409 protein-coding genes, 4 tRNA genes and 8 pseudogenes (2 of these 421 only partly in view) are annotated in these 461373 nt (G+C 64.2%); 256 read left to right on the forward strand and 165 right to left on the reverse strand.

The window, feature by feature from the left end; translation table 11 throughout:
* Together H5V43_RS02995 and H5V43_RS03000 are read right to left on the reverse strand one after the other, a co-directional pair.
* On the reverse strand, nucleotides 1–1123 hold the 5' portion of the coding sequence (locus H5V43_RS02995; RefSeq protein WP_025549374.1) for an efflux RND transporter periplasmic adaptor subunit. Its footprint begins 446 nt before the window's first position; only the first 1123 of its 1569 coding nucleotides appear in the window; the start codon lies at nucleotides 1121–1123; the stop codon falls past the left edge of the window.
* Entirely contained in the window at nucleotides 1120–2589 is a 1470-nt protein-coding gene (locus tag H5V43_RS03000; protein ID WP_052816701.1) for an efflux transporter outer membrane subunit, read from the reverse strand. The genes H5V43_RS02995 and H5V43_RS03000 overlap by 4 nt, the downstream gene beginning before the upstream one ends.
* Nucleotides 2590–2717: 128 nt before the next feature.
* Between H5V43_RS03000 and fabD the strand changes: the two genes are divergently transcribed.
* The 6 genes from fabD to mltG all read left to right on the forward strand — a co-directional run bounded on the left by fabD (nucleotide 2718) and on the right by mltG (nucleotide 8101).
* Entirely contained in the window at nucleotides 2718–3653 is a 936-nt protein-coding gene (gene fabD, locus H5V43_RS03005) for an ACP S-malonyltransferase (protein ID WP_025549372.1), read from the forward strand.
* 8 nt (nucleotides 3654–3661) lie between these two features.
* Complete coding sequence (locus H5V43_RS03010) at nucleotides 3662–4468, forward strand: crotonase/enoyl-CoA hydratase family protein (RefSeq protein WP_037482652.1); 807 nt, start codon at nucleotides 3662–3664, stop codon at nucleotides 4466–4468.
* Between the two features lies 1 nt (nucleotide 4469).
* Nucleotides 4470–5210 (forward strand): 3-oxoacyl-[acyl-carrier-protein] reductase, encoded by a 741-nt coding sequence (gene fabG / locus H5V43_RS03015; protein WP_025549370.1) that lies wholly within the window; start codon nucleotides 4470–4472, stop codon nucleotides 5208–5210.
* A gap of 236 nt (nucleotides 5211–5446) precedes the next feature.
* Nucleotides 5447–5680 (forward strand): acyl carrier protein, encoded by a 234-nt coding sequence (locus H5V43_RS03020; protein WP_007689016.1) that lies wholly within the window; start codon nucleotides 5447–5449, stop codon nucleotides 5678–5680.
* Nucleotides 5681–5859: 179 nt separating this feature from the next.
* Nucleotides 5860–7119, forward strand: coding sequence for a beta-ketoacyl-ACP synthase II (fabF, locus tag H5V43_RS03025; protein WP_025549369.1), 1260 nt, complete (start codon nucleotides 5860–5862; stop codon nucleotides 7117–7119).
* Nucleotides 7120–7129: 10 nt separating this feature from the next.
* On the forward strand, nucleotides 7130–8101 hold the full coding sequence (gene mltG, locus H5V43_RS03030; protein ID WP_025549368.1) for an endolytic transglycosylase MltG: 972 nt from the start codon (nucleotides 7130–7132) through the stop codon (nucleotides 8099–8101).
* A 215-nt stretch (nucleotides 8102–8316) separates the two neighbouring features.
* On the opposite strand, the gene trpE is transcribed toward mltG, so the two are convergent.
* Together trpE and H5V43_RS03040 are read right to left on the reverse strand one after the other, a co-directional pair.
* Nucleotides 8317–9819 (reverse strand): anthranilate synthase component I, encoded by a 1503-nt coding sequence (trpE, locus tag H5V43_RS03035; protein ID WP_025550383.1) that lies wholly within the window; start codon nucleotides 9817–9819, stop codon nucleotides 8317–8319.
* Nucleotides 9820–9844: 25 nt separating this feature from the next.
* A complete protein-coding gene (locus H5V43_RS03040; protein WP_193666757.1) occupies nucleotides 9845–11794 on the reverse strand; it encodes a peptidylprolyl isomerase in 1950 nt (649 codons plus the stop codon).
* A 194-nt stretch (nucleotides 11795–11988) separates the two neighbouring features.
* Here H5V43_RS03040 and tpiA point away from each other — a divergent pair, with 194 nt between their 5' ends.
* The 3 genes from tpiA to H5V43_RS03055 all read left to right on the forward strand — a co-directional run bounded on the left by tpiA (nucleotide 11989) and on the right by H5V43_RS03055 (nucleotide 14958).
* A complete protein-coding gene (gene tpiA / locus H5V43_RS03045) occupies nucleotides 11989–12729 on the forward strand; it encodes a triose-phosphate isomerase (RefSeq protein ID WP_193666758.1) in 741 nt (246 codons plus the stop codon).
* 122 nt (nucleotides 12730–12851) lie between these two features.
* Nucleotides 12852–13232 carry a preprotein translocase subunit SecG gene (gene secG / locus H5V43_RS03050; protein WP_025550385.1) on the forward strand — a complete coding sequence of 127 codons (381 nt, stop codon included), beginning with the start codon at nucleotides 12852–12854 and terminating at the stop codon, nucleotides 13230–13232.
* 91 nt (nucleotides 13233–13323) lie between these two features.
* Nucleotides 13324–14958, forward strand: coding sequence for a CTP synthase (locus H5V43_RS03055; protein WP_025550387.1), 1635 nt, complete (start codon nucleotides 13324–13326; stop codon nucleotides 14956–14958).
* A 33-nt stretch (nucleotides 14959–14991) separates the two neighbouring features.
* On the opposite strand, the gene H5V43_RS03060 is transcribed toward H5V43_RS03055, so the two are convergent.
* Nucleotides 14992–16128, reverse strand: a complete 1137-nt coding sequence (locus tag H5V43_RS03060; protein ID WP_025550389.1) for a PQQ-dependent sugar dehydrogenase — start codon at nucleotides 16126–16128, stop codon at nucleotides 14992–14994.
* 198 nt (nucleotides 16129–16326) lie between these two features.
* Between H5V43_RS03060 and rimP the strand changes: the two genes are divergently transcribed.
* From rimP to ligA, 15 genes are all read left to right on the forward strand, one after another.
* Nucleotides 16327–16851, forward strand: a complete 525-nt coding sequence (gene rimP / locus H5V43_RS03065; RefSeq protein ID WP_025550391.1) for a ribosome maturation protein RimP — start codon at nucleotides 16327–16329, stop codon at nucleotides 16849–16851.
* 12 nt (nucleotides 16852–16863) lie between these two features.
* Entirely contained in the window at nucleotides 16864–18435 is a 1572-nt protein-coding gene (gene nusA, locus H5V43_RS03070; RefSeq protein WP_025550393.1) for a transcription termination factor NusA, read from the forward strand.
* A 6-nt stretch (nucleotides 18436–18441) separates the two neighbouring features.
* Nucleotides 18442–18678 carry a tautomerase family protein gene (locus H5V43_RS03075; protein ID WP_025550395.1) on the forward strand — a complete coding sequence of 79 codons (237 nt, stop codon included), beginning with the start codon at nucleotides 18442–18444 and terminating at the stop codon, nucleotides 18676–18678.
* Between the two features lie 141 nt (nucleotides 18679–18819).
* Nucleotides 18820–19476 carry a DUF448 domain-containing protein gene (locus tag H5V43_RS03080; protein ID WP_025550397.1) on the forward strand — a complete coding sequence of 219 codons (657 nt, stop codon included), beginning with the start codon at nucleotides 18820–18822 and terminating at the stop codon, nucleotides 19474–19476.
* Nucleotides 19477–19546: 70 nt separating this feature from the next.
* Complete coding sequence (infB, locus tag H5V43_RS03085; RefSeq protein WP_193666759.1) at nucleotides 19547–22144, forward strand: translation initiation factor IF-2; 2598 nt, start codon at nucleotides 19547–19549, stop codon at nucleotides 22142–22144.
* Nucleotides 22145–22267: 123 nt separating this feature from the next.
* Nucleotides 22268–22663 (forward strand): 30S ribosome-binding factor RbfA, encoded by a 396-nt coding sequence (rbfA, locus tag H5V43_RS03090; protein WP_025550399.1) that lies wholly within the window; start codon nucleotides 22268–22270, stop codon nucleotides 22661–22663.
* Nucleotides 22664–22784: 121 nt separating this feature from the next.
* Nucleotides 22785–23681 carry an alpha/beta hydrolase family protein gene (locus H5V43_RS03095; RefSeq protein WP_025550401.1) on the forward strand — a complete coding sequence of 299 codons (897 nt, stop codon included), beginning with the start codon at nucleotides 22785–22787 and terminating at the stop codon, nucleotides 23679–23681.
* Nucleotides 23682–23684: 3 nt separating this feature from the next.
* Nucleotides 23685–24281: a thymidine kinase gene (locus tag H5V43_RS03100; protein WP_025550403.1), complete on the forward strand. Its 597-nt coding sequence runs from the start codon at nucleotides 23685–23687 to the stop codon at nucleotides 24279–24281.
* A 69-nt stretch (nucleotides 24282–24350) separates the two neighbouring features.
* Complete coding sequence (gene truB, locus H5V43_RS03105) at nucleotides 24351–25268, forward strand: tRNA pseudouridine(55) synthase TruB (protein WP_025550405.1); 918 nt, start codon at nucleotides 24351–24353, stop codon at nucleotides 25266–25268.
* A gap of 17 nt (nucleotides 25269–25285) precedes the next feature.
* Nucleotides 25286–25555 (forward strand): 30S ribosomal protein S15, encoded by a 270-nt coding sequence (gene rpsO, locus H5V43_RS03110; RefSeq protein WP_007689051.1) that lies wholly within the window; start codon nucleotides 25286–25288, stop codon nucleotides 25553–25555.
* 273 nt (nucleotides 25556–25828) lie between these two features.
* Nucleotides 25829–28156, forward strand: a complete 2328-nt coding sequence (pnp, locus tag H5V43_RS03115) for a polyribonucleotide nucleotidyltransferase (RefSeq protein WP_044661913.1) — start codon at nucleotides 25829–25831, stop codon at nucleotides 28154–28156.
* 144 nt (nucleotides 28157–28300) lie between these two features.
* Nucleotides 28301–29314 carry a sensor histidine kinase gene (locus H5V43_RS03120; RefSeq protein ID WP_025550407.1) on the forward strand — a complete coding sequence of 338 codons (1014 nt, stop codon included), beginning with the start codon at nucleotides 28301–28303 and terminating at the stop codon, nucleotides 29312–29314.
* 59 nt (nucleotides 29315–29373) lie between these two features.
* Nucleotides 29374–30159, forward strand: a complete 786-nt coding sequence (locus tag H5V43_RS03125) for an outer membrane protein assembly factor BamD (RefSeq protein ID WP_044661915.1) — start codon at nucleotides 29374–29376, stop codon at nucleotides 30157–30159.
* A gap of 146 nt (nucleotides 30160–30305) precedes the next feature.
* Nucleotides 30306–31970: a DNA repair protein RecN gene (gene recN / locus H5V43_RS03130; protein WP_025552297.1), complete on the forward strand. Its 1665-nt coding sequence runs from the start codon at nucleotides 30306–30308 to the stop codon at nucleotides 31968–31970.
* Nucleotides 31971–32293: 323 nt separating this feature from the next.
* The gene (ligA, locus tag H5V43_RS03135; protein WP_025549262.1) at nucleotides 32294–34429 is read left to right on the forward strand and encodes an NAD-dependent DNA ligase LigA; all 2136 of its coding nucleotides are present in this window, start codon (nucleotides 32294–32296) and stop codon (nucleotides 34427–34429) included.
* Nucleotides 34430–34697: 268 nt separating this feature from the next.
* On the opposite strand, the gene yghU is transcribed toward ligA, so the two are convergent.
* Nucleotides 34698–35567: a glutathione-dependent disulfide-bond oxidoreductase gene (gene yghU, locus H5V43_RS03140; RefSeq protein WP_025549260.1), complete on the reverse strand. Its 870-nt coding sequence runs from the start codon at nucleotides 35565–35567 to the stop codon at nucleotides 34698–34700.
* 437 nt (nucleotides 35568–36004) lie between these two features.
* On the opposite strand from yghU, the gene groES reads away from it, so the two are divergent.
* Nucleotides 36005–36292: a co-chaperone GroES gene (groES, locus tag H5V43_RS03145; protein ID WP_025549259.1), complete on the forward strand. Its 288-nt coding sequence runs from the start codon at nucleotides 36005–36007 to the stop codon at nucleotides 36290–36292.
* 101 nt (nucleotides 36293–36393) lie between these two features.
* Complete coding sequence (gene groL / locus H5V43_RS03150) at nucleotides 36394–38040, forward strand: chaperonin GroEL (RefSeq protein ID WP_025549258.1); 1647 nt, start codon at nucleotides 36394–36396, stop codon at nucleotides 38038–38040.
* Nucleotides 38041–38205: 165 nt separating this feature from the next.
* Here groL and H5V43_RS03155 read toward each other — a convergent pair whose 3' ends face one another.
* Nucleotides 38206–39312 (reverse strand): sigma-54 interaction domain-containing protein, encoded by a 1107-nt coding sequence (locus H5V43_RS03155; RefSeq protein WP_128830746.1) that lies wholly within the window; start codon nucleotides 39310–39312, stop codon nucleotides 38206–38208.
* 87 nt (nucleotides 39313–39399) lie between these two features.
* Complete coding sequence (locus H5V43_RS03160; RefSeq protein WP_044661918.1) at nucleotides 39400–40446, reverse strand: ABC transporter substrate-binding protein; 1047 nt, start codon at nucleotides 40444–40446, stop codon at nucleotides 39400–39402.
* A gap of 270 nt (nucleotides 40447–40716) precedes the next feature.
* Here H5V43_RS03160 and H5V43_RS03165 point away from each other — a divergent pair, with 270 nt between their 5' ends.
* The 7 genes from H5V43_RS03165 to H5V43_RS03195 are packed head-to-tail and all read left to right on the forward strand — an operon-like array spanning nucleotide 40717 to nucleotide 46958.
* Nucleotides 40717–41829 (forward strand): ABC transporter substrate-binding protein, encoded by a 1113-nt coding sequence (locus H5V43_RS03165; protein ID WP_025549255.1) that lies wholly within the window; start codon nucleotides 40717–40719, stop codon nucleotides 41827–41829.
* The gene (locus H5V43_RS03170; protein ID WP_044661920.1) at nucleotides 41829–42590 is read left to right on the forward strand and encodes an ABC transporter permease; all 762 of its coding nucleotides are present in this window, start codon (nucleotides 41829–41831) and stop codon (nucleotides 42588–42590) included. The genes H5V43_RS03165 and H5V43_RS03170 overlap by 1 nt, the downstream gene beginning before the upstream one ends.
* On the forward strand, nucleotides 42587–43357 hold the full coding sequence (locus H5V43_RS03175) for an ABC transporter permease (RefSeq protein WP_025549254.1): 771 nt from the start codon (nucleotides 42587–42589) through the stop codon (nucleotides 43355–43357). Before H5V43_RS03170 ends, H5V43_RS03175 begins: the two co-directional genes overlap by 4 nt.
* Before the next feature lie 14 nt (nucleotides 43358–43371).
* On the forward strand, nucleotides 43372–44226 hold the full coding sequence (locus H5V43_RS03180; protein ID WP_193666760.1) for an ABC transporter ATP-binding protein: 855 nt from the start codon (nucleotides 43372–43374) through the stop codon (nucleotides 44224–44226).
* Nucleotides 44226–44834: a nitroreductase family protein gene (locus H5V43_RS03185; protein ID WP_099185868.1), complete on the forward strand. Its 609-nt coding sequence runs from the start codon at nucleotides 44226–44228 to the stop codon at nucleotides 44832–44834. The genes H5V43_RS03180 and H5V43_RS03185 overlap by 1 nt, the downstream gene beginning before the upstream one ends.
* Nucleotides 44831–45787, forward strand: coding sequence for an LLM class flavin-dependent oxidoreductase (locus tag H5V43_RS03190; RefSeq protein ID WP_193666761.1), 957 nt, complete (start codon nucleotides 44831–44833; stop codon nucleotides 45785–45787). Before H5V43_RS03185 ends, H5V43_RS03190 begins: the two co-directional genes overlap by 4 nt.
* A gap of 13 nt (nucleotides 45788–45800) precedes the next feature.
* Nucleotides 45801–46958, forward strand: coding sequence for an LLM class flavin-dependent oxidoreductase (locus tag H5V43_RS03195; protein WP_025549252.1), 1158 nt, complete (start codon nucleotides 45801–45803; stop codon nucleotides 46956–46958).
* Between the two features lie 126 nt (nucleotides 46959–47084).
* On the opposite strand, the gene H5V43_RS03200 is transcribed toward H5V43_RS03195, so the two are convergent.
* The 3 genes from H5V43_RS03200 to H5V43_RS03210 all read right to left on the reverse strand — a co-directional run bounded on the left by H5V43_RS03200 (nucleotide 47085) and on the right by H5V43_RS03210 (nucleotide 51957).
* Nucleotides 47085–49349 carry a TonB-dependent receptor gene (locus H5V43_RS03200; protein ID WP_244968651.1) on the reverse strand — a complete coding sequence of 755 codons (2265 nt, stop codon included), beginning with the start codon at nucleotides 49347–49349 and terminating at the stop codon, nucleotides 47085–47087.
* 266 nt (nucleotides 49350–49615) lie between these two features.
* Complete coding sequence (gene chrA, locus H5V43_RS03205; protein WP_025549250.1) at nucleotides 49616–51004, reverse strand: chromate efflux transporter; 1389 nt, start codon at nucleotides 51002–51004, stop codon at nucleotides 49616–49618.
* Entirely contained in the window at nucleotides 51001–51957 is a 957-nt protein-coding gene (locus H5V43_RS03210) for a chromate resistance protein ChrB domain-containing protein (RefSeq protein ID WP_025549249.1), read from the reverse strand. Before H5V43_RS03210 ends, chrA begins: the two co-directional genes overlap by 4 nt.
* A gap of 46 nt (nucleotides 51958–52003) precedes the next feature.
* Between H5V43_RS03210 and H5V43_RS03215 the strand changes: the two genes are divergently transcribed.
* Entirely contained in the window at nucleotides 52004–53353 is a 1350-nt protein-coding gene (locus H5V43_RS03215; protein WP_025549247.1) for an alginate export family protein, read from the forward strand.
* Between the two features lie 67 nt (nucleotides 53354–53420).
* On the opposite strand, the gene H5V43_RS03220 is transcribed toward H5V43_RS03215, so the two are convergent.
* Together H5V43_RS03220 and H5V43_RS03225 are read right to left on the reverse strand one after the other, a co-directional pair.
* Complete coding sequence (locus tag H5V43_RS03220) at nucleotides 53421–54665, reverse strand: MgtC/SapB family protein (RefSeq protein WP_025549246.1); 1245 nt, start codon at nucleotides 54663–54665, stop codon at nucleotides 53421–53423.
* 3 nt (nucleotides 54666–54668) lie between these two features.
* Nucleotides 54669–55670, reverse strand: coding sequence for a zinc-dependent alcohol dehydrogenase family protein (locus tag H5V43_RS03225; RefSeq protein ID WP_373278228.1), 1002 nt, complete (start codon nucleotides 55668–55670; stop codon nucleotides 54669–54671).
* 44 nt (nucleotides 55671–55714) lie between these two features.
* On the opposite strand from H5V43_RS03225, the gene H5V43_RS03230 reads away from it, so the two are divergent.
* The 3 genes from H5V43_RS03230 (at nucleotide 55715) to H5V43_RS03240 (ending at nucleotide 61869) form a co-directional block, all read left to right on the forward strand.
* A complete protein-coding gene (locus H5V43_RS03230) occupies nucleotides 55715–58012 on the forward strand; it encodes a copper-transporting P-type ATPase (RefSeq protein ID WP_397586857.1) in 2298 nt (765 codons plus the stop codon).
* Between the two features lie 264 nt (nucleotides 58013–58276).
* Nucleotides 58277–60646 carry a TonB-dependent receptor gene (locus tag H5V43_RS03235; protein WP_025549243.1) on the forward strand — a complete coding sequence of 790 codons (2370 nt, stop codon included), beginning with the start codon at nucleotides 58277–58279 and terminating at the stop codon, nucleotides 60644–60646.
* Nucleotides 60646–61869, forward strand: a complete 1224-nt coding sequence (locus tag H5V43_RS03240; RefSeq protein ID WP_025549242.1) for a dipeptidase — start codon at nucleotides 60646–60648, stop codon at nucleotides 61867–61869. Before H5V43_RS03235 ends, H5V43_RS03240 begins: the two co-directional genes overlap by 1 nt.
* Nucleotides 61870–62121: 252 nt before the next feature.
* Here H5V43_RS03240 and H5V43_RS03245 read toward each other — a convergent pair whose 3' ends face one another.
* The gene (locus tag H5V43_RS03245) at nucleotides 62122–62886 is read right to left on the reverse strand and encodes a response regulator transcription factor (protein ID WP_025549241.1); all 765 of its coding nucleotides are present in this window, start codon (nucleotides 62884–62886) and stop codon (nucleotides 62122–62124) included.
* Nucleotides 62887–63500: 614 nt separating this feature from the next.
* Here H5V43_RS03245 and H5V43_RS03250 point away from each other — a divergent pair.
* The 7 genes from H5V43_RS03250 (at nucleotide 63501) to H5V43_RS03275 (ending at nucleotide 76385) form a co-directional block, all read left to right on the forward strand.
* A complete protein-coding gene (locus H5V43_RS03250) occupies nucleotides 63501–69059 on the forward strand; it encodes an Ig-like domain-containing protein (protein ID WP_193666763.1) in 5559 nt (1852 codons plus the stop codon).
* A gap of 91 nt (nucleotides 69060–69150) precedes the next feature.
* Nucleotides 69151–69840 carry a TolC family protein gene (locus H5V43_RS23540; protein WP_244968652.1) on the forward strand — a complete coding sequence of 230 codons (690 nt, stop codon included), beginning with the start codon at nucleotides 69151–69153 and terminating at the stop codon, nucleotides 69838–69840.
* Between the two features lie 70 nt (nucleotides 69841–69910).
* Nucleotides 69911–70474: a TolC family protein gene (locus H5V43_RS23545; RefSeq protein WP_244968679.1), complete on the forward strand. Its 564-nt coding sequence runs from the start codon at nucleotides 69911–69913 to the stop codon at nucleotides 70472–70474.
* Nucleotides 70467–72626: a type I secretion system permease/ATPase gene (locus H5V43_RS03260; RefSeq protein ID WP_025549239.1), complete on the forward strand. Its 2160-nt coding sequence runs from the start codon at nucleotides 70467–70469 to the stop codon at nucleotides 72624–72626. The genes H5V43_RS23545 and H5V43_RS03260 overlap by 8 nt, the downstream gene beginning before the upstream one ends.
* Nucleotides 72623–73825, forward strand: a complete 1203-nt coding sequence (locus H5V43_RS03265; RefSeq protein ID WP_037482550.1) for an HlyD family type I secretion periplasmic adaptor subunit — start codon at nucleotides 72623–72625, stop codon at nucleotides 73823–73825. Before H5V43_RS03260 ends, H5V43_RS03265 begins: the two co-directional genes overlap by 4 nt.
* 233 nt (nucleotides 73826–74058) lie before the next feature.
* Nucleotides 74059–75468 (forward strand): porin, encoded by a 1410-nt coding sequence (locus tag H5V43_RS03270; RefSeq protein ID WP_025549236.1) that lies wholly within the window; start codon nucleotides 74059–74061, stop codon nucleotides 75466–75468.
* 92 nt (nucleotides 75469–75560) lie between these two features.
* Nucleotides 75561–76385, forward strand: a complete 825-nt coding sequence (locus H5V43_RS03275) for an IS5 family transposase (RefSeq protein ID WP_025552332.1) — start codon at nucleotides 75561–75563, stop codon at nucleotides 76383–76385.
* Between the two features lie 268 nt (nucleotides 76386–76653).
* Here the strand turns inward: H5V43_RS03275 and H5V43_RS03280 are convergent, their stop codons facing one another.
* The 7 genes from H5V43_RS03280 to H5V43_RS23890 form a co-directional block, all read right to left on the reverse strand.
* Entirely contained in the window at nucleotides 76654–77541 is an 888-nt protein-coding gene (locus H5V43_RS03280; protein WP_128830869.1) for a hypothetical protein, read from the reverse strand.
* A gap of 359 nt (nucleotides 77542–77900) precedes the next feature.
* On the reverse strand, nucleotides 77901–79019 hold the full coding sequence (locus tag H5V43_RS03285) for a hypothetical protein (protein ID WP_193666764.1): 1119 nt from the start codon (nucleotides 79017–79019) through the stop codon (nucleotides 77901–77903).
* A gap of 700 nt (nucleotides 79020–79719) precedes the next feature.
* Nucleotides 79720–80460, reverse strand: a complete 741-nt coding sequence (istB, locus tag H5V43_RS03290) for an IS21-like element helper ATPase IstB (protein ID WP_025551666.1) — start codon at nucleotides 80458–80460, stop codon at nucleotides 79720–79722.
* A gap of 11 nt (nucleotides 80461–80471) precedes the next feature.
* The gene (gene istA / locus H5V43_RS03295; RefSeq protein WP_200887660.1) at nucleotides 80472–82004 is read right to left on the reverse strand and encodes an IS21 family transposase; all 1533 of its coding nucleotides are present in this window, start codon (nucleotides 82002–82004) and stop codon (nucleotides 80472–80474) included.
* 383 nt (nucleotides 82005–82387) lie between these two features.
* Entirely contained in the window at nucleotides 82388–82762 is a 375-nt protein-coding gene (locus H5V43_RS03300; RefSeq protein ID WP_025551662.1) for a DUF5615 family PIN-like protein, read from the reverse strand.
* A complete protein-coding gene (locus H5V43_RS03305) occupies nucleotides 82759–83346 on the reverse strand; it encodes a DUF433 domain-containing protein (protein ID WP_025551660.1) in 588 nt (195 codons plus the stop codon). The genes H5V43_RS03300 and H5V43_RS03305 overlap by 4 nt, the downstream gene beginning before the upstream one ends.
* 375 nt (nucleotides 83347–83721) lie before the next feature.
* A complete protein-coding gene (locus H5V43_RS23890; protein WP_373278265.1) occupies nucleotides 83722–83838 on the reverse strand; it encodes a DUF6615 family protein in 117 nt (38 codons plus the stop codon).
* A gap of 1227 nt (nucleotides 83839–85065) precedes the next feature.
* On the opposite strand from H5V43_RS23890, the pseudogene H5V43_RS03310 reads away from it, so the two are divergent.
* Nucleotides 85066–85271: pseudogene (locus H5V43_RS03310) on the forward strand (arsenical-resistance protein); the annotation flags it as partial.
* A 4-nt stretch (nucleotides 85272–85275) separates the two neighbouring features.
* Nucleotides 85276–85538, forward strand: a pseudogene (locus tag H5V43_RS03315) (hypothetical protein); the annotation flags it as partial.
* Here the strand turns inward: H5V43_RS03315 and H5V43_RS03320 are convergent.
* The 6 genes from H5V43_RS03320 to H5V43_RS03345 all read right to left on the reverse strand — a co-directional run bounded on the left by H5V43_RS03320 (nucleotide 85488) and on the right by H5V43_RS03345 (nucleotide 92691).
* A complete protein-coding gene (locus H5V43_RS03320) occupies nucleotides 85488–86939 on the reverse strand; it encodes an NAD-dependent succinate-semialdehyde dehydrogenase (RefSeq protein ID WP_025551658.1) in 1452 nt (483 codons plus the stop codon). The pseudogene H5V43_RS03315 and the gene H5V43_RS03320 overlap by 51 nt on opposite strands.
* 47 nt (nucleotides 86940–86986) lie before the next feature.
* On the reverse strand, nucleotides 86987–88042 hold the full coding sequence (locus H5V43_RS03325; RefSeq protein WP_193666765.1) for an alcohol dehydrogenase: 1056 nt from the start codon (nucleotides 88040–88042) through the stop codon (nucleotides 86987–86989).
* A gap of 145 nt (nucleotides 88043–88187) precedes the next feature.
* On the reverse strand, nucleotides 88188–89087 hold the full coding sequence (locus H5V43_RS03330; RefSeq protein ID WP_193666766.1) for a transporter: 900 nt from the start codon (nucleotides 89085–89087) through the stop codon (nucleotides 88188–88190).
* A 115-nt stretch (nucleotides 89088–89202) separates the two neighbouring features.
* Nucleotides 89203–89958, reverse strand: a complete 756-nt coding sequence (locus tag H5V43_RS03335) for an SDR family NAD(P)-dependent oxidoreductase (protein ID WP_033963016.1) — start codon at nucleotides 89956–89958, stop codon at nucleotides 89203–89205.
* 89 nt (nucleotides 89959–90047) lie between these two features.
* The gene (locus tag H5V43_RS03340; RefSeq protein ID WP_025549974.1) at nucleotides 90048–91685 is read right to left on the reverse strand and encodes a flavin-containing monooxygenase; all 1638 of its coding nucleotides are present in this window, start codon (nucleotides 91683–91685) and stop codon (nucleotides 90048–90050) included.
* Nucleotides 91686–91788: 103 nt separating this feature from the next.
* Nucleotides 91789–92691, reverse strand: a complete 903-nt coding sequence (locus tag H5V43_RS03345) for an alpha/beta hydrolase (RefSeq protein ID WP_025549975.1) — start codon at nucleotides 92689–92691, stop codon at nucleotides 91789–91791.
* Between the two features lie 400 nt (nucleotides 92692–93091).
* Here H5V43_RS03345 and H5V43_RS03350 point away from each other — a divergent pair, with 400 nt between their 5' ends.
* The 4 genes from H5V43_RS03350 to H5V43_RS03365 all read left to right on the forward strand — a co-directional run bounded on the left by H5V43_RS03350 (nucleotide 93092) and on the right by H5V43_RS03365 (nucleotide 96992).
* Nucleotides 93092–93883: an IclR family transcriptional regulator gene (locus H5V43_RS03350; protein ID WP_025549976.1), complete on the forward strand. Its 792-nt coding sequence runs from the start codon at nucleotides 93092–93094 to the stop codon at nucleotides 93881–93883.
* A 19-nt stretch (nucleotides 93884–93902) separates the two neighbouring features.
* Nucleotides 93903–95063 carry an acyl-CoA dehydrogenase family protein gene (locus H5V43_RS03355; protein WP_025549977.1) on the forward strand — a complete coding sequence of 387 codons (1161 nt, stop codon included), beginning with the start codon at nucleotides 93903–93905 and terminating at the stop codon, nucleotides 95061–95063.
* Nucleotides 95064–95161: 98 nt separating this feature from the next.
* Nucleotides 95162–96043 (forward strand): helix-turn-helix domain-containing protein, encoded by an 882-nt coding sequence (locus H5V43_RS03360; protein ID WP_193666767.1) that lies wholly within the window; start codon nucleotides 95162–95164, stop codon nucleotides 96041–96043.
* A gap of 127 nt (nucleotides 96044–96170) precedes the next feature.
* Complete coding sequence (locus H5V43_RS03365; protein WP_128830784.1) at nucleotides 96171–96992, forward strand: IclR family transcriptional regulator; 822 nt, start codon at nucleotides 96171–96173, stop codon at nucleotides 96990–96992.
* 419 nt (nucleotides 96993–97411) lie between these two features.
* Here the strand turns inward: H5V43_RS03365 and H5V43_RS23450 are convergent, their stop codons facing one another.
* The 5 genes from H5V43_RS23450 to H5V43_RS03390 form a co-directional block, all read right to left on the reverse strand.
* Nucleotides 97412–97636, reverse strand: coding sequence for a hypothetical protein (locus H5V43_RS23450; RefSeq protein WP_025549980.1), 225 nt, complete (start codon nucleotides 97634–97636; stop codon nucleotides 97412–97414).
* A 118-nt stretch (nucleotides 97637–97754) separates the two neighbouring features.
* Nucleotides 97755–98561: an HpcH/HpaI aldolase/citrate lyase family protein gene (locus tag H5V43_RS03375; RefSeq protein WP_025549981.1), complete on the reverse strand. Its 807-nt coding sequence runs from the start codon at nucleotides 98559–98561 to the stop codon at nucleotides 97755–97757.
* Complete coding sequence (locus H5V43_RS03380) at nucleotides 98555–99409, reverse strand: HTD2 family dehydratase (RefSeq protein ID WP_037483163.1); 855 nt, start codon at nucleotides 99407–99409, stop codon at nucleotides 98555–98557. Before H5V43_RS03380 ends, H5V43_RS03375 begins: the two co-directional genes overlap by 7 nt.
* Before the next feature lie 4 nt (nucleotides 99410–99413).
* Nucleotides 99414–100514, reverse strand: a complete 1101-nt coding sequence (locus H5V43_RS03385) for a CaiB/BaiF CoA transferase family protein (protein ID WP_025549983.1) — start codon at nucleotides 100512–100514, stop codon at nucleotides 99414–99416.
* Complete coding sequence (locus tag H5V43_RS03390) at nucleotides 100514–101677, reverse strand: acyl-CoA dehydrogenase family protein (protein WP_231564823.1); 1164 nt, start codon at nucleotides 101675–101677, stop codon at nucleotides 100514–100516. The genes H5V43_RS03385 and H5V43_RS03390 overlap by 1 nt, the downstream gene beginning before the upstream one ends.
* A gap of 121 nt (nucleotides 101678–101798) precedes the next feature.
* On the opposite strand from H5V43_RS03390, the gene H5V43_RS03395 reads away from it, so the two are divergent.
* From H5V43_RS03395 to H5V43_RS03470, 15 genes and pseudogenes are all read left to right on the forward strand, one after another.
* Nucleotides 101799–102737 carry a LysR family transcriptional regulator gene (locus tag H5V43_RS03395; protein ID WP_025549985.1) on the forward strand — a complete coding sequence of 313 codons (939 nt, stop codon included), beginning with the start codon at nucleotides 101799–101801 and terminating at the stop codon, nucleotides 102735–102737.
* 23 nt (nucleotides 102738–102760) lie between these two features.
* A pseudogene (gene istA / locus H5V43_RS03400) lies at nucleotides 102761–103367 on the forward strand (IS21 family transposase); the annotation flags it as partial.
* Between the two features lie 343 nt (nucleotides 103368–103710).
* Nucleotides 103711–104088 (forward strand): Zn-ribbon domain-containing OB-fold protein, encoded by a 378-nt coding sequence (locus H5V43_RS03405; protein ID WP_244968653.1) that lies wholly within the window; start codon nucleotides 103711–103713, stop codon nucleotides 104086–104088.
* A gap of 1 nt (nucleotide 104089) precedes the next feature.
* The gene (locus H5V43_RS03410) at nucleotides 104090–105241 is read left to right on the forward strand and encodes a thiolase (protein WP_025549988.1); all 1152 of its coding nucleotides are present in this window, start codon (nucleotides 104090–104092) and stop codon (nucleotides 105239–105241) included.
* 2 nt (nucleotides 105242–105243) lie between these two features.
* Nucleotides 105244–107361 (forward strand): acetate--CoA ligase family protein, encoded by a 2118-nt coding sequence (locus H5V43_RS03415; protein WP_037483155.1) that lies wholly within the window; start codon nucleotides 105244–105246, stop codon nucleotides 107359–107361.
* Entirely contained in the window at nucleotides 107358–108203 is an 846-nt protein-coding gene (locus H5V43_RS03420) for a MaoC/PaaZ C-terminal domain-containing protein (protein ID WP_025549990.1), read from the forward strand. Before H5V43_RS03415 ends, H5V43_RS03420 begins: the two co-directional genes overlap by 4 nt.
* Before the next feature lie 13 nt (nucleotides 108204–108216).
* On the forward strand, nucleotides 108217–109275 hold the full coding sequence (locus H5V43_RS03425; RefSeq protein ID WP_025549991.1) for an acyl-CoA dehydrogenase family protein: 1059 nt from the start codon (nucleotides 108217–108219) through the stop codon (nucleotides 109273–109275).
* On the forward strand, nucleotides 109272–110528 hold the full coding sequence (locus tag H5V43_RS03430; RefSeq protein ID WP_200887638.1) for an acyl-CoA dehydrogenase family protein: 1257 nt from the start codon (nucleotides 109272–109274) through the stop codon (nucleotides 110526–110528). Before H5V43_RS03425 ends, H5V43_RS03430 begins: the two co-directional genes overlap by 4 nt.
* Nucleotides 110464–111480: an SDR family NAD(P)-dependent oxidoreductase gene (locus tag H5V43_RS03435; protein ID WP_244968654.1), complete on the forward strand. Its 1017-nt coding sequence runs from the start codon at nucleotides 110464–110466 to the stop codon at nucleotides 111478–111480. The genes H5V43_RS03430 and H5V43_RS03435 overlap by 65 nt, the downstream gene beginning before the upstream one ends.
* Before the next feature lie 687 nt (nucleotides 111481–112167).
* The gene (locus H5V43_RS03445; protein ID WP_197057672.1) at nucleotides 112168–112593 is read left to right on the forward strand and encodes a MarR family winged helix-turn-helix transcriptional regulator; all 426 of its coding nucleotides are present in this window, start codon (nucleotides 112168–112170) and stop codon (nucleotides 112591–112593) included.
* Nucleotides 112590–114572, forward strand: coding sequence for an FUSC family protein (locus H5V43_RS03450; RefSeq protein ID WP_025549996.1), 1983 nt, complete (start codon nucleotides 112590–112592; stop codon nucleotides 114570–114572). The genes H5V43_RS03445 and H5V43_RS03450 overlap by 4 nt, the downstream gene beginning before the upstream one ends.
* Complete coding sequence (locus H5V43_RS03455; RefSeq protein ID WP_024018728.1) at nucleotides 114569–114781, forward strand: DUF1656 domain-containing protein; 213 nt, start codon at nucleotides 114569–114571, stop codon at nucleotides 114779–114781. The genes H5V43_RS03450 and H5V43_RS03455 overlap by 4 nt, the downstream gene beginning before the upstream one ends.
* Before the next feature lie 10 nt (nucleotides 114782–114791).
* The gene (locus H5V43_RS03460) at nucleotides 114792–115700 is read left to right on the forward strand and encodes an HlyD family secretion protein (RefSeq protein ID WP_025549997.1); all 909 of its coding nucleotides are present in this window, start codon (nucleotides 114792–114794) and stop codon (nucleotides 115698–115700) included.
* Between the two features lie 2 nt (nucleotides 115701–115702).
* Nucleotides 115703–117139 carry an efflux transporter outer membrane subunit gene (locus H5V43_RS03465; RefSeq protein WP_197057673.1) on the forward strand — a complete coding sequence of 479 codons (1437 nt, stop codon included), beginning with the start codon at nucleotides 115703–115705 and terminating at the stop codon, nucleotides 117137–117139.
* 28 nt (nucleotides 117140–117167) lie between these two features.
* Nucleotides 117168–117388: pseudogene (locus H5V43_RS03470) on the forward strand (IS1380 family transposase); the annotation flags it as partial.
* A gap of 492 nt (nucleotides 117389–117880) precedes the next feature.
* Here the strand turns inward: H5V43_RS03470 and H5V43_RS03480 are convergent.
* The 3 genes from H5V43_RS03480 to H5V43_RS03490 are packed head-to-tail and all read right to left on the reverse strand — an operon-like array spanning nucleotide 117881 to nucleotide 122833.
* On the reverse strand, nucleotides 117881–121159 hold the full coding sequence (locus tag H5V43_RS03480; RefSeq protein WP_043151354.1) for an efflux RND transporter permease subunit: 3279 nt from the start codon (nucleotides 121157–121159) through the stop codon (nucleotides 117881–117883).
* The gene (locus H5V43_RS03485; RefSeq protein WP_063872397.1) at nucleotides 121156–122256 is read right to left on the reverse strand and encodes an efflux RND transporter periplasmic adaptor subunit; all 1101 of its coding nucleotides are present in this window, start codon (nucleotides 122254–122256) and stop codon (nucleotides 121156–121158) included. Before H5V43_RS03485 ends, H5V43_RS03480 begins: the two co-directional genes overlap by 4 nt.
* A gap of 1 nt (nucleotide 122257) precedes the next feature.
* On the reverse strand, nucleotides 122258–122833 hold the full coding sequence (locus H5V43_RS03490; RefSeq protein WP_025549970.1) for a TetR/AcrR family transcriptional regulator: 576 nt from the start codon (nucleotides 122831–122833) through the stop codon (nucleotides 122258–122260).
* A 105-nt stretch (nucleotides 122834–122938) separates the two neighbouring features.
* On the opposite strand from H5V43_RS03490, the gene H5V43_RS03495 reads away from it, so the two are divergent.
* Nucleotides 122939–124345, forward strand: coding sequence for an efflux transporter outer membrane subunit (locus H5V43_RS03495; protein ID WP_033963035.1), 1407 nt, complete (start codon nucleotides 122939–122941; stop codon nucleotides 124343–124345).
* Nucleotides 124346–125017: 672 nt separating this feature from the next.
* Here the strand turns inward: H5V43_RS03495 and H5V43_RS03505 are convergent.
* Nucleotides 125018–125893: an alpha/beta fold hydrolase gene (locus tag H5V43_RS03505; protein ID WP_025549969.1), complete on the reverse strand. Its 876-nt coding sequence runs from the start codon at nucleotides 125891–125893 to the stop codon at nucleotides 125018–125020.
* Nucleotides 125894–126087: 194 nt separating this feature from the next.
* Nucleotides 126088–128601, reverse strand: a complete 2514-nt coding sequence (locus H5V43_RS03510) for a winged helix-turn-helix domain-containing protein (protein ID WP_210769463.1) — start codon at nucleotides 128599–128601, stop codon at nucleotides 126088–126090.
* A gap of 1143 nt (nucleotides 128602–129744) precedes the next feature.
* On the opposite strand from H5V43_RS03510, the gene H5V43_RS03515 reads away from it, so the two are divergent.
* From H5V43_RS03515 to H5V43_RS03525, 3 genes are all read left to right on the forward strand, one after another.
* Entirely contained in the window at nucleotides 129745–131001 is a 1257-nt protein-coding gene (locus H5V43_RS03515; RefSeq protein ID WP_025549967.1) for a cytochrome P450, read from the forward strand.
* 12 nt (nucleotides 131002–131013) lie between these two features.
* The gene (locus tag H5V43_RS03520; RefSeq protein WP_025549966.1) at nucleotides 131014–132231 is read left to right on the forward strand and encodes an NAD(P)/FAD-dependent oxidoreductase; all 1218 of its coding nucleotides are present in this window, start codon (nucleotides 131014–131016) and stop codon (nucleotides 132229–132231) included.
* Nucleotides 132232–132311: 80 nt separating this feature from the next.
* On the forward strand, nucleotides 132312–132632 hold the full coding sequence (locus H5V43_RS03525; RefSeq protein WP_025549965.1) for a 2Fe-2S iron-sulfur cluster-binding protein: 321 nt from the start codon (nucleotides 132312–132314) through the stop codon (nucleotides 132630–132632).
* A 117-nt stretch (nucleotides 132633–132749) separates the two neighbouring features.
* On the opposite strand, the pseudogene H5V43_RS23455 reads toward H5V43_RS03525, so the two are convergent.
* A pseudogene (locus H5V43_RS23455) lies at nucleotides 132750–132920 on the reverse strand (IS5/IS1182 family transposase); the annotation flags it as partial.
* Nucleotides 132921–133122: 202 nt separating this feature from the next.
* Between H5V43_RS23455 and H5V43_RS03530 the strand changes: the two are divergent.
* From H5V43_RS03530 to H5V43_RS03575, 10 genes are all read left to right on the forward strand, one after another.
* Nucleotides 133123–134334: an alkane 1-monooxygenase gene (locus H5V43_RS03530; RefSeq protein ID WP_193666769.1), complete on the forward strand. Its 1212-nt coding sequence runs from the start codon at nucleotides 133123–133125 to the stop codon at nucleotides 134332–134334.
* Between the two features lie 166 nt (nucleotides 134335–134500).
* Nucleotides 134501–134719: a rubredoxin gene (locus H5V43_RS03535; RefSeq protein WP_119748555.1), complete on the forward strand. Its 219-nt coding sequence runs from the start codon at nucleotides 134501–134503 to the stop codon at nucleotides 134717–134719.
* Nucleotides 134716–134931, forward strand: coding sequence for a rubredoxin (locus tag H5V43_RS03540; RefSeq protein ID WP_025549963.1), 216 nt, complete (start codon nucleotides 134716–134718; stop codon nucleotides 134929–134931). The genes H5V43_RS03535 and H5V43_RS03540 overlap by 4 nt, the downstream gene beginning before the upstream one ends.
* Nucleotides 134932–134994: 63 nt before the next feature.
* Entirely contained in the window at nucleotides 134995–136449 is a 1455-nt protein-coding gene (locus H5V43_RS03545; RefSeq protein WP_025549962.1) for an aldehyde dehydrogenase family protein, read from the forward strand.
* A 48-nt stretch (nucleotides 136450–136497) separates the two neighbouring features.
* Complete coding sequence (locus tag H5V43_RS03550) at nucleotides 136498–138126, forward strand: GMC family oxidoreductase (protein WP_025549961.1); 1629 nt, start codon at nucleotides 136498–136500, stop codon at nucleotides 138124–138126.
* A 93-nt stretch (nucleotides 138127–138219) separates the two neighbouring features.
* Nucleotides 138220–138903 carry an OmpW/AlkL family protein gene (locus H5V43_RS03555; protein ID WP_043154047.1) on the forward strand — a complete coding sequence of 228 codons (684 nt, stop codon included), beginning with the start codon at nucleotides 138220–138222 and terminating at the stop codon, nucleotides 138901–138903.
* A gap of 191 nt (nucleotides 138904–139094) precedes the next feature.
* Complete coding sequence (locus H5V43_RS03560; RefSeq protein WP_025549960.1) at nucleotides 139095–140216, forward strand: thiolase family protein; 1122 nt, start codon at nucleotides 139095–139097, stop codon at nucleotides 140214–140216.
* On the forward strand, nucleotides 140152–141003 hold the full coding sequence (locus H5V43_RS03565; protein WP_200887632.1) for an enoyl-CoA hydratase/isomerase family protein: 852 nt from the start codon (nucleotides 140152–140154) through the stop codon (nucleotides 141001–141003). Before H5V43_RS03560 ends, H5V43_RS03565 begins: the two co-directional genes overlap by 65 nt.
* An 18-nt stretch (nucleotides 141004–141021) precedes the next feature.
* Nucleotides 141022–142782, forward strand: coding sequence for an acyl-CoA dehydrogenase C-terminal domain-containing protein (locus tag H5V43_RS03570; protein ID WP_119748561.1), 1761 nt, complete (start codon nucleotides 141022–141024; stop codon nucleotides 142780–142782).
* A gap of 26 nt (nucleotides 142783–142808) precedes the next feature.
* The gene (locus tag H5V43_RS03575) at nucleotides 142809–144497 is read left to right on the forward strand and encodes a long-chain-fatty-acid--CoA ligase (RefSeq protein ID WP_119748563.1); all 1689 of its coding nucleotides are present in this window, start codon (nucleotides 142809–142811) and stop codon (nucleotides 144495–144497) included.
* Between the two features lie 72 nt (nucleotides 144498–144569).
* Here H5V43_RS03575 and H5V43_RS23550 read toward each other — a convergent pair.
* A pseudogene (locus tag H5V43_RS23550) lies at nucleotides 144570–144686 on the reverse strand (IS5/IS1182 family transposase); the annotation flags it as partial.
* Between the two features lie 114 nt (nucleotides 144687–144800).
* On the opposite strand from H5V43_RS23550, the gene H5V43_RS03580 reads away from it, so the two are divergent.
* The 3 genes from H5V43_RS03580 (at nucleotide 144801) to H5V43_RS03590 (ending at nucleotide 147513) form a co-directional block, all read left to right on the forward strand.
* A complete protein-coding gene (locus tag H5V43_RS03580; protein WP_025549894.1) occupies nucleotides 144801–145439 on the forward strand; it encodes a transposase in 639 nt (212 codons plus the stop codon).
* A gap of 223 nt (nucleotides 145440–145662) precedes the next feature.
* Nucleotides 145663–146415 carry a helix-turn-helix transcriptional regulator gene (locus H5V43_RS03585; RefSeq protein ID WP_052192319.1) on the forward strand — a complete coding sequence of 251 codons (753 nt, stop codon included), beginning with the start codon at nucleotides 145663–145665 and terminating at the stop codon, nucleotides 146413–146415.
* A 645-nt stretch (nucleotides 146416–147060) separates the two neighbouring features.
* Complete coding sequence (locus H5V43_RS03590) at nucleotides 147061–147513, forward strand: hypothetical protein (RefSeq protein WP_052816720.1); 453 nt, start codon at nucleotides 147061–147063, stop codon at nucleotides 147511–147513.
* A gap of 128 nt (nucleotides 147514–147641) precedes the next feature.
* On the opposite strand, the gene H5V43_RS03595 is transcribed toward H5V43_RS03590, so the two are convergent.
* From H5V43_RS03595 to H5V43_RS03705, 23 genes are all read right to left on the reverse strand, one after another.
* Nucleotides 147642–148592 (reverse strand): IS5 family transposase, encoded by a 951-nt coding sequence (locus tag H5V43_RS03595; protein ID WP_037483063.1) that lies wholly within the window; start codon nucleotides 148590–148592, stop codon nucleotides 147642–147644.
* An 89-nt stretch (nucleotides 148593–148681) separates the two neighbouring features.
* Nucleotides 148682–152410 carry a conjugal transfer protein TraG N-terminal domain-containing protein gene (locus H5V43_RS03600; protein WP_025549892.1) on the reverse strand — a complete coding sequence of 1243 codons (3729 nt, stop codon included), beginning with the start codon at nucleotides 152408–152410 and terminating at the stop codon, nucleotides 148682–148684.
* Between the two features lie 11 nt (nucleotides 152411–152421).
* Nucleotides 152422–153867: a conjugal transfer protein TraH gene (locus H5V43_RS03605; RefSeq protein WP_025549891.1), complete on the reverse strand. Its 1446-nt coding sequence runs from the start codon at nucleotides 153865–153867 to the stop codon at nucleotides 152422–152424.
* A gap of 52 nt (nucleotides 153868–153919) precedes the next feature.
* A complete protein-coding gene (locus H5V43_RS03610; RefSeq protein WP_119748646.1) occupies nucleotides 153920–154453 on the reverse strand; it encodes a hypothetical protein in 534 nt (177 codons plus the stop codon).
* A gap of 62 nt (nucleotides 154454–154515) precedes the next feature.
* Nucleotides 154516–155409 carry a conjugal transfer protein TraF gene (locus H5V43_RS03615; RefSeq protein ID WP_373278247.1) on the reverse strand — a complete coding sequence of 298 codons (894 nt, stop codon included), beginning with the start codon at nucleotides 155407–155409 and terminating at the stop codon, nucleotides 154516–154518.
* A complete protein-coding gene (locus H5V43_RS03620) occupies nucleotides 155409–156005 on the reverse strand; it encodes a S26 family signal peptidase (protein WP_025549888.1) in 597 nt (198 codons plus the stop codon). The genes H5V43_RS03615 and H5V43_RS03620 overlap by 1 nt, the downstream gene beginning before the upstream one ends.
* Nucleotides 155977–156867: a type-F conjugative transfer system pilin assembly protein TrbC gene (locus H5V43_RS03625; protein ID WP_025549887.1), complete on the reverse strand. Its 891-nt coding sequence runs from the start codon at nucleotides 156865–156867 to the stop codon at nucleotides 155977–155979. Before H5V43_RS03625 ends, H5V43_RS03620 begins: the two co-directional genes overlap by 29 nt.
* Nucleotides 156836–157843: a conjugal transfer protein TraN gene (traN, locus tag H5V43_RS03630; protein ID WP_128830776.1), complete on the reverse strand. Its 1008-nt coding sequence runs from the start codon at nucleotides 157841–157843 to the stop codon at nucleotides 156836–156838. Before traN ends, H5V43_RS03625 begins: the two co-directional genes overlap by 32 nt.
* Before the next feature lie 212 nt (nucleotides 157844–158055).
* Nucleotides 158056–159987, reverse strand: coding sequence for a hypothetical protein (locus H5V43_RS03635; protein WP_025549885.1), 1932 nt, complete (start codon nucleotides 159985–159987; stop codon nucleotides 158056–158058).
* Between the two features lie 326 nt (nucleotides 159988–160313).
* A complete protein-coding gene (locus tag H5V43_RS03640) occupies nucleotides 160314–161327 on the reverse strand; it encodes a TraU family protein (RefSeq protein ID WP_025549884.1) in 1014 nt (337 codons plus the stop codon).
* Nucleotides 161324–162001: a conjugal transfer protein TraW gene (locus H5V43_RS03645; protein WP_244968656.1), complete on the reverse strand. Its 678-nt coding sequence runs from the start codon at nucleotides 161999–162001 to the stop codon at nucleotides 161324–161326. The genes H5V43_RS03640 and H5V43_RS03645 overlap by 4 nt, the downstream gene beginning before the upstream one ends.
* Nucleotides 161994–162263: a hypothetical protein gene (locus H5V43_RS03650; RefSeq protein WP_052816718.1), complete on the reverse strand. Its 270-nt coding sequence runs from the start codon at nucleotides 162261–162263 to the stop codon at nucleotides 161994–161996. Before H5V43_RS03650 ends, H5V43_RS03645 begins: the two co-directional genes overlap by 8 nt.
* Nucleotides 162251–162649: a hypothetical protein gene (locus tag H5V43_RS03655; protein WP_025549881.1), complete on the reverse strand. Its 399-nt coding sequence runs from the start codon at nucleotides 162647–162649 to the stop codon at nucleotides 162251–162253. The genes H5V43_RS03650 and H5V43_RS03655 overlap by 13 nt, the downstream gene beginning before the upstream one ends.
* Nucleotides 162646–162987: a hypothetical protein gene (locus H5V43_RS03660; RefSeq protein WP_025549880.1), complete on the reverse strand. Its 342-nt coding sequence runs from the start codon at nucleotides 162985–162987 to the stop codon at nucleotides 162646–162648. The genes H5V43_RS03655 and H5V43_RS03660 overlap by 4 nt, the downstream gene beginning before the upstream one ends.
* A complete protein-coding gene (locus tag H5V43_RS03665) occupies nucleotides 162987–165521 on the reverse strand; it encodes a TraC family protein (protein WP_025549879.1) in 2535 nt (844 codons plus the stop codon). Before H5V43_RS03665 ends, H5V43_RS03660 begins: the two co-directional genes overlap by 1 nt.
* On the reverse strand, nucleotides 165518–166150 hold the full coding sequence (locus H5V43_RS03670) for a TraV family lipoprotein (RefSeq protein WP_244968657.1): 633 nt from the start codon (nucleotides 166148–166150) through the stop codon (nucleotides 165518–165520). Before H5V43_RS03670 ends, H5V43_RS03665 begins: the two co-directional genes overlap by 4 nt.
* Before the next feature lie 101 nt (nucleotides 166151–166251).
* Entirely contained in the window at nucleotides 166252–167589 is a 1338-nt protein-coding gene (locus H5V43_RS03675) for a TraB/VirB10 family protein (protein WP_025549877.1), read from the reverse strand.
* Nucleotides 167586–168308, reverse strand: coding sequence for a type-F conjugative transfer system secretin TraK (locus H5V43_RS03680; protein WP_200887631.1), 723 nt, complete (start codon nucleotides 168306–168308; stop codon nucleotides 167586–167588). The genes H5V43_RS03675 and H5V43_RS03680 overlap by 4 nt, the downstream gene beginning before the upstream one ends.
* Nucleotides 168309–168339: 31 nt before the next feature.
* Nucleotides 168340–168978: a TraE/TraK family type IV conjugative transfer system protein gene (locus tag H5V43_RS03685; RefSeq protein ID WP_025549875.1), complete on the reverse strand. Its 639-nt coding sequence runs from the start codon at nucleotides 168976–168978 to the stop codon at nucleotides 168340–168342.
* A gap of 5 nt (nucleotides 168979–168983) precedes the next feature.
* A complete protein-coding gene (locus H5V43_RS03690) occupies nucleotides 168984–169250 on the reverse strand; it encodes a type IV conjugative transfer system protein TraL (protein ID WP_025549874.1) in 267 nt (88 codons plus the stop codon).
* A gap of 112 nt (nucleotides 169251–169362) precedes the next feature.
* Complete coding sequence (locus H5V43_RS03695) at nucleotides 169363–169677, reverse strand: hypothetical protein (RefSeq protein WP_025549873.1); 315 nt, start codon at nucleotides 169675–169677, stop codon at nucleotides 169363–169365.
* Between the two features lie 214 nt (nucleotides 169678–169891).
* Nucleotides 169892–170692: a DsbC family protein gene (locus H5V43_RS03700; protein ID WP_244968658.1), complete on the reverse strand. Its 801-nt coding sequence runs from the start codon at nucleotides 170690–170692 to the stop codon at nucleotides 169892–169894.
* Nucleotides 170689–170967 (reverse strand): hypothetical protein, encoded by a 279-nt coding sequence (locus H5V43_RS03705; RefSeq protein WP_025549871.1) that lies wholly within the window; start codon nucleotides 170965–170967, stop codon nucleotides 170689–170691. Before H5V43_RS03705 ends, H5V43_RS03700 begins: the two co-directional genes overlap by 4 nt.
* A 308-nt stretch (nucleotides 170968–171275) precedes the next feature.
* Between H5V43_RS03705 and H5V43_RS03710 the strand changes: the two genes are divergently transcribed.
* The 6 genes from H5V43_RS03710 to H5V43_RS23850 all read left to right on the forward strand — a co-directional run bounded on the left by H5V43_RS03710 (nucleotide 171276) and on the right by H5V43_RS23850 (nucleotide 175772).
* Nucleotides 171276–171707, forward strand: coding sequence for a hypothetical protein (locus H5V43_RS03710; protein ID WP_025549870.1), 432 nt, complete (start codon nucleotides 171276–171278; stop codon nucleotides 171705–171707).
* 163 nt (nucleotides 171708–171870) lie between these two features.
* Complete coding sequence (locus tag H5V43_RS03715) at nucleotides 171871–172290, forward strand: helix-turn-helix domain-containing protein (RefSeq protein ID WP_193666771.1); 420 nt, start codon at nucleotides 171871–171873, stop codon at nucleotides 172288–172290.
* A gap of 13 nt (nucleotides 172291–172303) precedes the next feature.
* The gene (locus tag H5V43_RS03720; RefSeq protein WP_025550732.1) at nucleotides 172304–172948 is read left to right on the forward strand and encodes a GntR family transcriptional regulator; all 645 of its coding nucleotides are present in this window, start codon (nucleotides 172304–172306) and stop codon (nucleotides 172946–172948) included.
* A gap of 122 nt (nucleotides 172949–173070) precedes the next feature.
* On the forward strand, nucleotides 173071–173205 hold the full coding sequence (locus H5V43_RS03725) for a benenodin family lasso peptide (protein WP_128830833.1): 135 nt from the start codon (nucleotides 173071–173073) through the stop codon (nucleotides 173203–173205).
* Nucleotides 173206–173259: 54 nt separating this feature from the next.
* Nucleotides 173260–173931, forward strand: coding sequence for a lasso peptide biosynthesis B2 protein (locus H5V43_RS03730; protein WP_025550730.1), 672 nt, complete (start codon nucleotides 173260–173262; stop codon nucleotides 173929–173931).
* Nucleotides 173931–175772 carry an asparagine synthase-related protein gene (locus H5V43_RS23850; protein ID WP_338055804.1) on the forward strand — a complete coding sequence of 614 codons (1842 nt, stop codon included), beginning with the start codon at nucleotides 173931–173933 and terminating at the stop codon, nucleotides 175770–175772. The genes H5V43_RS03730 and H5V43_RS23850 overlap by 1 nt, the downstream gene beginning before the upstream one ends.
* A gap of 20 nt (nucleotides 175773–175792) precedes the next feature.
* Here H5V43_RS23850 and H5V43_RS03735 read toward each other — a convergent pair.
* From H5V43_RS03735 to H5V43_RS03750, 4 genes and pseudogenes are all read right to left on the reverse strand, one after another.
* Nucleotides 175793–177826 (reverse strand): annotated as a pseudogene (locus tag H5V43_RS03735) (Atxe2 family lasso peptide isopeptidase); the annotation flags it as partial.
* The gene (locus H5V43_RS03740; protein WP_025550724.1) at nucleotides 177826–180423 is read right to left on the reverse strand and encodes a TonB-dependent receptor; all 2598 of its coding nucleotides are present in this window, start codon (nucleotides 180421–180423) and stop codon (nucleotides 177826–177828) included. The gene H5V43_RS03740 and the pseudogene H5V43_RS03735, both read right to left, overlap by 1 nt.
* A gap of 90 nt (nucleotides 180424–180513) precedes the next feature.
* The gene (locus H5V43_RS03745; RefSeq protein WP_128830830.1) at nucleotides 180514–181515 is read right to left on the reverse strand and encodes a FecR family protein; all 1002 of its coding nucleotides are present in this window, start codon (nucleotides 181513–181515) and stop codon (nucleotides 180514–180516) included.
* Nucleotides 181512–182072, reverse strand: coding sequence for an RNA polymerase sigma factor (locus tag H5V43_RS03750; protein WP_025550721.1), 561 nt, complete (start codon nucleotides 182070–182072; stop codon nucleotides 181512–181514). Before H5V43_RS03750 ends, H5V43_RS03745 begins: the two co-directional genes overlap by 4 nt.
* Before the next feature lie 679 nt (nucleotides 182073–182751).
* On the opposite strand from H5V43_RS03750, the gene H5V43_RS03755 reads away from it, so the two are divergent.
* A complete protein-coding gene (locus H5V43_RS03755) occupies nucleotides 182752–183342 on the forward strand; it encodes a hypothetical protein (RefSeq protein ID WP_025550719.1) in 591 nt (196 codons plus the stop codon).
* Nucleotides 183320–184252: a nucleotidyl transferase AbiEii/AbiGii toxin family protein gene (locus tag H5V43_RS03760; RefSeq protein WP_025550717.1), complete on the forward strand. Its 933-nt coding sequence runs from the start codon at nucleotides 183320–183322 to the stop codon at nucleotides 184250–184252. The genes H5V43_RS03755 and H5V43_RS03760 overlap by 23 nt, the downstream gene beginning before the upstream one ends.
* On the opposite strand, the gene H5V43_RS03765 is transcribed toward H5V43_RS03760, so the two are convergent.
* From H5V43_RS03765 to H5V43_RS03775, 3 genes are all read right to left on the reverse strand, one after another.
* On the reverse strand, nucleotides 184223–184621 hold the full coding sequence (locus tag H5V43_RS03765; RefSeq protein ID WP_025550715.1) for a helix-turn-helix domain-containing protein: 399 nt from the start codon (nucleotides 184619–184621) through the stop codon (nucleotides 184223–184225). The genes H5V43_RS03760 and H5V43_RS03765 overlap by 30 nt on opposite strands.
* Nucleotides 184622–184701: 80 nt before the next feature.
* Nucleotides 184702–185619, reverse strand: a complete 918-nt coding sequence (locus tag H5V43_RS03770; RefSeq protein WP_306303103.1) for a phytanoyl-CoA dioxygenase family protein — start codon at nucleotides 185617–185619, stop codon at nucleotides 184702–184704.
* Nucleotides 185616–186242 (reverse strand): acyl-homoserine-lactone synthase, encoded by a 627-nt coding sequence (locus H5V43_RS03775; RefSeq protein WP_025550711.1) that lies wholly within the window; start codon nucleotides 186240–186242, stop codon nucleotides 185616–185618. Before H5V43_RS03775 ends, H5V43_RS03770 begins: the two co-directional genes overlap by 4 nt.
* A gap of 294 nt (nucleotides 186243–186536) precedes the next feature.
* On the opposite strand from H5V43_RS03775, the gene H5V43_RS03780 reads away from it, so the two are divergent.
* Nucleotides 186537–186989: an RNA polymerase subunit sigma gene (locus tag H5V43_RS03780; protein WP_157846873.1), complete on the forward strand. Its 453-nt coding sequence runs from the start codon at nucleotides 186537–186539 to the stop codon at nucleotides 186987–186989.
* Nucleotides 186990–187035: 46 nt separating this feature from the next.
* On the opposite strand, the gene H5V43_RS03785 is transcribed toward H5V43_RS03780, so the two are convergent.
* Nucleotides 187036–187302, reverse strand: coding sequence for a hypothetical protein (locus H5V43_RS03785; RefSeq protein ID WP_128830828.1), 267 nt, complete (start codon nucleotides 187300–187302; stop codon nucleotides 187036–187038).
* A 207-nt stretch (nucleotides 187303–187509) separates the two neighbouring features.
* Here H5V43_RS03785 and H5V43_RS03790 point away from each other — a divergent pair, with 207 nt between their 5' ends.
* From H5V43_RS03790 to H5V43_RS03800, 3 genes are all read left to right on the forward strand, one after another.
* The gene (locus tag H5V43_RS03790; protein WP_244968659.1) at nucleotides 187510–188478 is read left to right on the forward strand and encodes a DUF7146 domain-containing protein; all 969 of its coding nucleotides are present in this window, start codon (nucleotides 187510–187512) and stop codon (nucleotides 188476–188478) included.
* A 33-nt stretch (nucleotides 188479–188511) separates the two neighbouring features.
* On the forward strand, nucleotides 188512–190533 hold the full coding sequence (locus H5V43_RS03795) for a ParB/RepB/Spo0J family partition protein (protein WP_025550702.1): 2022 nt from the start codon (nucleotides 188512–188514) through the stop codon (nucleotides 190531–190533).
* Nucleotides 190534–190687: 154 nt separating this feature from the next.
* Nucleotides 190688–193210: a strawberry notch-like NTP hydrolase domain-containing protein gene (locus H5V43_RS03800; protein ID WP_193666773.1), complete on the forward strand. Its 2523-nt coding sequence runs from the start codon at nucleotides 190688–190690 to the stop codon at nucleotides 193208–193210.
* Between the two features lie 139 nt (nucleotides 193211–193349).
* Here H5V43_RS03800 and H5V43_RS03805 read toward each other — a convergent pair whose 3' ends face one another.
* Genes H5V43_RS03805 through H5V43_RS03815 form a run of 3 tightly spaced genes read right to left on the reverse strand, consistent with a single transcriptional unit; the run spans nucleotide 193350 to nucleotide 196803 of the window.
* Nucleotides 193350–194354, reverse strand: a complete 1005-nt coding sequence (locus tag H5V43_RS03805) for a tyrosine-type recombinase/integrase (protein ID WP_025546381.1) — start codon at nucleotides 194352–194354, stop codon at nucleotides 193350–193352.
* Complete coding sequence (locus H5V43_RS03810) at nucleotides 194351–195265, reverse strand: tyrosine-type recombinase/integrase (RefSeq protein WP_193666774.1); 915 nt, start codon at nucleotides 195263–195265, stop codon at nucleotides 194351–194353. Before H5V43_RS03810 ends, H5V43_RS03805 begins: the two co-directional genes overlap by 4 nt.
* Nucleotides 195259–196803 carry a tyrosine-type recombinase/integrase gene (locus H5V43_RS03815; RefSeq protein ID WP_244968660.1) on the reverse strand — a complete coding sequence of 515 codons (1545 nt, stop codon included), beginning with the start codon at nucleotides 196801–196803 and terminating at the stop codon, nucleotides 195259–195261. The genes H5V43_RS03810 and H5V43_RS03815 overlap by 7 nt, the downstream gene beginning before the upstream one ends.
* On the opposite strand from H5V43_RS03815, the gene H5V43_RS03820 reads away from it, so the two are divergent.
* From H5V43_RS03820 to H5V43_RS03835, 4 genes are all read left to right on the forward strand, one after another.
* Complete coding sequence (locus H5V43_RS03820; protein WP_128830628.1) at nucleotides 196733–198703, forward strand: strawberry notch C-terminal domain-containing protein; 1971 nt, start codon at nucleotides 196733–196735, stop codon at nucleotides 198701–198703. The genes H5V43_RS03815 and H5V43_RS03820 overlap by 71 nt on opposite strands.
* A 76-nt stretch (nucleotides 198704–198779) precedes the next feature.
* Nucleotides 198780–199043, forward strand: a complete 264-nt coding sequence (locus H5V43_RS03825; RefSeq protein WP_025546387.1) for a type II toxin-antitoxin system Phd/YefM family antitoxin — start codon at nucleotides 198780–198782, stop codon at nucleotides 199041–199043.
* A gap of 178 nt (nucleotides 199044–199221) precedes the next feature.
* The gene (locus H5V43_RS03830) at nucleotides 199222–199467 is read left to right on the forward strand and encodes a type II toxin-antitoxin system VapB family antitoxin (protein ID WP_025546389.1); all 246 of its coding nucleotides are present in this window, start codon (nucleotides 199222–199224) and stop codon (nucleotides 199465–199467) included.
* Complete coding sequence (locus H5V43_RS03835; RefSeq protein WP_025546391.1) at nucleotides 199467–199871, forward strand: type II toxin-antitoxin system VapC family toxin; 405 nt, start codon at nucleotides 199467–199469, stop codon at nucleotides 199869–199871. Before H5V43_RS03830 ends, H5V43_RS03835 begins: the two co-directional genes overlap by 1 nt.
* A gap of 64 nt (nucleotides 199872–199935) precedes the next feature.
* Here the strand turns inward: H5V43_RS03835 and H5V43_RS03840 are convergent, their stop codons facing one another.
* Both H5V43_RS03840 and H5V43_RS23750 read right to left on the reverse strand, forming a co-directional pair.
* Nucleotides 199936–200229: a hypothetical protein gene (locus H5V43_RS03840; RefSeq protein ID WP_037481185.1), complete on the reverse strand. Its 294-nt coding sequence runs from the start codon at nucleotides 200227–200229 to the stop codon at nucleotides 199936–199938.
* A gap of 209 nt (nucleotides 200230–200438) precedes the next feature.
* The gene (locus H5V43_RS23750; RefSeq protein WP_025546395.1) at nucleotides 200439–201170 is read right to left on the reverse strand and encodes a Ros/MucR family transcriptional regulator; all 732 of its coding nucleotides are present in this window, start codon (nucleotides 201168–201170) and stop codon (nucleotides 200439–200441) included.
* 173 nt (nucleotides 201171–201343) lie between these two features.
* Here H5V43_RS23750 and H5V43_RS03850 point away from each other — a divergent pair, with 173 nt between their 5' ends.
* The 19 genes from H5V43_RS03850 (at nucleotide 201344) to H5V43_RS03940 (ending at nucleotide 214768) form a co-directional block, all read left to right on the forward strand.
* Nucleotides 201344–201814 (forward strand): hypothetical protein, encoded by a 471-nt coding sequence (locus H5V43_RS03850; RefSeq protein ID WP_193666776.1) that lies wholly within the window; start codon nucleotides 201344–201346, stop codon nucleotides 201812–201814.
* Nucleotides 201795–202310: a hypothetical protein gene (locus tag H5V43_RS03855; protein WP_244968661.1), complete on the forward strand. Its 516-nt coding sequence runs from the start codon at nucleotides 201795–201797 to the stop codon at nucleotides 202308–202310. The genes H5V43_RS03850 and H5V43_RS03855 overlap by 20 nt, the downstream gene beginning before the upstream one ends.
* A complete protein-coding gene (locus H5V43_RS03860; protein WP_193666777.1) occupies nucleotides 202310–202477 on the forward strand; it encodes a hypothetical protein in 168 nt (55 codons plus the stop codon). The genes H5V43_RS03855 and H5V43_RS03860 overlap by 1 nt, the downstream gene beginning before the upstream one ends.
* Nucleotides 202478–202593: 116 nt before the next feature.
* Nucleotides 202594–203055: a hypothetical protein gene (locus tag H5V43_RS03865; protein ID WP_193666778.1), complete on the forward strand. Its 462-nt coding sequence runs from the start codon at nucleotides 202594–202596 to the stop codon at nucleotides 203053–203055.
* 259 nt (nucleotides 203056–203314) lie between these two features.
* Entirely contained in the window at nucleotides 203315–204016 is a 702-nt protein-coding gene (locus tag H5V43_RS03875) for a hypothetical protein (RefSeq protein ID WP_025546398.1), read from the forward strand.
* 501 nt (nucleotides 204017–204517) lie between these two features.
* Nucleotides 204518–205366, forward strand: coding sequence for a deazapurine DNA modification protein DpdA family protein (locus H5V43_RS03880; RefSeq protein ID WP_306303065.1), 849 nt, complete (start codon nucleotides 204518–204520; stop codon nucleotides 205364–205366).
* Nucleotides 205326–205559 carry a hypothetical protein gene (locus H5V43_RS23855; RefSeq protein WP_306303066.1) on the forward strand — a complete coding sequence of 78 codons (234 nt, stop codon included), beginning with the start codon at nucleotides 205326–205328 and terminating at the stop codon, nucleotides 205557–205559. The genes H5V43_RS03880 and H5V43_RS23855 overlap by 41 nt, the downstream gene beginning before the upstream one ends.
* A 90-nt stretch (nucleotides 205560–205649) precedes the next feature.
* A complete protein-coding gene (locus H5V43_RS03885; protein WP_025546404.1) occupies nucleotides 205650–206843 on the forward strand; it encodes a hypothetical protein in 1194 nt (397 codons plus the stop codon).
* Nucleotides 206844–206903: 60 nt separating this feature from the next.
* On the forward strand, nucleotides 206904–207170 hold the full coding sequence (locus tag H5V43_RS03890; RefSeq protein WP_025546406.1) for a hypothetical protein: 267 nt from the start codon (nucleotides 206904–206906) through the stop codon (nucleotides 207168–207170).
* Between the two features lie 129 nt (nucleotides 207171–207299).
* Nucleotides 207300–208925, forward strand: coding sequence for a PRTRC system ParB family protein (locus tag H5V43_RS03895; RefSeq protein WP_193666779.1), 1626 nt, complete (start codon nucleotides 207300–207302; stop codon nucleotides 208923–208925).
* A 32-nt stretch (nucleotides 208926–208957) separates the two neighbouring features.
* Entirely contained in the window at nucleotides 208958–209383 is a 426-nt protein-coding gene (locus H5V43_RS03900) for a PRTRC system protein E (RefSeq protein WP_025546408.1), read from the forward strand.
* A 45-nt stretch (nucleotides 209384–209428) separates the two neighbouring features.
* Nucleotides 209429–209635: a PRTRC system protein C gene (locus H5V43_RS03905; protein ID WP_025546410.1), complete on the forward strand. Its 207-nt coding sequence runs from the start codon at nucleotides 209429–209431 to the stop codon at nucleotides 209633–209635.
* Nucleotides 209636–209637: 2 nt separating this feature from the next.
* Entirely contained in the window at nucleotides 209638–209862 is a 225-nt protein-coding gene (locus H5V43_RS03910; RefSeq protein WP_025546412.1) for a hypothetical protein, read from the forward strand.
* A 130-nt stretch (nucleotides 209863–209992) separates the two neighbouring features.
* Nucleotides 209993–210823, forward strand: a complete 831-nt coding sequence (locus H5V43_RS03915) for a hypothetical protein (protein ID WP_025546413.1) — start codon at nucleotides 209993–209995, stop codon at nucleotides 210821–210823.
* Nucleotides 210810–211646 (forward strand): PRTRC system protein B, encoded by an 837-nt coding sequence (locus H5V43_RS03920; protein ID WP_025546415.1) that lies wholly within the window; start codon nucleotides 210810–210812, stop codon nucleotides 211644–211646. The genes H5V43_RS03915 and H5V43_RS03920 overlap by 14 nt, the downstream gene beginning before the upstream one ends.
* A complete protein-coding gene (locus H5V43_RS03925) occupies nucleotides 211643–212302 on the forward strand; it encodes a PRTRC system protein A (RefSeq protein WP_025546416.1) in 660 nt (219 codons plus the stop codon). Before H5V43_RS03920 ends, H5V43_RS03925 begins: the two co-directional genes overlap by 4 nt.
* Complete coding sequence (locus tag H5V43_RS03930; protein WP_025546418.1) at nucleotides 212292–213074, forward strand: PRTRC system ThiF family protein; 783 nt, start codon at nucleotides 212292–212294, stop codon at nucleotides 213072–213074. Before H5V43_RS03925 ends, H5V43_RS03930 begins: the two co-directional genes overlap by 11 nt.
* A 55-nt stretch (nucleotides 213075–213129) precedes the next feature.
* Nucleotides 213130–214002: a Mom family adenine methylcarbamoylation protein gene (locus tag H5V43_RS03935; RefSeq protein ID WP_025546420.1), complete on the forward strand. Its 873-nt coding sequence runs from the start codon at nucleotides 213130–213132 to the stop codon at nucleotides 214000–214002.
* A 67-nt stretch (nucleotides 214003–214069) separates the two neighbouring features.
* Nucleotides 214070–214768, forward strand: coding sequence for a DUF5983 family protein (locus H5V43_RS03940; RefSeq protein ID WP_025546422.1), 699 nt, complete (start codon nucleotides 214070–214072; stop codon nucleotides 214766–214768).
* Nucleotides 214769–214806: 38 nt separating this feature from the next.
* On the opposite strand, the gene H5V43_RS03945 is transcribed toward H5V43_RS03940, so the two are convergent.
* A complete protein-coding gene (locus H5V43_RS03945; RefSeq protein ID WP_025546424.1) occupies nucleotides 214807–215019 on the reverse strand; it encodes a hypothetical protein in 213 nt (70 codons plus the stop codon).
* 210 nt (nucleotides 215020–215229) lie between these two features.
* On the opposite strand from H5V43_RS03945, the gene H5V43_RS03950 reads away from it, so the two are divergent.
* From H5V43_RS03950 to H5V43_RS03985, 8 genes are all read left to right on the forward strand, one after another.
* Nucleotides 215230–215706, forward strand: coding sequence for a hypothetical protein (locus H5V43_RS03950; protein WP_025546426.1), 477 nt, complete (start codon nucleotides 215230–215232; stop codon nucleotides 215704–215706).
* A gap of 22 nt (nucleotides 215707–215728) precedes the next feature.
* On the forward strand, nucleotides 215729–216862 hold the full coding sequence (locus H5V43_RS03955; protein ID WP_025546428.1) for a phosphoadenosine phosphosulfate reductase domain-containing protein: 1134 nt from the start codon (nucleotides 215729–215731) through the stop codon (nucleotides 216860–216862).
* A gap of 82 nt (nucleotides 216863–216944) precedes the next feature.
* On the forward strand, nucleotides 216945–217592 hold the full coding sequence (locus H5V43_RS03960; RefSeq protein ID WP_128830629.1) for a hypothetical protein: 648 nt from the start codon (nucleotides 216945–216947) through the stop codon (nucleotides 217590–217592).
* Nucleotides 217593–217647: 55 nt separating this feature from the next.
* Complete coding sequence (locus tag H5V43_RS03965) at nucleotides 217648–217848, forward strand: hypothetical protein (RefSeq protein ID WP_037481167.1); 201 nt, start codon at nucleotides 217648–217650, stop codon at nucleotides 217846–217848.
* A 200-nt stretch (nucleotides 217849–218048) separates the two neighbouring features.
* Entirely contained in the window at nucleotides 218049–219725 is a 1677-nt protein-coding gene (locus H5V43_RS03970; protein ID WP_025546434.1) for an ATP-binding protein, read from the forward strand.
* 72 nt (nucleotides 219726–219797) lie between these two features.
* Nucleotides 219798–220121, forward strand: coding sequence for a DUF5983 family protein (locus H5V43_RS03975; protein ID WP_025546436.1), 324 nt, complete (start codon nucleotides 219798–219800; stop codon nucleotides 220119–220121).
* A gap of 48 nt (nucleotides 220122–220169) precedes the next feature.
* A complete protein-coding gene (locus H5V43_RS03980; protein ID WP_025546437.1) occupies nucleotides 220170–220493 on the forward strand; it encodes a hypothetical protein in 324 nt (107 codons plus the stop codon).
* Nucleotides 220494–220526: 33 nt separating this feature from the next.
* Nucleotides 220527–220715, forward strand: coding sequence for a hypothetical protein (locus H5V43_RS03985; RefSeq protein WP_025546438.1), 189 nt, complete (start codon nucleotides 220527–220529; stop codon nucleotides 220713–220715).
* Nucleotides 220716–220982: 267 nt separating this feature from the next.
* On the opposite strand, the gene H5V43_RS03990 is transcribed toward H5V43_RS03985, so the two are convergent.
* Nucleotides 220983–221183 (reverse strand): hypothetical protein, encoded by a 201-nt coding sequence (locus tag H5V43_RS03990; RefSeq protein WP_025546440.1) that lies wholly within the window; start codon nucleotides 221181–221183, stop codon nucleotides 220983–220985.
* Nucleotides 221184–221399: 216 nt separating this feature from the next.
* Here H5V43_RS03990 and H5V43_RS03995 point away from each other — a divergent pair, with 216 nt between their 5' ends.
* The 9 genes from H5V43_RS03995 to H5V43_RS04035 all read left to right on the forward strand — a co-directional run bounded on the left by H5V43_RS03995 (nucleotide 221400) and on the right by H5V43_RS04035 (nucleotide 230978).
* Complete coding sequence (locus H5V43_RS03995; RefSeq protein ID WP_193666780.1) at nucleotides 221400–221774, forward strand: hypothetical protein; 375 nt, start codon at nucleotides 221400–221402, stop codon at nucleotides 221772–221774.
* Nucleotides 221775–221878: 104 nt separating this feature from the next.
* Complete coding sequence (locus H5V43_RS04000) at nucleotides 221879–222178, forward strand: hypothetical protein (protein ID WP_025546441.1); 300 nt, start codon at nucleotides 221879–221881, stop codon at nucleotides 222176–222178.
* Between the two features lie 137 nt (nucleotides 222179–222315).
* Nucleotides 222316–223545 carry a TolC family protein gene (locus H5V43_RS04005; RefSeq protein WP_025546443.1) on the forward strand — a complete coding sequence of 410 codons (1230 nt, stop codon included), beginning with the start codon at nucleotides 222316–222318 and terminating at the stop codon, nucleotides 223543–223545.
* Nucleotides 223542–225032, forward strand: coding sequence for an efflux RND transporter periplasmic adaptor subunit (locus H5V43_RS04010; RefSeq protein ID WP_025546445.1), 1491 nt, complete (start codon nucleotides 223542–223544; stop codon nucleotides 225030–225032). Before H5V43_RS04005 ends, H5V43_RS04010 begins: the two co-directional genes overlap by 4 nt.
* A complete protein-coding gene (locus H5V43_RS04015; RefSeq protein WP_025546447.1) occupies nucleotides 225029–228172 on the forward strand; it encodes an efflux RND transporter permease subunit in 3144 nt (1047 codons plus the stop codon). Before H5V43_RS04010 ends, H5V43_RS04015 begins: the two co-directional genes overlap by 4 nt.
* An 11-nt stretch (nucleotides 228173–228183) precedes the next feature.
* On the forward strand, nucleotides 228184–228576 hold the full coding sequence (locus H5V43_RS04020) for a copper-binding protein (protein ID WP_025546449.1): 393 nt from the start codon (nucleotides 228184–228186) through the stop codon (nucleotides 228574–228576).
* A 162-nt stretch (nucleotides 228577–228738) separates the two neighbouring features.
* Nucleotides 228739–229425 carry a DNA alkylation repair protein gene (locus H5V43_RS04025; protein WP_025546451.1) on the forward strand — a complete coding sequence of 229 codons (687 nt, stop codon included), beginning with the start codon at nucleotides 228739–228741 and terminating at the stop codon, nucleotides 229423–229425.
* A 158-nt stretch (nucleotides 229426–229583) separates the two neighbouring features.
* Entirely contained in the window at nucleotides 229584–230702 is a 1119-nt protein-coding gene (locus H5V43_RS04030) for a nickel/cobalt efflux transporter (protein WP_025546453.1), read from the forward strand.
* 9 nt (nucleotides 230703–230711) lie between these two features.
* Nucleotides 230712–230978 (forward strand): metal-sensing transcriptional repressor, encoded by a 267-nt coding sequence (locus tag H5V43_RS04035; protein ID WP_025546455.1) that lies wholly within the window; start codon nucleotides 230712–230714, stop codon nucleotides 230976–230978.
* Between the two features lie 53 nt (nucleotides 230979–231031).
* Here H5V43_RS04035 and H5V43_RS04040 read toward each other — a convergent pair whose 3' ends face one another.
* Nucleotides 231032–231433 (reverse strand): MerR family transcriptional regulator, encoded by a 402-nt coding sequence (locus H5V43_RS04040; RefSeq protein ID WP_025546457.1) that lies wholly within the window; start codon nucleotides 231431–231433, stop codon nucleotides 231032–231034.
* A gap of 64 nt (nucleotides 231434–231497) precedes the next feature.
* Between H5V43_RS04040 and H5V43_RS04045 the strand changes: the two genes are divergently transcribed.
* The 8 genes from H5V43_RS04045 (at nucleotide 231498) to H5V43_RS04080 (ending at nucleotide 237320) form a co-directional block, all read left to right on the forward strand.
* Nucleotides 231498–232148, forward strand: a complete 651-nt coding sequence (locus tag H5V43_RS04045; RefSeq protein WP_025546459.1) for a cation efflux transmembrane domain-containing protein — start codon at nucleotides 231498–231500, stop codon at nucleotides 232146–232148.
* Nucleotides 232149–232303: 155 nt separating this feature from the next.
* Nucleotides 232304–232810 carry a hypothetical protein gene (locus tag H5V43_RS04050; RefSeq protein ID WP_025546461.1) on the forward strand — a complete coding sequence of 169 codons (507 nt, stop codon included), beginning with the start codon at nucleotides 232304–232306 and terminating at the stop codon, nucleotides 232808–232810.
* Between the two features lie 383 nt (nucleotides 232811–233193).
* On the forward strand, nucleotides 233194–233676 hold the full coding sequence (locus H5V43_RS04055) for a DUF736 domain-containing protein (protein ID WP_025546462.1): 483 nt from the start codon (nucleotides 233194–233196) through the stop codon (nucleotides 233674–233676).
* A gap of 83 nt (nucleotides 233677–233759) precedes the next feature.
* Nucleotides 233760–234752 carry a DUF2493 domain-containing protein gene (locus H5V43_RS04060; RefSeq protein WP_025546463.1) on the forward strand — a complete coding sequence of 331 codons (993 nt, stop codon included), beginning with the start codon at nucleotides 233760–233762 and terminating at the stop codon, nucleotides 234750–234752.
* Nucleotides 234753–234811: 59 nt separating this feature from the next.
* Nucleotides 234812–235048, forward strand: coding sequence for a DUF6117 family protein (locus H5V43_RS04065; RefSeq protein WP_025546465.1), 237 nt, complete (start codon nucleotides 234812–234814; stop codon nucleotides 235046–235048).
* Complete coding sequence (locus H5V43_RS04070; RefSeq protein WP_128830630.1) at nucleotides 235045–235242, forward strand: hypothetical protein; 198 nt, start codon at nucleotides 235045–235047, stop codon at nucleotides 235240–235242. Before H5V43_RS04065 ends, H5V43_RS04070 begins: the two co-directional genes overlap by 4 nt.
* A gap of 363 nt (nucleotides 235243–235605) precedes the next feature.
* Entirely contained in the window at nucleotides 235606–235905 is a 300-nt protein-coding gene (locus H5V43_RS04075; protein WP_025546467.1) for a DUF4326 domain-containing protein, read from the forward strand.
* Nucleotides 235906–236336: 431 nt separating this feature from the next.
* Nucleotides 236337–237320, forward strand: a complete 984-nt coding sequence (locus H5V43_RS04080; RefSeq protein WP_025546471.1) for a DUF2493 domain-containing protein — start codon at nucleotides 236337–236339, stop codon at nucleotides 237318–237320.
* A 146-nt stretch (nucleotides 237321–237466) separates the two neighbouring features.
* Here the strand turns inward: H5V43_RS04080 and H5V43_RS04085 are convergent, their stop codons facing one another.
* Nucleotides 237467–237751, reverse strand: coding sequence for a hypothetical protein (locus H5V43_RS04085; protein WP_025546473.1), 285 nt, complete (start codon nucleotides 237749–237751; stop codon nucleotides 237467–237469).
* A gap of 511 nt (nucleotides 237752–238262) precedes the next feature.
* Here H5V43_RS04085 and H5V43_RS04090 point away from each other — a divergent pair.
* From H5V43_RS04090 to H5V43_RS04110, 5 genes are all read left to right on the forward strand, one after another.
* Complete coding sequence (locus tag H5V43_RS04090; protein ID WP_025546475.1) at nucleotides 238263–238562, forward strand: ribbon-helix-helix protein, CopG family; 300 nt, start codon at nucleotides 238263–238265, stop codon at nucleotides 238560–238562.
* A 157-nt stretch (nucleotides 238563–238719) separates the two neighbouring features.
* Nucleotides 238720–240765 (forward strand): type IV secretion system DNA-binding domain-containing protein, encoded by a 2046-nt coding sequence (locus tag H5V43_RS04095; RefSeq protein WP_193666781.1) that lies wholly within the window; start codon nucleotides 238720–238722, stop codon nucleotides 240763–240765.
* Entirely contained in the window at nucleotides 240762–243701 is a 2940-nt protein-coding gene (gene mobF / locus H5V43_RS04100; protein ID WP_025546477.1) for a MobF family relaxase, read from the forward strand. The genes H5V43_RS04095 and mobF overlap by 4 nt, the downstream gene beginning before the upstream one ends.
* 17 nt (nucleotides 243702–243718) lie before the next feature.
* On the forward strand, nucleotides 243719–244393 hold the full coding sequence (locus H5V43_RS23460) for a lytic transglycosylase domain-containing protein (RefSeq protein ID WP_052816612.1): 675 nt from the start codon (nucleotides 243719–243721) through the stop codon (nucleotides 244391–244393).
* A 75-nt stretch (nucleotides 244394–244468) separates the two neighbouring features.
* The gene (locus H5V43_RS04110; protein WP_025546480.1) at nucleotides 244469–244744 is read left to right on the forward strand and encodes an HU family DNA-binding protein; all 276 of its coding nucleotides are present in this window, start codon (nucleotides 244469–244471) and stop codon (nucleotides 244742–244744) included.
* Nucleotides 244745–244957: 213 nt separating this feature from the next.
* On the opposite strand, the gene H5V43_RS04115 is transcribed toward H5V43_RS04110, so the two are convergent.
* Genes H5V43_RS04115 through H5V43_RS04125 form a run of 3 tightly spaced genes read right to left on the reverse strand, consistent with a single transcriptional unit; the run spans nucleotide 244958 to nucleotide 246713 of the window.
* On the reverse strand, nucleotides 244958–245746 hold the full coding sequence (locus H5V43_RS04115; protein WP_210769464.1) for an ImmA/IrrE family metallo-endopeptidase: 789 nt from the start codon (nucleotides 245744–245746) through the stop codon (nucleotides 244958–244960).
* Nucleotides 245743–246129 carry a hypothetical protein gene (locus H5V43_RS04120; protein WP_025546481.1) on the reverse strand — a complete coding sequence of 129 codons (387 nt, stop codon included), beginning with the start codon at nucleotides 246127–246129 and terminating at the stop codon, nucleotides 245743–245745. The genes H5V43_RS04115 and H5V43_RS04120 overlap by 4 nt, the downstream gene beginning before the upstream one ends.
* Complete coding sequence (locus tag H5V43_RS04125; RefSeq protein ID WP_025546483.1) at nucleotides 246126–246713, reverse strand: RNA polymerase sigma factor; 588 nt, start codon at nucleotides 246711–246713, stop codon at nucleotides 246126–246128. The genes H5V43_RS04120 and H5V43_RS04125 overlap by 4 nt, the downstream gene beginning before the upstream one ends.
* 157 nt (nucleotides 246714–246870) lie before the next feature.
* Here H5V43_RS04125 and H5V43_RS04130 point away from each other — a divergent pair, with 157 nt between their 5' ends.
* The 5 genes from H5V43_RS04130 to H5V43_RS04150 all read left to right on the forward strand — a co-directional run bounded on the left by H5V43_RS04130 (nucleotide 246871) and on the right by H5V43_RS04150 (nucleotide 253424).
* Nucleotides 246871–248409, forward strand: a complete 1539-nt coding sequence (locus tag H5V43_RS04130) for an adenylate/guanylate cyclase domain-containing protein (protein ID WP_025546485.1) — start codon at nucleotides 246871–246873, stop codon at nucleotides 248407–248409.
* On the forward strand, nucleotides 248399–249211 hold the full coding sequence (locus tag H5V43_RS04135) for an E2 domain-associated cysteine-rich protein (protein ID WP_128830632.1): 813 nt from the start codon (nucleotides 248399–248401) through the stop codon (nucleotides 249209–249211). The genes H5V43_RS04130 and H5V43_RS04135 overlap by 11 nt, the downstream gene beginning before the upstream one ends.
* Nucleotides 249208–250122: a TIR domain-containing protein gene (locus H5V43_RS04140; protein ID WP_025546489.1), complete on the forward strand. Its 915-nt coding sequence runs from the start codon at nucleotides 249208–249210 to the stop codon at nucleotides 250120–250122. The genes H5V43_RS04135 and H5V43_RS04140 overlap by 4 nt, the downstream gene beginning before the upstream one ends.
* A 34-nt stretch (nucleotides 250123–250156) precedes the next feature.
* Nucleotides 250157–250870: an adenylate/guanylate cyclase domain-containing protein gene (locus H5V43_RS04145; RefSeq protein WP_025546491.1), complete on the forward strand. Its 714-nt coding sequence runs from the start codon at nucleotides 250157–250159 to the stop codon at nucleotides 250868–250870.
* A 952-nt stretch (nucleotides 250871–251822) separates the two neighbouring features.
* Nucleotides 251823–253424: a recombinase family protein gene (locus H5V43_RS04150; protein ID WP_128830637.1), complete on the forward strand. Its 1602-nt coding sequence runs from the start codon at nucleotides 251823–251825 to the stop codon at nucleotides 253422–253424.
* Here the strand turns inward: H5V43_RS04150 and H5V43_RS04155 are convergent.
* The 3 genes from H5V43_RS04155 to H5V43_RS04165 all read right to left on the reverse strand — a co-directional run bounded on the left by H5V43_RS04155 (nucleotide 253384) and on the right by H5V43_RS04165 (nucleotide 256118).
* A tRNA-Glu gene (locus H5V43_RS04155) sits at nucleotides 253384–253458 on the reverse strand. The two genes, H5V43_RS04150 and H5V43_RS04155, sit on opposite strands and share 41 nt — an antisense overlap.
* A 282-nt stretch (nucleotides 253459–253740) precedes the next feature.
* Nucleotides 253741–254538 (reverse strand): SapC family protein, encoded by a 798-nt coding sequence (locus H5V43_RS04160; protein ID WP_025546494.1) that lies wholly within the window; start codon nucleotides 254536–254538, stop codon nucleotides 253741–253743.
* A gap of 140 nt (nucleotides 254539–254678) precedes the next feature.
* Nucleotides 254679–256118 carry an FAD-binding oxidoreductase gene (locus H5V43_RS04165; RefSeq protein ID WP_025546495.1) on the reverse strand — a complete coding sequence of 480 codons (1440 nt, stop codon included), beginning with the start codon at nucleotides 256116–256118 and terminating at the stop codon, nucleotides 254679–254681.
* 78 nt (nucleotides 256119–256196) lie between these two features.
* On the opposite strand from H5V43_RS04165, the gene H5V43_RS04170 reads away from it, so the two are divergent.
* Together H5V43_RS04170 and H5V43_RS04175 are read left to right on the forward strand one after the other, a co-directional pair.
* Nucleotides 256197–256631: a hypothetical protein gene (locus H5V43_RS04170; RefSeq protein ID WP_025546496.1), complete on the forward strand. Its 435-nt coding sequence runs from the start codon at nucleotides 256197–256199 to the stop codon at nucleotides 256629–256631.
* A gap of 110 nt (nucleotides 256632–256741) precedes the next feature.
* Nucleotides 256742–258091 (forward strand): DEAD/DEAH box helicase, encoded by a 1350-nt coding sequence (locus H5V43_RS04175; protein WP_025546497.1) that lies wholly within the window; start codon nucleotides 256742–256744, stop codon nucleotides 258089–258091.
* Nucleotides 258092–258167: 76 nt separating this feature from the next.
* On the opposite strand, the gene radC is transcribed toward H5V43_RS04175, so the two are convergent.
* A complete protein-coding gene (gene radC / locus H5V43_RS04180) occupies nucleotides 258168–258863 on the reverse strand; it encodes a RadC family protein (protein WP_025546499.1) in 696 nt (231 codons plus the stop codon).
* Between the two features lie 128 nt (nucleotides 258864–258991).
* Between radC and H5V43_RS04185 the strand changes: the two genes are divergently transcribed.
* The 8 genes from H5V43_RS04185 (at nucleotide 258992) to H5V43_RS04220 (ending at nucleotide 265630) form a co-directional block, all read left to right on the forward strand.
* Nucleotides 258992–262225 (forward strand): intermembrane phospholipid transport protein YdbH family protein, encoded by a 3234-nt coding sequence (locus H5V43_RS04185; protein ID WP_099185838.1) that lies wholly within the window; start codon nucleotides 258992–258994, stop codon nucleotides 262223–262225.
* Complete coding sequence (locus H5V43_RS04190) at nucleotides 262222–262410, forward strand: YnbE family lipoprotein (protein WP_007685342.1); 189 nt, start codon at nucleotides 262222–262224, stop codon at nucleotides 262408–262410. The genes H5V43_RS04185 and H5V43_RS04190 overlap by 4 nt, the downstream gene beginning before the upstream one ends.
* On the forward strand, nucleotides 262407–262808 hold the full coding sequence (locus H5V43_RS04195; RefSeq protein ID WP_025546504.1) for a YdbL family probable chaperone protein: 402 nt from the start codon (nucleotides 262407–262409) through the stop codon (nucleotides 262806–262808). The genes H5V43_RS04190 and H5V43_RS04195 overlap by 4 nt, the downstream gene beginning before the upstream one ends.
* 192 nt (nucleotides 262809–263000) lie before the next feature.
* Nucleotides 263001–263324 carry an AtpZ/AtpI family protein gene (locus H5V43_RS04200; protein WP_025546506.1) on the forward strand — a complete coding sequence of 108 codons (324 nt, stop codon included), beginning with the start codon at nucleotides 263001–263003 and terminating at the stop codon, nucleotides 263322–263324.
* Nucleotides 263325–263372: 48 nt separating this feature from the next.
* Complete coding sequence (locus tag H5V43_RS04205; protein WP_025546508.1) at nucleotides 263373–264158, forward strand: F0F1 ATP synthase subunit A; 786 nt, start codon at nucleotides 263373–263375, stop codon at nucleotides 264156–264158.
* A gap of 53 nt (nucleotides 264159–264211) precedes the next feature.
* The gene (locus H5V43_RS04210) at nucleotides 264212–264439 is read left to right on the forward strand and encodes a F0F1 ATP synthase subunit C (protein WP_004207392.1); all 228 of its coding nucleotides are present in this window, start codon (nucleotides 264212–264214) and stop codon (nucleotides 264437–264439) included.
* 89 nt (nucleotides 264440–264528) lie between these two features.
* Nucleotides 264529–265023, forward strand: coding sequence for a F0F1 ATP synthase subunit B family protein (locus tag H5V43_RS04215; protein WP_061938759.1), 495 nt, complete (start codon nucleotides 264529–264531; stop codon nucleotides 265021–265023).
* A complete protein-coding gene (locus H5V43_RS04220) occupies nucleotides 265016–265630 on the forward strand; it encodes a F0F1 ATP synthase subunit B family protein (protein WP_099185837.1) in 615 nt (204 codons plus the stop codon). Before H5V43_RS04215 ends, H5V43_RS04220 begins: the two co-directional genes overlap by 8 nt.
* Nucleotides 265631–266076: 446 nt before the next feature.
* On the opposite strand, the gene H5V43_RS04225 is transcribed toward H5V43_RS04220, so the two are convergent.
* Entirely contained in the window at nucleotides 266077–267132 is a 1056-nt protein-coding gene (locus H5V43_RS04225; RefSeq protein ID WP_099185993.1) for an NAD(P)-dependent alcohol dehydrogenase, read from the reverse strand.
* Between the two features lie 178 nt (nucleotides 267133–267310).
* On the opposite strand from H5V43_RS04225, the gene uvrC reads away from it, so the two are divergent.
* From uvrC to H5V43_RS04315, 18 genes are all read left to right on the forward strand, one after another.
* The gene (gene uvrC / locus H5V43_RS04230) at nucleotides 267311–269224 is read left to right on the forward strand and encodes an excinuclease ABC subunit UvrC (protein ID WP_025546512.1); all 1914 of its coding nucleotides are present in this window, start codon (nucleotides 267311–267313) and stop codon (nucleotides 269222–269224) included.
* Between the two features lie 165 nt (nucleotides 269225–269389).
* Nucleotides 269390–271057 carry a sensor histidine kinase gene (locus tag H5V43_RS04235; protein ID WP_244968662.1) on the forward strand — a complete coding sequence of 556 codons (1668 nt, stop codon included), beginning with the start codon at nucleotides 269390–269392 and terminating at the stop codon, nucleotides 271055–271057.
* 145 nt (nucleotides 271058–271202) lie between these two features.
* Entirely contained in the window at nucleotides 271203–271988 is a 786-nt protein-coding gene (locus H5V43_RS04240; protein ID WP_037481179.1) for a hypothetical protein, read from the forward strand.
* Between the two features lie 655 nt (nucleotides 271989–272643).
* Complete coding sequence (locus tag H5V43_RS04245; protein WP_025546516.1) at nucleotides 272644–272835, forward strand: Flp family type IVb pilin; 192 nt, start codon at nucleotides 272644–272646, stop codon at nucleotides 272833–272835.
* 22 nt (nucleotides 272836–272857) lie between these two features.
* Nucleotides 272858–273055 (forward strand): Flp family type IVb pilin, encoded by a 198-nt coding sequence (locus H5V43_RS04250; protein ID WP_025546518.1) that lies wholly within the window; start codon nucleotides 272858–272860, stop codon nucleotides 273053–273055.
* 66 nt (nucleotides 273056–273121) lie between these two features.
* Nucleotides 273122–274048: a Flp pilus assembly protein CpaB gene (gene cpaB, locus H5V43_RS04255; protein WP_173676446.1), complete on the forward strand. Its 927-nt coding sequence runs from the start codon at nucleotides 273122–273124 to the stop codon at nucleotides 274046–274048.
* 10 nt (nucleotides 274049–274058) lie between these two features.
* On the forward strand, nucleotides 274059–275540 hold the full coding sequence (locus H5V43_RS04260; protein WP_025546521.1) for a type II and III secretion system protein family protein: 1482 nt from the start codon (nucleotides 274059–274061) through the stop codon (nucleotides 275538–275540).
* 14 nt (nucleotides 275541–275554) lie between these two features.
* On the forward strand, nucleotides 275555–275836 hold the full coding sequence (locus H5V43_RS04265; RefSeq protein WP_025546523.1) for a hypothetical protein: 282 nt from the start codon (nucleotides 275555–275557) through the stop codon (nucleotides 275834–275836).
* A 21-nt stretch (nucleotides 275837–275857) separates the two neighbouring features.
* Nucleotides 275858–277435, forward strand: coding sequence for a pilus assembly protein TadG-related protein (locus H5V43_RS04270; protein WP_158230022.1), 1578 nt, complete (start codon nucleotides 275858–275860; stop codon nucleotides 277433–277435).
* A gap of 9 nt (nucleotides 277436–277444) precedes the next feature.
* The gene (locus H5V43_RS04275) at nucleotides 277445–277972 is read left to right on the forward strand and encodes a TadE/TadG family type IV pilus assembly protein (RefSeq protein WP_025546526.1); all 528 of its coding nucleotides are present in this window, start codon (nucleotides 277445–277447) and stop codon (nucleotides 277970–277972) included.
* Nucleotides 277969–278586 carry a TadE/TadG family type IV pilus assembly protein gene (locus H5V43_RS04280; RefSeq protein ID WP_025546528.1) on the forward strand — a complete coding sequence of 206 codons (618 nt, stop codon included), beginning with the start codon at nucleotides 277969–277971 and terminating at the stop codon, nucleotides 278584–278586. The genes H5V43_RS04275 and H5V43_RS04280 overlap by 4 nt, the downstream gene beginning before the upstream one ends.
* Complete coding sequence (locus H5V43_RS04285; protein ID WP_025546530.1) at nucleotides 278583–279818, forward strand: CpaE/TadZ family protein; 1236 nt, start codon at nucleotides 278583–278585, stop codon at nucleotides 279816–279818. The genes H5V43_RS04280 and H5V43_RS04285 overlap by 4 nt, the downstream gene beginning before the upstream one ends.
* Nucleotides 279818–281173, forward strand: coding sequence for a TadA family conjugal transfer-associated ATPase (locus tag H5V43_RS04290; protein WP_025546532.1), 1356 nt, complete (start codon nucleotides 279818–279820; stop codon nucleotides 281171–281173). The genes H5V43_RS04285 and H5V43_RS04290 overlap by 1 nt, the downstream gene beginning before the upstream one ends.
* Nucleotides 281173–282174, forward strand: a complete 1002-nt coding sequence (locus tag H5V43_RS04295) for a type II secretion system F family protein (RefSeq protein WP_025546534.1) — start codon at nucleotides 281173–281175, stop codon at nucleotides 282172–282174. Before H5V43_RS04290 ends, H5V43_RS04295 begins: the two co-directional genes overlap by 1 nt.
* 4 nt (nucleotides 282175–282178) lie before the next feature.
* Nucleotides 282179–283147: a type II secretion system F family protein gene (locus H5V43_RS04300; RefSeq protein ID WP_025546536.1), complete on the forward strand. Its 969-nt coding sequence runs from the start codon at nucleotides 282179–282181 to the stop codon at nucleotides 283145–283147.
* 36 nt (nucleotides 283148–283183) lie between these two features.
* Nucleotides 283184–283945 carry a tetratricopeptide repeat protein gene (locus H5V43_RS04305; protein WP_244968664.1) on the forward strand — a complete coding sequence of 254 codons (762 nt, stop codon included), beginning with the start codon at nucleotides 283184–283186 and terminating at the stop codon, nucleotides 283943–283945.
* The gene (locus tag H5V43_RS04310; RefSeq protein ID WP_025546540.1) at nucleotides 283942–284754 is read left to right on the forward strand and encodes a tetratricopeptide repeat protein; all 813 of its coding nucleotides are present in this window, start codon (nucleotides 283942–283944) and stop codon (nucleotides 284752–284754) included. Before H5V43_RS04305 ends, H5V43_RS04310 begins: the two co-directional genes overlap by 4 nt.
* Nucleotides 284754–285275 carry an A24 family peptidase gene (locus tag H5V43_RS04315; RefSeq protein WP_229742625.1) on the forward strand — a complete coding sequence of 174 codons (522 nt, stop codon included), beginning with the start codon at nucleotides 284754–284756 and terminating at the stop codon, nucleotides 285273–285275. Before H5V43_RS04310 ends, H5V43_RS04315 begins: the two co-directional genes overlap by 1 nt.
* A 305-nt stretch (nucleotides 285276–285580) precedes the next feature.
* On the opposite strand, the gene H5V43_RS04320 is transcribed toward H5V43_RS04315, so the two are convergent.
* Both H5V43_RS04320 and H5V43_RS04325 read right to left on the reverse strand, forming a co-directional pair.
* Nucleotides 285581–286240: a response regulator gene (locus tag H5V43_RS04320; RefSeq protein ID WP_099185835.1), complete on the reverse strand. Its 660-nt coding sequence runs from the start codon at nucleotides 286238–286240 to the stop codon at nucleotides 285581–285583.
* Entirely contained in the window at nucleotides 286237–287922 is a 1686-nt protein-coding gene (locus tag H5V43_RS04325; RefSeq protein ID WP_226870019.1) for a sensor histidine kinase, read from the reverse strand. The genes H5V43_RS04320 and H5V43_RS04325 overlap by 4 nt, the downstream gene beginning before the upstream one ends.
* 210 nt (nucleotides 287923–288132) lie before the next feature.
* Between H5V43_RS04325 and recO the strand changes: the two genes are divergently transcribed.
* From recO to H5V43_RS04385, 13 genes and pseudogenes are all read left to right on the forward strand, one after another.
* Complete coding sequence (gene recO, locus H5V43_RS04330) at nucleotides 288133–288867, forward strand: DNA repair protein RecO (protein ID WP_025546548.1); 735 nt, start codon at nucleotides 288133–288135, stop codon at nucleotides 288865–288867.
* Between the two features lie 110 nt (nucleotides 288868–288977).
* Complete coding sequence (leuB, locus tag H5V43_RS04335) at nucleotides 288978–290024, forward strand: 3-isopropylmalate dehydrogenase (protein WP_025546550.1); 1047 nt, start codon at nucleotides 288978–288980, stop codon at nucleotides 290022–290024.
* A 10-nt stretch (nucleotides 290025–290034) separates the two neighbouring features.
* Nucleotides 290035–291243, forward strand: coding sequence for an O-succinylhomoserine sulfhydrylase (gene metZ, locus H5V43_RS04340; protein WP_025546551.1), 1209 nt, complete (start codon nucleotides 290035–290037; stop codon nucleotides 291241–291243).
* A gap of 33 nt (nucleotides 291244–291276) precedes the next feature.
* The gene (gene apaG, locus H5V43_RS04345) at nucleotides 291277–291675 is read left to right on the forward strand and encodes a Co2+/Mg2+ efflux protein ApaG (protein ID WP_025546552.1); all 399 of its coding nucleotides are present in this window, start codon (nucleotides 291277–291279) and stop codon (nucleotides 291673–291675) included.
* Nucleotides 291672–292463 carry a LysR family transcriptional regulator gene (locus tag H5V43_RS04350; RefSeq protein WP_025546554.1) on the forward strand — a complete coding sequence of 264 codons (792 nt, stop codon included), beginning with the start codon at nucleotides 291672–291674 and terminating at the stop codon, nucleotides 292461–292463. Before apaG ends, H5V43_RS04350 begins: the two co-directional genes overlap by 4 nt.
* A gap of 143 nt (nucleotides 292464–292606) precedes the next feature.
* Nucleotides 292607–293314: a tetratricopeptide repeat protein gene (locus tag H5V43_RS04355; RefSeq protein WP_025546556.1), complete on the forward strand. Its 708-nt coding sequence runs from the start codon at nucleotides 292607–292609 to the stop codon at nucleotides 293312–293314.
* A gap of 1642 nt (nucleotides 293315–294956) precedes the next feature.
* Nucleotides 294957–296069, forward strand: a pseudogene (locus H5V43_RS23895) (VCBS domain-containing protein); the annotation flags it as partial.
* Nucleotides 296070–296168: 99 nt separating this feature from the next.
* Nucleotides 296169–303785: a beta strand repeat-containing protein gene (locus H5V43_RS04360; protein WP_420854637.1), complete on the forward strand. Its 7617-nt coding sequence runs from the start codon at nucleotides 296169–296171 to the stop codon at nucleotides 303783–303785.
* A gap of 40 nt (nucleotides 303786–303825) precedes the next feature.
* Nucleotides 303826–304533, forward strand: coding sequence for an OmpA family protein (locus tag H5V43_RS04365; protein WP_170825642.1), 708 nt, complete (start codon nucleotides 303826–303828; stop codon nucleotides 304531–304533).
* A gap of 12 nt (nucleotides 304534–304545) precedes the next feature.
* Nucleotides 304546–305940: a TolC family protein gene (locus H5V43_RS04370; RefSeq protein WP_025546560.1), complete on the forward strand. Its 1395-nt coding sequence runs from the start codon at nucleotides 304546–304548 to the stop codon at nucleotides 305938–305940.
* A 53-nt stretch (nucleotides 305941–305993) separates the two neighbouring features.
* Entirely contained in the window at nucleotides 305994–308153 is a 2160-nt protein-coding gene (locus H5V43_RS04375; RefSeq protein ID WP_099185832.1) for a type I secretion system permease/ATPase, read from the forward strand.
* Nucleotides 308154–308230: 77 nt separating this feature from the next.
* Entirely contained in the window at nucleotides 308231–309157 is a 927-nt protein-coding gene (locus tag H5V43_RS04380; RefSeq protein ID WP_025546562.1) for a cell wall hydrolase, read from the forward strand.
* A complete protein-coding gene (locus tag H5V43_RS04385; RefSeq protein WP_025546564.1) occupies nucleotides 309154–310428 on the forward strand; it encodes an HlyD family type I secretion periplasmic adaptor subunit in 1275 nt (424 codons plus the stop codon). Before H5V43_RS04380 ends, H5V43_RS04385 begins: the two co-directional genes overlap by 4 nt.
* Nucleotides 310429–310473: 45 nt before the next feature.
* On the opposite strand, the gene H5V43_RS04390 is transcribed toward H5V43_RS04385, so the two are convergent.
* From H5V43_RS04390 to H5V43_RS04400, 3 genes are all read right to left on the reverse strand, one after another.
* The gene (locus H5V43_RS04390; RefSeq protein WP_025546566.1) at nucleotides 310474–311535 is read right to left on the reverse strand and encodes a transglutaminase-like cysteine peptidase; all 1062 of its coding nucleotides are present in this window, start codon (nucleotides 311533–311535) and stop codon (nucleotides 310474–310476) included.
* Nucleotides 311536–311685: 150 nt separating this feature from the next.
* The gene (gene parE / locus H5V43_RS04395) at nucleotides 311686–313662 is read right to left on the reverse strand and encodes a DNA topoisomerase IV subunit B (protein ID WP_025546567.1); all 1977 of its coding nucleotides are present in this window, start codon (nucleotides 313660–313662) and stop codon (nucleotides 311686–311688) included.
* 47 nt (nucleotides 313663–313709) lie between these two features.
* Nucleotides 313710–314147, reverse strand: coding sequence for a MarR family winged helix-turn-helix transcriptional regulator (locus H5V43_RS04400; RefSeq protein WP_025546568.1), 438 nt, complete (start codon nucleotides 314145–314147; stop codon nucleotides 313710–313712).
* A gap of 136 nt (nucleotides 314148–314283) precedes the next feature.
* On the opposite strand from H5V43_RS04400, the gene H5V43_RS04405 reads away from it, so the two are divergent.
* A complete protein-coding gene (locus H5V43_RS04405) occupies nucleotides 314284–314709 on the forward strand; it encodes an organic hydroperoxide resistance protein (RefSeq protein ID WP_025546570.1) in 426 nt (141 codons plus the stop codon).
* A 72-nt stretch (nucleotides 314710–314781) separates the two neighbouring features.
* Here H5V43_RS04405 and H5V43_RS04410 read toward each other — a convergent pair whose 3' ends face one another.
* Nucleotides 314782–315462, reverse strand: coding sequence for a GcrA family cell cycle regulator (locus H5V43_RS04410; protein WP_044661971.1), 681 nt, complete (start codon nucleotides 315460–315462; stop codon nucleotides 314782–314784).
* A 117-nt stretch (nucleotides 315463–315579) separates the two neighbouring features.
* Here H5V43_RS04410 and H5V43_RS04415 point away from each other — a divergent pair, with 117 nt between their 5' ends.
* Nucleotides 315580–316428, forward strand: a complete 849-nt coding sequence (locus H5V43_RS04415) for an ABC transporter permease (RefSeq protein WP_061940604.1) — start codon at nucleotides 315580–315582, stop codon at nucleotides 316426–316428.
* A gap of 45 nt (nucleotides 316429–316473) precedes the next feature.
* Here H5V43_RS04415 and H5V43_RS23755 read toward each other — a convergent pair whose 3' ends face one another.
* On the reverse strand, nucleotides 316474–316599 hold the full coding sequence (locus tag H5V43_RS23755; protein WP_255308867.1) for a hypothetical protein: 126 nt from the start codon (nucleotides 316597–316599) through the stop codon (nucleotides 316474–316476).
* Complete coding sequence (locus H5V43_RS04420) at nucleotides 316599–317918, reverse strand: UDP-glucose dehydrogenase family protein (protein ID WP_025551077.1); 1320 nt, start codon at nucleotides 317916–317918, stop codon at nucleotides 316599–316601. The genes H5V43_RS23755 and H5V43_RS04420 overlap by 1 nt, the downstream gene beginning before the upstream one ends.
* Before the next feature lie 174 nt (nucleotides 317919–318092).
* On the opposite strand from H5V43_RS04420, the gene wecB reads away from it, so the two are divergent.
* The 4 genes from wecB (at nucleotide 318093) to H5V43_RS04440 (ending at nucleotide 323608) form a co-directional block, all read left to right on the forward strand.
* On the forward strand, nucleotides 318093–319235 hold the full coding sequence (gene wecB / locus H5V43_RS04425; RefSeq protein WP_099185831.1) for a non-hydrolyzing UDP-N-acetylglucosamine 2-epimerase: 1143 nt from the start codon (nucleotides 318093–318095) through the stop codon (nucleotides 319233–319235).
* 89 nt (nucleotides 319236–319324) lie between these two features.
* Nucleotides 319325–320635 (forward strand): UDP-N-acetyl-D-mannosamine dehydrogenase, encoded by a 1311-nt coding sequence (wecC, locus tag H5V43_RS04430; RefSeq protein ID WP_025551075.1) that lies wholly within the window; start codon nucleotides 319325–319327, stop codon nucleotides 320633–320635.
* Nucleotides 320636–320756: 121 nt separating this feature from the next.
* Entirely contained in the window at nucleotides 320757–321467 is a 711-nt protein-coding gene (locus H5V43_RS04435) for a polysaccharide biosynthesis/export family protein (protein WP_025551073.1), read from the forward strand.
* Nucleotides 321467–323608, forward strand: a complete 2142-nt coding sequence (locus tag H5V43_RS04440) for a GumC family protein (RefSeq protein ID WP_025551071.1) — start codon at nucleotides 321467–321469, stop codon at nucleotides 323606–323608. The genes H5V43_RS04435 and H5V43_RS04440 overlap by 1 nt, the downstream gene beginning before the upstream one ends.
* 158 nt (nucleotides 323609–323766) lie before the next feature.
* On the opposite strand, the gene purQ is transcribed toward H5V43_RS04440, so the two are convergent.
* On the reverse strand, nucleotides 323767–324441 hold the full coding sequence (purQ, locus tag H5V43_RS04445) for a phosphoribosylformylglycinamidine synthase subunit PurQ (protein ID WP_025551069.1): 675 nt from the start codon (nucleotides 324439–324441) through the stop codon (nucleotides 323767–323769).
* 3 nt (nucleotides 324442–324444) lie between these two features.
* Nucleotides 324445–324675, reverse strand: coding sequence for a phosphoribosylformylglycinamidine synthase subunit PurS (purS, locus tag H5V43_RS04450; protein ID WP_007682101.1), 231 nt, complete (start codon nucleotides 324673–324675; stop codon nucleotides 324445–324447).
* Between the two features lie 199 nt (nucleotides 324676–324874).
* Between purS and H5V43_RS04455 the strand changes: the two genes are divergently transcribed.
* Complete coding sequence (locus H5V43_RS04455; protein ID WP_165363364.1) at nucleotides 324875–325024, forward strand: hypothetical protein; 150 nt, start codon at nucleotides 324875–324877, stop codon at nucleotides 325022–325024.
* A gap of 68 nt (nucleotides 325025–325092) precedes the next feature.
* On the forward strand, nucleotides 325093–325845 hold the full coding sequence (locus H5V43_RS04460) for a sulfite exporter TauE/SafE family protein (protein WP_025551065.1): 753 nt from the start codon (nucleotides 325093–325095) through the stop codon (nucleotides 325843–325845).
* 20 nt (nucleotides 325846–325865) lie between these two features.
* Here the strand turns inward: H5V43_RS04460 and purC are convergent, their stop codons facing one another.
* The 6 genes from purC to H5V43_RS04485 form a co-directional block, all read right to left on the reverse strand.
* The gene (gene purC / locus H5V43_RS04465; RefSeq protein WP_025551063.1) at nucleotides 325866–326648 is read right to left on the reverse strand and encodes a phosphoribosylaminoimidazolesuccinocarboxamide synthase; all 783 of its coding nucleotides are present in this window, start codon (nucleotides 326646–326648) and stop codon (nucleotides 325866–325868) included.
* 143 nt (nucleotides 326649–326791) lie between these two features.
* Nucleotides 326792–326920: a hypothetical protein gene (locus H5V43_RS23760; protein ID WP_255308864.1), complete on the reverse strand. Its 129-nt coding sequence runs from the start codon at nucleotides 326918–326920 to the stop codon at nucleotides 326792–326794.
* Nucleotides 326921–326951: 31 nt separating this feature from the next.
* The gene (otsA, locus tag H5V43_RS04470) at nucleotides 326952–328355 is read right to left on the reverse strand and encodes an alpha,alpha-trehalose-phosphate synthase (UDP-forming) (RefSeq protein WP_082166324.1); all 1404 of its coding nucleotides are present in this window, start codon (nucleotides 328353–328355) and stop codon (nucleotides 326952–326954) included.
* Between the two features lie 25 nt (nucleotides 328356–328380).
* Nucleotides 328381–330159, reverse strand: a complete 1779-nt coding sequence (locus H5V43_RS04475) for a glycoside hydrolase family 15 protein (protein ID WP_255308893.1) — start codon at nucleotides 330157–330159, stop codon at nucleotides 328381–328383.
* 99 nt (nucleotides 330160–330258) lie between these two features.
* The gene (gene otsB / locus H5V43_RS04480) at nucleotides 330259–331023 is read right to left on the reverse strand and encodes a trehalose-phosphatase (protein WP_025551060.1); all 765 of its coding nucleotides are present in this window, start codon (nucleotides 331021–331023) and stop codon (nucleotides 330259–330261) included.
* A 70-nt stretch (nucleotides 331024–331093) separates the two neighbouring features.
* Nucleotides 331094–331240: a hypothetical protein gene (locus H5V43_RS04485; protein WP_172451907.1), complete on the reverse strand. Its 147-nt coding sequence runs from the start codon at nucleotides 331238–331240 to the stop codon at nucleotides 331094–331096.
* Nucleotides 331241–331370: 130 nt separating this feature from the next.
* Here H5V43_RS04485 and H5V43_RS04490 point away from each other — a divergent pair, with 130 nt between their 5' ends.
* From H5V43_RS04490 to H5V43_RS04500, 3 genes are all read left to right on the forward strand, one after another.
* The gene (locus H5V43_RS04490; RefSeq protein WP_025551056.1) at nucleotides 331371–332291 is read left to right on the forward strand and encodes a LysR substrate-binding domain-containing protein; all 921 of its coding nucleotides are present in this window, start codon (nucleotides 331371–331373) and stop codon (nucleotides 332289–332291) included.
* A gap of 416 nt (nucleotides 332292–332707) precedes the next feature.
* Nucleotides 332708–334996 (forward strand): DNA topoisomerase IV subunit A, encoded by a 2289-nt coding sequence (gene parC / locus H5V43_RS04495; protein WP_025551256.1) that lies wholly within the window; start codon nucleotides 332708–332710, stop codon nucleotides 334994–334996.
* A 93-nt stretch (nucleotides 334997–335089) separates the two neighbouring features.
* Entirely contained in the window at nucleotides 335090–336832 is a 1743-nt protein-coding gene (locus H5V43_RS04500; protein WP_373278261.1) for a putative bifunctional diguanylate cyclase/phosphodiesterase, read from the forward strand.
* On the opposite strand, the gene H5V43_RS04505 is transcribed toward H5V43_RS04500, so the two are convergent.
* From H5V43_RS04505 to H5V43_RS04520, 4 genes are read right to left on the reverse strand one after another with little or no spacing between them, the layout of a single operon-like run.
* Nucleotides 336796–338007 (reverse strand): CCA tRNA nucleotidyltransferase, encoded by a 1212-nt coding sequence (locus H5V43_RS04505; protein WP_099185829.1) that lies wholly within the window; start codon nucleotides 338005–338007, stop codon nucleotides 336796–336798. The two genes, H5V43_RS04500 and H5V43_RS04505, sit on opposite strands and share 37 nt — an antisense overlap.
* Entirely contained in the window at nucleotides 337988–338599 is a 612-nt protein-coding gene (locus H5V43_RS04510) for a CoA pyrophosphatase (RefSeq protein ID WP_099185828.1), read from the reverse strand. Before H5V43_RS04510 ends, H5V43_RS04505 begins: the two co-directional genes overlap by 20 nt.
* Nucleotides 338596–339162, reverse strand: a complete 567-nt coding sequence (locus H5V43_RS04515; RefSeq protein ID WP_025551253.1) for a DUF1285 domain-containing protein — start codon at nucleotides 339160–339162, stop codon at nucleotides 338596–338598. The genes H5V43_RS04510 and H5V43_RS04515 overlap by 4 nt, the downstream gene beginning before the upstream one ends.
* Nucleotides 339163–339207: 45 nt before the next feature.
* Complete coding sequence (locus H5V43_RS04520; protein ID WP_037483800.1) at nucleotides 339208–339726, reverse strand: GNAT family N-acetyltransferase; 519 nt, start codon at nucleotides 339724–339726, stop codon at nucleotides 339208–339210.
* Between the two features lie 127 nt (nucleotides 339727–339853).
* Between H5V43_RS04520 and H5V43_RS04525 the strand changes: the two genes are divergently transcribed.
* Nucleotides 339854–340237 carry a dihydroneopterin aldolase gene (locus H5V43_RS04525; RefSeq protein WP_025551250.1) on the forward strand — a complete coding sequence of 128 codons (384 nt, stop codon included), beginning with the start codon at nucleotides 339854–339856 and terminating at the stop codon, nucleotides 340235–340237.
* A 45-nt stretch (nucleotides 340238–340282) separates the two neighbouring features.
* Here H5V43_RS04525 and H5V43_RS04530 read toward each other — a convergent pair whose 3' ends face one another.
* Nucleotides 340283–341227, reverse strand: coding sequence for an isopenicillin N synthase family dioxygenase (locus H5V43_RS04530; RefSeq protein ID WP_048578245.1), 945 nt, complete (start codon nucleotides 341225–341227; stop codon nucleotides 340283–340285).
* A 106-nt stretch (nucleotides 341228–341333) separates the two neighbouring features.
* Here H5V43_RS04530 and H5V43_RS04535 point away from each other — a divergent pair, with 106 nt between their 5' ends.
* Together H5V43_RS04535 and H5V43_RS04540 are read left to right on the forward strand one after the other, a co-directional pair.
* Nucleotides 341334–341741 (forward strand): EVE domain-containing protein, encoded by a 408-nt coding sequence (locus tag H5V43_RS04535; RefSeq protein WP_099185827.1) that lies wholly within the window; start codon nucleotides 341334–341336, stop codon nucleotides 341739–341741.
* A 140-nt stretch (nucleotides 341742–341881) separates the two neighbouring features.
* Nucleotides 341882–342160: a hypothetical protein gene (locus tag H5V43_RS04540; protein WP_025551248.1), complete on the forward strand. Its 279-nt coding sequence runs from the start codon at nucleotides 341882–341884 to the stop codon at nucleotides 342158–342160.
* A gap of 68 nt (nucleotides 342161–342228) precedes the next feature.
* On the opposite strand, the gene H5V43_RS04545 is transcribed toward H5V43_RS04540, so the two are convergent.
* Nucleotides 342229–342531, reverse strand: a complete 303-nt coding sequence (locus H5V43_RS04545) for a glycine zipper 2TM domain-containing protein (protein ID WP_025551246.1) — start codon at nucleotides 342529–342531, stop codon at nucleotides 342229–342231.
* 121 nt (nucleotides 342532–342652) lie between these two features.
* Here H5V43_RS04545 and H5V43_RS04550 point away from each other — a divergent pair, with 121 nt between their 5' ends.
* A complete protein-coding gene (locus tag H5V43_RS04550; protein WP_025551245.1) occupies nucleotides 342653–343093 on the forward strand; it encodes a cupin domain-containing protein in 441 nt (146 codons plus the stop codon).
* A gap of 515 nt (nucleotides 343094–343608) precedes the next feature.
* Here the strand turns inward: H5V43_RS04550 and H5V43_RS04555 are convergent.
* From H5V43_RS04555 to H5V43_RS04575, 5 genes are all read right to left on the reverse strand, one after another.
* Complete coding sequence (locus H5V43_RS04555) at nucleotides 343609–344001, reverse strand: YkvA family protein (protein ID WP_025551244.1); 393 nt, start codon at nucleotides 343999–344001, stop codon at nucleotides 343609–343611.
* Between the two features lie 127 nt (nucleotides 344002–344128).
* Nucleotides 344129–344203 (reverse strand) — tRNA-Thr (locus H5V43_RS04560).
* Between the two features lie 31 nt (nucleotides 344204–344234).
* Nucleotides 344235–345095, reverse strand: coding sequence for a hypothetical protein (locus H5V43_RS04565; protein WP_025551243.1), 861 nt, complete (start codon nucleotides 345093–345095; stop codon nucleotides 344235–344237).
* Nucleotides 345092–346402, reverse strand: coding sequence for a replication-associated recombination protein A (locus H5V43_RS04570; protein ID WP_025551241.1), 1311 nt, complete (start codon nucleotides 346400–346402; stop codon nucleotides 345092–345094). Before H5V43_RS04570 ends, H5V43_RS04565 begins: the two co-directional genes overlap by 4 nt.
* A gap of 28 nt (nucleotides 346403–346430) precedes the next feature.
* A complete protein-coding gene (locus tag H5V43_RS04575) occupies nucleotides 346431–347609 on the reverse strand; it encodes a glycosyltransferase family 4 protein (RefSeq protein WP_044661992.1) in 1179 nt (392 codons plus the stop codon).
* Nucleotides 347610–347732: 123 nt separating this feature from the next.
* Between H5V43_RS04575 and H5V43_RS04580 the strand changes: the two genes are divergently transcribed.
* On the forward strand, nucleotides 347733–347951 hold the full coding sequence (locus H5V43_RS04580; RefSeq protein WP_025551239.1) for a hypervirulence associated TUDOR domain-containing protein: 219 nt from the start codon (nucleotides 347733–347735) through the stop codon (nucleotides 347949–347951).
* 57 nt (nucleotides 347952–348008) lie between these two features.
* The gene (locus tag H5V43_RS04585) at nucleotides 348009–348659 is read left to right on the forward strand and encodes an MOSC domain-containing protein (RefSeq protein WP_193666783.1); all 651 of its coding nucleotides are present in this window, start codon (nucleotides 348009–348011) and stop codon (nucleotides 348657–348659) included.
* A 38-nt stretch (nucleotides 348660–348697) separates the two neighbouring features.
* Here the strand turns inward: H5V43_RS04585 and purU are convergent, their stop codons facing one another.
* The 3 genes from purU to H5V43_RS04600 all read right to left on the reverse strand — a co-directional run bounded on the left by purU (nucleotide 348698) and on the right by H5V43_RS04600 (nucleotide 351745).
* Nucleotides 348698–349537: a formyltetrahydrofolate deformylase gene (gene purU / locus H5V43_RS04590; RefSeq protein WP_371873091.1), complete on the reverse strand. Its 840-nt coding sequence runs from the start codon at nucleotides 349535–349537 to the stop codon at nucleotides 348698–348700.
* 88 nt (nucleotides 349538–349625) lie between these two features.
* Nucleotides 349626–350654, reverse strand: a complete 1029-nt coding sequence (locus tag H5V43_RS04595; protein ID WP_025552273.1) for a 2-oxoadipate dioxygenase/decarboxylase family protein — start codon at nucleotides 350652–350654, stop codon at nucleotides 349626–349628.
* Nucleotides 350655–350719: 65 nt separating this feature from the next.
* The gene (locus H5V43_RS04600) at nucleotides 350720–351745 is read right to left on the reverse strand and encodes an SPOR domain-containing protein (protein WP_099185825.1); all 1026 of its coding nucleotides are present in this window, start codon (nucleotides 351743–351745) and stop codon (nucleotides 350720–350722) included.
* Between the two features lie 166 nt (nucleotides 351746–351911).
* Here H5V43_RS04600 and H5V43_RS04605 point away from each other — a divergent pair, with 166 nt between their 5' ends.
* The 7 genes from H5V43_RS04605 to H5V43_RS04635 all read left to right on the forward strand — a co-directional run bounded on the left by H5V43_RS04605 (nucleotide 351912) and on the right by H5V43_RS04635 (nucleotide 360087).
* Nucleotides 351912–352631 carry a ParA family protein gene (locus H5V43_RS04605; RefSeq protein WP_025550964.1) on the forward strand — a complete coding sequence of 240 codons (720 nt, stop codon included), beginning with the start codon at nucleotides 351912–351914 and terminating at the stop codon, nucleotides 352629–352631.
* A gap of 15 nt (nucleotides 352632–352646) precedes the next feature.
* Nucleotides 352647–353183 carry a hypothetical protein gene (locus H5V43_RS04610; protein ID WP_025550962.1) on the forward strand — a complete coding sequence of 179 codons (537 nt, stop codon included), beginning with the start codon at nucleotides 352647–352649 and terminating at the stop codon, nucleotides 353181–353183.
* A gap of 14 nt (nucleotides 353184–353197) precedes the next feature.
* Nucleotides 353198–354505 (forward strand): SPOR domain-containing protein, encoded by a 1308-nt coding sequence (locus H5V43_RS04615; protein WP_099185824.1) that lies wholly within the window; start codon nucleotides 353198–353200, stop codon nucleotides 354503–354505.
* A gap of 276 nt (nucleotides 354506–354781) precedes the next feature.
* On the forward strand, nucleotides 354782–357205 hold the full coding sequence (locus H5V43_RS04620; protein WP_158230021.1) for a TonB-dependent receptor: 2424 nt from the start codon (nucleotides 354782–354784) through the stop codon (nucleotides 357203–357205).
* A gap of 85 nt (nucleotides 357206–357290) precedes the next feature.
* Nucleotides 357291–358613, forward strand: coding sequence for an LLM class flavin-dependent oxidoreductase (locus H5V43_RS04625; RefSeq protein WP_037483682.1), 1323 nt, complete (start codon nucleotides 357291–357293; stop codon nucleotides 358611–358613).
* 2 nt (nucleotides 358614–358615) lie between these two features.
* A complete protein-coding gene (locus tag H5V43_RS04630; RefSeq protein WP_025550958.1) occupies nucleotides 358616–359623 on the forward strand; it encodes an ABC transporter substrate-binding protein in 1008 nt (335 codons plus the stop codon).
* 89 nt (nucleotides 359624–359712) lie between these two features.
* Complete coding sequence (locus tag H5V43_RS04635; RefSeq protein WP_025550956.1) at nucleotides 359713–360087, forward strand: hypothetical protein; 375 nt, start codon at nucleotides 359713–359715, stop codon at nucleotides 360085–360087.
* 17 nt (nucleotides 360088–360104) lie between these two features.
* On the opposite strand, the gene H5V43_RS04640 is transcribed toward H5V43_RS04635, so the two are convergent.
* Nucleotides 360105–361910, reverse strand: coding sequence for an IlvD/Edd family dehydratase (locus H5V43_RS04640; RefSeq protein ID WP_025550954.1), 1806 nt, complete (start codon nucleotides 361908–361910; stop codon nucleotides 360105–360107).
* Nucleotides 361911–362060: 150 nt separating this feature from the next.
* Between H5V43_RS04640 and H5V43_RS04645 the strand changes: the two genes are divergently transcribed.
* Entirely contained in the window at nucleotides 362061–364265 is a 2205-nt protein-coding gene (locus H5V43_RS04645; protein WP_099185820.1) for a PQQ-dependent dehydrogenase, methanol/ethanol family, read from the forward strand.
* A gap of 100 nt (nucleotides 364266–364365) precedes the next feature.
* On the opposite strand, the gene H5V43_RS04650 is transcribed toward H5V43_RS04645, so the two are convergent.
* The 4 genes from H5V43_RS04650 to moaA form a co-directional block, all read right to left on the reverse strand.
* Nucleotides 364366–364440: transfer RNA gene (locus tag H5V43_RS04650), tRNA-Asn, on the reverse strand.
* A 182-nt stretch (nucleotides 364441–364622) separates the two neighbouring features.
* Nucleotides 364623–364697: transfer RNA gene (locus tag H5V43_RS04655), tRNA-Asn, on the reverse strand.
* A gap of 78 nt (nucleotides 364698–364775) precedes the next feature.
* Nucleotides 364776–365552, reverse strand: coding sequence for an NAD kinase (locus tag H5V43_RS04660; RefSeq protein WP_025550952.1), 777 nt, complete (start codon nucleotides 365550–365552; stop codon nucleotides 364776–364778).
* On the reverse strand, nucleotides 365549–366559 hold the full coding sequence (moaA, locus tag H5V43_RS04665; RefSeq protein ID WP_025550950.1) for a GTP 3',8-cyclase MoaA: 1011 nt from the start codon (nucleotides 366557–366559) through the stop codon (nucleotides 365549–365551). Before moaA ends, H5V43_RS04660 begins: the two co-directional genes overlap by 4 nt.
* A gap of 94 nt (nucleotides 366560–366653) precedes the next feature.
* Here moaA and H5V43_RS04670 point away from each other — a divergent pair, with 94 nt between their 5' ends.
* On the forward strand, nucleotides 366654–368690 hold the full coding sequence (locus H5V43_RS04670) for a putative bifunctional diguanylate cyclase/phosphodiesterase (RefSeq protein WP_373886310.1): 2037 nt from the start codon (nucleotides 366654–366656) through the stop codon (nucleotides 368688–368690).
* Here the strand turns inward: H5V43_RS04670 and H5V43_RS04675 are convergent.
* From H5V43_RS04675 to H5V43_RS04690, 4 genes are all read right to left on the reverse strand, one after another.
* Nucleotides 368679–369425, reverse strand: a complete 747-nt coding sequence (locus H5V43_RS04675; RefSeq protein ID WP_025549030.1) for a TorF family putative porin — start codon at nucleotides 369423–369425, stop codon at nucleotides 368679–368681. The two genes, H5V43_RS04670 and H5V43_RS04675, sit on opposite strands and share 12 nt — an antisense overlap.
* Nucleotides 369412–369822 (reverse strand): hypothetical protein, encoded by a 411-nt coding sequence (locus H5V43_RS04680; RefSeq protein WP_025549031.1) that lies wholly within the window; start codon nucleotides 369820–369822, stop codon nucleotides 369412–369414. Before H5V43_RS04680 ends, H5V43_RS04675 begins: the two co-directional genes overlap by 14 nt.
* Nucleotides 369823–369930: 108 nt before the next feature.
* The gene (gene mfd / locus H5V43_RS04685; protein ID WP_025549033.1) at nucleotides 369931–373395 is read right to left on the reverse strand and encodes a transcription-repair coupling factor; all 3465 of its coding nucleotides are present in this window, start codon (nucleotides 373393–373395) and stop codon (nucleotides 369931–369933) included.
* Nucleotides 373396–373504: 109 nt separating this feature from the next.
* Nucleotides 373505–373774 carry an FAD assembly factor SdhE gene (locus tag H5V43_RS04690; protein ID WP_025549034.1) on the reverse strand — a complete coding sequence of 90 codons (270 nt, stop codon included), beginning with the start codon at nucleotides 373772–373774 and terminating at the stop codon, nucleotides 373505–373507.
* 85 nt (nucleotides 373775–373859) lie between these two features.
* Between H5V43_RS04690 and recG the strand changes: the two genes are divergently transcribed.
* On the forward strand, nucleotides 373860–375923 hold the full coding sequence (gene recG, locus H5V43_RS04695) for an ATP-dependent DNA helicase RecG (RefSeq protein WP_099185990.1): 2064 nt from the start codon (nucleotides 373860–373862) through the stop codon (nucleotides 375921–375923).
* Between the two features lie 148 nt (nucleotides 375924–376071).
* Complete coding sequence (locus tag H5V43_RS04700; RefSeq protein ID WP_025549036.1) at nucleotides 376072–377163, forward strand: mechanosensitive ion channel family protein; 1092 nt, start codon at nucleotides 376072–376074, stop codon at nucleotides 377161–377163.
* Here H5V43_RS04700 and H5V43_RS04705 read toward each other — a convergent pair.
* Together H5V43_RS04705 and tyrS are read right to left on the reverse strand one after the other, a co-directional pair.
* Nucleotides 377135–377488 (reverse strand): PilZ domain-containing protein, encoded by a 354-nt coding sequence (locus tag H5V43_RS04705; protein WP_025549037.1) that lies wholly within the window; start codon nucleotides 377486–377488, stop codon nucleotides 377135–377137. The genes H5V43_RS04700 and H5V43_RS04705 overlap by 29 nt on opposite strands.
* 76 nt (nucleotides 377489–377564) lie before the next feature.
* Nucleotides 377565–378782: a tyrosine--tRNA ligase gene (gene tyrS, locus H5V43_RS04710; RefSeq protein ID WP_025549038.1), complete on the reverse strand. Its 1218-nt coding sequence runs from the start codon at nucleotides 378780–378782 to the stop codon at nucleotides 377565–377567.
* Nucleotides 378783–378835: 53 nt separating this feature from the next.
* Between tyrS and H5V43_RS04715 the strand changes: the two genes are divergently transcribed.
* Nucleotides 378836–379924 (forward strand): anhydro-N-acetylmuramic acid kinase, encoded by a 1089-nt coding sequence (locus H5V43_RS04715; protein WP_025549039.1) that lies wholly within the window; start codon nucleotides 378836–378838, stop codon nucleotides 379922–379924.
* A 57-nt stretch (nucleotides 379925–379981) separates the two neighbouring features.
* Here the strand turns inward: H5V43_RS04715 and H5V43_RS04720 are convergent, their stop codons facing one another.
* Nucleotides 379982–381157, reverse strand: coding sequence for a vWA domain-containing protein (locus H5V43_RS04720; RefSeq protein ID WP_025549040.1), 1176 nt, complete (start codon nucleotides 381155–381157; stop codon nucleotides 379982–379984).
* A gap of 137 nt (nucleotides 381158–381294) precedes the next feature.
* Here H5V43_RS04720 and H5V43_RS04725 point away from each other — a divergent pair, with 137 nt between their 5' ends.
* A complete protein-coding gene (locus H5V43_RS04725; protein WP_025549042.1) occupies nucleotides 381295–382659 on the forward strand; it encodes a methyl-accepting chemotaxis protein in 1365 nt (454 codons plus the stop codon).
* Nucleotides 382660–382668: 9 nt separating this feature from the next.
* Here the strand turns inward: H5V43_RS04725 and H5V43_RS04730 are convergent, their stop codons facing one another.
* The 8 genes from H5V43_RS04730 to H5V43_RS04765 form a co-directional block, all read right to left on the reverse strand.
* Nucleotides 382669–383691 carry a hypothetical protein gene (locus H5V43_RS04730; protein ID WP_025549043.1) on the reverse strand — a complete coding sequence of 341 codons (1023 nt, stop codon included), beginning with the start codon at nucleotides 383689–383691 and terminating at the stop codon, nucleotides 382669–382671.
* A gap of 94 nt (nucleotides 383692–383785) precedes the next feature.
* Nucleotides 383786–384199 carry a GFA family protein gene (locus H5V43_RS04735; protein ID WP_025549045.1) on the reverse strand — a complete coding sequence of 138 codons (414 nt, stop codon included), beginning with the start codon at nucleotides 384197–384199 and terminating at the stop codon, nucleotides 383786–383788.
* Nucleotides 384200–384237: 38 nt separating this feature from the next.
* Entirely contained in the window at nucleotides 384238–385083 is an 846-nt protein-coding gene (locus tag H5V43_RS04740; protein WP_025549046.1) for an AAA family ATPase, read from the reverse strand.
* Nucleotides 385084–385149: 66 nt separating this feature from the next.
* Nucleotides 385150–385848, reverse strand: a complete 699-nt coding sequence (locus H5V43_RS04745; RefSeq protein WP_025549047.1) for a DUF6975 family protein — start codon at nucleotides 385846–385848, stop codon at nucleotides 385150–385152.
* Nucleotides 385849–386033: 185 nt separating this feature from the next.
* Entirely contained in the window at nucleotides 386034–388079 is a 2046-nt protein-coding gene (gene rpoD / locus H5V43_RS04750; protein ID WP_025549049.1) for an RNA polymerase sigma factor RpoD, read from the reverse strand.
* 45 nt (nucleotides 388080–388124) lie between these two features.
* The gene (gene dnaG, locus H5V43_RS04755; protein WP_193666784.1) at nucleotides 388125–390026 is read right to left on the reverse strand and encodes a DNA primase; all 1902 of its coding nucleotides are present in this window, start codon (nucleotides 390024–390026) and stop codon (nucleotides 388125–388127) included.
* Nucleotides 390023–390382, reverse strand: a complete 360-nt coding sequence (locus H5V43_RS04760) for a GIY-YIG nuclease family protein (protein WP_306303084.1) — start codon at nucleotides 390380–390382, stop codon at nucleotides 390023–390025. The genes dnaG and H5V43_RS04760 overlap by 4 nt, the downstream gene beginning before the upstream one ends.
* Nucleotides 390383–390451: 69 nt before the next feature.
* Entirely contained in the window at nucleotides 390452–390904 is a 453-nt protein-coding gene (locus tag H5V43_RS04765; protein WP_025549052.1) for a GatB/YqeY domain-containing protein, read from the reverse strand.
* A gap of 153 nt (nucleotides 390905–391057) precedes the next feature.
* Here H5V43_RS04765 and carA point away from each other — a divergent pair, with 153 nt between their 5' ends.
* The 4 genes from carA (at nucleotide 391058) to H5V43_RS04785 (ending at nucleotide 397045) form a co-directional block, all read left to right on the forward strand.
* Nucleotides 391058–392230: a glutamine-hydrolyzing carbamoyl-phosphate synthase small subunit gene (gene carA, locus H5V43_RS04770; RefSeq protein ID WP_099185815.1), complete on the forward strand. Its 1173-nt coding sequence runs from the start codon at nucleotides 391058–391060 to the stop codon at nucleotides 392228–392230.
* A gap of 254 nt (nucleotides 392231–392484) precedes the next feature.
* On the forward strand, nucleotides 392485–395820 hold the full coding sequence (gene carB / locus H5V43_RS04775) for a carbamoyl-phosphate synthase large subunit (protein ID WP_099185814.1): 3336 nt from the start codon (nucleotides 392485–392487) through the stop codon (nucleotides 395818–395820).
* A gap of 81 nt (nucleotides 395821–395901) precedes the next feature.
* Nucleotides 395902–396378, forward strand: a complete 477-nt coding sequence (gene greA / locus H5V43_RS04780) for a transcription elongation factor GreA (RefSeq protein WP_025549056.1) — start codon at nucleotides 395902–395904, stop codon at nucleotides 396376–396378.
* Nucleotides 396379–396406: 28 nt separating this feature from the next.
* Nucleotides 396407–397045, forward strand: a complete 639-nt coding sequence (locus H5V43_RS04785) for a rhomboid family intramembrane serine protease (protein WP_037482410.1) — start codon at nucleotides 396407–396409, stop codon at nucleotides 397043–397045.
* Nucleotides 397046–397064: 19 nt separating this feature from the next.
* Here H5V43_RS04785 and H5V43_RS04790 read toward each other — a convergent pair whose 3' ends face one another.
* The 5 genes from H5V43_RS04790 to H5V43_RS04810 form a co-directional block, all read right to left on the reverse strand.
* A complete protein-coding gene (locus H5V43_RS04790; protein ID WP_025549059.1) occupies nucleotides 397065–397286 on the reverse strand; it encodes a DUF4170 domain-containing protein in 222 nt (73 codons plus the stop codon).
* A gap of 105 nt (nucleotides 397287–397391) precedes the next feature.
* Nucleotides 397392–397979, reverse strand: a complete 588-nt coding sequence (locus H5V43_RS04795; RefSeq protein ID WP_099185813.1) for a DUF883 family protein — start codon at nucleotides 397977–397979, stop codon at nucleotides 397392–397394.
* On the reverse strand, nucleotides 397972–398295 hold the full coding sequence (locus tag H5V43_RS04800; RefSeq protein WP_025549060.1) for a hypothetical protein: 324 nt from the start codon (nucleotides 398293–398295) through the stop codon (nucleotides 397972–397974). The genes H5V43_RS04795 and H5V43_RS04800 overlap by 8 nt, the downstream gene beginning before the upstream one ends.
* Nucleotides 398292–398606 (reverse strand): phage holin family protein, encoded by a 315-nt coding sequence (locus H5V43_RS04805; RefSeq protein ID WP_099185812.1) that lies wholly within the window; start codon nucleotides 398604–398606, stop codon nucleotides 398292–398294. Before H5V43_RS04805 ends, H5V43_RS04800 begins: the two co-directional genes overlap by 4 nt.
* Nucleotides 398607–398703: 97 nt before the next feature.
* The gene (locus tag H5V43_RS04810; protein WP_025549063.1) at nucleotides 398704–399324 is read right to left on the reverse strand and encodes a hypothetical protein; all 621 of its coding nucleotides are present in this window, start codon (nucleotides 399322–399324) and stop codon (nucleotides 398704–398706) included.
* A gap of 223 nt (nucleotides 399325–399547) precedes the next feature.
* Here H5V43_RS04810 and eno point away from each other — a divergent pair, with 223 nt between their 5' ends.
* From eno to H5V43_RS04830, 4 genes are all read left to right on the forward strand, one after another.
* Nucleotides 399548–400822 carry a phosphopyruvate hydratase gene (gene eno / locus H5V43_RS04815; RefSeq protein WP_025549065.1) on the forward strand — a complete coding sequence of 425 codons (1275 nt, stop codon included), beginning with the start codon at nucleotides 399548–399550 and terminating at the stop codon, nucleotides 400820–400822.
* A 77-nt stretch (nucleotides 400823–400899) separates the two neighbouring features.
* Nucleotides 400900–401211, forward strand: coding sequence for an FtsB family cell division protein (locus H5V43_RS04820; RefSeq protein WP_025549066.1), 312 nt, complete (start codon nucleotides 400900–400902; stop codon nucleotides 401209–401211).
* 126 nt (nucleotides 401212–401337) lie between these two features.
* Nucleotides 401338–402414 (forward strand): pyruvate dehydrogenase (acetyl-transferring) E1 component subunit alpha, encoded by a 1077-nt coding sequence (gene pdhA, locus H5V43_RS04825; protein WP_025549067.1) that lies wholly within the window; start codon nucleotides 401338–401340, stop codon nucleotides 402412–402414.
* Nucleotides 402414–403805 (forward strand): pyruvate dehydrogenase complex E1 component subunit beta, encoded by a 1392-nt coding sequence (locus tag H5V43_RS04830; RefSeq protein ID WP_025549069.1) that lies wholly within the window; start codon nucleotides 402414–402416, stop codon nucleotides 403803–403805. The genes pdhA and H5V43_RS04830 overlap by 1 nt, the downstream gene beginning before the upstream one ends.
* A 34-nt stretch (nucleotides 403806–403839) precedes the next feature.
* Here the strand turns inward: H5V43_RS04830 and H5V43_RS04835 are convergent, their stop codons facing one another.
* From H5V43_RS04835 to H5V43_RS04845, 3 genes are read right to left on the reverse strand one after another with little or no spacing between them, the layout of a single operon-like run.
* The gene (locus H5V43_RS04835) at nucleotides 403840–404523 is read right to left on the reverse strand and encodes a TadE/TadG family type IV pilus assembly protein (protein WP_025549070.1); all 684 of its coding nucleotides are present in this window, start codon (nucleotides 404521–404523) and stop codon (nucleotides 403840–403842) included.
* Nucleotides 404520–405236: a TadE/TadG family type IV pilus assembly protein gene (locus H5V43_RS04840; RefSeq protein ID WP_244968666.1), complete on the reverse strand. Its 717-nt coding sequence runs from the start codon at nucleotides 405234–405236 to the stop codon at nucleotides 404520–404522. Before H5V43_RS04840 ends, H5V43_RS04835 begins: the two co-directional genes overlap by 4 nt.
* Nucleotides 405131–407182 (reverse strand): Tad domain-containing protein, encoded by a 2052-nt coding sequence (locus H5V43_RS04845; protein WP_025549073.1) that lies wholly within the window; start codon nucleotides 407180–407182, stop codon nucleotides 405131–405133. The genes H5V43_RS04840 and H5V43_RS04845 overlap by 106 nt, the downstream gene beginning before the upstream one ends.
* Before the next feature lie 147 nt (nucleotides 407183–407329).
* Between H5V43_RS04845 and H5V43_RS04850 the strand changes: the two genes are divergently transcribed.
* Complete coding sequence (locus H5V43_RS04850) at nucleotides 407330–407971, forward strand: hypothetical protein (protein ID WP_025549074.1); 642 nt, start codon at nucleotides 407330–407332, stop codon at nucleotides 407969–407971.
* 10 nt (nucleotides 407972–407981) lie between these two features.
* On the forward strand, nucleotides 407982–408446 hold the full coding sequence (locus H5V43_RS04855) for an EF-hand domain-containing protein (protein WP_025549075.1): 465 nt from the start codon (nucleotides 407982–407984) through the stop codon (nucleotides 408444–408446).
* A gap of 4 nt (nucleotides 408447–408450) precedes the next feature.
* Here the strand turns inward: H5V43_RS04855 and trmFO are convergent, their stop codons facing one another.
* Nucleotides 408451–409803, reverse strand: a complete 1353-nt coding sequence (gene trmFO, locus H5V43_RS04860; protein ID WP_173676445.1) for a methylenetetrahydrofolate--tRNA-(uracil(54)-C(5))-methyltransferase (FADH(2)-oxidizing) TrmFO — start codon at nucleotides 409801–409803, stop codon at nucleotides 408451–408453.
* Nucleotides 409804–409865: 62 nt separating this feature from the next.
* Between trmFO and H5V43_RS04865 the strand changes: the two genes are divergently transcribed.
* Complete coding sequence (locus H5V43_RS04865; protein ID WP_044662029.1) at nucleotides 409866–410288, forward strand: VOC family protein; 423 nt, start codon at nucleotides 409866–409868, stop codon at nucleotides 410286–410288.
* On the opposite strand, the gene H5V43_RS04870 is transcribed toward H5V43_RS04865, so the two are convergent.
* On the reverse strand, nucleotides 410240–411559 hold the full coding sequence (locus tag H5V43_RS04870) for a dicarboxylate/amino acid:cation symporter (RefSeq protein ID WP_025549078.1): 1320 nt from the start codon (nucleotides 411557–411559) through the stop codon (nucleotides 410240–410242). The two genes, H5V43_RS04865 and H5V43_RS04870, sit on opposite strands and share 49 nt — an antisense overlap.
* Before the next feature lie 237 nt (nucleotides 411560–411796).
* Here H5V43_RS04870 and H5V43_RS04875 point away from each other — a divergent pair, with 237 nt between their 5' ends.
* On the forward strand, nucleotides 411797–413122 hold the full coding sequence (locus tag H5V43_RS04875) for a M20/M25/M40 family metallo-hydrolase (protein WP_052816690.1): 1326 nt from the start codon (nucleotides 411797–411799) through the stop codon (nucleotides 413120–413122).
* A gap of 54 nt (nucleotides 413123–413176) precedes the next feature.
* On the opposite strand, the gene leuA is transcribed toward H5V43_RS04875, so the two are convergent.
* The 7 genes from leuA to miaA form a co-directional block, all read right to left on the reverse strand.
* Nucleotides 413177–414850, reverse strand: coding sequence for a 2-isopropylmalate synthase (gene leuA / locus H5V43_RS04880; RefSeq protein WP_025549081.1), 1674 nt, complete (start codon nucleotides 414848–414850; stop codon nucleotides 413177–413179).
* A 382-nt stretch (nucleotides 414851–415232) separates the two neighbouring features.
* Nucleotides 415233–415856: a YceI family protein gene (locus H5V43_RS04885; protein ID WP_044662032.1), complete on the reverse strand. Its 624-nt coding sequence runs from the start codon at nucleotides 415854–415856 to the stop codon at nucleotides 415233–415235.
* 138 nt (nucleotides 415857–415994) lie between these two features.
* On the reverse strand, nucleotides 415995–417080 hold the full coding sequence (gene ilvC, locus H5V43_RS04890) for a ketol-acid reductoisomerase (RefSeq protein WP_255308861.1): 1086 nt from the start codon (nucleotides 417078–417080) through the stop codon (nucleotides 415995–415997).
* Nucleotides 417081–417187: 107 nt separating this feature from the next.
* Nucleotides 417188–417703, reverse strand: coding sequence for an acetolactate synthase small subunit (ilvN, locus tag H5V43_RS04895; protein ID WP_025552124.1), 516 nt, complete (start codon nucleotides 417701–417703; stop codon nucleotides 417188–417190).
* Nucleotides 417703–418047, reverse strand: coding sequence for a hypothetical protein (locus H5V43_RS04900; protein WP_025552122.1), 345 nt, complete (start codon nucleotides 418045–418047; stop codon nucleotides 417703–417705). Before H5V43_RS04900 ends, ilvN begins: the two co-directional genes overlap by 1 nt.
* Before the next feature lie 10 nt (nucleotides 418048–418057).
* Entirely contained in the window at nucleotides 418058–419806 is a 1749-nt protein-coding gene (locus H5V43_RS04905; RefSeq protein WP_025552120.1) for an acetolactate synthase 3 large subunit, read from the reverse strand.
* A gap of 100 nt (nucleotides 419807–419906) precedes the next feature.
* Nucleotides 419907–420851, reverse strand: coding sequence for a tRNA (adenosine(37)-N6)-dimethylallyltransferase MiaA (gene miaA / locus H5V43_RS04910; protein ID WP_025552118.1), 945 nt, complete (start codon nucleotides 420849–420851; stop codon nucleotides 419907–419909).
* Here miaA and serB point away from each other — a divergent pair.
* From serB to H5V43_RS04925, 3 genes are all read left to right on the forward strand, one after another.
* Entirely contained in the window at nucleotides 420850–421728 is an 879-nt protein-coding gene (gene serB / locus H5V43_RS04915) for a phosphoserine phosphatase SerB (protein WP_099185811.1), read from the forward strand. The genes miaA and serB overlap by 2 nt on opposite strands.
* A gap of 281 nt (nucleotides 421729–422009) precedes the next feature.
* Nucleotides 422010–422270, forward strand: a complete 261-nt coding sequence (locus H5V43_RS04920) for a hypothetical protein (RefSeq protein WP_025552117.1) — start codon at nucleotides 422010–422012, stop codon at nucleotides 422268–422270.
* 140 nt (nucleotides 422271–422410) lie between these two features.
* Nucleotides 422411–423823 (forward strand): L,D-transpeptidase family protein, encoded by a 1413-nt coding sequence (locus tag H5V43_RS04925; RefSeq protein WP_462708874.1) that lies wholly within the window; start codon nucleotides 422411–422413, stop codon nucleotides 423821–423823.
* Between the two features lie 18 nt (nucleotides 423824–423841).
* Here H5V43_RS04925 and H5V43_RS04930 read toward each other — a convergent pair.
* Both H5V43_RS04930 and H5V43_RS04935 read right to left on the reverse strand, forming a co-directional pair.
* Nucleotides 423842–424602 (reverse strand): IS5 family transposase gene (locus tag H5V43_RS04930; RefSeq protein WP_193666785.1). Its coding sequence is split into 2 segments (ribosomal slippage): nucleotides 423842–424278 and nucleotides 424278–424602, totalling 762 coding nucleotides; the frame shifts between segments, so codons are not numbered across the junction.
* Between the two features lie 208 nt (nucleotides 424603–424810).
* Nucleotides 424811–425572, reverse strand: coding sequence for a MauE/DoxX family redox-associated membrane protein (locus H5V43_RS04935; protein ID WP_037481868.1), 762 nt, complete (start codon nucleotides 425570–425572; stop codon nucleotides 424811–424813).
* A 70-nt stretch (nucleotides 425573–425642) separates the two neighbouring features.
* On the opposite strand from H5V43_RS04935, the gene H5V43_RS04940 reads away from it, so the two are divergent.
* Nucleotides 425643–426044 carry a MerR family transcriptional regulator gene (locus H5V43_RS04940; protein ID WP_025548061.1) on the forward strand — a complete coding sequence of 134 codons (402 nt, stop codon included), beginning with the start codon at nucleotides 425643–425645 and terminating at the stop codon, nucleotides 426042–426044.
* 8 nt (nucleotides 426045–426052) lie between these two features.
* Here H5V43_RS04940 and ruvX read toward each other — a convergent pair whose 3' ends face one another.
* Nucleotides 426053–426523, reverse strand: a complete 471-nt coding sequence (gene ruvX, locus H5V43_RS04945) for a Holliday junction resolvase RuvX (RefSeq protein WP_025548063.1) — start codon at nucleotides 426521–426523, stop codon at nucleotides 426053–426055.
* Between the two features lie 2 nt (nucleotides 426524–426525).
* Nucleotides 426526–427644: a DUF3089 domain-containing protein gene (locus H5V43_RS04950; protein ID WP_025548065.1), complete on the reverse strand. Its 1119-nt coding sequence runs from the start codon at nucleotides 427642–427644 to the stop codon at nucleotides 426526–426528.
* Between the two features lie 114 nt (nucleotides 427645–427758).
* On the opposite strand from H5V43_RS04950, the gene gatC reads away from it, so the two are divergent.
* From gatC to H5V43_RS04980, 6 genes are all read left to right on the forward strand, one after another.
* On the forward strand, nucleotides 427759–428046 hold the full coding sequence (gene gatC, locus H5V43_RS04955) for an Asp-tRNA(Asn)/Glu-tRNA(Gln) amidotransferase subunit GatC (RefSeq protein ID WP_025548067.1): 288 nt from the start codon (nucleotides 427759–427761) through the stop codon (nucleotides 428044–428046).
* Nucleotides 428047–428149: 103 nt separating this feature from the next.
* On the forward strand, nucleotides 428150–429634 hold the full coding sequence (gatA, locus tag H5V43_RS04960; protein ID WP_025548069.1) for an Asp-tRNA(Asn)/Glu-tRNA(Gln) amidotransferase subunit GatA: 1485 nt from the start codon (nucleotides 428150–428152) through the stop codon (nucleotides 429632–429634).
* 120 nt (nucleotides 429635–429754) lie between these two features.
* Entirely contained in the window at nucleotides 429755–431251 is a 1497-nt protein-coding gene (gene gatB, locus H5V43_RS04965; protein WP_099185808.1) for an Asp-tRNA(Asn)/Glu-tRNA(Gln) amidotransferase subunit GatB, read from the forward strand.
* A 131-nt stretch (nucleotides 431252–431382) separates the two neighbouring features.
* Nucleotides 431383–432126: a hypothetical protein gene (locus H5V43_RS04970; RefSeq protein ID WP_025548071.1), complete on the forward strand. Its 744-nt coding sequence runs from the start codon at nucleotides 431383–431385 to the stop codon at nucleotides 432124–432126.
* Nucleotides 432123–433292 carry a M48 family metallopeptidase gene (locus H5V43_RS04975; protein ID WP_025548073.1) on the forward strand — a complete coding sequence of 390 codons (1170 nt, stop codon included), beginning with the start codon at nucleotides 432123–432125 and terminating at the stop codon, nucleotides 433290–433292. Before H5V43_RS04970 ends, H5V43_RS04975 begins: the two co-directional genes overlap by 4 nt.
* A gap of 9 nt (nucleotides 433293–433301) precedes the next feature.
* Nucleotides 433302–433922, forward strand: coding sequence for a hypothetical protein (locus H5V43_RS04980; protein WP_025548074.1), 621 nt, complete (start codon nucleotides 433302–433304; stop codon nucleotides 433920–433922).
* 149 nt (nucleotides 433923–434071) lie between these two features.
* On the opposite strand, the gene H5V43_RS04985 is transcribed toward H5V43_RS04980, so the two are convergent.
* The 4 genes from H5V43_RS04985 to H5V43_RS05000 form a co-directional block, all read right to left on the reverse strand.
* Nucleotides 434072–437281, reverse strand: a complete 3210-nt coding sequence (locus H5V43_RS04985) for an autotransporter outer membrane beta-barrel domain-containing protein (protein ID WP_025548076.1) — start codon at nucleotides 437279–437281, stop codon at nucleotides 434072–434074.
* A gap of 102 nt (nucleotides 437282–437383) precedes the next feature.
* On the reverse strand, nucleotides 437384–439831 hold the full coding sequence (locus H5V43_RS04990; RefSeq protein ID WP_099185806.1) for a TonB-dependent receptor: 2448 nt from the start codon (nucleotides 439829–439831) through the stop codon (nucleotides 437384–437386).
* Nucleotides 439815–440747 carry a FecR family protein gene (locus tag H5V43_RS04995; protein ID WP_025548077.1) on the reverse strand — a complete coding sequence of 311 codons (933 nt, stop codon included), beginning with the start codon at nucleotides 440745–440747 and terminating at the stop codon, nucleotides 439815–439817. Before H5V43_RS04995 ends, H5V43_RS04990 begins: the two co-directional genes overlap by 17 nt.
* A 55-nt stretch (nucleotides 440748–440802) precedes the next feature.
* Entirely contained in the window at nucleotides 440803–441315 is a 513-nt protein-coding gene (locus H5V43_RS05000; RefSeq protein WP_025548079.1) for an RNA polymerase sigma factor, read from the reverse strand.
* A 236-nt stretch (nucleotides 441316–441551) separates the two neighbouring features.
* On the opposite strand from H5V43_RS05000, the gene H5V43_RS05005 reads away from it, so the two are divergent.
* The 6 genes from H5V43_RS05005 (at nucleotide 441552) to glgX (ending at nucleotide 452134) form a co-directional block, all read left to right on the forward strand.
* Entirely contained in the window at nucleotides 441552–442757 is a 1206-nt protein-coding gene (locus tag H5V43_RS05005; protein ID WP_025548081.1) for a serine hydrolase domain-containing protein, read from the forward strand.
* Nucleotides 442758–442845: 88 nt separating this feature from the next.
* Entirely contained in the window at nucleotides 442846–445314 is a 2469-nt protein-coding gene (locus H5V43_RS05010) for a glycogen/starch/alpha-glucan phosphorylase (protein WP_025548083.1), read from the forward strand.
* 18 nt (nucleotides 445315–445332) lie between these two features.
* Nucleotides 445333–447495 (forward strand): 1,4-alpha-glucan branching protein GlgB, encoded by a 2163-nt coding sequence (glgB, locus tag H5V43_RS05015; RefSeq protein WP_025548085.1) that lies wholly within the window; start codon nucleotides 445333–445335, stop codon nucleotides 447493–447495.
* A gap of 50 nt (nucleotides 447496–447545) precedes the next feature.
* On the forward strand, nucleotides 447546–448805 hold the full coding sequence (gene glgC / locus H5V43_RS05020; RefSeq protein WP_025548086.1) for a glucose-1-phosphate adenylyltransferase: 1260 nt from the start codon (nucleotides 447546–447548) through the stop codon (nucleotides 448803–448805).
* 15 nt (nucleotides 448806–448820) lie between these two features.
* Complete coding sequence (gene glgA, locus H5V43_RS05025; protein ID WP_025548088.1) at nucleotides 448821–450269, forward strand: glycogen synthase GlgA; 1449 nt, start codon at nucleotides 448821–448823, stop codon at nucleotides 450267–450269.
* On the forward strand, nucleotides 450266–452134 hold the full coding sequence (gene glgX / locus H5V43_RS05030) for a glycogen debranching protein GlgX (protein ID WP_025548090.1): 1869 nt from the start codon (nucleotides 450266–450268) through the stop codon (nucleotides 452132–452134). The genes glgA and glgX overlap by 4 nt, the downstream gene beginning before the upstream one ends.
* On the opposite strand, the gene H5V43_RS05035 is transcribed toward glgX, so the two are convergent.
* The 3 genes from H5V43_RS05035 to H5V43_RS05045 are packed head-to-tail and all read right to left on the reverse strand — an operon-like array spanning nucleotide 452114 to nucleotide 454505.
* Entirely contained in the window at nucleotides 452114–453301 is a 1188-nt protein-coding gene (locus H5V43_RS05035) for a thiolase family protein (RefSeq protein WP_193666786.1), read from the reverse strand. The genes glgX and H5V43_RS05035 overlap by 21 nt on opposite strands.
* A gap of 2 nt (nucleotides 453302–453303) precedes the next feature.
* Complete coding sequence (locus H5V43_RS05040) at nucleotides 453304–453729, reverse strand: Zn-ribbon domain-containing OB-fold protein (RefSeq protein WP_193666787.1); 426 nt, start codon at nucleotides 453727–453729, stop codon at nucleotides 453304–453306.
* Between the two features lie 5 nt (nucleotides 453730–453734).
* A complete protein-coding gene (locus tag H5V43_RS05045; RefSeq protein WP_025548093.1) occupies nucleotides 453735–454505 on the reverse strand; it encodes an enoyl-CoA hydratase/isomerase family protein in 771 nt (256 codons plus the stop codon).
* A gap of 169 nt (nucleotides 454506–454674) precedes the next feature.
* On the opposite strand from H5V43_RS05045, the gene H5V43_RS05050 reads away from it, so the two are divergent.
* The 5 genes from H5V43_RS05050 to H5V43_RS05070 all read left to right on the forward strand — a co-directional run.
* Nucleotides 454675–456726 (forward strand): PQQ-dependent dehydrogenase, methanol/ethanol family, encoded by a 2052-nt coding sequence (locus H5V43_RS05050; RefSeq protein ID WP_373886313.1) that lies wholly within the window; start codon nucleotides 454675–454677, stop codon nucleotides 456724–456726.
* 164 nt (nucleotides 456727–456890) lie between these two features.
* A complete protein-coding gene (locus H5V43_RS05055; RefSeq protein ID WP_025548094.1) occupies nucleotides 456891–457622 on the forward strand; it encodes a TetR/AcrR family transcriptional regulator in 732 nt (243 codons plus the stop codon).
* Nucleotides 457623–457717: 95 nt separating this feature from the next.
* On the forward strand, nucleotides 457718–458527 hold the full coding sequence (locus H5V43_RS05060; RefSeq protein WP_025548096.1) for an enoyl-CoA hydratase/isomerase family protein: 810 nt from the start codon (nucleotides 457718–457720) through the stop codon (nucleotides 458525–458527).
* 15 nt (nucleotides 458528–458542) lie between these two features.
* Nucleotides 458543–459193 carry a flavin reductase family protein gene (locus tag H5V43_RS05065; RefSeq protein ID WP_025548097.1) on the forward strand — a complete coding sequence of 217 codons (651 nt, stop codon included), beginning with the start codon at nucleotides 458543–458545 and terminating at the stop codon, nucleotides 459191–459193.
* 152 nt (nucleotides 459194–459345) lie between these two features.
* Nucleotides 459346–461373, forward strand: partial view of a CaiB/BaiF CoA-transferase family protein gene (locus H5V43_RS05070; protein ID WP_025548099.1) — the 5' portion only. 369 nt of this gene lie beyond the right edge of the window; only the first 2028 of its 2397 coding nucleotides appear in the window; its start codon is at nucleotides 459346–459348; its stop codon lies off the right edge, out of view.

The raw sequence follows: 461373 nt of genomic DNA on the forward strand, positions 1-461373 counted from the left end.
GGCTGGTGATGCCGCCGCCCTGGTTGCCCGCGCTGGGCTTGAAGCGAAGCGCGCTGTTGGGGACCAGCAGCACGTCATGCAGTTCCTGCGTCACGATGTCGGCGGTCGCGGTCATGCCGGGGCGCAATATCTCGTCCTTGTTGTCCACCGACAGCACCGCCGTATAGGCGACGACGGTGCCCGTCGTGCTGCTGGCCGCGCTGCCGCCCGACGAGGAGGAGGAGCTGCTGCTGCTGGCGCTGTTGGAGCCCACATTGACCCGCGTCACCCGCGCCGGAAAGGTGCGGCCGGGGAAGGCGTCGACGGAGAAATTGGCGCTCTGGCCCTCCTTCACCTGTCCCACATCCGCCTCGTCGACGGAAACCTCCACCTCCATCTGGGTCAGGTCTTCCGCAATGGTGAAGAGCACCGGCGCGTTGAGCGAGGCGGCGACGGTCTGGCCCGGCTCTATGTCGCGGGACAGGACGACGCCGGTCACGGGCGAGACGATCTGGGCGATGGAAAGATTGGTCTGCGCCGTGGAAAGCTGCGCCTGGGAAACGCGAACCTGCGCCTGTGCGGAGCGGAGGTTGGCGAGGGCGGAACTATAGTCGGCCCGGGCGGCGTCCAGTTCCGTCCTGGCGGGAACGCGCCCGCCGGAAAGCTTGAACACGTTGAGCTGGCGGTCGAGCGTCGCCCTGGCCAGCGCCGCCTGCGCTTCCGCCTGCGCCACGCTGGCCTGCGAGGAGGAAAGCTGCGCGCGGTTCTGGTTGATCGTATCCACCAGCCGCCGGGTGTCGAGTTCGGCCAGCTTCTGCCCCCTGGTCACGCGGTCGTTCACATCGACATAGACCGCCGTGATCTTGCCCGACTGTTCGGAACCGACATCGACCTGATTGATGGGCTTCAGATTGCCGGTGGCCGATACGGAGACGGTAAGGTCGCCCTTGCGCACTTCCCGCGTCGCATAATTGGGCTTGTCGTCGCCCGAAAAGCAGCGCGCAAGCAGCAGGATGAGGATCAGCAGGGCGACGCCCACCGCGCCACGGACCACCCATTTGCGCCACGGTTTTTCCGGCCGCGCGCCAAGAAAGTCGTTGATGTCCTGATCGCTGGTCACATCATTGCTCGTCTTTTTGCTCATGAGGGGGGACGGCCTTCCATATTCTGCCAGCCGCCGCCCAGCGCATTGTAAAGCTGGGCCAGGCCAAGGACCTCGTCGGATTGCGCGCCGGCAAGGCTGTTGCGCGCGTTCAAAAGCGAATTCTCGCTCTGGGAAAGCGTCTGGAAATCGATCAGGCCCGCCTGGTACTGGCTGCGCGCCAGTATCGCGGCATTGTTCGACGCTTCATAGGCGGTCGCGAACTCCGCCTTGCGGGCGCGGGCGCTCGACAGCGACGCCATGGCATTCTCCACATCCTCCAGCGCGGACAGCACCGCCTGCTTGTAGGCGGCGAAGGCGGCGTCGGTGGCCGCCCGTTGCGAACGGACCTGCGAGGCGAGGCGTCCGCCGTCGAAGATGACCTGCGCCACATTGGCGAATACGCCGCCGGTGACCAGGCTGAACAGGTCTTTGAAACTGTTGGACGTGGTGCCGATATTGCCGCTGATGCCAAGGGAAGGATAAAGCTGCGCCTGCGCCACGCCGATGCGCGCCGTCGCGGCGGCCAGCGCCCGTTCGGCCGAGCGCACGTCCGGCCGCTGGCGCAGCGTGTCGGCGGGAATGCCGGTGGCGATCTGCGCGGGCGCGGCGGGAATCGGCGCCGGCGTTTCAAGGCTCCGGGTCGCTTCGCCGGGCGCCTGCCCCGTCAGCACGGCGATACGGTTGAGGCTGCCCCGAAGGCTCGCCTCAAGCTGCGGGACGGTGGCGTTGGTCTGCGCCAGTTGCGCCCGCGCCTGCTCCGCGTCGATCGAGGAGACGAGGCCCGCCTGAAGCCGCCAGTTGGCGATGTTGTAATTGTCCTGCTGGATCGCCTGCGTCTCCCGCGCGACGCGCAACTGCTCCTGCGCCAGACGCGCCTGCACATAGTTGGTGACGAGTTCGGAGACGATCGTCGCCCGCACATTGGCCAGGTCATAGCCGGATGCGGCAAGATCGGCCCGCGCGGCCTCCGCCGAACGGGACAGTTCACCGAACAGGTCGACCTGCCAGCTTGCATTGGCGCCGACGGAATAGCTGCTCGACCACTTGGAGCCGCCGCCGCCGATCGGATTGCCGCTGGGGTCCAGCCGGCCGCCCGCATCCCGGCTGCTGTAGTTGCGCCCGCCGCTGGCCGATCCGTTCACCTGCGGCAGGAAGGCGGCCCTTGCCTGCCGCAGCGACTCCCGCGCCTGGCGCAGACGCGCCTGCGCCTGAACAATGTCCAGATTATTGGCGATCGCCCGGTCGATCAGGCCGCTCAGCGCCGGATCGTCGAGCCGCGTCCACCAGGTGCCAAGCTCCGCTTCGTCGAGCGGAGCGCCGCCGCCCTGGCTATAGGCCGCCGGCACGCCGAGCGCTGCGGGGGCAGGGGCGCGATAATCGGGACCGGCTGCGCAGCCCGACAGGACCAGCGCGGTTCCCGTGATCCATCCAAAGCGATATCGCACCTTTTCCTTATACTCCGTCATCGTTAAAGGCGGTCCTCCAACGAGAACTGCCGAAATGGGCCGGGCGCCTCAACGGCATTTGTGTCTCAAAGTGTAACGACTTTGAAAAATTGCGCTTTTGCAGGGGCGCGCATGTCAGAAGGTGGATGATGAGGGCATTTCTTTTTCCAGGGCAGGGCAGCCAGTCGGTCGGCATGGGCAAGGCGCTGGCCGATGCGAGCCCGGCCGCGAGGGAACTGTTTCAGGAGGTCGATGACGCCCTGTCGCAGCATTTGTTCCGCATCATGGTGGAGGGGCCGGAAAGCGACCTGACGCTGACGGAAAACGCCCAGCCCGCGATCATGGCCAATGCGCTGGCGACCCTGCGCGTGATGCAGAAGGAAGGCGGCTTTTCGCTGGCGGAGAAGGGCGATTATGTCGCCGGTCACTCGCTGGGCGAATATAGCGCGCTGTGCGCGGCGGAGGCATTCGACATCGGCACGACGGCGAAGCTGCTGAAGCTGCGCGGCCAGGCGATGCAGGCGGCGGTGCCGGTGGGCGAGGGCGCGATGGCTGCCCTGCTCGGGGCCGACATCGAAAAGGCGCAGGCATTGGCGGAGGCGGCTGCCGAGGGTGAGGTCTGCACCGTCGCCAATGACAATGATCCGACGCAGGTGGTGATTTCCGGCCATCGCGGCGCGATCGAGCGCGCCGTCGCGCTGGTGAAGGACCATGGCATCAAGCGCGGCGTCCTGCTGCCGGTTTCCGCGCCCTTCCACTGCCCGCTGATGCAGCCCGCGGCGGAGGCGATGGAGGATGCCCTGGGCAAGGCGGCGATCAACACGCCGCTGCTGCCGGTCTATGCCAATGTGCTGGCAAGCGCGATCGCCGATCCGGACGAGATCAGGCTGCGGCTGGTCGAGCAGGTGACGGGCCGCGTGCGCTGGCGCGAATCCGTCGCCGCCATGTGGGACGCGGGCGTCACCGAATTCGTCGAACTGGGCGGCAAGGTGCTGGGTCCGATGGTGAAGCGCATCGCTCCCGACGCCACCGTGCGCAGCGTCGTGACGATGGACGATATCGAGGCCGCGCTGGGCGCGCTGTGAGCGGCGGCATGAGCAGCGCTCCCGTCCTGACCAGCCGTGACGGAGCCGTCCTGACGGTCACGCTCGACATGCCGGACCGGCGCAACCCGATCTCCGATCCGGCGATGGTCGACGCCCTGTGCGCGGTGTTCGAGCAGGCGGATCGCGACCTGTCGGTGCGGGTGGCGATCCTGACCGGGGCGGGCAGCGCCTTTTCATCGGGGGGCGACCTCAATGCGATGCGCCCTGATGCGGGCGGCCTGCGCGCGGGACTGCCGGCGCAGACGCGGCGCAACTACCGGGCGGGAATCCAGCGGCTGCCGCTGCTGTTCCAGGCGCTCGAACTGCCGGTGATCGCGGCAGTCAACGGCCCGGCCATCGGCGCGGGCTGCGACCTGACGCTGATGTGCGATGTCAGGATCGCGGCGCAATCGGCAAAATTCGCGGAATCCTTCGTCAAGCTGGGCATCGTTTCCGGCGATGGCGGCGCGTGGCTGCTGCCGCGCATCGTCGGCTTCTCCAAGGCGACCGAACTGGCGCTGACCGGTGAGACCATCGACGCGGAAGAGGCGCTGCGGATCGGGCTGGTGAGCGAGGTGGTGCCGGACGCCGACCTGCTGGCGGCGGCGCGCAGGGTGGCCGACAGGATCGCCGCCAATCCGCCCCATGCCACGCGGATGACCAAGCGGCTGCTGCGCGCGGCGCAGACGGCGGAATTGAACCAGATCATGGAAATGGCGGGCGCGATGCAGGCGCTGGCCCATGCGACGGCGGATCATGATGAGGCGATCGACGCCTTTTTCGAGCGCCGGACGCCGAACTTCAAGGGAGATTAGAATGTTCGATCTGACAGGCATGACCGCGCTGGTGACGGGCGCTTCGGGGGGCATCGGCTCGGCCATTGCGAAGGCCCTCGCCGCGCAGGGCGCCACGCTCGCCCTTTCGGGCAGCAATGAGGAGAAGCTGAAGGCCTTCGCCGCGGAACTGGGCGGTGATCACAAGACGCTCGTCTGCAACCTCGGCGACCCGGCGGCGGTCGACGCGCTGGTGGGCCAAGCGGTGGAAGCGCTGGGCGGCAAGCTCGACATCCTCGTCAACAATGCCGGCATCACCCGCGACAACCTGATCCTGCGCATGAAGGACGAGGAATGGTCGGACGTGATCGCCGTCAATCTGGAGGCCGCCTTCCGCCTGGCCCGCGCCGCCGCCAAGCCGATGATGAAGGCGCGTTTCGGCCGCATCGTGTCCATCACCTCGGTCGTGGGCGTCACCGGCAATCCGGGACAGGCCAATTATGCCGCGTCCAAGGCCGGCATCATCGGCATGTCCAAGTCGCTGGGACAGGAACTGGCGAGCCGGGGCATCACCGTGAACTGCGTCGCGCCCGGCTTCATCCGCTCCGCCATGACCGACGCGCTGAACGATGCGCAGAAAGGCGCGATCCTCGCCAGGATTCCGGCGGGCGATCTGGGCGCGGGGGAGGACATCGGCGCGGCCGTGGTCTATCTCGCCAGCAAGGAAGCGGGTTACGTCACCGGCCAGACGCTGCACGTCAATGGCGGCATGGCGATGATCTGAGGGGGAAGGATCGGTCGGTCCCAAAGTCCCACGCTGCGGCTTTATTCCATCGCGGCCGAAAATTTTGGGCATTTGCAAAAGGGCAACCTTGTGCCATCGGGGCTGAGGAGTCGAATGCAGGTGGGGCGATGCCATCCGATTGTTTCTTGCCTCTTGCCTCTCGTTGGGCTTGCCTCTAGGGCATGCCTTAACAAATATTCAGAACCATCAACGATACCCAGTAAGAAGGACCACTCATGAGTGAGACCGCGGATCGCGTAAAGAAAATCGTCGTCGAGCATCTGGGCGTCGAAGCCGAAAAGGTGACCGAGGATGCGAGCTTCATCGACGATCTGGGCGCTGACAGCCTGGACATCGTTGAGTTGGTGATGGCGTTCGAGGAAGAATTCGGCGTCGAAATCCCCGACGATGCGGCCGAGAAGATCGCCACCGTCAAGGATGCCATCGATTATATCGACAGCAAGCAGTAAGAGCGTTCGGCGGCCTGCCCGGCATCGGGTGGCCGCTGCGTTTACAAAAGGGAATGGCTCCTCCTGTCCGGCAAAACCGGGTCTTGGGGAGCCTTTTCGTATCTGGTCCCGTTCACAATCGCCTTTCCAATGGCTAGATGGGCGGCGTTGAGCCAAAGACTATTTTTCGGAGCAAGCATATGCGTCGTGTTGTCGTCACCGGCCTTGGCATGGTCAGCCCGCTTGGCGGGGATGTGGAAACGACCTGGAAGAACATCATCGCGTCGAAGTCCGGCGCGGCGACGATCACGCGCTTCGACGCCAGCGAATATAAGTGCCGCATCGCCTGCGAAGTGAAGCCGGCGGATCATGAATATGGCTATGATGCCGGGCTGGACGTGGATCACAAGATCCAGCGGCAGGTCGACCCGTTCATCGTCTATGGCATTTCCGCCGCCAGCCAGGCGCTGCGCGACGCCGGTCTCGACAATATGAGCGAGGAGGATCGTCTGCGCGCCGGCTGCTCGATCGGTTCGGGCATCGGCGGCCTGCCGGGCATCGAAAGCGAATCGCTGGTGCTGGCGAACCGGGGGCCGGGCCGGGTCAGCCCGCACTTCGTCCATGGCCGCCTCATCAACCTGATCTCCGGCCAGGTGTCGATCAAATACGGTCTCATGGGCCCCAATCACGCCGTCGTGACAGCCTGCTCGACCGGTGCGCATTCGATCGGCGACGCTGCCCGCATGATCGCGCTGGACGATGCCGACGTGATGCTTGCGGGCGGCGCGGAAAGCGCGATCTGCCCGATCGGCATCGCCGGCTTCGCCCAGGCCCGCGCGCTTTCCACCGCCTTCAACGACACGCCGGAAAAGGCTTCGCGGCCCTATGACGTCAACCGCGACGGCTTCGTCATGGGCGAAGGCGCGGGCGTGGTCGTGCTGGAGGAATATGAGCGGGCCAAGGCGCGCGGCGCGAAAATCTACGCCGAAGTCGTCGGCTATGGCCTGTCGGGCGACGCCTATCACGTCACCGCCCCCCATCCGGAGGGCAATGGCGCCTATCGTTCCATGGAAATGGCGCTCAGGAAATCCGGCCTCGGCCTTGGCGACATCGACTATGTGAACGCGCACGGCACCTCGACGCCTTTGGGCGACGAGCTGGAACTGGGCGCGGTGAAGCGGCTGTTCGGGGAACATCTGGGCACCATGTCGATGAGCTCGACCAAGTCGGCCATCGGCCATCTGCTGGGCGGCGCGGGCGCGGTGGAGAGCATCTTCTGCATCCTGGCGCTGCGCGACCAGATCGTGCCGCCGACGCTGAACCTCGACGAGCCGAGCGAAAGCTGCAAGGGCGTCGACCTCGTCCCGCATGTCGCCAAAGAACGCAAGGTGCGCGCGGTGCTGAACAATTCGTTCGGCTTCGGCGGCACCAACGCCTCGCTCATCATGAAGGCGGTCTGAGACATCGGCGATGCGACGGCTTGGCTTGGGCATAGTGCTGATCGGCCTGGCCGTCGCGGCGTTCGTCGCTTTCCGCTTCGTCTATGGCTGGACCGAGGCAGGCCCGGCGACGAAGGACATCGCCATCGTCGTGCCCGAAGGCTCGACCATCGCGGACACCGCCATTCTCCTGAAGCAGAAGGGGGCGGTGCGCTCCGCCGATGCCTTCCTGACGCGGGCCAAGGTCTTCGGCCGCGGCAAGTCGATCAAGGCGGGCGAATTCCTGATTCCCAAGGGCGCCAGCAATTCCGATATTTTCCGTATCCTCCAGGGCGGCAGGACGCTGACCCGGCTGATCACCATACCGGAGGGCATGCCCTCCATCCTGGTCCATGAACGGCTGATGGCGAATGAGGAACTGACGGGCGAGATTCCGGTGCCGGAGGAAGGCAGCGTTCTGCCCGACAGCTATGCCTTCGACAAGGGCGAGAGCCGGGCGGCGGTGCTGAAGCGCATGCAGGGTGCGATGAGCAAGGCGCTGGCGAAGATGTGGGCGGAACGGGCGCCCAACACAGTCGCAAAAACGCCCGGGGAAGCCGTCATCCTCGCCAGCATCGTCGAAAAGGAAACGGCCGTGCCTGCCGAGCGGCCGACCGTCGCCGGGGTTTACGGCAATCGCCTGAAGGCGCGCATGATGCTCCAGGCCGATCCGACGATCATCTATCCGATCACCCGGGGCAAGCCCTTGGGCCGGCGGATCAGGAAGTCCGAAATCGCCGCGGTCAACGACTATAACACCTATGCGATGACCGGTCTGCCCAAGGGGCCGATCGCCAATCCGGGACGCCTGTCGATCCTCGCGGTGCTGCACCCGGCGGAGACGAAGGCGCTCTACTTCGTCGCGGACGGGAAGGGCGGCCATATCTTCGCGGACACGCTGCAAGAGCATAATGACAATGTGCGCAAATGGTTCGAAATCCGGCGCGCCAGGGGGGAGCTTTGAAGTGAGCTGACCGATGGCGCGCTTGGGTGGGGAGCGGATGTTCCCCCTCCCGCAAGCCGGAGGGGGTTAGGGGGTGGGCTGGCGCAACATCCGCGTTGTTTTGCAACGGCCAAGTCAGAAGCTCGCTCCGCTCGCGCCCACCCCTAACCCCTCCCGTTTACGAGAGGGGAATGTCCTGGGATGGCCATAGCCCGCCGCCACTCACCGCAACAACCCTACTGCCCAAATCCCGACTCGCGCGCCAGCGCCACCGCTTCCCGCGCAGCGGCGAGCAACGCGCCGCTCTTCGCCTCGCACTCCCGCTGCTCATATTCCGCCGTCGAATCCGCGACGATGCCCGCGCCCGCCTGCACATGCATCACGCCGTCCTTGAGCACGGCGGTGCGTAGCACGATGCAGCTATCCATATTGCCGTCCGGCCCGAAATAGCCGACGCCCCCGGCATAGGCCCCGCGCGTTTCCGGCTCCAGTTCCGCGATGATCTCGCAGGCGCGCACCTTGGGCGCTCCCGACACGGTCCCCGCGGGAAAGCCCGCGAACAAGGCGTCCAGCGCGTCCCGGTCCGGCGCCAGCCGTCCCACCACGTTCGACACGATATGCATCACATGGCTGTAGAATTCGACGCTGTAGCTGTCCGTCACGGTGACGGTGCCGGCCGCCGCGACCCGCCCCACATCGTTGCGCCCCAGGTCCAGAAGCATCAGATGCTCCGCCCGCTCCTTGGGGTCGGCCAGCAGGCTTTCGCGGTTGGCGGCGTCCTCGACGGCATTCCTGCCGCGCGGCCGGGTGCCGGCGATGGGCCTGATCGTGACCTCGCCGTCCCGCGCCCGGACCAGGATTTCCGGACTCGACCCGATCAGCGCAAAGCCGGGCAGGTCGAGATAATAAAGGAAGGGCGAAGGGTTGATCCGCCGCAATGCCCGGTAAAGCGCAATCGGCGGCAGCGTGAACGGGCTGGTGAAGCGCTGCGCCAGCACCACCTGAAAAATGTCGCCCGCAACGATATAGTCCTTCGCCTTTTCGACCATCGCGGCATAGCGGCCCGGCTCCAGCACCGGCGTCACGGCGACTTCGGCAATCCCGGCGGGAGCGGCCTGCGCGGGGAGGGGAGCCGCCAGCCGGGCGGCAACGGCGTCGATCCGTTCCAGCGCCTGCTCGACGGCGCGGTCGGCATCGGCAAAGCTTCCCTTCCACACCGGCGCGACCAGGAACAGTGCATCGGCCAGCCGGTCGAACACCAATATCACCGTCGGCCGCACGAACAGCATGTCGGGCAGCGCAATCGCATTTTCAGGCGGACGCGGCAGCTTCTCGACCAGCCCGACCGTCTCATAACCGAAATAGCCGACCAGGCAGGCCAGCGCAGCGGGCAGCGCCGGATCGAGCTCAGCCCGGCACTCCGCCACCAGCGCCCGCAACGCGTCCAGCGCGTCGGCGCCTTCCGGCACGAAGGCCTCCCGGTCGGTCGCCCATTGCCGGTTGATCTCCGCCGCATGGCCCTGCGCCCGGAAGACGAGGTCGGGGGCGAGCCCGATCAGGCTGTGGCGGCCTCGCACCGCGCCGCCCTCGACCGATTCCAGCAGGAAATCGCCGCGATCGGGCTCGAACAATTTCAGCGCGGCGGAAATCGGCGTGTCCGTGTCGGCGATCTGGCGCCGCCACACCAGCGCGGATTGCCCCGCCGCCAATGCCTTGCGCGCGCTCTCGATGCCGTCCATCCCCGCCGGTCTCCCCGCAACCACCTTACTGACCGCCACTATTGGCGTTGGCGAGCGCGCGCTGCACGCCGGCCACCGCATTGGCGTTCCGCCTGACGCCCAGCTCCTTCTCGACGGCGCGCTCGAACTGCTGGCCATATTCCTGGCCGACGACTTCGCTGAGCTGGTCGCGGACCTGATTCACCAGCGCCTTGTCGCTGCCTGCATCGCCGCGCTTGATGCCGTTCAACTGCACCACGAAATAGCCGCGATCCTGCCCGGCGGGCAGCGTCTTCACGCTGTTGGTCGCCATGGTGAACAGCATCGCCACCTCGGCGGGCGGACGCTGGCCGTCGCGCATGATGTCGGCGCGGCGGCCGCCCACCACCTGCGGCTTGGGCAGGGCGACGCCGGCGGCGGCGACCGCCTCGTCCAGCTTCATGCCCTTGGCGACCTTGGCGCGGATCTGCTCGGCCAATGCCTTGGCCTTCTCATTGCCCTGGGCCAGCTTGTACTGCATCGCGACCAGCGCCTTCACCTTGGCGAGCGGCGGCGGCGCGGCGGCCTGTATGTCGCCGGGCGCGGTCAGGGCGTAGCGCTTGTCGGCAACGATCGGGACCAGTTGCGCATCGTCGTCCTGGCTCATGCCGAAGACAGGGGCGAGCAGCGGCTTCACATCCGCCGGCACCTGATAGGCCACATCCTCCACCTGCTTGCCGGAGGAGACGAGGAACGGCGTCGTTTCCAGCTTCAGGCCATTGTCCTTCACCACTTCCTCGAAGCTGCCGCCATTGGCGATCTGATCCTCGATCTTGCCGGTGAAGTCATTGAGCAGCCGCTTCTCCTTCTGCGCGCGCAGCGTGGTGACGATCTCGTCCCGCACCGCCGCCAGCGCGCGGGCCGGGGTCGTGCTGACCGCCGTGACCCGCAGCAGCACCCAGCCCAGCGATCCACGCAGCGGCCCCACCAGCTCGCCCTGTTTCGCGGCAAAACCGGCATTGGCGACGGCGGCGGACGCGGCGGAGGCCAGCGCCTCCCGGCTCTGGTCCTTCAGTTCGGAGACGGAGAGGCCGGCCGATTGCGCTGCGCCGGCGAGCGACTTGCCGCCCTTCACCTGATCCGCGATCGCCTTGGCGCCCGCCTCGGTCGGCAGGATCAATTGCTCGAAGCTGCGGCTCTCCTTCGCGGCGTAGGCGGCCTTGTTCTGGTTATAATAGCCGGCGATCTCCGCATCGGTGGGCTGCGCGGCCTGCGCGAAGCGTTCAGCGTCGATCACGGCGTAGCGGATGCGGCGCTGTTCCGGAATCGTATAGCGCGCGGCATTCTTCCTGTAGAAATCGCCGAGTTGCGCGTCGGTCGGGTCGGCAATGTCCTTGAACGCGGTCGCGGGAACGAGGGCGATGGTGCCCTGGCGCGCCTCCAGCAGCAGCGAGGCATAGGGCAGCACCATGGAGTCGGTCAGCTTCACGCCCAGCCCCAGCGGGGCCAGCATCTGCCGCTCCAGTATCTCGCGGCTGATGTCGTCGCGCAGCGCCTGTTCGGTGATCCGCTCGCGCAGCAGCAACTGCCGGAAATTCTCCTGGCTGAAATTGCCGGCCGCATCCTGGAAGGCGGGGATCTGCGCGATCTGGGCATCGACCAGCCGCTTGGAGATGTGGACCTTCTGGTCGCTCGCATATTCCTTCAGCGTCATCGACGCGACAAGCTGGTCATAGACCTGCGCCGCGCCGCCCTGCGCCAGGAAGTCGCCGATCTGCAATCCCGGATTGGACCTGCGCGCATTTTCGAACACGCGCTGCACCCGGTCCTGCAATTCGGTCATGGTGAGGCGCGATCCGCCCGCCTTGGCGGCGGTCTCGCCGCCGCCAAGGGACGATCCGAACTTGCCGCTCGTAATGTCCCCCATGATGAAGGCGGCCGCGATGATCCCCAGGAAGATCAGGGCCGCAAAGGCGCCGAATTTGGAGCGGATGAAACGGCGAAAGACTGAAAGCATGGAGGAAAGTCCGTAAAAGCGGCTTTGATGGCGGCCCGCTTTAAGGGCGGATCGTCGCGCGGGCAAGGGGCGCTGGGGTGCCAAGGCTGGACAAATGGCCGCACGCCGTTCATCGGCTCGGCCAACCCGGCGGCGCGGATTGGAGAGCCGTGCCGCAGGGGACCGTGCAGCAATAACCATAAGGGGAAAGATCGATGAGCAGGCGAAAGCTGGTTGTCGGCAACTGGAAGATGAACGGCCTGCGCGCCCAGCTGGGCGAGGTGGAGGCGATCGGCGGCCTCGCGCGCGACTATCCGGCGGTGGAAGTCGGGCTGTGCCTGCCCGCGACGCTGATTTCGCCGGCGGACGGCGTGAAGGGTGCGGCCTTCATCGGCGCGCAGGACTGCCATATGAAGGAAAGCGGCGCGCATACCGGCTGTCTGTCCGCGGCCATGCTGGCGGAAGCCGGGGCGAGCTGGACCATCGTCGGCCATAGCGAGCGGCGGCAGGACCAGGGCGAAACCGACGCGGACATCGCGGCGAAGGCGCTGGCGGCGCGGGCGGCGGGGCTGAAGGTCATCCTCTGCGTGGGCGAAAGCCTCGACGTGCGCGATGCCGGCAATGCGGAAGCGGTGGTGGCGGCCCAGTTGCTGGCGTCCCTGCCGGACGGGGCGGCGGCGGACTGGCTGGCCATCGCCTATGAACCGATCTGGGCCATCGGCACGGGCCGGATCCCCACCATGGAAGCGGTCGCCGCGATGCACGCCGCCCTGCGCGCCGCGCTGGCGAGCCGGATCGGGGTCGAGGCGGAGGGGATGCGAATCCTCTACGGCGGATCGATGAACGGCGACAATGCGGCGGAGCTACTGGCGCTGGCCGATGTCGACGGCGGCCTGATCGGCGGCGCGAGCCTCGCGGCGGCGAAATTCGCCCCGGTGATCGCGGCAGCGGCCTGATCGCCAATAAACAAGCCCCTCCCGCTTGCGGGAGGGGGAGAGAGGACAGGGGCGGTTGCCCCCGCGCCCCATCATCGCTATGTGCGCGGCAACCCACCCTTTACCGGACAGATATTCGTCTCATGTTCACCTTCATCCTCGTCGTGCAGGCCATCGTCGCTGCCCTGCTGGTCACCGTCATCCTGATGCAGAAGTCGGAAGGCGGCGGCCTGGGCGTCGGCGGCAGCCCGGCGGGGTTCATGTCGGCGCGCGGCGCGGCGGATTTCCTGACCCGGTCGACCACGGTCCTCGCCGGCATCTTCGTGACGCTGTCGGTCGTGCTTGCGGTGATCGCCTCGGTCCAGCACCGGCCGAGCGACATCGACACCTCGCTGGTGAAGCAGGCGCCCCCCCAGGCTCCCCCATCCGCTCCGGCCCCGGCGACCGGCAACGATCCGCTGGCCGGCGCTGCGGGCGCGGCGGGCGGCAACGCCGCCAACGGCGCGGTCCCGCTCGCCAACTAGGCGGCCTGACCTCCCCATTTCGCTTTTTTCGCACGCGCGATGATTCGCGCGCTTGCCCAACTCGTTTGTAAAAGGCTAAGCCTCTCCTCCCATGGCGCGGTATATTTTCATCACCGGCGGCGTGGTCTCCTCGCTTGGCAAGGGCCTGATGGCCGCTTCGCTCGCAGCACTGCTGCAGGCGCGAGGTTTCCGTGTGCGTATCCGGAAATTCGATCCCTATCTCAACGTCGATCCGGGCACGATGAGCCCGTATCAGCATGGCGAGGTCTATGTGACCGACGACGGGGCGGAAACCGACCTCGACCTCGGTCATTATGAGCGCTTCACCGGCGTTTCGGCGCGGCAGTCGGATAATGTGACGCAGGGCCGGGTCTATCAGACCATCATCCAGCGGGAACGGCGCGGCGACTATCTGGGCGCGACGGTGCAGGTGATCCCGCACGTCACCGACGAGATCAAGGCCTTCGCCCTCGCCGAATCCGACGACCTCGATTTCGTGCTGTGCGAGATCGGCGGCACGGTGGGCGACATCGAATCGCTCCCCTTCATGGAGGCGATCCGCCAGCTCCATAACGATCTGGGGCGCAACCGCTCCATCTTCGTCCATGTGACGCTGGTCCCCTATATCGCGGCGGCGGGCGAGCTGAAGACCAAGCCGACCCAGCACAGCGTGCGCGAACTGACGTCGCTGGGCATCCAGCCCGACATATTGCTCTGCCGCTGCGAACATCCGCTGCCGGAAAGCGAGCGGCGCAAGATCGCCCTGTTCTGCAACGTCCGCCCCGAAGCGGTCATCCCGGCCCTCGACGCCAGCAGCATCTATGCCGTCCCGACCCAATATCATGCGGAGGGGCTGGACGACGAAGTGCTGCGCGCCTTCGGCATCGAAAACGCGCCCGCGCCCACGCTAGACCGCTGGCACGACATCATGGACCGGCAGCAGAATCCGGAAGGCGAAGTCACCATCGGCGTGGTCGGCAAATATGTCGGCCTGCCCGATGCCTATAAGTCGCTCTATGAAGCGCTGACCCATGGCGGCTTCGCCAACCGGGTGAAGGTCAACATCAAATGGCTGGACGCGGAAATGTTCGAGGAAGAGGGCGCGGACATCGCCGCCCGCCTTGAACCGATGCACGGCATCCTCGTTCCGGGCGGCTTCGGCGTGCGCGGGTCGGAAGGCAAGATCGCCTCGGTCAAATTCGCCCGCGAACGCAATGTGCCCTTTTTCGGCATCTGCCTCGGCATGCAGATGGCCTGCATAGAGGGCGCGCGGAACACGGCGGGCATCGCCAACGCCTCCACCACCGAATTCGGCGAAACCAGCGAGCCGGTGGTCGGCCTCATAACCGAATGGATGAGCAAGGAAGGCCTGCAGAAGCGCACCGCCGAAACCGACCTTGGCGGCACTATGCGGCTGGGCGCCTATCCGGCGAAGCTCACCGGCAACAGCGTTGTCGCGGGCATCTACAACGCCACCGACATCAGCGAACGCCACCGCCACCGCTATGAGGTCAATGCCGGCTATCGCGAGCCGCTGGAAAAGGGCGGCCTGATCTTCTCGGGCATGTCGCCGGACGGCACGCTGCCGGAAATCGTCGAACGTCCCGACCACCCCTGGTTCGTCGGCGTGCAGTTCCATCCGGAACTCAAGTCCAAACCCTTCGACCCGCACCCGCTCTTCGCCAGCTTCATCGAAGCGGCGGTGAAGCAGAGCCGGCTGGTGTAAGAGGAACGGGGCCGCAAAGGCCCCGTTTTTCGTTCAGGCGGCAGGCGTCAGCTTCAGCAACCGCCCCTGCGACCCGTCCTTGCCGTCCTCCAGCAGCCAGAGCGCCCCGTCCGGCCCTTGCTCCACCTCCCGGATTCGCGCGCCCATGTCCCACTGGTCGGCCTTGGAGGCTTTCTCCCCCTCCAGCTTCACCCGCACCAGCGCCTCGCTCGACAGCCCGCCGATGAACAGCGAATCCTTCCATTGCGGAAACAGGTCGCCCGAATAATAGACAAGCCCGGCCGGGGAGATCACCGGATTCCACCAGACTTTAGGCGCCTCAAACCCGTCGCCCGCCCTGTGATCGGGAATGTCCCGCCCGTCATAATGGCTGCCGTTGGAGGCGAGGGGATAGCCATAATTCAATCCCGGCTTGATCAGGTTCACCTCGTCCCCGCCCTTCGGCCCCATTTCCTGCTCCCACAGCCGCCCGTCCTTGTCGAAGGCGATCCCCAGCAGATTGCGATGCCCATAGGACCAGACTGCCGGATGGAACCCCTTCGCCGCCAGCGGATTGCCCGCGGCCGGCGTGCCGTCCAGATTAAGCCGCAACACTTTCCCCAAAGTCGACTTCGGGTCCTGCGCCGGATCGAATTTCTGCCGCTCGCCATTGGTGAAGAACAGATATTTCCCGTCCGGCGAGAAGGCGATTCGTCCCGAATAATGGCCATTGCCATCCACATATTGGCTGGGGCGGAAGATCACCTTCACGCCGTCCAGCTTCGTCGTCCCGTCGCTCGCCTGGTTGAAAACCCCCGTGGCCAGCGCCACGCCCTTGCCGCCCTGACCCGCCTCTGAGAAACTGAAATAGACCGTCCCGCTCCGTGCAAAGTCCGGTGCCGGCACCACGTCCATCAGCGCGCCCTGACCCGCGCTGTCGACCGGCGGAATGCCCGCGACCGGGATTTTCGTCCCGTTCTTCGGATCGAACAGGATCATCTCGCCCGCCTTCTCCGTCACCAGCATCCGGCCATCGGGCAGGAAGGTCATGGCCCAGGGCGCATCGAAATCAGCGATCACGGAAGTCCTGAACGGTTTCGCCGCCGACGCGGCGCTGTTCTGCCCCACGGCATCGTCCGCCGAACAGGCGATCAGGGCCAGCGGCAGGGCGGTGAGGGCAAGATGGCGCATATCGTCTCCTCTCGGCTGAATCGGGGAATTGATGACGCTACCAGAATGCGCATCAAATGCCTCGCGACAAATGAGTTGCAGCTTTGCGGCATCCCGCCTATATCGCCCCTGCTTCCTTACATCGTCAAACATGTCGGGGTCGCGGGCGGATCGCCTGCGGCGACGGGAAGCCGCAATTTTGTTTTTTTGGGAGATCCCATGGCGGACATCGCCGAACTGACGGCCCTGATCGAACCGGAGGTGAAGGCCCTGGGCTTCGACCTCGTGCGCATCAGGCTGTTCGGCTCGGGTGACGAGCATACGCTTCAGATCATGGCCGAGCGTCCTGAAACGAAGCAGCTTGTCATAGAGGATTGCGCCACCATCTCGCGCCGCCTCTCGGACGTGCTGGATGAAGCTGACCCGATAGAGGAGGCCTATCGCCTCGAGGTCAGCTCTCCGGGCATCGACCGTCCGCTGACCCGCCTCGCCGATTTCCTGGAATGGGCCGGGCATGAGGCGAAGATCCAGGCTACGGAGGCCGTGGCCGGGCGCAAGAGCTTCCGGGGCGTGCTCAAGGGCATTGAGGACGACGACATCCTGTTCCAGGATGCCAAGGCCGGCGATGTCGTCATCCCTTTCGCGCTGGTCGGGGATGCCAAGCTGATACTGACCGACGCGCTGATTGCTGCTAGTATGCCGCTCTCCTCCGATGGGGCGGACGAGTTCGAAACCGAGGAATAAGGGTTTACGTCCATGGCCAACGCCATTTCCGCCAACAAGGCCGAACTGCTCGCCATCGCGAACAGCGTCGCCAGCGAAAAGATGATCGACAAGGCGATCGTCATCGAGGCGATGGAAGACGCGATCCAGCGCGCCGCCCGCGCCCGCTACGGCGCCGAAAACGACATCCGCGCCAAGCTGGACCCGGACACCGGCGACCTTCGCCTCTGGAGAGTCGTTGAGGTGGTCGAGCAGGTCGACGACTATTTCAAACAGGTGGACCTGAAGCAGGCGGCCAAGCTCAAGAAGGACGCTGTGATCGGCGACTTCATCGTCGATCCGCTGCCGCCCATCGACCTCGGCCGCATCGACGCCCAGTCGGCCAAGCAGGTGATCTTCCAGAAGGTCCGCGATGCCGAGCGGGAGCGCCAGCATGAGGAATTCAAGGACCGCGTGGGCGAAATCATCACCGGCGTGGTGAAGTCGGTCGAATTCGGCCATGTCGTGGTGAACCTGGGCCGCGCCGAGGGCGTCATCCGCCGCGACCAGCAGATTCCCCGCGAAGTCGTCCGCGTCGGCGACCGCATCCGCTCGGTGATCCTGAACGTGCGCCGCGAAAATCGCGGGCCGCAGATTTTCCTCAGCCGCGCGCACCCCGAATTCATGAAGAAGCTGTTCGCGCAGGAAGTGCCCGAAATCTACGATGGCGTGATCGAGATCAAGGCCGCCGCCCGCGATCCGGGTTCCCGCGCCAAGATCGGCGTCATCAGCCGCGATTCGAGCATCGACCCGGTCGGCGCCTGCGTCGGCATGAAGGGCAGCCGCGTGCAGGCCGTCGTGCAGGAAATGCAGGGCGAGAAGATCGACATCATCCCCTGGTCGGAAGATACCGCGACCTTCGTCGTCAACGCGCTGCAGCCCGCGCAGGTCGCCCGCGTCGTCATCGATGAGGAGGAAGAGCGCATCGAGGTCGTCGTTCCCGACGATCAGCTTTCGCTCGCCATCGGCCGTCGCGGCCAGAATGTCCGCCTCGCCAGCCAGTTGACCGGCAAGGCCATCGACATCATGACCGAAGCGGACGCGTCGGAGAAGCGCCAGAAGGAATTCGTCGCCCGCTCCGAAATGTTCCAGAACGAACTGGACGTGGACGAAACCCTCTCGCAGCTTCTGGTGGCCGAAGGCTTCGGCGAACTGGAGGAAGTGGCCTATGTCGGCATCGACGAACTGGCCGCGATCGAGGGCTTCGACGAGGAACTGGCGCAGGAACTGCAAAGCCGCGCCCAGGAAGCGCTGGATCGCCGCGAAGCCGCCGCGCGTGAAGAGCGCCAGGCGCTGGGCGTCGAGGATGCGCTGGCCGATATGCCGCACCTCACCGAAGCCATGCTGGTGACTTTGGGCAAGGCGGGCATCAAGACACTCGACGATCTGGCCGACCTCGCCACCGACGAACTGGTCGCCCGGAAGCGCGTCGACCAGCGCCGCCGCCGCGAGAACAAGGAAGAGGACAAGGGCGGGATTCTCGCCGAATACGGCCTCAGCGAAGAGCAGGGCAATGAGATCATCATGGCCGCCCGCGCCCACTGGTTCGAAGGCGAGGAAGCGTAAGAACAGATGCCCTTCGTCGACATCCGTCTGGCCGGAAACGCCACCCGCGAGCAGAAGGCGGCCATCGTCGCCGACGTCACCCGGTCGCTCGTCGAGCGGCTGGGGAAGTCGCCCGCTGCCGTGCAGGTGGTGATTTCCGAAATCCCGACGGAAAATTACGGCGCAGGCGGGCAGCTCATCGCCGACCGCGACGCGCCCAAGCCCATAGGGGAGGACGCCCATGCCGCGGTCACTTCCCAATGAGAGGCTGAGTCCCAACATCGCCGCGTCAGGGATGTGCTCCTGCGAAAGCAGGAGCCCAGTTCTGCCCTGGCATGCTCCCGACAGCGTGGAACTGGATTCCTGCCTGCGCAGGAATGCGGCCCATTATTGGGAGGCGCGCCCATGACCGAACGCAAATGCATATTGTCGGGCGACCGCGCCGACCCGGACATGCTGGTCCGGCTCGCCTGCGGCCCGAATGGCGAAATCCTGCCCGACATCCGCGCCAAGGCGCCCGGCCGGGGCGCGTGGATCGGTGTGCCACGCGCCGAACTCGAACAGGCGCTGGCAAAGGGCAAGCTCAAGGGCGCGCTTGCCCGCGCCTTCAAGATCGGCGACCTGCAAATCCCCGACGCGCTGCCCGCCCTGATCGAGGAGGGCTTGCGCAAGGCCCTGCTCGACCGTCTGGGGCTGGAGGCGAGGGCGTCGATGGTCCTCACCGGCTCGGAAAAGATCGATGTCGCCTGCCGCAAGGGTCAGGTGAAGCTGCTGCTCCACGCCGCCGACGCGGCGGCCGACGGCAACCGCAAGCTCGACCAGGCCTTCCGCGTCGGGCAGGACGCCGAAGGCACGGATTTGGCGGGCATCGTCTTGCCTGTGGACCGACACGCCCTATCTATGGCAATGGGGCGGGACAATGTCGTCCATATCGCGGTGACCGACTCGCGTGCGGCGTCACGTCTGCGCGGCGCCATAGGCCGCTTGGAAAGCTATCTGGGTTGCGCTAACGGAGCGCCGGTGCATGGGGAGCAGGACTCCGCAGGGGCACTGGGCGCCTGAGGTAGCATTGGAATGAAGGCGCCGACGGGCCTTGCCGGTCGGGTTGATGTGAAGGGTATAGTTCAGTCGTATGAGTGACAGCAAGGAAGACAAGCCGGTTCTGGGCCGCAAGCCGCTGGGGATCAAGCGCACGGTCGAGTCCGGTCAGGTGCAGCAGCAGTTCAGCCATGGCCGCAAGAATACGGTCGTGGTCGAGGTGAAGCGGCGCCGCATCCTGGGCAAGCCGGGTGAAGCCGGACACGCTGCGCCTGAACCGCAGGCCGATCCCACGCCCGTGGCCGCCGCTCCGCAGGCCCCCGCGCCCCAGCAGCCGCAGGCCCGCGCGCCGCAGCCGGCCCCCGCGCGTCCGGCCCCGCCGCAGAGCCTGATGTCGCGTCAGGAATTGCAGGCGAAGCTGCTGCGCGAGGCGGAGGAAGCCCGCATGACCGCGCTGGAGGAAGCGCGCCGCCGCGAAGACGCCCAGCGCCTCGCCGCGAGCGAGGAGGAAAAGCGCCGCGCCGAGGAAAACCGCCTGGCTGCCGAGGCTGCCGAGGCTGAAGCCGCGCGCCGGACCGAAGTCGAGACCGGGCCGGCGGAGGAAACCGCCAGGGCGCCCGTCGAGGAGCCTGCGCCGGCCGCCGCCGATGCCCCGGCCGAAGCTGCGCCCGCAGCCGCCGAGCCGAAGCCCGCCACCTCCGCCACCGTGCCGCCGCCGCGCCGCTTCACGCCGGTCGCGCCCGTCAAGCGTCCGGAGCCGGCCAAGCCCGACCGCGCCAAGCGCGGCGACGACAATCGCCGCCAGGCCGGCAAGCTTACCGTCACCCGCGCCTTGTCGGATGACGACAGCGCCCGCGCCCGCAGCCTCGCCGCGCTCAAGCGCGCCCGCGAGAAGGAACGGCGCGCCCATTATTCGGGCGGCGCCCAGCAGCGGGAAAAGCAGTCGCGCGACGTGGTGGTGCCCGAAAGCATCACCGTTCAGGAACTTGCCAACCGCATGGCCGAAAAGGGCGCGGACCTGGTGAAGGCCCTGTTCAAGATGGGCACCGCCGTCACGCTCAACCAGGCGATCGACCAGGATACGGCCGAACTGCTGGTCGAGGAATTCGGCCACCGCATCCAGCGCGTGTCCGACGCCGACGTCGAGATCGGCATGGAAGGCGAGGTCGACGCGCCCGAAACGCTCAAGGCCCGTCCGCCGGTCGTGACCATCATGGGCCATGTCGATCACGGCAAGACCTCGCTGCTCGACGCGCTGCGCGGCACCAATGTCGTATCGGGCGAAAGCGGCGGCATCACCCAGCATATCGGCGCCTATCAGATCAGGACCAAGGGCGGCGACCTCGTCACCTTCCTTGACACGCCGGGTCACGAGGCCTTCTCGGAAATGCGCGCGCGCGGCGCCAATGTCACCGACATCGTCATCCTGGTGGTGGCGGCGGACGACGGCCTGATGCCGCAGACCATCGAGGCCATCAACCACACCAAGGCCGCTGGTGTGCCGATGATCGTCGCGATCAACAAGGTCGACAAGCCCGAAGCCAATCCCCAGCGCGTGCGAGAGCGCCTGCTGGAGCATGAGGTGATCGTCGAGGACATGGGCGGCGAAACCCAGGATGTCGAAGTCTCCGCGCTCAAGAAGACGGGCCTCGACGAACTGCTCGACAAGATCATGCTTCAGGCCGAACTGCTCGAACTCACCGCCAATCCCGATCGCGCCGCCGAAGGCAATGTGATCGAGGCGCAGCTCGACAAGGGCCGTGGCGCGGTCGCCACCGTGCTGGTGCGCAAGGGCACGCTGAAGATCGGCGACACCTTCGTCATCGGTTCGGAAAGCGGCAAGGTCCGCGCGATGATCAACGACAAGGGCCAGCAGGTGAAGACCGCCGGCCCCTCGACCCCGGTCGAGGTGCTGGGCTTGTCCGGCGTGCCGATGGCGGGCGACCAGCTCACCGTCGTCGAGAATGAGGCCCGCGCCCGCGAAGTCGCCGCCTATCGTCAGGAACAGGCGACCAAGAAGCGCACCACCGCCGCGCCCACCAGCTTCGAACATATGTTCTCGGCGCTCAACACCAAGGTCATCGAATATCCGGTGGTGGTGAAGGGCGACGTGCAGGGTTCGGTGGAAGCGATCGTCTCGTCGCTGAACCGCATTTCGACCGACGAGATCAAGGTCCGCATCCTGCATTCGGGCGTCGGCGCGATCACCGAAAGCGACGTCACGCTGGCCGCCGCCAGCCGCGCGCCGCTGATCGGCTTCAATGTCCGCCCCAATGTCAAGGCGCGCCAGTTGGCGGAGCGCGAGAAGATCTCGCTGCGCTATTATGACGTGATCTACGACCTGCTGGAGGAAGTTCGCGGCGAAATGGCCGGCCAGCTCGCGCCGGAACGCATCGAAACCATCGTCGGCCGGGCCGAGGTGCTTCAGGTCTTCCCGGCGGGCAAGAAGGACAAGGCGGCCGGTCTGCTCGTCCTCGACGGCATCATCCGCAAGGGTCTGGCCGCGCGCCTCACCCGCGACGATGTCATCGTGTCGCGCACCCACATCGCCTCGCTCCGCCGCTTCAAGGACGACGTCTCCGAAGTCCGCGCAGGCATGGAATGCGGCGCGGTGCTCCAGGACACCAACGACATCAAGCCCGGCGACACGCTGGAACTGTTCGAGGTCGAGGAACGCGCCCGCACGCTGTGATCCATGTCCCCCCTCCCGCAGGCGGGAGGGGGCTAGGGGGTGGGCTCGCCCTCTCCTGAACTGCAATGGCCGATGGGGAGAGCCCACCCCCGGCCCCTCCCGCTTGCGGGAGGGGAGGATATAATGCCCGCTCCCAATGAAGGCTCCTCTGTCCGCCTCCTCCGCGTGGGCGAACAGGTGCGCCATGTCCTGTCCGACATTCTCCAGCGCGGCGACGTGCATGACGACGTCCTCGCCAGCCATGTGGTGAGCGTCACCGAAGTCCGCATGTCCCCTGACCTGCGCCATGCGACTGTCTTCATCAAGTCGCTGCTCGGCCAGGATGAGGAAGCGGTGCTGAAGGCGCTGCGCACCAACACCGCCTATCTCCAGCGGGAGGTCGCGACCCGTATCCGCCTCAAATATGCGGCGAAGCTCAAATTCCTCGCGGACGAGAGCTTCGATGAGGGCACCCATATCGACAGGCTGCTCCGCGATCCCAAGGTCGCCCGCGATCTGGAGCAGCCCGAAGGCGAATAGGCAATATGCTTCGGCCTTCGCAGGAGCACGCTGTACTCGGCCAGGCATCGTCCCCCATCGACGCGACGGCGCAGCCCGGCTAACAGCGTCTTTCCCGCAGGCAAGGCAAGGGGCAGGGCAGATGAAAAGAACCGGCATAGTCGCGATCGCGCTTTTGGCCCTGGCCATACCCGCCGCAGCCAGGGAAGCGCCGGTCCACCCCGCCGTCGTCAGCGACCCCGCGCCCGACGCGGCCTACCCCGCCGGCATGAGCGCCTTCACCATCCCCTCGGAGGACGGCCTGCTCAACGCCGTCCTTTACACCGCCGCCGGTCCGGGGCTTCACCCGACGCTGCTCCTCCTCCACGGCTTCCCCGGCAATGAGCAAAATCTCGACCTGGCCCAGGCCGCCCGCCGCGCCGGGTGGCATGTCCTCACGCTCCACTATCGCGGCTCCTGGGGCAGCCCCGGCAGCTTCTCCTTCACCCACGCCTCGGAAGACGCCTGGAACGCCCTGCAATATCTCCAGCAATCCGCGACCGTCGCCAAATATCGCATCGACACCAGCGCCATCGTCGTCGCGGGCCACAGCATGGGCGGTTTCATGGCTGCCGATGTCGCCGCCGCCGAACCCCATGTCGCCGGCCTGTTCCTGATCGACCCCTGGGACCCGGCCGAAACCGTCCCGACCCTCTCCACCCCCCAGGGCGAGGCCGCCTGGAGGGCCGAAGTCGCCAGCGACCTGCCACCCCTGCAAGGCGCCACCTATGACAGCCTCACCGCCGAAATCCGCACCAACAGCGAGAAATTCGACCTTGGCCGCAAGCTGGTGGGCTATGGCCGCCGCCCGCTCACCATCATCGGCGCGGAACGCGGCATCGGCGCCATGGCGCGCAAGGTGACGGCAGACGCGCAATCGGCCAATCCCGACACGCGCCTGGCGGTCTGGCCGACCGACCACAGCTTTTCCGACAGGCGCATCGCCCTGGCCGACGCGCTCGTCCGCTTCCTCAAGCAGATCGCCCCCATGGCGCGCTGACCGATGGCCAAGCTCTATTTCTACTATAGCTCGATGAACGCAGGCAAATCGACGACCCTGCTCCAATCCAGCTTCAACTATCGCGAACGCGGCATGGAAACCATGTTGTGGACTGCCGCGGTGGATGACCGCTACGGGAAGGGGCGCCACGGAAAGGGACGCATCGTCTCCCGCATCGGGCTGGACGCGCAGGCTCATCTGTTCGACCCCGCCACCGATCTCTTCGCCGCCATCGCCGCCCGACAGGCACGGACGCCGCTCTCCTGCGTGCTGATCGACGAGGCGCAATTTCTGAACGAGGAACAGGTCTGGCAGGTCGCCGCCGTCTGCGACCGGCTGAACATTCCGGTGCTGTGCTACGGCATCCGCACCGACTTCCAGGGCAAGTTGTTCGAGGGCAGCGCCGCGCTGCTCGGCCTGGCCGACACGCTGACGGAGATCAAGACGATCTGCGAATGCGGGCGGAAGGCGACCATGAACCTGCGCGTCGATGCTGAGGGGCGCCCCATCCGCGAGGGCGAGCAGACGGAAATCGGCGGCAATGACCGCTATGTCGCGCTTTGCCGCCGCCATTTCGTGGAACGCCGCTCCGGCTGCTGACCGCCGCACATGCCGCAACGGCCCGGAAAGGGCTGACAACAGGCGAGAGGAGGGCTAGAGCGCGCCGCCATGCATGGCTGGATCATCCTCGACAAGCCCTTGGGGCTAGGCTCCACCCAGGCGGTGAGCGCGGTGAAGCGCGCCCTGCGCCAGAGTGGCGCGGGCAAGTGGAAGGTGGGCCATGGCGGTACGCTCGACCCGCTGGCGACGGGCGTGCTGCCGATAGCGGTGGGGGAAGCGACCAAGCTCGCCGGACGGATGCTGGACAGCGACAAGATCTACGATTTCACCATAGGTTTCGGCCTCCAGACCGACACGCTGGACCTTGAGGGCCGGGAAATCGCCACCAGCCTGCATCGCCCCACGCTGACGGAGGTGCAGGCGGTCCTGCCCCGCTTCACCGGCCCGATCGAGCAGGCGCCGCCCGCCTACAGCGCGATCCTGATCGACGGCCGGCGCGCCTACGACCTTGCCCGCAAAGGGGAGGAGGTCGTGATGAAGACCCGCGCCATCACCATCCACAACCTCGCCATATCCCCGCCCCAGGGGCCAGCGAAGCCTGGAGAAGGGGAGGGCGGCGCGGAGATCGACGAAATGACCCTGCGCGCCCATGTTTCGAAGGGCACCTATATCCGTTCCCTCGCCCGCGACATCGCGCGCGCGCTCGGCACTGTCGGTCATGTTACCATGCTGCGCCGCATCAAGGCCGGCCCCTTCACCCTGCAATCCGCGATTTCGCTGGACAAATTGGACGAAGCTGCTAGGGGCGGCGACATCGCGCAGCTCATGCTGCCGTTGACGGCGGGGCTGGACGACATCCCGGCTCTCGCAGTCTCTCCCGACGATGCGCTCGCTCTCCGACAGGGGAAGGTGCTCGTGGGGAAACCGCATACCGGCCTGATGCTGGCGATGGAGGGCGAAACGCCCGTCGCGCTGGTCGAAGCCAGTGGCCCGGAGGTCCGGGTGGTGCGCGGCTTTAATCTCTAATCTCAGAAAGGAAGCCGATGTCGATCACTGCAGAGCGCAAGGAAGCGCTGATCAAGGAACATGCCCGCGCCGAGGGCGACACCGGTTCGCCGGAAGTCCAGGTTGCGATCCTCTCGGAGCGTATCGCCAACCTGACCGAGCATTTCAAGGGTCATCACAAGGATAACCACAGCCGTCGCGGCCTGCTGATGCTGGTCAACAAGCGCCGTTCGCTGCTGGATTACCTCAAGAAGAAGGATGGGGCCCGGTACACCGACCTCATCGCCAAGCTGGGCCTGCGCAAGTAAGTCTGCTAAAGAAGGAACGGCCCCCATGTCGGGGCCGTTTCCGATTCTGACAACATGGCGCTGGGCAATCCGGCATGGCGTCATGATCCGGGGGACATCCCCCACACCGTTCGCCCTGAGCTTGTCGAAGGGCACTCCTTCTTTTGAAGGGAAGGATTGGGCTTCGACAAGCTCAGCCCGAACGGAGGAGAGATAGGCTCTCCATCCATGGACCATCCGGTCCGAAACAGGCCCCGCCCGGCAATAGGGCCGCGCGGGCGAAGGAAAAAACCAATGTTCGATGTAAAGAAGGTATCAATCGAGCTGGGCGGCAAGACCCTCACGCTCGAAACCGGCCGCATTGCGCGTCAGGCCGACGCCGCCGTGCTGGCGACCTATGGCGAAACCGTGGTGCTGTGCGCCGTGACCGCCGCCAAGTCGGTGAAGGAAGGACAGGACTTCTTCCCGCTGACCGTCCATTATCAGGAAAAATATTCGGCCGCCGGTCGCATCCCGGGCGGCTTCTTCAAGCGTGAACGCGGCGCCACGGAAAAGGAAACGCTGGTTTCCCGCCTGATCGACCGCCCGGTCCGCCCGCTCTTCCCCGAAGGTTTCTACAATGAAATCAACGTCATCGCTCAGGTTCTGAGCTTCGACGGCGAAAGCGAGCCCGACATTGTGGCGATGATCGCCGCTTCGGCTGCGCTGACCCTGTCGGGCGTGCCTTTCCTGGGTCCGATCGGCGCCGCCCGCGTCGGCTACAAGGATGGCGAGTATCAGCTGAACCCGTCGCTGGACGAAGTGAAGACCGGCGAACTCGACCTGGTCGTCGCCGCCACCGGCAACGCGGTGATGATGGTCGAATCGGAAGCCAAGGAACTGTCGGAAGACGTCATGCTCGGCGCCGTCCTCTTCGCGCATGAAGCGTCGAAGAAGGTCGTCAACGCGATCATCGACCTCGCCGAAAAGGCCGCGAAGGACCCGTGGGACGTCGCCAAGGGCGAAGATCTGGATGACCTCAAGAAGAAGCTCAAGAAGCTGATCGGCAAGGACATCACGGCCGCCTACAAGCTGACCGACAAGTCGGCCCGCTCCAACGCGCTCAATGAAGCCCGCGCCAAGGCTAAGGCTTATTTCACGGAGGAAGGCCTCGACGCCCAGACCGTCATGGCCGGCATCAAGCTGACCAAGAAGCTGGAAGCCGAAATCGTCCGCGGCGCCATCCTGAAGGACGGCAAGCGTATCGACGGCCGCACCACGACGCAGATTCGCCCCATCGAGGCGATGGTGGGCTTCCTGCCGCGCACCCATGGTTCGGCGCTGTTCACCCGTGGGGAAACGCAGTCCATCTGCACCACCACGCTGGGCACCAAGGATGCGGAGCAGATGATCGACGGCCTGACCGGCGTTCATTATGAAAGCTTCATGCTGCACTATAACTTCCCGCCCTATTCGGTCGGTGAAGTCGGCCGCTTCGGCGCGCCGGGCCGCCGCGAAGTCGGCCATGGCAAGCTGGCATGGCGCGCCCTGCACCCGGTCCTGCCCAGCAAGGAAGAGTTTCCCTACACCATCCGCGTGCTGAGCGACATCACCGAGTCCAACGGCTCGTCCTCGATGGCGACGGTCTGCGGTGGTTCGCTGTCCATGATGGACGCGGGCGTTCCGCTGAAGCGTCCGGTGTCGGGCATCGCCATGGGCCTGATCCTGGAAGGCTCCAAATTCGCTGTCCTCAGCGACATTCTGGGCGACGAGGATCACCTTGGCGACATGGACTTCAAGGTGGCGGGCACGGAAGCGGGCATCACCACCATGCAGATGGACATCAAGGTCGCCGGCATCACGCAGGAAATCTTCGAAGTCGCGCTGCGTCAGGCGAAGGAAGGCCGCGCCCATATCCTGGGTGAAATGAGCAAGGCCCTGTCCTCGACCCGCACCGAACTGTCGGCTCATGCTCCGCGCATCGAAACGATCCAGATCGACAAGGCGAAGATCCGCGACGTCATCGGCACCGGCGGCAAGGTCATCCGTGAGATCGTCGCGGAAACCGGCGCCAAGGTCGACATCGACGACGAGGGCATCATCAAGATCAGCTCGTCCGACATCGCCCAGATCGAAGCCGCCAAGAAGTGGATTCTCGGCATTGTCGAGGAAGCGGAAGTCGGCAAGATCTACACCGGCAAGGTCGTCAACATCGTCGACTTCGGCGCCTTCGTGAACTTCATGGGCGGCAAGGACGGTCTCGTCCACGTCTCCGAAATGAAGAATGAGCGCGTCGAAAAGCCGACCGACGTCGTGTCGGAAGGGCAGGAAGTGAAGGTTAAGGTTCTCGAAATCGACCCGCGCGGCAAGGTTCGCCTGTCCATGCGCGTCGTCGATCAGGAAACCGGAGAGGAACTGGAAGACACCCGTCCGCCCCGCGAACCCAGGGGGGATCGGGGCGGCGACCGTGAAGGCGGCCGTGGCGACCGCAATCGCCGTGATCGTGGCGGTGACCGGGGCGACCGTGGCGGCCGCGGCGGCGATCGCGGTCCGCGCCGCGACCGCGGTCCGCGCGGCGAAGGCAGGGGCGGCGATGACGACGGCTCCAACGCCGGTCTGCCCGACTTCCTGACCCAGGACTGATCCGGTTCGTCGGACTCGGGAAAAAGAAGGGGCGTCCGGCTTGCCGGGCGCCCTTTTTTGACAGGATTTGAATGTTTCCTGATCTCCATCAATTGGCGGGCGTGGAAGTTATGTTACGGTAACGACCAGGGCGCAGGGGGATCTATGCAGCGCAGGAACGAAAGATTCGTGGAGCGTCTGCCGCTTGTCCTGCGACGGCCCTGGCATGCCTATTTGCTGGCCACCATCTTCTGCCTCACCGCCTTGGCCATTCGCACCATGGCGGAAAGCGCCATGCCCATCGGCTACCCCTTCGTATCCTTCTTCCCCGCCGTCATCCTGTCCTCCTTCCTCTTCGGGGTGCGGCCGGGCATCTATGCGGGCGTGCTTTGCGGGCTGCTGTCCTGGTATTTCTTCATCCCGCCGCGCATGGGCTTCGCACTGCATCCGGGCGTGCTGCTGGCGCTCGGCTTCTACAGCGCGGTGGTGATCGTGGACATCGCGCTGATCCATCTGATGCAGAAGGCGAATTTCAACCTGGCGATAGAGCGCGAACGCAGCCGCGTGCTGGCGGAAAACCGCGAATTGCTGTTCCACGAACTCCAGCACCGCGTCTCCAACAATCTTCAGGTCGTCGCCGCCATGCTTTCGCTCCACCGGCGCCATGTCGATCATGACCTGGCCCGCCGCGCGCTGGACGATGCCTCCGCCCGGCTGGCGCTGGTCGGCCGCATCAGCCGCGCCCTCTACAATCCGTCGGGGGAGGGGCAGAATATCCGCGCCTTCCTGACGACATTGACCGCCGACGTGCTGGAGGCCAGCGGCCGCGACGACATCGCCCTGACCGTCGACGCGCCCGACGCCCTGACGCTGGAGCCCGACATCGCCGTGTCGATCGCGCTGATCGTGACCGAAGCGATCAACAACGCCATCGAACATGGCCTGCCGCATCGCGGCGGCAGCATCCATGTCGGCCTGGACGTCAGCGACGGCACGATCAGCCTCAACGTCACGGATGACGGAAAGGGATTGTCGCCCGATTTCGATCCCGGTTTCAGCCAGAGCCTAGGCCTCCGGATTTCCAATGCCCTTGCCGGCCAGTTGAACGGCCGCTTCTCGCTCATGCCCTCGGCGACGGGCGGCGCGACCGCACGGCTCGACCTGCCTGTTCGCGCATAGCGACCGGCACGCACATTCTGCCGCTTGGCGAGGCGCATTCGCTCCGCTATGACCCGGCCATGCTGACGAAAACCATGACGCGCATCGGCGCGGCTACCGCACCGCTTCTGCTTGCCGCCCTGCTCTCGGGCTGCGCGACGTCGAAGAACAAGGCCGACACCCAATATGTCGCCCGCGACGTGTCGACGCTCTACAATGCGGGCAAATACCGCCTGGACCGCGGCCAGTACAAGCTCGCCGCCGCCCTGTTCGACGAGGTGGAGCGCCAGCATCCCTATTCGCCCTGGGCGCGCCGGGCGCAGCTCATGTCCGCGTTCAGCTATTACATGAATCAGGACTATCCGGAATCGATCGGCGCGGCCCAACGCTTCCTGTCGATCCACACCGGCAACAAGGACGCGCCCTACGCTTATTATCTGATCGCGCTCTGCTATTATGAACAGATTGCCGACGTCACCCGCGACCAGAAGATCACGCAACAGGCGCTGGATGCGCTGGGCGAGCTGATCCGCCGCTATCCCGACACCCGCTATGCCGCCGACGCCCGGCTGAAGATCGACCTCGTCAACGACCACCTCGCCGGCAAGGAGATGGAGATCGGCCGCTTCTACCAGCGCCGTGGCCAATGGCTCGCCGCCACGCTGCGCTTCCGCACGGTGATCGACAAATATCAGACGACCACCCACACTCCGGAGGCGCTGGAGCGTCTGGTGGAAAGCTATCTCTCGCTCGGCATCCCCGCCGAAGCGCAGAAGGCCGCCGCCGTGCTGGGCAAGAATTATCCGGGTTCGAAATGGTATGAGCGCAGCTACAAGCTGATGCGCGAACACCCCAATAAAGCATGATCTGGTCCCCCTCCCGCAAACGGGAGGGGTTAGGGGTGGGCCGCGAGCGAAGCGAGCGTTCCGCCCCAGCGTTGAAAGAAGCGCCGCTGGCGCGGTGCACCCACCCCCGGCCCCTCCCGCCTGCGGGAGGGGGGAGTCGCTCGCCTTTGCTGACTGCCCTGTCCATCCGCAACGTCGTGCTGATAGAGGCGCTGGACCTGGATTTCGGGTCGGGCTTGGGCGTGCTGACCGGCGAGACCGGCGCGGGCAAGTCGATCCTGCTCGATTCGCTGGGCCTCGCGCTGGGCGCCCGCGCCGACAGCGGCCTCGTCCGGACGGGAGAGGCGCAGGCCAGCGTCACCGCCACGTTCGATGCGCCCCGCACCGATCACCGCGCGACGAACCTGCTGGCCGAAAACGGCATCGACATCGAACCGGGCGAACCGCTCATCGTCCGCCGCACGGTCAAGGCCGACGGCGGCAGCCGCGCCTTCGTCAACGACCAGGCCTGCTCGGCGGCGCTGCTGCGCGATCTTGGCAGCGCTCTGGTCGAAATCCACGGCCAGCATGACGATCGCGGCCTGCTCAATCCACGCGGCCATCGCGCCCTGCTCGACGCCTATGGCCGCTGCGACACGGGCGCGGTCGCCCACGCCTATCACGCCTGGCGCGCCGCCGCCGACCGCCTCGCGGAAAGCCGCGCCAGCGTCGAAAGCGCCGCCCGCGACCGCGATTACCTGACCCATGCGGTCGACGAACTCACCCGCTTCGCCCCCGAACCTGGCGAGGAAGCCACGCTGGCCGAAGAGCGCGCCACCATGCAGAAGGGCGCGCGCCTCTCCGACGACCTTTCCGCCGTCACCGAATGCTTCACCGGCTCCGACGGCGGCCTCGCCCAGTTGCGGCAGGCCGCCCGCCGCCTCGACCGCATCGTCAGCGAATATGAACCGCTGGCCGAAGTCCTCGCCGCCCTCGACCGCGCCGTCATCGAGGCCAGCGAAGCTGAAGACCGCCTCAACGAAGCCGCCGAAGCGCTCAGCTTCGACCCCGCCCGTCTCGACGCCATAGAGACCCGCCTGTTCGACCTGCGCGGCCTCGCCCGCAAACATCAGGTCCAGCCCGACGATCTCGCCGCCCTGCGCGACGAGATGGCCGCGAAACTGGCCGCGATCGAGGGCGGGGAAGACCATCTCGCCGCCCTCGAAGCCGAGGTGAAGGGCAGGGCCGCCGCCTATCGCACCGCCGCCCAGGCCCTCTCCGCCGAACGCCAAATGGCCGCCGGAAAGCTCGACGCCGCCGTCGCCGCCGAACTCGCCCCGCTCAAGCTGGACGCCGCCCGCTTCCGCACCGTCGTCGCGCCGCAGGAGGAGGGGCAATGGGGACCGCACGGCATGGACCGGGTGGAATTCGAAATCTCCACCAACCCCGGCGCGCCCTTCGCCCCGCTGGTCAAGATCGCATCGGGCGGCGAACTCTCCCGCTTCATCCTCGCGCTCAAGGTCGCGCTGGCGGAGCAGGGCGGCGCGGACACGCTGATCTTCGACGAGATCGACCGCGGGGTAGGGGGCGCCGTCGCCTCGGCCATCGGGGAACGCCTGTCCCGCCTGTCGCAAACCAACCAGATATTGGTCGTCACCCATAGCCCGCAGGTTGCGGCGCGCGGTGCAGGCCATATGCTGATCGCCAAATCCAGCGACGGCACCGTCACCCGCACCGGCGTCCATGCGCTGAGCGACGGCGAACGCCGCGAAGAAATCGCCCGCATGCTCTCCGGCGCCGAAATCACGGCGGAGGCAAGGGCCCAGGCCGAACGATTGTTGGAAAAGCTATAAGCTGGCTTTTGACCAATCCAAGACATTCCCCTCCCGTAAACGGGAGGGGTTAGGGGTGGGCGCGAGCGTAGCGAGCTTAACAGCGCAGATGCCGCGCCAGCCCGCCCCCCTAACCCCCTCCCGCCTGCGGGAGGGGGAATGTCCACTACCCACCCAACTCCGTCATTCCCGCGAAGGCGGGAACCCATCTCCTGACCTCGCCTCAACTACAGCGGTGGGGAGATGGATCGCCGCCGGCGCGGGGATGACGATAGAGAGTTGACGGCTGTCGAGCCGCCCATAACCGCTACCCGCATCGCGATGCTGGCGCTAAAGAGAGGCGCATGACCGACCCCACGCAAATGACCGAAGCCGAAGCCGCCAACCGCCTGATGCGCCTCGCACGCGAAATTGCGCGCCATAACCGGCTCTATCACGATCAGGACGAGCCGGAGATCGCGGACGCGGACTATGACGCGCTGGTCCGCGAGAATAACGCGCTGGAGGCCGCCTTCCCGCACCTCATCCGCAGCGATTCCCCCAACGCCCAGGTCGGCGCCGCGCCCACCTCCGCGCTCAGGAAGGTCCAGCACGCCGTCCGCATGATGAGCCTCGACAACGGCTTTGCGGACGAGGACATCGCCGAATTCATCGCCCGCGTCCGCCGTTTCCTCGCGCTCCCCGAAGACGCCCCCGTCGCCCTCACCGCCGAACCCAAGATCGACGGCCTGTCCTGCTCGCTCCACTATGAAAAGGGCGAACTGGTCCTCGCCGCCACGCGCGGCGACGGCACGACCGGGGAAGACGTCACCGCCAATGTCCGCACCATCCCCGACATCCCGCAGCGCCTGACCGGGCAAGCCGTCCCCGACCTGTTCGAGGTGCGGGGCGAAGTCTATATGGCCAAGGCCGATTTCGTCGCCCTCAACGCGCGCCTCGCCGCCGAAGCCGACGACCCGGAAAAGGCCCGCCAGTTCGCCAACCCCCGCAACGCCGCCGCCGGTTCGCTGCGCCAGAAGGACGCCGCCGTCACCGCCAGCCGCCCCCTGCGCTTCCTCGCCCATGGCTGGGGGGAGGTCAGCGCCGTCCCCGCCGAAACCCAGCTCGGCGTCATGCAGGCGATAGCAGGCTGGGGGCTGCCCGTCTCCGACCGCCTCACCTGCGTCGACACGCTCGAAGCCCTCATCGCCCACTACCGCGCCATCGAAGCCGCCCGCGCCGACCTGCCCTTCGACATCGATGGCGTCGTCTACAAGGTCGACCGGCTCGACTGGCAGCAACGCCTCGGCTTCGTCGCCAAGGCTCCGCGCTGGGCCATCGCCCATAAATTCCCCGCCGAACGCGCCCAGACCACGCTGGAGTCCATCGACATCCAGGTCGGCCGCACCGGCAAGCTGACCCCGGTCGGCCGCCTGACGCCCGTCACCGTCGGCGGCGTCGTCGTCTCCAACGTCACCCTCCACAATGCCGATGAGATCGAGCGGCTGGGCGTCCGCCCCGGCGACCGCATCGTCGTGCAGCGCGCCGGCGACGTCATCCCGCAGGTGGTCGACAACCTCACCCGCGACGAACCGCGCACCCCCTTCGCTTTCCCCGATCATTGCCCCGTCTGCCATTCGGAAGCCGTGCGCGAGGAGGGGGAGGTCGACATTCGCTGCACCGGCGGCCTCATCTGCCCCGCCCAGCGTTTCGAACGGCTGCGTCATTTCGTCAGCCGCGCCGCGCTCGACATCGAAGGGCTGGGCGAAAAGAGCATCCAGGAATTTCTCGACCTGGGCTGGATCGCGGAGCCGGCCGACATATTCCGCCTGAAAACGCATCGCGCCGACCTGCTCGGCCGGGAGGGGTGGAAGGAAAAGTCCGTCGACAATCTCCTCGCCGCCATAGAGGCCAAGCGCCAGCCGGATGCCGCCCGCCTGCTTTTCGGTCTGGGCATCCGTCATATCGGCGCGGTGACCGCCCGCGACCTGCTCAGGCGCTATACGACGCTGGAGGGGATCAGTGCGCTCGCTGCCGGCATCATCGCGCTGCGCGACGCCGCCGCCCCTGCGGAGGGGGAGGAGGAATCCCGCTTCCGCAACCGCCTCGACAAGGCGATAGCCGAATATATCGGGGTCGAGAATGTGGGATCGGCGGTCGGCCACGCCCTGGCCGATTTCTTCCACGAGCCGCATAATGTGGACGTCTGGAACGACCTGCTGCGGGAGGTCTCCCCGCCCGACTATCTGGTCGAAACCACCGCCAGCGCGGTCACGGGCAAGACGGTGGTGTTCACCGGCAAGCTCGAAACCATGAGCCGCGACGAGGCCAAGGCGCAGGCCGAACGACTGGGCGCCAAGGCTGCCGGTTCGGTCAGCGCCAGGACCGACCTGGTGGTAGCCGGTCCCGGCGCGGGCTCGAAGCTCAAACAGGCCGCGGCGCTGGGTATCGATGTGATCGACGAAGCCGCATGGGCCGAAATCGTCAAGGCCGCCGGATAGGTCAGGCGGATGACCGGCCAACAGGGACATTGACCGCTTCCCTCCCCTTCAGGGGAGGGGACCGAGGGGTGGAGGGCTGCCCCACGCGCAACTTCGCCTGCTGGACGCTCCCGCACCCCGATCCTTCAAACGAGGCGCGGTTCGAACCTGAAAGGGGAGGGGCCCAATGACCGTAAACCTTCAGAGCGCGCTGCGTTGATCGGGAGCACGTCGCGCGCTCCGGGCTTCTGTCACCGCATCGTCTCAATCGGAAGACCGGTTCCCATCCTCAACCCGCCCCCTCCAGCTTGTCCTGCGTCCGCGTATCGAAGTCGCTGGCCTCATGCCGCTCCCGAAGCTGCTCCTCCAGCGGCCCGTTCGCCTTGTTGACCATCCGCCCGCGCTTCACCGCAGGCCGCGCGTCGATCTGCTTCGCCCAGCGCAGCACATTCCCATAGCTCTGCACATCGAGGAACTCCGCCGCATCATAGGCCCGGCCCAGCGCGACCCCGCCATACCAGGGCCAGATCGCCATGTCCGCGATCGTATACTCATCCCCGGCAATATATTCATGCTCCGCCAGTTGCCGGTCCAGCACGTCCAACTGCCGCTTCGCCTCCATCGTATAGCGGTTGATCGCATATTCGAACTTCTCCGGCGCATAGGCGAAGAAATGGCCGAAACCTCCGCCCAGCAGCGGCGCGCTGCCCATCTGCCAGAACAGCCAGTTGAGCGTCTCGGTCCGCCTGGCCGGATCGGTCGGCAGGAAAGCGCCGAATTTCTCGGCCAGATAGATCAGGATCGATCCGGATTCGAACACCCGCCGGGGCGGAGAGACGCCATGGTCCATCAGCGCCGGGATCTTGCTGTTGGGATTGACCGATACGAAGCCGCTGCCGAACTGGTCGCCCTCGTTGATCCGGATCAGCCAGGCGTCATATTCGGCGTCCTTGCCCGCCGCCAACAGCTCCTCCAGCATGATCGTCACCTTCTGCCCATTGGGCGTGGCGAGCGAATAGAGCTGGAGCGGGTGCTTGCCGACCGGCAATTCCTTCTCATGGGTCGGCCCGGCGACCGGCCGGTTGATATTGGCGAAGGCGCCGCCGCTTTCCTTGTCCCAGGTCCAGACGCGCGGCGGAATATAGGCTGTGTCGGTCATGCAGGCGTCTCCTTCGAAGGCGGGAACGGGGGATGGGGCGGGCAGGGACCCGCCGCTCCGGGCTAGGTAAGGATCGACCCTGTCCGGTGCAAACCCCGCATGATCAAAAAAAGGCGGTGCGGCGGCCCCGGCTGCATTGGTCGCATTTTTTGCACGTGGAAGGCATTTCGTCGCTGCCCCGGCTGTCTCTGCCGGCAGGAAAGGCCTATAGCCGCCCGCGTCATCATGTCTTTCGCGCTGCGGTCGCGGGCGGCGGGACAAAAAAAATTTGCACGGGGCTCTTGATCGTCCGGCCTTCCCGTCCATATGAAACGGCGCTGGCACTCCCCGACAGGGAGTGCTAACAGATACGGGTTCATCGGGGAGAAGGAGCCGGAGTCGCGTGGCGATTCCACCCCCCTCCCATTCAACGTCGTAAAGAGGGAAAGGCAATCAACATGGCATTTCGTCCGTTGCATGACCGCGTTCTCGTTCGCCGCGTAGAGGCGGAAGAGAAGACTGCCGGCGGCATCATCATCCCCGACACCGCCAAGGAAAAGCCGCAGGAAGGCGAAATCGTCGCCGTCGGCACCGGCAGCAAGTCGGAAGACGGCAAGGTCACTCCGCTGGACGTCAAGGCCGGCGACCGCATCCTGTTCGGCAAGTGGTCGGGCACCGAGGTCAAGGTCGACGGTGAAGACCTGCTGATCATGAAGGAATCGGACATTCTCGGCGTCGTCGCGTAAAGCGGCGAAGCTGACGGTCATTCCTATTTTTGGCGGATTTTCGTGCCTGTAACGGTGTGAACTTCGCAAGATTTGCAATTCTCAAAGAGAGGTAGAAGATCATGGCAGCGAAGGACGTAAAGTTTTCGCGTGACGCTCGTGAGCGCATCCTGCGCGGCGTCGACATCCTGGCCGACGCGGTCAAGGTGACCCTGGGCCCCAAGGGCCGCAACGTCGTCATCGACAAGAGCTTCGGCGCGCCCCGCATCACCAAGGACGGTGTTTCGGTCGCCAAGGAAATCGAACTGAAGGACAAGTTCGAGAATATGGGCGCCCAGATGGTCCGCGAAGTCGCTTCGAAGACCAACGACATCGCCGGTGACGGCACCACCACCGCGACCGTCCTGGCCCAGGCCATCGTTCGCGAAGGCATGAAGTCGGTGGCCGCCGGCATGAACCCGATGGACCTGAAGCGCGGCATCGACCTCGCGGTCGCCAAGGTCGTCGAGGACATCAAGGCCCGCTCGAAGCCGGTTGCTGGTTCGAACGAAGTCGCCCAGGTCGGCATCATCTCGGCCAATGGCGACCGTGAAGTCGGCGAGAAGATCGCCGAAGCCATGGACCGCGTCGGCAAGGAAGGCGTGATCACCGTCGAGGAAGCCAAGGGCCTCGATTTCGAACTGGACGTCGTCGAAGGCATGCAGTTCGACCGCGGCTACCTGTCGCCCTACTTCATCACCAATCCGGAAAAGATGCAGGTCGAACTCGCCGACCCCTACATCCTGATCCACGAAAAGAAGCTGTCGAACCTGCAGTCGATCCTACCGATCCTCGAAGCCGTGGTGCAGTCGGGCCGTCCGCTCCTCATCATCGCGGAAGACATCGAAGGCGAAGCGCTGGCGACCCTGGTCGTCAACAAGCTGCGCGGCGGCCTGAAGGTCGCTGCGGTCAAGGCGCCTGGCTTCGGCGACCGCCGCAAGGCCATGCTGGAGGACATCGCCGTCCTGACCAAGGGCGAAGTCATCTCCGAAGACCTCGGCATCAAGCTTGAGAACGTGACCCTCGGCATGCTCGGCACCGCCAAGCGCGTCACCATCGACAAGGACAACACCACCATCGTCGATGGCGCCGGCGACGGCGAAGCGATCAAGGGCCGCACCGAGCAGATCCGCGCTCAGATCGAGACCACCACGTCCGACTATGACCGCGAAAAGCTGCAGGAGCGTCTGGCGAAGCTGGCTGGCGGCGTGGCCGTCATCAAGGTCGGCGGCGCGACCGAAGTCGAGGTGAAGGAGCGCAAGGACCGCGTCGACGACGCGCTGCACGCGACCCGCGCAGCCGTTGAAGAAGGCATCGTCCCCGGCGGCGGCACGGCCCTGCTGTACGCGACCAAGGCCCTCAAGGACCTCAAGGGCGCCAATGACGACCAGACCCGCGGCATCGACATCATCCGCAAGGCCATCGAAGCGCCGCTGCGCCAGATCGCCAGCAATGCGGGCGTCGACGGCGCTGTCGTCGCCGGCAACCTGCTGCGCGAAAATGACGAGACCAAGGGCTTCAACGCCGCGACCGACACCTATGAGAACCTCGTCGCCGCTGGCGTGATCGACCCGACCAAGGTCGTTCGCGCCGCGCTGCAGGACGCCGCTTCGGTGGCCGGCCTGCTGATCACGACCGAGGCGACCATTGCTGAACTGCCTTCCGACGACAAGGCGCCGATGGGCATGCCCGGCGGCGGCATGGGCGGCATGGGCGGCATGGACTTCTAAGACCGCGTTGCGGGCGGGTCCTTGGCTCGCCCGCGATGTTGGGAGTCCAAATCCGAAAAAAAACGGAAAAGGCCGATGGAGCGATCCACCGGCCTTTTCCTGTCTTCGATCGTCAGGTTCCTCACTTAAGCGGGGGCGTCCGGCCCCATTTGCCTGGCGCTTGCCTTAGATCAAATTCAGATTCTTCAGATATGTGCGCACCACATTGCGAGTGATGCCCAATGCTTCGGCGGTCTTGATCTGATTTCCATGGCATTGATGAAAGGCCTCCGTTATCGTGAAGGCCACCAGCCGGTCGAGCAGATGATCGTGCCCGCCATTCAGCAGCCGAGCGACGAAGGGCCTTGCCGCCTCTTCCAGCGCCGCGGGGTCGGCGGTCGGATCGGTCAATTCGCTGAGGTTGCCAAGACCGAGGTCGGCGGGCTGGATGCGCCCGCCCTCGCAGATCAGAGCGGCACGATGGATCGCATTTTCCAACTCGCGAATATTGCCGGGCCAACCATGGCGGAACAACGCCTCCTCGGCCGCCGCGCTCAGTTCCAGCCGGTTCACGCCTGCCTTTGTGCCATAGATTTCAAGGAAATGGCGCGCCAGGGGAAGAATATCGGCTCTGCGCTCCCGCAGTGGCAGAAGGGGGATGGATACGACCTGCAGGCGATAGAAAAGATCTGAACGGAAACGACCCTCGCTGACCGCCTGCTGCAATTCGACATTGGTCGCTGCGATGACGCGGACATTGAGCGGCACGGCCTTGCGCGAGCCCAGCCGAACGACTTCCCGTTCCTGCAATACCCGCAAGAGCTTCACCTGCAAGGGCAGGGAAAGGTCACCCAGTTCGTCCAGGAACAACGTCCCGCCATTGGCCGCCTCGAACCATCCCGCCCGCGCGACATTGGCGCCGGTGAACGCGCCCTTTTCATAACCGAACAATTCGCCTTCGATCAGCGATTCGGAAAAGGCGCCGCAATTGACCGCAACGAAAGGCGTATGCGCCCGGTCGCTGAGGCTGTGCACATAGCGCGCGACCAGCTCCTTGCCGGTGCCGGTCTCCCCCATGATGAGAACATTGGCGTCACTCGGGGCGACCCGCTCGATCAGCGGCAGCAGGGTGCGGGATCGTGGATCGTTGAAGATCAGCGCCCGGGCGCGAGGTCCCACGGCATGATGCCGAGCGCAATCATAGGCCAGCAGCGGACGGCCATCGTCGTTCTTGGCCGATACCAGACCGACTTCGGCCCGGTCTGCGGCGCGGCTGTGCGAACTGTTCCTCATAGCGTCTCCATCCCTGGCAGACATCAGGATAGCAGGTAATTGTCTTCTGAATTAGTAGAAAATAAAGTTTGGAGCCTAGCTGAGCTTTCAGTGAGACGGCCGGAGAGGGGTGGCCAGTTCCGCGCGCCGCTTCATGACGCTGCGCAAGGGTTCCGCGCAGATCCAGCCATCGACATCCACAGGCGCTTCCAGAAATCCATGCAGCCACAGGAAATGCGCCTGAATCTTCAACATCTCCACGCGTTCATCCGACAGGTCGGGATGCAGGGCGCGATGGAAATTGTTGCGATAGGCCGCCTCTACGCCCTCCATGCCGGATAAGGTTTCCTGGGCAAGGATGGCGTTGAGGTCGGATGGATGGGCAGCCGCCCAATCGGCGGCACGCAAGCTCTGTTCCAGGAAGCGCTCGACCAGCGCCGGATGATGATCGATCATATGTTGGTGGACGACGATGGGGCGCGGCGTCCCGTTGTTCACCCGGGCGAGGCGGCTGGGATAGGCGTCGAGATCGATGCCTATCTCGAGCCCCAGGCGCTGCGCGGCTTCGGCGCCGGCCGCGCCCTTCACATAGACGGCGTCGACCCGGCCCGCCGCCAGCCACTCCAGGCCCAGCCAGAGGCGGCGCATCCCTTCGACGCTGGCCTGTTCGACGGGCGGGGCGGGGATTTCGATCAACTGCACGTCTTCCAGCGCAAGGCCGCCCAAAGCGAGAGCGCTCTTGATGCCGTGCAGCGCCATGCCGCGGGCGATGCTCTCGCCATGGGTACGGCCATAGCCGGGCAGGGCGAAGCGAAGCCCTTCAAGATCGGCAGGGTCCATGACGCCGACATCGGGCCTGACCATGATCGCCTGCCGTTCGTCGATCCAGGTCAGCCCGATCACTCGCGTCGGCGCACCCAACGCCCGCGCCGCCAGCGCCTGGATATTGCCCCCCTCGCGAAACAGATGGCGCGCCTGGTTTTCCGGATCGCTCGCGACCAGATTGAGGCCGAGTTCCTGAACCCGTCTGACGCTGATGCCGTCCTGTGCGAACGCCTCGGCCATCCAGCCTTTGGCGCAGGCCACGCCGGACGCTGCCGGTACCGGGCAGCGCGTCACCCAGACGCTGTCCAGAGGCGCGACCTTATTTGCCATTCCTGTTTCTCCACCTGTAGGCCGGCCTTCCCGACACCGACATAGGAATATATCCGTCGCAAGGCTCGTGCCAAAAGCCGCGATGCGGATGCGGAACGGTTCCGGGGCTCATCGCCGCTTCATTTCGCGCAATCGCGCGGTCGCCGCTGCGGCAAAATCACCAGCACGCAATCGCTGCTGCCTTGGCCGGCCCGCACGGGACCGCCGGATTATCCGGTTGGCACATGACGTGCATCGGATGGGGGCAGAGCCTTCAACGGAGCCTGCATAGTGGCCAATCAGAATAGCGCGTCTTTTCTTTCCCGCCTTCGTCAATGGCTGACCGCCGCCATGGCGCTGCTGGGCTCTGCCCTGCTTGCAGGCTGCGGCGGGTCCGGCGGCGGAGACGGCGAGGTGGTCAAGACCCTGACCATCGCGTCCATCGCCTATCCCTATCAGGGCAAGCAGGTGTTCAACGGCCTGAACGGCGTCGTCATCCAGCAGGGCTGGCTGAAGGAGGAACTGGCGAAGAAGGGGATCGAGCTGGTCTTCACCCCGGTCTCTACCGCCGTGGGCGGGCCGCTCATCAATGAAGGCTTTTCCGGCAAGCGGATCGACTTCGCCTCCTATGGCGATTTCCCCGCCGCGATCGCCGTCGCTGGCGGCGTGCCGCTGAAGATCGTGGCGCCGGTGGGGCAGGGGCAGGACGTCTATATCGTCGCGCGCAAGGGGCTGGCGGCGAAAAGCCTGGCCGACCTCAAGGGCAAGCGGATCGCGCTCCATCGCGGACGGCCCTGGGAACTGCCCTTTTCCAAGCTGGTCGACAGCAGCGGCCTGAAGCTGGATGACTTCAAGATCGTCAACATCAACCCCTCGGCCACGCCCGCCGCGCTGGAATCCGGCAGCGTCGACGCCGCCGTGCTGCTGTCCGACGGGTTGCTGGTCGAGCAGAAGGGCATTGGTCATGTGATCTGGTCGACCAGGGATGCGCCCGCCGACTGGAAGATGCGCGCCGAACTGTTCGGCCGGGCGGACTTTGTCGACGCGCATCCGGAGCTGACCCAATTGGTGGTGGACGCCTTCGTCCGCGCCGCCGCATGGTCCTCCGACGAAGCGAACAAGGCCGAAGTCATCCGCAAGGCCGCGCGCGGCGCCCTGCCGGAAGATATTGTGGCGAAGGATTATGCCAATAGCGGCATCCCCTGGCGGGAGCGCTTCTCGCCGGTCTTCAATCCGGCGGTGCTGGCGCATTACCGTTCGGTCGCGGATTATGCGCTGGAACGCGGCCTGATCCGCAAGAAAGTGGATGCCGATGCGCTGATCGATGAACGTTTCGTCGACAAGGCGCTCAAGGATTTGAAGCTGGAGCAGTTCTGGGCGCATGATGGCGGGGGGCAGGGCTGATGGCTTTCCCGCAAGGCAAGGCCGTCGCCGCGGCCTGGGCCGCGCCGGTCGCGCTGCTGGCGCTCTGGCAGGTCGCCTGCCTCAGCGGCCTGTTCCCGCCGCAAGTGCTGGTGCCGCCCAGCGTCGTCGCCCAGGCGCTGGCCGACATGGCTGCATCCGGCGAGTTGCAGCGGCATGTCGGGGACAGCCTCTATCGGCTGCTGGTCGGCTTCGCCATCGGCGCGGGCGCGGGCATGGTCTTCGGCGCGGCGCTGGCGCTGTCGCGGCTGGTCGAAGCCGTGCTGTCGCCGCTTTTCCTGACGCTCTGGCAGGTGCCTGTCATCGCCTTCGTGCCGCTGATGGTCATGTTCCTGGGGATCGATGAGCCCTTCAAGATCGCGGTCGTCGCCATCGCCGCCTTCTTCCCGATGGCGCTCGCGACCTTCGACGGCATCAGAGGCGTGCCGCGCAACTGGTTCGACGTCGCGAAAGTCTATCGCCTGAGCCTGCTCCAGTTGATCCGCCGCATCCTGCTGCCCGCCACCGTGCCCGCCGTGCTCACCGGCCTGCGGATTTCCCTGACCCGCGCCTGGGTCGTGCTGGTGGCGGCAGAGCTGCTCGCGGCGGACAGCGGCATCGGTCAGATGATGGAGATGGGGCGGCAACTCTTCCAGATCGACGTCGTGCTGGCGGGCGTGGTCGTCAGCGGCCTCATCGGTTTCCTGCTCGATCGTGGCGCCCGTTGGGTCGAAAGCCGCGCCACCCGCTGGAGGACGGCATGAAGGATCAACTCGCCCGCTGGCCTGTCCGGCTCGTCATCGGCCTTGTCGCGCCGCTGCTCCTCATCTTCCTGTGGCAGTGGCAGACGAGCGCCCATTCGGTGACCTTCGCGCCGCCCGTTGCCGTCGCCTCCGCGCTGGCTGAACTGCTGCGCAATGGCGACCTGCTGCGCGACACGCTGGCCACGCTGCAACGCGCCTTCACCGGCCTTGCCATCGGCGCGCCGCTGGGCGTGGCGGCGGGCATCGCCATGGGCATATGGAAGCCGGTCGACCGACTGCTGGGGCCGCTGCTTCACGCGCTGCGGCAGGTGCCGATGATCGGTTGGCTGCCCCTGATCGGCCTCTGGTTCGGGGTGGGTGAGGGGACGGAGCTGATCGTCGTCAGCATGTCGGCCTTCTTCCCCTCCATGCTCAACAGCCATGCCGGGGTCGCGCAGGTCGAGCGCCGCTATCTGGAGGTCGGCGGCATCTACCGCTTCACCACGCTTCAGCGCATCCGCTTCATCCTGCTGCCTGCCGCCATGCCGCTGGTGCTGACCGGCATCACCCAGGCGCTGGCCTTTGCCTGGATTTCCACCATCGGCACCGAATTGCTGACGGGCGCGGGGTCGGGGCTGGGCGTCGCGATGCAGACCGCCCAGGTCCAGCAGCGGCTGGACATCATGCTCGTGGTGATCGGCGTCACCGCCGCGCTCGGCTTCCTCATCAACCAGTTGTTCCGCCGCCTGCGCCAGTCCCTGCTGCGCTGGCAACCCGCTCAATCATGATCCGGAGAAACGGCATGAACCCCCATCCCCATGCCCGCGAAGACCTTGCCCAAGCGGCCGCCAGCCGGGGCGCGCTGACCGTCAGCGGTCTCGACAAGAGCTTCGACATCGGCGGCAAGCCCCGCAAGATATTGGACGGCATCAACCTGAATGTCCGCCCCGGCGAGTTCGTCAGCATCGTCGGCGCGTCGGGCTGCGGCAAGTCGACGCTGCTGCGCCTGATTGCGGGCCTCGACACCGATTATAGCGGCGAACTGCGGCTGGACGGCGACCGCATCGCCACGACCAGCCTGGATCGCGGCATCGTGTTCCAGGACCACCGGCTGTTCCCCTGGATGACGCTGGAGCAGAATGTCGAACTGGCGCTGCTCAACACCGATACGCCGAAATCGCGCCGGGCGCAGATCGTGACGGATCATATCGCGCTGGTGAACCTGAAGGGTTTCGAAAAAGCCTATCCCCACCAGCTTTCCGGCGGCATGGCGCAGCGCGCCGCCATCGCCCGCGCCCTGGTGACGGAGCCCAAGCTGCTGCTGCTCGACGAGCCTCTGGGTGCACTCGATGCGCTGACCCGCGTCCATGTGCAGAATGAATTGCAGCGCATCTGGATGGCGCAGCGCTCGACCATGGTGATGGTGACGCATGATGTGGAAGAGGCGCTCTATCTGGGCGACCGGGTGATCGTGATGTCGCCCAATCCCGGCCGCATCCGCCGCATCGTGGAGGTCGACCTGCCCCATCCCCGCGACCGCCGCGCTCCGCTGCTGCATCGGCTGAAGGACGAGATATTGGCCGAACTCACTTCAGGCGCGGACGCCGCCGAAAGCGCCGACAATCTCGTCCATTTGCCCAGCCGGGAGGCGCGCTGATGAGCCGCGCCGCCGATCATCCCATCGATCCGCTCTTCACCGATCGCTGGTCACCGCGCAGCTTCACCGGAGAAGCGGTGCCGGATGCCGTGCTGCGCAGCGCCTTCGAAGCGGCTCGCTGGGCGCCCTCCGCGATGAACGCGCAGCCCTGGCGGTTCCTCGTCGCGCGACCGGGCGACCAATGGTGGGAGGCCTATCTCGCCTTCCTGATGCCGCGCAACCGCCTCTGGGCGGCGAAGGCGTCGGCGCTGGTGCTGATCCTGTCGGCGCGGGAACTGGAACGACGCGGCGAATGGGTCGCCAATGGCTCGCACAGTTTCGACGCGGGCGCGGCCTGGGCCAATTTCGCGCATCAGGCGCTGCTGCTGGGATGGCATACCCATGGCATTGGCGGCTTCGACCGGGAAGCGGCGCGGCAAGGGCTGAACATCCCGCAGGATTTCGCCATCGAAGCCGTCATCGCGCTCGGCCGCAAGGGCGATCTGGCAGGGCTGGACGCCGAATTCCATGGCGCCGAAGCCCCCAATGGCCGCCGCCCGCTCGATGAAACCGTCTTTGCCGGAACGCTCGAACAGCCGGCCTTTGTCAAGGAAAGGGACGTCGCATGACGCTCAACATCCACTGGCGGCTCGATCCCGCCGCCGATCCGCAACGTTCCGAGCCGGGCGCATGGCGACCCCTGCCTGCGCTGGCGCGGGACCGCCGGACGAGCACGCAGAACCGCTTCGACTATTATGTCCAGATTGCGCAGGCCGCCGCGCAGACGGCCTTTGACGGGCTGTTCGTGCGTCACCGCATTGCCGCCGACGAAAGCCGCATCATCGCCGCCATCGTCGCCCGTGCCGCGCCGCGCCTGAATGTCGTGCCAGAATTTCCCGCTTCGGTCGGATCGGCGGTCTATGCCGCCAAGCAGGCGACGACCTTCCAGCGTGCAACGCATGGCCGCCTCGCGTGGGCGATCGCGCCCGATGCCGAAGCGACCGATCGTCTGGCCGAAGCGGATTCCGTTAACGATGGCGACCTTTCGCAAAGGCTGGAGGAATTTCTGACCGTGGCGCGCGGCGTGCACGAGCAGCGCCCGTTCAGCTACAAGGGCGCGCATTTCGAGGTCGAGAATGGCGGCTTCGACGCGCCGCTCAACCGGGTGCCCTTTCCGCGCATCTACTTGCAAGGCGAGGGGGAGGCGGCGCTGGCGCTTTCCGCTCGCCATGCCGACGTCCATCTGTTCCAGCCTGCCTTTGCCGAGACGCTGGCCAATGATATTGCCCGGCTGAACGCGCTGGCGAAGGGACGCCCTGTCGAGGCCGGGCTGATCCAGCCGCTGCTGGTGCGCGAGGACAGGGAAAGTGCAGAGCGCGACGCGCAACGCCTGCCGCTCGCTCCCGGCACGCTGGTCGCCAGCTATGAGGAAGCTGCCGAACGGCTCGCGGGCTTCGCCGCAGCCGGGATCACGCAACTGGTGCTGGAGGCAGTTCCCTCGCTGGAGGAAGCCTATCGCATTGGCCAGCATCTTCTGCCTGGCCTGCGCGCCCTCACCGGCGTCGCGCAACAGGCCGCCTGAGGAGACCGTCCCCATGTCCATCGACTTTTACTGGCGCCTGCCGACCCATGGCTGCCACAACAGCATCCATACCAGCGGTTATGAGCGCGGCGACTGGTCGCCCCTCAGGCCTGGCAATATCGCCCCCGGCCTGGACCGCAACGGAAGCGCCGACGATTTCACCTATATCGACCATTTGGCCGCCATCGCGCAGGCGGCGGAGAGTGTCGGCTTTCAGGGCGGGCTGATCCCGTCCTTCCCCAATACCGACGACCCGTGGGTCATCTCCTCGCTGCTGGCGCGGGAGACGAAAAGCTTCCGCTTCATGATCGCCTTCCAGCCCGGCTTCGGCAATCCGGTCCACACGGCGCGCATGGCCGCCAGCCTGCAACGCGCGACTGGCGGGCGGCTGCTGTTCAACATCATTACCGGCGGCGGCGGCCCGGCCCAGCTCTGGTGGGGCGACAGCTTCGCCCATGACGACCGTTATGGCCGCACCAGCGAATTTCTCGACATCTTCAAGGGCGTCTGGGAGTCCTCCCACTTCTCCTATGACGGGCGTTTCTACCAGTTGCGCGACGGCGGGCTCGCGCCGGTCCTTCAGGGCGAGGAATTTCCGGAGATCTGGTTCTCCGGATCGTCCGACGCGGCGCTCCAGACCGCGGCGCGCCATGCGGACTATTATCTGTCCTGGCTGGAGCCGTTCGACCAGCTTGGCGACAAGTTCGCCCGCGTCAAGGAACGCACGGCGGCATTGGGCGGAGAGCAGAAATGCGCGGTGCGCGTCGATCTGGTCGCCCGCGCGACAGAGGAGGAAGCCTGGGCCGACATCGCCAAGGGCTTCGACAATGTGAGCGAGGAAACTCGCCAGCGCTGGCGCGGGCAGGCGACGGACTCCGTGGGCGCCGCCCGTCAGGCCGCGCTCCGCCCGACTGATGCGCGGCGCTATGACGAGCTGATCGTCGCGCCCAATCTCTGGGGCGGCTTCAATCTGCTGCGCGGCGGCCCCGCATTGGGGATCGTCGGCAGCTATGAGCAATGCGCGGCCCGTCTGGACGAGCTGATCGCGCGGGGAACCGACGCCTTCATCCTGGCGGGCACGCCGCATCTGGAGGAAGCCTATCGCGTGGGCGAGGAAGTGCTGCCGCTGCTTGGCCGCCAGGTTCCGGCCTTGCTGGCCGCTGCGGAATAGCCGATGGAATAGAGACACCGTGCTCCTGCCTTCGCAAGAGTTCGGGAAGCAAAAAGGGCGCCGGGAAATCCTCCCGGCGCCCTTTTCTTTTGACGAAAGGCCGGGGACCACCCGGCCTCTCTCCCATCAGAAGCGGAACAGCGCCGCCACGCCCGCCGTGCGCGGATCGGCCCAGGCAACCGTATCGCCGGTCACGCCCTGCGCCGCATTGGCGGCGGGCAGCGAGTGGTTCAGATAGCGGACGTCGAACAGATTGTTGACGAAGCCCGTCACGCTCAGCTTCTCGTCCGGCGTCGTGTAGGTGGCGCGGATATTGGTCAGCGTGTAGGGCTTCTGCGCCAGATAATAGCGGTTCACCGTGTCCTGCGGCGTCACATAATAATATTGCCGCGACTGGTAACGGGCATCCGCCGCCAGTTCCAGCGTGCCCAGCTCCGCCAGCGGGAAGCGATAGGAGCCGCCGACATTCAGCGTCACCTTGGGCGAACGGACGAAGCGCGCACCCGCCAGGCTGGTCGTGCTATTCTGAACGATGAAGCGCGTATATTCGGTGTCGAGCAGGCCCAGCGCCGCGTTGAACTTCAGCCCCTCGACCGGCGCCAGCGCCAGTTCGAACTCCGCGCCGTCGACCTTCGCCTTCGCCGCATTCTGGAGGTAGGAGACCGTCGCGCCGCCGACCGCGCCCGGATTGGGGCCGACGACATTCACCTGCACATCCTTATAGTCATAATGGAAGGCGGTGGCGTTGAAGGTCAGCAGCCCGTCGAACCAGCTCGACTTGTAACCGATCTCATAGGCGTCCAGTTTCTCCGGCCGCACCGCCGTCAATGCCACGGGCAGGGTCGCGGCGGTATTGAAGCCGCCCGACTTCACCCCATGCGAGAATTTCGCGTAGACCAGATTGTCGCGGTCGATGTTCCAGGAGGGTGTCACATCATAGGTGAAGGCGTCCCATGTGCGCTTGAGATCATTGCTGAAGGTGCCCGCGCCGCCGATGCTGCCGGTATAGCTGTTCCACCATTGGGCATAGTTGCTCCAGGTGAAGACCGCGCCCGGCGTCGTCGCGGCTGGGGATGCCCGGCGGTCGAAGTCCAGCGTCTTCGTCTCCCGCGTCCAGCGCCCGCCCAGCGTCAGCTTGAGCGCGTCGGTGAAGCGGAAGGTCGTGCTGCCGAACACCGCGCCGCTTTCGGCCTTGTGCCGATAGGCCGTGTTGCTGAAGGCGAGGGCAGGGCCCGTGGGCGTGATCGCCTGAGCGGGCACCGCGCCCTGCGGCAGCGTGGCGGAGAAGGCGTTCGACCGGATCTTCTCGTTGAAATAGAAGGCGCCGACGATCCAGCTTAGCCGGTCCTCGCCGGAGGAAGCCAGCCGCAATTCCTGCGTCCACTGGCTGGAGCGCGCCTGGGTATAGCTGCGCGAGATTTCCAGCGGCGTATAGTCGGTGTCGCCCGCGCCGCGCGTGGTGAACCGCTCATAGCCCGCGATCCAGGTCAGCGCCGCGTTGCCCAGGTCCCAGTCGACATGCAGCGACCCGCCGAACTGCTTGTTGCGGCTATATTCGGGCGCGTTGGTGCTGATGTCGTTGATGTCGGTCGACGGCGCATAGCCGTTGCGGACCACGCCGCTGGGAAGGTAGCTGGCCGTCGTCCAATAGGTGCCGTTGGTGTCGTAATCGCGATAATGGACGCTGAGCAGCGCCTGCAGATTGTCGGTCGGCTTGGCCAACAACTGGCCGCGGATCACATTGTCCTTGATCTCGTTCGACTTGTTGCCGGTATAGAGATTGTCGAACCGCCCGCCGCGATCGTCGAAGCGGAAGGACACGCGCGCCGCCAGCTTGTCGTCGACCAAAGTCGTGCCGATGCCGCCTTCCGCGATCTTGTTGTCGAAGCTGCCATATTCCAGCTTCACATAATTGTCGTCCTGGCCGTTCAGCGAGGGACGCTTGGAGATGATGTTGACCGCGCCCCCGGTGGTGTTCTTGCCCCAGAGCGTGCCCTGCGGGCCGCGCAGCACTTCCACCCGCTCCAGGTCGAACAGCGGCAGGCCGGTGGCGCTGCTGTTGCTGATATAGACATCGTCCAGATAGAAGCCGACCGGATTGGCGAGATCGAGCTGCTGCTGGCCCGCGCCGACGCCGCGAATCCACCAGCGCGGGCGGCCATGCTGCTGCGTGCCGGCGGAGGCGTTGGGAACATAGTTCAGCACCTCATTGGCCGACCGGCCGAGGCCGCCGACGCTGAACAGATCCTTGTCGAAGGCGGTGACGGCCACCGGGACGTCCTGCAACCGTTCCTCGCGGCGCTGGGCGGTGACGACGATGCCTGCTCCGGCGTCCGCATCCGCCACTTCGGCCGGGACGGCGGGCGTTTCTTCGGCATGGGCGCCGGTCACATATGCCGCTGCAAGCAAGGCCAGGGCACTTGCGCCAAGGGCATGGCGGAACCGTGGTGAAAGACTGATTGTGGACAAGGAGATTCCCCCATTGGTTGAAACATGTCCGCATTGCGCGGATCGGACGGGGGGACCGAAGCAAAGCCTATGCCACTTTCATAAGGCAATGAATTTAAATGAGATTATTTCTTACTCGTTCAATGGATGGTTGAAATCGCGCAGCGGAACAGGCCATGCTGCTATCTCCGCAACAGCATGGCCGGTGCTCAGACGAGAAGGATATAGGCGGCCCCTATGCCCGCGCAGGCGCCCAGGACGGGCAGCACGCCGATCTTGAACCGGAACACCGCAATCACCGCGCCCGCCGACAGCAGCACGGCGGGAATATTGAAGCTGGACAGCACGGGCAGGTCGATCCCGCCAATCCGCTGGACCTGCCGGAAGAGCGTATGAATGGCGAACCAGATGGCGAGGTTCAGGATTACGCCCACTACGGCCGCCGTGATCGCCGTCAGCGCCGCCGACAGCGCCGGGTTGCCGCGCAGACGTTCGATGAAGGGCGCGCCGGCGAAGATCCACAGGAAGCAGGGAACGAACGTCACCCAGGTGGTGAGGATCGCGCCCAGCGTCGCGGCAACCAGCGGGTGCAGCATGCCGGAGTCCCGAAACGCTGCCAGGAAACCCACGAACTGCGTCACCATGATCAGCGGCCCCGGCGTCGTTTCCGCCATGCCCAGCCCGTCCAGCATTTCGCCGGGTTGGAGCCAGCCGAAGGTGCCCACCGCCTCCTGCGCGACATAGGCGAGCACGGCATAGGCGCCGCCGAAGGTGACGACCGCCATCTGGCTGAAGAAACTGGCGATATGGGTGAATATATTATCCGGCCCCAGCGTCAGGAACAGGGCCAGCACCGGCCCCAGCCACAGCAGCAGAAACAGCGCCGAGATACGCAGCGACCAGCCGAGATGGGGGCGGGCGTGGTCGGGCAATTGCTCGCCCAGCGCCGTGTCGCGATCATGGATGACATGGCCGCCCGCCGGCCCATGACCGCCCCCGCCCTGAAACACCGCCAGACCGCTGCGTCCTCCGATGAAGCCGATGAGGCCCGCCGCCAGCACGATCAGCGGGAACGGCGCGCCCAGAAAGAAGATCGCCACGAACGCCGCGGCGGCGATCCCGCGCATCGCATCATTCTTCAATGCCCGCGATCCGACCCGGACCACCGCCTGCATCACGATGGCCAGCACCGCCGCCTTCAGGCCGAAGAACAGCCCTTCGATGATCGGCACATGGCCCAGCAACACATAGATGTAACTAAGGCCCAATATGGCGAGAAAACCCGGCAGCACGAACAATATGCCCGCGATCATCCCGCCCTTCGTCTTATGCAGGAGCCAGCCGATATAGATGGCGAGCTGCTGCGCCTCCGGCCCCGGAAGCAACATGCAATAGTTGAGCGCATGGAGGAACCGCTCTTCCCCGATCCAGCGCTTTTCCTCGACCAATAGCCGGTGCATCACGGCGATCTGTCCCGCCGGTCCGCCAAAGCTGAGCGCCGCGATCCGCGCCCACAGGCGCGTCGCTTCGCCCAAGGAAATGCCGTGATGCCCGTCGTAAGACGGGACCGCAGGGGTGGAGGATGCGCTTGCCGTCATCGATCCGTCCTTCTGTTGCTGAAAAAGGCATGGAACTGGTTGAGCGCATCGCTCGCCATGGCGATGCGCTGGAGGTCGTCGTCGGTGGAGGCGCAGACGCCGGACAATATGGCGCCCAGGCCCGGGGTTTCGGGGCGTGCGAACCTGCCGTCCGCGATGTCGAGGTCATGGATGATCTCACCGATTGCGACCAGGGCCGGGTCGTCCAGAAGGCCTGCGCGCAGCAGCAAGGTTTCGAAGCTGCACCGGTCGCCTTCATGGGTGAATTCGGCGTCGGCCATGTCGAAGCGCAATTCACCCTCCGCCGGATCGTAACGGCGGCTGTCGACGAATTTGAAGCGAGCCTCCGGGTCGATGAAGCGGCGGATCAGCCATGCGCAGGCGATGCGATCGACATGGACGCCGCTGCGCGTCACCCAGATCCGGTTGGTAAGATCGGTCGCTTCGGTTGCGGCGGCCGGATCGGTGCGGCTGACGTCCGGATGCTGGTAGCGTTGCCGATCCAGTTCCGCGAGCGCAGCTTCGGCCTGCTGCCGCCCCGGCGCGCCGAAGAAGTCGAGCCGCCCGACATCCTCCAGCCGCTTCTGCAGCCGGGCGATGTCCGTTCCGCTGGCGGGCCCTGTTTCCAGCAGGCGGCGGGCGGCCTGGGCGATCTCCTCATAATCCGTGCGCCGCGCTGCATCGAACAGGGCTCGGACGTCGCCGTCTGACAGGCCGGCCAGTAATCGCGCTTCGATCAGCGTCGCTTCGCCGCCATTGTCGACGATCTCCGCCATAAGGCTGTTGAAGGCGGCGGCGCTTTCCCCCGAACAAGGAAGCACATGGACTGCATTTTTGAGCGGCACCGCGCCCATGGCTTGCAGGCGGCGCCAGATCTTCACCCGCAGATAAGGCGGCTTGGCGGGAAGTTGATGCAGCAATGCGAGCCATGGGGTGGCGTCGGTCATGGTCATGATGCATATGTATCAATGAAGATGATTCGAAGAAACAGGAATATCAATGATCCGGATTTCTCCCTTGGCGATGGCAAGCGCGGCGGCAATCGCCTTCGTCGGAGCGCGGCCTGCTCATGCGCAGGATGACGGTCTTGCCTTAAGCGGCAGCGTGCGCCTGCGGGTCGAGGAGATTGAGGGGCAGGCCCGCGCAGGGTTCGACCGCAAGGACAGCCTGTTCAACATCCGCACGCAGCTCATGGCCGAATACCGTTCGGGCGCGTTCAGGGCCGGGGCGGAGCTGTTTGACAGCAGGGCCTATGGCGCCGACGCGGGCACGCCAATCTCCACCAATGAAATCAATGCGATGGAGCTCGTTCAGGCCTATGTCGCGGGGGACATCGATGAACCGCTGGGCAAGGGCAGCAAGCTTGGCCTGATGGCCGGGCGATTCATGTTGAACCTGGGTTCCCGCCGGCTCGTCGCTGCGGACGATTATCGCAACACCACCAATGGCTATACCGGCCTGCGGGCCGACCTGACCGCGCCGCGCGGGGTGAAGGCGGTCTTCATCTATACCCTGCCGCAGCAGCGGCGGCCGGACGATGCGGAGGGTGTCCGCAACAAGCGGGTGAGGTTCGATCATGAGGGCTTCGATCTGGTGCTGTGGGGCGGCATCGTCAGCAAGGCCAAGGCGATCGGCCCGGCCATGGCGGAACTCACCTATTTCCACCTGGGCGAACGGGACGAACCGGGGCGGCCGACGCGGGACAGGTCGCTCGACACATTCGGTGGACGCATCATCAGCGAACCGGAAACGGGACGGTTCGACTATGAGGTCGAGGCCTTTTACCAGACGGGCAGCGTCAGCGCGTCTCTCGCGCCCGGCGCGGCCCGCCAGTCCGTCGCCGCCAGCTTCCTGCACGTCGATGCCGGTTACAGCTTCAGCGGACCCTGGAAGCCCCGCCTGTCGCTGGAATTCGACCGGGCGAGCGGAGACGGGCGGGGAGAGCGCCAGGGCCGCTTCGACACGCTGTTCGGCATGCGCCGGGCGGACCTTGCCCCGGCGGGACTGTACAATGCCCTGGCGCGGACCAATATCGTGACGCCCGGCATCAGGCTGGAGGCGACACCCGACAAGCGGTGGGACTGGTTCGCGACCTATCGCGCCTTGTGGCTGGCGTCGCGGACGGATGCCTTTTCCTCCACGGGGGTGCGGGACGCCAGCGGTCGGTCGGGCAGCTTCGCGGGCCATCAGGTGGAAGGGCGGGTCCGCTACTGGATCGTTCCGTCGCGGCTGCGGTTCGAATTCGACGGGCTGCTGCTGGCCAAGGGGCGGTTCCTGCGGGACGCGCCCAATGCGACGGCAGGGAAGTGGACGCGCTATACCTCCTTCAACCTGACCGCAAGTTTTTAGGCTCCGGCCTTTGGCGGCATGTGCTGAAGCATGCTTTGCCTCCATTCCCGCGGACTGGTTGCATCTTTTAAAGGATTACCCGCCCGGTCAGGCTGACCGCGGCCGCCACCAGCGCGGCGAAGAGTGGCAGGGCCGCCCTGACGCCGCCATGGCCCCAGCCGATGACCATGGTCATCATTGCCTTGGCAAGGGTGTTGGCAAGGACGGCACTGCCCAGGATCAGCCCTGCGACATGATCGTCGAGCAGGTCGGGTGGCAGCCCGGCCATGGTCATGACCGCCGCGTCGACGTCCGATATGCCGGTCAGCGTCAGCACGACCGCCATGCCCTGCTGTCCGAAACGCACCAGCGCCCACCGGGCTGCGAGCGACAATCCCGCCACCAGCGCCGCCAGCATCAGCGCCGGCCCGAAGCCGAGCGGGTTGGAAAGCCCCATGCCGTTTCCCGTCCCGCCATGCCGACGCCAGGCCACCAGCGCGAAAGCCACGGCGACAAGCGTTGCGGGCGCCATGGTCAGGGCCAGCGTGGGCAGCGCGCGCGGAATGAGGACGAGTGCCACCAGTTGGACGCGCACGAACATGACGATGGACGCCACCGCTATGCCGGCCGACAACAGGGACCGCGCGCCCGGCTCATCGCGCAGCCGGCGAGCATAGTCGGCGGTCACCGCCGTGGAGGAGATGATGGCCCCCGTCAGCGCCACCAGCAATATGCCCCGGTCTTGGCCGAAGCGGCGCGACACCGCATAGCCCGCGAAGGACAGGCCCATCACGAACACGACGACCATCCAGATGTTCCGGGGGTTCCAGGCGTCATAGGGGCCATAGGCGGCATCGGGCAGCAGCGGCAGGATGATGAGCGCGACCAGCAGGAAGCGCGAGACGCTTTCTATCTCGCTCTCGTCCATGCCGCGCAGCATGGCGTGCATCGATTGCCTAGCGCTCAATATCGCGAAGGTCGCCGCGCCAATGGCCAAACCCAGCGCAGGCGCGATCCGCGTGGCGCAGAAACTTGCGCCGAAGGTCAGCAGCCCGGCGAGCGTTGTGGTGGCAGACAGATGCTCCTGATCGGCGCTGCGCGAATAGCCGATGGTCAATATGGCCGCGACTCCCATGCCCAGCGTGGCCGCGACGATGTCGGGCGCCAATCCTCCCATTCCGCCCAGCAGGCCGATCAGGCCGAAGGTCCGAAATCCCGCTACCCGGCGGCCCTTGCCGAGTTCCCGCTGGGTCCAGCCGCGCTCAAGCCCCACCAGCAATCCGATGGCGATGGAGGCGATCATCGCCAGATAGGGCTGGCCGATGTCGGGCATGCGTCAGGCGATCCGGGGTGGAACGATCACCGCCGCGCCTTTCACCCTGCCGGTCCGCAGGCGGTGGAGCGCTTCGCCCGCATCGTCCAGCGGAAAGCTTTCCGTCACGATGCGCAGGTCGGTCCGGCCTGCCATTTCGAAGAAGGAGATGCCGTCCTCCCGCGTCAGATTGGCGACGGAGAGCAGCATCCTCTCTTCCCACAGATCCGCATAGGGGAAGGCGGGGATGTCGCTCATATGGATGCCCGCGCACACCACCCTGCCGCCCTTGCGAACGGCCCGCAGTGCGAGAGGCACCAGATCGCCCACGGGTGCGAAGATCAGGGCGGCGTCAAGGGGCGCCGGCGGAACCTGCGACGAGCCGCCTGCCCAGGCGCAGCCAAGCGATCGCGCGAAAGCCTGTCCTTCCTCATCGCCATCCCGGGTGAAGGCGTGGACGGTGCGTCCTTGCGCCTGCGCGACCTGCGCCAGGATATGCGCCGCCGCGCCGAAGCCATAGAGCCCGATGGTCGGCGCATCGCCCGCAAGCCGCAACGCGCGCCAGCCGATCAAGCCGGCGCAGAGCAGTGGGGCAGCCTCCACATCGGAAAAGCGGTCCGGCAGGACGAAGCAGTAGCGGGCATCCGCGATCGCATGGGTGGCATAGCCGCCATCCCGGGTCGCCCCGGTGAACAGGGGCGCGTCGCAGAGATTTTCCCGGTCCGTCCGGCAATAGGCGCATTGGCCGCATGTATGCCCCAGCCAGGGAATGCCCACCCGCTGGCCAGGGGCGAAGCCGTCCACCTGCGGCCCGACGACGGCGACGCGGCCGACGATCTCATGTCCCGCTATGATCGGATAATGGGCCGGGATCTCGCCGTCCAGCACATGCAGGTCGGTCCGGCACACGCCGCAGGCGGTGACTTCGACCAGCAGTTCCCCAATATCCGGTTCGGGCACGGCGCGGGTGATTTTACGCAGCGGTCGGCCTGGGGCATCGATCTGCATCGCGACCATCTGTTGCATGGAAAGCCTCCCTTGCGCCTTCTTCGTCACCCATAGATCATATCATGACCGAAGGAGTCCGTAGTTATCCTGATGGACGCGCAGACGCCGCCCGTCGAGATTTCTGCCGATCCAGCCATGGCGTCTACAGTCGTGGGCCGCGGCATCGTCGCGCAAGGTCGAGGGAACGGGATCTGATGTCTGCTGTCGAACCGGATCGGAAGAACATCGTGCCGCAAACGGACGCGCAGGCCATCGTCTGGACCTGTCCCATGCATCCGGAAGTGCGGCGGGACCATCCCGGAGCCTGCCCGCTCTGCGGCATGGCGCTGGAGCCTGAGGTTCCCGTTGCCCAGGCAGGCGACGGCGCCGAACTGACCGACATGACCCGCCGTTTCCGCATCAGCCTGCTGCTGGCCATTCCGGTGTTCGTGCTTGAAATGGGCGGGCACCTCTTTCCGCCGCTCCATCACCTGGTTTCCGACCGCCTTTCCATCTGGTTGCAGCTCCTGCTTGCCACGCCGGTGGTGCTGTGGGGCGGCCGGCCCTTTTTCGAAAAGGGATGGCGGTCGCTGCGGACGCGCAAGCTCAACATGTTCACGCTGATCGCGATGGGCACTGGCGTGGCATGGGTCTATAGCATGGTGGGGGCGCTGGCGCCGGGCCTGTTTCCCGAAGCCTTCCGGGAAAAGGGGACCGTTCCGGTCTATTTCGAAGCGGCAGCGGTGATCACCGTGCTGGTGCTGCTTGGCCAATGCCTGGAATTGCGGGCGCGGGAGCGTACTTCCGGTGCGATCAGGGCGCTGCTCGACCTGGCGCCGAAGACAGCCAGGCGTCTGCGCAAGGACGGCAGCGACGAGGAGATGGCGGTGGATCGGGTCACGCCCGGCGACCGGCTGCGCATCCGCCCTGGTGAGAAGGTGCCGGTCGACGCCCTGGTCGAGGAAGGCAGTTCCGCCATCGATGAATCCATGGTGACCGGCGAATCCATGCCCGTCACCAAGACTGCCGGTGATCATGTGATCGGCGGCACGCTCAACCGCAGCGGCCAGCTTGTCGTCCGGGCGGAGAAGGTCGGTCGGGACACCATGCTCGCCCGCATCGTGCGGATGGTCGCGGATGCACAGCGATCCCGCGCGCCGATCCAGCGCCTGGCGGACCAGGTGGCAGGATGGTTCGTCCCTGCCGTGCTGTTGATCGCTGCGGTCGCCTTTGTCGCCTGGGCGATATGGGGGCCGGAGCCGCGCTTCGCCCATGGCCTGATCGTCGCGGTGGCCGTGCTGATCATCGCCTGCCCCTGCGCCCTTGGACTGGCCACGCCCATGTCGATCATGGTGGGCATCGGTCGCGGCGCGGGGCTTGGCGTGCTGATCAAGAATGCCGAAGCGTTGGAACGGATGGAAAAGGTCGACATGCTGGTCGTCGACAAGACCGGCACACTTACGGAGGGAAAGCCGTCGCTCACCGGCGTCGTCGCAGCTCCGGGCTTTGAAGAGGATGCGTTGCTTCGGCTCGCCGCCGGGGTGGAGCGGGCGTCCGAGCACCCCCTGGCGCAGGCGATCGTCATTGCCGCAGAGGCGCGGGGATTGGCGCCGCCGCAGGTGGAACAGTTCGATTCCCCCACGGGCAAGGGGGCGGTCGGCATGGTCGAGGGCAAGCGGATATTGCTCGGCAATGCCCGCTTCCTCGAAGAATATGGCGTTCCGGCGGAAGCATTGGCCGGGCAGGCCGATGCCCTGCGCCATGACGGCGCGACCGCCATTTTCATCGGCGTCGACGGGACCGTCGCGGGCATCTTCGCGATTGCCGATGCGGTGAAGCGGACGACGGAGGAGGCGCTGGCTGCGCTGCGGGGGAAGGGCGTCGCCGTCGTGATGCTGACCGGCGATAATCGCACCACGGCGCAGGCGGTCGCCCGGCGGCTGGGGATCGACCAGGTGGAGGCAGAGGTTCTGCCGGACCAGAAAAGCGCCGTGGTCGCCCGGCTCAGGAGCGAGGGCCATGTCGTCGCGATGGCGGGGGACGGCGTGAACGATGCTCCGGCACTGGCGGCCGCCGATGTCGGGATCGCCATGGGGTCGGGCACCGATGTGGCGATCGAAAGCGCCGGAGTGACGCTGCTTCGGGGCGACCTTACCGGCATAGTCCGCGCACGGGCGCTCAGTCAGGCGACCATGTCGAACATCCGCCAGAACCTGTTCTTCGCTTTCATCTACAACGCCGCTGGCGTGCCGATTGCCGCAGGTCTGCTCTATCCTCTGTTCGGCATCCTGCTGTCCCCCGTGATCGCGGCTGCGGCTATGGCTCTGTCGTCGGTCAGCGTCGTCGGCAAAACGCTGCGCCTGAACGGGGTGAGGCTCTAGAAGGGGCTGGACGCATTCTTCCCGCGTAAGGCGGGATGCGACGGACAGCGGCGCATGAAAATTCGTTGCGGAATGAGAATTACTCATTTGTCCCTGGCGGATTTTCACCATCATTTCGTTTCACAAGAAAACTGAGAAATCGGCTGGGCGCAGCGATGCGTCCGGCCTGTCCGTCATGTGGAGAGATGTCGCACTGCGCCCTGTGGCGCGGTGCATGCCTGATCGGCCCATAACTGCCCGAAAAGGGCCGAAAGGGAGCCATTTATGCAAAAGTTCTTGTCCGTCCGTCGTGCCGCATTGCTGCTTTCCTGTTGTGTCGGTCTTGTCTCACCCCATGCCTGGGCGCAGGAGCCCGATGCGGAAGACGATGCCGGCACAATCACCGTCACCGGCCGCCGCATTTCCCAGTCATCGGAAGCGATCGGTGAGGATAAGGTGAGCAATGTGGTGGCGGTCACACGTGAGGCCTTGCTGTCGGCGCCCTCCGGTATTTCGGGCCTGAAGATGCTTGAGCAACTGCCCGGCTTCAACGTGCAGACCGACGGCGCTCTCGGCCTCTACGAGTTCGGCAACAGCGTCCAGACCCGTGCCTTCAACCTCGATCAGATCGGTTTCGTGGTGGACGGCATTCCCACGGGACGCAGCGACGCCTTCGGCGGCAGCCCGGTTTTCCGCTATGTCGACAATGAGAATCTGGGCGTTGTGGAAGCCGCCATCGGCGCAGGCGACGTCGGCTTGCCCAGCTATTCGACATTGGGCCCTGTCGTCCAATATAACAGCATCGCGCCGCAGGACGAGATGGGCCTGTTCGTTTCCCAAAGCTTCGGTGACTTCGACATGAAGCGCACCTTCATCCGCGCGAGCACTGGACGGGTGGGACCGTTCAAGGCCTATGTCAGCCGCACGAAGCTGGACAGCGACCTGTGGCGCGGCCCCGGATCGGTCGACCGCGAACATTGGGAGGCGCAGGTCCATGCCGACCTCGGCGGCGATAGCTGGGCGCGGTTCAAATTCGTGTCGAACGACTTCTTCGACTATGACTCGCCTACCATTTCGCGGGGCCAATATAATTGCACTGTGAAGAGCGTGGTCGGCGCCTGCGGTCGTGACTTCGCCTATATCGAAAATGTGCCCAATACGACCCCCGGCTTTGCGCCGACAGTGCCGGGTGTCTATTACTCCAACTCCAACTATGCCCAAGTTTACAACCTTGCCATCAATGTGCGTAAGGACAAGCTTTATGGCGCTACTTTCCATGCCGGTATTGCAGAAGGCGTCTGGGCGGAATCGACGCTCTATTGGGAAGACAAGGGCGGCTATGGCGTGTCGCCCGATACCTATGCCAATTCGCTTAGCCGCTATAATGGTCAGGCCGCCGTCGGCCTGCCTGTGGTAGCTCCGCGGGGCGTCGAGTTCGGCCGTTCAGGCGTAGGCGGCGACCGCTACGGCATCACGTCCAAGCTGCATTGGGAAATGGGGGTCAACACGATCGAGGCTGGCGTCTGGGCAGAGACCGATAAATATCATCGCACCCAAGCCCGTTATAATACGGTCAACGGTGCTCCCGACGGTGCGCCTCTGCTGAACGAACTGGTCTATCTGCGCCGTGACTATCGGTCGCAGCGCGATACGCTACAGGTCTTCCTGAAGGATACGCTCAAGCTGGCAGATGAGGCGCTGGTGCTCGACTTGGGCTTCAAGGGGCTGATGCTTGACTATAGCTACCGTGGCTATCGCGATTTCGACGATTATTATCGCACCGTCAGTGGGCGTTTCGTCCCAGGCTATGGCGTCAGCTACAACAATGCCCATTACAAGGATATGTTCCTGCCGATGGCCGGTGTGCTCTATAAGCTGGATGGGCGCACGCAGCTCTTCGCATCCTACGCGGAAAACATGGCCCTGCCCAAGGGAATGGACGATATTTATTCCGTCATCCGCCCGCTTGGGGCCCTGATCCCGCAGCCCGCTCCGGAACGTTCGACCAACATGGAATTCGGCATCCGCACTAATCAGGGCCAGCTTTACGCCTCGCTTGCGGGCTTCTACACGAAGTTCAAGAACCGCATTCAATCGATCACCACGATCCTGCCGGGCAGCGGCGGTGCGGCCACAGAAACCTTCTTCCAGAATGTTGGCCGCGTTCGTGCATATGGCCTGGAGTTCAGTGGCACCTACAAGCCCGCTTTCCTTGATGGTCTTGCCTATGGGAATCTCAACGTCACCTACAACAATGCCAAGTTCAAGGATGACATTCCGGCTGCCACGCCAATCCTGATCGCTGATAAATATATCCCCGACAGCGCAAAATGGATCGTCAGCGGCGGCGTGACGGTTGAGCCGGCAAGCTGGTTGGTCGCCAACATATCCGGCAAATATACCTCTCGTCGCTGGTCGACATTTACCAATGCGGCCGGATCTAGCATACCGGGCTTCACCGTATTCAACGCCTATGTCGACATCGGCGACGGCTGGAGCTTCGGCCCGCTCAAGAGCATCAAGGCACGGCTCAACGTCGATAATATCTTCGATAAAGACAGATTGTCCTTTATCTCCTCTTCCGTGACGGGCGACGGTTTCTTCCGGCCATTGTCCCCACGCACCTTCCAGTTCACCATTTCGGGCGAGATTTGATGCGGAAAAGGATGATGGCGGGGGCGGCGCTGGTGGCGCTGCTCCCCATTGCGGTGCAGGCGCAGGAGGTGCCGAAGAAGGTCTATCAGCTTCACCAGAAAATGCTGACGCTCGACAGTCATCTCGATACGCCTGCCTCGCTCGACCTGCCGGGCTGGTCGATCGAGGAGGAGCATGGGGTTCATAGCGACTATACCCAGGTCGACCTGCCGCGCATGAAGAAGGGCGGCCTCGACGGCGGTTTCTGGGCGATCTACACGCCGCAGGGGCCGTTGACGGAGGAAGGGTTCCGCAAATCGCGCGACTTCGCGCTGCTGCGCGGGGTCTCGATCCGCGAGATGGTCGCGGCGGACCCAGCGAATTTCACGCTGGCGCTGGAGGCCAAGGATGCCGCGCCTATTGCGGCGTCCGGCAAGCGGGTCGTCTTCATGTCCATCGAAAACGCCTACCCGCTGGGCGAGGACGTGTCGCTGCTCAAGACCTTCTACGACATGGGCGTTCGCGTGTCGGGCTTCGCTCATTTCGCGCATAACCAGTTCGCGGACAGTTCGACCGATCCGTCGAAGAAGCCGCGCTATGGCGGCCTCAGCCCGCTGGGCAAGGAACTGCTGAAGGAGATGAACCGCCTCGGCATCGTCCCGGATGCGTCGCACAGCAGCGATCAGGTGCTGGACGATCTGCTGGCGCTTTCCACCTCGCCGGTGCTGCTGACCCATTCCGGGTGCAAGGCGATTTACGACCATCCGCGCAACATCGACGATGAACATCTGAAGGCGCTGGCCGCAAAGGGCGGGGTGATCCAGATGAACGCCTATGGCGCCTATCTGCGCGCATCCAAGCCCAACCCGCAGCGGCAGGAAGCGCTGAAGGCGCTGTTCGGCCAGTTGCGCGAGGATGCCAAGCTGTCGCCCGAAAAGCGCGCCGAACTGCTGGCGAAGCGGCAGGAGATCGACCGGCTCTATCCGGAGACGGACCGGGCGACCTTCGACGATTTCATGGCGCACATGCTCCATGCGTTGAAGGTGGTGGGGCCGGACCATGTCGGCATCGGGTTGGACTGGGATGGCGGCGGCGGCGTCGTCGGGCTGGAGGATGTGGTCGACCTGCCCCGGATCACCGCCGCCCTGCTCAAGGCGGGCTATAGCGAGGCGGACGTCCAGAAGATCTGGTCCGGCAATGTCCTGAGGGTGCTCGCCGCGGCCGAAGCAGTCAAGGCGCCCTAGAGCCAATGGACATTCAGAAGATGACGAGCCGAGCCGAAGGCCACCGAAGGTAAAATGGTGGTTTTCCGTGACCCGGAGCGCCGCCTACTCAAAGTAGGTGAGCACCGGAAGCAGGGAAAAGCGTCATTTGCAGGCCGTCAGGGCTGAATGTCGATTGGCTCTAAGGCATTGCCGCAACAGGGGCGGCTCTGACGGCCGTCCCTGTCGTGCATCGATCATGCCGGCGCAGAGCGATGGATCGCAAGATTGCGATCACCTGTCGTCGGTCCGGAGAACATAGCCGTTTGCTGTCCTGTCGGCAGGGGCCTGAAGCTGGGCTGCCCTGGATGCCGTCACGGCGCCGACGAAGACATATCCGATGCCGCGGGCCGAACGCAGCGGCAGGGACCGTCCGGTTTCGCGCTCGACCTTGGCGCGCAGCTTGGAGATCAGGACGTCCAGCGCCCGCATGTTTCCGGCGCTTCTGCGGGCATGAAGATGTTGCGCGAGCTGTTCGCGGGGCTGCTCGATGCCGGGATTGTGCATCAGCCGGCTGAGCACGGCGAATTCGGACGTCGACAGGTTTATGCCTTCGTCACTGGGCGCGATGAGGCGCCAGTGCACATGGTCGAGCGTCCAACTGTCATTTTCCTCATCCACACGGGGCGGATGCCGTCCGGCTGCCGCAAAACGCGACATGTTGCGGAGGATGGCCAGCAGTTCGGCCATGTCGAGCGGTTTGGCCAGGACGTGATCGGCTCCCAGTGACAGGGCGAGAAGACGATCGTCCCTGGCCGTCCGCTCGGAAAGAAGGATGATGCCCACCGGAGTCGCGGCGCGGAGAGATTGTATGAGCGAGAGCGTCCGGCTCCAGCCGTCATGATCGTCGACGATCGCCACGTCTACGGAGGCCGCCGCCATCTGCGGCAAGATGCGGTCGCGGGTCATGTGATGCGACAGCGCGATCGAATGCGCCTCCAATTCCTCGCCGAGCAGTTCGGCCAAAGTCGCGTCCTGGGTGAAGCTGGCCACGCTCATGAGCGTTTCTCTGGATGGAGTGCTGCATGCCTCATCCCTGGCTAGAGTGAACGCGCGATGGTCGAAGCGCTTGTTCACGCGAAACTCCCTCCAAACTCCTTTTGGGCATCATGACGGGAAAACCGGCATGTCTGTCCGATTTGTGATTTTGCATTGTTTTACAGCAAGTTTTGTCTTTCGCCTACGGGAAAAACCGCCCCTCATTCCGCCTTGGCAGAGCTGTTGCGAGATGTGCGATCCTGGCTCCGCCACATTTTTGTTTGGTACTCGCGATGGCGGGTGTGCGGGTTTTCAAGCGCAACATTGCCGACGGCTACATTCCGAACTTGCCGTAAATGTAAGAGAAAATCTTGATTACCTGACCATCTCACTAAAACTATAGTAAATAAATTGGAAAAATTGTTATAATATTTCAATATCGAATTTATATAAATAAAAAATGAATATGTATAAGGCAATATCTTGAATATAATGCTGAAAAATAAACATATGGTCAATTTTGTAAATAAAAAATAACAGTAAGTAATATTAAGTAACATAAAAGTTTTTACTCAACTGTGGTGGAACTTTCTATTATCTTTGGAATTCGACCTTCTCTGCAAGGGAGGTAGTCCATGGACAAGCGCATCGACATCACCGTTCGTCAGACGGGTGCGACCCAAACCCACGTCGTTCAGCAACAAAATGCCGTGATCCAGGCCCAGGGCGGCTCAGCGATCAAGGTGACGGCTGCGCGCAGCGAGGTGACGGCGATGCGGCGTGAAGGGGATGATCTGATCCTGCATTTTGCCGACGGTACGGCGGTCCGGCTGGAGGGTTATTTCAATTGTCCGCCGGGAGACATTGCCGACCTTATTTTCCTCGAACCAGGCAATGGGCAGCAGTGGCTGACCGATCTGGGCAGCGAAGCCTGCTATCTGCCCACCGACACGACCACCGAAGCCCTGAGCTATTCCTTCGCCCCCGCAGGCGCTGCGGGGGGCCTGAGCGGCGGCCTGCTGGCGGGATTGGGGGCGGTGGCCGCCGGCATCGGCGTCGCGGCTGCTGCTGGCGGCGGCGGTGGTGGTGGGGGTGGGTCGGATGGCGGGACGGCTGTGGATAGCACGCCCCCGGCAGCGCCGACCGTGGCGCCGACAAATGGCCGTAGCTTGTCGGGCTCTGCGGAAGCGGGTTCGACGGTGCGCATCGACGTCAATGGCGACGGCTCGGTCGATGCGACGGCTACCGCTGACAATGCCGGCCGGTGGAGCTATACGCCGGCCACGCCCATCGGCGATGGTGTGACGGTGCGGGTTACGGCAGTGGATGCGGCGGGCAATGCGTCGCCATCGACCAGCGTGACGGTGGACGCGGCCGCTCCGCCGGCGCCGGTGATCAATCCCAGCAACGGCACGGCGCTCGGCGGTACGGCTGAGGCAGGGGCCACGATCGGGCTGGATCTGGATGGCGACGGCGACGTCGATGCGACGACCACGGCCGATGCGTCCGGTAACTGGAACTATACGCCTTCGACGCCGATTCCAGATGGGACGACGGTGACGGCCGTTGCGACCGATGCGGTGGGAAACAGCTCCGCGCCCGCCAGCATCGACATTGACGCCGTGCCCCCCGCCGCTCCGCTCGTCGATCCGAGCAACGGGACCGAATTGACCGGAACGGCGGAGCCCGGCGCGACTGTCGGCATCGATAGCGATGGCGACGGCACTATCGACACGACGGTTCCTGTCGATGACCAAGGCAATTGGAGCCATGTGCCGGCGACACCCATTGCCGACGGCACGACGGTGGAGGTCGTTGCGACCGATCCGTCCGGCAACACATCGTCCCCTGCGACGGTCGTGGTCGACGCCACTGCGCCTGCGATCCCCGTGGTGGGCAATGTAGTCGACGATGTCGGCACGACGACCGGCCCTGTCGCCAATGGGGGCAGCACGGATGATACGACGCCGACGCTGTCGGGAAGCGGAGTAGAGGCGAACGCCATCGTCTCTGTCTATGACGGCGGCGCCTTGCTTGGGACAGTCGTTGCAGACACCTCCGGCAACTGGAACTTCACGCCCACCACGCCACTGTTGGAAGGGACGCACAGCTTCACCGTCACGGCGACGGATGGGACGGGCAATGTCAGCGCGGCGTCCGCCGCCTATGTCCTGACCGTCGACACCAGCGCCCCGGCTGCGCCGCTGCTCGCGCCTACCGACGGGACGACGGTTTCGGGCTCGGCGGAGGGCGGGGCGACCATCGATCTCGACACGGATGGCGACGGCCTGTCCGATGCGACGACGGTCGCGGACGCATCGGGTGACTGGAGCATCACCTTGGCTTCGCCGCTGGCGAACGGTACGGTGATCAGCGCCATCGCCACGGATGCGGCTGGCAACAGCTCCACGCCCGATACGGTGACCGTCGATACCGGACTCGACACTACGCCCCCCGCCATTCCGACCATCGGCGCCGTAGCCGACGATGTCGGCGCGATCCTTGGCGCTGTCGCCAATGGCGGCAGCACGGATGACATGACGCCAACGTTGTCGGGAACCGGCGTCGAAGCGAATGCCATCGTCTCCGTTTACGACGGCGGCACGCTGCTGGGCACGGCCGCGGTGGACGGTTCGGGCAACTGGAACTTCACCCCCACCGCGCCGCTGGGTGAGGGAACGCATAGCCTGACCGTCACAGCAACCGACGCGGCGGGCAATGTCAGCGCGGCATCGGCCGCCTATGTCCTGACCGTCGATACCAGTGCTCCGGCAACGCCTGTGCTTGCCCCGACCGACGGCACGACAATATCGGGCACTGCGGAGGCTGGAGCGACCATCGCTCTGGATACCGACGGTGACGGCATATCCGACGAGACGACGACGGTGGACGCATCGGGCGATTGGAGCATTACGCCGGCATCGCCGCTCGCAAATGGAACGGTGGTGACCGCCATCGCTATCGATGCGGCAGGCAACAGCTCCACCCCCGATACGGTGACCGCCGATACAGGTCTGGATACGACTCCTCCAGCCATTCCCGGAATTGGCGGCGTAGCCGATGATGTCGGCGCGATCCTGGGCCCCATCGCCAATGGCGGCAGCACGGATGACACGGTTCCGACCCTCTCGGGAACGGGCGTAGAGGCGAATGCCATTGTCTCCGTCTACGACGGCAGCACCTTGCTGGGCACGACGAGCGCGGACGGTTCGGGCAACTGGAGCTTCGCGCCCACCGCGCCGCTGGGCGAGGGGACGCACAGCTTCACCGTCACGGCGACCGACGCGGCAGGCAATGTCAGCGCGGCGTCTGCCGCCTATGTGCTGACCGTCGACACCAGCGCTCCGGCCGCGCCGATTCTGGCTCCGTCCGACGGAACCACGCTATCGGGTATCGCGGAAGCCGGCGCGATCATCGACCTCGACACCGATGGCGATGGCGTGTTCGATGAGACCACGACCGCGGACGCCTCGGGCGATTGGAGCATCACCCTGGCTTCCCCGCTGGCGAATGGAACGGTCGTCAACGCGATTGCGACCGATGCTGCGGGCAATAGCTCGCTTGCCGGTGCAGTGACCGTCAATACCGGCCTCGACACCACGCCGCCTGCGGTGCCGTCGATAGCGGCGGTGGCCGACGATGCCGGGTCGATCCTCGGCCCTGTCGCCAATGGCGGGATCACGGACGATGCGACGCCTACCCTGTCGGGACTCGGGGTCGAGGCGAATGCCATTATTTCGGTCTATGACGGCAGCACCCTGCTGGGCACGGCGACGTCGGACGCTTTGGGCAATTGGAGCTTCACGCCGACCACGCCGCTGGGTGCGGGTTCGCACAGCTTCACCGTCACGGCCACGGATGCGGCGGGGAATGAGAGCGCGGCTTCAGCGGCCTATGCCTTGACCGTCGATACCGTCGCCTCCATTCCGACGATCACCGGCATGACCGACAATGCGGGTTCGGTCCTTGGCGGCGTGATCTCGGGCGGAACGACTGACGACACCACGCCCACTCTCTCCGGAACCGGCGCAGAGGCGAACGCAAGCATCTCGATCTACGACGGCAATATCCTGCTGGGTACGGCGACGGCGGATGCTTCGGGCAATTGGAGCTTCACGCCGACCACGCCGCTGGGCGAGGGCTTGCACAGCTTCACCGCCACGGCGACCGATGCGGCGGGCAATGTCAGCCTCGCTTCGGCGGCCTATGCGGTCACGATAGACCTGACCGTGCCGCCCGTGCCGACGATCACCGGGGCCAGCGACAATGCCGGTTCGATCCTAGGCGGCGTGATTTCGGGAGGGTCGACCGACGACACGACGCCGACCCTTTCCGGAACCGGTGCGGAAGCGAACGGGACCGTTTCGGTCTATGACGGCAGCACCCTGCTGGGCACGGCGACGGCGGACGTTTCGGGCAACTGGAATTTCACGCCCACCGCTCCGCTGGGCGAGGGGCCGCACAGCTTCACCGCCGTTGGCGTCGACGCAGCAGGCAATGCCAGCATTGCCTCGACGCCTTATGCGCTGACGATAGACCTCACCGTCCCGGCCGCGCCGACGATTACCGGCGTCAGCGACAATGTGGGCTCGGTGCTGGGCGCGGTGGCTCTGGGAGGGGCGACGGACGACACGACGCCGACCATTTCGGGAACAGGCGCGGAGGCGAACGCCAACGTTTCCGTCTATGATGGCGGCACGCTGCTGGGCACCGCAACGGCGGATGGATCGGGCAACTGGAATTTTACGCCGACAACGCCCTTGGGCAATGGACCGCACAGCTTCACCGCCGTCGTGACGGATGCCGTGGGCAATGCGGGCCTGGCGTCGGCGCCCTATGCCATAGCCATCGATACCGTCGCCCCGACCGCCACGGTCGCGATCACGGCCCTGCGCGACGACACGCAGGTGGTGGGCGACTGGGCCACCGACGATACGTCCCCGACCATCACAGGCACGCTGAGCGCACCGCTGGCCGGCGGGGAGCGGGTCGAGGTCAGCCTGGATGGCGGCGCCACCTGGACGCAGGCGGCGACCAGCGGCACCAGCTGGTCCTACGGTCCCGGCACGCTCGGCGCCGGCGGCCATGTGGTGAACGTGCGCGTCGTGGATGCGGTCGGTAATGTGGGCTCCACGGCCGCCCAGCCGATCACCATCACGAACGTCAACGACGCGCCCATCGTCCTGGCATCGGACAGCAGCCTGCTGGGGCTTGTCAGTGCGGAAGCCCTGGGCCTGCTCGACATCGGCAGCCAGGCCTTCGTGGCGATCGATCCGGAGAACAGCCTGCAAAGCGTCGTGCTGGACTTTACGCCCCTGCTGACCGTCGGCACGCAGGTCTTCACCGTGTCGCAGGATCTGGCGACCGAACTCGGCCTTGCGGTCAACGTCAACAACCAGTTCGTGACCGTGCTGGGGACGCCCGTCTCCACCATCTCCTCGACCATGACTATAACGGCGCTGGATGGCGGGCCGATCGACAATATGGCCATCAACGAATTGCTGAGGGCGGTGCATTTCAATTCACCGCTTGGTCTCAACGTGAACCTGCTGTCAGGCATCAGCATCACGGCGACCGATACGGCCGGCGCGTCGCGGACGGACAATGCGGCCAGTCTGCTCGACGCCAATCTGCTCAACACCCTGCTTGGCGGCAGCAGCGATCCGACCATTTTGGAGGGCACGGCCGGCGTCAACATATTGACCGGCACCGCCGCCAATGAGCATCTCTACGGCTATGGCGGCGCCGATATTCTCCAGGGCGGCGGCGGCAACGACATATTGCGTGGCGGCGCCGGCGCCGACACATTGGACGGCGGCACCGGGAACGACATATTGCTGTTCGACGCGGCCGATACGCTGATCGACGGCGGGGCGGGCGCTGATGCGCTGCTCGTCCGCGGCGACAGCAGCGTGTCGCTGAACCTCGATGCGGCGACCAATATCCGCAATATGGAACGGATCGACCTGGGCGTGGGCGACACCGGACACAGCCTCACCTTGACGGAGGCCGGCATCATCCAGGCGACGGATGCGAACCGGCAACTCATCATCACGGGCGAGAATAACGACAGCGTGACCATGACCGGTGCGGTCCATGTCGGCCAGGCGCTGGTCGATAATCACGCCTATGAGCAATATAGTCTGGGAACCACGACCGTGCTCATCGAAGATCCCGTGCTGGTGGTGGTTTGATGCCGTCACCTGCCAGAGGGCAGGGGCGGGAGAGGGGCCACTGATGCGGAAGCGGAAAGGGATTTTGCCGCCCTCGGCCGGGAAGATTCTCATGCTCCTTGGCTTTGCCCTGGCGGAAGCGCTCCATGCCGGTGCCGCTTCCGCCGCGCCCGCCGATCCCGTCGCCGATCCCCCTCCAGCCCATGGCAGCAGGATCGGCCTTGCCGATGCGGTAGGGCTGACGCTTGCCCGCCATCCCGATCTCGCCCGCGCCCGCGCCACATTGGCCCGGGGGCGGGCCGATCTGGGGGCGGCGCGCAGCCTGTGGACGCCGCAGCTTTCCTATCAGGCGAACCTAGGGCCCAATATGCTGTCGGGCAAAAGCGGCTCCGGCCTCAACGACAATATGGCGGGGCCCAGCCTGACGCTCAACCAGCTTGCCTGGGACTTCGGCCGGACGAAGGGAGAGATCGGCTATGCCCGTTCGACCGAGAAGCAGCGCCGGTTCGAACTGGAATCGGCGGCCGACCAGTTGGCGGAGACAGGCGCGCTCGCCTATCTCGACGTGAAGCGGTTCGAGCTGCTGGAACTCGAAACCGCAAAGCATGTCCAGTCGCTGGAGCATCTCCAGATGCTGATCCAGTTGCGGGTGGATGCCGGGCTTTCCGATCGTTCCGACCTGTTGCTGGCCGATGTGCGGGTGGAAAGCGCCCGCGGCGACCAGATCCAGGCCGGATCGTCGCTGACGGCGGCCAAGGTGACGCTGGCCAATCTGATCGGCGCTCGCGCCGGAGGCCTATGACGATCCGGCGCAGGCGATCGAACGGTTCGCGTCCCATGACGGGGAGCCTGATTTCGCCACATTGCCTGCCGTGGCCGCCGCCGAACAGGCCGAACAGGCGGCATCGGCGCGGGTAGGGCAGGCGCGGGCCGAGCGCTTCCCGCGCCTTGGCATCCAGCTTGGCTACAGCCGTAACAATTATACCTACAACAACAGGGACGACGCCTTTTCCGCCATGGTGACGGTGACCGGCGACCTGGTTCGCCGGTCCAACCGTTATGCCGTGAAGGCGGCCGAGGAAGACCGTCGCGCAGCGCAGGCGACGAAGGAGTCGACGATCCTCGACATCCGCGGCCGGGCCCTCGCCGCGCGGGAGCAGATCAGGGGCGGTTATCTGCGCATCCGGGCCTATCGCCGCCAGGAACAGCAGGCCGTCGATGCCAGCGCGATCTTCCTGGAGGAATATAAGCTCGGCAAGCGCAGCCTCACTGAACTGCTGAATGCCGAACTGGAAATCTACCGCGCGGCGAGCGCCAGGATCGCGGCGGAATACGACATATTGGGTGCGCGGGTCCAATATGAGAATGTCTTCGGCCAGCTTCGGCAATCGCTTGGCCTGCCCTCCAGCATGACACAGGACGATGGCGATGGCTGATCGGGAAATCGGCGCAGGACGCAATTGGATCGCGGCCATCGTCGCGCTTGCCGGCCTGAAAGGGATAGGGTTGACGGAGGCGGAGCTGACCGGCCGGCTGGCATGGTCCGGCCATGAGGGCGACCCGCGCGACGAATTGCGGCAGGCGGCCCGGCTGTCCGGAATCCAGCTCGACCTGATCGATGTCCGGCCTGACGAGGTGCCGGACATGATGCTGCCGGCCCTGTTCGAAATGCGCGAAGGGGTGGTTGCCGTCCTCCACCGGCGCGGCGCCGACAGCGTCCTGTTTTCGGTACCCGGATTGTCGGGCCAGACCATGCTCGAAATCCCGCGCGCCGAATTTGCGGAGAAGGCGACGGGCCGCGCCGGTTTGGTGGAGGCGCTTTCGACCAGGGCGCGTGATGCGCGTATCGACGCCTTCCTGCGCAAAAGCAGGCGGTCCTGGTTCTGGGACACGGTGCTCAGCGACCGGCGCGGCTATGGGGAGATCGTGCTTGCCTCGCTTTTCGGCAATCTGCTGACCTTCGGCACGTCGCTCTTCGCCATGCAGGTATGGGACCGCGTCATTCCCGCCCGGTCGATCCCCACGCTTTGGGTGCTTGCGCTGGGGACGCTGATGGCGCTGCTGCTCGAACTGCTGCTGCGCACCTCCCGGGTGGTGGTGGTGGACCGGATCGGACGGCGGGCCGACCTTGCGATCTCCTCCAGGATATTCGCCCGCGCGCTCGACATCCGCAACGATGCGCGGCCCAAGTCGACCGGCGCCTTCATCGCCCAGTTGCGCGACATAGAGCAGATCCGGGAACTGCTGACCTCCACCACCGTGTCCGCGCTGGTCGACCTGCCCTTCATCATCCTCTTCCTGGCGCTGTTCACCATGCTGGCGGGGCCGCTGACCTTCGTGCTGGTGGCGGCGCTCATCCTCATCGTCGTGCCGGGGCTTCTCCTGCAAATTCCCCTTGGGCGGCTGGCGAAGGAGGGCATGCGGGAAGCCGCGCTGCGCAACGCCATGCTCGTGGAATCCATAGAGCGCATCGACGAGATCAAGACCGCGCAGGCCGAGCCGCGCTTCCAGTCCCTATGGGAACGGTTCACCGTGACCGGCGCCCGCGTCGGGGCGGAGCAGCGCTTCTTCGCCGCCCTGTTTTCCAACTGGTCCCAGACCCTGCAGCAGCTTGCCTATACGGCGGTGGTCGTCGCGGGGGCCTATCGGGTGATGGACGGCGACATGACCATGGGCGCGCTCATCGCCTGTTCCATCCTCACCAGCCGCGCGCTGGTGCTGTTCGTGCCGCTGGGGCAGGTCTTCACCCGCTGGCAGAGCGCGAAGGTCGCCATCGGCGCGCTCAACGACATCATGGAAAAGCCCGTGGATCATGATCCCGAAGCGGGGCTCCTCCGCCGCACCCTGTTGCGCGGCAATTATGAGATCGAAAATCTCCTCTATGCCTATGACGCGGAATCGCCGGCGGTATTGAGGGTCGACCGGCTCTCGATCCGGCAGGGGGAACGGATCGCCCTGCTGGGCAAGATCGGCGCGGGCAAGTCGACATTGCTTCGCCAGCTTTCGGGGCTGGCGCGGCCGACCTCCGGCAAGCTGTTGCTCGACGGCACGAGCATGGCGCTGATCAACCCGGCCGACATTCGCAGGGAAACCGGCTATCTGGGGCAGGGCGCGCAACTGTTCCTGGGCACCATACGCGAGAACCTGCTGGTCGGCGCTCCCCATGCCAGCGACGAGGATATAGTGGCGGCGCTGGCCGTCACGGGTGGCCTGCCGCTCGTCCAGAACCAGTCTCAGGGTCTCGACCTCCTGTTGCAGGAGGGCGGCGCAGGCCTTTCGGGCGGCCAGCGCCAGACGCTGCTGCTTGCCCGCACCTTGCTGCGCAAGGGCAATATCCTGCTGCTGGACGAGCCATCCGCGCCGCTGGACGAGAATAGCGAGCGGCATCTGGTGCGCGAACTCAGCCAATGGCTGGGGGACCGCACGCTGATCGTCACGACCAACCGGTCGGGACTGCTCGGGCTGGTCGATCGCATCATCGTGATAGAGCGCGGTGCGGTGGTCATGGACGGCCCCAGGGACAAGGTGATCGCCACGCTGGCCGGGCCCAGGGCCGGCGCCCGCGTCACGGGAGGGGCACAGGCATGACGACGCAAACGAAGACGGCGTCCCCCCTGCTGCGCGATGCGGCAGGGAAGGAGAGCGACTGGCTAGCCTTCGCGGAGAAGCTGAGGGTCATTCCCATCATTTCCCTGGGCGTGACGGCCTTTCTGGTCTGGGCGTGGTTCGGCACGCTGGACGAAGTCGCGGTCGGTCCCGGCAAGGTCACGCCTCCGTCGCGTTCCCAGGTCATCCAGAGCCTGGAAGGCGGCATCGTCGACGGCATCTTCGTCCATGAAGGGGACATCGTCCAGCCGCGCCAGAAGCTGGCGACGCTCGACCGCGCGCGGTTCAGTTCCACCTTGGGCGAGTCCGTCGCCAAGGCGCGCTCGCTGGAGGCCGCGGCAGCCCGGCTGGAGGCGGAGATCACCGGCGGAGAGCCCCGGTTCGGCGCGGAGGTCCGCCAGACTCCGGGACTGGTCGAGCGGGAGATGGAACTGCTCCGTTCCCGGCGCCAGAATCTTCAGGTCGCCACGGCCAGCCTGCGGGAATCGCTCGCGCTCGTCCGCCGTCAGCTTCAGATGACCACGCCACTGGTCGAATTGGGCGCGGCCAACAAGGTCGAGGTCATCCAGCTCCAGCGGCAGGAAAATGAACTGCAGGCCAAGCTCGATTCCCTGCGCAACCAGTTCATCATCGAGGCCAATGACGATTATGCGAAGACCAAGGCCGAACTGGAAGTGGTCGATCAGGTGATGAGCGGCCGGCGCGATCAGTTGAACCGCACTATCTTGACCTCTCCGGTGCGGGGGATCGTCAAGAATCTGGAGGTGACGACCATTGGCGGTGTGCTCCAGCCCGGCGGTTCGCTGATGGAGATCGTGCCGCTGGAGGACAAGCTGCTCATCGAAGCGCGCATCAGCCCGCGCGACATCGCCTTCATTCGTCCGGGGTTGCCTGCGACGGTCAAGATCACCGCCTATGATCCGTCCATCTACGGTACGCTGGACGGCACGGTCGACCGCATCTCCCCCGACACCTTGCAGGATGAGGTCAATCGCGATCAGGTCTTCTACCGCGTCTATGTCCGCACCCGGCATTCCAGCCTGCGGACCAAAGACGGCAAGGACCACGCCATCATGCCCGGCATGGTCGCGACGGTCGAAATCCGCACCGGCCGCAAGACCGTGCTCGATTATCTGATGAAGCCGATCAACAAGGCCAAGGAAGCCATGCGCGAGAGATAGGGTCGGAAAAAGGTCCTCCAAAAAACGGCGGCACATGCACTTTCCCGTCATCTGGCCCTGCTATCGAGAAGCGGGGAGCAGCCTGCCCGGACCTGCGCGGCAATGGTGCGGCCACCTGTCATCAAAATGAAATATTACTGTCATCCCATTGTCGCTGAAATGCCATAGCCGCCGCACCCAGTGGATACAGGGGGAGTCAGTCGGTGCCGGTGAAGATGTTCAAAAGCAGGGTTATGATGGTAAGCCTGCTGGCGCTGATGCCGGAGGTGGCGCACGCCCAGAGCAATGCGGAACTGCAACGCCAGATCGATGAACTGAAGGCGCAGGTGCAGGCGCTGACATCCGCGCTCGCCGCCAGCAGGTCCGCGCCCGCCGCCGCGGAGCCCGCTGCGGCCGTTCCTGTCTCTGCCGCTACGCCATCGGCCGCGCTGGCCAGTGCACCCGTCCAGCCGCCGGCCGCCGCGCCCGCATCGGCCCCGGAATCCAGGTCGAAGGCGTGGTACGAACGGCTCTCGCTTCGGGGCTATACCCAGATGCGCTACAATGCCTTTCTGTCGGGCGACGATAGCGCGCCTGCCGGCGTTTCCCGCCTTCGATCGGTCCATGACAGTTCGATCTCGGACCGGGGCAGCTTTTCGCTGCGTCGTGCGCGGCTGGTGCTTCAGGGCGACATTTCCGATCGCGTGTCGCTCTATCTTCAATCCGATTTCGCCACCGCGGTGAACAACCAGGCGGGGAGCGAGCGGCGGGAGGGCTTCGCTCAATTGCGGGACGCCTATGCCGACGTCTTCCTTGACAAGGGGAAGAGTTTCCGGCTGCGTTTCGGCCAGTCGAAGGTGCCTTTTGGCTGGGAGAATATGCAGTCCTCGTCCAACCGACTGACGCTCGATCGCAGCGATGCAATTAACAGCGCGGTACCCAGCGAGCGAGACCTTGGCATTGTCGGCTATTATACTCCATCTTCGGTGCAGAAGATCTGGGATCGGCTGTCGCATGACGGCCAGAAGCTGTTCGGCAATTACGGCGCATTCGGCATAGGCGCCTTTAACGGGCAGGGCACCAACAGGACGGAACAGAATCGGGGTCTGATGAAGGTCGCCTTCGCCACCTGGCCTTTCGAACTGGATGGCCTGGGCGAAGCCTTGGCCGGGCAGGTGTTCGAAATCGGCGGCTCTGCAATGATGAATGACGTGCAGCCCGAACTGCGCAGCGGCTCGGTCAGTTCCGTGGCCTATGATGACGATCGCCTCGGCATCCACGCCATGCTCTACCCGCAGCCCTTCGGTATCCAGGCAGAATGGAATTGGGGCAAGGGGCCGGAATATGATCGCGCCAGCCAATCCATCCTGACCAGGAAGCTGAACGGCGGTTATGTCCAGATGATGTACCGCATGCCTACGGACTCGATCGGTACGCTGATGCCCTATGGCCGCTGGCAATATTATCGCGGCGGGTGGAAGGCGGGCACGAATGCGCCGCGTCTGGAAACCGATGAATTGGAACTGGGCGTCGAATGGCAGCCGTGGAAAGCGCTGGAATTCACCCTTGCCTTCGCCCGAATGAAACGTGCCGAAGCCGACGAACGCCGTACAGGTCGTGCGGAAGGCAATCTTATCCGTACACAGGTGCAATGGAATTACTGAGAGCCTGAACCGGAATAGGATCTGAAAGAAAGGTGGGCGATATCAGCGACATGTGATTCAGTCGGAGTTGCGAGACACCGACGGAGTATCCCATGTGGACCGATACCACCCGCGCGCAGCATGCGCGCAAAGGGCTGCGTTTGCCAAGTGACACGACCGATGCCGAATGGCGTGTGCTGGAGCCGATGATGCCTGGCGATCTGCCGCTTGGTCGGCGTCGCAAATGGGATTGGCGCCAGCTTGTTGATGCTATGCTGTATCTTCTGCGAGGCGGGCTTCCGTGGCGGATGTTGCCGCCTGGGTTGTTTCCGCCCGCCACAACCGTTCAGCGGTGGTTTTATCGGTTTCGCGACATGGGATTGTGGCGGGCAATCAACCACAGGCTGGTGATGGTAGCGCGTGAACTGGAGGCCCGCGAGGCGAGCCCGAGCGCATGTATTATCGACAGCCAGTCGGTCAAAACGACGGAAAGCGGAGGGCCTCGCGGCTACGACGCGGGCAAGCGCATCAAGGGACGCAAGCGCCATATCCTCACAGACACTCTCGGTCTGTTGCTCGACGTGATCGTCCACACCGCTGACATTCAGGATCGGGATGGCGGGCCGCTGCTCCTGAAGCGAATACATCGGCGCTTCCCATGGCTGTCCCACATATTTGCCGATGGCGGTTATGCCGGGCCGAAATTCAGCAAGAAAGCCATGAAGACCGGCAACTGGACGATCGAGATCGTCAAACGGTCAGACACCGCCCGTGGCTTTCTCGTGTTGCCACGCCGTTGGGTCGTCGAACGAACATTGGCGTGGCTCAATCGTAATCGAAGGCTGGCGAAAGACTTTGAGCGCACGATTGAGAGCGCGATCGCGTGGATCTTCCTTGCTTCCGTTCAGTTCATCACTCGCAAAATCGCAAGGCTTTGATTTTACTTGCATTCCGATTCCGAGTCAGACTCTCAGTATGGCTGTCGATGCGCGGGGCCGCACGATGATCGAGCGGTACAGATTTCTCGATTGGCATAATATTTTGCTATGAAGATCATAGGGCTCCGTGGGTAGATTCCTAAAGGAACCTATTTACCCTATAAGTGCTGATGAGGCATACTTTGTATAAAGCAGGCATACTTTGTATAAAGCATTGCTACGACAAGTTGATGCCTCACGCTAAACTGTAGCATGGGGCATTATTTCTTTACAAAATTACGAGCGGAGGTTTGTTTCTTTTTCCTGGATTTTCGACCGTATCGCACCACCAGAGATTCAGTGCTTTAGCTCGGGACAGCGCCTGCTTGCTCTTCTTCACCTGTTTCGCACGGTTCATAGGTCCTACCAAAGCGTGCTCCAGCAAGTCGATGCCTACGCCATGTCCAAAATAGCCTTTGTCGACGGGGATTTGCGATAATAACTGAAGCAGCCCCAATTCGCAAAAATCGGGAGTTTCCCAACGTGTGTTTTTCAACTTCAACTCTGAGTAACTTGTTTGCCGCGATGCATGGGTGCGGTCCATTTTGATGAATGTGCGGATGGCGTCCTGAACCTCCGCGTCGGTCGGATTATCATATCTGACGCGATCAAATGTAAGACCGAGCCCGAGTTCAGCAGTCGCTGCTGTTTGACTTCGCCTTGGCCGCTTCGGGGTTGGCTCAGAGAAATCGGTTAGCCCGATCGTTAAGCTCCCCACGGCAGGCAAGTAGAAGAATTTTTCGTCTCCATTTGGTGATGGAGCCGGGATCACGCAAATTTTCGCAACGGAGTGTGGAGCGAAGCCATCCTGCCGCTTAGCTGCTTTGATGACCTCTGGCCTATCCAGTCTCCCTTGATCACTCGGACTTCCTAAGCTGGGGAGAAAATCGACGGAAAGTTCAATCGTGCTGATTTCTCCCCTCCGGTTCATGGTGACGCAACGGCTGCTCATCTCAGTTGCTACCGCTCTTGCATCGACCCGACTGGCCAGCGACGAATAGTCCAAGAGGGACTGCCCACCGAACAAGCTTGCAGCAAGTTGCTGGGCAGGACCTTCCATCGTCTCGCATAGGAGGTTTGCAACGGATTTCTTTTTGGGCGTATGGGCAGCCGTCATTTCACGCCGCCCTTTACGATAGAGCGCTCAATCAGCGCTTCGGCACTTTCAACGGTGATTAGGACTCTGCGGTTAATCCGAGCAACTTCAAGCTGTCGGTCCCGAATGAGCTGAAATGCCGCAGTTCTTCCGCAGCCAGACCACTCGCAAAATTGCTGCAGTGTGAAGCACCGCTTTTGAATTCTGCTAAAACTTCCTGTCATTTGCATTCTCCATTCATTCGCCGAACGGTGGCGAGCAGGGACGCATATGACGTGCCCTTTCGAGCTACGTACTTTTGGGGTACCGACAAGTGGATTTGTCGTGTGCGACAAATACCTTACAGCACATATTGAAACTCGCCGGCGGCTGCTTCAACGTCATCCATGTGTAAATGAAACATGTTTCGAGACCGCTTGGCAGGCAAGGCGCGCGGCTTGAGCATTAGATCGAGTTTTGTTTCGACCTAACAATTCATCATTGACCCGCTTCATTAACTGTAAAGCACTAATAGGAGAGCGTATTTCATCACATGTTATCATATGGAAAAGTTGCGATATGAAATGGCGGGCATCCTCGGATATCTGTCGACCGCGCAGTTTAATGATCCCCTCCATCATATCCCCGTTAAGAGGGTGCGCTCCCAATCCAAACAAAAGAGATATACAATCATTGCATAGATGAAGAATATCTTGATCAATAATGGAAGTTTTGCCTTTATGTTCTAAACTACTATTTACATATTGGGCAAGCTCGTAAGGATTATTGATGATCCTTGTTTCTTTTCTGAAAGATAATAGGCATAGTTCAGCGCACCAGGCTGGCTTTGTTGTGACATTTGACCTGATTTTATCTTGTTTTTTGACTTTGATTTCATTCGATGATCTTTGGTTTAGCAAGATCTCTAGGATTGCGGCTGCCTCAGCTTCGCGAATGTCAATTTCCAGAATGTCTGCGCAATCGAAATCGGTCACGTGACGGCACCAGGCTCGCTCTTCTGGTGACATGAAGTGCTTCTGTCGAAACGAAGGGTTTGACCAAGGATTATCGACGTCAAAATCTTCCCCTGGCTGAAAAAGTGAGTCGCCATGTTCGGCGGCCGGCCGTGTACGGAAGTGGGCTTGTCGCGCGCCTAGCGTCAGCAGAATCCGATTTTCCTCAACCCGCCAGAATTGCAAGTCGTTTAGAAGGCTTATGCTCGCTATCCAGAAGCTGGCATCCAGCACGAATGAGCGGTGTGAATCATTGCTGCCGCCAGCATTCATGGGCTTGGAAAGGCTCGTAGATAACTGGGATGTTGACCAATTTGATTGGTCTCCACGCAAAATATGTCTGGCGCGAGCGATCAGCCTACCTTCCTGCAAAAGGAGTGCAATGTGCGATTTGGCCTCAGTGCCAGTTATGTTGGCGAAGCGTCTGAGCGTTTGCACCAGCGGCGACCATCGATCGTTGGTAAGACGAGTGGGCGATAAAAAATGTGCGAGTTCAGCATCTATCATTTGGGAGGCATAGCGTCACTCTGACAGCAATGCCAACGTACAGCCATTGCCGCGGAGGAGTGCCGCAGCAACTCGCAGTCGTTCGCGCTCGATCATACCGATATATTTGACCGTTATTTCACGGTTTTGACGCGCAGAGCTGCAAGTGATTGTTTTTGTTGGTGATCCTCCTTGCGGACGTCTCGAACTTTTTCAGAGTTCCCTCCATAAATTCGCGAAAGATAGTCGAGCGATATCGCGCCGCATTTTCTGATGCAGCGTAGCTTGCTCGACATATGCTCAAGATATGGCCTTGGGTGCTTTCGTGGCACCGAACGTGAAGGGTTCATCACTCGACGGAGCGAGCGTGTAGCACCTTCATGCCCAGGTTCAATTGCACCTGCCTGTCCTGCGATATGTATCTGCTCAACCGACACCGCGCTTGATGGCTTCACCCCGAAACGGATGATTGCCGAGACCCGAAATCGATCTGGGACGAGGATGATGAGTCGCTTCCGGCCGCGCAAGGGGTAGGGCACTGACGTGCCGCTTTCGGCAGTCTGATGCCGATTTGCGGGGTTGGTACATCTCTTTTCTGCGGATTCCGATGATGCCGCCCGTCTATTCCGAGATGATCCCGCCCACTGTTCCGGGATGATCTCGCCCACCTGAAGGGGCGTTTGGTCGACGGTGGATTGTTGGCATTTTTCTGGCGGGCAGGTCAACCGGCGAGGGTAGGTTTTCCGCGGCGCAACGAGTCTCCGGTGAGCTCGATGCGGTGAGCGTTATGAAGGAGCCGATCGAGGATGGCGTCGGCGTAGGTGGCATCGCCGATGGCGCGGTGCCAGGAAGCTATATCGAGCTGGCTGGTGACGATGGTGGATTTACGCCCATAGCGATCCTCGAGGATCTCGAGCAGATCATGGCGGGCCTGGGCATCAAGCGGTTGCAGGCCCCAGTCATCGAGGATCAGAAGCTCGACCTGACCCAGGCTCTTGAGCTTGCGGGCGATGCGACCATCGCCGCGCGATAGCGCCAGATCCTCAAGCAGTCGCGGGAACCGGGTATAGAGGACCGAGCGATTATCGCGGCAGGCCTTGTGGCCGATCGCGCAAGCGAGCCAGCTTTTGCCGATCCCGGTCGGGCCGCATAGCGCCAGATTGTCGTGCGCGTCGATCCAGTCGCCTTTCAGCAGCATTTCGACAAGACGGCGGTCGAGCCCGCGCGCGCTGCGATAATCGACGTCCTCGGGCGCGGCATTATGCCGCAACCTGGCGTGGCGCAGGCGGGCGCCAAGCCGCTTGTCATGGCGATGGATAATCTCGCGGTCGAGCAGCAGGCCAAGCCATTCGGCGTGGGCGAGCTGCGGCGTATCGCCGTGTTTGTCGAGCTCTCCGAACGCTTTCGCCATGCCGTACAGGCCCAGCGTGTGGAGTTGGTCAAGAGTAGGATGGGTCAGCACAGCAGATCTCCTCAGTGGTAATAGCCTGAACCGCGGATGTTGGGATGATCGACGCCCGCCTCGCCCGGCGCGCGGGGCGCGTGCAGCGGCTGGCCGTCGAGCTTCTTTTCGAGGATGGATTTCACCGACCCGTAATTGCGCACGCCGATCTCGAGCGCGCGCAGCGCTGCTGCATCGAGGCGAGCGGCACCATAAGGCCGGGCAAGCCGCAGGATGCCCAGGCACGACCGGTAGCCCTGCTCAGGATGCGGACGATCCCGCAGGATCATTTCGCACAGCAGCTTCACCGAAGGGCCAAGCCCCGCCGCTTCCGCGACGATCCGCTCGATCGTCCAGTCGGCATAGCGCCGGTGGCTCGACGGCATATGATCGTTGATGGTGGTGTGGCGGCCGTTGCCGGAGCCCCGCATATGCGCCGCGATCCGCTCGCCGGCAGCGAAGATCTCGACGGTCCGCGCCGTCAGCCGCACCTCGACCGCGGCACGGGCGTGGCGATAGGGCACCGAGTAGAAGTGCTTCTCGATTTCGACATGATAATCGAGCCCGACCCGGGCGCGGCGCCACTGCGCCAGGACATAGGGCGTCGCCGGCAGCGGCCTCAGTCTTGGCGCGTCGATCTCCTCGAACAGCTGACGGCGCGTCCGCCCGAACCGGCGCAGCACCCGGTCATCGTTGAGACGCACGAGCAGGTCCGCGATCGCTGCGTTGAGGTCGCCCATGCCGTACCACACCCGGTTGCGAAGGCGCCCCAGCAGCCAGCGCTCGACGATGCCGACACAGGCCTCGACCTTCGCCTTGTCGCGCGGCCGATACGGCCGCGCCGGCAGCACGGCGGTGTCGTAATGCGCGGCAAGTTCGGCATAGCTGCGATTAACCCGCGGGTCGTACAAGCACGCCTTGATCACCGCGACCTTCGCATTGTCCGGCACGAGCAACCGCGCCGCGCCGCCAAAAAAGGCGAAGGCGCGCACGTGCGCGTCACTCCAGTCCTGCAGCGTCTCGGTCCAACTGGCGCACGCAAAGGACAGGCTCGACGCCCCCATCACCGCCACGAAGATGTGCGCATCGCGGATTTCGCCGGTCAGACGGTCCACCACCACCGGGACCTTGTCGCCGGCATAATCAACGAACAGCCGGTCACCACCGACATGGGTCTGCCGCATCGTCACCGGCAGCCGGGCCTCCCAGCCGCGGTACAGATCGCAGAACCGGCTGTAACGATAGCCGTCCGGATGGGCCTCGATATACTCGTCCCACAGCACCTGCAGCGTCACGTGCTTGCGTTTGAGCTCGCGGTTCAACGCCGCCCAATCGGGCTCCTCGCGTCGACGATGACCCTGCTTGGTACCCGCCGCGCCGTAGAGACGGCTTTCCAGAACCGCGTCGTTCAGCGCCGCCGGCAGCGGCCACTCGAGGCCCGATGCTTCATACCGCCGTAGCGTCTCGCGTACCGTCGATGGCGCCACGCTAAGCCGACGGGCCACCTCACGGACCGGAACCTGCGCGTCCCGGATCAGCCTCAATATCTCGCGCACGTGACGCATTGCGATTCTCTCCGTCGGCATCGGACCTCCCCAAAAAGGGGCGATCCTCGACGACCGGAACGCAGCCTTCAAACACCGCCAGGGTGGGCGGCATCATCCCGGAATGATGGGCGACATCATCTCGGAACGGTGGGCGGCATCAAATCGGAATGGCGGGCGACATCATCTCGGAATGCTGGGCGCGATCACCTCGGAATCCGCACTCTTTTCCAGTCACGCTCCTGAAGCGATACCCTGCGCGAACGCTATATTCTATGGCGGGTATGTCTCCCCTCACGATGCGGTTCGCACGTTCAATATAATTACGTCCGCGCAAATGGGGGAGGCTTTGACATGCTGCTCCCAGTTGGTGGCGACCGGCGCACAGGTTTTGCGGTCCAGCTTCACGGAAGCGGATAGAGTCGCATTGCACCGTCCGTATCGACCTCAACTACATGGTTCACGATGATGTCCGAGGGTGATCCGAGGGTTTCGAGATAGGCGATAGCGGCGAGCAGCAGCGCCAGTGATGCATCGCGGGTGACGTTGGGCAGGATGATCAGGCCAGGATGGATATCTTCCCGAGCCACCAGCTTGCGGAAATCGACTGCATTCTCGGTGACGATCGCCCGGTCCTCGGCGAGGCAGCGCGCGAGCACCTCATCGTCGCGCTCGCCCAACCGCCCATAGTCGCGCGGATGCAGGGCATCATGTACGCCGGACTGGTTGAGGTGTCGGGCGAGCGCGGGCGAGAGGCACTCGTCTATGAAGAGCTTCAAGCAGCTTTCTTCCAGGGCCGCCCACCCGGACGTCCGACGAGAGGGTGGGTGCGCGCATAGAGCAGCGCTGTGGCGACCGCTTCCCTGCTAAGGCTCGGATAGTCGTCGATGATCGCATCGATGCTCTCGCCGCCATCCAGCCTGCCGCGGATGGCGTAGACACTGAGACGTGTTCCCTTGATGACCGGCGTGCCGCCAAGGATGTCCGGGTTTTCTTCGATATGGACATCGCGCGCCCGCGCATAGCTTGCCGCCCGCTCCGCAAGGTCACGATCGACCAGCCGGGGAACGTCCACCGATACCGCGGTTGCGATCTCCAGCGCTTCGCTTGTCATGAGGGCAGGGGAGCGGGAGGCGAGCGCTCGCGCCAGGTTCCTTTTCTCGATCCGCCCAAGGGTCATGGGTAGCTGCTTCACGATTGCGGCATAGGGTACGGCGTGAAGCGGCAGCATTCGCCGCAGCTTGCCCCGCGACATCACGTTGCGGATGCCGGTCAGGACGTTCTCCTCGACGGCTTTGTCGATGGCACGCACGGACACGTCGGCCAGTTCGGCTACCTCGCGGGTCGTAAAAGCATCTGCCATAAATATCTCCCTAGTTCGGGGGATATATTCTATCCGCGATTGAATTTCAAGGCTGCGCGCGGCTGCACCGTCCACAAGCTACGCTGTGGGACGGGGCTTTGTTCGAAACGAGTCCCACAGATTCAATATCGTAGGCGAAAATGTTACGGACATGAATCGAAACTGGCGCCTATAGGCCTCGGCTCCCGAGGGTAGTGAAGCAGGAGCGATAGCGTTGGCGAGACCGAGGAATGCCGGAAATCGATATAAGCAGACCAAGACGAAGACTGATGGACGTTCCGGAGTCAGAAAAGCGGTTCTTTACGCACGGGTATCAACACCGGACCAGGAGCGGGAGGGCTATTCCATCCCTGCGCAGATCAAGCTCGTCGAGGATTATGCAGCGCTCAACGGCATCATCGTTTCCTCGCGGAAATTGCGCGTGAGATGCCGGTCACGCTCGAGTTGTTCGGCGAGGAGGCGTGGGAAGCGGCCAGCAAATTCACACAGCATGATTTTTCTCGCCGCGGACGCCAGCCTGTCCAATCATGGTCTGGTGCAAATCGCCTCTTAAGAAAATGGCACCGCAGTTTATGACCGCTTGACCTTCAACGCCCACCAATATCCCCCATTGTTCAATGCGCCGGCCCCCCGCCGGATTTTCATTGGTCTAGACCTGAGGCGCAGAGAGCGCATCCTCTTTCCCAGGCATTGGAGGTGGATGATTCGGAATTACTCACTCCTCCATCCGCTGCGATCGGCGTGGTGGGCTTTCGCCTCTCCGCGCGCGGAGCCGCTCTTGCGTGAGTTGTAACGTGCTCCGCCGTAACGCGCCCGCTTGTGTAGATGGAAAGTTGAACGCGCTCCTTCTGCGTTAAGGGGGCCGTATCAGGGCCATTTTGAGCGGTTTTACGCACAAAGCGGCATTCAAATGCCGGTTTCGGCACGGCAATGCCCTGGTCATTGTGAACGGAAAATGGATGAGGCAGACCGAGACATCGGATCGACTCGAGCGTCTGCGAAGGCGTCACCGGCGAGCCAGAAGAAAGGATAAGTGTGATGCTAGTCCGGCCTACAGCCTATGGTGAGATCGCAAAGACAATGCTCTCTTTTCATACGAAAATGAGCGCCGTCGCGAAAACGGGCAGGGCGTGCTCGGAACCATTTACCGTTACCGGTCGGTCTCGCGTTGCAGAAGGACCGCACGGGAATCGAACAATGGCTGAAAGAAAATCGTTGTTTTTCAATGTGTTGAAATTTGAAATAATCGCCGACGCTTCAAAAATTACCGTGTCGAACTGTAAGTTATTGAAAATACGCAAAAAAAGACGATCGCGCGTGAGTTGGTGACCCTCCTTCAGGACGTCTCGAACTTTTTCAGAGTTCCCTCCATAAATTCGCGAAAGATAGTCGAGCGGTATCGCGCCGCATTTGCTGATGCAGCGTAGCTTTACTCGACATATGCTCAAGATATGGCTTTGGCTGCTTTCGTGGCACCGAACGCGAAGGGTTCATCACTCGGCGGAGCGAGCGTGTAGCACCTCCATACCCAAGTTCAATTGCACCTGCCTGTCCTGCGATATGTATCTGCTCAACCGACACCGCGCTTGATGGCTTCACCCCGCAACGGATGATTGTCGAGCCTCGAAATCGATCTGGGACGAAGATGGTGAGTCGCTTCCGGCCGCGCAAGGGGTAGGGCACTGACGTGCCGCTTTCGGCAGTCTGATGCCGATTTGCGTGGCATGGTGCGTTGCCGCCCCCCCGCCGCATTGATCGGCGCGTCCAACTTCTTCGAGCTGGCGGTCGCTGCCGCGATCAGTCTGTTCGGTCTCAACTCCGGCGCAGCGCTTGCTACCGTCGTCGGCGTGCTGGTCGAAGTTCCGGTCATGCTGTCCCTGGTCAGAATCGTGAAGGCGACACGCCCTTGGTATGAGCGTCGGGTAGCCTACGCCAACCTCGTGCTCATGGCTCAATGCCGTCGAGGTTTTCTTCGCCGGGCTGACCAACCACCGGCTCAAACGGGGCGTCTTCCATTCCTCGTCGACCTTCAGGTCGCCATCAACCGCTTCCTGGATGAGCACAACGAAAGCCCCAAACCCTTCGTCTGGACCGCCGATCCTGATAAAATAATCGCCGCCGTCAGACGCGGGCACCAAGTGTTAGATTCCAATCACTGCGGCCTGCGTCACGAGCTTCGAAATCAGGTATGAGTTGATGGCTTCCGAGCCGCCCTCAGACCCGTAACCGGAGTCCTTGACCCCGCCAAGCGGGAGTTCCGGCAATCCCAGAAGGGTATGGTTGATTGCCAGCATGCCAACTTCAAGCTCGGTCTGAAACCTTTGCGAATTGCGGATCGACGAGGTGAACGCATAGGCTGCAAGGCCATAGGGAAGGCGGTTCGCTTCAGCGATCGCCTCGTCGATCGTATCGAAGGGCGACAGCGTCGCGACCGGCCCGAAGGGTTCCTCGTTCTGGATGCGCGATGAAAGACTGACATCGGTGAGAACGGTCGGGGCTTGAAAGAACCCGGCCCGCGGTGCCGCATCGCCCTCGACCAGCACCTGCGCCCCCTCGCTCACTGCCTCCTGGATAAGGCCGGCGACGGCCTTGACCCGGCGCTCGCTGACCAGCGGGCCCATTGCCGTGGCCGGTTCGAGCCCCGATCCGGTCCGCACCTTCTTCACATGCTCCGCCAGCGCCGCGGCGAAGCGGTCGTAGATGCCCCGCTGGACCAGCACGCGTGTGGGCGAGATGCAGACCTGGCCCGCATTGCGGACCTTTAAACCCGCAATGGCCGCGACCGCCGCCTCAACATTCGCGTCCTCGCAGACAATGACCGGATTGTGGCCGCCCAGTTCCATCGTGATGCGCTTCATGTGTTTGCCGGCCAAGGCCGCAAGCTGCTTGCCCACAGGCACCGACCCGGTGAAGGACACCTTGCGGATCACCGGATGTGGAATGAGATAGTTCGCGATGTCAGCCGGTTCGCCGTAAACGATGTTGAGAACGCCCGGCGGGAGCCCGGCGTCCAGCAGCGCCTGTGCAAGTGCCGCCGGCGAGGCCGGCGTGTCTTCGGGCGGCTTGGCGACGACGGTGCATCCGACCGACAGCGCCGGACCGAGCTTGCGCACCAGTTGCGACATCGGGAAATTCCATGGCGTGAAGGCCACGACCGGACCCACCGGCTGCTTGAGCACCATCTGGGTCACGTTCGGCGAGCGCGCCGGAATCACCTGCCCATAGGCGCGCTGGCCTTCGCCGGCGAACCAGTCGAGCAGATCGGCGGACGACATCACCTCGGCGCGCGCCTCGGCAAGGGGCTTGCCCATTTCCATCGTCATGCACGGCGCGAGGGTATCGGCGCGCTCGCGCAGCAGCACGGCCGCCTGGCGCAGGATGCTGCCGCGCGCATAGGCGCCGGCATCCCGCCAAGCCGCGAAGGCGCTGCCCGCGGCCTGCACCGCCTCCTCCAGATCGGCAGGTTCGGCCATGGCATAATGGCCAATCACCTCTGCGGTTGCCGGATCATAAACGGCTGTTCGCCGCCCCAGCGCGCCATCGCGCCACCGTCCGTCGATCAGGAGTTGAGTATCAGGATAGGTCGTTTCCATGTTGATCCCCCGGGCGCCCGCCTTCGTGGTGCCTTCAGTCAAGTCACTTACACACCGGCCAGAATTGCCCTGCCGACGATCTTGCCACCGGCGAGGCTGTTCAGCACGTCCTCAGCATCGTCCAGCTTGTAGCAGGTGGTGGGAATCGGCTTGATCGCGCCATTGCGGGCAAGCTGCATCAGTTCCGCGAACTCTCCTGGGGAGCCCGTATAGCTGCCGCGGATCGTGAGCGCGCGCACGGCGATCAGGGGAAGCGCCCAGGGGGCAGCCCCGCCGAACAGCCCGACGATGACATAGGTTCCGCCCTTGCCCAGAGCGTCGAAGCCAAGCTCGGCCGTCGCCTCGGCGCCGACGAAGTCGATCGCCGCAAGGGGCGCCTCGCCGGCGGCGGCATGAATCTGCGCCACGGCATCCGCGGCGCGCGGATCGACCGCCGCACAGGCCCCCGCAGCAAGGGCCGACGCCCGCTTGACAGGGTCGATATCGACGAAGACGGGCGCCTTGGCCCCCAGCGCCTGCAACAGTTGCGCGCACATCAGCCCAAGGCCGCCAGCGCCGATCACCAGAAGCGCATGGTCTTTCAGCGTGCTTTCCACCTTCTTGAGCGCGCCATAGGCCGTAAGCCCCGAACAGGCCAGCGGTGCGGCGTTTTCGGGTGGGATATCTCCGATCTCATGAAGATATTTCGGATGCGGCACCCGGATCTGCGTGGCATAACCGCCATCGACATGCATGCCGAGAAACTGCGGTTTCATGCACAGCTGCTCCTGGCCCGAGGCACAGACAGCGCAGGTGCCACAGCCGATCCAGGGATAGACCACATATTTCTTTCCCCTGTCGAGCGTGCCGACATCCGGGCCAGCGGCGACCACTTCCCCGACCGTTTCATGCCCCATCACCAGCGGCAACGCGATCCCGCGCTGGGCGAATTCCAGCTTGCGGCCGTGACCAAGATCATACCCCCCCTCGCGAATATGCAGGTCGGTGTGACAGACGCCGGCGGCGGTCACGGACAAGATGACCTCCGTTCCGCGAGGGGTCATGTCCGGCCTGTCGTCTGGACGCAGGGGTTGACCGAATTCATGAACACATTGGCAATGCATGATGTTTTCCTCCGTTACAGCTCACCAATGATGTAGCTTTTGAATTTGCAGTTGCTGGAATGGGGTGGAAAGCATCACTCGTTTCCGGACGATCGACGCTTTCCGCCTTACCCAAGAATATTTCGATCCACCGCTCCCGCGCCGTTCAGAAGAATTTCGCGAGCCGGAGGGTCAGGGTTGTGTCGCGCTTGAACGTATTCTGTGCGTCCACATCGTGTCCAACTTCCATCAGGAACTGCGTTGTCGGGTTGAGCATCTGGGACCAGGCCGCTCGAACTGTGGTGGATTCAACGTCCGCCCCCTTGATGCTTCCTACCGTTTCGGCACCTCCCCAGCTTGCCGTGGCCCCAGCCGAGAACATCGTCTTATCGCTTGCATTGTAGTTGACCCAGCCGAGCGCAGTATAGCTTGCATCCTTCTCGACTTCCACGCCACCGAGGCCATGTCTGTTGTGACCGTAGATTGTTACGTCTCCCCCAAGATCGACCGACCATTTGGGGGTGATATTGAACAGGAAGCCTGGCTGAACGGCGACAGACCATCGATTAGACCCCAAGCTAGGCTCGCTGGCAGAATAGTTGCCGGTCGGTAGGGTGAGATAGGTGGCAATGCCCAGGTAGCGTCCGTTTTTGGGGTCGTTCAGCGGCCAGATCGTACCGACAAGCGTAAGATCCCCGGAGGAGAAATGCTTGGTGTCGATGTCGGTTCCGGCAATCCTCATATTGTTCAGACCTCCGAAGGATTGCAGCACGTTCACGTCGGCACGCATTCCCGCGAGGTCGAAATATTTGACATAGCGAAGAAGGATCACGTTTGTGTCGAGATTGGAGTCCGCCACGTCGTGCCCATTCCCGTCAACCAAAGTGTCTGAGGTGCTGCCAAGGTAATATACCAATGCAAGGTTCGTTCCCGCCGGTAAGGGCACGAAGTCGCGCGGCTGCAAATCCGACGCATATACGGCGGTCTCCGACATCAGGCACTGAACAGCAAACCCGGCCGCGACAAACAATGAATACCGAACCCTTTTTCTTGGCGCCAACATCATCACTTCTCCTATTGTTGACTGCGCTCTGCGACTGTCCCGATTGTTGACTGCCGACAGGCAAGCTGTCGGCAGATCTCAGGTTCAGGGCTGCGCATTCGCAGCGGATCCGGAACGGTCAGTTCGCGGTGTACCCGCCGTCGACCACCAACTCGGCACCATGGACGAACGAGGCTTCATCCGAGGCCAGGAACAGCACCGCGTTCGAAACTTCCTCGGGCTGGCAGGGCCGATTCAGCAGCGTCGGGCCAAGGAGCGCCTCCCGCGCTTCCGGATCGGCATGCAGAAGATCCTTGGTCATCGGCGTGTCGATGACGCCCGGGTGGATCGAATTGACCCGGATGCCCGTATCCGCCAGATCGACGGCGCAGGATTTGGTCATCAGCCGCACCGCGCCCTTGGAGCTGATGTAGGCCCCCGCCATCGCGGCGCCAGCGATGCCGTAGATGGACGATATGTTGATGATCGAGGCCTTGCCCGATTCCTTCATCAGCGGCACGGCGGCGCGGATGCCCAGATAGACGCCCTTCACGTTGACGTTCATCACCCGGTCAAATTCCTCGGGCGAGGTCTCGTGCAGCGCCTTCAGGATCAGGATGCCGGCGTTGTTCACCAGAATGTCCAGCCGTCCGGCCTTGGCGCGCACGGCGTCGATGAGCTTTGACCAATCATCCTCGCTGGTCACGTCATGCTTGATGAAATCGGCCTTGCCCCCGGCAGCCACGATGCCCTTGGCCACCGCTTCGCCCGCCGCTGCTTCGCGGTCGGTGACAAAGACATGCGCACCCTCGCGCGCCAGAAGTTCGGAGTGGGACTTGCCCATCCCCATCGCAGCGCCCGTCACGAGGGCGACTTTTCCCGATACACGTCCCACAGATTCTCTCCTTTGTTGCTCTCTTCTTGCTCTCTTCCGCAGAACCGGGCCTGGAACCATCGCCCCGGGCCTGCCGCCGATCCGCAGCCTCAGCCTGCGACCGTCTCGCGGTTGAAGATCATGGTCTGGTAGCCACCACCCTTCACCGCGTCGATCGCAGCGCGGTAGTTGCCAAGGCCCGCCAGGTAGAACATGACCGCGTTCTTCTTGCCGGGGATGTTGGCACCGAAGATCCAGCTGTCAGCTTTCGGGAACAGGGTCATGTCGGCAATCGTGCGGCACAGGGCGACCCATTCGTCGCGGGCAGCCTCGGTCGGCTCGATGCTCTTCAGACCCTTGGCCTCCATCATTTCGATGGTGTCCGAAAACCATTCGACCTGCGTCTCGATGCTTGGCGGCAAGTTTGTGAAGGGGCCGTTCGGGCCAAGGATCATGAAGAGATTCGGGAAATCCGCCTCCATCATGCCCAGATAGCCCAAGGGGCCGTCCTTCCACTTGTCGCGCATCGTCAGGCCGCCGCGGCCGCGCAGGTCCATCCTCGTGTAGTTGCCGTCCACCGCGTCAAAGCCGGTAGCGAAGATCACCACGTCCAGTTCATGCTCGGCGCCGCTTTCCTGACGGATGCCGGTCGGGGTAAATTCCGCGATCGGATCAGCTTTCACATCGGCCAGCGTGACGTTGGGGCGGTTGTAGACCCCGTAGTAGTCGCTCCCGCACAAGGGCCGCTTGGCGTAGAGGTCGGTCGGCGTCAGCTTCCTCGCGGTCTCGGGATCCTTCACGATCTGCCGGATCTTCTTCTTGATGAAGTCGGCCGCCGCGTCATTGGCGATCTGGCTGGTGGCGATGTCGCAGAAGGTGCCAAACATGAAGTAGAAACCGCCGCCGCGCTGCCATGCCGCCTCGAACACGCGCTCACGTTCCTCGGGCGTGGCTGTTTCCGCGGGGATGGTGCTTTCCTCGAAGCCGAACGCCACGGCCGACGATTTCACCTGTTTCCAGATGTCGTCATAGCTGGCCATCTGCGCAGCGATCGTCGCCTCGTCCTGCGGCGTGTTCCCGATCGGCACAACATATTGCGGCGAACGCTGGAACACCGTCAGGTGTTTCGCGATGGGGGCGGTGGCGGTGATTACCTGAGTCCCGGTCGAGCCGGTACCGATGATGCCCACGCGCTTGCCCTTCAGGTCGCCCCCCTCCGGCCAGGCACCGGTGTGCAGGATCTGTCCCTTGAAGCTGTCGATGCCCTTGAACGTCGGCAGGTTCGTCGCCGAGAGAAGGCCAAGACCGGTGATGAGGTATTTCGCCGTGACGGTCTGTCCCTTGTCGGTGGTCACATGCCAGAGCCCGGTTTTCTCGTTGAAACGGGCTGCGGTGACGCGGGTGTTGAACTCGTAGCTGCGGCGCAGATCGTAGGTATCCGCCACTTCGTTCATGTAGGAGAGGATCTCGGGCTGGGTCAGGTAGCGGGTCTTCCAGTGGCCTTTCTGCAGCAATTCGCCGCTGAAGGAATAGCGGTAGACGAAGCTTTCCGTGTCCGACAAGGCTCCTGGATAGCGGTTCCAGAACCAGGTGCCGCCGACATCGCCGGCGCCGTCATAGGCCTTGACGTTCAGGCTTTGCTCATTGCGAAGTTTGTAAACGGAGTAGAGGCCACCGAAGCCCGCGCCGACGACGACAGCATCGAAATCGGCGCCTTTGGTCTTGGTGGTTTCAAGAGTCTTGGTCATTGATCTTTCCATATCATAGCTCCGAAGCCCCGTGCGATACGGGCCTGGTACCGGATTGACTGTCTTGACGCGTCAGGCCGCCCAGCGACGCTGGGCGGCGGGTTCACAGCGCGCGATACCAGGCGGCGATGCGGGCCAGTTCCTGATCGGCCTCGGGCGCACGGCCCGCCAGCGACGGAAAGACGTGCTGCATGCCGGGAACCACCGAAAGCGTCGTCTTCACGCCCGCGGCCTTGGCCTTGGCATAGAGCGCCTCCGAGTCGCTTTGCAGCGTCTCGGCGCTTCCGCAGGTGATGTAGAGCGGCGGGAAGCCGGTGAAGTCGTTCTCCAGCGGGTTGGCCAGCGGGTTGAGCGGGTCGGTTGCACCGCCCAGGAACATGCCCGCCATCCCTTCCAGGATGGCACGGCTGACAAGAGCGTCCGTCCCGGCATTGGTTTCCAACGTCTTGCCGCGCAGCGCCATATCGAGCCAGGGCGAATAGGCGATGACGGCACCCGGCAGCGACAGGCCAAGCTCGCGGAACTTCAAAACCGAGGCGACGGCAAGGTTGCCCCCTGCGCTGTCGCCCGCCGTTAGGATATTCTTCGCATCAAATCCCTTGGCCAGCAGCGCCTTGTAGGCGGCCACAGCATCCTCGATCTGGGCGGGGAAGGGGTGTTCTGGCGCGCGGCGATAGTGCAGGTTGCAGGCTGTCGCGCCAAGAGCCTTGGCCAGATGCCCGACCATCTTGCGGTGGCTGTCGGCCGACCCCACGCAAAAGCCACCGCCATGGGTGTAGAGGATCACGCGCTTGGTGTCGGCACCGGCGGGCAGTGCCCAGATCGCCTCGACACCGCCCACATGGTCGCTCTTGTAGGTAACGTTCTCAGGCTCCAGCGCCGGCTGACCCCATTCGTCGAACATGCTGCGCAGATTCAGGATAGTGAGGTTCGGATTTTCGACCATCTGGTCGGTCCAACTCTGATAGAGCGACCGTAGTTTATCGGCCTCCTTGCTGATTATCATGCTTCCTCTCCAAGAGATCGGTTTGTCTTGCAGATATCTTAGTCCGCTCGATCGGCATCCACGCGGCACACGCTGGCCACGGTGACGTCTTCCCAACATTTTCAACCTTGGAGGGGTTGAAGTGGCCTGTATTGAATAGTCTTGCTCGATACATTGTATATTCTTGCTGCCCGATCGAGGCGCGCTTCCGCGCGGCATGGGCTGGAACGGTCGCGCACCCGGTACCATGTTCGCGTCGCATGAGTGGAGGGGGTGTCTATTCCGACAGTCAGAATACTGTTCAGCAATCGGCGGTAGGATGAGGTATTCTGCAGTGCGGAAAAGTTTTCCGCACTATTGACAGGGGCGATAGCGCCACTAACCTTGTCATCTAAGGGCGGACCGCCGGGGAGGAGCGAACGTGCGACCACGCAAGGAGCGCGCAGAAGGCGATGGAAAGGACCGCGATTTCGTGGTCGCTCTTGCACGGGGTCTCGAAATTCTACGCGCCTTTCGGCGCGAGGGAGAAGCACTTGGCAACGGCGACTTCGCCATGCGCACCGGGTTGAGCAAGTCGACGGTCTCGCGCCTGACCTATACCCTCCACAAGCTCGACTATCTGAGCTGGAATCCCGACACCGCGCGCTATCAACTTGCGCCGCCGGTGCTTTCGCTGGGGTTCTCCTGTCTGGCTGGCATGCCGCTGCGCCAGATCGCAAGGCCCTACATGCAGGAGCTTGCCGACCACACCGGGATGCCTGTCGCCCTGGCAAGCCCGGATCGCCTGACCATGGTTTATCTAGAGCGTTGCCGCGGGGAAAATGCGGTAACGCTCGCCATCGAGGTCGGCGCCCATATCAAGATGGCAACCACCGCCGTCGGGCGCGCCTATCTTTCCGTCATCCCTCCCGAACAGCGCGCCGCTTTGTTCGAGCAGCTTGGGCAGCACGAAGGGGCCGCCTGGGCGGAAGTCAGGCGCGGGATCGAGGCTGCGATCGAATGCTATCAGGAGCGTGGCTATTGTATGTCGCTCACTGAATGGAAGCCGGACGTCAATGCCGTTGCCGTGGCGCTTGTGCCGCGGGATGGCTCGCCGGCCATGGCCTTCAACTGTGGCGGGCCGTCTCAGAACCTGACGCGCGACTGGATCGAAAGCGATGTCGCGCCCCGCCTTGTCGAACTCGTCCGCCGCGTGTCGGCGATCGCCCACTGAATTCAGGACTTCGAACGACATGCCACTAGACCCCGAAACGCTTGCACAATTTCTGGACACACTAGGCCGCTTTGTGAAGGAGCGCCTGATCCCCAACGAGGAACTGGTAGCGGAAGAAGATGCCATTCCGCCCGCGCTGATCGCCGAAATCCGTGACATGGGCCTTTTCGGCATGTCGATCCCCGAGGAGTTCGGCGGTCTGGGCCTGACGATGGCTGAAGAGGTAGCCGCGGCCCTCGTTCTGGGGCAGACGTCGCCTGTGTTCCGCTCGCTCGTCGGCACCAACAACGGCATCGGCTCGCAGGGGATCATCATCGACGGCACGCCGGAGCAGAAGGCGGCCTACCTGCCGAAGCTTGCAAGCGGTGAGATGATCGCTTCCTTTGCGCTGACCGAGCCCGACGCAGGCTCCGACGCCGGGTCGGTGCGCACCTCAGCGCGCCGTGATGGGGACCATTTCGTCCTAAATGGCACCAAGCGTTTCATCACCAACGCCCCGCACGCTCATGTCTTCACGGTCTTCGCACGCACGGACCCCACAACCACCGATGCCTCGGGCGTGTCCGCCTTTCTGGTCGAGGCCGGAACGCCGGGGCTGTCGGTCGGGCCGCATGACAGGAAGATGGGGCAGAAGGGCTCGCACAGCAGCGATGTCATCCTGCAGGACGTTCGCGTCCCTGCCGACAACATCATCGGCGGCCCCGGCCGCGAGAACCAGGGCTTCAAGACCGCGATGAAGGTGTTGGACCGTGGCCGGCTCCACATCTCGGCGGTCTGCGTCGGTGCGGCGGAGCGGCTGATCCGCGACAGCCTCGCCTTTGCAATGGAGCGCAGGCAATTCGGTGAACCCATCGCCGAAAAGCAATTGGTGCAGGCGATGCTGGCCGACAGCCGCGCCGAGGCTTTTGCGGCACGCTGCATGATCGAGGAAACCGCGCGCCGCAAGGATTTCGGTGCCAATGTCTCCACCGATGCGGCCTGCTGCAAGATGTTTGCCAGCGAGATGGTGGGACGGGTCGCGGATCGCGCCGTGCAGATTCACGGCGGGGCGGGCTATATGGCCGAATATGCCGTCGAACGCTTCTATCGCGATGTCCGGCTGTTCCGAATCTACGAGGGAACCACCCAGATCCAGCAGCTGGTCATTGCGCGGAACATGATCCGCGATGCCGCTGCCTGAACGTTACGAAGCCTTGCGGTGAACTTCAACTTGGCGGCGTCCGACTGAGCGAACGAGGGGGTGCCGGGGAAGGTACCTCGTCCTAGGAGGAGGAAAACATGAGCAATCTAATTCCACCTGATCTGATCCCGCGGTGGATACCCGGAAACAGAACGCTCGACAGTTCACGCCTCGGCTGGAGAGGCATCACGGTTATGGGCTACCAATGCGATGAGCAGGAAGTCGACATCCCCGAGATGCGGGACTACATGATCGTCGTCTACCAGGGCGGGAAATCGACCATGCGGCGACGCAGCGGCGGCCCTTGGCAAACGGCGACCGTGGAGCGCGGCGTCGTGTCCCTGCTGACGCGGGCTGAGCAGTCGATGTGGCATTGGGACAAGCCGATCAACGTGAGGCATATCTATCTCAGCCATGACACCCTCGCCGAGACCGCGGAACAGGTTTTCGGGCGCGAGCCGGCATCGATCGAGATCGACGATCACCTCCGCCGTGTCGATACGGTCATTCCGCAGTGCCTTCAGGTTCTCGAGGATGAGATGGCGCATGGGGGTCCCGGTCAGAATCTTCTGGTCGACGCCGTCCGAACCCAGATCGCCGTTCATCTATTGCGCCGGTTCGCGAAGGTCGATCTGCCGAACCTGAATCCCACTGTCTTCAGCACACTGCAGAGCCACAGGATCCTCGAATTTATCGAAGAATATCTGGGTGAGAACTTCGGTCTCGAAAGCCTGGCAAGCACGGTCGGGCTGAGCCCTTTCCACTTTTCCAGGAAGTTCAAGGCCGAGTTTGGTCAGACGCCGCACTCTTTCATAATTCGCAAGAGGATCGAACGAGCAAAGACGATGTTGCAAAAGGGAAATATCTCCATGACGGCCGTGGCTCTCGACTGCGGGTTTTCAGACCAGAGTCATTTCTGCCGGACCTTCCGCAGGATGGTTGGCGTCACGCCCGCAGAATATCGGCGGTCCTCGGTGTGAATCGCGAACAAAACTGTAACGTTTCTGCGGAAAACCGAAGATACGGGAATTGTTCAAGGCGAACAACGTACTTCCGAATTCGTCCTAGCAATTGTATAATCGGCTTAAAAGTCGAACGGAGTGAGGCATGAAAGAGGTGCAAGGGAACGCTGGCGAGAAAATGGCAAACGTAACGACGCGCGGCACTCAGAAGTTTGTCGGCGCAGTTGAGAATGCCATTTCCATCCTACGTTTCCTGACCCATGACTATGCAGCGTCGGGTGTCGCCCGCATTGCTCGTGAAACCGGGATCAACGTTTCGACCACGTTCAACATCCTGCGTACCCTGGCGAATGAGGGTCTGATTTCGATGAATCCATCGACCAAGGAATATAGTCCAGGACTTGGACTTCTCGAGTTCTCTGTTCCCCTGTTGGGCACCAACCAGATCGATCTGTTGCACCCTGTCTTGGAGCAACTTTCGGTCGAGCGGCGGGCGTTGATCGGCCTGTGGAAAGTCACGCCCCATGACCGCATCGTGCTTGTGGATCGCGTGGTGGAAGGCAAGACGGTCCGTGTCGACATGGCGCTCGGGTCGCGACTTCCGGCTCTTGCCGGCGCGGTGGGCCGCTGCGTCGCGGCGACCCGCCGGCTGCCGAATTCGGAACTGCGGCGCCGGTTCAGGTCGCTACGCTGGCAGAACGCACCGACTTTCGAGGAGTATGCGGCAGACGTGGAGCGAGCCCAGCTGACCGGTTTCGCCTTCGACCACGGGAACCTCTTCCAAGGTCTCGACATTGCGGCCGCCGTTATCGTTGATCACGAGGGCCGGGTGCGCTTCGGTATCAGCGGCATTGCCATCATGGGCCAGATGACGAAGAAGGAACTCGACGCATTGGCCCGCGAACTGCGCGATACGACGAACCGCATTTCCGCTAATCTTTACGGAACCCACATTACTCATGCATGACGGCCGCCTAGATGGCGCGATGGGTCGGCCTTTCATTCGTAGCCAATTGGTTGGCTGACCGGCTCCTTGCCCTCCTTCGCTCCGACGTCTTCTCGGCCAGCGATCGGACTTACGCCGCCTTGGCCGGAGACTGGTAGACGCCGACCCGGAACTGCACACCGCCCGATCAGGTGGTCAGTCTCATCGCCTTCCACGCGATCTCGCGGATCGATCTTGGGAGGCTTTCCAGGCGCGTTTGGATGGCGGGGTTTACGCGAGCAGGAAAGCGACAGGACACATCGAAGAACGCAGTTGAATGGCGATTACGGCGGCGCGGTGGTACGGATCGGGCGCCCGGCGGTATCATCAGGGGCGTATTGACCGGTTTGGCGTGGCTCAGGCTGCCGGATCGGGCGTCATTCCGGTCAGGCAGGCGCAACTCAGGCGTCGAGCCAGGCAAGTCGGTTGAAGTTGTAGGCGAGGTTGACCTTGCCGATCTTCACCTCGGCGCGGGCAATGGCCACCATCGATGCCACCGACGTCAGCTCGGCTGAAATATCTTCGAAAAATCGAACTTCACCGTTCCGCTCACCTTCCGCGACCGCAACCGAGATCTTCAATTTCGACGTATCGAGTCCGATAAAACGTTCGCTATGCTCATCCATGGTTCGGCCTCGCTTAAACATGGTGCTCGGCTCCGGCCCATCCGGCGCAACCCCCGTTTCCTGCTTACTACGGGGGCGGGTCACCTTCACCGACCATACGGTCTTCTCCGGTTCAATGTCACACCGGCCGGCGCGCGCTGTGTGCGGCTTCGGCAAGGATGGCGTGTGCCCGCTGGCGGAGGGGTTTGTCTACCATGGCACCGTCGATCCGGACCGCGCCATCGCCGCTGGCCAGGACGCGTCTGGCCCAGTCAATCTGTTCGGTCGTGGGGGCGAAGACGGCCAGCACGGGTTCGATCTGGCAGGGATGGATGCACAGCTTGCCGCCCATCCCCTGATCGCGCGCTCGTCCTGCGTCGCGCGCCGTTTCGTCCGGGTCATCCAGCGAGGTGGTCACCCCGTCGAGCGGCCCGGGCAGATCAGCAAGACGTGATGCGAGCACCAGTTCGGAGCGTGCAGGCAGCAGCACCTCGGAGGTATGCGCGCACCGAAGATCGGCGCAGAAGTCGACCGAACCGAAGGCAAGGCGGATCACGCCTGGCACAACGGCAATCGCCCGGCCTTGCGCAAGACCGCGGGCGGTTTCGACAAGGGCGACCAAGGGTATGTCGCCCAACGCGGCAGAGATGAGTTTGAGATCGTCGGGGGCCTCGGCCTTGGGAACCATGACGGCGGAGGGGTGAAGCGACGTTGCCGCCGCAAGGTCGTCTGCATGCCAGGCTGTCCCGGCAGCATTGATGCGCAGGATCACCGGCAGGGTGGTGAAATCGCAGCGCAGCGCAGCGCGGGCGGCGGCCTTGGCCGCGGGGGCCACGGCGTCCTCCAGATCGAGGATCACCGCATCAGCCCCCGAGGCCGCCGCTTTCCCGAAGCGTTCGGGCCGGTCGGCGGGCACAAACAGGGGTGCGCGAACAAGGGTCACCATTCCGCCCGCGCTTCCATCGCCACCGGCCCGCCCTCGGCCGCGGTCCAGAGCCGCAATGTGTTCGCCTCGTCCTGCGCATGCAGGGTGAAGCCGGCGGTGTCGAAGAGGGGGGAAAGGCCGCGAAAGCCGATCTGCGCGGGGCGCTTTCCGCGCAGGGCTTCGGCGAACTGCAGCAGAAGCGTGGCCTGCAGCGGCCCGTGCACGACGAGCCCCGGATAGCCCTCCTCCGCCCGGGCATAGGGCGCGTCGTAATGGATCCGGTGGCCATTGAAGGTCAGCGCCGAGTAGCGGAACAGGAGCGCCGGGCCTGCGTCGACCGCTTGGCGATACCGGCCCTGCGGCGCGGCCTCGGCAGTGGCAGACGAGGGAGCGCCAGACGGGGGGGCGGCGGGACCGGCTCCGCGATAGATGATGTCCTGGCGTTCGGTGACGGCAAGCGCGCCGCCGCTATCGATGCGATGCTCGACCGTGACGAGGCACAGCGGGCCGCTGCGGCCTTGCTTGACGGTCACATCGCGGACCACCGAGTGGCGGGTGACCGTGTCGCCGATCCGGATATTTTCGTGAAAGCGGAAATGTCCGCCCGCCCACATGCGGCGGGGCAGGGGCACGGGCGGCAGGAAACCGCCCCGGGCCGGGTGGCCATCGGGGCCAAGCGTCGAGGTCGGCGCAGTATCGGGGGCGAGGCAGAGGTGGATCAGGCTCGGGGCCGGTTCGCCTTCCGATGGGGCTTCGGGGCGGTCGAAGGTGGCATTGAACCGCGCGGCGATTGCGGCGGTCAGCCGCTCGGCCCGTGTCTCCTCGCGGCCAATCCATTGGCGCAGATGGTCAAGGTCGAGCGGGATCATGTCATCATGCCTCGGCAAGGGGTTGAAGCGGCGGGACGGGGCCATAGCTGCGGTCCTCGCCCGAAAAGATCGGTGCGGGCGCGGGAATCTGCACCGGGCCGTTCGGCGTGGCGACGGTCACCCGGCGCAGATGCGGGTGGTGCGACAGCTTTTCCATGTCATTGACCGAGGCCAGAGCGATATCGGCGGCCAGAAGAACCTCGATCGCGCCGGCCGCATCGTGGTTGGCAAAAGCTCTAGCGACCGCGGCATCGGTTTCCGCCCGGTTGGCAACGCGGGCGACATTGGTGGCAAAGCGCGGATCGATGCCCAGCGCCGGATCCCCCAGAAAGTCCTGGGCGAGGGCTCGCCATTCGCGGTCGCTCTGCACCGCGATCAGGATCGGCGCACCGTCGCGGGCGGTGAAGACGCCATAGGGGGCGATCGAGGGATGCGCCATGCCGATGCGCTTGGGGCTCTTTCCGCCTTCGTGATTCAGGAGCGGCACGGTCAGCCAGTCGGCCATGACATCGAACATCGAGACCGAGATCGCAGCCCCTTTCCCGGTGATGCCTCGGCCGATCAGCGCTTCAAGAATGGCCGAATAGGCGGTTGCGCCTGTCGCGATATCGACCAGCGATATGCCCACCCGCGCCGGTTCCGAAGGCCCGCCGGTGATGGAGCAGAGCCCCGCCTCGGCCTGGATCAACAGGTCATAGGCCTTGCGGTCGGCCATCGGCCCGTCATTGCCATAACCGGAAATCGAGCAGGTGATGAGCTGGGGAAAGTCCCGCGCCAGCCGCTCGACCGGAAAGCCTAGACGCGCCAGCGCGCCGCGCCTCAGATTCTGGACCAGCACATCGGCGTCGCCGATCAGCCGCGCCAGTTCGGCCCTGCCCCAGGCCGAGCCGAGGTCCAGTGTCACCGATGTCTTGCCGCGGTTCAGCCAGACGAAATAGCTCGACTGGCCCCTGGCCGCATCGTCATAGCCGCGGGCGAGATCGCCCTCGGGCCGTTCGATTTTGATCACCTCTGCCCCGGCATCGGCCAGACGGGCGGTAGCAAAGGGCGCGGCCACGGCCTGTTCGATGGCGACGACCTTCACTCCCTTTAGCGGCAAGCCCATCAGAACGACCTCGGCATGCCGAGGATATGTTCGGCGACATAGCTGAGGATCAGGTTGGTCGAGATCGGGGCAACCTGATAGAGCCGGGTCTCGCGGAACTTGCGCTCGACATCATATTCGCAGGCAAAGCCGAAGCCGCCGTGGAACTGGATGCAGGCATTGGCGGCCCCCCAGCTGGCCTTGGCAGCCAGGTACTTGGCCATGTTCGCCTGGGCCCCGCAATCAAGCCCCGCGTCATAGCGCCGACAGGCCTCCCACCGCATCAGATTCGCGGCCTCGACATCGATGAAGGCCTCGGCGATCGGGAATTGCACGCCTTGGTTCTTGCCGATCGGCCGACCGAAGACCTCGCGTTCCGAGACATATTTCGCGACCCGTTCGGTGAACCAGTAACCGTCGCCGATACATTCGGCCGCGATCAGCGTCCGCTCGGCGTTCAGCCCGGTCAGGATGTACTTGAACCCCTTGCCCTCTTCGCCGATCAGGTTCTCGACCGGGATCTCCAGATTGTCGAAGAACAATTCGTTGGTCTCGTGGTTGACCATGTTCGGGATCGGGCGCACAGCCATGCCCGCGCCCATCGCCGCCTTGATGTCGACAAGGAAGATCGACAGGCCCTCGGATTTCTTCGCCACCTCGGCCAGCGGCGTGGTGCGGGCCAGCAGGATCATCAGATCCGAATGCTGCACTCGGCTGATCCAGACCTTCTGGCCGTTGATCACATAGCGGTCGCCCCTGCGGACCGCGGTAGTCTTGATCTTCGTGGTATCGGTGCCCGTTGTCGGCTCGGTCACACCCATCGACTGCAGCCGCAGTTCGCCTGCGGCGATCTTCGGCAGATAGCGGCGGCGCTGTTCCTCGGAACCGTGCCGGATCAGAGTGTTCATATTGTACATCTGGCCGTGGCAGGCGCCGGAATTGCCCCCCGAGCGGTTGATTTCCTCCATGATTACTGAGGCTTCCGTAAGGCCCAGCCCCGAGCCGCCGTAGGCTTCGGGGATCAGCGCCGCCATCCACCCCGCCCGGGTCAGCGCCTCCACAAACTCTTCGGGGTAGCCGCGGGCCTCGTCGACTCGGCGGTGATACGCATCGGGAAACTGCGCGCAGAGCGCCCGCACCGCATCGCGGATGTCCTGGAATGCCCCTTTTCCGGTCTCGATCACCTGTCTGCTCCTCTTTTTCGATGCCATGCAGTTAGTGGATGGGCGCCACATCGCACAAATATATAATCGCGACGGCAGCCATGCTAAAATATGATTGTTAGAGCGAGAGGAAGGACTGTCGGTGGACCTGCGACAGCTGCGCTATTTTCAGGCGATTGCCGAGACGGGGTCGATCTCGGCAGCGTCGCATCGGCTGAACGTCGCCCAGCCCTCGCTATCGCTGCATCTGCGCAACATGGAAGAGCATCTGGGTACCAAGCTTCTTTTGCGCGGTGCGCGCGGGGTGCAGCTGACCGAGGCCGGCGAGATGCTGCTGGCGCGGGCAAGGCGGCTCTTGATCGACATGTCGCGGATGGAGGACGACATCCGCAACCTCGGACGCGAGCCGCAAGGCGAGGTGCGGCTCGGCTTGCCCGGCACGATCGGCGGAATGCTGTCGCCGGATCTGGTGCTTGCGGCCAAGGCGCAGCTTCCCGGCGTACGGCTGACGATCTCCGAGGCGATGAGCGGCTTCGTGCTGGATTGGTTGCGCGAGGGCCGCGTTGACTTGGCCGTGCTGTATCTGCCAGCCACCGATGCCCGTTTCCGATCAGAGCTGCTTCTGCACGAAGAGTTGGTGCTGCTGGTCCCGCCCGGTCACGACCTCCCGGCCAAGATCGGGGCCTCGGCGCTTTTGGGCTTGCCGCTGATCCTGCCCGGCCCGGCGCATGGGCTGCGGCAGCTTCTGGAAGGCTGGGCCAGCGCCAAAGGGATCAGGCTGTCAGTGGATATCGAGCTGGACTCCTATCAGAACATCAAGGAGTTGGTCGAACGCGGGAAAGGCGCCTCAATCCTTCCCTTGCATGCTATCGCGCGCGAAGCAGCTGCCGGCACATTAAGGGTCGCCCGCTGGCGCGCTGCGGATTGCCTGCGCGAGGTATATCTGGTGGGGCCGCTGGCCGAAGCCTCAAGCCATGCTTGCGCGGCGGTGATGTCGCTACTGCGCGAGTTGATGCGCAAACAGGTTGACGTCGAGCGCTTGACCGGCACGCGCTGGGTTGGCTGTGGATCGGCCCTTTAATCCACTGTGGAAATCCCCCGGCTATGCCGGGGCGACTATGGACGTTTGACGTATGGGGAAACCAGAGGGAAGCTGCGAAGGTCTTTGGACTAAGCGGCGAGACGATATCGAAGATGTGCCAGTTCTCGCTGCCGCCGGGCTACACGCGGACCAAGCCTGTGGCGAAGCCGAAGTTGGGGCCACTGCTGCCAGTGATCGACGCGATCCTGGCGGCGGATCGCATCGCGCCTGTGAAGCAACGGCATAGCGCCAAACGGATCTTTGAACGTCTGCGCGACGAGCATGGCTTTGGTGGGGGCTACACTGTCGTAAATGACTGTTGTAAAGGATTATGTCCGGCTGTGCCGTGTGCGCGGGCGCTAGACGTTCGTGCCGCTGGCGCACCCGCCAGGACATGCGCAAGTGGATTTTGGCGAAGCGGTGGGCGTGATCGATGGTGTCCGCCGGAAGATGCATTTCTTCTGCATGGACCTCCTGCAATCGGATGCCTGCTTCGTGAAGGCCTATCCAGCCGAGACGACCGAGGCCTTTCTGGACGGGCATGTATCGGCGTTCGCCTTCTTCGGCGGTGTGCCGCTGTCGATCCTTTACGATAACACGAAGGTCGCGGTTGCCAGGATCTGCGGCGAACCCTGGACTCCGGTGCGCGTGGTGAAACGCTAAAGATCAGCTGTTGACGATGGCGATTAGAGAACGCGGTGGGACACGATATTTTCTCATAGACGAAATGGGTTCTTTATGCGAAAAAATGGCTCGATGATTGATTCTGCGTTGCAATGGGAGGTTGCGATGCTGTGGGCCACCGATCCTGGAACCGGGCAGGTTGCCTGGCACGCCCGCGCCAACCCTTCCCGAAGCGATGGAACTGGATGTGAAGGCATATCAGGCTGCTGGTCGGCATGATTGGCAAATGGGGCATGCGCGCGGGGCAGATCCGGTTCTGCCGCGCCAGCAGCCTCGTCCGAGGAGGGGAATGATGGGCGATACAGCCGCCGCAAAAGCAACCGCCGGGCCGCAGGCGATCTACGAGGCGTTCCTGGCCGAGGGACGTTTCATGATCCAGCGCAGTCGCGAGACGGGCGAGTACGTCTTTTATCCGAAGGTGATGGCGCCTTCCGGCGCGGTCGATCTCGACTGGGTCGAAGCCTCGGGCGGTGGCACGGTCTATGCCATCACGGTCAATCGCAAGCGCGAAGGTTCCTACAACGTGGCGCTCATCAACCTTGATGAGGGGCCGCGGATGATGGCCACGGTTGTCGGTGTCGAGACGCTGCCCATCGGGGCCCGCGTCAGGGCGCGGATCGAGGCGGGAGAAAATCCCCGCGTCGTCTTCGAGCCGGAGGAGAAGTGACATGAGCCATTCCATTCGCGGGAAAACAGCGATCGTCGGCATGGGTGTGGCGGGTGTGGGTGAGGCGCCCGGCTACTCGGCCATTGAACTTCTGGGGCTTTCCGTCCATGCGGCCCTGGCGGATGCCGGCCTTAGGCTCGGCGATATCGACGCGGTTTTCGCGGCGACCAGCAGCCACGCATTCGCCTCGATGAGCGTGACCGAATATCTTGGCCTGAAGCCGAAATACTTCGACAGCACGAATGTCGGCGGCTCCAGCTTCGAGATGCATCTCTTGCAGGCATCTCTCGCGCTGGACGCAGGGCTTTGCGACGTGGCGCTGATCTGCTACGGTTCCAATCAGCGCACGGCAGGCGGTCGCCTCGTCTCCATGTCGGAGCCGCAATGGCACGAGACGCCCTACGCGCCACGCCATCCGATCACGGCCTATGCGCTTGCCACCAGTCGGCATATGCACCAGTACGGAACCACTCGGGAAATGCTGGCCGATGTCGCGGTTTCCGCGCGCCATTGGGCGAACCTCAACCCCGATGCCTTTGCGCGTGGTCCATTGACCCGCGACGACGTATTGTCGATGCGCATGGTCAGCGATCCCTTGACTGCCGGCGACTGCTGTCTGGTGACCGATGGCGCCGCGGCCTGCATTCTCGTCCGTTCCGAGAGGGCCAGAGACTTCCCTAAAAAGCCCGTCTATTTCCTCGGCGCGGCCGGCGCGAATTGGCATAGATCGATTCAGGCCATGCCCGACCTTACCGTGACCGCAGCCAGTGAAAGCGGGCCGCGCGCCTTCGAAATGGCGGGTCTGGCCCGCAGTGAGGTCGATCTGGTCATGCTCTATGACGCCTTCACGATCAATACCATCCTCTTCCTGGAGGATCTCGGCTTTTGCCCGAAGGGCGAAGGCGGCCACTTCGTTCAGGACGGACGCATCGCACCGGGGGGCGAACTGGCGGTCAATACCAACGGTGGCGGCCTGTCCTGTGTTCATCCGGGAATGTACGGCATGTTTCTGATTGCCGAAGGCGTGGCCCAAATTCGGGGGGAAGCCGGCGAGCGCCAGTTGAAGGCAGCGGAGGTGGCGCTTCTGCATGGCAACGGCGGAACGCTGTCGAGCCAGGTTACGGCGTTTCTCGGTTCGGAGGTTGTGCTGTGAACATGAACGCGAAGCCTCGGACCTATGATTTCGCATCCCTTGGTGCGCTTCTGGCGCCGCGTTCCGTTGCGATCATCGGCGCATCCGCGGATCCTGCGCGTATCGGCGGACGCCCGATAGCCGCCATGCTGAGCGGCGGTTACAAGGGTCGAATCCTGCCGGTAAATCCCGGCCGTGACGAGGTGCAGGGGCTTGCCTGCTATGCTTCGGTCGCCGATCTGCCCGAGACGCCGGAGGCCGGCATCATCGCTGTCGCGGCGAAGCAGACGCCGGAGATCGTAAGGTCTCTTGGCGAAAAGGGATGCCGCTCGGTCACGCTGTTTTCCGCAGGATTTGCCGAAACGGGTGCGGCCGGAGAGAAAATCCAGGCCGAAGTGCTGGCCATTGCACATGGTTACGGCATGCGCGTGCTCGGTCCCAACACGTTGGGGGTCTACAATGTTGCCGTGGGGTATTACGGCACCTTTTCCTCATCGTTGGAAATGGCTTTCCCCTTGCCGGGCAATGTCGGCATCGCTAGCCAGTCAGGCGCTTACGGGGCTCATCTTTCGGCAGTGGCGCGCGTGCGCGGGCTTGGTGCGTCCGTTCTGGTCACCACCGGCAATGAAGCGGACGTGACGGTCGCTGACGCAATCGGCTGGATGGCCGGCAGTGACACGGTGGACGTGATCTGCGCCTATCAAGAAGGTTTTCGCGACGCGGACCGCATGATCGCCGCCCTCGATACGGCGCGAGCGGCCGGCAAACCGGTCTTCATGCTGAAATCCGGACGCAGCCCTCTCGGCGCTTCGGCGGCCGCCTCGCATACAGCCTCGCTAGCCGGGGACGATGCCGTGGCCGAGGCGGTTCTCGCCGAGCATGGCGTCATCCGGGTGCGTGATACTGAGCAGATGCTTGATTTCGCCTACGCGGCGCGGCAGCGGATCTATCCTGCCCAGAATAGTCTTGGCGTGATCACCATCAGCGGCGGCGCGGGTATAGTCGCCAGCGATGAGGCGGAACTGGCAGGCTTGCCGATGCCGGCCATGCCGGCCGAGGCGCAGGCCCGGTTGAAACAGCTTCTGCCCTATGGCGCTCCGGCCAATCCGCTCGACTGCACGGCCCAGGCGCTGAACGACATGTCATTGTTCGAGGAGTTCACCCGCGCGGCGCTCAGAGATGGCGGATACCGGTCGATCCTGTGTTTCATGACCTATGTGGCCGGAAGCGCGACGCTTGCGCCGAAACTGCGCGAAACCTTGCACAAGATCCGCACCGAGTTTCCCGACCGGCTGCTGGCGCTTTGCATCATCGCGGATGACACCGTCACCCGCGCCTACGAAGAGGCCGGTTTCCTCGTATTTTCCGATCCAAGCCGGGCCGTGCGGGCCATGGCGGCGATGGGACGGGTCGGCGAAATGATGGCGCGAAAGCCGAAGGTTCTGCCGGATCTGCCGAATGTCCACCTCCCGGCCGTCAGCCCCGACGAATTCGCGGCAAAGGCGCTTCTTGCGAAAGCCGGCATAGCGGCTGCGGCCGAGCGGATCGTGCACTCGGCGGAGGAGGCGGTAGCCGCCGCTGCCGAACTCGGATTCCCTGTCGTGATGAAGATCGTTTCGCCCGACATCGTTCACAAGTCCGATATCGGCGGTGTCAGGCTGAACCTGGTCGATACCGATTGCGTCCGTGCGGCCTATCAAGAAATTCTCGACACGGTCGGCAGGACGGCGCCCGCAGCGCGCATTGCCGGTATCCTGGTTGCCCGACAGCTTTCGGGGGGCGTCGAATGCCTGATAGGTATCAGCCGCGACCCTGTCTTTGGCCCCGTCGCCGTCTTCGGTCTTGGCGGGATCTTTGTCGAGATTCTCAAAGACGTGGCGATCCGTCCCTGCCCCTTCGACGAGGCGACGGCGCGGGAGATGATCCTGTCGATCAAGGCTGCGGCAATCCTGACCGGGGCACGCGGCCGCGCGCCCGCCGATCTTGATGCGCTTGCTTCCATGTTGTCACGGCTTTCCGCCTTTGCCGCCGCTGCGGGCCCGCGCCTGCGCGCGATCGATCTCAATCCGGTGCTCGCGCTGCCCGACGGGGCCTTCGCGCTCGACGCAGTGATCGAGTGCGATGATGAGGTTTTGCCGTGATCGACTACGAAAAGCTGATGGCCTACGACATTCCCGAGGTCCGTCAGAGCTATGGTCCGCGCGAGTGTGCCTTCTACGCCCTGTCCATCGGCGTCGGACAGGATCCGATGGACAGGGGTGATCTGCGGTTCGTCGGCGCAGGTCCGCTGACCCCCTTTCCGACCATGCCCCTGGTGCTCGGGCATCCGGGGTTCTGGCTTGCCAACCCCGATACCGGGGTCGATGCGCTGCGCCTCGTCCATGGTGAGCAGGGCATTACGCTGTATGGCCCGTTGCCGCCGGAAGGCGTGGTGATCGGCAAGACCCGCGTGACGGGAATCATCGACAAGGGCGCCGGGCGCGGCGCGCTGCTTTATAGCGAAAAGGAACTGCGCGACGCGGAGGATGGCAGGCTCTACGCGACGACCCGTGCCACCACCTTCCTGCGCGGGGACGGAGGTTTCGGGGGGGCGGCCGGTCCGGTGAAGCAGACCCATGCGCTGCCTGAAACGGATCCTGCGTTTGTGCGCAAGACGCAAACGCGGCCCGAGCAGGCGCTCTGGTACCGTTGGAATGGCGACGGGAATCCCTTGCACATTGATCCTGATGTTGCCGCCAAGGCCGGATTCGAGCGACCCATCCTGCACGGATTGTGCAGCCTGGGCATCGTAGCGCATGCTCTGATGAAGACGCTTTGCGCAGGCGATCCGACGCGACTGAAGGGGCTTGATGTTCGTTTCAGTGCGACGGTCCTGCCGGGGGAGACCCTGCTTACGGAAATCTGGCCGGACGGCTCGTTCCGCATTCGCGTGACGGAGCGCGACGTGGTGGTGCTCGCAAACGGTCTCGCCCAATTCGAATAAGGAGGAAACGGCGATGGCTGCAGCGCTCGCAACGGGCGAGGACAGGCTTGAGGGGGTGCGCCTGCTGGTCGAAAGCGCCGCAGGCATTGCCCCGCGCGATGGCGATCTCAAGGCGGTTCGACATCTGCGCTTTGGCAGGCCGGGAATGGATCGAGGACGCTGGAGCGAGATTTCCGCCATGGGGTGGCTTGGAATTCGGCTGCCAGAAACGGCAGGCGGGGCAGGTCTCGGCATGGCGGAATATGCGGCACTCGCCGGTGAAGTCGGAGCGGCGTTGCTGCCCGAGCCGTTCATCGAGGCCCAGCTTGCTCTCGATCTCATGGGCAAGGACGCACCCGCCGAAGCGTTGAGCGGTGACAAGCTTGTCTTGCCGGCCTGGCTCGATACCCCCGATGGCCTCACGCTCGCCGGAGGCATCACCGAGGCCGAGGGGCGGATATCGGGAAGACGGCGTTTCGTGCCAATGGCCGCCGCCGCCGATGTATTTCTGGTCGTTTCAACGGAAGCCTGCTGGTTGATCGACGCGAAAGCCGCGGGCGTGTCGCTTGAAATCGAAAGCACCCTCGACGGCGGTCACACGGCGACCTTGATCCTCGATGGGGTCGAGGCGAAACGGTTATCGGCGCCCGATGCGAAGGCGCTCGAAGCCGCGGCCCTGGCCACGGCGTCGGCATTGCTCGGACTCATGGAGCGCGCCTTTGCCATCACGCTTGACTACCTCAAGACTCGCGTCCAGTTCGGCCAACCAATCGGCTACTTCCAGGCGTTGCAGCACAAGGCTGTGGATATGGAAATCGAGATTGGCTTGACGCGGGCGGTGCTGCGCGATGCCGTCGAAACCTTCGATACGGGCGACGACTGCCGTCGTATCACCTCCAGGGCGAAGGCGCGGGCGGCCGATGCCGCCATGCTGGTCACGCGACAGGCGGTGCAGTTTCACGGTGCCATCGGTTACACCGACGAGGCCGATATCGGCTTGTTCCTGCGCCGCGCCATGGTGCTGGCGCCGCGCTACGGCAGTGCCGGCTTTCATCGCCAACGTTACGGCGGCCTGAGGGAGGGACGGCCATGAGCGGGATCATGGCGACTGTTGAGGAAGGGCGCGCAGCCTTTTTCGGGAAACCCGCACCCCTATCCGGGGAGAGCGACATGACAGCCATCACTAGCCCGACCGCGCCACAGCCGCATGCGGACCTGGACCCGCTCACAGACGCCGACTTCCGCGCGGCGGTCCGGAACTGGATCGCCGCCAGCTATCCGCAGAACCTGCGTAGTCCCCCCAAACGGTTGCACGCTGCAGAAGCCATGCCCTGGTACAGGATCCTGTCGCAGCAGGGCTGGCTGGCGCCTGGCTGGCCGCGCGAATATGGGGGGATGGGACTGTCGCCCTCGAAGCTGCTGATCATGATCGAGGAAATGGAACGCTATGGTTGCGCCCGACTGCCTGATACCGGACTGACCATGGTAGGTCCTCTCCTGATCGCCCATGGAACCGATGCTCAACGCGCCTACCATCTGCCGAAGATCCTCTCGGGCGAAATCATCTGGTGTCAAGGCTATAGCGAACCCGATGCCGGCTCCGACCTGGCGGCGCTCCGTACCTCCGCTGTGCGCGAAGCCGATCAGTGGGTAATCAACGGCCAGAAGGTCTGGACGACGCTGGGCATGGACGCGCAATGGATTTTCGTGCTTGCCCGCACGGATCCTCAGGCCGCCAAGCAAAAGGGCATAAGCTTCTTTCTTATGCCGATGGATATGCCCGGCGTAAAGGTGCGTTCGATCGTCAACATCGACCTGCACGCCGAATTTGCAGAGGTCTTCTTCGACGATGTCCGCATTCCCGCTGACGCGATTGTCGGCGAGGTGAACGAGGGTTGGACCATCGCCAAGAACCTCCTTGGCTTCGAACGCCTGTTCCTGGGCTCGCCAAAGCAATCAGAAGGCGCGCTCGGCCATCTCGAGCGGCTTTGCGACCATCTGGGGAAGAGCGGCGACCATGCATCGCTCCTCAACGGATTGCGCATGGAACTCGAGGACCACAAGTCCTTCTACACGAGCTTCGCAGACAAGGTGCGACGCGGCGAAAGGCTCGGTCCCGACGTTTCCATGCTCAAGATCAACCAATCCGCGCTCTACCAGAAGATCACAGACCGCATCATGGACGTTGCCGGGGAACTGGGAACACTTGCCGGACAGTTGCCGGACACGCCGACGCTCTATCCTGGCAGCGTCTTCCTTCAGGCACGCCCGACGTCGATTTATGGCGGGTCATCCGAAATTCAGCGCAACATTGTTGCCAAGCAAGTGCTCGGTCTCGGCCGATAAGGCAGCCTGTTCAAGGAGGAAGTACGAAATGACAGTGGGTTTGGGACTTGAGGGCAAGGTTGCGGTCATCACGGGAGCGGGCGGCGGGATCGGTCGCGGCATCGCGCTGGAATTCGCCAAGGCGGGCACTCGCGTGGTGATCAACGATATCGGCGTATCACTGGGAGGAAGCGGCGAGCGCTCCAGCGCACCCGCGGAGGAAACCCGGGCGATGATCGAAGAGATCGGCGGGCAGGCGATCATCTCGGGCGAAAGCGTGTCCGAATGGAATGCCGCGCGCCGCACCATCGAGATGGCGATGGACAGCTTTGGCCAGGTCGATGTGGTGGTCAACAATGCCGGGATACTTCGGGATGTCATCTTCCACAAGATGGATCCGTCCGATTGGGAAGCGGTGATCAACGTCCACCTGAACGGCAGCTTCTACATGAGCCGTGCGGCGGCCGAGCCGTTTCGGGCCCAGGGCAGCGGCGCTTTCGTGCATATGACCAGCACCTCGGGGCTGATCGGAAATTTCGGTCAGGCGAATTATTCCGCGGCCAAGCTCGGTATCGTCGGCCTTTCGAAATCAATCGCTCTGGACATGAGCCGGTTCGGCGTGCGCTCGAACTGCGTCGCGCCCTTCGCCTGGAGCCGGATGACAAGTTCCATTCCTGCAACGACACCGGAGGAACAGGCGCGTGTCGAACGCATGAAGCGCATGACACCGGAAACCAACGCGCCGCTCGTCGTCTTCCTGGCCTCGGCGGCGGCAGAGGGTGTTACCGGGCAGGTCTTCGCAGCGCGTCTCAACGAGCTGTTCCTGTTCAACGCCATGCGACCGATCCGCAGCGTCCAATCGGGAGGTGGCTGGACGCCGGCCCTGATTGCAGAACGCGCCCTGCCTGCCTTCCGCGCGGCTTTCACCCCGCCGGAGCGTTCGGGTGACGTCTTCTCTTGGGATCCGATCTGAGGCACCGGGGCAGAAGACAACCGACGGGGCTTCCCCGGGCTTGTCGAAGGGACGGTCCCGACGGCAGGAAACACTGGAGCTTATCAAGCAGAACATCGTCATCGTCGCCGGCAAAATCGGTCAGGCTTGCGGATCGATGTCGTTGAGCTTTGCCGTGGCAATGAGGCTCATCATGACGGCGGTGCGCTGACCGCCGCGGTCTGAACCGGTGAAGAGCCAGGATTTTCAGCGCAGGGCAAAGGCTGATTCGTTGTGCACCCCCTTTTCAAATGTCGGAAAATAGCGATTCCTGGTTGTCGTCTTGGGCGCGACACGGGATTGGGCGCGCCAGTTTGGCCTTGATCCACTCGTCTTCGAGGTCGCTGGAGCGGATTTGATAGGGCGCGTAGCGCATGACCTACTCGGCGGCGATATGCCATTCCTGATGAAGCGTTGGATCTTGACGTGCGGGACTCCGAGTTTGGCGGCCGCGTCCCACATCGTGAGCCATTCGCCGTTCTTGTCAGAAGACCGGTAACCCCTGATCTTGCGCACCGCATGGCTCATTGGCGTGTTCAGCCTGCCCAATTTAATTGTTAAGGCAATGATTGTATATTGAACGTAATCGGATGATGGACTAGGTAGCCGCGCATGCCCTGCGACCGATCCAGAACCAGCCCCGTCGCGCTTTTTGAACTCACGAACGCTTTGCAGCCGATCCGGCGTGTCTGGGTTCAGGCAGTCAGTCTCGCACTCGCCGACTTCGGACTTCCCGCATCGCTCATTTCGGCGCTCATTCTGGCGTCCCGTCATGGAGACAAGGGTGTCAGGCAGAACGCGCTGGCCGAGGAAGTCGGGGTCAATCCGGGCGGCATGGTGCGCATTCTCGACCAGGCCGAAGCCGCCAACCTGCTCGAGCGGCGCGATTCTCCCGACGACCGGCGCATCAAGACGATCCATGTCATGCCGAAAGGTCGTGACCTTGCAAGGAAGATGGAAAAGGCGGTCATGCGGCTCCGCGACGATCTCCTTGGTGATCTTCCTTCGCAGGACATCGAAACGACGACGCGCACGCTGCGTTTGTTCGAGGAACGGATCGGTCAGTTCCTGCAGCAGACGCGGACGGGCCGATGAAGGTCAGCGCCGATCAGCTGATCTTCTCTGTTAAGCTGTTCGTCGCGGGCATGATCGCATTCGCGATAGCGGTGCGGATCGGCCTGCCCAATCCTTACTGGGCACTTGTCACCTGCTGCGTCTGCATGAACCCCATGAGCGGGGCGATCCGGTCGAAGGCCGTCTATCGGTTCACCGGAACTTCCTGCGCCGGCTTCGTCACGCTTGCCATGGTCGCGCTATTTGCGAGCGCGCCGCTGCTGCTGATCGCGGCGTCGGGAATCGTGGCAACCCTGGCGTTCGGTATTTCTTTCCTCGACCGCACGCCGCGCAGCTACGGCTTCCAGCTTTTCGCGATCACGCTCATGCTGGTGGCGGTCGCCGGCGTGGATCATCCGGAGATCATGTTCGATACCGTTGTGGCGCGGGTCAGCGAAATCACCCTCGGCATCCTCGCGACGACCCTCGTTGACGGCGTGATCGCTCCGCGTTCTCTTGAAGGTGCGCTACGCGCGCGCCTGCATCGCTGGCTGCCCAGCATCGAGACCTGGGCGAAGGATGTCCTTGATGGCCATGAGGCGGACGCCCAAGGAGAGCATGACCGGCTAAAGACGCTGGCCGACATCACATCCCTGTCACAGCTGACCGGTGCGCTGCGCTACGATCCGACGATCCATCGCGATGACCTGCGGCACGCGCTCGCGATCCAGCAACGCCTGCTGCGCATAGTCCCGCTCCTTTCCGCGATCGGCAGCCGCATCGCGGGCCTTGGCGAAGCGGAGCGCTTGGCCCTCCGACCCTCTCTCGCCACGGCCAGGGCCCATCTCGATGCCGGTACGGAACCGCCACCCGATCTGGCCGATGCCGTGCGCTCGCTTCCGCTCGATGCCAGTCGCGCGCGCGCGTGGCAGCAACTCGTTCATGATGCGCTGGCCGACATGCTGACGGAAATGCTGACGCTCTGGAGCGAGGTTTCGCGGATCGAGGCGGCGTTGAGCGGAAAGGCGAAGCTTGCGCCCGCGCTCGCGCGAACAGTCAGCGAGACGCAGGCGTTTCCGCTCAACCCCGACATTGATCACGCTGCCCGGATCGCGGCGGGAATCCTCGTAACCTACGCCCTCCTCTGCGGGCTCTGGTATGCGACGGGCTGGCATCAGGGCGCGAACGCTGTCCTGTTCAGCACGATAGCGCTGGCCTTCTTCGGCGGCGGCGACGAGCCTGGCAGAGCGATCGGAATGTTCGCGCGTTTCGCCCTGCTCGCGACCCTGCTGGCGGGGATCCTGTGCTACGGCCTGCTCCCGCTCGCTGCCGATTTCGCGACCTTTGCGATGATGATGGGCCTGTTCATGCTGCCGCTGGGCGTCTGGGCGGCCGTCAGTCCGATGGCGACGCTGATCCTCGCCTTCGGGCTCAGCAACATCAATCTACAGGGCCATTATTCGCCGCCCGATTTCGGAACCTTCGTCGAGGCGAGCGTCGCCAGCATGCTGGGCATATTCACCGCCATTCTCGGCGCCGGCCTGTTCCGTACCTGGGGCGTGCAGCATCAGCTTCAGCGCGTCCTCCGCATCGAAGCGCGCGAGATCGCGCGGCTGAGCCGGTCGCCCAGCCGACGGTTGCGGGACAGCTATGTCCAGCGGGCGCTCGACCGCATTTCGGTGGTGACGGCGCGCCTTGCCGCAGCCGGGCAGGTCGAGCGGAGCGCCGGCCTGCTCATCCGGCTGCGGGTCGGCGCGAACGTCGCCGACCTGCGCTCGATGGGCAACGCGCTTCCCGCCGATGGGCGGCAGGCGACGGATCGGGTTCTCGATCAACTCCGCAGCGAGTTCGACAAGCCGCAGCCGTCGTCCCGTCTGCTCGCGCTCATCGACGAAGCACTTGATGCGCTCTGGCCGGGAGATGGTTCGCCCGGCGCTCGCCCCGACCGCGCCATTCATGCCTTAGCGGGTCTGCGCATCGCCCTGTTCGAGCGCGCGCCGGCCTGGGTACCGGCGACATGATCGGCGAAATCGACATCGCGGGCGTGTTCGTTTCGCCGCTGCTCCTCTGCGCGATCCTCGGCTTCGCGATGCGCCTGCTGCTGTCGCGGGTGCTCGAGTCCATCAGCTTCTACCGCCTCGTCTGGCAGCGCCCGCTGTTCGACACCGCCCTGTTCCTCATCCTGACCGGCACCGCCTTTCTGGCTCTACGCCTTGTCACCGCATCCTGAAGTGCCCGCCATGACCCTAGATCGCGATACCCTCCTCCGCCTGCTCAAGCCCTTGCTCACCCTGCTGGTGGTGGGTGCGGGCGTGTTCGTCTTCTGGCACCTCTATAATTACTACACCTACGCGCCACAGACGCGCGACGGGAAGATCAGGGCGGATGTGGTCCCTCTCGCGGCAGACGTGTCGGGCCGGGTCGAGCAGGTCCACGTTCGCGACAACCAGGTGGTCAGGCGCGGCGACATCCTGTTTACCATCGACCATGTTCGGCTGCGCAATGCCGTTGAGCAGGCCGAGGCCGCTGTCGCCACGGCACGGGCAACGTTGAACGCCGCCGAACGGGAGAACCGCCGCTATCAGGCCCTCTCTGATATCGTCTCGGGGCAGCAACGTGACGACCGCCGCTCCACCGCCGAGGAGGCCCGCGCACGCTATGCCCAGGCGATCGCTGATCGCGATCTCGCCCGCATCAATCTGGCGCGCGCCGAGGTGCGTGCGCCGGTCAACGGCATCGTCACCAATTTCTCGCTCCGCCCCGGCGCCTATGCCGCCGCCGGGCAGCCCGTGATGACGCTGGTCGATTCCGACAGCTACTACGTTGCCGGCTATTTCGAGGAGACGAAGCTTTCGCACATCCGCCCCGGCGTCCGCGTCACGATCCGGGTAATGGGCGAGGATAGGCCGCTTTCTGGCCATGTTGAAGGCCGATCGGCGGGCATTGACGATCGCGAACGGACGACCGCGTCCGGAACGCTACTCGCGAATGTCAATCCCACCTTCAGCTGGGTCCGTCTTGCCCAGCGCATCCCCGTGCGGATCGCCATCGACAAGGTGCCGCCCGGCATCGATCTGATCGCGGGCCGGACGGTCACCGTGACGCTCAATGGCGCGGAAAATGCGCTCGGCCCCGGCCGGAGCGAATGACGATGGGGCGCGTCGGAACGAAAAGGCCGCTCGGACTGATGGGCGCGCTGATGCTCGCTGGCTGTGCCACGGTCGGCCCCAGCTATCGGGCGCCGCCCTTGCCCGCAGGCATCTCGGATCGGCCCGCGAGCTTTGCCGAAGGAAAATCGCCGGCCTATTCGGCTGAACCCTTGCCCCAGCGCTGGTGGCGCCTCTACGCTATTCCCCAGCTCGATGCGCTCGTCCAGGAAGCGATCGAGGCCAACACCGACCTCAGGGTCGCGGCGGCCAATCTCGAACGCGCGCGCGCGATTGTCCAGGAGGTCGAGGCCGGCGCGGGCGTCCAGACTTCCACGGCGGGCGGCGTATCGGTGGGCGAGCCGTCCAATCTCGGTCTCGGCTCGCCCAACGGGACCCATGCGACATTCGACGCCGGCGTCGGCATATCCTATGAACTCGACGTCGTGGGCCGGATTCGGCGCACGATCGAGGCCGCGCAGGCCGATGCGGAAGCGCAGGCCGCCGCCTATGACCTTGCGCGCACGACGGTCGTGGCCGGAGTGGTCGGCGCCTATGGAGATGCCTGCGCGGCCGGCGCGCGGATGACCGTTGCCCGCCATTCGGTCGAACTGCAGCGGCAAAGCCTCGCCCTCACCGAAAGAGGCGTGCGCGCCGGCCTCTACACGTCGCTCGACGCTACCCGCTCGCGCGCGCTTCTGGCTCAGCTCGAGGCAGCGCTGCCGCCGATCGAGGCAGGCCGCAAAGCTGCACTATTCAGTCTTGCCGTGCTGCTCGGCCGGACGCCCGAAGATTATCCGCCCAATCTCGCGACCTGCCGGATCATCCCTTCCGTCGACCGCCCCCTGCCGATTGGCGACGGTATGGCGCTGATCCGGCGCCGGCCCGACATCCGCGAAGCTGAACGCCGGCTCGCGGCTGCGACGGCGCGCATCGGAGTGGCGACGGCGGACCTCTATCCGAGCGTCAGCCTCGGCGCATCGCTCGGCACGACCTCGCGGAGCGTGGGTGGGCTGGTCGACGATTCGGCGTTGCGGTTCAGCTTCGGCCCGCTCATCTCGTGGTCCTTCCCGAACCGACGCGTCGCCAGGGCGCGGATCGCGGAAAGCGATGCAGCGGCGCGCGCGACGCTGGCGGCATTTGACGGCAGCGTCCTCGCAGCTCTCCGCGAAACCGAGACGGTCCTCAGCACCTATGCCCGCGATCTGGACCAGAATGCCAAGCTCAGGGTCGCGCGTGATGAGAGCGGGAGGGCTTTCGGGCTCCAGGCCCGGATGACTCGGGGCGGTCTTGGAACGGGTCTTGAACTGCTCGACACGCAGCGAAGCCTTGCCACAACCGAAGCGGCGCTGGCGGCCTCGGATGCGTCCATCGCCTCGGATCGCGTTCGGCTGTTCCTTGCGCTCGGCGGCGGCTGGGAAGGAGGGATGGCGGGGCCGTGATGGCCGAGCCTTCGCGAAGCGTACGCTCGGCCTGCCCACCAACGCCGTGCTGCGCGCCGATCTTGAAATCGTCACGGTTGCCGATGCCTGTGCGGTCAGGCGGGCGAAGGCGCAGCATCCGGTCCTGCGCAATTATGCCGAGACCACTACGGCGCCAAAAAATGGGCATGCCAGCGCCGCGTCCTCGCCCGCATCGAGGCCAGCACGATGGGCATGGACACCCTCGCGATGGCGCAGCGGCTTGGTACAGTGCGGCAGGCCGAACTTGCTGCCAACCTTGACCCCACCCAAAGCCGGCACCGTGCTGTCGGCACGACGGTCTGGGGGGCAGGGGGCATTTCGCCCGAGATCGCCGGGCTTCTCGCCGCTGTGGGAGGCTGGGTGGGCCATCGGCTCGCCCTCCTCACGACGCGCGGGGCATTCGACAGCCCGCCAACGGCTGAGCACTGCGCGATCTCAGGGCCGGCCTTTCGCCCGCCGAACTGGCCGGGCTGAGATCAAGTCGTCCCAAAGACGCCCGGATCGAAGCGGATTCCATCCTTGAAGAGGCCGCGTGGCATTATCGCAATCTTGCGAGAAGGCCGGACCATGCGCCGCCAGCGGCGCTGCTGGAACATATCGACCACGCGACGTAAGCCGAATTGGAAGCCCCGCTACCGGGATCCGGCGCGCGGCGATCCTCGTGCTCGTCAGCCTGCGTCGCAAACGTCTTTCCTAGGGCCGCGGCATGGGACGGAAGCCTCATGCGCGCATGAGGCGCTCATAGAGGATCGGCACCACGAAGACAGTGAGCACGGTCGAGACGAGCGTGCCAAAGATCAGCGAGATCGCAAGGCCGCCGAACACGGGATCGGGGATCATGATCGCCGAGCCCAGCACGATGGCAAGCGTGGTGAGCAGGATCGGCCGCAGGCGGACCGCGCCGGCCATCCGCGCCGCCTCCGCCAGCGGCATGCCATGTTTCTGGTTATCCTGGATGAAGTCGATGATGAGCAGCGAGTTGCGGATCACCACGCCGGACAGTGCGATGATGCCCACGATGGAGGTCGCCGAAAAGTCGGTTTTCAGCAGCCAGTGGCCCGGAAAGATGCCGATGACCCCCAGAGGCACTGCGGACATGGCAATCAGCGGGGTGAGGAACGAGCGATAATAAGCAACCAGTAGGAAATAGATCGCCGTCAGCGCCGCCCCGAGCGCCATCAGCATGTCGCGGTAGATATCGAGCGTCATCCGCATTTCGCCGCTCCATAGCAGTTGGTAGCCGTCGATGATGTCAGGTGCCTTTTCGCTGAGGCTGAGATTGCCGGTGGCGAGCGGCTGCCCGTCCGGGGTGCGCAATCTCGACAAGCGCCGGTTGAGATCGAGCACCGCATAGACCGGCACGCTCTGCGCAAGTTCTCCTCCGATGAAGATCACGCGCTCATTGTCCTTGCGCTGGACCGGCTTGTCGGCGGTCGATGGTGTGCGCCGGACCAATTCGGCCAGCGGTATCTGGCGGCCGTCCCTGCTGGTCACGTAGAGGCCTTCGAGCCGTGCGGGGGCGGGCTGATCCGCGCGCGGCACATAGGCGCGGATCGGAACGGGGTTGCGCTCTGGATCGATATGGGCACGCCCGACCACCTGGCCATCATAGACAAGTCCCAGAACCTCGGCAATATCGGCAGCTGACACGCCGGAGAGCGCTGCTTTCTCGCGGTCAGGAACAAAGCGCCATTGCGACACGTCGGTAGGCTCGCTGTTCGAGATATCGACCATGTCATAGGTGTTGGCGAACTCGGCTTCCACCTGCTTCGCCAGCCGGCGCAAGCCCACGAGATCTTCGCCGTGCAATTCGGCGAGCACCGTCGCACGCACCGGTGGCCCCGGCGGATCCTCGACCAGTCTCACCCGGGCGCCCGGATAGCGGGTCCGAATGGCTTCGATCTTCAGACGCAATTCGCGGACGAACGTGATCGAGCTTTCCGAACGCTGGTGCTTGTCCAGGAGGTTGACGCGGATTTCGGCGACATTCTCACCCGTGCGAGCCGCCGTTCCCTGCATCAATCCATTGAAATCCGGGACCCCAGCCTGGCCGATCCAGTTCTGGTAGTTCACCACCAGCGGATTGGCGGCAAGCAGGCCGTCGATCTCGTGAACCATCCGGGCCGTATTCTCGACGGGGCTGGCTTCGGCCATGGTGATCACGATGTTGAAGGTGTTCTTGTTGTCCTTGGGAAGGAAGCCCATGGCAACCCCAAGCGGCGGCACCGGCCCGCCGACGCCCGCCGGGCGGATGAACTGCCAGCCGCCTTGCGCGATCGAAAGGAGCAGGGCAACGACCGCGCCGATCATCAGGGCACGACGTGCCTTTGAGTGCTCCTGAAGCGGTCGGATCAGCCAGAGATAGGCGTCCCGCAACTTGTCGGGCTTGCGCTCCGCATGAGCACCGGCCTCTTCCGCGCTTCCATCATCCAATATGCCGCCGGTAGAGGCAGGTCGCTTGACCCAGCGGTTCGCTGCCCAGGGCGTGACGATATAGGCGACAATGATCGACGCGAGCATCGCGATCGGCACATTATAGGCGATGGGATAGAAATAATCGCCCGCCATGCCGGTCACGAGCAGCAGGGCCGCGAACACCAGCATCACGGCAAATGTCGCGAGATTGGTGGCGCCGCCGATCTCGTTGGTGGCAAGGACGGTCACATCCTCCTGCGAAGCGTCGGAGCGCTCGTGATGGTAGTGGCGGTGGATGTTCTCGATCACGACGATCGAGGCATCGACGAGCAGGCCCAGCGCCAGGATAAGCGCGAACAGGGTGATGCGGTTGATCGTCACCCCGCCGAGCAGGTCCGCTCCGAGCGTGATCGAGAAGATGACCGGAACGGTGACGGACACGATCAGCGCCTCGCGCCAGCCGAGGAACAACAGCATGATGAAGCTGACGGTAATCAGCGCGATCGCCAGATGCTCCATCAGCGCGTTGACGGCCTCGTCGGCTTTCTGGCCGTCGTCGCGGGTGGTTACGACATGGACCGCGCGCGGGATGAAGCTGGCCTGCATCCGCGCGACCCGATTGGCCACGGCTTCGGACACGGTGACCGCATTCTCACCCTTCTTCTTTGCAATGGCGATGGTGACGGCGGGCATTTCGCCTTCACCGAGCTTGGCGCGCGGGTCGCCCGCCGCAAATCCGAAACGGCTGAGGCGCGTGATTTCGACATGCGGGCCGTCGGAGATGGTTGCGACATCTCCGATCTTGATCGTGCGGCCATTGCGCACCCCGATCACGAGATCGCGTACCGCCGCCACCGATCCCAGCTCGCCGGAGTAGCGCAGTCGTTCCAGTCGGCCCGCCCGTGCCGGCCCAGAGAGGTTGAGGCCCACATCGGAGGCGCCCAGCGCTCCGCGTGCCTCGGCGAGCGAGATCGAGAAGGACTGCAATCGGACCGGATCGAGCGCGACATCAATCTCTCGGTTGCGCCCGCCATAGACGGAAACCACCGAAACGCCCGGCGTGCTGCGCAGGCGCTCAGCCATCGAATCCGCCAATCGCTTGAGGCCGAAGTCGTCATAGGCGGAGGAAGCGAGGGTCACGGTAACGATGGGCACATCGTCGGCATCGACCGCCTGGATCAGTGGGATAGCCGCATCGGCGGGAAGCCTGCCGCGGTTGGCGATCACCCGGTTGTAGAGCTTGACCAGCGAATCCTCGGGCGGCTGGCCGACCTTGAACTGCACCTGCACCGTGCCGAGGCCGGGTTGGGCAGTGCCGTAACTGTGGTCGAGCCCGGTCATCTCGCTGAGCACGCCTTCAAGCGGTGCCACCACCAGCCGGTCCACCTCTTCGGCGGTGGCGCCGGGCAGGGCGACCGTGACCATCGCACCGGGCACCACGATCTGGGGATTTTCCTCGCGCGGGGTCAGCAACACGGCGAGCGCGCCGAGCAGCAGCGCGGCCAGCAGGAAGACGGTCGTCAGCTTGGAGGTGATGAATGTCCTGGCAAGGCGGCCCGCTAAATTGAGCGGCGCCTCGGTCATCGCGTGGCTCCGCCGGCGAGGCGTGCGCCGTCCCGAACGGTCCGATCGACACGGGCGAGGATGCGTTCACCAGCCGACAGGCCGGAGGTTACGGTGACCCGATCGCCCAGCCGGTCACCCGGCCGCACCCAGCGGAAGGTGAGACGCTTGTCCTGGCCCACCACGAAAACCCCGGTCAGCCCGCCGCGGTCGGTGATCGCGGCGGCAGGCACCGCGACGGTATCTCCGCTGACCCCGTGATTCGTCGCCGATGGGAGCCGGACGCGACCGAACATGCCCGGCATGATTCCGCTATCGGCGGGAAGAACGATCTCTACCGTGTAGCGGCGGGTAGCCGGGTCCGCGGAGGGGACGACGCCCCGGACCTTGCCGGTTACGGGGCGATCTTCGCGCCCGTCGAGCAGCACGGGAGTCGCCGCTCCCGGCACGAACATCCCGAGACTGGCCTGGGGCGCGGCAAAGCGGAACACCAATTGGCCACGGCTCTCCACCGTCACCAGCGGCGATCCTGGCATCACCATGTCTCCGTCGCGGATTTGCCGGGAAACGACGAAACCGTCGAAAGGGCTGGCAACCGAGGTGTAGGCGAGGTCCACCTGGGCAGCGGTGAGTGCCGCCTGTGCCTGGGTGACTCCGGCGGCGGCCGCGCTGTCTCGAAGCTGTTCTTTGCGATAGGCATCCATCGCCAAGGCACCGCTTTGGGCGAGCGGTGCATCGCGCGTGACATCCCCATGCGCATTGCGTTGTTCGGCCAGCGCCGCATCCAGCGCGGCGCTGGCGCGCCGAACAGCGGCCTCGGCCTGCCGCGCGTCGATGGTCGCAAGGATTTGCCCGCGCCTGACGGGCTGGCCGTCATAAAGGTCGGGTGCCCGGATAGTGCCCGAGGCGCGGGCCACGAGTTGCACGCGATCATCGGATTCGACCGTGCCGCTCGCGGCAGTTCCGTCCATGGATGTCGTCAGGGATGCAGTCGTCACGGGCAGGTTGACGGCGGGAGGTTCCGCCGATTGCGATGTCTGGTCCCCACCGCCGCAGCTTGCGAGAAGGATAGGAAACGACAGGGCGATCGCCTTCGCCACACGGTGCTTGCGCTCCATGTCAGCCAACCACCGAAGCGGACTGGATCAGGGCGAGAAGTTGAGAGGCCACCTGATCCACGGATTCGGACCTCTCGCTGTCTCCGGTCAGGCCGGGGGCGAGGGGCAGGATCAGGACCTGTCCAAGCGCGAAGCCAACCAGCGACAACGCGACCTCCTTGGCAGATATGTCCGTTCTGCCTTGCTCCACTGCAGCGACGATCGATTGGAATGGTTGCCGAAGTACCGTGCGTGAAAGGGTGGCGATGCGGGCTTCGTCTCCATCCAGCAGTTCTCGATACAGCAGGCGGGCGAATATCCGGTCGGTCATCAGCCTCCGGACGAACCATCGCACAAAAGCCTCGAGCTGGTTCGAAGGGTGCTGGGCCAGCCACGCATCCAGATCGCGGGCGCAAGCCTCGAACACCGAGGCGAGGGTGGCCTCGATCAGGTCGGCCTTGTCCCGGAAGTGATAATAGAGGTTCGCCTGGGTCACCCCGACCAGTCTGGCGATATTGCGCATCGACACGGCTTCGTAGCCGCGCTCGGCGAAAAGCCGGGCGGCGGTTTCGAGTAATTGGGACCGCATGTCGGACATGGAATGCTCACTTGTTGAACGACCGTTAAGTCGGTTAGTAAGTGATTCGTCCGTGGCTGTCCAGCAAGCTTGCGTCGCTACGGCCCTGAACCGGAGATACTGTCGATGCGTGCGCTTGTCTTTGTCCCTCCGCTCCTGCTGTTGCCCACACTCGGCGGATGTATGATGGGGCCGAATTACAAAGGTGCACCGCCACCCCCCGCCTCGATGGGCAATTCCTTCTTGCGGACGGATCAGGTTTCGATGCCCGCCACGCCGCAACTGACGCCATGGTGGCGGGAATTGAACGATCCGCTGCTCGATCAACTGATCGGGCGGGCGCTGTCCTCCAACCCGGCGATCGATATCGCCGAAGCGCGTGTCCGGCAGGCGCGGGCCCATCTGCGAAGCTCGCGCGCGGCATTGGCGCCGGGTGTCGGCACCGGGGCAGGGGCCGGGAATATCCAGGCATCGAGATTGGTGACGGGTGGAGAGGCCAAGTCCTCGTCGCTCTTCCTCGCAGGCTTCGACGCCCTTTGGGAAATCGATCTATTCGGTGGAGCGCGGCGGAATATCGAGGCCACGCGCGCGCAATTCGAGGCCGCGCAGGCCGATGCGGAGAATACCCGCCTCAGCCTGACTGCGGAGATCGCGCGCCAATATCTTGCCCTGCGCGCCAGCCGACAACGTCTGGACCTCGCGCGCCGTCTGCTTGCCAACCAGCAGAAGATCGCGAACCTCACGGCGCAGCTTGAAGGCGCGGGCAAGCTGTCGCGCATCGAGCGCGATCAGGCCGATCGCACCGTGGAAGTCCGGCGGCAAGCCATCGCGGCTCTGGAAGCGGACCGGAACGATCGCAAGGACGCGATAGCCGTGCTGCTGGGAGAAGCCCCTGGCGCGCTCGATGCCATGCTCGATGGCACGGGCCCGGTTCCGCTTCCCCCCGCCGCCGTCCCGGTCGGCGATCCCACCGCCATGCTCGCCCGCAGGCCCGATATCCGGGCGGCCGAGCAGCACCTGCATGCCGCCAATGCCGGGATTGGCGTGGCGGAAGCCGCGCGGATGCCCAAGGTCAGCCTGGCAGGCGTGGTCGGTCTTGGCAGCGCCATGAAGGGCGATATTGCGAGTGCCGACAATCTCTGGTCGCTCGCCGGTCCGACGATCCAATGGAACCTTGCCGATTTTGGACGCGGGCGGGCGGGCGTGTTGCAGGCCGTCGCCGGTCGCGATGAGGCGGCGGCAGCGTATCGCGCCGCCGTGCTCGTGGCCCTTCAGGATGCGGAAAGTTCACTCAACAGATTCGGCCAGGCGCGCAAGGCATTCGCGATGCAGACGCGCAACTCTCTGCTGGCGGACCACAGCGCTGGCCTCGCCCAGCAATCCTGGCGTGCAGGGCGGTCGTCCGCGCTTGCCGCGCTTGCCGCCGAAAACGATCAGTTGGCGGCTGCGGATCTACAGATTCAGGCCCGGATGGCCCTGACGACACAGTTCGTCGCGCTGCAAAAAGCACTAGCGATGGGGGTGAGTGGATAAACCAACTGAGCCAAGAGACGACAGGCGAGCTTGCAGCTTTGTCGATTGGATGTGTGTTGTCGATGAAGCTTTCGATGTCCTCGATTAGCGCCCTCCTGGAGCTATCGGCCCCTCGTTTTGATCCTCTTTTCGGTCAGCAGGGCGAAGAAGCGCTCGACCTGATTGGGCCAGCACGATGATGTGGGGCTAAGCGCATGTGCCAACTCGCTGCTCGGCAAACCAGTCATCATTGATCCAAAGGTACTTTTTGGCGAAACTCCTAACCCGCCTTATTCTCGAGGCTGGCCGATAGGGATTGTCGGGGGTTTGTCCTGGCGTGTCGGGGTGAGTCGGACACGGTCGGCTGTGGCGCCTGTTTCATCGCTGTTTTGCATGGCTGGGGGTTGGGCTGAGGGGATTGTTGGCGGGCACGGCCGCGCCGTTCAGGGGTTAGCTGGCGGCGCGAAGCGCGATGGCAAGCTCGCGGTAGAGCCCAGCCTCGGGGCAAGCGCTGGCGAAGGCGATGCGGATACGGCTGGCGGTTTCGACGATGCGGGCGGCGACCTTGATGAGCCGGAGGTCGCCTTATCGCAATTCACGGTGCAACATGTTCGCAGGTCGTTGAGCGCATCATGGGGATCGGCTCTGAACTTCGGGTCGAGAGGAGTCAGGGCGAAGACGTTCGGTAAGGCTTCAGCCGTCATAGGCTCGCGTCTGCCGGTCCAGCCGCTCAAGAAATCCGACCGCGGCGCTGAGAAAGGCGTCGTTGCGATCACCAGCTACCATGTGCGACGCGCCGGCGACATCGGTGAACTTTCCGTTCGGAAGCTGCGCGACGAAGGTTTCCGCCGCCTCCCGAGAAACCAACTCGCTCAGCCGACCCCTGATGAGATGCACCGGAAGCGTCAAGCCGGTCAATCGGGCTTGGAACGCGTCGGCATCCCGCAAGGATCGACAGCTTTGCATGCCAGAGACAACGCCGGGATCCCAATGCCAGCGGAACCGCCCGTCATCGCCCTGCTGCAGGTTCTTGGCCAGTCCAGAATGATCCGCTGGCCGCGGTCGGTGAGGTAGATAGGCCGCAATGACGTCTGCGGCCTCTTCAAGGTTGCCAAATCCCTGGGCGACATGGGCGTTCATGAACTCCATGACCTTGGCGGCGCCGTCTGGGTCCATGTTCGGAACGATGTCGACCAGGGTGATCGAGCTGAAACCCCCGGGCGCGATCTCGGCCTCCGCGTACAGTCCGGCGAGACCGCCGAGCGACGCGCCGATCAACGCCGGACGGCCACCCATCGCGCGCGCGACCTCCGCGAGATCTTCCGAGAACCGCTGAATCCCGTAGTCGCCCGTCGGTGACCAGCCACTCTCGCCATGGCCGCGAAGATCGAGCGTGACCACTTCCCAGCCCCGATCCGCAAGCGCCGCCGCCGTCTTGGCCCAGGCATGCCGTGTCTGGCCGCCGCCGTGCGCCATGAGTACTGAGCCGCGCGTTGGCCGACCATACATATCTGCGGCGAGGTCGAGGCCATCGGTTGTTCTGAAGATCGCTCGGCTTGGTTCATTCATAGGTGATCTCATTTCTGCGCCCGACCCGACAGCCCGCATTTCGATCGCCTCCACCGGGCGGTCCCGCTTAAGTGTTAGCGCATCGTTGTCTCCCTCGCCAGTGTTGGCTGCAGGTGGAGCGAAGCGGAACCGGAGGGTGATTTGGCGAAGGAACGACCTCTGAAATCGTGTAGCGCTCATGGTCGCGGGTAGTTTTACTGTAGAATTCCGAGCCTCTCCGATTCCAGCAGCGCTTGGACTCTGTTCTTGACTGCCAGTTTGGCAAATAGATTGCGAATGTGCCATTTGACGGTGTCTTCACTTATGCGATGCTTGGACGCGATGTCACGATTAGAGAGGCCTTCTCTTATCCTTTGAAGCATCGCCAGTTCCTTTCTCGTGAGCACAACCGAAGTTGTGCTTCTCGGCGAGCGGACGCGATAGTCGCCGGGCGCGGGTTCTCGACGCCCCAATTCCTCCTCGCTCGGAATGAGATTCAACAGTGGCGTCGAGATGGGTCCAAGCGCTTCCAGATGCCACCGTTCATCGAGGAATGTGCGATAACATCCAAGTCGCGAAGCAATGGCGATCGCGTCGGCTACGCGCTGTTCAGACACGGCCGATCTTCCTGTCCCGGCACAAGCAACGGCGGTGCAGAGTAACGCCGCAACCTCCAGCCGGCCAAGTTCTGATCGGCGTGCGTGGTCTAAAGCGACGTTTGCAAAGCGGTTGGAAAGGTGAAACTTCCCCTGTCGCGCCGCAATGCGCGCTTCGGTCAGCGATTGCCGTGCGCGGAGATACGGTCCATGTGTCGAGAGAAAAATTGGGTGATTGTGGTTCGGCAAGGTGGAGAGCGCCTGCTCCGCGCTCTCTGCAACGAACATATCCGCGAGCGTCAGTCGCGCCAGGACCTCAAGCCGGACGAAACCAGATTCTCCCGCTATCACGCGCATCTCGTTAAGAAGCTCGGCAGCACGTTTTGGATTGCCCTTGCAGCGGGCAATTGCTGCAGCGGTGCGATAGGCCGAGAATGTAAAATCGACAATGCCATGCCGCCGTACAAAATCAAGAATCTCGTCGACGTGTGCTTCTATGCCGTCAAGTTGGTTCGCCTCGTACTGAATTTCTAGTTCCAGCGTGTTCAGAAGGTTTACTGAGAAAGGGGTCGTGTTAATTTGAGCATTTTCGTCACCGCGCGCTTTTTTGAGTAAGGCAGCACCTGCGCGCATATCTCCTCTTGAAAGCTCGGCGAGAATCATGGCGCCGTAAAGCCATCCCAGTGCGTAGTGGTGATCCGCGATGTTGTTTACCGATGACGTCTCCAAGGACAGTGTCCTTAAATCACCAAACCGGTGCTCGCTGGCCGCAAGGAAGCAAAGACAGGTGAGCACAGCACCTTTGCTGACGAGGTCCGCCTCGTTATAGACTTTCATCCAGGCTTCGCACTGACGCCGACTTTCCGACAGATTGTCGCCGGTTGCTTCTCCGATGGCTTCGATGAGGTCGCACCAGCACTCTATTTGTCGGCTTACTTGTTGATCAAGACCGCTAAGTTCCGTGGCCCGCAAATCGGCCAACAGCCCACTCGCCCGCCGGTGGTCGTGACTAAAAATCTGGGCCCAGGCCAGGCCAAGGGCGATTGTTGGAGAACCCGAAATGACAGCAGCGGAAAAACTGCCTTGCCAAAACTGGATTTGATCTATCTCGCCTTCCCGCAGAGCAATATCCATCATATTTTCAGACGCAACATCAGCGGCCGATTCGTTCTCACCCGCGCGTAAGGAGAGATTGATGCTGTCGCGAATGTTGTTGTTTTGTCTTTGCCATTGGGCGGCGCGGGCGAGCAGGTTCGGCTTCATGCCGGGGTTCTCCACCGAGAATCTGTGCTCTAGAAATTCGCGAAGCAAAGGGTGGAACTCATAAGCTGTCTGCGATCGGTCCAGAGGCTGGAGAAGCATCTGCTCGGTGGAAAGTTTGTCTATAAAATAAGCTGCATCATTTCGTTGGAACGCATGGTTGAAATATTCTGCTGATACCGATCCAAGAATGGAGGCGCAGAGACAAAATTCTCGAATATCATTCGGAAGTGAGTGTAGTATTGTGCTCCGGAAATATTTATCCAAGTCAATATCTACGCCTGTGATGCTGTTGACTATAAGGCGATTGGTTGAGTGGTTCTCCGATGCTGCTTGCATCAAAAGGCAGAATATCTCTGGCCAGCCTTGGGCGCGCTTCCAAAGCGAATAAGTTTCAACTTCTGAGACTGCTCGCCTTTCCTCCGTGAGCCCGACTGCTTTTGCTTCGTCGAAATTGAAGGCAAGCGCGTCATGTCTTAGCTCGTGGGTTTCTCGTCGCGCTTTCATGCGCGCAAAGCCGATGTCTGCCGAGCTTGCCGCGATGAATTCCACTTCGGCTGGCGTCGCCAGCATGAAGGCCTCGATCTCGTCTATCGAATGCAGATCAAATTCGAGATCATCGAAACAGATGAGAACCTTCGATCCTAGTCGATCCTTGGTCTCCCATAGCCAAGTGGCGAGGTCATAGAGGCTGCGAGGACATTCTCTCGGCCGCGGCGGGGGCGGCGTGTCGTGGCCGCCGGCCTCTTGGGTAGCGGCGAGCTGCGCGCAGATACGGTCCGCGAGGAGTTGCAGATCGCCCCGGCATTCTTTGATGGAAACCCATGCCGCCGCAGCACAGACTTGTCGACGATCGGCCCAATGCTGTGCCATCGCGACAGTCTTTCCGTAACCTTGAGGCGCCCGAAGGAGATAGCAGCGCGTCGGCTTTTCGGCAGCGAAGAGGCGAGGGCGCGAAAGGCATCCGGAGGCCAACGACGCCACTCGCTCATTGATAGAGCCTGTGGGAGGCTGTGCCCTTTGTCGCGGGCTAGAGTCGGTCTCCCGAGGCCGCATCTCAAATCCGAGCGGATGAGTCGACGCAGGCTCATCCGCTCGAATGCCTCTCACTTTCGCAGATGCTGTGTCTGTTTTTACATGCGTCATCGGGGCGGAACTATAGCAGCAGGCCGCCCGTGTGCAATCCAGAACCACTCTTTAGTGTGGGCTTTGGGCCGATTGGGTTGGCCGACCGCAGGCCCTCACTCGCCGTTCGTATGCGTTCAAGGCAGTGTCCGTGTCATCAACTTTCAATCTCCGGCTGTTAGTTAGGCTGCGATCTCCGCGATCTCCTTCAGGGCGAAGGCGGGTTGCCCAGTTCGGGACTTCGCCCGTCGAGAGATGAACTGCCTTGGTTTGACGCGTCAGCTTTTCCGCGCGAACACCAGGTCGGAGGCCAATGCCGTGTCCGGCGTAGAATTCCACCGGCTTCAAGCGGAGCGATGCGGCGCCGGGACCGTTCCGGAGCCACGCTTTGGACAGCGGCGGGCGATGATAAGGCGCGATGAGTTCCTCGCCGACCAGCGTTACGGCTCCCTCAAACCAATATTGACGAAGCAGGGCGGCGACCGTTTCCCCCGGCGTGGCCCGCGCCAAAGATCACCACATGCGCGTCCGATCGGCTCATAGAAGCCCTCTCGCCCAAACCGAGCGCCTCGCGCGGGATGTCAAAGCACCCGCCGCGCCTGCGAGCCTGCTCCAAGCATAAGGGGGCCTGAAGGGGAGGGGTTGAAAACCACACTTTAGTGGGGTTGTTCCGTGCCTTGCCGAACCCCATTCGCTGAGGACTGTCAATTAGAACTGATTTTAGAACACAGTGAATGTGTCTTCCAATGGGATGAGGAGAACGCCGGATGAGCACCATCGCATGAAATCCGTCCACCGAACCGGCGCCAGCACCTTGCTGGTATCGAAGCCCGCCGCTGCGCCCAAAAAGAAGACTAGGAGACTAGAGATGACTCAGAAGGAGACCAGGAGATGACTCAGGCTGCTGCGACCGCCGATCGCGCCGATGCATATTCGATTCCGCTGGACAGGATCAACGTCGCCGATCCGGCGCTGTTCCGCGACAACATGATGTGGCCCTACTTCGAGCGCTTGCGCAAGGAAGATCCGGTTCACTACTGCAATGACAGCCAGTACGGGCCGTACTGGTCGGTCACCAGGTTCAAGGACATCATGAGCGTGGAAACCAACCACAAGGTGTTCTCGTCCGCGTCCCGCTCCGGCGGCATCACGATCATGGACAACAATGCGGCGGCGTCGCTGCCGATGTTCATCGCGATGGATCCGCCCAAGCATGACGTGCAGCGCAAGACGGTGACCCCGATCGTCGCGCCGGAAAACCTCGCCAAGCTCGAAGGCCTGATCCGTCAGCGCACCCAGAATGCACTCGATGCGCTGCCGGCCGGTGAGACCTTCAACTGGGTCGAGCGCGTCTCGATCAACCTGACCGCGCAGATGCTGGCGACGCTGTTCGGATTCCCGTTCGAGGATCGCACCAAGCTGACGCACTGGTCAGACGTCACGACTTGCGAACTCGGCACCTGCGGGGTCGAGACCGAAGAGCAGCGCATCAAGGAGATCCAAGAGTGCGGCGCCTATATGACCAAGCTGTTCAACGAGCGTGCGAACTCTGATCCGCAGCCCGATCTGCTGTCGATGCTGGCGCACTCGGAAAACACCCGCAACATGAGCCCGGAAGAGTTCATGGGCAACATGGTGCTGCTGATCGTCGGCGGCAACGACACCACTCGCAACTCGATGAGCGGTGGCCTGCTCGCGCTCAATGAGAATCCGGAGGAATACCGCAAGTTGTGCGCGGACCCGACACTGATTCCGTCGATGGTATCGGAAATCATCCGCTGGCAGACGCCGCTGGCGCACATGCGCCGCACGGCGCTGGAAGACTTCGAACTCGGCGGCAAGCAGATCAAGAAGGGCGATAAGGTTGTGATGTGGTACGTCTCGGGCAACCGTGACGGCGACGAGATCGAGAACGCCGACCGGTTCATCATCGACCGTGCCAATCCGCGTCATCACCTGTCGTTCGGCTTCGGCATCCATCGCTGTGTCGGCAATCGCCTCGCGGAGATGCAGTTGCGCGTGCTGTGGGAGGAAACGCTCAAGCGATGGCCGAAGCCCGGGCAGATCGAGGTCGTGGGCGAGCCGCGCCGGGTTTTCTCGACCTTCGTCAAGGGCTTCGAGGCGCTGCCGGTCCGGATCAATGCCTGAGCGATCGACGCAATGAGCGCGAACGTCGTGATCGTCGGCGGCGGGCACGCCGGTGGGCAGGCGGTGGCCAGCCTGCGGCAGGGTGGCTTTGACGGGGACATCACCCTCGTCACGGCCGAACAGAGCCTGCCGTACCAGCGGCCGCCGCTGTCCAAGGCCTACCTCGCCGGCGAGTTGCCGCGCGAGCGCCTGCTGATGCGGCCGTCCGCCTTCTACGAGGGCGCGGGAGTCGATGTGCGTCTGGGCATCGAGGTGACCGGCCTCGACGCCGGGCGCCGTAGCCTGACGCTGTCGGACGGAGGGCAACTGACGTACGATCATATGATCTTGGCTACCGGCGGCCGGCCGCGGCCGTTGCCGTGTCCGGGCGCGGATCACCCGGCCGTGCACTATCTGCGCACGATCGCCGATGTCGACGCGATGCGTCCCCGCTTCGTTCCGGGCGCGTGCATCGTCATCGTCGGCGCCGGTTACATCGGTCTGGAGGTGGCGGCAGTCGCGATCAAGCACGGGCTGCGGCCGGTCGTCCTGGAAATGGCGCCGATGGTGCTGGCGCGCGTCGCCAGCCCGGAGGTCGCTGGCTTCTTCGAAAACGTTCATCGCGGTGCTGGTGTGGATCTGCGCACCGGTGTCGCGGTCAGCGCGATCGAGGACCGGGACGGCAAGGCGGTGGTGGTGTCGACGGCGGGTGACCGGATCGAGGCCGATCTGGTCGTCGCCGGTGTCGGCCTGCTGCCAAACGTCGAGCTGGCGCAGGCGGCCGGGATCGACTGCGACAACGGCATCGTCGTCGACGCGTTCTGCCGGGCGTCGGCATCGGGGGTCTATGCGGTCGGCGACTGCAGCAACCATCCGAGCCGCCTGTACGGTCGGCGCTTGCGTCTTGAATCCGTGCACAACGCTCTGGAGCAGGCCAAAACGGCGGCGGCTGACATCTGCGGTAAACCGCTGGCGTACGACCAGGTGCCGTGGTTCTGGTCCGATCAGTACGAACTCAAGCTGCAGACCGCCGGTCTGAGTCAGGGCTACGACCAGGTCGTGATCCGGGGCAACATGGCGATGCGCTCGTTTGCGGCGTTCTACCTAAAGGACGGGCGGCTACTGGCTGTCGACGCCGTCAACCGGCCGGCCGAGTTCACCCTGGCCAAGCGCTGGATCTGGGACCGCAAGGCGCCGTCGCCGCAGCAGTTGGGTGACGACAGCATCGAAGCAAAGGCGCTGGCGGTATGATTTCATGCGCGGCCGAGTGCCGCATCCCCAATTTTTTCGAATTTCCGCATGATGCGGATCAACACTAAAAGGGTTACAACGTGACCAAGATCACTTTCATCGAATTCAACGGAACCGAGCGCAGCGTTGATGCCGAAAACGGCCAGTCGCTGATGCGGTCGGCGGTCGACAACTTAGTGCCCGGCATCGACGGCGACTGCGGTGGCGCCTGCGCCTGCGCGACCTGCCACTGCTACATCGAGGGTCCGCTGGCGGGAAAACTGCCAGAAATCGGCGAGGCCGAGCGCTCGATGTTGGAGATGGTCGAGGGTGTCACCGCCGCGTCGCGGTTGGCGTGTCAGATCACCGTGTCCGGCGATCTCGAAGGCTTGGTCGTGCGCACCCCGCAATCGCAGCACTAAACCGGCGTCTCCGTTCACTGTTTCAGCCGGTGCGTTACTGTAGCGCACCGGCTGCACGGCGCCCCGAGAACAGGTAGTCCGCTAGTACCTCTGCACAGAGGTTTTGACGGGTTGGGCGTCACAGGGCGAGGCACCGTTCGTGCTGCGATCCGACCGCGCAAGGGCCGCATCCAGCACCGGCCGGAACAGCTCGAAGTCTACCACCGCACTCAGTCGGTCCAGCGGGTCGCCCGCCGCCGACAATGCCGCAAGCCGCTCATCCACATCGAAGAAACCGTGCTGTACCATCGCTGCCTCCCGCTCTCGCCGGTGGCAGTGAATCGCCTCACGCGGTTAAAGGCTGCAGGATTTTAGAGGCGCCCGGCTAAAACCACACTTTAGTGGGGTTGTTCCGTGACCTTGATGAATCCAATTTGGTGGGAACGGGCAATGAGAGCCGATTTAATAAGTCCAGTGAAGTGTGTCTTCATTGAGATGAGGAGAGTACCTGATGAGCACCATCGCACGAGATCCGTCTCCCTATACCGCGCCTGATCGCTATGTCGACAGGAAGCGCTATCTATGGATGTTGTCGGTCGTCTGGCCAGCGGCGCCGCTGATTGGCCTCTACCTTGTCAGCGTGACCGGGTGGAGTGTGTTTTACGCCTTTACGCTGGTCGTCTGGTATGCCGTCATCCCGGCGCTGGACGTCTTGTTTGGAAATGATCCGAATAACCCCCCGGAGGCGGCCGTGGCCCGTCTCGAGGCGGATCGGTATTATCGAGTTCTAACCTATCTTACCGTCCCAGTGCATTATGCCTCACTCATCGTCTCGGCATGGTGGGTGGTGACCAAGCCGATGGCCTGGTGGGAAGTTGTCGCGCTTGCGCTGTCTCTGGGCATCGTCAACGGCCTGGCTCTGAACACCGGCCATGAATTGGGACACAAGAAGGAAGCCTTTGGCCGCTGGATGGCCAAGATCGTTCTGGCCGTGGTCGGCTACGGCCACTTCTTCATCGAGCACAATAAAGGCCACCATCGCGACGTTGCGACCCCCGAAGATCCCGCTACGTCCAGGATGGGTGAAAGCATCTATAAATTTTCGCTGCGCGAAATTCCGGGCGCCTTCAAGCGCGCCTGGAATCTGGAAAAGGTGCGGCTGGAGCGCTTGAACAAGGGTGTCTGGAGCCTGGACAACGAAATCATCCCGCCGCTGCTGATTACAATCGTCCTTTACACGTCCCTGTTGCTGGCGTTCGGACCCGACCCCAAGCTGCTGGTGTTCTTGCCTATCCAGATCGCCTTTGGATGGTGGCAGCTGACCAGCGCTAACTACATCGAGCACTATGGGTTGTTGCGCGAAAAAATGGCGGACGGACGTTATGAACGCGCCCAGCCCCGGCATTCCTGGAACAGCAATCACATCGCCTCCAATCTGATCCTGTTCCATCTCCAAAGGCACTCCGATCACCACGCCCACCCGACCCGCAGCTATCAGTCGCTCCGGGACTTCGAGGGCCTGCCGGAGTTGCCGAGCGGCTACCCCGGCATGTTCTTCATGGCGCTGATTCCGCCTGTGTTCCGATCTGTCATGGACCGCCGCGTCGTGGGATGGGCTGACGGCGATCTTGGCAAGATTCAGATCGACGGCGCGCGCAGGAAGAAGATCGAACGCAAGTTTGGTGCTGCTTCACACCGGCCGACGCGGGCGGCCGCCGAATAGTCGCCTGCCTTGGCGACTAGCCGAGGAGCTCGTTCCGAGTCTCCTCGGCCGGCAGTCGCGGGCCGCGATGGCGTCCTGAAAAGGGCGTGCCGCGCGATCGCATCCTCGTCAGCGGCCTGTCCCGAAGGTTTTTAAAAACTCAAGTCGACAAAAGGAACAAGGCGCCATGGCGCGGTATCAGTGTCCCGATTGCAGCTACATCTACGATGAACTTAGGGGTGAGGCCCACGAGGGATTCCCGCCCAATACGTCTTGGGCGCAAATCCCCGAGGATTGGGCCTGTCCCGATTGCGCAGTGCGCGACAAAGCCGATTTCATCCCTCTGGACTCGGGCGAGGTCGGAGAAGAGGCGGGGCCTCAATCTGGTTCCGGAGCCGAACGATGACCAAGGGCGACCAGGAGGCGGAACCGTCAGGTGCCGTCGAAACCGTGCCGTTCGCGAAATGGCACTGCGTGACCTGCGGCCATATCTACGATGAGGCCCTCGGTGATCCCGATACGGGCGTGGCACCTGGCACCCGTTGGGCAGATGTGCCCGCCGATTGGTACTGCCCGGACTGCGGCGCGACCAAGGAAGATTATGACCTTTATCGGTGACCCATTCGAGCGGACGCTTGTCTTCCCGCTTTGCAACCTTGCGGATTCCTTGAGGAGGGCCGAGTGAACGTTCATGCAGTCACCGCGACAACCGCGGCACCGATTCATCCCGACGGCGAGATCGATTCCCTGTTCTCATCGCACCGCCGATCGGCCGTAGAGAACAGGACGAAATTCACGCTAAAAGCGCGACTGGTTATGTTGTCGCGACTAAAGGCAACGATGAAGACCCGGGAAGACGAGATTATCCGAGCTCTCTACACGGATTTCAGGAAGCCAGAATCCGAGGTGCGTCTGACCGAACTGTTCCCGGTCTATCAGGAAATATCGCATGCCCGGCGCCACCTCCGATCCTGGCTGAGACCGCACCGGGTTCACGGCTCTTTGGGGATGTTCGGAATCGCGGCCGAGGTCCGCTATCAGGCCAAGGGCGTCTGCCTGATAATTTCCCCGTGGAACTATCCGGTGAATCTCAGTTTCGGGCCGCTGGTGTCCGCGCTTGCGGCCGGAAACACCGCCATCATCAAGCCTTCCGAACTGACGCCGGCGACGTCCGCCCTGATCAGGGACATCGTCGAGCAAACCTTCCCCCGGGATCTGGTCGCCGTCTGCGAGGGCGACGTCCAGGTTTCGCAGGCCTTGCTGGATCTGCCCTTCGACCATATCTTCTTCACGGGCAGTCCCCAGGTCGGCAAGATCGTGATGGCGGCCGCGGCGAAACATTTAACATCCGTGACGCTTGAACTCGGGGGCAAGTCCCCGACCATCGTCGATTCGACCGCGAATATCGAGCAAGCCGCTCGCAAGATCGTCTGGGGCAAGTTCGCCAATAACGGCCAGACCTGCATCGCTCCGGATCATGTCTATGTCGCTCGAGACCAGGCCCCGGCGCTGATTGATGCGCTGCGGCTCGAGATCAGGCGGGTCTACGGGCAAACGGACGGCCAGCAGAAAAACGGGCCGGACTATTGCCGAATCGTGAACCGGCGGCATTTCGAGCGCCTGACTGCCTTGGCCGATGACGCCACATCGCGCGGCGCGACCGTCCTGGAAGGCGGAGACCGAGATCCAGGCCAGAACTATTTCTCGCCGACCATACTCGGCGGGACGACGCCGCAGATGGCGATTTCCCAGGAAGAAATATTCGGTCCGGTTCTTCCGATCATCGAGTATGATGACATCAGCGTCGTTGTCGATGCGATCAACGCGGGTCCAAAGCCGCTTGCCATCTATGTCTTCAGCAACGACGCCGCCGTTCGCGAGGATATCATACTGAGTACCAGCTCAGGTGGCGTCTGCGTGAACAACAATGTCGTCCAATTCTTGCATCCCAACCTGCCGTTTGGCGGTGTGAACAACAGCGGTATCGGCACGGCACACGGATTCTACGGCTTCAAAGCCTTCTCCCATGAACGTGCGGTTCTGAGAGACAAATTCTCTGTCCTGCGCCTTCTATTCCCGCCGTACACCCCGGCCGTAAAGAAGCTGATCAATCTAATCGTCCGCTTTTTGGGTTGAATCGAGAAACAAGAGAGCGGCGTCGGTAGCTGCCGTCTGGAGATCAGGATGTTTGACTATATTATTGTTGGAGCGGGATCTGCCGGATGCTTGTTGGCGGAGCGGTTGTCGGCCAATCCCAGGACGCGGGTCTGTCTGCTTGAGGCGGGCCCGTCCGACCGCAGCCCGCTGATTCACATGCCCATCGGGATAGCGCTGCTGGCAAAGAGCAAGACTCTCAATTGGGCATTCGAAACACAGCCACAGGCCAATCTTGGCGGTCGACGGCTGTTTTGGCCGCGCGGCAAAACCCTTGGCGGATCGAGTTCGATCAATGCGATGGTCTATATTCGCGGGCACCGGGATGACTATGATTCGTGGGGCGAGGCAGCCGATCCGATCTGGTCTTATGATAATGTACTGCCGCTATTCAGAGCAATGGAGTCCAACGAAAGATTTGGAACCGACGCGTTTCATGGCGGCGACGGTGAGCTTCACGTCAGTGACCTGCGAACCCGCAACCCCTTGAGCGATGCCTTCGTCGAGGCTGGACAACAGGCCCAGTTTCCGCGTGCCGTCGATTTCAACGGGGAGACGCAGGACGGCGTCGGCCTGTACCAGGTCACCCAGCACAAAGGCCGGCGCTGGAGTTCCGCGCGCGCCTTTCTTTCCAAAGCCAAGGGCCGGCCCAATCTACGGATAGTCACGGGCGCGCGGGCTACCCGGATCATTCTGGAGGACCGCAAAGCGGTCGGCGTGACCTATGCCGTGGGGGGCAAACTCGTCGATGTGCGAACCAGGGAGGGTGAGGTCATTCTTTCGGGCGGCGCCGTCAATTCCCCGCAACTACTGCTGCTTTCCGGTATCGGCGACGCAGCCGAGCTGAACGCATTCGGTATTCCGGTGGTCGTCGACCTTCCGGCAGTCGGAAAGAATCTTCAGGATCACCTCGATATCACAATCATGCATGAGGCGAACGACCATACACCGATCGGCATCGCACCGTCATTCATCCCGCGTGCGCTGTCCGGAGCGTTTTCTTACGCTTTCCTCCGAAAGGGCTTCTTAACGAGCAACGTCGCCGAGGCGGGCGGCTTCGTCAAAAGCACACCTTCGCGGAGTCGGCCGAATCTACAGTTTCATTTTCTCCCCACGCTTTTGAAGGACCATGGGCGCGAAATTGCGTTCGGGTATGGCTATACATTGCATGTCTGCGATCTTCTCCCCAAGAGTCGGGGCCGCATCGGGCTCACAAGCCCCAACCCGCTCGACGATCCGCTGATCGATCCAAGCTATCTCTCTGCCCCCGAAGACATCGAGACCATGGTCGCGGCGGTGAAGATCGGCCGGCAAATTCTGTCGGCGCCGTCAATGGCGGCCTTCTCGAAAACCGAACTGGTCCCTGGGCCAGCGGTCCAGAGCAAGGCGGATATCGTGGCGGATATCCGTCGGCGAGCGGAGACGATCTATCATCCTGTGGGAACATGCCGGATGGGACGAGACCCTCAGTCGGTCGTCGATCCGTCTCTCCGGGTGCGTGGCGTGCAAGGTCTTCGCGTCGTCGACGCCTCGGTGATGCCGACGCTGGTCGCCGGAAACACCAACGCCCCGACGATGATGATTGCGGAAAGAGCTGCCGAGCTCATTCTTGGGAAAACGAAACTCGCACTCAGCACCGACATGGAGGCAGCCCGCTAACTCGTCGCAGAAATAGGACGACAGTTGGAACCGTATAGATCCATCAAAAAATGCCGATCCAGAATAGTGGCGGCACATAGGGAGGATAATTTCATGAGAAAAAATGCAGCACATACCTATACAAGGCTTGCGCAATACACCGCCGCTCTCGCCGTCTTGAGTGCCTCCCCTCAACCTGCGTGGGCCCAGGACTCGGGAGATTTCAAGCGGTGGGCAGTAAGTGTGAATGCAACCCGGGTCTTGGTGAGTGAGAATGCGCCCGACATCACCTTGGCGGGAGGGCATGTCCCCGGCTCGAATGTGAGGATCGGAGACGCAACGACGGTGACCGCTGATATCGGATATTTCGTCACGCCCAATATTGCCGGAAATTTGTTTCTCGGCGTACCACCGACCGCGCAAATTGACGGCGCCGGTTCGCTTGAGCCGCTCGGAACAGTGGCCAAAGTCAACTATGGACCCATCATCTTGTCGGCCCAGTACCATTTCAACAATCTTGGCAAGGTTCATCCCTATCTGGGAGTGGGGGTCGGACGGATCATCTTTCTGAATGCGCGTGACAGGGCTTTGGCTAATTTCAGCATTGACGACAGTTGGGCGCCTGCGGCTCAGGTGGGTGTTCGGTATGAGCTTGGCGCAGAATGGATGCTGAACGCCGACGTTCGATACGTTCCCTTCTCCACGCACGCCACCGGTTCACTGGGTGGAGCGCCTGTCCGGACCCGTTTGGACATCGACCCGGTCCTGACCAGCGTCGGAGTAACTTACCGGTTCTAGGTTCGATCGGGCGCTTCTTAACGGGCGGTCTGAATTTCAAGGGGAAATCCGAGTGTCGAGTCTGATGATGGACCGCCCGTTGATGATCTCGCAGCTTACTTCGCTCAACTGTCCTCCATGCCTATGCCATCAACGGCGCGAGGATGCCCCCGATCTGACGGTCGATAACTAACACATCAAGGAAGACCGGAATGGCCGAAGCCTATATCGTCGATTATCTGCGCACGCCGTTCGCTCCGGCCTACAGGGGTGCGCTCGCCCCGGTCCGACCCGACGATCTCGCTGCCAGCGTCATCGCGGCGCTCGTAGCCCGAGCGGGATTCCCGGCCGACGAGATCGAGGACGTCAATCTCGGCTGTGCTTTTCCGGAAGGTGAGCAGGGGCTCAACATCGCTCGCTGCGCCGCGCTGACCGCCGGCCTGCCGCAATCGGTCGGCGGCTCCACGGTCAACCGCTGGTGCGGCTCTTCCATGCAGGCCATCCAGATGGCCGCCGGCGCGATCGCCATGGGAGCTGGCGACGCCTTCATCGCCGGCGGTGTCGAATCCATGAGCCGCGTACCGATGATGGGTTTCAATCCTCAACCCAACCCCGGTTGGACGGATGCTCAGCGGCTCGTCTTCCTCAACATGGGTCTGACCGCGGAGACCCTGGCGGAACGCTACTGCCTTTCCCGCGAGGAGCAGGATGCCTATTCGCTCGAAAGCCAAAAAAAAGCGCTGGCGGCGCGGGCGGACGGCAGGCTGGCTGCCGAGATATCCCCGGTCGGCGATATCGCTTCCGATGGTTGTCCGCGGGAAACGGATGCGGAGAAGCTTGCCGGATTGAAGACGGCGTTCAAGGTCGACGGCTCCGTTACCGCTGGCAACTCGTCCCCGCTCACCGACGGCGCCTCCGCGACGCTCGTCTGCTCCGCTGACTTCGTCAGGCGGCACGGGCTCGATCCGCTAGCGCGTGTGGCGGGTTACGCGATTACGGGTTGTGCTCCAGAGATCATGGGCATCGGACCTGTCGAGGCGAGCCGAAAGGCCTTGAAGCGAGCCGGCATCTCCGTGGCTGACCTCGACGTTGTGGAGATGAACGAGGCCTTCGCCGCGCAGGTCCTCGCCTGCTGTCGCGATCTCGGGATCGATCCGGCCAGTCTCAACCGGGATGGCGGTGCCATCGCGCTCGGTCATCCGCTCGGCGCCACGGGCGCGCGTCTGGTGGGCAAGGCGTCGAGCGTACTGAAGCGCGATGGCGGACGTTATGGGCTGGCCACCCAGTGCATCGGGGGAGGACAAGGCATCGCTATGGTCCTGGAAGCGGCGTGATGAGGGTGATTGCCGAAGCCGCCGTGATCGGCGCGGGCGTTATGGGTTCCGGCATCGCGGCCCATCTGGCAATGCCTTCATCGATCGGGGTCACGCTACCTTCAGGGCGATCAAATATGCCCCGTTCCCGGTCGTCGGCGCACTCGCGGGGATGGCGTTCGGCGGCGGCTGCGAGATCCTGCTCCATTGCAGTGCAATCCAGGCGCATGCCGAGGCGTCGATCGGTCTCGTCGAGACGAAGATCGGCGTCGTCCCCGGCTGGGGCGGCTGCAAGGAGATGTTGATCAGGCAGTACGCACTGACAGCCGCACCGCACGGCCCTGTGGCGCCCGCGATCGCCGCCTTCAATCTGATCGCATCGGCCAGGGTCTCCGGGAGCGCCTTCGAGGCGCGCAATCTCGGTTTGCTGAGGGTAACCGACGGTATCACCATGAACCGGGACCGACTGCTCGCCGATGCGAAGCGGAAGGCGTTGGATCTCGTGCCCGGCTACTCGGCTCCGGAAAGGCCGAAGATCGCGTTGGCCGGTCTATCGGGAGCGCCCGCCATCCGCAACCTGCTGGATAGCGAGGTGATAGCCGGTCGCGCCACAGCGCATGATCGGGTCGTGGGCATTGCCCTGATCGACACCCTGACGGGCGGTGTCAGCGCCGATCCGCTGAAGCCGGTCGGCGAGGACGAGATTACCGCGATGGAAAAGCGCGCGTTCATCGCCCTGTGCGGGACGCCGGGGACAGTGGCCCGCGTGAAGCACATGCTTGCGACCGGCAAGCCGCTGCGCAACTGACGAGAGAAAGACAGAACAATGACATCCTATGCACCGCCTGTCAGCGACATAACCTTCCTGCTCGGAGAGGTCTTCGACTTCGACGGCCTGATGCGGAGGCTGCCGGGCCACGAAGACGTCAACGCGGACCTCGCTGTCTCGATTCTCGATGAGGCTGGCAAGTTCTGCGTCGGCGTGCTCGAACCGCTGAACCGGTCCGGCGACGAGGAGGGCTGCCGGCTTGAAAACGGGGCCGTCTCCACGCCGAAGGGCTTTCCCGAAGCCTATCGGGCATTCGTAGAGGCCGGCTGGGCCGGTCTTTCGGGCGATCCGGAATATAGCGGCCAGGGTCTGCCGCGCGTCGTACAGATACTGGTCGATGAGATGATCTCCTCCGTGAACCTGTCCTTCGGCCTGTTCCCCGGGCTCACCCGAGGCGCGGTGGAGGCGATCTCCCGCCACGCGAACTCGGACCTCAAGGCGACCTATCTGCCGAAGATGATCTCCGGCGAATGGACTGGCGCAATGGCGCTCACCGAAGCCGCGGCCGGTACCGACCTCGGCCTTTTGACAACGAAGGCAGAGCCCGTTGGCGACGGCTCCTATCGGATCAAGGGCACGAAGATATTCATCTCCTCCGGCGACCATGACTTCGGCGGCAATATCATCCACCTGATCCTCGCGCGCTTGCCGGGCGCGCCGAAGGGGGTCAAGGGCATCAGCCTGTTCCTGGCTCCGAAGTTCCTCATCGGGAAGGACGGTTCGCTCGGAGCGCGCAACGACATGTCCGTCGGGTCGCTCGAACACAAGATGGGCATTCACGCGCAGCCGACCTGCGTCATGAACTACGACGGCGCGATCGGTTGGCTCGTCGGCGAGGCGGGCCGCGGCCTCAACGCCATGTTCACGATGATGAACGCCGAGCGTCTTTTTGTCGGCATCCAGGGACTCGGCATCGCTGAAGCGGCGAACCAGAAGGCCACGGGCTACGCACGCGAGCGCCTTCAGGGCCGTTCTTCAGACGGCACCCGCGGTCCCGTTGCGATTATCGAACACCCCGACGTACGCAGGATGCTGCTGACCGGCCGCAGCCTGGCCGATGCCTCCCGGGCGCTGGCGATCTGGACCGCCATGCAAATGGACATCGCCGCCCGGCATCCTGACGAGGCCGCGCGCAGGGAAGCCGACGGGTTCGTGGCACTGCTCACGCCGGTTGTGAAGGCAGCGTTCACCGATTTCGGCTTCGAGACGGCCGTGGCCTCGCAGCAGGTGCTCGGCGGCCACGGCTACATCCGCGAATGGGGCATGGAGCAGTTCGTCCGAGACGCGCGCATTACGCAGATCTACGAGGGCACCAACGGCGTTCAGGCGCTCGACCTCGTCAGCCGCAAGTTGCCGATGGAGGATGGCGCGCTGGCCTCGCGCTTTTTCGCGCTCATCGAGCAGGATCTGCGTACAGCTGCGGATTTACCCGCAGCGGGTGTCATCACGAAGGCCACTGCCCAGGCGCTCGGCCGCCTGGAAACCACGACGCGCCACCTTCTCGCGGCGCGAGCCGCGCCCGCGGAGGCCGGAGCTGCCGCCGCCGATTATCTGCGCCTTTTCGCACTCGTGGCCTTCGGCTGGGTGTGGGTCCGGATGGCGGCCCAGGCGGCCACCGGACAGACTCCGCTTCATCGCCGCAAGCTGGCGACCGCGACGTTCTTCGCAGAGCGGGTGCTGCCGCAGACGCTCTGGCTGGAGGCGGCAATCATCAGCGGGGCAGCGTCTTTGATGGATATCGAAGCCGAACTGCTTTGATCAGAAATTCCTTGGGAGGAAATGTGATGCTTGGACAGATGATGCACTCGCCGCTGCTCGTGTCGTCGATTCTGCGACACGCGGCGGCCTATCACGGCGACACGGAGGTCGTATCGCGCACGGTGGAAGGGCCGATCCACCGCTATACCTATGCCGAGCTTTCAAGGCGCGCGCAGAAGCTCGCCAATGCCCTCGGACGCCTCGGCCTCGAAAACGGCGACCGGGTCGGAACACTGGCCTGGAACGGCTATCGGCACATGGAGCTCTATTATGGCGTGTCCGGATCCGGCCTCGTCTGCCACACGATCAACCCGCGCCTCTTCCCAGAGCAGATCTCCTATATCATCGCGCATGCCGGAGACAGGATCCTCTTCTCGGACCTGTCGTTCCTGCCGATCCTCGAAGTGCTGGCGGACAGGCTGAAGGATCTGAAGGCCGTCGTCATCATGACCGACGAAGCCCATATGCCGAAATCCGAGATCCTTCCCGGTCTCGTCTGCTACGAGACACTGATCGCGGGAGAATCGGACGAATACGAGTGGCCGGATCTCGATGAGAATACCGCGTCGGGCCTGTGCTACACCTCCGGGACTACGGGCGAGCCCAAGGGCGTGCTCTACAGCCATCGGTCCAGCGTATTGCACGCCATGACCTGCGCGCTGCCCGATGTGCTGGGACTCTCGGCCCTGGATTCGGCCTCGCCGATCGTGCCGATGTTCCACGTCAATGCCTGGGGTGTCCCTTTCGCGGCACCGATGGTCGGCGCCAAGCTTGTTATGCCGGGGCCGAGGCTGGACGGCGCCAGCCTGCATGAGTTGTTCGAGCAGGAAGGCGTGACATTTACCGCCGGTGTGCCGACCGTTTGGCTCGCACTGCTGGACTGGATGGACTCGCACGCCCAATCGTTCACAAGTCTGAAGCGCGTCGCGATCGGGGGTTCCGCTTCGCCTCCGATCATGATCAGCCGCTTCCAGAACAAGGGTGTCATGGTCCGGCACGCCTGGGGGATGACCGAGACCAGCCCGATCGGCCTCGCCGCGACGTTGAAGACGAAGCACGAAGGACTACCGGCCGAACAGAAACTGGCGCTGCAGGCCAAGCAGGGACGGCCGCTTTTCGGCATGGAGTTCTGCATCAAGGGCGCCGATGGCGAGCCGATCGCGAGGGACGGCAAGAGCTTCGGTTCGATGCTCGTGCGCGGCCCCTGGGTCGCCGCCGGCTACTACAACAGCCCCATCAGCCCGGCGCACGCGGCAGAGGGCTGGTTCGACACGGGCGACGTCGTGACCATGGATGCCGATGGTTTTATCCAGATCGTCGACCGCACCAAGGATGTGGTTAAATCCGGCGGCGAATGGATTAGCTCGATCGAGCTGGAGAATATCGCCCAGGCCCATCCGGCCATCAAAGAGGCCGCTGTCGTCGGCAAGCCGGACGAGCGCTGGGGCGAGCGCCCGGTGCTCATCGTGCAGCTCAAGCCGGAGATGAATTTCTCACGTCAGGACATGGTCGAACTGTACACGGGTAAGATTCCCAAATGGAGTATTCCGGACGATGTGCTGGTCGTCGAGGAGCTGCCGCATACCGCGACCGGGAAGCTGCTGAAGACAGCCATCCGCGAGATCGTCGTGAAGGAACTGCAGGTGGGATCGCTGGACGAAGGTACTGCAGGAGGCGACCTGGATCTGCATCCGGCGCCCGGCAGAGCTTCATAGCGAAGCTCCCCACATCGGGCAGATATACACGAACTCGACACTGCCCGATAGCTGATCAAAAAGGGTCTGGATCCTGGCGCGGTGTTGCTTTGGCGCGGCCACCGGTGTCGCATCGACGATCTGACCGCCCATAGCGAGATAACCACGTTCCTTGAGCTGTTGGTCGAAATTAGCGAACAACACATCTAGTTAGCGGTATCGGGAAGACTCGGCCTGCGACGTAAGCGTCAAAGTTTGCCGGGCTTCCGCAGCGCGGCGTAAGGTCCGATAATTCGCCATTAGGGTTTAGTAGGCGATTTACTGATGGCGATTTTCGACATGAAGCCTGTTGCTGCTGTTGGACAGATAATGGAGAGTTCTGCAGCGTCCGTGTCGGTGCCGAAGGAGATCGGCCGTCGCCGGTCCTGGTCGACCGAGGAGAAGCTGGCGATCGTGGCCGAAGTGGAATTGCCGGGAGAGACGGTAACGACCGTCGCGCGGCGGCACGAGATGAGCCCGGACCATTTGCTGAATTGGGTGGAGCGGGCAAAGCACGGGACGCTGGAGCGACGCGCACGGCGGGCCGACAAGGCATCGAACGAGGTTGCGGATGGCGGGTTTATCGACCTTGGCACATTCGGCCGAGCCGAGGTCGAGGCGATGCTGGGCGGTGGCAGCGCCATGATCGAGATTGAATTTCCCGGGCCGATGCGCGTGACCGTCTTTGAACTGGATCATAGCCGCGGTCACTGCGCCCCGCTCGGCATCGTCCTGGAAGCGTGGCACCGCGTCACCCCACGGCCGCAGCGCCCACAGATCGATCGATACCTCCTTCGGGCAGACCAGCAATGCAGTCAGGTAGCCCTCCAATGCCAACGCGCTCATCGTCCCCGACGGCGCCAGCTCGGACTGCGCATAGGCATGCCAAACCGACCGCGCCCGCTCGCCAGCGGCCATTGTTGAATCCGCAGAGACAGTGGCCGAAAACATCATCACCCGCTTGTTGGCGTCATCGCCGCACATCGGCGGCGCCTACTAAATTACCTACAAAACTTAGTGACGATAGCGGAAGACCGGGAAACTTTGACGCTTACCCTGCGACGAAATGAAAGAGATTTTCGCTCAAAAGTACACGGTTCAGGAGAGGGCTCGAGAGGCATTCCTCCTTTTAGAAGGGTCTGCCGTTATGTTGACCAAACTGGATCTGAACCACTTCCTTAAGGCCTTTCGCTCGGTTCTGACCGAAGACGATTTAAATGAAGCCCTAAGGCGGGTCACCAATATGCTCGGGTTCTCGCAGTTTGCGATGGGCCACCATGTTGACCTGACGTGCCCGCCGCAAGGAGCAATCCGGTTATCGACCTATAACGAAGACTGGGTATCCCATGTCCTCGAGCGCGCATATTTCGCGGAGGATCCTATCCATCTTGCAAGTACCAAGACCGTCAATGGCTTCTCGTGGCACGACGTCGGAGACATCATCCGTCTGACGCCCCGTCACAAGCAGATTCTTTCGGAAGCCATCGGCTTCGGCCTTGGCGCTGGTTTCACGGTGCCTGTGCATCTGCCCGGTGAATATCAGGGAACATGCTCCTTCGCGGCGCGATCGCTCGACCAACTCCACGAAAACGCACTGCCAATCGCCCAACTGTGCGGTACATTTGCATTCGAAGCAGCCAGGCGGATCATGCGGAAGAAATTGAGGCTTGAGGATACCGTTGTACCGGACCTTACGCCGCGACAGATGGAAGCGCTTGTCCTCGTCGGAAGGGGAAAGACCGACCGGGAGATCGGCAATATTCTCGGCGTATCGCGATCGACCGCCCATGAACATGTCGAGGGGGTGAGGCGGGCTTATGGTAACGCGCAGCGCGCCTATTTGATCGTGCGGGCGCTCTTTGATGGACAGATCGCCTTCACCGATCTCCTTCGGCGCTAACAGGGCAGGTAACGTCAACGCTGATGGCGTTATCGCATCGTCCCGCCCACCGATCGCCAGCGCGACTGTTGAAAATTAGCCCGGTCCGCTTGGAAAAGGATTGCGCGTGCCACCGCGATATAGCTTCGCGGATGGACACCGTCCCTCGAGCCGGCGCTTTTTATATCGACCGTCCGGTCGCCAAAACGCCGCGCCACGCGATACACATCCCATGCAGGCGTCGGCTGCCGAGGGTATATCCACGTAACCTTTGCGCCCCACAGCTTACGTCGCAGTGTGACAAGGTCGCGTGCACGCGACGGGCTCAGACGATCATTGGAGCCTGCTGAGACAACGACCTGGCGATACCCGATTGAAGGTGCCATTGCCGCTATTGACCCGACAGAGGCCCCGTTCCGCGCCAGGACATCGCACCCTCCGAAATGAAGGATCTGCAGCGCTGCGGCGACACCGATCGCGATGCTGTCTCCGAGGATCAGGCAACTCGACAACAGACCACTCCAGGGTGAGGAGAGAAGTGGGAAAGGGCGGTCGGCCGCTCGCCAAGGGAATGACCATAGGACGTGAATTGGAGCCGAAGTTCGCCATGACGGGATTCCAATCTTTCCTTGCCGATGGTATTCTCCACGGCAGAAAGGATCCGGCATGGGCCCAGTCGACGTCATGAGCGAACAGGCAGAATTGGACGCGAGCGCTGTGCGGTCGCGGCCCCGAGCATCGGCCTGGCTGTGGCGCCCCTGGTATGCGAAACTCTGGTGGGCCAGCATCGCTATCTATTGGACGGGCAAACTCGCCTCCTATTGGAGCCCAGTTCTCGACGATGCTTATTCGACCGCGGTGGCCGGCTATCTCAATATCGCCCTCTATCCGTTCACCGCTTTGATGGTTCTTGGAGTGCGCTTTGTACCGGCGTGGATGGAATATTACGGCTGGGAATGGGTCGAGCCATCTCATGACGAGTTGTTTCCGAAGCGCTCCGTTGGTGGATACCTCGACCCGATGGCCGACCCCCTCGATCCTCGCTCGCCCAACCACTGGCGATATCTAGGGAACCTCTGCGCAGGTAGAGAATTGGGCGTCGTGCGGCGTCAACGGTGAGCTTTGCCGCGCCGCGCTCCTTGCGGTGCGCGAATTTGGCCAATATTGTGGATTTTCGGCCTATTTCCGTCGGTATTTGGCTGTTTTCCGGGCCGTTTCCCGTTCTGCGGGCGCAATTAGCCTGCAGTTCAGGCCAATTGCTCGCGCATGATGTAGATATTGGCCAGGGTGAGCTGGCAGAAAATCTGCTGGTTGTTCTTGTACAGTCCGCGATAACGGGTCCTGGTGTAGCCGAACTGGCGCTTGACGACCCGGAAGACATGCTCGACCTTGGAGCGGAACGAAGACGTCAGCCGGTTGATCCGGCGCTGTTCATCGGTCAGGGCCTGGCCCTTCTTGCGCTTGAAGGGCGTGGCCCAGACGACGTCGGCTTCGGTTCGATCGGCTTCGAGCGAACGCTCATTGCTGGCATAGGCGCTGTCGCCAAAGGCAATTTCCTCCTCGCCGTAAAGCAAGGCATCGGTCGCCACGCTATCATGCACATTGGCCGATGTCATTTCGGCCGAATGCACGCAGCCCGAAGCCGCGTCTGCGCCGATATGCGCCTTCATGCCGAAATACCATTGATTGCCCTTCCTGGTCTGCTTTATCTCGGGATCGCTCGACTTCGTGCGGTTCTTGGTCGATGGCGGCGCGGCGATCAAAGTCGCATCCACGATCGTGCCCTGGCGCAACAGCAAACCGCGCTCGGTCAAAACCGCCGTCATCTCGTCAAACAGCGCTTTGCTCAATTCATGCTTCTCAAGCAAATGCCGAAACTTCAAGATCGTCGTCTCGTCGGGTACGCCCTCGAAGTCGAGGCTGATCCTTGCAAATTCCCGCAACAGTGGCGTCTCCCACAGCGCTTCTTCCATCGCTGGATCGGACAGGCCAAACCATTGCTGCATGAAATGGATCTTCAGCATCGACCGCAACGGGTAAGGACGACGCCCCCGCCCCACCACCGGGTAATGCGCAATGATCAACTGCTCGAACCGCTCCCACGGAACCACAGCCGCCATCTGATCCAGAAATACCGCCAGCCGCGTCTGTTTGCGTGGCCGTGAAATCCCAATCCCTGAAAAACGACCCTGCTTCATGCGGCCCTCCTTTTGCGAAGAGAATCATTCCATCATTGCCTCTGCAAGGCCTACTTGCTCAGGGGTTCCCTAGATGATATGAAATAGTTTCATTTATCCCGCCGCTCCTTGAATTTTGGATCACCATCAAACGGGCCGTTAGCGAGATCATCCGAAAATCTGCCGCTGCCTAGGACTGACGATTGCTCGATCGAGGTAAGGGGTCCGGTAATATCGGCTGTCCCACGCGCGGAATCAGCGTCCTCGAGGTACCGGTTCCGCAATCCACGGTCGCCAAGCAACTGATCGGAGAGAACTCGTGTAAAAGCTTGCTCCGGATTGGGCGAGCGAGATGCCGCGCGTTCTGCGGAAGCTACGGCTCCTCTCACGTCATAATTCACTATGTCTAGTGTAGCGTCGGCATTCTCTGAAGTTGTTCCGCGGTCGCTGCCTGCGAAACCTAACGAACCGCCCGCGCCGCCGGAAAGAGATGCCGAGCTCCCTTTTCCGCCACCCTTGGAGGACCCGCGCTGCGCGCTTGCTGAAACCGAAAGACCGACATCGGTTCCCATAGTGGTGCTGTCCTCCGCGCGACGAGTGATATTCCGCGACCATCCGGTTTGAGCCATAATTGCTTGAACATCCCGTTCGAGCGTGTCGGCGACCTGCGGTTTCAGCCGCCAATTCCCCTGGCGGTCCATCTCGAACCCGCCCTCGAGCCAATGGGCCATGGCGGCCTTTCCTTCGGCACCGCCACCGAGGAAATGCTCGATCGTGTCAGGGCCGGCCTGCTTGCCGGCTTCGAAGCGTGTGCTGGTGTCGCTACGCGCCGATCTAGTGAAACCCGTGCTGCTCGACACCAAGAGGTCATTATCGGCGAAACTGAACCGCGCCGAACCGCCACCGGCAATTGCACCATATTGGCTGTCATTGATCAGCCCGGCGCGGCGCAGTTGACCAGCGACCTCTGGCGTTACGTTCATGGCAAGGTCGCCATTCTGGCTCATCGCTAGCTGCTTCTTCGTCATCGTGATGCCATTGGCGCGCAGCAGCCCCTGCATTCGCGTCAGGCGCTCATTGTCGACGATTCGAGACGTACGCTCATTACGCGCGCGATCCGCGATCCCACCGGCGCCGCCGTCAGCCATATCGACCTGATTGCCGGCCGTCCCGGCAAGCGTGCGGATGAAGCTATCGAGCCGCGCAGCTTCGCGCGTCGAGACGCCTGCCGCCTCCGCGCCCTCCGCAAACCCAAAATTGTCCGACTGTCGACGCTCTTCCCCGATGCGCGCCGCGCTCCTCGTACCGTCCCGCCCAACTTCGCGTTGCGCGCCGAGCTTGCCCGCGCGCTCGGCAAAATCGAACCCGGCTGTCTCGCGCGTCCGTCCGTAGACACTCGTTCCCTCGCGTCCTGCTTCCGCGGTGGCCCCATCCGCCGTACCGAGTTGCGTCGACGCATTATAGGTTTCGAGCGCGTGCTCGACCTGCGCCTCATTGCGGCCAGTCGCGCGGGAGAGTTGGGTGATCGCAGAAGAGCGCGCTTCGCCGGAGAGCGCGTTGATAAAGCCGATGCGACGGCTGGTCTCCTGAACCGAGAGGCCAAGCATGCCGGCGGCATCGCGTTGTCCCTGGTTGGTGCCGGTCCGATGGGCCTGCTCGGTCGCCACATTGCCGCGCTCGATGCCGGCGACCTTGTCGCCAGCGAAATCGCGCCGCCCTTCCATAGCACCGACCTGGACCTGTGCTGAGGTGATGTCATTAAGGAGCATCGCCTCCTGGTCGAAGGCGTTGGCGGTCAGCTTTGCGAAGGTCGGGTCCGCCGAGGCCTGAGCGATGACACCGGACGCCTTCAGCGCAGCGTCCTTCGGTGAGTAGCCGTCTCGCTCGAAGGCTCGCGTCGCGCCCTGCCGCATCATATCGTAAGCGCGCTGATCACCAAAGGCGCGCCATTGCACCAGGTTCTGCGAGAACGCGGCAAAGGTGCGCTCACCGGCCTGTCCCGAGCCGAAATAGGTCGTGCCCAGAGCCCGGAGTGCGTCCTTCTCGGCGAACTGCTGAAACGCCGCCGTGGTTGCATTCGCACGGACCGCCCGTTGCGTCGCGGGATTGGACAGATCCCCATTGACGAGTGCCGGCGCCAGCCCGCCAAGCTCACGCGCCGCGTCGATTCCGCCCATGCCGAATGCCGGCACGCCCGGCACCCCGCTGTTGCGCTCACCCAACATCGTGCTCGCCGCGCCGAAGCTGCGATTGGCGCCAAAAGTCGATCGCTCGCCAAAGTCACCAAAGCTCGACGAAGCCCCGCGTCGCGCGAATGTGCCAAACGCGGACGCCTGTGCCTCAATGGCCGAGGCGCGACCCTCCGCTGTGCCCATAAGCGACGCGGCGGCAGTGCCCTGACCTTGGACGCCGAGCGCGCCACTGGTGAAAGCCGTGAAGACATTCCCCGAGAACCGGAACACCGTGAACACGAACGCGCCCGCCAGTCCCGCTGCGGCCGTGCGGAAACTTCCGAAGATCGCGAGAGCCTTTTGCGCGGAGGAAGGAGCAAGGAGCCAGGCGTTGGCGCCGTTGGCGTTCGAGCGCATCTCGGCAAGCGCGCCCATAGCGCGGCCAAGAGTAAGCTGGTAAATGCCGGCATCGATCACGCCCCACAAGGCGACGAACACGAACAGCCCCAGCGCGAAGCTCATGACCCGAAGATTGATCGGCGTCAGGATGAACAGAAGCGCGATCGGGATCATGAACAGCATAATGCCGAACACGACCGCGCGGATCGTCGGCATCCATTCATTGACGACCGACATGGTGGCGAGGCCATTCGACATCACGGCGCGGTTCGCCATGACCCTCGCCGCCGTCGCCGGGCTATCCTCGAAGAGCACGTCACCGACCGTGTTGCCCAGCAGGACATCCGTCATGAACGCCTGGAGCGACAGCGGCGAACCCATCATCATACCGCCCACCTCGCCCAGCTGGGCGCGGCAGCGCGTCAGTTGATTTGCATCGGTCGCGTCGAACCCTGTCCGCAGGCAGACCTGCCTGGTGTAATCGTCAAACAGGGCTGGGTCGGAAAGTCTGCCAGAAATATATTGCCATGACTCATCGCAACTCTTCGTCGTGCCGCCCTTGTCGGCTGCCGTGTAAACCGTGCTGAAGGTCGCAGGTCCCGCCATCGCCGCGAACGCGGTTGGCAAATCGGTCGTCGTCCGGAACAGCTTGTCATCGTCGATGCCATACGCCGGCGACACGCGCGCCACCGGATAGCATTGCCGGACATAGTCCTTGATCGTTGCGTCGAGGAAGGTGTCGGTCATCGGTCCCCGTGGTGCGACAGCATTGAAGAACAGGTCGAACGTGTGCCCCCCGGCGCCGAACTCGATCTTGGAATCCGGATCGAGCGTGTTGTCGTCGATCGTCTCGACCAACGCGCGCTCCATCAGGTTGGTCGTGCCGGCGACCAGGACGAGCAGATTGGGGACACCGCCGACCGGCTGATAGGCGTTGCGGACCTTGTCATAGACATGGACGGTGCCGGTGGTCGCAATCATGCCTACGAACAGCCCTATGCCGACCAGCATCTGAAAACCGAAGGCGACAAGCCCCATGCCCTGGCCACGAATGGCAGTCAGCGTCGCACCCACCGCAATCCCGATCGTCGCAATTACAACGACCAGCGTCTCGTAACGCGGGTCGGCAAAGATCATCGCGACGAGGCGGAATGCATCCACCGTCTCGGCGAATCCGTCATAAGTATAGAAGCTCGTGTCGACGGCAAAGGCCGGCGAGGCGGCGAGCAATGCGGCAGCTGTGACAGCGGGACGAAGGATCCGACGCATCATTGGAGCACCTATTGGTTGCGGTTCGCGGCGGTACCGGCGGCGTCGCGCGCATCGCGATCGCGCTGACGGAGAAGCCCGGCATAGGATGTCGAGAGGTTCGCCTGGCTTAGCGCCGCGAGATAGGACTGACGCATCTGCGCGCGCTGGCGGAGGACCTCCTCGCGCAGGTCCCGCAATTGCTCGATGCCCTTGGTCAGGATGCGGGTCTGGCAGATATTCGTGCTCGTCGCACTGGCAGCGCCGGCCGCCGTCGTCCCACGCTCGGCATTGCTGAGCGCGAAGTCGATGGAGCGGGTCAGGTCGTTCAGCATCTGATAGGCGAGCGTAAATGCGACCAACTCATCGGTATCACTGATGACCGAGCCCTGGACGCCCTGGCGGACGCCCCATTCGAGCATCCGATAAACGGGAAGCGTGCTGACATTGGCGACGAACTGGCGTTCATCAGCCGAAAGCCCACCGCGCGTCCTGATCTTGTCAGCGATCGACTCCATCCGGGTGCGCGCGAGTTCGAGCGCCCCCTTCGTCCCGTCCTGACTGCAATCACCGGCAGTGGGCGGAACATTGAGCGCGCGCTTCTGCACCCGGCCGCTCAGAAAATCGTCCGCCGACTCGGTATCCTGTTTCGGGCAGGCGGGGATTGCCGAGAAGAGCGGCACCTTGTCGGTCGGGTCCCAGCGCATATAGACGTCGCCGACGCGCGCACGCATCACATCCGCCCAGTCGCCGGCGCCGACCCGCGAAGCCGCATGCGACAGCAGCGATCCTGTGCGGAAGATGTCGGTGACTTCGGCCGGGCAATTCTGCAGCGCGTCCTTCAGATCCTCGGTCGGGTTGTTCTGGTTCGCCTGGATCTTCTCGCGGCTCTGCTGGTAGCTCTTGGCGAACCCTTCCTTTACAGACTTGTAGCCGGTCATCTCCTCGATGATGCCGCTCATATTGTCGTCGCCCTTGGCGATCTGGACAGCGCGGTTGGCCAACCGGCAATCATTGACCTGGATCGAATTCAGAAAGTTGGTCGCCGCCTCCATCTTCGAAATGATGTTGCCCATCTTCTCGTCGAGCGTCTCGAGCAGATACTGGAAGGCGACTGCGGGGGCCGCCTGAAGGATGCTCTCCAGCTTCTGGACGAGATAGTCGGGGTCGAGGAACGACATGCCGCCCAGGAACATGTCGATGCCGCCGCAGCCGGCCTTGATCTTGGGCAGGCTCAACGACATCAGATAGTCGTTATGGACATCCACCCGCCCCGACATGCCGCCGGCGGTCACATACCCGCGCGTCTGATCCTCGAAGCTGCCGGGAGAGGTATAAGTCGCGTTGTCGAACCAACTCTCCGCCCAGCTCTGCGCATGTGCCGGGGCCGCGGTGCCGCACGCAGCGACGATCCCGCACAGGCTGAACGAGAGACGGCGAGCTAGACGACGATAGAGTCTGGGAACGGCAAGCGACATGGCGGGCTTCCTCGGGTTCGAGTGAGATGAAAGAGGTGCTGGCCCGCCATGCTCAGCCTCCTCGGTTGGCCGGATTCCGCGGCGCGCCCACGCCGACGATCCCGGTATATTTGGACATGGCCCGAAGGCCGACATCAGGTCGCACGCCCGTCAGCATCTTGACGGCGAGATAAACGTTGCGGGCGAGGTTCGGCGCATGATCGGTGCCGATCGCGATCGGCACGATCCTGTTCCAATCCGCGATCGGTCGGACCCAAACGACCGGATGGCCAACCCAGGGCAGCCCAAGCCGGCCCGAACGGACCATCGCTTCCTGGCCGCCGATCGCAGCGACGCGCCAGCCATATTGCCGGCCAAAGGCCGATAGCTTGGTCCACATATCGCCGCACGGTACGCAACCCGGGCTCGTGCTCATTTCGATGACGAACGCCGGCGCCTGGCCGCGTAACGTATCGGCGAAGTCCGGCGGGAACTGCCGCGTCAGCGGGACGCGGGCGAGCCACGCCTGCAGGCTGGCAGCGTCGGCAACAGGATGGATTGCCGCGCGCCGCGCCGCATCTTGCCCTGCCGATGCCGATTGAGCCATCGCGCCCGCAGCGATACCAACAACGGCGGACACCATGGCTGCAATGGCGAGCGCGCGCCGCGTCACGGCCGCGGACTCCCGCCGGTGTTGACCAGATCGCCCCCGAGCACGCGTGGATCGGTCGCCGAGACCGGGCCGTTCGCGAGCGCGTCGAAGAATCCGTCCTCCTCGCCGGCGCCGGTCATGAACTGCTCAGGCCGAATGTCGCCGGTCAGCAGCCGAACGGCCTGATACGCCATTTGCGCGAGGTTTGGATACGCCTCGACCCCGTTCGCGATCACCATGCGCTGCTGGCTGTTCCGCCTGATGATCATCGTCGTCGGTGTGACCTCGACGCCGAAGCGCTGGCCGACATCGGGCCGGCGGCCGATATCCATCATCGTCACCTGCCAGCCCATCTCCTCCTGGAAGCGCTGGACGATCGGCCATTGCACCTGACAATAGCCGCAGCTCGCCCTCGAGAACATGACGAGCGCGAATTCCGACGCATGGGCCCGAAGATACTGACGGCGCGTATCGTCCTTGAACGCGGTGAGCTGGTCGCGCGCATCGCCGACCATCGGATTGGCCGATTTGGAATTGAGTTCGGGATGCTGAAGCATCGCGATCTGGGTCACGCCGGCGAACGCCCGAGCCTTGCGCCGCGCGAAATCCTCGAGCTTCCAGAAGTCCGAGACGGCATCCACCGTAAGGACGGTCGCGGCATAATCGCGCTGCTGCTCGATCAGCTTGTGGATCTTCGGCGGCGTCCAGGTGGCGAGCTCGGCCATCGGCGGGATCAGCGGCTTCACCAGCGCATCTGGATCGGGCTTCTCCTCGGCAGGCTTGGGCGGCGCCTGATACCACCAATATCCATCCTTTCCGGTCATGGCCGGCCTTTGATCCTGGGCCTGCACCGGTAGGGGGAGGGTGCTCGCGGCGAGGAGGGCCGCGCGCAGTAAGCGCGTGCGGGCAATCACAGCATTTTCTCCATCCGGGTCAACTGGTCGATGGCGACGGGACCGTAATAGCGACTGTCAAATCCATCCGGATGGCTCGAACCGACATAGGCATAGCCCGATGGGATGATCACGCCCTTTGGCTGATAATGATCGAGCTTCTGTCCCTTGCGGCCGTAGGGCTTGCTGACACCGAGCAGCTTGCCATCGCAGAAGTACCAGCCGTCCCATGTATGCCCTCCGACTGACGGCTTCTCGATCATGTCGAGCCGTTCGCCGGGCATGCACAGCACATATTTGGTGACCGACACCGGCTTGGGTCCCGCGACCGCGTTCGTGAGCATGAACGAGACGAGATCGCCCTTGTGGATGGGGCCCGGATCGCCCCGCACCGCCCAGGCATGGATCGATGGGGTCATCACGAGGGTGAATTGCGGGATCGCCCACCAGGTCAGCAGGCCGACCGGCAGCACGATACAATAGGCCTTCAACAGCTGGTCGGGTCGCGGTGGTTCCCCGAGGCCGCTACTGCCGAGCGCGACCGCCGCGCGCAGCGGCAGCTCCTTCAGCTGCAGCCAGATCCATTTAGCGAGCGCCCAAGCGAGTCTGAGCATCGCGCACCTCCTCTTTGCCGCCAAGGCGGACATATTCCTCAAGCAATCCGGAGAGGCTCGCGTCTCCGAACACGATGCGAGCGATCGGCGGACTGGCGGCGTCGCGCTCGCAATAGGGCTGGGTGGGATCGCCCGGGATCATCGCCAGCGCCGGCACCCGGGTGATGCCCGCCAAGCGAAAGACGATCGGATCGACGATCAGCTGGACATTCCGCATCACGCACGCAGGGCCCGAGCAGCCGGGATCGATCCGCAGGATCTCGGCGGACAGCTTCGCCATGGGCCCAACGCGGGTAAGACCGCCCGGCATACCCCGGAACGCCAGCACGCCGCCCACGCGCTCAAGCTGCGCGGCATAGGTTCGAAGCGTGGCGATCGGCATCGACGACGATGCGAAAAGGACCGGCACCCACCCTTTGATCGTATTCGGCGCGGTAGCGCCCGCGACGGCGGCCATGTCGGGCTCGCTCAGGCCCAGCGCCTGGCCAAGCTTTGCGGCCATGGCCTCGCGCTCGGCATCGAGCCCAGCCTGTCCCGTGGCGTATGCTGCGCGAGCGCGTGCATCCATCGCAGGTGAGTGGGCACGTCGGCGCACGGCATCGAACGCCCGCCGACGAAGTTCGGCTGAAGGTTGAACCGATGGGCCGGGCTCCGCCGTCGTCGCGCGGCCCTTCTGCGCGCTGACGGCTTGCTTGAGCCGCTCCATCGCGGCATCGCCTTCGCTCGCTGCCTTCGCGCGCGCGTCGGCCGGCGGTGGGCTTGGCGGCGATCCGGCCACGGTCTGCGCCTGGGTGGCCGGGATCACCCCCAGCGCCAGGGTCAGGACGAGGCTAATTCTTGCCGATCGTCTGCATATACGCATCGACGCGGTCCTTCATATCTATCTGGATGTCGGATTGAGCCCGGGCCTCGATGTCCGAATAATATTCGGAGAGGTCCATCTTCGAGAAATCTAGGGCCTGAAATTCTTCAGGCGTGAAGCCCCGGCACATTGGCTTCTTCGGCGTGCCCCAGCCGATCGCGTTGAACGATTTGAGCTGAGGCCGGCCCTGCTCCTGGATGATCCGGCCAAGCTTGGTGTTGAAGCAGCAATGGCCCTTGGCCTTCTGGATGCAGATGCCGAGGATCTTGGAGGTGCAATAGCTGCCGATCTCGTGGCACATGCCCGAGCCCCGCAGCATGCCGGTCTCCATGTCCTGCTGGTCGCAACCCTGGAGCAGTACATCGATGATGAAACTGATCGCCAGGCTGATCGCGAGCGAGGTCGGATCGATACCGATGATGCCGTGAAGGCCGGCGGTAGCCGCCTGACTGGCGGACGCCCCCGCCTTGAAAGTGGTATAGGCGGCCTTCATGCCGGTCAGCACGCCTTTGGCGACCGCGATCTTGGTGCTGAGCGAGGTCAGCGACGAGCCCATCCCGTCCTTGACGATCTTGCCCTTGTCCTTGCAGCAATTCTGGAAGGTATCGAGCAGACCCGGCGGTCGGCAGCGAAGCGCGCGGCCGGAGAAGATCTCGATATGGTCGAGGCAATTCCCCTCGGCGTCGACCTGGCCGTCATTGGGCACGCCCGGATCGTCGACGACCGGATCGGTGACGACCGGATTGGCGCCCGTGTCGATGCAGGCGTCGGGTGAACAGGTCGGTGCGCCACCCCCGGCGGGTACCTCGCACGCAAATTGGTCGCCGAGCGGACAGGCATAGGTCGCCGGCCCCGTGATCGTGCACGCAACTGCCCTGATCGGGCATTGCCAGCCGCCGCTCGCCGTCGCTGTGCAACTCGCGGTCTCGCCCTCATCAGCGGCATCGCCATTGCCGTTGAGGTCGACCGCGCACATTTCATTGGCGCCGGTGGGCGCGGGACCAGGCGGCACTGTTGGGCCCGTGGGGTCGGTCGGTTCGACCGGATCGGTCGGCTCGATAGGAATCGCGATCGCCGCGCGCGCTTGCGGAATCGCGGCTGCGCTCGCCTGCGCATAAGCCGCCGACTGGCCGCTCACGACCGACAAAGCCGAGACGAGCAGCAACGATCGGCTGAGGAACGAACTCTTCATGGCGTGGCACTCGTGCAGGTCATGTCTGCGCCGCCGAGCCTAACGGTCTGCATCATCACAACGGCCTCGGGAAAATCGTCGAGGCAACCACAGGCCGAGACGATCTGCTCGCCAGGTCCTGTTGGACAGACATTGTCGGCCGAGCAGACATGATAGAAGGTGTCGAACCCGGTCGGATCGTTCTGCTGGCTTCCCATCACACCCGAGGGCGCGGCCGCGGTATTGATCTTGGGCGCCTGGGTTTTGCAGATCGTCTCGCAGGCGGGCACGCTGCCCCGATCGGGAAGGCTGAAGGGCCGGGTCGTGGTGGTGACGCTGCCATCCGCCTGGGTTAGCTTGTCAGCAAGCAGTGTCTCGGTTGAATGATCGATGATGTAGGCGCCGCGGCTCAGGTCCAGATCGGGCAACGCCGCATTGTCCGTCTCGCAGACATAGTTGCGCTTACGCAGGAAGAAGTCTCGCGTGAACTGCACGGTGCAGCGATCCGCGCCGAACAACCGGGTCTGGGGCAGGGGTCTTAGACCTGTCGCAACGCCGTTACGGAACGTTTCGACGCCGTCGACGTCCTCGCTGTCGAGATGGCATTTACTGTCGGCAGCATAGCCACCGCACAGATCGGCGATCTGCTCGGTCGAACCACAACTGTCGTCGACCTCTACATGGACATCGGCGAACGCCTCGCCGCCACTGCTGACCGCGACCCGCAGCCAGATCTCATGATCGCCCTTTGTTAGATAAGGCTTCAGGTCGAGATTGGGGAACGCATAATAGGTCTTCTTCAACTCGCACTTCCCCGGAGGCAGGCTGGTGGTCGTCCAGGGCGATGGGCCCGAATCCACGAGATTGCCGTCGATACGGACCTGTCCCCAATCGTCGGCAAACCATTCGACCAGGGACGCGATTGTGATGCGCGCGGGGTCGGATACATGCAGCGTCATGCGGAAATCGAGCAGGCTGCAGGACCCGCCGCTCAGGCTGTTGTCCGGTGGGGAGCCCATCAGGAAATCGGCGACGTTGTTGGCGGTCCGACTGGTCGCATAGCCGCCGGCGGTGCGGGCAATGATGTCATCGAGCTGCGGGTCGATGATATTGACCTGACGCTCGATCGTGCAGGCCCTGGTCTGCTGGGCCTTCCCCGAACCCGCAGGTGATGCCGCCACCATCTGGAAGATGCTGTTGCCGGCGGCGATCGCCGCGGCGTCACCCTGAATGGCGGCCGGGTTGTTCTTGTACGCCGTCTGCGCGACGGTGCCGTCGCTCGCGCAGGCGGTCGACTGGGCACCGACATAGTCGATCACCGGACCATTGATCTGCGCCTGCGCCACACCGATACGCGGGTCGGCGGTAGTGAGCGCGCCCACCATGCCGCCGCCGAGATCGCCCAGCACCGAATTGAGGTTGTTCCAGACGAGATTGGCGCCGCAGCTGTTGTTGACGCAGTAGCAGCCAGAAAGCTCGGGCATGTCGACCTGGGTCAGCTTCAAGGACTTTGACTCGTCGACATCCCAGCGGAAATACTTGCACTGGTTCCAGGTGCCGGGTGCGCAGGAAATGATGCCGTTCGCGCAGATACCGGACACCGGCACGGGCAGGTTGCTCACCGTGTCGAATGTCCCGTCGAAATCCTTGTCCTGGCTGATCCGGACCGTACCGATATCACCGCTGGCCGAGGGCTGGACCAACACTTCGAGCAGGCTCTGCGTCTTCTGGCAGGCGATCGTGGGGGTGAAGGTCTTGCTGTTGTCGACAGTCGCGATCGGCTGCCCGCTCATCGCCGGGGTGATCGTGGTGTTGAGCAGGGTGTCGCTGTCGCCGGTCTTGGCGCGCGAAGCCTGCGCGGCGGCGCGGGCGCGATCCTCGATCGTCTGGGCATGCGCCATCGTGGGAAGCGCGCTCACGACGAGCAGGACCACGACAGCTCGCCTCATAGCACGCGCTCCGACGGCCCGTCCTGCCGCGATCTTTGACGAAGGCGGAAACGGTGGAGCTGCCTGGGAGTCCGAAGAACGGGAAAGGCGGGACACCGCCCGGCCTTCAAAAATGGTCAGCGCGGCCGCCGCCACGACAGAGACACGGGGGAATGCCATCTGCCGAGCCGGGAGGGAGCCGGCCGCGCTGACCGGGGATGGAGCGGCGCCGCGGGGGCTGTGCGACGCCGCTCCCACCTCGCTTTGTCCCGGGAGACCCAACGGGTCCTGGCGGGCAGACCCGGCCTGACGTCCGGGACTGACGAGGTGTCCGTCAAACGACCCGCTCATGGCACCGACACTCCGGCGCAGCAGATCGTCTTTTCGAAGAGCATGAATTGAGCATTGTCCTTGCCGGGCGCGTGCTTGGCGCTCGACCACAAGGATCCAGGCCGGCCGATATTGACGCATTGGCCGCCCTTGACCGGCTCCATCAGCTGGAGCTTGTAGCGGGACTTGGTCCAGATCGGCTGCGCCTTGAACGAGCAGCCGTCCGTCGACGAGATGGTGAGCGCGCCGAGGCGCCCCATCATGAAGGTGCCGCGTGCGGCGAGTCCGGCCCAGGCCTCGACCGAGTCATCGAAATGGATGTCGCCGGCGATCGGATAGGTCGCGCCCCAGCTTCCCATGCACCAGAAGAGCGGGTCGAGGACCTTGCCGGCGGCTGCGGCCGCGCTGTCTGCCATGCAGGCGAGGCCGGCGGCCGGATTGCCGAACAATATGCCCTCGGGCTGGATGATCGCGCCGAGCGTGCCCGACTGCCACGTCGGCAGCACCTCGGTGATGAGGGCGACGTCGAAGCCGTCATCCTGGAAGCAGGGCAGGTCCGTGAACATGTCGAGCATCTTCCAGACCGGCGAGATATAATAATGCATCTGCGCGAACATCTTGCGCGTGTTGGTGCCGTCAGCGATCGACGACTGGCTGCCCTGCAATTTGCCATGGGTCGGCATCAGGTCGACGCCGAGCGCCATCATGCAGCCCGGTTCAGTCACGACGTCGACCATGCGGTTGGGCGACCAGAAGGAGACCTTCACGCCGAACCAGAAGGTCGCACCCTTGCGGCAGGCGCAGACCGGACTCGAGGAGGATTGCGCGTCGAGCGCCTTGCCGAGCTTGTCGAATGTGCCGATCTTCACGCCGCCGATCGTGATTGGAAAGATGCAGGTCCACCGCACCTTGGTGATTGGATTAAACACGGTCCCGGTCGGGCAGGACGAGGCATGCGCCGGCGAAGCGGGCGACAGAATGAGGAGGAGGAAGGCAGCCGCAATGCTGCGCAACAGGGCAAGCCGGTTCATCGTACCACGCTCCCGGTGCGACTGAGCTTGACCTCGGTCAGCTCCAATTTTTGGCCGACCTGCGAAACGATGACGGGCGCAACCTCGAGGCCGAGCCGGTCCTTCACGCGCTCCTCAAGAATGAACAGCGAGCGGCCGACCTTCTGGCCCAGCGCAATCGGATCGGCACCGGCCCGCGCGCCGGCGGCGAGCAGTATCCAGTCGGACGGGCTGGCGGTACGCAGGGCCCAGCCGAGATCCTCGGGGCGGACGACCACCAGTCGCTGCGGCAGCGACACATAAGTCAGCGGATTAAACGTGAAGCCCTTCGGATAGAGCAGCTTTCCGTCAGGAAGCTTCACATCGAAATCGAGCGTGTAGAAAGGAACGACGCTGCGCACGCGGTTCGCCTGCGCCACGGCCAGCGGGGCCGCCTTCATCGCCGACCAGTTCTCGCGCGGGCCGAAACGGCTCGCCATATTGGGCGGCAGCTTCTGTGTGCGACCCTCGATTTCCTCCAGGGCGTCGGGTTCCGCGATCGGCCAGGTGCGTCCGATCACCGAGGTCTGGGCATGCGCCGCAGCGGTGACGAGCGCGCAGGCGAGCAGAACGATTGTTGTGGCGCCCTGGAACAGCACGACACGAATGCGCGCAGGGGTAGTGAAGCTTGCCGCGCCGCGAATAGCCTCATTCATGATGACGACCCTCCGCTCTGCGCCGCCACGGCCGGTTATGGTCATCGGCGCTGTCGTCCGGCTCGCCGATAACGGCACCGACGAGACACAGGACGGCGATGACGACGATCGCGCCGACGACGAACCACAGCATGCCGTTAAGAAGCCGATCGCTGCGCAGCACGATCCACGCCTGGATCAGCAACAGCAGCTTGCTGCCGAGCAGCAGGCGGATAGAGCCGAGCGACGGCGTCGAGGATAATATGCCCCTCATCGCCGCCACCGACGCGCCATCCGGATGAAACCCTGGTCGAGAACCGGCATGAAGAACGACAGCACCAGGCTGGCACCCGTGGTCAGGACCGCCACCGGCATCGCGATAATGCATGCATCGCCGATCGTGTCGGGCCGGATCAGAACGCTCGCGACCATGCCCGCGATGAGACTTTGCCCAACGAGCATCGCACGCCGCCGCCGCACGACGGACGCACGCTCCGCACGAAGGCTCGCCACATGGGCATCGAGCAGGGCGCGCAGCGCTCTCGCCTCGAGCGTGGTCTCGTGCGCTGAGCGCAGCATGAAATCGTACAGCGTCTCGCCCGGCCGGCGCGGTTCGATCTCGCGCTCGATCAGCTCCGCGGTGCCGTCGGCGAGTGTCACGCGGATCATCGCGCCCTCCACCGACGAAAGGCGGAGATCGCCAGACCGGTAACGCCGGACAGGCCGATCAGCATGACGCCGCTCGCAAAGCACGCTGCGCCGACGATGAGCGCGCCGCGCAACACCATCGCGCGAGGCTGGTTGAGGGCGAACCCGGCTGCGAGCACCAGGCTCGCCATCATCACCGTCTCGATCGCGATCAGCCGGAAGCGCCAGCGGATCGCCTCCGCCTCGGCGCGGATCGCGACGCGTGCTTCGATCATCCGTTCGAGCTGAGCATCCTTGCTGCTGTCGAAGGAGGACAGATCAAAGGCCATCTGCTTCTGTGGAGGCTTGCGCTTCAGCATCACGCCATCTCCTCACGCACGGGCAGTTCGGGGCGCTGTCCGAGGATCTCTGCCGGATCGACGCCGGCGAGTTCACACACCGCGTCTAGCGGCGAGCGCCCGGCGCGCAGCAGCGCCTCGAAAGCAGCCACCTCCTGCGGTGCGCTGGTGTTGATCCAGTAAGAGAAGGGGTCGACGACAAGCCGGGCGATGCCGAGACCCAGCGGAGAGTCGATGAAGACCTCGCTATAATTGGGCTTCGAGTTCCGGACCGACTTCAACAGGTCGAGGACGAACCCCGAATAATCGAGAATCTTGTTCTCGACCGCTTTGTCATAGGTCGAGCCCTGGAGGAGGAACCGCGTCGCGGCGTTCTCGAGGATGACCTGGCCGGTGCCGCCGAACAGCATCAGGTCGTTCATCGACTGCAGCACGATGCCGAACGAGCCCTGATATTTGCGCGCGCGGCGGTAGCCCTGGCCGAACGCTTCGGCCAGCCGCGACAGGTCCTGCCCCTCGGTCTTGGTCATGAACTGTGCGGCTTCGTCGCAGAGCACGAAGCGCGGTCGATCGCGCGCCGAGAGATAAAGCTCCTGCGTGACCGCGTTCACCACCACCATGACGATGACGTTGAACAGGTCGGGCATGCTCTTCAGCCGCTCGAGTTCGAGCACGACGAACTCGTCCGCGGTTATGTCGAAGGTCGAGGGGCCGTTGAAGAAATGGCCGTAGGCACCCTCACTCGCGAAATCGCGCAGGTTGAAGGCAAGCTCGCGCGCGACCGGCACGAGATGATCCACCCTGTCGAGATCCGAGGCTGCGAACTCGGGATAGGCGCCGAGCCAGGCACGGACCGCGTCAATGCCTTCCTCGGCATGGCCTTCGTCGATCGTCCACTGGACCGCGGACTTCAGGAGATTCCATTCCGAGGTGGTGACGCCCTTTCGGGTCGCCGCATTGGCCATCTCGGCGACGATCGCCACCGCCATCGAGATCGCCGACTGCTTGTCCTCGCCGTCGAGCGCAAAGCCCATGTCGAACGGATTGAGGACCAGTTGCTCCTCGCCGATGTCGATATAGCGTCCTGAGCAGAGCGTGCAGAGCTTACGGTAGCTGCCGCCGATGTCGATGATGCGGATCAGCGCATTCTGCGCATAATATTGCTGACACAGATTGTTGAGCAGGAAGCTCTTGCCGGCGCCGCTCTCCGCCGAGACGATGAAATTGTAGTTGTTGATGCGCGGATCGAACAGGTCGAGCGTGACCAGCTGGCCCTTCCGACCGGTATAGAGCAGGGCAGGGCGGCCGCCACCGCGGAAATCGGTCTGGACCGGCGCCATCAGCACCGCGGCCTTCACCGGCATGCGGAAATCGCGCTCGAGCATGCGCAGGGTCCGGCCATCGGGGTAAAGCCCGAAGGGCAGACTCATCGTGAGCAGGATCGGATTGAGATAGCTCTCCTCCTGCATCATGAAAGGGAGCGGTTCTCCTTCCCAGAGCCGCTTGGCGCGCGCGGCCATCTCGCGGGCATGGGCGCTGGTGCGACCGAATACCCAGACGGTCGGGATCACGCGCACGAATTTGGAGTTGCCGGCCTCGTCGAGGATCCAACCGATCTCCTCGATCTGTTTGCTCACCTCGACCGCGAAGCTGCCGGCGGCCTTCTGCGCCGAGAGCACCTGCGCGCGCTTGTGAATCTCGAACTGCGAGTGATCGAACAGGACGTTGAGCGTGTAGAGGAACGGCCCCCCGATCTGGTCGCTATCCTCCGCGCTCCCGCGCATGCCGCCGGTCAGTCGGTTGGCGCGCTCGGCCGTGATGCGCCGCGCCGGTGACTTGGGCGTCAGGCAGCGCGCCACCTGGTTGCCGAGGAACAGCTCCGGTCCCTCGAACAGGAGATCGGGACCGGCGTCGATGATCTGCTTGCGGACCGGCGGCGCCGCGCCGGTCGCATCGGGGCTCGACGAGAAGACGCCAGGAGCGGCGGCGAACACGCCATTGAAGATGCGCCGATAGAAGGAGACGATCTCCTCTGGCGGCAAGCGAACGATGCCAAGCTTTGCAAGCTGCTCCTCGACCTGACGGCGAAGGTCGCTACTCAGCGGCCGCCTCGTCTTCACCGACAGGATCGTACGAAAATCCCGGACGGGAATGCCGTGCATTGCGCGAAGCCCGTGCGTCCCCGCCAGCAGATAATCGGCGGTGCGCCTGGCCGATGCCTGGATCAGGGGATCGTCGCGGGTCTTGAGGTCGAGAAACGCATCGAGCGTCGTCTCGATCAGCGGATCGGCGAAACTGTGAAGCTGAAGGACCGTGCCATCGGGGAAGTGGATGTTGAGGAGCCCGAGCAGCGCCTGATGCACATGCGCAAACATGTAGGCGCTCGGCACAAGCTCCCAGCCATAACCCCAGCCATCGTCGATGCAGAGGAACGCCTCCTCATCCTCGTCCCATGCGACGAGCGGCAGGTAATCGGAGAAGCGATCACGCGCGACGCTTTGCCGAAGCTGGGCAAAGCTCAGGTCGCCGCCAGTTCGGGTGCCGCGCGCCTTCACTTGCTCTGATCCTTCGGCCCGGGCACGAGCCTGCTCGAAGCCCTGGGCGTCGGTGCCAACGGGCGCGCATTCATGGGCGCAGGTACCAGCGTGCGCGGGTCCCTGGCCGGCGGCGCCAGCGCCGTTGCGGAGATCGCCCCGTCAATCTCGCGCTCCTGGACCTGACCCAGGACGGGCGCCTGGGTCGATGGCTGAACCGGATCGACCAGATAGTCGCCGACGACCCAGGCGGGCGTCTCGACGATCGAGAAGACGAAGCGCGGCATGTAGAGCCGGTCGGGCCGCTGACGGTCGGCATAAGGCAGGATCAGCGTGCGAACGGTTCGCGGCGGTTTGAGCATCGGCGTGACCGGTTGGTCGATCAGCCCCTGAAGCTCGCGATAGACGCTGTCCTTATACCCGAGATAGGCACCCGCGGGCGCTGCCGCGCCTTTGCCCAGCGCACCAGACACCATGCCGGGCATTGCCGGTGCAGCAGCCTGGCCACGCAGCAGCTTCTTGTCGTTGGTGACGGCAGGGTCCGACCGGGACGGCCGGCCGGCGACCGCATCCTCATAGGCCTTCTCGGGATGGACGCACTGCCCATGGTCGCTGTTCTTGCAGCTATATTTTTCGGAGTAAGGCGACATCACCGAGCCGAGTGTCGCGCACCCGCCGAGGGCCGCGATTACGGGCATGAGAAGCAGTCGGTGACTGCGGATCGAGACTTTGCGTGAAAGGGTCCTGGGCATCAGAATTTGCTCCCCGCCGATGGTTTGATTTCGAGGGTCACGCCCTCCTGGATGACAACGACCACGTCCTTCGCCGCGCCGACCTCGACGATCGGGCCGGCCTGGCGCGCGAGATCGAGATAGAAATCGGTCAGCTTGTCCGAAGATTTGGAAAGGCCGCCCGCTATGCCGGACTTGGCGGCATCGCCGGCATTAAGCGTCCTCACCGTGCCGAGCGCCGAGGTCGACGTATCACCAAAGGTGTTCTCAACCGTCTGGGCGATGCCGCTGATGGTCCCCGCGATAAAGGTCCGGGCCAATGCCGCGCCGGCGCGGGTGACGACCTTGCCCGACAGGCCCTTCTTGCCGTCTGTATCGACAAAGAAACCCTTGACGCTCTGGTCGACGACCGAATGTTCGTCGAAGTCGACGCAGGAAAGCGTCACGAGCTGGATCTCGACGCGCTCCTTGGCGAGGCTGCCGGTCGCGTTGCCGATGACGAAACAGCCCGAGAGGTTCGCCTTGACGTCATTGGGGAGCACGGCCGGCGCCTGGACCCGCGCGATAATCGGCTCCGGGTTCGAGGTTGCGTCGTGGCTCGCCAAGGCGTCCACGCCCGTCAGCAGCCGCGCCTTCATGAAACCAGGCGGCAAATAGATCGTCCGAATCTTTTTTTTCGACTCGTCCGACGCCGCGGCCGCATCCTTCTGGACGACCGGCGATGTGGCGGCCCCGATTGCACCCACCACTTTTTCGACCGGCGGTGCCGGCGGAGCGGGGGGTCCCACCGGTGCGGATGGCGGGGCTGGCAAACTATTGTCGCCCGCCGCGCCCGAAGCACCGGATGGCGATGGCGGAAACTCCGGCGCGCCGCCGCCGGGAAGGGCAGGCGGCAATGGCGCGCCGTCCGCCCCTGCTGCCACGGGGCCGGTGCCTTGCGCTCCGATCGGTGTCTTGCCCTCCTCGATCGCCGTCACCCGATCGCCGAGCATGGACTGGCCGTCCAGAACCTTTTTCAAATCGCCACGCAGCTTCACCTCGAGGCTGTCGCCGCGCAGGCCCGCGCCCATATCGAGCTTGGAGGCCTCGGGCGCCGCAACGACCGGCTTGTCGGCCGTGCTCGCAGAATAGAGGCCGTAGCCAAGCACGCCGATCGCCGTGGCCACGCCGAATTGCTTCACGCGCAGCTTGCCCGTCGAACTCAGCGAGTCCCAGCGCGCGCGCCAGTCGAGCAGCGCCGCACCCCGCGCGTCGTCACCGCCGTCCTGCGCCGCCTGAGCGGCGAGATGCGCCTGGAAAGGGCTCTGCTCACCAGGCCCAGCGGCATCCGGTGCGGTCTCTTCTGGTCTCTCGCTCATTGGACAGCTCCCCGGCGAATGATGATGAGCCGGGCGCTATCGCCCGCCTTCAGCGCGATGCGATCGAGCGTGACCGCGAAGATGTTCGAGCCGAGCATCGACACCAGGAACTGGGGCTCGGCGAGGACAAGGGCGGCTGACGCCTGGACCAGATATTCGGATGCGGAGAGGCCAGCGCCTTCAATCGCAAACCGCCGGCGTTCATGGAGCCGGGCTGCGGGCAGGGTCGGAAGGACGATGTCGCCGGCGATCGGCGCGACCTCGGCAAAGCTCGCCGGCACACGGTCCTGCAACATCGAAAGCGTGATCGAAACGGCGCGTTCTTCCTCGACCAGTGGCCCGAGCAGGTCTTGGTTGGCGCGCGCCCGCTGGGTGCTCCCTGCCGCCAGGATCACGGTCTGGGCGGGAATGTCCGACGGCTCGGTATAGAGCGGATAGATCGCCCCGTTGCACGACACGAAGAACTCGGAAGGGCTCGTCACATAGGTCCGTGTCGGCGTCCCTTCGCCGTCGACCTCCTTCACCAGGAATTTGATCCAGGCGTCCGCCCCACCGCGTTCGACGGCGATCGCCTTCTCGGCCGAGAATTTGACGTCTTCGATCTCGCCGCCCTGGCAGATGATGTGATTGACGTCGCGATTGGACAGCCGGATCGAGGCGGTCTGATCGGGGAGGGCGGTGATCGCCTGGGCGAATGCCGGCGGCGTCGCGAAGACCATGCCGGCCAGGAGCAGGCTCACACAACCACGATTACCGGGTCTCGGCATCGAAATTCTCCTCATGCAGGGACGTCAGCCAGAAACGGCCATTGTCGATCGCGTAGCCAATTCGTAAGTTTCCCCGGAATTTGCGGATCACACCGCCGATCACGCGGACCTTCTCCACCGGCACGACGATGTCGGTGCTGGTCGTCAGGACGGGCTGGTCGGGCCGGATATAGGTCGCGATCGACAGCGTCGGATTGTCCGAGAGCTCGTCGAGAATGGCGGTGAGGCTGTCGCGGATGCTGTTATAGGCCGACGGGTGCACGATGCTCAGCAATTCCTGGAACTGCGGATCGGCGGAATAGGCCGAATAGGTGCCCGAGAGGCTGACGATGTTCCGCGTCATCATCCGCAGGTACGGCGTCGACGGTGCGTTGCCGGTCACATAGAGATCGCCGCCGGTGCCGAACGGCACGACCACGGTCCGCTGGTTCTGGTTCGACGTGTAGATCAGCATGCCGAGCACCGCGGTGATGCCGAACAGGCCCACAATCGCGAATTTGAGCAGCCGGTTCTCCTCGAAGAGATTGGCCGAGCCCTGAAGGTAGCGGTGAATACCCCAGCTGGCCGGCTTGTCGGCGAGCGGATCCCAGTCCTTCGGGCGTGATCTGCGGAAGAGCGCCATCGGTTCTACTCGAAGAAGCGGGTCTGGGTCGGACCCGGATAATGACGGAAGGAGATCAGCCCCCAGCGCCAGGCGAGGTGGGGCACGAACCCGCGCGGCTTCGTACGCTTCCAGGGGATGAAAAGGAGAAGAGCGCCGATCAGCGACCACCCGATCACGCCGCCAACGATGACGGCGACAAAGATCGTCGACATGACCAGGATGAACTCATCCGCACCGAACCAGAGAATCTGGACCGGCAGGTGAAGATACTGGGGCAGACGTTCGTCCAACGCTCTTCTCCTCCTGCTTCAAGACAGCCCGAAGAGCCCGGGTTGTCGTTTTCCGAGCCTTTCGGCCCGGCTCGTGGGCCGCGCGGAAACATGCCCCGCGCGGCCGATCAGCTCAGACGACCATCCCGAAAGTCTGGAGGATGGTGTCCGCCTTGATGAGGCACACCGCGGCGACGATGGTCGGGATCCCGATCATGACGTTCGAGAACAGCCGCGACACGCCGAACAGGAAGGCCGCGACGCCGGCCACAAAGCCCATCGGGCCTTTGACGCCCTTGTTCACGACGATGTTGTAGATGTCGTACCCAAGGTCGCCGGTGGCGGGCGCGGTGAACGCGTGGGCGCCACCGCTCATCGTCGCGAACAACACCAAAGGGACGCCGATATTCGCGACCCCGAACACATGTTTCCCGATCTTTCTGATCATTTTGACACTCCGTGCGTTGGCGGAGCCGCCCGGGAAGATGCCTGCCGACACCGTGTGAGCACGTTGGCGGCCGAGCGGCGTGGTGGGCGGCTCCAGGGGAGCCACGGCCGTCGGCATTCCGGCCCGTGTCGGTAGAGCCGAGGCGCTCCGCCCGGGCCGGCCCCCCGAACGGCCGCCAAAAGGGATGGACGCGCGCGACGCCGCGCGCTGACGATCAGTGCTTCGCATCGGTCTTCGCCGATTGAGCGTCGAGGAACTGCTCAAGTTCGCCCTGCTGGAAGCCCGAGACGAGCTTGCCGTCGACGATCAGCGTCGGCGTGCCGGTGATCCCGATCTTGGCGGTTACCTCGGCATCTGCCTCGACCTTGGCGTGACCGAAAGCGCATCTGCGAAGCGCCGAGGGCTGAGAACCGCCATAGATGGCCTTGAACTCGGCCACTTTGTCGGCCGAGCACAGGATATGCTCCGACTTCGCCGCCGCTTGCGGATGGATGCCGCTGACGAAGTAGATCAGGCGCCGGACCGGCTTGCCTTCGGCCGCCTTGGCGATCCAGAATTTCTCCAGCGCGCGGCAATAGGGACATTCGGGATCGGTGAACTCGATCACCGTCGGCGCCCCCGCGGGTCCGATCACCAGCGCTTTGGCCGGATCGATCGCGCCAAGCTTCTTGCGGGCGCTTGCATCCTGGGCAAGCGCCGTGACGTTGACGCCGTTCTTGTCGTAGACGGCGGCGAACAGGATGTGCTCACTCTGCGGCGCATAATAGAGGATCCGCCCGCCTGCGGTCGCCTGGTAGATCGGACCCTTGACGGGTGCCGGCCCGAAATCCTCGAACTGCAGATTGGCGAAGGTCTGGCGGAGCTGCTCTTCCGCCTGCTTCGCGGCTACAGTCAGCGGCTCGGCGGCAATAATTTTCGGCGTTTCCACCGTCTGCGCCAGCGCACCGGATGCGAACGTCGCGGCGCACGCCAGGACCGGCAGGCCCTGCAGCGCCCTGCGCATCACGGCGCTCATTTCCCGGCGCTCGCAAAGCGACGCGTGCTGCACTCGAAGGCGTCACGATCGATTTGCATCTGGGCACCGACCGGGACGGTCCGAGGCACCGCTGCTGCAACCGGCTCACTGATCTTGGGTGCAATGGCGAAACCATCACCGGTTGCGATGACCCGGACTCGCGGGGCCGTTTGGATCACGCTCGCGCCGACTTGCCGCGGGCAGGCCATCACTGGCATGATGGCGAGCGCAAGCGAAATGCCCGCCGCACCGCCGTAGAGAACTGGACCGGCCATCAAACACGCCTCCTCTGTCCGGGAATCGCAGCGGCGATAACCGGGTGAATCGATTGGGTTCAGGCTGGGAGCGATGAGGTTGTCGAAACCGTGCGCGCCGTCACCCCAAGTCGGGATGAGCGCGTCATGAAGTAAGTGGTTGGGGCGGCGCAATAGCCAGGGCACTGCCGTGCCGGTGGCGGCAATCGCGACCCTGAACCGGCACGCCAGTGCCGAAAATCGGGTCCCCGATTGTTCACAAAGTGCCCATCCGCGCCGTAATGTCGTCAAGCAATAAGAGGAAGCACGCGAATCACGAGGAAGGGGAAATGGCCAGATCGGGTTCGAGGACCTACAAACTTCGATTATCGGACCAGGGCATCGACCTGTTCCTTGCCTGCCACTGCCGGCTGGCGCGACTCGTCCGCGACTTCATTCCCTATGGGGCGACGCTCTCGGTCGCGGTTTTGCTCCTCGATCGCCTGGCGGTGGAAGACATAGCAGCTGAACTCGAGACAAGGGCTTGCGACCAGCTCGCAGGTGACATCGAGAGATTCGTCGGATGTTCGAACGAGCTTGCCAATGTCATGCGACGGGTCGTCGAGCGACTCGAGGCTTCGGAACAGTTCGGTTGCAAGCCTCCGATCGGCAAGCTCTACATTGTCGGGCTCGTCTCGTTCAAAGTGGTCGAGGACGGCGAGCTAACTGACGCCTATCGCAGCACCGCGTCACGAAGAGCGGGCCGCGAAACAGAAAATTAACCGCTTCTCAGCCAGTTGATCTCGTGCAAACCCCGCGCGGGAAAGCAATCCTTCTTCCAAAATGGGAACGATAGGATTTGACCCGCAGCGTACATCACACCAATTCTCGTGCTGTCGAACTGTGCAATGGGAGCTTTGAGCAACAGTCAGGGAGAACCTGCACGTGTCGCTTCAAAGCACATCCGGCATTGGAGATGCGGCTGTCCTTGCGCAGATCAAATTGATCTCGGGAAAGTGCATCGAAGAGCGGAGACGGAAAGAACGGAAAACACAGGAGCAACTGGCGTCCGATGTCGGTATCGGTGTGCGTTGGTTACGCGAGATCGAGTCGGGTAATCCGAAATCCTCGATTGAGGATCATCTGCGCTGTGCATCCGGCGTGGGGCTTCCAGCCTCCTATTTCCTGATCCCGCTGATGTTCATGGATCATAAGATGACATTTCCACGGCAATTGCTTCTCGACGATGTGGCAGCCCTTGAGGAATACTGCATTCGCTGCATCGGCGACTATTATGTCGATACGATCTCCAGTCGGTTACGGCCGTCGGCATCGAAATCGTCGCCTCCCGAAGCTGAAGCTTGAGGTCCCGCGGATCATGGCGCCCGAGGCGCTCACTTCGGAGCGGGTCTATATGGGCCTGCGCCGCGCGATCGTCGGCGGGTATTACGCCCCCGGCACAACGCTTGTCGCCCAGGCGATCGCGGAGGAATTTGGCACAAGCATCGCTCCAGTGCGCGATGCCATTCACCGCCTGGTGGGGGAGGGATTGATCGAGACACATCATGGCGGGGGATTCCAGCTTCCCGTCCTTACGGAAAACGATCTTCGGGATCTCTATGTCTGGCACGGCCAGATCGTGCGTCTTGCCATCAAACATCGCTCAAGCCCCAGTATCAGCATCGACATGTCAACGACCTTGGACACTCTCGACCCGGAGGATACTCGCGCAATCGCCGACGCGACGACTGAGCTATTTTCTCGCCTCGCAGGCCTTTCGCGAAATGAGCAGCATGCCGCCGCCGTCGCAAGAGTCGCCGATCGGCTTTATGCGACTCGGTTGCGTGAGTCGGTGATTAAGGACCGCGTCGGCGAACTGCGCGCGGTATGGATTGTGACCGCATCCGGTCGAGAGTCCGCCGTTCGCGATGCCGTCTGGGCCTATCATCGGCGGAGACTGCGCCGCGTGCCAGCGTTGGTGAAGGCGACAAATAGCGAATTTTATTCGCCATATGTTCGATAGAACTCGGTGCCGGCTGTCACGTCGTATTTAAGGTCAATATGGGCACTTATAACGTCTCATATATGTGATCCGCTCAGTAACATTCCAGCGCTGCAATCCGCAGCGAGAAGGAGTGTTCAGCAATGCAACGCGAAATGGAAACCGAGAGCGACCTGATCGACCTTGGACCGGTCACGGTCGAAACCAAGGGCATCGCCGGCCTGTCACGCGATCAGGATCAGTCGCCGAAGGGCGGCGCAGGCATCCTCGACGATTGAAGCCGATCGGGGCGCGCAGGCCACTGCGCGCCCCGATACCAGGGACCGGGTGCCATGGCTCATTATCTCAGGTCGAATCTCCATTATTGCGACACTGGCGCCCACATCGTCTTCCTGGACGTGGCGGCAGGTCGCTATTTCAGCATCCCGCCAAGCTGGAATACGGCTTTCCGTAACTGCCTGGCGGGCGATGCACCGGCCGAACAGGCGGATTTTGCAGCGAGCAAGCTTGTCGCTGCGGGAATCCTATGTGGGGCGCGGGATGTAGGACCGACACGGGATCCGGAACCCTTCGTCGCCCCCACTGAAATCCGGGCAAATGAAGCGGACCGCGTGATTCGCATCTCGATGGTTTTGAGGGCGCTTTGGCATCAGATGTGGGTTGCGTCGGACCTCAAAAGGCATGGCTTTCAATATGTAATCCGCGACCTCGAGCTGAGGCGGAAGGGCCCGTTCCGCACCGAGCGCGTTAACGTCGTGACCGAGGTCAACAGCTTCAATGCGGCCTTCACCTTCACCGAGTTCGCGATATCCAGGGCTGACAATTGCCTCATCCGTTCGATAGCGTTGCTGCGGATGCTGCGCGCGGCGGGAGGCGATGGCCTATTGGTCATCGGCGTGACCGCGAGCCCTTTTTCCGCCCATGCCTGGGTCCAGCGCGGTGCCGTCTTGCTCAACGACAGCCTGGATCGTGTCCGGATCTTCTCCCCGATCCTGGTCGTCTAATGGCGGCAAATTATCTGATTCTCCTGTCGGAGGACCCCGCGATTCTCCCTGGCCTGATCGCACGTGCCTCCCGAACAGGGTCGCTCGGCGTGGTCTTCGCGACAGATCGCGTCGCAGTAATGGCCGATGCAGCTTGCCCGACAATTTCACTCGGTTCGGATCGCGGCATTGTTCTGGGAAGGCTCTTTGGTCGATCGGATTATGCGCCGATCACCTCGGTCGATCCGCCATGCACAAGCCCTGACGCGAGCTGTCTCCCGGTTCTCATCGAACGCTGCTGGGGAAGCTATGTCGCCATCGAGCAGGGCGCCGACCGCGAGACTGCCGTCCTGCGCGATCCGTCCGGCGGCCTTCCCGCCTATTATGTCTCATCGAACGGCGTCCATGCCATAGCCTCCGACGTGGCGACCATTGGCGTCGTCGATCTCCTACGCGTCGAAGTCGATTGGGAGAATATCGGCTTCCAATTCCGCTTTCCCAATCAGCGTTCGGAATCGACAGCGATCCGGGGCGTACGCGAACTGCTGCCAGGATTTGCACTGATCTGGGACGGGGCCATGCTCCAGACGGAAGCTCGATGGTCGCCGTGGGATCATGTCGCGAACAGGATGGTCAGCGATCCGGTCGGCACGGCCAATCGGGTCCGCACGACCATAGAGGGCTGCATCGGCGCTCTGGGCCGTTCTTACGGAAACATGCTGGCGGGCGTCTCCGGCGGCTTGGACTCGTCGATCATTGCAGCGGCCCTCGCGCGCGCTGGGTGCGAACCGCATTGCGTAACGGTGGCGACCCAGCATCCCGAGGGGGATGAACGCCACTACGCCCGTCAACTATGCTCCGCGCTCAAGCTGCCGCTCCATGAGGCGCAATTTGCGACCGCGCACGTCGACCCGTGCCGGCCAAGCGCGCCCTTTCTTCCACGGCCGATCGGCGAACCGTTCCTGCAGAGCTATGATCACATCGCACGCGCCATCGGCGACGCCCAGGCGACCGGCACCATCTTTCGTGGCAATGGCGGCGACGCGGTCTTCTGTTTCATGCAGAACGCGACTCCCATCGTCGACCGTCTGATGCTCGAAGGATTGCGCCCGGCTCTATGGAAAACCGTGCGGGACGTCTGCCGGATGACCGAGAGCAGCCTGGCCACAGTGCTCTTTTCGGCGCTGAGAAAAGCGATGGCGGGACCGACATCGTCGGCGAACCGGCAAGATGAGCGCTTTCTGCTGCCAGCTGCGGGAACGGGCTCGGCGCATGCCGGCCATCCGTGGCTTGTCCCACGAAGCGGCGTCCCACCTGGCCGCGCGACTCATGTGCAGTGGGTCGTGCGTGTACAGCGCTTTGCGGAAGGCAATCGGCACCAGGCCGATCTCGAGCTCATCTGTCCTTTGCTGTCGCAACCCATCATCGAGGAATGTCTCGCCATCCCGAGCTGGGCATGGGTCGCAGGCGGAATCAATCGTTCTGCGGCCCGAAGCGCCTTTGCTGGCGTGCTGCCTCCGTCGGTGATCGAGCGCACCGTCAAAGGAGGACCGGACGCATTCTGCATCGAATTGCTCGACGCTTACAGGGACATCATCAGGGAGCAGCTGATGGACGGCCTGCTCGCCGCGAGGGGTGTGATCGATCGCCGCGCGGTAGAGCGCTCCCTGTCCAATCTCGGGCCGCCGCGCAACAATGACTATCTCCGGCTGCTCGCACTCGCCGACGCGGAGGCCTGGGTCCGGCATTGGTCGATCGGCGCGGCACCCGCCGATGGCCGGCTGTCCGGTCCGGATGCAGCGGTCCGCTCCGAGGAGAGTGCAGGGAGGTCGAGCCATTCAGCCGCTTCGGGCACGACGTGATCGCCGCCCTGCAGCCAATATTCGAACCACGCGAGATTCCGCTCGTAGACCGCGAACCGATGGACCGGCTGCCATTTGATATGATGCTCGCCCGGAAACACGTATAGCGCGTACGGGACATGGTGCTGACGCAGCGCTGCCGCAGTTTCGAGGCTTCCGAGATACTCGTCCTCGGCAAGCTGCATGAGAATCGGCGCCCGGATCCGGCTCGCATTCCGGGCAATCGAATAGCAGGCCCAGAAGGGCTCATTCTCATCGCCGCGCGCTGGATAGCCGGAGCCGACATAGTTTCGCTCCGCGCCTGATCCGGCCAGCGGAATCAACGTCCCTGGCTCCTCGAACGAGCTGCTGACCGACGCCGCGGCGAACAGGGTGCTATGGAGCAGCGCATATTGGGTCGTGCGCGTGCCGTCACTGAGGCCCGTGATGCCGATACGCTCGGGATCGACGACCCCGCGCGTGACCAGCAGATGGACGCCCTGCTCGAGCGAGGACAGCACGCTTCGCAGGTCCGCCCAATCCTTCATGTTGTTGCGTTCGAGTTCGTCTCCATCACGACTGGGCGACAGCAAGCCGATCTCACGAGGGCGCTCGAAGCTGAGCACCGCGAAGCCGTGCGCGGCGAACAGCTGAATGGGATATTCGTCGCCGGTGCCGCCGCGGAGAAACCCGCGGCTGTCATATTGCACGATGATCAACGGATGCCGCTGGCCTGGCCGATGGTCCGGCGGGAGGACAAGATCGCCAAAAGTCTCGATGCCGCGATCGTTGCGCCAGGTCAGCCGCTCGATCCGGCCCAGCCGAATCTCGCGGAACTCCGGATTGAAATCGAGGACCGGACGGATCTGCCCATTCTCGCTCACCCTCACCAGCCGGCGCGGCTGGCCCGATGATTCATGGAGGCACAGAAGATCGCGTCCGGTTGGGTGACAATCGGCAAGCAGATCGTCGGTCCGAAAGGCACGATGCGGCATGCCATGCCCGGGCGTCCAGTCGTAGAGCGCAAGCTGGCTCAGGCCCCAGCCTTCTTGTCGGAAGAAGCGCAAGGCCCTGCCATCGGGCGTCCACCATAATCCGACGATGTGGGTGCAGATCTCGGCCGTGCAGTCGATCATTTTTCCGGTGGCCGTGATCGCGCGCAGTTGAGTTGTCGGTATGTACTGGTCAGGGTCGCGCCGGCGGGTCCAGGCTTTGCTGCCGCGCGATGTCGCAAAGAGCAGCGCATCCTGCGGCCTGCCGGCATCGCTTGCAGGATCGAGCAGGGCGCGCTCGCTGGGCATCGCCGGCCGCACAGCTCGGGACCGCATGTCCAAGGTGAAGAAGGCGAGGGGGCTCGGGGCGTAAGGAAAGGGACGACTACTCGCCTTCGGCACGAACCGATCGTCGAACAGGAAGCCGGACCGGGCCTCGCTATCGATCGCCCGCCAGCCCTCCTGAAGCTTCGGCTTACTCGCAAAGATGATCGCCCTGCCATCCGCGGACCAGGCCAGATCCTCGATGTCGACGTCGGACGTCGTGAGCGCCTCGGATGTCGATCCGTCCGACCGCGCCCGCCAGATCTGTGTGGCGCCCCGCTCGCGCTTCAGAAAGGCGATCCACAGCCCATCAGGAGACCAGTGGGGCGTGATGACCTTGGGGACGCCAGTCGGGAAGGCGGTGATACCGGTACGATCCAGGGTCTGGCGGATCAGTTCTCCCCCCGCGTCCACCTCGATGAGACGCGCGGGCGCCCCAATCTCGACGACGAACATGCCCATGCAGTAGCTGTTCGCGTCAGGATCGGCCCGCCGTATCTGAAACGCGGCCTTGCGACCATCGGGTGAAACCGCGACTGCGCTCGGACCCTCGAGCGCCACGCTGGCGGGCCAGCCGACGTCCCGGAGTCGCACCAGATCCATTGCCTCGATAGCCCTGCTAGCAACATCCGGCCCGGGCGAGCTCGACGGCGCCAAATTCTGACAGCCGGTTTCGGCGGCGGCTGCCCAGCCTTCGGGACCAATCATGGCGAACAGGGCGACGAATGTAGGCGCCAGCGCCCGCAGCAGATGGCGCATCACAGATGTTTGGTGACGGACAGGCTGACGAAGCGGCCGACAACCGAATAATTGGTGGAGTCATAGGCGGGATAATAGGGCGCCGAGGTCTTGATCCGGTCGGGCTTGTCGTTGAACAGGTTCAGGACCGACAGTGTGATCTCGATATTGCTCAGTGCCTTCGCACTGTCACCGGTCCGGTAGACGGCCGTGAGATCGACCGTTGTCATCGGCCGGACCGACTGTTCAGGGATCGACCGGTTATCGGTCACACCGCCTATATAGTTGCCATAGGCACTGACGGTGAACGCTTCCCGATCCCACACGGCGCCTGCACGCGCACGCCAATGGGGTGGATTGAAAATCACTCCGGCTGCCGGGATCGCCGCCGTATTGGGCGTCAGCTCCTGCTTGCTATGGATATAACTCGCCGACCCGCTCAGCGTCACCGTGTCTTGCGACGCGAATTCGAGCCGGTAGTCCGCGGCGATGTCGATGCCGCTGACCGTCTGGCGAGCGATGTTCAGGTAGCGACTATCGATGATCGCGACGACGTCCGCCGGATCATAGGGAAGACCCGTGAAATTTTCGACGCCGGATTTCGAATCGCCGACCGCGGTGCCAACGTCGCCGAGGGCCGGGTTGAGGTTGACGAGCGCGGCATAGGCCGGATTGGTCAGCAGCCCTTCATAGGAGCTGATGGGCTGTGTGATGCGGTCCTTATAGCGAACGTGGAAGACGCTTCCCTCGACCTTGAGATGGGGGATCGAAGCGGGCCGCACGACGATCGATGCCGTCCATGTCGACGCGCGTTCCGGCTTGAGATCCGGATTCCCGCCGACGAGGAAGAGTGCTGTCGCGCTCGCCGGATAACTGGTGCTCCCGAAGTAGCTCGCGGGAACGAGCTCGGCGTCGTATCCCAGGAACTGCTGATAGAGCGTGGGGGTCTTGAACGAGCGTCCCCATGAGAATTTGAGTTCCACCCCTCGCCAAGGTGCATAGACCAGGCCGAGCTTGGGCGTCGCGACGCTCGCCATGCCAGGATAGTTTTCGTACCGTGCGGCGCCACTCACCGACAGGTGGTCGACGAAAGGGATTTCCTGGGCGCTTGAAACGATGGGAACATGGACCTCCCCGAACCCATAGTAGCTCTTCCGGCTCTTTGAAAATTGCACGGTCGGGGTCGTGCCGCCCGCGCGTTCCGTTTTCAGGTTTGCGTCCAGGCCGTTTGACCGATAGCCGCCCCCCAAGGCAACCCGGACGTCTCCGCCCGGCAAGGTCATGAGGCTGCCTTCGACGTTGAGCTCGATCAGCGTCGATCGATTTCGATAGGAGCCTGTCGACGCGAAGCTGAGGGCGCCGACACTGAAAAAGCGCGAATTCAGATCGGTCTTGTCCTCGGCATATGTTCCCAGCAGCGTTGCCGTCCAGCCCCTTGGCAGTGCCCATTCGATCTTCGGCGAGATCGCATAGGACCGCACGGCGGGCGTGCGGCGATAGCCGAGGTCGGCATAGTCGTCGCTCGCAAGCGGCTGCACCGTGGCGGAATGGCGAGAGCTGTAGACCGCATCAACGCTCGCGGTCAGCGCGCTGTCCACATCCCAATAGCCGTTCAGGATGGCGCTGTGATGCCGCTGCGCCGGAAGCAGGGTGGTCGTTGGGAATGTCGCGTTGGTGTAGGAGCGTTGCCCGGCGAGAATCGGCGTGTCGCGCTCGAAATCATAACTGACAATGAAGCCGGAGCGAGCTCCGGTGGTGCCGGCGACGACACTATACTCCTGCTGCCGATCGCCACCGTCCGTCGATGCGCCACCGCGTGCCGTCGCGCTGACTCCATCGAAGCTCCGCTTGAGAATTACGTTTGCGACGCCCGCTACAGCATCCGAGCCATAGATTGCCGACGCGCCGTCTGTGATGATCTCAATTCGATCGACCGCCGCGAGCGGGATTGCGGAAATGTCGATCGCCTGTTGTGCGCTGTTGTACGCCAGTCGATGCCCGTTCAGCAGCGTCAGCGTGGCGTCCGGCCCGAGACCACGGAGATTGAGACTCGAGGCGGAACTGACATTCTCGTTGGTTTCACCGGTGACGCCAACAGTCACTCCCGGATTTTGTCCGCCCGCGAAGCTCTGCGGCAGGCTTCTGGCAAAGTCGCCAAGATTGGTGAGCCCTGATTTTCGGATCTCGTCCTGCGTCTGTGTGATCGTCGGCGAAGCTGGCAAGGCGCCACGAATTCGCGTGCCGGTTACGACAATGTCCGTCAATCTGTCGGCCGTCCCACCGGTTGCCGCACTCTGCGGCGGCTCGGATCGCCCCCGAATGTAAACCGTTCCGCCCGAGATTTCCGCGGTCAATCCCGTGCCGTGCAAGAGCAGGGCAACGGCCTCATCGGGCGTATAGTGCCCTTTAAGTGCGGCCGCGCGCCTCCCTCTCAGCGCATCGCTCGCCGCTACGAGTTCGAGGCCGGACTGGCGCGCCACGTCCCGCAGAGCATATTTCAGATCCTGCGCTGCGAGGTCATAATCCCGCGCAATATCCTCTTGCGCGCGACTCACCGAACTCACCGAAAGGCCCGCCACAAAGGCTCCGACACACAACCCAATCCGATACCGCTTCATTCCAATGCCCCCTTCGGTCCCACGGAACTTTCCAGTGGGTGCATTGGCTTTGACGGGGCATGTTCAAATGTGGTGCGGTAACCGCTGCGATCAGTCCGGATTTTTCAGCAGAAGTCGCCCGGGTTTGCTGCGATCAACGATCAATCCCAGCAAAGCCGCCAGTTTCTGCGCGACGGCGTCGGCGTCGGTGATGTCGAGATCCGCGAATACCTCTCGTCTTCCAAACGTGGCATCCGCGAACACGATCTTGATCGCTGATCGCTGGTTGACCTTCTCGACAATCTGCGCAGCCGGGACATCATCGAAACTCTCCACTGCGCGAGTGGTCGGTGGCGCAGGGATCTGGGCGGTCGGCTGCGGCTCAGCTTCCGACGGTACCGAATAGGACACTTGTTCCCCCGGGCTGAGATGCACAACCTTCTTCACCTGCTCTTTTGCCGTACGCGGAAGGCTCACCTCGACCGAACCGCTGAGGAGCCGGACGTTTACGCCGTGGACGATGGCGACTTCAAACAGCGTTCCTGTCGCTGTCACCTTGCCGCCTGCGGCGTAAACAACGAAGGGCCGTGCAGGGTTATGCGATACGGCAAATCGTGCCCCGCCCCGCAAGAGGTCTACCGACCGTTCGCCATTCGTGAAATGCGTCGCAATTCGGCTGTCGGCGAAGAGCGTGACCTCAGAGCTGTCTTCAAGCCTGACAATCCTGTCGGTCTTGGCGGCGACGTAGGTGCGGCTTTCCGCGACGTCCCGCCTCGCGGGATTCAGGTCTCGCCAAGTCAAATGAGGACCACCCAGAATGCCAACCACGACGGCGACCACCGCGATGAGGCCACCAGCGGCAACCATTCGTCCTTTTGCACCCCAGGGGACGCGTTCAGGTGCAGGCGAAAAGGCTACCCGCAAAGATGGAATGCGCGCGGCGCTGTCGCTTGCACGTCCCACCTCTACCGCCACGCGTTTGTAAACTGCGCGATGCTGAGGATCCTTGGACAGCCATCTTTCGAGGGCCGCGGCGTGCCTGCCGGGATCCTCGTGCATCTTCATCAGCCAGTTATATGCCTGACGCTCGATCCTGCTGGGCCGGTCGCTCATCGGTTCCTCCGATGTTGATCGATATGCGCGATGGCCTTCAGCATCTGTCTTTTGACACCCCAAACACTCATGCCAACTCTACTCGCGATTTCCTTGTAGGTGAAACCATCGACCCGGCTGAGCAGGAAAATTTCCAGCGTCTTGGGCTTGAGCTGGCGCAATATGGTCCCGTAATGCTCGAGTTCCTGGCGGCCTTCGAGTTCTCGATGCTGGTCATATTCGGTCGGATGGTCCAGGCCTTCGACAAGCGGTACCGAAAGCTCCGCAAGCCGTGTCGAGGCGCGCTCGGCGCGGTCTCGCAGCAAATTCGTAGCGATGCGCCTAAGATAAGCCTGTGGCGTTGCAATCTGGGTGACCGGCGATGCGCGCAGGAATCTGGTGAGCGCTTCCTGTGCGAGATCATCAGCCTCGTCATATGAGCCCAGCCGCCGCCGGAAAAATCGCACGAGGCTGGGGACCTCGGATCGATAGATCGCGTCGAACCCCGCCGGCTCGTCGGTCTTGCCGGCCGAAGCCTCTACGCCACTGTGGCGATGTATATCATCTTCGAGCGCCATCAGACGGCAGCGCGGTTCGCGCCCCGCGCAATGTTCGTACCGTGTGCCCGGAGTCTCTGATCAGATCGGCCTTGGTCCATCTCGTCGCGCCCTATGTCCACTCGGGGCGACGGCCAAAGCCGGATGTTGGAAACCTGACTTGCGGCAGGCGCATGCGCCTTTACCGGCAAGCCGGCTGGACATACGCGCATGCCACCCGGCCGCAGAAGCTGAGACCGAGTCCACAAGTTCGGGGTTTCCATGCCCCGCTCCCGAGTGTCGCGGGAGCGAGACCAATTTGCCCGCTTCGGGTTCAGAAGCAAGTGTTTATCACACCAAGTCCATCTCTTCAGGCGCGGGACTCCGTGTGGGAAGGGAAGGTGGGGAGGGATGTCGGTCGCAGGAAGCAGCGCTCGCCATCCGCTCGACGGCGGACGGGCGGGGTCGCTGTGCCGGGATTGGTCATAAGCTGCAGCAGGACAAGTCCGAACCGGAAGGAAGGCTTGTCCCACCATCCGTCGCCGCGGTCCGTCGCGGCCACCCCGGTTTCCACCTACGACCCGTTGGACAACTGGCCGCACATTGGGAACCCTTCAGTGCGCTCATCTCTATCATCGGCCGGCTGATATAGATGCCTATCTTGAATTCTGGCGGCATTGGCCGTATCTGATGTCGGAAACGTCGTATGTTGGTGACCGCTATGTCGACCCTGGCCGATCAAATTCTGGAGCGCATGGCAGGCGGCGGCACTCTTGCGCGCGGCGATTTTCCGCTCGATGCCAACTACGACTCGGTCGGGCGAGCGCTTGGCGACCTCGTCAAAGAGCGCAAGATCGTGCGCGTCGGACGCGGACGTTACAGGCTTGCGCGGAGCGGCGCCACGGCATCGTCGGCGTCGATCGCGGATCTCGTAGAGCGCCGTGTAAGCCGCTCAAAGCGCAACGTGTTTCTGCGTCGGGACTTTGGCGAATTCGGCAGTTATGATGCGGTCGGGCGGGCGCTGCGCCAGGCGACCAAGACCGGCAAGCTCATCCAGATCGGTTACGGCCTTTATGCCAAGGCAGCGCTCTCGCCCTTCAGCGGCAGGCCGGCCCCCGTCGTGGGGATCAAACGCCTTGCTGCCGAAGCGCTCGGGCGGCTCGGCAAGTCGGTCGATCCGTCGAGCTTCGATCGCGCCTATAATAGCGGCCGCTCTACCCAGGTGCCGACCGGCCGAACCTTGGCGGTCAAAGATCGTGTCAGCCGGCGCATCGGCTATGATGGCAATTATGTCGTTCTCGAGCGCACCTGACGCGCGGACGCTCGGTCGAGTCGCCGGTGCGCTCGCTGTCGATGAAGCCTTTGTCGAGAAGGACTGGTTCGTCGTTCAGGCGATCGCCAGGCTCGTCGCATCAGGAACCGACGACATCACCCCGATCTTCTCCGGCGGGACATCGCTGCTGAAAGGCCATGCCCTGATCAAAAGATTCTCGGAGGACATTGATTTCAAGCTCGGTCTCTCGCCGGCATTTGTGGCCCTCTCAGGCAACCAGCGCCGCAAGGCGCTGGGAGTCTTCAAGGACGATCTTGAGGCGGGCTGGGCTGACGCCGGCTTCACCGACATGAAGGTCGAGGCGCGGGACGCCAACGGCTTCCTGAAGATTGAGATGGCCTATCCGACCATTCTCGGCGGACATGATGCGCTGCGGCCACATGTCCTGGCGGAACTATCCGCGAAGCCGCCGAGGCTCCAAACGATCGCCCGGCCGCTATCATCCTATGTGAACCAATATCGTGGGCTTGAGCCGGAAGTCAGCGCAATTCCCTGTATCGACCCGGTCGAAACCGCCGCCGACAAGCTCAGTGCCTTCGCGTGGCGCATGATCGTCCGCGACAGATCCGCGGCCGACGACGATCCGACGATCGTCCGTCACCTTCATGATCTGGCGGCCCTGGAAAGCACAGCGACGGCAAGCACTGTCTTTCCGGCCCTCCTTGCCGAGACGTTGGTCGCTGATACGCACCGAGGGGGTGGCGCCGTCGCCCATCTCGATCCCCCGGACCGCCTGGGAGTGATGCTTGCCAAGCTCGCGGCGGATACTGCCTATGATGGCGAATATTCGCGCTTCGTCGAAGGCATGGCCTTTGCGGGGGAGAGCGAGGTCCCGACATATGGGGAAGCCATCCGAGCGCTATCCCGACTTGCGGCACTGCTGGTCTGATCCATCGTCGCTCTCTATTTGCAGCGATATCCGATCAAAAAGCTCATGCAGACGGGCCAGACATTGCCCGGTCAACCCAACGGAAACCCGCCGCCCGTCGTCGCCATCCGCGCTCCGCGTCAAAAGCCCCTTTTTGACCAACTCGGTGATCTTACGATGTGCGCTCGATGTCGGAACGTGCGCGGCCATGCAAAGTGACCAGAGATAAGTTTTCCGGCCCTCATGATGGGCCAGATACAGATCGAGCAACATATCCCAGGTGGGGGCAGGGCAGAGGTCGAACCCCAGCTGGGCACCGACAAGCTTGCGCTCGGCAATGAGCTGCCGGCACAGTTCGCGCCGCCTCTCCATGAGCTGGACGGCGCTCATGGGCGTGGTGCGCTGCATACGGGTGTCGGATGTGTGTCTGCCGCGGAAGATCCTGCGCGGGACATGTCACAGCCGCCCGCTCAGGCCGCAGGAGCCGATGCCGGCTCCTGCGGCAGGATCGCGCCCGCCCGATAGAGCGCGATCAGCTCCTCCTGTTCCGGCCGCAGTGCATCGACCGCGCCAAGTTCGGACGGCTCACCGGTCAGAAGATGGGAAGGACAGCGCCCTTCATGGGTACCGAGATTGGGCCGGTGCGCACGATAGCCCGCGAGCGCCGCAAGCTCCGGTGCAAACGACTTTGCAATTTCGGGCGGATAGGCGAGCCACGGCAGTTCATAAGGCTTCAACCACCCGAGGCTGTAGCTCACGATCATTCCGCGCCTTGGCCTATGGGTGCGGTTCGCGCCGCCGGCGTGAAGTGTCGATCCCAGGAACAGCAGCGCCGCGCCGGGCTCCATCTCGATACCCATGCCCTCTGCCGCATCAATGACGATCTCATCCTGCCGCCGGTGGCTTCCAGGCCAGATAATCGTCGCGCCATTCTCCGCCGTGTAAGGCGAGAAAGGCCACATCACATTGACCAGATATTCGACGCCCGACGTGTGGACCGGCCACATGTCCTGATCCCGGTGCGGCGGCTGCGCGTCGCCGCCTGGCAAGATCTCGATCGCCTGGGTGAGATTGAGCTGGATCGTATCGCAATGTCGCCCGAGGATCGCCTCCACCGTCGAGAGCACGCCCGCGTGCTGCACGAAGGCCGCCATATGCGGGCTACGGCGTAACAGGCCGTGAAACCGCTTGGTGGTGCCGCCATAAAAAGGCCCGACCGACAGGCTGGTGGTTTCGAACACCGGCTCGAGATCACTCGCCAGCGCGTGCACCATTTCCAGCGGCACGGCATCGCGGATCACGGAATAACCCTGTGACTGCAGGGCCTCCGCATGCATCCCCAGTTCGGTCCGGTGGGCGTCGCCGGCGATCGCCGCCATGTCGTTCATGCCGGCACCGCCGCGCGAGGGTCCGCCATCACGAGAGGCGCCGACACATAGGTGCCGGCATCACGCAACAGATGCGGGGTCTCCGGCGTGATATCGATCCTGAGCGCACCGGTGAGGCTGCGTCCCATCTTTCGCGGCAGACCAAGCGGCCAACAGTCCCAGCCGAGCGCCAGCACCTGACTCAACCAGCCTGAATCGGCGATGCAGGTGAACGCCTGGATATCATGCAGCAACGCAAATTCGACGGCTGCCGTGGTCAGCGCGTTGCGCACGACCAGCCGTTCCGGCGCACGCAGCCGCATCGACAGGCACCCCCGGCTGATCTCATAGATATTCGGCGAACGGGGTACCGCTTCGTCGCACAGATCGGGAAAGATCGTCCCCAATATGTGCGGCCCATCCGTCGGCAAAAACCTGATCGACCCCCGATGGCCTCCGTTCGCATCCGCTGCGACCAGATAGATCGCCCGGTCATCGTCGAATTGATCGATCTCGAAACAGCCATGGACGACCGGCACATCCCATTTCAGCAAATCGACGAAGACATGTTTGCGATCGCGATGCATCGCATCGAGAATCGCGTTGGCCCCTGGCGCTCGCGCGCCCTGAAAGATCTGGATCATGAGTTTCTCCCGATTACAACGGGATGAAGGTCGTCCAGATTTGTCGAAGGCTCATACCAGCTAGGTAGAGGGTTGACCGGACTTTGGGCGGTATCCCTGACGAACTCGAACCGAAAGTGGACCTCATCAGAGCCGGGAGCACGCTATCCAGCGCGGGCTGCGACCGCTTTCAGCCGGCCTCGCAATATGCCGACCGCGAACAGAAGGTGGAGGAGGGGGCAGCGGCGAGCGCTTGGATCAGCGGCAGACATATGTCCGATGACCCTGGCGCCAACCCCATCGCGGATTTGGTCCATGTCCTTTCGATTCACCCAGAGATGGTCGCGATCTCGGTACGCGGCCAAAGTGAAAGCGCGCGCCAGCATGCGCGATCGAGTTTTGAAAGCCGCCGCCGATCGACTGGGGCCGCCCGCCGTCGCCCTGGCAAGAGCGCGATTTGCCGGTCAGGCGGACATCGCCATCGATCCGCTGGAGACAGAATGTCGCGCCCATCCACGAGGGTTCGAGGTGCGGGCATGGGCACTTGTGCCGCATAGCGAGGTTCCCGCACGACTCGCCAACTCGCTCGCACCGAGTATCGACAAGCTCAGCCCGCTCGCACCGAGCGTGCGGCAGATATTCTTCCTGAGCACGTCCTACGGTATCGCCATCCGGGACATCGCCATCCTCCTTGATATGCCTCGCCGGGATGTCCGTCGCGCGATGCTGAACGCTATCGCCTCGCTCGACTCCAAAGCCGAATGGTGACGCGCCGGCGCCGGTGGCGCAGAGGAACGCGCCCGTCGATGACGCGCTAGATCTTGCCCGCGGAGTGCGCGCCAGCCGTCGGCGCCAGCAGATCGTCTAGCATGGCCTCGCATTCCTCCTCGCTTTTCGGAATGGGCCGCTCTTCCGCGACATCGATCGCGAGGGACAAATGGCAGGCGAAAGCCGTGCATCCCGCACCACCGCGATCGAGGGTAGCCAGCGCCTCCTTCATGAGCCGCAAGGCTTGCCTCACTGCAAGATCTCCTCTGCTCACGATATCCTCATCACAGCCGAACGGAACGACATTTCCCATCGCACTACCTTCATAACTGGCATGATCGCACCTCGACGCCCGCAGGACAATCGCTGGACACGATCCCGCGCAACAGCTGCCCATGGCTCTGCCGAGGCGCGCTTATGCCTACCCTATGGTTGATTGAATTCATCGGCCAGACCGAAACCGTTAATTTTCGTTTCCATTTTGGGAGAAGTCCTTCCGGGTGCCGTCGCCGCGAACGACATGCGGTTGGACACGAAAATCGGTGCTTCCACGAAAGCCATAGAAATGTCTGTACTGCACCACGCCGTTGACCGCGCAGCGCTTGAAGCGCGCGGCATGGCACTCGTCCGCCATCTCGGCGGACACTGGACCGCCGGGAAGGGCATGTGCCGTTGTCCCGCGCATCCGGACCGAAGCCCGAGCCTTTCGGTACGGACCGGCGATATAGACCTCTTGTTCAAATGTTTTGCCGGTTGCGACACGATCGACGTCCTACGCGCGATCGCCCGGCTCGGACCCCTTCCGACCGCCGGTCCCCTGAATAGCTACAACGCTCATTCCGGCGTGGACGACGGCTGGCTGCGATCGCGCGCAACGGACCTGTGGGAAGAGGCCAGCGCCATCACCGACACGCCCGTCGAACAATATTTGCTGAACCGCGCGATCGGCCAATTCTCCCCGGCGCTCCGTTTTCACCCTCGTACCCCGCTCGGGCCACGGCGCCAGATCGTCTTCCGTCCTGCCATGCTAGCGGCCGTGCAAGAAGGCTCGCGCGTGATCGCCGTTCAGCGGACCTTTCTGGATACCGTCCTCGCACGTCGCGCTCGTGACCTCGGCAACCCCCGTCGAATGCTCGGGCGCCCGGCGCGCGCCGCCGTCATGCTGGCGGATGCCACCGACGTGCTCGGCCTCGCCGAAGGCATCGAGACAGCGCTCTCCGCCATGATCCTGCTGGGAATTCCTGTCTGGGCCGCCCTTGGCAATGAACGGCTCAGCCGAATCGCCATCCCATCCAGCGTGGATCGCCTCATTCTCCTGCTCGACAACGACAGACCGGGCCGCCGCGCAGAGGTGATCGCACGCGAAGCACACACCAAGCCAGGGCGGACGATCGACACATTCTGGCCCTGGCACGGGCTGAATGACTGGAACGATGTGCTTCGACGGGAAGGGGAGAGGGGCGGTGGGCGGAGGCGGCAGGTGGCCTGACGGTCGGGTCGCGTCCGCCTTCGGAGAATATCCATGTCCCAGCTACCCATCCTGGTTCCGGCATCGAAGCTGACCAAGTCGCCGACCAACGTCCGAAAATCGACCGACCCCGCGGCCGACGCACAACTCGAGGCGAACATCGCCGAAAAGGGTATCATCCAGAACCTCATCGGCGTCCCTGTCGCGCGCAAGAAAGGCCAGTATCGCATCACGGCAGGCGGACGCCGCCTCGATGCGGTACACCGACTCATCGACAAGGCCGTGTTCGACGCCGACTATCTCGTGCCCGTGCTGCCGCTCGCCGACGCCAGGGACGCGATCGAAATCAGCCTCGCGGAAAATTTCTTTCGGTTGGCGATGAATCCCGCGGAGGCCTGCCGCGCCTTTCAGGATGTCATCGAGACCGAGGGCAAGACCCCGGCCGATGTCGCAAAACGGTTCGGCGTGACCGAAAAATTCGTGCACGGGCGGTTGCGCCTCGCAGCCCTTGCCGAACCCGTCTTCGATGCGCTGGCCTCCAACGCCATCACCCTCGACGTCGCCATGGCGTATGCCGCCACCTCGGACACCGAACGCCAGACTGCTGTTTTCAGCCAGATGGGCGAGGGCTATCATCGCTCCAACGTGAGCGAAATCCGCCGACAGCTTGCGTCGTTCAGTTACAGGGCGAGCGATCCACGCGCGCTGCTGGTTGGCCGCGATGCCTATCTCGCCGCAGGCGGCCGAATCGATAAGGATCTGTTCTCGGACGCCGACAGCGAAAGCTGGCTCGACACGCAGATCGTTGACGCTCTCGCGGAGGAAGCCCTCGCTGCAGCCGCCGAAGCCATTCGCGAGCGTGACGGTTTTCAGGAAGTAAGAGCCGTTGCGGCGACGCATGTTCCCTATACCGAGACCTACGCGCTGCAGCCACTTCGTGGCGACCTGCCGCCGCTCGCGCCCGCGCAGGAAACCCGCCAGGCCGAGATCAAAGCCGAACTCGAGGAGATCGCCTCAGCGCGCGAGGACGAAGGTTATGCGCCCAGTGTAGATGACGAATTGCGGAACGACGCCCTCGAAGCTGAACTCGCCTCGATCACCGAGCGCACTCCGGTCCTGACTGACACGCAGAAGGCAGAAGCCGTCGCCTATATCGTCATCGGTCCAGACGGCTCCCCGCGCGTCCACGAGCAGCTCTATGTCGCACCTGAACCGAATACTGCGGAAGATCAGGACGATGGCGCCGGGCGGGACCCCGAAGCTGACGAGGCAATCGTCGTCGCAAACGATGCCAAGCCTGTGATCGGTCAGCGCCTCGCCGATGAGCTGGCGGCGATGAAGACCGAGCTTATCGCCATCCATGTCGCCAGCGACCCGGTCTTCGCGCTCGATCTCGGCACCTTCATCATGGTCGAGGCGGCCTCCCGACCGATGGACAGCGACGACGTTCCGAGCGAGCTTCGGGCGACCCGCCCGACACCGCGTGTCCAGGGATTTGACAGCGGCACGCCTGCTGCAGCCGAATGGACCAAGCTCGATAAGGCGCTCAATCGCAGCTGGATCAGTCACGAGACGATCCAACAACGCTACGACGCCTTTTGCGCGCTCGACGATGCTGATCGCGCTGCCTGGCTGGGCTGGGCAATCGCCCGCACGATCGACGCGGTTCCAAGCGGAAGGACCGGCAGCGCCTTCCTCGACCATCTTGGGGCCAAGCTCGCCATCGACGTCGCGACGTGGTGGCGCCCGACCGCGCGGGCCTATTTCGACCGCATCACCAAGCCGGCGATCCTGGGTCTGTTCGAAGAGGTCGGTGGGGTCGAGCTCAAGCAACGCTACAGCGCGTCCAAGAAACACGACCTCGCGGCCTCGGCCGAACGTCTGTTCGCGGGCGACATCATCGTCGAGGCCGATGTGAAGGCCAGGGCCGTGCGGTGGATTCCCGACGGCATGCGCTTCTGGGTCGATCCGCCTGCGGTCAGCACCGAGATCGTGGCGGACGAGACAATCACGGACGAAGCGGCAGTTGGCTCTGCGCCCGACAAGGGCGCCGCGCGGCTTGCCGACGCCGCCTGACGCCTAGCCCGGCGGCCGGCTTCGGGCCGGCTGCCGGGCCTCTTCGCCGTCGCCGTGCTCCCCTCTGCCTGCACCCGTCACCCGTCGCGATCATGAGGGGAGGGGGTGGGAACGGATGTGGTGCGCCATGCGCCCGCCATCAGGAGAATCCCTTATGTCCCACCCCTTGCTCGCGCTCATACCGCCCCAGGCCGCCGACCGACCTTACGCGACCCTGATCGCCGTCGCCCGCTCGATCCATCAACTGCTCCATCGGCAGGGTACGATTAGCCGACAGGCCTTGCAGAAGTTGATGACGCAAGGCTTCGGGGGAACCGACGCCTCCGCGCTCTGGTCGATGCGAGATGCTTATGAAGCGCTCGAAGCAGCGCAGGTACTCCTCCTCCGCGCGGGCGACTGCCGCCATCTTTCAGGCCCGACACCGCAGGATCGGTTTCGTTCGCTCCAGTCGCTCGAGCGCTCCCTCCCGACGCAGACCTACCGCTCTGAACGCCAGGTCGATCTGCAGCAGTTCAGCACGCCGCTAACCCTCGCCTGGCTCGCCGGAATGGCCGCCGCCATTGACAAGACCGACCGCGTTCTCGAACCTTCCGCCGGTACCGGCTTGCTGGCAATCCACGCGGCCCGTGCAGGCGCCTCCCTCATCCTCAACGAGTGCGATCCCCAGCGCGCAGCGTTGCTCGGCGAGGCGCTCAACCAGCCCGTCACCGATCATGATGGCGAGCATATCGACGATCTCCTGCCCGCCACGGCACGTCCGACAACAGTGCTGATCAACCCGCCCTTCAGCCGCAGCGTATCACGCGGGCATGACCGGCACGCCGGCGCGCGTCATCTCCGGTCGGCATTGCTGCGACTTGCCCCAGGCGGGCGCTGTGTCGCGATCATGTCCCCGGGCTTCGCCCGCGCCAACACCGGAGGCCCTGGTTATGAGGCGGTCTGCGAGGTCGCGACGCCGCGCGTCGAGATCGACATCGAAGGCAGCCCCTATGCGAAACATGGCACCTCGATCAATGTCCGCCTGCTGGTGTTCGACAAGGGCTGGTCAGGCGCCACCGAACATCACCGCGCGGCCAATCTGGAAGCTGCACTGCCGCTGGTCCTGGCTCTGCCGCCGCGCCTCACGCTTGACCAGCCGCCGCCGGCGCCGGCCGCTGCCGGAATCAGACCCCGCCTGCCGACCCGGCCTGCTTCAAATGGATTGCTGCGCGGCCTGACGACCAAGGCACTCACTGCTCCCACGCCGACAGCCCCGCCGCCATCACCCATCGCCCCGCTCGCGTATCGCGTCCGAGACGAGATCCGCCCCGCCGGCGAGGCCAGCGGGATCTATGCACCCTGGCGGCTCGCACGCATCGATATCGATGGTGCCAATCCCCATCCCGACGCCCTGGTCGAGTCGCTGGCGATGGCATCGGTTCTGCCGCCCGCGCCGCGCTACCGCCCGATGCTGCCCGACCGCACCGTCCGAGCGCTTTCCGACGCCCAGCTTGAGGTCATCATCCAGGCCGGCGACGCCTTCGAGCGCAACTTGCCCGGGCGCTTTCGGGCTAACGACGCCGGCGATCGCCTGATCGAGGACGAAAACGGCAAGGCGTACCGCACCGGTTTCTATATCGGCGACGGCACCGGCGTCGGTAAAGGGCGGGAGGCGGCCGGCTGCATCATGGACCAATGGTGCCAGGGACGCCGTAAGGCCGTCTACCTCTCGAAGAGCAGCGCGCTTGAGGTCGAAGCGAAGCGCGACTGGACCGCCCTTGGCGGCCTCTCCGTCGACGTTCAGGGGCTCGACGTTTTCCCGCTGGGCAAACCGATCGCCATGCCGTCCGGAATCCTCTTTTGCACCTATGCCACATTACGCTCCCAGCGGCATGATGAAGCCTCCCGGCTCCAGCAGATCCTCGACTGGCTCGGAGAGAATTTCGACGGCATCATCGTAATCGACGAGGCCCACGCGCTCGCCAACGCCGCAGGCACCGAAACGCAATTCGGCGCTGCCAAGGGATCCGAGCAGGGGCTTGCCGGCGTCCGTCTCCAGAATGCGCTTCCGCGTGCGCGGATCCTCTATCTGTCCGCGACCGGCGCCACGGACCCGGCTAATCTCTGTTACGCCGCGCGTCTCGGCCTATGGGGACCAGGCACAGCCTTTCCCGATCGCAACGCCTTCATGGCGGCGATGGACGAAGGGGGCATTGCCGCCATGGAGATCGTCGCGCGCGACCTGAAGGCCATGGGCCTCTATACTGCCCGGGCGCTCAGCTTTGCTGGCGTCGAATATGAACCGCTCGAACACCAGCTCACCGCAGACCAGATCGATATCTACGATGCATTCGCGGATAGCTGGAGCATCATTCACCGAAATCTCGACGAGGTGCTGAAAGCCTCCGGCATCGTCGATCGCATGTCGGGCGATGTCCTTAATGCCCAGGCACGCAGTTCCGCCCTCAGCCGCTTCGAAAGCTCGAAACAGCGCTTCTTTTCGGCCTTGCTGGTCGCGCTCAAGATGCCGACCCTCGTCAAGGCTATCGAGGCCGAGATCGCCCACGGTCACGCGGCAGTCGTCCAGCTTGTCACCACGGCGGAAGCGATCCTCGATCGACGCCTTGCAGGTCTCTCCGACGAAGAACGCGCGAGCCTGGACCTTGAGCTGTCACCGCTCGACTATGTTTTATCCTGAGATCAGGATAACACATATTCTTTGCAGTCGAGATTTATGTCGAGCGGCTCGCGTGCAGGCGCGGATTTGCGTGCAGAAGGCATGTTTCTACTCCAGATAATTATGGTGGTGGATGTCCGGAGGCATGGCGCCTCCGGGGTTATGCTCGTTTCCGAACGTCGTTGAGCATCGTGATCAGCGGATCGGCCGGAGGCCTGAAGCGACCTGGCTTAATCGCCGGTGAGCCGTGCGCCGCCAGAATCTGCAACTTCTCCTCTGGGTCGGCCCTCAGATAGGCTTCGGTGCTGAGAATGCTGGCATGGCCGAGCCAGAGGGCAACCTTGCGGATATCGCCGGTCGCCGCGAGCGTGTGCATCGCGCAGGAATGCCGAAGCACATGGGGGGTAACCCGTTTGCCAAGCAGCGACGGTTGTTTCTTGGCCGCCGTCGCGACGTGCTTCGCCAGCCTGAACGCAAACCCATCGCGCGTCATCGGTCGGCCGTTGGCGTTGAGGAATATCTCCCTCGTCTCGCATTGGGGCCTGATGGCCAGCCAGTTGCGCAGGACTACTTGTGTCTCACGCCATAAGGGCAGAACGCGCTCGCGGCGGCCCTTACCCATGATGTGAACCGTGGCGAGCGAGCGATCCGGCAAATCCTGCAGGTGCAGCGACAGCAGTTCCGCAACCCGCAGACCGCCGGCGTAAGCGAGGTGGAGCATGGCGCGATCACGGGTGCCGAGGCGCGTTTGTGGATCAGGCGCGTCCAATACCGCCTTAATCTCATCCCGGGTCAGGTAATCGATCAACGTGGCATCTGTTCGTTTCGTCGGCACGGAGCGCACTCGAAGAGCGAGATCGAGGCAGACGGGCACGCGATACTCGATGTAGCGGAAGAACGCCCGGATGGCGGCAAGCCGGCCATTGCGCGTCCGCGCGCTGTTACCTCGCTCTTCCTCGACATGTTCGAGGAACGCTGTGATCAGGTCAGGATCGAAATCCTCGATCGCCAGATCGGTGGGGCGCCGCTTGAGCCGGTTGGCCGCGAAACGGACCAGCAAAGCGAAACAGTTCGCATAGGTCGTCACTGTATGGGGGCTGACATTGCGCTCGCGCGGCAGATGATCACGCAGGAACGCTGCGAGATGTGGGGAGAGCGCGGTCATGCGACGTCTCCCATGAAAAGCCGCTCACCTGCGGCCGTAATGTCGCGGAGCAGAACCGGCGTTGCCTCAAGATACCAGTAGGTATGCGCGACATCGACGTGTCCGAGATATGTGCTCAGGGCGGCCATATGATGGGCGATCGCCTCCCGATCGCGGGGGCAGGACTCCAATGAGCGGACTGCGAAGGTATGCCGCAGGTCGTGCATGCGCATTCCGGATGTTCCGGTAGGTCCTCTGAAGCCGAGCTTGCGAACCAACCGCATGAAAATGATATGTGTCGCAGTCTTGTGCGGGGCTCGGCCCCTCGTCGTTACGAACAGGTCATCGCCGACGGCACCGAGCTTCTTCCTTATGGAAAGGTAGCTCCCCAGCGCCTGACGCGTCGATGGCTGAAGCGGCAGAAGGCGTTGCTTGCCGAACTTGCCGTGACGGATGATCAGGCCATCCGCGACAAAATCGTCGTGCTGGAGCGCGAGCGCTTCGGAAATCCGCAGGCCGGTCGCCGCGAGAACTCCGAACAGATAATGGTACGTGTACGGGCTGATCTTGCCTGTCGGCGGAAGGTCGAGCGCGGCTTGCATGATCGCTCGAATCTGTTCGGGCTCGATAATATGCGGGGTCGGCCGCTGCCGCTTCCCTCTGCCGAAGACGCCGACGGGCGGGACTTCGTGCGTCTGATCTTCGGCATGGGCATAGAGGCAGAAGTTACGAACGACATCGAACCGGCGTCTCGACACGTTCTGCGAGCTCGCTGTCCGGCACCAGTCGTAAATCCGTTCGATCTTTGTATGTTGATCGCCGAAACGCTCCGCATAGTCGGCGAAAAGCTGGAGCATGCGGCACTGCTCGGAAAACTTGCGGCCGAGGCCTCGATGCAGCGCGACATAGCAGGAGATATCGCTGTTCAGCATGACAGATCCCCCGGCCAGGGCTGAGCGACCTTCAGCAGCATCGGGATATCGACCTTGGCGTAAATGGCGGTCGTCGCGGGCGATCTGTGACGCAAGATCGTTCCGACCGACTCTAGCCCGGCGCCGGCGCGAAGCATCCGCGTGGCAAGCGAGTGCCGGAATGTGTGTGAACCGGTCGGCAGATCCTTGATGCCGCCGCGATCGAACACCCGCGATATGATGCCGGAGATCTCGGTTGACGAACGGAATGGCGTGAAGGGCGCCAGCGTCCGCAGGAACAATCGCTCTTCATCAACCCTCGGGCGAGCACGTTCCACATAATCGAGAACGGCGTCGCCAGCGTCCTGAGGAAGCGGCAGCCGGCTCGGTCGTCTTCCCTTGCCGCTGACGAGAAGGGATCCGGTTATCCAATCGATATCGGCCAACCGCAGCTGGCAGACATCCCCGGCTCGCAGCCCCAGCCTGGCCAGCAATAGGATGATGGCCTTGTCACGGATCTCGACCGCAGTGTCGGCCTTGCACGATGTTACGATCCGCTCGATCGCCGCTTCATCGAGGTATCGAGGCAACGATGCCAATCGATACCGTCGCACCGATGGAAAAGCGTGCAGTAGCGCCGGGTGGCACTCACCCCGGAAAATCAGAAATCGGACATAGCTGCGCACTATAGTCAGAATGAGGGACGAGGAACCGGGGTTCTGTTTAATGCGGTCGCTGACGAGACGCCGAATGGCGGCCGCATCAATCTCCGAAGGCTCGCCAAGCACGAGCTGACAGCGAGCTATCTCGCCGCAGAAGCGCTGGACCGTTGCGCGGGTAGAGCCGCAATGGCTCTCCAACCACTGCGCATAGGCCAGCAGGCGCGGATCTTTGTTGTCTTCGCGCTCAGCCTCAGGAAGCACGCTCCGGTTCTGGAGAAAGCGGACAAAGCATTGCGCTCCTCGTCGACGCCTTGCTGGGCCGGCGCGACCGACCAACGTGCCACGCTTGCGATAGACCGGGCACCGGCAGTGGTGCCGAGCATATTGCTCAACATCGTCCGCACCCACACCGGTCCATGATCGCCTTGAGACGCGTAGCCACGCTGCAAAATGCCTCGCTTCCGACGCACGGCTCTTAAGAACGACCCTGCCATACTGCTGCTCTTCGAGAAACGTCGCATAGTCAGTCAGATGGACGCTCAGGGCCGCAAGGTCGTCTGGCAGCTCGACAAAGCCCTGATCCTCGAGAAAGCGGACGAATCGTCTGACCCGACTGGTGAACTTCGGCCGGTTAGGCTCGTGCAGGGGAAAGCCCTGACAACTGCATCCGTGCTTCTCAAATCGTCGAACGACAGAATCGTCCAGCGCTGAAACGGCAACACCCTGCTGCTCCAGCCAATGCAGGAAGTGCCGAGCAGCGGCTTTGTAGGCCGCAACTGATCCAGGCGCGCTGCCCTGGAGTGAGGAGAGAAAGGCGGTGAGAAGAATGGTGGGCGTTGCGGCGATGTCTTCTCGGCGCGGCGCCAGATCAAACGAAATTACGGTCTTCGGTTCCACGGTGATCCTCCGGCTTGTTGATGCCGGTGCCACCATAATTATCTGGAGTAGAAACATGCCTTCTGCACGCAAATCCGCGCCTGCACGCGAGCCGCTCGACATAAATCTCGACTGCAAAGAAACGCTGATCGAATATCTGCGCAGCGGCTTTCCGACACGGCAGATGCGGACCTTCCGCACCGATGGGGGCGATCTGCGGTCGGAGCTGATGGTCGATGAAGATGGCAACGCCGTGCATTGTCAGGAAGCGATCCGCGCCCGCGACAATCTGATCGAGCAGCTTTGTTCGATGCCGGCTATCCCGGCCGCCCTCGATTCCTTGCTCCGCCATTTTGGGACTGACGCCGTCGCGGAAGTCACCGGCCGCAGCCGTCGTATCATTGTCGACAGGACCGGGCGCCAGAAGCTCGAACGGCGCGGCGCCCGTGCGAGCATCGCCGACGCCGACGCCTTTCAGGACGGCCGCAAAGCCGTGTTGGTCTTCTCCGATGCGGGCGGCACCGGGCGCAGCTATCATGCCGAGCGCAGCGCCAAAAGCGCCGGGAGGCGTCGCATCCATTTCCTCCTCGAGCCCGGCTGGCGCGCGGCCGCCGCCGTCCAGGGGCTGGGTCGCACGCACCGCACCAACCAGACGATGCCGCCGGTGTTTCGGCCCGTTACGACCGACTGCAAGGGCGAGCGCCGCTTCATCTCGACGATCGCACGACGACTCGACAGCCTAGGGGCGCTCACCCGCGGTCAGCGGCAGACCGGCGGGCAAAATCTGTTCGATCCGGCCGACAATCTCGAGAGCGATTATGCCCGCGAAGCGCTGAACCAATGGTATCATCTCCTGCACGATGGCAAGCTCGCCAGCACGACACTCGAGGCCTTTACCGAGTTGACTGGGCTCAAGCTCATCAATGCCGACGATGGCTCGCTGCTCGAACATCTTCCGCCGATCCAGCGGTGGCTCAACCGCATCCTCGCGCTGCGCATCGCCACGCAGAACGCGATCTTCGAAGAATATCTCGGGCTCATTCAGGCGCGGGTCGACGCGGCGCGCGAAGCCGGCACGCTCGATGTCGGCGTCGAAACCATTCTTGCCGAGAAGATCATCTGCCTCGACGACCAGCTTCTCCGGCGCGACCCCGTCACCGGCGCCGAAACCCGCCTTCAGCGCCTCGAGCTGCACATCAAACGCCATGCCACCAGTTTCCACCGGTTGATGACGGTCTGGGGCGAGACTCCCGACATCGGCTATCTGTGGAACAGCCGATCCGGACGTGTCGCGCTGCGGGTCCCATCCTGGTCCGTCACGGACGAGGAAGGTCGCATCATTCCGATGTGCCGCATGGTTCGTCCGACCGGTAGCGATCGCCTGGATGCGGCCTCACTATGGCATTCGCACTGGACGGCGATCGAACCAGCCGATTTCCAGTCGCGCTGGGACGAAGAAGCCGTCGAAGCGCAGTCGAAGGTCGATGTAGAGACGATCAGTATCGCAACCGGCCTGCTCCTGCCGGTCTGGCACAAATTGCCTACCGATGATGTCCGCGTATGGCGCGTCTCGGACGAAGGCGGCAACAGTCTCCTCGGGCGCATCGTGCCCGACCACGCGATCGGCGCTCTCGCGTCCGCCTTCGGTATCGACGCGGAACTCTGGCTCACGCCGCAGCAGATCATCGCCGCCGCCAGGGACGGCGCCGGGGCACCGCTGCCAGGATTCGGCGACGCGCGCCTGGTAACGGCGCTCGTCAATGGACAGCGCCGCCTTGAGATCAAGGACTTCCCGCCCGAGCGGCGCGAGTGGCTGAAATCGCTCGGATGCTTCGTCGAGATCATAACCTATAAGGCGCGGATGTTCGTGCCGGTCGCCCGGGCGGAGGAGATACTGACAACCATCATGCCGGATTCGTGATGGCCCGAACTTCCTCACCCGATTCAGGTTCAAAAGGTCCTTGCAACCTCTATTATGCGGGTATGAGGAGCACGCCATGTCGAATGCGAGCGTTTCGTCCGCGGAGTTCCAGAAGTCTGTCGGCCATTTCGGCCGCGAGGCGATGCGCGCGCCGCTGACGATCACCAACCATGATAGCGCCAGCCTCGTCCTGATGTCTGCGGCCGAATATGACCGCCTGAAGCGCCGTGATCGCCAGGTTCTCACTATGGACGATTTTACCGACGAGGACAGGGCCGCCGTCGCGGCGACCAAGGCGCCTTCTGACGCTGCGACGTTCGATTCCGAACTCGACACCTGATCGTGACATTTCCGGCGCCGGTGCCGAGTCTCATCTGCACACGCGGTTCTCGGGGCGACGAGTCTAGGCCGGGGTGGGAAGAAGACGGAATCGGTGCGCCACGGCCGTAAGGATCAATCTTGCTAATGTAGATCGGACGGCCTACATAGTAGATATATGCATCTACACGAGGTTCGCCATGACCATCAACGTCAACAATCCGCAAGCCGACGCCCTTACGCGCAAGTTTGCCGATATGGCTGGCGTCGGCATTACAGATGCGATCGTCATTGCCATGAAAGAAGCGATCGAGCGCAGGCGTGGCATAGAGACGCCCCTTGAAACAGCAGCGAGGCTTAGAGACAGGCACGGCATCACGATCAGCAGTGAGACCAGGAAGCCGCTTCCGAGGCAAGTTTTCGATGAGATGTGGGACGAACGCTGATGTTCGTCGATGCCTGCGCGATCATTGCCCTTCTTTCCGACGAACCTGAAGCGAAGCGGGTGTCTGAGGCTATTGCGGCTGCCGAAAAGAGAATGACGTCTCCGGTCGCGGTGCTGGAGGCGGCGCTCGGCCTTGCACGCCCCGACAAGTTCAACCTGTCGGTTGAAGCCGTTGCACCTGTCATTCTCGAATTCCTGGACGAACGCGGGATCGAGGTTCGAGATATGCCCCCCGCGACCGATACGACCAGCCTTGCCCTATTCGCAGCGCATCGATATCGCTCAGGACGCCACGGCTTGAACCTCGGCGATTGCCTGCATTATGCCTGCGCAAAATACTATCGTGTGCCGATCCTGGCGACCCATGATGAGTTTCGGCAGACGGATCTCGAAACGGTCCCATGACCTCCAATGGATCATATACCAGATCCGCCACTCTGGCTCGGCAGCTTTATTCCAATGATACCCTTCAGGGTTCCAGCTGCGCCACAATCCGTTCCGCATAACGCGCGTCGCTCAGATCGAGGCCGGCAAACGGGGCAAAACCTTCAATCGTCATGGCGATCGATTTGAGCCCCGCTACCCTGAAGCTTGCCAGCTTCGCCTCCACAGGTGGCCCACCGTTCCGTTCGATCACGACCGCATCAACGAAGGGCGCATCGTGACGGGTATAGAGAATGTGCGGCGCTAGAATGACCATGCCACGATTATAGCTGGCACGAACGCACAACTGATTGCGGATCGCTTGCGAAAGCAACGCCACAGCGTCGGTCTCTGCGGAACCGTCGTCGCTGCGAGGCCGAATCGACAATGTCTTTCGCGGTGATTGCATATCCCGACAGCTAAAGGTGGGGCATCATCATCGCAAGCGACCAACGAGACGCGCAACTCCCTCGATCCTTGCCCGGCTGATGCTGCACCAGCACCCTGCAGCCTGTTCAATGGGCGGGAACGGGATCCCGCCCACCATCGTCAGCTTGCTTCCGACACCGCTTCCACCGCCGCCTTCCGACCGCGACGCGGCTTCGCTGCAGGCTCAGCTGCCGCATCCTGCGCGGCTGGCTCTGTCTTTGCCTTGCGACGCCGCGTCGGCTTCACGATAGCCTCATTGGTCTCGGCAGCGGAAACCGCTGGTACAGCCGCGGCAGACTTTTTCGGTTTGCGGCCCGCCTTCAGTCCCACATCCTTGGCCGGCACGGCCGACTTTGCTTTGGCGACACGCGGTTTCTTCACGGCCGGAGCCTTCTGCGCCGTCTCCACCGGTGCCGGCGCTTCCTCGCTTTCGCTCACCACCACGGCCGGCGCCGCTGGCTTGCGCCCAAGGCCCAATCGCTTCGCGACCTCCCGTCGCTGCTCGGAATAGCCTGGCGCGACCATGGGATAATCCTTCGGCAACTTGTACCGATCTCGATACTCGGCCGGCGTCAGTCCGTTCGTCGACAGATGGCGCTTCAAAGTCTTGTACGGTTTGCCGTCGATCATGCTGAGAATGTGATCGCGAGATGCGAGGCTCTTGCGAGCCGTCGTCGCCGGCGCAAATTCAGGTACTGCAGGTTCCACGGCCGCGACGTCGCCCGACAGCGCCGTGCGCGTCGACTGAATAAGGCCGGCCAATTCCGTGCTGGGCACCAAATTGTTCGAAACATAAGCGCTCAAAAGCTGGACGGTCAGCGTCGTGAGATCAGGCGTCTCGGCATCGGCCATTGGGTACTCCTTCATCGTGCAAACAGGTGCGCACCACGTCGCGATAACCGCACCAATTTTCAAATAGGTAAACACAAGTCCTGCCGTGGCCCGGACATGAAGTCAAAGGGGAGGGTGAGGGGACTGGTGCACGAAGAAGGTCTTCGCGCGCACTACATTCTCCTGGAGGCCACATGGCAGACCGCGTGTCCGTAGCGATAAAGGTCGATGGACAGCTTCGGCGGGCATTGCTCGCTGAACTCGAAACGGCGATCACAGACGATGGCGCTTCGACCGACTGGGAGGGCTCGGAGTTTTCCAGCGCCGAACTGCCGCTCGATGAACCCCTTTCCCTGATGGCCAACGAGGTGGCTTGGGGACGCTTCGAGGCGATCGAACAATTCTGTCGCGACAATCAGCTGATATTTGTTCGCTGGGCGGGCGCATGCGCCGGAAGCTTCGGACCTGAACGTGTCGTCTTCGACGGAATAGCGGAGACGACGTTCGCCGTCACCGACGACGACGAGGTCATGATCTCGCGCGACGATGTGCGTCGTCTGGGCTCGATCGCGTCCATCGAAGCGTATTTTGCAGCCGCCGACCTCACCGTGCCGCCGCTCGTCATCGTCGACGGCATTCTTCCCGATGGAGGCGATCATGGCTGACACCTGGATCCAGGGCAGCTTCGCCTTCAACTGCACCAACACCGAAATGGCCCTGATCGAAGAAGCGTTTCAGGTCGCGCCCGATCTCATGGACGATTGCGAACCGTCCGATCCCACGCCCGAATTCCTCGCCATCTTTCCCCCGACCGACCCCGCCGATTGCTTGAGCGGCCTTCGTGCGATTTTCAGCGACCCGAACTTTCCCAGCTTCGGTGTCGACTTCGAGGGTGGTAACAGCCTCGAAGCGCCTGATGTCTGCACGATATGCTTCTTCAGCGACACCGACTTCCAGCCGGACCCTTTAGCCCAACTCATCCATCGGTGCTGCCGCGAGACCCTCACGAAGGCACCGATCGGCTTCGAATGGGCGCTAAGCTGCTCCAGGCCGCGAGTAAATGAATTCGGCGGGGGATGGTGCGCCATCTTCGCAGACCGCATCGAAATCGAAAGCACCCGCGAGGCGCTCGCCCGTGCCCTTGAGGGAGGGATCATCTGATGGATCGCCTCCTGCAGCTGTATGGCCCTTGGGGCGAACATCCTGCTCACCCCGTCGATGACTGGAAGGCCGAGGTCGCCAATGACGATACCCGGCTCGGCTATTGGGCCTGGGTCGCATCGCGCGCCGACGATGCGCAAAACCAGGTCACGCCTCGGCCAAATTGAGACGTGCCGGTCGCGCCAACCAAGCTTCCGCTGATCCCGATGGATCGACGCAATCATTCACCTGACCCCCAAACAAGCCCGGCCGACGCCGGGTTTCAACATCTGGAGACCTATCCATGTCTGCCACAGCTCAATCGATCTTCGACGCAGCGCCGCTGGGCGCCATCATTCGCTATTCCGACGGGACACCGCGCCCGCCGGACCGCTTCAAGCGCAAGGCGCAGGCATGGGAAGGCCGTAACGGCAAGGGCCAGCTTACCCAGCGATCGCCCGCTGGCACCGGTCAATATCCCTATCCGGCGACCTTCACACTGCACGAGGGTGACTATGGAAGCGGCGAAACCATCATCCTCTCGGTCAACAAGATCTTTTCGGTCAATGACGCCCACACATTCGAGATCATTCGAATACCTCCCCCTGGCGCCGCGCTTGTTCTTCAGGAATGGGAGGGGCACCGCGAGCTGCTCCATGTCGCAGCCGGTGAAGCAGCCGCCTCCGCCTGGCTCGGCCGCCATGGCTATAGCCGCGCCCATGTCGAGATCGTCGGCGCCGCGGTACCTGCCACCACGGCTGCATGACATGGCATCCCTGCAGACTCATCCCGGTACATCTCTGCCGGACGCCGGGTACGAGGCAATCAGGCGTTACGTCAGCACCGGTGTCCACCACTGCGTCGTGGAGCGTGACGGCGATGTGCCACCGATGATCTTGCCGGAAGCGGGCGTCATCGCCGCCGGCGTCGCCCTGATTGATCGCATCCTCTGGAGCACGGACGGGTCCGAAGCCGATGGTCTCGACCCGGCGCTCCTCGCCTGACTTCCTCGAAAGGACAAGCTCATGACGCAGGCCCTACCGCCCTGCGCTTTGCCGCGCCTCTACAGCCAGACCGATCATGATGACCGGGGCAATTTCCACTATGATGGCGATCTCTATCGTCCGGGCGAAGCCTTGCCCGCGCTCTGTACCAGGATCGAAGGCCATCTTCACGGTCTCATCACGGGAGCCCGGTTCACCAGTCGCGGCGAGCGCTATACCGGCGGACGCAAGGTGACGGTCGAGCTCCTCGACACGCCCGCCGACCTGACCGAAGAATCCGAGCGCCGCGCATTCACAACCATGGTGCGAGACCAGATCGAGCGCTTCGGCTTCACCCGATCCAACTTCTACCAGGACTATCTACAATTTGCGTTTCATTCGGACGTGCAGATCGGCAAAGCCTATTGGTCGGCGCTCGCCGCCAGACGCGGCAAAGCCAATGAAGTCGAGCCGCTGGTTTCGCTCGCGGCCTTCAAACGCCGGATCAAACCCGCCGACTGCCTGAAACTCATCGCCGCACCCGACGGACACCGCGCGCTCGGGACGACCAGGACCATAAAGGCCGTCCGTTCCAGCGATCTCATCTTCGAGGGCAATGTCTATCTCGACTTCCCACGCGCCGCTGGCTTCGCCTGTGATGGCCGGCGCGTCCGGATCGCCATAGGGAATGAGCACGAGCCCGATCGGCACCTTCTCTACGAATGGCTGCCGACGGAGCGGTAATCGCTCGACCGCGCGGCTGCGCAGACCATCCTTCCTTTCTTCGACTGCCTAATCGGAACACCATCATGACCGAACCGGACGACGCAATGTGGCGCGCCCTCATCGATTTCCGTGCGCGCCACGGACGGCGATGGAAGGACACGCTCTCGATCAAGTGGATGAACGGCGCTGACGAATATGAAGCCTTTAGCAGTTCGCTCAGAATGGTCCGCAACCATCTCGGCCCATCCTGGCTGTGTGACCTCAAAAAGGCGACGCTCGACGCCGCCGAACGCCGGCTGGCCGCTATCGACCGCCTGCCCGAGATGTGTGCCATGCATCTTCCTGAGACAGGCGAACCGATCATTATCAAGCGCGGCGAACGGGGCTACTGGCCGCTCCCCGACGGAATGTCCGTCGATCGGATCAACACGACCTTCAAGGCGACGCCGCCGCAGATCGCGGCGATGCTGGCCGGCTCCATGTTCGGGTGGCATATATCCGGTGCGGACCCTGACCGCTATGACGGCGCCGGCCGCCCATATCGCGCCGCGTCTGATCCACATGGCTATCGAGGTGATCGTCGGACTTCCGGGGCTCTCGGAAGGTCCGCTGCTCGCTCGCGCCCGTGCCATGCAGGTGCCGGTCCTGGTCTCAGCGAACAGCTTTTCGCGCTGGGATCGGCGCAATCGCACACGGGAGTGGCGAGGATGGCGGTTGGGGTTGCTCGGAAACGCGCACGGCCTGGCATCGGTCGACCTAGACAGTGCCGGCTACGTGCTGGCCGTTCGCGAACGCGGCATCCCGTGGACCATCGACGACTATATCGCGCTTGCCTCCGGCCACCCGTTCCGACGCTTCGCCAGCCTCGATCTGTGCGTCGAACAGGCGGTCGCGCATGATCGCGATGAGGTTCTCGACAGGATCGCCCGGACGATCCAGCTCAATCGCGCCTGTCACATGCGCGCGTGCGACGCCGGCATCGCCCACCGCTTCATGCCGGTCTTGCAGGGCCGTCGTCCGGACGATTATCTCCGATCCTTCGACGGGGTGGCCGACCTGCTGCCACCCGACCAGCCACTGGGCGTGGGCAGCATGTGCCGCCGCCATCTTCACGGTCCCGAGGGACTGATCGCCGTGATCGAATTGCTGGATCGCCGCCTCCCAAAAACATTGCAGCTTCATCTCTTCGGCGTGAAAGGAAGCGCGCTTCCATCGCTTGCTATCTTCGGCGATCGCGTCGCCAGCATCGACAGCCTATGGTGTCGCCGCACGTCGATCCGCACTCATGTCCGGACAGTCGAAGACCAACCGCTTCGTCGCCGATCATATGGCGCGCTGGACGGGCCGCCAGCTCGATCATCTGCGTGAACCTGCTCCGGCAATTCAACATATGCTCGATCTGCCAGCCGGCCAGCCGCAGAATCCCGATCCCTGGACACAGGCTCTTGCCCGCGCACGCCAGCAAATCCGTGACCTCATTGAGCAAGGCGAGATCGGCTTCGAGCAGATCACCGACGCCTGGATACTCGAATGGGCAGCCGATCTGCTCGATGCGGCCTGATCGAAGGGGAGAGAGGGAACGGGGTGGTGGCGCGGGTCGGATGAAATTCCTGTCGCCGCTGCTCGATCGTCCCCCATCAGGAGAGCCTCCATGGCCAGTCTCGCTCTTGCCGCCGACCGTCCCGTCGGCGGCGCCTACCGTGTCGACATTTCCCGCGGCCGCAATGTCGGGCGCGTGTCCTCCGAATGGTTCTCGCGGCCCGACGACGAGAAGTTTCTGTCGCTGACCGAGCTTTATGACAGCGTCCGATCTCGCGCGGATCGCGCCACGACGCGCGTGGTCGAGAGCAAATCCGTCCGCGTCGAAGCGCGCAGCGACAATCCCGAGCGGCTTTCACTCATCGTGCCCGGCGATGATCGTCCGGTGGCGCCCACCAACTGGTCCTTCGGCCAGCTCTCGAGCCTCGTGGGCGCCCCGGCATCCTATCTGCGGACGCTTCCGGCGGCGCTCGCCGGCATCAATCTCCAACATGGCCTGCTCTCCCACCGTGGTGAACAGGTCAAGATGCTCCAGACCGAAGATGGCCGCACCGAGCTGCGCGCCGTAACCGGTCCCGATTACGGCCGCATCTGGGATCACGAACTTGTGGGCGCAGTCATGAACATCGCCGGCAACGGCGTTTCCGATACGCGCTGGAAAGTGCCTGGCGTGCTCGACTGGTCCAGCATGCACTATAACCCCTATGTCGATGTCAGCCTGGAGACGACGACGCTCTATGCGTCCGATCGCGACGTTTTCCTCTTCCTCGTCGATGACACGCATCCGATCGAGGCCGGCAAACTCCCCAATGGCGATCCCGATCTCTACTTCCGCGGTTTTTATTGTTGGAACTCAGAAGTCGGCTCCAAGACGTTGGGAATGGCTACCTTTTACCTGCGCGCGGTGTGCATGAATCGCAACTTGTGGGGAGTCGAGAATTTCGAGGAAATCTCCATCCGCCATTCCAAATTCGCCGCCAATCGATTTGCGTATGAGGCGGCGCCAGCGCTCGAGACCTTTGCGGACTCCTCGCCGCTCACCTTCGTTCAGGGCATCCGCGCGGCACGCGAACGTATCATCGCCCGCAAGGATGACGATCGCGAGGCGTTCCTCCGCAAGCGTGGCTTCTCCAAATCGGACACCGCGAAGATCATCGCGACGGTGATGGACGAGGAAGGCCATCCCGCGGCCTCGCTCTACGACTTCGTTCAGGGGATCACCGCCGTCGCGCGCGGAAAGACACATCAGAACGATCGCCTCGAGTTCGAGGGCAAGGCGCGCAAGTTGCTCGAAACCGCCAATTGAACCGAGCGGTGCCCGGCGAGCCCGGCACCTTTTCTCCCTTTGCTATCTGGAGGCCCAGCCATGACCGAGATTTCGGCAATGTCGACGCGCGCGTTCCGCATATGCGTCCAATTCTTCTCCGACGACGAATGCTTTGCCGTCGAGACCTTCGTCATCGACCTTCCCGAAGGCCACGATCCCCAGGCGGCCGCCGAAGGCCTGGCCGACCATAGCGTCTATCATGACGAACGAGTGCCCGATCTCAGCCGCACGATCGAGATCACGTCGCCCGATTCAGATGATCCCGAGCCGCCGCCTGCATCCGGCGGCGCACCGAGACCGGTCTGACCGCCACGAGAGTCGGCGACGAGCCGCCACGAAGATGAGGGGGAGGGAGCGGGATCGGGATCGGGCGAGTCGAAAAGACGACCCGCCACCCGAACCGCGGCGCCGCCACATTTCATGAGGAGATGAGCCTTGAACACACCAGATCCAATCCGCGCCACGCTGCCGCTCTCCCTCATCACGAAGGGGGATAATCCCCGTCGTTATTTCGACCGGAAAAAGCATGACGAGCTTGTAGCCTCGATCCGCCTGCGCGGAATCCTGCAGCCTATCCTGCTGCGTCCGAAGGGCGAGGTCTACGCCATCGTCGCCGGCGAACGCCGCTACAGGGCCGGCCTCGAAGCCTACGGCCCCGATGGCGAAGTGCCTGTCATCATCCGCGAGATGACCGACCAGGAGGCCCTGGACGCCGCGATCGCTGAAAATGACGACCGCGACGATCCTTCGGAAACCGAGCAGGCCGATGCCGCCGTCCGTTACCTCGCGGCATGCCAGAACGATCGCGCCGAGGCCGCCCGGCGGCTCGGTTGGTCCCGGGCAAAGCTCGATCGCCGTCTGGCGCTCGCCGAACTTTCCGACGCCGTGAAACTCGCGCTCGACGAACGCCGGATCAAGGTCGGCCATGCCGAGCTGCTCGCCGCCATCCCCGGCGACAAGCAGGACAAGGCCCTCGAAACGATCCTCGGCTCGGGCCTGGATGTAAGCAAGACGCGCGACCTCCTCATGCGCGTCACGCAGAACCTGGGCGCCGCCTGTTTCGACAAGACCGAGTGCACGACCTGCCCGTTCAACTCGGCCGCCCAGCGAACTCTGTTCGAGACCCATGTCGACGACGGGCATTGCACCAATCCCGGATGCTTCGAGTTGAAGACGCAAACCGCCGAAGCGATCCGTTTCGAGGAGCAGGAGCGGGCCGAAAAAGCGGCAAGGGCCGCGGCTCCACCGGCTAACGATGACGCTGACGAAGACGGGGAGGATGACGAGCAGGACGATGACATCGACGAAACCGGGGCCGATTCCGAAGATCCGCCAACCCGGTCTCCCGGCACGACCGGGGCGCAAGTGTCCGCGCAGGCGACCCCGACCGCGAGCGGCGCCTCGACCGCGCACAAGCCGACCGTCACCGTCAAATCGATCGCCGGCCGTACCAGCGACCTTCGCGAGGCGACCTGGCGAACCGCACTCGCCCGGGCGCTCGCGGCCAATGCCGCACAGGCCCATATTGCCATCCTCGTCGCGGCGATGTCCGGCACGCTCTCGCAGATCAAGGCCGAAACCCTGAAAGGGCGCGCGGGCTTGCTCGTCGGCGCGTCGTTCCCGGATCTGGCCTACAGCGCCAAGATCGCCGAGATCCACGCGCTGTCGGAAGGCCAGGCCGCGACCGTGCTTTCCGCGATCGGTGCCGCCTATGCCAAGGATGTGCTGACCTTCGGGCACGTGGCCGATCTCGCCCGGGCCTTCGACGTCGATCTGCGCGACGTCTGGCAAGTCGATAAGACCTTCCTGGATCGCTACACCAAGGACGAGCTCAAATTCATCGCCCGGGAATCCGGCCTGGTCGCGCATATGGGCGAGAAGGCGTTCGCCAAGCTCCTCGGCTCCAAGAAGGCCGACCTCATCGCCGGCATGCTCAATCGAACCGGCTTCGAATGGGCCGGGCGCCTGCCGAGCTCGATGACCCTCGACGGCCAGTACGGACCGCCCCCGGCCAAGGCCGCGCCGCTCGCCCAAGCGCCGATTACCGAACTCGCCGCCTGATTTCCTCACGTCCCAGACAAGGAAACACGTCCATGCTGATCACGACCCTGCTCCCGCTCCTCGCGCGCTACTCGCTCGGCTTCGATCTCGTCGCCGGCCCCGACGACACCGTCACCCTGACCATCATTCCCCGCAAGGTGGACGGCGCGGCCGACAAGCTCGAATCCGGCGAGACCCGCCCGATCTCACTCACGGCGAGCGCCGCGGAAATCGATGCCGAACTCGCCAAGGGCGAGGACGGCGCGCTCGGCCAGCTCATCGCCGCCCGCAAGACGCTCGCCGACCAGCTCGCCGAACAGCGACAGGCCGCCGAGGCCGCCCGGACCGCCGCCGCCGAGGCCGCGAAAACCAAGGCAACAACGCCGACGCCTAAGCCCGCTACCACTAGCGCGCAGGTTCACGCTCCCGCCAGTCCGCCCGCCGACGCCAAGGCCGAGGAGCCCGCAAGCCTCTGGTGATGCACCACGGCGAACCTCCCCACGATTATCAGCCGGAGATCCCCCATGCAGATCAATCACCTCACTCGCGCCTATCGTTATGACGGCATCGACCTCCCGGTCCCGCCGCATCTCGCGAACGACCCGACCGCCCTGCGCGCCTACCATGCCACGCTCTACCCGGCGATCCTCAACGCCGAGACGGTCGATGCCGGCGTGTCGGGCGCGGCTCACGTCATCGAGTACCGGCGCGCCGTCGGCACCAAGGGCTGACCATGTCACGCGTCCCCGGCGAGGCCATTCCGCCCGCCATCCGCAAGACGCTCCTGGACTGGATCGAGACCGACGATGGCGACACGACCAGCTTCACCTATCCTACCTGTACCCCGCAGGCCCAGGCTCTCCACGCGCGGATCGTCCTCGACCCGCACGACGGCAAGGGCGACGCCGGCGAGCCGCTCCAGCCTCCCGCAGGTCTTCCCCTTCCGCCCCTCGGCTGAGCTCGCTGGGCGCGCCATCGCGCTCTCCAGCGATATCCCCGCGATCTTCGATGCCCCGCTCGCGCCGCATCACAAGCTGATCGGTCGGTGGGTCGTGTCACGGGAGAATCCGACGCGATCCGATACGCGCGTGGCGGCCCGCCGATACATCGAGCGCACCTTCGACGCCGCTGTGCTCGAAGTTCTGGCTCCCGTCGAACTCGTCGATCTGCGCGTCGCCGTCCTTCACAGCGAGGAGGATGGACCTCCCGCGATCGCCATCATCTGCGAGAGCATGGGGCAGCTCGACCTTGGCTGGATCGAGACCGGCGATGCCCCCATCGCCTGGCGCGCTGCTGCCTATAAGGCGCTCGAGCACACTCTCGGCCGAGCGCTTCCCGTCTTCGGCTACCAGGATCTCTTCGACGAGATCGCGATGTATTATTGGGAAGGCGCGACCGACGACGAAGCCGCCCGGCAGTGCCTGATCGCATATCATGGAGCGGACGCGGACGATCTCGACGGGATGACGCTGCCATCCGAGATGAACGAGCGGCGGCCCGACTGGATGATCGCGGGGAATGCGGCGCCATCTGCGCGACTGCCGGCGGCTCTCCGCCGAAAGCTCGCTGGCCTCCGCGAAGCGCACAAGGCGCTCGGATCCGTGTCGCCCGAACACAACGCCTGGCACTTCGACTCCCAGGTCGCCTACGAATATCTCCCCGGCATCGAGGAATGCGCCTCATTGCCGCCGTTGACGCTCGTTCCCTTCGAGCAGTTCACGCGAGAGCTCGACGACGTCGGGCGCCAGGGCATGGAAATGGGCTTCATGGACATCGCCGGCATCTGCCCGCTGCCCGACGCGAGCCGTATCGACGACTGGTTCGCCTCGCTGCGGCTCGGCGCGCAATTCCTTCTCGCAGCCCAGGACCTCGTCCAGTTCGATCCAGCCAATCCGCGAGGTTCCCATGTCCGACCATAGCACCCAGTTCGAGGCCAGCGGCGGCGGCCTGGTCCTGACCAATGCCATCCTGCTCTACAGGAACCAGGCGCCTCGCAATCTCAAGCCCTACGGCGCTCCGTGCGAGGACGGTCCGGCTTTCGCCAGCATTCACGCGGTCGAGCACGACGGCGACGGTCAGCCGACGATCGCTGCGGGCGCTCCGCTGTCGCGCGCGCACCTGCGTCAATGGACCGAGGCGCTCGGTCGCACCGTCGTGCCCGAAATCCTGCCGGACAATGTCCTGGTTGCCCATCCCGACATGCTGGCGTGGTGGATCCCGGCGCAGGTACGCCCGGCCTATTTCGCGCTGTCGGCTTCTCCCGTCGGCCTCAGAGTGCTGTCCGGTCGAACGACCCTGCCTGTCCCATATCCCGCACATCTGTTCATCGCCACGCGATCGGGCCTCGGCGTCTACGCCCTGGCAGCAAGCGAGCGTCCGAACGCCGCGACCCCGGTGCTGCACTCCCCGGTCCTCAATGTCTTCGTCAATGGGAGCCTCTGCTGGGGCAACATTCCGAGGCCGAAAACACTCAGCGCCGCGTCGATCCCGGCCTATGAGAACGCGGTGTTCGACTCCTGGTCGACGCACCCCAATCCAGGGCAGGAACTGACGGTCAGCGGCAAGGGCGGCCTCGTCCGGCTATGGGATGACCTAGCCGCGCGCCGGGCGACCCGCTTTCCGGTCAGTCGTCTCAAGCCCTTCGGTTCGGCCGGTCGGCGACAGAATCGGCCACAAGCGGAAACGGCCGCGGCGGCCAAAATAACCGTGGCAAGCCTCATTTCCATGAGCGCACGGGTATGACGATGCTCGCCGACGACCCGACCGCAGCCGCGGTTCTCGCCGCTGTTCCCTGCCATCCGGTCCCGCCGCACGGAGGATCGCCCGCCCTCGATGCGCTTCGCAGCGCCCGGTCCGGCCACGGTCTTGCCGTCGGGGCCGATGGCGTGATGCTCATCCTGCGCCGCCCCTGGCTCGCACTCGATGTGCCCATCACGCAGCCGATCGCCGCCTATCTTCCCTATGGCAGCATCGGCGCGCCCAAGGCCGACCTGCGCTGCGGCCTCATCCCGCACGGGCATCTCGACGAGATCCTCAACCACTTTCGCGCGGCGCTGCCCAACGAGGCGGCAGCGTTCGTGCTCTGGAACGAGGCGAGCGGAGCGTTCGCGGTGAGCCTGCCCGATATCGACGAGGCCACACCCTCGCGCCTCGTCTACCGCACGCCGGCCTTGCCGCCCGATTGGCACATCGTCTGCGACATCCATAGTCATGGTCGTGGGTCCGCATTCTTCAGCGCGACCGATGATGCCGACGATGCCTATGCGACCAAGATATCGCTGGTTTTCGGCCGGCTCGCCCAGCCGGACGGCCCAGTGATGGCATCCCGCCTCTGCGCGGGCGGCATGTTCCTGCCCCTGCCGCGCAGCCCATTTACAGGAGAGCCCCATGCCGCCTGATTCCACGGAGCGCCACTATCTCCCCGCCGCCTTCGACAATCGCACGATCCACATCCTGCTGGTCGGCTGCGGCGGCAACGGCGCGCAAATGCTGATGGGCCTTGCCTCGCTCGACACGGCGCTGCGCGCTATCTCGTCGCGCTCTCTCGACGTTACCGTGGCCGACGACGATATCGTCACCGAAGCGAATCTCGGCCGCCAGCCATTCTATCGGTGCGACGTCGGCAATTCGAAGGCGCGCACACTGACCGAACGGATCAACATCGCGCACGGGCTTGCCTGGAAGGCGGTCCATGGCCGTTCGCCTGGCGCGATAAGCATCGAAGGCGCCGATATCCTGATCAGCTGCGTCGACACCGCCTCGGGCAGGCGTGCGCTTGGCGCCGCGATCGCAAATGGAAAGGCGCCTCCCGCCTACTGGATGGACCTCGGCAACCGCGCCAGCGACGGGCAATATCTGATCGGCTGCCCGGCGCGCGCGTCGCACGAACAACACGAACGCCTTCCGACCGTTATCGAGCACTTTCCCGAACTCGCCGACGAGAGCGTGGCCGACGACGACGCCCCATCCTGCTCGGTCGCCGAGGCGCTCGAACGCCAATCCCTGTTCATCAACCGAGTCCTCGCGAGCCATGCTCTCGCACTGCTGTTCGATCTTCTCGGACGCGGTTCCATCGGCAATGCCGGCGCCTTCCTTAACCTGGCCAGCGGTCAGGTCGTCCCGATCCCGCTGCTCTCCGTCGAATCTGTAAACCCTCGCGCCAATCAATGAAGGCTCAAGAGAGGGAAGGGGGGGCGCAGGCGGTGATCATCCAGGAGATCGCCCGATGCTCACCACTCGCACGCAGCGGTGGCGCGACCGCCGCTGCCGCTGGATCCCGAACGCCAGCGAAATCGATCCCACGCGCCTTTCAGTCGACGTGATCGACACGCGCTTGCATGCTGCGCCTTTCGTCAAGACGCACCATTATGCCGCTTCCATGCCGGTCGCACGCCTGTCGATCGGCCTGTTCGCCAATGGCAAGGGCGGCCGATCGGAGCTTGTCGGGGTCTGCGTCTTCTCGCACCCGGTCAACAACGCGAGCGTGCCAAAGACTGCCGGCCTCTCCGATCCGCGCACCGCCTGCGACCTCGGCCGGCTCGTGATCGACCAAGCCCAAGGCGGCAACGCTGAATCTTTCCTGGTATCCCGCGCTTTCCGCATCCTGCGCCGCGAGAAACCGGAGATCCTCTCCGTCATCTCCTACGCCGACCCCATCCGGAGAGTTGACGAGACTGGGCATGTGTTCCTGCCGGGCCATGTCGGTGGTCTCTATGCGGTCATGGGGAGCCGTTATGTCGGGCGCTCAAGCCCGCGCACCGATCTCATCCTGCCGAACGGTCGCCCAATCTCCTCACGCGCGGTCTCCAAGATCCGCAACGCGGAATGCGGACAGCGCTACGCCATGGACGATCTTATTCGCGCGGGCGCCCGACCACTGGGATTTGGCGAAGATCGCGCGGATTGGCTCGCCGATCTTGAACGGACCGGCTTCCTTCGTCGACAACGCCATCCCGGTTGTCACGCCTATCTCTTCCCACTGACCCGCGCGGCGAAGCTCGCGGCGCGCAAGGTGCCCGATCTGGCATATCCTGTCCTCGATCGCCGCGCACTCGAAGGTGACGTGACGCTTCCGCCGCTTTTTGCCGAGGCTGCCTGATCTCGCAGCGGTGCCGCGCCCGTGACCGCAATCGGCGATTTCTCGCCCGATACGATGAGGAACTACCATGACCGACACGTCCAAACGCGATCTCGCGCGGTTACTGACGCGCGCCCGTCGCGCCATCGAAGACCCGGCCAGGCTCGTCGAGCACGACCGCGCGGCCCTGCTGGGGGCACTGGCCAGCGCCGAAACCCACGTCGCGGGATCACCAATGCCGTGGTCACTGGAAATTCACATCGCCTCCGTCGAACATCGGCATGGCCTGAACCACTATGTCGCGCTGACCAGCGCGGAGCTTATGTCCGAGGTCGCAGCCTATTGCCGCGAGTGCTGGACGGAAATCAGTGACGCCCGCGATCCCGCCACGCTCGACGACGAAACAGTCGCCAGCTCCTATTTCGATAACCGTGAGGACGAGCATCTCTCCACCGATCGGATCGAACTCGGAGCATCGCCTCCCGCTGCCGGATACCTGCTCGAAACCGGCTGGTATTGCGTCCTCGCCAACGCGCATCTTTCGACATCGACCGCCGATCTGCTCGACCAATGGTGTTCGAAAGAGGCGACAGATCGTCCGCTCAATATCGCCAGCAGCATCTATGGCTGGTTCGTGCCGACCCGGCAGATCGATCCCGGGACACACGACCAACTCCCCGACGACCTGCTTGCCGCCATTCGCTTTGGCCGGGAACGCGGTTTCGACCACATCCTCTTCGACTGCGACGCCGGCACCGCCGACGGACTACCGGTTCATAGCTGGTAGCAACGTCGGCGGTCCCGCCATCCGCGCCAGAAGCGGGTTCAAATCTTCGCCGCGGAGATCACTCCTGCCCGCGGCCCGCTGAGCAGTCTGAGCCGGTCGGCGGCGAGTTCAGCGACGTTGGCCTGCATCACATGGCCTCGCCCACGCAGGATCTCTCCAAGATCCCGAACCATGATGATCAGATCGCCGGTTGAAATATCGCCATCCAGCTGGTGCAAAAGCAACTTCTCTTCATCGTCCAGCTCACGCATTGCAGTCTCGCTCCATCGCGATGCTCGCAGCCTGATGAGTTCAGCGCGCTGTAGTTGATCCAGCCGACGCTGAGTCGGCGGACTCATTATAGCATCTGGTCGACCGTGCGTGCGTGCCGGAATCGGACGATCCCAAAGACCGCAATCGACCGGAAGGGGAGCGGGAGGTGTGGGGCGCTCCTCAGAACAGGTGCGCCTGGAGTTTCCCTCATGAAGATCGAACTGCGCAACATCACCTACAGCGCCGCGCTCTCGCAGGAGACGAGCGCTTTCACGGCCGACATCTGGATCGATGGCAAGCTCGCCTTCCACGCCCGTAACCAGGGCCATGGCGGATGCGATTTCTACCATCAGGTCGGCCAATGGACCGAAGCCCAGGTCAACGCATGGCTGAAGGCCAATCGTCCGGCGCGTGTGGTCCACGGCCTTACCCTCGAGCCGGACCTCGAAGCCGAGGTCGGCGATCTCCTCGCCCATGAACTCGAATATCGCCGCCTGAAGCGCCTGTTGCGCACGAACCTCGTGACGATCGAGCGCGGCCAGGTGTTTCAATATCCGCTACGCAAGCGGCCGCTCGCCATCGTCACCCGCGCGGTCATCGCAACCAATCCCGACGCGGTGATCGTCGATGGCGCGGACGACGCTGTCCTCCGCCGGGCGGTCGATATCCTGATCGCAGTCGGCTGATCAAAGCACCTCGGACCGCGAAATGAGCATCGCCATGACCGCCGCCTGCCACACGAATGGCGCCGAATTCGACGTCGCTACCGACGCAACGATCTTCGACGCCGTCCGCCGCAATGCATGGTTCGTCTTCAACCTCTCCGGGGGCAAGGACTCCACGGCGACAAGTCATGCCGCGATGGCCTGGCTCGACCACCACGGCCATCCCCGCACGCGGCGTATCGCCGTCCATGCCGACCTGGGAAAGGCAGAATGGCGATCCACGCCATCCTTCGTCGAAGGGGTTGCGCAGCAGCTGGGTCTTCCGCTCCTCATCCTGCGCCGGCGCGCGGGCGATATGGTCGACCGCTGGGGACAACGCTTCACGTCGGGCAAGAACCGGTACGAAGCGCTTTCGACGTACAATCTCATCGGACCATGGTCCTCGGCGTCGCTCAGATTTTGCACCAGTGAACTGAAAATACAGGTCATCGGCCCCGACCTTGCTCGGCGGTACAAAGGCGAGACGATCGTTTCCGTCATTGGTTTGCGGCGGGAGGAGAGCCCGAGCCGCCGCTTCACGCCCGTGTCGCGCGCCGAAGAACGGTTCGCCAAAGCAGGCAATGCCGCCGGCACGCGAATGCTCAGCTGGCACCCCGGGGTCGACTGGTCATCGGACGACATCCTCGCCTACCACGCGCGTCACGATCTCGCTTTGCACGAGGCTTATTGCCGCTATCGCTCGACACGATTGTCCTGCGCCTTTTGCGTGCTCGGGTCCGCACACGATCTTCAGGCGGCGACGCAGGCGACCGACAATCTCGATCTTTATCGCCATCTCGTCTCGATGGAGGCCGACTCGACCTTCTCATTCCAGCCGCAACGCTGGCTGGCGGATGTCGCCCCACACTTGCTTCCTCTGTCTCTCGCAGCGGATGTCGCGCACGCCAAACGGGACGCGATCGAACGGCGGCGGATCGAGCGTGCGATGCCGGCCGACCTTCGGTTCGTCAAAGGCTGGCCGCCGCGACTGCCGACGCTGCAAGAGGCAGGCATGATCGCGACCGCGCGCGCGCCGATATTGGCACGGCACGGCCTTGATGATCGCTATCCCGATGCGTGGTCGGTTCAGCGACGCTTTGCAGAACTCCTCGCGAACAAACGGATCCGAGCCGCCTGACCCGTCATTGCCCGGCCTCGTCGAGGAGGGAGGGGGGACGAGAGGAGCGCGCAACGGTGCGCTTTGCCGTTGGAGCTTCCCAATGCCGTATGATGTCGCCTTCCGCTTCAGCCAGGCCCTCGATCCCTCGGCGCTGTCGACGCTCCCGGCTTGCCTCCACGCCTTGACCGCCGCGATCGAGGATTGCCGCAACGCCGGCAGGCCGCGCGACAGCGATCCCGCCGTCCTGCTCCTCGCGCGCCATCTCGGCGCCGTCGCCCAGGGGATCGGACCCGCCGACATGCAGTTGCGCCGCGCCTGCATGGATGCCATCGCCGAACTGAAGCGGCATCCGGCCCTTATCGCCCTGGCGTACAAAGGCGTCGCCTACGATGCTCCGGCCAAGACGCTGTTCCACTCTGATGGACGCAAGGCACTCAAACGTCTTGCCGACGCCCTCGGTCTTGCGCCGGACAGCTATGACGTGCGCTCCCATCATGGCGGCGTTGCCGTCAGCGGTGACGTGGTCCTGCACGGTGCCGAGGTCCAGGTTCGCCTGAGTCTCGGCTGCATGGGCCCTGGCCAGGAGGTCATGTACCGCCGCGTCGCGGGACGCCACGATCATGTTGGCGAGCGTAATCACTGGACGTCGGTCCACGAGCTTGTCCAACCCGAGCGCCTCGCCGCGCGCATCCGCCGTGACCTGCGCCTCTCCGCACCTTCCGCCGTACCTGAGCGCCTCTTCGCCTGAAAAAGATGGGCGCACGGGCGCTGCACATCCGCATAACTTCAACCTGGAGGATATCATGACCAAGAAAAGCATGCACTGTGGCCAATGCGGTGGCGAAAACATCATGCGTGATGCATGGGCGACCTGGGACGTCACGTCCCAGACATGGGTTTTGGGCGAGGTCTTCGACTATGCCTTCTGCGCCGACTGCGAAGCAGACGCGACGATCGTTGAGCGCTCTCTCGATCCCTTGCCCGAGGCAGCATCCTGCGCGTGACCGGCTGCATCGCACGTCCCGTGCCAGGATCTTTCTTAGGTCCGAACGCCAGCCGAAACGCGCGCCGAACACTGCGGCCCTGCGCACGGTATCAAGCAGGGCCGATCCCGCTTCGGCGGGCCACCGCTCGCGCCTGGGAGGAGGGAGGGGACGACAGGTGAGGCGGCGGAATCGGTCCGTTGTCCACCTGGAGCGCCCCCATGTCCCTCCCAACCACCATCCGGACCAGCGTCGGCCGATCCCTGGTCCACAAGGTGTCGAGACTATTCAACGGAAGCCTGTCCGACGTTCTCACGGAGCTACTTCAGAACTCACGCCGCGCCGCTGCGACCTATGTCGATATCCGCTCCTATGATCTTGCCGGCCATCCGACGCTTGTTGTTCGCGACGATGGTTCGGGGATCGACGATCCTGTCAAACTCGTGACCCTCGGCGACTCAGGCTGGAATGCCGAGATCGCCGACCGCGAGGACCCGGCGGGCATGGGCGTGTTCAGCCTTGCGGGACACCGCGTCGAGATACGTTCCTATTCCCGTTCGGCCGCGCAGGGCTGGCGTGTCGTCGTCACCCCGGACGCCTGGGAGACCGGCGCGCCGCTTGCCGTCGAGCCGTTCGACATCGGCGCCGGAACCGAAATCCTCATCGATTTCCCGGAGAACTGGGAAACTGCGCTCAACGGCGCTGTCGCCCATTGCGCGCAGCATTATCCGCTTCCCGTGTTCTTGCAGGGCGACGTCCAGCCTCGCGCCGATTTCCTCGCGGGGGCGATCCATGTCGAACACTGGCAGGGATGCCGTGTCGGTGTGTTTCGCGGCCTCGGCAATCGGCCACTGGATTGTCCACGCATCAATTTTCATGGCCTGACCGTTGGTTGCGACTTCCCGATCGTCTCCGAAATCGATCATCACGAACCGTGGAGCGTCAAGGTCGACATCCTCGATGCACCCCTGCTCCAGCTCGTTCTCCCGGCGCGAAAAGAAATGGTGCAGAACAAAGCGCTCACACAGCTCAAGACTGCGGCGGAGCGGGCGATCTTCCGTGCCTTTGCTGCCCAGGGGAGCCACAGGCTCGCCTATAAGACATGGCGCCGCGCCGATAAACTCGGCGTCGAGTTGCCCGAGGCGGAGGCCTGGCTCGACTCCTGGGAACCGCAAACCGCCGATGGCCATGGCATCCCCTCGGGCAAGCGCGTCGCCGACGAACCCATGGTGCTCTTGGACAGCTACGACCCCGATATCGATCAGGGCGCAGCACAGGTTCTCTCACGCGGCACGCCGCTTGGTCGCCGACCCGTTCGGGCCATGGATGCCTTGGTCGGCTATCGCTGGTATGACACGCTCCCGCGTGTCACAGATCTCGCCTTCACCATCGACACCGACGATCGGCCGGTCCGCTATGCCGAGGAAGACGTGCTGCCCGCCGATATCGTGTCCGGTCGCGTCGATGCGATCACGCTGGACGTCATCATCGAACTGCCCGATGCTCCCGGTAACAGCGAACGGCACAGCCTCCCGTTGGAGGCGCTGGTCTGCCGGAATGACGGCTATGGCTGTCTCGACGAAGCGGTGACCCTGGTCAGCCGAAATGCTACGATCACACCCGGGGCGCTCGCCTGGCTGATCGAGGCGTCATGCTTCAGCTATGACGAGGATCATGACAGCGACAGCTGGGACACCCAGCATCGTGAGTTCGAGAAGGCCGCCCGTCACATCGCCAACGAGATCCTTCTTGGCGAAGAACAGGCACTGCTCGAACGCATCCGCGATGCGATCGCCGACGAGGTCATATGGCTCATCCCCAAGGGTCGGTCGATCACTCTGCTTGCCGGCGATGACGCCATGACGCTGTCGTTCATGCCGCAAGACCCGGCCGGCTGACGCGGCGGTCCGCTTGCCCCCGCCGTCGGCTTCCGCCGCACGCTATCCCATCACATCGCAACGGAGGGTTCCATGCGCCGCATCCACAGCTGCATCTGCTCAACCGCCCATCTGCCTGCTGACGAACGTGCCGGGATCGACGCACTGATCGCCCGTTCGCCGCGCCGCCGCGGACGGATAATCGTCGAGCATACCGATCTGTCGATCGAACCACATCAATATGGCTTCTTCGTCCATCTCGGCGTGCTTGATGACCATCTCGAGCGCCCCGGCACGCTATCGCCGGAACTGTGGCGATTACTCGCGCATGCCCACGATTTTGGCGCGACCTGGATCTCGTTCGACTGCGACGAGCCGCCCTCCAGCGAATTTCCGATCTTCGAAGACGTCGTCTGAGCGTCCGCCGATGTCTTCGACGGCGTCACTACAAGACAGGATTCAATCATGCCTGAACGATCAACGGCCCATCATGCTTCGCACGACGACGACGCCATCCTGCTCAGATTCGCGACCCTCGAAATCGCATTGACCGAGGAGGAGCTGTCGATGGCCTCCATTCTGGAATTTGATCCTGACGCCAACGCGCCTCTACCTGTAGCCGATGCTACGCCCGACACGCCGCCGATGCGCGCCATATCCGGCGCAGCCTTCTCCCGGCGCACCTGGGAGAAGCTCGCGGGCCGCCATTTTTCGCCTTCGCCGACATTGGCGGCGCCGCAGCCGCTCCTGCGGTTTCTCGAATGGCGCGCGCGTTCCCCGGCCGCCTGATCGTTCCAAGACATTTCGCTACAGGAGCCGACCATGTCCGCGCTGTCCCCCCTGCGCCACAGACTGACCACGTTCGAGCGGTGCTATGCGGTCGCAACGCAGCTGCGCCGCGAAACGCATGTCGACCAGTTCGTCATCCGCACCGGGATGCCATTACAACCATTTCGCGTGACGGCGCGGCGCCCCGCCGACGATGACCAGATATTGGCATGGGTGGCATGATGGACAGCCCTGCTGCCCTCATGCCGAACCAGCCCCGTCGTTGCGGCCTGGGGTAGACCGCTTCAACGAAGGTGTGGATCGGCTCGCTGCCTGACGGACAAAGACGTCCAACGCGCAAGGCGCCGGAATCGCCAGGTGCGACGCCGTTATGGACGATCTGGCGGGGGTGCAGCGGAACCACCGATTTCATGAGAGTGAGCGCCGAGGTTACGTCCGATGCCACCATCCAAAGCAGCAGGTTCGCGCCCGTCCCGCAGAGCGGTTGATTCAACCAGGTTCAACGGGACCATCACGGCGGCTTTCAATCCGATCAGCACTTCCCTCGGCGAGGTCCATCACCGCTCTGGCCGAATAGCGCAGGGAGAGGCCCCGGTGGACCGCTGCCGCGGCGGGATGCTTTGCCTCGACCGCCATAGCAGCTTCCTGCTTCGCACGGGCCATCAGATATTCGGTTTCTGGATCAATCATCCTTCGCTCCTTTGCCTCATGCGCGGGCCTTCGGACCGCAAACCTTGCTGCCACGTGACTAATCATACCGGCGTGGGATCGGCCGTGCGCGGGTCGGGGCGGAGAGGTCTCGCTTCGTTGGGACATGATCGGTCGGAGCCGGTTAAACTCATATCTCCACCTTGAGCGGACGAACCCATTGTCGAGTTTTCGTCTTTCGCGTACATCGTCACGGCAGTGAAACGTGCGCTTCATCTTTTTCTCCTGCTGGGAGCCCTGATCGGCCTGTTTGGCCAGTCGGTCGCTTATGCGTCCGTCCAGTCTGCGATGTCCGCGCCGATGGCGATGTCGGGGATGACCGATTCCGGGATGTCCGAGGACTGCATGAAGATGATGGCGCAGCAACAGCAGCCCGCGCAGAAACCCTGCAAGGGCATGACCCTCGCCTGCATCGCCGCGATGGGCTGCGTCGTTCCCATGGCCGTTCGCAATGACGCACTGGCGCTTGCGGCGCGCGCGGCCGATCCGTCCCTGGCCTTCTGGCCGACCACCACTGTCCTGCGTGGCAGTGAGCTTACTCCCGAACCGGAACCACCCACTCTCCTTGGCTGATCGAATCCGGCCTTCAGGCTGGCAGGATCGGTGCGCCTATCGTGCACCGGAATATCCTGTCTGACCTGCGGCCACTCTACGATTATCGCCAAAGGAATAGTGTCATGAAGACGTTCAAAATCGCCGCAGCCGTCATTGCGGCTTCCATCTCCGCGCTCGCCATCGCTCCCGCATTTGCCGAGGGCGACGCTGCCGACCCGGCCCAGGGTCACTATGAGTGGCAGCGGGCTCCGCAATCTGGCCCGCGTGCGCCGCTGCAGGCGCCCCGGCACGTCTGGATCCCGAACGCTACGCAGGTGGCAAGCTGCGACTGCGATATGATGAAGATGAGCGACACGGCTGCTGCTAGCTGCATGAAGGGGATGCCCGGCATGGCGTCCCCTTCGGGCGCGTCGGCCGGCTAGGATATGGTCCTGGCTGGTCCGGTTCTTCTTGACGGTCAGGTCTGAGATGCCGGTGAAGCGGACCTCCGCTCCGCCGGCATCGTCGTGCCTCGTCCCATAAAGCCGCGCTGGCCTGATCTCGCGATCAGGAGATTTCCATGCGATTGTTTCTATGTCTGCCGCTGCTCGCGGCGATTCCCGGCGTTGCGTTCGCCGGGCCGCTCACCTTTGAAGCCGCGCTCCTGCGTGCCCGACAGGAAGCGCCGTCGCTCAAGGCCAAGACGCTTGGCGCCGATGCCGCGCGTTCGGCGCGCGGCGCAGCCGGCGCGCTACCCGATCCGACACTTGGCGTCAGTGTCGAGAGCTTCCCAATCTCGGGACCGCTCGCGTTCGAACCACAGCGCGACGATTTCACGATGGCGCGGGTGGGCGTGTCCCAGGACATTCCCAATCTCGCTAAGCGCCATGCCCAGCAGGCGCGCGCCGATAGCGACATCAAGGCGGCCGAGGCAGATACCGCCGTCGAGGGCCGAACCGTCGAGGTTGGCACCGCGCTCGCCTGGATCAACCTGGCCTATGCCGAACGCCGGCTTGCCGCGCTCGACGATGTTCTGTCCCACCTTGAGCGCGTAGTGGGAACGACGCCAAGCGCGGTCGCCTCGGGCAACGCCCGGCCGGCGCAGACCCTCGCAGGACAACAGGCCGTCGCGACGATGCAGGATCGTCGGAGCGAACTGGTGTCGAACGTGGCACGGGCACGCGCGACGCTGACCCGCTGGACCGGCGACCCCGCCCCCGAGATCGCCGGCTCAATCCCGGATTTCGCGGTCGATGCAGCGGGCCTGCGCGCAGGACTCGATCGCCACCCCACCATCCGGATGATCGATGCCCAGGCGGGGCAAGCGGATGCCGATGTTCGCGTGGCCGACGCCGGTCGGCGTTCCGACTTCGGTGTCAATTTGGCCTATCAGCGTCGCGACCCCCGTTTCGGCGACTATTTTTCTGCCGGCGTGACGGTCAGCCTGCCGTTCTTCACCCGCAATCGCCAGAATGCCGGGATCGCCGTAGCCCAGGCCAATGCCGGGCGGATCCTGGCCGAACGTGAAACGGCCCAGCGCGCCCTCGCCGCCGACCTCGATGCCGATCTCGCCGATCATGTCATGCATCATGAGCAATGGATGCGCGCGCGGGACACACTGCAGCCGCTCGCCGAGCAGCGGGTCAGATTGGAGACCGCGAGCTACGGCGCCGGACGCGCCAGTCTCGTCGATGTCGCCGACGCCTATGCCGCGCTCGCCGACGCCACCCTCACTGTCCTCGACCGCGAAGCCCTGGTTGCCGCTGACGGCGCCCGATTGACCCTCACCTACCGGAGCGAAGACCGATGAGCCTCGAGAGATCACCGCGCGCCCGGCTGGGTCTTGCAGCCGCAGCGCTCACACTCGTCGCCGGTGGCGCGGGCTATGGCATTGCCCATCTCGGCGGGAGCGAAGCCGCTCCGGCACAAACGGCCGATGCCGGCCGCAAGCCGCTCTACTGGTATGACCCGATGGTCCCGTCGCAGCATTTCGACAAGCCGGGCAAGTCGCCCTTCATGGATATGCAGCTCGTCCCCAAATTTGCGGACGGGAGCGGTGGCGATGCGCCCGGCGTCCGGATCGATCCGGCGACATCGCAGACGCTGGGGCTCCGCACGATCGCAGTCCGGCGCGGTGAACTGGCGAGCAGCCTGACCGCCGCCGGCACGATCGACTTCAACCAGCGCGATGTCGCGATCGTCCAGGCGCGTGCCGGCGGGTTCGTCCAACGGGTCTATGCCCGGGCGCCCGGCGACATCATCGGCGCCGGTGCCCCGCTTGCCGATCTGCTCGTTCCTGAATGGGGCGGCGCCCAGGCCGAGTTTCTGGCGGTTCGCCGCACCGGGAACGCGGCGCTGACCCAGGCCGCGCGCCAGCGGCTCATGCTGCTCGGCATGCCGTCGGGCACGATCTCATCGGTCGAGCGAACGGGACGGCCGCACAATGTCGTGACGATCTCGACTCCCACCGGGGGCGTGATCAAGACATTGGATGTCCGGGCCGGCATGACCATGACCGCAGGACAGACGCTCGCCGAGGTCAACGGCCTCGGTACGGTCTGGCTCAACGCCGCCGTGCCCGAAGCGATCGCTGGTCCGCTCAAACCCGGACAAACCGTACAAGCAACGCTGGCGGCGTTCCCCGGCGAAACCATCTCCGGGCGTGTGTCGGCGATCCTGCCCGAGACCCAGGCGGACAGCCGGACGCTGACCGTTCGTATCGAGTTGCCCAATCGCGGCGGGCGCCTGCGTCCCGGCATGTTCGCCACCGTCTCGTTCGGTGGCAGCGCGCAACCAGCATTGCTCGTGCCCTCCGAGGCGCTGATCCGAACCGGCAAGCGGACGCTGGTGATGCTTGCGCTCGACAAGGGGCGCTACCGGCCCGCAGAGGTTCAAATCGGAAGGGAATCCGGCGACGATACCGAGATCCTGGCGGGCTTGAGCGAGGGCGAGAAGATCGTCGCGTCGGGCCAGTTCCTGATCGACTCAGAGGCTAGTCTTTCCGGTGTGGAAGCACGGCCGATCGGTGGCAGCGCGCCGCCGGCAGTTGGCAAAGCCGCTGCTACCGCCGCGCTGTATGAGACCGTCGGCAAGATCGAACAGATCACCGCCAATTCAGTGACGCTCAGCCATGAGCCGGTGCCAGCGATCGGCTGGCCGGCGATGACGATGACCTTCCAACTCGGCGCACCCACGCTCGTGCGTGGCTTCAAGGTAGGTGATCGCGTACGGTTCGGTTTCGACCAGCCGCCAACGGGACCGACCGTGCGCCGCATGGCGAAGGTGGCCGGCCAGTGATCGCCCATCTCATCCGCTGGTCGGTCAGGAACCGCTTCTTCGTCCTGATCGGGGTGATGGCGCTTATCGCCGTTGGCTTGTGGGCGGTGCGATCGACCGCGATTGATGCGCTGCCCGATCTCTCCGACACGCAGGTCATCATCCGCACCTCCTATCCGGGGCAGGCGCCGCAGATCGTCGAGAACCAGGTCACCTATCCGCTCACCACCACCATGCTCTCGGTGCCGGGCGCGAAGACCGTGCGCGGCTATTCCTTCTTCGGCGACAGCTTTGTCTATGTGATCTTCGAGGACGGCACTGACCTCTATTGGGCGCGCAGTCGCGTGCTCGAATATCTCAACCAGGTGCAGGGGCGGCTGCCGGCAAGCGCCCGCAGCGCGCTCGGACCGGACGCCACTGGGGTCGGCTGGGTCTATGAATATGCCCTCGTCGACAGGACCGGCCAGCACGATCTTGCCCAGCTTCGCGGGTTTCAGGACTGGTTCCTGCGATACGAGCTGAAGACTGTCCCTGGCGTCGCCGAGGTCGCCAGCATCGGCGGCATGGTCAAGCAATACCAGGTGCTGCTCGATCCGGTGAAGCTCGCCGCCTACGGCGTCACCCACGCTCAAGCCGTTGATGCCATCCAAAAGGCCAATCAGGAAGCGGGCGGCTCGGTGCTCGAAATGGCCGAGGCCGAATATATGGTCCGCGCCTCGGGCTATCTGAAAACGCTCGATGATTTCCGCGCGATCCCGCTCAGGACAGCCGCCGGCGGCGTGCCCGTGACGCTCGGTGATGTCGCCACCATCCAGATCGGCCCGGAGATGCAGCGCGGCATCGCCGAGCTGAACGGCGAAGGCGAGGTAGCGGGCGGCGTCGTGATCCTGCGATCGGGCAAGAATGCGCGCGAGACGATCGCGGCGGTCAAGGACAAGCTCGCCAGCTTGAAGGCCAGCCTGCCGCCCGGCGTTGAGGTGGTGACGGTCTATGACCGGTCGCAGTTGATCAATCGCGCGGTCGACAACCTCACTGACAAGCTGATCGAGGAGTTCATCGTCGTCGCGATTGTCTGCGGCTTGTTCCTCTGGCACGTCCGTTCGGCACTGGTCGCGATCCTGACCCTGCCGCTGGGCGTGCTAGCCGCGTTCGTCGTTATGCGGTTCCAGGGCGTGAACGCCAACATCATGTCTCTGGGCGGGATCGCCATCGCCATCGGCGCGATGGTCGATGCGGCCGTGGTCATGATCGAGAATGCCCACAAGAAGATCGAGCGCTGGGAGCAGGATCACCCCGACAAGCATCTCGAAGGCGAGATGCGCTGGATCGTCATCACCGAAGCCGCCGCCGAAGTCGGACCAGCCCTGTTCTTTAGCCTCCTGATCATCACGCTGTCGTTCATTCCGGTGTTCACGCTCGAAGGGCAGGAGGGCCGGCTGTTCGCACCGCTCGCCTTCACCAAGACCTATGCGATGGCGTCGGCGGCGATCCTGTCGGTCACCCTGGTGCCGGTGCTGATGGGGTTGCTGATCCGGGGGAATATCCCGCCCGAGCAGTCAAACCCGGTCAATCGCTGGCTGACCAATATCTATCGTCCCGCGCTCGACTGGACGATGCGAAAGCCCAAGACGGTGCTGTTGATCGCAGCTTTGCTCTTCGCAACCACCGCTTGGCCGCTCACACGCCTCGGTGGCGAGTTCATGCCGAATATGGACGAAGGCGACCTGCTCTACATGCCCTCGGCACTGCCGGGACTGTCGGCGGCGAAAGCCTCGCAGTTGCTCCAGCAGACCGACCGGCTGATCAAGACCGTGCCAGAGGTGGAGAGCGTGTTCGGCAAAGCTGGACGCGCGGAGACCGCGACCGATCCGGCTCCGCTCGAAATGTTCGAGACGACGATCCAGTTCAAGCCGCGCGATCAATGGCGGCCGGGCATGACGCCAGACAAGCTCGTGGACGAACTCGACCGGACGGTGAAGCTCCCCGGCCTAGCCAATGTCTGGGTGCCGCCGATCAGGAACCGCATCGACATGCTCGCGACCGGCATCAAGAGCCCGATCGGGGTGAAGGTCTCTGGGGCCGGTCTCGCCCAACTCGACCGCATCGCCCATGATGTCGAGACGGTGGCGAAGACCGTGCCCGGCGTCAGTTCGGCGCTGGCCGAGCGACTGACCGGCGGACGTTATGTCGATGTCGATATCGACCGCGCCGCCGCCGCCCGGTTCGGGCTCAATATTGCCGATGTCCAGCAGATTGTGTCGGGCGCGATCGGCGGCGAGACCGTCGGCGAAACAGTCGAGGGGCTCGCCCGCTACCCGATTAGCGTGCGCTATCCGCGCGAGTTGCGCGACAGCCTGGAGGGGCTGCGCACGCTGCCCGTGCTCACGCCCTCGGGCCAGCAGATCACGCTCGGCACGGTTGCGAACGTCTCGATCGCCGAAGGGCCGCCGATGCTCAAGACCGAGAATGCCCGGCCCTCGACCTGGGTTTATGTCGATGTGCGCGGGCGCGATCTGGCTTCGGTCGTCGGCGATCTCCAGCGCGCGGTTGCGAAACAGGTGAAGCTCTCGCCGGGCGTCAGCATCGCCTATTCCGGCCAGTTCGAATATCTCGAACGCGCCGTCGCCAAATTGAAGCTGGTCGTGCCAGCGACGCTGCTGATCATCTTCGTGCTGCTCTACCTGATCTTCGGCCGGTTTGACGAAGCGGCCTTGATTATGGGCACACTGCCGTTCGCGCTCACCGGCGGCATCTGGACGCTCTACTTGCTTGGCTTCAACCAGTCGGTCGCGACCGGCGTCGGGTTCATCGCGCTTGCCGGCGTCTCCGCCGAGTTCGGCGTGGTGATGCTGATCTACTTGAAAAATGCCCTGGAGGAGCGCGGTGACGGTCCCGATGCCGGCCAAGTCGAGGCGGCAGTGCGCGAAGGTGCGCTGCTCCGCGTCCGGCCGAAGGCGATGACGGTCGCGGTGATCCTCGCCGGCCTGCTGCCGATCCTGCTCGGATCGGGCGCTGGCTCGGAGGTGATGAGCCGGATCGCTGCGCCGATGATCGGCGGCATGCTGACCGCGCCCGTGTTGTCCATGTTCGTACTTCCTGCCGCCTATCTTTTGCTCCGGCGGCCGAAGAGCAAGCCCATACCCCAACCTCTTGTTTCATGAAGGAGAAGACCATGAACTATGTACGACTGACCATTGCCCTAAGCCTCGCCGCCCTGACTGCCGCGTGCGGCAAGAAAGCGGAGACGCCGGTTGCGGTCGAGACCAACCAGGCGGCGCCCGCCGCGGCCATGAGTGGCGACATGGGCAAAATGGCGATGGCGCCAGCCGCAAGCACCGCGATCAAGGCCAAGGGCCATGGTACGGTCACCGCGATCGACAAGACAACGGGCACGATCACGCTCGATCATGGCCCGATCCCCGAGGCCAAGTGGCCGGCGATGACGATGGCGTTCAAGGCGGCGCCTGCGATCACCGACGCGGCGAAGGTTGGCGATAAGGTCGATTTCGACCTCACACTGACGGGCAGCGCGGGCGAAGTGACTGCGATCCACAAGCAGCCCTGACCGGCTGATCATAGCGCCGGCTGGTCCGGCGCCATGATCAGGCTTTGCACAACCCGTGGCTGCCTGCGGCCTGCGCTATCTGGGCTCGGGTATCGGCCTCGCGATGGCCGCTGGTGGTCATGATATCGCTACTTGATCTAGGATCGGCGCGGGAGCTCACGCATGACCTTGGCCGAAACGATCTGTGCCCGCCTTGCCGCCGTCGCCGAGCCGGAGCGCGCCGCCGGTATGCAGGCTTATATGAAATCCACCATGCCTTATTTGGGCGTCTCCGCGGTGCCGCTGCGGCAGGTCTGCAAGGAGGTTTTCGCTGACCTGCAATACGAAAGCGCATCGCAATGGCACGCCGACGTCCTCGTGCTCTGGCGCGGCGCGCGCTTTCGCGAGGAACGCTACACCGCCATTGAACTGACTGGCCTGCGCGCCGCGCATCCGTTCCAGCGTATCGATGCGCTGCCGATGTACGAGGAGATGATCGTCACCGGCGCCTGGTGGGACTATATTGATCCCATTGCCGGGCAACGCTTCTGGGCAATCCTGCAGCATGAGCGCGAGCCGATGAAGCGCGCCATGCTGGCCTGGGCGGTGGACGAGAATGTGTGGAAACGCCGAAGTGCGATCCTGTGCCAGCTCAGGGCCAAGCAACAGACCGACCTCGATTTCCTGTATGCTTGCATCGCGCCTTCGATCGCCTCCAAAGAATTCTTCCTGCGCAAGGCGATCGGATGGGCGCTGCGCCAACATGCCTGGACCGATCCGGCAGAGGTGGTCCGCTACGTCGAGACACACCCCGAACTGAGCGGGTTGAGCAAGCGCGAGGCGCTGAAGAATGTTGGTGGTCGTTCCTAGCGTTGGCCGGGTCCGCTGTTGCCGCGCCAACCTATGCGATGCTTTTGGCAGTCTCTCGGTCGTCAAATTGGGAGACAGGCCGACATCCGGACGGCCACGGCGATGATATCCTATCCAGGGGGATAGGATAATCGTGCAGTATCTGCTACCGGGCCGGCATGACCTCGCTCACCGATCTCCTCCAGCAGGGCGCCACGCACGCCTGGCTGTTCATTCCGAGCGCGATCCTGCTCGGCGCCTTGCACGGGCTGGAGCCCGGCCATTCCAAGACGATGATGGCCGCGTTCATCGTGGCGGTGCGCGGCACCGTGCGGCAGGCGGTCCTGCTCGGCCTCGCGGCCACCGCGTCGCACACCGTTGTCGTCTGGATCGTCGCGCTCGGCGGTATGTGGCTGTTCGGTGGCCTGAACGCCGAGGCGACCGAGCCCTATTTCCAGCTCGCGTCGGGCGTGCTGATCGTCGTCATTGCCCTGTGGATGCTGTGGCGGACCAGGCGCGAGCAGAACGCCGCGCACGACCATGACCATCCGCATCACGACGAGGCGCACCATGTCGACACCGGGCATGGCGTGCTCGCGCTTAGCATTTACGAGACCGGGGTGCCGCCCCGTTTTCGCGTGCAGGTGATCGACGGCGCGGCACCGCGTGGGGCTGAGATCAGCGTCGAGACCGAGCGCACGGACGGCGCGCGGCAGCTTTTCCGGTTCGCGGAATGTGATGGTGTACTGGAGTCGGTCGAGGAGATCCCTGAGCCACACGAATTCATGGCGCGGTTATCGATCCGCCATGATCACCATGCCCATGACTATGATGTAGCCTTCCTCGAGCACGATCATGGCGACGATCATCTCCATGAAGAGGTGCGCGGCCTCGACGTGACCGGGCCGGGCTATGTCGATGCGCATGAGTTGGCGCATGCCAACGACATCCGCCGACGTTTCGCTGATCGCAACGTCACGACCGGGCAGATTGTCCTGTTCGGCCTTACCGGCGGGCTCATCCCCTGTCCCGGCGCGATCACGGTGCTGTTGCTGTGCCTCCAGCTCAAGCAACTGACCCTCGGCGCGGTGCTGGTATTGTGCTTCAGCATCGGGCTCGCGATCACGATGGTGCTGTCGGGGGTCATCGCCGCCCTGAGCGTGAAACACATCTCGAAGCGGTTCAGCGGGTTCGGCGAGCTTGTCCGGCGGGCGCCCTATGTCTCGGGCGGTATCATCCTGCTGGTCGGCGTCTATGTCGGCGTGCAAGGCTGGCTCACCTTGCCGCACCCGCTATAGACTTGTCGCATGAGCCACGCCGCCAGCCCCGATCTCGTCAACCGCCTCAAGCGCGCTCAGGGTCATCTCGCAACCATCCTCAAGATGATCGACGAGGAACGGGACGGATTGACGATCGCCCAGCAATTACAGGCTGTGATCGGGGCCCTCGAGAAGTCGAAGACTCTCTTGGTCAGCGACCATATCGAGCATCATCTTGAAAGCGTCGTCGGGCCGCTGTCGCAAGAGGCCCGGGCCGAACTCGCCAAGCTCGCGGATCTCGCCAAGTATCTTTGAGCCTTCGTTTCGACCCACCGGTCAAGGCGCAGGCTGAAACACCATCGCTGTCGTCACCACGCCGGTCCAGACGGCGCCAGCGCCTCGATGATCAGACACTCGGCCACCGTTCCCTGGCGGCAATCTCCAATCATGCGGCTGAGTTCGCCGCGCAGCGCCTGGAGGTCGGCGAGCTTGCGGTCGATTTCGATCAGGTGTGCGGTCGCGATCGCATCGACCGCCGCACAGGACTGCGCCCGGTCATCGGCGAGGCCGAGCAGTTCGCGGACCTGGTCCAGCGTGAAGCCGAGATCGCGGGCGCGCCGAATGAAGGAGAGCCGCGCCAGATGCTTCTTGCCATAGCTGCGGCAGTTGGCGGCGTTCCGTGCAGGGGCGGGCAGCAACCCGATCTTCTCATAATAGCGCACCGTCTCGATGTTGGTCGCGGTCGCTGACGCCATTTCACCGATCTTCATCGCTTGACCCTGTAGTTGCTACAGGGTGCATATAGGCCATCGACTCAAGGGAAAGCGAGGCGACATGGCCGGTTGCGGATCATGCTGTGCAGAAACACAGCGCATCGAAGACACACGCTGGCGGCGCGTTCTGTGGATCGCGCTGGCTATCAACGTCGTGATGTTCGCCGGTGAGATCGGCGCGGGCATCGCCTCGGGATCACGGTCGCTGCAGGCGGATGCGCTCGATTTTCTCGGGGATGCCGCCAACTATGCGATCAGCCTCGGCGTCGCAGGCATGGCGTTGCGCTGGCGGTCGCGTGCTGCGTTGCTCAAGGGTAGCACGATCCTCGCCTTCGGCCTCTACGTCCTGATCACGACGATCCTGGCTGCACTCGGCCGGGGCCTGCCACAGGCCGAGACGATGGGGATCGTCGGCGTGATCGCCCTGATCGCCAATGGCAGCGTCGCGCTCATGCTCTATCGTTACCGCAGCGGCGACGCGAACATGCGCTCGGTCTGGATCTGCTCGCGCAATGACGCGATCGGCAATATCGCGGTGCTGCTCGCGGCCGCCGGCGTCATCGGCACGGGTACGGCCTGGCCGGATCTCGCGGTCGCCGCGATCATCGCAGGCCTTGGCATAACCGGCGGGGCGCAGATCATCCGCCAGTCCCTCGCTGAATTCAAACTGGACCAAGGGTCAGGCAACATCGCGCAAGCAACCGCTCGGTAACGCCGATCGAGCGTCGCCCACGGATGCGTGAGTGGCTCGACCGGTTCAATGAGAGTGTCGACCGACTCGCGGCATAACAGCCGTTTCTCGCCCCGCCCGGGCCGCGCAGCTTCACCTTGACCGGTGTCTAGCCACGCCGTCATTCTACCGTGACGATGCGCCTGATCCACGACCTCGCCGTTCGCCGAATACTTTATCGTCGGCCGATTCCGACCATGCCGGATATCCTGGTGATTGATATACCACCGCGGTACGCGGCCCCCAGCCTACCGCTCGGCCGCTACTATCCCATCATCATCGAAACCCGCTTCGAACTCGACGAGATCGAGACCTTTCTCGCCGCCGAGCGGGACTTCCCCGTCGTCCCCGACTTATTCGACCGACGCCCTTCGGCGCTGACTGGTGGTGACATCGTCTTCTGTCACTATGCGGCGCCGGCTCCGGAATGGCCGCTCCTGCTTCTCTGCCATTGGCCCGCCAACTTCACTGTAATGGTGCCGCCAACGAGCGATTCCTTTGCCCGCGGTTGCTACACCACCGCGATGTTCGAGAGCATCGACGCGCTCGATCAGACCGAAGACCGGCTTCTCACTACGCTCGGTCGCCACCACCCGGTCATCGTCAAACCGATCGGCACCGCGCATCCCGCAGGCCACGCCTAGCCAGCGGCATCTCTGCCCCTGTAGGTCCCGATACCCAAACGGCGCGATGCACCGGATGCAGCGACGGATGCGGAACGCCCCACACTTTCATGGAATCCACCGCCGCGTCGGTACGCGGCCGGCCTTTCTCGTTCGCGCGCCCTAACCCGCACACCAAACTTGCCCCGGAAGCCTTGCCTGGTGTCGTCGGGCGCGGGCGATCGAGCGCGCGTCGGCGGTTGGGCGCGCGGCCAGGCGGGGGGAGGGAGGGGCGGCGCTGGTGGCGGCGCGGCGCTGTTTTTGGGCGGCAGCGCGGGCGGCAAGGTCAGGGACCAGAGGAAAGGGGGATCTGGAGGAGTGTCGCCGAGATGGTCTCGAGAGCGACATTCAAAGGAGTTGAGACGATGAACATTGGTGAATTCAAGAAGGAGAACGGCCGCCTGATGGGTTCGGTCTTCACGCGCACCATCGACCTGCCGAGGATCGGGCTTCGCCCGGTGCAGAGCCAGAGCGAGAAGGCGCCGATCTACGAGATCGTGGCGCTGAACATCGCGCGGCGCTGGGTGCAGATCGGGGCGCTCTGGGAAGCCGTGTCGAAGAAGACCGGCGAGATCTTCCTCGCGGGCCAGATCGACGATCCGAGCCTGCCCGAGCCGCTTCCGGTCGCCCTGTTCCCGAACGAGGCGGGGGGCTTCACCGTCGCCTGGCGTCGCGAAAATCTCGGCGGCGGGTTCGGCGGCGGCTTCGGCAGCGGTGGGTTCGGCACCAGCCAGCGCGACTATGCGCCACGGACCCAGGACGGGTTCGGTGACAGCACCGCCGGCGCCGACGGCAGCCTGAACGGCGACCGGACGGACGCGGACGCGGACGAGGACATCCCGTTCTGACCCGCGCGTGAACAAGGGCCGGGGGTGCGTCGAGCGCCTCCGGCCCTTTTTTTGTTTTCCCATCTCACAAGGAGTTCGCCATCATGGCTCGAACCGTATCCTCGAACAGCGTCAGCCGACTGGCCGACCTTCCCACCCTCTATGCCGAGATGATCGCCACCCCGGAATTTCAGGCGGCGTTCGGCGATCCCATGCCGCTCAGCATCGTCGAGCTTGGCGATGAACCCGGCGAGCATGACATGCCCGAACCCTTCGCGGTGCAGGCCGAATGCGGGGCGATCATCGCCGCCATCTTTGATCTCTTCGCGGGCACGCGGCTTGAGCCGCTGTCCGCCGAGATCGCGTGGGGCTTCGTCAACAGCTTCCATTTCGTCGCCGGGAAGCTGGAACGCCGCGAAGACAGCCTCGCCGCCGAGATCGGTGATCTCGTGCGACATCCCGACATGAGCGAGGTCTATAATAACGAGCTGGAGGAGAAGCAGCTCCTCTGCCAATCGACCGCAGAGCATCGCGAAGCGATCGAGTGCATGCGCGACTATGCGGCCGAGATGTACCGCGCGCAGTCGGGCTGGCCATGGTCGCCAGCGCGGGGAAGCCGGGCATCCTCCGCATCGTCGGCGAGCCAGATCGCGGCACAGGATTTCCTGCGTGCCCGCGAACTTGCCGCCCGCGAGAAGCACAGTCCGAAGGGACCGATCGTCGTCTTTTCCGGACCCGCCCAGTGGCACGATTGGGAAACCCTGTGGGCGCGGCTCGACGAGGTCCATAAGCGCGTGCCGCACATGTCCCTTGTGACCACCGGTCAGCGCAAAGGGGCCGACGCGATCGCCGCGGCCTGGGCGGCCCGCAACAGCGTGCCGCTGGTGGCGTTCGGGCTCTACGGTTCGGGTAGGAAAACCGCCTTCACCCGAAACCGCAAGCTCGCCGAGCTGAAACCCGTCGAGGCGGTGCTCTGCGAAGGCTCGGGGTTGCAGGCGAACCTCTATCAGACCCTGAAACAGGCGGGCGTGCCCATCCATGCCTTCCGCAAGGCTGATCAGGTCGCCGACACCGCGGTGCGCCGGATGCGGGCCTGAACCTCGGGGGCGGGGGCTTCGCTTCCGCCTCCTTTCCCACCGTTTCACAGGAGGCCGACATGGCCATACCAGACGTGCATCGGCGCAATTTCGCAACCCTGCGCCGCGCGGCCGAAGACGGTAATCTCGCCCTCATGGAATGCACCGACGCGGTCACCGGCGTTCCCCGGTACGTGATCTGCGCCGTGGGACGCGAAGACGGCGCTTATGTGATGACTCCGTTCGGTCACCTCCACGACGGAGACCCCTATGAGGCCTATCTGCCTCCCGCAACCGACAGATCGGACCAGCCATGATCGCCCATGGCGGCTGCACTGAGCCCGGCGGCGTGGAGCTTGCCGACGAGCGATGGGAAGCGCCGTGTCCACGTTGTGGCCAATCCGCCGAGCACGGCCATGTCGAGCGCGCGGAAGGCTCGCTCAATATCCACCACACGCTCGCCTGTGACCATTGCGGGCATCAAGAAGGGTTCGACTGGATGAACCCGTGACGATCTGACGATCGCTACCCGGGCCGGACGCGTCCCCGCGTGCCGGCCCATTTTTATGCAAGCAGGCGTCCGCAACGTCCCGTGGGACCAGAAGGATCGCCGGAGGCATCGAGCCTCCGGCAATCCTGCTTCTCTTCCCTCAAATCCTCCGAGAATGGCACGGGGACACCGGCGGCCTCAAGGACGACGGGGCCCCACCATTTTCCTTGGCGTGCCAGCGTCAGCCTCTCTCCCTCAGCGTTGCGCAGCGCCAACGAAAATCGTGACCCCCATCGCCGCTGACGCGGTCGCTTCGCGATCCTTGACCCCGCCGGCCGGAGCCCGTGCAGGCGAGATGCCTCTTCGAGACATCAGGAGGCGATCATGTGCGAAGTTCTCAACAAGCATCGGGCGGGCGTTCCGGCGGGCGCGGTCTATATCGGGCGCGGGGCGAAATGGGGCAATCCATTTGTCATCGGGCGGGACGGGGATCGCGCGGCCGTCATCGCGAAATATGAGCGCTATCTGCGCTCGCGGCACGATCTGCTGCTCGCACTGGACGAGCTGCGCGGTAAGGATCTGGTGTGCTTCTGCGCGCCGCTGGCCTGTCATGGCGATCTGCTGTTGCGGCTGGCGAACGCGACGCGCGAGGAGCGCATCGCATGGTGGCGCGAGGCGGCATAAGCCGGTGCGCCGGGCGGGCATGCTGAAACGGCGTGCTCGCCTCTTTGACACAGATTGGTTCGCGTGCCGGCACGGGGGCACCCTGCGGGTGCAGCGAAAAGGTCCACCGGGGGCATCGAACCCCAGCTGGCCCTGGGGCGTCGCGCTTGGGGAGACGATGCGATTCGGGGGGCATCGAGCCCCCCGAATCACAGCCTCTCTCTATCTATCAAGAAGTCCAAGGGTGGCACGGGGACAGCGCCGGCCTCAAGGACGACGGGGCCCCACCATTTTCTTTGGCGGATCGGCCGCAGTGCTTCCGCTTCAGCCTTGGTGACCGCCAAAGAAAATCGTGACCCCCATCGCCGCTGCGCGGTCGCTTCGCGATCCTTGACCCCGTCGCTCAGAGCCCGTGCCTGGAAAAATGCCTCTTTAAATTTCAGGAGGCCATCATGACGCATTCACCCCGTTCCATTTCCCGCTTCGCCGACATCGCCGCGCTCTATGCCGAAGAAACGGCCGAACCCAGCGACCGCTTCGCCGCCGCCTTCACCGAGACGGTGGGTGAGTTCCGGATCGACCGCGCCGAGGACAGCATCGATGCCGGGATGCCCGATCCGCTGGAGGCCGAGCGCGCGACCGAACTCCTCATCACGACGCTGTTCGACGTCCTGCGCGACACCCGGCTGGAGAGCATCGCCGACCGCCTCGCCTGGGGCATCGTGCACAGCTTCCACAAGGTCGCTGACCAGCTCGACGGGGAAGCCGATCGGGCGGCGCAGCAGGTCAACGGGCTGATCCGCTCCGCCGACGGCAGTGAGGTCGCGACGACCGAACTGGAGGAAGCGCAGACGCTCTGTCAGTCGCTGGACGAAGCCCGGGACGCGGTCGCGTGCATGCGCGATCACGCGGCGCAGATGTATCATGCCGAGACCGGACGACCATGGTCGGCACCGCGCGCGACGTTGGTGTCGGGAAAGCGGACCGCCTCGGTCATCGCCGCCACCGACTTTCTCGCCGCACGCCGCCAGCGCCGCATCGAGGAGCACGCGCCGCAGGGGCCGGTGGTCATCTTCTCGGGCGGGCAGCAGTGGGAGGACCATCAGCTCCTGTGGGATCGGCTCGACGCGATCCACGCCCGGATCCCGACGATGGTGCTGGCGACGACCGCCCAGAACAAAGGATGCGACGCGATCGCAGCGGCATGGGCGGCGCGGTCGGGCGTGAAGCTGGTGGCCTTCACGCTCGACGCACGGTTGGGGAAGCGGGCAGGGTTCGCCCGCAACGAGCGGCTGCTGGCACTGCGCCCCGTCGAAGCGCTGGTCTGCGAGGGGTCAGGACTGCAGTCGCACCTCGCCCGGATGGTCCGCGAAAAGCGGGTGCCGGCGCACTTCTTCCGGCTCTCGGATCAGCGCACAGCCAGCGCTGTCGCCTGAGATCGTGACGGGGATCGGTTGGGCATGATGCCCGGCCGGTCCCTTTTTTTGTTGGCGTTGAGAACCGCCCCGCTCGGGAGCCCGATCAAAGATCGGGTCCGTCACGGGGCGGTGCGACAGCGATGCTGTGGGCCTCCTGCGCGTGGCTACGCCATGCTCGTCGCTGGGCCGCCCTTCTGGCGACTTTTAGGTTCGGGCGCTGCCGCTGGCAGCGCCTTCAGTGCCGAGACGGCGGGGCTTCCTCCCACCCGAATCGCGTGGGTGAGGACGTCCCTGAAATCCCGCTCGCTCAATGCTTCGATCGGGAGGTCCGTGACCATCCCAGCATATCGGTCGCGCAGGGCGCGGCGGGCACTCTCCACTTCTTCAGCGACCTTGCGCTGACGCGCTTCGAGGTCGGCAAGTCGCTCACGTTCCGTCATCTTGGGCATGTCCATCGTCCTTGTGATGGGTCTGCCCGCCGTCCCGGATTGTAGGCTGGGTTCGCCCGCATTCAATCCCGAACTTGGGGTATCGATCTCATGCAAACTCACGGAATCGCGATTGAGATGGGCTTGCCGGCGTGCCGCCGGCGAAAAGAAGAAATCCCCTGCCGGGGATTGTCCGCCCGTGCCCGGTCGAGACAACGCAGCGCGCAGAGCGCTGCGAAGGGGAGCACTCACGGCCTTGGCCGTTTGTAATGCACCGTACGCACGGGTGCTGCGTGGCTATTCCGTCGTTAAATCAATGTCATAAACCTGTCCGACAAGTCCGACGCTGGACACGGCGCGGCGTCCGACATGTCACCCGCGAAAGACAGTGCGTCGAGCAAGCCGTTGGATTTGCGCGTCTATTCGTGTCGGACATGTCGGACAGCATAAATCGTTGAAAAACAGCGGCATTCGCGCTATGATGCCTTCGCTTCAAGACCTGCCCGTCGAGCTCCTATGCTGGAGCTACGACATGATCAGAATAAGCGTGCGGGTCGATAGTGCCCTGCACGACCGCCTCAACCGGCGCGCGGCGGGCGCCGACCTTTCCCTGTCGGTGTTCGTTCGTTCGGTACTGGAACAGGCCGCCGACCCCCGCGGCCGGTACATCTATTCGTCGCAGGACGAGATCCTCGCGACCTGCATTCAGATCCTCACCATCCTCGGTACGTCGGTCGGCCAGCGGACGCCGGACGTCCTGCAAAAGGGGATGGCGGAGGCTCGCGGCATATTGCGGGACAGGGGTCTGCTCGACCCGGAGGCCGACCGATGAGCCGGGACGAACAACGGGCTGATCCCGTCTCAGCTACCGTACTTAAGGCAACGCCGCACCTGCCGACCATCCCCTGGATAATCGGCGTCCTGCCGCTCCTGCATCTCGGGCAACCCAGCTCGGTTCTTCCCACCCCCATGGACGCGGGAGACCCACGATGAGTATCTTCCGTAACGATACACTCGGCTCCTGGACGCGAGGCGGTCAGGCGATCGTCCACAATGTCCGGATGACGACCCAGGTCTTCTTCCAGACCGTCATTGCGGGGCTGATCCTCTGGGTGATGGGCACCATCTGGTATGCGCTCGAAATGTCGACCGACTATGAGCGCTTCATCCTGCGCAAGCTGGTCGAGGCGAGTTTCAAGGTCGATGCCGCCGCTGGCACGAACGATCCGGTGCTGTTCAAGACGCCGGCGGGGCACCAATATTGGACGTCGGCCGACTGGTTGCTCGCGTCCAAACTTGCCAAGCAGACCCTGCACAAGGTCGAGATCGACCTGATCCACGGCGCGCTGATCGCGGGCGCGTTTGCCCTGCTCGCGCTGTTCTTCGCCTGGTTCACCTTCACCCGGACGGGCAGGGGTCTCGGCTCGAACGAGTATCTGCGCGGTGCCCGGTTCGGCACGATCCGACAGGTCAAGCGTCTGCTCCGCGCCCAGCGCAAGGGGAGCTTCTCGATCGGCGGCGTCCCCATTCCCGACGCCTATGAGCCCGAGCATGTGCTCCTGTGCGGCGCGCCGGGGACGGGCAAGACTAACCTCATCGTTAAGATGCTCGAGGGCATCCGTAAGGAAGGCAAGCGGGCGATCGTCTATGATACCGCCGGCACCTTCGTCGAGAAATTCTACCGCCCGGGCAAGGACGTTCTCCTCAATCCGCTCGACAAGCGCACCAGCCGCTGGTCGCCCTGGGGCGACGTCCCGCGCGACTATCATTACGACCAGATCGCGGAGTCGACGATCCCCGACAAGGCGGGGGATCCTTTCTGGGCCAAGGCCGCGCGCGGCACTCTGGTCGCGGTCATGCGCAAGCTCGCGCACCAGAAGGAGATGCTGGTCTCGATCCTGCTCGACCGGCTGCTCCGCTCCAAACTGAAGGACCTCGCCGCCTTCGCCGCGGGTACCGATGCGGCCGCCTTCATCAGCCTCGAAGGCGAGCGGACGTCTGCCGGCATTCAGGCCGAACTCGCCTCCGTGATGCGCAGCTTCTCCTATCTCGACGACACCCGCAAAGGACTGTCGATCCGCGACTGGGTCGCGAATGAAAAGGGGGATGGCTGGCTGTTCATCACGGTCAAAGCCGACCAGCTGCCGTCGCTTCGACCCCTGATCACGGTATGGCTCGACATCGCCATTTCGGCGATCATGAGCCTCACACCCGATCGCCGCCGGCGCCTTTACTGCGTTATCGACGAGTTGCCGACGCTCCAGAAATTGCCGTCGCTTTCCGACTTCCTGGCGCGCGCCCGCAAATATGGCGGGTGCGGTATCCTCGGCTTCCAATCCTATCCACAGCTGGAGGCGACGTACGGGATCCAGGATGCCGCCGCGATCACCGGCTATTGTTCAACCTGGGTGGCGCTCCGCGCGAACGACACCCCCACCGCCAAGCATGTGTCGGAAAATCTCGGGCAGGTCGAACAGGTCGAGGCGAACGAGGGCATGTCCTACGGCGTCAACGACATGCGCGACGGCGTGAATCTGTCGCGCATGCAGGTGACCCGGCCGCTGGTGATGCATACTGAGGTCACCAATCTACCCAACCTGTCAGGGTTTTTGCGGTTCGGCCGCAATCTTCCGGTGGTGCACTTCCAGGACAAGTTCAACACGGTCGCGACCATCGCCGACGCCTTTGTCGAACGCGACACGCCGCCGGTGCGGGACCGCGACGGCGCGGCGCTGATCGCCGCCATCCAGGTCGAAGCCCAATCTACTGAAGCGCCACCGCCGCCCCGACGCAAGAAAGCGTCCCGACCGGTATCGCCACCGCCAGCGCCGCCGCCGCCCGACCTGTTCGATGCCGGCGACAGCGCCGAGCCGCGGAGCGGAGAGGCTGCCGAACCCAAGCCCGTCGATCCGTCGAGCGGTCCTGTCGCGCCTGGTCCGGCCTTCACGCTCGCCCCGCAGCGCGGACGGATCCGGATCGAGCTTGATGTCTATGACCGAGAGAATGGACCGGCCCGTCCGGCGCGACCGGCATGATCCATCCTCGCCGCCTGAAAGGCACGCCAGCCAATATTTCCCGCTATTATACCGTGGGCGATTATTACACCAAAGGGAGCGACGAACATTCGGAATGGGGTGGTCGGATAGCCGATGAATTGGGGCTATCCGGTCCAGTCGACCCCCAGATTTTTCAGGAGCTGCTGGCCGGAAGGATCGGCGACCAGCAACTCGGGCGCCACCGCGCAAATGGTGAGATCGAGCATCATCCCGGCTGGGACTTCGCGGTCAACGCGCCCAAATCGGTGTCGATCATGGCGTTGGTGATGGGCGACGAGCGCATCATCGCGGCGCACGAGAAGGCGGTAGGGACTGCACTCGACTATCTCGAGGAACATGCGTCGCTGCGCCGGCGCGATAACGGCCAGATCGTTCATGAGACGACCGGCCGCCTGGTCTTTGCCCGCTTCACCGAGCATGCCAGCCGCGAGCTCGATCCGCATCTCCATACCCATGTCGTCGTGATGAACATCACCAACCGCGAGGACGGCTCATCCTGGGCCAGCCTCGAGACACGCGCGATGTTCTCCGAGCAGATGGTCGCTGGACAGGTCTATCGGAACGACCTCGCCCATGGGCTTCGACAGATCGGCTACGAAGTGGAATTCGATCCAAGGCGGGGCCTGTTCGAGATCGTCGGCGTCCCCAAGGACTTCATCAGGGACGCCTCACAGCGCGCCGAACAGATCGATGCCCATGCCAGGGAGCATGGGCTGACCGGCCAGGCCGCGCGCCGCCAGTCCTTCTACCAGACGCGCGGTCCCAAGGTGAAAGCGACACTCGAAGAATTGCGTGGCCAATGGACTGCGCGCGCGAAGCCCTATGAGGCGGACCTCGCCAAACTCACCGCGCTCGTGGAGGAGCGGGGGCCATCGACCATCGAAGTCGATCGGCGCACGGCGGGGCGCGCGAGCCTGTTCGGCCTGCGGCAGGCAGAAACCCGCGAAGCCGTGAACAACCTCGGGCGTATGTACAGGTTGGCGCTTGCCAGCCATGTCGGGGAGGTGCGACTTGCCGATGTTCGGCCGTTGCTTGCCGAGCATGAGTCGAAGCGCAAGCTCCTCGCGACGCGAGAACAGACCGGCGATCAGGTCCTGACCCGAGGTCGGACCAGTCGCCGCAGCGCGCGCCAGGAAATGGCGCTTTCGCAGCACCTCGCGCTGGCCCTGGACGATGCCCGGCCGATCGCATCCGCCGATCGCCTGCTGATAGCGCTGGAGACGGCAGGGCTCACCCCTCATCAGGAGCAGGCTCTCGTTCAATCGGCCTTGTCGCGCGACCGCGTCACCGGGATTCACGGCGTCGGCGGCGCCGGCAAATCGACGCTGATGAATACGCTTAGAGAGGCAGCGGAGCCCGGTACGATCCTCGTCGCGCTGGCCCCCACATCGTCGGCGGCCGCGACCACGGGCCAGATCGCAGGCGTCGAATCCAGGACGGTGGAAAGCCTTCTCACAAGCGGTGGCCGCGGCATCACCGACCGCCATGTCCTTCTTCTCGACGAGGCCGGCCAGCTCGGAACGCGGCAGGCTATTCGTATCCTCGAAATCAGCCGAATGACCGGGGCGAGGCTGATATTGCTCGGCGATGACAAGCAGACCGGCGCGATCGAGCAGGGAAAGCCCTTCTGGCTGATGCAGCGGTTCGGCCTCGCCACTGCGCAGCTCACCGAGTCCATGCGTCAGCAAACGAAGAGCATGAAAGCCGCCGTCACCCATGCGCGGGCGGCGGAATATGCGGCCTCGCTCTCGCAGCTCGACAAGGTCGTGAGCGGGGAGGGAGCCGAGGCCTTGGCCAAGGGCTTGGTCGCGGAATGGACCCGGCTCAAGCCGGAGAACCGCGCCACGACCAACATCCTGGTGCTCGACAACGCCACCCGGCTGATCGTCAACACCAAGATTCGCGAAACCCTGAAATCGGAAAGCGCGATCGCGGCCGAAGATGCACGGCTCCAGGTCCTGACGCCGAGCGGCATGTCCGACCAGGAGAAACATTATGCCCGCTTTTATTCAGGCGGCCAGGTCGTGACCTTCACGCGGGATCAGCTCGGCGCGGGGATCGCGCGCGACGTCCAATATCGTGTTGTCGGTATCGGACGCGCCGAGAACGGGCGGCAGGTCGTGCGACTGGTCGACGAAAACGGCCGGATGATCCGCTGGGATCCGCGGCAGAGTCAGGTCAAGCAGATCAACGTGTTCAACGCGGAGAATCGCGACCTCGCGGAAGGCGATCGCATCCAATGGCGTCTGGTGAACAATGCGCTCGATCTAAAGAATGCCGAGCGTGGCACGGTCGAAAAGATGGATGGAACCGTTGCCACGATCCGTTGGGACCGAGGCGAGCGCGTGCAGCAGATCGACCTGTCCGAGCACAAGCACTGGGACCACGGATACGCAGAGACGGTATATTCCGCGCAGTCCAAGACCTACGCCCGGGTGTATGTGCTGGCGCCGGTCAATTCCGGACTCGTGAACGGCCAGAATTATTACACGGCGATCACCCGCGCCCGCTTCGGCGTGAAGCTCTGGACCGAGGATGAGAAGCGCCTCGCCGAGAAGCTCGAAACCCATTCCGGCGAAAAGACATCCGCGCTGGAAGGGCTGGGAAGGCTGGACCGGGATAATCGCGAAAGTCTCGCGGCGCGCCATGAAGACCCAATAGAGCGAGCGCGCGCGGACCAGGATCGGGAGCGTTCCGAGCGGCGCGACATGATCCTTGGTCAGCAACTCGACCAGCGCGGCAATGCGCCACGGGGACTGCCAGAGCGGATCGCCGAAAATGCGCACGGGATCGCCAACGTCCTCGACCGCTTCCTGCAATCCGTCGTCGATCGCGCGGATGCCCGACCCGACCCCACACCCGCCCATGTAAATGACACCCGTGACGCCGATCCCGGCCACGGCCCCGAACATTGATCACGGAGCCTCTTTCGATGAACCACGCCAGTTCTGCATTCTCCGCCCGACGCCGCCTCAAACCCGTTCTGCGCATCGGCTGCCTTGCCGTGGTGTTCGCGGCATCCACCGCGGCTTCACCCTCGGCGGGGATGGCGAGACCTTCGGAAGGCGACATCTCAAACTGCATTGCACGTGCCGCTGGTGGGAAGGATTGGCTCGAGAAAACTCTGTGGGGACTGCGCGACCAAGAAGGTGGATGGATCGGCGCGGAGGTCGCCAATGCCAACGGATCGCATGACCTGGGGCTCCTTCAGATCAACAGTTGGTGGGTGCCAAAGATCGCAGCGGTGCTGCGGCGGCCCGAGCCGGAGGTTCGCACCTGGCTCAAGTCCGATGCCTGCTTCAATGCCGACGTTGCCCGCTGGATCTTCCTGTCGGCCTTGCGGTCTACCGGTGACTATTGGGCCGCGATCGGGGTCTATCACAGCCCCACAGCGTGGCGCCAAAGACGCTATGCACTGAGCGTCGCAGACCACCTCACGCGGCGTTTTGGTCCTGCGATTTTCTCCGAAGGGCCTGTTAAGCTTGGCGGTCCTTCGGGCGCGACGACCCCGCAATCGCCCGCCTCGCCCACCAACCAGGTCAAGCGGGAGCGAGTGCTCGGGTTCGGTGTGGTGGCGCGCTCCGTATCGTCAGAGGCGCAGGACTAAGCGGCGCGGTGGCAGCAGGCTTGTCGCTCTATCCGCTCCTCGATAGATCAGCAGGGGAACAACCAGGAGTGAATCATGAACAACAGCGACCTCGCCGACCATCTTTCCAGCGCCACCGGCTCAAGCAAGGCCGACGCCAAGAAGATCGTCGACACTGTCTTCGCGGCGATTGCGGACGCTGCGGCAAAGGGCGAGGAGATTTCGCTCAATGGGTTCGGGAAGTTCAAAGTGAAGGCGAGCCCGGAGCGCGAAGGTCGCAATCCCTCGACCGGCGCGACCATAACAATCGCGGCGTCGAAGAAGCTCTCATTCACGCCCGCTAAAGCGGTGAAGGACAAGTTGAACGGTTGAACGGATCCTTGGTCTCCGAGCGCGTCCCTCAAGAATCGCGCCTGGCCTCCAAGATGGAGCCAGCCGTCGTTTTTCCTCGCGCGGAGGCCGGTCTCGGAGATTTCCGCACCAACGTTCAGCAGTGACGGGTTCAAGTTCCTTGTGTCTCAACCGCCAGCTGGCACTGCTTCGCGATGGCGCGCGCCCAAAGGAAGACGGCAAAGATTCTCGCTTTTACTGGGACAGCATTGCGACATCATCCAACACCAGCAAGGTCGCAACCTGACTGTTGGGCAGACCGAACGGTTGTTCGATCAAGGTGAAACGATCTGCGGCGTATGTGTCGAACCAGGCGGAAGCCTTGACCCGCTTTGGTTGTTTTGGCTCGATGCCATTCTTGAATAGCAATGGGAAAGCTGCGCTCTCGGGCTGCAGATCGGCCCGCGGAAACCATCGGTCCGGTACGACAGGAGGTCGCCTAAACCATTTTCGCCCATCCTGCCCATGGCAAACGAGAAGTGCGGGAAACCGGTTGGTGCTCAATGCGCGGATGGCGGTTGCGGTGATGCTGGCATCGAACAGGGTAGCCAGCTCACGGATTCCCGTCAGGGTTATCCGATCCAGATCACTGACCAGCGGTCGGAAAATATAACCTGGAAGGAGCAAGTCTGCTGCATAGGCATCGGCTTGCAATTCCGGGTTCGACCCCCGTTCGCGGCGATCGTCGCTCGTCGGCTTGTCAATGTCAGTGCTCCGACAGATCAGGCACTGCCCCCGGTGGTGGTGCCAATGCCCCAGTTCATGGGCAACCGAGAACCGCTTCCGTCGATCGGTCGCCCGTGTGTCCACGGTGATGATGGCCCTGTCGGCGTGCCCCACGATTCGCGCTTCGCAGGATTTCAGGGGACGATATTTGACTTTGGCGCCCAAGTATCGCGCCACTACCTCGACGTCGATCTCCGATGGCTCGGTTACGCCAAGTTCCTGGAGTGTGGTTTCGGCTGCCGAAACACGACCGATCACTCGTTGTCTCTTGCTTCGGAGTCCTGTTCCAGTTCGGCCAGATCCTCCAGAAGGCCATTCAGATCATCATCGTCGACTGCGTTCCCGCTGCGCGCCGCCATCGTCACCGGCGACGCTGCAGCACTTCCTATAGCCCTCAACTTGACCTTCATACGCTCGCTATCAAATTGTACGACGCGCGATGTCGATCGCTCTTTGTCGATTTCCTCCCGTAGCGCCTTAAGACGCGATTTCCGCGCGAGTAACTCCGCCCGCTCGATGTCGCGCCGTAGCGCTTCGCCATCGGCGGCCGTGGCGTCGCCCTCAGCGGCCAGGATCTCTTCAATCATGAAGTCGTCAAGGATCGACAATCGCATCGACTTGTTATCGCCCACGCTCATCATCCCATCCTTTCGGGAAATTCGTTTAACAAACGTCGCTTCAGTCGCTTGCGCGCCGCAGCCAGGCCCTTCACATCCACCCCAAGCAGCGCTTCGAGATCCTCGCCGATCATGTTGTCGGCCAAACCCTCGACCAGCAATTGGAGTTGCTCGTCATCCGCGATGATCCGATCGATTTTCGCGAGAGTCTGACCGTCATCCACGCGCGATGCCACCAAATGCTCGGGGGACGGAGCGTTGTCGGCGAGATCATGCCCGTTCTCGCTGTCCAGCACGACGAGAACCGGCCGTGCGCCCGCCTTTCTCGCTTCGCTTTCGGCGGATACCAGGCTCCGCATCACCCCCGCCAGGAATCGGACAAAATCGGCTCCACGTCGGCATTGTCGGCTACCACTGAGAACGCGGACGATCGCTTCCTGACGCAGATCCTCGGCTGGAACCTCGCAACGGTTCGCGAACCATTTCGAAATCTGGACAAGCTTGTTCGCCTCGTCGTCTGAAAGGCTATTGAGACGGACGCGCGCCTCTTCAACGGACAGGAGGTGGTCATCCTCATCAGCACCGACCATGTCCACCGTTTCATGCACGCCGCTATCCCCTCGCCCTTATAAGCGATGATCCCGCGGAATTCGGACGCGACCCGCGTCCGAATGGCCGATCCCGCCCGCTTATGTTGATGAATGACGATTTGGCTGCGGCTTGCAACCCTGGAAGCATCGCTCGTCAAGTTGAAAGGAGCTTAACATGGCGAACGATTGGAAGCACGACCGCGCGTCAGACCATATCGCGAAGAAGATTGCCGACGTCGAGACGGTCACTATCGTTGAATACAAGCGCGAGACCTCGTTGGAGAATATCCCGACGAACAAGGCGTACCGGGTCGATGGCGTACATCTCTACGCCGACATCCTCAATCTGAATGATATGCTCAATGTCACCACGCAAGAAGGTGAGAGCTGCCATCGTCGTACGCTGCGCTTTCTCAATCTGCACTTTCGGGCGGTTCGGCGCATCATCGCCTCCTGCGAGGCGCGTCGCGTGGACTTCCACAATCAGCGTCTCCACGCGCTGGTCACGAAACCTTACGGAATCGAGGAGAGCGACGAGGCCATGCGCGTCCATCGCGCGGTGGCCATGGGCCAGTTGATCATCGACGTGCTGGACGAGACCGGCGACGATGACGAACAGATTCCCGCGGCCAAGGTGCGGATCGGAATCGACACCGGCGAGGCGCTTGCTGTCAATAACGGCCGCAGCGGCGGACGCGAACCGCTTTTCCTCGGGCGGCCGGCGAACCATGCAGCGAAGATGTCCGGAGGTGGCAGCGCCAAAGGGATTTATCTCACCAACGAGGCACGCGCGGCGATCGGACTGGCGGAGGCGGATAAGCCAGCCGGTTCCGCGCTGACGGCTGCGGAGATCGCTATCTCGCAGGAAGAGGCCGACCTCGACGCTGACAAGGACCAGATCGTCAAGGAGTGGCGCGACGACCTCGAAAAGAACCCGATCGCCTCATTTGTCTTCTCCCGGCACACTCCGCCCTTGCGCACGTTGGACATTGGTGCGCTCACGCCCGCCAATTCACGGCGCATGGAGGCGGTATCGGTCTATGCCGACATAGACGGGTTCACTGCCTATGTGGCCGACCATATCGAGGATAATCCCGAGAATGTCGTGAGGGTCCTCCACGTCGTGCGCGCGGAACTGGACCGTGTGCTGAGTCGGGATTTCGATGGTCGCCGCATCCGCTTCGTGGGCGATTGCCTGCACGGACTCCTGATGGAGGGCACCTCCCAGACCACTGACGACGCTGCAAGCGTGACAACCGCAACGCTCTGCGCTGGAGCGTTGCGCTCGAGCTTCGAGTTGTCGCTGGAAAAGCTGGAGGAAGAAGGCATCGACGTTACCAACTTGGGCTTGGCCATCGGCTTCGAGTTCGGCCCGATGACCGTAACCCGGCTCGGCATGCAAGGAGATCGCGTCCGCTGTTCGGTCAGCCGCGGCGTGGTTGCTTCGGAGGAGGAGCAAAGGCGGTGCGACGGTGACGAGACGGCGATCGGCAAAGCGGCCTATGATGCCGGCACTAAGGCCGTGCAGAACCTCTTTGGTGCTGCCCGCAAGCTTGCCAACCTTGATTATAACGAAGCGGTCGAGGCGTTGGCCGAGGATGAGGATGCCTCCGCCCGAGCCGTGCAAAAGGCGGCCTACGCCACCGCAGCGCCGGCAATCGCCAGGGCAGCAGAAGTGACCGTCAAACCATATGCCAGCGGTCGTGAAGGTTGATAGTATCCAGCTTCTGGCAGAAATTGCCGATGATTTTGGGGCAGCTGTCTTGCAGCGGCTGCCCCACCGGCTTGATGTGACGATCCCGGTGCCGATGCCGGACGGCAGGAGTCTGATTTACAACATCACGGCGGAGCTCACGGGGGGCACTATATCAGCGCGCGAATCCGCACCGATTCGGCTGCCGGCCTTCTGCCCGGATCGTCACATTAACGAGAACTCGACCTTTTGCCTTGGCTGGGCCAGGGTTGATCCTCTCGAGGTGATCAGCCAGGACAGCGCATGGAGCTGGTGGGCGCGTCTGCTGAAATTCCTCCGCCTGCAGGAGCGCGCCGGGCGCCTCGGTCGCTGGCCCGACCATCGAGCATGGGCGCATGGCGATGCCGCCGTCCATCAGCTGCGCGCCGAAAAGGCAGCCGACCGATTAGGACCTGCCTATGTCGAGCACCTGGCTCGAAACCGGCTCTCGGTGACGCGACGGGGGAGCGGCGCACATGGGCCTGGCCTTCGGATAATGGCCGACGGAACATGGCTCTATTCGATCTGGGAAAAAGCCGCGCGTGCGGTCAACCTGCGGCGGCGGTGCATTTGCGAGGCGGGCACCGGGCATCAGCCTAAAGTCCTGAGCAGCTGCGGGGATCATGCTGAGGCAGCCGTGGAGCTGGCATTGGCGGTACGCGACCGCGAGCGCGAGGAGCAGCGCTTCTGGGCGGATTTTGAAGGAAAGCCGTGCTGCGGCACCATGAAGGACTGCCCGCTGCGGCGTGGCGCCAAAGAGCATAAAAAAGAGGGCGGGAAATGATCGAGCGGTTCGAAGGTGATTCGGGAAGGCGCATTCTCGTCGACGAACTGAGCCGACAGAAGATGCTGGCCGGCATACCTGAGCTCGCGGCGCAGGTGGCGGACGCTGGCGAGCTGTGTGAGTTCGCCGCCGACGAGGTCATCATCCAGCAAGGTGACCACTCGAACGATGTATTCCTCATCCTTTCGGGGGTTTGCGACGTTGTGGTCAACGGGCGCCGGATCGGTAAACGCTCCGCTGGAGATCATGTCGGCGAGATGGCTGCGATCCAGCCGACACAGGCACGATCCGCGAGCGTCATCGCTGAGGACGTCGTGGTGGCAATGAAATTGTCCGAGCCGGTTTTCTCCGCTCTCGGGTGCCAGTTTCCGCAGATCTATCTCTCCATAGCGAAGGAACTGTCGAGGCGATTGTTGCAGCGCAATTCGAATATCGGCGCATATCGCGAGAGGGTGCGGGTCTTCATCATTTCGTCGGTCGAGGCTCTCCCGATCGCGCGCATCATCGAGACGGCATTCGAGCATGATGCGTTTTTCGTCGAGCTGTGGACGGCCGGCTGTTTCAAGGTGGCGAACTATACGATCGACGACCTGGAGGCGGCCGTCGATAACGCCGACTTTGCCATCGCCATCGCGCACGCGGACGATTTCGTCGAGAGCCGCGACGAAATGTGGCCGGCACCACGGGACAATGTCATTTTCGAGCTTGGATTGTTTATGGGGCGCCTCGGTCGGACGCGGGCAATTCTGATGGAACCGAGGGGGAAGGATGTGAAGCTGCCAAGTGACCTTGCTGGCATCACAACCATACCATATCGGTTCGAGAAGGGCGGACAGAACGCGGCGCTGATGGGACCAGCTTGCAACAAGTTGCGCGATCATATCGTCGCCCTGGGACCGATGAACGGCTGATTCACACGGTCGGAAGGGTCGTTTGGGGGCAACGGTGGCGACGGACGAAGCATTCTTGAAGGGGCGTGTCGACACGCTTTTCGGCACCAATTTTGAACAGCGGGAGGGGCGCGTCGTCCCTACCACAGCTGATGTGGCGCTTAAGGATGGTGCCGTTAAGATCGAGGCGGCCTTTCTCTACGCCGATCTTGCGGGCTCGGCGAAGCTCTCGAAAACATGCCCGTGGACGACGACCGCTAAGATCATTCGTGCATTTTTGGATTGCGCCACGCGACTCATCATTAAGCATGGCGGTCATGTGAGAAGCTTTGACGGCGACCGCGTAATGGGCGTCTTCATGGGCGATTCGAAGAACAGTTCGGCAGCGAATTGCGGCCGCGAAATTCATTGGGCTGTTCGGAAGATTATACAGCCGGCTGCATTCAAGCAGTTCAAATCGATTAGCGACAACGGTATCGAAATCCGAAATTGCTCGGGGATCGATGTCGGAGAGGTTCGGGCGGTCCGCTCCGGAATAAGGGACAATAACGATCTGATCTGGATCGGAAAGGCAGCCAGTTTCTCCGCCAAACTTTCAGACGTGAGAGACGAAGGATATAGCACCTACATCTCCAGCCGAGTTTATAAGCAGCTTAATCAGACGGCGAAGTGTGATGGTAACGGTAAGAGCCTATGGTTATCAGCGAGTTTTGTCTTCGCGGGAGAGGGCGAGATGGTATATAAATCCAATCACTGGAAAAAGCCTTAGTGAACGGGCAAAATTAACTACCAGATTTTCTGGTAACGAAACCATCCGGTTTTGGCCGATCCAGAAAGAAACAACCGTCAGAGATTAAAGGCAGTCCCAATTTTGACCTACCGTGGCGCGACATCACATTTCGCCACTCCTTACTGATCATCAAGTGGAAATCGTTGCCAGATAAACGGAGCGGTCGTGGGGCCAGCGCGTGTGCAGGAACCGTTGAAAAACCGTGGCATGCACGGTAAGATGTCCTCGCTTCAGGACATTCCGGTCGAGCTCCATCTATTGGAGCAGCGACGTGATCACGATAGGCGTGCGCATAGGTAGCGCCTTGCTTGGGCGTCCCAGGCGCCATCAACGCCCCCTCAACGACAATCGTGTCTCCCGGCGATGAGGCGTGCCCGATCAGCGAGCACAAGATATGGGGCCGCTATTGATCCCCCCACCGAGTCGCGAGTGCCCACCGGTCGGTCCGACCCGCCTTCGCAACTCAGCGCGCAGGCGACAGGTCATGTACCCATTAAAATTGCGGGTGAAATACCAGCAGGGAACATTTCACAAAGGGATTCACGGGAACCTCGCATTGCGAGACGCGATAAATTCTCACGCGAACTTATTGCGGACGCCGGTGCGATCTTTTCAAGAAGGCTCGGCCGGCCAGTTTCTCATGATGAGGCGAGAGCGCTGCTAGGCGACCTCACCGACTATTATGAGCTGGCAGTCGTCCGACATCGGACCATTCTCCATCGACAACCGTCAAAGGCAGACGGTGACGACAATAGTACCGAATGACACCGGGAGGGAGTGTTGATTGCGCCGAGTGCTCCACTTGACGTGCCAGCACTGTTGCGGAATGAATGGTGAACAAAATGGAATGACAGCCCGGAAACAATGTACGCGGTTCGCAATCGGAGGGGAGGCGTACCGCGATTGAGAGCAGAGAAGGAAGTGTGGAACAATGGCGAAACCCCGAGCGAAGCTGAGACGGACGGTGGCACGTGCGTCGGTCCGCCACGCATTGAAGAAAGCGGTTCTCTACGCTCGCGTCTCAACGTCGGAGCAGGAGCGCGAGGGATTCTCGATCCCTGCCCAGCTCAAGCTTCTCCGAGATTACGCTGCGATCAACGACATCGATATCGTAGCCGAACATGTCGATGTAGAAACGGCACGGAAGGCTGGCCGCACCGAATTTGAGGCGATGCTGGCTTATCTACGACGTCATCCGTCTGTCCGAATGATATTGGTCGAAAAGACTGATCGGCTGTACCGCAACCTCAAGGACTGGGTGACGCTCGACGAGTTGGATATCGAGATCCACCTCGCCAAAGAGGGCGTCGTTCTTTCCAACGATTCCAAGTCGTCCGAGAAGTTCATGCACGGCATCAAGGTGCTGATGGCCAAGAACTATATCGACAATCTGTCGGAGGAAGCACGCAAGGGCATGACGGAAAAGGCCGCGCAGGGTTATTGGCCCACCCTCGCTCCACTCGGTTACCGTAACATCCGCAACGATGCTGGGCGGAAGGTAATCGAGGTCGATCCCGAGATCGCACCGATCATTGCTCGTCTATTCGAGCTCTGCGGAACCGGCAATTTCTCGATCAACGAGCTGGCTGCTAAGGCGCGCGATCTTGGTTTGCGGTATCGCCGGAGCGGCAAGCTTGTCAGCAGCACGAGCACGCTTTTCTATATCCTCAGAAATCGGCTCTACACCGGCTCCTATGAGTGGGACGGCAAGCTCTACCAAGGTTTGCACGATCCGATCATTTCGCTGGAGGTCTGGGAACTAGCTCAAGAGGTCATCGATGGCCGTAGCGCATCCAACGTCCGCGCGAGCCCCAAAGATTTCGTCTACACTGGCTTGATGACCTGCGGCCATTGCGGCTGTGCGATGGTCGCGGAGATCAAGAAGCAGAGATACATCTATTATCATTGCACCGGCTTTAAGGGAAAATGCCCCGAGCGTTACGTTCGCCAGGAGGCGCTTGACGTTCATTTCGAACAGATGCTTTCGCGGCTTCGCCTCGACGACGAGATTTTCGGTCTCGTACAGCGAGCGCTCCGCGAGAGCCATGGCGACGAGAGCCGCGAGCGAGAGGAAACCAGGGCACGCCTGATCGGCGAGGCAGACAAGCTCCAGGAGCGTCTCGACACCATCTACCTTGATAAGGTCGATGGACGTATCACCAAGGAATTCCACGATCGTATCGCCGCCACATGGCGGGAGGAGAGGGCACGCGCGATCCGAGGCATCGAGCACCTAAATAATGCCGATGAGGCCTATGTTGACGATGGCGTGGCGCTGCTCGATGTAGTCAGAAACGCCCACAAAGGCTTCGCGGAGATGGCCCCGGAACACCGGCGTCGAGCTCTAAATTTGGTACTTTCGAACTGCACATGGGCCAATGGTCGGTTGACCGTAGAGTTCAGACAGCCCTTTGAAATACTTGAAGAATTGTCGCGAGCCGCATTCACTCTCAACACACCAAACCAACCCCAAAATCAGGGTTTTGACAGTTTGGTGACCCCTACGGGAATCGAACCCGTGTTTCAGCCGTGAGAGGGCCGCGTCCTGACCGCTAGACGAAGGGGCCACAGGCCGCGCTGGGCGGCAAGTAGGGAGCCGCCTTTAGGAGGGCGCGTTGGCGTCGTCAAGGGAAACCCGCGCCATTTCCTTCAGTCAATAAAAAACCACCCCATGCGATTCGCATGGGGTGGCCAAGGTTCAGGGAGGAGACGCCTCCAAAGGGGGAGGCGCCCATACGACACACCCGAAAGGGGGGCAGGTGCGCCGTATGTTCAGTAAATAGAGAAAGCCGCGCGGAGTTTCAAGTGGCACCGCGCAACCTTTTTCCTTAAATATCTGTCATGAATGCTTAATTTGGTTGGGCATCCGCTGTCTGGGGCGCTGCCGGGACGGCGATCGGGCCCTTGCCCTGCGAAACCTGCGCCTCGAACAGTTCCCGCATGAGCTGCAGCGAGAAGAGATGCGCGTAAATGAGCGGCAGCATGCCGTTCTGGCTGATCTTGCGAAGCTGGTCGCCGCGCATGTCGCGCAGCTTTTCCTCGTTCACCATGCGGAAGCCGCGATAGACGAAGGGTTGGTCATTGCCGGGCACCTGGATGGCGACTTCGCCGTCCATCAGCAGGTCGAGATCCTTCAGATCCTTCATGAACTGGCCGGTACGCGCCGCTGCCTGTTCGAAATCCTCGCAGAATTTGAGCACGCCCTGCGTCAGTTCGCTGGGCTTGCCGTCTTCGAACAGCGGCTGGCCCTCTTCGAACGTACCGAGCGCGTCGCTGGTCGGATCGAAGCAGAGCGAGAGTTCGTCGCTGTCGGGGCGCAACTTCGCCAGCATCCAGGGATAGCGGCGGACATAGGCGGGGACATAGGCCGGGCCACGCAGCTTGCCATCATCGTCGAGGAAGGTGTTGACGCCCTCGTTGAGGCCCATCAGCGCCAGGGGAACGGGCTCGTCCCCGGCGGAGAAGATGATCGGCACGAAGCGCTGGGCGGCGACGAATTCGTCCACGGTCAGCGGAATGGCGTGCTGCGTCGTCAGGAACGGCGCCGAATCGACGGTGCGGCTCCGCCAGGCGGCGTGATCGACGCTGCTCAGCGGAATGAGATCGTTGTAGAAGACGGGAAGGCCGTTCGCGGGCGCGCTTGCCATGATGTGCTAGTCCATTTCCAACAAAAAGCGGCGCATTTTCCCTTGCGCCGCTAGCCTGATACTGGGCCGAGGGGGATAAAGCCCTTGGACGCGGGAGGCAATCGCTTTGTCGATGCCCGGTGCTGCGGCCGAGGCTGGCTTCAGCCTTCCTCCGGACGGGGGATCAGCTTGTCCGGATTCATGATGCCCTGCGGATCGAATGCAGCCTTGACCGCGCGCAGGGCGTGGAGGCGCGCGGGGCTGGAGAGGCGGCCGAGTTCGGCGCGCTTCATCTGGCCGATGCCATGTTCGGCGGAGATGGACCCGCCCGCCGCGACCACTGCATCATGGACGAAGCCGTTGATCGCCTGACCCTCCGTCGCGATCCAGGCCGGACCGTCGGTCGTGCCCCTGGGCGCGCGGACATGGAAATGGACGTTGCCGTCCCCCAGATGACCGAAGGAGGAGGCGGTGGTGCCGGGAAAGGCCCTTTCCGCCGCTGCCGCGGCTTCGATCATGAAGGCGGGCATCCGCGCAACCGGCACGCTGATGTCATATTGCAGCGCCGGTCCCTGCGCCCGTTCGGATTCGGAGAGCGATTCGCGGATGCGCCAGAAGGCTTCCGCCTGCGCTTCATTGGCGGCGATGGCGGCGTCGACGGCGAGGCCCTGTTCCAACGCATCGGCCAGCGCGCTCTCCAGCCGATCGGCGGGCGTCGGATCGCGCGGGTCGCCATGGTCGACCTCTACCAGCACATGCCAGGGCGTGCGCGTTGCAATCGGGCAGCGGGTGCCGGGAACATGCGACAGGACATGGCCCAGGCCGTCGTCCGCGATCACTTCGAACCCTTCGACACTGTCGCCCAGATGGGCTTCGCAAAGCCGGAGCAGGGCCAGCGCATCGGCAGGGGAGGAGACGCCGATCCAGCCGACGGCGCGAGCCGCAATGGCGGGCACCAGGCGCAGCGCGGCGGCGGTGACGATTCCCAAAGTCCCTTCGGCGCCGATCAGCAATTGCTTGACGTCATAGCCGCGATTGTCCTTCTTGAGGGCATCCAGGCCATGGAAGATGCCGCCGTCCGGCAGGACAGCCTCAATCCCCTCGACCAGCGCGCGCATCGTGCCGTGGCGCAGCACCTGGGTTCCGCCGGCATTGGTGGAGATGAGCCCGCCGATGGTGGCCGAACCCTTGGCCCCAAGGCTCAGTGGAAAGCGGCGGCCAACGGCGGCGGCGGCATCGTGGAGGTTGGAGAGGATCACCCCCGCTTCGCAGACGGCAAGATTGTCGTGCGGAGACAGGCTGCGGATATGGTTCATCCGGCGGAGCGACAGGATCAGCGCAGAACCGTCCGCCGGGGGCGTGGCGCCGCCCACCATGGAAGTGTTGCCACCCTGCGGCACCAGCGGCACGCCAAGATCGGCGGCAAGGCGGACCGCAGCGGCGACCTGGCCGGTCGATTCCGGCTGAAGAATGGCGGCGGCAGCGCCGTGATAGCGTCCGCGCCAGTCGCTGACCCACGGGGCGATGTCGTCCGCATCGGTCACGACGCGCTTTTCCCCCAGCAGGGCCGTGAATCGGGCGATAACATCTTGTCCTATCATGGGACTGTCCTATGCCTTGGAATTCATCGACGGTTCAACCTTTGGCCCATAGCGTCCGCGTCCCAAAAGGGGTTCGACTTGTTTCATTCCGTCCTGCTGCTGTTGTCCGCGTCAGCCGCCGAGCCCGTGCAATGGGCGCAACTGACGATCGAGCAGCGTGTCATCGTCCGCGTGCCGATGGCAAGGAAGGGGCGTGCGCCCGCGCGTCCCACGCCGGAGGCGCGGAATGACTGGAAGGAGAAGAAGGGGCCGCGCTGCATCGCGCTGCGATCGATTCGGTCGGCAAGCATAGTGATGGACAATGCCATAGATCTGCTGCTGGCTGATAATCACCGCTATCGCGCAAGGCTGGAGCGCGGGTGCAACAGCATGGGTTTCTATTCCGGATTCTATGTCGAGCCCGATGAGGACGGCTCGCTCTGTTCCGGGCGCGACGAATTGCAGGCGCGGAGCGGGGCCAGTTGCGCGATCGACGGTTTCCGCCGGCTGGAGCAGGCCGAACCGGACGATTGACCGCATCATCTTCGCGATTTTCTTGACAAGAGGCCGATATTTCCGCAAGGCGCGCCCGATTTCCCCGCGCGTTTTCGTGCGGTGGAGAGCCTCCTGTCCCGGACATCTGAATGACTTTTGCCGATCTCGGCCTTTCCGACGAATTATTGAAGGCCGTTACCGAGGCCGGATATGACACGCCCACGCCGATTCAGGCGCAGGCGATCCCGCCCGTGCTGATGATGAAGGACATCATCGGCATCGCGCAGACGGGAACGGGCAAGACCGCCAGCTTCGTGCTGCCGATGATCGACATCCTCGCCCATGGCCGCGCACGCGCGCTGATGCCGCGATCGCTGATCCTGGAGCCGACGCGTGAACTCGCTGCCCAGGTGGCCGAGAATTTCGAGAAATACGGGAAGTATCACAAGCTCAACATGGCGCTGCTGATCGGCGGCGTGCAGATGGGCGACCAGCTCAAAGCCCTGGAAAAAGGCGTCGACGTGCTGATCGCGACGCCGGGGCGGCTGATGGACCTGTTCCAGCGGGGCAAGATATTGCTCAACGGCTGCAGCATGCTGGTGATCGACGAAGCCGACCGGATGCTCGACATGGGCTTCATCCCGGACATCGAGGAGATTTGCACCAAGCTGCCCGCCCAGCGGCAGACGCTGCTGTTCTCCGCGACCATGCCGCCGGTGATCAAGAAGCTGGCGGACCGGTTCCTCAGCAATCCCAAGTCGATCGAGGTGGCGCGGCCCGCCACGGCCTCGACCAATATCACCCAGCGTCTGGTGAAGGTCGATTCGCGCAAGAAGCGGGAGGCCCTGCGCGCGATGCTGGATGCCGAGGACGTGCAGAGCGCGGTGATCTTCTGCAACCGCAAGACCACGGTGCGTGAACTCAACAAGAGCCTTCAGCGCCATGGCTTCAAATCGGGCGAGATTCACGGCGACATCGACCAGTCGGCGCGCATCGCGGAACTGGAGCGGTTCCGGGCGGGGACGGTGAACATATTGGTGGCGTCCGACGTTGCGGCGCGCGGGCTGGACATCAAGGGCGTGAGCCATGTGTTCAATTTCGACGCGCCCTGGCATCCCGACGATTATGTCCATCGCATCGGCCGCACGGGCCGGGCAGGGGCGAAGGGCGTAGCCTATACCTTCGTGACGTCGGACGATGCCGAGGCGATCGACAATATCCAGAAGCTGATCAAGCAGAAGATCGAGACCATCGACGCGCCGGTCGCTGCTGCTCCCGCCGAAAAGGCGAAGGAGGAACCGCGCCGCTCGGGCAGGGATCGGAAGGACGACCGCAAGTCTGACAAGCGCCGCGACGACCGCCGCCGTGAAGAACCGCGTGCGGCGCGGCCGGAAGGCAATAGCGCCCGGCCGCGGCGGCCGGAACCGGTGGACGATGGTCCGGACGAAGGCTGGAACGGACCGGTTCCGGAGTTTCTTTCGGTGGGGTTTGGCGCTTAGTTGCCGTTGCGGGCCAGGCGTCGCCTGTTTTCGGCCCTCCTGAGACATCCCTCCCGGCCGCTTCGATGCACGGTCCCTAGATCAGCCCTTTCGCACGCAGGCTGCTGTGCCCCTGTGTCCCTATGATGATATGGTCATGCACGGCGATGTTGAGCCGCTTGCCCGCTTCCGCGATCTGCCGGGTGATTTCTATATCCTGACGGCTGGGTTCCGGCGATCCGCTGGGATGATTGTGCACAAGGATCAACGCTGCCGAGCCAAGGTCGATCGCCCGTCGAATAACCTCCCGGGTATAAATCGCCGCCTGGTCGATCGAACCGTCGCCCATATGCTCGTCGCGGATCAGCATGTTCCGGCTGTTGAGGTGCAGCACCCGCACCCGCTCCACCGTCAGAAAGGCCATGTCGGCGCGCAGATAGTCGAGCAGTGCCTGCCAGCTGGCCAGCACCGGCTTCTCCGCCACCTCGTTGCGTAGCATCCGCAGCATCGTCGCCTGGACGATCTTGATCGCGGCGATGCTGGTGTCGCCCATGCCGGGAACGCGGGCAATCGCCTGCCAGTCAGCCGCCATCAGCCCACCGATGCCATCGAATTCCCGCAGCAGCGCCTTTGCCAGTGGTTTCGTGTCGCGACGGGGTATGGCCAGCGCCAGCAGATATTCGATCAGTTCATGATCATGCAACGCTTCGCCGCCGCTCTCCGCCAGTTTCCGGCGCAGCCGGGCGCGATGCCCGACGCCGTCGTGCGTAGCCTTCAAATCCTGATCCGGCAAAGTCTTACTTGTCCCCCGCATGCGAAGGGGGACGCTATTCATTGCGGATTTATCGGGCAAGGATATTTAGGAGTGATCGGACGTTATGCAGGCGTTACGGACTTGAGCACGCGGGTTTGACCAGAAGCATGGAAGATGAAGACGGCGAAAAGGAGATTCGCCGGGGCTGGCTCCGCTGGCTTGGAGTGGGCACGGGGTCGCTGGCGCTGATCCTTGCCGCGCTATGGACGCAGCGCGCGCCCATCGCAGAAAATTTCATCAGCCGCGAACTCAACCGGCGTGGCGTGCAGGGCAGCTATGATCTGACGGACATAGGCCTTCGCACCCAGCGGATCGAGAATATCGTGCTGGGCGATCCCGCTCGTCCCGATTTGACGGCGCGCTGGGTGGAGGTCGACATCGCTTTCACAGGGCTGACCCCGCAAGTGGCGGCGGTGCGGGCCGGTGGCGTCAGGATGCGGGGGTCGTTGCACAATGGCGTGCTGAAGCTGGGAGAGGTCGACAAATTCCGCGACCCGAAATCCACGGCGCCCTTCAGCCTGCCGGACATTCTGCTGGCGCTCAGCGATGCGCGACTGCGGCTGGACACCGATGCCGGTTCGATCGGCATGCAGATAGAGGGGAAGGGGAATCTGCGATCGGGCTTCCGGGGCAGGCTGGCGGCGGCGATGCCGAATGGAGGCGTCGAGGGATGCGGGCTGGCCGACCTGCGGGCGATGCTGGATGTTGCCATGCAGGACGGACGCCCACATCTCTCCGGCCCGTTGCGCGGCGCAGCGCTGGCCTGTCGCGATGCCGGCATCGCCGTGGCAAAACCGGCTGCGGATGTGGATGTCTGGCTCGGCAAGGCATTGGATCGCTGGACCGGCCGCGTCGACCTGACGGGGGAAGCGCTCAAGTCCGGCGGCATGGTTCTGGCGCGCCCCTCAGGCCGGATCGATTTCGACGGAACGGCTGCCAAGACCGCCGGGCGAGCGCGAATCGGGGCGGTGGCTCTGTCGGCCGGCGCCACATTGGCCGGACTCGCAGACTTTCAGGGCGCCTGGCATGTCGGCAAGGGCGATATGGGTCTTGAGGGGCGGCTGTCCGTTCGGCAGTTGCGGTTCGCCGGCCGCGATCCCCTGGCGGCTGCGCGCGAAGCTACGGCCGGGACGCCCGTTGGGCCGCTGGTCGCACGGCTGGCTGACGCCGCGCGCCGCGCAGGCGCGGACAATGTCCTGCAAACCACCCTGGCCTTCGCTCAGGAAGGGAAGGCGGGCAGTCTGGCCTTGACCGACACCCGCTTTTCGGCGCGCAGCGGTGCGCGGATCGCCATAGCAGGGGAAGGTCGCGTGACCATCGGCTGGCCTGGCAGGGCCGGGCAGGCGATCGACTGGGCGCTCGACGGAGCGATCACGACGGAGGGCGGCGGATTGCCGAGGGCGGCGCTGCGGCTGGGGCGGAGGCCGGGTGGCGGCTTTGGCGGACAATTGTTCCTTGAGCCCTATGCGGCGGGCGATGCCAGGTTAAGCCTGGAGCCGGTGCGGTTCGTTGCGGGGCCGAAGGGCGATACGCGCTTCTCGACGCAGGTGCGGCTCGACGGGCCGCTTCCCGGTGGAAGGCTGCGCGGGCTGGTGGCGCCCGTTGAAGGGCAAATGAACGCCAAGGGTCTATTGGCGATCAACCCGCATTGCGTGTCCATCTCGCTGATCGAGGCGCGCTATGGCAATTTTTCGCTGGGGCGGACCCGGCAGACGCTGTGCCCCGTCGGGCAGGCGCTGTTTGCCGTCGGGCCGGGCGGTGTGAGTGGCGGCGCTGAAATCCGCAAACTCGCATTGGCGGGCAAAAGCGGCGACAGCCCAATGCGCCTTTCCGCCGATAGCGCTCGTTTCGCCCTGGGACAGCAGGGTTTTGCACTTGCCAATCCCGATCTGGCGATCGGTCCGCAGGATTCGCCTGTTCGGTTGAGCGCGGCGACGCTGACCGGCAACGCCACGGCCCAGGGCTTGGGCGGCAGGTTGACGGGGGCAGGCGGCCGGATCGGGTCCGTGCCGCTGATCGTCGAAAATGGCGCGGGCGACTGGAGCTTCGCCGGGGGGGCGCTGAAGCTGGCGGCCGGGATGACGGTGCGCGATGCGCAGGCGCCGGGCCGGTTCGAACCGCTGAATGTTCCCGACTTCGCGCTGACGTTGAAGGATTCGAAGATTGCAGCGACGGGATCGTTGCGGACGCCGCGCAATGATGCGCTGGTCGCCCGGGCAGTCATCGCGCATGACCTGAGCAGTGGGCGAGGCAAGGCGGATCTGGCGGTTCCGGCACTGTCCTTTGGTCCTGGTCTCCAGCCGGAGGATGTGACCCGCCTCGCCCTTGGCGTGGTGGCCAATGTGACGGCGCAGGTCAGCGGGGAAGGGCATATCCGCTGGAACGGGACGCATGTGACCAGCGATGGCCTGTTCCGGACCGACAATGCCAGCCTGGCGGCGGCTTTCGGCCCGGTGGAGGGGTTGTCCGGCGAACTGCGTTTCACCGATCTGCTCGGTCTCGTCAGCGCGCCGGGGCAGGAAGTGCGAATCAGGTCGGTCAATCCGGGTGTAGAGGTTCGCGACGGCCTTGTGCGCTATCGGCTGGAGGCGGGGCAGAAGGTGCGGATCGAAGGTGGCGGCTGGCCCTTTTCCGGCGGGGAGCTGGTCCTGCTGCCGACGACGATGGATTTCAGCGCGGATGTGGACCGTTATCTGACCTTCCGCGTCATCGGTCTGGATGCGGGCGCCTTCATCCAGGCGATGGACCTCAAGAATATTTCCGCCACGGGTACGTTCGACGGCATCATGCCTCTGATCTTCAACGCGCAGGGCGGGCGCGTGGCGGGGGGCGTGCTGACCGCGCGGCAGCAAGGCATGCCGCCGCTGATGATGCCCGAAGGCGTGCTGCCCACCATCCCCTGCGATCCGACGCGCCAGTCGGGGACCCTTTCCTATGTGGGGCCGGTATCGAACGAACAATTGGGCGCGATGGGGCGGCTGGCCTTCGATGCGCTCAAGAATCTCCAGTATAAATGCCTCACCATATTGATGGACGGCGCGCTGGATGGAGAGATGGTGACGAACGTCGTCTTCAACGGCGTCAATCGCGGGCAGATCGGTGGGGCGCCGGCGGGTCTGGCGCGGAATTTCACGGGCCTGCCCTTCATCTTCAACGTGCGGATCGCCGCTCCCTTCCGGGGCCTTCTGGGAACCGCGCAGTCCTTCATCGATCCGTCAACGCTCATACAAAACAGCATAGGCGACCAGATGCAGGAGAAGATGCGGGCCACGATCGGCCAGGAGGGGGTTGCAGTTCAGCCTGCCGAAAGCGAAACTATGCGAAATGGGGAGCAGAAATGAAGAAGCGAACGATCATCGCGGCGGGCTTCGCCGGTCTGGCCTTGGGGGGCTGCATCCAGGTGAAGGCGCCCGACAAGCCGATAGAGATCAACCTCAACGTGAAGGTGCAGCAGGAGGTCGTTGTTCGCCTGCAGCGCGATGCGCAAGATTTGATCCAGAATAACCCGGAGTTGTTTCCGCAATGACACGCAAATTTTTGATGATCGCCGCCTCTGCCGCGGTCGTGCTGGCGACCGGCCTGGCCATGACGTCTCCGGCGCGGGCGCAGTCGGGCGCGGTCGCCGCCGCCATGAGCGCGGGGGCGGTGGGCGAGCAGGCCGACGGCTATCTCGGCATTGCCGGTTCGGTGAGCGACGCGGTGCGGCAGGAAGTCGAATCGATCAACATCAAGCGCAGGGCCGCCTATACCGACCTTGCCGGCAAGCGCGGCGTGACCGTGCAGGATGTGGCGGCGGCGACGGGATGCCAGACGCTCAGCAGCAGGGTGAAGCCCGGGCAGGTCTATCGGATCGGCGCGGGCGCGTGGCAGACCAAGGGCGCGGGCCCCATCGCGCTGCCGGGCTATTGCGCCACGGCGGGGTGATTTACCTCAGGCCGGACTTGCCGGGCTAGTGGACTTTGGACCCAGCTTCGTTCGGACAGGAAATTCTCTGGCCCAACGACGGTTGACACTCCTGAAAGCCCTTTCTAAACGGGCCGCGCCTTGACGGGTGCAGCCGCAAGCGCCATGCCGCCTGACGTTGGCTTTTAAAGCCTTTACGGAAAGGATGGCTGGATGGCGGCGGATGCACCGGGGCAGGACCCGGCGGGGGAAGATGCGCGCATCGCTTCTTTGGAGGAGCGGATCGCGCAGGCCGAACATGCCGAAAAGGTCAGACAGGGGACACAGGTGCAGCAGGCGGACGATGGGTCGCGTCTCGGCAACAGGGTTCTCGCGGAGCTGATCGGCGGTCTTGCTGGCGGTGCCGTGGTTGGTGGGACTCTGGACTACTTTCTGCGGACATCCCCATGGCTCCTGTTGGCATTCCTCGGTCTCGGGATCGTGGCGGCGTTCAGGAACATCATCAGATTGACGACGACGAAGCGTCCCGACCGATAGGGACGCTTTTATCTTAGTCCGAAGGCAAAGACGTTACAGGGGTCCAGCGTGGCAGAATCCGGCAAAATCGATCCGATGCACCAGTTTGCGATCGAACCGCTGTTCGGTACGGATCATCTGTCGATCGGCGGCTTCAACATCGCTTTCACCAACAGCGCGCTCTATATGGTGGCGGCCGCCGTGGTGCTGTGGATATTCGTCGTCGGCGGCATGAAGCGCGAACTGGTTCCCGGCCGCTGGCAGATGGCGGTCGAATATATGACCGGTTTCATCAAGAGCCTGCTGATCGCCAATGTGGGCGAGGGCGGCAAAAAGTACATTCCTTACGTCTTCTCGCTGTTCATGTTCATCCTGCTGGCGAACCTGCTGGGCCTGCTGCCGCTGGGTCTGGTCGGCCTGCATCCCTTCACCTTCACCAGCCATTTCACCGCGACCGGCGTGCTCGCGATCATGAGCTTCTCGATCGTGCTGGCGGTGGGCTTCTACAAGCATGGCCTGCACTTCTTCTCGCTGTTCGTGCCGCACGGCACCCCGGCGCTGATGGTGGTGCCGCTCTTCTTCATCGAACTCGTTTCCTTCATGGTGCGTCCGTTCAGCCTTGGCCTGCGACTGTTCGTCGCGATGACCGCCGGGCACGTGCTTTTGAAGGTGCTCGCAGGTTTCGTCATCAACAGCGCCAATGCCAGCCCTGCGCTTGGCCTGACCGTCGGCGCCGCCAGCTTCATCCTGATGATCGGCATCAGCGCCCTGGAAGTGCTGGTGGCGGTGATCCAGGCCTATGTGTTCGCGCTGCTGACCTCGGTCTACATCAACGATGCCGAGAACCTGCACTGATTTTCCGCCATTACCTCAACGTTCGAATAGAGTTTAGAAAAGGAGTTTATAACATGGACGCAGAAGCCGCAAAGCTGCTCGGTGCTGGCCTGGCCGCCATCGGTGCGGGCATCGCCGCCCTCGGTGTGGGCAACGTCTTCAGCTCGTTCCTCGAAGGCGCGCTGCGCAACCCCGGCGCTGCCGACGGCCAGCAGGGCCGCCTGTTCATCGGCTTCGCCGCCGCGGAACTTCTGGGTCTGCTGGCGTTCGTTATCGCCATGATCCTGGTGTTCGTGGCCTGAACAGCCGCTTTGGGGCGGGCAGGGATGGCCGGTCGGCCGCCATGCCCGTCCTCTGATTGACCGCGCCCTGATCGGACGGACCCGAAAAAATGCCTCAAATCGCGCAAATTGCCGAAACCTATTCATCGCAGATCTTCTGGCTGCTGCTGACATTCGGTTTCGTTTTCTTCGTCATCGGCCTCGGCATGGTGCCAAAGGTTCAGGCGACGGCCGATGCGCGCGACGCGAAGATCACCGGCGATCTGGATGCCGCCAAGGCGGCTTTCGCCCGCGCGGATGAGGCGGAGGCCGACTATCGCGCCCGCGACGCCGAAAGCCGTGCTGCCGTCCAGGCCAGCCTGGCCAAGGCGAAGGTGGAGGCAGCCAAGGCTTCGGAAGCCAAGCTGGCCGCCGCCGATGCGGACATTGCAGGCCAGATCAATGCGGCCGAAGCCCGTATCAAGGCTGCCACCGACGCAGCCATGGCAGAGATTGAAACCGTTGCCGCTGATGCAGCGCGCGACATGGTGGCTCGCATTTCCGGCGTGAACGCGTCGGAAGATGCAGCCCGCAACGCAGTAAAGGCGGCACTGGCCCATGGCTGAGGCAGCAGCACAGCATAGCGAGACGGAAGCCCCGCACCTGAATGAGGCGATCCATTCGGAGGGGATGGAGCCGGTCGGCACCGTCGCTCACGAAGGCGTGGCCCCGCACACCGACCCGAAGGCCGTCGGCATGGATGCCACGGCCTGGGTCAGTCTGGCGATGGCGGTGTTCATCCTGATCCTGTTGATCAAGAAGGTGCCCGGTCTGATCGGCGGCGCGCTGGATGGCCGGATCGCGCAGATCAAGACGCAGTTGGAGGAAGCCTCCAAGCTTCGCGCCGAAGCCGAAGCGCTCAAGGCCGAATATGAAGCCAGGCTGGCGGCTGCCGCCGCCGAGGCGGAGGCAATGCGCAAGTCCGCCGAGCATGAAGCGGCAACGCTGCTGGAAGACGCCAGGGCCAATGCCGTCGCGCTGGTCGCGCGTCGTCAGAAGATGGCGGAGGACAAGATCGGCGCGGCTGAGCGCGCGGCGGTCGCAGGCATTCGGTCCAAGGCGGTGAACGCCGCGACCGGCGCCGCGGCGGCCCTGATCGTTCAGGGCCATGATGCGCAGGCCGATAAGCTCCTGGTCGATGACGCGATCAGGGGGCTTGGCCCGAACGTCTGACAGACTGCCGAGGATTGAATTGAAAGGCCAGTGCGGTTTCGCGCTGGCCTTTTTCTTTGAGCGGTGAAGCGGTTTTGGATCATCGTGCAGAAAAGCCGGTCCTAGCCTGTCGAAGGATGGGGACCGGTTCCTGCTTAAAAGGATGCGACTACAGAAACCTGGAGCGCGCGACCCACGCCCGATTTATCGCAGCGCGCTCTGGAGCGCCGTTCAAGCCTGTGGGATCACCTGCTGGCTCGTCAAAGGCGGCGAATAAAGGGTGGGGAAGCCGAGCGGATACGACAGGATCGGAATCCGCTCTGCGTTGGAGTTTTCGGGCAGACCATCCTTAGCAGGCGAGGGCGGAACGGGGTTTCCGCCTTCGCAGGAACGCATATCTGCATTCGGGGAGGGCAGGCGCGCGGTCGATCAATGGCCGGCGACGGGGCCGGCCACCGATCTGTCGATCAGGCTGCCGCCAGCGACGCGCTATCGATGACGAAGCGATATTTGACGTCGCTCTTCTGCATCCGGTCATAGGCGGTTTCGATGTCCTGCATCGCGATCATTTCGATGTCCGCCGTGATGCCCTTTTCCGCGCAGAAATCGAGCATCTCCTGCGTTTCGGCAATGCCGCCGATCAGTGAACCGGCAATCGACTTGCGCCCGAAGATCAGCACGCCGACGCTGGGCGAAGGGTGCGGATGTTCCGGTACGCCCACCAGGCACATCGTGCCGTCGCGCTTCAGCAAGGTGGTGAAGGCGTCGAGATCATGGCTGGCGGCCACCGTGTTCAGGATGAAGTCGAAACTTCCACCATGGGCGGCCATCTGGTCCGGATCGCGCGAGATGATGACTTCATCGGCGCCAAGGTCCAGCGCATCCTGCCGCTTGCTTTCCGAAGTCGTGAAGGCGACGACATGGGCGCCCATGGCATGGGCGAGCTTCACCCCCATATGGCCGAGCCCACCGATCCCGACGATACCGACCTTCTTGCCGGGTCCGGCATTCCAGTGGCGCAGCGGCGAATAGGTGGTGATGCCTGCACAGAGCAGCGGCGCCACAGCCGCCAGTTGATCCGCCGGGTGGTTGATCTTCAGGACGAACTTCTCGCTGACGGTGATGCTTTGCGAATAGCCGCCGAACGTATGACCGGGCGCATCCGGCGTCGGACCGTTATAGGTGCCGACAAAGCCGTTCTCGCAATATTGCTCCAGCCCTTCGTCGCAGGCCGAACAATGTTGGCAGCTATCGACCATGCAGCCGACGCCGACCGTGTCGCCGACCTTGAACCGGGTGACGCCGTTGCCGACGGCGGTGACGTGGCCGACGATCTCATGGCCGGGAACGCAGGGGTAAAGCGTGCCGCTCCATTCGGAGCGGACCTGGTGAAGATCGGAATGGCAGACGCCGCAATAGGCGATGGCGATCTGCACGTCATGTTCGCCGGCCGGGCGGCGTTCGATGTCGATGGGTTCCAAGGGCTTATCGGCGGCATGGGCGCCATAGGCTTTCACGATCATGATCGGCTCTTCCTTCAAGGAGGAGCGGCCTCCCTGAAGGGACCGCATTATGGAGGATAGCGCTACCAGTTCCGGCAGCAGCAGGAAGATAGGAAGGGTCAGCCAAGGATCAACGAGGACGGGCCGAAATTTAGCCCCATGCCATTGCGATCCGGGACGATCCCGCTATTTCTCCCTCATGTCGCGTCCCCAATCCCCCGATCGCTTTCATGAAGACAAGGCCACCTTCACCGTCACCGGCAGCCAGCCCGACATAGAGGCCGGCGTGGAGGCGATCCGCACGACGCTCAAAACCCTGCCGACCCGTCCGGGCGTCTATCGCATGCAGGATGCGCGGGGCGATGTGCTTTATGTCGGCAAGGCGCGCGCGCTGCGCAACCGGGTCACCAACTATACCCAGGTCGACCGCCTGCCCAAGCGGCTCCAGCGCATGGTCGCCCAGACCCGCTCGATGACGATCGTCACCACCAACAGCGAGGCGGAAGCCCTGCTGCTGGAGGCGCAGCTGATCAAGCGTTTCCGGCCACCCTATAATGTCCTGCTGCGGGACGATAAAAGCTTCCCCTTCATCCTGCTGCGCGAGGATCATGACTTTCCCCGTGTCCAGAAGCATCGCGGCGCGCGCAAATATAAGGGGCGCTATTATGGCCCCTTTGCCAGCGCCGGATCGGTGACGCGAACCATCAATGCGCTCCAGAAGCTGTTCCTGCTGAGAAGCTGCACCGACAGCTTCTTTGCCAATCGTTCGCGGCCCTGCCTCCTATATCAGATCCGCCGCTGTTCCGCCCCTTGCGTGGGCCGGATCGACGATGCCGCCTATGGCGAACTGGTCAAGGACGCGCAGGATTTCCTCGGCGGCAAATCGACCGCCGTGCAGAAGAAGCTGGGCGAGGCGATGCAGGCGGCTTCCGACGCCATGGACTTCGAGCAGGCGGCGGTGCTGCGCGACCGGCTGAAGGCGCTGACCTTCATCCAGGGCAGCCAGGCGATCAACGCCGAGGGGCTGGGCGACGCCGACATCTTCGCGCTGGCGACCAAGGGCGGGGCGATGTGCATCCAGGCCTTCTTCATCCGCGGCGGGCAGAATTGGGGCCATCGCAGCTTCTTCCCCGTCCATACCGCCGAAGTGGCGGAGGACGAGGTGCTGGCCAGCTTCATGGCGCAATTTTACGAGGAAGTGCCGCCGCCCAAGCTGATCCTTGCCGACCGGGCGCCCGCCGAATGCGAGCTGATGGCGCAGGCGCTGACCGAGCGCATCGGCTCCAGGGTGCGGATCGAGGTACCCCAGCGGGGCGACCGCACTCGCCTCATCAAACAGGCGCAGCGCAACGCGGTGGAGGCGCTCGACCGGCGGCTGGCGGAAACCACGACGCAGGCGAAGGTGCTGGAGGAGATGGTCGAGACTTTCGGGCTGGACGGGGTGCCCGACCGCATCGAAATCTACGACAACAGTCACATCCAGGGCGCTCATGCCCTGGGGGCGATGGTCGTCGCGGGTCCGGAGGGCTTCCGCAAGAACGCCTACCGCAAGTTCAACATGAAGAACCCGGAAACCTCGAACGACGATTTCGCGATGATGCGGGAGATGTTCGAGCGGCGCTTCGGCCGCGCGGCGCGCGAGGACCCGGATCGCGACAGCGGCGAATGGCCGGACCTGGTGCTGATCGACGGCGGCAAGGGACAATTGTCCGCCGCCCGGACGATATTGGAGGATATGGGCATAGAGGATGTCTGCATGATCGGCATCGCCAAGGGGCCGCATCATGGCCGCGAGGGGCGGGAGGTCTTCCACATGCCGGACGGGCGGGAGATCACCTTTCCCCTCAACCATCCCGTGCTCTTTTACCTTCAGCGGCTGCGGGACGAGGCGCACCGCTTCGCAATCGGCGCGCACCGGCAGAAGCGCAGCAAGGCGATCACCGTCAGTTCGCTCGACGAAGTGCCGGGCATCGGACCTTCGCGCAAGAAGGCGCTGCTGATGCATTTCGGAACCGCCAAGGCCGTGAAGAGCGCGGCGTTGGAGGACCTGCTGAAGGCGCCGGGCGTATCCAAGGCGGTGGCGCAGCAGGTCTATGATTATTTCCACGGCTGAGCGATGGCGGGGTGATCCGGATTGCCGCGGCCATATTGCCCGGACCGTCGGATTATCTCTGCGACGAATGGATCGCCATTTGACCATCGCCATTTGACCGGGGCATGATTTCCTTTCCATAAGAAGCGGCTCGACAGACATGATGCATCGGGCCGGATGGGGGATATGCGTCACGCGATGAATGGGCCGGGCGAAATCGCTATGCGCTTGAGCTGGTGGGACATGCGGGCGCTGTCGGCATTGCGTCCGTGGCAGACGCTGGATTTCACCCGACTGTTGCTGGCCGTCATCTATGCCGTCGTCAGCTTCGGCTTCTCCAGCGCGCGCCACTGGGCGGAAAGCGCGGAGCATGTACTGATCCTGCTCATGCTGCTGCTGGCGTTTTCGGCGGTGTTGCTCTCGTCCCGCTCCTGGGTGACGGACATGCGGATCAGGCGACCGGTCATCTATCTGGACACATTGCTGTTCCTGGCCCTGCTGGTCGTCACCAACCCGTCCAACAGCCCTTATTTTTCCGGCAGCTTCTTCGTGGCGGTGGAAGTGGCGCTGATCGTGCGGCGGCGGTTCCATCTGCTCGTTGCCCTGGCGGCGGGCACGGCTGCGGTCGGCGTCACATGGCTTGACGAGATCGCTTCCCTGCCGTCGGAGCCGGAAGCGGAGCGGGTCGTGCTGCGTGCCTGCTATCTGGCGGTGGCGATCCTGGTTACCGGCGTGCTGCTCGGGCCGCGCCGGGAAACGCTGTTGCAATTCGAGCGGGACAGGCGGTTGCTGGAAGGGGAGCTGCCGCCCGCCGGGAGCGATCATGGCCCGTTCCTGCTCCATGCCCTGCGGCTTGCGACCCGCGGACATGGGGTTGCCGTGCTGTTCCGCCTTGCCAGCCATGAGCCCCTGCGCTTCGCCAGCAGCGCGGCGCGCGAAATGCCTGCGGTGGGTTTCGGCAACTTGCTGACGGTAGAGACCGGTTGGCATGACCGGTCGAGACATGCGTCGATCTCGCTGTCGGCGGATGGAATAGCCGTGCTGGGACCGTTGTCGCCGGGCGGTCAGGCATGGACGGCGCTGCTGGACGCAGAAACGCTCCTGACGGTAAGGGTGACCATCGGCACCTTCGAGGCGGTGGGCGCGGCCTGTCTGGACGATCCCTGCCATGAGGATCGGGCCGCCATCGCGCAGCGGGTCTTCGAAAGCGCATGTGAGGAACTGACTGTCCGCAACAGCCTGGACCTCGCGCATGTGATCGCCGGTGCGCGGGAGCGGGAGCGGCTGCAGCGGGAATTGCACGACAGCGTTCTGCAGGCGCTGGCCAGCATCCGTTTCCAGATCGCGCCGCTGCTGGCCGGGCGGCAGGTCGAGCCGCTCGCCGTGATCGAGAATGTCGACCGCATCGCGAAGGACCAGATCGCCACGATCCGCTGGATCATCAATCCGGACGTGGATGAGGAGGATTTCGCCTATCTGCCGGAGACGCTGGCGATGGTGGTGCGCTCCCTGGGCGAGCAGTGGGGCATAGGCTGCGAGTTGAAGGTGGAGGACGGCAATTGCGCGACCAGCGCGATGATCGGCCGGGAACTGAGCTTCGCCGTGCGGGAGATCGTCGCCAATGCGGTACGCCATGCGCGCGCGACCATGGTGAACTTCGCGCTGGAACCGGACGGCAACCGCATCGCCCTTCAGGTGAGCGACGATGGCGTGCCCAATATGGCGCGGCTGGGATCGAGCGGGGCGGTGCCTTCGCGGTCGCTGATGCGGCGGATACAGATGCTGGGCGGGGAGGTGTTCCTGCAGAATATCGGCGGGCGGACGACGATCCGCATCACCGTTCCGCGCAAGTAACGGGCCGCCGGGCTTTATCTTTTCCAATGGCTCACCATATCTGGACGGCCGCGCAGAACCTTTCCCGCGATTGCGCATTTACCGGACGTTTACCAACATCGCGGATAGTCGCGGCAAGGTTCGGCGTGCAAAGGAGTCCGGTTCCATGGTGCGAATGGTCAGGGACCGTCTCTACCGCAAGAGCGTGGCCGTCGTGCTGTCGATGCAGGTCAATCTGGAGCGCATCGTCGCCATCTGGATCATGGCTGCCGCCTTCGCCTGCGGCCTGCGGCTGGCATTTCCGGCGACGCCCTACAGCGGAACGCCTTGGGGAAGCGGGGCGGGCCTGCTGCCCTATATGCTGGTGGTTGGCGCGCCTGTTGGGTCGCTGCTGCTGGGATTGAAGCTGTTTCCGGCGGGACGCATCCATGCCCAGCCCGCCTTTCGACTGGCGCAGGTGGGCCGCTGGCGCAAGGTCGACTGCCTGAGAGCGCGGGAGATGTCGCAATTCGGCCTCTATGGCGTGATGGCGTCTCTGCTGGCGGGAATTGCGGTGAACGTGCCGGTGCGCACGCTGGAATTTCTCAGCTCCATTCCCGCGCTGGGCAGCTATTCGCCGCCCTGGTTCGTCGGTCTCTACGGCGTGATGCTGGCGGATGTGGTGATATTGTCCAGCCTTTACATGTTCGCCTTTGCCATGGCCCTGCGCCTCGTGCCGCTCTTCCCTCGCTTTCTCGTAATGGTCTGGGGTGTCGACCTGCTGGCGCAGTTGGGCATCGCCCATCTGGTGGCGGGGATCGACAATGTGCCGCATGGCGTCGACGCCGCTTTGCTGGACATGCTGACAGGCAATGTGAAGAAGGTCCTGATCAGCGCCGCGATCTGGCTGCCCTATCTGCTGCTGTCGGATCGGGTGAACCTCACCTTCCGTCATCGGGTAAGCGCAAGGTAAGGAAAGCGGCAACATTTGCTCCTGAATGGGACAGGTGCAAACCGCTTTATTTCCGGGCCTTTGTGCGACGAGTCGCGGCTGATTCGCGATGATCGGTGCGAGTGGCGGCGGCTGCTATGGCCAAGTTATCGATCCTGTCTGCCCCGAATAGCCTAGAACGAAGGTATTAGTCGCCCGGGTAATTCAGCGGCGGACGGCCAACTATTCCTCTCAAATAAGACAGGCTTGAGTTCCTGAGAACTTTTATTTTATTCAAAATGAAATTCGGATAATATTCCTTGAATTTCAGTTTGACTATGATATTTTAAAATAGATAAAAATAAAAATCCCAATAATATAAAAGAAAATCTCTAATTTTCTAAAAGCATATATCCAAAGATATATTAGAAAAATACCATTGTTTACTTAAAGTAATGAATCTGGTTGACGGAAAAGGTTAACAAAAAATTGCTTTAAGATTTTGAAAAATATACATATTTTTTACCATGTTGACTTGCATCAGCTTTGGTCCAATTTGAAAGCAAGTTCTACGGGAACTGCCAACTACCTGGTGATCGGAGCATACCGGCGCCGGGGTCGCGAGGTGGACAGGCCCCTACCGTGGAGCTGAGCAAGAGCAACTGGGAATTGCTCCCAGCGAGTAGGGGTAAAAGATATGACCTTTTTGAAGAGCCTGTGGGCCGACCAAAGTGGTGCGTCGGCGGCCGAATATGCTTTGATCCTGGCGATCGTGGGGACGGGTATCGCGCTGGCCGCCTGGAATCTTGGTGGCGCGATCAAGAACTCGATGAATGCGGCGACCAACTGCGTCAAGACGGTCGGTACGAACACGCAGCCCAGCTGCTAAACTGTAAATAGGGGTGAGGGACATGACTTTTTTCAAAAATCTTTATGCTGATCAAAGCGGCGCATCGGCGGCTGAATATGCTTTGATCCTCGCTATTGTCGGTACCGGCATTGCGTTGGCTGCCTGGAACCTTGGTGGCGCGATCAAGAACTCGATGAACTATGCCACCAATTGCATTTCGACTGTCGGCACAGGTAATTCTCCGTCAGCGAACTGCTAATGATGAAATAGGAAGGCCGGTCACATCACTGGCCTTCCTATACCTTCAATTCCGGGGGGAGTTGTCGTGGGGCAGCGCAGATCACTTATAGTCTTAGGCCTCGCAATATTGTTGGGTCTTGCGGCCGTTTTCGTCGCCAACGCCTATCTGAGCCGCGCCGAAAAGGCGCCGCCACCGGAAGGCGGAATGACCAAGGTCGTAGTGGCGACCGTCTCGCTGCCTTTCGGATCGGCGGTCACCGCCGAAAAGATCCGCGTGGTCGACTGGCCAGCCAATTCCGTACCTCCCGGCGCTTTCCGCGATCCCATCCAATTGACCTCCCTCGGCAAAGGCCGCGTCGTCCTTCGGCAAATCGAGCCCGGCGAACCGATACTGGCCTCCAAACTCTCCGGTGAAGGCGGGCGGGCCACGATGTCGGCGGTCCTGGCTCCAGAAATGAGGGCCGTCGCCGTACGCGTGAGCGATGTAGCCGCCGCGGGCGGCTTCGTGCTTCCCGGCGACACCGTCGATGTCTTCGTCACCCGCACCCTTCAGGACCCGGCAGGCGGCAGCCAGCAGATCACCGACGTCCTGCTTCAAGGCACGCGCGTGATCGCCATTGACCAGAACGCCAATGACACGTCCAAGGACCCGGCCGTCGGCAAGACCGCGACGCTGGAGGTCAACCAGGTCGACGCGCAGAAGCTGGTTCTGGCGCAGCAGGTCGGGCAACTCACGCTGGTCCTGCGCAATATCACCGACAAGCCCAATCCCGCCGTGCAGACCGTCGGCATAGAGGATTTGCGCGACGGCGCCTATGTGGGCGGTTTTGCCGGCCCGCGCGCCCGCGTTGCCGACCTTGCCTATCTGCCGCCGCGTCCGGCCTCCGCGTTCCGTCCCGCACGCCGCGCGATTCCGAAGAACACGAACGCTCTGCCGTCGACCGCATCGGTCGAGATCGTGCGCGGCACGACCGGCACCAGCTATGAGGTGAAGCGCTATGGTTCCCGCTAAGTCCTTGCCGATGCTGGCATTGTCTCTGGCGCTGGGCGCCGGTGCGTCGCTGCTGCCCATGCAGGCGCAGGCGCAGGTCGCCTCGCTCAACGTCAATAACGCCAACCATGCCGGCCAACTCGACGTGCCCCTCAACAAGAGCCAAGTGCTGACCGTCGACCGGCCTTTTTCCAAGGCGTTGGTCGGCAATGCGGAAATCGCTGACGTCCTGCCCATGACCAACCGTTCGGTCTATGTGCTGGGCAAGAAGATGGGCACCACCAGCCTGACGCTCTACGACAGCCGCAACATGATGATCGCGGTAGTCGATGTGGCCGTAGGCCCCGATGTCGTGACGTTGAAGCGGCAATTGTCGGAACTGTTGCCCGGTCAGCCTATCGGCGCCCGCATTTCCAATGACGCTGTGGTGCTGACCGGCACCGTGTCGAGCGCGGCGGCGGTCGATCGCGCAGTGCAGATCGCCAAGACCTATGCCGGTGACAAGGTCGTCAACATGATGTCGGTAGGCGCCGCTCAGCAGGTGATGCTGGAAGTGCGCTTTTCCGAAATGACCCGCAGCGCGGCGAAGCAGTTCGGCATCAACACCGCTTTCCTGTCCGATAGCGGCAAGGTGGTGGGCGGCATCGGCAATGCGGCGCAGTCTTCCGCCATCCTGTCCGACACCAATGGTCGGCCGATTGTGGATCTGAGCAAGATTCTGGACAGCTTCGGCATCGGGGCGGCGAATTATTCGGTGGGCAGCCTCAACCTCACCACTGCACTGGACGCGCTGGAGCGCAAGGGCGTCGTGACCACGCTGGCCGAGCCGACACTGGTCGCGCTGTCCGGCGAAACGGCGTCTTTCCTGGCGGGCGGCGAGTTCCCGATACCGGTATCGCAGGGCGGCAATAGCGGCGGCAGCGGCAATAACGGCGGCAATTCCATCACCATCGAATTCAAGCCCTTCGGTGTCAGCCTGGGTTTCACGCCGACAGTGCTGGAGGATGGCATCATCAATCTGGTGGTGGAGCCGGAGGTCAGTTCCATCGATCCGTCCGCTTCGGTGACGATCAACGGTCTCACCATCCCGGGCCTGCAGACGCGGCGCGCCAGCACCACGCTGGAATTGCGCGATGGGCAGTCCTTCGCCCTGGCAGGGCTGCTGCGCAAGGATTTCCAGGACACGGTGCGGCAGTTTCCGATTCTGGGTTCCATCCCGATCATCGGCGCACTGTTTCGTTCCAGCGGTTTCCAGAAGAGCGAGAGCGAGCTTGTCATCATCGTGACGCCGCGCCTTGTGAAGCCGATGCGGGCAGAGGATGTGCGCCTGCCGACCGACCGGGTCGCGCCCCCGCACGAACTCGACCTGTTCCTGATGGGGCGGACGGACAAGGCGGTGGGGATCAATCCGCTCGATCCCAATGCGATGCCGCCCGAAGCGCCCAAGAAAGCGCCTGCGCCTGCCAAGGAAGCGCCCGCGACAGGCAAGGCGCCCAGCGGATATGAGCTGTGAGCAGGAGGTTGACGATGCGTGCACTTTATCTTGCCCCGGCTCTGCTTCTGCCCCTGCTGGCAGGCTGCACGGCGAACGATCCGACCTTCGGCGGCGCGGTGCGCAGCAATTATGCGATGCAGGTGATCGATCCCGACCCGCATTATGAAGGTACGTTGGTCGAGGGCGGTGATGGCCAGCGCTCGGCCGCGGCGGTGGAACGCTATCGCACCGACAAGGTGAAGAAGCCCCAGTCGATCCGTACCACCAGCGGTACTGGAGGCGGTGGTGGCGGTTCCGGCAGTGGAGCCAACTGAACGAGGAGGATGAGAGATCCCATGTCTCGCGCTCGGAAAAGCTTGCTGCAGTCGACAGGCGGTGCGGTCGCTCCGACGGTTGCGCTGTCGCTTTTCGCGCTGATCGCGGCAGGCGGGATTGCTTTCGATTATGCACGGCTCGCCGGAATGGACAGCGAGTTGCAGAGCGCGGCGGATCAGGCGGCTCTGGCAGCGGCAAGTCAACTTGACGGTGCGACTGGCGCGTGCAGCAGAGCTGCAAATGCAGCAAGGAACCTGATTGCCAATAGCAGCCGTTTCGCAAATGATGGCTCAACGCCGCGCATCACGATTGCGGATGAGCCCGCCTGCGATGCTACAGGGGCAATCCGTTTCTACGAGACCAAGGACAAATCCAAGGCCGCAACGAACGACGCAACAGCCAATTTCGTTGAAGTCACCGTTGGCACGCGATCCGCCTTTTATGCCTTGACGCCGATAGTATCCGCAATTTCTTCCGGCCCTGTTTCGGGGACAGCTTATGCGGGTGTGGGTTCCGCCATCTGTGGAGCCGTTCCATTCTTCATCTGCAATCCTGACGAGCCTGATGGCAACACCAATTCCCATTACGCGGTTTCAATTCCATCCGGCACAGGCATCGTGATGGCGGAAGGAGGCACGCAATGGGGGCCCGGTAATTTCGGCTTCGTCGATCAGGCAGGCAGGGGTGCAAGCAGCGTAGCAGAGGCTCTTGCTTCTAATGCCTTGTATAGCAATTGTGCGCCGACCGAAAATGTGACGATGGAAACGGGCAACCTGCTCAACGCCGTGCGGGATTCGCTCAATATGCGGTTCGACTTCCCGCCCGGCAATAGTTCCGCATGTTCCAATCCTCCCTGCTCACCTTCAACTAATGTGCGCAAGGACGTGGTTCGCGGTGCAACCTGTTCCTGGCAGGAAAATCCGGCTGACAATACCAACTATGAGAGCAAACGTTACCGGCCAACGACCGCCGCTGTGCTGAGTCCTACCATTACGCCGGAAATCATGGGTTTCCCGCGCGACCTGATGCATTCCATCGGCGCGAGCAATTATACCTCGCGCATCGGCAACGGCGTGTGGGACAGGGCCGCCTATTTCCGATCCAATCATCCGAGCGTTGACTGGCAAAACACCGCTGGTCTGGGGCCCAATGTCACCCGCTATCAAACCTATCTTTGGGAAGCGGAGGATCCAGCGGCCCGCCTGGCACCAAGGGCGACGACAGGTAATCCCAATCTTTCCACTTACAGCACGCCTCAGGCGGGACAGTGCAATTATCCGGGCGTGGCGCCCAATACGAACAACATAGACAGGCGACGCCTGACCGCTGCCGTGGTCAATTGCAAACTTGCCGATAAGAACAAGCAACTGAATGGCAAGAAGACGATTCCGGTGGCGGGTTACATCGACGTCTTCATGGTGGAACCTAGCATGGATCGCACCAAATGTGGGGGCACTCCGAGCAACCAGACTGGCTGTTCCGCTTCCTACACGAGCAGAAATGACGTTTATGTGGAAGTCATCGGCTCATCGGGCACCGGCGAAGGTGGCGGCACCCCGCAGATCACGCGGCGCGATACTCCGCGCCTGATAGAGTGAGGCGGAGCGATGTTTGTGCGCCTTTTCAGGGAGCAGTCGGGTTCGTCCGCCGCCGAAATGGCGCTCGTGACGCCCTTGCTCATCGCGCTGATGTTCGGCGCTTTCGAACTCGGCAATTATTTTCTGAGCGAGCATGTCGTGGTCAAGGCGGTGAGGGATGGCGCCCGCTATGCCGGCCGGCTGAGTTTCTCGAATTTCAGTTGCACCACGGCGTCGACCGATAATGTTCCGGGCGGCACCGTCGAGGCGGACACGCGCAATCTGGTTCGAACCGGGCAACTGACCGGCGGCAATGCGCGTCTCACCGGATGGACCGATCCGCAGTCGATCAGAGTCACCTATGATTGCGTCGATCCGGCAAGTGTCAGCGCTTCGGGTATTTACGAAGGGATGAATTTCATTCCCGTCGTGAAGGTGGCGACGTCAACCGACAATGCTCACCGGCTTCAATATCAATCGTTATTCAATAAGCTGGGATTCGACAGTAGCACCTTATATCTGAACGCAAGTTCTCAATCGCCGGTGATGGGGTTATGAGCAAATCCTTCACCGCCCTGATCAGAGACAACCGGGCCTCCTCCGCAGCCGAGTTTGCGTTAGTTTTGCCGCTGCTGCTTATCTTCCTGCTGGGCATCATTGATGTCGGGCGGTTGATGTGGACCTGGAACCGTGCGGAAAAGGCTACCCAAATGGGCGTCCGTTACGCCGTCGCCACCGATCCGGTGGCAACCGGCATCGCGACATACAGCTTCGCGACCGGGAGTAGCAGCATCGCACAGGGATCATCGATAGGCACATCTTATTTTTCATCGATGACATGCAATTCCACTGCCTGCGGTTCATGCAGCGGCAGCGCATGCAACTCCCTGATAACACCCTATAACTCGGCGGCTTTCACCAATATTGTCAATCGGATGAAGGCATTCCTGCCGGAATTAGGTGCGGCCAATGTCGAGGTTCAATATGATAATTCCGGTATCGGTTATTCCGGTGATCCAAATGGCCCAGATATAGCGCCGCTGGTCACGGTACGAATAAAAAACATGGCCTTTCGGCCTATAGCGCTCATCCTTTTCAGGGCATCGATTCCATTACCCAGTTTCAGCGCCGCTCTCACTATGGAAGACGGCCAGGGCTCGGCATCAAATTGAGGGACAAGATCGTGGGCATCGTGACGAACGCAACGGAACCCGTCGAGAGCTGGACCCTCAATATCGGGGATGAAGGCCTTCACCTCATCCTGTCGGAGCAGGAGGTGCAGGCATCCGACATATTGAGCGATCGCCTGACGGGCCAGTCGCTCACCCTGTCCATGCTGGGCGCGGGTGAGGCTGTGCCGGCGCAACTGGTGGCCGATGCCAAGGCGATCATCATCGAGGTTCAGCCAGACAATGAAGCCTCCATGGTGCGGCTTGCCGGCCTTCGCGCAGCTCATCCGAAGCTGATGCTGGTGGCGGCCGTGCGTGGCGCGCAGATCGCCGTCGTGCGCGCCCTGTTGCGCAGCGGGATCAACGACGTCATCGAACTGCCGCTGCGCGCCCATGATCTGGCGGCAATACTGGACGATCTGCGGAGCCGCATCGCAGCCAGCCGTCAGGACGATGTGAAGACCGGCCAGCTCGTGTCCATCATCAAGAGCGTTGGCGGCGTCGGCGCGACGACCATAGCGACGCAGGCGGCCAGTCTGCACGCACGCTCGACAAAGCAGGGCAGCGGTGAGGTCTGCCTGTTCGACTTCGACATACAGTTCGGCAATGCCGGCACCTTCCTGGGGATTTCCTCGCCCCTGACACTGGCGGACCTTCTCAACGCGGGCAGCCGCGTCGACAATGAGCTGTTGCGGACCGTCACCGTGGAAACTTCGACCGGCCTCAGGGTCGTGACCGCGCCGGCGGACATCATGCCGATCGAGGCGGTAAACGCCGATCAGGTCTTCCGCATCGTCGAACTGGCGCAGCGCAGTTTCGATACGGTCTATCTGGACCTGCCGGGCAACTGGACCAACTGGTCGATGTCGCTGGTGGCGCGTTCGCAGGTCGTGTTTCTGGTGTGCGAACTCACCATCGCCAGCCTGCGGCAGGCGCGCCGTCAGATTTCGCTGCTCCGCGATCAGGACATCGATCCCGCGCGCATCCATGTCGTCGCCAACCGCGTGGAGAAGAAATTCTTCCGCGCCATCGGTCTGGAGGATGCGGCGGCGGCGCTGGATCATCCGGTGAAGCTCAGCATCGCCAACGATTTCCCGCTGGTCAGCTCGGCGCTGGACCAGGGCGTATTGATCCAGGAACTGAAGGCGCGCAGCCGAATCTGCAAGGATATGCAGGACATCGTCGATTGCTGCATCCAGGCTGCTGAGGCCGAAGGTCAGGCGGAGAAAGGCTGATGTGGCAGATCCGAAAAGGCGAACGCGGCGACCCTAGGGACGAGGTGGGACCGATCGAGACCGAGGCCGCCCATCTGGAGGAGGACCGGCATACCGAACTCAAGGTGGCGCTGCACCAGAAGCTGATCGACATCATCAATCTTTCCGCGCTGGAAACCATGTCGCGGGCGCAGGTGGAAGCCGAAGTGGGCGAGATCGTCCATGAGCAGCTCGCGCTGCAGAAGCATGCGCTCAATCTGGAAGAGCGCCGCCGGCTGGTGTCGGACATATTGGATGAGCTGCTGGGACTGGGGCCGCTTGAGCCGCTGCTCAAGGACCATAGCATCACCGACATATTGGTGAACGGGCACAAGATCGTCTTCGTGGAGCGCAACGGCCGGCTGGTCGAAACCGCGACCCGGTTCAAGGATGAGAAGCATCTTCTGCGCATCATCCAGAAAATCGTGGCGGCGGTGGGACGGCGGATCGACGAATCCTCCCCCTTTGTCGATGCGCGCCTTGCGGATGGCTCCCGCGTCAACGCCGTGGTTCCGCCGCTGGCCATCGATGGATCGCTGCTTTCCATCCGCAAGTTCGCGAAGGTGCCGATCAGCATGGCGCGCCTCACTGAATTGGGCAGCGTGCCCGCGCCGATGGCGCAGGTCCTCTCCGCTGTGGTGGAGGCGCGGCGCAACGTGCTGATTTCCGGCGGCACCGGTTCGGGCAAGACGACCCTGCTCAACGCGATGTCAGCCGCCATCGATGAACATGAACGCATCGTCACCATCGAGGATTCGGCCGAACTGCAATTGCAGCAGCGCCATGTCGCGCGGCTGGAAACCCGTCCCGCCAATATCGAGGGCAAGGGAGAAGTCACGCAGCGCGACCTGGTGAAGAATGCGCTGCGCATGCGGCCCGACCGCATCATCGTGGGCGAGGTCCGCGCCGGTGAAGCCTTCGACATGCTTCAGGCCATGAACACCGGCCATGACGGATCGATGACGACCGTGCACGCCAACACGCCGCGCGATGCGCTGTCCCGGGTCGAGCAGATGATCGGCATGAGCGGCATCGACATCTCGCCGCGTTCCGCCCGCGCGCAGATCGCTTCGGCGCTGAATGTGATCGTGCAGGTGGGACGGCTGGCCGATGGCCGCCGCCGTCTGCTCAGCCTGTCGGAGATCACAGGCATGGAAGGGGAAGTCATCACCATGCAGGAAATCTTCCGCTTCAAGATGACGGGCCGCGACGAGAACAACATGGTGCGCGGCCATTTCGAGGCGACCGGCATCCGTCCCAAATTCATGGGTGAACTGGCCGACCGGGGCATCGCCCTGCCGGCCGAATTGTTCCGGCCCGATGCGGTGATCCACTGATGAACCCGCTTTACATCCGCGTCTTCGTCCTCGTCCTGCTGTTCGCGGCGGTGATCCTGACGATCGAGGGCATTGCAGGCTGGCTGCGCGCGCGTGCGACGACCGATCGCGTGGTGAACCGGCGGTTGAAGATGATCGCGGCCGGTTTCGAGCGCAGCACGGTACTCTCCAAGCTGCGGCGAAGCGACGAGGCGGTGAGCTTCGACCGCTCCTCCCTGTTCGGACGGGCGGGGCTGGGGGTGATGCGGGTGCTGCATGGCGCCGGACTGACCTTTCCGGCGCGCACGGTGCTGATGCTGATGCTGATCGCGGCGGGCGTGCTGTTCCTGCTGGTGATGGTGGGCGGCATGGCGGCGGGTTACGCCCTGACGGCGGGCATGTTCGTGATGGCGCTGGCCTTTGCGGGCGCGCTGGGCATTGCGCTGCCGATGATGGTGCTGACGCGGCTTGCCCAACGGCGGCGCAAGAAGATGGAGGAGCAGTTTCCGGTCGCGCTGGACACCTTCGTCCGTGGCCTGCGCGCCGGCCATCCGATTGCCGCTGCGCTGGACCTGCTGACCAAGGAGATGCGCGATCCGATCGGCAGCGAATTCGGCATCGTCGTCGATGAAGTCACCTATGGCGCCGACCTGCGCGATGCGTTGCAGCGCATGGCGGAGCGTTGGGATATGAACGAGATGCATATGTTCGTCATCTCCCTGTCGGTGCAGAGCGAGACGGGGGGCAATCTTGCGGAGATCCTGGAAAATCTGTCGACCGTGATCCGCGAGCGGGCGAGCCTGTTCATGAAGGTCCGGGCCCTCAGTTCCGAAGGGCGCATGACGGCGGTGATGCTGACCGCCTTGCCGATCCTGGCCTTTGTCGGCCTGTTCCTGGTCAATCCTGCCTTCTATCTCGATGTCGCGCAGGACAGCATGTTCATCATCGGCTTTGTCGGCTTGATCGTCCTCTACCTGATCGGCTTCGTCACGATACGCCGCATGGTCGACCTGAAGGTGTGATGCGATGTTGAGTTCGGCACTGTTCATCCAGTTGCGGCCTTTCCTGTTGGGCTTGCTGTTCATCGCCATCGTTGCGCTGGTCTTCGGACTGTCGGAAGTGGTGATGCGCAACGCGCGGGTGCGCAGCCGGCTCGACCTGGTCGGGGAAGGCGGGGCGTCCCAGAATGGCAGTCAGACGCTGCGCGGTGAACGCAACAGCAGCGAGTGGAAGAAGCTGGTCGACCGCATCGAGAAGATGGGGATCTCGCTGGTCGATACGAACAATGTGAACCTGCGCCGGCGCCTGATCGCGGCGGGTTACATGTCGCCCGAAGCGCCGAAGCTATTCACCCTTTTTCGTCTTGTGCTGACCTTTGCCCTGCCTGCGATATTCGTGATCACGTCGCTCGGCAATCCGGAACCGCCCGCTCCGCTCACCCTCTATATGATCGCATCGCTGCTGGCGGTCTCGGGGCTTTACATGCCCAACCTCTATATTTCGGCCAAGGCAGCGCGCAGGCAGGAAGAAATCGTCCACGGCTTTCCCGATGCGCTGGACCTGATGCTGGTCTGCGTCGAGGCGGGCCTGGGCCTGGAGGCGGCGATGGATCGGGTGGGCCGCGAACTGGCCCTGTCCCATCCGCTGGTATCGGCGGCGCTGGGCAAGGTGGTTCTGGAACTGCGCGCGGGGCGTAGCCGGCAGGATGCTTTGCGGCGCATGGCGGACGATGTCGACGTGGACGAAATTCGCTCCTTCGCGACGCTGCTGATCCAGTCCGATCAACTGGGTTCGAGCGTGGGTCAGACCTTGCGCGTCTATGCAGCGGAGATGCGTGAGAAGCGGCGTATGCGCGCCGAGGAGAAGGCGCATCGCCTGCCGGTCCTGCTGTCGGTGCCGCTGGTCGCCTGCATGCTGCCGGTGATGATCGGCGTGCTGATGCTGCCGGCGGTGGTGCGGGTGGTGCGCGACATCCTGCCGGTCATGACTCGTTAGGATAAGGGGGGAGGGGGGACCATGAACAAAGGGATAATGGCAGTCGCTCTTATCATGGCGACGACGGCGTGCAGCGGGACCCAAAAAGGCGTCCTTTCGATAAGGCCCGTCAATCAGCAGCCTGCCGGACCGGCGCAGGATGCGCTGGCGCGGGGAGACCTGCTGTTTTCGCGGGGGGAATATGCGCTGGCGCTGGATGCCTTCCGCCGCGCAGTGCGCAACGATCCGACCGATGCGCATGGCCTGAACGGGGTGGCGATCAGCTATGCGGCCATGGGGCGGCATGATCTGGCGCGGGAATTTTTCGAACTGGCCCTGTCGCGGGCGCCGGAAGATGCCCGCATCGCGCGCAACTTCGCGCGGAGCCTGTCGGCGCAAGGCCTGAAAGGCGAGGCCGATGCGCTGCTTGCCCAGGCCGGCGCGGCGCAGGCGGGTGCGGCCGTCGTTGCTCGTCCGACGCTGGCTCAACTGGCTTCGGCTGCTCCGGCCGCGCGCCCGGCGCCGGTCGCGGGCGTCGAGTTGGAACGCCTTTCCTTGGGCGAGGTGCGGTTGCGGACGATGGAGGCAGCGGCACCGGCGGCACGCACCAACCCGCAACTGACGACCCGGATCGTCACCGTGGCCGAAACGCAGGCTCGGCCCGAACTGACGGCCCCCATCATCGCCGTCGGCAGGCCGGATGCGGCGGCTTTGCCCAGTCTGGCTGCGCGCGAAGAAGCAAAGCCCGCTTATGACGGTCTGTTCGAGCGCTTGTGGAAGAGCATGGTGCGGCCCGACCGGAAAGGCGCTCGGGGATGATCGGGGCGCTGCTGCTGGCGGTTGCGGCGCCATCCGCCGGGGCGGTGCCGCCGCCGCTGGACTATGCCCGGCTGGTGGACGAGGCGATAGATGGCGGGCGGATCATCCAGGCGGATGCGATGTTGAGCCAATGGCGGGCTGGTGCGCAATCGGGCGACTTGCAAGCGATAGAGATTGCGGATGCGCGCATGGCGCTCGAAAAGCGGCGGGATGAGGAGGCGCTGGCGCGTTTCACCGCGCTGGAGCGAAGTGGCCTCAACAACTGCCGCGTCGATGAGGGGAGGGGGATCGCCCTGCTGCGCCTAGGCCGGTCGCAGGAGGCGCTCGAGCCGTTGCGCCTGGCTGTGGCCGATTGCGACGGTCGCTGGCGCTCATGGAATGCGCTGGGCGTGGCCTATGACCAGGCGCAGTCCTGGGCGTTGAGCAATGCGGCTTATGAGCGGGCGTTCCAACTCACCGACAAGCCTTCCCAGGTCCTCAACAATTACGGACTGTCGCTGCTCAAGCAGGGCAAGGCCGAGAAGGCGGCGGTGATCTTCGACAAGGCGCGCGAAAGCGCACCGGACGATGCGCGGGTGATCGCGAATGGCGACACGGCCTATGTGATGGCGGGACAGGACATCAGCCGCCGGCCTGCCGACACCGCCGATGAGTGGGCGCGCCGGCTCAATAATGCCGGGCAGGTGGCGATGCGGATGGGCGATCTGCCGAAGGCGCAGGCCTATCTCAGCCGTGCCGTGACCGAAGCCGACAGTTTCGTGCCCGAAGCCGCGGCCGCGCTCGACACCTTGAAGACCACGGAGAAGTGATGAAGGATCTGGTGCTGCTTGCCGTTTCGCTCGTCCTCATCGCGGCGGCGGTGGAGGATATGGCCCGGCTGCGCATATCCAATATCTTCCCCCTGCTGGTTGTCGGGCTTTATGCGGTCTGGGTCGCTGTGGCGGGGTGGGAAAATGACATTTGGCGGAACGGCACCGTTTTCCTGGGCATGTTCGCGGTGGGATGCGGCCTGTTCGCCATACGCGCGATGGGCGGTGGAGACGTCAAGCTGATGACGGCCTGTGCGCTGTGGTTCGACTGGGCGGGGGTGATTCCCTGGATCGTTTATGTCACCGTCGGGGGCGGTGTGCTGGCGCTGGTGCTGATGGCCGGCCGGCGACTGGTGCCGCAGAGCGTGCGGGAAGGTTCGTCCATTGCGCTGTTCGGCAAGAAAGGGCCCATTCCCTATGGGGTGGCGATTGCGCTGGGTACGATCATGGCGCTGTATATGGCCGGACCCAATCCCAGCGGCGTGGCGCGTCTGCCGGATTTCGTGCACGGGCTGAGTTAGCGCATCGTGGGTTGAATCGGATCGCGTATCGGGTACGGGTTGAGCCATTCGGCAAGCTCAGGCCGAGGGGTGTCGGGTGATCCGGATACAGGCATGATGGCGTTTCCGGCTCGTCTTTCGGCTGGTTGGCGCCATTATGCGCCCGCGCAGGCACCCGAATTGATCGAGTGGCTCGTGCAATCTCAGTTCAACCGGTGCGATGACATGCTGGCGGCGGGATTGAATTCCAGCCAGTGCGGGAGCACGCGACGCCGCAAGGGAAAGCAGACGATCCGCTTTCTGCTATTTCGCCGCCAAACAGCCGCTCAATGCTCCATCCCTACGGCGGGCATTTCACTGTCCATCGACATCATCATGATGATCAGTTCCGAGCGCGACTTGATGTTGAGCTTCTGGAAGATGCTGTGCAGGTGCACCTTCACCGTGCCTTCGGTGAGGCCGCACCGGCTCGCTATTTCGCGGTTGCGCAGGCCCGCGCGGATCAGGCCGGCGATCTCCAGTTCCCGCTCCGTCAGCACCGCAAGCACATTGGCTTCGCTGGCGGGCGCGGAAATGCTGTGCACCAGCGCCTGTTCCATGACGAAGGGGGCGATGCTCTTGTTGCCGTTCATGACCTGCTGGATGCAGCTTAGCAGGTCGTTGGGATCGCTGTCCTTCAGCACCACTCCGTCGACGCCCAGCTTGATCGCTTCCAGCGTCTGTTCAGGGCGGATATGCACGGTCATGAAGATGACCGGCACGGTGCTGCCGCTGTTGCGGATGGCGGACAGGATCGCAAGGCCGCCGCCACTCTTCATGCTGACATCCAGGATCAGCAGGTCCGGTTCGCCGGCCTGCATCCGCTCCAGCGCTTCTTCGACCGAGCGGGCGCAGAACAATATGTCATGGCCGTGGGAGTTCAGGAACTGCGCCATGCCGTCCAGGAAGATCGGGTGATCGTCGACTATCGCAATCTGGGTCATCATATCGGAGACCTTGGTAAGGAGGAGGGTAATCTGATCGAGATCAGTGAATTCATGCTCAGATTATGAAAATATGCCGTTCCGCCGATCTTGCCCAGCCGCTTCATGATCGATTGCGACTGGAGTTCGAAGTCGCCGGTATAGTTTTCGCGGGCGACCGCCTGCGGTCCGGGATTGTCCTTCAGCGCGATCAATATCTCGTCGTCGACCTGCGCGATCGACACGGTGATGTGGCGCGCATGGGCGTGCTTGACCGCATTGGCAGCGGCTTCGCGTATCAGATATTCGACCTCCGCCGCCGTTTCGGCCGACACGGTCATGGAGCGTTCGGCCAGGTTCAGGCGGCAATCGATCGCCCATTGCAGGGCGATGAAGCGGCAGCAGCGTTCGACTTCGCGGCCAAGGTCCACATCGGTTTCGGCCGACACCGGACTTTGCTGGCTGAGCAGCCGGCGCAGATGCGCCTGTTCCGCCGTCACCAGTTCCTCCATCGACCTGAGTTCCGCCAACTGGTCCGGAACGGCGGCATCCGACAGGCCGTGGATCGTCGTCGCGAGTCTGACGCGCAGCGCCGCCAATGTCTGCAGCACGCTGTCGTGCAGATCGCGGCTCAGCGCCTGACGCGCCTCTGCAAAGGTGCGCTGGCGCCAGGCGAGGAAGAAGAAATGGCGTTCGAGGAAAAGGTCTATCCCCTCCTGTATGCGCAGGCAGCGCAGCAGAACGGCGGGCGACCAGCCATGGCTGGTCCCGATGAACAGCCGGCCGCGCAGTTCCCCCGCCTGGATATGGATGCTCGCGCCCTGGCCGGGGCCGAACACGTCCGATATGCTGTCGATCAGGTCCGGCGCGCGCTCGTTCCGCAATATGCCGAGGCGGCTGCGCAGCAGCATCCGCGGCGACTGGGTGGAATAGAGGAAGGGCGCCTCCCGCGGCGTCACGTTGGACAGGCCGTCGATCTGCTTCTGCGGCAGGGCGAGGTGGCGCACGCCGTCGGCATCGTACAGTTCGCAATGGACGGCGGTATCGTCCATCATCTCCCACACGAACGCGCAATAGCGGGAGTTCATCAATTGGGAGACCTGCTCCACCAGAAATTGCGCCAGCGACTTCTGGAAGGAAAGGCCGACGCCCTGTAGCCGTTCCGACCAGCTTATCAGCCGCCGCTCCAATATGTTCATGCTCAACATGGAGGCGGCGATGACGCAGCCGATGACGATGGTCAGGCTGTCGATCGCCCGGTCCACCGCCGGCACATGGCGGGCCGAGGCCCAGCTTTCATAATATCCCCGCGCGATGAAGGCGAAGATCAGGCAAATCCCCAGGATGAGGACCGCGCCGCGTCCGAACCGGTCGGATGCGGACCAGGCGACGAAGAACAGGCAGCCCAGCGCCGCGATCTGCAAGGGTTCGCACAGCACGATGACCGTCAGGAAGGCGATCAGGTCGAATATCAGGAAGATGGGCCGCAGCAGCAGGCCCAAAGGCGGCGTGAGCGAATTCTGCGCGATGCTGATCGCCGTCCACGTCCACACGGCTGCCTTCAACAGCAAGGCCGTGCGGGCAAAATCCGGCTCGTTGCTGAACATCGCTTCGATCTGCCACGTCGCCGCAGCGGAAAAGGCGACGCGGGATATGGCGAAACCCAGCGTCGGTGAACGTCCCAGCCAAAGCACCAGGCGGTCCATCACGGAAGATGACGCCAAGGGCATATGATACATGGCGAAATTTGTCCCCCGACAAGTCCCCGCCGATAATTGTGCGCATGACCTGATCGAAAAGCAACATATATCAAAAGTCAGAAGGGCCCCGTGCGACGATTTTGCTCGATTTCGGGACAGTTGGGCTGCGAAAGGTCATGGATGGCGCCCCGGGCCGTTGGCCGATATGGAGGGGGCATGGCGACGCTGATCACCCCGGCCCTGGTCTGCGCGTTGCGGCCCCATGGCGAACATGGGGCGATCGCGCGTCTTCTGACGCCCGGCCATGGCCTGCTGGCCGGCTATGTGCGGGGGGGACGTTCGCGCCAGTTGCGCCCCGTCCTGTTGCCGGGCAATGCCGTCAAGGCCGAATTCCGCGCCCGGACGGAGGAGCAACTGGCCGGGCTGACCGTCGAACTGGAGCACAGCCGCGCTCCCCTTCTGGCGGAGCCGTTGCCTGCGGCCGCGATCGATTGGGTCTGCGCGCTCACCGCCGTGGCCCTGCCGGAAGGGACGCCCTATCCCGCGCTCCATCAGGCGCTGGACGGCGTGCTGGGCGCCGTGGAGGCGGCGCCGGCTGCGCGGGGCTGGGCGGTGGCGCTCATCCGCTATGAGTTGCTGTTGCTGGCGGAATTGGGCTTTGGGCTGGACCTTAGCCGTTGCGCGGCGACCGGCGGGAATGAGGATCTGGCCTATGTCAGCCCTCGCAGCGCGGCCGCGGTCAGCCGGGCGGGGGCCGTCGGCTATGAGGACCGGCTGTTGCCCTTGCCCGCTTTCCTGCTGGAGGGCGGAGCAGGGGACTGGCCCGCCTTATTGGACGGGCTGCGGCTGACGGGCTTCTTTCTCGAACGGTCCGTCCTTACCGACTGGCGCGTCGACGTCCTCGCGGCGCGGGAGCGCCTGGTGGACAGGCTTAAAAGAGCGGTTGCCTGAATTTTGGCGGTCGGTGTTCCTGCGCCGCGCCTCCTTCTCCCCTCGCCTAAATGCTTGCGCTGGCGGCGGCGGCTTCATAAGGGGCAGCCACGCGTTTGAAGGAGTTGCCCATGTTGATCGCCCTGTTCCCCGGAGACGGTATCGGTCCCGAGATCGTCGCGCAGGCGAAGCGCGTGCTGGACGCGCTGGCGATCCCCGGCATCACCTATGAGGAAGGGCTGGTCGGCGGCGCGGCTTACAAGGCGGTGGGCCATCCGCTGCCGCCCGAGACGCTGGAACTGGCCAAGCGCGCCGACGCGATCCTGTTCGGCGCGGTGGGCGATCCCGATTGCGACTCGCTGGAGCGTCACCTGCGCCCGGAACAGGCAATCCTCGGCCTGCGCAAGGAACTGGGCCTCTTCTCCAACCTGCGCCCGGCCAAGGTCTTCCCCGAACTGGCCGACGCCTCCGCGCTCAAGCAGGAGGTGGCGAGCGCCATCGACCTGCTGATCGTGCGCGAGACCAATGGCGACGTCTATTTCGGTGAAAAGGGCATGCGCAAGACGCCCGAGGGCCTGCGCGAAGGTTATGACATCATGTCCTATAATGAGGAACAGGTGCGCAAGATCGCGCATCAGGGCTTCGAGGCGGCGCGCGCCCGCCGGGGCAAGCTCTGCTCGGTGGACAAGGCCAATGTGCTGGAGACGAGCCAGCTCTGGCGCGACGTGGTGATAGAGGTGTCGGCGGACTATCCCGATGTCGCGCTCAGCCACATGTATGTGGACAATGCCGCGATGCAGCTCGTGCGCAATCCCGGCCAGTTCGACGTCATCGTCACCGGCAACATGTTCGGGGATATCCTGTCCGATCAGGCGAGCATGTGCGTGGGTTCGATCGGCATGCTGGCGTCGGCCACGCTCAACGACAGCAACCAGGGCCTGTACGAGCCGATCCACGGTTCCGCGCCCGACATCGCCGGGCAGGGCAAGGCCAATCCGCTGGCAACGGTCCTGTCGGCGGGCATGATGCTGCGCTACTCGCTGAACCTGCCGGAACAGGCCGCCCGCATCGAGGCCGCCGTGGCCAAGGCGCTGGCCGATGGCGCCCGCAGCTTCGATCTGGGCGGCACGATGAGCACGGTCGAAATGGGCGATGCCGTGCTCGCGGCTTTGGTCTGAGGGTAAGAAAATGAAGCGCAAGAGCGGGCAGAATCCCGAAATCACCCGGAACTGGCGTCCGGCCACTCTGGCGGTGCGTGGCGGCAGCGCCCGTACCGAATATGGCGAGACGTCCGAGGCGCTGTTCCTGACCAGCGGCTACAGCTACGACCGGGCGGAGGACGCCGCGGCGCGCTTCGCCGGGGAACAGGAGGGCATGACCTATTCGCGCCTCCAGAACCCGACGGTGGAGATGCTGGAACAGCGCATCGCCCTGCTGGAAGGCGCCGAAGCCTGCCGCGCCACCGCGACCGGCATGGCGGCGATGACGGCGGCGCTGCTGTGCCAGTTGTCGGCGGGCGACCATGTCGTCGCGGGCAAGGCGCTGTTCGGCTCCTGCCGCTGGCTGACCGATACGCTGCTGCCGAAATTCGGGATCGAGACGACCACTGTCGACGCGACCGACAATGCGGCGTGGGAAGCGGCGGTGCGGCCCAACACCAAGGTCTTCTTCTTCGAAACCCCGGCCAATCCGACCATGGACGTGGCGGACCTTGCCGCGATCTGCGGCATCGCGAAGGCGCACGGCATCACCAGCGTCGTCGACAACGCCTTCGCCACGCCCGCGCTCCAGCGGCCGATGGAGTTCGGCGCCGACGTGGTGGCCTATAGCGCGACCAAGATGATGGACGGGCAGGGCCGCGTCCTCGCGGGCGCGATCTGCGGCACGGAGGATTTCATCCTCAACACGCTGCTGCCCTTCCACCGCAACACCGGGCCGACGCTCAGCGCGTTCAACGCCTGGGTCGTGCTGAAAGGTCTGGAGACGCTGGACCTGCGCATCCGCCGCCAGAGCGAGAATGCGCTGAAGGTTGCTGAATTCCTCGAAGGCCGGGTGGCGAAGGTGCTCTATCCGGGCCTCGAAAGCCATCCGCAGCATGCCCTGGCCATGAAGCAGATGGCGATGGCCGGCCCCATCTTCTCGCTCTATGTCGGCGGCGGCCGGGCGGAGGCGCACGGCCTGCTCAACGGCCTCGAACTGGTCGACATCAGCAACAATATCGGGGACTCGCGCTCGCTGATGACGCATCCGGCCTCCACCACCCATTATGGCATGGCGGAAGCGGCGCGGCTGGAGGTCGGCATTACCGAGGATATGCTGCGCCTCAACGTCGGGCTGGAAGACCCGGACGATGTGATCGAGGATCTGGATCGCGCCCTGAAGTCGATAGGGCGTTGACGGAAGAGGGGTGAAAGGCGCATTTCTTAAGCCGTGAACGCACTTTTCCCCTTCCATGCGACGACGCGCGACATCAACGTGCACGTCGCCGTCACCTTCCTGCCCGAACAGTCGGAGCCGGACCGGGGCCGCTGGTTCTGGGCCTATCATATCCGCATAGAGAATGACGGGGACCAGCCTGTGCAACTGCTGACCCGTCACTGGATCATAACCGATGGACGGGGCACGCAGCATCGGGTCGATGGAGACGGCGTCGTGGGGGAACAGCCAGTGGTGCAGCCGGGCAAGAGCTACGACTATGTGTCGGGTTGCCCGCTCAACACGCCGACGGGATCGATGAAGGGGCATTATCATATGATCGGCGCGAGCGGCGAGACGTTCGACATCGCCATCCCGCATTTCGCGCTGATCGCGCCGGCGGTGGCTGAATGAAGCGTACCCATTTGCCGCTCAACGGCCTGCGCGTGCTGGATGCGGCGGCGCGGCATCTGTCCTTCACCCGCGCGGCGGACGAGCTGGCGGTGACGCCTGCGGCCGTGGGCCAACAGATCCGCGCGCTGGAGGACCTGCTGGGCGTCGTCCTGTTCCGCCGCACGCCCAAGGGGCTGGAACTCACTCCCGAAACCGAGGCAGGCCTTGCGGCCCTTCGCGCCGGTTTCCTGGAGTTCGAAGAAGCAGTGCGCGCCATGCAGGCTGGCCAGTCCAGCAGTTCCCTCACCATCGCCGCGCCGCGCGACATCACCGCCAAATGGCTCCAGTCGCGCCTTGCGGGCTATGCCGCAAGCCAGCCGGACCTCAAATTCGCATTGGTCGCGGCGGACGAGACGCTGGACTTCACCGAAGCCAATCTCGACCTCGCCTTGCGACTGGCCGAGGGGCCGGGCGAGAATGAAGGCATCAAGCTGGGCGAAGCGGCCTTCGTCACAGTGGAAGCGACGGAAGGCGGCCCTGACCATCGCATCGAATGGCCCGGCTGCCCGAAGGGGGACGCGCCCGCGACGATCCGCGTGGCCGATGCGGGGCTGGCGATCGAAGCGGCGGCCCATGGCTTCGGCCATGCCTGCGTGCCGTTCCTGCTGGCGCAGGCGGATATTGACGCAGGACGCATCCGGCAGGTGGGCGACGCTGCGCCGTCCCCGCTCGCCTACTGGCTGATCGCGCCCTTGCCGCAATGGCGGCAGAAGAAGGTCAAGGCTTTGGTCGAGGCGCTGACGGGGTAAGTGCTCATCCGTCATGCCGAACTGGCTTCGGCGTAGATTTCTTCTCGCGCCTTAGGCGGGCGGGCTGCACGTCGCGCTTGCACTTTCTTAATCCTGTCGCGCATAGCCTGATATAGGGAAGGCTTAGCGCGGGGAGGATGGCCATGACCGGCGGCAACAGGGGCTGGATATTGCGGGGCGCCTTGCTGCTCTGCCTCGCGCCGCCGCTGCATGCGCAGGCCCCCTATGTCCCCGATGTTACCGAGGCGCGGGAAAAGGAGTGGCGCAAGCTGGTGGCCGCATCCCAGGCGGCCTATGCGTCCGGCAATCCGGCTGACGGCGTCGATCCCGCGCGCAGGGGGCTGGCGCTCGCCGATGAGTTGTTCGGTGCGGACGATCCGCGCACGCTTATCTCCGCCAACGATCTCGCGCTGCAACTGGAGGCGACCGGTCGCTATCGCGAGGCGGAAGGCCTCTACCGGCGCGTGTTCGACAGCTATTTGCGAACGCGGGGAGAGGACGATCCCAATACCCAGCTTGCCGTGGAAAATCTCGTCGATTTCTACATCGCGCGCAAACGCTATGATGCGGCGGAGCCATTGGCCGATTATGCGGTGACGAGCTTTCGGCGGACGACCGGATCGGGCAGCGCGCGCAGCCGGCGGATGGAACAGATACTGGCCGCCATGCCCAGACCTGCGCCGCCCATCGCCGCCGCCGCGCCCACGCAACCGTCCGGGATCGTCGCAAACGGTGCGATGAACGGCACGGACGGACCAGTAACCTCAATGTCTCCGGCGGCCACGCATGAAAATGATGTGGAAAAAGCTCCGTCCGAGGGGTTGGAGGCAACAAGAGAATCCGGTCCTTGAGGACGGATGTCCTTGTCTTTCTTCATCGTGTCTTGAGAAATTATCCTTGGATATAAGTCATCGGGTTAATTGTTAAAACCGCCATAGCCGCTATTCCTGATTCCTGTCGGAGGGGGGTTGATTTTCCATAGCTTATCGCCAGTCACAGGCCGACTGGACGAAGCCGCGGAAAGGAACGCACGGCTCCGCACGATAAGTCTATGGGTCGCATTTTGGACGGGCGGCCGGCTGCACAAGCCGGTCGCCCGTTTTCATTCCTTCCTTGCAACTTCCAATCCGATTGGGGCGGTCGGGAAGCCCTGTCGCGGCAGCCATTGAACGAATGGAGCAGGATCGACTCGCCCGAGTCGCATATGTCGTAAGCCTTGTTTGTTAACCAAATCCAAGTTCAGCATAGGCTGAAGGATATAAGTATGAAATTCCGCCTATATCGTTCGTAATAGAGCATAAGTTATTTTTTCCGCCGTATCGCGTTTAAATGGTTAACAAAACTGGAATCTTCGTGACTCATTTTGCAGGCGGAGAATAAGATCGGCCATCGGGTCAGTAAAAATACAGATGCAGAAGGTTAATCCGGGGCGGCGGTCGACTTGGCAAAAGGGTCCTGCCGGCGGGAGAACGTTGACTAGGGGCAATAGCTGATCCGCTGATTGCCGCAATGTCGGGAAAAGATGTCAGCTCCGTATGCACTGTGCATTCTGGGCCAGGCCTCTTGCGCGCTCCTTCCATGCCCCCATGGCGACAGGTGGGATGGACAATGGATTTCGAGCGCGATTGGGATAGCAAAGACGCCGCTGACCATCAGCAGGCCCTTCATCCGGAAGCGGCTGCTCTGGCCGCAAAGGGCAAGGCGGTCCATCCCGGCAAGATGCATCGGGCGGAGGTTGTCCGCACGGTCGAACCCAATCCCGACGGCACCGTGGTCCTGCCGGCCGGCACCGACATCAATGGGATCGAGGTTTCCGGACGCAATCTGATCGTCCACCTGCCGGACGGCACCGATCTGGTGATCCTGGACGGCGCGGTGGTCATGCCGCGCCTGGTCGTGGGCGATGTCGAAATTCCCTCGGTCAACCTGGCGGCCTTGCTGATCGGGGAGGAGCCGCAGCCCGCAGCCGGTCCGCCGCGCAGCTCCGGCGGCAATTTCACCGGCCCCGACGGCGATGTGGGCGATCCGCATGGCCTGGGCGACCTGCTGCCGCCGACGGAATTGCTGTTTACCCAGCCCGAGGAGCGCGAGATCCTGCCCATCGCGCCCAATGAGGAGCCGGAAGTCACCATCATCACCCCCGATCAACCCGCTGGCGCGACTGCCGCGACCGCGGGTGTGAGCGAGGCTGGGCTTCCCGCGCGCGGCAACGAGCCGGCCGGTTCGGCCGCGGCAGGGGATGGCGAGCGCACCACGGGCACCATCGCGATCACCGCCAGCGACGGCCTGGCGGGCGTCACCATCAACGGCGTCGCGATCACGGCGGTCGGGCAGACGGTCACGACGCCGCTCGGCGTGCTGACGATCACTTCCATCGCGGACGGTGCGATCGGCTACAGCTATGTGCTGGGCGACAATGTGGTCGGCACGCCGCCCGCCGAAGTCTTCACCGTAGTCGTAACCGACAGCGACGGCGACCAGGCGAGCGCCACGCTCACCATCTCGATCGCGGACGATGCGCCGACCGCCGTCAACGATGCCGACAGCGTGACCGAAGACGGCCCGCTGGTCGCGGACGGCAATGTCCTGACCGGCAGCGGCGGCAGCGACGCGAACGCCACCGATGGCGTTGCCGACATCCAGGGCGCGGATGGGGCGGTCGTGTCGACCGTCGGCACCTTCCAGGGCACATATGGCACGCTGACGCTGAATGCGTCGGGCGCTTATAGCTATACGCTGGCCAACGGCAATGCGGCGGTGCAGTTCCTGGTCCCCGGCCAGACGCTGACCGACAGCTTCAGCTACACGATCACCGATGCCGATGGCGACACCTCCACGGCGACGCTGACCATCACCATCAACGGCGCGGACGACGGCATCACCATCACCGGCCTCAATGGCGCGCCGGGGATCGAGGGCGCGGAAGTCGTCCTGCTGGAAAACGACCTGGCGGACGGCAGTTCGCCCGACGCGGCGGGCCTCACCAAGACCGGCTCCTTCGGCGTCAGCGGCGCTGACGGCCTGTCGGGCGTCACGGTCGGCGGCGTGTCGGTGCTGGCCAACGGCGCCTTCGTCGCCGGGCAGGTGGTAACGACGCCGGTCGGCACGCTGACCATCACCGGCTTCACCGCGACCGCCACGCAGGGCGGCGTGCCGACGGCCGGAACCTTCACCTACAGCTTCGTGCTGACCGACAACAGCCTGGGCCATGGCGCGGCGGGCGCGGACAGCATCCTGCAGAGCTTCGCCGTCGTCGCCTCTGACCGCAACGGGTCGACCGCCAATGCGACGGTCGACGTGCAGATCGTCGACGACGTGCCGACCGCCCACAATGATGTCGATGGCGTCGCCGCCGGCACCTATGGCCCGGAAACCGGCAATGTCATCACCGGGGCGGGCACCGTCTCCGGCGCGGCGGGCGCGGACGTCAAGGGTGCGGACGGCGCGGTGGTGGCGACCACCGGCACGTTCGAGGGCGCCTATGGCACGCTGACGCTGAACGCCGATGGCAGCTACAGCTATGTCCGCGCGGCAGGCACGCCGGGCGGGGTGAGCGACAGCTTCAGCTACACGCTGCGCGACGGCGACGGCGACACCTCCACCGCGACGCTGCGGATCGACATCGCCAACAGCGACGTCATGATCATTTCGATCCCCAAGGTGGGCGACGGCACGATCGTCGACGAATCCGGCCTGACGAATCCGATGGGTTCCAATGCGGGCAGCGGCGTCGACACCACGGACGGCACGATCACCTATACCGCGCCGGACGGTCCGGCGAGCGTCACCATCAACAATATTCCGATCACCGGCGTCGGCCAGGAAATCGTCACCGACAAGGGCATTTTGACGATCACCGGCCTCAGCGAAGGCAGCATCGACTATAGCTATACGCTGACCACCAACACGGCTGGCGACAATGTGACCGACAGCTTCGTCGTCACCGTCACCGATGTGGACGGCGACCAGGCGACCGACACGCTGACCATCACCATCATCGACGATGTGCCGACCGCCGTGAACGATGCGGACTCGGTGCGCGAAGACGGCCCGCTGGTGGCCGACGGCAACGTCATTGCCGGTTCGGGCGGCGCGGACGCCAACGCGACCGACGGCAATGCCGATGTGCAGGGCGCCGACGGCGCGCATGTCAGCGCCATTGTCTTTGGCGAGACCGCCGGAACCGTCGGCGCGCCGCTGGCCGGGCTGTACGGATCGCTCCTGATCCAGTCGGACGGCAGCTATGCCTATACGCTGAACAATGAAAATGGCGTGGTCCAGGGCCTGGACAAGAACCAGACCCTGACGGAGACCTTCACCTACACGCTGACCGACGGCGACGGCGATCACAGCAGCGCGACCATCACCATCACCATCCAGGGCAGCGACGATGGCGTGACCATCAGCGGCCTGGACGGCGAGGGCGCGGAAGAAACCGTCTTCGAAAACGACCTGCCGGGCGGCAGCTCGGAAGATGCGGCGGCGCTGACCCAGACGGGCAGCTTCACCCTGTCCGCGCTGGACGGCGTGGCGGCCATCACGGTCGGCGGCCAGGCGATCTTCGGCGCGAACGGCTTCATCAGCGGCGTTACCCTGTCCAACGCCTATGGCACGCTCAGCATCAACGGCTTCACGCCGACCGTGGGCGCGGACGGCGACGTGATCGGCGGAACCGTCAGCTACAGCTATGTGCTGGGCGACAATACGTTGCTGCACAGCGGCGTCAATGACGGCAGCCTGACGGACAGCTTCTCGGTCGTCGTCACCGACACCGATGGGTCGACCGACAGCGCCAGCCTGGACATCCGCGTGGTCGACGATGTGCCGACTGCGGTGGACGACGTCGCGGGCCAGCTCACCGAAAATGCGGCGGTCACGATCGACGTCTTCGCCAATGACGTGGCGGGGGCCGACGGCGTCAACCTCGCCAGCGGCGTGGCGCTGGAGACCGGTGCGGCCAAGGGCACGGTGGTCTATCAGGGCAATGGCGTCTTCCTTTACACCCCCAATGCGGGCGCGGAGGGTAGCGACAGCTTCACCTACACCATCACCGACGGCGACGGTGACAAGTCGACCGCCACGGTGACGATCAATCTGCTCCAGGATTCGACGCCGACCGTCAGCGTGACCGACATGACCGTGTCCGAAGCCGGCCTGCCCGGCGGCACGCAGGAGGCGGGGAACAGCGAGACGGCGACCGGCGCCATGACCATCGCGACCGGCGGCGACACGCTGACCAGGGTCGAGGTGCAGGACAAGAACGGCGCCTGGGTCGACGTGACCGCGGCGACGGCGGGAACGCCGGTGGTGGTCGCGGGCGCGGCGGGTGCGCTGACCGTGACCTCCGACGGAGCGGGGCATTACAGCTACAGCTATACGCTGGCGGTCAACGACCCGGCCCATCCGGACAATGTCACCAGCGACGGCGACGGCATCAGCGGCGCGGCCGACCCCAAGGCGGGCGACGCCTTCGCGGTGCGCGTGACCGACAGCGACGGCGATGTCTCGCCGGCCGACACGATCAACGTGACCGTGCTGGACGACGCGCCGGTCGCCACGGCCGACAGCGGTTCGGTGAGCGAGGGCGACTCGCTGATCGTGGCGGCGGCCGACGGCGTGCTCAACAATGATCAGCCGGGCGCGGACGGCTATGCGCCGGGCGTGGTCGGTGTCGCCAAGGGCGGTGATCCGTCCAGCCCCGTCAGCGGCCAGGTCGGCACGGCGGTCGCGGGCGATTACGGCACGCTGACGCTCTTTGCCGACGGCAGCTACCGCTATGACGCGACTCCCAACGCCATCTCCGCCGACAAGCAGGATGTGTTCGTCTACACGATCCGCGACGGGGACGGCGACCTGGCGACGACGACGCTGACCATCAACGTCGCCAATGTCGCGCTGGCGGCGGACAATCAGACGAAGACGGTCTTCGAGGCGGCGCTGGACACCGGCATCACCGGCGACGACATCGCGGCGGGCAGCGTCACCGGCAGCACGCCGGGCGAGCCCACCGAAACCGCGACCGGCCAGCTCAACGTCGTGGGCGCGGTCAGCTACACGCTGACCAGCTCCGCGACCGGCAGCCATGGCCAGATCCTGCTCAACAGCGACGGCAGCTACACCTACACGCTGACCTCGCCGGTCGACGGGCCGACCGCCAATGACGGCCCGCAGACCTTTGGGGGTGCAGAGGTCTTCACTTATCAGGCGGTCGACGGCTCCGGCAATATCGCCAACGGCACCATCACCATCGACGTGGTGGACGATGTTCCGACGGCGGCCGATGACGCCGCCCGCACCGTGGCGGAGGACGGCGCCGACATCGGCGGCAATGTCCTGACCAACGATACGCTGGGCGCTGACGGCGCCACCCTGACCTCGGTCACGATCGGCGGCGTCACGACGGCGATCAACGCCGTGGGCACGACCAATGTCAGCACGGCCTTCGGCGCCTACACCTTCACGGCGGCGGGGGCGTGGACCTTCAACCCTTCGACCAACCTCAACAATGCGAACGGGGTCAGCGCGGGCTTCTCCTATGTCATCACCGATGGCGACGGGGACCAGTCGACCGCCGTGCAGCCGATCACGGTCACGGACGGCGCAATCCCCACCGCAAGCGGCCCGATCACCCTGGCGCTGGACGATCAGAATCTGGCGGGCGGCACCAGCGCCGGCAATCCGGACTCGGCCAGCGGCACCATCACCTTCACGCCCGGTTCGGACGCCATCACCTCGATCGTGTTCGGCGGCACCGGCGGCCTGACTGGCGACCTGACCTGGCTGCGGGTATCCGACACGCAGATCACCGGTTCGGACGAGCGCGGCGTGGTCGTCACGCTGGACCTGTCGGTCACCGGCAATGTCGCGACCGTGACCGCCACGCTGAACGACAATTATGACACCCATCCGGGCCTCAATGTGGACGATCTGGTCGCGCTCGGCTCAGTGCAGGTGATCGCGCAGGACACCGACGGCGACACCGCCACCGGCACCGTTTCGGTCAGCGTGTCCGACGACCTGCCGGTTGTCAGCGCCAATCCGGTGGTGCAACTGGACGACGACGCGCTGTCGGGCGGCAATCCGAACGGCACGGGCGACGACGCGAACAGCCTCAATGCCACAGGCACGCTCGGCCATGACTATCGCGCCGACGGTCCGGGCGGCATCACCCTGCTCGGCACCGGGGCCCCCGCTGGCTTCACCTATGAAAGCAACGGCACCGTGCTGTTGGTGAAGCAGAATGGTACGACCGTCCTAACGGTGACGCTGACCGATCCGGTTGCGGGCACCTATTCGGTGGTCCAGAACGCCGCCATCGTCCATCCGGCGGACGGCGATGAGAATAACGTCAGCTTCGACATAGGCTATCGCGTCACCGACGCCGACAATGACACGGCCACCGGCACGCTGACCATCAATGTCGACGATGACACGCCGGTCGCGGCCGACGATACCGACGTCGTCAAGGAAGACGTCACGCTGACGGCCAGCGGCAATGTGCTGACCGGCGCGGGCAGCGACGGCAATCCGGCAGGCGCGGACTCGCTGGGCGCCGACGGTCCGGCGGCGGGCGGCGCGGTGACGGCGGTCACTGGCGGCACGGTCGGCGGCAACGCGACCGGCAACTATGGCACGCTCGTCCTCAATGCTTCGGGCGGCTATACCTATACGCTGACCAATGGCTTGGCGGCGGTCCAGCATCTGGACGACGGCCAGACGCTGACGGACAGCTTCACCTATACGATCACGGACGGCGACGGCGACAGCACCACCGCGACCCTGACCATCACCATCCAGGGCACCAATGACGCGCCGCAGGTCGGCAGCGGCATCGCGGTCGTCTCGGAAGAGGGGTTGACCGGCGCCAATGCCGACACCGCACCCGGCCTGCCGAACGACACCACCAACGCGACGGTCGCCACCGGCACGATCACCGCGAGCGACGTGGACGGCGACAGCATCAGCATGACGCTGGGCAATCCGGGCGCGGTGCTGACCGCCGACGGCCTGCCCGTCACCTGGAGCGGCGTCGGCACGCAGACGCTGACCGGTTCGGTCGGCGCGGTGCCGGTGATCACGATCACTATCACCAACGGCGGCGCCTATACGGTGACGCTGCTGCAATCGGTCGATCACAGCGGCATCAATGTCGAGGATGTGAAGAACTTCCTGGTCCCCGTGAACGTCAGCGACGGCACCGCCACGGTCGCTACCAGCATCGCCGTCACGATCGAGGATGACAGCCCGATCGCCGTCGACGATAATGTGACGACCATCGAAAAGGCAGCTGCCTCCACCGGCAATGTCCTCACCAACGACCATGTCGGTGCGGACACGCCCGGCGCCGTCGTATCGGTCGGCGGCAACGCCATCGCCCTGGGCGGCAGCCAGACGATCGTCGGCGCCTATGGCACGTTGCAGCTATTCTCCGACGGCAGCTATACCTACACGCCCAAGGCTTCGGTGCCTTCGGGATCGTTCGACAGCTTCACTTATGTCATGCGCGACGCCGACAATGACACGGCCAGCGCGACGCTGAAGTTCACCTTCCAGGGCGACGCGAACAAGCCGACGGCGGACAACACCGCCGCCAAGCTGGATGACGACGGCCTGACCGGCGGCAACGCGGCCAGCACGACCGGCGACGTCGACGCCAATGTGGGCGACACCGGCGCGGCTGGGCCCAGCGAGGCCAGCTTCAGCGGCACCTTGCCCTTCACCTTCGGCGCCGACGGCGGCGGCAGCGTGAGCTTCGCCAATCTGAACGGCACGACCGGCACGGTTGGTACGGACACCGTATCCTATAGCTGGAACGGCACGACCAACACGCTGACCGCGACCATCACGACGGTCGGCGGCCGTGGCACGCCGCTGTTCCAGGTCGTCGTCAATCCGACGACCGGCGCCTATACGGTGACGTTGCTCGACAATGTGCTGCACGCGGCCGGCGGGAATGAGAATGACGCCTCGGTCAGCCTCAATTTCCTCGTCACCGACAGCGACTATAACGCGACGACCAACCCGACCTCCTCGGCCATCGGGCAGCTCAACATCTCGTTCAACGACGATATGCCCAGCGCCTTCACGCCGGCGGCTGGATCGGTGGCGAACAATGACAGTCCCGCCACGGCCTTCAACTTCAACTTCGCCAGCGTGGCGGGCGCCGATGGCGTCGGTAATGCGCTGTTCACCATCACCGACGGCGCGCTCGCCAAGGATACCAGCGGCGCCACGCTGCGGCTGGCCGGCGAAGACCTGTTCATCTTCGGCAACGGCACGAATGTGCTGACGGCGAAGACGGCGGACGGAGACATCGGCTACACCATCACGCTCCAGCCGGGGACGGACAAATATGTGTTCGACCTTCACGGCACGATCACCAACGGCAGCGAGATTTCGATCAGCAGCTTCAGCGCGGCGAAGGCGGGCAACACCGACTATCGCGGCCTGGGCGTCGATACCACCGATGCCATCGACGTGCTGTTTTCCGGCCGCAGCGCTTCGGGCGCCCGGGGATCGGTCAACACCGACAGCGACTCCATCGGCGTCGACAACCAGTCGGTCAATCCCGACGAGGCGGTACGCATCGATCTCATCAAGACGCTGGTCGGCAATCCCGCCACCACCACCGGCTTCTCCTATGCCGATCACCAGAGCGTGATCAGCTTCGAGCAGAATATCGCTCAGGTCGGCGGCAATCCCAACAGCACCGTGTCGATCAAGGTCACGGCCATCGATGCCGACAACGACCAGGATCTGGGCTTCTCTTCCGTGACGCCGGAAGCGGGCGAAAGCTTCGTCCCGATCGCCAAGGTAATCGTCACGGATGTGAGCACCGGGAATATCTACAGCTTCACCGGCTCGGGGACGCAGGGCAGCATCGGTGTGACCTTCGCTTCCGGCAGCGTCACCATCACCGGCCTGCAGGTGAACGACAAATATGAGATTGTCGGCACCAAGGGCTTCGATGCGGTGCTGGTGGAATCGCCGCACGTCAACAATCCGTTCGACCTCGGCGTCTTCTCGGTTGAGACGCTGAATAGCGGCACGCCAATCAACATCAACCATGCCATCGTCGCCTCGGATGCAGACGGTGACAGCGTCAACAGTTCGGTCAGCGTCACGCTGAACCCGGTTGCCGTTCCCCCGGTCGCCATCGACCTGGACGGCGACGGGCTGGAATTTGTCGGTCTGTCGGCGGGCGTCACCCACGACTATGGCCATGGCGCGGTTGCGACCGCCTGGGTTTCCTCCGACGACGGGCTGCTCGCCCATGCGACGGGCGGCGGTTACGACATCGTCTTTGCCGACGATGCGCCCGGCGCCGCGAGCGACCTGGAGGGCCTGCGCCTTGCCTATGACAGCAACGGCGACGGCGTATTCGATGCCAAGGACGCGGCCTTCGCTGATTTCGGCGTCTGGCAGGATGCGAACGGCAACGGCGTGGTCGACGCGGGCGAGTTCAAGTCGCTCACCGCTATGGGCATCGCCGCGATCAATCTGACCGCGGACGGCAAGGGCTATACCGCCGCCAATGGCGACGTCACCGTGCTGGGTGAGGCGAGCTTCGTCCGCACCGACGGCACCAAGGGGACGGTCGGGGACGTCATGTTCGCGACCGGCGCCAAGGCAAGCGACACGAGCAAGACGGATAGCACGGCCAGCGGCTTCAACCAGGCGCTGGTAGCCGCCAGCCTGGTCGCGGCGGCGGGTGCGGCCGAGCATGTGACCGAGCAGCAGCCTGCACCCGCTCCGGCGGAAACCGCTCCGCCCGTTACGGAGACCGCACCGGCTGCCATGACCACGACCGAACCGGCGCCTTCGCAGGAGAGCCAGCCGACTTCGCTCGCCACGACGGACGATCAGGCGACGCATGAGCAGCCCACTACGTCCACCGGCCATGCCAGCGAGGAGGCTGCGCCGGAGCATGCCACCCTGTCCGGCGGCGGCGAAGCGCATGCGGCGACAGCCGATACGGCCCAGGCTCCGCAGCCCGACCTCAGCGGCCATCAGGGCCTGCTGGCCCAGTCGATCGATCTGCCGCCTGCCTTCGACGGCAACGCGGCGGCGGTTCTGGCGGCGCAGCAGGCCACTCCGGCAGCCAATGCGGCCGAAGTCGTGAAGGAAGCGCTGGGCACCCATGACGCGCCGCATATCGACGCGCTGCTGGCTGCCCTGCCGGGTGGCGAGCATCCGGTGGCGCCGGCCTTGCTGAACCCGGCTGCCGTCGAAGTGGCGGACGCAGGGCACATGGCCGCGGCCACCGCCATCTTCGAAGCGGCGATGGCCGCGCATGAAGCGATGGCAGTCGCCCATGGCTGACAATTCGATTTTCTCGCGGGGAATTTTGGGGAGAGTGAATATGCGAAATGCAGTTGGAAGGGCGGCGGCTGTCGGGCTGGTAACCGCCATGCTGACGACGACTGCGGCCTGGGCGGCGCCTGCTTCGCCCTTGCTGCAACTGGGCAAGTCCGAATTGCGGGATGCGCTCACCAGCCGTTACGACACGGCGGTCAAGGCTGTGGGCGACGCCAGCGTGCGCGCGGCCCAGGACAGCCGCTGGACCTACGCGGTCGAGGCGAAGAACCAGTGTGGCATCGCCATCGGTTTCATCAAATCCGGCACGAAGGATGCGGAGAGCATCAACAAGTGCGACGACTTTGTGGCACGCCTCTCGGCGCCGCCACCGCCGCCGGTGTCAGCAGCTTCAGCCCCACCCGCGCTGGACTGTACGGCACCGGCGGTGTCCATCTTCTTCGACTGGAACATGGACACGCCGCTTCCTGAGGGCGTGAGCACCATCTCCACGCTGACGCAGACGGCGGCGCAGTGCGGCTGGAAGCGCTTCGGCGTCACCGGCTACACCGACACGTCGGGCACGACCCGCTATAATGACGGCCTGTCGCTGCGCCGCGCGCAGAATGTCGCCAGCCTGCTGAGCCAGGGAGGCATCGCGACGGACGCCATGACCGTCAATGGCCTGGGCGAGACCCAGCTCAAGATCGAAACCGCCGATGGTGTGCGCGAACCGATGAACCGTCGGGTCGAAATCACCGCCAGCGCGAATTAAGGGGAGGAAGGCATGACTATCATGCGCAAGACATGCGGCAGCCTGATCGCCCTTTGTGCGGCGGCCATGGTTTCGACGGGCTGGGCCCAGACCACCGATCTCAAGAGCGCCATCGCTGCGGCGATCGACAGCCATCCGGAAATCAACCAGGCGATCCAGAACAAGGAAGCCATCGAATTCGAGCGCGAACAGGCGCAGGGGCTTTATCTGCCCCGCGTCAGCGTTGAGGGATCGGCGGGCGTCCGCCGTCTGGAAAACGCCACCCGGCGCGCCCTCAACCTCGATAACCAGACGCTCTGGCCGCTGGAAGCCAGCGTGCGGGCCGAAGAGACCATCTGGGACTCCGGCTATCGCAGCGCGGAAAAGCGCCGGCAGGCCGCCCGCACCGACGGCGCGGCGCTGCGCGTCGGGGAGCGTTCGCAGTTCGTGGCGCTGAACGTCACCCGCCAATATCTCGACTATATGCTCCAGCAGCGGGTCGTGGCGGCGGCTGAGGACAATATCGCCTTCCATCGCAAGCTGCTGGGCGATCTGGGCGAGGGTGTCTCCAAGGGTTCGATCAGCATCGCCGACCAGCAGCAGGCGGAGGAAAGGCTGCAAGCCGCCCTCGTCCGCAAGAGCGAGGCGGAGCAGGACATGACCAATGCGGCCATTTCCTTCCGCACGCTGACCGGCCTGTCCATCGATCAGGTGGTGATGCCCGATCCGGTGACGAGCGCCGTGCCGCCGACGCTGGACGAAGCCATCGCCGCCGCCCGCACCCACAATCCGCTGGTGCGCGAGGCGGAAGCCGACATCCAGGCGGCGCACGCCGTCGTGGACGAGGCGAAGTCGGAGCTTGGGCCGACGGTCTCGCTGGAAGGAACGGGCCGCGTCGGTGAGGATGTGGACGGCTTCCGGGGCAGCACCAACGACATTCAGGGCCGGGTGGTCGTGCGCTGGCAGCTTTACAACGGCGGCATCAACCGGGCGAAGGTCCAGGAAATGACCCGCCGGGCGAGCGAGGCGCGCTTCCGCCTGAGCCAGCGGCTGCGCGAGGCGGAGGAGGATGTCCGCACCGCCTGGAACCGTTGGGACACGGAAAAGAAGCGCGTGACTGACCTGTCGCGTCAGGGCACGGTCTCCGACGGGCTGCTCGTCTCCTATCGCGAGCAGTTCAATGTCGGCCGGCGTTCGCTGCTGGACGTTCTGGACAGCCAGAACACCCGCTTCAATACGCAGGTGCGGACGGAAACGGCCCGCTTCTCGGAGATTTTCGCGCAATATCAGATTCTGGCGGCCACCAACACGCTGCTGGATACGCTGGGCCTCGCCGCGCCTTCGGACGCCAAGGCCGATGCGCGGAAGACCTATAATGTCCCCGATCTGCCGCCCGCTGAGTTGCAGCGGCGGCGCTATCCGGGCTGAGTTTCATTATTGGGGGTCATCCCGGCGCAAGCCGGGATGGCGCGGGGTAAACAATGTTGGAACGAAGCACACTCAGTCTGGCCGAATGGCTGGACCATCAAGGCACGCCTAGCGACGAGCTGGTGGAGAGCATCGCCCATGCGGCGCGGCATTTCGACCGGTCGCCGGGTATCGTAAGCCTCCGCGCGGGGTTGGCCGTCGATGAATCCGGGCGTCTGCCCTTTCACCAGGCGGAATCCGCGCTCGATCAGATCGGTCTTTTGAGCGATCATGTCCGGGGCCGGCTGGACAAATGGCGGCCGGGCAACCTGCCCGCCATTCTGCCGCTGCGTGGCGGGCGTTTCCTGCTGCTGCTGGACATCAAGGCCGGTGACGCGCTGGTCCAGCTTCCGCATGCGGACGAAGCCGTCTGGGCGCCGCTCAGCGATCTCGAAGGCTATTTCACCGGCGAGGCGCTGGTGGTCATGGCCGATCATGGCCGCGAACGCGCCGAGGAACGCCCCTGGGACGAACGCGCCCGCCAGCACTGGTTTTGGCGCGAAGTGTGGCGCGCGCGCGGCGGCTTCGGCTATGTGATGCTGGCCGCGGCGATCATCAACCTGCTCGCCTTCGCCCTGCCGCTGTTTACGATGAACGTCTATGACCGGATCATCCCGAACAAGGCGGCTTCCAGCCTCTGGGTGCTGGGCGTCGGCGTGATGCTGGCCTTCAGCCTCGACTTCGCGCTGCGCATCGCCCGCGCGAGACTGGTGGACGAGGCGGGGCGGGAGATCGATGAGCGCCTTTCGCAACGCCTGTTCGAAAAGGTGCTGAACACGCCGCTGGCAAGCCGTTCGGGCAGCACCGGGGCGCTGGCGCGGCGGGTGACGGAATTCGAATCCGTGCGCGAATTCTTCACCTCGACCACCGTGGTTCTGGTGGTGGACATCGCCTTCCTCTTCTTCTTCGTCGGCATCATCGCCCTTCTGGGGGGCTGGCTGGCCATCGTACCGGTCGTCATGATGGGGATCATGGCGAGCGCAGGCTGGGTCCTGCAACGGTCGATGGCCCGCCTGTCACGCGATGCCCAGGCGGACTCCAGCCTGCAAAGCGCGGCGTTGGTCGAAGCGATTGGCGGCATCGAGACGCTGAAGGCCTGCCGCGCCGAAGGACGGATGCTGGAGCGCTGGCGTCGCTACGCCCGGATGAGTGCGGCCACGCAGGAAAAGCTGCGGCGGCTTTCTTCGAAGAGCGTCACGCTGGCCGCCCTCTGCCAGCAGGTGACGAGCATCGCGCTGGTCATCGGCGGCTTCTACATGTTCGCGGCGGGCGACATCTCGATGGGCGCGATCATCGCCATCGTCATGCTGGCCGGGCGCTCGCTCGCTCCGGTGGGACAGCTTGCCTTCGTGATCGTGCGCGGGCGTCAGGCCATGACGACGCTGGACAGCCTGCAAACGCTGATCGACCAGCCCGACGAACGGCTGGACGGCGCGCGCGGCATCATCCCCAAGATCCGCAAGGGCGCCATCGTCGCGCAGGGTCTGGAGTTCGCCTATCCCGGCGCCAGCCAGCCCAGCCTGCGAGGCATCGACCTGCGCATCGAACCGGGCGAGCGCATCGGCCTGATCGGCCGCGTGGCGTCGGGCAAGTCGACGCTGGGCCGGGTGATCTGCGGCCTTTATCCGCCCACCGGCGGCCTGCTGACCATCGATGAGGTGGACAGCCGCCAATATCATCCGCATGAGCTGCGCTCCGCCTTCCGCTATGTCGGGCAGGATGCCGAACTGTTCAGCGGTTCGGTGCGGGAAAATCTGCTGCTGGGGGCGCGGGAAGCCAGCGACGAAAAGCTGCTGGAGGCGCTGGAACGTTCGGGCGCGGCGCGTTTCTTCGGACGCGATGCGGCGGGGTTCGACTTGCATATCGGGGAGCGTGGAAGCCGCCTTTCCGGCGGACAGCGCAGCTTTCTGGTCATGGCGCGCGCCTTGGTGGAACCGGCCAAGCTCCTTTTCCTCGACGAGCCGACCGGCGCAATGGACAACCAGACCGAGAATCTGTTCATCGACCATCTGGAAAGGGCGCTGGAGCCGGACCAGACGCTGATCGTGTCGACCCACCGCCATGCGCTGCTGCGGATCGTAGACCGGCTGATCGTCATCGATCAGGGCGTCGTGCTGGCGGACGGCCCGCGTGACGAGATCATCGGCCAGCTCCAGCGGGGGGCAGGGCAATGAGCGCGGTACAGCCTACCCATTCAACACGGAGCGCTTTTATCCTTGGTGCGGGACTTGCTACGACGGCAGCCTTCGCCGTGGCGCCGCTGTGGCACCACGACCAGCCCCAGCCCACGATGCAAGCCAAGATCGTGGAAGCCGCTCCCGCCATCCCCCGCCAATATCTGGCATTGGTTCAGATGACCGGGCAAACCGACCCGACTGCGGAAGGCGACAAGGCCCGCGAGGAAAACCAGCGCCTCGGCTTCTCCGGCACGATCAGCGCCGCCAAGCCCTTCCGCGCCCTCGCCACGGCGGGCGAGGACCATGACCGCGCCCTCCAATGCCTGACCCAGGCCGTCTATTATGAAGCCGCCCGGGAGCCCGAAAGCGGCCAGCGCGCCGTCGCGCAGGTGGTGCTGAACCGCGTCCGCCACCCCGCCTTCGCCAAGACGGTGTGCGGCGTCGTCTATCAGCGTTTCGACGCCTCGGTATGCCAGTTCAGCTTCGTCTGCGACGGTTCGCTGGCGCGCCGTCCGCTGCCTGACCTCTGGAACAGGGCCAGGCGGATCGCCGCCGACGCGCTGACCGGCCGGGTCGAGAAGGAGGTCGGCACCGCGACCCATTATCACGCCGATTATGTCTTCCCCCGCTGGGCGCCGCATCTGGCGAAGCTGGCGCAGATCGGCGCGCATATCTTCTACCGCTGGCCGGGCGGCTGGGGCCTGCCGGGGGCGTTCACCGGCCGTTATGCGGGCGGGGAGCATATTCCCGCCTTCGACCCGTCGCGCTTCGCCACAGCGGCCGAACCGGCCATCGATTATCCGCCCGTCGCGGCCCTGCCGGAACGGCGGGCGGTCAATGATGTCGGCGGCCGGATGGACCCGACCAAGGGCTGGAAACTCTCCATTCCCGATCCTTCGACAGGCGGCGGCGCGCTGAGCGAGATGCTCGCCCGCCAACAGAAAGCCGCGCCGGTCACTCTGGCGGCGGACGACCATCATATCCAAGGGGTGCAACCATGATTTCGCGCTGGATAGGCTGGCTGCGGGGACAACCGGGCAACAAGCAGGTCATTCTCTACAGCGGCGGCGGCATGCTGGTCTTCCTGATGTGGGCCAGCCTGGCGCCGGTGGACGAGGTGACGCATGGACAGGGCAGGGTGATCCCGTCCAGCAAGGCGCAGGTCATCCAGTCCGCCGAACCGACCACCATAGAGGAAATACTGGTCCGATCCGGCCAGAAGGTGAGCAAGGGCCAGCTTCTGGTGCGGCTCGACGACGCGATGCTGGCGTCCGAACTCGGGCAGTTGCAGGCGGAGACCCGCTCGCTGACCGCGCGCGCCGGGCGTCTGGAAAAGGAAGGCACGGGCGAAGGCGCGGCCTGCACGACCGGCGGGCCGGAATGCCAGCAGGAACAGGCGCTCGCCGCCGTCCGCCAATCGGCGCTCCGCAGCAAGCAGGACGCGCTTGCGGCCCAGGTAGACCAGCGCCGCCGCGAACTGGGCGAAGCGCAGGCGACCATCGACAGCCTGGGCGGCAGCGTCCAGCTTGCGCGCCAGCGGGTGGCGATGCTGGAACCGCTCGCGGCGAAATCGATCATTCCCCAGACCGAATTGCTCGACGCCCGCCGCGAACTGGTGGACGCGCAGGGGCGGCTGAACGCCGCGCAGCAGCAGGCTTCGCGTGCGTCCGCCGCGATCCGCCAGGCGCAGGCGCAGCTTTCGGAAGCCAATTACCAGTTCCGTCAGGACGCGCTCAATGAGCGTAGCCAGTTGGAGGCGAAGATCGCCGTCAACAGCGAATCCCTTCGGGGCGCAAGGGGACGGGCGCAGCGGGCGGAGATCCGCTCGCCCGTCGATGGCGTGGTCAATGACGTGCAGGTGACGACCATCGGCGGTTTCGTCAGTCCCGGTCAGAAGATCATGCAGATCGTTCCGGTGGGCGAAAAGCTGCTGGTCGAGGCGCGGGTGAAGCCGAACGACATCGCCTTCATCAAGACCGGCGACCGGGCCGTGGTGAAGGTGACGGCCTATGACTTCTCGATCTATGGCGGGCTGACGGGCACGGTGCAGCAGGTCTCCGCCGACAGCGTCTATGACGAAGCGACGCGAGAAGCCTATTTCACCGTGGTCGTGGAGACGGACCGCGCCTGGCTCGGTTCAGGCGCGCACAAGCTGCCGATCACGCCGGGCATGGTGTGCGATGTGGAAATCCTGACCGGCCGCAAGTCGGTGCTGGCCTATCTGTTGAAGCCGATCATGAAGGCGCGGTCGGAAGCGCTGCGGGAGCGGTAAGCCTATCCTCAACAATGCGAAGAACGATGCACCAAGGGGGCGCGCTCACCGCGCCGCAAACTGCACCGGCTGCGGCGGCGTCACCCGATAGCCATGAGTCCAGCGCCCAAAGGCATTGAAGCTCATGATCGGCCGATAATCGCTGACGCTGGACGAAGGCAGCACCCGGTCGGTCATGTTGTCCAGGATCATCAACTCGTCCCTGATCCGCACCGCCAGCACGGCATGGTCCGCCTGCCGCACCAGGTCGCGGGCGATGACCAGGAACATGGCGCGGCGGTCGAAACCCGCCGCCTCCAGCAGCTTCATCTTGGCGATGGCATAATCCTCGCAATCGCCAGCGCCGCTCTGTAGCGTCCGCGCCGCCGAAGCCCAGTTGTCGCCGCCCTGCCGGTCATCGACGAAATGCAGCCGGCGATTGACCCAGCCATTGATCATCTCGACCTGCTGCTGCGCCGTCGATCCGCGGGCCGCGTTCAGGACACCGCTCCAGACCCCCTTGCCGGGCAGCGCCGCCGAAACGGAAGCCCATTTGCTGTCGAGCAGCGTCCGGGAAATCGGCATGGCGACCGATCCGAAAACATCGGGTTGCCCATTGCGCGGCATGATCTGGCCCGAAAGCGCCGGAACCGGGCGGGCCGGCATGACGAACGCGCTGGCCCGTGGCATTGCGGCGGCCGTTGGTTCTGGCAAAAATCCCTGCATGAAGCCGGGCACCAGCACCGGCTGGCGATAGCTCAGTATGGAAAGCTGGACCCCCTGCAACCGCCAACCGGGCAATTTGCCGCTGAAGTCGTTGATGCGCCGATCGTTGATGATCATCGCTTCCGGGACAGGCGGTTGACCCACCCAGGGCGCTGGACTGGCCGTGCCGCCTTGCTGCGCACTGATCGCTGCCAGACGGCTCATGCCGCCCGCAAGAAGATTGGCGGCGACGCGTTCGGCGGGCGTATAGGCCGGCCGGCTCTGCGTGAAGATGTCGGGAATAGCCCCCAGCGGCGCCTGCGCCAGAGCATGGCCGCTCGCCGCCAGCAGCAGGGTGGCGCTGGCGCGAAGCGCGAAGCGACGCAGAGCCGATGAGGGAATGGGCGGGACGAAGCCTGACATGCTTGCCCGTATCCCGCCGAAAATTGAACATCCGGTGCCCCGCGCTGGTTAACGCGGCGGTAGGCAAAAAATTGCCGGCAGATTTTTGCCCGGCAATTTTCAGGCAATCGCGAAAATCCGCTTTGCCGCAATCAAAAAGAAAATCGCTTTTCAGGCGTCGATTGTCTCCTCATCGACCGTTGCCGCATTCTCCTGGATGAAGGCAAAGCGATGAGCCGGATTGGTGCCCATCAGCCGGTCGACCAGTTCACGGACCTGCTGCCGGTCCTCTATGTCGTCGGGCAGAGTGACGCGGATCAGGCTGCGGGTCTTGGGGTCCATCGTCGTTTCGCGAAGCTGCGCCGGGTTCATCTCGCCCAGGCCCTTGAAGCGGCTGACGTCGACCTTCTTTCCCTTGAACTCCTTGGCCAGGATTTGCTCCCGATGGGTGTCGTCCTTGGCATAGAGGCTCTTGCCCCCTGCTGTCAGGCGGTAAAGCGGCGGCTGCGCCAGATAGAGATGGCCCCGCCGCACCAGTTCCGGCATCTCCTGAAAGAAGAATGTCATCAGCAGCGTCGCGATATGCGCGCCGTCGACGTCGGCGTCGGTCATGATGACGATGCGTTCGTAGCGCAGATTGTCGGGATTGCAGTCCTTGCGCGTGCCGCAGCCCAGCGCCAGGATCATGTCGGCAATCTCCTGATTGGCGAGGATCTTGGCGGTATTGGCGGAGGCGACGTTCAATATCTTGCCGCGCAGGGGCAGGATCGCCTGCGTCTTGCGGTCACGCGCCTGCTTGGCGGAGCCGCCGGCCGAATCGCCCTCGACCAGGAAGATTTCCGCTCCCTCCGGATCATCGTTCGAACAGTCGGTCAGCTTGCCCGGCAGCCGCAACTTGCGCGCGCTGGTGGCGGTCTTGCGCTTGACCTCCTTCTCCTGCTTGCGTTTCAGGCGCTCGTCCATCCGGTCGAGCACATAGGCGAGCAGCGCCTTGCCGCGCTCCATATGGTCGGAAAGATAATGGTCGAAATGGTCGCGCACTGCATTTTCGACCAGCCGCGCCGCCTCCGGGCTGGTGAGCCTGTCCTTGGTCTGGCTCTGGAACTGCGGATCGCGGATGAAGACCGACAGCATGATCTCCGAAGAAGTCACGATGTCGTCGGCAGTGATGTCCTTCGCCTTCTTCTGCCCCACCAGTTCGCCGAAGGCGCGGATGCCCTTCACCAACGCGGCGCGCAGGCCGGTCTCATGCGTGCCGCCATCGGGCGTCGGAATGGTGTTGCAATACCAGGAGTAGCTACCATCGGACCAGAGCGGCCAAGCAACCGCCCATTCCACGCGCCCGGCCGAGTCCGGAAAATCCTGACTCCCCGAAAAGAAGGCGCTGGTCGCGCATTCACGGTCGCCCACCTGTTCCTTCAGATGATCGGCCAGTCCGCCGGGGAACTGGAACACCGCCTCGGCCGGCGTATCGTCGGTGATGAGTTCCGGCGCGCATTTCCAGCGGATTTCCACGCCCGCGAAAAGATAGGCCTTGGACCGTGCAAGGCGATAAAGACGGGATGGCTTGAACTTCTGCTCCCCGAAAATCTCCGTGTCGGGAATGAAGCTGACCGATGTGCCGCGCCGATTGGGCGCCGCGCCGACCTTCTCCAGCCCACTGGTGGGCAGGCCCTGGGCAAAGCTCTGGCGGAACAGTTCCTTGTTGCGCGCCACTTCAATCACGGTGACGACCGACAGCGCATTGACCACGCTGATGCCGACACCGTGCAGACCTCCGGAGGTCGCATAAGCCTTGTCGGTGAACTTGCCGCCCGAATGGAGCGTGGTCAGGATCACCTCCAGCGCCGACTTGCCGGGAAATTTGGGATGGGGGTCGACCGGGATGCCCCGGCCGTTGTCGGTGATGGTCAGCCTGTTGCCTGGCTCCAGCAGCACCTCGATCCGCGTCGCATGGCCCGCGACCGCCTCGTCCATGCTGTTGTCCAGCACTTCGCTGGCAAGATGGTGCAGCGCGCGCTCGTCCGTGCCGCCGATATACATGCCGGGGCGGCGGCGCACCGGCTCCAGCCCCTCCAGCACTTCGATGGCGGAGGCGTCATATTGCGGGGTGGCGGAGGGATTGGCGGCGAACAGGTCTTCGGACATGGGCACAAGCTATAAGCCGGCGGATGGCAGGCGCAAGCGCGCGTTGTTCAGGGCAGCGGATCGCGCAACGCGGCCCACAACTGCTTCACCCGCTCATTGAGGTCGGCCAGTTGCATCCCGTCCATGCCGGACCGTTCGAGCAGGGTTTCGCCCAGGCAGCCGCATTCCTCCCGCATCGCCGCGCCGCGCTTCGTCAGGCGCACGTCGACGCGCCGTTCGTCGGCCGTGCTGCGGGCGCGCGTGAGGAAGCCTGCCGCTTCCAGCCGCTTGACCAGCGGCGTCACCGTGCTGGATTCGAGAGACAGACGCTCCGCGATCTGGCCGATGGTGCGGCCGTCCTGTTCCCATAGGGCATGCAGCACCAGATATTGCGGGTAGGTGATGCCCAGTCGGTCGAGCATTGGCTTGTAGGCGCGGCCGATCGCCATGCTGGCGGCATAGAGCGAGAAGCAGAGTTGATCGTCGAGCGGCAGGGCGGCGGGCATGGGCGGTCTCCTTTGCAGGTTCCATAGCACGAAAATATATATCGTGATAAATAAAATGCTGGACAAGGGGCCGCGCCATATCTATCTAAAGATTATCGCGATAATGATTATCGTGAAATATGAAGGGAAAAAGGCCATGTCTGTCGATGTCAAATATCGTACCCGCGCCACCGCCACCGGAGGCCGCGATGGGGAAGCCCGTTCGGAAGACGGCCGCTTCGCCGTAAAGTTGTCGACCCCGAAGGAACTGGGCGGTCCCGGCGGCGATGGCAGCAATCCCGAGCAGCTTTTCGCCGCGGGCTATTCGGCCTGCTTCATCGGCGCTCTCAAGGTTGCAGGTGGTCAGTTGAAGATCCGTGTGCCGCAGGATGTAGCCGTCACCGCGACCGTCGGCATAGGTCCGCGCGCGGCGGGCGGGTTCGGCATCACCGCCGATCTGGAGATCAGCCTGCCTGGCGTGGAGCGGGCCGACGCGGAAAGGCTGGTCGCCGCGGCGCACCAGATTTGCCCCTATTCCAACGCCACGCGCAACAATGTCGATGTCGGGCTGACCATCGCCTGACGCGCCACAGCCCAATGAAAAGGGCCGCTTCCAAATGGAGCGGCCCTTTTTCATCCCGGTCTGCTCCGGCGATCAGCGAACTCGCGGACCACCGAAGGGCAGGGGCGGCGGCGGACGGCGAGTGCCACGCGGCAACTGCGCCTGATAGGCGCGGCCGCAATGTTCGACGCAATAGGGGAAGCCGGGGTTCACCGCTTCGCCACAGAAATGGAAGTCCGGCTCGCCCGGATGGCCCATCGGCCATTTGCAGATGCGCTCCGTCAGGTCGAGCAGCGTGGTCTTGCCGGCGATTTCCGGGCTGGGCTTTGCGGGGACCAGGCGGCGCGGCGGGGCAGGGGGGATCGGCGCCTGCTGGTCGCCCGGACCCTGACGCAGGAAGCCGCCGGGGCCCACGGAGATGATGCGCGGCTGCGGCGCGGCAGGCGCTTCGGCCGCCGGCGCGGCGGCAGCGGGCGCCGGGGTAGGCGCTGCCGGTGCCGCAGGGCGGGCGGGCGGTGGCGCGGCATGCTGCGCCGGCGCGGCCGGCTTTGGCGCTTCGGCCTCCGTTGCGGACTTGCGCAGCGGCGGGGCGGCCTTTTTCGGCACTTCGTTGGCTTTCACCGGGGATGGGCGCGATTGCAGGCCCAGGCGGTGCGCCTTGCCGATCACGGCGTTACGGCTGACCCCGCCCAGTTCGTCCGCGATCTGGCTGGCGGTCAGGCCCCGTTCCCACATTGCCTTGAGCTGGTCGATACGCTCGTCGGTCCAGGACAATGAATGACTCCTCAAAATTTCAAATTCGCGCCCTATATGGGGCGCGCCGGCCCGGGTTCAATTTCCCGTGCACAACGCCCTTGCGGCACAACCCCTCAGCCGATAGTCGATCCGACCATGAACGACCAGTCCAAAATTGCTGCTTCCCTGTCGCATCAGCCGCCTTTCCATGAGCCGGGCGAGCTGGTTATCCGCAACGTCAACTGGGCCGGAGCCCGCGCGCTGTACCGCAAGGAAGTGCGACGCTTCATGAAGGTGCAGCTCCAGACGATCTGGGCACCCGCCGTTACGACGCTGATGTTCCTGGTCATCTTCACCCTGGCGCTGGGCGGAGCCAACCGCCAGGTGCTGGGCGTGCCCTTCGCGGACTTCATCGCGCCGGGCCTGATGATCATGGGCATGATGAACAATGCGTTCGCGAACAGCAGCTTCTCCCTGCTGGCGGGCAAGATGCAGGGGACGCTGATCGATTATCTGATGCCTCCGCTGTCGGTCAGCGAATTGCTGCTGGCGCTGGTGGGCGCGGCGGTGACGCGCGCCTTCTGCGTCGGCCTGGCGCTATGGGGAGCCATGGCGCTGTGGCCGGGGGTGCATGTGACCCCGGCGCATCCCTGGGCGATCCTCTGGTTCGGGCTGATGGGTGCGGGGTTGACCGCCTTCATCGGCGTGCTGACCTCCATCTGGGCGGAAAAGTTCGACCATGCCGCAGCCATCACCAATTTCGTAATCGGGCCGATGACGCTGCTGTCGGGGACTTTCTATTCCATCGACCGCCTCGCGCCCGTCTTCCGCGCGATCAGCCACGCCAACCCCTTCTTCTACGCCATTTCCGGCTTCCGCTACGGCTTCGTCGCGGCGGCGGACGGCGATGTCGTGGTGGGCAGCCTGGTGCTGCTGGGGCTGAATATCGCGCTTGGAATGCTGTGCTACGCGCTGCTCAAGCGCGGGTGGAAGCTGAAGGCCTGAAAATAGCGGCACGGTGCTCCTGCGCAGGCAGGAGCGCATATTCTATCACATCAACCCGGCTATCACCGGCACCACCAGCGTCAGGACAAGCAAGGCAAGAACCGCCACCACCCAATGATGCAGCCGCGGAAGGCCGCGTTCATCGCGCCCTCGCTCTGGCTTCAGCAGCATCAGGCAGAAACGCCCTTGCCTCCAACCCGCGTCAGCGCAAAGCCAGCCGCCTCGGCTTCCCGGCGCGGGTAGATGTTGCGCAGGTCGACCAGCACTGGTCCGTTCATCGAAGCCGCCAGCCGCTTGAGGTCCAGCGCCCGAAACGCATCCCACTCCGTCACCAATACCAGCGCGTCCGCCCCGGTCGCTGCTTCATAAGCGTCCTTCGCCATGGTCACGCTGGGCATTAGTGGCGCGGCGACCTCCATGCCCTCGGGATCATAGGCGACGATCTTCGCCCCCGCATCCTCCAGCGCCTGCACGATGGCCAGGCTCGGCGCATCGCGCATGTCGTCGGTATTGGGCTTGAAGGTCAGGCCCAGCAGCGCCACGGTCTTGCCCCGCGCCTCGCCGCCCAGCGCCTTCACGATCTTGCGCCCCATGGCCCGCTTGCGCAGGTCGTTCACCTGCACGACGGTCTCGACAATGCGGATCGGCGTGTCGTAATCCTGCCCGGTCTTCACCAGCGCCAGCGTATCCTTGGGGAAGCAGGAGCCGCCATAGCCCGGGCCGGCATGCAGGAATTTCGACCCGATGCGGTTATCCAGGCCGATCCCCCGCGACACGTCCTGCACCTCCGCGCCGACCGCTTCGCACAGGTCCGCCATTTCGTTGATGAAGGTGATCTTGGTCGCCAGGAAGGCGTTGGCTGCATATTTGATCAACTCGGCCGTCCGCCGCCCGGTGAACATCACCGGCGCCTGGTTGAGGTTCAGCGGCCGATAGACCTGCGCCATCACATCGATGGCCCGCTGGCTGCCGGTGGTGCCGACCACGACCCGGTCCGGCCGCTTGAAATCCCCGATGGCCGCGCCTTCGCGCAGGAATTCGGGATTGGATACGACCTGGATGTCCAGATCGGGGCGCGCTTCCCGGACGATCCGCTCGACCTCGTCGCCGGTACCGACCGGGACGGTGGACTTGGTGACGATAACGGTCGGCCCATCCAGCGAATCCGCGATTTCCTTGGCCGCCGCATAGACATAGCTCAGGTCCGCATGCCCGTCGCCGCGCCGCGAGGGCGTGCCAACGGCGATGAAGATCGCATCCGCGCCCTTCACCCCCTTCGCCAGATCGGTGGTGAAGCTCAGCCTTCCGGCCGCTGCATTGCTGCCTACCAGATGGTCGAGCCCCGGCTCGAAAATCGGCATGCGCCCGGATTCGATTGCGGCGATCTTGCCCGCATCCTTGTCCACGCACACCACGTCATGGCCGAAATCGGCAAAGCAGGCGCCTGATACCAGCCCGACATAGCCCGTGCCGATCATCGTGATCTTCATAAAATAACTGAGCCCCCGATTGGGTAGATGGTTCGGCTGGCCTCTAGCACAGCTTCTCTCCCATGCGAAAGCGGGCGTCGGGGGTACCCATGTTCAGGGGATGGTTACCATTTTCTGCCAGACACTTACCCGAAAGACGGCTTGCAAAGGCGGGAAAATGGCAAAGGACGGCAAATGAAGGTTGCGCTGGTGTTCGGGACGCGCCCCGAGGCGATCAAGCTGTTTCCAGTGATTCACGCGCTCCGGGCGCGGGAGGATGTCGAAACCCGCGTGATCGTGACCGCGCAGCATCGCGGCCTGCTGGACCAAGTGCTGGAGATCGCCGGAATAGCGCCCGACATCGACCTGGACGTGATGACGCCGAACCAGACGCTGGACGGCCTGACGGCGAAGCTGATCGTGGAACTGGGCAAGGCCTTCGACGCGGAGAAGCCCGATCGCGTGGTCGTGCATGGCGATACCCTTACCACCATGGTCGCCAGCCTTGCCGCCTATTACCGCAAGATTCCCGTCGCCCATGTCGAGGCGGGCCTGCGCAGCGGCGACATCCACCACCCCTGGCCGGAGGAGGTGAACCGCCGCGTCGTCGCCTGCATCGCGGACATGAATTTCGCGCCGACCCAGGCAGCCGCCGACGCGCTGCTGGCGGAAAATCGCGATGCCGCGACCATATATGTAACCGGCAACACGGTGATCGACGCGCTGCTGGCCACCCGCAAGCGCGTGCTGGCCGAACCCCATCTCGCGTCGGGACTGGACAGCCTGGCCCAGCGCTTCGCCGGAAAGCGGATCGTCGCCGTCACCAGCCACCGGCGTGAGAATTTCGGCGGCGGGATGGAGGCGATTGCCCGATCGATCGCCGAAATCGCCGCGCGTCCCGACGTGGCCGTGATCTTCCCCGTCCACCCCAATCCACATGTGCGCCCTGTCATGGATACCGTGCTGGGTAGCCTTCCCAATGTCGCGATGATCGAGCCGCTGGATTACCCGCATTTCGTTCGCCTGCTGCACCTGTGCCATCTCGTCCTGACCGACAGCGGCGGCGTGCAGGAGGAGGCGCCTTCGCTCGGCAAGCCCGTGCTGGTGATGCGCGAGACTACGGAGCGCCCCGAAGGGGTGACGGCGGGCACCGCGAAACTGGTCGGCACCGATCGAATAAAGATCGTCCGCTCGGTCTTTGCTCTGCTGGATGACGAAGCCGCCTACGCCGCCATGTCCCGCGCCCACAACCCCTTCGGAGACGGTCACGCGTCGGAGCGCATCGCAGACATCATAGCCGCGAGCGCGCAGGCTGAGAATATGGAAGAGGCGGCCTAAACTCGATTGGGAACTGACGGTCCGTTACCGAAATCTTCAGCATTTCCCGCCACAAACCGACGGAACTCAAAAGCTTCCACAGGACCCCCATGCCCCTCGACAAGCTCCAGCAGAAGGTATCCGTCATCGGCCTCGGCTATATCGGCCTGCCGACCGCCGCCCTGATCGCGCGCGGCGGCGCGCAGGTCGTCGGCGTGGACGTCAGCGCCCATGTCGTGGAGACGGTCAACTCCGGTCGCGTGCATATCGAGGAAGTCGATCTCGACGGCCTCGTCCAGGGCGTGGTCTCCCGCGGCAATCTCCGCGCCAGTCTGGATGTCGAGCCGAGCGATGTCTTCATCATCGCGGTGCCGACTCCGGTGGCCGAAGACCGCGCGCCGGACATCAGCCACGTCCTCAAGGCCGCCCGCACCGTCGCTGAGGTCCTGAAGGCCGGCGATACCGTCATTCTCGAATCCACCTCGCCGGTCGGCACCACCGAAGCCATGCGCGATCTTTTCGCCCAGATCCGCCCCGACCTGAAGATGCCCGAGCCCGGCGTGGCGGGCGACATCGCCATCGCCTATTGCCCCGAACGCGTCCTGCCCGGCCGCATCCTCGTCGAACTGATCGACAATGACCGCTGCATCGGCGGCATCACGCCCCGCTGCGCCCGCAAGGCGCTGGGCTTCTACCGCCAGTTCGTACGCGGCGCCTGCATCACCACCAGCGCCCGCGCCGCCGAAATGGTGAAGCTGGTCGAAAACAGCTTCCGCGACGTCAACATCGCCTTCGCCAACGAACTGTCCGTCATCGCGGAACGCATGGACATCGACGTGTGGGAAGTCATCCGCCTCGCCAACCGTCACCCGCGCGTCAACATACTTCAGCCCGGCCCCGGCGTTGGCGGCCACTGCATCGCGGTCGACCCCTGGTTCATCGTCCATGGCGACCCGCAAAACAGCCGCCTCATCCGCACGGCCCGCGAAGTCAATGACGGCAAGACCGACCATGTGGTCGCGAAGGCCTCCGACCTGATCGACGAATATCCGGGGGAGGCGGTCGCCTGCCTTGGCCTCGCCTTCAAACCCAATATCGACGATTTCCGCGAAAGCCCGGCCGTGAAGGTCGCGGCGCGTCTCGCAAAACGCTACGGTCGCCGCATCAAGCTGGTCGAACCCTATGCCCATGATCTGCCGATGGAGTTCGCCGGAACGGGCGCTGAACTTATCGATCTCGATACGGCTCTGGAACAATGCGGCGTTTTCGTCATTCTTGTCGATCATGACATGTTCAAATCGGTTCCGGTGGACGAACGCGCCGACAAGGCGGTTTACGACACGCGCGGCGTCTGGCCGGATCAGCCACGGCGGCCGACCGCGGGTCAGGTTGTCCCGGATCAGGCCCGGATCGCCATCTGATCGGGAGCTCCGCGCCCTCCTTCGTCCAGCCGATGGTTGCCATGTTCCTGTCGCGCCGTTAACCCCGCCCGCAATGGCAGGCCTTGTGCGTGCCCACTGAATTGCGGGGGATTTAAGCGGCATGAAGCGGCCGACCGACAGCAGGAGCCAAGCGCTGGTCATGATCATGGCCTGCCTCTGGCTCGGTGCCTGCTCGACCGTGGAGGACGCGCCGAAGGGGGAAGCGGCTTATGCCGCCATTCCGGCGGCTCCTGCCGTGGGGATGGACTATCGCATATCCCCCGACGATGTCCTGCGCATCCAGGTCTATCATGAACCGGGCCTTTCGCTGGAGGACGCGCAGGTGACGGCTGCGGGCATGGTTCGCATGCCGCTGGTGGGCGATGTTTCCGTCGCCGGCCTGTCCGCCAGCGAAGCATCGGACGTCATCGCCGGGCGGCTGGGTGAGCGCTATCTGGTTTCCCCGCAAGTGACTGTATTCGTCAAAAAGGCGGTGGGTCGCCGCATCACCGTGGATGGGGAGGTTCGCGAACCGGGCCTTTTCCCGGTGGAGGGCCGACTGGGGCTGTTGCAGGCGGTCGCGATGGCCAAGGGGCCGACGCGCCTGGCCAGCCTGGGCCAGATCGTCGTGGTCCGGCAATCGGACGGCGAGCGCAAGGCGGCGATGTTCAACCTGGGGGCGATCCGCAGGGGCGAGGCGCCCGATCCTGAAATCCTGCCGGGCGACACCATCATCGTCGGCCTCTCGCGCGCCAAGGCGATATTGGGCGGAACGCTGCTGGCGCTGCCTGCGGTCGGCGCCGGATTCGTCGTGCTGGATGGAGGACTCTGATGGCGCGGCCAGGTCTGCTGATCGACGATAGCGGCGCGTCCACTTCCATGGAGGGACGTGCAGCGCGCTTCGCCGCGGCGGCGAGCGGGGCGTGGACGGCGGTGCGGCGGCATCGCATCATCCTGTTCGTCACCATGGCGCTTTGCGTGCTGGCAGGCGTGGTCTTCATCCTGCTGTCGACGCCCGATTATCGCGCCACCGCCTCCGTCGAGGTGGAGGATGTCCCCGCCGGCGCCGCTGGGGCGGCCGCTGCGCAGCGACAGGCGACGCCGTCCGACAATGAAGCGTTGATGCAGACCGAACTGGAAGTGCTGCGCAGCCGCGCCCTGGCGGAAGATGTGGCCCGCGAACTGGCGTTGATCGGCAGCCGCACCTTCTTCGACGGCATGAACGTGCGCCGGCCGGAGCAGGGGACGGGCGCGCTCAGCCAGCGTCAGGTCGAGACCGAGACCGTTGTGGGCCTGCTGCGCGACAATCTGCATGTCGAACTGCCCGGCAAGTCGCGGGTCATCCGCATCAGCTTCACCAGCGCCGATCCGGTGCTGTCGGCGCGCGTCGCCAACAGCTATGCCGACAGCCTGATCCGCGCCGATCTGAAGCGAGGCTTCGAATCCGGTGTTCAGGCGCGGCGATTCCTGCTCGGCGAACTGGACGGAGCGCGGAAGGATCTGGAACGGGCGGAGCGCGACCTGGCGGTCTATGCCGCCAATGCGGGCGCCATGGCGCTGCCCGGATTGAGGGAGGCCGGATCGAAGGAGGCCGGATCGAAGGAGGATGACGGCGATCCGTCTCCCGAGGGCACGATCGCGACACGGCTGGCGCAACTCAACGCCTTCCGTGCGCAGGCGACCGCCGACCGCATCGCCGCGCAGAAGCGCTGGGAAAGCGCCCGCATGTCGAGTGTCGAGACGCTGCCGGAAGTGCTGAACAACGGCGCGATGCAGCAGATCATGACGGAAAGGGCGCAGGCGCGGGCGCAGGTCGTGCAGGAACGCCAGTTCCGCAAGGATGCTCACCCCGAAATGCGTGAGGCCCGCGCCCGGCTGGCCGCGCTGGACGATCAGGCGGAGGGCATGGCCAACACGATCCGCGCCTCGCTCAAGGAACAGTTCGATGTCGCCGTGCATGGCGAGAAGCAGATCCAGTCCGAAATCGCCAAGGTCGAGCGGCAGGCCCGGGCCGAACGCGGGCGCGGCGTGCAGATGAGCATATTGGAGCGGCAGGTCGACACCTATCGCCTGCTGCACGACAGCCTGCTCCAGCGTTATCGAGACATGGCATCGCAGGCAGGCTTCCAGGCAGGCCGCATCCAGCCGCTGGACCGGGCGGCGGTCCCTTCGCGGCCTTCTTCCCCCAATATCGGCGTCACCATGCTGTTCGCTTCGCTGGGTGGGCTGATCCTCGGGCTGATGGCGGTGGCGGGGCGGCATATCTTCGACGACGCCGTGACTTCCGCCGACACGCTGGCGGAGCGGGTGAACCTGCCGCTGCTCGGCGCGGTTCCGGCGGGGGAGAAGCCGGGGGCGGAGATTTTCGCGCCGATGGCTTCTTCGCTGCTTCTGGGTTCTGCGGCCGGTCTGCCGCGTTCCATACTCGTCACCAGCGCGCAGGAAGGAGAGGGGAAGTCCTCCACCCTCCATGCCCTGGCCAGGGCGCTGGCGAAACTCGACAAGCGGGTGCTGGTGATAGACGCCGATATGCGGCGGCCCAAGCAGCACAGCCTGTTCGGCATATCGCCCGCTCGTGGGATCAGCGAGTTGATGACGGGCCAGGCCAGGATGGACGACGTCATCGTGGATAGCGGCGTACCGGGCGTGGCCTTGTTGCCCTGCGGGGCGATCCCGCCCAATCCGGCGGAATTGCTGGTCACGCCTGCGATGGATTCCCTGCTGGCGACCGTTCGGGAACGCTATGACACGGTGCTGATCGATGCGCCGCCCATTCTCGGCCTGTCGGATGCCTGCCTGCTGGCGAGCAAGGCGCAGGTGACGTTGCTGGTGGTAGAATGGGGCCGCAATCATCATGGCGGCCTGCGCGTCGCCGTCGATCGCTTGCGCCGGGCGGGCGGCGCGATCATTGGCGCGATCCTCACCAAGCAGGAAGGCCGCGCCTTCGAATATGACTATCATCGCGGCGGGTGAGCCAAGTAGCGCGGCGCAACTTCGGCGAAGATTTGCTTAGCCCGCTATGCAATGGCGGCGCGTGGAGTGTTACGGCACAAAGCTGAACGCTCTGGCTGGCAACGCCGTCAATTGCATGCCGAAAGTCGGTTCAGCAAGCCGGGCCATATCCCTTGGCTTCAGGCCCGGGCAAGCAGCCCTTCCACCAGTCCTTCGAACAGCCGTCGGCCATCGGTCGCACCATGGGCCGGCTCTATCACCCGCTCCGGGTGCGGCATCATGCCCAGCACATTGCCGGCCTCGTTCAGGATAGCCGCGATGTTCCGCGCCGATCCGTTGACGCTCTCCGCATAGCGCAGCGCCACGCGGCCTTCGCCTTCCAGCCGGTCCAGCGTTTGCGCATCGGCAAAATAATTGCCGTCATGATGCGCCACCGGAAAGCTGATCGCCTCGCCAGCCTCATAGCGGCTGGTGAAGGCGCTCTGCGCATTCTCGACTGTCAGCGCCACGTCGCGGCAGACGAAATGGCCGCCCGCATTGCGCAGCAGCGCACCGGGCAACAGCCCGCTCTCCGTCAGCACCTGGAAACCGTTGCAGATGCCCAGCACATAGGCCCCGCGATCCGCCGCCTTCGCCACTGCCTGCATCACCGGCGAACGGGCCGCCATCGCGCCGGAACGCAGATAGTCGCCATAGGAAAAGCCGCCCGGCACGCCGATCAGGTCGAGATCGTCGGGCAGTTCCGTGTCGCGGTGCCAGATCATGGCAGGCTTTGTCCCGGTCGCCGTCTCGAACGCCACGGCGAGGTCGCGGTCGCAATTGCTGCCGGGAAAGACGATGACGGCGCTCTTCATGGCTCAGGCCTTTTCGATGCGGTAGTTTTCGATCACCGTGTTCGCCAGCAGCTTGCGGCACATGGCGTCGATGTCCTCGTCGCTGGTGCCGTCGGCCAGGTCCAGTTCGATCAGCTTGCCCGCGCGCACATCATTGACGCCGCCGAAGCCAAGGCCTTCCAGCGCGTGATGGATCGCCTTGCCCTGCGGGTCGAGGACACCGCCCTTGAGGGTGACGAAGATGCGGGCTTTCATGAGTGTGGAACTCCGTAAAACAGGCTTTCGCGCACCCCCAGGGCATTCTGCCTGCAGAATGCGCAAGCCGTGAAAACCGGAGGGCTGGCGATCGTTTGAATCGTCCAGCCCTCTAGTCCCGGAGCGCCCGGCAAGCAAGGCATTATGCTTTTGTTAGCGGCCATGGCGTTATCCATCCCGCAGAGGGAAGGATTTTCGCATGGCCGGTCTTGCTTTGGCGATGTTCGTGGGGCTTTTCGCCTTCGGTCAGCAGGTCATGGGCTATGACGATCCCCATGGCCGGGTTCAGCTGGCGCTTCTGGCGACCTTCACCTTCGGCGTCCTGATTGGCTATCGCGCGCATAGCTGACGCGCAGGCGCCAAACGCCGCAAAAAAGATGCTCCCCCAAAGGCCCGCCTTGCTTTAGGCGGAGCGCCATGAATCCGGATTATCTCTATTATGCCTGCGCCATAAGCGCGGTGATCCTGTCGGGCCTTGCCAAGGGCGGATTTGCCGGGGTTGGCGCGCTGGCCATGCCGATACTCGCCCTGGGCGTCGATCCCGTGCGGGGAGCGGCGATCATGCTGCCCATTCTGATCCTGCAGGATGTGGTCGGCGTCTGGTCGTTCCGGCATAGCTGGGACCGGCATGTCCTTAAGGTCATGCTGCCCGGCATGGCGGCCGGCGTAGGGCTGGGCTATTTCTTCGCCGCCCGCGTGTCCGAAATCGCGGTGATGGGCGTGCTGGGCCTGATTTCGACATTGTTCGGCCTGCATCGGCTCTGGATCGAGCGGGGCGGCGCGATCGTGTTGCCGTCGACCTCGCCCTCATGGGTGGGCGTGCTGCTCGGCGTGGCGAGCGGCTTCACCAGCCAGATCGCGCATGCCGGGGCGCCGCCCTTCCAGATGTGGGTTCTGCCCAAGCGCCTGTCGCGCGACGTTCTGGTGGGGACGACCGCGATCGCCTTTGCGGTGACGAACTGGATGAAGGTGCCGGCCTATGCCGCCCTGGGGCAGTTCACCAGGGCGAACCTGCTGGCGACGGCGATGCTGATCCCGCTTGCCGTCGTGTCGACCATGGCCGGCGTGGCGTTGGTGCGGCGCTTCGATCCCGCCCGCTTCTACACGCTGATCTATGTGCTGATGGTGTTGCTGGGGATCAAGCTGATGGCGGACGCGCTGCTTGCCTGAGCCGCGCGTCCGGATTCCCATCAGTCCTTGCCGCGCTTCTTGCGATGGGTGTCGAGGTCGAGGACGGTGGTATCCACGCCCTCCGGCATCAGGCCCAGGCGCCGGGCGACTTCCTGATAGGCCTCGACTTCGCCGCCCAGATCGCGGCGGAAACGGTCCTTGTCCAGCTTCTCGCCGGTCGCCATGTCCCAGAGTCGGCAACCGTCGGGGCTGATCTCGTCCGCAAGGATGATGCGGCTATAGTCGCCGTCCCACAGGCGACCGAATTCCAGCTTGAAGTCGATCAGGCGAATGCCGATGCCCGCGAACAGGCCGCACATGAAGTCGTTGATGCGGATCGCCATGTCGGCAATGTCGTGCATTTCGTCCTGGCTGGCCCATCCGAAGCAGGCGATATGCTCTTCGGACACCAGCGGGTCGCCCAGCGCGTCGTCCTTGTAGCAATATTCGATGAGCGTGCGGGGAAGCTGCGTTCCCTCCTCGATCCCCAGCTTCTTGCTGAGCGAACCTGCGGCGACGTTGCGCACGACCACCTCGATCGGCACGATTTCCACCTGACGGACGAGTTGTTCGCGCATGTTAAGGCGGCGGATGAAGTGGGTAGGAACGCCGATCTGGCCGAGTAGGGTGAAGATATGCTCGGAAATCCGGTTGTTGAGCACGCCCTTGCCCGAAATCGTGCCCTTCTTCTGGGCGTTGAAGGCGGTCGCGTCATCCTTGAAATATTGGATGATCGTACCAGGCTCGGGGCCTTCATAAAGGATCTTTGCCTTGCCTTCGTAGATCTGGCGGCGACGGGCCATATGCGGTTCCTGTCTTCCCAATAAAGAATGTGCCCCGGCAAACGCGAATCGGGAAGGATCAGCGGGTGCCGGGGCTGCTTGGGCTGGCCCTTAGACCAAAAGGGGCGGGGGTGCAAATGGGCGAGTTCGGGCGAGGGAGCCTGCTACAGCACGTCGCCGAACATGAACCAGATCAGCGCCAGCCAGGCCAGAAGGCCGATCACGCCCAATATGACGCCCGATCTGGCGCGAATGGCGGCCAGGGCGCCGCCCGCTTCTTCCTCATCATCCATCGGCCCGACTGTAGCGGCGCTGGCGGGAAAGTTAAGCCGGTTGCGCCTCCTGTTTCACCTCGCCATTGCGTTGGACCGCCATCAGCCGCTCCGTGAAGCGCTGCCGCCACCAGCTTATGTCCTGCTTTTCGACACTGTCCATCATGGCGCGCCATCGCCGCTTGCGTTCGTCCAGCGGCATGGAGAGCGCGCGGGTGATGGCGTCGGACATCTCCTCCGGACTATAGGGATTGATCAGCAGCGCGTCCTTGAGCTGCTGGGCGGCGCCGGCGAAGCGCGACAGGATGAGGACGCCGGGATCGTCCGGATTCTGCGCGGCGACATATTCCTTGGCGACCAGGTTCATGCCGTCGCGCAGCGGCGTGACGAGCCCGATCTTGGCAGCGCGGTAGATGCCGGCCAGCTTGTCGCGCGGATAGCCCTGATTGACGTAGCGGATCGGGGTCCAGTCCACATCGCTATATTCCCCGTTGATGCGGCCGGCGAGCGCATCCAGGGTTGCGCGGATCTGCTGATAGCTCTCCACCTCGCCGCGGGAAGGCGGGGCGATCTGCGTCAGGACGACATTGCGATGCTGTTCGCTATGATCCTTCAGGAAGCGGGCGTAGCCGTTGAACCGTTCCTCCAGTCCCTTGCTATAGTCCAGACGGTCGACGCCCACGATCATCGCGCGATCCTGCAGCGACCGGCGGACCTTTTCATACATGTCCTTGGCCGCATCGCTGACGGCGGCGCTGGCATATTCCTGCGCGTTGATGCCGATGGGGCAGGCGATCGCCTGAATCGTCCGCTTGCCCAGCGTCACGAAATCGCCGTCCACCGAACCGCCCATTTCGCGTTCGACATAATGGCGGAAGGATTCCAGCCATTCCTCGGTATGGAACCCCACGACATCATAGGCGAAAAGCGCCTGCACCAGCTTGCTGTGGTGGGGCAGCGACACAAGCAGCCGGGTCGGCGGCCATGGGATGTGCAGGAAGAAGCCCATGCGATTGTCATGGCCCCGGTCGCGCAGCATCCGGCCGAGCGGGATCATGTGGTAATCCTGGACCCAGATGATGTCTTCCGGTTCGATCAGCGGGCTGGTCGTGTCCGCGAAGCGTTGGTTGACGCGGTTATACCCGCCTTCGAAATCGCGCGCATATTCGGCCAGGTCTATCCGGAAGTGGAACAGCGGCCAGAGGGTCTTGTTGGCATAGCCATTATAATATTCGTCGACATCCTGCTCCTCCAGGTCGATGGTCGCGGTCTTGACGCCTTCATCCTCCGAAAAGCCGATCTGCCCGGTGAAATTCTCCGTGATCTCGCCGGACCAGCCGACCCAGATGCCGCGGCTTTCGCGCAGCGCCTGGGAAAGCGCGACGGCCAGGCCGCCCTGGTTGCCGTTCTTGGTTGGGCGGCTGACCCGGTTCGAAATGACTATCAGGCGGCTCATGCCAAGCGCCTCCATGCCAAGCGCTTCATCGCATCACGCTCCACGGTTTGCTCAAGAGCACGGCGCAATTGATGATGCCGACCAATGAGTAGGTTTGGGGATAGTTCCCCCACAATTCCCCGGTGACGGGATCGATGTCTTCGGAAAGCAGGCCGGCGGCGGTGCGGCGGGACAGCATCTCCTCGAACAGGGCGCGCGCCTCCTCGCTGCGGCCGGTCCGATGCAGGGCCTCTATCAGCCAGAAGGTGCAGACGTTGAAGGCGGTGACCGGCTCCCCGAAATCGTCCGGCGCGCTGTAGCGCAGCATGTCGTTGCCCCGGCGCAGGTCCTTTTCCAGCGCCTTCAGCGTTCCGATGAACATGGGATTGTCCGTCGTCAGGAAGCGCAGGTCGATCAGCTGGAGCAGGGAGGCGTCCCTCGCATCGTCCTCGAAATTGGCGGAGATGGCGTTGCTGTCCGTCCGCCAGGCCGACTGGAGGATGCGGGCCTTCATGATTTCCGCCCGCTCGCGCCAATGGACTTCGCGGTCCGGCAGCCCAAGGGCGGCTGCCGCATGGGCGAGGCGGTCGCACGCCGCCCAGCACATCACCGCGCTGTAGCTGTGGACATGGGCGCGGGTGCGCAGTTCCCACAGGCCGGCATCGGGCTTGTCATAGACCTGCCAGGCGCGCTCGCCCACGGCTTCCAGCGCTTCGAAGTCCGACAGCCCCGCCATGCGCAGCAGGCGCTGGTCGATGAAGCCCTGAACGGAGGAGAGGACGATCTGCCCATAGGCGTCGTGCTGTACCTGGGAATAGGCGGCATTGCCGACGCGCACCGGCCCCATGCCGCGATAGCCGGGCAGGTTCTGCGCCTCCCGCTCCTCCAGCGTGGCGTTGCCGCGCACGTCGTAGAGCGGCTGGATATGGCCGCCCCGCGCGCCGTCGACGATGTTGCGGAGATAGACGAGATAGCTTTCCAGAACGTCCAGCGCGCCCAGCCGGTTCAGCGCCTCCACCGTATAATAAGCGTCCCTGATCCAGCAGTAGCGATAGTCCCAGTTGCGGCCGCTGTCGGCATGTTCGGGGATACTGGTAGTCAGCGCGGCGACGATGGCGCCGGTCTCCTCATGCTGGCAGAGCTTGAGCGTGATGGCGGAACGGATCACCGCCTCCTGCCACTCGGCCGGAATGGCCAGGCTTCGCACCCAGATCTGCCATTCGTGGATCGTGTCGTCCAGCATCCGCTCCACCGCGGGGCGGAGGGCGTCCGAAAAGCTCTCATCCGGCCCCAGGAAGAAATGCATGTCATGTTCCAGCCGGAACCAGCTTTCCTGGGAAATCAGGCCGATGGGCGCATTGGTGGACATGCGCATCGCCATGTAGGACAGCACCAGCCGGATATGGTTGGAGCCATAGCTGATCGGCACCTTTTCCGAATGCCAGGAGGTGGTGGGGCGCAGCCTGACGCGGATGCGCGGACTGCCCGATACGGGCCGGACGACGCGGGCGAACGCGACGGGGCGGTACATCCGCCCCTGATGCTTGTGGCGCGGGCAGAAATCGTAAAGCTCTATCGCATTGCCCTGGGCGTCGGTCTGGCGCGTCACCAGCACAGGCGTGTTGCGGATATAATGCTGCTCGATCCGGGCGCAGTTCTCCAGCTCTATGGCCCAGAAGCCCCGCGAATCCGGTTGGTCCCAGGCGGCATCGTCCAGCAGTGCCGAGAATACGGGATCACCGTCGACGCGGGGGACGCAGGCCCATATCATCCGCCCGGCCCGGTCGATCAGCGCCGATGCCTGGCAATTGCCGATGGGCCACAGGTCGAGCGTGCGCTCATCCCCGCCCGGAAGGTCGTTTTTCTGCGTTTCTATCGGTCCGTCCCCCTTGTTCGTGCACGACAGGGGCGCCGGACCATCGGATCAGTCGGTGCCAGCGACCCCCTGGGCAAGATAATGCCTGACGGCGGCAACCTGTTCCAAAGAGAATGCGGCGAGCGTCGCCCTGGGCACGCCGACGAGAATGCCGGAGCCGCCCAGATCGCGTGCGACGGCAAAGCCCTCCTCATCGGTGACGTCGTCCCCGATGAACAGCGGCGTGCCGCCGGCCATAGGTGCGCGGCGCATCAGTGTGCGGACGGCGCTGCCCTTGTCGGCGCCGCCGGGACGCAGTTCGTAGAGCATCTTGCCCGGCTGGAGCGCGAGGTCGAGCCGATCCGCCAGGCTGGCGGCCAGATCGCCTGCTTCCCGGCCCCATTGCGGGGCGCCGCGGAAATGAAGGCCGACGCTGATCGTCTTGCGTTCGACGAGGACGCCGGCCTTTCCGGCCGCGAAGGTCTGGAAGGCGGCTTCCGCCTCATCGATCGCGGGGAGACGGGCAGGCGCTTCCACGGGGCGGCCGGGTTCCGCCAGTTCCAGCCCATGGGTGCCGGCGAGCAGGAACTGCCCGAAGCCGAAATCGCGCAGCGTCGCGACGGATCGGCCGCTGACGATGGCAAGCCGCCCATCCAGCCGGTCGCGCAGACGGCCGAGCAGGGCGAGCAGATCGTCATCGACCTCCACGCCGTCGGGCGTATCGGCTATCGGGGCCAGCGTTCCGTCGAAGTCGAGGAACAGCGCGGCCCCTGTCAGCAGCCGGGGCGGCGGAGGGGGAAGATCGGGAACAGGGGAAAGGCGGGAATCGGACACGCGCGCAAGTTGGCGTGTGGCGCGGATTGTGCAACCCCCGTCGCACCATGTTCGCGATTTTCGAGGGGCTTCATCGCCGTTCCTCGATCCAGGGGGCAGACCAGGCGATGCGGTGGAGAGCGCAGAAGGCCTGCATGATGGCGGCGATCAGGCCGGGGCGATTCCGGGCGGCTTCGTGGCCGTTGGGGGACGGCCGGGCGTCCTTGGACAAGTGCATGGCAAGGCTCCTTTTCCATGAATGATCCGGAGAATGGATTTCGTTTCGTGGGAATTCCTATCGCTCTTTTCCGGTGGGGCGGCCAACAAAAGGATGGACGCGAATCATAAGGCTGGCTTATCCATGCCGGATGAGCCAGCTGCCGCCCCTATCCGCCGTCCGCGTGTTCGAGGCCGCCGCGCGGCTGGAGAATTTCACGGTTGCGGCGCAGGAACTGGGGATGACCCAGGCGGCCGTCAGTTATCAGGTGAAATTGCTTGAGGAGCGGCTGGGCATCAGCCTGTTCCAGAGGGCGGGGCGGAAAGTGGCGCTGACCGACAAGGGGCGGGAGATCGCCACGATCCTGTCCCGCGCCTTCGACCAGATGCGGGAAGGGTTCGCCGCGCTGACGCAGGACCATTCGACGATCCTGACGATCAGTTGCACCAACAGTTTCGCGCATCTCTGGCTGGCGCAGCGCATCGGCACGTTCCAGATGCGCCAGCCGGGGCTGGCCGTGCGGATCGACGCGACCGACCGGGTGGTGGACTTCGCCCGCGACGGCGTGGACGTGGCGGTGCGGGGCGGGCGGGGCGATTGGCCGGGGCTGGAGGCGAAGCTGCTGACCCATAACCGGCTGGCGCCGCTGTGCAGCCCGTCATGGCTGGCGGCGAACGGGCCGATAGCCGACGCGCGGGCGCTGCACGCCATGCCGCGCCTGTCGCCGGACGACATGTGGTGGCATGAATGGTTCGCCGCCATGGGGGTGGAAGCGGACGGCAAGGGGCTGCCGCCCGCGATCGCGCTCGATTCCCAGGTGATGGAGGGGCGCGCCGCCATGGCGGGGCAGGGCGTGGCCATCGTCAATCCCTTCCTGTGGAAGACCGAGGTGGAGGCCGGGTTGCTGGTGGAGGCCCTGCCATCCTATGTCCGGGAACGGGCGAGCTATTGGGTGGTCTATCCGCCCCATGCCCGCAACACCGCTAAGGTGAAGGCCTTTCGCGACTGGATCGGCGCGGAGTTCGCGCGGGAGATCGCGGCGGACCCGGAGGCGCGGTTTTTGCCGCGGTGATAGGAGTTGATGTCGCGTGTTCCTGTGGAGGCGGGAAACCAGTTCTGCGCTAGGTCGCGTGGGCGAGTTCGGAATGTCGGGAAAGGCCGATTCAGGACATTCCCCTCCCGTAAACGGGAGGGGTTAGGGGTGGGCGCGAGCGGAGCGAGCTTCTGACTTAGCCGTTGAAAATTCACGCTGATGTCGCGCCAGCCCACCCCCTAGCCCCCTCCCGCCTGCGGGAGGGGGAATGTCCGCAATCCACCCGGATCACTCAATCCGGGGGGTCTTGCATTTGTCCATGCTGCCTGGCGTGAAAGGGCGACAGCTGAACTGGGTTCTCATGAGCCATTTGTTTCCTTCGAGTGCCTTCGCAGGAGTACGGTGGGATTAAACCCCGTTTCCGTTTTGTCGCGGCGCTGCTATTCCCCGTTGCGATGACCGAATTTCGCGACCCGTTCGACGCTATCAAGGATCACCCGTTCGACGATGCGCTGTCCCAGCGCTACCTCGTCTATGCGCTCTCCACCATCACGGCGCGGTCGTTGCCGGATTTGCGCGACGGGCTGAAGCCGGTGCACCGGCGGCTGCTCTGGGCGATGCGGCTGCTGCGGATGGAGCCGGGCGGGGCTTCGCCCGACGTGCTGGTCGCCAATCCGGCGCGCAACACCACGCCGTACAAGAAATGCGCCCGCGTCGTCGGCGACGTCATCGGCAAATATCACCCGCATGGCGACGCGTCGGTCTATGACGCCATGGTGCGTCTGGCGCAGGATTTCTCGCTGCGCACGCCGCTGGTCGACGGGCAGGGCAATTTCGGCAATATCGACGGCGATAATGCGGCGGCGATGCGCTATACCGAGGCGCGGCTGACGCAGGCCGCCGCCGACCTGATGGCGGGGCTGGACGAAGGCACCGTCGAATTCCGCCCCACCTATAATGGCGAGGATCAGGAGCCGGAGGTGTTTCCCGGCCTGTTCCCCAATCTGCTGGCCAATGGCGCCACCGGCATCGCGGTCGGCATGGCGACCAGCATCCCGCCGCATAATGTCGCCGAACTGATCGATGCGGCCAGCCTGCTGATCGACAATCCGGACGCCGAGCATGCCGATCTGATGCGGATCGTGCGCGGTCCGGACTTTCCGACCGGCGGCGTGCTGGTGGACAGCGCTTCCATCATTTCAGAGGCTTATGCGACGGGGCGGGGATCGTTTCGAACCCGCGCCCGCTGGCACAAGGAGGATGGCGGGCGGGGCACATGGGTCGCGGTGGTGACGCAAATCCCCTTCCAGGTGCAGAAGTCCAAGCTGATCGAGCAGATCGCGGCGTTGATCAACGACAGGAAGCTGCCGATCCTGGCCGATGTGCGCGACGAGAGCGACACCGAGATCCGCATCGTCATCGAACCCCGCGCCCGCACCGTCGACCCGGACGTGCTGATGGACAGCCTGTTCCGGCTGACCGATCTGGAAAACCGCTTCCCGCTGAACCTGAACGTGCTGGACGCGACGCGCACGCCAAGGGTGCTGGGGCTGAAGACGGTCCTCGTCGAATGGCTGAAGCACCAGATCGACGTGCTGGTGAAGCGCGCCCAGCACCGGCTGGACAAGATCGCGGCGCGGCTGGAGCTGCTGGACGGCTATATCATCGCCTATCTGAACCTTGACCGGGTGATCGAGATTATCCGGACCGAGGATGAGCCGAAAGAGGTGATGATGGCCGAGTTCGGCCTGAACGACCGGCAGGCCGAGGCGATCCTGAACATGCGGCTGCGGTCCCTGCGCAAGCTGGAGGAGATGGAGCTGCGGCGCGAGCATTCGGAACTGCTGAAGGAACGCGACGAGCTGACAAAGCTGGTGGAAAGCCCGGCGCGGCAGCGGACGCGGCTGAAGAAGGACCTGGCGGACCTTCGCAAGCGCTATTCGCCCGAGGGCGATTTCGGCCGGCGGCGCACGCTGGTCGAGGAGGCGGCGCCGGCGCGGGAAATCCCGCTGGAGGCGATGATCGAGAAGGAGCCGATCACCGTGATCCTGTCCGAGCGCGGCTGGATCAGGGCGATGAGCGGGCATCGCGACCTTGCTTCGGCGGACACGCTGAAATTCAAGGAAGGCGACGGTCCGATGATCGCCTTCCACGCGCAGACCACCGACAAGCTGCTGCTGGCGACGGAGACCGGGCGCGTCTTCACGCTGGGCGCGGACAAGCTGCCGGGCGGGCGCGGCTTTGGCGATCCGGTCCGGTCGCTGGTCGACATGGACGGCACCGGCAATATCGTCGCCCTGCTGCCTGCGCGGGTGGGTGGCGAACTGCTGCTTGCATCCTCGGACGGGCGCGGCTTCGTGGCGGCGGTGGCGGATGTGATCGCCGAAACGCGCAAGGGCAAGCAGGTCGTCAATGTGCGGACCGGCGCGAAGCTGAGCGTCGTGCATCCCATCGCGCCGGAGGCGGACAGCGTCGCCGTGATGGGCGAAAACCGCAAGCTGCTGGTCTTCTCGCTCACTGAAATGCCGCGCATGGCGCGCGGTCAGGGCGTGCAGATGCAGCGCTATCGCGACGGCGGGCTGTCCGATGCCATCGCCTTCCGCCTGTCCGACGGGCTGAGCTGGGCCATGGGTGGAGGAACGGGGCGGGTGCGCACGGAAGCCGACATGACGCCATGGCGCGTCGCCAGGGGCGCGGCCGGGCGCATGCCGCCCACGGGCTTCCCGCGCGATAACCGGTTCTGAGAAGCTGATTTTTTCGTTACTATCGCGCTGGAATCGGGAATGTCGTTTCCCGAAAATTTACCCTTTGGGCCTATCGCCGGGCCTATGGAAGCCATGTCGATGCGTGATCGGCCGACCGAAATGCCGGACATCCAGCTCCTTCTGGGGCAGGATGACGCGCATCTTTCCCATCGCGTGGCGATAGCGGACTGGCTGGCTGCGCTGCCTTATCCGGCGGCTGCATTCTCCTTCGAAGACAATAGGTTGTCCATGGTGGCGACCAATGCGCCGTTCGGAAGCTGCTTCACCTGCAGCAACCCGGGCGAAGCCGAACGGCCCCATGCGGCCGAATGGCGCAGGCGGATCGTGCAGAGCGTCCTGTCCGGGCGCGATTCGGAAGGTTTCGAATTGCGCCGCGACGGCATGTTGGGGCCCGAATATTTCTACTGCACCGTCGGGCGGCTGCCCGAACCGGATGGCGAACCCAATCTGTTCCTGTTCACCGCCCTCGACCGGACGAGCGACCGGACCATCGAGAAGAACCTGCGGCGGGAATTATTGTCCGACGGCCTGACCGCGCTTCCCAACCGCACGGGATTTGGCGAGGAGATCGAGGACCGGCTGACCAACACGCCCTGGCCGGACAATGCGCAGTTCGGCATCCTCGCCATCGATCTGAGCCGGTTCAGCCGGGTCAATGAATCCCTGGGCCCGATGGCCGGCGACGAGTTGCTGATCACGGTGGCCAAGCGGTTGAAATCCAGCCTGCGGCAGGGCGATGTGCTGGCGCGCATCGGCGGCAACGACTTTGCGATTTTCGCCAGGCTTAACAATGGTTTGTCGGACGCCCTTCATATCGTTCAGCGCATCCGGGACTCGCTCAGCTATCCGATCAGGCTGAGCGATCTGCAAATCCGGGTCGATTGCGCGATCGGCTGCGCCCTGTCGACCAGCCTGACCGAAGACCCCGAGGATGTGGTGCGCAAGGCGCAGGCCGCGGTGAAGATCGCCAAGCGCAGCGGCAAGGTGGAAATCTACCGCAATGGCGTGCTGAAGGAGGCGCAGCGGCGATTTTCCGTCGAGAGCCGCCTGCGCGATGCGCTGGCCCAGGGGGGGCTGACGCTGGCCTTCCAGCCGCTGATCCACCTGCAGACGGGTGAAATCACCGGCTTCGAGGCGCTGGCGCGGTGGGAGGATGAAGAACTGGGTCATGTTTCGCCCGCCGAGTTCATCGCCGTGGCGGAGGAAAGCGGGCTGATCACGCCGCTGGGCCGCTGGGCGGCCTATGAGGCGGCGCAGGCGCTCAGCCGGTGGGACGCGAAATTCGGCCAGGCGCTGCCGGTGGGCGTCAATGTGAACCTTTCCCCGATCCAGATGGCGCGGGACGATGTCGCATCCATGTTCGAGGAAGCGCTGCGCTATGCGGGCATTTCGGGCAAGCGGCTGACGGCGGAACTGACCGAAAGCGCCATCGTGGCGGACCCCGAAAAGGCGCGGAAGCTGTTGTTCGCGCTCAAGGACCTGCACATGCCGATCGCCATGGACGATTTCGGCACCGGCTATTCCAACCTGGCGAGCCTGCACAGCCTGCCCATCGACATATTGAAGATCGACCGCAGTTTCGTGACATCCATGCTGGAGGACCGGGACAAGGAGATCATGGTGCGCACCATCCTGTCGCTGGCCGAATCGCTGGGGCTGCATGTCACGGCCGAAGGGATCGAGACGCAGCAACTGGCCCATGCGTTGCAGAATCTGGGGTGCTGGCAGGGGCAGGGCTATTATTTCGCGCGGCCGATGGCGGAGGGCGATGCCTATGACTATTGGCGGGCGCGCTGGAATTTCGAAACGGTCTGATCCGCGATTTCCGAGACGCGGGCTGCGTCGGGAAAATCCTCCGCCACCCAGATGTCCTGAACCTCGGCCAGCGCCTTCGCCACGTCCGGGCCGGGCTGAAGGCCCCGCGCGATCAGGGCGCCGCCGCCCAGCGGCAGGCGCGGCGGGGCCCAGTCCGCGAGCATCTTCAGGCCGTCGAGCGGAGCCGAGGGATCGATCAGGATACGGTCGATGGCCCCTTCCACGCCGATCCGGAAGGCGAGGGCGCGGGGGGTCGCGCCGGTGGCGGCGCCTTCCAGCGCGGCGGTCAGGCGCTTGCGGGCCTTGTTGGACAATTTGAGCCGGGCGCCCACCTGATCGGCGGCGCGCGGGTCCGGCGGAAGCAGGGCCGCCAGGCGGCGCAGGGCCGCAGGGGCGATGCCGGAGGCGGCCTCCCGCTCGATCAGCATGGACAGGCGGGCCAGTCCGTCATGGTCGACCTCCGGCAGGACGGGCAGCAATATGCCGCCGTCGACCATGAGCCGGAGCGAGGCGAGCGGCCCGGGCAGGGCGAGCAGTTTGAGCAGTTCGTCCGCAATGCGTTCGCGCGAAAGGGCCATCAGGCTGTTGGCGGCGTCGCGGCAGGCGGCATAGGCCTCCACATCCGGTTCGTCATGGCCGAAGCGCGCGAGGAAACGGAAATAGCGCAGGATGCGGAGATGATCCTCCGCGATGCGGGCGCTTGCCTCTCCGATGAAGCGGACGCGATGCGCGCGGAGATCGGCGACGCCGCCGAAGAAGTCCGTGATGGTGTGGGTGAGGGGGTCGGCATAGAGCGCGTTGATCGTAAAATCGCGCCGGGCGGCGTCTTCGCGCCAGTCGTCGGTATAGGCGATGGTGGCGCGGCGGCCGTCCGTGCTGACGTCGCGGCGGAGGGTTGTGATCTCCACCGGCCAGCCGTTGATCACCGCCGTGATCGTGCCATGGTCGATGCCGGTGGGCACGGCCTTTATCCCCGCGGCCCTGAGGCGGTCGATGACGGACTGCGGCTCCAGCACGGTGGCGATGTCCAGGTCGTTGACCGGCAGGCCCAGAAGGCCGTCGCGAACGGCGCCGCCGACGAAGCGGGCGAGGCCCTGTTCCGCGCCGAGCGCCCTCAGCAGCGCGTCCAGGCCGGGGCGATGGCGCCAGTCGGCGTCAGGCAGCAGGCTGGTCATGGCCTAGCCTGCGCGACAGATTGGCGAGGATCGCGGCGGTGATGCCCCAGATGCGGCGTCCTTCCCAGAATATTTCGTAATAATGCCTTTCAACACCCTGATAATCTATCGATTTTCTAATCCGGTTGGCGGGATCGAGGGCGAAGGAGAGGGGAAGTTCGAACAGCTCCGCCACCTCCGCTTCGCGGGGGGAGAGGGGAAGGTCGGGCGGGATCACGCCCAGCACGGGGACGATGTCGAAGCCGGTGAAGGTGTGATAGCGGTCCGACGTGCCGATGATGTCGACAAGGCCGGGAGGGAGGCCGATCTCCTCCTGCGCTTCCCGCAGGGCGCCGGCGATTTCGTCGGGGTCGTCGTCGTCGACCCGTCCGCCGGGGAAGGCGACCTGTCCGGCATGCTGGCGCAGTCCGGCGGAGCGCTGGGTCAGGATCAGCCCGGGTTCGGGACGGTCGGTGATCGCGACCAGCACGGCCGCGGGCGAGAGCAGGATGTCGCCGTCGATCCGGGGGTCGCGGGTGTCGGAGGGTATCAGGCCGACCTCCCGCTCATGCCCCTGCCTGAGGGCGGTCCGCAGCCGTTCCGCCAGGGTCATGCCGATCCGTCCAGCGCGAAGAAGGCGCCGTTGCTCCAGAGGCCGATGGGTTGGGCGCCTTCGTCCAGCGCCAGGTTCATCAGTTCATAATAGACGCTGCGGGCGATCAGCGCCTCCAGCCCGCCGCGGACATGGAGATAGGGATGCGGCCCGTCCGGCGTTTCGCGCAGGACAAGGGCATTGTCCGGGCCGGCGGCGACCAGGTCGCCCGTGTTGAGCCGGAAGGCGAGGTTGCGCGCCCGGCCTTCGCCTTCGCTCTTGAGCTCGACGGCGATGAAGGGGGCATCCTCCACCTCGATCGAGAGTTTCTCTACGGGCGTGACCAGGACGTGGCTGCCGTCGGGTTCGCGGCGCAGGATGGTGGAGAAGAGGCGGACCATGGCTTCGCGGCCGATGGGCGAGCCCTGATGGAACCAGGTGCCGTCGCGGGCGATGCGCATGTCGCTGTCGCCGCAATGGTCGGGGTTCCACTTCTCCACGGGCGGAAGGCGCTTTTCCGCCAGCAGGCGCGCGACATCGCTGAGGGACAGGTTGGAAAGATCGGGGGGCGGCTCCATCGGCATGGGGCCGAGATAGGGGCGCTTGGGCGCGAAGGCAAAAGGGAAATTTCAGGCGCGGACGGTGGCGCGCGGACCCAGCATGCCCGTGCCGCCTATCGGCCTACCGTCGACCGACAGCGCCAGCAGGCGGCGCGGCTCGAACGGGCCGGGGCAGTCCCAGCCGCCGGTGCCTTCGGCCGAAAAGCCCCAGAAGCGGCCATAATATTCCGGATCGCCGATCATCATCAGCGGATCGCTTCGCCGCGCGCGGGCGGCCGCGACGACGGCGTCCATCAGCGCGCGGCCGTGGCCGGCGCCCTGCACCGCGGGGTCCACCGCGACGGGGCCGACCATGATGAGCGGCGTCCGGCTGCCGTCTTCATGGGCGAGCGCGACGGGCCAGCTTTGCAGGGAGCCGATGAGCCTGCCCTCCCCATCCCGCATGCCGAAGGAGAGTTCGGGCAGCCAGGGCATGCCGTCGCGAATCAGATAGGCGGTGCGACCGTGCCGGTCAGGGCCGAAGGCCGCGTCAAGCAGTTGCTCGACCGCGTTCCGCGACATCATGTTGAGGGGCACTATCACAGACACGTCTTGCCGATCCGTCCTCAATGGCGCATGGACGCGCCGAGAGCGGCGGGCTTTAGCGCGTGGCTCGCAAAATAAAAGTCTAAACTGGGGCCGGCCCGCGGCAGGGACGGCCTGAATGTGGCGAGCTATGAACAGCGGATTTGACGATTTCCTGACGTTGGAGGTGAATAATCTGGACGTGGATGTCCTGACCGGCATCTATTCGGAGGAAACGCACCTGCCGCAACCGCTGCGCATATCGATCAGGGCGCGGCTGAAGATCGCGGACCATTACGATCCCGACACGCCGCTGTCCCGGTCCAAAAATTACATGGACCTGAAACATGCCGCGACCGCGGCCCTGCCGGAAGGACAGCATTTCACGCTGATCGAGGCGGTGGCCGATCATATCATCGAGACGATCTTCCTCCAGGACGACAAGGTGACCCATGTCGAGGTGAAGATCGTGAAGCTCGCCCTCAGCGAGAAGGGCGAGGAGATCGGGATCACCATGGGGCGCGGGCGGAGATAGGGCGGTTTCCGGGCGATCGGAACCGATCGCCCGTCATTCCCGTCGCTACCCCTTGATCAGGCCGATTTCCCGCAGCCGTTCGGTCAGATAGTCGTGCGCGGTTATGGGCGGGTCGCGGCGGGGATGCGCCGCATCGACGCATTGGGGCAGGGCGTCGATCAGGAAGTCCGGCCGCAGGTGCAGGAAGAAGGGCATGGAATAGCGCGAATGGCCGCGCCGTTCCGGCGGCGGGTTGACGACGCGGTGGCTGGTCGAGGGCAGGCGATGGTTGGTCAGCCGCTGGAGCATGTCGCCCACATTGATGGCGAGCGCGCCCGGCGGCGGAACCACGGGCAGCCAGTTGCCGTCCCGGTCCCTGAGTTCCAGCCCGCCTTCCTCGGCGCCCAGCAGCAGGGTGATGAGGTTGATGTCCTCATGCGCGCCGGCGCGGATGCCCGGCGCTTCCGGCGAGACGGGCGGATAATGGAGCAGGCGCAGGATCGAATTGCCGTTTTCGATGGGCTTGTCGAACCAGCGCTCCTCCAGCCCCAGATAAAGGGCGATGGCGGACAGCAGTTCGGCGCCGACGCGGTCGAATTCGGCATAGAGGCGCGTGAACGTCTCATGAAATTCCGGCAGCTCGTCCGGCCAGACATTGGGCGGCATGCTTTGCGCCAGCGGATCGCCCTCGGGCAGGTCGCGGCCGACATGCCAGAATTCCTTGAGGTCGTTCTCGCTCGCGCCCTTGGCGATTTCCACGCCGAAGGCGGTGTAGCCGCGCTGGCCGCCATTATATCGGGCGTCGTAGCGGCGCTTTGCCTCCTCCGGCAGGGCGAAGAACCGGCGGGCGAGCGCCCAGCCCCGGTCGATCAGCGCCGGGTCCATGCCATGGTCCTTCACCATGGCGAAGCCGAAGCGCTGGAAGGAGCCGCCGAAGGCGGCGGCGAAGTCGGCCCTTTCCATATTGCCCAAGGACAGGACAGGCACTTGTCCCAGCAGGGATTGCGACACGTGATTCTCCGAAATTCAACTGGACCCGCCCAGGCGCGCCGTCCTGGCGCCGCCGGGCCATGCGCGCATCCTTGATCGTCCTTCGCGGCTGATGCAAGGAGAAGCCATGAACTATTGGCTGATGAAATCGGAACCCGACGCCTTTTCCTACGACGATCTGGCCGCAAAGGGGAAGGCGGAGTGGGACGGGGTGCGAAATCATGCCGCGCAAGGCCATATGAAGGCGATGCGCAAGGGCGATCTTTCGATCTTCTACCACAGCAATATCGGGGTCGAGGCGGTCGGCATCATGGAGATCGTCGAGGAAGCCGCGCCCGACAGCACGGACGGGACGGGCAAGTGGGTGGCCGTGCATGTGGCGCCGAAGGAAAAGTTCGCCAAGCCCGTCACGCTGAAGACGATGAAGGCCGATCCGAAGCTGGCCAATATGGTGATGATACGCCAATCGCGCCTTTCCGTGTCCCCGCTGACGGCGGCGGAATTCAAACATATTCTTGATTTATCAAAGGGTTGAGTTGGCGGTTGCGGGAAATGCAATTGTTTCGCCTTTGTTTGCGATTGTCGTTTTAGCGCGGCGCACCATAAATCGGCATCAACAGAAAAGAATATTCCAGAGGTGTTTGATCGGCATTCACAAGGAGTTTACCCATGCGAATGCTGTCCAAGTTTGTCCTTTCCGCCCTGTTCGCCGCCGGCGCCGCCAACGCTCCCGCCCATGCCGAAGACGCTGCCAAGCAGAAGTTCACGCACGAGGGCTACACCTATGTGTATGACGTCAAGGACACCAAGACCGGCAAGGTGATTTCGGGCCGTCGCTATCCCGACGCCGTCGCCTTCAACCTGTCGGTCAAGAATGGCCGCGTGTCGGGCGTTTCCGGCGGTCAGTCGGTGGCCTTCAAGGTCGATGAGGCGCGCGGCGCGGCTGCCGAATAAGCCTTGAATGTCTTGAAGACATGAAAAAAGGGCGGCTTCCCATCGGAAGCCGCCCTTTTTCGCGCCTGTCAGCGGCAGCGGCGCTTGCTGTCGATTTCCTTGCCGAGCAGCGCGCCGCCGGCGGCGCCCAGGATCGTGCCGGTCGCGCGGTCGCCGCGGGTGTCGATGGCGCGGCCGACCAGAGCGCCGCCCACGCCGCCGACGATCAGGCCGGTGGTGCCGTTGGACTTGCGGCAGTACATGCGGCCGTCGCGGCCGCGCCATTCGCGATATTGATAATGGCGGCGGGCGTTGGCGCCGTCCGTCGGGATCGCCATCGAAGCGGGAATGGCCAGCGAGACGGCGGCCATGGCCATAAGGGCTTTACGCATTTTTTCTCCTCCAAAAGACGTGCTTTGATCGTTCAACCCGCGCATATTGATGGAGGTTGCATGAACCTGCGACAACGGCGCATCATGTTGTTTTTCCGGGCATAAATTTTGAGGCAGGGCGATGGACGGTTGCGATGAAGCGGCAGCGGGGGCTTTGATCCGGCTCCTCGACCTTGCGCCGCATCCGGAGGGGGGATGGTTTCGGGAAAGCTGGCGCGCGCCGGCCGGAGCGGGCGAACGGGCAGGCGGGACCGCGATCTATTTCCTGCTGGAGGCGCACCAGGCTTCGCACTGGCACCGGGTCGACGCCGTCGAGCACTGGTTCTGGCATGCCGGGGCGCCGCTCACCCTCTCGATCGCGGATGAAGGAGGGGCTGCACGGGACATGCTGCTGGGCGGGGACGTGCTGGCGGGGCAGCAGCCGCAAGGGCTGGTCCCGGCCCATCATTGGCAGGCGGCGCGGCCGATGGGCGGATGGACGCTGGTCAGTTGCGTGGTCGTGCCGGGCTTTGAATTTTCCGGCTTCACGCTGGCGCCGCGAGGCTGGTCGCCGGGCGGCTGAACCATGCGGAAAAATTATCCACACTTATCCACAGCTTTAGCGCGAGGCGGTCTTCAGGGTGCAAGATTCCGCTTTGAGCGACTCGCTTTTGGTGAGAGCATCCTCTTATCGGAAAGACCGGGAGACAGAGCGATCTGGATGCCAAAGTCGATGAGAAATCAGCGACTTGAAGGAATTTTCGAGCGTCGGGAAAGAAGCATGGACCGGAAGGAAAATGCGGAAATCCGATGGTTCTCAATAGACGGTGCCGTGCACGCGCGAAAGTGAACGTCGGGCATCGAATAAAGAGGACAGGCTGCGGGAGAACGGCCGACCGGCCGGGCAAGCGGAGCCGACACGATAGCAAAGCCTTTGAGGCGGACCTATCGCACGCCGAGTCCGATGATCGCATCTTGAAAGAGAAGCGGATCGAGAGACGCGACGGAAGTGGGGACCGGCAGAAATGCCGGCCCCCATTTTGTTTTGGGGCCAGGGCGCGCTGCGTCAGATTGCGCAGGTCGCGCTCTGAAACATGATCAGCGGGCGCGATGGGCGATCCAGTGGGCGGCGTACAGTGACAGCGCCAGACCCGAAGCAAGCCAGATCAGGAGGATGACCGCCATTGCCGTGCGGCTTTTGGGACGGTCCGACAGGCGTTGCGCTTCGGTGCGGAACTGCGCCATCAGCGGCGCGGGAATGAGGCGGATCGCCAGGGCGATGCCGAGCGGCAGGATGATGAGATCGTCCAGATAGCCCAGGATCGGGATGAAGTCCGGGATCAGGTCGACCGGGCTGAGCGCGAAGGCGGCGACGGCGGCGGCGACGAGCTTTGCGGCCGGGGGCGTGCGGCTGTCGCGGGCGGCGAGCCACAGGGCCATGATGTCGACCTTCAGCGCGCGGGCCCAGTTTTTCAGGCGTCGATATGCCATCGGGCGAGTATAGGGCAGGTGGCGTGGAATCAGAACCTGTCGGTTCGGTTCGGGCTGCGCGGAATGTTTCGACAGGGGACTTCGGCTTCGTCCGGCCTCACCCCGGCATGGACGGTTCTGGAAGTCATGGTGCCGGCTGAGGGGATCGAACCCCCGACCTTCGGTTTACAAAACCGCTGCACTACCGCTGTGCTAAGCCGGCCCATCCGTTTCGGACGGGGAGCGCCTTACTATCAGATGATGCCGAACGTCCAGCCCTCTGTTGCGGCGATTTTTTCGTTGAGCGGCGCCGGGTTCCACAGGCTGGGGCGGGGGGCCGCGCGGCGGAGCCAGGCGGCGGTCAGGATCGCGTCGGCGCCATGGTCGTCGGGGGGAAGGCCCATATGCGGTTGTGACCCGACGGCGAATAGCGCGTCGTTCAGCGCCGGGAGGTCGCGCATCTTGGCCCGGCCCTTGGGGCGTCCGGCGGCGCGCGCGGCGATGCTGGTGTAGATTTCCACGATCAGCGAGCCGATCGGCGGCGGCGGGTCGAAGGGCCAGACGGGGACGTGCGGATGGACATGGTGGAGCAGGCGCATCCCTGAAAAACTGGCCTTGGCGACCTGCGCCGCGCCGATGGCGTCATAGACGGTGGAGGGCTTGCCGCCGCCTTGCGCGTTGTAATGCGCCTCGCAGGCGCGGTTGTGCATATAGTCCGCCTTGATGCCGTCGGCCTTGCCGAAATAGAAATGCCGCCGGTGGGTGCGTTCGAGCAGGCTGGCGGCGCCCAGATCCTCGTCCGCGCAAATGCCGTCGACATAGGCCCAGAAGGCCGGGCCGGTGGCGGGCACGTCGTCGCCGGGGAGGTAGCTTCGGCGCGCGACATAGGGCGGGGCGAAGCTGAAATCGAAGCCGAACAGGGTCGGGGCTTCGGCCGCGGTGCGGACAAGCCAGTCAGCGACGGCGCGGCGCGACCAGAGGCCGCCGCCGTCCGGATGCTGGAGCCGGGGCGCCGCATCGCCGGCTTCGCACAGGGCGACGGCTATGCCCTTGTGGCGCGATCCCTTTGCGCCGGACCAGTCGATGACCGCATAGCGGGCAAAGCGGGGGGTCATTTCGGGCGGCGTTCGGCCCTCAGGCGGTCCCAATAGGCCATGCGTTCGGCAATGCGCGCTTCGAAGCCGCGCTCGGTGGGGGCGTAGAAGCTTTGGGGCTGCATTTCCTCGGGCCAGTAATTGTCGCCGGAAAAGCCGTCCTGCGCGTCGTGGTCGTACTGATAGCCCTTGCCATAGCCGATGGTCTTCATGAGCTTGGTCGGGGCGTTCAGGATGTTCTGCGGCGGCATGAGCGAGCCGGTCTCGCGGGCGGACCTCCAGGCGGATTTCATGGCGCTGTAGGCGGCGTTGGACTTGGGCGCGGTGGCGCAATAGAGGCAGGCCTGGACGATGGCGAGTTCGCCTTCGGGGGAGCCGAGAAAGTCGTAGCTGTCCTTGGCGGCGAGGCACTGGACGACCGCCTGCGGGTCGGCAAGGCCGATGTCCTCCACGGCGAAGCGGACGAGGCGGCGCAGCACGTAGAGCGGCTCCTCGCCCGCGGTCAGCATGCGGGCGAGATAGTAGAGCGCGGCTTGCGGGTCGGAACCGCGCAGGCTTTTGTGGAGCGCGGAGATGAGGTTGTAATGACCCTCCCGGTCCTTGTCATAAACCGCGACGCGGCGGTGGAGCAGGGCGGAAAGGCCCGCCGGATCGAGCGGCTGCGGGACGCCGATGGAATAGAGGGTCTCCACCTGGTTCAGCAGGAAGCGTCCGTCGCCGTCGGCGCTGGCGAGCAGGGCTTCGCGGGCGGCTGCGTCGAGCGGCAGGGGGCGTTCCATCAGCGATTCGGCGCGTTCCAGCAACTGTTCGAGGGCGGTTGCGTCGAGGCGGCGCAGGATCAGCACCTGCGCGCGGGAGAGGAGCGCGGCGTTGAGTTCGAAGCTGGGATTTTCGGTGGTCGCGCCGACCAGGGTGACGGTGCCATCCTCCACGAAGGGGAGGAAGCTGTCCTGCTGCGCGCGGTTGAAGCGATGGATCTCGTCCACGAAGAGCAGTGTCTTTTCGCCCCGCCGGGCATGGTCCCTTGCGGCGGCAAAGACCTTCTTGAGGTCGGCGACGCCGGAGAAGACGGCGGAGATCGGTTCGAAACGCATGCCGACGGCGTCCGCCAGCAGGCGGGAGATGGTGGTCTTGCCCGTGCCCGGCGGGCCCCAGAGGATGATCGAGGAGAGCCGGCCGGCGGCGACCATGCGGCCGATCGCGCCATCCGGTCCGGTCAGATGATCCTGCCCGACGACGTCCGCCAGCGCGCGGGGGCGCAGCTTGTCGGCCAGCGGCGCTTCGGCTGGGACAGGGGGGAGATCGTCGGGGGCGAAAAGATCGGCCATCGCCTGTGATATAGGAAGGCTTTTGCGTTCAGGGAACAGGGCTCGACCGGACCAGCGCGCCATGTTCGCGCTGGCGGATGATGCGGATATAGGTGTCGACCAGCGCCTGGTTCACCTGATCCCAGCCATAATGTTCCGCCTGCGCCATGGCGGCCGCGCCGGCGGCGGAGCGCGTGGCGGGATCGGTGCAATAGACGGTCAGCGCGTCGGCAAAGGCGGTGATCGCGCCGGGGCGGATCAGGCGGCCGGTGACGCCGTCGGTGACAAGGCTCTCGCTGCCGGTGGCGCGGGCGGCGACGGTGGGCAGGCCGCAGGCCATCGCCTCCAGCGTGACGTTGCCGAAGGTTTCCGTGACGCTGGGGTTGAACAGCATGTCCATGCCCGCGACGGCGCGGCCGAGGTCCGCGCCCTTCTGGAATCCGGTGAAGACGGCGTTGGGCAGGCGGTTCGCGAACCATTCCCGCGCCGGCCCTTCGCCGACGATCAGCACCTTGTGCCGCACATTCTTCGCCGCCAGATGATCGATCGTGTCGGAAAAGACGTCGAGGCCCTTTTCCATCACCAGGCGGCCGATGAAGCCGATCACCGGTTCGTCGTCCGCGATGCCGAGCGACCGGCGCCACGCCATGTCGCGGCGGCCGGGATGGAAGATGTCCCGGTCTATGCCGCGGGTCCAGATGCCGACATCATAGCTCATCCGCTGTTCGCGCAGGAGCTGCGCCATCGATTCGGACGGGGCGACGATGGCGTCGCAGCGGCGGTAGAAGCGGCGGAGCAGCGATTCGATCACCGGCTCCAGAAAGGCGAGGCCGTAATAGCGCGGATAGGTTTCGAAGCGCGTGTGGACGGAGGCGACCGCCGGCAGCCCGTGGCGGCGCGCCCAGGCCACGGCGCGATGGCCGAGCGGATCGGGGCTGGACACATGGACGAGGTTCGGGCGGAAGGCCTTCAGGTCGCGGCGGACGGCGCCCGACATGCGGTAGGGAATCCGATATTCGCGGCGGCCGGGCACGGGCACCGACGGCGCGCTGACCAGATCGCCCGCCGGATCGAAGGCCGGGCTGTCCGTGGTGGGCGAATAGACGCGCACCGCCGCGCCCTGCCGCAGCAGATAGGCGACGAAGCGGTTGAGCGCCTGGTTCGCGCCATCGCGCACATAATTGTAATTGCCGCTGAAGAGCGCGACGCGAAGCCCCGTGACATCCATCCGCCGCCCTTAACGCAGGCAGGCGCAAAACCCAAGGGAACCAGGACGGCATTCGGGATTTTTGCCTTGCGGCAGCAATGATGGCCGGCCGGCGCGGTTGTTCCCCGAAGGAGAGAATGCTTGATGACCGGAAGCTTTCGCAAAGGAGCGAGGGTCAAGTGGAATTGGGGGCAGGGCGTCGGCCGCGGGAGAGTGGCCGAGCGGTTCGAGCAGCAGGTCGAGCGCCGGATCGAGGGCGCCGTCATCAGGCGGAACGGTTCCCGCCGCAATCCCGCCTATCTGGTGACCACCGACAGCGGGTGCGAAGTGCTGAAGCTGGGTTCGGAGCTGTCCCCCGCCTGAGTAATTTTCCTGCCGAGCGGCCTTTTCCCGGTCATGGCTTTCATGGCAAGGGAGGGCATGACCCTTTGTTCCATGACCGTCGACGCGCTGCTGACCGGGATGCCCGCGCCCTTTCGCGACGGCGACTATAGCGCGATCGCGAAGAAGCCGGTGACGGGCGCGGTGCGGATCGGCTGGCTGGGCCTTGAAGGCGACGGGGTGGCCGACAAGGTGCATCATGGCGGGTGGGACAAGGCCATCCACCTCTATCCGCAGGACCATTATGGCTGGTGGCGCGAGCGCAAGCCCGGTCATCCCTTGCTGGAAGGGCCGGGCGCCTTTGGCGAGAATATCGCGTCGCGCGGGATGACCGAGGAGGAGATCTGCCTTGGCGACCGCTTTGCGCTGGGCAGCGCGGTGGTCGAGGTGAGCCATGGACGGCAGCCCTGCTGGAAGCTCGACCATCGTTTCGGCGCGCGCGACGTGATGGCGGCCATCGTGAAGACCGCGCGATGCGGCATCTATTTTCGGGTCTTGCGGGAGGGGGAGGCGGAGGCCGGCACGCAGATGGAATTGCTGGAGCGGCCATGGCCCGAGTGGCCGGTCGCGCGGCTGTTCCGGCTGCTGATCGGGGGAGGGCACAAGGGCGAGCCGGACGCCGTGAGGGCGCTGGCGGACATGCCGGTGCTGGCCGAGGCGTGGCGGGACAGGGCGCGCAAGCTGGCCTGAAGGCCGGCGGGGTCGCGGTCGCCCCGATTAGCGCCCGATTAGCGGAAAACCACCGTTTTGCCGCCATTTTGCAGGACCCGGCGGTCGGCCAGCCATGTGACGGCGCGGGCGAGCACCTGCGCTTCGATGTCGCGTCCGATGCGGATCATGTCCTCCGCCGTGGCGCGATGGTCCACGCGCTCCACCGCCTGTTCGATGATCGGCCCTTCGTCGAGATCGGCAGTCACGAAATGCGCCGTGGCGCCGATCAGCTTCACGCCCCGCTCATGCGCGCGGTGATAGGGGCGCGCGCCCTTGAATCCGGGAAGGAAGCTGTGGTGGATGTTGACGCAGCGGCCGGCGAGTTTCTCCACCAGTTCCTCTGAGAGCACCTGCATATAGCGGGCGAGGATCAGATATTCCGAGCGTGTCCGTTCGAACAGGCCGAGCAGCGCTTCCTCCTGCGCGGCCTTGTCGCCATTGGGCGGAAGCTCGTGATAGGGAATGCCGTGCCATTCGGTGATCCGGCGCATGTCGGGATGGTTGGACACCACGCCCATGATGTCGACCGCCAGCGTGCCCGTCTGCCAGCGGTGCAGCAGGTCCGCCAGGCAGTGCGACCCCTTGGACACCGCGATCAGCATGCGCGGCTTTTCATCGGCGGCGGTCAACCGCCAGTCCATGGCGAAGCGGGCGCCGACATCGCCGAATTCGCCGCGCAGCCTGCCGGTGTCGCCCATGCGGCCGTCCGTCGCCTCGAACGCGACGCGCATGAAGAAGCGGCCTGCTTCCCGGTCGGCATATTGCTGGCTGTCGGTGATGAAGCCGCCGCGTTCCGCCAGGAACTGGCTGACGGCGGCGACGATGCCGACGCGGTCGGCGCAGGCCAGGGTCAGCACCCAGGATGGGACAACCGGATCAGTCAACGCGCATCTCCCCGCAAAAATCGGGAACCCGTTGCCTCAAGCCCGCGCGCCGATCAACCCGTTATGCGCGTCCTTCGCCCTGGGTGCTGGTCATCGCGAAGATGCCGGTCGCATTGCCGGTGTCGAAGGCCAGGTCCAGCCTGCCGGTTGCGGGATCGATGTCCCGGCTGATGAATTCGTAGAAGGAGCCCGGAACCCGGCGCAGTTCGTTGCCGGCGAAGAGCCGTTCCACCGTGTCGGCGCGCAGGGCGGTTTGCCGCACCCGCCCGGTGCGGGAGATTTCCAGCCGATCCTTGATCGGCCAGTCCTCCGCCTTCAGCCGTTCCGCCAGCGCGGCGACGTCCGCCACCCGGTCGGTGGCGTGGTTGAAGGCGTTTCCTTCCGTCGCGATCCAGCCCGCCTCATGGGATCGGGAGAGCAGCAGTTCATAATCCTCGACGCTCGGCGGCTGATGCTGCCGGTCGAAGGCGGCGACGATCACCGGCAGGGCGGCGGCCGCCTCCGCCAGCGTGACGGGCTGGCCGTCCGCGAATTTCCCGAGCACGGCCTGCGCCTCCCCCGTCAGCGGATCGCGGGATGTGCCGAACACCCGCGCCGCCGTTTCGGCGAATTCCGGGTCGAAGCGGTCGGCATGCAGTTCCGACAGGAAGAATTGGGGAATCGCTTCGGGCAGGTCGGCATGGCGATAGGCGCGGCCCGTCATCCGCAGCCGGTCGAGCGGATAGACCGCCGCCATCTCATAGCCCAGCGGCAGCAATATGCGGGTGAAGGCCTCCTCCCCCGGGGGCAAGCGTCCGGTCGCGCCTTCGGCCAGCCTCATGGTGCGCAGCGCGCCATGGTCGAACAGCACCTTGCCCCCATGCGCCAGCCGGTCCGCGACATAGGCCGCTCCGCTCGGCACCCGCCGCAGCAGGTCGTGGAACAGCGCCACGTTCATCGCCATGGTGAAGGCGGCGCGGGAGACATGGGGACCGCCCTGTTCCGTCAGGCGGCGGTCCAGATCGAGCGCCGCCAGCGCTGCACCCGCTGCTTCCGGGCCAAGAAGCCCCTCCACCAACGCATGGATCACCGATTGATTTTCGATCGACATGGGACGCTCCGTGCTGAGGTCCCATTATCGCATGGTTGAAATAAAATTCCAAGCTTTGGCAAGATTTACATCTTCTTCGGCATGCACTCCGCGCCGGCCGCCCTGATCGCGCCGCACAGCCGGGTCGCATCCGCGCCGCTCGCCAGGGGACCGGCCTGAAGTCGGGTCACGCCGCCGCTGGTCGATATATAGGGCTGGTAGCCGGACAGACCGCCGACCTTGGCGCTGAGCTGGGTCCAGAGCGTCCGGGCCCGCGCCTCCGCGCTGAAGGCGCCGATCTGCACGCGCCAGCCGCCGGCGGCTGGCTTGGGGAGGGCAGGCTTGGGGAGGGCAGGCTTGGGGAGGGCGGGCTTCGGGGCGGCGGGTCCGGCCTCCAGGGGTTTAGCGGCGGCTGTCCTTGCGGGCGCGGGTTTGGCCGCGGGTTCAGGCGCCTTGGGCCTGGGGGTCGAGGGCGGCAACTGCGCCGTCCGCACCGGGGCGGGAGCCTCCCGCACCACGGGGGCGGGCAGGCGAGGATCTTCCTCCTGCCGGCCGATCGAGCGGGCCATGGCGATGGCGTCGTTGCGCTGATCCTGCGGAATATATTTGTCCATCTGGCGGAGGCTGGCCGTCGCCTGCGCCAGTCCGGACTGCGACGCCCGCGTCATCAGCGCATAGGCGCGCACCCAGTTCTTGGCGGTCAGGTCTCCATTGAACAGGGCCGTACCGACGATATATTGCGCACGCGGCTCACCCCGTTCGGCGGCGCGTTGCAGATAGGGAAAGGCGCCGGCGCGGTCGCCCTGCTGGAACATCAGAAGGCCCAGATTGTCCTCGGCCCGGGCATGGCCCTGCTTCGCGGCCTTGCGGTACCAGTCGATGGCGAGGGCGGGATCGGCCTTCACGCCGCGGCCCAGCTTATAGGCCTGTCCCATGTTGAACTGCGCATCGGGATCGCCGGACTGCGCCAGCGGCTGCCACACCGCCACCGCCCTGGCATAATCGCCCTGTTGCCAGGCATCGACCCCGGCCTTCACATCGGCCGATGCGGCCTGCGTCAGGCTCAACATTGCTCCAGCGGCCAGCACGCCCCAGATACGCTTCATGCTCATGCTCCCAAGGGTTCCTGCCCGATCCTATGCCGTCACAAGGTTAATAGCGACTTAGCATTAAGAACATCGCCTTTTTAACGGGCGTCAGGCTTCCGCGCGGATTAACCAATTCTTAGGCGGGCCTGTGGCACTGCTTCCCTCCATTGGATTTTCTGGGGGAAATTGCGTGCGCATATTGGCATTGGCATCGCAAAAGGGGGGATCTGGCAAGACGACCCTGTCGGGGCATCTGGCCGTCCAGGCGCAGATGGCGGGCGCCGGTCCGGTCGTGCTGATCGACATCGACCCGCAGGGATCGCTGGCCGACTGGTGGAACGAGCGCGAGGCCGAATATCCCGCCTTCGCCCAGACCACGGTCGCCCGTCTGGCCGCCGATCTTGAGATACTTCGCCAGCAGGGCTTCAAGGTGGCCGTCATCGACACGCCGCCCGCCATCACCATGGCGATCCAGAGCGTCATTTCCGTGGCCGAGCTGATCGTCGTTCCGACCCGTCCCAGCCCGCACGACCTGCGCGCCGTGGGCGCCACGGTGGACCTGTGCGAGCGCGCGGGCAAGCCGCTGATCTTCGTCGTCAACGCCGCCACGCCCAAGGCGCGCATCACATCCGAAGCGGCGGTCGCCCTGTCGCAGCACGGCACGGTCGCACCGGTCACGCTGCACCACCGCACGGATTTCGCGGCGTCGATGATCGACGGCCGCACGGTGATGGAAGTCGACCCCAATGGCCGATCCGCAGGGGAGGTCACGCAGCTCTGGACCTATGTGTCCGACCGGCTGGAGAAGAATTTCCGCCGCACCGTCTTTTCCGTGCCGCACAATGCCGTCGGCACGGCCGGCACGGTTCGTCCGGCAAGCGGCGGCTTCGGCCGCCGGGTCACGCAATAAGGGAAGGGGAGCATCATGGCCGAACCGAAACCTCTCGCTTCGCTGACGTCCGGCCTGCTGGCGCGCAAGGGCGCCGCATCGCCCGCCATGCGCCGTCCCGTCTTCGGCCTGACCGCCGGAGCCACGGCGCTGCAGGAGGATCTGGGCTGGAACGACATGGGATTTGACGTGACGCAGCCGGAACCGGCGCCGTCCGAGGCCCGCTCCGTCGCCGGGCTGACCCCCATGACCGCGGTTCCCGCCGTGGCGCCGGTGCCCGCCGTCGTCACCGAACGCGAGGAACTGGCCGAGCGCATCGCCGAAACGGCCGTGCCGGCAAAGGTCGGGAAGGCCGGGAAGAAGGCCCGCGCCTCCGCCGTGGCGAAGGGGCGCAAGGCCGCCTTCACCCTGCGGCTGGATGCCGACCGCCATCTGAAGCTGCGCCTTGCCAGCGCCATCGTCGGCCGCTCCGCGCAGCAGATGGTGACCGAGGCGCTGGACGCCTATCTTGGCAGCCTGCCGGAAGTCGACCGGCTGGCCCAGCAACTGCCGCGCGCCCGCGGCGACAATTGAGGGTTGGGAAAGCCATGAAGCGCAAGGCCTTCGCCAAAGCAGCGGTCGCGTCGATGCTGATCGGCACGACCATGGTGGGATGCACCGGTGCGGCGTTCCGCACCACCGCCGCCGTCGCGCCGCAGAAGCCGGACCGTCTGGCGGCCGGCGTCGAGAAGGCGCTGGCGGATCGCGACGGGGCCCGCGCGGTCGAACTGGCGGAGGCGGCCGTGCAGGCGGCGCCGCAGGATGCGGGCTATCGCCAGTTGCTGGGCCGCGCCTATGTCGCTGGCGGTCGCTTCGCATCGGCGGAAACGGCGCTGACCGATGCGATGACGCTGGGCAATCGCGACGCCCGGACGATCATCACCCTTGCGCTGGTGCAGGTGGGACTGGGCAAGGATCGCGCGGCGCGCGACCTGCTCGCCAGCCATGCCGACATCGTTCCGGCGGCCGACTATGGTCTGGCGATGGCGATGGCGGGCGACGCGCCGGAGGGCGTGCGCATCCTGTCCGAGATGATCCATGATCCGTCGGCCAATGCGCGCACCCGCCAGAACCTGGCCTATGCCTATGCGCTGGCGGGCCGGTGGAAGGATGCGCGGATGATGGCGGGATTCGACCTCGATCCGCTTGCCGCCAACCAGCGCATCACCCAATGGGCGCAGAACGCCGCGCCCGGCCTTTCGCAGCAGCGGGTCGCTGCGCTGATGGGCGTGACGATCGACGGCGCCGATGCCGGTCAGCCTGTGGCTCTTGCCCTGGCGCCGCCGGCGTCGCCGGCCCGGATGGCGGAAGCCGCCCCGGTCGAGCAGGCCGTGGAGGCCGGTCCTGTCGCGCTTGCCGCCGCCGATCCCGCACCCGCGCCGCCGCCAGCCATGGCGGAAGCGCCGGCGCCGATGATCCAGGCCATTGCGGTCCCCGTCCGCGTCGCCGCCCCGCGCCAGGCCGCTCCGGCGCGTGTCGCGGCGGCTGCGCGCATGCAGCGGGCTCCGCGCCTTCAGCCGGCGGCTTTCCGCGCGAGTGGGAAGGGCGGCGGCCACTGGGTGGTCCAGCTCGGCGCCTATGACAATGCGGCCATCGCCAAGGAAAAATGGTTCTCCATGGCTCGCCGCAACAGCATGCTGGCGAATTTGCCGGTCGTCACCAGCCAGATCGCGGTGAACGGCGCCACCCTGGCCCGTCTGGCGGTCGGCGGCTTCGACGAGCGGGCGGAGGCGGTCGCGCTGTGCCGGGCCATACAGGCGCGGCGCGGTCAATGCTTCGTGCGGGAGAATGTGGCGGACGCGATGCCGCAGCGCTGGGCGCTGGCGACGCGCGGGCGCCAATTTGCCGGCCGCTGAAAAAAATCTTGCATTACAGGCGTCTTGCGGGCGGCTCCCCCATGGGAGCCGCCCGCTTCCTTTTTCGCTGCTGCCTGCGGGGCGGTGAAATGGGGAAGAAGCGGGGGAGCGGGACATCTGCCCTCCTCCTCCACCTATCAGCATTTCGAATGGGTGTATTCGAAGAACTAAATCGCCTCCCTTAGATTATATTCATAATGCAACGCCCCGAAGGCCGACCGGACGTCGTGCCGAATGGAGCGGCGCGCGACAGCGCCGCCTGGGGGATATATGCGGTTGAGTTCGAAAATCGGGCGGGTCCTGGCGGCCGGCGCGAGCGCCATGGCCTTCTGCGCGGGCGGGGTCGCCGGGGCCGCGGAGCCCGATGCGCCGTCCCCGGCGCAGGCCGGGCCGGGAGACACCGGCGTGGAGGTGATCACGGTCACCGCGCGCCATCGCGCCGAAAAGCTTCAGGAAGTGCCGATCGCCGTCACCGCCCTGACGGAGCGGGACCTTGCCGCGTCCGGCAATTCCAGCATCCGCCAGATGCAGAGGCAGGTGCCGAGCCTTCAGATATTGGGGTTCAATCCGCGCAACATCACGATCCAGATCCGTGGGCTGGGAACGACGGGCGGCGCGGCCAACAGCGGCACCGAACCCGGCGTCGGCATCTATGTGGACGGCGTCTATCATGCGCGTCCGTCGGTGGTCGTCTTCGACACTTTCGACGTGGCCAATGTCAATGTCCTGCGCGGTCCACAGGGCACGCTGTTCGGCAAGAACACGGTGGCCGGCGCGATCGAGATCACCAGCCAGCGCGCATCCTATGAGCCCGAATTGCTGGGGGAGGTTTCCTATGGCAATTACGACTATGGCCAGATCAAGCTGGCGGCGTCGGGGCCATTGGGGGACAGCGGCTTCGCGGTCCGGGTCGCGGGCATGAAGGCGGACCGCAACGGCACCGTCTATAACAGCGTCTACAGGGACGACTGGCAGGATCACCATAACCAGGCCGTTCGCGGGGAGCTGGCCTATCGCAATGAGGATGAGAGCTTCACCGCCCGGCTGAACGCCGATTATAACGACCAGAATTCCTATTCGGCCATGCCCCGGCGCGGCGTCCTGCCGAAGCTGCGCGCGGATGGCAGCGTCGCGACCGCAAGGGGCTATTACGACCGGGCGCGCGACGCCGGTTATGTCCCGCCGCCCATAGACGCCTTTGCGCGGCGCATCGATGTGGATACGCCGTTCACGATCAACATGCAGACCGGCGGCGCTTCGCTTACCCTGGTGAAGAAGCTGCTGGGGGATCACAGCCTCACCTCGATCACCGCATGGCGGTTCTGGGACTGGAATCCCTCAATCGACAGCGACGGCACCGGCGCGGCGATCAACATCCAGACCAATCTGCCCACCGCCCAGCGGCAATGGAGCCAGGAACTGCGCATCGCCTCCCCCGGCGGGGGCGCGGTCGACTATACGGCGGGGCTTTATTATTTCTGGCAGCGCACCCGCGAGGTGCCGTTCAACACCTATGGCAGGGATGCCGCCAAATATCTGCTGGGCGCCGCCTTCCCTTCGGAAGCGCTGAACAATTTCAGCCAGACCGGCCTGCAGCTCTTCCACACCAAAAGCTATTCTGCCTTCGCCAATGCGACATGGCATGTGGATGAGCGCCTCGACCTTACCGGGGGCATCCGCTACACCTATGAGAAGCGCTCGGGCCGTTTCGAATCCGTGGCCGTGGGCGGCGTGCCGCTGACCGACCCGGTCTTCTCCACCCTGTCCCCCGAGCAGCTGACCGCCATCGCGTCCCGCCGGAACGGCTTCGCTCCCACGGCGCGATACGATGCGGCGACCGAGGGCGGGCGCGTGTCCGGGACGGTCAACGCGCTTTATCGGCTGGCCCCCGGCATCAACCTTTATGCCGGTTATTCGCGCGGCTTCAAATCGGCGGGGATCAACCTGGTGACGCCGGTGCAGCTCGCCAACGGGCCGGCTCCGGTGACTTTCGATCCGGAGATCGTGGATTCCTTCGAAATCGGCCTGAAGACCGATCTGTTCCACAACGCCGTCACCTTCAACCTTGCCGCCTTCCGGTCCGACGACAAGGGCTATCAGGCCAATCAGGGGGTGATCGTGCAGACGGGCAGCGGGCCCATCGCCCGCTATTTCATCACCAATGCCGGCAAGGTCAGGACCCAGGGCGTCGAAATGGATGTCCGGGCGAGATGGAACGGCCTGTCGCTGACGGGCGCCGCCACCTATAACGACGCCAAATACCGGTCCTACACCAACGCCCAATGCCCCTATCTCTGGGTCACGGCGGCCAATGGCGGGATCTGCGACATTTCCGGGCGCCAGATCGCGGGCGTGTCGAAATTCGTCTATACCATCGCCGCCGAATATGCCTTCGCCCCACGGCCGATATTGGGCACGGAGGCGACGCTGTTCCTGGGCGGCGACTATAATCACCGGACCGGTTTCTACGGATCGCTCAATACCGATCCCTTCGCCCGCGTGCCGGGCTATGGGCTGGCGAGCGCCTATGCCGGAATCCGGAGCGCCGACAATCGCTGGGAATTGCGGCTGTGGGGCCGCAACCTCTTCGACAAACAATATTTCGTCAATGCGTCGGTCGATCAGGTCACGACCTATTCCTACAACGGGACGCTTGGCGATCCGCGCTTCTACGGCGCCACGCTCAGGATGAAGCTGTGAACCGCGCCGCCGCCGCCCGCCGGGCCGCCCGAACCCTTCCAACGATCCCCGCCAGAAGCGGCTTTGCCCAGACAGGAGACAGCAGATGACGATTGCCAACCGGTTGAAGCTGGGCCTTGTCCTCCATGGCGTGGGCCGGGGATGGCAAAGCTGGCGCCATCCCGAAGCCATCATCGATGGCAGCACCAATATCGACCTTTATGTCGAGCAGGCGCAACTGGCCGAAAAGGGCCTGTTCGACTTCGTCTTCGTGGCCGACAGCCTTCAGATCGACGAAAGGTCCATGCCCCATTATCTGAGCCGGTTCGAACCGGCGACGATCCTTTCGGCGCTGGCGACCGTCACCAGCCATATCGGCCTGGTCGGCACTTTCACGGTATCCTATTCCGAACCCTTCAACCTGGCCCGCCAACTGGCATCGCTCGACAAGATCAGCCGGGGCCGGGCGGGCTGGAACGTGGTCACGTCCTGGCTTGCCGGGACCGCCGCCAATTTCGGCAAGGACAGGCATTTCGCCCATGACGAGCGCTATCGCCTGGCCGCGGAATATGTCGACGTGGTGCGGGGACTGTGGGACAGTTTCGAACCCGGCGCGCTGGTGGGGGACAAGGAGGCGGGCGTCTTCCTCGAACCCGGCAAGCTCCACACCCTGGATCATGCCGGGGAGTTCTTCCGCGTTCGTGGCCCGCTCAACCTCGACAGGACGCCGCAGGGCTATCCCGTGACCTTCCAGGCCGGCACGTCGGAGGAGGGCCGGAACTTCGCCGCCAGCTATGCCGATGCGATCTTCAGCGTGCCGCGCAGCAAGGAACAGTCGATCGCCTTCCGCAGCGATCTGCGCCGCCGCGCCGCGGAGGCCGGGCGCGATCCCGACAAGCTCTATGTCTTCGGGGCGATTTCCGCGCAGGTCGCCTCCACCCGGGAGGAACTCGACCGCCTGGTGGAGGAGCGCAATCGTTATAATTCGATCGAGAATGCCCTGTCGTCGCTCGGCCAGTCGTTCAACGACTATGATTTTTCCAGGCATGATCTGGACGCGCCCTTTCCCGCGGTGACGGAGGAATGGCTCAACAGCAGCCAGGGGGCGGTCACGCGCATCGTCAGCGCGGCGGTCGAGGAAGGGCTGACGCTGCGGCAGACCGCGCTGCGCTTCGGCAGGCCGATCGACAGCCTGGACGGCACGCCCGAAGAGATTGCGGACCAGATGCAGAGCTGGCTGGACGACGGCGCGATCGACGGCTTCATGCTGACGGAGGGGCTGCCGGGCCAGCTGAAGGCCTTTGTCGAGCAGGTCGTGCCGGTGCTGCAGCGGCGCGGATTGCTGCGGACCAGCTATGAGGGCGCGACCTTCCGCGAGAATCTGGACCTGCCGATACCGCAGAACCGCTATTCGGGCGCGGCGGCATGAGAATGAGCGGGGCGATCCGCCGGATGAAGGCGCTGTGGCGGACGCTGGCCGGCGCGGCGGTCGCTGTCCTGCTCGTTCCGCTTGGCGGGTGCGATCGCCCGGCCGACGGCGACGGTCAAGTCCTGCGCGTCGGCACGCACAGGGGCGGCACGCGGGGCATGATGCTTGCGGCCGGAGAGTTGAAGGACGTGCCCTACCGGATAGAATGGGCGCAGTTCCCGAGCGCCCAGACGCAGATCGAGGCGATTTCAGCGAATGCGGTGGATGTGGGGATCGCCGGCGCGGCCTCCTTCCTCTTCGCCTATAACGGCAACCCGCAATTGCGTGCGATCCAGGCCATGGACGGAGGACCGGAGCAGAAGGCGGTCGCCGTCATCGTTCCGGAAAAATCGGCGGCGCGGGACATGCGCGACCTTCGCGGCAGGTCGATCGCCACGACCAGGGGGTCGGTCGGGCACATCACGCTGCTCCAGGCGCTGGAACAGGCCCATCTGAAGACCAGCGACGTGTCGATCAGCTTCCTGAGCCCGAACGATGCCATGACCGCCTTCGCCACGGGCAAGGTCGACGCGCTTGCGATATGGCTTCCCTATCTGGCGACCGCTGTCCGCAGCCACCATGCGCGGGTGCTGACCTATGCCTGGAACGGCACATCCAACTATCTGGTGCAGGTGAGCAGCGACGCTTCGGTGCGGGCGAAACATGCGTTGCTGGAGGATTTCCTGCGCCGCTATGCGCGGGCGCAGCTCTGGGCGAACGGGCATCCGCGCGAATGGTCGGAAATCTCTTCGCGGGAAACCGGCGTTCCGCGCGACATCGCCGCCTACAGCGCCGAACGCTGGCACTGGACGCCTGCCCCGGTGGACGGCCGGGTGGCCGATGCCCTGCACGAAACGGCGCGGATCTTCGCCGCGGAGCTGCCGCCGCCGCACCGCGACGGCGCGGCGGGCCTGGATTCCAGCTTCGACGATGCGGTCGACGGATCGGGAGGCCCGCGCAGCGGAGGGTGATCCGCCTCCCTGAAAAATCCCTGGTGGTGCGGCCATCGCTTTGCGCTTAGGTTCCCCCCTCGAAATCACGATCGGTCATGAGGTGGAGGATGAAGTACAGGATCGGTTTCGACGATCAGCGCAAGCTGGTTTCCGTTTCCTTCTTCGAATTTCTGGATGCGGAAACCGGCCAGCGCTACACCACGGAATTGTCTGACGGGCTGCGCGCCAGGCAGGGGAGGGGGCACTATAACCTCCTCATCACGGTCGGACAGCAGGACATCATGCCCCAGGGCACCGTGGAGGCGATCAACGATCTGGTCGAATCCGAAGCCTTCAGGATCATCCGCAAGACGGCGGTGGTTTCGCACAGCGCGCTGCATGCGATGCAGGTCAAGAGGATCGGAGAAAACCGCCTGATCAGGCCGGTCGCCACCGAAAAGGAGGCAATGGACTGGTTTGCCGAGGAGGAAGGGCCGGAGTAGCGCCGCCGGGCGATGCGCTACACCGGATGTCGTGGCAGATCGCTGAGCGCCGAGACATTGCGGTAGCGGGTGGCGCGCCCGATCACCATGCCGTCGGAAAGCTGATCGACCAGCTCCCGCTGGATTTCCTGCCACGGCGTCTGCGCCCTGGGCATGGGGAAGCCGCCTGCCGCCTCCAGCGCGTCCCGCCGCCGCGTCAGTTCGGCCTGCTCGACCAGCAGGTCCGCCCTGCGGCGGCGCAGATCGATGCGAATCCGGTCGCCGGACCTGACCAGAGCCAGATTGCCGCCGCTCGCCGCCTCCGGCGAGGCGTTGAGGATCGACGGGGAGGCGGAGGTGCCAGATTGCCGGCCGTCGCCGATGCAGGGCAGGACGCTTATTCCCCGCTTCACCAGGGCGGCCGGCGGGCGCATGTTCACGACCTCCGGAGCGCCGGGATAGCCGACCGGTCCCGCGCCCCGCATCACCAATATGCTGCTTTCGTCGATCCCGCTTGCCGGATCGTCGATCCTTTTCCGGAAATCCTCCGGGCCTTCGAACAGGACGGCCGTGCCTTCGAACGCGTCCGGATCGTCGGGATCGGTCAGATAGCGGTCCCGGAATTCGGATGTGATGACCGACAATTTCATGATCGCCGATGCAAAGAGATTGCCGCGCAGCACGATGAAGCCGGCATTCCGGCGCAGGGCCGTTTCGGCGGTGCGGATCACATCGCTTTCGATCGCCACGGCGTTCCGGCAATTCTCGCCCAGCGTGCTGCCGTTGACCGTCAGCGTGCCTTCATGGATGCGGCCCATCCGCATCAGTTCCGCGACGACCGCCGGAACGCCGCCCGCCCGGTGGAAATCCTCCGCCAGATAGGCGCCGGCGGGCTGCATGTTGACGAGCAGGGGAACGTCATGGCCCCGTTCCCAGTCCGCGATGCCGAAATCGACGCCGACATGGCGGGCTATGGCTATGATGTGGACCGGCGCGTTGCTCGATCCCCCGAGCGCGGTGTTCACGACCACGGCATTTTCGAAAGCTTCGCGCGTCAATATGTCGGAAGGGCGGATATTCTGCCGCACCAGTTCCACGATCCTGCGCCCGGTGCGATAGGCGGCGGCGCCGCGTTCCCGATAGGCGGCCGGAATGGTGCCGCTGCCGGGCAGGGAGAGGCCGAGCACTTCGGCCAGGGCATTCATCGTCGACGCGGTGCCCATCGTGTTGCAATAGCCGGCGGAGGTGGCGCCATCCATGATCGCCTTCCTCATCTCGCCCTCGCTGATCCGGCCGGCGGCATGTTCGGCGCGCAATTTCCAGGCGATGCTGACCGCGCCCGCCCGCTCGCCCCTGTACCAGCCATTGAGCATCGGCCCGTTGGTGAGCACCATGGCGGGGATGTTGGCGGTCGCCGCCGCCATGATGCAGGCGGGGGTCGTCTTGTCGCAGCCCGTGGTCAGCACGACGCCGTCCAGCGGATAGCCGTGCAGCGTTTCGACCAGTCCCACATAGGCGAGGTTGCGGTCGATCGCCGCGGTCGGGCGGCGGCCGGTCTCCTGGATGGGATGGACCGGAAATTCCAGCGGAATGCCGCCTGATTCGCGAATGCCGTCCTTCACCCGCTGCGCGAGTTCGAGATGGCTTCTGTTGCAGGGCGAAAGGTCGCTGCCGGTCTGGGCGATGCCGATGATGGGCCGCCCGCTCTGGAGCTCTTCCGGCGTCAGTCCGAAGTTCAGATAGCGTTCCGTGTACAGCGAGGCGAGCACCGGATCCTCGGCATTGTCGAACCATTGCCGGGACCGCAGCCTGTGTTCCTCCCCGGACTTTCCGCCGCCGCTCATCTGCCGCCCCCCTAAAAAGTGACTTACAGTAAAAAAGTCGATTTAATATTGTATGGTGGATAATGTGGCATATGATCGCGTCGGTGACAACTGCCGCCGAGTCCGGCGGATGCGGGGCGGGAAAACCCGGCCGGTGGGAGGGGGAAGATCATGAGCGGACCCAATCATGTCGATCGAGGCCAGCGGAGCCCGGAAGGCGGCAGGCCTGCCATGACCGGCATTGCCGCCGGGCTGTTCAGGCGTCTTCTCGCCCCTTCCCTCGTGGCTGCGATGACGATCGGCCTTGCCGCCTGCCGCGGTCCGGCAGAGCCTTCCGTCAGCGGCAGTTCAGCGGACTGGGCGCATTATGGCGGGACGCAGGACGAGATGCGCTTCAGCCGGCTGGAGGAGATCAACGACGGCAATGTCGCGTCGCTGGGCCTTGCCTGGTCGCTCGATCTGGAGGGGGAGCATCAGCTGGAGGCGACGCCGCTGGCGGTCGGCGGCACGCTCTATTTCACCGGTCAGGACGCATCGGTCTATGCGGTCGATGCGCGGACCGGAAAGCGGCTCTGGCGCTGGGACTCACGGGAATGGGCGCTGCGCCCGCAGACCATGCACTATATCTTCTCGGTCAACCGAGGCGCCGCCTATTGGCAGGGCAAGGTCTATGTCGGCACACGCGACGGCCGGCTGGTGGCTCTGGACAGCCGAACCGGCCGCCCCATCTGGTCGCGGCAGACGGTGGCGGAGGATTCCTTTCAGTTCATCACGGGCGCTCCCCGCGTGTTCAATGGCAAGGTGATCATCGGCAATGGCGGCGGGGACTGGGCGGCCAGAGGCTATGTCACGGCCTATGACGCGAACAGCGGCAGGCAATTGTGGCGTTTCTACACCGTGCCGGGCGATCCGGCGAAGCCGTTCGAGCAGCCGGCGCTGGCGATGGCCGCGAAAAGCTGGACCGGGCAATGGTGGAAATGGGGCGGGGGCGGCACCGTCTGGGACGGGATCACCTATGATGCGGAGATGAACCGCATCTATATCGGCGCAGGCAATTCGGGCCCCTATAATCCGCGCCTGCGCACGCCCGGCGGCGGCGACAATCTCTTCCTCGCCTCCATCGTCGCGCTGGATGCCGATACGGGCCGCTATATCTGGCATTATCAGGTCAATCCGCAGGAAGCATGGGATTACAAGGCGGCAGCCCAGATGACGCTGGCGCGGCTCACCATCGACGGGAAGCCGCGGCGCGTGTTGATGCAGGCGCCGACCAACGGCTTCTTCTATGTGATCGACCGCGACAGCGGGAAGCTGATTTCGGCCGAAAAGATCGGCAAGGTCAACTGGGCCGAGCGGATCGACGTGAAATCCGGCCGGCCTGTGGAGGTGCCCAATGTCCGGTATGAAAAAGGGCCGATAACCATCTGGCCGGGCCCGCAGGGCGCGCATAATTGGCAGTCCATGGCCTATAATCCGGATACGGGGCTAGTTTATATACCCTATATGCAGCTCGGCGCCGTCTATGAGGAAGACAAGGCCTTTCTGGAGAGGGTGAAGGCGAACGGCGGCGAGCCCATATTCGGCGTTTCGGGCGCAGGCACGCATTTTTCGATCCATGCCGATCCGAACGACCCGCGCGACGGCAAGGGCGAACTCATCGCCTGGGACCCCGTGGCGCAGAAGGCCCGGTGGAAGGTCCAGTATGACAGCCTGTGGAACGGCGGCACGATGACCACGCGGGGCAACCTCGTCTTCCAGGGCGATGCCGATGGGATATTGCACGGATATGATGCCCGCACCGGCAAGGAACTGTGGCGTTTCAACGCGGGGCTGGGGATCATCGCGCCGCCGATCACCTATGAAGTGGGGGGCAGGCAATATCTCTCGCTGCTGGTCGGCTATGGCGGCGGCGTGGCGATGCTGGGCCGGTATGCGGATCGCGGCTGGAAATATAATGCGCAGCCCCGGCGTCTGCTGACCTTCGCCCTGGGGGGCAAGGCGCGGCTTCCAAAGACGGCGCCCGCGGATTTTCAGGTTCGCGCGGTGGACGATCCGAAGCTGGTTCTGGATGAAGCCGCGGTCAAGCGCGGCGCCAGGCTCTATGGAGCGAACATGTGTCACGCCTGCCATGGCGCGGGTCTCAACAATACCGGCGTTCCCGGGCCGGACCTTCGGGAATCGGGCGTGGCGCTGGATTACCAGGCCTTCTCGCAGCTTCTGTCGGAAGGGCCGCTCATGGAACGGGGCATGCCCCGCTTCGAAACCCTCTCCGATGCGGACAAGCGCGCGCTGTGGAGCTATATCCGGGCAGGAGCGCGCGTGTCGCTCGGCAAGCGCAAGGCGAACGACGCGCCCGTGAAGGCAACCGCATTCTGATGGCATGATGATGGGCGGAAACGGCCGGGGGACATGCTTTCACGCCCGAATGGCGCGGAATGTTCCTCTGGTTTCGCGAAGCCGATCCGGTGTGAAAGACTGGCTCCCCGAGTAGGATTCGAACCTACGGCCATTCGATTAACAGTCGAATGCTCTACCGCTGAGCTATCGGGGAGCGGCCCGGCTTGCGCCGGGCAGGCCGCGCATATGCAGCGGCTTTGGCGAAATGGCAAGGGCCGGAACCGCCGCCAGTCCGAAAAAAATGCCTGAATGGCCCGATGCGCGCGGGGCATGAGCCAAGGCGCGTCAATCTGCCTGAATTTGGGAGGTTTTACGGTGCCGCCGCAGGATGGAAAGTGGCTCCCCGAGTAGGATTCGAACCTACGGCCATTCGATTAACAGTCGAATGCTCTACCGCTGAGCTATCGGGGAGCGACCCGGCTTCCGCTGGGCAGGCCGCGCATATAGCAGCGGATTTCCGGCAATGGCAAGCGCCAAATGACGGAATTTTCACGCGATGAACTGTTCGGCCGCGATCCGGTCGTCCAGCGTATGTTCGGGGTCGAACAGCAAGGTCAGCGGGGTCGCGCGGTCGATCTTCACCTCGACCTGTGCGACGTCGCGCACTTCGCGCTGGTCGGCAACGGCGCTGACCGGGCGCTTCACGGGATCGAGCACCGTGAACTGGATCGCCGTATTTTCCGGCAGGATCGCACCGCGCCAGCGCCGGGGGCGGAAGGGGCTGATCGGCGTCAGCGCCACCAGCGCCGATCCGAGCGGCAGGATCGGTCCATGCGCCGAGAGATTATAGGCCGTCGATCCGGCCGGCGTCGCCACCAGCACGCCGTCGCACACCAGTTCGGGCAGGACGGTGCGGTCGTTGACCTTCACCTCCAGCTTGGCGGTCTGGCGCGTTTCGCGCAGCAGCGAGACTTCGTTGATGGCGGGGATGGAGAAACGCTCTCCATCCACGGTGTCGACGACCATGCGCAGCGGATTGACCTTGAACGGCTTGGCCGCTTCTATCCGCTGTTCCAGCCGTTCGAGCCGCCATTCGTTCATCAGGAAGCCGACCGTGCCCAGGTTCATGCCGAACACCGGCAGGATTCGCCGCCCCTCCAGCATGGAGTGCAGCGTCTGGAGCATGAAGCCGTCGCCGCCCAGTGCGATGATCATGTCCGCCTGCTCCACGGGCACGAAATCATAGGCGGCGCGCAGCCTTTCCTCCGCCGCCTTGGCCGCCGGACTGGGGGACGCGACCAGAGCGCGCCGGACGTCGTCGGTCATCCGCCGGTCACGCTCATATGCCGCCGCACAGCCGGCGCGGCATCGGCGCCGATGCGGAAATCATGCGCCGCCGGCTTCAGCCGCAGGGCGCGGTCGATCAGCGGCTCCACCGCGGGCAGGCCGCCCTGGCGGAAGGCCGCCTTCAGGTCGACATGATCCTCATGGCCCAGGCACATGAAGATCTTGCCTTCGCAGGTCATGCGCATGCGGTTGCAGTCGGCGCAGAAATTATGGGTGAGCGGCGTGATCAGTCCCAGCCGCGCCTTCAACCCCTCGACCGCATGATAGCGCGCGGGGCCGCCGGTGCGATGCGGGACCGGCGTCAGCGCGTGATGCCGGCGGATCGAATCGGCCACCTGCGTCAGCGGCAGATAATGATCCGTCCGGTCTTCCCCGGTTTCGCCCAGCGGCATGGTCTCGATCAGCGTCAGGTCGAACCCCCGCGCATCGCACCAGTGCAGCATCGGCAGGATCTCGTCCTCATTGATGCCCCTGAGCGCGACCATGTTGATCTTGACCGACAGGCCGGCGGCCCGCGCTGCCTCCAGCCCTTCGAACACGGGTCGGATGTCGCCGTTCCGCGTGACATGGGCGAAACGTTCAGGATCAAGGCTGTCCAGGCTGACATTGATGCGCCGGACGCCCGCATCCGCAAGCGCCTGCGCATGATGCGCGAGCCGCGTGCCGTTGGTGGTGAGCGTCAGTTCGTCGAGGCCCGCGCCCACATGTCGGCCGATGCGCCGGACGAGGTCGACGATGTCGCGCCGCACCAGCGGTTCGCCGCCGGTCAGCCTGATCCTGCGCACGCCCCGGGCGATGAAGAGATCGGCCAGCAGCGCGATCTCCTCCAGCGTCAGGACCTGGTCCCTGGGAAGGAAGGTCATCCGCTCCGCCATGCAATAGCGGCAGCGCAGGTCGCACCGGTCCGTCACCGAAATCCGCAAATAGCTGATCCGGCGGCCGAGTGCATCGGTCAGGACCGTGCGCCCAAGATCGGCCATCTCCATATATGCTAGCTAGGCGATGGACCTGCCCCGTGCAAGCGTCACCGGTTGCGGCAGCGTAAACAGGACGCTAACCGATGGGGTCTAGGAAGGGGCGATGGACCGTCCCGAGGAGCATCATGTGAGCGGCGAGACCGCACTGGACGGACAGCGCAGCCTCTTCATCCTGTCGCCGGGGGACCGCGACGGACTGTCGCAGCAGGTGCGGACGGCCGGCTGGCGCGCCATCGCCGCCCGTCGCGCGACCGATGCGGCGCAGCGCTTCCTGCACAGCGATGCCCAGATCGCCCTGGTCGACATGCGCGGCGCGCGCGATGGCGAGGCCGGCCTGATCACGTCGCTGGTGCCCGCGGTGGATGCGGGTGGGGGTGCGCTCATCGCGCTGGTCGACGCTCTCGACATGGCCGTCGTGCCCGGATTGCTGGAGGCGGGGGCGACGCATTTCCTTGCCGTGCCCTTCACGCCGGTCGAGCTGCGCGCGACGCTGGCTTCGGCGCAGCGGCTTGTCGACCGGCTCGTTGGCGGGACGACGCACAGCCGGCGCGCCCAGCGCATCCGGCGCGGGGATGCGCTGTACTGGGAAAGGGACGGGGACCGCATCCGCCTCAGCGACAATCTTGCGCGCCATCTTGGCCTTGAGCGGCAGAGCGTCGATCCGGCCGCCTTCATCCGCCGCCTGCCGCGATCGGAGCGCCGTTCGGTGATCGCCGCCCTGCGCGGCATGATGCGTTCCGGGCGTCCGGAGGCCTTCGCCCATGCCGCGCCGGGCCGTCCGGGCGACCGGCTGGTCCATCATCTGCGGCTGATCGACGGGGTGGTGGCGGCGGATGTGGAATGGCTGTCCGACGCGCATGGCCATGATGCGACCGGCCGCGACGACCTGACCGGGCTGCGTTCGCGTCAGGCGGCGCTCGACTGGCTGGAACGGCGGCAGGGGTTGGCGACGACGGTGCTGCTGCTGTCGATCAGCCAGTTCGACCGGATGAACGCCGCCTATGGCCAGGTGGTGGGCGACGCGCTGCTGGGCCGGATCGCCCGCCGCATAGAGCGCATGACCGTCGACATGGCGGTCGGCGCGATGGTCGCGCGCATCGCCGGGACCGAATTCCTGATCGGCCTGACGGGCGAAGCGGCGACGGCGGAGAAGGCGACCTTCCTGGCCCGGCAACTGATCGGCGCCATCGGCCGTCCATTCAGCGCGGGCGACCATCTGATCCGTCTGACGGCGCGTTGCGGCATTGCCCAGTCGCGTCCGGACGACGACGCAACCCGGCTGATCCGCCGCGCCGGTACCGCTCTGGCCGACGCCAGGGTCGGGGGAGGGGAGGGCATCCGCATCTTTTCTTCGGAAAAGCGCAGCCGACAGGTGGATGCCGACCAGTTGGAAACCGACCTGCGCCTCGCCTTGCATCGCGGGGAGATCGGCATATTGTTCCAGCCGCAATATCCGGTCGGGGGCGAGCATATGATCGGGGTCGAGGCGCTGGCGCGCTGGAACCACCCGCAATATGGCGCTCTGGGGGCGGGGATGCTGTTCGCCACGGCGGAGCGTTCCGACTATATGCTGCCGCTTTCGGCGCATATTCAGGCCGAAGCGCTGCGGCAGGCCGCCGCCTGGCCGCGCGCTCTGTCGCACCTGCGCCTGTCGATCAACGTCACGGCGGAGGACATCGCCCAGCCCGGCTTCATGCCGCAGTTCCTGAACCTGGTGGACATGAGCGGCTTTCCCCGGTCGCGCCTGACGGTGGAGATCACCGAGAGCGGCCTGATCGAGGATGTGGACAATGCCACCGCCTTGCTGACGGCGCTGCGGGCCGAAGGGCTGGCGGTGGCGGTGGACGATTTCGGCACCGGCTATTCCAGCCTTGCCTATCTCAAGAGCCTGCCGCTCGATTATCTGAAGATCGACAGCGGGCTGGCGCAGGACATTGCGGGGACCGCCCGCGACAGGATCATCGTGCGGGGCGTCATCCACATGGCGAAGTCGCTGGGCCTGCGCGTCATTGCCGAAGGGGTGGAGACCGAGCAGCAGCTCGATCTCCTCACCCGTGAAGGTTGCGACTATTATCAGGGTTTCCTGCGTTCGGCGGGCGTTTCCTCCGCCGATCTGGTGGCGCTGGCGCTAAAGGCCTAACCCCACCCGTCCGATCAGGCTTGCCCCCGCATGGCGGCCTTCGGGGCCTGCGATGCCGCTGTCGGCATAGCGCAGGCCGGCGAACCAGCGGCCCTTCATATAATCGACGCCGATCCCATAGTCCCAATAGGCGCCGTCCGGGCGCAGTCGCGCGGCGCGGGCCGGGTCGCGCGCATCGCCCGCAGACCGGCCGATCCGCGCGGAGACGGTGAGGGGCGTGCCCGGCAACCCCATCGCCGCCGACGCGGACAGATAGAGATTGTCCCCGCCGATGGACGACTGCCTGGGGGCATAGCTGCCGCTGACGTCGATGCTGGCCGGCCCGATCAGGAAAGCCGCGCCAGCGCCGATTTCGCCATAGCCCTGTCCGGAACTCCCGGGGAAAAGGTGATAACGGCCTTCGGCGGAAAGCCGCCATCCGCCGATCTGCCGGGCATAGACCGCACCCAGGTCGACGACGGCATCGGCTCCGCCATGCCGGGCGCTGCCCCATAGCGAGGCGGCGGCGCCGTCGAGGCTCAGCCCGTCAGCCACGGGCACGGACAGCGTACCCCGCAGCACCGGGTCGCCCTCGCTCCAGCTCAGGCCCCGGCGCCGTTCGTCGCTTGCGACCTCGACCGTGGCCGACACGCCGTCGGCATATTGCGCGAAGGCGGGGCCGGCGCCGACGCCAGCCAGGAAGGCGCTGGCCAGAATGGCGCAGGCCAGCGCCGCCCTGTCTTCAGTTGGAGGCAAGATTGCGGACGGCATCAAGCTCGGCCAGTAGCGGCGCGTGGTCCGCCTGTGCAACCGCGATCAGATGTTCGCGGATTGCGCCTTCATAACGGGCCAGATTGCGTTCGCCCGACTGGCGGCCGGGCGTGCAGGCGCCATGCTCGCTGCCGGAAAACTGTCTGTCGCTGGAAACCGTGCGGCTGAGCGCCGGTCCATGGCTGAGCGCCCGGTCGACCAATATGGTGGCGGTCCACTGGCACCGTTGCATGTCCGTTCGGTTCGGGGTCCGGGCGCCGATGGTTCTGGTGCGGAACTCGGCGCGGGCGCTGTAGGTCGCCTCGACAGGCTTTCCGCCATGGTCGATCTGCACGCTGTGCGTGGCCGCTGCCGCGGCCAGGGCAATAAGGGTCAAACTCATGTCATTCTCCTGCTTGGCGCCGGACTTTGCTGTCCGGTCGCCAGAGCGGGATTTAGGTTGCGACTGTTGCTGGCTGTTGTCCGAGGGATGACAAAGGGGTGCTGGCGTTCAGGCCGCCGCCTTCGCCAGCCCCTTGGAAAGCTGCAGCGCGCCGTTGAGTCGCGCCGCCGGATCGGCCCAGGCCCGGTTCACCACCACCTTGCTGTCGGGCCGCAGCCGCGCCACGCCGTTCAGCCGCTGGATATAGGCGACCAGCCCCTCGGGCCGGGGGAAGCGGTCCTCGAAGAAGCTGACCAGCGCGCCCTTCGGTCCGACATCGATTTTCGCGATATTGGCGGCCACGCAATTCTGCTTGATCTCGATGATCTTGAACAGGTTCTGCGTCGGCGCGGGCAGCTTGCCGAACCGGTCGATGAGTTCGGCGGCGAACGCCTCCAGCCCCTGCCGGTCCTCGACTTCGTTGAGGCGGCGGTAAAGGCCCATGCGCAGGTCGAGGTCGGGCACATAATCCTCCGGAATGAGGATCGGCGCGTCCACGGTGATCTGCGGCGAGAAGCTCTCGCGCGCCTTCTCCAGCCCCGCGCCGCCGGCCTTCGCCTCCAGTATCGCGTCCTCCAGCATCGACTGGTAGAGTTCGAACCCGACCTCCTTGATATGGCCGGACTGCTCGTCGCCCACCAGATTGCCCGCGCCGCGTATGTCGAGGTCGTGGCTGGCAAGCTGGAACCCCGCGCCCAGCGTATCCAGGTCGGACAGCACCTTCAGCCGCTTTTCCGCCGTTTCGGTGATCACCCGGTTGGCGGGCGTGGTGAAATAGGCATAGGCGCGCGTCTTCGCCCGCCCGACCCGCCCGCGAAGCTGGTAGAGCTGCGCCAGGCCGAAGCGGTCCGCCCGATGGATGATGAGCGTGTTGGCGGACGGAATGTCGAGCCCGCTTTCGACGATGGTGGTCGAGAGCAGCACGTCGTAGCGCTTGTCGTAGAAGGCCGACATGCGTTCCTCCACCTCCGTCGCGCTCATCTGGCCATGGGCGACCACCGGCCGCACTTCGGGCACTTCGGTGCGGAGAAATTCCTCGATCTCCGTCAGGTCGGAAATGCGCGGCACGACGAAGAAGCTCTGGCCGCCCCGATAATGTTCGCGCAGCAGCGCCTCGCGGATCACGACCCCGTCCCACGGCATGATGTAGGTCCGCACCGCCAGGCGATCCACCGGCGGCGTCTGGATGACCGACAGTTCGCGCAGGCCCGACATCGCCATCTGCAAGGTGCGCGGGATGGGCGTCGCCGTCAGCGTCAGCACGTGGACGTCGGTCTTGAGCGACTTCAGCCGTTCCTTGTGGGTCACGCCGAACCGCTGTTCCTCGTCCACGATGACGAGACCCAGCCGCTTGAACTCCAGCCCCTTGGCCAGCAGCGCATGGGTGCCCACCACGATGTCGACGGTTCCGTCGGCAAGGCCGGCCTTCACCGCCTTCGCCTCCTTGTCCGGCACCAGCCGGGACAGGCGGCCGATCTTCACCGGGAAACCCCGGAAACGCTCCTCGAAATTCATGTGATGCTGCCGGGCGAGCAGGGTGGTCGGGCAGATCACCACCACCTGCATCCCCGCCATCGCCGCGACGAAGGCGGCGCGCAGCGCGACCTCCGTCTTGCCGAAGCCGACATCGCCGCAGACCAGCCGGTCCATCGGCCTGCCAGCGCCCAGATCCTCGATCACGTCGCCGATCGCCCGGTCCTGATCGTCGGTTTCCTGATAGGGGAAGCGGTCGACGAAGGCGGGATAGCCCGCGCTGTCGGGTTCCGCCACGGTCGCGGGCCGCAGGGCGCGTTCCGCCGCGGTCTTGAGCAGTTCGCCCGCAATCTCCCGGATGCGTTCCTTCATCCGCGCCTTGCGCCGCTGCCAGGCCTCCCCGCCCAGCCTGTCCAGGCTGACGCCCTCGCTTTCGGAGCCGTAGCGGGAGAGAACCTCCAGATTCTCGACCGGCACATAGAGCTTGTCGCCGCCCGCATATTCCAGCGCGACGCAATCATGCGCCGCCTTGGCGACGGGAATCTGGGTCAGCCCTTCATAGCGGCCGATGCCATGGTCCATGTGCACGACCAGATCGCCCGGCGAGAGCGTCGCCAGTTCGGCCAGGAAAGCGTCGGCGCTCTTCTTGCGCTTGGCCCGCCGCACGAGCCGGTCGCCCAGCATGTCCTGTTCGGTCAGCACCGCCACGTCGGGCGCGGTGAAGCCGTGGTCGAGCGGCAGGACGGTCAGCACCGTGCTGCCCCCGGCCGCGATGCCCAGCGCCTCCTGCCAGCTGTCCGCCGCCGCGATCCGCTTCAGCCCATGGTCGGCCAGCAATCCGGACAGCCGTTCCCGCGCGCCGCCTGAATAGCTGGCGATGACCACCTTCTTCTTCGCCCGCTGGAGCGCGGCGATATGTTTGCTCACCGCCTCATAGACATTGGCGTTCTGCGCCCGCTCCGGCGCGAAGTCGCGTGGGCCATCCACCGCGAAGTCGAGGACGGAGGCGCTTTCCGGTTCATGGAAGGGGGTGGTGGCGTGCATCGGCCAGTCGCGCGCCAAAGCGGCCCATTCCTCCGCCTCCAGATAGAGGGCCCTGGGCTCCAGCGGCCGATAGGCGCCGGGATCGGAGGATTTCGCCGCCGCGCGGTTCGCATGATAGTCCCTGATCGCCTCGAACCGCGCCTCCGCCGCGCCCGCGACGCCATGGTCCAGCAGGATCAGGCTGTCGTCGCCCAGATGGTCGGTCAGGGGCACCAGCCGTTCCTCGAACAGCGGCAGCCAATGTTCCATGCCCTGCAGGCGGCGCCCGTCGCTCACCGCCTGATAGAGCGGGTCGCCGGTGGCCGTGGCGCCGAAAATTTCGCGATAGCGGCCGCGGAAGCGCTTGATCGTCTCCTCGTCCAGCAAGGCCTCCGACGCGGGGAGCAGGGTGAAGCCCTCGACGCTCCCGCTCGTCCGCTGGTCGGCGGGATCGAAGCGACGCACCGTCTCTATCTCGTCCCCGAAGAAATCGAGCCTGAGCGGCTGTTCCTCGCCGCCGGGGAACAGGTCGACAATGCCGCCGCGTATGGCGAACTCGCCCCGGTCATGCACGGTGTCGGTGCGCACATAGCCATTGGCCTGCAGCATGTCGGCCAGCCGCGAGATGGCGATCCGTTCCTTGGGCGCGAGTTTCGCCACCAGTTGCCGCACGCGGAACGGCGTCAGCGTGCGCTGGGTGAGGGCGTTGAGCGTGGTGAGGACGAGTTGCGGTCCCTGCGGCTTGCCTTGCAGGGCGTAGAGGCCAGCCAGCCGGGCCGCGGCGGTGCGCAGCGAAGGGCTGGCCCGGTCATAGGGCAGGCAGTCCCAGGCCGGGATTTCGACGATCTCGATCTCCGGCGCGAAATAATGCGCCGTATCCGCCACGGCGCGCATCAGCTGCTCGTCGGGGGCGACGAACAGGGTGCGGGACGGGGCGGCGCGCGCGATGTCCGCCAGCAGCCAGGGCTGGAAACCGGCCGGCACGCCGGAAAGGGTCATCGGGGCGGAGGCTTTGAGGATTTTCTGGAGATCGGTCATTTCTTGCTTTGTCATTCCCGCGAAGGCGGGATGCGTTTCCCGGCCCGGCGTGTGGATGCTCCGTCAGGAGATGAATCCCCGCCTTTGCGGGGATGACGGCGTAGGGCGTCTATTTCTTCCCGATCTCCACGAAATCCATCTTCACGAACCTGTCCCACATCGGCCCGCGCCATTGTTCCGGCAGCGGCAGCGTGCCGAGGGCCCAGGCCATGATGTCGGCATCCTGTTCCTCGATAAAGCGTTCGAACCAATCCAGTTCCTCTTCGCCCCATTCGGCATGGTAGCGATCGAAATATCCCCCCACCGCCAGGTCCGCTTCCTTGATGCCGCGATGCCAGGCCCGGAATTGCAGGCGGCGGATGCGGGGGTCTTCGTTCACAATTTGTTCCTTGCGCGAGCATGGCGAAATTGCCGATCGGATGTTTGCGCATCGTCCCGGCTGGGCTAGACGCATGCAGATAGCCATGCGACCCGATATCCTCAACCCACTCTTCACCGAAATCGAAGCGCTGAAAGGCGTCGGCCCAACATTGGCAAAACCGCTGGAGCGGCTGGGCCTGGCGCGCGCCGTCGACGTCGCCTTCCATCTTCCGGTCAGCTTCATCGACCGCCGCATGGTGGACGAGCTGATCCTGGGCGATTCAGGCCGGATCATCGGCATCACGCTGACGCCCACCGATTATCGCGCGTCCGGCAGCGCCCGCGCGCCGTTCCGCGTGATTGCGCAGGACCGGCACGGGAACAGCGTCGCGCTGGTCTATTTCGGCCGCAACAGCGCCTGGCCGCGCAAGCTGCTGCCGCTGGGCGAAGCGAAGTTCGTCTCCGGCAAGCTGGAGGCCTATGGCGACAATCTGCAGATCGTGCATCCCGACCATGTCCTTCCGCCGGAGGAAGCCGCCACCATTCCCGCGCGGGAGCCGGTCTATGGCCTGTCCGAAGGGTTGACCAACAATCGCCTGCGCGACCTGGTGGCGCAGGCGCTGGCCCGCGCCCCCGAACTGCCCGAATGGATCGAGCCCAGCCTGCTCGCCCGCAAGGGCTGGCCCGGATGGCGGGAGGCCCTGCATCGCATCCATGCCGATCCCACCGACGCGCTGGCCCGCGAGCGGCTCGCCTATGACGAGATATTCGCCGGGCAGCTTGCGCTGATGCTGGTGCGCCAGTCGTCCCGCAGGCGCCGGGGCGTGCCCGTTGCCGGTGACGGCCGGTTGCGCGCCATGCTCAAGCTGCCCTTTGCGCCGACCGGCGCGCAGAGCCGCGCCTTCATGGAAATAGAGGGCGACATGGCCCAGCCCGTGCCCATGCTGCGCCTGTTGCAGGGCGATGTGGGGTCGGGCAAGACGCTGGTCGCGCTGATGGCGCTGCTCAACACGGTCGAGGCGGGGGCGCAGGGCGCGCTGCTGGCGCCGACCGAAATCCTTGCCCGCCAGCATTATGAAACGTTGCGCCGGATGGCGTCGGGCCTGCCGGTGAATATTGCCATCCTGACCGGGCGCGAAAAGGGTAAGGCGCGCGAATCCACCCTCATGGGACTGGCGGACGGGAGCATCGACATATTGGTCGGCACCCACGCCATCTTCCAGGATGCGGTGCGATACAAGAACCTCGCCCTGGCGGTGATCGACGAGCAGCATCGCTTCGGCGTCGCGCAGCGCATGATGCTGGCGGCCAAGGCGGAGCGTGCGCCGCACCTGCTGGTGATGACCGCCACGCCGATCCCGCGCACGCTGACGCTCACTTATTATGGCGAGATGGACGTGTCCCGCCTGGACGAGATGCCGCCGGGCCGGCAGCCGATCCAGACCGTCGTCATGTCCTCCGGGCGTCTGGACGAAGTGGTGGAGGCGCTGGCCCGCCATGTGGAGGGCGGGGGGCAGGCCTATTGGGTCTGCCCGCTGGTCGAGGAAAGCGAGAATAGCGACCTTGCCGCCGCCGAGGCGCGGGCGGAGACGCTGCGGATGCGCTTCGGCGAGCGGGTCGCGATCGTGCACGGCCGGATGAAGGGGCCGGAGAAGGACGCCGCGATGGAAGCCTTCGCCTCCGCCCGGGCGAAGATATTGGTGGCGACCACCGTGATCGAGGTCGGCGTCGACGTTCCCAACAGCAACCTCATCATCATCGAAGGGGCCGACCGCTTCGGCCTGGCGCAGCTTCACCAGTTGCGCGGGCGCGTGGGGCGGGGGCAGAACCAGTCGGTCTGCATCCTGCTGCGCGGCAATGCGCTGAGCGAGACCGCCCGGGCGCGGCTGGCCCTGATGCGGGACACCAATGACGGTTTCCGCATAGCCGAGGAAGACCTGCGCCTGCGGGGCGCGGGGGAGATATTGGGCACGCGCCAGTCGGGCGAGCAGCAGTTGAAGCTGGCGACGCCGGAGCATCTCTCCGCCCTGCTCGATCCGGCGCGCGACGACGCGCATCTGCTGATCGACCGCGATGGGGGACTGAGCGAGGCGCGGGGGCAGGCGGCCAGAACCTGCCTCTATCTTTTCGAGCGCGACGCGGCGGTGGGTCTGCTGCGCAGCGGGTAGGATCGCTGCCTGTTCTGGCGAAGGCAGGAACGCGGTGCCGGCGGCTGTGCGACCGGGCGGCGTTTCCCTCGCAGGGTCGGCACGCATCTTGGAAGCAACGGCCTGCCGCACCTGCGAAACCATCCCGCGGCCCTGTCGTTGCAGGACCATGCAATCCGACATCAGCCTGCACCATGTCACGTCGATGGCGGCGATCTCGATCGGCCTGTCGGTCGCCGTCGCCTTCCTGCTCCATTGGCTGGTCTATTGGCTGGCGACCCGCATCGTGCGGCGGATGCGGATAGAGCCGGTGATCCTTCCCGCCCTCTATCACCCCAGCCGCTGGCTGATCGTCCTCATGACGCTGGCGGCGGGCATCCAGCCGCTGACCTTCAGCCCGAATGTGGAGGCGATCTGGTCCATCGGGTCGAAAATGCTGTTCATCCTGCTGATGGGCTGGCTGATCTTTTCCCTGATGCGGGCGGGGCGCATCATCCTGGAGCGCCGCAGCGACATCAGCGTGGAGGATAATCTGAAGGCCCGGCGGCAGCATACCCGCATCCGCATCCTCTACCGCGTGACGCAGTTCATCGTCGGCTTCCTGATCGTCTCGCTGATGCTGATCGCCATTCCCGGCGTGCGGAGCGTCGGGGTTACGCTGATGGCGTCGGCGGGGCTGGCCGGGCTGGCCGTCGGCGCGGCGGCGCAGCCCGCGCTCAAGAACCTGATCGCCGGCATCCAGATGGCCTTTTCAGAACCGATCCGGCTGGACGATGTCGTGATCGTCGAGGGCGAGTGGGGCCGGATCGAGGACATCAAGCTGACCTATGTCGTCATCCGCATCTGGGACGACCGGCGGATGATCGTGCCTGTTTCCTATTTCCTGGAAAAGCCGTTCCAGAACTGGACGACGAAAACCTCCGACCTGCTCGGCACCGTATTCCTTTACGTCGATCCTGCCGCCGACATAGAGGCGATCCGGGCGAAATTCATCGAGGCGGTCAAGGCCAACAGCCGCTGGGATGGGCGGGTCGCGATATTGCAGGTCACCGACCAGCGCGCCGATGCGCTGGAGCTGCGCGGCCTGCTGAGCGCCCGCAACGCCGGCATAGCCTTCGACCTGCGCTGCGAGGTGCGGGAGGCGATGATGAATTTCCTGCGCACGCAAATGCCGCAGGCGCTGGTCCGTTCGCGCCAGCGGCTGGAGGCGGGGGATGATCTTGGGAAGGCGTTTACCAGGCCGTCTGCCGTGGCGGAATGAGGGACAGCATCGCGTCATAGACATGCGGTTCGATCCGCCTCAGGAACTCGACGCCGATCCGCCCGTCTTCCGACCAGCGCACGTGCCCGGCATGGTCCTTCACCACGGGCAGCCATATCGTCACCCGTTCACCCATGGCCAACGGCGCATCCGTCCGGCACATCAATCCCAGGGCGGAGATGTTGATGATCCGCGCGCCATGGGTTCGCCCCTGCGCGGTGATATGGCTGACCATATCGACCAGATCCCGCTGCACGCGTCGCTGGTTGGCGGCGGGGTCCCGCGACTGGTTCAGATGGGACAGGCTTGCGAACACCGAAGGCATGCCCGCAGGATAAGATAAGGAAGGTGGCCTATTCCTTACCTTCCATGGTTAAGGCGCGCTGCACGCTCTTTCGATTTCAGGCGGTTACCAGCCCGTGCTTCTTCGCGCCGAAGCTGACCTTGTCCCCCGCCTTCAGGGGCAGGGCGGGGTCGTTCACCACCTCTCCATTGACGCGGATGGCGCCTTCCGCCAGCTTCCGCCGCACTTCCTTGTTGGAGGCGGCAAAGCCCAGCGCGGCGGTGCCCTGCACGATGTTCAGCCCGTCCGCGCCAAGGCTGACGGTCGGCAGATTGGCATCGGAGGCGCCCTCCTCGAAAGTCCGGCGGGCCGTCTCCGCGGCGGCGGCGGCGGCATCGGCGCCGCGGCAGAGCGCCGTCGCCTCGTTCGCCAGGACCTTCTTCGCCTCGTTGATCTCCGCGCCCTGCAGGGCGGCCAGCCGTTCCACCTCGTCCATCGGCAGGTCGGTGAACAGCCGCAGCCGGCTGGCGACGTCGGCATCGGCCGTGTTGCGCCAGAACTGCCAGTAATCATAGCTGGAAAGCTGATCCTCGTTGAGCCACACCGCGCCGCCCACGGTCTTGCCCATCTTGGTGCCGTCGGCATTGGTGAGCAGCGGGGTCGTCAGCCCGAACACCTGCGTGCCGTCCACCCGTCGCGCCAGTTCGACGCCGTTGACGATATTGCCCCACTGGTCCGATCCGCCCATCTGCAACCGGCAGGCCGAACGGCGCGACAGTTCCAGAAAGTCATAGGCCTGGAGGATCATATAGTTGAATTCCAGGAAGCTCAGCGACTGTTCCCGGTCCAGCCGCAGCTTCACCGAATCGAAGCTCAGCATCCGGTTGACCGAGAAATGCTGGCCGATGTCGCGCAGGAAAGGGATATATTCCAGCCGGTCCAGCCAATCCGCATTGTCGACCATGATCGCGTCGGTCGGTCCGTCGCCGAATGTCAGGAACCGTTCGAACACGCGTTTGATGCTGCCGACATTCTGCGCGATGGCGTCGGTGGTCAGCAGCTTGCGCGCTTCGTCCTTGAAGCTGGGATCGCCGATCTTGCCGGTGCCGCCGCCCATCAGGACGATGGGCTTGTGCCCGGCCTTCTGCAACTGCCGCAGCATCATGATCGACACCAGATGGCCCACATGCAGCGAGGGCGCCGTGGGATCGAAGCCGATATAGCCCGGCACGACCTGCCTGGCGGCCAGGGCGTCCAGACCCTCCGCATCGGTCAACTGGTGGATATAGCCGCGCGCTTCGAGCAGGCGGAGCAGATCGGACTGGTAGTTGCTCATGGCGCGGCCCTGTAGCATTGAGAGGAATAACGTAAAAGAGGCAGGATCATTCGATGCTCGCAATAGGCCTGATGTCGGGCACATCCCGCGACGGCATAGACGCCGCGCTGATCGAGACCGATGGCGAGGGCGCCAGCAAGGGCATCGCTTTCCATGCCATGCCCTATGGCGAGGGGTTCCGCCTTCGCCTGGCCGAAGCCTGCGGGCGCGCCATGGCGATGGACAGGCCGGGGTTCGAACCGCTCATCCACGCGGTCGAGGAAGAACTGACCGAGCTTCATGTCGAGGCGGTGTCGGACCTGCTGGCCCGCAGCGGCCATGTCACGCAGGACGTCGCCGTCATCGGCTTCCACGGCCATACCGTGGCGCACCGCCCCGAATGGCGCTGGACCTGGCAGATCGGGGACGGCGCCGCCCTGGCGGGGGCCTTCGGCATTCCCGTCGTCGCGGACCTGCGCAGCGCCGATGTCGCGGCGGGCGGACAGGGCGCTCCGCTGCTCCCCGTCTATCACTGCGCCCTGGCCCATGATCTGGCGAAACCCGTTGCGGTGCTGAACCTGGGCGGGGTCGCCAACATCACCGCCATCGCCGCCGACGGGGAAATCGTCGCCTTCGATACCGGCATGGCGAGCGGCCTCATCGACAATTGGATGCAGAGCCATGGCGACCGGAGCTTCGATGAGAACGGCGCGACGGCGGCCGGCGGCCGGGTGGATGAAGATCGGCTGGCGCACATGCTGGCCGATCCCTGGTTCGCCGTCCCTCCGCCCAAGAGCATAGACCGCGAGGCCTTCACCATCGATGCCGTGCGCGGGCTGCCGCTGGCGGATGGCGCCGCGACGCTGACGGCCTTTTCCGCCGCGGCGGTCTCGCGCGGGCTCGGGCATCTCGCGGAGCGGCCCAAGCGCATCTATGTCGCGGGTGGCGGGCGCCACAATGCGACGCTGATGCGCATGCTGGGCGATTATACCGGGGCGGAGGTCCGACCGGTGGACGACCTCGGATGGGACGGGGACGCCCTGGAGGCGCAGGGTTTCGCCTATATGGCTGTCCGCCATATGAAGGGCCTGCCGATCAGTTTCCCCGGCACGACCGGCGCGCCGCGGCCGATGACGGGGGGCGTGCTCTTCGAACCGGCATGACATTTCCCTGACACCCTCCCGCCTGCGGAGGGGGGAATATCGCTGAATCGGCCCGGTTCACCGCTTGCGCGTCAGTTCTCGCATGGCGTCGTCAATCCCCTCGATCGTCAGGGGATACATGCGGCCATTCATGATTTCGCGGATCATCCTGGTCGACTGGCTATAGCCCCAATGCGCTTCCTGCGCGGGGTTCAGCCACACGGCGGCCGGATAGGTGTGCAGCACGCGGCTCAGCCAGGTTGCGCCCGGTTCCTCGTTCATATGTTCGACCGAGCCGCCGGGATGGCTGATCTCATAGGGGCTCATCGCCGCGTCCCCGACGAAGATCACCTTATAGTCATGCCCATATTTGTGGAGGATGTCCCAGGTCGGCGTTCGCTCCGAAAAGCGGCGGCGGTTGTCCTTCCACACGCCTTCGTAAAGGCAGTTGTGGAAGTAGAAGAATTCCATATTCTTGAATTCGCTCGTCGCTGCCGAGAACAGCTCCTCGCAAAGCGTGATGAACGGGTCCATCGATCCGCCCACGTCCAGGAACAGGAGCAGCTTCACCGCATTGTGCCGCTCCGGCCGCATGCGGATGTCGAGCCAGCCCTGCCGCGCGGTTCCCCGGATCGTTTCGTCCAGGTCCAGCTCGTCCGCCGCCCCCTCCCGCGCGAAGCGGCGCAGCCGCCGCAGCGCGACCTTGATGTTGCGGGTGCCCAGTTCCTTCTGATTGTCCAGATTGGCGAATTCGCGCTTTTCCCACACCTTGATGGCGCGCTTGTGCCGGCTCTCGCCGCCGATCCGCACCCCCTCCGGATTATAGCCGCCATGGCCGAAGGGCGAGGTGCCGCCGGTGCCGATCCATTTATTGCCGCCCTGATGACGCCCCTTCTGCTCCTCCAGCCGCTTCTTCAGCGTCTCCATGATCTCGTCCCAGCTTCCCAGCGACCTGATCTTCTCCATCTCCTGCGGACTGAGGAATTTCTCCGCCACCAGCCGCAGCCATTCCTCGGGAATGTCCGCCTCGACCCCTTCGCTGCCCAGCACGCCCTTGAAGACGCGGGCGAACACCTGGTCGAAACGGTCGATCAGTCCCTCATCCTTCACATAGGTGGCGCGGGCGAGATAATAGAAATCCTCGGGCCGCTGCCCGATGACGTCCCGGTCCAGCGCCTCCAGCAGCAGCAGATGTTCCTTTATGCCGGCGGGAATGCCGGCAGCGCGCAGCGCGTCGAGAAAGTTGAGCATCATGACGGCCCCTTGTCCGCCAGCTTGCCCGATCATGCAAGCGCGGGGCGTTGTCGGAATGTTAAGTGTTGCAATGCATCGTTAACAAGGCAGTATCCATATCGGGCGGAATAGGGCGGCGATCATTGGAAAACGGGGATTTGTTGACCGACCTGGGGGAAAGATCGGGCGACATCGCATTGCAATGCAGCGAAACGGCGGGTTTCCTGGGGGAACTGACCCGCCGCATCCAGGCGGATTCGGCGCATCTGGGGGAATTGCAGTCGACGATGGAGGCGCTGGCCGTCAGCCAGAATGAAAGCGTGCTCGCGGCGCAGGAACTCAGCCTTACGGCGCGTCGGGCGGGGCAGATCATCGCGCAGGGGCATGAGGCGATCGGACGTTCCCTGGGCCAGATCACGGAACTGATCGAGAATGTGACCGGACTGGAAGGGCATCTGCGTCAGTTCCTGGACGTCATCGAGACGGTCGGCGATATTTCGGGGCAACTGGGCGCGATCGCCCGCCAGACCCGCCTTCTGGGCGTGAACGCCGCGATCGAGGCGGCCCGCGGCGGCGAGGCGACGCAGGGCTTTGCCGTGGTGGCGGACGAGATCCGGCGGCTGGCCGGGCAGGCGGGCGAGTCCGCCGCGTCCGTGGGCGACAAGCTGGGCCAGCTGGACCGCGATGCCCGGCAACTGATCGGCGGGGTGGAGGCCAATATCCTGCGCGGCCGCGAAGTCGGTTCGCATATCGATACGCTGCGGGTCAGCATGGCCGAGATCGCTTCGCTGGTGACGCAGTTCGGGGATCGGTCTGAAACGATCGTCACCTGCACGGACGAGGCCGATGGCGACGTCGCGGCCCTGCGTCAGGGACTTGCCCGTTTCAGCCAGTCGGCGACGGAAAGTGCGACCCGCGTCGAAACCGCGCGCGGCCACCTGGAAGGGCTGGAGGGGATGGCGAACGCGATGCTCAACCGGGCGGCGCATAGCGGCCATGTCACGCGCAACAGCCGCTATATCGCCCTGGCCGAAGAAGGCGCGGAGGAGATTCAGGCGCTGATCGAGCGGGCGCTGGCGGAGGGGGAACTGGACATGGGCGGCCTGTTCGATACCGCCTACCGGCCGCTGCCCGGTTCCGACCCGATGCAATATGAAAATGGCTTCACCGCCTTTGCCGACCGCTGCGTGCAGCCCTTGCTCGACCGGCGGACCGCGCAGGACAGCGCCATCGTCGGCTGCTGCCTGATCGACATGAACGGCTATCTGCCGACGCATATCAGCGCGCGCAGCCAGCCGCAGCGGCCTGGGCAGACGCGCTGGAACATGGAACATGCCCGCAACCGGCAGATATTCATGGACAGCCAGACCCGCCGCGCGCTGGACGGCGATGGGGATTTCTTCCTGTTCACCTACCGTCAGGACTTGGGCGAGGGGCGTTATCGGGCATTGCGCAGCGTGTTCGTGCCGCTGATGTTCAGCGGACGGCGCTGGGGGCTTTATGAGGTCGGCTATCTGATCTGATCGCCCCTCTCAGCGCAGCTTCACGCCAGCCGTCCGCACCGTCACCTCGCCATTGGCGGCATAGTCGGCGGTCGCGCCGGCCTGGGCCGTCTGAGGGTCCTTTCCGTCCAGGATCTGGGCGATCTGGCGGGCGCTCGGCACCTTGTCATAGACGCCGTAGAGGTCGGTCTGACCCACGGAATGGATGGAGAGCCGATAGCCGTCCTTCGCGGGATCGAACGCGACCATGGTGCCTGCGTCGTCCACCGGCACGATGATCGCGCCATCTGCGGCGCCGGCCTGCTGGAGAATGTCGTAGCTGCCCTCGGCGGTGTCGACCTTGCCCCTTATGCAGAGCGGTTCCTGCCCTTCGCGCGGCAGGGAAATATCGGCGGGCGCGGACGTGGTTTGCGCGGTGAGGCGGGCGTCGCCGCCTTCATTGGCGGGGCAGGCGGCCAGTCGAGCGGGCCTGGTCGCATGGATCGAGGATGCATCATCGAACTGAAGACCCGCCAGCATGCCGTCCAGCCCGGCCAGCACTTCCTTCCGCCGTTCCGTCGGCCCGGTGACGCGGAGCTTCACCAGCCATCGCCCGGCGTGCAGGAAAGCCGCAGCCGTGGTGAGCGCGCCGTCGGCGGCATCGTCATAGACGGCGCGGATGGCGCCATTGGCATGTCCGGCCACCGCGACGCTGGAATAAGCGGTGCGGCGCGTCCTTGCTCCGAAACGCTCCGTCACGGCCTTGTCCGTCATATAGGCGGCGAGCGAGGCGTCGGCATAGCTGGGCAGATAGACATAGAGCGTCGCCTGGACCGCGCCGTCGTCGGACAGATATTGCGCGTAATTGTCGATGCCCTTGCCGCCGTTGGAAACCTCCCCGCTCTTGGCGAGCGACAGGCCGGCCACGCTTTGCGGCATGCCGATCCCCGCGGCGTCGGCGCGCAGGGCGGTGGCGGTGGGTGTCCAGGCTTCCCGTTCCTCGGCAGCGTGCGCGAACGCAGGCGCTGACAAGGCCAGCACCGCCGATAAAAGGGACAACGCACGCTTGGGCATTGGCATCCTTCCCTAAATTCATGGCCGTCTTTTCGCGGCTTTGAATGTCAGGAGGAAAGTTGAGCCGAAATGCACCGGCAGCGCAAGCGGCCTTTTAGCTTACGGGGGGCATTTGTGCCGGATAATGGGGCAGATCAGGGTCCAGATGCGCCCAGGCGGGCGCCGCGTCGGTCCAGATGACGGCCTGGGGGGCCAGAAGGTCGGGATCGTCAAGCGCTCCGGCGCGGACGAATGTCAGGTGCGGACGCGATTCGGCCAGGCTGAACAGCGGCGTGCCGCATTCGGGGCAGAAGCCGCGCCGCATCGCATTGCCGCTGTCCGCGACGCTGTGGTGCCAGCGCAGGTCGCCGGTGACGGTCAGCTTGTCGGAAGGGAAGCAGACATTCACCGTGCCCGATCCGCCGCCCAGATATTGGCAGAGCCGGCACCAGCACATGCGCGCCGCCAGGGGTTCCGCATCGATGCTGATCCGCACCTGTCCGCACAGGCATCCGGCTTGATGAGTCATGGTTCGCGGCCTTTCGTTGAGCGGGGGTGGAGTGGTCCCTATCGCCCCTGCCGCCGGGCCATGAAGGCGAGCCGTTCGAACATCATGATGTCCTGCTCATTCTTGAGCAGCGCGCCGTGCAGCGGCGGGATCGCTTTGGTGGGATCGCGGTCCTGCAATATGTCGAGCGGCATGTCCTCCGCCAGGATCAGCTTCAGCCAGTCGAGCAGTTCGCTGGTGGACGGCTTCTTCTTGAGGCCGGGCACCTCCCGGATTTCGTAGAATATTTCGAGAGCGCGGTTGACCAATATCTTCTGGATGCCGGGGAAATGCACGTCGATGATGGCCTGCATCGTCTCCCGGTCGGGAAATTTGATATAGTGGAAGAAGCAGCGGCGCAGGAAGGCGTCGGGCAGTTCCTTCTCGTTATTGGAGGTGATGACGACCACGGGCCGTTCCTTCGCCGCCACGGCCTCCCCCGTTTCATAGACATGGAAGGCCATGCGATCGAGTTCCTGCAACAGGTCGTTGGGGAATTCTATGTCGGCCTTGTCGATCTCATCGATCAGCAGGACCGGCAGGGTGGGGGAGGTGAATGCCTCCCACAGCTTGCCCTTGCGGATGTAATTGCCGATGTCGTGAACGCGCGGATCGCCCAGCTGGCCGTCGCGCAGGCGGGCGACGGCGTCATATTCATAAAGTCCCTGATGCGCCTTGGTCGTCGACTTGACGTTCCATTCGATCAGCGGAGCGTCCAGCGCCTTGGCGATTTCCTGCGCCAGCACGGTCTTGCCGGTGCCCGGCTCCCCCTTCACCAGCAGCGGACGGCGAAGCAGCACCGCGGCGTCGACGGCGACCTTCAGATCATCGGTGGCGACATAATCCCGCGTGCCTTCAAACCGCATGTTCCTGCTTCTCATCCTGCCTGTGTCGGGCCAACTATGGCAAAGCAGGGGAGGAGCGCAAAGCCTTTATGCGCGGCTTGCGGCCTGGTCCTTGCCGGCGCGGATCTTCGCGCGGGCCTGAAGGACGTCCCACAGCCCGCGATGCTGGTTCAGCAACTGGCGCGTTCCGAACAGGATGGCGCGGTCGATGGCATCGTCGCCGCCGATTTCCCTGGCGACCTCCAGCGTCGCCGCGCGGTCCGGAAGGTCGCAGACATGGGGTTCCAGCCCGACGCGAATCGCGGCGATGTCCAGCACATGCCGCACGGCCCGCCAGTCGAGCACCAGCGCGATGGCCGCCCCCATCGCGCAGCCGCGCCGGTCCGACTGGGCCAGCATGTCGAGGGCGTGGCGCTGCTGGCTGACGACGGTTTCGCAATCGCTCTGCCCCGCCGTGCTGGGGGCGGGGCCGACCGCGACCGTCACCTGGGTCAGATAGGCTCGTTCCCGCGCGAAGGCGTCGGCCGCCTGGATCAGCCAGGCGCGCGCCGCATTGTCCGCCGACCGCGTGGCGGCATGGTCGATCACGCCGGGGTGGCGGCCATGCAGAAGGCAAAGATAATAGGCGGCATCGGCCAGATCGGGCAGCGACAGCGTGGCATTGGGGCCGAAGCTGGCCCGCGCGCCACTGGCATAGCCATGCCCGGCCGTGCCGTCGGCGGCGACCACGGCGTCCAGGATCTGCGATACATCGCCAAATTGATAGCGCGGTGCTGCTTCGCTCATCGTCTTCCCCTAAAGCCCCGCTGCTGGCGCGGCCTCGTGCAGGCGACCCTAGAGAGTCGAGGTAAAAGAGGAGTTTACGCCAGTAAAAAAGGGCGGCCCGAAGCCGCCCTTTTGGATCATTCCGCCGCGTTGCCGCCTCGGTCTGCCGAGGCGCCGCGTTGCCGCCTCGGTCTGCCGAGGCGCCGCTATTGGTCGAGGAAGCTGCGCATCTTGCGGCTGCGGCTGGGGTGCTTGAGCTTGCGCAGCGCCTTCGCCTCGATCTGGCGGATTCGTTCGCGGGTCACGCTGAACTGCTGGCCGACCTCCTCCAGCGTATGGTCGGTGTTCATGCCGATGCCGAAGCGCATGCGCAGCACGCGCTCCTCACGCGGGGTCAGCGAGGCAAGCACGCGGGTGACGGTTTCCTTGAGGTTCGCCTGGATCGCGGCGTCCACCGGTATGATCGCATTCTTGTCCTCGATGAAATCGCCCAGATGCGAATCCTCCTCGTCGCCGATCGGCGTTTCGAGGGAGATCGGCTCCTTGGCGATCTTCATCACCTTGCGCACCTTCTCCAGCGGCATGGACAGCCGCTCGGCCATCTCCTCCGGAGTCGGTTCGCGGCCCTGCTCGTGCAGGAACTGGCGGCTGGTACGGACCAGCTTGTTGATCGTCTCGATCATGTGGACCGGGATGCGGATGGTCCGCGCCTGATCCGCGATGGAGCGAGTGATCGCCTGCCTGATCCACCAGGTCGCGTAGGTGCTGAACTTGTAGCCGCGCCGATATTCGAACTTGTCGACCGCCTTCATCAGGCCGATATTGCCTTCCTGAATAAGATCAAGGAATTGCAGGCCGCGGTTCGTATATTTTTTAGCGATGGAGATGACGAGGCGCAGGTTCGCCTCGACCATTTCCTTCTTCGCGATGCGCGCCTCGCGCTCGCCCTTCTGCACCATGTTGACGATGCGGCGGAATTCGGACAGCGACATGCCGGTCGCCTGCGCGATCTCGCTCACCTCAAGGCGGATGCGCTCGACCGCGCGCCCCTCGGCTGCGGCGAAGGCGGCCCATTTCTTGTCCAGACCGGACACCTTGTCGAGCCAGCCATCGTCCAGCTCATGATTGACATAGCGGTCGAGGAAATCCTTGCGGCTCACCTTGTGCCGTTCGGCCAGGCGCAGCATCTGCCCGCCCAGCGCGGTCAGGCGCCGGTTATAGGCGTAAAGCTGGTCGACCAGATATTCGATCTTCTGCTGGTGGAACTGGACGCTTTCGACCTCGGCGGTGAGCTGCTCGCGCAGTTCCTGATAGTCGTCCTCCGCCTTCTGGCTCAGCGTCTCGCCATTGGCCATGGCGGCCATGCGCGATTCCTGCGCCTTGGAGAAGGTGCGGAAAATCTCCGTGATGGTCGCGAATTTCTCCAGCGCCATCGGCTTCAGCGTCTCTTCCATCTGGGCGAGGGAGAGGGTGTTGTCCTCCTCTTCCTCCTCCTCCATCCGGCGGGCGCGCCGCTCCGTCAGGCCGTCCTCATCCTCGTCGGAATCGGCTGATTCCTCCTCCGGTTCCTCCTCTTCCTTGAAGCTGGGTCCGGCGGTCTTCTCGCTGATCTCGCCATCGTCGTCCTCGGCGCCTTCCTCCAGATTTTCCGGAGCGGGATCCTTGGACAGCATCGCGTCGAGATCCAGGATCTCGCGCAGCTGCATCTCGCCATTGTTGAGCGCGGTCGACCATTCGATGATCGCGTTGAAGGTGGTCGGGCTTTCGCACAGCCCCAGGATCATCGTGTCGCGGCCCGCCTCGATCCGCTTGGCGATGGCGATCTCGCCCTCGCGGCTGAGCAGTTCCACGGCCCCCATCTCGCGCAGGTACATGCGCACGGGGTCGTCGGTGCGGTCGACCGTTTCCTTCTTCTTCTCGGTAACGGGACGCGGCGAGCCATCGTCGTCGGCGCTGTCGTCGGCGCTGTCGTCGTCGCCGTCGTCGCGCTGATCCTCGCCGTCCTCGCTGGCTTCCTCATTCTCGACGATGTTCACGCCCATTTCGTTGAGCGCGGACATGATGTCCTCGATCTGCTCGGAGGACATCTGGTCCTGCGGCAGCGCGTCGTTCAGCTCGTCATAGGTGATGTAGCCGCGCTTCTTGGCGCGGGCGATCAGCTTCTTGACCGACGCCTCGTTCAGATCCAGCAGCGGTGCATCGCCGGTATCCGTATCCTCGCCCGCACCCTTGCTGTTCGCCTTGCTCGCCATTTATTCGCCTTAATTCCGCCGCCCCCGTGAAAGGGACGATCCATATCATATAATATCTTCGGACTGCGCCAGTTCCGCCAGGCGGCGATCATGATCCAGCTTCAACTTGCGGACCCTTTGCTGTTCAGCAAAGCTGTCCTCGTTGAGGTCGTCTCTCGCCCGCCGGGTGGCTTCAGCCAACGCCGCCTCCAGCTCCGGTCCCTGCGCCATCACCCGAATGGCCTCGTTCAGATCGCGCCGCACGCGATCCGAGTCGGCCTTGCTTCCATGGGGGGTGAATGTGAACGTGTCGGCCCGAAGCATTCCCTTCGCCATATTATACACTTCACCTTGCCCCAATATGGTAAGGAGGCCACCGGTTTCAACTGTTTCTTTGCTGAACGAGGCCGCGATCATCGCGTTCAGCAGTTCCGCCAGCACGGTGTCGGCGATGCGAAGCCCGATAAGCATCTCGCGATGCAGCGCAATCTGATCGGGATGCCGAAGCAGGCTGGCGAGGACGGCGCGCAAAAGCCGCTGCTCCATGCCGCTTGCGCCGATCGCCCTTGCCTCGCTTCCTGCGGGGGGCAGGGGGGGCTTCCAATTGCCGCGCCGGTCGCGCTGCCAGCCGGAGCGGGCGCTGCCCCCGCCGCGCTGATGACGGGGCTGGAAGGCCGCCCGCGCGAAGAACAGCGCGTCATAGCGTTCCCGAAAGGCGTGGACATAATGCGCCCGCACGTCGGGATGGGCGATGGCGTCGGTGATCGCGGACAGGCGCTGCTTGAGCGCGGCGCGCTGCTCCGGCGTATCCAGCGGCGCGGCAGCCTGTTCATATTTCCAAAGGCGCTCGACCAGCGGTTCGGCGGCGCCCAGCACCGCTTCCATCGCCGCAGGCCCCTCCGCGCGGATGAGGTCGTCCGGGTCCTGCCCGGCCGGCAGAGTCGCAAAGGCCAGGCTCATGCCCGGTCGGAGCAGGGGCAGGGCCCGGGTCGCTGCACGGATCGCGGCCTTCTGCCCCGCCGAATCGCCGTCGAAACAGAGGATCGGCACATCGGCCATCTTCCACAGGCGCTCGATCTGATGTTCCGTAAGCGCCGTGCCCAGGGGCGCCACCGATTCTTCAAAGCCGGCCTGGGCGAGGGCGATCACGTCCATATAGCCCTCCACGACGATGATCCGGCCCGTCTGCCGGCTGGCGGGGGAGGCCCGGTCGATATTGTAGAGCGTCCGCCCCTTGTCGAAGAGCGGCGTGTCGGGGGAGTTCAGATATTTGGGTTCGCCCGCGCCCAATATGCGCCCGCCAAAAGCGATCACCCGGCCTCTGATGTCCCGGATCGGCAACATCAGCCGGCCCCGGAAGCGATCATAGCTGTCGCGCTTTCTGGCATTTCCGCTATCCGGCTCGGCGCCATCCGGGTCGATGAGCAATCCCGCCTCGATCAGCAGCGGTTCGCCAAATTCCTTGAGGGCTGTCTTGAGCCGCCCCCGCCCGTCAGGCGAGAAGCCGAAGCCGAAGGTCCTGGCCGTTCCCGCGGCGATGCCGCGCTGCTGGAGATAGGCTCTCGCCTCCGCGCCTTCAATTCCGCCAAGCTGCTCCTCGAAAAAGCCCTGCGCGGCGGCCATGACGTCATGCAGGCCCCTGGCCTGTTCCGCCCGTTTCGCCGCGCGCGGATCGGGCGCGGGAACGTCCATGCCCGCCGCCTGCGCCAGTTCCTTCACCGCTTCCATGAAGGGAAGGCCGCGATGATCGGTCATCCACCGGATTGCGTCGCCATGCGCGCCGCAGCCGAAGCAGTGATAGAAGCCCTTTTCGTCGTTTATCGTGAAGCTGGGCGTCTTCTCATTATGGAAGGGGCAGCAGGCCTTATATTCGCGGCCTGCCTTCTGCACCTTCACCGTCCGCCCGATCAGGGTGGAAAGAGAGGTGCGCGCGCGCAATTCGTCGAGGAAGGCCGGGGATAGGCTCATGCCCAGCTCAAATCCGCACGCCTGAACGCATCGGCCAGAACTCCGTTCGTTTCGAGCGAAGCCGAGAAACGCTCGCGCGGCGGCCGGGCGAGCAGGGAAACAAAGGACCAATTGCCCGCGATCATTGCCTCCTTTTTGGCATGCGACCAGCCGCCGACGATCCGTTCCGCTTCCAAGGCTTCAATTCGGGAAGAAAAGGCTTCGCTCCAGACCAGCATGAGCGGCAAGCGCCTGCGTGTGAATTGGCTGCCCTGTCCTGCCCGATGCCGTCCAATCCTATGGTGGAGGTCATCGGTGCGACCCGTATGATAGCGCCCATCCGAGCATCGCAGCATATAGGTCCAGAACGCCATCATGCGATTATGCCGGAACGTCCATCAATGTCGAGGGCGCGCCGGATGCAGGAAGATTGCGAAGATGTTGCCTCAGGAAAGCGCCGCCTTCACCAGCCCGCTGGCCTTGCTCATGTCGATCACCGATCCGTGCCGTTCCTTCAGCACGGCCATGACCTTGCCCATGTCCTTGACGCTCGCCGCGCCCACTTCCGCCTTGATCGCCTCTATGGCGGCCTTCGTCTCGTCCTCGCTGAGCTGTTGCGGCAGGAAGCTGTCGATCACGTCCAGTTCGGCCTGTTCCTTCGCGGCCAGTTCGTCGCGGCCGCCGCTCCTGAACATGTCGATGGATTCGCGGCGCTGCTTCGCCATCTTCTGGAGCACCTCGACCACGACCGTGTCGTCATCCGGCACGCTGGACGCGGTGCGCAGTTCTATGTCGCGATCCTTCAGCTTCGCCAGGATCAGGCGCACGGCGGCCAGCCGATCCTTCTCTCCCGCCTTCATGGCGGCGATTTGGGCGCTTTTGATCTCGTCGCGAATCATGCGAATGAATCCTGTCTCTTCCGGAAAGGTCCAGATATAACGCCAAAAGAGATTTTTAACAGGAGTTGACCCCGCGGCCTCTCGCGCATAGGTGACCGGCCGTTTAACCCGCTTCAGACGGGTTCCCGCAAAAGCATAAAGGACGATACGACCATGGCTGACGCCAAAACCCTCATTGTGCCCAAAGGAGCGACAGGGGTGTTGGTTTTCGCCGATGGCTCCGCCGTCTTCGGTCGCGGCTTCGGCGCTGTCGGCGATGCGGTGGGCGAACTGTGCTTCAACACGGCCATGACCGGTTATCAGGAAGTGATGACCGACCCCAGCTATGCGGGGCAGATCGTCACCTTCACCTTCCCGCATATCGGCAATGTCGGCACGAACCTGGACGATGTGGAGGCGGAGCTGCCCCACGCGCTGGGCTGCGTCGTGCGGCAGGACGTGACGGAACCCAGCAACTTCCGCAATGTCGAGCCCTTCGATCAGTGGATGAAGGAAAATGGCCGCATTGGCCTTGCCGGCGTCGACACCCGCGCGCTGACCAGGCTGATCCGGGTCAAGGGCGCGCCCAATGTCGTGATCGCGCACGATCCGGAGGGGCGGTTCGACATCGAGGCGCTGGCCGCCAGGGCTGCGGCCTGGCCGGGTCTGGAGGGCATGGACCTTGCCATCGAAGTCTCCGCCAAGGAAAGCCGCCTCTGGAAGGACGGCGTGTGGAAGCTGGGTTTCGGCTACGGCCTCGATGAAGCCGGTGAAGAGCGGCCCCATGTCGTCGCGATCGATTATGGCGCGAAGAACAATATCTTCCGCAATCTGGTGAAGGCCGGCGCCCGCGTCACCGTGCTGCCCGCCACCGCCAGCTATGAGCAGGTGATGGAGCATAATCCCGACGGCGTGTTCCTTTCCAACGGCCCCGGCGACCCCGCCGCGACCGGCGAATATGCCGTGCCGGTGATCCGGAAGCTGCTGGACGCGGACAAGCCGGTCTTCGGCATCTGCCTTGGCCACCAGATGCTGGCGCTGGCGGCGGGCGCTAAGACCGTCAAGATGCATCAGGGCCATCGCGGCGCCAACCATCCGGTCAAGCGCCTGTCCGACGGTCTGGTCGAGATCACGTCGATGAACCACGGCTTCGCGGTCGACGCCGATACGCTGCCCGCCAATGTGAAGCCGACCCATGTGTCGCTCTTCGACGGCAGCAATTGCGGCATCGAACTGACGGATAAGAAGGCTTTCTCGGTCCAGTACCACCCAGAAGCCTCGCCCGGCCCGCAGGACAGCTTCTATCTGTTCGAGCGGTTCGTTGAGGGTCTGGGGCAGAGTTCCTGATATGTCATCTCACACTATCGTAGCATCTACGAAGCATGAGGATCTGACCGTTCACACCACCCATGCCGTTGCGACCAATACAGATCCCGAGGACGGAGATTGGTGGTGGAAGGAGTTGGTGAAGCCGACTTCGATCAGTCTCCGGCCCCGTTTCATGGGCCGTTCTCATCAGAGGAAGAGGCCGTTGCTGATGCAGAGCGGCATTTTCAAGGCGAACATGCCGCAAACTGCGGTTGCATAATGAGTGAGCAATAATGCCCAAACGCACCGACATCTCCTCCATCCTCATCATCGGCGCTGGTCCGATCATCATCGGCCAGGCTTGCGAGTTCGACTATTCGGGCACGCAGGCGGTGAAGGCGCTCAAGGAAGAGGGCTATCGCATCATCCTGGTGAATTCCAACCCGGCCACCATCATGACCGATCCGGAATTCGCCGACGCGACCTATGTCGAGCCGATCACGCCCGAAATCGTGGCGAAGATCATCGAGAAGGAACGCCCCGACGCGGTGTTGCCGACCATGGGCGGGCAGACGGCGCTCAACACGGCGCTCGCTCTCTTCAATGACGGCACGCTGGAGAAGTTCGGCGTCAAGATGATCGGCGCGGATGCGGTCGCCATCGACAAGGCGGAGGACCGCCTGAAATTCCGCGACGCGATGGACAAGATCGGGCTGGAATCCGCCCGCTCACGCATCGCACATACTATGGAAGAAGCGCTGGAAGCCCTTGAATTCACTGGGCTTCCTTCGATCATCCGCCCCAGTTTCACGCTCGGCGGCACTGGCGGCGGCGTTGCCTATAACAAGGACGAGTTCAAGCAGATCGTGGCCGCGGGCCTTGACGCGTCGCCCACCACCGAGGTGCTGATCGAGGAATCGCTGCTCGGCTGGAAGGAATATGAGATGGAGGTCGTCCGGGACCGGAACGACAATGCCATCATCATCTGCTCGATCGAGAATGTCGATCCGATGGGGGTCCATACCGGGGATTCCATCACCGTCGCGCCCGCGCTGACGCTGACCGACAAGGAATATCAGATCATGCGCAACGCGAGCATCGCGGTGCTGCGTGAAATCGGCGTGGAAACAGGCGGTTCGAACGTACAGTTCGCAGTCAATCCGAAGGACGGCCGTCTGATCGTCATCGAAATGAACCCGCGGGTTTCCCGCTCGTCCGCGTTGGCTTCCAAGGCGACGGGCTTCCCCATCGCGAAGGTCGCGGCGAAGCTCGCCGTCGGCTACACGCTGGATGAGATCGAGAACGACATCACCGGCGCCACCCCCGCGTCGTTCGAGCCGACCATCGACTATGTCGTGACCAAGATCCCGCGCTTCGCCTTCGAGAAGTTCAAGGGCAGCGAACCGCTGCTCGGTACCGCGATGAAGTCGGTGGGCGAGGTGATGGCGATCGGCCGCAACATCCATGAATCGATGCAGAAGGCGCTGCGGGGCCTGGAAACCGGACTTTGCGGCTTCAATGAGGTCGACCATCTCGTCGGCGCGCCCAAGGACGACATCATCGCCGCGCTCGCCCAGCCCACGCCCGACCGCCTGCTGGTCGCCGCGCAGGCCCTGCGCGAGGGCCTCACCGTCGCTGAAATCCACAATATCGCGAAGTTCGACCCCTGGTTCCTGGAGCGGATCAAGGAGATCATCGACGCCGAAGCGGAAATTCTGAACAACGGCCTGCCGCAGGATGCTGACGGCATGCGCCGGCTGAAGTCGATGGGCTTTTCCGACAAGCGCCTTGCCTATCTTGCGCTCAAATCGGCCAATCTGCGCGGCATGGAACGGGGCATCGCGCGCGGGTCGGGCCTGATCCACGAAGCGGTCAAGGCCATGACCGGCGGCGTCACGGAGGATGAGGTCCGCGCGCTGCGCCACAGGCTGGGCGTGCGCCCCGTGTTCAAGCGCATCGACACCTGCGCCGCCGAGTTCGAGGCGAAGACGCCCTATATGTACTCGACCTACGAAGCGCCGATCTTCGGCGATGCGGAGAATGAGGCGCAGCCCAGCGACAGGAAGAAGGTCGTGATCCTGGGCGGCGGTCCCAACCGCATCGGGCAGGGCATCGAGTTCGACTATTGCTGCGTCCATGCCTGCTTCGCGCTGGCGGAGGCGGGTTATGAGACGATCATGGTCAACTGCAACCCGGAAACGGTGTCGACCGACTATGACACGTCGGACCGTCTCTATTTCGAGCCGCTGACGGCGGAGGACGTGCTGGAAATCCTGAGCGTCGAGATGTCGAACGGAACGCTGGCCGGCGTGATCGTCCAGTTCGGTGGGCAGACGCCGCTCAAGCTGGCGCAGGCGCTGGAAAATGCGGGCGTGCCGATCCTGGGCACGTCGCCCGACGCCATCGACCTGGCGGAGGACCGCGAGCGGTTCGCCGCGCTGATCGACAGGCTGAAACTGAAGCAGCCCGCCAACGGCATCGCGCGCAGCCGCGAGGAGGCGATCGCCGTCGCCAACCGCATCGGCTATCCGGTGCTGATGCGCCCGTCTTATGTCCTTGGCGGCCGCGCCATGGAGATCGTCGACGGTCAGGCGCAGCTGGAGGAATATATCGCCACCGCCGTTCAGGTGTCGGGCGACTCCCCGGTGCTGATCGACCAGTATCTGCGCGACGCGGTCGAGGTGGATGTGGACGCGCTCTGCGACGGCGACGATGTGGTGGTCGCCGGCGTGCTCCAGCATATCGAGGAGGCGGGCGTCCATTCCGGCGACTCCGCCTGCTCGCTGCCGCCCTACAGCCTGTCGGACGACATCATCGCGGAGATCGAGCGTCAGGCCGATGTCCTCGCCCGCGCGCTGTCGGTCTGCGGGCTCATGAACATCCAGTTCGCGGTCAAGGACGGCGTCGTCTATCTGATCGAGGTCAATCCCCGCGCCAGCCGGACGGTGCCCTTCGTCGCCAAGGCCATCGGCACGCCGATCGCCAAGATCGCCAGCCGCGTCATGGCGGGCGAGAAGCTCAAGGATCTGCCGAAGATCGACCGGAACGCCATCGACCATATCGCGGTCAAGGAAGCCGTCTTCCCCTTCGCCCGCTTCCCCGGCGTCGATCCGGTGCTCTCGCCGGAAATGAAGAGCACCGGCGAAGTCATGGGCATCGACAGCGATTTCGCCACGGCCTTCGCCAAGGCGCAGCTGGGCGCGGGGACCATCCTGCCCAAGGGCGGCACGGTGTTCGTGTCGGTCAAGGACAGCGACAAGCCGGTGATCCTGCCCGCCGTGCAGAAGATGGCGGCGCTGGGCTTCGCCATCATCGCCACGGGCGGCACGGCCCGCTATCTGGAGGAGCAGGGCATCGCCGTCCAGCCGGTCAACAAGGTGGCCGAAGGGCGCCCGCATATCGTCGACAGGATCACCGACGGGGACGTCGACCTGATCTTCAACACGACGGAGGGCTGGCAGTCGCTCAAGGACAGCAAGGCGATCCGCACCAGCGCGCTGCGCGCCAAGGTCGCCAGCTTCACCACGGCGGCGGCCAGCGTCGCGGCGGCGAATGCGATCGAGGCTCTTCGGGGGCATGCCCTTGAAGTGCGTTCGCTCCAGTCCTATTATCCTGTGTCGCAAGCCTGATCCCCTGCACAAGGAAGCACGCTGCGGGTGGCCCCAAGGTCGGGGCCGCCAAAGGGAAGTTTTGACGAAGGATTTGCAAGAATGGCGACCGTCGAGAAGATGCCGATGCTGCAGATGGGCTATGACAAGCTCAACGAGCAGCTCCGCGAGTTGAAGGCCGAGCGGCCGTTGATCGTGGACGCCATCGAAGAAGCCCGCGCGCACGGCGATCTGTCGGAAAATGCCGAATATCACGCCGCCAAGGAGCGTCAGGGCCAGGTTGAAGCCACCATTGCCGATCTGGAAGACAAGCTGTCGCGTGCCCAGATCATCGATCCCAGGACGCTTTCGGGCGACAAGGTCGTGTTCGGCGCGACCGTCACCCTGCTCGATGAGGACGACAAGCCGGTCAAGTACCAGATCGTGGGGCAGGCCGAAGCTGACGCCAAGCTTGGCATGATCAGCTATAACAGCCCCCTGGGCCGCGCGCTGATCGGGCGCCAGATCGGCGAGGAGGTCGAGGTGTCGGTGCCATCGGGCGACAAATTCTACCTGGTCGACAAGATCGATTTCATCTGATCCATCCGTGAAACTGCCTGCCGGTCGCATGACGAACGGGATTGCGGCGATCACCTTCGTCGCCTTCCTGCTGCTTTACCTGACGGGGCAGGTCGATAATGCCGCGATCATGGCCGGCTTCATCCCCGCACGGGTGGAGGATGGCGCCCTGCTGGCCGGCATGGCGGCCGTTCCGGTGTGGCTGACGCCGATCAGTTGCACGCTGGTCCATGCCAACTGGCTGCATGTCGGCTTCAACCTGTTCATGTTCGTCTTCTGCGGGCGACAGGTGGAGCATGTGCTGGACAAGGGCGCGACGCTGCTGCTCTACATTGCCGGAGCCTATGGCGCGACGGCGCTGCAATGGGCGATCGATCCGCATTCCACCAATCCCATGGTCGGCGCCAGCGGGGCCATATCGGCGGTCATCGCGACCTATGCGCTGCTCTACAGCCAGCAGAAGGTCCGGCGGGTTGGACCGGTGTCGGCCAATCTGGTTCGTCTGCTCTGGCTGGCGGCAAGCTGGATCGTGCTTCAGCTCATGATCGGTTTCGCCACGGCGCAGGGATTGGGCGACCTGGGGCAGATTGCTGTTGCCGCGCATATCGGCGGCTTTCTGGTGGGGCTGGTGCTGACGCGCCCTTTGCTGCGCTGGCGTTTCCGCAAACGTCCCCAGCCCCTTTCCTGACGCCCGGCTTTCCTGCTCTTCAGCCGCTGGGCAGATCGGGTTCCAGCAGCCGGTGCAGGTGCACGATCACATAGCGCATCTCCGCATCGTCGACCGTCCGCTGAGCAGCGCCGCGCCAGGCATTTTCTGCACTGCTGTAATCGGGATAGACGCCGACCAGCTCGATCGAACTCAGATCTTCGAATTCCAGCGTTTGAGGATTTTTGACGCGACCGCCCATTACAAGGTGCAGCTTGCTCATGGTATCTTATGTTCTCCTGCTCGGTGAACCCATAGCGTAGCAGGCCGCCCGCACCCGTCCAAGGGGGCAGGCGGCCGGATCAGCATGCTTTTGGCGGCAGCGCGATTACGTTTTTGGCAATCGGGCCTTCACCGCTTCGCTCAGCGCGTCGACCTTCGCGGCGACCAGCGCAGCCACATCGTCGGCAAGGCGGGACGCCTTTGCACCGAGGTCGGCGGACGCCACGCTGTCGCGTGCCGATGCCGCCGCTTCCCTCGTCCCCTCGGCCGCATTGTGCAGCGCCTCGCCAGCGTTCGACCGCAGGCTTTCCGCATTTTCCGCCGCCACGGCCCTGGCGGCGAGCGCCGCTTCCAGCACCTTGGCGCCCGCACTGCTGGCAAGGCCGGGCAGGGCCTTCATGGCCGCGCGGCTCTTGGGGAACATCCATGCGATGACGGCTCCGGCCGCGACGGCGCCCGCGACGGCGGCGATGGGGTGTTCCTGAACGATTTCATTGGCGCGGGCCGCGATCCGTTGCGACCGGTCGCGCGCGTCCGCATAGGCATCGCCCGCCTTTTCACGGCTCGTCTGGATCAGGTCGCCGGCGCTTTCCCTCGCGCGATCCGCCGTATCGCGGAACTTGCCGGACGCGGTCCCGGCAATGTCGTTCGCGGCTTCACGGGCGCGGGTGATTTGCGTGCGGATGTCAGCCATCGTCAGTCTCCGAAATCTCTTCTGTGCGGTTGCTTATCCGAACGTATATCTGCCGGAAAAGTGCCCCGAGCGGACGGCGCAGCAAATAGAGCGCGAGCGCGCCCGTTGCCGCGGCCGTGGCGGCCGGCCGTTGCTGGACCTTGGCAGCCGCATAGGCGGCGCCGTCCATCAGCGTTTCCGTTGCCTTGTCCTTCGCGTCCTGCTTGAGCCGGGCGGGGGTGAGGCGCGCCCTGGCGGCGAGGGCGCTGGAGATGAGCGCGGCCTTGCGCGCATCCGCCCGCGCCACCGCATCGCGATAGGCTTCTTCGCGCTTCATGGCTTCACCGCCTTCTTCATCCGGTCGATGCGGCCCTTCGCGACCAGCAGCAGCAGCAGCGCGATGACCAGCGCGCCGCCGAATACCGCGCCCGTCGCCCAGCCGGGCCCGACAAGCGGCGACAACGCCAAGATGATGCCCACCAGCCCGGCGACGATCGCCGCGAAGGCAAGCATGATGCCCGCCGTCGCGAAGATCAGCGCATCGCGGACCCCCGCGCCGACGATGCCGGCGCGCAGCTTCTGCCGTTCGACTTCCGCTTCCGCATAGGCCCGCCCGTCGCTGTACAGGCGTGTGAAGACGTCCCGCACGGACTCTTCCTGTGCCTCGGTCTGCAGGGGCTCTTGAGTCAATATATCCTCCGCCCCGCGCCGGGGCCCTGTCGTCCGTCAATGGGCAAGGACGCGATCAGGCGTCTTCGTCCGACCCCTTGGCAAGACGCATCAGCACGAAGCCGACCACCGCCGCAGCGCCGATGGCCACGGCCGGGCTCTTGCGCACGAAATCCCGCGCTTCGGTCATCAACTGGTCGACATCCTTGCTGTCCAGCGTCTTCGCGGCGCCGGCCACCGATTCGGCCGCCTGGCGGGCATAGTCGCCATATTGCGGGCCAAGCTTCGCATCGACGGTGCCCGCCGTGTCGGAAATCAGCTTCGCTAGGCTCTGCATGGCCGATCCGGTCTTGTCCTTGGCGACGCCCGCGGCGGATTTTGCGGTCTTGGACGCCTGGTCCTTGAGCGGGTCGATATGCGCTTTCCAATCCACGGCGTTCAGCTTGTCGGCGGCGGCCTTCGCAGCCTTTTCCGCTTGCGCCTTGATCGGCGCGATCTGCGCGGTCCAGCCATGGGCGGCGGCGCCGTTGCCCGGCGTCTCGGGCGCGGCGGCCTTGCGCGTGGTGGTGGTCTTGACGGGCGCGGCCTTCACCAGCGTGCCGGACAGGGCGGCCTTGGCCGGCTTGGCCTTGGGCGCCTTGGCGGGGCTGGCCTTTCTGGCGCGCTTGGCGGGCGGGGTTTCCGGGGTGTCGGCCATCGTCCTAAGTCTCCCTTTGAAATACGGTGGAATCGCTGTGCGGGCGGGCGGCTCTGCCTCTAATGCTTCGCCACCGCCCACAGTTCCGTTGCCGTTACTATTTTGAGCATCGGCATTTTTCGAGTCCTTGCAAGCCCCTGCATTGCCAAGCGGGGAGGCGGTGGCTAAGCGGGGCGCGAAAAGCGACCAGAGCCAGTCCCCAGAGCCACTCCAAGGAGCGACCATGACAGCCATTCTCGATATTCATGCCCGCCAGATTCTGGACAGCCGCGGCAATCCGACCGTCGAAGTCGACGTGATGCTGGAGGATGGCAGCTTCGGCCGCGCCGCCGTGCCTTCGGGCGCTTCGACCGGCGCCTATGAAGCGGTGGAAAAGCGGGATGGGGACGCCGCCAAATATCTGGGCAAGGGCGTGCTCGCCGCCGTCGCCGCCGTCAATGACCAGATTGCCGAGCAGATCATCGGCCTGGATGCCGAGGATCAGGCGGAGGTCGATGCTGCGATGATCGCGCTCGACGGGACGGAGAACAAGTCGAACCTGGGCGCCAACGCGATCCTGGGCGTCAGCCTGGCGGTGGCGAAGGCGGCCGCCGATGCGCGCGGCCTGCCCCTCTATCGCTATGTCGGCGGCGTCAATGCGCATGTGCTGCCGGTGCCGATGATGAACATCATCAACGGCGGCGAACATGCCGACAATCCGATCGACTTCCAGGAATTCATGATCATGCCGGTCGGCGCGGAGAGCATTGCCGACGCCGTGCGGATCGGTTCGGAAATCTTCCATACGCTGAAGAAGGGCCTGCACGACAAGGGACTGGCCACCTCCGTTGGCGATGAAGGCGGTTTCGCGCCCAACATTGCCTCGACCCGCGATGCGCTCGACTTCATCATGCTGTCGGTGGAGAAGGCGGGCTACAAGCCGGGCGACGACGTCGTGCTGGCGCTGGACTGCGCGGCGACCGAATTCTTCAGGAACGGCAAGTATGAGATTTCGGGCGAAGGCCTGTCGCTCAGCCCGGTCGAAATGGCCGATTATCTCGCGGCCCTTTGCGCCGACTATCCGATCAAGTCGATCGAGGACGGCATGAGCGAGGATGATTTCGAGGGCTGGAAGGCGCTGACCGACAAGATCGGGGGCAAGGTCCAGCTGGTGGGCGACGACCTTTTCGTGACCAATCCCAGGCGTCTGGAAATGGGCATCGGCAAGGGCCTCGCCAATTCGCTGCTGGTCAAGGTGAACCAGATCGGTTCGCTCACTGAAACGCTGGCGGCCGTCGACATGGCCCATCGGGCGCGCTACACCGCCGTGATGTCGCACCGTTCCGGCGAGACCGAGGACGCGACGATTGCCGATCTGGCCGTCGCCACCAATTGCGGCCAGATCAAGACCGGTTCGCTCGCCCGTTCGGACCGGCTCGCCAAGTATAACCAGCTCATCCGGATCGAAGAAGAACTGGGCGATGTCGCGCTTTACGCCGGGCGTTCGATTTTCCGCTAAATCAAATTTTCGACATCCGGTCGCAAGCGCAGTAAATTTTGCTTGCGGCCGGCCCGTCCCTGTGATTCAACTGGTCCATGGCGCATATCGCGAAACTCCGCATGTTGCTTTTTTCGGCCTTCGGTCCGGCGATTGCGGTGCTTCTTCTTCTCTTCTTCGCAGGCTATGTGGTGCTGGGCTCCAACGGGGTTCTGGCATGGGGCGATTACAAGCGGCAGCTCCATCATGCCCAGTCTGAACTGAAGCAGGTTCAGGCCAGCCGGCAAGAGTTGAAGAACCGGGTGGACCTGCTCGATCCCCGGCGCGTCGATCCCGATCTTTCCGATGAACTGATCCGGCGGGAGCTGGGCGTCGTCCATCATGATGAAGTGATCGTCCCGCTGAACTGACCTTTCCCGACGGCTGGCCGATCGCTTTTGCCGCGTTCCTGTGCCCCATGCCGCGTTGCATTTGGGGGCGGACTGCCGCTATACCGGCCTTCCTTCCATCCTCACCCACGCAAAAGGATAAGAGCCTTGGCGAAACCAACGACGCCGCGTCCTTCACGCGCAAAGGCAAAGGCGGCTGCACCCGCCGCCGGCGCGGACCATAACCGGCCTCGCCCCGACACTCCCAAAGATTATAAGGCCAGCAAGGAAGAGCTGCTGGAATTCTACCGGCAGATGGTCCTGATCCGCCGTTTCGAGGAAAAGGCCGGCCAGCTTTACGGCCTGGGCCTGATCGGCGGCTTCTGCCACCTCTATATCGGGCAGGAAGCGGTTGCCGTCGGCATCCAGTCGGCGCTCCAGCCCGGCAAGGACAGCGTCATCACCGGCTATCGCGACCATGGCCACATGCTGGCCTATGGCATCGATCCCAACGTCATCATGGCTGAACTGACCGGCCGCGAAGCGGGCATTTCGCGCGGCAAGGGCGGTTCGATGCACATGTTCAGCGTCGAGCATAAATTCTATGGCGGCCACGGCATCGTCGGCGCCCAGGTGTCGCTTGGCGCCGGTCTCGGCTTCGCGCACAAGTATAATAATGACGGCGGCGTCTGCGTCGCCTATTTCGGAGATGGCGCCGCCAATCAGGGCCAGGTCTACGAAAGCTTCAACATGGCCGAGCTGTGGAAGCTGCCGATCATCTTCGTGATCGAGAACAATCAATATGCCATGGGCACCAGCGTCAACCGCTCCTCGGCGGAAGACCAGCTTTACCGGCGCGGCGAAAGTTTCCGCATTCCCGGCATCCAGGTGAACGGCATGGACGTGCTGGCGGTGCGCGGCGCGACGGAAGAGGCGCTGAAATGGGTGCAGGCGGGCAACGGTCCGATCCTGCTGGAAATGAAGACCTATCGCTATCGCGGCCATTCCATGTCCGACCCGGCCAAATACCGGTCGCGCGAGGAAGTGCAGTCGATGCGCGAAAAGTCCGACCCGATCGAAGGCGTCAAGAAATATCTGGCCGACATGGGCGTCGTCGAGGACGAACTCAAGAAGATCGACCAGGACATCCGCAAGATCGTCAGTGACGCGGCGGATTTCGCTGAAACCTCTCCCGAACCGGAACTGCACGACCTTTATACCGACGTGCTGGTGGAGCAATATTAATGGGTATCGAAATCAAGATGCCGGCGCTTTCCCCGACGATGGAGGAAGGCACGTTGGCGAAGTGGCTGGTAAAGGAAGGGGACGAGGTCCGCTCGGGCGACATATTGGCCGAGATCGAGACCGACAAGGCGACGATGGAATTCGAAGCCGTCGATGAAGGCAAGATCGGCCAGATCATGGTGGCCGAGGGGACTGAAGGCGTGAAGGTCGGCACCGTCATCGCAACGATGGCGGCAGATGGGGCAGGCGAGGGTGGCGAGGCCGCACAGGCGCCGAAGGCCGCCGAAAGTGCGCCTCCCGCCGCGCCTGAAGCCGCTCCGGCACTCAGGAAGGCCGAAAGCGGCACGTCGAAGCTTGCGACCGAGGCGAAGGCGACCGTCAAGGACCCGGCGCTGCCCGAGGGTACCGAATATATCAAGACCACCGTTCGCGAAGCGCTGCGCGACGCCATGGCCGAGGAAATGCGGCGGGACGAGCGCGTCTTCGTCATGGGTGAAGAGGTGGCCGAATATCAGGGCGCCTATAAGGTCACACAGGGCCTGCTGGAGGAATTTGGCGACAGGCGCGTCATCGATACGCCGATCACCGAATATGGCTTTGCCGGCATAGGCGCGGGCGCGGCGATGGGCGGATTGAAGCCGATCGTCGAGTTCATGACCTTCAACTTCGCGATGCAGGCGATCGACCATATCATCAATTCGGCCGCCAAGACCAATTACATGTCCGGCGGCCAGATGCGCTGTCCGATCGTGTTCCGCGGTCCCAATGGCGCGGCCAGCCGCGTCGCCGCGCAGCATAGCCAGAATTACGGTCCCTGGTATGCGTCGGTTCCCGGGCTCATCGTCATCGCGCCCTATGACTCGGCCGACGCCAAGGGCCTGCTCAAGGCGGCGATCCGTTCGGACGATCCGGTCGTGTTCCTTGAGAACGAACTGGTCTATGGCCGCAGCTTCGACGTGCCCAAGGTGGACGATTATGTCCTCCCCATCGGCAAGGCGCGCATCGTCCGCGAAGGCAAGGATGTGACGCTGGTCAGCTACTCCATCGGCGTTGGCGTGGCGCTGGAAGCGGCGGAGGCTTTGGCCGGTGAAGGCATCGATGCGGAGGTCATCGACCTGCGCACGCTACGCCCGCTCGATACCGCGACTGTGCTGGAGAGTCTGAAGAAGACCAATCGCCTGGTGGTGGTGGAAGAGGGCTGGCCGGTCTGCTCGATCGCGTCTGAGATCGCGGCGGTGGTGATGGAACAGGGTTTCGACGATCTGGACGCCCCTGTGCTGCGCGTGACCAATGAGGATGTGCCGCTGCCCTATGCGGCGAATCTGGAAAAGGCGGCGCTTATCGATGCGGCGCGGGTTGTCGCTGCGGCGAAGAAGGTTTGTTATCGGTGAAATGCGGATGGGGAGCGGCACGTGCGGCTCCCCATCAACTACAGGTCGATGCCGTCACATTTTCCGGGTTGTAGATGCCTACGCCGCCTGTTGGTCCTGCATATTCGCGATTGTCCCGGACATACATCCCTGCGGTCTCAACCATGCTCGACAAGTTGAGCCAGCGCGATCCGATCAGCGGCTGATATCTATACGCCACCTCGGCAAGGATGACAGCGCCCCCCTCTGGAGCCTTGAGGGTTTGGCCATTGACCGAAATGCCTGTCAGGTTGGTGTCACCCTGCTTGCCGAAGCCGGAAGAGTAGGTCAGGCCGCCCCGGCATCGCTGCCAACGGATGCGGTAGCGATCGGTTGTGTTGGGATTGGCCACTGGTTCAAGGCTGGTGAGGACGACCTTGCCGTTGGAAAACAGGCCCAGGGCGGAACCCTGAAGGTCGGCACCGGTCATCAGATCATTTATTTGTGCTTCCGTTATCTGTTTGGTTGATAACAGGTCGCCTGTCCCAATACGGGAACCATCATCCGCGAGCCGTAACGCCAACTGGCTGACGCGCATTTTGGTGACTGTATAGTTGGCCAGCTCGGCAGCCGTAAGAGTAGCCACCAGGACGAATGGCAGACATAGGGCGAATTCGACCACCGCGATGCCGTTCTGCGCGCGGCTTAGACCACAAATCCAGTTCGAACAGCGCGCAAAAATATTGCTGTTCCTCCTCATGGGCAATTCCTCACGACGGAAACAGGTTCGCCGGGTTTCTGGCCATAGGGCTGGTTGGTCAGCACGGTCTTTGCCGAGAGATGGACCTTGCCGGGTAGGCCGATCATCTTGTCCAGAGGGAAGAAGCGGGGATATTGGACGTCCACGATCATGACCACGGCTGCCTGGGTGCCGCCCTGACCTTCGCTGCCCCCGTCCGCATCCCGAACGCCATTGGCATTATTGTCCTGAAACGGTTCGCCATCATCGCATTTGCCGTTACCGTTATTGTCATTATAAGGTTCTGCGACTGCCTGGGCTGCTTTCGTGTAGGAATAGAAGTTGCGACGGCTGATTCTCACTTCGGCATTGGCCGCCAGCCGCTTCACCTGATCTTCGATCTTCTGGTTGATGGCCAACTGCGTCGCCTCTTCCTGACCGCTTTCCAGCGTTGAATCCCGCGCCGCCTTTTGCACCACGCCCTGAAGCACGCCCTGCATGTACAGCGTATGCGCCAAGTCCAGCGCGCCAAGCATCAGCAGCAGGAACACGGGCGCGATCAGCCCGAATTCCGTGATGGCGGTGCCTCGCTGATCGCTGGATCGACGGAAAAGCGCTGCCACTGACATCAGCTTGTCAGCCTGAGTTGGGAAATCTGATTGGCGATATTGCGGAAAGTCTGTTGCAGGGCTGCCGAACTCTGGGCCGAGAAGAAGCGATCCTTGCTGGCGCATGACTTCAGCATGTTTTCGATGGTAGTGTTCTTGGTACCGAACCAGACAACCCACACAGTGGTATTGGGCATGTTCTTGATTGCCGCGCACGCTGCTTGGGTACGCAGATTGATCTGCTGGGTCAGGGTAGCGTCCAGGTTTGGTAGATCCTCAGTCTGGGTATCTGTGGTTTGCCGTCGGTCCCAATAGGGAATGCCATAGGCTTGGTAGGTGTCGACTTCGGCATTGGCTTCGCCATCAGTCATGAAGATTAAATGACGTTGTATTTCACCGCCGCGCGGAGTCGTCGCGTTATTCGCTGCAAACAGGCCGGTCGGCGATAGCAATCTCCCGCCCCAAATGAGGCCTATATCGTGATAGGTGGCACCTCCCGGTGTTAAGGTGTCCACATAGCTGTCGAAGGCCGATGCGTTGGGCCACGGCTCGAGCAAATGCGCCGCTGCCGTTGTGCAGGTGTAGGATCCTTTGCCGAACTTGTTGTAGAAGGTAACTACTTCAGACCGGTTTCTTGTCGTTGGATCACTGAAGGAGGCCCCCCTTTTATAGATGATCTGGCCCAACGCAGGCGCCCACTGGGTGTCAGGGTCGTTGGTCGGCGGAGTATCGAGATCTAGGTCGAGCGCATCGTCAGGACGAGGCATGTAGCTTGTCGCCGCTACGGTTCTGCGTTCCTCTATGCACCCATCCCAAGAGATTGTCTGGTCCGAATAGTTGGTGCTGGACACCTTGTCTGTCGTATCTAGACCCGTTGTTCCGACAGGCAGCACGAGCGAAGCGGGTGAATTCCAGCCCGTGCCATTCTTGAGGGCGCGCAGATCGACTTGCACCGGATGATATCGCCACGCATTGAAGGTGACGGCATTGGGATCGAACTGGAATGTGCTGACATAGGTGTACCAGCGCGTGTAAGATCGAGAACGAATTCTATACTTGCATCCGTTGTTTCCGGAAACCCAACTTGTGAATTCGCGCTGATCATCCTTCCATTTCTGCGATGCCTGCCAATTGCCGTTACCCTGAACGCCTCCATTTGTCTCATTCATGCCATTGGTGAGAGCTGCGGTGGAAGCGGTCAGTTCTCCGGGCTCCACATAGGTCGATTTACACAGCGCCTCCGTAGCTGTCCTGGCAGACTTGTCAGTCCAGCTTATGTTTGCCCAGTCAGTCTTGCCAACGTCTTCAGTAGACACGACCTTGCCGTACACAACTGTTCGCTCGCGCGACTGATAGGTTGCGAAGTCCTTGAACCAGTTCGAAGGCAGCAGTTTGCCGACGTTGACGTTCGTATCATAAGGGACAAACCCGAACCGTATTTGCGTCTCCGCGCTTGTACCGCCAGAGGGCGCGTCACCGTCGCATTGGGCAACAGTGTCCAGGCGAGCCACTATCTCGTAAAAGCAGCGCACCGCACGACGGAGGCCAACTATTTTGGTTTCGGTGTCGCCAGAGATCGCCTGTCCCATCGACCCGGTCACGTCCAACACGAACATCACATCGGTATTCGGCAGGCGCATTTCGGCGTCGCAAGCGACCTCGATTGTTTTGGAATTAATGCCGAAAATCCGCATGATCGCCATCGGCAGCGGCACAGACGCCGTGCCGGTAACCTTTCCCGCGGACTCGCTGAACGATCGCATCACCGTTCCGCTGCCATAGGAGCCTGGCCGGAAATTGGCGTCGAACATCCCGTTTGCGGCATTCAGCGCCTGGTTGTTGTTGGCGGCCCATGCGCCGCCGCCCATGGTTTTGCGGCCGGCAAGTGCGCCGGCGTCGCAGGCTTGCTGCAGCCTCGACTTCGTCAGATAGATGCGGCTCATGTCGACACCGCCGCCGATCAATCCCATAAGCGGAAGGACAGCAGCCGCCACCATGGCCAGGGTATTCCCCGCCTGATTGTGATAAAGCCGCATCAGAATGAACAGCGCGCGCTTGATCCGGTCGCTCATAATCCGCTCTGCCTTTACTTGCCCCGCACCCCCAATTCAGGCAGGGCAGCCCCATGCCCATCCAGGGGCAGTTGCCAGGATCACTATGCCGGTTGGGGTTAAAAAGCTGATAATTTCGGCCAAATCCATTTCCATCGATATAGGCGGATGGATATTGTGAGCGACGATCTCGCCCCATTGCCGTCGCTGCTCAGCGCCTATGCCGGCCCTGATGCGCCGCGTCATCGGTTGATCTGGGCGCTCGATGCCCGATTCTCGCGGCTTGTGGCGACGACGAGCGAGCCGATCATCGGGCAGATGCGACTGGCCTGGTGGAACGATGCCCTGACCGATGAAAGCGGCGTCAAAGGGCGCGGCGAGCCGTTGATCGATGCGATGCGGAAGCTGGACGCCCTGCCGCCGTGCGGCCTGTCGCAATGGCTTGACGGCTGGGAGGCGCTGATCGGGGAGGTCGATCTTTCCGGTTATGCGGAGGGACGAGGCGGTGGCCTGTTTCGGGCGTTGGCGGGGCGGGAGGATATTCCATCCTGGCTCGACCGCGCGGGGGCGGCCTGGGCGTTGTGGGATTTGTCCGGACATGGTGCGGACCGGGAAGTCGCGGGCAGGGCAATCGAACTGGCGCGAGGATATATAACCAGCGGCAGGCCGGCTTGGCCAAAGCAATGGCGCCCGTTGCGGATCGCCTATCAGCTCGCGCGCCGCGACATAGAGGAAGGCCGATGTGCGCCGGCGGGATTGACCGCTGCGCTATATTGGCGATTGGTGCGCATCGCATTGTTGGGGCGATAAGGGGGATAGTGTGGAACGAGTTCTGGGGGGCGCGATGGCCGCATTGCTGCTGGCGGCGGGTGGGCTGTTCTGGTGGCAGGGGCGGGCGAACAATGAACCCGTTCCCCAGCCCCTGATCGGATCGCCCCCGCCGCCCGCTGTCGACGCCCTGCCGGAAGGCGATCCGGACGCTTCGGGCGATGCGCCGCCCATGCCCGGCGAAGCGTCGCCGCAAAGCCGCGAGCAGAAGCGCTTTGGCCGCTACGACCGCAATCGCGACGGCTTCATCACGCGGGTCGAGATGATGGGCAGCCGCGTCAAGGCGTTCAAAGCGCTGGACCGCGACAATGACAATCTCCTCTCCTTCGAGGAGTGGGCGGTGACGACGTCGGATCGCTTTGCCAAGGCGGACGGCAATGGCGACGGCAGGCTGACCCCAGCGGAATTCGCGACGACCGCGCCGAAACGCGCGGCCGCCGCCAAATGCAGATGCTGAAACGTCAGGCCGGCTGAAGTTCGCCCAGCCAGGCGCCCAGCGCGGCGCGGGCGCGGGATGTCATGGCTTCCTTGCGCTGCTTCTTCTTCACGTCGTCGAGCGGGGGGAAGAGGCCGAAATTGACGTTCATCGGCTGGTAATCCGCCGTCTCGACATTGCCGGTCACATGGCCCAGCAGCGCGCCGAGCGCGGTTTCCGGCGGCAGCGGCGCGAGCGGCCGGCCCAATATCTCCGCCGCGGCAAAGCGCCCGGCGAGCAGGCCTATGGCCGCGCTCTCGACATAGCCCTCGCAGCCCGTGACCTGTCCGGCAAAGCGGATATGCGGGGCGCTTTTCAGGCGCAAGGTGCCGTCCAGCAGCTTGGGGCTCTGGATGAAGGTGTTGCGGTGGAGCCCGCCCAGCCGGGCGAATTCCGCCTTTTCCAGACCGGGGATGGTGCGGAACAGTTCGACCTGCGCGCCATGCTTCAGCTTGGTCTGGAAACCGACCATGTTCCACAGCGTGCCCGACGCATTGTCCTGCCGCAGCTGCACCACCGCATAGGGCCAGCGGCCGGTGCGCGGATCGTCCAGGCCCATCGGCTTCATCGGTCCGTGGCGCAATGTTTCCGGGCCACGCGACGCCATGACTTCGATGGGCATGCAGCCCTCGAAATAGGGGGTGTCCTTTTCCCATTCCTTGAAGTCGCTCTTCTCGCCGTCGAGCAGGCCCTGGACGAAGGCCTGATACTGCTCCCTGTTCATGGGGCAGTTGATATAGTCCTTCCCCTCGCCGCCGCCGGGGCCGATCTTGTCCCAGCGATTGGCCATCCAGCATTTGTCCATGTCGATGCTGTCGAAATGCACGACCGGCGCGATGGCGTCGAAAAAGGCGAGATGGTCGATGCCCGCCGCCTGCCCGATGCTGGCGGCCAGAGCGGGGGCGGTCAGCGGGCCGGTGGCGACGATGGTCATGCCCTCTGTCGGCAACGTGTCGATGCGTTCGCGCACGATCTCCACATTGGGATGCCCGGCCAGTGCCCGGGTGACGCCTTCGGAAAAGATGTGGCGGTCGACGGCCAGGGCCGACCCGGCGGGAACCTTGGCCGGTTCCGCCTGCGCCATGATGAGGGAGCCCAGCCGCCGCATCTCCTGATGCAGCAGCCCCACGGCATTCTTGTCCGCATCGTCGGAGCGGAAGCTGTTGGAGCAGACCAGTTCAGCCAGCCCCTCGGTCTGATGCGCGGGCGTCATGTCGCCGCTCCCGCGCATTTCCGACAGGCGGACCTTCACGCCGGCCTGCGCCAATTGCCATGCCGCTTCCGTGCCTGCCATGCCGCCGCCGATGATGTGAACCTGATGCTTCGCCACTTTGCCCATTCTTCAATTCATGCGTTGTGGTGGGGCGTTTAGGTCAAAAGCGAGAAAAAGGAGAGCGCAAAATGATCGACCATATCGGCTTTGCGGTCAGTGATGCCGGACGATCGCGCGATTTCTACGATGAACTGCTGGGCGCGATCGGCCTCAGGCGGTTGCGGACGGTCGCTGCGGCGGAAAATGGCAGCGGCGGGGATGCCCATGGCTATGGCCGGGATGAGGACGCCTTCTTCTGGTTCGGTGACAATGAAGCGGTGGGTGAGGGGACGCATGTCGCCTTCCGGGTCGAGAACCGGGCGATGGTCCACGCCTTTCACGCGGCGGGGCTGCGCGCCGGGGGCAAGGATAATGGCGCGCCCGGCCTGCGGCCCCGCTATGGCGCGAGCTATTACGCCGCCTTCATCCTCGACCCCGACGGCATCAATGTGGAGGCGGTATGCTATGCGATGGAGGAGCCGAGCGCTTCGGTGGACGGGGATGCGCCATAATAGGCGCTCTCGTCCAAAATCCCCTCCCGCTTGGCGACGATGGTGGCGACCAGCACCTGCCCGGCGACATTGACGGCGGTGCGGCCCATGTCGAGGATCGGATCGATGGCCAGCAGCAGTCCGGCGCCCTCCAGCGGCAGGCCGAGCGTGGAAAGCGTCAGCGTCAGCATCACGATCGCGCCGGTCAGGCCCGCCGTCGCGGCCGATCCGACGACGGAAACGAAGACGATCAGCGCATAATCCGCCGCATGAAGGGGAATGCCGTAGAAGCCCGCCACGAAGATCGCCGCCAGCGCCGGATAGATGGAGGCGCAGCCGTCCATCTTGGTGGTCGACGCCAGCGGAATGGCGAAGGCGGCATAGCCCCTTTCCACGCCCATGCGCTCCGTCACGGCTTCGGTGACGGGCAGGGTGCCGACCGAGGATCGCGAAACGAAACCGAGCTGGATCGCCGGCCACGCCTTGGCGAAGAAGGGCATCGGCCTGAGCCCGTTTGCCGTCAGCAGCAGCGGATAGACGACCAGCAGCACCAGCGCGAGGCCCAGATAGACCGCTCCGGCAAAACCGCCGAGCTGGGCGAGCGCGCTCCAGCCATAGGTGGCGATGGCGCTGCCGATCAGGGCGGCGGAACCGATGGGCGTCAGCCGGATGATCCAGCCCAGGATGGCGCGGACCACCGCCAGCAGGGAGCGGACGAAGGCCAGGAAAGGCTCTGCCTTCTCCCCGACCTTCAAGGTGGCGAGGCCGACGGCGATGGAGATCACCAGCAATTGCAGGATGTTGAAGGAAAGCGTGGTGGTCGCGCCGCCATCGTTCAGCTTGGTGCTGGCGGACAGGGCGAAGCTGTTGCCGGGAACCAGCCCCTTCAGGAAATCGAGCCAGCCGCCGACGGAGTCCGTCTTGCCGATCGCCAGCGCCTGCCCGTGCAGGCCAGAGCCCGGCTGGACGATCAGGCCGATGGCAAGGCCGATGACGACCGCGATCAGCGCCGTGATTGCGAACCAGAGCAGGGTCTGCCCCGCCAGCCGCGCCGCATTGTCGAGCGCGCGCAGATTGGCGATGGAGGCGACGATGGCCGCGAACACCAGCGGCGGCACCACGGCCTTCAGCAGGGAAACGAAGATTGACCCCGTCGTCTTGAGCGCGGTCGCCAGCCAGTTGAGGTCGCCGTCCGGCGCGGTTCCCATGGCTCGCGCCGCCAGACCGAGCAACAGGCCGACCGCCATGCCGACCAGAACCTGAAATCCGAAACTGCGATAGTTGATGGCCATGGGTGCATTCCTTCGGGCGACCGGCGCGCGATATGGTGAGCGATGCCGTCAAATGCGCGCAAGCAATTCTTTATGGGGGTGAACGCGGATAAGGACGCCCTCTTTCCGCAACTGGGACAGCAAACGGATTGGCTGTCGCAATCCACTATGCCACAGAATGGTCCTTGGTCCAGCAGGAGATGCGATTTGAGGAAATGGCGGGCGGTTCTTGCGGTCCTGACCGCTCCGGTGCTGTTCCTGCCGCACCCCGCGCAGGCCGCCGGCGACCCGGCATTGGCCAAGGACGTTCTCGTCAGATCCATTGCGTTCCGCACGGTGGAGGGAGAGGGGCAGGTGCCCCGCCTCGCCGCCTATTATGCCTCGCTGCTGCAGCAGGCGGGATTTGCGGCGGGGGATGTGGAGATCACGCCGATGGGTGAGACGGCGAGCCTGGCCGCGACCATTCGCGGCAGCGATCCGCAGCTCAGGCCGCTGCTCCTGATCGGCCATATGGATGTGGTTGCCGCCAATCCGGCGGACTGGACGCGCGATCCATTCCTGCCGGTCGAGGAGGATGGCTATATTTTCGGGCGCGGCGCGGAGGACAATAAATATGATGTCGCCATCATGGTGGCGACGTTGATGGGCCTGAAGAAGGAAGGCTGGCGACCGCGGCGGACCGTCACCCTGCTGCTGTCGGGCGACGAGGAAACCCATATGCGGACGAGCAGGGCGCTGGCGGAGAAATATAAGGACGCCGAACTGCTGCTGAACGGAGATGGCGGTGGCGGGCTGCTGGACGAGGGCGGACGGGCGGTGCTCTATCAATTGCAGGCTGGCGAGAAAAGCTATGCGGATTTCGAGATCGCCTTCACCGATGCGGGCGGCCACAGCAGCGCGCCGACGCCGGGCAACCCGATCTATCGGCTGGCGCGGGCGATCGACCGCATCGCCGCCTATCGCTTCGCGCCGATGCGCAATGAACTGACCAGGGCATCGCTGGCCCTTTCGGCGGAGCGGATCGGCGGGGCCGTGGGTGAGGCGATGCGGCGCTATGCCGAGACGGGGGACCGGAAGGCGGCCGACCTGCTGTCGGACTATCCCGAATTTGTGGGGCAGGTGCGGACGACCTGCGTCGCCACCATGGCGCAGGCGGGCCACGCGCTCAACGCGCTGCCGCAAAGCGCGAAGGTCGACGTCAACTGCCGCATCTTTCCCGGCATCGCGGTGGATGCCGTGAAGGCGGAACTGGCGCAGGCCATTGACGATCCTGACGCAAGGATCACCACGCTGGACGACCCGCAGGCGAGCGATGCCTCACCGCTCCGTGAGGATGTGGTGAAAGCGGTCAAGGAAGCGGTTTCGGCCCGCTATCCGGATATTCCCGTCATACCATCCATGTCGGCGGGGGCGACGGACAGCCTCTATTTCCGGGCGCTGGGGGTGCCGAGCTATGGCGTTTCCAGCCTGTTCCAGCGCGGCGAGGACGGCTTTGCCCATGGGCTGAACGAACGCGTGCCGGTGGCGGGGATACGGCAAGCGCTCGACCAGTGGGAGCGGATGGTGAAGGCCCTGGCGGGGTAGATCGTCTTCCCCATGGGCTCCCGCCTTTGCAGGAGCCCATTGCAGGTCGGTCGTTCAGCGCTGCGTGGCGACGCTGTTGGCCGCGGACAGCACCGCCTGAACCGAAGCCGTGGCGACATCCGTATCCGTGCCGATCCCGAAGATGGTCCGGCCATCGGGGGTGCGGCATTCGACATAGGCGGCCGCCGCGACATCCGTACCCGCGCCGATCGCATGCTCGCTATAGTCGGCGACCTCCAGATCGACCCCCAGTTCATCGCGCAGCGCCGCGAGAACCGAGGAGATCAGGCCGTTGCCGCGTCCGGAAATGCTCCGTTCGCCACCCTTGTGCGTGATCTTGCCGGTGAAGATGCGGTCGCCCGCCGCGCCGCTCTCATGATAGTCGATCAGGCTGTAGGGCTGTTCGCCCGTCAGGCGATAATGGGTTTCGAAGGCGGTCCAGATGTCGGCGGCGTTCAGTTCGCGGCTGCTTTCGTCGGCCAGCGCCTGCACGACCTTCGAAAAATCGGCCTGCATGCGCTTGGGCAGCTTCAGCCCCTTGTCCTGTTGCAGCACCCAGGCGACGCCGCCCTTGCCGGACTGGCTGTTCACCCGGATCACCGCTTCGTAATCGCGGCCCAGATCCTTGGGGTCGATCGGCAGATAGGGCACGTCCCAGATCTGGTCGTTGCGCGCTTCCTGCGCGGCGAAGCCCTTCTTGATGGCGTCCTGATGGCTGCCGGAAAAGGCGGTGAACACCAGTTCGCCGGCATAGGGATGGCGCGGGTGGACGGGCAACTGGTTGCAATATTCGACGGTCTGGATGACTTCATCGATGTCGCTGAAATCCAGGCCGGGGTTGATGCCCTGCGTGTACATGTTGAGCGCCACGGTCACCAGGTCGCAATTGCCGGTGCGCTCGCCATTGCCGAACAGGCAGCCTTCGACGCGATCCGCGCCCGCCATCAGGCCCAGTTCCGCCGCCGCCACGCCGGTGCCGCGATCATTATGGGTGTGCAGCGAGATGACGACGCTGTCGCGCTTGCTGATGTTGCGGCAGATCCATTCGATCTGGTCGGCATAGATATTGGGCGTCGCCGCCTCTACCGTGGCGGGCAGGTTCAGGATCAGCGGACGCTCCGGCGTGGGCTGGAGGATTTCCATCACCGCTTCGCAGCATTCCAGGCTGAAATCCAGCTCGGCGGTGGAAAAGGTTTCCGGCGAATATTCGAAATGCCAGTCGGTGTCGGGCTGCTTCGCCGCATTGTCGCGCAGCAGCTTCGCGGCGGTGATCGCGATGTCCCTGATCTGCGGCCGGTCCATCTGGAACACGATGTTGCGCCAGGCGGGGGATACGGCGTTATAGACGTGGACGATGGCCTTCTTCGCGCCGCGCAGGGATTCGAAGGTGGTGGCGATCAGGTCTTCGCGCGCTTGCGTGAGCACCTGAGGGAACACATCGTCGGGGATCGCGCCGTCGCGCACCAGGCCGGAGATGAAGTCGAACTCGGTCGCGCCAGCACTTGGGAACCCGACCTCGATCTCCTTGACGCCGACCTTCACCAGCAGGTCGAAGAAGCGGCGCTTCTTTTCCGCATTCATCGGGTCGATCAGCGACTGGTTGCCGTCGCGCATGTCGGTCGACAGCCAGCGCGGCGGGGCGGTGATGACGTTCGACGGCCACTGGCGGTTCGGCAGGTCGACCTGAGGGAAGGGGCGGTATTTCAGCGAGGGATCGGTCAGCATCATGACGAAAATGGCTTCTCTGCATACGGGCGAGCCTGTCCAAAGGATTGCGGCCTGCCCGGTGGTACGACTATCTGCTTGATTATGCCCTTAGGCGGATTGCCGCGTCATTCAAGCGAAGAGCAGCACAAAAACCACGCCTAAGGGCGTGTAAGTCGTAGCAGGGGAAGAAGCGCGCGCTGCATGATGGGAGCGCCATAGCCCGAATCGACCGGCAAGCGCAAGGGGGAGGACACAGGCCCTCGCTCCTCCCGATTGCGGAAGGAGTGGGGAGGGGCGCGGCGTCACCGGCGCGTCGACCGGTTAGCGAAGAAGCTCGCTTCGCTCGCGCCCTGCCCAACCCCCTCCCGCGGGCGGGAGGGGGATTGTCATTCGTGCCCGTGGCTTATTTCTGGAAAGCGACGACGATCTTCAGTTCCACGGCGTCACCGACCATCGGCACGCCATAGCCCATGCCGAAATCGCTGCGCTTGATCGTGGTCGTGGCGACGAAGCCGGCATTTTCCTTGCCGCCCATCATCGCCGGCGCCTTGCCCGCGCCGTAGAATTCGGTGTCCAGCGTCACCGGCTTGGTAATGCCCTTGATGGTCAGGTTGCCGGTGATTTCCGCCTCGTTGCCCTGCGCTTTCACGCCCGTCGACACGAAGGTCGCCTTGGGGAATTTGGCGGAGTCGAAGAATTCCGGCTTCATCAGATGTTCGTCGAGCTTGGCGATGCCGGTCTTGAGGTTCGTCACCGGAACCTCGACCGAAACCTTGGCGGCCGAGGGGTTTTTCGGATCGAGCGTCAGCGTGCCGGTCGATTCGGAAATGACGCCCAGATTGTTGGTGAAGCCCATATGGTCATAGGCGAAGAGGATCTGGGTGTGGCCGGGATCGATCGTATAGGTGCCGCCGGTCACGCGCGTGGCGTCCTTCGCGCCGGGGGCGGGCGGCATCTGCTGGGCGATGACGGCGCTGCCGCCGGCAAGGGCGACAAGGGCGGCGGCGGGGATCAGATATTTGCGCATGAAGGATAATCTCCGAAAGCGATCAAGGGACGCCGCTACGATAAGCGACGTCCCTTGATTGTTCCAGAGCCGTAACCGGAAACAAAGGGTTACCGGATCGGCTACCTACCACCCCGTTGCCGGGATGGCGGGCGGCTTTCAGTTCTTGTCCTTGTCGACCAGCTTGTTGGCGCCGATCCAGGGCATCATGGCGCGCAGCTTCGCGCCGGTTTCCTCGATCGGGTGACGCTGCGAAGCGATGCGGCTTGCCTTGAGTTCCGGCTGGCCGGCGCGGTTGTCGAGCACGAAGTCCTTGACGAAGCGGCCCGACTGGATGTCGGCCAGGACGCGCTTCATTTCCTTCTTCGTCTCTTCGGTGATGATGCGCGGGCCGGTCTTGATGTCGCCATATTCGGCGGTGTTCGAGATCGAATAGCGCATGGTGGCGATGCCGCCTTCATACATCAGGTCGACGATCAGCTTCAGTTCGTGGAGGCATTCGAAATAGGCCATTTCCGGGGAATAGCCGGCCTCGACCAGCGTTTCGAAACCGGCCTGGACCAGTGCGGTGGTGCCGCCGCACAGCACGGCCTGCTCACCGAACAGATCGGTTTCGCATTCCTCGCGGAAGTTGGTTTCGATGATGCCGGAGCGGCCGCCGCCGACGCCCGAAGCGTAGGAGAGGGCGATGTCATGGGCATTGCCGGTCGCGTCCTGATGAACGGCGATCAGGCAGGGCACGCCGCCGCCGCGCAGATATTCGCCGCGGACGGTGTGGCCCGGGCCCTTGGGCGCGATCATGATGACGTCGACGTCCTTGCGCGGCTCAATCAGCCCGAAATGCACGTTGAGGCCGTGCGCGAAGGCCAGTGCGGCGCCGGGGCGCAGATTGGCGTGGATGTCGGCGGCATAGACGGCGGCCTGATGCTCGTCGGGCGCCAGGATCATGAGCACGTCGGCCCAGGCGGCCGCTTCGGCGTTGGGCAGCACCTTGAAACCCGCGCCTTCGGCCTTCTTGGCGCTGGGCGAACCGGAGCGCAGCGCGATGGCGATTTCGGCAACGCCGGAATCGCGCAGATTCTGCGCATGGGCGTGGCCCTGGCTGCCATAGCCCAGAATGGCGACCTTCTTGCCCTTGATCAGGCCGATGTCGGCGTCGCGATCGTAATAAACCTTCATTTGACGTTCCTTCTTTCCGTTCGGGTGGCGCCTTGCGGAGCCGAGATTTGCGGTGAGGGGGACCACCTGCGCGGCGAGGGGACCGCCCTCACCCTCCCATCGCTTTGCGGCGTCGAAAAGAGGCAGATGACTCTTTTCGACCTCCCTCTCCCGGCGGGAGAGGGGTGATTTCTTCAGTTCGGCTCCTTGCCGCGGATCAGGCCGACGACTCCGGTGCGGCCGACCTCCACCAGGCCGATCTGCCGCATGAGGCCGACGAAATTGTCGATCTTGTCGGTGGTGCCCGTGATCTCGAAGATGAAGCTCTCGATCGTCGTGTCGACCACCTTCGCGCGGAAGACGTCGGCCAGGCGAAGCGCCTCGATCCGGTCCTCGCCCGTACCCGCGACCTTGACCAGAGCCAGTTCGCGTTCGACGAAGGGGCCGTTGTCGGTAAGGTCGGTCACCTTGTGCACCGGCACCAGCCGTTCGAGCTGGGCGATGATCTGGTCGATCACCTTGGGCGGGCCGCTGGTGACGATGGTGATGCGGCTGATCGCATGGTCGGGGGTGATGTCGGCCACGGTCAGGCTGTCGATATTATAGCCGCGCGCGGTGAACAGGCCCGCGATGCGCGCCAATATGCCCGCCTCGTTCGAAACCGTCAGCGACAGGACATGCCGCTCGCTAATCTCTTCCTGAATATGCATCAGATGCTTCCGTTGTCCGGTTCTTCGCGCTCATGGCGCTCTGAAATCATGCCCGTGAAGGCGTAGTGCCATGCGCCGTCGTCGCGATGGGCGATCCGCACCGGGAAGCCCGCGATCGCATCGAACATCCGCGCCAGATGCTCGCCCACATAGCGCGGGCTGACCAGCAGGCGGCCGATGTGGCGTTCGTGAAAATCGAAGCCCGCGTCCAGATGGACTTCCCAATCCCCATTCTCCGGATCGGCATGATCCACCGTCCAGCCGGTCAGTTCGGACCTGCCGGCCAACCGTTCGAAATCGAAAGGTTCGCTCACATGGATGCGGAGCTTCAGATGTTGCGTCACGCCGCCATCCTCACACCAGCGCTTTCGCCTCGTCCGACATGACGCCTTCGACCTGGCTGGGGTCGAGCAGCATGTCGGTATGCGCCGCGCCCGACGGGATCATCGGGAAGCAGTTGGAAAGCTTCGCCACGCGGCAGTCCACGATCACCGGACCGGGCGTGTCGATCATCTGGCGGATGCCCGCCTCCAGTTCCTGCGGCCCCTCGATGCGGATGCCGGTCCAGCCATAGGCCTCCGCCAGCTTCACGAAATCGGGCAGGCTGTCGGAATAGCTGTTGGAATAGCGGCTTTCATAGGTCAGTTCCTGCCATTGGCGGACCATGCCCATATATTCATTGTTGAGGATGAAGATCTTGACCGGCAGGCGATACTGGCTGGCCGTCCCCATTTCCTGGATGTTCATCTGGATCGATGCGTCGCCCGCGACGCAGACCACCAGACTGTCCGGATTGCCCAGTTGCGCGCCGATGGCGGCCGGGAAACCGTAGCCCATGGTGCCGAGGCCGCCGGAGGTCAGCCATTTATTGGGCGCGTCGAAGCCGAAATGCTGGGCGGCCCACATCTGGTGCTGGCCGACTTCGGTGGTGATGATGACGTCACTGGCCGATCGCGAGGCCTTGTAGAGCTGGGCGATCGCCTCCTGCGGCATGATCTCTTCGCGGCTTTCCGGATAGGCGAGGCTGTTGCGCGCGCGCCAGCCGTCTATCCGCGCCCACCATTCGCCAAGGTCCGCCGCCTTGTGCCCGCGATCCTTCCAGAGTGCGATCATGTCCGCCAGGGCATTGCCGACGTCCGCGATGATCGGCAGGTCGACCTCGACCGTCTTGTTGATCGAGCTGCGGTCGATGTCGATGTGGATCTTCTTCGCATGCGGGGCGAAGGCGTCCAGACGGCCCGTCACGCGGTCGTCGAAACGGGCGCCGACGCAGACGATCAGGTCCGCCTTGTTCATCGCCCAATTGGCTTCATAGGTGCCGTGCATGCCCAGCATTCCAAGCCATTGGCCGGACGAAGCGGGAAAGGCGCCCAGGCCCATCAGCGTCGAGGTGACGGGCGCGCCGGTCAGCGCGGCGATCTCGCGCAGCAGGGTCGAGGCTTCGGGACCAGAGTTGATGACCCCGCCGCCGGTGTAGAAGATCGGACGCTCCGCAGCCGCCAGCATCTCGACCGCGCTGGCGATGGCGGCCGGGTCCGCCTCGGTCTGCGGGCGGTAGCTGGCATGTTCGAAGCTTTCCGGCTTCCTGTAAGGCGCGGTGGCGATCTGGACATTCTTCGGAATGTCGATGACGACCGGGCCGGGGCGGCCGGTGGTGGCGATGTGGAACGCCTCATGGACGACGCTCGCCAGCTTGCCGGGCGACTTCACCAGATAGTTGTGCTTGGTGCAGTGGCGCGTGATGCCGACCGTGTCCGCTTCCTGGAAAGCGTCCGTGCCGATGAGCTGCGTCGGAACCTGCCCGGTGATGACGACCATCGGGATCGAATCCATCAGCGCGTCGGTGATGCCGGTGACGGCATTGGTCGCGCCGGGGCCGGACGTGACGAGCACGACGCCGGGCTTGCCGGTGGAACGGGCATAGCCTTCCGCCATATGGGTCGCGCCCTGTTCGTGGCGAACGAGCACATGGCGGATCTTCGGATGATTGAAGAGTGCGTCATAAATGGGCAGCACCGCGCCGCCCGGATAGCCGAACACGACCTCGACCCCCAGGTCGATCAGGCACTCAACCAATATGTCCGCGCCGCTCTTTTCGGCCACGATGGCTCCTTCCATTCGATAATTGCTGCGCCCTCTGCTCCAGAAGCGGAAGGATGGCAAGGCGGCTGCGTCTATTGGACATAAAATGGCAAGTCAATAGTTATCGTTGTAATTTTATTGCCAATTCATCGACAATTTCCACATCAATCTGTCGCGCCTCTCGAGGCCATTCGGGCGGAGGCTGGCGCGAAAACCAGGTATATTGCCGTTTCGCATATTGGCGGGTGGCGATCCGGCCGCGTTCCATCATGGTCTCCCGGTCGATTTGCCCTGCCATCCAGGCGGCGATTTCCGGTACGCCGATGGCGCGCATCACCGGCAGGTCGGGAGAGAGGTCGCGGGCGAGCAGCGCCTCGACTTCCGCTACGGCGCCGCCGTCCACCATCTGCCCGAATCGCAGGTCGCAGCGCGCGATCAGCCAGTCGCGCGGAGGCAGCAGGATCATGGGCGAAAGAGCGACGTGCGGGCCTATGCCCCCGCTTTTGCGCCGCTGCCATTCGGACAGGGGCTGGCCGGTCGAGCGGACCACCTCCAGAGCGCGGGCGACGCGGCTGGTGTCGGCGGGGGCGAGGCGGGCGGCGGCGGCGGGGTCTTCCTTCGCCAGCGCGGCATGGGCCTCCGCCACTGGCAAGGCGCGGGTGGCTGCGCGGACGGCGGGGTCGATGTCCGGGACCGGGGCGATGCCGTCCAGCAGGGTGCGCAGGTAGAGCCCGGTGCCGCCGACCAATATGGGGAGCCGTCCGGCCTCATGCGCCTTGCCGATTTCATCGCGGGCTTCGGCGGCCCAGCGGGCGGCGGTGCAGGCTTCCGCGCCGTCGATATGGCCGAACAGGCGGTGCGGGATACCGGCCATTTCCTCCAAGCTGGGGCGGGCCGAGAGGATCTGGAGGTCGGCATAGACCTGGCTCGCATCGGCGTTGATGACGATGCCGTTCGCCGCGCGGGCCAAGCGAACCGCAAGCGCGCTCTTGCCGCTGGCGGTGGGCCCGGCAATAAGCGCCACGCGCGGGCGGGATTCGCCCTGTGAAGTGTCAGGAGTTTCCATGTTCGTTGCGACCTTAGTGGCAAGTGGCGCCTTGAGTCAGGACAATATTGCCGAGGCTGCCGGCCGGCTCGCCACGGCGGGTTGCACGCCGGTGGATAGCAAGTGGCTGGACGAGGGCAAGGCGGCGGATATTTTCTTTGGGCTTGATCCGATTGCCGCGCGCGCCGCGCTGACCGGCATTGGCGACCGCGTGGATGTGATCGTCCAACCGGTGGGGGAGCGGGAGAAGAAGCTGCTGATCGCCGACATGGACTCCACCATGATCACGGTCGAATGCATCGATGAACTGGCCGACTATGCCGGGATCAAGGCGCAGATCGCGGAAATCACCGAGCGGGCGATGCGGGGCGAACTCGACTTCGCCGGCGCGCTGCACGAACGGGTTGCCTTGCTCAAGGGGCTGGCGGACGCGGCCATCGACCAGTGCAGGGCCGAGCGGGTGAAGATCATGCCCGGCGCCCGTGCCCTGGTGCGCACGATGAAGGCGAGGGGAGCGAGGACGCTGCTGGTATCGGGCGGCTTCACGCGCTTCACCGGACCGGTGGCGGAGGAGATCGGCTTCGATGCCGCCGTCGCCAATGTGCTGGAGATCGCGGACGGGGCCTTGCTGGGCACGGTGACGGTGCCGATCGTCGATGCGGCGCGCAAGCGGGCGGAACTGGAGGCAGCGATAGAGGGCGGGATCGACCGCGCGTTGACCCTGGCCGTGGGCGACGGGGCGAACGACATTCCGATGATCCAGGGGGCCGGGCTGGGGGTCGCCTATCACGCCAAGCCCAAGACGCGCGAAGCGGCGGCGGCGGAGATCGTGCATGGCGATTTGTCCGTGCTGCTCTATGCGCAGGGTATTGCTTCGGCGGAGTGGGTCGGGATTTGATCCTGGCGCGACCTGCTCTTGTTGAAGGGGCCCGGTAAGGCGAGTGGTTCGAGCCCGTCCTGCCGCCTGAACCGGGCTCCTGCCTTTGCAGGAGCATGGCGGGCTCGGGACGGCGGGAGCATCGCAGCCCGGCTCGGTTAACCGTTGCCTGGGCACGGCTCGTCGTCATTGCGCAGCGGTAATGGAATCGAATCTGACCGCCGGTCGTTACACTCGCGCTGCAACCCGCAGCGTCCACATTCTAACCGGCGCACGGTCCTCGCAGCGCCAAGGGAGAGGGTATGAAAATCAGGCTATTGGCACTTCTCGGCGGCACGGCGCTCGCATTGAGCGCATGCGCGTCGACGAGGGACGAACCCATCGCCCCCGCGCCGCCGGTCGGCCCGGGCGCGATCAGCGGCACTGTCGCGGCAGACCGTAATGGCGACGGCATCGTCGATGGCTATTATTCGCCCGACGGCATGTATCATGAGATTCAGGGACCGCCCTGTCCGCCGCCGCCGCCGCCTCCGCCGCCCTCCCGTCGCGGAGAACGCGGCTGATAAACGCAGTTGTCCGGGCGCGGCGCCTTTGCCGCGCCCCTTTCCTCCGTGCCGCCCTGCTTCCCGCGCTTCTGCTGACGGCCTGGCCCGGACAGGCCATTGCGCAGCCCGGCGCGGTTGCGGACTCCCAGCGCACCAGCGTGGCGGCGGAAATCCGCTCGTCTGTGGGCGGCAAGCTGAGGGATTTCTACGCCCCGCGCGGTTATTGGCCGCTCTGGATCGAAAAGGGCAGGGTCGGGCCGCAAGCCGATGCCCTGATCGCATTGATCGAGGGGGCCGATGCGGATGGGTTGAAACCCAGGGATTATGAACCGCGCGAACTCAAGGCCCTGATGAAGGAGGCCGATGCGAACGGCGATCCCCGGCTGCTGGCGCGGGCGGACATCGCCTTGTCCAAGGCCTTCGCCGCGCTGGTGAGCGACATGCGCAAACCCTCGCGCAAGGTGAAGGTGCGCTATCTCGATCCGGAGGTGGAGCCGAAGGATGAGGAACCGAAGGAGATTCTGCGCGCCGCCGCAGTCGCGCCGTCCTTTGTCGACTATGTGCGTTCGTCCGGCTGGATGAGCCCCTTTTACGTGAAGCTGCGCGACGCCCGGGCGACTTTCGCAAGGCGTTGGGGCGGACTGCCGCAAGTGCCGGTGCCGACCGATGGGAAGCTGCGCCCCGGCATGAAGGCTGGCGCCGTGGCGCTGCGCCGCCGCCTGGGGTTGGAGGGCGGAACCGCCTATGACAAGGCGCTTGTCGCAAGGGTGAAGGCGTTTCAGGGCGATCATGGCCTGAAGCCGGACGGTGTCGCGGGCGCTGCGACCATCGCCGCGCTGAACCGGGGCGATGACTATTATGACCGGCTGATCGCGCTCAATCTGGAACGCACGCGGCTGCTGCCCGGTCCGCAGGTGCGGCATGTGGTGGTCGATGCGGCCTCCGCCCGCCTCTGGTATTTCAGCAAGGGCGTGCAGGACGGCACGATGAAGGTGGTCGTCGGCGCGAAGGAAAGCCAGACGCCGATGATGGCGGGCATGGTGCGCTATGCGACGCTCAATCCCTATTGGAACGTGCCGTCCGACCTGGTCGAGCGGAAACTCGCGCCGCGAATGCTGAACGGCGCCTCGCTGACGAAGCTGCGCTATGAAGCGCTTTCCGACTGGAGCGCCAATGCGCAAAAGCTGGAGCCGGCCGCGATCGACTGGCGCGCGGTGGCCGACGGGCGCACCGAATTGCGCGTGCGTCAGCTTCCCGGCGGCGACAACGCCATGGGGAAGGTCAAGTTCATGTTCCCCAACGATCTTGGCATATACCTGCACGACACGCCATCGCGCGACCTTCTGGCGAAGCCGGCGCGGCAGTTCAGCAATGGCTGCGTGCGGCTGGAGGATGCGCAAAGGCTGGGCCGCTGGTTCTTCGGCAAGCCGCTGAAACCCGACAGCGACAAGCCGGAACAGCATGTGCCGCTGCCCCAGCCCGTGCCGGTCTATCTGACCTATCTGACCGCCGTGCCCACCGCGGGCGGGGTGCAGTTCATGCCCGACGTCTATGGGCGCGACGGCATCTAGGCAGTAGTGACGATTTAATCATTTGAGCCATAGCATGATGCTGGCGAGTTTGACGAAGCCGAGGAAGTTTGCAGCGAGTTTGTCATAGCGTGTTGCGATACGGCGCCACTGCTTGAGCTTGGCGAAGAAGCCCTCGATGCCCCAACGCTGTTTGTAGGCGATGCGATCATAGTGGTGCTGATATTTGCAATGTCGGCGAGGTGGGATGACCGGCTCGCCGCCTTGCTCGTAGATGAGATCGTGCAAACTGTCGGCGTCATAGGCACGATCAGCCAGCACCTTGCCAGCCGGGATGCCGCGGATCAGATCGCAGGCGGGCGCCATGTCGTTTTGCTGTCCGGGGCCGAGGATGAAGCGGATCGGCAAGCCCAAGGCATCGACTACGGCATGGATCTTGGTGCCGAACCCGCCTCGCGAGCGCCCGAGAGCCTGGGCTTGAGCGCCCCCCTTTTTACCCGTGCCCCAGCCGCCTGGGCCTGGGCGCGGATCACCGTCGCATCGATCGCCAGCCATTCGATGTCGGGATCATCCGACACAGCCTCGAAGATCCGGTCGATCACGCCTTGCTCAACCCAGCGATAATAACGCCGCTTGGCGGTCTGATAGGGACCGAACTTCTCCGGTAGATCGCGCCAGCGTCCCCCTGAACGCGCCAGCCAGAGCAAGGCGTCAAGAAACAACCGTCCGTCACTGCGAGGACCGCGCTTGCCCTTGCGCCCGCCCGGAACGAACTCCCGCAGCCGCTCCCACTGATCATCCCGCAGCACTTCGCCTTCCACGCCAGCCTCCAAAAGCCAGCCTTGAAGCACAAATCCAAACCGTCGTGAATCCCTAAAATGTCACTACGGCCTAGAGCATCGTGCGGAAAGCCTGTCCTGAATCTGTCGAAGGGTGGGAACCGGTTTTTGCCTGAAACGCTGCGGCATCAGAAATCTGGAGCGCGCGACCGGCGTCCGACCTGACGCAGCGCGCTCCAGCCGATTTCGGTCAATGCGCGGCCAGCATCCACAGCGCCATGGCGACCATCATGACATTCTCCGTCAGGGAGACGAAACCCAGCGGCACGTTGCCGCTGCCGCCGACGCAGGCGCATTTGAGTTCGCGCTTTTCGAGATAGACGGCCTTGAAAACCGAAACCGCACCGATCCCGCCGATGAAGAGCGCCACGGGGATCGACAGCCATTCGAGCGCACCCGCCAGCATCAGCACGCCTGCACCGAGTTCAAGGAAGGGATAGACATATCCATAAGGGACAAGACGGCGGGCGAGCAGGTCGTAATTCAGGAACATGGTCGCAAAGCGGTCCACATCCTGCAATTTCAGCATGGCGAGCAGCATCATGGAGATCGCGATGAAGCGTTCCGCCGTCATGATGCCGATGAGCGGCATCTCCGTCAGCCAGTTGGTCGACAGGGCAAGCAGGGCCGCGACCGCGAAGACGGCGAGGACCGGCCTGTAGCTTTTCGCCTGCGGATCGGCGACCGTCAGGCCGAAAAGGCGGCGAAGATCGTCATGGCCGCCGATCCTTTGCCCGTCGATGAAGATCTGCGGCGTCGTTCCGACATTGTGCGCGGCCTTGAAGGCGTCGGTTTCTTCGCGGCTGGTAAGCCAGTGATCCTCGACCTCATAACCCTTGCGCTTCAGCAGCCATCTGGCCTTGAGTCCGAAGGGGCAGATGTGGCCAGGCATCACCATGCGGTAAAGGACGGCTTTGCCCGGAATTTGGGTGGAGGCGGCCACTGTGGTCATCGCATCGCTTTCTCTTGAGAGGTTCGCTTCGCACCCCATATGGGGTCCGTACCACGGTCCGGAGTCAAGCATGACGATGACGATTTCCGGTCTGGCGCGCGCGGGCGGCGTCGGCGTCGAGACCATACGCTTCTATCAGCGGCGCGGCCTGCTGGATATACCCGACCGGCCGGAAGGCGCCGGTCTTGCGGGCGGCGTGCGTCGCTATGGCGAGGAGGATGTACGGCGTCTGAGGTTCATCCGTTCGGCGCAGGCGGCCGGATTCACGCTGGACCAGATCGGGGAGTTGCTGCGGCTGGATGCGGGGCAGGACCGCGCGCGGGCGCGTGAACTGGCGGCGGAGCGGCTGGCGGCGCTGGACCAGAAGATCGCGGAACTGGAGACGGCACGGGACAGCCTGCGGCGACTTGCCAGCGCATGCCATGCCTCGCAGGAGGGCCCTTGCCCGATCATCTCCGCCTTTGAGGAGTAGGAGGGGGCTCAGAAGCCGGCCATCAGCCCGTCGATAGCGCCCTGCAGGATGTAACTCGCGGCGAGCTTGTCCACCAGTTCACCCCGCCGCGCGCGGCTGGCATCCGCCTCCAGCAGCGTCCGCGTCACCGCCTGCGTCGACCAGCGCTCGTCCCACAGCAGGATCGGCAGGCCGAGGTCGGCGATGTTCCGGGCGAAGGCGCGGCTTGCCTGGCTGCGCGGGGATTCGCTGCCGTCCAGGTTGAGCGGCAGGCCGATCACCACGCCCTTCACCAATTGCTGTTCCATGAACGCCGCCAGCGCGACCTTGTCCTTGGTGAACTTGCCGCGGCTGACGGTATGGGCCGGGCTGGCGATCGACCATCCCGCATCGCACAGCGCAAGGCCGATCGTCTTGCTGCCCACATCCAGCCCGATCAGGCGGCCGCCATGGGGCAGGGCTTCGCGGAAAACCGCGCGGTCGGCGGTAAGAATGGACATGTCTATTTCTTCAGAAAGGCGGCCAGCCGCTGTTTCGCATCCTCGCGCACATCGGCCCAGAACAGCGCATAGTCATAGACGTGATAATTATTGCCCGGCAAGGTGAAGGGCCCCATGTCCACCGGCTCGCCGATCATCAGCACGCCGCTAGTGTCGCAGCGGGCGGGGACGATGCCGGGAACCAGCCGGGTCGGCTTGTCGGCATCCCGCGCATCCAGCGTGCCGCGATTGGCGCTGGCGGGCGCGGCCCCGTTGAAGGCGCCGGTGATGGGATTGGTGCAGAGCATGTGCGTGCCCTTGTGCGGCCTGCCGGTGAAGCTCGGCTTGCGTTCGAAATTTTCGATCACCGCCGACGGATCGGCTGGTTCGGCATAGCTTTGCCAGCTCACGATGCAATGCGACTGCTGCCGCCGCGCGCAGGCGGGAAGTCCAAGCGCGGGCAGGTCGGCCTCTACCGAAATCGGCCAGCCCACGGCATAGACGGCGGCGATGCGGTCGGCGACCGGCTTGCCGGCGACCTGCTCCCGCAACAGTTTGAGCAGATGGAGCGACCCCTGGCTATGGGCCGCGAGGATCAGCGGACCTTCGGGATTGGCTTTCAGGAATGCGGCAAAGGCTTGCGCAACATCGCGATAGGCTGCGGCGAGGGATTGCTCGCCAGCCGGCTTGTCGGTCAGGAACGCCCCGTAATTGGCCTGGCGGTAGCGAGGCGCCCAGACGGAACCCGCCGCGTTGAAGGCGCTCGCCTGGTTCTGCACGAAGCGCCGCGCGGTGGCGAGGGATTCCTGGTCATCCAGCCGCATGTTCCAATGCGCGTCGCCCAGCGTGGTGATGTAGGAGGTCGGGTGAATGAAGAAGACCGTCGCCTTTTCCGCCGACGGTGCGTCCTTCACGCCTTCGGGAGTCCACAGGGCGGGGTTGTCCTTCACGATGTCGGGCCGGGCGATCCACATCTTCGGATCGTCATAGGCGTTGGCGGGGAGCGGTTCGATTTGCGCGAAGGCTTCCCGAGGGACCATGACCGCGCGGATCATCTGCATCCCCCAGATGCGATAGGCCAGCAATGCCGCGATCACCAGCACGATCAGGCCGGTTACGACATAGAGGAACTTGCGGGCCAAGGATTGCTCTCCCTAGTGATGGACTGTTTCTGTCTGGCGTAAGCCGCGAGCGTGCGCAAGGTCTCGGAGGATCGGGACTTGAAGCGGGCGTGGCCGGGTGGTAGCGGCGGGGCCATGTCGATAGACCTTCAGACCGTGAAAAAGATCGCCAGCCTTTCGCGCATTTCGGTGACTGACGCCGAAGCGGAGGCGATGGTGCCCGAACTCAACAACATCCTGGGCTGGGTGGAGCAATTGGGCGAGGTGGACGTGACCGGCGTGGAGCCGATGACCGCTGTCATCCCCAATCATCTGCGCCTGCGCGACGATGTCGTCACCGACGGCAATGTTCGCGACAAGGTGCTGGCCAATGCGCCGCAGGCCGAACATGGCTTCTTCGCGGTTCCCAAAGTTATCGAATGAGTGGGAATCTTTCACCCGTTCGGGCTGAGCTTGTCGAAGCCCAGTCCTTTCTTGAAGAGAAGTGCGGCCCTTCGACAGGCTCAGGGCGAACGGAAATTTGGGTATGACCAACCTTACTGATCTGACGGTCGCGGAAATCCGCGACGGTTTCCGCGCGGGCGACTTTTCGGCGCGTGAAGTGGCGGCGGCGTTCAATGCCAATGTCGCCGCCGCCAAGGCGCTGAACGCCTTCATCGTGGAAACGCCGGAAAAGGCGCAGGAAGCCGCCGACGCCGCCGACAGGGCGAGGGCTGCGGGCGAGGCGTTGAAGCCGCTTTCGGGCGTGCCGATCGGCATGAAGGATCTGTTCTGCACCGAAGGCGTGCAGACGACCGCCGCGAGCCACATGCTCGAAGGCTTCAAGCCCACCTATGAATCCACGGTTTCGAAGAAGCTGTGGGACGCGGGCGCGGGCATGCTGGGCAAGCTCAACCTCGACCAGTTCGCCATGGGCTCTTCCAACGAGACCAGCTATTACGGCAATGTGATCTCGCCCTGGCGGCGGGGCGGCGGCGACAATGCCGCGCTGGCGCCCGGCGGTTCCTCGGGCGGTTCTTCGGCGGCGATTTCGGCGCGGCTCTGCCCGGCGGCGACCGGCACCGACACGGGCGGCTCGATCCGCCAGCCCGCCGCCTTCACCGGCATTTCGGGGATCAAGCCGACCTATGGCCGCTGCTCCCGCTGGGGCATCGTGGCCTTCGCTTCTTCGCTGGATCAGGCCGGGCCGATGGCGCGGACGGTGCGCGACAATGCGATCCTGCTGGAAAGCATGGCGGGCTTCGATCCCAAGGATTCGACGTCGCTCGATCTGGCCGTGCCGCAGTGGGAAGCCAGCCTTTCGAGCGACCTTCGGGGCAAGAAGGTCGGCATTCCCAGGGAGTATCGCCCCGATGGCCTGAACGCCGAAATTGCGGCGTTGTGGGATCGCGGCATCGAATGGCTGAAGGATGCGGGCGCCGAGGTTGTCGAAGTGTCGTTGCCGCATACGAAGTACGCGCTGCCGACCTATTATATCATCGCCCCGGCGGAGGCGTCCTCGAACCTCGCCCGCTATGACGGCGTGCGCTACGGCCAGCGCGACCTGCCCGATGGGGCGGGCCTGCAGGACATGTATGCCGCGACCCGCGCCGCCGGTTTCGGGCCGGAGGTCAAGCGCCGCATCATGATCGGCACCTATGTGCTGTCGGCGGGCTTCTACGACGCCTATTATACGCAGGCGCAGAAGGTCCGAGCGCTGATCGCCCGCGATTTCGACCAGGCCTTCGAGAAATGCGACCTGCTGCTGACGCCGACCGCGCCGAGCGCCTCCTTCGCGCTGGGCGAGAAGCAGGCCGATCCGCTGGCCATGTATCTGAACGACGTCTTCACCGTGCCGGCTTCGCTGGCGGGACTGCCGGCGATGGCGGTGCCGGGCGGGCTGGACGCGCAAGGGCTGCCGCTGGGGCTTCAGATCATCGGCAAGGCGCTGGACGAGCAGACCGTGCTGAACGCGGGCCTCGCGATCGAGGAACGCGCGGGCTTTGCGGCGCGGCCGGAGAAATGGTGGTAAAGAAAACACCGTTCGCCCTGTTGAAAGGAGCCGCTTGTCTCCTTGCAATGTCGAAGGGCCTAACTTCTCTTCAAGAAAGGACTGGGCTTCGACAGGCTCAGCCCGAACGGAAAAAGAAACATGAGTGAATATCGCATCCAGGGCGCAACCGGCGAGTGGGAGGTCGTGATCGGCCTGGAAGTCCATGCGCAGGTGACGAGCCAGGCGAAGCTCTTTTCCGGCGCGGCCACCGCTTTCGGCGCGGAGCCGAACACGCAGGTGAGCCTGGTCGACGCGGCCATGCCCGGCATGCTGCCCGTGCCCAACCGCGAGTGCATCCGCCAGGCGGTGCGCACCGGCATGGCGATCAAGGCGCAGATCAACAAATGGTCGCGTTTCGACCGGAAGAACTATTTCTACGCGGACCTGCCGCAGGGCTACCAGATCAGCCAGCTCTACCACCCGCTGGTGGGCGAGGGCGCGATCGAGATCAGCCTGGACGAGAAGAACCCCGATGCGCAGGTCAAGACGATCGGCATCGAGCGCATCCATGTCGAGCAGGACGCAGGCAAGCTGATGCACGACCAGCATCCGACGCGGTCCTATGTCGACCTGAACCGTTCGGGCGTGGCGCTGATGGAAATCGTGTCGAAGCCGGACATGCGCTCGCCTGCGGAGGCTGGCGCCTATCTGTCGAAGCTGCGCACGATCCTGCGCTATGTGGGGTCCTGCGACGGCAATATGGATCAGGGCTCGATGCGCGCGGACGTCAACGTCTCCGTCCGCAAGCCGGGCGAACCCTTCGGCACTCGCACCGAAACGAAGAATGTCAATTCCGTCCGCTTCGTCATGGCCGTGGTGGAACATGAGGCCAGCCGTCAGGTGGACGTGCTGGAGGCCGGCGGCAAGGTGGTGCAGGAAACCCGGCTCTACGACCCGGACAAGAATGAAACGCGCTCCATGCGGTCGAAGGAAGACGCGCATGACTATCGCTATTTCCCTGATCCCGACCTGCTGCCGCTGGAACTGGACGATGCCTTCCTGGAGGAATGCCGCCAGTCGCTGCCTGAATTGCCTGACGCCAAGCGCCAGCGCTACGAGCAGGCGCTGGGCCTTTCCGCTTATAATGCCGCGACGCTGACCGCTGACGCCGACACCGCGCGCTGGTTCGAGGCGCTGCTGGCCAAAGGCGCGCGCATCCAGAAGAAGAGCGAGGGCGAGGTCGCCAAGGCGTCCGCCAACTGGCTGCTGTCGGAGCTTTACGGCGCGCTCAACCGCCTGGGCAAGACGCTGGAGGAAAGCCCCGTCAGCCCGGAAGAGGGCGCGGAACTGCTGGCCCTCATTGCCGACGGCACGATCAGCGGCACCATCGCCAAGCAGGTGTTCGAGATCATGCTCGAAACCGGCGACAGCGCGCCCAGGATCGTTGAGGAAAAGGGGCTGAAGCAGACCAGCGACACCGGCGCCATCGAGGCCGCGGTCGCCAAGGTGCTGGCCGACAATGCGGACAAGGTCGAACAGTATAAGGCGGGCAAGGAGGCGCTGTTCGGCTTCTTCGTCGGTCAGACGATGAAGGCCATGCAGGGCAAGGCCAATCCGCAGGTGGTGAATGAGTTGATCAGGAAGGCGCTGGCCTGATTGGTCCATTATGAACGATGTCTGTTCCGGCAGGCATCGTTCGATCTGTACCTAAGATGTTCTCTTTGCTAAGCCCTTGAGCAACAGCCGCCATGAGTCGGGGGACTTGGCTGTGTGCAGGGGGAACATTCATGCGATTTGCGTTCGGCCACGCCATTTTGTGCCTTTTGCTCGGCTGCCTGTCGCCGGCCGTCATGGCGCAGGAAAAGTCCGCCGTGCGGCAGGGCTTCCTGCTCGATCCGAATTCGACCAAAATCCTGTTGTTCAGGCCCAGGGTGACGGTTGGGAGCCAGTCGACTGCGGGCATGTTCGAACCCAATGCCGACTGGACGCAACAGGCGCGGGACAATCTGGATCTGGCCCTGGCGGAAGCGCAGCAGCGTCTGGGCAATGAGATTGTCGGTTCGGCCGATCCTGTGGGACAGCAGGCCGAAAGCCTCGCCGAATATCAGTCGCTCTTCGGCATCGTCGCGCAATCGGTGATCGAATTCCAGTTCTTCCCCGGCAATCGATTGCCAACGAAGAAGCGCGAAGGCGCGGCGTTCGACTGGACGCTGGGGCCCGGCGTATCCGCGCTCGCTGCCCGCTCGGGCGCGCGCTATGGGCTGTTCATCTTTACGGAAGACCAGTTCGGATCGACCGGGCGGAAGATTTTCCAGCTGTTCGCGGCCATGGGCGGCGTCGGCATCACCTCCGGCCAGCATAAGGGCTTTGCAGGTCTGGTGGACCTTGCCAGCGGGGACCTGCTCTGGCTCAATGCGGACCTGCAGATGGGCGGCGATGTCCGGACCATGGAGGGTGCCCGCCGCCGCGTAACGCAGTTGTTGGAGGATTTCCCCGGCAGCACCCCCAGCCTTGCCGCTGCCGCCCAATGACGGGCGCGTTGTTGCGGGCAATGGCGCTGCTGGCCTTGACTCTGCCGGTAGCGGCGGTGGCGGCGGTGGCGGCCCCCGGGCCGGCCGATCTTCCGCCCTACAGCCAGGCCTATCAGCCGCAAGGGACGGACGAGCGTGGCCTGTGGATGCTGGCCGACGAGGATGAGCGGGAACTGCGCGACTCCAAATTCCTCATCGACGACCCGGCCCTGCAGGCCTATGTGGCTGGCGTCCTGTGCCGGGCTGTGGGTCAGGACCGATGTCGGGGCGTGCGCATCTATCTGGTCCGGGTCGCATCCTTCAACGCCAATATGGCCCCCAACGGCACGATGCAGGTCTGGAGCGGGCTCCTGCTGCGGGTTCGAAGCGAGGCGGAACTAGCGGCGATACTCGGCCATGAGTTCGCTCATTTCGAGCTGCGACACAGCCTTTCAGGCTTCCGGAGGCAACGTTCAGCGACCGACATCGCCGCCTGGGCGGCCTTTCTGGGTCAATATGGCGCGACCGTGCAGCAGGCGGCGGTCGGCTCATTCTTCCAGTTCAGCCGCGATCAGGAAAAACAGGCCGACCTGCTCTCGCTCAAATATGCGATCCAGTCCCCTTATTCGGCGCAGGCGGCGGCGCATGTCTGGCAGCGGCTCATGGATGAGGCGGATGCGACCGCGCTGGGGCGCAAACAGCGCAGCCAACGCTATGATCGTGTCGCCTTCTTCTCCACCCATCCGACCAATCTCGATCGCGCGACCTATCTCGCGGCCCTGTCCGCCGATGTCGCGGCCAAGCCGGAGGGCGCGGAAAGCTATTCGGCGGCGCTTGCCAAATGGCTGCCGGATTTTCTGTCCGACCAGATGAAGCTCAACGATTTCGGCGGTACGGAATATCTGTTGTCGTCGCTGGCGGGGGAGCATTGGACCGCGCCTCTGCTGTTCGCGCGGGCCGAACTGTACCGCCAGCGCGGCAATCCGCGCGATCTGGCGGCGGCGGCCGATTTCTACCGATCGGCGCTCGCGGCCGACCCCGGCCTGGCGGAGGGCTGGCGCGGATTGGGACTGTGCCTGATGCGCAACCATCAGCGGACCGAAGGCGCGGATGCGCTCAAGAATTACATCCGGCTGCGTCCCCAGGCGGCCGATATTCCCATGCTCCAGACGATGACCGGCGAATAGGATTTTCTCATGGCGAAACGAATTTCATCTTTTCTGGCCGTGATCTGCGCGGTTCTGATGGCGCAGCCGCTGATGGCTGACAATGCCCTGATGCCGGCGGGGACGTCCGTTGCCGTGGCCAAATCGACCCTGACCGTCACGCCGGACCGGGAGTGGAACCGCCTGTCCGCCCGTCCGGGCCGCAATTCGGAGACATGGACGCTGGACGGTGACGATCTGAACGGCGTCAATTTCTACAGTATCGAAACCGGGCGGACCTTGTTTCGGGAGGTGAGCAGGAAGACCAGGCCGCTGCCGCGCTTTTCCTCGACCATGTTGCTGACCGATATTCCTGCGCTGCTGGAAAATAGTTATCGCATCGCGCTTGGGACGACGCTCTTTTCGATGACCGCCATCGAGCCTGCGACATTTCTGGGCGAAAAGGGCGTGCGCTTTTCCTACAGTTTCCGAAAGCAGATGGAGGATGTGTCGCGCAGCGGCGAAGCGGTGGGCGCCATCGTCAAGGGCAGGCTGTACCTGGTGACGTTCGACGCGCCGGCCATTCTCTATTTCGATCGGGACGTTCCAGCCTTTCGACAGATATGGTCCTCGGCCCGCCTCGAAACCCCTCCCGCTCTTGCGCGGCGCTGACGGGGGGATAGCGAAAAGGGGCGCTGCCGGGGGAAGGCAGCGCCCCTTCCTTTACAGCCATGACACCGTTGGGAACCGGCTCATGTCATGGCGGATCGGCGGGCCGGGAGGGTCTGTGGGGTGTGGCCCGCCAATTCACTGCTAGGACGTCACAGGATGAAGTTAACCGTCGCCCGGAGGGAGAGGGCGACATGATTTTGTTGTTCCTCCGCCCCGAATTCGCCGCCGACGCGGAAAGTTTCGGTGCCGCCGATCAGCCGGGCGCGGCCGGTCCACCCGCTGGTGCGCTTGTCCGAGATCAGGGTGAAGTCCTCGCCACCGGCGAAATGGGCGGTGGTGTCGCCCAGTGATCCGCCGATGATCTGGCGCCGTCCACCCTCCAGCTCGAACCGCATCCAGCCATCCTCCCGATTGAGGCTGCCGAAATCGTAACCGACGGTGACATTGCCGCTGGCGGTCAATTCGTCGCTGGTGCGGCCGTCGACGATCAGGTCAAAGGCAGCGCCTCCGCCCGTCTCGCCATAGCCGTCCTCCTTCAGGCGGTAATAATCGATGCTGGCCGCCGGACGCAGGGTGAAGCGGTTGAAGCGCATCTCATAGGAGCCGCCCGCCGTTGCGGAGTAAAGCTTGCCCGACCAGTCGCCATCCGCCGTGCGCACGACGTCGCCGGATTCGAAATGGCGGCTGCCCCGGAAATCCACATGGGCCGCCGACAAGCGGGCATAGGTCTGGAGCGGGCCGAAATCGCCCCGCCAGTGCGCCGCCAGTTCGAACTGGTCGGAATCCACCGCATTGTCGGTGCTGCCCGAAGAGTCGCTGCCATGGATATAGGCGAAGGATGCGCCCAGAGCGCCGATCCCCGTCAGATATTCCGCGCCGAAGCTCGCCCCCCAGCCGTTGATGTCGTAGGATGCGGTGTCGCCCACGCTCTTGGAACTGCCGAACGCCACCTGTTGCAGCCAGAAGCCCAGACGCCCGTCAGCCGTGCGGTAGATGCCGCCCGGATCGCCAAGGATGCGGGCGGTCGCGCGCGAACCGGCGGTCACCGCCTCGAACGTGCCGCCGGCATGGTCGGGCAGCATCTGTTGCAGATTGGCCTTCAGCGTGTCGCCGTCGGTGATGGCAAGATAGCTGCCCGCAACGGCGCTGTCCTTGTCCAGCGCGTTGAAGATCGCGTCATAGGCCCGCGCCTGCGACCCGGTCAGGCCGAGTTCGGATACGGTCTTGGCCGCGATCGACAGCGTCACTTCCCCCGTCGCGGCGTTGCTGGCGATGGCGCCCTTGAACATATAGGGGATCAGCGTCGTGCTGGAGAGGGCGGGCGTGCCGCTCAACGATCCGGCGCGGACGATGACATAATCGCCCTCCGAACCGGCCACGCTGGTCAGGGTCGCCTTGACCTGCGATCCGCTGGCGAAGCTGGCGGCCCCCGCGACATTGTAGAGCGTGTTGGTGCCATTGGCCGTGTCGACCGTCACGCCGATGACGGAGGACCCGCCCACTGACAGCGAGGCGAGCGCGACCGTGCCCTTGTTGCCGGCGTTGAGGGTGCCGCCATTCATCACGACGGCGGTATTGCCGGCATTGCTGATCGCGCCGTTGAGCGTGGCGGTGCCGGAAAGGGTCAGCGTCGAGGCGCCGCCGCCGAAATCCACGCCGCCATTGATCTGCGCGCTTTCCGCCAGGCCAAGGCTGGAACCGTTCCCGCCCAGCGCCACATTACCTGTCAGGGTGGAGGAGCCGGACAGCGCCAGGCGATTGCTGCCGCCGCCCAGGTCGACATTGCCCGCAATGCTGCCGGCGGAGACCGTCACGACGTCATTGCCCGATCCCAGCCGCACGTCGCCCGTGATCTTCGGCGCGCTTGCCGTGGCGGAGGCAAGCGACTGGGTCAGGGCGACGCCGCTGCCATTGGCGGTCATATCGATGGCGACGTTCGATCCGCTCTTGCCTCCAGTCGCAGAGATGGTGCCGGTGTTGGACAGGGACGACACCGTGCCGGAAGAATCGAGGATGGCGATGGCCGCGCCATCCTTGCTGCTGAGCGCCGTGGCGGAAATGGCGCCGCTGTTCACGATGGCGCGGCTCGTCGCGCCTGCGTCGATCACCAGCGCGCGGGCCGACGTGCCGGCGGCGCTGGAGCCGGTCGCGCTCACCGCCCCGCCGATCTGGAGGGTGTCGGCCGTGGCGCCGCTGCCCAAACGAATGGCCGTCGCATTACTGTCATAGGATGTGGCGCCGACCGATCCCGACACCAGCAGGCCCTTGGTCAGGGTGACATTGCCGCCCAGCCCGCCAATGGCGAGGCCGCTGGCGCTGACGCCGTCATAGACGCCATATCCGGCAATCGATCCCTTGACGATCAGGCCATAGCCCGAACTGTCCGCAGCCACCGGACCGATGGTCGTGGCCGCCGTGGCCGAACCGATCCGCACGGCAGCGGCGGAGCCATAGGTGATGATCGCGGCGGACCCTTCGCTGGCGTCGGTCAGCCCGTCATTGTCGACATCCGGCTTGGTGCTGTCCAGCGTCGGTGGAATGTCGAAGATGACGCCGCCCGTGACATTGCCGGCGATCGTCACGGCCGATCCGCCCTGGAGCAGATCGTCCGCATCCAGCTTGGAAGCGTCGCTCGGACGCGAAGTATAACGATAACCGGTGCTGGTGATCGTGCCCTGGATCTTGACCGCTCCGGTCACGTCCCCTTGCAGGGCAAGGCCGGTGCTGTTGGGGCCCGTGACGGCTGTCGTTCCGCGGATGGTGACATTGCCGGTGACCGCATTGGCCAGCACGCCATAGCCATTGTCGCCCACCACGCTGGTGGAGCCGCTGGTCGACAGATTGCCGGTCAGCGACGCGTCGATGCGGATGCCGGCGGACTGATTGCCTTCGATGGTGATGGTGCCGCTGCTGTCGATATTGCCCATATGCGCCGCGCCCGGCTGGACCCAGATGCCGTTGCGGTTCGAACCCTTGGCGAAGGGGCCGTCCAGGTCGCCGTCCTTGTCGTCGTCGGTGGGGGTATAGTCCTCGTCCAGCGTGATCGTGCCGCTATGGGTGATGTTGCCGCTGGTGCCCGCCGCCGCGCGAATGCCGGTCGCGCCGTCCGCGCCGGAAATCTTGAGCGTGCCGGCATTGCTGACCTTGTTGTTGCTGTCCTGGGTGATGGCGGTGCCGCCGGTCAGCGTGATCGATCCTGCGGAACTGACCGTGACGTCATCCGCGGCGCCATTGGCGACGGTGGAGGTGCGGACGGCGGTGGTGGTGGAAGAACCGATGGTGGTTTCCGCCGCCGCATCGGCCACCGTCAGGGCGGCCAGAACGGGAGCGATGGCCGTGCAGGCCAGTAGATTGCGCATGATGTCTCCTCTGCGTGCCGCGCCTCTTTCCGATGAGCGCGCATGCGGCGAAGACGGCGCGGGAACGCCTGTCCCGTCAGTTAAAAATAATGCGATGCAGGATCAGAAGGCGAAATCCAGGCCAAGCCGGACAGTGCGCGGACGCAGCGGCGTCACATAATCCCCGCTAAGGTCGAAGGGCGTGCCCAGCGAGAAGCGGTTGCCGCTGCTGTCGAGCAGGTTGGTGAGGGAGAGCGACCATTGCACCGTCCCATGGGTCAGCGCCGCGCTGAGCGCCGTGTCCACATAGTCGCCCTGTTCCCGGCCCAATATCGGCCCCACGCCCAGGCGCGACTTGCCGACATAGCGGGCCGATCCGCTGAGTTGGAGCCGCATGTCCCCTCCCACCGGCGCCCGATAGTCGAAGCCGATGCGGCCGCCCCAATTGGCGACATTGGGCAGGCTCAAAGACTGCCCCTCATAGGAGAGCAGGCGCAGGAATTGCGCCGGGCGGCTGAGGCGGCTGTCATTGTAGATGATGCTGCCGTCCAGCGTCAGCCGCGACGCGGGGCGCACGGCGACACGCCCCTCCACCGTATAGATGCGCCCGTCCCCGATATTGGCGGTGGTGGGAATGCCGATCCGGTCGGTGACGTCGGCCTGGATGTCCCGCCATCTGGTATAGGCGACATTGCCCGTGACCGCGACCGGATCGATGCCCGGAATTCCCCTGCGGAAGCCCAGTTCCACCGTGGAGGCGCGGTCGTTGCGGAACCGCTGGATATGCTGGTCGTCGACAGCCAGCCCCCCGGGACGGAAACCCTGCTGGAACCGGGCATAGACGGTCGTCCCGGGCAAGGCGTCGGTCAGCAGGGAGAAGGATGGGAGGAAGATCGTCTCGCTCCGGTTCGCCTGCGCCTCCGCGCGTGCGATGGCGGCAAGGGACAACAGGGCGATGGGGTCCAGCACCTCGCCGGTCAGGCGGCTGTTGGTCAGTCGGCCGCCCACCGTGGCGATCAGGCCGCGCATGGGTTCGAACGACGATTCGCCGAAGAGCGTCGCCTCGCGGATGCGGTTGTGCACGCCGGTCGAGGTCGCGGCCATGCCCCGCCCGTACATCGGCACGCCGGGAATGACCTGCGGCTGCATCAGGGCCGTTCCATAGGAGGTCAGCGAACGCTGAATATCCGACGTGCTTTCCAGATAGGATGCGCCCAATATCCAGCCCAGGCCATTGTCCAGGTCGCGGACGATGCGGTTTTCGGTCGAGAAGATGTCGACCTTGTTCCTTTGCCGGAACAGGGCGGCGGGCGCGTCCGCCCCGGCCATCTCATAAGGCGTCGCATCATAGCTTTCCGTCAATATGTTGCGCACGAAGCCGGTGGAGGAGACGAAGCGCAGATCGTCCCATTGCCGCTCCACCCGCAGATTGGCGAGCGCATAGTCGGACGAATAGGGCTGGGCGACGGCGGAGGCGCGCTTGAGGTCGCCTATCGCCTTCGCGGCATATTGCGCATCGTCGCCCTCGATCCGCTGGAAGACGCCGGTGAGGTCGACGGTCCAGTTCTCGTCCGGCGCGAAACGGAGCGCGGCGCGGCCGCCATAGGTGCGGATGCGGTTGACGTCATGCCTGTCGCGCAGGACATCGTCGATATAGCCGCCGTCCTGCACGCCATAGCCGACGATGCGCAGCGCGATCTTCTCCGTCACGACCGGCAGGTTGATCGTCGCGGCCAGATCGCCGCCCGGATCGCCATGCTGCGTCGCGCTGAGCCCGGCGGAGACCTGCCCGCCGGCGCGCACCAGGTTGGGCGCATTGGGGATCATGCGCACGATGCCGCCCAGCGATCCCGCGCCATATAGCGTGCCTTGCGGCCCTTCCAGCACCTCCACGCCCTGCATGTCGTAGAGCCGGAGGTCCGGGTCCGGCGCGGCGTAGTTGAGGCGCATGTCGCCCAGATATTGTCCCGTCGTCGCCTGGGTCGGTCCGGCGACGCCGGAGTCCGCGATGGCGCGGATGAACAGCTTGTTGCGGCCCGTGCCCGCATGGGTGGAGCTGAGGCTCGCCACGCGGAAGATCAGGCTGGCGGTGCCGCCGGCCGCCTCCCCGGCGGTGAAGGCGTCGTCGCCCACCACATCGACCATCCCGGCATAGCGGGGAAGCGGGGTGTCGCGCTTGGATGCGGTGACGATGATCTCGGCCGGTTCGGGCGCGGCTTGCGGAGCGGGTTGGGCGATGCGGGCGCGGGGCTGCTCGCGCACCACCACCGGCGTCCGGACGATCCGCCAGGTGGTCGCGTCGATACGCCGGATGCTGGCGCCGCTGCCCTTGACCAGCCGCTTGAGTGCCGCTTCCACCGACAGGCGTCCCTCCACGGCGGGAGTGGCCACGCCCGCCAGCGACTGGTCCGACATGCCGATGCTGGCCCCGGTCTGGCGGCCGAGCGCTATCACCGCCTCGCCCAGCCGTCCGGGGGCGATGCTGATCTGCTGTCTTTCCGCCGCTTGCCCAGGCGAAGCGGCCATCATGGCGAGGGCGGTGACGAACAGGACGTCAGCGTGGCGGGCCATCCCCCTCCCTCAACAGCCAGCCGTCGCCCTGCCTGACGGCGCTGAGGCCCATCAGCGGCGCTGCCTGGCCAAAGAAGCGCGCCGGGTCGCGGTGCAGGCGGATCGTTCCGGTGAAGCGCATCGTCCCCGCGCCGGGGGTGGCGGTGAGCCGGACGCCCAGTGAGCGGGCGATGTCGGCGCTGATCTGCGTCACCGGGGCGTTCGCATAGGTGAGGCGGCCCTGACGCCAGCTTGCGACGGCGTCGGTGGCGACGTCCATGACGCGCAGGCCGTTCTCATCCTCCATCAGAGCGCGGCCGGCGGGCAGGGCGATGGCTTCCGCCTTCGGATTGTAGATGACCTCGCCCTCCGACACGCCGATGCGGGTCGCATTGCCGGCGCGGACGATGTTGAAGACGGTGCCCGCATCCTCGAACAGCGCGTCGCCCACGGTGACGCGGAAGGGATTGGCGGCGTCATGCCGGACGGTGAAGGCGGCCTCGCCGCTGTCGAGCGCCGCGAAGCGCGCGTCATGCCGGTCGAAGCGCATGGTCGTGCCGCCGTTCAGTTCGACGCGTGTGCCCTCGTCCAGCGCGACGGTGCGGGTTTCGCCGGGCCTGGTCGTGACGGTGTAGATGTCGCTGCGGTTCCACATGCCGACCGATATGGCCGCCACCAGCGCCGCCGCCACCGCGCCGCCGCCGATCAGCGATCGGGACCAGCGCCAGCCGCGCTCGCCCGCATCATTGGCTGGAGCCGTCATGGTCACGGGCTCCGACGGAACGATCTCTGCCAAATCGGCATCTGCCGCCATCAATGCATCATAGGCGGGCGCATGCACGGGATCGGCCTCCAGCCATGCGGTGAAGGCCTCCCAATCGGCAAATTCGGGATCGCGCGTGCGGATGACCCATCCGAGCGCCTCCTCGTTCATCATGGCTTCAGCCCTGTTCATGTCAGCCCCTCATCTGAGCCAGACGCCGCCGCCTTCCTCATTCCGTACCCATTTTCTGCTTGAGGGCGATCATGGCGCGATAGGCCTTTTGCAGATCCTTCTCCACGGTGGTGAGGCTGACGCCCAGTTCCTCCGCGATCAGCCTTTGCCCGACGCCCTCCAGGCGGAAGCGGCGGAACACCAGCTCGACACGCGGCCCCAGGGATTGCAGCACGGCGCGCGCCTCCTCCAGCCGTTCGTTCAGGATCAGCCGTTCGTCCACGGCGATGTCCTCCGACGGGTCGGCCATCACGCCGCCCGCGCCCTCCGCCCAATCCTGCTCGCGCCGTTCGCGGCGGGTGGCGGAACGATAGCGGTCCAGCATCAGGTTGTTCGCCATGCGGTAGAGATAGGGCAGGGGATCGGCGATCGGCCCCAGATCCTTCTCCTCCAGCTTCATCCACATGTCCTGCAACAGATCCTCGGACTCGTCGCCCGCGCCGCGCGCGCGCAGGAACCGCAGCAGGGCGGGCCGGTTGTTCAGGAAGATGGCGGATAGGCCGGTAGCCATGAAGAGCTTGCGTCCAGTGGGATCAGGCGGTTGCCATAATGGGCCGATGAAGGCGTTGCAACGGGCAAGCGGCCCGGGGGATATTGCCATTTACCTCCGGCCATGCCTGATCGGGAGCATTTCCGGATTGACCGTTTGAGGTCGGCGGCTCGGAAAATGCGGCATCGAAAGACAAGAGCATTTTCCCTCATGGTGAAATTGCTCTAGGGGCAGCGGGCAGGCCGGCAGGAGGATCGATGCAGCTTATCGGGCAGGTGGATGTGGAGGCGGCGCGGGCATCCGGCATGGATGCCGGGAAATTGCAGGCGCAGGCCGCCTTCGTTCATGAACGCTATGTCGTCCCGGGCAAGCTGCCCCATATGCAATGGCTCCTTTCGCGTGACGAACGACCCATCGTCTCGGTCCGCAGCGGTGCCGCACGCGCAACCGGCGAGCCGCTTGGGGATGACGCGCTTTACCGCATCGCCTCCATGACCAAGCCGGTGACCTCGGTCGCCTTCATGATGCTGGTGGAGCAGGGGCTGGTGGCGCTGGACGATCCGGTGACGAAGATATTGCCGGAATTCGCCGATCTGGCCGTCGGGGCCGATGGGGCGGGTCGGATGCGCCGCCCGATGCTGATGATCGACCTGCTGCGGCACACATCCGGCCTCACTTATGGTTTGCAGCGGCAGACGGCCATCGACGCGCGCTACCGTGAACTCGGCCTCGACGAGTTCCAGCAGAAACGCAGTTCCGACGAATTCATCGCCGCGCTGGCCGCGCTGCCGCTGGAGTTCTCGCCGGGTGAGCGGTGGAATTATTCGGTGTCCACCGATGTGCTGGGCGTCGTGGTGGAGCGGCTGAGCGGCCTCGACCTGGAGCGATTTTTCCGCGAGCGCATCTTCGATCCGCTGGGCATGCCGGACACATTCTTCGAACTGCCGGAGGATCGCGCCGGGCGGATGACGGACGCCTGGCAATGGGCGCAGGACGGCACGCTGTCGCTCTACGACCGGGGCGAACGCAGCGGGTGGCGCCGGCCGCTCAAGCTGCGTTCGGGCGGCGGGGGCCTCATCTCCTGCACGGCGGATTATCATCGCTTCGCCCGCATGTTGCTGCGCGGCGGCGAACTGGACGGCGTGCGGCTGCTGAAGCCGGAAACGGTCGCGGCGATGCATGCCAATCATCTGCCGGGCGGGGGCGATCTCGCCGGCCTGTCCTCCTCCATGTTCAGCGAGGCGGATTATGCGGGCGTGGGTTTCGGCCTCGGCTTCGCGACCGATCTCAGGACGCAGGAATATTATTGGGGCGGCGTGTTCTCGACATTCTTCTTCATCGATCCGGTGGAGCGGCTGATCGGCATTTTCATGACCCAGCATTTTCCCTCAAGCATCCATCCGGTCCGTCGCGAGTTGAGGCAGGGTGTTCGCCATGCCATCATCGAAAGCCGCGCCGATTAATTGCTGCGCTGCAAAATTTGCTGTTGGCGAGCCTCGGGACGGCGTGCCATCATCGCGCCCGGACTCGAAGGCGAAAAGGGGCACGTTTATGAACCTGAAAGGCCAACCCACCCTCCCGAAGCCCGCTCCCCGGCAGGTCGATCCGGAGGTCCTTGCCCATGAGATCGTAGAGCGGCTGACCTACCGGATCGGCAAGAACGCCACCGCCGCGAAGCCGCACGACTGGCTGCATGCGGTGATCCTCGCCATTCGCGACCGGGTGATCGATGCATGGATCGCCTCCACGGAGAAAACCTATGAGGAGCAGGGACGGCGGGTCTATTATCTGAGCCTGGAGTTCCTGATCGGGCGGTTGATGCGCGACGCGGCGTCCAACATGGAGATGCTGGACGACATGCAGGCGGCATTGAGTTCGCTGGGCGTCGACATCGACATCATCGCCGCGCTGGAGCCGGATGCCGCGCTGGGCAATGGCGGCCTGGGGCGGCTGGCGGCCTGCTTCATGGAAAGCATGGCGACGGTGGACGTGCCCGCCTATGGCTATGGCATACGCTATGTGAACGGCATGTTCCGGCAGGAGATTTCGGACGGCTGGCAGGTGGAATTGCCCGAAACCTGGCTGACTCACGGCAATCCCTGGGAATTCGAACGGCGCGAGGCGAGCTACGAGATCGGCTTTGGCGGCCGGGTCGACCCGTCGGAAAATGAGGACGCCAGCCCGCACCAGATGCGCTGGCGGCCGGCCGAGCGCGTCATCGCCACGCCTTATGACACCCCCATTGCGGGTTGGCGCGGGAAGCGCGTCAATACGCTGCGCCTGTGGGAAGCGCAGCCGATAGACCCGATCCTGCTCGACCGCTTCAATGCCGGCGACCATCTGGGCGCGCTGACGGAAAGCAATCGGGCGGAGGCGCTCACGCGCGTCCTTTACCCCGCCGACAGTTCGCCCGCGGGGCAGGAATTGCGGCTGCGGCAGGAATATTTCTTCTCCTCCGCGTCGCTGCAGGACATCGTCCGGCGGCATATCCAGTATTTCGGCGACATCCGCACCCTGCCGGAAAAGGCGGCGATCCAGCTCAACGACACTCATCCGGCCGTCGCCGTGGCGGAGTTGATGCGGATACTCCTCGACAATCACGGCGTCGATTTCGACGAGGCGTGGGACATCACCCGCCGGACGTTCAGCTACACCAATCACACGCTGCTGCCCGAAGCGCTGGAAAGCTGGCCCGTGCCGCTGTTCGAACGGCTGCTGCCCCGGCATATGCAGATCGTCTATGCGGTGAACAGCCGCCTGCTGGGGGAGGCGCGGCGATCCGGCCAGTTCGACGACCGGGCCATCGGCACCATCTCCCTGATCGACGAGGGGGGAGAGCGGCGGGTGCGCATGGGCAATCTGGCCTTTGCCGGATCGCACAGCGTCAACGGCGTGTCCGCGCTGCACACCGAATTGATGAAGGAAACGGTGTTCGCCGACTTCCACCGGCTCTACCCGGCGCGGATCAACAACAAGACCAATGGCGTCACCTTCCGCCGCTGGCTGATGCAGTGCAATCACGGGCTGTTCGAACTGGTCAGGGAAGCGATCGGGGACCGCTTCATGGACGATCCCGAAGCCTTGCGGGAACTGGATCGCTTCGCCGACGACAGCGCGTTCCAGCAAAAATTCCTGGCCGTCAAACGCGCCAACAAGGTCGCTCTGGCCGATCTGCTGCGCCAGCGGGTCAACGCCCGGATCGATCCTTCGGCCCTGTTCGACATCCAGATCAAGCGCATCCACGAATATAAGCGGCAGTTGCTCAACATCATCGAGGCGGTGTCGCTCTACGACCAGATAAGGTCGCATCCGGAAAAGGATTGGGTGCCCCGCGTCAAGCTGTTCGGCGGCAAGGCGGCGCCCAGCTATCACAATGCCAAGCTGATCATCAAGCTGGCGGGCGACGTGGCGCGGGCGGTCAATCACGACCCGGCGGTGCAGGGCCTGTTGAAGGTGCAGTTCGTGCCCAATTACAATGTGTCGCTGGCGGAAATGATGATCCCGGCCGCCGACCTGTCCGAACAGATTTCGACCGCTGGCATGGAAGCGTCGGGCACCGGCAACATGAAGTTCGCGGTCAACGGCGCGCTCACCATCGGCACGCTCGACGGCGCCAATGTGGAGATGCGCGACCATGTGGGGGAGGAGAATATCGTGATCTTCGGCCTCACCGCCGCCCAGGTGAACGAACGGCGCGCCCATGGCTACGACCCGCGCGAGGTGATCGGCCAGAGCCGCGAGCTGGGCCAGGCGCTGGATGCGATCGCGAGCGGCGTCTTTTCCCCCGACGATCCGGGACGGTACAGGGATCTGGTGCAGGGCATCTACGATCATGACTGGTTCATGGTCGCGGCCGATTTCGACAGCTATTCGGCCGCGCAGCGCAGGGTTGACGGGATATGGCAGGACCAGACGCTGTGGGCGCGCAAGGCGATCCACAATGTCGCGCGCATGGGCTGGTTCTCGTCCGACCGCACGATCAGGGAATATGCGACGGACATCTGGAAGGTGCCGGTTTGACGCGAGGCCGGAACTAGCGTGGGCTTGACCCCGGAACAGATCGCCCGCCTGCTGGAGGGGCGGGAGGACGATCCGTTCGCGACGCTTGGCGTCCATCCGGCGGAAAAGGGCTTCACCGCCTGCGTCTTCCTGCCCGATGCGGTGAGGGTCGATGCTTATAGGCTGGACGGCAAGGCCGCAAGCGCGCTGGACCGGGTCCATCCGGCAGGGCTGTTCTTCGGCAAGGTTGCCCTGCGCAAGCGCCAGCCCCTGCGCTATCGGGCGACCTATGCCGATGGCGGCGAATATACGCTGATCGATCCCTACAGCTTCGGCCCGGTGCTGGGGCCGATGGACGATTATTATTTTGCCGAAGGGTCTCATGCCCGGCTGTTCGACAAGATGGGCGCGCACCTCATCACCCATGAAGGGGTGGGGGGCACGCATTTCGCGGTCTGGGCGCCCAATGCGCAGCGGGTGTCGGTGGTGGGCGACTTCAACCGCTGGGACGGGCGCCGGGCGCCGATGCGGCGGCGGCAGGATGCGGGAATATGGGAAATCTTCCTGCCCGAAGTGGGGGTGGGCAGCGCCTATAAATATGAGATTGTCGGGCCTGACGGGACGGTCCTGCCGCTGAAGGCCGATCCCTTCGCCTTCCGCTCCGAACTGCGGCCCGCCACGGCCTCCATCGTGGCGGCGGTGCCCGACCATGACTGGGGCGATGAGCGCCACCGCGACTATTGGCAAAGGGCCGATCCGCGCCGCGAACCCATTTCCGTCTATGAGGTGCACGCCGGTTCATGGCAGCGCGACGATGATGGAAATTTCCTGAGTTGGGATGACCTTGCCCACCGGCTGATCCCCTATGTGGTCGGCATGGGCTTCACCCATATCGAATTCCTGCCGATCAGCGAATTTCCCTATGATCCTAGCTGGGGCTATCAGACCACGGGCCTTTACGCGCCGACCGCGCGCTTTGGCGATCCGGAAGGCTTTGCCCGCTTCGTCGACGGCGCGCACCGGGCGGGAGTGGGCGTGATCCTCGACTGGGTGCCCGCCCATTTCCCGACCGACGCCCACGGGCTGGCCCATTTCGACGGCACCGCCCTTTATGAGCATGCCGATCCGCGCAAGGGCTTCCATCCCGACTGGAACACGGCGATCTACAATTTCGGCCGGCGGGAGGTGGCGCAATATCTGGTCAACAACGCCCTCTTCTGGGCGGAGCGCTACCATGTCGACGGGCTTCGCGTCGATGCCGTCGCCTCGATGCTCTACCTCGATTACAGCCGCAAGGAAGGGGAGTGGATTCCCAACAGCCAGGGTGGGCGGGAGAATGTGGAGGCGGTCGATTTCCTGCGGCAGATGAACAAGGCGCTCTACGGCACCCATGCCGGCGTCATGACCATTGCCGAGGAGTCGACGAGCTGGCCGAAGGTGTCCCACCCCGTCCATGAAGGGGGCCTGGGCTTCGGTTTCAAATGGAATATGGGCTTCATGCACGACACGCTGCGTTATCTGGCGCGCGATCCGGTGCACCGCGCCCATCATCATGACGACATCACCTTCGGCCTGCTCTACGCCTTTACGGAGAATTTCGTGCTGGCGCTCAGCCATGACGAGGTGGTGCATGGCAAGGCGTCCCTGCTGCACAAGATGCCGGGCGACGACTGGCAGAAATTCGCGACCCTGCGCGCCTATTACGCCATGATGTGGGGCTATCCGGGCAAGAAGCTGCTGTTCATGGGGCAGGAATTCGCGCAGCGGGCCGAATGGAGCGAAGCGCGGGCGCTCGACTGGCACCTGCTCGATCACGCGCCGCATCGGGGCGTGCAGTTGCTGGTGAGCGACCTCAACCGCCTCTATCGTTCCCGCCCGGCGCTGCATGCCCGCGATTGCGAGCCGGAGGGTTTCGAATGGGTGCTGGTCGACGCGGCGGCGGATTCGGTCTTCGCCTGGGTCCGGCGCGCGCCCGGCGTATCGCCCATCGTCGTCATCAGCCACTTCACGCCGACCTTGCGCCACGGCTACAGGATGCGCCTGCCCTCCGGCGGCCGCTGGCGCGAGATCATCAACAGCGATGCGGCGGATTATGGCGGCAGCGGCGCGGGAAATATGGGAATTGTCGTCGCGGATGAGGAAGGATGGGCCAATGTCACCATTCCGCCGCTTGGAACGTTGATGCTGGAACTGGACTATTGAAACCGACGGGCGGAAACCGAGCGCTCGCGAGCATGAAGGAGAAGAGGGCGATGCAGCCAAGACACCAGCCGATCGCCCGTGACGCCATGGCCTATGTTCTGGCCGGCGGCAGGGGCAGTCGCCTGGCCGAGTTGACCGACCGGCGCGCCAAGCCCGCGGTGCATTTCGGGGGCAAGGCGCGGATCATCGACTTCGCCCTTTCCAACGCGCTCAACAGCGGCATCAGGCGCATCGGCGTCGCGACGCAGTATAAGGCGCATTCGCTGATCCGGCATCTGCAGCGCGGCTGGAACTTCTTCCGGACGGAGCGTAACGAGAGCTTCGACATCCTGCCCGCCAGCCAGCGCGTGTCGGAAAGCCAATGGTATGAGGGCACGGCCGACGCGGTGTTCCAGAATATCGACATCATCGAAAGCTATGCGCCGGAATATATGGTCATCCTGGCGGGCGACCATGTGTACAAGATGGACTATGAGCTGATGCTCCAGCAGCATGTCGACAGCGGCGCGGACGTCACCGTCGGCTGCATGGAGGTGCCGGTGAAGGAAGCCAGCGGCTTCGGCGTCATGCATGTGGACGAGCAGGACGTGATCACCGCCTTTGTCGAGAAGCCGAAGAACCCGCCGCACATTCCCGGCAGCCCGGGCATGGCGCTGGCGTCCATGGGCATCTACGTCTTCCGCACCGCCCTTTTGATCGAGGAACTGCGGCGCGATGCGGACGATCCGGACAGCAAGCGCGATTTCGGGGGCGACATCATCCCGCACATCGTCAAGCATGGCAAAGCCGTCGCCCACCGCTTCTCCAGCAGTTGCGTCCGCGCAGAGAGCGAACCGGTGCCCTATTGGCGCGACGTCGGCACCATCGACGCCTATTGGCAGGCGAATATCGACCTGACCGACGTGGTGCCCTCGCTCGACCTCTACGACCGGAGCTGGCCGCTCTGGACCTATTCCGAAGTCACCCCGCCGGCGAAATTCGTGCACAATGAGGAGGGACGGCGCGGTTCCGCCACATCCTCCCTGATCGCGGGCGGGTGCATCGTGTCGGGATCGTCGCTCCACCGCAGCCTGTTGTTCACCGGGGTGCGCACGCACAGCTTCTCGTCCGTGACGGAAAGCGTCATCATGCCCGACTGCGTGATCGGGCGCGGTGCGCGGCTGCACAAGTGCGTGCTGGATTCAGGCGTGATCATCCCGCCCGGCCTGATCGTCGGAGAACATCCGGAGCATGACGCGCAGCGTTTCCGGCGGACCGAAAGCGGCGTGACGCTGATCACCCAATATATGATCGAACGGCTGGCGGACTGAAACTTGGGCGGGGGAATGGCGATGCGGGTGCTTTCGGTCACGTCCGAAATCTATCCGCTGGTGAAGACCGGGGGGCTGGCCGATGTGGCGGGCGCCTTGCCGGGCGCGCTGGCGGGGCATGGCATTGGGGTCAGGACGCTGGTGCCGGGCTATCCGGCGGTTCTTTCGCGCCTGGGCAAGGCGAAGCTGCTGCGCCGTTATGACGCGCTGTTCGGCGCGCCGGCGGCGGTGCTGGCGGCGAAGCTGGGCGACCTCGACCTGCTGGTGCTGGATGCCCCGGACTTCTTCGCGCGGGAAGGCGGCCCTTATGGCGATGCGGGCGGCGGCGAATGGCCCGACAACTGGAAACGCTTCGCCGCCCTGTCGCGTGCCGGCGCGGACATGGCGGCCGAAGGGGTGAAGGGCTGGCGGCCCGACCTGGTCCATGCGCATGACTGGCAGGCGGCAATGACCGCCGCCTATATGCGCTTCGGGCCGGCTCACGCCGTGCCCAGGGTGGTGACGATCCACAACCTTGCCTTCCAGGGACGTTTCGGCGCGGATGTCTTTCCCCAGCTCGGCCTGCCGCCCGAAGCCTGGGGCGTGGACGGGGTCGAATATTATGGCGGCACGGGTTATCTGAAGGCAGGGCTTGTCTCGGCCGATGCCATCACCACGGTCAGCCCCACCTATGCCGACGAAATCCGCTCCCCGATGCATGGCATGGGGCTGGACGGCCTGATCAACGGCCGGTCCGACAGGCTGCACGGCATATTGAACGGCGTCGATACCGCCATATGGGATCCCGCCGCCGATCCCCTGATCGCCAAACCCTTCAGCGCGCGGGCGCTTGGCGGACGCGGCGCCAGCCGCCGCGTCCTCGAAACGCAGTTCGGCCTCGACCGCGACGACGCGCCGATCTTCATCATCGTCAGCCGCCTCACCTGGCAGAAGGGCATGGACATGGTGATGGACGCCATCGACCATCTGGTGGGGCTGGGCGGCAAGCTTGCCCTTCTGGGGTCGGGCGACCATCTGCTGGAGGGCGCGTTCCTGGCGGCGGCGGACCGGCATCGCGGGCGGGTGGGCGCTCGGATCGGCTATGACGAGCCGCTGTCGCACCTGATGCAGGCGGGCGCCGACGCCATATTGATCCCTTCCCGCTTCGAACCCTGCGGCCTGACTCAGCTTTACGGCCTTCGCTATGGCTGCGTGCCGGTGGTGGCGCGGGTCGGCGGGCTGGCGGACACGGTGATCGACGCCAATGAGGCCGCCATCGGCGCGGGCGTGGCGACCGGCATCGTCTTCCCGCCGTCCGATCCGCTTGCCCTGCATGGAGCGATTGCGCGCACCATCCGGCTTCACGCGCATCGGCCGACATGGCAGGCGATGCAGCGCGCCGGCATGCGCGCCGATTTCTCCTGGACCCACAGCGCGGCGCGCTATGCGGAACTGTTCCGCGCACTGGTCCGGACCACCGTATGAGCCCGCAGCCGCTGGGTCCGGGCATGCACGGCCGCGGAACCCGTTTCCGGGTCCATGCGCCCGATGCGGACCGGCTCTGGCTGTGCCTGTTCGATGCCCGGGATCGCGAAACGCGCCTGCCCATGGCAAGGGAGGGCGAGGACATCTGGTCCGTCGATGCGCCCGGCGTGGGGGAGGGTGCCCGCTATGGCCTGCGCGCCGACGGTCCCCATGATCCGGATGCGGGGCTGTGGTTCGATCCGGACAAGCTGCTGCTCGATCCCTATGCGCCGGCCATCGACCGGCCGTTCGCCTATGATCCGATGCTGGCCGCACCGCGCGGCAAAGGCAGCGACACGGCAGGCTTGATGCCCAAGGGGGTGGTGTCCGCGCCGTTTCCCTTGGCGCCCCCGGAACCGCCGATCTTCCGGTCCGGCGGGCTGATCTATGAGGTTCAGGTCCGCGGCTTCACCATGCTGCATCCCGACATTCCGGAGGCGCAGCGCGGCACCATCGCGGCCCTTGGGCACCCCGCCGTGATCGAGCATCTGCGCCGCCTGCACGTCTCCGCCATCGAACTGATGCCGATCAACGCCTGGATCGACGAACGGCATCTGGCGCCGCTGGGACTGCGCAATGCCTGGGGTTATAATCCGGTCAGCTATTTCGCGCTCGATCCCCGGCTGGCGCCGGGCGGCATGGCGGAACTGCGTGGCGCGGTGGATGCGCTGCATGCGGCCGGAATCGGCGTGATTCTCGACATGGTCTATAATCATGACGGGGAAAGCGACCGCGAGGGCCCGACCCTGTCGCTCCGCGGCCTGGATGCGCGCAGCTATTTCCGGCATGAACCCGATGGCCGCCTGATCAACGATACGGGCACGGGCAACAGCATCGACTGCAACCATCCCGTCGCGCAGCGGCTGATCCTGGCATCGCTGCGCCATTTCGTCGGCTTAGCGGGAGTCGACGGCTTCCGCTTCGACCTCGCTCCCGCGCTGGGGCGCCTGCCGACGGGTTTCGACAGCGAGGCGCCATTGCTGAGGGCCATGCGCGACGATCCGCTGCTGTCCGACCGCATCCTGATCGCGGAACCGTGGGACATCGGCCCCGGCGGTTATCAGCTCGGCCGTTTCGGGGCGCGCTGGCTGGAATGGAACGACCGCTATCGCGACGACATGCGCCGCTTCTGGCGCGGGGATCGCGGCATGACCGGCGCGCTTGCGACCCGCATCGCGGGATCGTCCGACATTTTCCATGCCGATCCGGCAACGCGCACCGTCAATTTTCTGGCCGCCCATGACGGCTTCACGCTGGCGGATGTGACCGCCTATGACCATCGCCACAACGAAGCCAATGGCGAGCAGAACCGCGACGGCCATGGCGAAAATTTCAGCTGGAACAACGGCATCGAGGGCGCGACCGCCGATCAGGCCATTCGGGCAGCGCGGCGGCGCGACATCAAGGCGCTGCTCGGCACGCTGTTCTGTTCGCGCGGCGGGATCATGCTTACCGCAGGCGACGAGTTCGGCCGGACGCAGCAGGGCAACAACAACGCCTATGCGCAGGATAATGCAATCGGCTGGGTCGACTGGCAGGGCCGCGACCGGGACATAGAGGCGCATGCGTTCGCGCTTGCCGACATGCGGGCGTCGACGCCGGACTTCAGCGACGCGGGCTGGCTCTCGGAAACGGATGTCGAGTGGCTCGACGAGCGGGGCCAGCCGATGACCGTCGTGCAATGGGAAGACCCGGATCGCCGCTGCCTGGCCATGCGCTTCCGGCGATCGGGCTTCACCGTCTTCATCAATGGCGACGACCGGCCGCATGACTTCGGCGCGGTGCACATTCCCGCCCGAACGGTCCTACCCATCCCGGCTGAATAGGAAGGCGGTCGATTTGGCGAGGCCGTTGGAGATCGTCGCCAACGCCCGCGAGGCCCCCGGCACCTGCCGCTCGCCCGCACGGTCCGTGACCTGCGCGACCGCCTCGGCAAGCTGGGTCATGCCGTGCAGCCGCCCTTCGCCCAGGGCTCCGCCGCCGGTATTGATCGGCAGGCGTCCGTCCGGATCGCCATGCCCCTCGCGCAGGAAGGCCAGTCCTTCGCCGTCGCGGCAGAAACCCATGCCCTCCAGCCAGGTCAGCACCAGCACGCTGAAACCGTCATAAAGCTGCGCATTGTCCACATCCGCCGGGGACAGCCCGGTCGCCTCCCACAGCCGGCGCGCCACATCCTTCGCGCCGTCCCACATATCCTCAAGGTTCATCGGCATGCCTCCCGCGCCCTGATGGGCGGAGGCCGCGAAGCCGGTGAGCAAGGCAGGCGGCCGGCGCAAATGCCGCGCCCGTTGGGTGGAGGTCAGGATCATCGCGCAGCAGCCATCGACCGGAATGTCGCAATCGAGGATGGATATGGGATCGGCGATCATCCGGGCGGCGAGATAATCCTCCACCGTGATCGTCTTGCCTCGCCAATAGGCATTGGGGTTGCGTTGCGCATTGGCGCGGTTCCGGGCGATATAAGGCGCGAAATCCGCCCGGTCATAACCATGAAGCGCAAAATAGCGGCGCAGCGCCACGGCGGCCCAGGCCGGCGGCATGCTGAAGCCATAGGGCGCCAGATACTGGTCGCCTCCCACCGCATGGGCCGATTCGAAATTCACATAGCGCCCGTCGGGCACATGCAGCGCGCGATAGACCAGCACATGGTCGCAAAGCCCGCCTGATATGGCGAGCGCGCCGTCGATGACGCTCTGCGTCACCATGCCGTTGGTGGAGCCGATCCACCGGATGGCCGGAGCGACCCCCAGCAATCCCGCCAGATACCAGGGCGTCACGACGTCGATCCCTTCGTCCACGCCCTTGCGCCCGCCATAGCGCGGCATGGCGGGGGATGTGGCGATGCCGTCCAGATCGCCGCGCCGCAATCCGGCATCGGCCAGCGCGGCGTCGCACGCCTCCAGCGTCAGCGCGGCCAGGCTCCGGTCCGACCGGCGTTCCAGCCTGCTATAGCCCAGCCCGGCGACGGCCACCTCGTCCCGATGGTCCCACATGGTCAGCGCGCCGGGCCGAACTGCACCAGCGTGCAGTCCTCGGTCACGTCCTCGAACCGCGCTTCGAGGGGGAGGCCGATGCGCAGCGCATCGGCGGCGATGTCCACAAGGTTGCCGCTCATCAACAGGCGCGCCTGCTCCTCCAGTTCGACCACCGCCAGGATGACGGGCAGCCGGTCGCGAAAGCCGGGCGAGGGCGGGTCGTGCAGCACGGTCCAGCTATGCAGCGTCGCGCGTCCCGATAGCGGCGTGAAGCCCAAACCGGCGCCGCCGCAGTTCCGGCAGGCGACCTCCGGCGGATAGGCCATCCGGCCGCAGGCGTCGCATTTCTGCATATGCAGCTCGTGCCGCCGCGCCGCAGCCCAGAAGGGTTCCGAAAGCGGATCGGGAAGGGGAAGCGGCCGTTGCGGGGAGGCGGTTTGCGGCATCGGTTTCATGAGCCCCCGAAATGCGGCGACCGTTTCTCCCGCGCAGCCGCCAAGCCTTCCCGATGGTCCTGCGTCGTCGCCATCAGCGGCTGCATGGCGAATTCCAGTTCCAGATACTGATCCAGCGACAGGCCCGGCGCGGCCTCGAACTGCCGCTTCGCCATGCCGATCGCCAGCGTGGGGCCCTCGGCCAGGGATGCCGCCAGTTCCAGCGCACGCGCGATCAGCGCTTCGCTTTCCACCAGTTCCAGCACCAGCCCCAGCCGCAAGGCCTCCTGCGCGTCGACCATGCGGGCGGAATAGACGATTTCCTTGGCGCGCATCGGCCCGACCAACCGGCTGAGCTGCCACACGGCGCCTGCGTCCGGCACATATCCGATCCGCGCAAAGCTCTGGCAGAAGCGCGCTTGCGGCGTGGCGATGACGATGTCGCAGGCCAGCGCCAAGCTCCAGCCGGCGCCTACGCAGGCGCCGTCCACCGCCGCGATCACCGGTTTGCGGATGCCGGCGACCGCCTTCACCATCCGGTGCAGCCAGCGCATCCGGCGCAGGAATGCGGCCGTGCCCTGATGGCCCATGTCCCCGGTATCCGCGCCGGAGCAATATTGCCCGTTCGCGCCCGTCAGGATGACGGCGCGAACATCCTCATCCTCCGCCAGATCATCGAAGGCGCGCCAGATTTCCTCCCGCATGGCCATGGTAAAGGCGTTCGCCCGTCCGGGCTGATCGAGCGTCACGATGCCGACGCGGCCCTGGCTTGCGATCCGGACGGTCATGACGGGGCGCTGCGGCGCACGTCCTTCTCCTAAATATGATCTTTGGTGCAATATTAAATGGGGAAATTCCGTCCTGTCAATCGCTGAGTCGCGTTGACAACGGCACAATATTGCACGATGGTGCAATAAAAGGCGGCATTTGGGCGCCCGGACGGAGGATGGGAGATCGATGAGGAAGGCAGGTTTTACGGTCATGGCGGCGGGCGCCGCGCTGCTCGCGTTCTCCACGGGGGTGGTTTCCCGCTCGGCGGAGAGCGCGTCTCCGGCCGGGGCCAACTGGTCCAGCTTCGGCGGCGACGACAAGGAACAGCATTACAGCCCGCTCGCGCAGATCCGGGAGCAGAATGTCGGAAAGCTCGGCCTTGCCTGGTCCTATGATGTCGACAGTTTCGACAGCTATACCCAGCCTCTGGCCGTCAATGGCGTCATCTATTTCGCGGTAGGACTCAGCGTCGTTCACGCGGTCGATGCGCGAACCGGCAAGCTGCTATGGCAATATGATCCCGACGTCGCCAGTCAGCCGGAAGCCAAATGGCGGATGCGCGCGGGATGGGGCACGCGGGGCATCGCCTATAAGGACGGCACGATCTTCACCGCCACCCGCGAAGGCCGCCTGATCGCGATAGACGCCGGGACGGGCAAGCCGCGCTGGTCGGTCAAGACGCTGGACGAGGCGGAGGGCGGCTATATCACCGGCCCGCCATGGGTCGCCGGCGACAAGGTGGTGATCGGCTTCGGGGGCGCGGACTACAGTCCGACGCGTGGCTATGTCACCGCCTATGACATCAAGACCGGCAAGAAAGCCTGGCGCTGGTATGTCGTGCCCGGCGATCCGGCCAAGGGTTTCGAGAACAAGGCGATGGAGGCAGCCGCCAAGACCTGGAGCGGGCAATGGTGGAAATGGGGCGGGGGCGGCTCCGTCTGGCACGCCATGGCCTATGACGCGAAATATGACCGCATCTATATCGGCACCGGCAACGGCTTTCCGTGGAACATCAAGATCCGCAGCCCCGGCGGCGGCGACAATCTCTACCTCTCCTCCATCGTCGCGCTGGACGTGAAGACCGGCGAATATGTCTGGCACTATCAGGTCAATCCTGAAAACAGCCATGACTGGAACGACGCCATGGACATCGAACTGGCCGATGTCATGATCGGCGGCCGGATGCGGTCCGTGCTGCTGCACGCGCCGAAGAACGGCTTCTTCTATGCCATCGACCGCGAAACCGGCAAGTTCATCCAGGCGGGCGAGTTCGCCAGGCAGAATTGGGCCAAGCGCATCGATCCCGTGACGGGTCGGCCGGAGATCAACCCGGAGGCGCAATATCCCGACGGTAAGCCGTTCATGATGTACCCCTTCCCCAATGGCGCGCACGGCATACAGGCCATGTCGTTCAGCCCGAAGACCGGCTACAGCTATATCCCGGTGATGGAGGGCGGCCGGGTCTTCGTCGATCCGGCCAATGTGAAGGGCTGGACCTACAAGCCCGGCATGATGGTGAATACCGGCCTGGGGGCTCCGCCCGCCAACCTCGTCCCGCCCGCCGCGACGAGCAAGCTGGTCGCCTATGACGTCGCCAACAACAGGATCGCCTGGTCCGTGCCCCAGCCGGGCGTGTTCAACGGCGGTACGCTGGCTACGGCGGGCAATCTGGTGTTCCAGGGCACCAATGACGGCATGTTCAACGCCTTTTCCGCGACGACGGGGCGCAAGCTCTGGTCCTGGCCGGCGCAGAACGGCATACTTTCCGCGCCGATCAGCTATTCGGTCGGCGGCCGGCAATATGTCAGCGTCATCACCGGCTTCCGCAGCAGCTTCGCCAATTCGCCCAATTGGGATTATCGCCAGCAGCAGCGGCGATTGCTGACCTTCACCATCGGCGGGGCCAGGAAGCTGCCCAGGGTCGATCCCGTGGACGAACCGATCCAGGACGATCCGGCCTTCGTGGTGGACGCCGACAAGGCGAAAGTGGGGGCGGGCATCTACAACAGCAGCTGCATCATCTGCCATGGTTCGGGCATGGTCGCGGGCGGCGCGGCGCCGGACCTGCGCAAGTCGGGCGTGCCGCTGGACGCTGAAACCTTCAGGTCGGTGGTGCATGACGGCGCCCTGATGTCGCGGGGCATGGGGTCCTTTGCGCAGTTGAGCGACGCGGAACTGGAAGGGCTACGGCACTATATCCGTCAGCGCGCGCGCGAAACCGCGCCCAAGGGCAAGTGACGCGGATGCAGGTCCCACCCGCTTTACGGGCGTATGGCAGCCCCGCTTCGCCTTCGGGCGGGGCGGGGTTCATGCGTCATGAAGACGATGAATTTGCACCATCATCCAATCCCGCTATGATCCCGGCACTTGGGATGAGTGTTGGGCAATGAAGGCGAGCGATCTTGGCGAGTAAAGCGAACGAAGAATTGAAGGAAGGCGGAGAGCGGCCGCAGACCTATTCCAGTCCGGCGATTATCGAGCGCCGCCGCCGGATTTTGGAGGAAACCCGGAAGGTTATCGCTGAACAGGGCATTGCCGCGCTCAGCATGAATGAGATCGGCCAGCGCGCCGGCGTTGCCAAGCGAACCCTCTACAACGCCTTCCAGACTCGCGAACGGATGATCGCGTCGGCGATTCAGGAATATTTCGACGAATATGTGAGCCGCATCGCCTATTCCAGCGAACCCGGCACGATGCAGCACAATCTGGAGCGCATGATCTCCGTCGTGCAGCGGAACCGGAAGATCCGCAATTATATCAAGGCGATCATGGCGCTCTATTTCAGTTCCGATGTCGACCATGACATCTGGGCGGCGATGCATTCGCCCGCGGTCCACCATAACCGCCAGTGGATCGAGGTGCTGGAGGCGAAGAAGCAGCTCCAGCCCTGGGTCGAGGTCGACAAGCTGGTCGAGGATCTGGTGCGATTCGAATATGCGACGATCAACGACTGGGCGCAGGGGCGGATTCCCGACGACCAGATCATCGTGCGGCTGGTCGGAAGCTATCTGACATCCTTGCTGGGCGCGCTGAAGGGCGCGGCCCGCAAGGATGTGGAGGCGCTGATCAAGGACATATCCGACCGCGGCATGGATGCCCTGCCGATGCCCCAGCGTCCCAAGGTGGCGGCATGAATTTGCACATGGATGCAAATTTACTTGAAGAGTCGCGCACTGTCGGCTAGTCAGTTCCTGCCCCTGGCAAAGGGCGGGAATGGAGAGCGAGAGAGATGAACGCGGTGAGCGAAACCCCCGAATTGCTGCTCTTGTCTGAGGATCAGGGGATCGCGCATATCGTCCTCAACCGACCCCGCGCGAAGAACACCGTGTCCTTCGCCATGTGGGAGCAGTTTTCCGCCGCGCTCGACGCGCTTGAGAATGCGACGCCCGCGCGGTTGCTCATCATCAGCGGGGCGGAGGATTATTTCAGCAATGGCGGCGACGTGAAGCTGCCGCCCGCAAGGGGGGAAGGCGCGCTGGCGCTGGCGGCGCGGCTGGAAATGGGACAGCGGATCATCGGCCGTGTGCGGGCGCTGCCCATTCCAACGGTCGCGGCTGTGGAGGGCGGCGCGTTCGGCGTGTCGTGGAGCCTCGCCATGGCCTGCGACATGATCTTCGCGGCGGACAATGCCCGTTTCGGCGCGCCCTTCCTGGAATTCGGCCTCGTTCCCGATGGCGGCGCGGCCTGGTTCCTGACCAGGCAACTGGGCCGGGCCCGGGCGGCGGAGATCGTCTTCTCGGGGCGGACGCTGGATGCGGCGGAGGCGCTGTCGCTCGGCCTCGTCAGCCGCGTGGTGAAGCCGGGCAGCGCGGTGGAGGAGGCTCTGGCGCTCGGCCGGACGATCGGTGACGGCAATCGCCATGCCGTCGAACTGACCAAGCGGCTGCTCCAGCAGGCGGAAAGCGGCGATCTGGCGACGGCCCACGCGCTGGAACTGGCCTATTGCCACATCTGCCAGGCGGGCGAGGAAGTGCCCCGCGCCCGCGAACGCTTCAAGGCGCGCGCCGCCGCGAAAGCCGCCGCCAGGGCCGCGGAATAACGGAGGGTCCGACCCATGCAGTTCGACATGCGCGCCCTTCCGATGGTCACGCGGTACAAGATCGTCAATTCGACCATCACGCCGCGCCCGATCGCCTGGATCACCAGCCAATCCGCCGAAGGCATCGTCAACGCCGCGCCCTACAGCTTCTTCAACTGCGTCGGCACCGAGCCGCCGCTGGTTGCGCTGGGGCTGCTGAAGGAACCGGTGTCCCGGGGGCTGAAGAACACCGCGTCCAACATCATCGCGACGGGCGAGTTCGTCGTGAACCTCGTCTGCGAGGCGGACGCCGAAAGGATGAACCTCTGCAGCGTCGACGCGCCCGCCGACGTCAGCGAGATCGACTATGCCGGCATCCAGACCGCGCCGTCGGAGCTGGTCGCGCCGCCGCGCATCGCCACCAGCCCGGTCAGCTTCGAATGCCGCAAGGTCGCCGCGATGGACATCGGCGCGATGCAGACGGTGGTCATCGGCGAAATCCTGATGGCCCATATCCGCGACGAGTTCATCACCGACCGGGAACGGGTCTATTTCGACACGCCCGCGATGAAGCTGATAGGCCGGACCCATGGCAGCGGCTGGTATGTCCGCAATGGCGACAGTTTCCAGATGGACCGGCCCCGCTACGACCCGTCGCGCATGGCGAAGGACAGGGCGGCGGAATGAATTTGAACCCATGGTGCAAAATTACTTGCGCTTGGGGCCGAACTGGTGTTTTCTGCATCAAAGATCATTTTTCGATACGTCGGACAATGTGAAGCCATAAAGATAATTCCGCAAAAAAGGCAGCGGGCCGCGCCCGCCATAGGAGTGATGAGATGCCCGGTCCCCTGGATCATCTGACCGTCATTGAACTGGCGGACCAAATGCCTGTCGCCATCGCCGCCATGCTGCTGGCGGACCATGGCGCCGACGTTTTGAAGGTGGAGCCGAAAGGCGGCGCCTTCTTTGCCCATGACTTCAGCCGCAAGGCCTGGGACCGGTCGAAGCGCAGCGTCGAACTGGATGTGTGGGCGCCCGAGGGTCTCCGGTCGCTGCGTGGCCTGCTGGAAGGGGCGGACATCTTCATCCACGCGCTGGAGGAAGGGGATGCAGCGGCCCTCGGTCTGGACAGCGAGAGTCTGGCGCGCGATTTTCCCGAACTGGTCGTCTGCGCGCTCACCGCTTACGGTTCGGACACGCCATTTGCCGACCGCCCCCATGGCGAATCCCTCGCCGCCGCGCTGCTCGGGACGATGATCGATCGCTCCAGCAGCTTCCGCCCCGGCCCGGTCTATCTCGGCCACCCGGCGCTGCATTATGGACAGGCCTTCCTTGGCGTGATCGGTGCGCTGTCGGCCATCCGCGCCCGCCGCCATATCGGCAAGGGGCAGCAGGTGGAGGCGTCGCTGCTTGACGCCATGCTGGCCCAGTCGCCCATGAACAACTGGTGGCAGGAAGAGGGCATCAGCTACATCAAGGCGGGCGATTCCGGTGCGGTAGACCGCTTCGGCAAGACCCGGCTGGTGACGGGCATGTTTGAATGCGCGGACGGCCTTTATCTTCAGATGCATACCGGCGGCCAGGGTGGCTTCAAGGCGGCGATGGACGTGCTGGGCTTTGGCGACCGGATTCAGACCGTGACCGCGCCGGAAATGTCGGTGCCGCTGACCGACGATGAATATCATATCGCCCGCGTCGAGATTTTCGACGCCTTCAGGACCCGGCCGCGCGCCGAATGGATCGCCATGTTCCATGCGGCGGACGTGGCGGCGCTGCCGGTGCTGGAGCCCGCCGAAGTGCTGCTGGACGAACAGGTGGAATTTGTCGGCCAGCGCATATCGATGCCGGACAAGGATTTCGGCACCATCTACCAGGCAGCGCCCGCCGTGCGCATGGCCAATGCCCCCGCCGCCGCGCCCCGTCCCGCGCCGGAAGTGGGCGCGGACAATGAAGCGCTGGCGGACCTGATCGCCCGCCGCCGCACTGTGCTCGCTGCCGACGGCAAGCCGCTCGACCGGCCGCTGGAAGGCATCAAGGTGGTCGACTTCTCCTCCTTCTTCGCGGTCGGCTATGGCGGTCGTCTGCTGTCCGACCTTGGCGCCGACGTCATCAAGGTGGAGACCCCCGGCGGCGACCAGATGCGCCCGCTGCCCGACTGTTTCGACGCCGCCCAACGCGGCAAGCGCGACATCGTGCTCAACCTCAAACATCCCGAAGCGCTCGAAGCGGCGCTGAAGCTGGTGGCGACGGCCGATGTCGTCACGCACAATCTTCGCCCTGGCAAGGCGGACAAGCTCGGCATCGGCTATGAGGCGCTGTCGAAGCTCAACCCGCGCCTGCTCTACGTCTATCTGCCCGGCTATGGCTCCAGGGGGCCGAAGTCGCTGCTCAAGAGCTTCGCGCCTTTGGTGTCGGGCTGGACCGGCCTGCTCTATGAGGGCGGCGGCGATGGCAATCCGCCGACCCGCGCCGTGTTCGGGAATGAGGATTATAATAACGGCTTCCTCGGCGCGGCGGGCATCTTGATGGGCCTTGAACATCGCGCCGTCACCGGCCGGGGCGATTATATGGAAATCCCGCAGCTTCATTCCAGCCTGTGGACCACGTCCGAACATTTCCTCGATGCCGACAGGAAGGTCGTCTACGGATTCCGGCTGGACAAGGAACAGGCGGGCTTCAACGCGCTCGACCGGATTTACCGGACCGCTGATGGCTGGCTCTGCATCTCCTGCCGTTCGGACGAACGTTTCGCCGCGCTCGCCAAGGCGGTGGGGCAGGAGCAATGGCTTGCCGATCCCCGCTTCGCCACGCCCCGCGACCGGTCCGCCAACGACGCGGCGCTGCTGGACGCGCTGAAGCCCTTT

Source organism: Sphingobium fuliginis (assembly GCF_015074805.1).
GTDB classification, from domain to species: Bacteria; Pseudomonadota; Alphaproteobacteria; order Sphingomonadales; family Sphingomonadaceae; genus Sphingobium; species Sphingobium fuliginis.

Bases quoted from the DNA above. Each gene is read 5' to 3' on its own strand.
- istA (WP_200887660.1), bottom strand. From the start codon at position 82,004: ATGCGTCACGTGCGCGAGATATTGAGGCTGATCCGGGACGCGCAGGTT.
- H5V43_RS04515 (WP_025551253.1), bottom strand. From the start codon at position 339,162: ATGCCGATGGAGCCGCCCCCCGATCTTTCCAACCTGTCCCTCAGCGAT.
- H5V43_RS03210 (WP_025549249.1), bottom strand. From the start codon at position 51,957: ATGACCATGACCGACGCCACCCCATGGCTCGCATTGCTGCATCAACTT.
- H5V43_RS04355 (WP_025546556.1), top strand. From the start codon at position 292,607: ATGACCGGCGGCAACAGGGGCTGGATATTGCGGGGCGCCTTGCTGCTC.
- groES (WP_025549259.1), top strand. From the start codon at position 36,005: ATGGCATTTCGTCCGTTGCATGACCGCGTTCTCGTTCGCCGCGTAGAG.
- H5V43_RS04295 (WP_025546534.1), top strand. From the start codon at position 281,173: ATGAACCCGCTTTACATCCGCGTCTTCGTCCTCGTCCTGCTGTTCGCG.
- H5V43_RS04025 (WP_025546451.1), top strand. From the start codon at position 228,739: ATGACCTTGGCCGAAACGATCTGTGCCCGCCTTGCCGCCGTCGCCGAG.
- H5V43_RS04370 (WP_025546560.1), top strand. From the start codon at position 304,546: ATGACTATCATGCGCAAGACATGCGGCAGCCTGATCGCCCTTTGTGCG.
- H5V43_RS04885 (WP_044662032.1), bottom strand. From the start codon at position 415,856: ATGCGCAAATATCTGATCCCCGCCGCCGCCCTTGTCGCCCTTGCCGGC.
- H5V43_RS04280 (WP_025546528.1), top strand. From the start codon at position 277,969: ATGAGCAAATCCTTCACCGCCCTGATCAGAGACAACCGGGCCTCCTCC.
- H5V43_RS03505 (WP_025549969.1), bottom strand. From the start codon at position 125,893: ATGAATGAACCAAGCCGAGCGATCTTCAGAACAACCGATGGCCTCGAC.
- H5V43_RS04040 (WP_025546457.1), bottom strand. From the start codon at position 231,433: ATGAAGATCGGTGAAATGGCGTCAGCGACCGCGACCAACATCGAGACG.
- H5V43_RS03925 (WP_025546416.1), top strand. From the start codon at position 211,643: ATGACGATGCTCGCCGACGACCCGACCGCAGCCGCGGTTCTCGCCGCT.
- H5V43_RS04055 (WP_025546462.1), top strand. From the start codon at position 233,194: ATGAACATTGGTGAATTCAAGAAGGAGAACGGCCGCCTGATGGGTTCG.
- H5V43_RS03720 (WP_025550732.1), top strand. From the start codon at position 172,304: ATGGCGCCCGAGGCGCTCACTTCGGAGCGGGTCTATATGGGCCTGCGC.
- H5V43_RS03520 (WP_025549966.1), top strand. From the start codon at position 131,014: ATGAGCGCGAACGTCGTGATCGTCGGCGGCGGGCACGCCGGTGGGCAG.
- H5V43_RS03155 (WP_128830746.1), bottom strand. From the start codon at position 39,312: ATGAGGAACAGTTCGCACAGCCGCGCCGCAGACCGGGCCGAAGTCGGT.
- H5V43_RS03455 (WP_024018728.1), top strand. From the start codon at position 114,569: ATGATCGGCGAAATCGACATCGCGGGCGTGTTCGTTTCGCCGCTGCTC.
- H5V43_RS23850 (WP_338055804.1), top strand. From the start codon at position 173,931: ATGGCGGCAAATTATCTGATTCTCCTGTCGGAGGACCCCGCGATTCTC.
- H5V43_RS04485 (WP_172451907.1), bottom strand. From the start codon at position 331,240: ATGCACTTGTCCAAGGACGCCCGGCCGTCCCCCAACGGCCACGAAGCC.
- H5V43_RS03890 (WP_025546406.1), top strand. From the start codon at position 206,904: ATGACCGAGATTTCGGCAATGTCGACGCGCGCGTTCCGCATATGCGTC.
- H5V43_RS03405 (WP_244968653.1), top strand. From the start codon at position 103,711: ATGATGGGCGATACAGCCGCCGCAAAAGCAACCGCCGGGCCGCAGGCG.
- H5V43_RS03670 (WP_244968657.1), bottom strand. From the start codon at position 166,150: ATGTCGCCTTACTCCGAAAAATATAGCTGCAAGAACAGCGACCATGGG.
- H5V43_RS03580 (WP_025549894.1), top strand. From the start codon at position 144,801: ATGGCGATTTTCGACATGAAGCCTGTTGCTGCTGTTGGACAGATAATG.
- H5V43_RS04400 (WP_025546568.1), bottom strand. From the start codon at position 314,147: ATGCCCGCCGCCCTGCCGCTCGACGATCAACTCTGCTTCTCGCTCTAT.
- gatB (WP_099185808.1), top strand. From the start codon at position 429,755: ATGAGTGAATATCGCATCCAGGGCGCAACCGGCGAGTGGGAGGTCGTG.
- H5V43_RS04090 (WP_025546475.1), top strand. From the start codon at position 238,263: ATGATCAGAATAAGCGTGCGGGTCGATAGTGCCCTGCACGACCGCCTC.
- H5V43_RS03055 (WP_025550387.1), top strand. From the start codon at position 13,324: ATGGCGCGGTATATTTTCATCACCGGCGGCGTGGTCTCCTCGCTTGGC.
- H5V43_RS04095 (WP_193666781.1), top strand. From the start codon at position 238,720: ATGAGTATCTTCCGTAACGATACACTCGGCTCCTGGACGCGAGGCGGT.
- H5V43_RS03225 (WP_373278228.1), bottom strand. From the start codon at position 55,670: ATGCAACAGATGGTCGCGATGCAGATCGATGCCCCAGGCCGACCGCTG.
- H5V43_RS04730 (WP_025549043.1), bottom strand. From the start codon at position 383,691: ATGCCCAAGCGTGCGTTGTCCCTTTTATCGGCGGTGCTGGCCTTGTCA.
- H5V43_RS04360 (WP_420854637.1), top strand. From the start codon at position 296,169: ATGGGTTCCAATGCGGGCAGCGGCGTCGACACCACGGACGGCACGATC.
- H5V43_RS03795 (WP_025550702.1), top strand. From the start codon at position 188,512: ATGTCCCAGCTACCCATCCTGGTTCCGGCATCGAAGCTGACCAAGTCG.
- ruvX (WP_025548063.1), bottom strand. From the start codon at position 426,523: ATGTCCATTCTTACCGCCGACCGCGCGGTTTTCCGCGAAGCCCTGCCC.
- H5V43_RS03575 (WP_119748563.1), top strand. From the start codon at position 142,809: ATGCTTGGACAGATGATGCACTCGCCGCTGCTCGTGTCGTCGATTCTG.
- H5V43_RS03880 (WP_306303065.1), top strand. From the start codon at position 204,518: ATGACGGCGCCGGCCGCCCATATCGCGCCGCGTCTGATCCACATGGCT.
- H5V43_RS04635 (WP_025550956.1), top strand. From the start codon at position 359,713: ATGAAGTACAGGATCGGTTTCGACGATCAGCGCAAGCTGGTTTCCGTT.
- H5V43_RS05040 (WP_193666787.1), bottom strand. From the start codon at position 453,729: ATGCCGCAAACCGCCTCCCCGCAACGGCCGCTTCCCCTTCCCGATCCG.
- H5V43_RS05000 (WP_025548079.1), bottom strand. From the start codon at position 441,315: ATGGCTACCGGCCTATCCGCCATCTTCCTGAACAACCGGCCCGCCCTG.
- H5V43_RS03360 (WP_193666767.1), top strand. From the start codon at position 95,162: ATGAGCAATCTAATTCCACCTGATCTGATCCCGCGGTGGATACCCGGA.
- H5V43_RS03265 (WP_037482550.1), top strand. From the start codon at position 72,623: ATGACGACGCAAACGAAGACGGCGTCCCCCCTGCTGCGCGATGCGGCA.
- H5V43_RS04325 (WP_226870019.1), bottom strand. From the start codon at position 287,922: ATGGACCGCCTGGTGCTTTGGCTGGGACGTTCACCGACGCTGGGTTTC.
- H5V43_RS03990 (WP_025546440.1), bottom strand. From the start codon at position 221,183: ATGATTGATCCAGAAACCGAATATCTGATGGCCCGTGCGAAGCAGGAA.
- H5V43_RS03875 (WP_025546398.1), top strand. From the start codon at position 203,315: ATGACGCAGGCCCTACCGCCCTGCGCTTTGCCGCGCCTCTACAGCCAG.
- fabF (WP_025549369.1), top strand. From the start codon at position 5,860: ATGCGTCGTGTTGTCGTCACCGGCCTTGGCATGGTCAGCCCGCTTGGC.
- H5V43_RS04835 (WP_025549070.1), bottom strand. From the start codon at position 404,523: ATGAGGAGGAACAGCAATATTTTTGCGCGCTGTTCGAACTGGATTTGT.
- H5V43_RS04415 (WP_061940604.1), top strand. From the start codon at position 315,580: ATGAACGACCAGTCCAAAATTGCTGCTTCCCTGTCGCATCAGCCGCCT.
- H5V43_RS03480 (WP_043151354.1), bottom strand. From the start codon at position 121,159: ATGACCGAGGCGCCGCTCAATTTAGCGGGCCGCCTTGCCAGGACATTC.
- glgX (WP_025548090.1), top strand. From the start codon at position 450,266: ATGAGCCCGCAGCCGCTGGGTCCGGGCATGCACGGCCGCGGAACCCGT.
- gatA (WP_025548069.1), top strand. From the start codon at position 428,150: ATGACCAACCTTACTGATCTGACGGTCGCGGAAATCCGCGACGGTTTC.
- H5V43_RS03325 (WP_193666765.1), bottom strand. From the start codon at position 88,042: ATGCATTGCCAATGTGTTCATGAATTCGGTCAACCCCTGCGTCCAGAC.
- H5V43_RS04850 (WP_025549074.1), top strand. From the start codon at position 407,330: ATGGATATTGTGAGCGACGATCTCGCCCCATTGCCGTCGCTGCTCAGC.
- H5V43_RS03755 (WP_025550719.1), top strand. From the start codon at position 182,752: ATGTCGACCCTGGCCGATCAAATTCTGGAGCGCATGGCAGGCGGCGGC.
- H5V43_RS03780 (WP_157846873.1), top strand. From the start codon at position 186,537: ATGTCCTTTCGATTCACCCAGAGATGGTCGCGATCTCGGTACGCGGCC.
- H5V43_RS03820 (WP_128830628.1), top strand. From the start codon at position 196,733: ATGGTGGGCGTTGCGGCGATGTCTTCTCGGCGCGGCGCCAGATCAAAC.
- H5V43_RS03805 (WP_025546381.1), bottom strand. From the start codon at position 194,354: ATGACCGCGCTCTCCCCACATCTCGCAGCGTTCCTGCGTGATCATCTG.
- H5V43_RS04800 (WP_025549060.1), bottom strand. From the start codon at position 398,295: ATGAAGCGCGAAGAAGCCTATCGCGATGCGGTGGCGCGGGCGGATGCG.
- H5V43_RS03985 (WP_025546438.1), top strand. From the start codon at position 220,527: ATGTCCGCGCTGTCCCCCCTGCGCCACAGACTGACCACGTTCGAGCGG.
- H5V43_RS03830 (WP_025546389.1), top strand. From the start codon at position 199,222: ATGACCATCAACGTCAACAATCCGCAAGCCGACGCCCTTACGCGCAAG.
- H5V43_RS03960 (WP_128830629.1), top strand. From the start codon at position 216,945: ATGCCGTATGATGTCGCCTTCCGCTTCAGCCAGGCCCTCGATCCCTCG.
- H5V43_RS03230 (WP_397586857.1), top strand. From the start codon at position 55,715: ATGACCGAAGGAGTCCGTAGTTATCCTGATGGACGCGCAGACGCCGCC.
- leuA (WP_025549081.1), bottom strand. From the start codon at position 414,850: ATGATGCTGACCGATCCCTCGCTGAAATACCGCCCCTTCCCTCAGGTC.
- H5V43_RS03530 (WP_193666769.1), top strand. From the start codon at position 133,123: ATGAGCACCATCGCACGAGATCCGTCTCCCTATACCGCGCCTGATCGC.
- H5V43_RS04275 (WP_025546526.1), top strand. From the start codon at position 277,445: ATGTTTGTGCGCCTTTTCAGGGAGCAGTCGGGTTCGTCCGCCGCCGAA.
- mfd (WP_025549033.1), bottom strand. From the start codon at position 373,395: ATGACCGATCTCCAGAAAATCCTCAAAGCCTCCGCCCCGATGACCCTT.
- H5V43_RS04120 (WP_025546481.1), bottom strand. From the start codon at position 246,129: ATGATGAGCGTGGGCGATAACAAGTCGATGCGATTGTCGATCCTTGAC.
- H5V43_RS03685 (WP_025549875.1), bottom strand. From the start codon at position 168,978: ATGGCGCTCTTCCGCAGATCACGCCCGAAGGACTGGGATCCGCTCGCC.
- H5V43_RS04720 (WP_025549040.1), bottom strand. From the start codon at position 381,157: ATGATGCTCAACTTTCTCGACGCGCTGCGCGCTGCCGGCATTCCCGCC.
- H5V43_RS04935 (WP_037481868.1), bottom strand. From the start codon at position 425,572: ATGACCACAGTGGCCGCCTCCACCCAAATTCCGGGCAAAGCCGTCCTT.
- purQ (WP_025551069.1), bottom strand. From the start codon at position 324,441: ATGAAGAGCGCCGTCATCGTCTTTCCCGGCAGCAATTGCGACCGCGAC.
- ilvN (WP_025552124.1), bottom strand. From the start codon at position 417,703: ATGCATATTCAGGAAGAGATTAGCGAGCGGCATGTCCTGTCGCTGACG.
- H5V43_RS03215 (WP_025549247.1), top strand. From the start codon at position 52,004: ATGATCCGGATTTCTCCCTTGGCGATGGCAAGCGCGGCGGCAATCGCC.
- H5V43_RS03355 (WP_025549977.1), top strand. From the start codon at position 93,903: ATGCCACTAGACCCCGAAACGCTTGCACAATTTCTGGACACACTAGGC.
- H5V43_RS03235 (WP_025549243.1), top strand. From the start codon at position 58,277: ATGCAAAAGTTCTTGTCCGTCCGTCGTGCCGCATTGCTGCTTTCCTGT.
- H5V43_RS05065 (WP_025548097.1), top strand. From the start codon at position 458,543: ATGCAGTTCGACATGCGCGCCCTTCCGATGGTCACGCGGTACAAGATC.
- H5V43_RS03810 (WP_193666774.1), bottom strand. From the start codon at position 195,265: ATGCTGAACAGCGATATCTCCTGCTATGTCGCGCTGCATCGAGGCCTC.
- H5V43_RS23855 (WP_306303066.1), top strand. From the start codon at position 205,326: ATGGCGCGCTGGACGGGCCGCCAGCTCGATCATCTGCGTGAACCTGCT.
- H5V43_RS03280 (WP_128830869.1), bottom strand. From the start codon at position 77,541: ATGACGGCTGCCCATACGCCCAAAAAGAAATCCGTTGCAAACCTCCTA.
- H5V43_RS03430 (WP_200887638.1), top strand. From the start codon at position 109,272: ATGAGCGGGATCATGGCGACTGTTGAGGAAGGGCGCGCAGCCTTTTTC.
- H5V43_RS03825 (WP_025546387.1), top strand. From the start codon at position 198,780: ATGTCGAATGCGAGCGTTTCGTCCGCGGAGTTCCAGAAGTCTGTCGGC.
- rpoD (WP_025549049.1), bottom strand. From the start codon at position 388,079: ATGGCGAGCAAGGCGAACAGCAAGGGTGCGGGCGAGGATACGGATACC.
- rpsO (WP_007689051.1), top strand. From the start codon at position 25,286: ATGTCGATCACTGCAGAGCGCAAGGAAGCGCTGATCAAGGAACATGCC.
- H5V43_RS03950 (WP_025546426.1), top strand. From the start codon at position 215,230: ATGAAGATCGAACTGCGCAACATCACCTACAGCGCCGCGCTCTCGCAG.
- H5V43_RS04150 (WP_128830637.1), top strand. From the start codon at position 251,823: ATGGCGAAACCCCGAGCGAAGCTGAGACGGACGGTGGCACGTGCGTCG.
- metZ (WP_025546551.1), top strand. From the start codon at position 290,035: ATGAAGCGCAAGAGCGGGCAGAATCCCGAAATCACCCGGAACTGGCGT.
- H5V43_RS03920 (WP_025546415.1), top strand. From the start codon at position 210,810: ATGTCCGACCATAGCACCCAGTTCGAGGCCAGCGGCGGCGGCCTGGTC.
- H5V43_RS03425 (WP_025549991.1), top strand. From the start codon at position 108,217: ATGGCTGCAGCGCTCGCAACGGGCGAGGACAGGCTTGAGGGGGTGCGC.
- H5V43_RS03760 (WP_025550717.1), top strand. From the start codon at position 183,320: ATGTCGTTCTCGAGCGCACCTGACGCGCGGACGCTCGGTCGAGTCGCC.
- H5V43_RS04300 (WP_025546536.1), top strand. From the start codon at position 282,179: ATGTTGAGTTCGGCACTGTTCATCCAGTTGCGGCCTTTCCTGTTGGGC.
- glgC (WP_025548086.1), top strand. From the start codon at position 447,546: ATGCAGCCAAGACACCAGCCGATCGCCCGTGACGCCATGGCCTATGTT.
- H5V43_RS04765 (WP_025549052.1), bottom strand. From the start codon at position 390,904: ATGATTCGCGACGAGATCAAAAGCGCCCAAATCGCCGCCATGAAGGCG.
- H5V43_RS03790 (WP_244968659.1), top strand. From the start codon at position 187,510: ATGCGGTTGGACACGAAAATCGGTGCTTCCACGAAAGCCATAGAAATG.
- H5V43_RS04315 (WP_229742625.1), top strand. From the start codon at position 284,754: ATGAAGGATCTGGTGCTGCTTGCCGTTTCGCTCGTCCTCATCGCGGCG.
- H5V43_RS04995 (WP_025548077.1), bottom strand. From the start codon at position 440,747: ATGATGAACGAGGAGGCGCTCGGATGGGTCATCCGCACGCGCGATCCC.
- H5V43_RS04575 (WP_044661992.1), bottom strand. From the start codon at position 347,609: ATGGATGTCACGGGGCTTCGCGTCGCGCTCTTCAGCGGCAATTACAAT.
- H5V43_RS03095 (WP_025550401.1), top strand. From the start codon at position 22,785: ATGAAAAGAACCGGCATAGTCGCGATCGCGCTTTTGGCCCTGGCCATA.
- H5V43_RS04210 (WP_004207392.1), top strand. From the start codon at position 264,212: ATGGACGCAGAAGCCGCAAAGCTGCTCGGTGCTGGCCTGGCCGCCATC.
- H5V43_RS04490 (WP_025551056.1), top strand. From the start codon at position 331,371: ATGAGCCAGCTGCCGCCCCTATCCGCCGTCCGCGTGTTCGAGGCCGCC.
- H5V43_RS03640 (WP_025549884.1), bottom strand. From the start codon at position 161,327: ATGAACCGGCTTGCCCTGTTGCGCAGCATTGCGGCTGCCTTCCTCCTC.
- H5V43_RS03885 (WP_025546404.1), top strand. From the start codon at position 205,650: ATGGCCAGTCTCGCTCTTGCCGCCGACCGTCCCGTCGGCGGCGCCTAC.
- H5V43_RS03465 (WP_197057673.1), top strand. From the start codon at position 115,703: ATGGGGCGCGTCGGAACGAAAAGGCCGCTCGGACTGATGGGCGCGCTG.
- ligA (WP_025549262.1), top strand. From the start codon at position 32,294: ATGACCGACCCCACGCAAATGACCGAAGCCGAAGCCGCCAACCGCCTG.
- H5V43_RS03785 (WP_128830828.1), bottom strand. From the start codon at position 187,302: ATGGGAAATGTCGTTCCGTTCGGCTGTGATGAGGATATCGTGAGCAGA.
- H5V43_RS03245 (WP_025549241.1), bottom strand. From the start codon at position 62,886: ATGAGCGTGGCCAGCTTCACCCAGGACGCGACTTTGGCCGAACTGCTC.
- H5V43_RS04740 (WP_025549046.1), bottom strand. From the start codon at position 385,083: ATGCGGTTTGAAGGCACGCGGGATTATGTCGCCACCGATGATCTGAAG.
- H5V43_RS03450 (WP_025549996.1), top strand. From the start codon at position 112,590: ATGAAGGTCAGCGCCGATCAGCTGATCTTCTCTGTTAAGCTGTTCGTC.
- H5V43_RS03270 (WP_025549236.1), top strand. From the start codon at position 74,059: ATGATGGTAAGCCTGCTGGCGCTGATGCCGGAGGTGGCGCACGCCCAG.
- H5V43_RS04545 (WP_025551246.1), bottom strand. From the start codon at position 342,531: ATGCGTAAAGCCCTTATGGCCATGGCCGCCGTCTCGCTGGCCATTCCC.
- H5V43_RS03185 (WP_099185868.1), top strand. From the start codon at position 44,226: ATGAGCCGCGCCGCCGATCATCCCATCGATCCGCTCTTCACCGATCGC.
- H5V43_RS03700 (WP_244968658.1), bottom strand. From the start codon at position 170,692: ATGAGCGCCGTGATGCGCAGGGCGCTGCAGGGCCTGCCGGTCCTGGCG.
- H5V43_RS04870 (WP_025549078.1), bottom strand. From the start codon at position 411,559: ATGGCCATCAACTATCGCAGTTTCGGATTTCAGGTTCTGGTCGGCATG.
- H5V43_RS04660 (WP_025550952.1), bottom strand. From the start codon at position 365,552: ATGACCGACGACGTCCGGCGCGCTCTGGTCGCGTCCCCCAGTCCGGCG.
- H5V43_RS03040 (WP_193666757.1), bottom strand. From the start codon at position 11,794: ATGCTTTCAGTCTTTCGCCGTTTCATCCGCTCCAAATTCGGCGCCTTT.
- fabG (WP_025549370.1), top strand. From the start codon at position 4,470: ATGTTCGATCTGACAGGCATGACCGCGCTGGTGACGGGCGCTTCGGGG.
- H5V43_RS04310 (WP_025546540.1), top strand. From the start codon at position 283,942: ATGATCGGGGCGCTGCTGCTGGCGGTTGCGGCGCCATCCGCCGGGGCG.
- H5V43_RS03730 (WP_025550730.1), top strand. From the start codon at position 173,260: ATGGCTCATTATCTCAGGTCGAATCTCCATTATTGCGACACTGGCGCC.
- H5V43_RS04250 (WP_025546518.1), top strand. From the start codon at position 272,858: ATGACTTTTTTCAAAAATCTTTATGCTGATCAAAGCGGCGCATCGGCG.
- H5V43_RS03195 (WP_025549252.1), top strand. From the start codon at position 45,801: ATGTCCATCGACTTTTACTGGCGCCTGCCGACCCATGGCTGCCACAAC.
- purC (WP_025551063.1), bottom strand. From the start codon at position 326,648: ATGGCCCGTCGCCGCCAGATCTACGAAGGCAAGGCAAAGATCCTTTAT.
- H5V43_RS04790 (WP_025549059.1), bottom strand. From the start codon at position 397,286: ATGAGCAAGCTGCACCTTGTAATGGGCGGTCGCGTCAAAAATCCTCAA.
- H5V43_RS03940 (WP_025546422.1), top strand. From the start codon at position 214,070: ATGACCGACACGTCCAAACGCGATCTCGCGCGGTTACTGACGCGCGCC.
- H5V43_RS03240 (WP_025549242.1), top strand. From the start codon at position 60,646: ATGCGGAAAAGGATGATGGCGGGGGCGGCGCTGGTGGCGCTGCTCCCC.
- H5V43_RS03965 (WP_037481167.1), top strand. From the start codon at position 217,648: ATGACCAAGAAAAGCATGCACTGTGGCCAATGCGGTGGCGAAAACATC.
- H5V43_RS03080 (WP_025550397.1), top strand. From the start codon at position 18,820: ATGACCGAACGCAAATGCATATTGTCGGGCGACCGCGCCGACCCGGAC.
- eno (WP_025549065.1), top strand. From the start codon at position 399,548: ATGACAGCCATTCTCGATATTCATGCCCGCCAGATTCTGGACAGCCGC.
- H5V43_RS04190 (WP_007685342.1), top strand. From the start codon at position 262,222: ATGAAGAAGCGAACGATCATCGCGGCGGGCTTCGCCGGTCTGGCCTTG.
- H5V43_RS04985 (WP_025548076.1), bottom strand. From the start codon at position 437,281: ATGCGCAATCTACTGGCCTGCACGGCCATCGCTCCCGTTCTGGCCGCC.
- H5V43_RS23540 (WP_244968652.1), top strand. From the start codon at position 69,151: ATGCTCCTTGGCTTTGCCCTGGCGGAAGCGCTCCATGCCGGTGCCGCT.
- yghU (WP_025549260.1), bottom strand. From the start codon at position 35,567: ATGACCGACACAGCCTATATTCCGCCGCGCGTCTGGACCTGGGACAAG.
- H5V43_RS04195 (WP_025546504.1), top strand. From the start codon at position 262,407: ATGACACGCAAATTTTTGATGATCGCCGCCTCTGCCGCGGTCGTGCTG.
- H5V43_RS04840 (WP_244968666.1), bottom strand. From the start codon at position 405,236: ATGCGCCAGCAAGGATCGCTTCTTCTCGGCCCAGAGTTCGGCAGCCCT.
- carA (WP_099185815.1), top strand. From the start codon at position 391,058: ATGGCTGACGCCAAAACCCTCATTGTGCCCAAAGGAGCGACAGGGGTG.
- greA (WP_025549056.1), top strand. From the start codon at position 395,902: ATGGCGACCGTCGAGAAGATGCCGATGCTGCAGATGGGCTATGACAAG.
- miaA (WP_025552118.1), bottom strand. From the start codon at position 420,851: ATGGAAACTCCTGACACTTCACAGGGCGAATCCCGCCCGCGCGTGGCG.
- dnaG (WP_193666784.1), bottom strand. From the start codon at position 390,026: ATGAGCCTATCCCCGGCCTTCCTCGACGAATTGCGCGCGCGCACCTCT.
- H5V43_RS23760 (WP_255308864.1), bottom strand. From the start codon at position 326,920: ATGGATGATGAGGAAGAAGCGGGCGGCGCCCTGGCCGCCATTCGCGCC.
- H5V43_RS04140 (WP_025546489.1), top strand. From the start codon at position 249,208: ATGATCGAGCGGTTCGAAGGTGATTCGGGAAGGCGCATTCTCGTCGAC.
- H5V43_RS03510 (WP_210769463.1), bottom strand. From the start codon at position 128,601: ATGGCACAGCATTGGGCCGATCGTCGACAAGTCTGTGCTGCGGCGGCA.
- H5V43_RS03945 (WP_025546424.1), bottom strand. From the start codon at position 215,019: ATGCGTGAGCTGGACGATGAAGAGAAGTTGCTTTTGCACCAGCTGGAT.
- H5V43_RS23450 (WP_025549980.1), bottom strand. From the start codon at position 97,636: ATGGATGAGCATAGCGAACGTTTTATCGGACTCGATACGTCGAAATTG.
- H5V43_RS04200 (WP_025546506.1), top strand. From the start codon at position 263,001: ATGGCGGCGGATGCACCGGGGCAGGACCCGGCGGGGGAAGATGCGCGC.
- H5V43_RS03060 (WP_025550389.1), bottom strand. From the start codon at position 16,128: ATGCGCCATCTTGCCCTCACCGCCCTGCCGCTGGCCCTGATCGCCTGT.
- H5V43_RS03380 (WP_037483163.1), bottom strand. From the start codon at position 99,409: ATGATCCCGCTCGACCTTGACCATCTGCGCCAATGGATTGGCCGCGAG.
- H5V43_RS05045 (WP_025548093.1), bottom strand. From the start codon at position 454,505: ATGACCGTCCGGATCGCAAGCCAGGGCCGCGTCGGCATCGTGACGCTC.
- H5V43_RS03645 (WP_244968656.1), bottom strand. From the start codon at position 162,001: ATGAATGAGGCTATTCGCGGCGCGGCAAGCTTCACTACCCCTGCGCGC.
- H5V43_RS03385 (WP_025549983.1), bottom strand. From the start codon at position 100,514: ATGGGCTTGCCGCTAAAGGGAGTGAAGGTCGTCGCCATCGAACAGGCC.
- H5V43_RS04065 (WP_025546465.1), top strand. From the start codon at position 234,812: ATGGCCATACCAGACGTGCATCGGCGCAATTTCGCAACCCTGCGCCGC.
- H5V43_RS03415 (WP_037483155.1), top strand. From the start codon at position 105,244: ATGAACGCGAAGCCTCGGACCTATGATTTCGCATCCCTTGGTGCGCTT.
- pnp (WP_044661913.1), top strand. From the start codon at position 25,829: ATGTTCGATGTAAAGAAGGTATCAATCGAGCTGGGCGGCAAGACCCTC.
- H5V43_RS03340 (WP_025549974.1), bottom strand. From the start codon at position 91,685: ATGACCAAGACTCTTGAAACCACCAAGACCAAAGGCGCCGATTTCGAT.
- H5V43_RS03775 (WP_025550711.1), bottom strand. From the start codon at position 186,242: ATGATCCAGATCTTTCAGGGCGCGCGAGCGCCAGGGGCCAACGCGATT.
- H5V43_RS03250 (WP_193666763.1), top strand. From the start codon at position 63,501: ATGGACAAGCGCATCGACATCACCGTTCGTCAGACGGGTGCGACCCAA.
- H5V43_RS03485 (WP_063872397.1), bottom strand. From the start codon at position 122,256: ATGGAGCGCAAGCACCGTGTGGCGAAGGCGATCGCCCTGTCGTTTCCT.
- H5V43_RS04540 (WP_025551248.1), top strand. From the start codon at position 341,882: ATGCTGTCCAAGTTTGTCCTTTCCGCCCTGTTCGCCGCCGGCGCCGCC.
- H5V43_RS04070 (WP_128830630.1), top strand. From the start codon at position 235,045: ATGATCGCCCATGGCGGCTGCACTGAGCCCGGCGGCGTGGAGCTTGCC.
- H5V43_RS04265 (WP_025546523.1), top strand. From the start codon at position 275,555: ATGCGTGCACTTTATCTTGCCCCGGCTCTGCTTCTGCCCCTGCTGGCA.
- H5V43_RS04320 (WP_099185835.1), bottom strand. From the start codon at position 286,240: ATGATGACCCAGATTGCGATAGTCGACGATCACCCGATCTTCCTGGAC.
- H5V43_RS04085 (WP_025546473.1), bottom strand. From the start codon at position 237,751: ATGCCCAAGATGACGGAACGTGAGCGACTTGCCGACCTCGAAGCGCGT.
- H5V43_RS03705 (WP_025549871.1), bottom strand. From the start codon at position 170,967: ATGGCCGGTCCAGTTCTCTACGGCGGTGCGGCGGGCATTTCGCTTGCG.
- H5V43_RS04990 (WP_099185806.1), bottom strand. From the start codon at position 439,831: ATGGCCCGCCACGCTGACGTCCTGTTCGTCACCGCCCTCGCCATGATG.
- H5V43_RS04005 (WP_025546443.1), top strand. From the start codon at position 222,316: ATGCGATTGTTTCTATGTCTGCCGCTGCTCGCGGCGATTCCCGGCGTT.
- H5V43_RS04625 (WP_037483682.1), top strand. From the start codon at position 357,291: ATGACGATTGCCAACCGGTTGAAGCTGGGCCTTGTCCTCCATGGCGTG.
- H5V43_RS04225 (WP_099185993.1), bottom strand. From the start codon at position 267,132: ATGATCGTGAAAGCCTATGGCGCCCATGCCGCCGATAAGCCCTTGGAA.
- H5V43_RS03075 (WP_025550395.1), top strand. From the start codon at position 18,442: ATGCCCTTCGTCGACATCCGTCTGGCCGGAAACGCCACCCGCGAGCAG.
- rbfA (WP_025550399.1), top strand. From the start codon at position 22,268: ATGCCCGCTCCCAATGAAGGCTCCTCTGTCCGCCTCCTCCGCGTGGGC.
- H5V43_RS03865 (WP_193666778.1), top strand. From the start codon at position 202,594: ATGTCTGCCACAGCTCAATCGATCTTCGACGCAGCGCCGCTGGGCGCC.
- H5V43_RS04580 (WP_025551239.1), top strand. From the start codon at position 347,733: ATGACCGGAAGCTTTCGCAAAGGAGCGAGGGTCAAGTGGAATTGGGGG.
- H5V43_RS04020 (WP_025546449.1), top strand. From the start codon at position 228,184: ATGAACTATGTACGACTGACCATTGCCCTAAGCCTCGCCGCCCTGACT.
- tyrS (WP_025549038.1), bottom strand. From the start codon at position 378,782: ATGAGCAACTACCAGTCCGATCTGCTCCGCCTGCTCGAAGCGCGCGGC.
- H5V43_RS04820 (WP_025549066.1), top strand. From the start codon at position 400,900: ATGGCGCATATCGCGAAACTCCGCATGTTGCTTTTTTCGGCCTTCGGT.
- H5V43_RS04260 (WP_025546521.1), top strand. From the start codon at position 274,059: ATGCTGGCATTGTCTCTGGCGCTGGGCGCCGGTGCGTCGCTGCTGCCC.
- H5V43_RS03535 (WP_119748555.1), top strand. From the start codon at position 134,501: ATGGCGCGGTATCAGTGTCCCGATTGCAGCTACATCTACGATGAACTT.
- H5V43_RS04615 (WP_099185824.1), top strand. From the start codon at position 353,198: ATGAAGCGCAAGGCCTTCGCCAAAGCAGCGGTCGCGTCGATGCTGATC.
- H5V43_RS03435 (WP_244968654.1), top strand. From the start codon at position 110,464: ATGGCGGGTCATCCGAAATTCAGCGCAACATTGTTGCCAAGCAAGTGC.
- H5V43_RS03930 (WP_025546418.1), top strand. From the start codon at position 212,292: ATGCCGCCTGATTCCACGGAGCGCCACTATCTCCCCGCCGCCTTCGAC.
- H5V43_RS03905 (WP_025546410.1), top strand. From the start codon at position 209,429: ATGCAGATCAATCACCTCACTCGCGCCTATCGTTATGACGGCATCGAC.
- recG (WP_099185990.1), top strand. From the start codon at position 373,860: ATGCGACCCGATATCCTCAACCCACTCTTCACCGAAATCGAAGCGCTG.
- H5V43_RS04500 (WP_373278261.1), top strand. From the start codon at position 335,090: ATGTCGATGCGTGATCGGCCGACCGAAATGCCGGACATCCAGCTCCTT.
- gatC (WP_025548067.1), top strand. From the start codon at position 427,759: ATGTCGATAGACCTTCAGACCGTGAAAAAGATCGCCAGCCTTTCGCGC.
- H5V43_RS03550 (WP_025549961.1), top strand. From the start codon at position 136,498: ATGTTTGACTATATTATTGTTGGAGCGGGATCTGCCGGATGCTTGTTG.
- mltG (WP_025549368.1), top strand. From the start codon at position 7,130: ATGCGACGGCTTGGCTTGGGCATAGTGCTGATCGGCCTGGCCGTCGCG.
- H5V43_RS04350 (WP_025546554.1), top strand. From the start codon at position 291,672: ATGAAGCGTACCCATTTGCCGCTCAACGGCCTGCGCGTGCTGGATGCG.
- H5V43_RS03170 (WP_044661920.1), top strand. From the start codon at position 41,829: ATGGCTTTCCCGCAAGGCAAGGCCGTCGCCGCGGCCTGGGCCGCGCCG.
- H5V43_RS04110 (WP_025546480.1), top strand. From the start codon at position 244,469: ATGAACAACAGCGACCTCGCCGACCATCTTTCCAGCGCCACCGGCTCA.
- H5V43_RS04000 (WP_025546441.1), top strand. From the start codon at position 221,879: ATGAAGACGTTCAAAATCGCCGCAGCCGTCATTGCGGCTTCCATCTCC.
- H5V43_RS23755 (WP_255308867.1), bottom strand. From the start codon at position 316,599: ATGCTGCTGAAGCCAGAGCGAGGGCGCGATGAACGCGGCCTTCCGCGG.
- H5V43_RS03175 (WP_025549254.1), top strand. From the start codon at position 42,587: ATGAAGGATCAACTCGCCCGCTGGCCTGTCCGGCTCGTCATCGGCCTT.
- H5V43_RS03835 (WP_025546391.1), top strand. From the start codon at position 199,467: ATGTTCGTCGATGCCTGCGCGATCATTGCCCTTCTTTCCGACGAACCT.
- H5V43_RS04375 (WP_099185832.1), top strand. From the start codon at position 305,994: ATGTTGGAACGAAGCACACTCAGTCTGGCCGAATGGCTGGACCATCAA.
- H5V43_RS04060 (WP_025546463.1), top strand. From the start codon at position 233,760: ATGGCTCGAACCGTATCCTCGAACAGCGTCAGCCGACTGGCCGACCTT.
- fabD (WP_025549372.1), top strand. From the start codon at position 2,718: ATGAGGGCATTTCTTTTTCCAGGGCAGGGCAGCCAGTCGGTCGGCATG.
- H5V43_RS03495 (WP_033963035.1), top strand. From the start codon at position 122,939: ATGCGTGCGCTTGTCTTTGTCCCTCCGCTCCTGCTGTTGCCCACACTC.
- H5V43_RS03680 (WP_200887631.1), bottom strand. From the start codon at position 168,308: ATGGTCTTCGCGACGCCGCCGGCATTCGCCCAGGCGATCACCGCCCTC.
- H5V43_RS03800 (WP_193666773.1), top strand. From the start codon at position 190,688: ATGTCCCACCCCTTGCTCGCGCTCATACCGCCCCAGGCCGCCGACCGA.
- H5V43_RS04975 (WP_025548073.1), top strand. From the start codon at position 432,123: ATGACGGGCGCGTTGTTGCGGGCAATGGCGCTGCTGGCCTTGACTCTG.
- groL (WP_025549258.1), top strand. From the start codon at position 36,394: ATGGCAGCGAAGGACGTAAAGTTTTCGCGTGACGCTCGTGAGCGCATC.
- H5V43_RS03980 (WP_025546437.1), top strand. From the start codon at position 220,170: ATGCCTGAACGATCAACGGCCCATCATGCTTCGCACGACGACGACGCC.
- H5V43_RS04705 (WP_025549037.1), bottom strand. From the start codon at position 377,488: ATGCCTTCGGTGTTCGCAAGCCTGTCCCATCTGAACCAGTCGCGGGAC.
- H5V43_RS05035 (WP_193666786.1), bottom strand. From the start codon at position 453,301: ATGTGGGACCATCGGGACGAGGTGGCCGTCGCCGGGCTGGGCTATAGC.
- H5V43_RS04670 (WP_373886310.1), top strand. From the start codon at position 366,654: ATGGACCGTCCCGAGGAGCATCATGTGAGCGGCGAGACCGCACTGGAC.
- H5V43_RS03365 (WP_128830784.1), top strand. From the start codon at position 96,171: ATGAAAGAGGTGCAAGGGAACGCTGGCGAGAAAATGGCAAACGTAACG.
- H5V43_RS04385 (WP_025546564.1), top strand. From the start codon at position 309,154: ATGATTTCGCGCTGGATAGGCTGGCTGCGGGGACAACCGGGCAACAAG.
- H5V43_RS04940 (WP_025548061.1), top strand. From the start codon at position 425,643: ATGACGATGACGATTTCCGGTCTGGCGCGCGCGGGCGGCGTCGGCGTC.
- leuB (WP_025546550.1), top strand. From the start codon at position 288,978: ATGTTGATCGCCCTGTTCCCCGGAGACGGTATCGGTCCCGAGATCGTC.
- H5V43_RS03000 (WP_052816701.1), bottom strand. From the start codon at position 2,589: ATGACGGAGTATAAGGAAAAGGTGCGATATCGCTTTGGATGGATCACG.
- H5V43_RS03125 (WP_044661915.1), top strand. From the start codon at position 29,374: ATGCTGACGAAAACCATGACGCGCATCGGCGCGGCTACCGCACCGCTT.
- H5V43_RS04165 (WP_025546495.1), bottom strand. From the start codon at position 256,118: ATGATAGGACAAGATGTTATCGCCCGATTCACGGCCCTGCTGGGGGAA.
- H5V43_RS03010 (WP_037482652.1), top strand. From the start codon at position 3,662: ATGAGCAGCGCTCCCGTCCTGACCAGCCGTGACGGAGCCGTCCTGACG.
- H5V43_RS04595 (WP_025552273.1), bottom strand. From the start codon at position 350,654: ATGTCGATCGAAAATCAATCGGTGATCCATGCGTTGGTGGAGGGGCTT.
- H5V43_RS04970 (WP_025548071.1), top strand. From the start codon at position 431,383: ATGCGATTTGCGTTCGGCCACGCCATTTTGTGCCTTTTGCTCGGCTGC.
- H5V43_RS03660 (WP_025549880.1), bottom strand. From the start codon at position 162,987: ATGCTGAAGCGCAAGCCTCCACAGAAGCAGATGGCCTTTGATCTGTCC.
- H5V43_RS03100 (WP_025550403.1), top strand. From the start codon at position 23,685: ATGGCCAAGCTCTATTTCTACTATAGCTCGATGAACGCAGGCAAATCG.
- H5V43_RS03900 (WP_025546408.1), top strand. From the start codon at position 208,958: ATGCTGATCACGACCCTGCTCCCGCTCCTCGCGCGCTACTCGCTCGGC.
- H5V43_RS04440 (WP_025551071.1), top strand. From the start codon at position 321,467: ATGGCGCGGCCAGGTCTGCTGATCGACGATAGCGGCGCGTCCACTTCC.
- H5V43_RS04035 (WP_025546455.1), top strand. From the start codon at position 230,712: ATGAGCCACGCCGCCAGCCCCGATCTCGTCAACCGCCTCAAGCGCGCT.
- H5V43_RS04220 (WP_099185837.1), top strand. From the start codon at position 265,016: ATGGCTGAGGCAGCAGCACAGCATAGCGAGACGGAAGCCCCGCACCTG.
- H5V43_RS04245 (WP_025546516.1), top strand. From the start codon at position 272,644: ATGACCTTTTTGAAGAGCCTGTGGGCCGACCAAAGTGGTGCGTCGGCG.
- H5V43_RS04405 (WP_025546570.1), top strand. From the start codon at position 314,284: ATGTCTGTCGATGTCAAATATCGTACCCGCGCCACCGCCACCGGAGGC.
- H5V43_RS04565 (WP_025551243.1), bottom strand. From the start codon at position 345,095: ATGACCCCCCGCTTTGCCCGCTATGCGGTCATCGACTGGTCCGGCGCA.
- H5V43_RS03600 (WP_025549892.1), bottom strand. From the start codon at position 152,410: ATGCGTCGGATCCTTCGTCCCGCTGTCACAGCTGCCGCATTGCTCGCC.
- H5V43_RS03220 (WP_025549246.1), bottom strand. From the start codon at position 54,665: ATGCCCGACATCGGCCAGCCCTATCTGGCGATGATCGCCTCCATCGCC.
- H5V43_RS03675 (WP_025549877.1), bottom strand. From the start codon at position 167,589: ATGAGCGAGAGACCAGAAGAGACCGCACCGGATGCCGCTGGGCCTGGT.
- H5V43_RS03320 (WP_025551658.1), bottom strand. From the start codon at position 86,939: ATGGAAACGACCTATCCTGATACTCAACTCCTGATCGACGGACGGTGG.
- H5V43_RS05050 (WP_373886313.1), top strand. From the start codon at position 454,675: ATGAGGAAGGCAGGTTTTACGGTCATGGCGGCGGGCGCCGCGCTGCTC.
- H5V43_RS03410 (WP_025549988.1), top strand. From the start codon at position 104,090: ATGAGCCATTCCATTCGCGGGAAAACAGCGATCGTCGGCATGGGTGTG.
- serB (WP_099185811.1), top strand. From the start codon at position 420,850: ATGTTCGTTGCGACCTTAGTGGCAAGTGGCGCCTTGAGTCAGGACAAT.
- H5V43_RS04645 (WP_099185820.1), top strand. From the start codon at position 362,061: ATGAGCGGACCCAATCATGTCGATCGAGGCCAGCGGAGCCCGGAAGGC.
- H5V43_RS03120 (WP_025550407.1), top strand. From the start codon at position 28,301: ATGCAGCGCAGGAACGAAAGATTCGTGGAGCGTCTGCCGCTTGTCCTG.
- H5V43_RS03570 (WP_119748561.1), top strand. From the start codon at position 141,022: ATGACATCCTATGCACCGCCTGTCAGCGACATAACCTTCCTGCTCGGA.
- H5V43_RS03490 (WP_025549970.1), bottom strand. From the start codon at position 122,833: ATGTCCGACATGCGGTCCCAATTACTCGAAACCGCCGCCCGGCTTTTC.
- H5V43_RS04080 (WP_025546471.1), top strand. From the start codon at position 236,337: ATGACGCATTCACCCCGTTCCATTTCCCGCTTCGCCGACATCGCCGCG.
- H5V43_RS03595 (WP_037483063.1), bottom strand. From the start codon at position 148,592: ATGAAGCAGGGTCGTTTTTCAGGGATTGGGATTTCACGGCCACGCAAA.
- H5V43_RS04760 (WP_306303084.1), bottom strand. From the start codon at position 390,382: ATGATGGCGTTCTGGACCTATATGCTGCGATGCTCGGATGGGCGCTAT.
- parC (WP_025551256.1), top strand. From the start codon at position 332,708: ATGACCGAATTTCGCGACCCGTTCGACGCTATCAAGGATCACCCGTTC.
- H5V43_RS03655 (WP_025549881.1), bottom strand. From the start codon at position 162,649: ATGATCCGCGTGACACTCGCCGACGGCACCGCGGAGCTGATCGAGCGC.
- H5V43_RS04420 (WP_025551077.1), bottom strand. From the start codon at position 317,918: ATGAAGATCACGATGATCGGCACGGGCTATGTCGGGCTGGTATCAGGC.
- H5V43_RS04305 (WP_244968664.1), top strand. From the start codon at position 283,184: ATGGCAGTCGCTCTTATCATGGCGACGACGGCGTGCAGCGGGACCCAA.
- H5V43_RS04700 (WP_025549036.1), top strand. From the start codon at position 376,072: ATGCAATCCGACATCAGCCTGCACCATGTCACGTCGATGGCGGCGATC.
- H5V43_RS04435 (WP_025551073.1), top strand. From the start codon at position 320,757: ATGAAGCGGCCGACCGACAGCAGGAGCCAAGCGCTGGTCATGATCATG.
- H5V43_RS03605 (WP_025549891.1), bottom strand. From the start codon at position 153,867: ATGTCGCTTGCCGTTCCCAGACTCTATCGTCGTCTAGCTCGCCGTCTC.
- H5V43_RS04505 (WP_099185829.1), bottom strand. From the start codon at position 338,007: ATGACCAGCCTGCTGCCTGACGCCGACTGGCGCCATCGCCCCGGCCTG.
- H5V43_RS04920 (WP_025552117.1), top strand. From the start codon at position 422,010: ATGAAAATCAGGCTATTGGCACTTCTCGGCGGCACGGCGCTCGCATTG.
- H5V43_RS05010 (WP_025548083.1), top strand. From the start codon at position 442,846: ATGAACCTGAAAGGCCAACCCACCCTCCCGAAGCCCGCTCCCCGGCAG.
- H5V43_RS03745 (WP_128830830.1), bottom strand. From the start codon at position 181,515: ATGAGCGACCGGCCCAGCAGGATCGAGCGTCAGGCATATAACTGGCTG.
- H5V43_RS04510 (WP_099185828.1), bottom strand. From the start codon at position 338,599: ATGACCCTGGCGGAACGGCTGCGGACCGCCCTCAGGCAGGGGCATGAG.
- wecC (WP_025551075.1), top strand. From the start codon at position 319,325: ATGCCCCTCGACAAGCTCCAGCAGAAGGTATCCGTCATCGGCCTCGGC.
- parE (WP_025546567.1), bottom strand. From the start codon at position 313,662: ATGTCCGAAGACCTGTTCGCCGCCAATCCCTCCGCCACCCCGCAATAT.
- H5V43_RS04235 (WP_244968662.1), top strand. From the start codon at position 269,390: ATGCGTCACGCGATGAATGGGCCGGGCGAAATCGCTATGCGCTTGAGC.
- H5V43_RS03710 (WP_025549870.1), top strand. From the start codon at position 171,276: ATGGCCAGATCGGGTTCGAGGACCTACAAACTTCGATTATCGGACCAG.
- purS (WP_007682101.1), bottom strand. From the start codon at position 324,675: ATGAAAGCCCGCATCTTCGTCACCCTCAAGGGCGGTGTCCTCGACCCG.
- H5V43_RS03935 (WP_025546420.1), top strand. From the start codon at position 213,130: ATGCTCACCACTCGCACGCAGCGGTGGCGCGACCGCCGCTGCCGCTGG.
- H5V43_RS04715 (WP_025549039.1), top strand. From the start codon at position 378,836: ATGCTCGCAATAGGCCTGATGTCGGGCACATCCCGCGACGGCATAGAC.
- H5V43_RS04585 (WP_193666783.1), top strand. From the start codon at position 348,009: ATGACCCTTTGTTCCATGACCGTCGACGCGCTGCTGACCGGGATGCCC.
- nusA (WP_025550393.1), top strand. From the start codon at position 16,864: ATGGCCAACGCCATTTCCGCCAACAAGGCCGAACTGCTCGCCATCGCG.
- H5V43_RS04550 (WP_025551245.1), top strand. From the start codon at position 342,653: ATGGACGGTTGCGATGAAGCGGCAGCGGGGGCTTTGATCCGGCTCCTC.
- H5V43_RS04240 (WP_037481179.1), top strand. From the start codon at position 271,203: ATGGTGCGAATGGTCAGGGACCGTCTCTACCGCAAGAGCGTGGCCGTC.
- H5V43_RS03275 (WP_025552332.1), top strand. From the start codon at position 75,561: ATGTGGACCGATACCACCCGCGCGCAGCATGCGCGCAAAGGGCTGCGT.
- H5V43_RS03955 (WP_025546428.1), top strand. From the start codon at position 215,729: ATGAGCATCGCCATGACCGCCGCCTGCCACACGAATGGCGCCGAATTC.
- otsA (WP_082166324.1), bottom strand. From the start codon at position 328,355: ATGAGCCGCCTGATAGTCATTTCGAACCGGGTCAGCCGCCCAACCAAG.
- H5V43_RS03585 (WP_052192319.1), top strand. From the start codon at position 145,663: ATGTTGACCAAACTGGATCTGAACCACTTCCTTAAGGCCTTTCGCTCG.
- H5V43_RS04160 (WP_025546494.1), bottom strand. From the start codon at position 254,538: ATGGCAAGCGCGCCCGCGAACGGCCTTCCCGTCTTCTACAACGATCTC.
- H5V43_RS03910 (WP_025546412.1), top strand. From the start codon at position 209,638: ATGTCACGCGTCCCCGGCGAGGCCATTCCGCCCGCCATCCGCAAGACG.
- H5V43_RS03375 (WP_025549981.1), bottom strand. From the start codon at position 98,561: ATGGTGACCCTTGTTCGCGCACCCCTGTTTGTGCCCGCCGACCGGCCC.
- H5V43_RS04030 (WP_025546453.1), top strand. From the start codon at position 229,584: ATGACCTCGCTCACCGATCTCCTCCAGCAGGGCGCCACGCACGCCTGG.
- moaA (WP_025550950.1), bottom strand. From the start codon at position 366,559: ATGGAGATGGCCGATCTTGGGCGCACGGTCCTGACCGATGCACTCGGC.
- H5V43_RS03850 (WP_193666776.1), top strand. From the start codon at position 201,344: ATGGCAGACCGCGTGTCCGTAGCGATAAAGGTCGATGGACAGCTTCGG.
- H5V43_RS04810 (WP_025549063.1), bottom strand. From the start codon at position 399,324: ATGGCCGACACCCCGGAAACCCCGCCCGCCAAGCGCGCCAGAAAGGCC.
- H5V43_RS04830 (WP_025549069.1), top strand. From the start codon at position 402,414: ATGGGTATCGAAATCAAGATGCCGGCGCTTTCCCCGACGATGGAGGAA.
- H5V43_RS04290 (WP_025546532.1), top strand. From the start codon at position 279,818: ATGTGGCAGATCCGAAAAGGCGAACGCGGCGACCCTAGGGACGAGGTG.
- H5V43_RS23460 (WP_052816612.1), top strand. From the start codon at position 243,719: ATGAACCACGCCAGTTCTGCATTCTCCGCCCGACGCCGCCTCAAACCC.
- recO (WP_025546548.1), top strand. From the start codon at position 288,133: ATGGCGACGCTGATCACCCCGGCCCTGGTCTGCGCGTTGCGGCCCCAT.
- H5V43_RS03180 (WP_193666760.1), top strand. From the start codon at position 43,372: ATGAACCCCCATCCCCATGCCCGCGAAGACCTTGCCCAAGCGGCCGCC.
- mobF (WP_025546477.1), top strand. From the start codon at position 240,762: ATGATCCATCCTCGCCGCCTGAAAGGCACGCCAGCCAATATTTCCCGC.
- H5V43_RS04555 (WP_025551244.1), bottom strand. From the start codon at position 344,001: ATGGCATATCGACGCCTGAAAAACTGGGCCCGCGCGCTGAAGGTCGAC.
- glgA (WP_025548088.1), top strand. From the start codon at position 448,821: ATGGCGATGCGGGTGCTTTCGGTCACGTCCGAAATCTATCCGCTGGTG.
- H5V43_RS04215 (WP_061938759.1), top strand. From the start codon at position 264,529: ATGCCTCAAATCGCGCAAATTGCCGAAACCTATTCATCGCAGATCTTC.
- H5V43_RS04570 (WP_025551241.1), bottom strand. From the start codon at position 346,402: ATGGCCGATCTTTTCGCCCCCGACGATCTCCCCCCTGTCCCAGCCGAA.
- H5V43_RS04390 (WP_025546566.1), bottom strand. From the start codon at position 311,535: ATGTCAGGCTTCGTCCCGCCCATTCCCTCATCGGCTCTGCGTCGCTTC.
- H5V43_RS04640 (WP_025550954.1), bottom strand. From the start codon at position 361,910: ATGAGCGGCGGCGGAAAGTCCGGGGAGGAACACAGGCTGCGGTCCCGG.
- H5V43_RS04745 (WP_025549047.1), bottom strand. From the start codon at position 385,848: ATGAGCGAAGCAGCACCGCGCTATCAATTTGGCGATGTATCGCAGATC.
- uvrC (WP_025546512.1), top strand. From the start codon at position 267,311: ATGTCGCGTCCCCAATCCCCCGATCGCTTTCATGAAGACAAGGCCACC.
- H5V43_RS04455 (WP_165363364.1), top strand. From the start codon at position 324,875: ATGGCCGGTCTTGCTTTGGCGATGTTCGTGGGGCTTTTCGCCTTCGGT.
- H5V43_RS04845 (WP_025549073.1), bottom strand. From the start codon at position 407,182: ATGAGCGACCGGATCAAGCGCGCGCTGTTCATTCTGATGCGGCTTTAT.
- H5V43_RS04460 (WP_025551065.1), top strand. From the start codon at position 325,093: ATGAATCCGGATTATCTCTATTATGCCTGCGCCATAAGCGCGGTGATC.
- wecB (WP_099185831.1), top strand. From the start codon at position 318,093: ATGAAGGTTGCGCTGGTGTTCGGGACGCGCCCCGAGGCGATCAAGCTG.
- H5V43_RS04045 (WP_025546459.1), top strand. From the start codon at position 231,498: ATGGCCGGTTGCGGATCATGCTGTGCAGAAACACAGCGCATCGAAGAC.
- H5V43_RS03460 (WP_025549997.1), top strand. From the start codon at position 114,792: ATGACCCTAGATCGCGATACCCTCCTCCGCCTGCTCAAGCCCTTGCTC.
- H5V43_RS04075 (WP_025546467.1), top strand. From the start codon at position 235,606: ATGTGCGAAGTTCTCAACAAGCATCGGGCGGGCGTTCCGGCGGGCGCG.
- infB (WP_193666759.1), top strand. From the start codon at position 19,547: ATGAGTGACAGCAAGGAAGACAAGCCGGTTCTGGGCCGCAAGCCGCTG.
- H5V43_RS03560 (WP_025549960.1), top strand. From the start codon at position 139,095: ATGGCCGAAGCCTATATCGTCGATTATCTGCGCACGCCGTTCGCTCCG.
- H5V43_RS04865 (WP_044662029.1), top strand. From the start codon at position 409,866: ATGATCGACCATATCGGCTTTGCGGTCAGTGATGCCGGACGATCGCGC.
- H5V43_RS03020 (WP_007689016.1), top strand. From the start codon at position 5,447: ATGAGTGAGACCGCGGATCGCGTAAAGAAAATCGTCGTCGAGCATCTG.
- H5V43_RS04630 (WP_025550958.1), top strand. From the start codon at position 358,616: ATGAGCGGGGCGATCCGCCGGATGAAGGCGCTGTGGCGGACGCTGGCC.
- trmFO (WP_173676445.1), bottom strand. From the start codon at position 409,803: ATGGGCAAAGTGGCGAAGCATCAGGTTCACATCATCGGCGGCGGCATG.
- H5V43_RS04680 (WP_025549031.1), bottom strand. From the start codon at position 369,822: ATGAGTTTGACCCTTATTGCCCTGGCCGCGGCAGCGGCCACGCACAGC.
- H5V43_RS04535 (WP_099185827.1), top strand. From the start codon at position 341,334: ATGAACTATTGGCTGATGAAATCGGAACCCGACGCCTTTTCCTACGAC.
- H5V43_RS03305 (WP_025551660.1), bottom strand. From the start codon at position 83,346: ATGGCAGATGCTTTTACGACCCGCGAGGTAGCCGAACTGGCCGACGTG.
- H5V43_RS03565 (WP_200887632.1), top strand. From the start codon at position 140,152: ATGGGCTGGCCACCCAGTGCATCGGGGGAGGACAAGGCATCGCTATGG.
- carB (WP_099185814.1), top strand. From the start codon at position 392,485: ATGCCCAAACGCACCGACATCTCCTCCATCCTCATCATCGGCGCTGGT.
- trpE (WP_025550383.1), bottom strand. From the start codon at position 9,819: ATGGACGGCATCGAGAGCGCGCGCAAGGCATTGGCGGCGGGGCAATCC.
- H5V43_RS04050 (WP_025546461.1), top strand. From the start codon at position 232,304: ATGCGCCTGATCCACGACCTCGCCGTTCGCCGAATACTTTATCGTCGG.
- secG (WP_025550385.1), top strand. From the start codon at position 12,852: ATGTTCACCTTCATCCTCGTCGTGCAGGCCATCGTCGCTGCCCTGCTG.
- H5V43_RS04130 (WP_025546485.1), top strand. From the start codon at position 246,871: ATGGCGAACGATTGGAAGCACGACCGCGCGTCAGACCATATCGCGAAG.
- H5V43_RS03860 (WP_193666777.1), top strand. From the start codon at position 202,310: ATGGATCGCCTCCTGCAGCTGTATGGCCCTTGGGGCGAACATCCTGCT.
- tpiA (WP_193666758.1), top strand. From the start codon at position 11,989: ATGAGCAGGCGAAAGCTGGTTGTCGGCAACTGGAAGATGAACGGCCTG.
- H5V43_RS03610 (WP_119748646.1), bottom strand. From the start codon at position 154,453: ATGGCTCAATCGGCATCGGCAGGGCAAGATGCGGCGCGGCGCGCGGCA.
- H5V43_RS04175 (WP_025546497.1), top strand. From the start codon at position 256,742: ATGACTTTTGCCGATCTCGGCCTTTCCGACGAATTATTGAAGGCCGTT.
- H5V43_RS05005 (WP_025548081.1), top strand. From the start codon at position 441,552: ATGCAGCTTATCGGGCAGGTGGATGTGGAGGCGGCGCGGGCATCCGGC.
- H5V43_RS03515 (WP_025549967.1), top strand. From the start codon at position 129,745: ATGACTCAGGCTGCTGCGACCGCCGATCGCGCCGATGCATATTCGATT.
- H5V43_RS03975 (WP_025546436.1), top strand. From the start codon at position 219,798: ATGCGCCGCATCCACAGCTGCATCTGCTCAACCGCCCATCTGCCTGCT.
- H5V43_RS04365 (WP_170825642.1), top strand. From the start codon at position 303,826: ATGCGAAATGCAGTTGGAAGGGCGGCGGCTGTCGGGCTGGTAACCGCC.
- H5V43_RS03285 (WP_193666764.1), bottom strand. From the start codon at position 79,019: ATGATAGATGCTGAACTCGCACATTTTTTATCGCCCACTCGTCTTACC.
- H5V43_RS03590 (WP_052816720.1), top strand. From the start codon at position 147,061: ATGGGCCCAGTCGACGTCATGAGCGAACAGGCAGAATTGGACGCGAGC.
- H5V43_RS03750 (WP_025550721.1), bottom strand. From the start codon at position 182,072: ATGGCGCTCGAAGATGATATACATCGCCACAGTGGCGTAGAGGCTTCG.
- H5V43_RS03160 (WP_044661918.1), bottom strand. From the start codon at position 40,446: ATGGCAAATAAGGTCGCGCCTCTGGACAGCGTCTGGGTGACGCGCTGC.
- H5V43_RS03345 (WP_025549975.1), bottom strand. From the start codon at position 92,691: ATGATAATCAGCAAGGAGGCCGATAAACTACGGTCGCTCTATCAGAGT.
- H5V43_RS03740 (WP_025550724.1), bottom strand. From the start codon at position 180,423: ATGAAGCGGTATCGGATTGGGTTGTGTGTCGGAGCCTTTGTGGCGGGC.
- H5V43_RS03540 (WP_025549963.1), top strand. From the start codon at position 134,716: ATGACCAAGGGCGACCAGGAGGCGGAACCGTCAGGTGCCGTCGAAACC.
- chrA (WP_025549250.1), bottom strand. From the start codon at position 51,004: ATGACGGCAAGCGCATCCTCCACCCCTGCGGTCCCGTCTTACGACGGG.
- H5V43_RS03695 (WP_025549873.1), bottom strand. From the start codon at position 169,677: ATGATCAGAAAGATCGGGAAACATGTGTTCGGGGTCGCGAATATCGGC.
- H5V43_RS03725 (WP_128830833.1), top strand. From the start codon at position 173,071: ATGCAACGCGAAATGGAAACCGAGAGCGACCTGATCGACCTTGGACCG.
- traN (WP_128830776.1), bottom strand. From the start codon at position 157,843: ATGTGCGCGGTCGACCTCAACGGCAATGGCGATGCCGCTGATGAGGGC.
- H5V43_RS03330 (WP_193666766.1), bottom strand. From the start codon at position 89,087: ATGATGTTGGCGCCAAGAAAAAGGGTTCGGTATTCATTGTTTGTCGCG.
- H5V43_RS04525 (WP_025551250.1), top strand. From the start codon at position 339,854: ATGAACAGCGGATTTGACGATTTCCTGACGTTGGAGGTGAATAATCTG.
- H5V43_RS03555 (WP_043154047.1), top strand. From the start codon at position 138,220: ATGAGAAAAAATGCAGCACATACCTATACAAGGCTTGCGCAATACACC.
- H5V43_RS23750 (WP_025546395.1), bottom strand. From the start codon at position 201,170: ATGGCCGATGCCGAGACGCCTGATCTCACGACGCTGACCGTCCAGCTT.
- H5V43_RS03260 (WP_025549239.1), top strand. From the start codon at position 70,467: ATGGCTGATCGGGAAATCGGCGCAGGACGCAATTGGATCGCGGCCATC.
- H5V43_RS03625 (WP_025549887.1), bottom strand. From the start codon at position 156,867: ATGCGTATATGCAGACGATCGGCAAGAATTAGCCTCGTCCTGACCCTG.
- H5V43_RS03970 (WP_025546434.1), top strand. From the start codon at position 218,049: ATGTCCCTCCCAACCACCATCCGGACCAGCGTCGGCCGATCCCTGGTC.
- H5V43_RS04010 (WP_025546445.1), top strand. From the start codon at position 223,542: ATGAGCCTCGAGAGATCACCGCGCGCCCGGCTGGGTCTTGCAGCCGCA.
- H5V43_RS03635 (WP_025549885.1), bottom strand. From the start codon at position 159,987: ATGAGGCGAGCTGTCGTGGTCCTGCTCGTCGTGAGCGCGCTTCCCACG.
- H5V43_RS04600 (WP_099185825.1), bottom strand. From the start codon at position 351,745: ATGAGCATGAAGCGTATCTGGGGCGTGCTGGCCGCTGGAGCAATGTTG.
- H5V43_RS04795 (WP_099185813.1), bottom strand. From the start codon at position 397,979: ATGGCTGACATCCGCACGCAAATCACCCGCGCCCGTGAAGCCGCGAAC.
- H5V43_RS23890 (WP_373278265.1), bottom strand. From the start codon at position 83,838: ATGCTGTGTGAATTTGCTGGCCGCTTCCCACGCCTCCTCGCCGAACAA.
- H5V43_RS03190 (WP_193666761.1), top strand. From the start codon at position 44,831: ATGACGCTCAACATCCACTGGCGGCTCGATCCCGCCGCCGATCCGCAA.
- H5V43_RS05060 (WP_025548096.1), top strand. From the start codon at position 457,718: ATGAACGCGGTGAGCGAAACCCCCGAATTGCTGCTCTTGTCTGAGGAT.
- H5V43_RS03765 (WP_025550715.1), bottom strand. From the start codon at position 184,621: ATGAGCGCCGTCCAGCTCATGGAGAGGCGGCGCGAACTGTGCCGGCAG.
- H5V43_RS04735 (WP_025549045.1), bottom strand. From the start codon at position 384,199: ATGACTCATCAAGCCGGATGCCTGTGCGGACAGGTGCGGATCAGCATC.
- rimP (WP_025550391.1), top strand. From the start codon at position 16,327: ATGGCGGACATCGCCGAACTGACGGCCCTGATCGAACCGGAGGTGAAG.
- truB (WP_025550405.1), top strand. From the start codon at position 24,351: ATGCATGGCTGGATCATCCTCGACAAGCCCTTGGGGCTAGGCTCCACC.
- H5V43_RS03855 (WP_244968661.1), top strand. From the start codon at position 201,795: ATGGAGGCGATCATGGCTGACACCTGGATCCAGGGCAGCTTCGCCTTC.
- H5V43_RS04270 (WP_158230022.1), top strand. From the start codon at position 275,858: ATGTCTCGCGCTCGGAAAAGCTTGCTGCAGTCGACAGGCGGTGCGGTC.
- H5V43_RS04785 (WP_037482410.1), top strand. From the start codon at position 396,407: ATGACGAACGGGATTGCGGCGATCACCTTCGTCGCCTTCCTGCTGCTT.
- H5V43_RS03770 (WP_306303103.1), bottom strand. From the start codon at position 185,619: ATGAACGACATGGCGGCGATCGCCGGCGACGCCCACCGGACCGAACTG.
- H5V43_RS04610 (WP_025550962.1), top strand. From the start codon at position 352,647: ATGGCCGAACCGAAACCTCTCGCTTCGCTGACGTCCGGCCTGCTGGCG.
- H5V43_RS03620 (WP_025549888.1), bottom strand. From the start codon at position 156,005: ATGCTCAGACTCGCTTGGGCGCTCGCTAAATGGATCTGGCTGCAGCTG.
- H5V43_RS04980 (WP_025548074.1), top strand. From the start codon at position 433,302: ATGGCGAAACGAATTTCATCTTTTCTGGCCGTGATCTGCGCGGTTCTG.
- H5V43_RS04185 (WP_099185838.1), top strand. From the start codon at position 258,992: ATGGAAGATGAAGACGGCGAAAAGGAGATTCGCCGGGGCTGGCTCCGC.